The organism is Streptomyces sp. NBC_01750 (genome assembly GCF_035918095.1).
Classification (GTDB): Bacteria; Actinomycetota; Actinomycetes; order Streptomycetales; family Streptomycetaceae; genus Streptomyces.
In genome coordinates this window covers 3,089,973-3,551,345 of the sequence record NZ_CP109137.1, presented here as the reverse complement: position 1 = coordinate 3,551,345, position 461,373 = coordinate 3,089,973, and the positions used below count along the sequence as shown (strand labels likewise).

Below are 461,373 nucleotides of genomic sequence, written 5' to 3'. Positions count from 1 at the left end.
GGCTTGCTCGGCCGGTTCGGCGGCGGGCGGCGGGGAAGCGAGCGCGGTCCCGGTCCGTACGCCCCCGGCACCCACCCCGACAAGCGCCGGCTCGGGCACCAGCGCACCCACACCCACGCCCAGGTTCACGGGTGCCGCCGCACCGGCGCCGCGGGTCCTCCGCTCCTTGACGCCGATCAGCGCGTTCGTGGTGATCGCGGTGACGACGGTGCCGATCGCGACCGCCAGGAAGAACATGGGCACCCCGCCCACCGCACCGAGCACGGCCACGATCGGCCCCCCGTGCGGAACCGCGTCCTCCACGCCGGCCAGACCGGCGAACGCACCGGCCACCGCACCACCGAGCATGTTCGCCGGAATGACCTGGGCCGGCCTGGCCGCCGCGAACGGAATCGCACCCTCCGAAATCCCGAACATCCCCATGAAGAGCGCGGCCATACCGGTTTCCCGCTCCTGCTCCGAGTAGAGCCGCCGCCGGATCAGCGTGGCGAGCCCCTGCCCGAGCGGCATGACCGGAATCGCGGCGGCGCACATACCCATGACGGTCTGGTTGCCGGTGGCGATCAGCCCGGCGCCGAACAGGAACGCGGTCTTGTTGACCGGCCCGCCCATATCGAACGCGATCATGAGCCCCAGAATCGCGCCCAGCAGAATCGCACTGGTCCCGGTCATCCCGGCGAGCCAGTCGGTCAGATGCGTGAAGACCCACGAGATCGGCTTGCCGATGACGTTGATGAAGAAGAGCCCCAGCACGGTGGTCGCGACGATCGGGATCACGATGATCGGCATGATCGGCCGGACGAACTTCGGAACCTTGACCTTCTTGATCCACAACACCAGATAACCGGCCAGGAAGCCGGTGACGATCGCACCGATGAAGCCCGCGCCCGCCTTCGGCGAGCCGTAGAGCTCGCCGTGCGCGGCGATCCAGCCGCCGATCATGCCCGGCACGAGCGCGGGCCGGTCGCCTATGGCGTACGCGATGTAGCCGGAGAGGACCGGGATCATCAGCGTGAAGCCGACGACGCCGATGTTGTTCACGTCCAGCCAGAAGGAGTCCTTCGGGATGATGTAACCCTCGGGCGTCGCATGACCGCCCAACGCCAGCGAGATGGCGATCAGCAGACCTCCCACCACCACGAACGGGATCATGTACGAGACGCCGTTCATCAGCGCCTTGTACGCAACGCTGCGCTCTTTTCCGCCCCCGCCCCCGCCCCCGCCCCCGCTGGCGCCCGCGCCGCCCAGCGGTACCCCGCCCCCGCCGCCGGCCTCGTGTACGGGAGCGTGCTGCACCTGCTCGATCAGCCGCTCGGGGTGATGGATGCCCTCGGCGACCCCGGCGGCCAGCACCTTCTTCCCCACGAACCGGCTGCGGTCCACATCCTTGTCGGCCGCGATGATGATGCCGTCAGCTTGTCTGACATCGTTGTCAGAGAAGACATTTTCGGCCCCGATGGAGCCTTGGGTCTCCACCTTCATCTCGATGCCGAGCGCCTCCGCGGCCTGGGCCAGTTTCTCCGCCGCCATATAGGTATGGGCGATGCCGGTCGGACAGGCGGTCACCGCGAGCAGCCTCAACTTCCGCTGCTCACTTGCCGTACTGGTCACGTGGTTCTCCTAACGCTTCGCTGCGCAGATCGTGCAGATGTTCCCGATCCACGCGGCATCGTGCAACACCTGAGCGCGAACGCAAAAGCCGGAAGGCTTTCACCAGGCAGGAGCGCCGGACCTCGAACATGTCCGGATCCCAGCCCGGGCGGGCTGGGGCCCGCTGGGCCGATCGGTGTAGATTCGTGACCAGAGTCAGACGTCGCTGCTGATGGCGGTCGGGCGGTTCCGTTCCACGGACCGGCCGAGGGAGAGAGGGCCTCCGACGGACTGCGCTGCGGGCGCCCGGGCATTCGTATGCCCATGGCCGCCGCAGAGCCAGCCGTACCCACCCTCGACCCACACCACGAGGAGCAGCTCGCATGTCGACTGTCGCCACTGCCCAGGACTTCAAGGTCGCCGACCTTTCCCTCGCCGAGTTCGGCCGCAAGGAGATCACTCTCGCCGAGCACGAGATGCCCGGTCTGATGTCGATCCGCAAGGAGTACGCCGCCGCCCAGCCGTTGGCGGGTGCCCGCATCACCGGTTCGCTGCACATGACGGTGCAGACGGCGGTGCTGATCGAGACCCTGGCCGCTCTGGGCGCCGAGGTCCGCTGGGCGTCGTGCAACATCTTCTCCACCCAGGACCACGCGGCCGCGGCGATCGCGGTCGGCCCGACGGGCACCCCGCAGGCCCCGGCCGGTATTCCGGTGTTCGCGTGGAAGGGGGAGACGCTGGAGGAGTACTGGTGGTGCACGGAGCAGGCGCTGACCTGGCCCAACACCCCCACCGGCGGCCCGAACATGATCCTCGACGACGGCGGTGACGCGACCCTCCTGGTCCACAAGGGCGTGGAGTTCGAGAAGGCCGGCGCCGCACCGGACCCCTCGACCGCGGACAGCGAGGAGTACGCGCACATCCTGACCCTCCTCAACCGCACCCTCACGGAGGCGCCGCAGAAGTGGACGCAGTTGGCGTCCGAGATTCGTGGTGTGACGGAGGAGACGACGACGGGTGTGCACCGTCTGTACGAGATGCACCGGGATGGCACTCTGCTCTTCCCGGCGATCAATGTGAACGATGCCGTCACCAAGTCGAAGTTCGACAACAAGTACGGTTGCCGCCATTCGCTGATCGACGGCATCAACCGTGCCACCGACGTGCTGATCGGCGGCAAGACGGCGGTTGTGTGCGGTTACGGCGATGTGGGCAAGGGCTGCGCGGAGTCGCTGCGTGGCCAGGGTGCCCGTGTCATCGTCACGGAGATCGACCCGATCTGCGCGCTGCAGGCGGCGATGGACGGCTATCAGGTGACCACGCTGGACGAGGTGGTGGAGACGGCGGACATCTTCATCACCACGACCGGCAACAAGGACATCATCATGGCCTCGGAGATGGCCAGGATGAAGCACCAGGCGATCGTCGGGAACATCGGTCACTTCGACAACGAGATCGACATGGCCGGCCTGGCCGCCGTCCCGGGCGTCGTCAAGGACGAGGTCAAGCCGCAGGTCCACACCTGGACCTTCCCCGACGGCAAGGTCCTGATCGTGCTGTCCGAGGGCCGGCTGCTGAACCTGGGCAACGCGACGGGTCACCCCTCGTTCGTGATGTCGAACAGCTTCGCGGACCAGACGCTGGCCCAGATCGAGCTGTTCACCAAGCCCGAGGAGTACCCGACCGACGTCTACGTGCTGCCCAAGCACCTGGACGAGAAGGTCGCCCGGCTGCACCTGGCCGCGCTCGGCGTGAAGCTGACGACGCTCCGTCCCGAGCAGGCCGCCTACATCGGCGTCGACGTCGAGGGCCCGTACAAGTCCGACCACTACCGCTACTGATCGGCTACTGACACACCCTCAGCGGTAGGTACCAGCGGTACCAGGCAGGCCCCCGCACCCCCGTGTCGGGGGCCTGCCTGGTACCGGCCTCGATCGGCTCCCGGTAAGAGCCTCACCGCACTAGGACACCTGAGCCCCATGCCCCGCGGCCGTTATTCGCTTCACGATCCGCACGATCACACCCCCCTCGGTGAAGAACACTTCCATTGCGCCCCCGGCCCCTCCGGCTGGCGCTACGTCTCCCAGATCACCACCCCTTCCGGTGACCACGCCGGCTCCGTCGACCTCGCCCTCGACGAACTCGGCCGTCCCATCCGTCTCGAACTCCACGCCGCGAGCTGGCAGGTCCGCGGTGCCGCCCTCGACGGCGTCACCTGGGTGCGCACCGACCCCACCGGCGCTCATGCCACCGAAGGCAATGTCCGCGCCCACGCCTTCACCGGCACATCCCCCGCCTTCCTTGTCGCGACCTCACGTCTCCTGCGCCTCACCCCCGATTCCCCCGCGACGCGTGTCCGCCTCGTCGCCTTCACGGATCCGGTCCTCGCTCCCCGCACTCTCGACCAGTCCTGGGCACTGGTGAAGAGTGAAGCGCATGCCACTGACAACGGGCCCCTGATGGTGGACGAATACCAGGTCAGCGCCCTGGACACGGGTGAGCAGCACGTCGTCCACATCGCCGGGGACGTGGTGGTCGCAGCCCCCGGCATCGAACTCGAAAACCTCGAGACCCCGCCCTCGGTCTTCCCCTGAGGCCCTGAGGCCCTGAGGCCCTGAGGCCCTGAGGCCCTGAGGCCCTGAGGCCCTGAGGCCCTGAGGCCCTGAGGGATTCCGATGACCTGCCGACCGGAAAGCCCGACGATCCGTCCCCCGCCGCCCCTACGCGGGCGGAGCGAACCCCGTGACCGGCGGCGTCTCCGTGTCCGGCTCCGCACCCGGCACCGCCTCGGCCTCCGCAGCAACGGCACTCGGCGCCACCCCACTCGGCACGGCGACACCACCGGCACCAACCGCCCCCGGTGCCACTCCTCCCGCGGCCCCGGCACCAGGCACCGGGCCGTCGCCGGTCGCCCCCTGAGTCACCCAACCCTGCGGGCCGCCCCCGGCCCCTGCCTTGGCCCCGGCCGCCCCGAACGCCTTCCGAGCGTCACGCGCCTGTCGCTCGTTCACCACAGCCGCCAAATAGGCGGCCGGCGGCACCCTCTCCGGCAGGGGAGCCCCCGTGCACGCCGCCATGTCGCCGGCCAGACGTTCCGCCATCGACCAGCTCACCGCCTGGTCAAGCTGCCTCATCCGCGTCAGGTACTGACGTATCGCAAGCCACAGATCATCAGGCACACCCGACAGATCCAGTTCGGCGAACCGCCCGACCAGCCACGGCGGCGGAGGCGGCACCACCATCCCCCGCCCGGCCGGCACCCTCTCCCGGACCACCAGAGTCCCCGCGAACACGTCTCCTATCCGCCGCCCCCGTGCCGACACCAGCGAAGCGATACAGGCGATGACCCCGAACGACATCAGGATTTCCACCACACCCATCGCCCCACGCACCAGCGCATGCCGGAACCGGATCGGCCCGCCGTCGTCCCGCACCACCCGCAGCCCACAGGCGAGCTTCCCGAGCGAGCGTCCGTGGCTGAGAGTTTCCACGGCTATCGGCGCCCCCACCAGGACCAGCAGGAACGTCGCGATCGACACCGCGGTGGCCGCCGCCTCGTCCAGCGAATCGGTCGCTAGCGCAAGCCCTATCGACACCAGGAGAAACGCGGTCCAAACCACGATGAGGTCGATCACGAGAGCGAGCGCCCGGCTCGGCAGTTTCGCCGGCTGCAGCCCCAGTACGACCGCATCCCCCGTCACAAGCGCACTCACTGCTGCCCGCCCTTCACCGTCGAACTTCCCTGCCCCTTGATTCCTCAGTCTGCCAAGCTGACCCGCAGCGCGCCGCAGTAGTAAGGACCGTACGCACCCAGTGCCTGGAGCAGCAGCCGACCATGGACCTCGATGTCTTCGTGACCGCCCACCGCACCGAGTGGGACCGCCTGGACCACCTCCTGCACCGGGGACGTCAGCTCACCGGTGCCGAGGCCGACGAACTCGTCGCTCTCTACCAACGCACGGCCACACATCTCTCTCTCATACAGTCCAGCGCCCGTGACCCGATCCTGACAGGCAGGCTCACCCAGCTCGTTGCCCGAGCGCGCTCCACCGTCACCGGAACCCGCCGAGCCACTTGGCGCGACGCGGTCCGCTTCCTCACCGCGGGCTTCCCGGCGGCCGTTTACCGCTCCCGCCACTGGTGGATCCCCACGGCGGTCCTCTCCACTGTCCTCGCCGCGATCATCGGCTGGTGGATCGGCGCCCACCCCGAGGTCCAGTCGGCGATCGGCGCCCCGGACGAACTGCGCCGGCTGACCCGCCCGGGCGGTGAGTACGAGACGTACTACTCGAGCCACCCGGCGGCCTCCTTCGCCGCCCAGGTCTGGACGAACAACGCTCAAGCCGCCGCCATGTGCCTGACGCTGGGAGCGTTCCTCTGCATCCCGGTGATCTGGATTCTCTTCCTCAATGTGCTCAACCTCGGCGTCGGTATAGGTCTGATGTCGTCGGCCGGTCGCCTCGACGTCTTCCTGGGCCTGGTCCTCCCGCACGGACTGCTCGAACTGACAGCTGTCTTCGTCGCCGCCGGCACCGGCCTCCGCCTCGGCTGGACTGTCATCGATCCAGGCCCTCAATCCCGCCGCACAGCCCTCGCCCAGCAGGGCCGCTCCGCCATCGGTATGGCCATTGGCCTCGCCCTCGTCCTCTTCGTGTCGGGCGTGATCGAAGGCTTCGTCACCCCATCGGGACTGCCGACCTGGGTGCGTATCGCCATTGGCATCGCCGCTGAACTGGCGTTTCTGGCGTACGTCTACATCCTGGGCGGCCGAGCAGCCCGCGCCGGCGACATCGGCGACGTGGATGAGGCGGACCGCAGCGCCGCACTCCCGGCCGCTGCCTGATGTGCGTCGGACGCTTCTGAGCTGCTAGTCTCCTCTGCGCCCCACAAAACCGTTGACACGGTCGTCGTGGGGAGGTAGATTTTAACGGTTGCCTCGGACTGGACAAGTGCGAGTGTGACCGCTAATGTCTCTCTCGCTCTTACCTGGAAATTGAATTTCCACAGAGCCTCCCGATTCTTATCCGGATCACGATGGCCGATTAGCTCGGCCGAATGCTTCTGATAAAGTCGGATCAGCCGAAAGGCAAAGGCCCCCAACGGCCACTGGAATCGAATTCCGAACCGGAAACGGAACAGGAAAAAGATCTGGTAAGGTTGGAAACACGAAGGGAAGCGCCCGGAGGAAAGCCTCAGACAGTGTTCTGTGGGTGAGTACAAAGGAAGCGTCCGTTCCTTGAGAACTCAACAGCGTGCCAAAAGTCAACGCCAGATATGTTGATACCCCGGCCTGTTTCGGCAGGTTCGAGGTTCCTTTGAAAGTCCTGTCCCTGCTCATTGCAGCGGGGCAGGCAATGACACAGCGAGGACGCTGTGAACAGTCGGTCTTATTCCGACCGGCTGTTCCGCTCTTGTGGTGTTGATCCCGATTACGGGAGAACATTCATGGAGAGTTTGATCCTGGCTCAGGACGAACGCTGGCGGCGTGCTTAACACATGCAAGTCGAACGATGAAGCCCTTCGGGGTGGATTAGTGGCGAACGGGTGAGTAACACGTGGGCAATCTGCCCTTCACTCTGGGACAAGCCCTGGAAACGGGGTCTAATACCGGATAACACTCCTTCCTGCATGGGGAGGGGTTGAAAGCTCCGGCGGTGAAGGATGAGCCCGCGGCCTATCAGCTTGTTGGTGGGGTGATGGCCTACCAAGGCGACGACGGGTAGCCGGCCTGAGAGGGCGACCGGCCACACTGGGACTGAGACACGGCCCAGACTCCTACGGGAGGCAGCAGTGGGGAATATTGCACAATGGGCGAAAGCCTGATGCAGCGACGCCGCGTGAGGGATGACGGCCTTCGGGTTGTAAACCTCTTTCAGCAGGGAAGAAGCGAAAGTGACGGTACCTGCAGAAGAAGCGCCGGCTAACTACGTGCCAGCAGCCGCGGTAATACGTAGGGCGCAAGCGTTGTCCGGAATTATTGGGCGTAAAGAGCTCGTAGGCGGCTTGTCACGTCGGATGTGAAAGCCCGGGGCTTAACCCCGGGTCTGCATTCGATACGGGCTAGCTAGAGTGTGGTAGGGGAGATCGGAATTCCTGGTGTAGCGGTGAAATGCGCAGATATCAGGAGGAACACCGGTGGCGAAGGCGGATCTCTGGGCCATTACTGACGCTGAGGAGCGAAAGCGTGGGGAGCGAACAGGATTAGATACCCTGGTAGTCCACGCCGTAAACGTTGGGAACTAGGTGTTGGCGACATTCCACGTCGTCGGTGCCGCAGCTAACGCATTAAGTTCCCCGCCTGGGGAGTACGGCCGCAAGGCTAAAACTCAAAGGAATTGACGGGGGCCCGCACAAGCAGCGGAGCATGTGGCTTAATTCGACGCAACGCGAAGAACCTTACCAAGGCTTGACATATACCGGAAAGCATCAGAGATGGTGCCCCCCTTGTGGTCGGTATACAGGTGGTGCATGGCTGTCGTCAGCTCGTGTCGTGAGATGTTGGGTTAAGTCCCGCAACGAGCGCAACCCTTGTTCTGTGTTGCCAGCATGCCCTTCGGGGTGATGGGGACTCACAGGAGACTGCCGGGGTCAACTCGGAGGAAGGTGGGGACGACGTCAAGTCATCATGCCCCTTATGTCTTGGGCTGCACACGTGCTACAATGGCCGGTACAATGAGCTGCGATGCCGCGAGGCGGAGCGAATCTCAAAAAGCCGGTCTCAGTTCGGATTGGGGTCTGCAACTCGACCCCATGAAGTCGGAGTTGCTAGTAATCGCAGATCAGCATTGCTGCGGTGAATACGTTCCCGGGCCTTGTACACACCGCCCGTCACGTCACGAAAGTCGGTAACACCCGAAGCCGGTGGCCCAACCCCTTGTGGGAGGGAGCTGTCGAAGGTGGGACTGGCGATTGGGACGAAGTCGTAACAAGGTAGCCGTACCGGAAGGTGCGGCTGGATCACCTCCTTTCTAAGGAGCACTTCTTACCGGGCTTGCCCGGTCAGAGGCCAGAACACCGGCGAATGTCCGGTGCTGGTTGCTCATGGGTGGAACGTTGACTATTCGGCACGATCGGTTTGGGACTGTCAGTACTGCTTCGGCGTGGAACACAGGATCTGGACCGGACGTGCCGGGCGCGCTGTTGGGTATCTGAGGGTGCGAGCGTGAGCTCGCCCTTCGCGATGCCGGCCCCGGTGAACTCGCTCGTGAGAGCGGGGTGGTGGGTGGCTGGTCGTTGTTTGAGAACTGCACAGTGGACGCGAGCATCTGTGGCCAAGTTTTTAAGGGCGCACGGTGGATGCCTTGGCACCAGGAACCGATGAAGGACGTGGGAGGCCACGATAGTCCCCGGGGAGCCGTCAACCAGGCTTTGATCCGGGGGTTTCCGAATGGGGAAACCCGGCAGTCGTCATGGGCTGTCACCCGCTGCTGAACACATAGGCAGTGTGGAGGGAACGAGGGGAAGTGAAACATCTCAGTACCCTCAGGAAGAGAAAACAACCGTGATTCCGGGAGTAGTGGCGAGCGAAACCGGATGAGGCCAAACCGTATGCGTGTGATACCCGGCAGGGGTTGCGCATACGGGGTTGTGGGATCGCACTTCAACAGTCTGCCGGCTGTTGGGCGAGTCAGAAACCGTTGATGTAGGCGAAGGACATGCGAAAGGTCCGGCGTAGAGGGTAAGACCCCCGTAGCTGAAACATCAACGGCTTGCTTGTGCGACACCCAAGTAGCACGGGGCCCGAGAAATCCCGTGTGAATCTGGCGGGACCACCCGCTAAGCCTAAATATTCCCTGGTGACCGATAGCGGATAGTACCGTGAGGGAATGGTGAAAAGTACCGCGGGAGCGGAGTGAAATAGTACCTGAAACCGTGTGCCTACAAGCCGTGGGAGCGTCGCTGGCAGCACTTGTGCTGTCAGTCGTGACTGCGTGCCTTTTGAAGAATGAGCCTGCGAGTTTGCGGTGTGTTGCGAGGTTAACCCGTGTGGGGAAGCCGTAGCGAAAGCGAGTCCGAACAGGGCGATTCAGTAGCGCGCTCAAGACCCGAAGCGGAGTGATCTAGCCATGGGCAGGTTGAAGCGGAGGTAAGACTTCGTGGAGGACCGAACCCACCAGGGTTGAAAACCTGGGGGATGACCTGTGGTTAGGGGTGAAAGGCCAATCAAACTCCGTGATAGCTGGTTCTCCCCGAAATGCATTTAGGTGCAGCGTCGTGTGTTTCTTGCCGGAGGTAGAGCACTGGATAGGCGATGGGCCCTACCGGGTTACTGACCTTAGCCAAACTCCGAATGCCGGTAAGTGAGAGCGCGGCAGTGAGACTGTGGGGGATAAGCTCCATGGTCGAGAGGGAAACAGCCCAGAGCATCGACTAAGGCCCCTAAGCGTACGCTAAGTGGGAAAGGATGTGGAGTCGCAGAGACAACCAGGAGGTTGGCTTAGAAGCAGCCACCCTTGAAAGAGTGCGTAATAGCTCACTGGTCAAGTGATTCCGCGCCGACAATGTAGCGGGGCTCAAGCGTACCGCCGAAGTCGTGTCATTCGTACACATATCCCCAACGGGAGTACGGATGGGTAGGGGAGCGTCGTGTGCCGGGTGAAGCCGCCGCGGAAGCGAGTGGTGGACGGTTCACGAGTGAGAATGCAGGCATGAGTAGCGATACACACGTGAGAAACGTGTGCGCCGATTGACTAAGGGTTCCTGGGTCAAGCTGATCTGCCCAGGGTAAGTCGGGACCTAAGGCGAGGCCGACAGGCGTAGTCGATGGACAACCGGTTGATATTCCGGTACCCGCTTTGAAACGCCCAGTATCGAGCCCATTAATGCTAAGGCCGTGAAGCCGCCCTGATCTCTTCGGAGTTGAGGGGAGTGGTGGAGCCGCCGGCCCAAGATGGTAGTAGGTAAGCGATGGGGTGACGCAGGAAGGTAGTCCAGCCCGGGCGGTGGTTGTCCCGGGGTAAGGGTGTAGGCCGTGTGATAGGCAAATCCGTCACACATCAAGGCTGAGACCTGATGCCGAGCCGATTGTGGTGAAGTGGATGATCCTATGCTGTCGAGAAAAGCCTCTAGCGAGTTTCATGGCGGCCCGTACCCTAAACCGACTCAGGTGGTCAGGTAGAGAATACCGAGGCGTTCGGGTGAACTATGGTTAAGGAACTCGGCAAAATGCCCCCGTAACTTCGGGAGAAGGGGGGCCATCACCGGTGACGGCATTTACTGCCAGAGCTGGGGGTGGCCGCAGAGACCAGCGAGAAGCGACTGTTTACTAAAAACACAGGTCCGTGCGAAGCCGTAAGGCGATGTATACGGACTGACGCCTGCCCGGTGCTGGAACGTTAAGGGGACCGGTTAGTCACATTTCGGTGTGGCGAAGCTGAGAACTTAAGCGCCAGTAAACGGCGGTGGTAACTATAACCATCCTAAGGTAGCGAAATTCCTTGTCGGGTAAGTTCCGACCTGCACGAATGGCGTAACGACTTCTCGACTGTCTCAACCATAGGCCCGGTGAAATTGCACTACGAGTAAAGATGCTCGTTTCGCGCAGCAGGACGGAAAGACCCCGGGACCTTTACTACAGTTTGATATTGGTGTTCGGTTCGGCTTGTGTAGGATAGGTGGGAGACTTTGAAGCGGCCACGCCAGTGGTTGTGGAGTCGCCGTTGAAATACCACTCTGGTCGTGCTGGATGTCTAACCTGGGTCCGTGATCCGGATCAGGGACAGTGTCTGATGGGTAGTTTAACTGGGGCGGTTGCCTCCTAAAGAGTAACGGAGGCGCCCAAAGGTTCCCTCAGCCTGGTTGGCAATCAGGTGTTGAGTGTAAGTGCACAAGGGAGCTTGACTGTGAGACCGACGGGTCGAGCAGGGACGAAAGTCGGGACTAGTGATCCGGCGGTGGCTTGTGGAAGCGCCGTCGCTCAACGGATAAAAGGTACCCCGGGGATAACAGGCTGATCTTCCCCAAGAGTCCATATCGACGGGATGGTTTGGCACCTCGATGTCGGCTCGTCGCATCCTGGGGCTGGAGTCGGTCCCAAGGGTTGGGCTGTTCGCCCATTAAAGCGGTACGCGAGCTGGGTTTAGAACGTCGTGAGACAGTTCGGTCCCTATCCGCTGCGCGCGCAGGAGTCTTGAGAAGGGCTGTCCCTAGTACGAGAGGACCGGGACGGACGAACCTCTGGTGTGCCAGTTGTCCTGCCAAGGGCATGGCTGGTTGGCTACGTTCGGAAAGGATAACCGCTGAAAGCATCTAAGCGGGAAGCCTGCTTCGAGATGAGGACTCCCACCCCCTTGAGGGGTTAAGGCTCCCAGTAGACGACTGGGTTGATAGGCCAGATGTGGAAGCCGGGCAACCGGTGAAGCTGACTGGTACTAATAGGCCGAGGGCTTGTCCTCAGTTGCTCGCGTCCACTGTGTTAGTTCTGAAGCAACGAACTGTCGAGTCCCCCTGTGCGGGGATTCCGGGTCGTACATCTTCATAGAGTTTCGGTGGTCATAGCGTTAGGGAAACGCCCGGTTACATTCCGAACCCGGAAGCTAAGCCTTTCAGCGCCGATGGTACTGCAGGGGGGACCCTGTGGGAGAGTAGGACACCGCCGAACAATCATTGTGGGAAAGCCCCGCACCGTTATGGTGCGGGGCTTTTCTGCGTTCGGGCCCCATTACGCCAACCCGCCCGATTCGTATGCCCCGCCCGCCGCTCAGAGACGGCCGGCGGCCTTCAACGCCAGATAGGCATCCGCGAGGGCAGGGGCGAGGCGGTCAGGCGTGGCGTCGACGACCGTGACTCCGTGGCGCTGGAGTTGTTCCGCAGTACGGCGGCGCTGAGCCTGGGCCTGGGTGGCGGCCGCGGCCTCGTACACGGCCTCGACGGTGCCTCGGGTCTTGGTCATCTGCTCGATGTGAGGGTCAGCGACCGAGGCCACGAGTACGGTGTGGCGTTTTGTGAGCTGAGGAAGGACGGGGAGCAGTCCCTCTTCGATCGGCGCGGCGTCGAGGCTGGTGAGCAGAACGATGAGGGAGCGGCGCGGGGCGCTGTGCAGTGCCGTGGCACTGAGGCCGCGGGCGTCGGTTTCCACGAGCTCGGGTTCCAGTGGAGCGAGGGCGTTGACCACGGCGGGCAGCAGGTCGCCGGCCGAACGGCCTTGGACCTGGGCGCGGACACGGCGGTCGTAGGCCAGGAGGTCCACACGGTCACCGGCGCGCGAGGCCAGTACGGTGAGGAGCAGTGCTGCGTCCATGGCCGCGTCGAGGCGCGGGACATCTCCGACCCGGCCGGCCGAGGTGCGGCCGGTGTCGAGTACGACGAGGATGTGGCGATCGCGTTCGGGGCGCCACGTGCGTACGGCGACGGTGGACTGCCGGGCGGTGGCGCGCCAGTCGATGGAACGGGTGTCATCCCCCGGGACATAGTCGCGGAGGCTGTCGAACTCGGTGCCCTGTCCGCGGATCAGGACGCTGGTGCGGCCGTCGAGCTCACGCAGTCGGGCAAGCCGGGACGGCAGATGCTTGCGGCTGGTGAAAGGCGGCAGCACGCGCACGGTCCAGGGGACCTGGTGGCTGCCCTGACGGGCGGCTAGGCCCAGTGGCCCGTACGAGCGGACGGTGACGCGTTCCGCCTCACGGTCGCCGCGGCGCGTGGGGCGCAGGACCGTGGTGAGACGTCTGCGTTCACCAGAGGGGACGGTCAATCTGTGCCGGGACGCGGCTTGTTCGGTGCCGGTGAGCCAGCTGCTGGGCGGCCAGGCGTCGCGGAGGTGGGCGCGCAGACGGCGGCTGGAGGTGTTGGTGACAGTGAGCTGCACTTTCGCGCTGTCACCCAATCGAACTGATGTGTCACCGCTTCGGGTGAATCGGAGCGTTCGCACTGGCGCGGCGAGCGCGTAGTCGCACAGGATTGCCAGTGAGAGAGGCGCGTTCACGGCGAGCATCCCTGTCCAGCTCGGAGCGAGGATGCCGACGGGGAGAGAGCCGAGAGCTGCGAGAAGCGCCGTTCTTCCGGTGAGGGCCATGGGTCACTGCCTCAGCGGGGGACGGGGACGTGGGCGAGGATCGCGGTGATGACGGAGTCGGCGGTGACTCCCTCCATCTCTGCCTCAGGGCGGAGCTGGATCCGGTGGCGCAGGGTGGGCAGAGCCAGGGCCTTCACATCGTCCGGGATGACGTAGTCCCGGCCGGTGAGCCAGGCCCAGGCGCGTGCGGTGGAGAGCAGGGCTGTAGCACCTCGGGGAGACACACCGAGGGTGAGTGAGGGGGATTCACGGGTGGCACGGCAGATATCGACGACATAGCCGGCGATCTCGGAGGAGACGGAGGTCTTGGCGACGGCGGCACGAGCCGCTTCCAGGTCGGCGGGGCCGGCGACGGGGCGCACGCCCGCGGACTTGAGGTCGCGTGGGTCGAAGCCTTCAGCGTGACGGGTGAGGACGTTGATCTCGTCCTCACGGGAGGGCAGAGGGACCGTCAGTTTGAGCAGGAAGCGGTCCAGTTGGGCTTCGGGGAGCGGGTATGTGCCTTCGTACTCCACCGGGTTCTGGGTCGCGGCGACCAGGAACGGGTCGGGCAGCAGGCGGGGCGTGCCGTCGACAGTGACCTGCCGCTCTTCCATTGCTTCGAGGAGCGATGACTGGGTCTTGGGCGGGGTGCGGTTGATTTCGTCGGCGAGCAGAAGGTTGGTGAACACCGGACCGGGCTGGAAGGAGAACTCGGCGGTGCGGGCGTCGTAGACAAGGGATCCGGTGACATCACTGGGCATCAGATCGGGGGTGAACTGGACGCGCTTGGTGTCGAGTTCGAGGGACGCCGCGAGGGTGCGGACCAACAGCGTCTTGGCGACGCCGGGTACTCCTTCGAGGAGGACGTGGCCGCGGCAGAGCAGAGCCACGACGAGCCCGGTGACAGCGGGGTCCTGGCCGACCACGGCCTTGGCGATCTCGGTGCGCAGTGCCTCCAGGGAGGTGCGGGCGCGGTCCGAGTTCTGAGCTGTCTCGGGGGTCGGGGCGCTCATGAAGTGCGTACCTCTCTTTCGAGGGCGTCGAGTTGGTCTGCCAGATGAATGAGGGCGGTGTCGTTGACCGGTGCCGGGCCGAAGAGCAGGGTCTTGAGATCCCGTTCGCCGGTGGGGAGTTGGGCCGACACCGCCGGGAGCAGGACCTCGGGGGAGTGGGCGTCGGTCGGGGGGACGCCGAGAAGCGGGGTGAGGCGGGTGCGGGTGGCCGAGCGCAGGGCTGCGGCCGCGCGGTCGCGGGCGTTCACCTTGCGGTAGAGGCGGGCACGGCCTTCGGTGGACTCGGAAGCGCGGATGGCCACGGGGAGCCGCTCGGTCACCAGGGGACCGAGACGGCGGGCGCGCCAGACGGCGGCCAGGACTGCGGCGAGGGCGAGTTGGAGAGTCCCCCAGGCCCAGCCGGAGGGGACCAGGTCGAGGAATGAGCTGCTGCCGCCGCCGTCGGTGCTGTCGTCAGCGGCGGAGCTGTCACTGAGCGAAGGGAGGTACCAGACCAGATGGGTGCGGGAGCCGAGGAGTTGCAGGGCGAGGGAAGCGTTGCCGTGCTTGTCCAGACGATGGTTGTAGAGGATGTCGGGGGAGCCGAGCAGGACTGTGTCGCCCTCGTTCGGCTCGTCGATCCTGAGCAGGGTGGGCAGGCCGCCGCTCGGGTAGCAGCTGTCGGCATGGGACGTCTCGGAGGAGTACCGCTCGCCGCCGAGGTCGGCATCGCCGGCGCTGCGCGCGGCGGGGAGGGCGCACTGGGGGGTGCGCGCCGAAACCGGGGCCGGAGCTTCGGTGCGGATGCCCGGGGCCAGTGCGTCGATGGACGCAGGTCCGGCGGAGAGGAGGACGGTGCGTCCGCCGGACGAGGCGGTGGCGGTGTGCAAGGTGTGCTGCTGATGATCCGTCAGCAGGTCGGGGGTGGCGACGAGAAGTGTGGTATCGGGGCCGGCTGCGGAGGTGGCCCCGTCAAGAGTGGTGACGACGCGGGTGGAGACGCCGCGGCCCTTCAGGAGTTCGGCGACGGCGCGGCTGCCGAAGCGGTCCGAGGACCGGGGGTCGAGGCGGCCGTGCTCGTCCCCGGAGCGCAGGGCGGCCATGGCGATCCCGCCTGCGACGAGGACGACGAGCGCGAGCAGCAGGCCGCGGGCGCGGGTCCATACCTGTCGGGTGGTGGGAGACATGGAGGTGGAGCCGAGGGTGGCCGCGGTCATTCGGCTGCTCCTTGGGCCGCGCCGGTCAGCCGGGGCTTCGCGCGCCCGATCTCCACGTCCAGATCCCGCAGGCGGAGGTATGTCTGCCGGTCGGCGGTGCGGCCGCCGTATGTGACGTCGTCGAACTCGCGGGCGGAGACACGGAGTCCGTCGGCGTGGTCGGGGAGGGAACGGCCGGCCTCGGCGGCGGCCTCGTCGGCTGTGCGGCCCGGGCGCGGGTCGAGGACAACTCGCTCCTCCAGGGAGCGGACGATTGCCCGCATCCGTTCCTGGACGGCTTGGTTCCAGCGTCCGGCAGCGGCGTGCGCTTCAGCGGCCGCGCGGTGTTCGGTCGCGCTGCGGGGGCTGTCGTCGAAGAGGGAGTCGGCGGAGCCAGGGGTGCGTCGGGGCGTGCCAAGACGCCACCAGAGAGCGGCCACCAGGCCGATGACGACCAGGATGACGACGAGGAGGCCGAGCGGGCCCCCGGGGGCGGCGCCGGACGCGGCGTCGAAGATGCTGCCGACCCAGTCCCAGAAGCGGTTGAGGGCGCGCTGGAAGAGGCTTGGGTCGTTCTCGTGGTACATCGGTTTGGACAATTCCCGCTCCGCCGCTTCGCGGGCGGGGATTCGCGGAGTGTCCACCGGTACGTCATCGCCTGCACGAATCAGTAGCCGCGCTGTCGTCACGCCCCCCGTCGTGGACACCGCATCAGCTCCTGGTGGAGTGGTTGCCAGGCGGCTCGGAGCCGTAGCCGGGCACGCCGGCGGCCCGTGCGAGTTCGAGGTCGAGGGCCTCGCGGCGGATGCGCTGGTCCACGTAGAGGAGGACCGTCACGCCGGCGGAGATCGGGTAGGTGATGGAGGAGGCGATGACCGAGCCGATGCCCGTGATGATCAGGAAGGGCCAGCCGAAGTCGGGTGTGGTCCCTGCGAAGAGGTCGCTGAAGCTGCTGCCGTCGACCGCGTACGCGATCAGACTGAACGGCACTGCGATGATCATCGACACCAGCAGGGTCAGCAGCAGCGTGAGCGCCAGGATGCCGAAAGTCCGCCACCAGGCGCCCTGGACCAGCTTGGCGGAACGGCGCAGGGACGGAATCACGCCCTGGCGCTCCAGCATCAGAGCGGGGGAGGCAAGGGCGAACCGAATCATCAGCCAGAGGATGACGACGCAGGCCGCCAGGCCCCCGAGCAGGGCGAGCGCGATTCCCGCACCGTTGCCGAGCAGCAGGCCGGGAAGGATGCCCACGGTCATGATGGCGGCGCTCATAAGAGGCAGCAGCAGTGTCAGGCCCAGCAGCTGAGGCAGCCGGGGCCGTGCCTCGTGCCAGGCTTCGGAGAGCGTCACCGGGCGGCCCAGTACCGAGCGGCTGATCACCATGGTGAGAAGTGCCGTGGTGAAGAGCGTGCCGATCAAGGTGATCAGCAGCGCCGGGCCCATGGCGAGCAGGCTCGACTGCATCGAGTCCACGGACTGGCTGAGGGCTTCCGACGGGCTTGCGTTGGGGTCGACTTCGGGCGGATCCGGGAGCAGGTAGCGCTCGACCAGGATGTCGCAGATCTGGGAGATCACGGAGACGGTGATCGTGACGCCCAGCACCGTGCGCCAGTGAGCGCGAAGAGTCGACACCGCGCCGTCGAGGATCTCGCCGACGCCGAGAGGGCGCAGCGGGATGACGCCGGGCTTCGCCGCGGCCGGCGGCCGGCCCCAGCTGCCGCGCGGCTGACCGCCGCCCCAGCCGGGGGCGGGCGTTGGCGTCGGGCCGGGGTTCGTGCGAGGTGCGGTCGGCGCGGACCACTGTCCCGGGGGCGGCTGCTCCTGGGACCACTTCGAGGCGGGGCCGCTCTCGTCGGCGGGCTCGGCGGGCCGGGGCACGCCGGGTTCCTGCCCGTCGGACGGAGCAGATCCGGGCGAGGCCCAGCCCGGAGTGTCGTTCACGGTCGTCCACCTCATGGCTTGGTCGCGAGGCCGGCTCGGCGAGTCGGCACGTTCAGGGTGCCCGTCCGCCAGTCAAGGCGGCAGGCTGGCAGCCATCGTGCCACGCGTTGCCAGCTGGTGGGCCGGGCCCTGGATCTCCTCCGCACCTTCATTGTCGGTGACTCACGGGGCAGACTGGGCGGATGGCTGATCAGTACGCACAAAACCCGGCCGTCACAGAGCCGCTCACGCTTCCCGTGCTGCGCTGGGACGAGCCACCGGAAGGGCCCGTACTGGTGCTTCTTGACCAGACCCGGCTGCCCGCCGAGGAGGTCGAGCTGGTCTGTACCGATGTGCCTGCCCTGGCGCGGGCGATCCAGACGCTCGCTGTGCGGGGGGCGCCGCTGCTGGGCATCGCCGGTGCGTATGGTGTGGCACTCGCCGCCGCACGGGGCTTCGACGTGGATGAGGCGGTGGCACTGCTGGAGAGTGCGAGGCCCACCGCGGTGAACCTGGGGTACGGAGTGCGGCGGGCGGCGGTCGCCCACCGGGCGGCGGTGGACAAGGGGGCGGACGCGGAACAGGCAGCCCGGGCTGCGCTCGCAGCGGCCAAGGAGCTGCACCGGGAGGATGCCGAGGACAGTGTCCGGATGGCTGAGCACGGGCTGGCGCTCCTCGAGGAGCTGCTGCCGGGCGGCGGTCACCGGATCCTGACCCACTGCAACACCGGGGCTCTGGTGTCGGGAGGCGAGGGCACCGCGTTCGCGGTGGCGCTCACGGCACACCGGGTGGGCCGGCTGCGGCGGCTGTGGGTGGACGAGACGAGGCCGCTGCTTCAGGGCGCGCGGCTGACCGCCTACGAAGCGGCGCGCAACGGAATGCCGTACACACTGCTCACGGACAATGCCGCGGGATCGCTCTTCGCGGCGGGGGAGGTGGATGCCGTACTCATCGGGGCTGACCGGATAGCGGCTGACGGATCGGTGGCGAACAAGGTGGGGAGTTACCCGCTGGCGGTGCTCGCGAAGTACCACCATGTGCCGTTCATCGTGGTCGCGCCGACGACGACGGTGGACCTGAACACGCCGGACGGGGCGTCGATAGAGGTGGAACAGAGGCCGGGACATGAAGTGACCGAGGTCACATCACCGCAGATCGCGGGGGCCACCGGTGCGGGCGGCGGGCTGCCGGTCGCACCGCTGGGCACCCAGGCGTACAACCCGGCTTTTGATGTCACGCCGCCGGATCTGGTGACGGCGATCGTCACCGAGGAGGGTGCGTTGTCCCCGGTCACAGGGGGAGGAATCGCGGAGCTGTGTGCCAGGTCACGCCAGGTAACGATTAGCTAATGGGATGATGTCGATTATGAAGGGACGAGTCCTTGTCGTCGATGACGACACCGCACTGGCCGAGATGCTCGGGATTGTGCTGCGTGGTGAAGGTTTCGAGCCGTCGTTCGTAGCGGACGGCGATAAGGCACTTGCCGCTTTCCGTGAGGCCAAACCGGATCTGGTTCTGCTGGATCTCATGCTGCCCGGACGGGACGGCATCGAGGTGTGCCGGCTCATCAGGGCCGAGTCCGGCGTGCCGATCGTGATGCTCACCGCCAAGAGCGACACCGTGGATGTGGTGGTCGGCCTGGAGTCCGGGGCCGATGACTACATCGTCAAGCCGTTCAAGCCGAAGGAGCTGGTCGCCCGGATCCGGGCGCGGCTGAGGAGGTCGGAGGAGCCGGCGCCCGAGCAGCTGGCGATCGGGGATCTGGTCATCGATGTGGCCGGTCACTCCGTGAAGCGGGAAGGGCAGTCCATCGCTCTGACCCCGCTGGAGTTCGACCTGCTGGTCGCACTCGCCCGTAAGCCCTGGCAGGTGTTCACCCGCGAGGTGCTGCTGGAGCAGGTGTGGGGATATCGCCACGCAGCAGACACCAGGCTGGTCAATGTGCATGTACAGCGGTTGCGTTCCAAGGTCGAGAAGGACCCCGAGCGCCCGGAGATCGTGGTGACCGTCCGTGGTGTCGGTTACAAGGCCGGGCCGAGCTGACATGTCCCGAGGCAGCGTGGCTCCGAAGCCCGGGCAGCCGGGAGTCCGTGCGGGGCGGGCTGCCGGACCGGGGTGGGGGCCCTCGCGATTCGGCCGTCTGCTCCAGGGCGGACGACTGCTCCAGGACGGGGCGCCGGGTGGACCGGTGCCCCGGCTCGTCATGCGCTGGATCCGCCGTCCGCTGCTGCCCGCAGTGCGGCTGTGGCGGCGGAACATCCAGCTCAGGGTGGTCGCGGGCACGCTGCTGATGTCGCTCGGCGTCGTGCTGCTGCTCGGCTTCGTCGTCATCGGGCAGGTGCGCAACGGCCTGCTCGACGCCAAGGGCAGGGCGGCGCAGAGCCAGGCGGCCGGTGGCTTCGCCGTGGCGCGGGAGAAGGCGAACGCGTCGGTGGGCCCCGGTGGGCAGGACGGTGCCGCCACCGATGGCAGGACCGCGCGGAGCTCCTGGCGGTCCGATCTCGTGGACCAGCTCGCCAGTGGCGGGCAGGGGGCGTTCAACCTGGTGGCGCTGAGTGCCGACTCCCAGGACGCGGGCTCCAGCCGTGCGCCCCGGACCTCGGGCGGTGTGGACCACACGAGCATTCCCGTGGCCCTGCGGGAAGCCGTCGACCAGGGCACCGGCACGTACGAGACGTACGTCCGGATCAAGTACAACAACGATGTGCACGAGCCGGAGCCCGGGCTGGTCGTCGGCACCCGGCTGAACGACATCGAGGGCAATCCCTACGAGCTCTACTACCTCTTCCCGCTGGCACAGGAGGAGCAGTCGCTCAACCTGGTCAGGGGGACCCTCGCCACGGCCGGGCTGTTCGTGGTCGTCCTGCTGGGAGCCATCGCCTGGCTGGTGGTGCGGCAGATCGTCACGCCCGTGCGGATGGCCGCCGGGATCGCCGAGCGGCTCTCGGCGGGCCGGCTCCAGGAGCGGATGAAGGTCACCGGCGAGGACGACATCGCCAGGCTGGGCGAGGCCTTCAACAAGATGGCGCAGAACCTCCAGCTGAAGATCCAGCAGCTGGAGGAGCTCTCCAGGATGCAGCGGCGCTTCGTCTCGGACGTCTCCCACGAGCTCCGTACGCCTCTGACGACCGTACGGATGGCCGCGGATGTCATCCACGAGGCGCGCGTCGACTTCGACCCGGTGACCGCGCGCTCCGCCGAGCTTCTCGGCGATCAGCTCGACCGCTTCGAGTCACTGCTCTCCGACCTGCTCGAAATCAGCCGCTTCGATGCGGGAGCGGCGGCGCTGGAGGCCGAGGCGATAGACCTTCGCGAAGTCGTACGGCGGGTGATCGGCGGTGCCGAGCCGCTGGCCGAGCGAAAAGGCACCCGGATACGAGTGACCGGTGACGAGCAGCCGGTTGTGGTGGAGGCCGATGCCCGGCGGTTGGAGCGTGTGCTGCGCAATCTGGTCGTCAACGCCGTCGAGCACGGCGAGGGCCGGGACGTCGTGGTGCGGATGGCCGTGGCCGGCGGGGCCGTCGCGGTCGCCGTGCGGGACTACGGCGTCGGACTGAAGCCGGGCGAGGCGACCCGGGTCTTCAACCGCTTCTGGCGGGCCGATCCGGCGCGTGCCCGTACCACCGGCGGCACCGGCCTGGGTCTGTCCATCGCGGTGGAGGACGCCCGGCTGCACGGCGGCTGGCTGCAGGCGTGGGGCGAGCCCGGCGGAGGCTCGCAGTTCCGGCTGACACTGCCGCGTACGGCGGACGAGCCGCTGCGTGGTTCGCCCATACCGCTGGAGCCGGAAGACTCCCGGCAGAACCGTGAGCGTGCCGGTTTCGCGGGGCCGAAGACGAGCGGGCAGCTGCTGACGTCCGTGCCGGCGCAGTCGGCGTCGGACCGATCGCCCTTGCCCGTACCACCGCGCATCCCCGTACCACCCCGTACAGGGCCCGGTGGGGTGGATCCGGCGGCCCTTCCGGGCAACGGTGCCCGAGTGGTGGCACGGCAGGCCGGGGAGCGGCGAGGCGGCGACTCAGCGCCACAGCTTTCTTCGGAACGTTCAGAACGTGAGGACACGACTCGTGGGCGCTGATCCCCGTCGGAACGGCCGCACAGGTGCCGTCCGCGCGTCCGCGCTGCTCGCCTGCAGCGGTGTGCTGCTGGCCGGGTGCGCGTCGATGCCGGACAGCGGTGACATCCATGCGGTGAAGGCGTCCCAGCGTGCGGACTCCCAGGTACGGGTGTATGCGGTGCCGCCGCGGCAGGGGGCGACGCCGGGCGAGATCGTCACGGGCTTCCTGGAGGCCATGACCAGCGACGATACAAACTTCGCCGTCGCCCGGAAGTATCTGATGCCGGCGACTTCCAAGAAGTGGCGGCCGGAGGCGGGTACCACGGTGCTGACGGCGGCGCCGGACTCAGGGCAGCCCGTGGCCGGTGACCGGGAAAACCCGGGCATGGACTTTCCGCTCATCGGCAAGCAGATCGCGAGGGTGGACTCGCAGCACGCCTATCAGGCGGTTTCGCCCACCCAGTACCGCACGACCATTCACCTTTCGCAGCAGAGCGGTCCGGACGGCAAGGAGTGGCGCATCGACGCTCTGCCGCCGGGGCTGGTGCTCGGAGCGTCCGATTTCCAGCGCAACTACCGCTCCGTGAACAAGTACTACTTCGCCTCCGCGTCCAGGAGCAATGTGGTCGTGGCCGATCCTGTCTTCATCCGGCAGCGACTGGATCCGGTGACCCGTATGGATCCGGTAACCCAGACGGTCAAGGCGCTGCTCGAAGGCCCGACCGACTGGCTGAAGCGTGTGGTCCAGTCGCCGTTCCCCGCCGGTACGGCGCTGAAGAAGGGCACCAAGTCGCTGGCGTTCGACGACCGGAACGCGCTGAAGGTGCCGTTGAACGAGGCGGCGTCCAATGTGGGCCACTCGCAGTGCATGAAACTGGCGGCCCAGATCCTCTTCACCCTGAAGGACCTTTCGTCCACTCGGATCGAGCAGGTGGAGCTGCAGCGTGCGGACGGCTCGCAGCTGTGCGTGCTCGACGGTGGCCAGGCGGAGGCGATCGCGCCGGACCACACCTCGGTCAGGCCCGTCAACCAGTACTTCGTCGACAAGAAGAAGCAGTTGGCGCTGCTGTCGGGCGGCGCCAAGGACATGAGCGAACCGCAGCATGTGCCGGGGCCGTTCGGCAATGGGCAGCTGCCGGTCGGCGTGGTGGGCGTGGCCCGCGACGAGCGCACCGCAGCTGCGGTTTCCACCGACTTCGGCCGCCTCTTCGTGGCGTCCATCAAGTCGGGGAGCGAGGTGGGTGACGCGCTGGTGCAGAGCAAGGGCAAGGACCCCGCCCATCGCCTCTCGGCGCCCAGCTGGGACGGCCGGGGCGATCTGTGGGTGGCGGACCGCGACCCCAAGAATCCGGCGCTGCTGCGCCTTGCCGGCGGTTCCGGCGCGCCGAAGAACGTCAAGATCCTGCCGGGTCTCGGAGGTGCGCGTATCGAGGCGCTGCGGGTGTCGGCGGACGGTGTGCGGATCGCTCTGCTGCTCACCAAGGACGGGAAGACCACGCTGCAGATCGGACGCGTGGAGCGCCAGGGCTCCACCGACAACCCAGTGGTCTCCGTGGCGGATCTGCGGCCCGCCGCGCCCCAGATGGAGACGGTGACAGCCGTCTCCTGGGCCGGTTACAGCAGGCTCGTGGTGGTCGGCAAGGAGTCCGGCGGGGTCCAGCAGGTGCGCTACATCCAGACGGACGGCTCGAGTTCGGCCACGAGCATTCTGCCGGGGCTCAACCGGGTCAAGGCCGTTGCGGCGTCCGACGACGAGAACCGGCCCCTGGTGGCGTACTCAGAGGACGACGGCATCGTGTGGCTGCCGACGGGTGCCAACTGGCAGACGCTGGTCGAGGACGGATCGTCGCCGGTCTATCCGGGTTAGAGCCGCCGGACGACGGGCGCCCCGCGGGCCAGTTGTCCACAGGGGTGGCAGGGTGCCGCCGGTGTTGGCACAGTGGTTGCCATGCGGGGGTGGTGGCGCGAAATCTCCGGTCTGGTGCTGCCGGCCGCCTGTGGCGGCTGCGGCATTCCTCGTACGCAGCTGTGCGAGGAATGCGCCCGAGCGCTGCACGGCGCCGCGGCGCGCCGGGCGAGGCCTGTGCCGGAGCCTGCGGGCCTGCCGGTCGTGCATGCCGCCGCCCCGTATGCGGACGCTGTACGTGCGGTGCTGCTGGCGCACAAGGAGCGGGGCGCTCTGGGGCTGGCCCGGCCGCTGGGTGTCGCGCTCGCCGGGGCGGTACGGGCCTCGGTGCCGGTTTCCCGGGCCGCCCGGGGACGGTGGCCGCTGCTGCTCGTACCCGTGCCGTCCGCGCGGTCTGCGGTCAGGGCACGCGGACACGACGCCGCGCGGCGGATCGCGCTGGCGGCGGCGGGTGAGCTTCGGCGTACGGGGACCGAAGCCAGGGTTCTGCCGGTGCTGCGGCAGCGGCGGGCGGTGGCCGACCAGTCGGGTCTCACGGCCCGCGAGCGGGTGGCGAACCTGGCGGGGGCACTGGAGGTGGTGGCCGGATGCGGACGGCTCCTGGAGGGCGGCCGGGCAGTGCTGGTGGACGACCTCATGACGACCGGGGCTTCGCTGGCCGAGGCGGCGCGCGCGCTCCGTACCGGCGCCGGTCTGCGATGTGCTGGATTTCTGCAGCCGAGCGCAGCGGTTGTCGCAGTACCGCCGCTGTCTTTGGAAATAAAATGGAACTGACAGGGAACTCGCATCGTTGCAGGTAGTAAGAGACGAAAACGCTCCGAACGGAGGTACGCGCTGGTAGCGGGTGCCGACACCCGTCCGATCGAGCTATGTTCGGTTGTGAGGAATGGCTGCAGCCGTATCTCACCCGAATGCACTGTCGTGCTTCCGGTCAGGGTTTCGAGGATGCGAGAACCTCGAAAATTGATGGGGTGGAGATCTTGTCGGCTGGGGAGGAGGAGGTGAAAGTCCGTCCGAGGCTCCGGTGATCACCGGGGTCTGGTGCAAGAGGGAGATGCTCCGCAGCCTGCGAGCGGGCGGGGCTATCCGGGAACGGAGTTCTGCGTGGACATCGTCGTCAAGGGCCGCAAGACCGAGGTGCCCGAGCGGTTCCGCAAGCACGTGGCCGAGAAGCTGAAGCTGGACAAGATCCAGAAGCTCGACGGCAAGGTGATCAGCCTGGACGTCGAGGTGTCCAAGGAGCACAACCCGCGGCAGGCCGACCGTTCCGACCGCGTGGAGATCACACTCCACTCCCGAGGCCCGGTGATCCGGGCGGAGGCAGCGGCAGCCGACCCGTACGCAGCGCTCGACCTGGCCACGGGCAAGCTGGAGGCGCGGCTGCGCAAGCAGCACGAAAAGCGTCACAACCGCCGTGGCAATGGCCGTATTTCGGCATCCGAGGTGGCCGATGTCGTTCCCGGCGTCGCCGAGTTGAACGCCAATGGCCGGCCCGTCGCCGAAGAGGCGCCCCAATCCATTCCCACCACCAGGGTCGGCTCGCTCGAAATCCAGGGCGAAGGACCGCTGGTGGTCCGCGAGAAGGTCCACACCGCAGCCCCGATGTTGCTCGACCAGGCGCTCTACGAGATGGAGCTGGTCGGGCACGACTTCTATCTCTTCGTCGACTCCGAGACGAAGCAACCCAGTGTCGTCTACCGGCGGCACGCCTACGACTATGGCGTCATCCATCTGGAGTCCGACCCGCTGGCCGGGTCCGAGGCGGGCGGCGCCGGAGGTGCACTCGGCGGCTGACCCCGTCCAGCAGGCGGCCTGGTGCCCCTGGAGCGCCCTGTGCGCCCCCAGGGGCACCACCGCGCGGCCACGGGACCACCGCTGTGTCGTCCGGGCATGAAAGCATGGCGTCGTAAGCCAACCGATGCGCTGTGCACTGACGTTGGCGAACCACACATGATCTTCAGGCCACGGCCTTCAGGGGGAGGAACGATGGCGGACAGCTTCGGGCCGGTTCACGACGACGCCGGCGACGCCGGTGCCACAGTCAGCGACACCGGCGCGGACACCGGCGACTCACGCGGGGAGCCGATCCGCGTCCTTGTGGTGGACGACCACGCCCTCTTCCGGCGGGGCCTGGAAATCGTCCTCGCGCAGGAGGAGGACATCCAGGTCGTCGGCGAGGCGGGCGACGGCGCGGAGGCCGTCGACAAGGCCGCCGATCTGCTGCCCGACATCGTGCTGATGGATGTGCGGATGCCCAAGCGCGGCGGCATCGAGGCCTGTACCTCCATCAAGGAGGTGGCCCCGAGCGCGAAGATCATCATGCTGACGATCAGCGACGAGGAGGCCGACCTCTACGACGCGATCAAGGCGGGCGCCACCGGCTATCTCCTCAAGGAGATCTCCACCGACGAGGTGGCCACCGCGATCCGTGCAGTGGCCGACGGCCAGTCGCAGATCAGCCCGTCCATGGCGTCCAAGCTGCTCACCGAGTTCAAGTCGATGATCCAGCGGACCGACGAGCGCAGACTCGTCCCCGCGCCCCGGCTGACCGACCGGGAACTGGAAGTGCTCAAGCTGGTCGCCACGGGGATGAACAACCGTGATATCGCGAAGCAGTTGTTCATCTCCGAGAACACCGTGAAGAACCACGTCCGCAACATCCTGGAGAAGCTGCAGCTGCACTCCAGGATGGAGGCCGTGGTCTACGCGATGAGGGAAAAGATCCTCGAGATCCGGTAGCGGGCAACGGCGCGGCCCCGGCAGCGGTCAGGAGCTGCGGCAGGAGCAGTGGCAGGAGCAGTGGCAGGAGCAGTGGTCAGGAGGAGACGGCCCGGACCAGTTCCGCGGTGAGCTCGGTGCGGTCGACCCGCTCGATCCGTACGGAATCGCAGCCGACCCACTCCGCAGCCTCGCGCAGCGCCTGCGCCATGGGCGCCACCGCCTTCGGGGTGTCCAGGGACACCTGGCGTGCCACCAGCGTCGTCCCCTCGCGTGCCGGGTCGACGCGGCCCAGCAGCCTGCCGCCCGACAGCAGCGGCATCGCGAAGTAGCCGTACACCCGCTTCGGCTTGGGGACGTAGGCCTCCAGGCGGTGGGTGAAGCCGAAGAGCCGCTCGGTGCGCGCCCGCTCCCAGATGAGGGAGTCGAACGGTGAGAGCAGGGTCGTACGGTGACGGCCGCGCGGCGTGGAGGCGAGTGCCTCGGGGTCCGCCCAGGCAGGCTTGGACCAGCCCTCGACCGTGACGGGGACAAGCCCGGAGTCCGCGACCACCGCGTCGAACTGCTCGCCCTTGAGCCGGTGATAGTCCGCGATGTCGGCGCGGGTGCCGACACCAAGCGCCTGCCCGGCCAGCCGGACGAGCCGGCGCAGGCACTCCGCGTCGTCCAGCTCGTCGTGCAGAAGCGCGTCGGGCACGGCACGCTCGGCGAGGTCGTACACCCGCTTCCAGCTGCGTCGCTCGGTGCACACCACCTCGCCGTACATCAGCGCGCGCTCGACGGCGACCTTCGACTCCGACCAGTCCCACCACTCGCCGCCGTTCTTCGCGCCGCCCAACTCCGTCGCGGTGAGCGGGCCTTCGGCGCGCAGCTGTTTGATCACCTGGTCGTACGAGCCGTCCGGAAGGTCGTGGTACCAGTGCGGGCGGGCACGGTAGGCGCGGCGGCGGAAGGCGAAGTGCGGCCACTCCTCGACGGGCAGGATGCAGGCCGCGTGCGACCAGTACTCGAAGCTGTGGCCCTCGGTCCAGTACGCGTCCTCGACCGTCCTGCGGCCCACCGCGCCGAGGCGGGCGTACGGAATCAGCTCGTGCGAGCGCGCCAGCACGGAGATCGTGTCCAGCTGTACGGCGCCGAGATGCCGCAGCACGCCCCGCACCCCGCCGCGCCGGTCGGGCGCCCCCAGGAACCCCTGGGCGCGCAGCGCTATGCGGCGCGCCTCGTCGGCGGAGAGTTCGGTGGCGGGAGGCGGCAACGTCGTCATGTTCCGCACGATAGACGTCGGCACTGACAACCGGCCCCGGGTTCGGACCCGCCCAAAGGTCAGCCCGAGGCTGCCGGAGATCAGCCCGAGGTCACCCCGAGGGCAGTCCACAGCCCGGCCGCGCCGTACCTGCGCCGCGGTCGCTCCCCGGCGCGCCCTGCCGTCAGCCCGCCGGCCCGCTATCCCCCGGCCTGGGCCGGGAGATACGGATGCGTGCTCGCCAGCCCGAGGTCCGACGGCAGCAGCGCGCCGACCCAGGTGTCCCTGAGGGTGTCCTTGTTCAGCAGAGCCGCGCGCAGAGCCCCCTCGATCACGAAGCCGGACTTCTCCGCGACGGCCCGGGACCCCGCGTTGCCGACTTCCGCCCGCCACTCCAGACGTGTCGCCCCCAGCCTGCTGAAGGCCCAGTGCGCCACGGCGCCCACGCTCTCCGCCATGACACCGCGCCCGCGGTGCTCCCTGCCCGTCCAGAAGCCGATCTCCCAGGTGCCCGAGAAGGTCCGCAGCGTGACCGCGACCGAGGCCATCAGCGGACCGCCCTCGCGTGGCAGCACTGCGAAAGTGCACATCGTGCTGGTGCGCCAGCCGTCCGGCACCATGTGCCCGGTGAACTCGGCCGCGTGCTGCCGTTCGTACGGCGAGGGGACCGTCGTCCAGCGCTGGATGTCGGGATCCTGGCAGGCCTGGAAGACGGCCTCCGTGTCGTCGGTCGTGAAGGGGCGCAGCAGCAGCCGTTCGGTGGTGAGAGTGATGGGCTCCATGTCCGGATTCTGGTCAGGACCGCGGGCGGATGCGAGCACTTTTCGTACCCCACCGGCACCTTCCACGCGTCCCGTGCGTTCTCCTTGCGGGTGACAGCAGGCGTGAGCGACGGCGGACTGGCGGTGGACCTCCCGACCCGGCGGGGTCCTCGCTTACGATGGCCGTTGCGGTGGGGCCTACCTGCCGTGCCCGCGCCAGTGTCCATAACACGACCCAGTGCCAGGCCCGATCGGCAAGGAGACCAACCTCAGTGTCCGTCTTCAACAAGCTCATGCGTGCAGGCGAAGGCAAGATCCTGCGCAAACTGCACCGCATCGCGGACCAGGTCAACTCCATCGAAGAGGACTTCGTCAACCTCTCCGACGCCGAGTTGCGGGCGCTCACGGACGAGTACAAGGAGCGCTACGCAGACGGCGAAAGTCTGGACGACCTGCTCCCCGAGGCCTTCGCCACCGTCCGCGAGGCCGCCAAGCGCGTCCTCGGTCAGCGCCACTACGACGTACAGATGATGGGCGGCGCCGCCCTGCACCTCGGATACGTCGCCGAGATGAAGACCGGTGAGGGCAAGACCCTCGTCGGCACCCTCCCCGCCTATCTCAACGCGCTTTCGGGCAAGGGTGTCCACCTGATCACGGTCAACGACTACCTGGCCGAGCGTGACTCCGAGATGATGGGCCGGGTCCACAAGTTCCTGGGCCTGGACGTCGGCTGCATCCTCGCCAATATGACGCCGGCCCAGCGCCGTGAGCAGTACAACTGCGACATTACGTACGGAACGAACAATGAGTTCGGCTTCGACTACCTCCGCGACAACATGGCGTGGTCCCAGGACGAGCTCGTCCAGCGCGGCCACAACTACGCCATCGTCGACGAGGTCGACTCGATCCTCGTCGACGAGGCCCGTACGCCGCTGATCATCTCCGGCCCCGCCGACCAGGCCACCAAGTGGTACGGCGACTTCGCCAAGCTGGTGACGCGCCTGGCCAAGGGCGAGCCGGGCAACCAGCTCAAGGGCATCGAGGAAACCGGCGACTACGAGGTCGACGAGAAGAAGCGGACCGTCGCCATCCATGAGCCGGGTGTCGCGAAGGTCGAGGACTGGCTGGGCATCGACAACCTCTACGAGTCGGTGAACACCCCGCTCGTCGGTTATCTGAACAACGCCATCAAGGCCAAGGAACTGTTCAAGAAGGACAAGGACTACGTCGTCATCGACGGCGAAGTCATGATCGTCGACGAGCACACCGGCCGTATCCTCGCCGGCCGCCGCTACAACGAGGGCATGCACCAGGCAATCGAGGCGAAGGAAGGGGTGGACATCAAGGACGAGAACCAGACCCTCGCCACGATCACCCTGCAGAACTTCTTCCGCCTCTACGGCAAGCTCTCCGGAATGACCGGTACGGCCATGACGGAGGCCGCCGAGTTCCACCAGATCTACAAGCTCGGCGTTGTGCCGATCCCGACGAACAGGCCGATGGTCCGCAAGGACCAGTCCGACCTGATCTACCGGACCGAGGTCGCCAAGTTCGCGGCGGTCGTCGACGACATCGCCGAGAAGCACGAGAAGGGCCAGCCGATCCTGGTCGGCACCACCTCGGTCGAGAAGTCCGAGTACCTCTCGCAGCAGCTGAACAAGCGCGGTGTGCAGCACGAGGTCCTCAACGCCAAGCAGCACGACCGGGAGGCGACGATCGTCGCCCAGGCCGGCCGTAAGGGTGCCGTCACCGTCGCCACGAACATGGCCGGCCGCGGCACGGACATCAAGCTCGGCGGCAATCCCGACGACCTCGCCGAGGCGGAGCTGCGCCAGCGCGGCCTGGACCCCGTCGAGCACGTCGAGGAGTGGGCCGCGGCTCTGCCCGCCGCGCTGGAGCGGGCCGAGGACGCGGTCAGGGCCGAGCACGACGAGGTCACCGAGCTCGGCGGGCTCTATGTGCTGGGCACCGAGCGGCACGAGTCGCGCCGTATCGACAACCAGCTGCGCGGTCGTTCCGGCCGTCAGGGCGACCCGGGCGAGTCCCGTTTCTACCTGTCGCTGGGTGACGACCTGATGCGTCTGTTCAAGGCGCAGATGGTCGAGCGCGTGATGGCGATGGCGAACGTGCCGGACGATGTGCCGATCGAGAACAAGATGGTGACGCGCGCGATCGCGTCGGCCCAGTCGCAGGTCGAGCAGCAGAACTTCGAGACCCGTAAGAACGTCCTGAAGTACGACGAGGTGCTCAACCGCCAGCGCGAGGTCATCTACGGCGAGCGCCGCCGCGTCCTGGAGGGCGAGGACCTGCACGAGCAGGTGCGTCATTTCATGGACGACACCATCGACGCCTACATCCAGGCGGAGACCGTCGAGGGCTTCGCGGAGGAGTGGGACCTGGACCGGCTGTGGGGCGCGTTCAAGCAGCTCTACCCGGTGAAGACCACCGTCGAGGAGCTGGAGGAGGCGGCCGGCGACCGGGCCGGGATCACCGCCGAGTTCATCGGCGAGTCCATCAAGGACGACATCCACGAGCAGTACGACGAGCGCGAGAAGCAGCTCGGCTCCGACATCATGCGTGAGCTCGAGCGGCGCGTGGTGCTGTCCGTACTGGACCGCAAGTGGCGCGAGCACCTCTATGAGATGGACTACCTCCAGGAGGGCATCGGTCTTCGCGCGATGGCCCAGAAGGACCCGCTGGTCGAGTACCAGCGCGAGGGCTTCGACATGTTCACCGCCATGATGGAGGGCATCAAGGAGGAGTCCGTCGGCTATCTGTTCAACCTGGAGGTCCAGGTCGAGCAGCAGGTCGAGGAGATCCCGGTGCAGGACGCCGCGGCGCGGACCTCGCTCGCCAAGGAGGACGTCGTTCCCGCGGGTGCCTCTCGTCCGGAGATCCGCGCGAAGGGCCTCGGCGCCCCGCAGCGTCCCGACCGGCTGCACTTCTCCGCTCCTACGGTGGACGGCGAAGGCGGTGTCGTCGAGGGCGACTTCGACAGCGAGCCCGCCCGGTCGGAGACGGACGGGCTGACGCGTGCGGAGCGGCGCAAGGCGCAGAAGGGCGCCGGCCGACGCCGCAAGAAGTAGCGCTCGCTCGATGCGAACGGCCGGGGCCGGGCACCTGTTGGGGTGTCCGGCCCCGGCCGTTTCCTTCAGGCGTCTGCACTGGCACCTGCACCCACCGTGTTACGGCGGCCCAGGCCGAGGCGGCGGGCGGTGCGGGTCATGGTCCGGGACATCTTCGACGGCATCGAGTCGGGGGCGGGGACGGTGACCGGACGGACCCGGCCGTTGTGGATCGCGGTGATCCGCCAGCCGTGGTCGGTGTTCACGACCACGACCGTCTGGCGGGACAGGCGCCGCTTGGGGAGCTCCGAGCGCCACGGCATCAGCACGGAGGCGGTGCCGTACACGATGGCGACTTCGGGGGCGATGTACCGGATCGCCTCGATCTCGCCGACCAGCGCCGAGCCGGTGAGGACCCCGCGGAACAGCCGGTCGTGGTTGTCCTGGTGCTCGGCCCGTCCCACGGCGCGAGTGCCGTCGTACGAGACATAGTCGGAGTCCTCGGTGAAGCAGGCGCCGAAGGCGACCGCGTCGCCGTCGTTCCAGGCCTGCATGAAGCGCTGGAAGAGGTCCTGGATCTGGATGTCGCTGGTGCTCATGGCATGCCCTCCGGGAGTGATATCCTTTCGACTGGCGAAACTTACGATAACAGAAAGATTCGAATGTCGAAAGAAGCTTTGATGAGGAATGTTGCCCAGCAGCTCCGCTCGCTGCAGCAGAGCTTCGACGCCTTCGACGAGGCCGCCGCGACGCGGCTCGGCCTCAACCGCACCGACCTGCGCTGCCTCGATCTGGTGCTGGGCGCGGGGCAGCGGGCGGGCGTTGAGTGGTCGGGCGGAGAGGGACCGGGTGGAGAGGGACCGGGTGGAGAGGGACCGGGTGGAGAGGGACCGGGTGGAGAGGGACCGGGTGGAGAGGGACCGGGTGGAGAGCTGTCGGCCGGTGAGCTGAGCGCCGCACTGAAGCTCAGTCCGGCGGCGACGACCACGGTCATCGACCGGCTCGAGCGCGTCGGCCTCGTCACCCGCAGCCGGGACGCGGCCAATCGGCGGCGCGTACTCGTCGCCGCCACGGATGCCGCCCGCGCCGCCGAGGCCGAGGTCTATCTGCCCGTCGGTGTCGCCGGGGCCGAAGCGCTGAGCCGCTACGACGAGGACCAGCTCGCCACGATCCTGGACTTCCTCCAGGCGGCCCGTCAGGTTCAGGAGGGGCAGGTGGCCCGGCTCGGCGCGGACGGCGGCTGAGCCGGGCGCAGGTGGCCGCTACCGGGCTGCCTGTACGGCGACGCGCTCCCCGCCGAGCTCCACCGCCGCGCAGCGCCAGCGGTGGTCCGCGCCCTGCTCGAGACGGAAGGCCATCGCGCTGACCCGGTCGCCCGAGCCGATCCGGGCGAAGGCTTCGATCACGCCGGGGCCCGGGTGGTACTCGCCGCAGTGCCGTACGACGGGCGTGACCCGTTCCGCCGGACGGAGTGGAGCCCCTGGGGCCAGCCGCACCAGCTGCTCGTACGCCTCGCCGATGGTGTGCCCGAGCATCCAGTGCACCGGTCGCTGTCCGCTGAGCACCGCGAGCAGGCGGTCGGCGAACCAGTAGTGCGGCTGGTGCTGCCGCCGTGCGCGCGCCATCGCCGCTGCCGCCACCACTGCGGGCCTGCGTTGGTCGCGCCGTCCCGCGGGCCGGGTCCTGTCCATGCAGATCGCCCCCGATATTCCGGGCCCGGTCTTGATACCGGGCAGTAACTTCACTGGTGATCTTCTACGGGGCGGGGCGAGCGGCCGCAATGTGTGAGGGCGCCTCGGGAGACCGACGGCAAACTTCACCTATCAGGGTGACGCGGGGCGGCCCCAGGCCTTGGCCGGCAGGTGCACGGGGTATCTCGGGTGGACGGTGCGCGAGCCCGGGAGGGGCACCCCGAAGGGGGACGTCGCACGTATCCTGAGGGCGTCTTCCGACTACGAAAGCGGCCAGCCATGCGCGTCTACGTCCCCCTGACCCTCCCCGGTCTCGCAGAGGCGCACAAGGCGGGCAAGCTCGGCCCCGCTCCGCTGGTCGCCTATGCGGTGACCCCGGGACTGCGCGAGTGGTACGTCTCCGACGACATCGAGGAGCTCGAGTACGCCGCGCTGAGCCGCGCCGCGGCCGCCTCGCTGAGGCTGCTCGCGGGCGAGCCGGCCGCGGCCGGGCGCCGGGTCGTCGTCGCCGTCGACGTACCGGACCAGGACGCGGTGGCCGATCCCGACCGGGCGCTCGTCGCCAGCGCGCTCGGCGAGGTGCGGGTCGCGTCCGCGGTGCCACTGGCCAAGGCGGCCGCGGTGCATGTGGACGCCGACGACGCGGTGGACGATGTGGTGGCGGCGGCGCAGGCGCTGGGAGCGGCGGACCAGGGCGACGACGACGCCCAGTTCACGGTGGACGGCGCGGAGGACCACGAGCTGCTCTGGTACGGGGTTCAGGAGATCCCCAACCTGATCGCCTGACGGCCGCCGGGCCGCTTCCCGCACCTCCTGACCCTTCCTGACGGCACTCCCGCACGGCCTCTCGCCTGACGGCAGTCCCGCACGGCCTGTCGGCCCGGCCCGGCCTGTCGGTCCCACTGGGTACTGTTTTGAGGCATGGGGAAGAACGCGGATACACACATCGTCTGGGACTGGAACGGCACGCTGTTCCACGACATCGACGTGGTCATTCAGGCGACGAACGCCTCGTTCGCGGAGATCGGGCTGCCCGCGATCACGCTCGAGCGCTACCGGGACCTGTACTGCGTGCCCGTGCCGCTCTTCTACGAGCGGCTCATGGGGCGGCTGCCCACGGACGCGGAGTGGGCCGTCATGGACGAGACCTTCCACCGGCACTACTGGGTGCTGGCCGAGAGCGCCGGACTGGCCGACGGGGCCAGGGACCTGCTGGTCGACTGGCAGGCCTCCGGGCTGACGCAGTCGATGTGTTCGCTCGCCCCGCACGAGAACCTGATACCGATCGTGCGCACGCACGGCATCGAGCGCCACTTTGTTCGGGTGGACGGCCGGGTCGGCGGATCGCACACCGGCAAGGCCGAGCACATGGCACGCCACCTCGCGGGGCTCGACGGAGTGCGGGCGGAGCGCGTGGTGGTCATCGGCGACGCCGTCGACGACGCCGTCGCGGCGGCACATGTGGGAGCGCGAGCCGTCCTGTACACGGGCGGCTCACACAGCCGCGCCAGCCTGGAGGCGGCGGGGGCGGGCGTGCCCGTGGTGGACACGCTCGCCGAGGCAGTGGCCGAGGCCCAGCGCCTGGCGGCGGCCTGACGCACCCGGCCGGATGCTCCGCCGTAGCGGGGCGTCAGCTCGCCGGGGCTTTGGCGCGCAGCACCTTCAGGAACTCCCGCATCCACGCGGAGTGGTCCGGCCAGGCGCGTGAGGAGACCAGGGTGCCGTCGACGACGGCCTCCGCGTCCTGGAAGCTCGCGCCGGCCGCCTGCATGTCCAGTTCCAGCGCCGGGTAGGCGGTGACACGCCGACCCTCCAGGCTGCCGATCGCCGCCGTCAGCAGCGGGCCGTGGCAGATCTGGGCGACGGGCTTGTCGGAGTCGAAGAAGGACTTGAGGAGCTTGCGGAGCTCCGGGTCGTTGCGCAGGTACTCGGGGGCGCGGCCGCCGGGGATCACCAGCGCCGCGTACTGCCCGGGATCCACTTCCGAGAAGGCCAGGTCGGCGGGCCAGGTATAGCCCGGCTTCTCGGTGTACGTGTCGAAGCCCGGTTCGAAGTCGTGCACCACGAACTGCAGCTTCTTGCGGGCGGGGGCCGCGATGTGCACCTCGTACCCCTCCTCCCGCAGCCGCTGGTACGGGTAGAGGACCTCGAGGGACTCGGCTGCGTCGCCGGTGACGATCAGGATCTTCGCTGTCATGGCTGCTCCCGGTGTCGGGCTGTCGACGGTACTCCCGGTGCTGTGCTGTCGAGGTGTGTCCGTGTCGTCACCGTCAACGTGCACCGCCGGGGGACTGTTTGCCAAGAGGGCCTGTGTCGCTGTCCAGACTGTCAAACTTCCGGCCCCGCTTTTGTACACATACGGCTCATGACGGGTCGGGGGGGCGGGACGATAGCCTTGACCCGTGATCAGCGCGATACGCCGTGGGGGCAGCGAAGCCCCCGGCCTGCGCCCGGAGTGCCACAGCACCCGGGCGATCGTTGCTCTCCTCGTACCGACCGGGTTGGCGAACTTGGCCAATAACCGCTCGGACGACTCTCATCGCGGCATAACGTCGACTCCGACCGGACACCCCGCGTCATGGCGTTGCGTCGCTTCTTCCACCTACGTCACGCAATGGCGCGCGACAGGAGCCAGAGGACATGCAGACCAAGCTGGACGAAGCCAAAGCCGAGCTGCTCGAACGGGCCGCCCGGGTAGCTGAGAACAGCCCGCTCGGGGGGCACCTTCCGACTGGGTCCGAGCAAGGGAAGCGTCCTGACCAGGACGCCCTTCTCACGTACCTCCAGCGCTACTACCTGCACACCGCTCCCGAGGACCTCGCCGATCGCGACCCGGTCGACATCTTCGGCGCGGCACTTTCCCACTACCGGCTCGCCGAGAACCGCCCCCAGGGGACTGCCAATGTGCGGGTCCACACTCCGACGGTGGAAGAGAACGGGTGGACATGCAGCCACTCCGTCGTCGAGGTCGTCACCGACGACATGCCCTTCCTTGTCGACTCGGTCACAAATGAGCTCTCCCGCCAGGGCCGCGGCATCCATGTCGTGATCCACCCCCAGATCACCGTCCGCCGCGATGTGACCGGCAAGCTCATCGAGGTACTGCCCTCCGAGACAGGCGCCAAGGATCTGCCGCACGACGCGTTCGTCGAGTCCTGGATCCATGTCGAGGTCGACCGCGAGACCGACCGCGCCGATCTGAAGCAGATCACCGCGGACCTGCTGCGGGTCCTCTCCGACGTCCGCGAGACCGTCGAGGACTGGGAGAAGATGCGCGACGCCGCGCTGCGCATCGCCGAAGAGCTGCCCAGCGAGCCGACCGCCGACGATCTGCGCGACCAGGAGGTCGAGGAGGCGCGTGAGCTGCTGCGCTGGCTCGCCGCCGACCACTTCACCTTCCTCGGCTACCGCGAGTACGAGCTCACCGAGAACGACGCGCTCGCCGCCGTCCCGGGGACGGGGCTCGGCATACTGCGCTCCGACCCCCAGCACAGCACGGACGAGGCGCACCCGGTCAGCCCGTCCTTCAGCCGGCTGCCCGCCGACGCCCGTGCCAAGGCCCGTGAGCACAAGCTGCTCGTGCTGACGAAGGCCAACAGCCGCGCGACCGTGCACCGCCCCAGCTACCTCGACTACGTCGGCGTGAAGAAGTTCGACGCCGAGGGCAATGTCATCGGCGAGCGCCGCTTCCTCGGTCTCTTCTCCTCCGCCGCGTACACCGAGTCCGTGCGCCGGGTGCCGGTCATCCGCCGTAAGGTCGCCGAGGTCCTGGAGGGCGCCGGCTTCTCGCCCAACAGCCACGACGGCCGGGACCTGCTGCAGATCCTCGAGACCTACCCGCGCGACGAGCTCTTCCAGACGCCCGTCGACCAGCTGCGCTCCATCGTCACGAGCGTGCTCTACCTCCAGGAGCGCCGCAGGCTGCGGCTCTACCTGCGTCAGGACGAGTACGGGCGCTACTACTCCGCCCTCATCTACCTGCCGCGCGACCGCTACACCACCGGCGTACGGCTGCGCCTGATCGACATCCTCAAGGAGGAGCTCGGCGGCAGCAGCGTCGACTTCACCGCCTGGAACACCGAGTCGATCCTCTCCCGGCTGCACTTCGTGGTCCGCGTCCCGTCCGGGACCGAGCTGCCCCACCTGACCGACGCCGACGTCGAGCGCATCGAGGCCAGGCTCGTCGAGGCCGCCCGCTCCTGGGCCGACGGCTTCGCCGAGGCGCTCAACGCCGAATGCGGTGAGGAGCGCGCCGCCGAGCTGCTGCGCCGCTACGGCTCCGCCTTCCCCGAGGGCTACAAGGCAGATCACTCGCCGCGTGCCGCCGTCGCCGACCTCGTGCACCTGGAACGGCTGACCGAGAGCAGCAGGGGCTTCGCGCTCTCGCTGTACGAACCGGTCGGCGCCGGCCCCGGCGAGCGCCGTTTCAAGATCTACCGCACCGGAGAGCAGGTCTCCCTCTCCGCGGTCCTGCCCGCCCTCAACCGGCTGGGTGTCGAGGTCGTCGACGAGCGTCCGTACGAGCTGCGCTGTTCGGACCGTACGACCGCCTGGATCTACGACTTCGGTCTGCGCATGCCGCAGGCCAACGGCAACGGCGACTACCTCGCCGACGATGCCCGCGAGCGTTTCCAGGACGCCTTCGCCGCGGTCTGGACCGGCAAGGCCGAGAACGACGGCTTCAACGCCCTCGTCCTGGGTGCCGGTCTGAACTGGCGACAGGCGATGGTGCTGCGCGCGTACGCCAAGTACCTGCGCCAGGCCGGTTCGACCTTCAGCCAGGAGTACATGGAGGAAACCCTCCGTACCAATGTCCACACCACCCGGCTGCTGATCTCGCTCTTCGAGGCCAGGATGTCCCCGGAGCGCCAGCGCGCGGGCACCGAGTTGATCGACGGTCTCCTCGAGGAGCTCGAGGGCGCGCTCGACCAGGTCGCCAGCCTGGACGAGGACCGGATCCTGCGTTCCTTCCTCACGGTCATCAAGGCGACGCTGCGGACCAACTTCTTCCAGGAGGCCGGCGGCGGCACGCACCACAGCTATGTGTCGATGAAGTTCGACCCGCAGGCCATCCCGGATCTGCCTGCGCCGCGCCCGGCGTACGAGATCTGGGTCCACTCCCCGCGCGTCGAGGGTGTGCACCTGCGCTTCGGCAAGGTCGCGCGCGGCGGTCTGCGCTGGTCCGACCGGCGTGAGGACTTCCGTACGGAGATCCTGGGCCTGGTCAAGGCGCAGATGGTGAAGAACACCGTGATCGTGCCGGTCGGCGCGAAGGGCGGCTTCGTCGCCAAGCAGCTCCCGGACCCGTCCGTGGACCGGGACGCCTGGCTCACCGAAGGCATCGCCTGCTACAAGATCTTCATCTCCGCGCTGCTCGACATCACCGACAACCTGGTGGCGGGCGAGGTCGTCCCGCCGGCGGACGTCGTACGCCACGACGGGGACGACACCTATCTCGTCGTCGCGGCGGACAAGGGCACCGCGACCTTCTCCGACATCGCCAACGAGGTCGCCGAGAGCTACAACTTCTGGCTCGGTGACGCCTTCGCCTCGGGCGGCTCCGCCGGATACGACCACAAGGCCATGGGCATCACCGCCCGTGGCGCGTGGGAGTCCGTCGAGCGGCACTTCCGCGAACTCGGCCACGACACCCAGACGCAGGACTTCACGGTCGTCGGCGTCGGCGACATGTCGGGTGACGTGTTCGGCAACGGCATGCTGCTCAGCGAGCACATCCGGCTCGTCGCGGCCTTCGACCACCGGCACATCTTCATCGACCCGACCCCGGACGCGGCAACCTCGTACGCCGAGCGCCGCCGGCTCTTCGAGCTGCCCCGTTCGTCCTGGGCCGACTACAACAAGGAGCTGTTGTCGGCCGGCGGCGGCATCCACCCGCGTACGGCCAAGTCGATCCCGGTCAACGCGCACATGCGCGAGGCGCTCGGCATCGAGCCCGGCATCTCCAAGATGACACCCGCCGAGCTGATGAAGTCGATCCTCAAGGCTCCGGTGGACCTGCTGTGGAACGGCGGCATCGGTACGTACGTCAAGGCCTCCACCGAGTCCAACGCGGACGTCGGCGACAAGGCCAACGACGCGATCCGCGTCAACGGCGAGGACCTGCGGGTCAAGGTCGTCGGCGAGGGCGGCAACCTCGGTCTGACCCAGCTCGGCAGGATCGAGTTCGACCGCAGCGGTGGCAAGATCAACACCGACGCCATCGACAACAGCGCGGGCGTGGACACCTCCGACCACGAGGTGAACATCAAGATCCTGCTCAACGGCCTGGTGTCGGACGGCGACATGACCGTCAAGCAGCGCAACAAGCTGCTCGCCGAGATGACCGACGAGGTCGGGGCGCTGGTGCTGCGCAACAACTACGCGCAGAACGTCGCCCTGTCGAACGCCGTGGCCCAGTCCCCCTCGCTGCTCCACGCCCACCAGCGCTTCATGCGGCGCCTCGGCCGGGACGGGCATCTGGACCGCGCGCTGGAGTTCCTGCCGAACGACCGGCAGATTCGCGAACTGCTCAACACGGGCAGGGGGCTCAGCCAGCCCGAGCTGGCCGTGCTGCTCGCCTACACCAAGATCACGGTGGCGGACGAGCTGATCGGGACGTCGCTGCCGGACGACGCGTATCTGCGCCGGCTGCTGCACGCGTACTTCCCGCAGGCGCTGCGCGAGAAGTTCCCCGAGGCGATCGACGGGCATGCGCTGCGCCGCGAGATCGTCACGACGGTGCTGGTCAACGACACGGTGAACACCGGTGGTTCGACCTTCCTGCACCGGCTGCGCGAAGAGACGGGTGCGTCGACCGAAGAGGTCGTGCGGGCGCAGACCGCGGCCCGCGAAATTTTCGGACTCGGCGCGGTGTGGGACGCCGTCGAGGCACTCGACAACAAGGTCGCGGCCGACGTCCAGACCCGTATCCGGCTGCACTCGCGCCGGCTCGTCGAGCGCGGTACGCGATGGCTGCTGGGCAACCGGCCGCAGCCGCTGGAGCTCGCCGAGACCATCGGCTTCTTCGCCGAGCGCGTGGAACAGGTCTGGGCGGAGCTGCCGAAGATGCTGCGTGGCGCGGATCTGGAGTGGTACCAGGGGATCCTGGACGAGCTCACCGAGGCCGGTGTCCCCGAGGAACTCGCGCTCCGGGTCGCCGGGTTCTCCTCCGCCTTCCCGACCCTCGACATCGTCGCGATCGGGGACCGCACGCAGAAGGACCCGATGGCGGTCGCCGAGGTGTACTACGACCTCGCCGACCGGCTGCAGATCACCCAGCTGATGGACCGGATCATAGAGCTGCCGCGGGCCGACCGCTGGCAGTCCATGGCCCGCGCCTCCATCCGCGAGGACCTGTACGCCGCGCACGCCATGCTGACGGCGGACGTGCTCTCCGTGGGCAACGGCACCTCGACGCCCGAGGAGCGGTTCAAGGCCTGGGAGGAGAAGAACGCGGCGATCCTCGGCCGGGCGCGCTCGACGCTGGAGGAGATCCAGACCTCGGACACGTTCGACCTGGCGAACCTGTCGGTGGCGATGCGGACGATGCGGCAGCTGCTGAGGACGCACAGCTAGCAGTACGGGAACGAGGGGCGCCGGGTCCGCCCGGCAGCCGCTTCGCCCCCGATCGCCGGACGGGCCTGAATACAAGCTCGTCCGGCGATCGGCAAAAGGAATTCGGGAAAGGGATCGGGAAAGGATCGGGAAGACCTGTCAGGGGGCCCGGCGGATTCTGGTCAGCCAGCCCGATGCCCTCGGGTCCCTGGCGGCCCGCTCGATCCCTGCCAGGGCCGCCGCGAGCGGCTTCGGCAGCCAGCCGTCGAAGTCCCGTACGTCGCGTCCCGCCGCCAGTCGGCAGTGCTGGGCCACCTCCGCCGCCGTCGGCCGCTCCTCGGGCCGGGCGGCGAGGCAGGCCCTCAGCACCTCGCGCAGCACCGCCGGATGCGCGCCGAGATCCGGCGGCTCGTGGTCGGTGCCGGCGATCCGGGTGGCGACCACAAGACCGCCGCCCTCTCCGTACGGATGGCGTCCGGCGGCGGCCTCGGCGGCGACGAGCCCGAGCGTGAACACATCGGATGCGGGCGTGAGTTGCTTACCGAGCGCGTGCTCGGGAGACATGTACTTGGGCGTGCCGACCATCCGGCCGACGGTGGTCATGGACGCGGTCCCGACGGCCCGCGCGATGCCGAAGTCGAGCAGCCACGGCCCTTCCGTGGTGAGCAGCAGATTGCCCGGCTTCACATCGCGGTGGATGACCCCTGCGGTGTGTACGGCGTCCAGCGCGTGGGCCGCGCAGGCGGTCAGCTGGAGCACGCTCTTCAGCGGCAGCGGCCCGTGTCCGGCCAGCGCGTCGTCGAGCGGCAGCCCCGGTACGTACCGGGTGGCGAGCCAGGGCCGGGCGGCCTCCGCGTCATGGTCGACGACCGGTACGAGGTGGTGCCCGTGCACGCGGCGTGCCGCCTCGACCTCGCGGGCGAACCGTTTCCGGAAGCTCTCGCTCTGCGCATGCTCGCGGCGGATCAGCTTCAGCGCGACGGGTCGTCCTTCGCCGGTGCGGGTGAGAAAGACGGTGCCCATCCCGCCTTCGCCGATCCTCGCCTCGAGCGCATAACCCGCGATCTCCCGCGGGTCGTCGGCCCGCAGCGGCTCAAGCCCCCCATTCGGCATTCCCACTCCCTCGGCGTGCCCCTGCCCATGTCGGCAGCGGAGCCTATCGCGCGGCTGTGGCAGTCCACAGCAGCCTGCAGGAGAGCAGAGCGGCCGCGACCAGCAGCCCGTTCCGTACGACCATGATCAGACAGCCGAGCGGAGTGCCGCCCAGCACGTCGTCGTAGAGCACGGGATAGGCCAGCGCACTCAGCGCGGCGGCGGGCAGCATGAGCAGCGCGACCGGGCGCTGGGTGGTGTGCCGGGAGGTGAGGCAGACCGCGGCCAGTCCGACCAGCCAGATCAGATACTGCGGGCTGATCACCCGGCTGGTGACGGTGAAGAGCAGTACGGCGGCGAACGCGGCGTCGAAAGGTGTGGCCGCACTCCAGCGCCGGGCCCTGACCCGCCACAGCAGCAGCCAGCAGAACGCCGCGCCGGTCAGCAGCAGCGAGAGCCGCGCCACGCTCGACACATAGGGGCCGATGAACTCGAAGGCTCCGTACTGGTACCTGATCCGGCCCGGCCAGCCCGCCTTCCGGGCGAGCTGGAGCGCGGTCCCGCCGAGTGACTCGATCTGGACGCCTCTGGCGCCCTGCTGCCGCAGAAAGTCCAGTGAGTGCGTGAAGCCGACCGAGAGAACGGCGAGCAGCGCCGCCGCGGATGCGGCGGCCGAGAGCCAGGCGGCGCGTGTCGTACGTCCCCGGGGCGTGCCGAGCACGGTGAGCAGTGGCCAGACCTTGACCATCGCGCCGATGCCGGCGAGCGCCCCGCCGAGCAGCGGCCGGCGGCGCATCGCCAGCAGCGCGAGCACGGCGAGGGCGGTGACCTGGACGTCGTACCGCGCGAAGGGCAGATGCAGCAGCAGCGGCAGCCCGCACACCCACATCCAGGCGCCGCGCGTTCCGGCGTGGGCGAGAGCGAGGGTGACGACGGCGTCGGCGGCGAGAGTGATGGCGACGAAGGCCTGGAAGTAGGTGAGCCAGGGCAGCGCGCCGGGGGAGAGGAACACCAGCGCCGCGCCGGGCGGGTACTGCCAGGTGGCGTCGTTCAGGGGGAACGCGCCCTGGCCGAGCTGCTCGTACCAGTGCCGGTAGAGGGTGTGCACCTCGCCGGCGACGCCGCTGTCGCCGACGTGGTCGACGATGAGCAGGAGCAGCATCCCTACGCGGGTGGCTGCCCAGACGGCGCAGAGGGCGGTGGCCTGCGCCGGCCGGGGCAGGCCACCGAGGGGCGCCGGGGTGCCGGGGAGTGCGGTCCCGGGCACACCGGTGGAGTCATGGCCGGGCGGTGCGGTCCGATGAGTCGTCATCGGACCGTACTTTAGCCCGCGTTAGGGTTGTTTTGAGGTGATTAGTGGCTATTTCTTGGGGCTGGTGAACTCGTTGTACGCGGCGACGACGTCCTTCGTCGGCCCGTCCATCCGCAACGTCCCGGCCTCCAGCCAGATCGTGCGGTCGCACGTCTCGGAAATCGTGCCGATGCTGTGGCTGACCAGGAAGACCGTGCCGGCCTCCTCGCGCAGCTCGTTGATGCGGTCCTGGCTGCGCCGCTGGAAGCGGGCGTCGCCGGTGGACAGCGCCTCGTCGATCAGCAGCACGTCGTGGCTCTTCGCCGCGGCGATCGAGAAACGCAGCCGGGCGCCCATGCCGGAGGAGTACGTGCGCATCGGCAGCGTGATGAAGTCGCCCTTCTCGTTGATCCCCGAGAATTCGACGATGTCGTCGTAGCGGTCGCGGATCTGCTCGCGGGTCATGCCCATCGCGAGTCCGCCGAGGATGACATTGCGCTCGCCGGTCAGATCTCCCATGAGTGCCGCGTTCACGCCGAGCAGCGAGGGCTGGCCGTGGGTGAAGACCCTGCCCTTGGACGGCGGCTGCAGGCCGGCGATGGCCTTGAGCAGGGTCGACTTGCCCGAGCCGTTGGAGCCGATCAGGCCGATCGCCTCACCCTTGTACGCGGCGAAGCTGACGCCCTTGACGGCGTGCACCTCGCGAATTCCGGGTGTGCTCCTGCGGGAGACGATCCGGCTGAGGGCGGATGTGGCGCTGCCCTTGCCGGTGCGGGCACCGTTCACCTTGTACGTGATGTGGACACCGTCGACGACGACGGTGGGAACCCTGGAGTCAGCCACGGCCGTACTCCTCCTCTGCCTTCCAGAAGTACAGGAATCCGCCCACCCCGAAGAGCGCTGCCCAGAAGAGGGCCACGGCCCAGACGTGCGGGGGGAGTTGAGCGGCGGTGAAGCTGTCGATGAGCGCGAAGCGCATGAGGTCGATGTAGACGGCGGCCGGGTTGCACTGCAGCGCCAGCTTGACGGTGTGCGGCACCTTGTCGTGGCTGAGCACCTTGTCGATCGACCACATCACGCCGGAGACGTACATCCAGGTGCGCAGGATGAACGGCATCAGCTGAGCGATGTCCGGGGTCTTGCTGGCCAGCCGCGCCATGATCATCGAAATGCCGGTGTTGAACACGGCCTGCAGGGTCAGTGCCGGGATCGCGAGCAGCCAGCCGGTCTGGGGAAGCTGCCCGAAGCAGACCAGGATGGCAAGCAGCGCGCCGAGCGAGAAGAGCAGCTGCTGGAGCTGCTGGAGCGCGATGGCGATGGGCAGACTCGCGCGGGGGAAGTGCAGGGCGCGTACGAGGCCGATGTTGCCGGAGATCGCGCGGGTGCCGGCCATGATCGAGTTGGCCGTGAACGTCCAGATGAACACGCCGGTGACGAGGAACGGGATGAAGTCGGGCACGTGCTTGCTGGTGTCGAGCAGCATGCCGAAGATGAAGTAGTAGACCGCCGCGTTCAGCAGCGGGGTCATGACCTGCCAGATCTGGCCCAGCTTGGCCTGGCTGTACTGGGCGGTCAGCCGGGCGGTGGCGAAGGCGACGATGAAGTGGCGGCGGGACCAGAGCTGGCTGACGTAGGAGCGCAGCGTGGGGCGGGCGCCACTGATGGTCAGACCGTGGCGGGCGGCGAGCGCGGCGAGTTCGGACGGGCCGTCGGGAGCGGATTCGCTCATGCCTGGACGCGGCTCTGGCCGGTCGATCGTCTGGCTGCTCACGGTGCTCGCTTTCGACAGGCGCGGAGGCAGGGACAGGGGTGTGGGATACGGGCACGGGTGCCGGCGGCGCCGGCGATGAGGTGCGTTCCGCGATGGGACGGACCCGTTTCGTCGCTACGGCGAGAGTAGGACGGAGTACGTCGCAACGCAACCGTCTCGTCGTCCCGCTATGCTCCCGTGTATGACCACGGATCCGGGAACACCACGTCGCGCGCCGGCGGGAGCCGCAGTGCTCCGGGAGGACGTGACTCACGCCATCCGCGCCGCCGTCTTCGAGGAGCTGGCCGCGGTCGGCTTCGCGCGGATGTCGATCGAGGGGATCGCGCGGCGGGCGGGCGTCGGCAAGACGGCGGTCTACCGGCGCTGGAAGTCGAAGCTGTCACTGGTGCTGGACCTGGTCTCGGCGTTCGCGGCGCAGGGGCTGCCGGCGCCGGCGACGGGTTCGCTGTACGGCGATGTACGGGCGCTGCTCGAGGTGGCGTCGCACGCCCTGCGCCACCCGGTTGCCTCGCAGGTCATCCCGGACCTGCTGGTGGAGGCGGCCCGCCACCCGGAAATCTCGGACGCGATCAAGGCGGCGCTGCTGGACAGCCAGCAGGGTGTGGCGGCGCTGGTGGTACGGGACGCGGTGGCACGCGGCGAACTCCCCGAATCGACGGACCCGGACAAGGCGCTGGACCTGATAGTGGGGCCGCTGTACTGGCGGCTGGTGGTGGTACGGACGGGTCTGCCGAAGGGGTACCTGGACGAGCTGGCACGGGGGGCGGTGGCGGCGCTCCGCTCGTGACGGGTGGTTGCTCCGCCTTCCCGGCCGCTCCCCGGCCCTTTCCCCCGGCCGCTCCCCGGCCCTTTCCCCCGGCCGCTCCCCGGCCCTTTCCCCCGGCCCCTTCCCGAACCGGGGGCAGGCCCCCCGGGGCCCTGGGGGTAGGCGCGGGGGCCCAGGGCGGCAGCTCCGCGCCGGGGCCGACGGCCCCGGCGCTTGCTTCGCAGCGGACCCCGGGCGGGCCTCGGACTTGGCGAGGTGGGGCGCCGCCCACACCACCGGCGGGCGGCAACTCCGCGCCGCGTCGGGCGGCCTGACGCCTGCTCCGCGGCGCGGCCCGGGCGTGCGGCCGCGTACGCGGTGAAGTGGCGCACCGTCATGTCCCCCCGGTGACCGCTTCACGGGCGGACCGGGCGCGACCGGCATCCGCGAGGTGGCACCGCCACGGGACGGGTGGCTGGTTTGCGGCGGGCATCCGGGCATCGGGTATCCGGGGGGCCCTCGGACTCGGCGAGGCGGGGCATCGCCTTTGCCGCCGGGGCCGCTTCACGGCGGGGACCGGTCGCACTGTCGCGCGAGCCGCACTGTCGCGCGACGGCGGGGAGCGCCCCGCCGCATTTCTCCCCGGCAAGCTCACCTACTCACCTCCTCACGTGCACACGCTCACTTGACCGCTCCCGCCATGACTCCCGTCACGAACTGCCGCTGGAACGCGAAGAACACCGCCAACGGGATGATCATCGAGACGAAGGCGCCGGGTGCCAGGACGTCGATGTTGTTGCCGAACTGCCTCACCTGGCGCTGGAGTGCCACCGTGATCGGCGCGCTCTCGGAGTCCGCGAAGATCAGCGCCACCAGCATGTCGTTCCACACCCACAGGAACTGGAAGATGCCCAGCGAGGCGATCGCCGGGCCGCCCAGTGGCATTACGACGCGCGTGAACAGCCGTATCTCGCCCGCCCCGTCGAGCCGCGCCGCCTCCAGCAGTTCTCTCGGAATCTCCGCGAAGAAGTTCCGCAGCAGGAAGATCGCGAACGGCAGACCGAACGCGACATGGAAGATGATCACGCCGATCGTCGTCTCGAAGATGCCGATCCGGCCGAACAGTTTGGAGACCGGCACCAGCGCGACCTGGACGGGCACGACGAGGAGGCCGACGACCACCATGAACCACCAGTCACGGCCGGGAAACTCCATCCAGGCGAATGCGTACCCGGCGAGCGATCCGATCGCCACGACCAGAACCGTGGCCGGGACAGTGATCATCACCGTGGACAGCAGCGAATCGGTGATCGCCTCGTTGTCGAGGAGCCGCGAGTAGTTCTCGGTGGTCAGCTGAGCCGGGGCCGAGAACACCTTCCACCAGCCGCTCTCACTGATGTCCGTCGCGTCGCGCAGCGACGACAGCAGCAGCCCGAACGTCGGCATCAGCCAGAACAGGCCAACCAGGATGAGAAACACCCGCATCACGCCACCGCCGGCACCGGCCGCGATGCGCGCCGGGAGCGACTGCTTCGCCTTCACCACACCGTCGGACGTGGTCATCGGCGGGTCTCCCTTCGCATCCTGCGGATGTTGAACAGCATCACCGGGATCACCAGCAGCAGCAGGAGTACGGAGATGGCACTGCCCAGCCCCAGGTTCGAATCCGTGCCGAACGACGAGCGGTACAGCTGGAGTGCGAGGACGTTCGCGTCGTCCTGGGCCGAGCCCGGCGCGATGATGAAGACCAGGTCGAAGATCTTCAGCACATTGATCATCAGGGTGACCAGGACGACCGCGAGGACCGGCGCCAGCAGCGGCACCGTGATCCTGCGGAAGACCTGCCACTCGTTCGCGCCGTCCACCCGCGCCGCTTCGAGGAGTTCACGCGGCACGCTCGCCAGCCCCGCCGCGATCAGCACCATCGCGAAGCCCGCCCACATCCACACGTAACTGCCGATGATCGCCGGGGTGACGAGCGAGGGGCCGAGCCAGTTGACGCCGTTGTACGGTTCCCTGAAATTGTCGGCGGGCAGCCGGAGCCGGGCGCCCTCGGCGGACGCGGGCAGGCTGAACGTACCGTCCGCTCCGGCCCTTGCCGATGCGACGACCTCGCCGTCCTTGACCGCCTCCACCTTGATGCCTTTGAGGCCGAGCTCCTTGGCGTCGATGGTGTTGGGCCTGCCGCCGCCGCCCTTGGTGAAGTCCAGCCAGGCGGTGCCGGTGATCTTTCCGTCGTCCGGCCGCGCCGCCTTCGCGGGTTCGGCGTCGGACGGCATCTTGTCGGGCGCGACACCGATCAGCGGGAGCTGGACCTGTTTGCCCGCGGTGGCCGGCTCCTTGGTGACGAAGGACCCGCCCGGACCTGCCGTGAGCGGATGGACGGCCAGCGGATGCGCCTTGGGGAATCCGGCCGACTCGGCGAAGGTGTCATGAACGCCCACCCAGACGGCGTTGGCGACACCGCGGTCCGGGTCCTGCTCGTACACCAGCCGGAAGATGATGCCCGCGGCGAGCATCGAGATCGCCATCGGCATAAAGACGATCAGCTTGAAGGCCGTGCCCCAGCGGACCCGTTCGGTGAGCACGGCGAAGATCAGTCCGAGCGCGGTCGAGACGGTCGGCGCGACCACCACCCAGAGCACATTGTTCTTGACCGCGGTGAGGATGGTGTCCTCGGTGAATATCTCCTTGTAGTTGTCGATCCCGGCGAATCCGCTGCCGGACTGGTCGAAGAAGGACCGGTAGACCGAGTACCCGATCGGGTAGACCACGAGCGCGCCCAGCAGCACCAGCGCGGGCAGCAGAAAGCCGACCGCGATGATCTTGCGTGTGCCTGTCACGCTCTTGCGCTTGTCGACGGGGGGCGCCGGACGTGCCGGGCCCCCCGCTGTCGCCGCAGTGGTCACCGGTTCAGCTCTTGTACGCCTTGGCCGCGTCCGACTCCAGCTTCTGCTGGGTCCCGGCGACGTTCTTCGGGTTCTTCAGGAAGTCCTGGAGAGCCTTCCACTCGCCCTTGCCGGGCGTACCGCCGAACGACTGCGGCATCTGGTCCGACATGTCGAAGCGGAATGTGTCGCCCGCCGCGATCAGCGCCTTGGCGATATCGCGCTGCACCGCATTGGGATACGCGGAGATGTCGAGCGACTTGTTCGGTGAGATGAACCCGCCCGACTCGGCCCAGATCTTCGCGGCGTCAGGGGAGGCCAGGAAGGTCAGCAGCGCCTGCGCGCCCTTCGAGTCCTTCAGCGCCACGGCCGCGTCGCCGCCGGTCACCACCGGAGGCTCGGCGCCCACCGCAGGGAACGGGAACACCTTCGCGTCCGTACCGATCTTGGCGTCGGTCTGCGCGATATTGACCGAGACGAAGTCGCCCTCGAAAACCATCGCGCCCTTGGGCTGTTCACCACCGGTGAAGGTCTGGGTGACCGATGCCGGGAATTCCGTCTGCAGCGCGCCGTCGGCGCCGCCCGCGATCAGGTTGGGCTTGCCGAAGAGCTCGCCGAGCGTGGTCAGCGCGGTCTTCACGGACGGGTCGGTCCACTTGATCTGGTGCTTGGCCAGCTGGTCGTACTTCTCGGGCCCCGCCTGGGAGAGATAGATGTTCTCGAACCAGTCGGTGAGCGTCCAGCCGTCCGCGCCGCCGACCGAGACCGGGGTGACGCCGGAGGCGGAGATCGTTTCGGCCGTCGACAGGAATTCCTTCCAGGTCTTCGGCTCGCTGGCGCCCGCGTTCTCGAATGCCTTGGCGTTGTACCAGACCAGGGACTTGCTGGCGGCCTTGAAGTAGACGCCGTACTGCGTGCCGCCGACCGCGCCGAGATCCTGCCAGCCCTTGGTGAAGTTCTTCGCCAGCTCCGCCTTGGCCTCGGCACCCAGCGGCTTGACCCACTTGCGCTGCACGGCCTGCTGGAGTGCGCCGACCTGCTGGAGGAGTGCCACATCCGGGGGCTGACCGCCGGCGATCTTCGTACCGAGATAGTTGAGCATCGCGTCCTGGGTGGGGACGAAGGTGACGGAAGCCCCGGTGCGCTTCTCGAACTCCTTGAGGACCTTGGTGAAGTTCTCCTGCTCGGGGCCGGTCCAGACGGCCACGACCTCGAGCTTCTCGCCGTTCAGTTTGGGCAGTTGGACGGTGGCCGCGGTCTCCTTGCCCTTGCTCTCGCCCGGTTTCGCCTTGTCGTCGTCCTTGTTGTCGCCGCAGCCGGCGAGTGCGAGAGCGCCGATGGCGGCGAACACCACCGCGGTCCTGCCCGTGCGAAGAGTTGTGCGCATCACTGCCCCGTCTCTCCCGTGCCTGTCCCGTGCCGACAGGTGTACGCCCGGTACTGGAGGGCCGCAATACCGCACCAGGTGTCAACCAGCCTTTTGTGATGGCCTTGTGACGTGATGTCAGGTCAAATGACGGGACTGCCGCCGGTCAGGGGCGGGCCGGAGTCAGCGGCGGAATCGGAGTCGCGTCCACCGATCGTGCAGCTCGCTCCAGGGCACTGGCCAGAAGCGCCAAGTCCGTGGGGCCATTGCCCAGTTCGCGAACGGGTCGACGGGTCGGCGGATCACCCATCCGTTCCCACTCGACCGGCACCACGGTGGGGCGCGAAGTCGCCGTACGCGGAATGCGTCCGGTCACCCGGCCGCTCTGGAACGGGGTCACGCGGCCGTCCGGATGCCCGAGCCTGCCTCGCCCGGGGGCTGGGTCCTCCGGCCCCGGCGCGGCGGGCGGTGCGTCCAGCACGACGCGCAGCCGCGCACCCTGTGTCAACTCGGTGTCGGCCGTACGGTCGGGGCGCGCGGACGTCGCTATCAGATGTACGCCGAGCCGCTCGCCGTCCCGGGCCACGGCCTCCAGGGCCCGTACGACCGAACCGGCCGCGGGCCGCCCCGGGCTGCCGAGCGCAGGTGCGACCAGCGCGTCGAAGTCGTCCACCAGCACGACGAGCCGCGGGAGCGGGGGCGGTCCCTCGGCCTTCGTACGGGCCCCGGGGCGCAGCCGGAGCGTGCCGCTCGCGGGGGAGTCGAGGTCCCCGCGCTGCTCGGCGGCGCTCGGGGGACGCTGGCTCACCATCCGGCCGGCCACCTGGCCCTGGGTGTGCGACTCGGTGAAACCGACGCTGCCCAGCAGCTCCGACCGCCGCTTCAGCTCCGCCCCGAGCGCCTGCGCGAACGCGCGCATCCGGACCGGGTCGGAGGCCACCAAGTGATCGGTGACATGGGGCAGTTCGGTACAGGCGGTCAGTCCTTCGCCGCGCTCGCCCCCGGCTCCGTCCACGAGCAGCAGCCCGAGCAGGTCCGGGCGTCCCGCGGCGGCGAGCGAGGCCGCGACGGAGCGCAGCAGCTCGGTACGGCCGCTGCCCGCCGGGCCCTCGATCAGCAGATGCGGGCCTTCTTCGGTGAGATCGACGGTGAGGGGGCCGCGCGGACCGGCGCCGAGCACCGCGGTGCCGTCGCCCGCCGATGCCCAGCGCGCCATCAGGGATGCGGGGGTGGCGCGGGCGAGACCCAGCTCGTCCAGCAGCCGTGCGGAACGCGGCAGCGCCACCACCCGGCCGAGGTGCGTGCCGGTGCCCTCGGCGCGCAGCGGCGCGACGGCGCGCCCGAAGCGCTCCGCCCAGGGCGCCGAGACCGCGTCCACCGCGCCGACCGTGCCGTGCCCGACGGGCTGTCCGCCGGCCGTCCGCATCAGACGCAGTGCGGTCGCCACATCACCGCTGAGCAGGGCGACTGCCCCGCACTCGCGGAAGGCGAGCGAGGCCGCGCAAGCCGACTCATAGGTCGCGGCGACGGGTGAGAGCGGCGAGGCGGCCGGGGTCTCGGCCAGACAGATCAGATGGATCCCGGCGGCGGATCCGGCGCCGGCCAGCCTTGCCGTCGCCTCGCGCAGCGCGGCCGATCCCGGGTCCCCGTCGACTATGACGACGGTGCGCGCGCCTTCGTACCGTGCGGCGGCTTCGGCGACGGCCTTGCGGTCGGCGCTCGGCCAGCCCGGGCCGAGCGGCCCGTCGTCCAGGCGGCGGGTGAGTTCGGCGCTGCGGGCGGTGGCCTGGTCACGGTCGTAGGCGAGGAGCAGCCGGCAGTCCTGGCCGTGTGCGGGGCGCAGATGCGGCAGCCAGCCGAGCCAGGCCCACTCTCCCTTGCGCGCATCGAGGCTCCGCGACCTGTCCGTGGAGAGCAGCACGATCTCCAGATCGGCGGGCGAGTGCAGCGCGGCGAGCTGGGCCACGGCGGACCTGGCGAGACCGGCCAGCCGGGCCCTGGGCCCGGCGAGCCCGAGTGAGCCGGCCTCGCGCAGGCCGACGGTCACCGGCACGGAAGGCAGCTCCGCCCGTTCGGTGGTGCCGAGGCGGAGCACGAGGGACTCGGGATGCCCCTGTCCCCGCTCCCAGAGCCGGGGCCCTGGACCGAGCGCGGTGAGCAGCACCGCGGCCGGATCGGGCCAGCGCTCGACAGCGGGCGCCGCGGCGCTCGGTGGTCCCTGCTGCGGTGGGAACTCCGCGACAGGCTCCTCCCGGCCGCCGGCGAGCCGGCGGGCCCAGGCGCCTATACCGCGTCGGCGGGTGGCGCCGTCGGGCAGGCGGGTGCCACGAAAGGGGGCGCCTTGGCGCGGCGCGCCGCCGGTGGCCGCGGGGCTGTGGGCCCCCGGCGGTTCGGGGACCTCGTGGGTCTCGTCCGCCCTGGAGTGCATGGTGTCGCCGTGAGCGCTGCTGTCGGGGTCGTCCGTGCCGTACGTATGGAGCGTGGCGGCATCGCCGAGGCCTGCGCTCGTCGCGGCGGCGGGAGCGGTGGGGTCGTACTGGACGGGCACGCGGTGTTGGCCGTTTGCCTGGGGGGCTTCGGGTGTGCCGGAAGCACCCGGAGCCGATGCGGCGGGGCCGTAGCCACCAGTGCCGGATACGCCGCCCTCCTGGCGGGCCCACCGGGGAACCCGTCGGCCAGGTCCGGGGTCGGCCGGACCGGAGCCGCCCGGTGCGGCCTTGCCCTGAGCGGAGCCGCCGGGACCCGGACCGCCGGGATCAAAGGCCCCCGCCGCAGCTCCGCCGGGACCGGAGCCGCCGGAACCGGAATTGTCGAATCCGGGACCAGACCCGCCGGGACCGGAACCAGCTCCGTCCGCCCGGGTCACTCGCAGATGCCCCTCGCCGTCCGGAGCCGTCGGCAGCGCGGGGGTCCGGTCGCGCGGGGTGACCCGGAGCGTCGACTCGCCGAGTCGCAGCAACGCGCCCGCGGGCAGCCTGACGGGACGGGCGCTCAGGGCGACGCCGTCCAGCGTGGTGCCGTTCGTCGAGCCGAGGTCCGCGACCGTCACCCGGCCGTCCTCGGCGACCGTGACCGCGCAGTGCAGCCGCGAGACGTCCGGGTCGTCCAGCGGTACGTCGGCTTCGGCGGAGCGGCCGATCCTGATCCGGCCCCCGTGCAGCAGATGGACCCCGCCCGCGTCGGGGCCGGCGACCACATGGAGCTGGGCCGCGGCGTCCGCCCCGGGAGATTCGTCCTCATGGGGGACCTGAAGGGAAAGCACCGCACCGTCCACCAGAGGCGGCTCGCCCAGCGTGCGGCGCTGTGCGTCGAGCCGCTCCTGCCCCGCGTACAGCACGACGGAACCCGAGACATCGGGGCCGGAAACGGCCGCCGCGAGGCCGTTGGCCACGGCGGCCAGCGCCGTCCCGGCGGGCGCGGTGATCAGCACGTCGCAGGCATGTCCCACCGCGGCATGTCCTGCGGAGGTATGTCCCACGGAGGCATGCCCCGAGGTCGCGGATCGGCCGCTGCGCGGCGCGAGGACAGTCAGCCGGATCTGCATCGCCGTCAGCAATCCCTTCTGCGCGGGGTGCCCGGCAGCGGAGCCGCCCTGTGATAGCCCCCACCCGGCAGGTCGGCACGCGCCGAAAGGCTCCCGACCCCACGACTCCGTGCTGAGGGCATCCTCGCACCTGCCACTGACAACACGCCCGGGGGCCACCGGTAAGTGATCTTGATTGGTCGGCTCTGGGCGTAAAAATGCCTGGTTGGGATCTGATCCGGAACGTGAGTGTTGTGTACGGCACGCTGCCTCGGCAACCATCCGTACGATGCCCGCGTCTTCCTTTCGAACACGACCAGCGGTCCATCGAGGGGGCGACCGGGAGGACGAAGGACAGACGACCGGCCGGTGCGGCGTCCGGCGGCACTAAAGTGGGTCGGACACCCGGGTGGGCCCGAACGAAGGGCCACGGTGGCCGGGGACCACGCAAGGACCACGATCAGCAGGGAGCGCATCACGTGCGGCCGGTAGGCAGCAAGTACCTGCTCGAGGAGCCCCTCGGGCGCGGCGCCACGGGCACCGTCTGGCGAGCCAGCCAGCGGGAGACCGCGGGCGCCGAGGCGGCCGTCGCGGGCCAGCCCGGCGAGACCGTCGCGATCAAGGTCCTCAAGGAGGAGCTTGCGAACGACGCGGACGTGGTGATGCGCTTCCTGCGCGAGCGCTCCGTCCTGCTCCGCCTCACCCACCCGAACATCGTGCGCACCCGCGACCTGGTCGTCGAGGGCGATCTCCTCGCCCTCGTCATGGACCTGGTCGACGGCCCCGACCTGCACCGCTACCTCCGTGAGAACGGCCCGCTCAGCCCGGTCGCCGCCTCGCTGATGACCGCCCAGATCGCGGACGCGCTCGCCGCGAGCCACGCGGACGGCGTCGTCCACCGCGACCTCAAGCCCGCGAACGTGCTCCTCAAGAACGACGCCGACGGCCAGATGCACCCGATGCTGACCGACTTCGGCATCGCGCGCCTCGCGGACTCCCCGGGCCTGACCCGTACGCACGAATTCGTCGGCACGCCCGCGTATGTCGCGCCGGAGTCCGCCGAGGGCCGCCCGCAGACCTCTGCCGTCGACATCTACGGCGCGGGCATCCTGTTGTACGAACTGGTCACCGGCAGGCCCCCGTTCGCGGGCGGCACCGCCCTCGAGGTGCTCCACCGCCACCTCAGCGAGGAGCCCCGCCGTCCCACCACCGTCCCCGAGCCGCTGTGGACGGTCATAGAGCGCTGCCTGCGCAAGGAGCCGGCCCAGCGGCCCAGCGCCGAGAACCTCGCCCGTGGACTGCGTACCGTCGCGGCCGGAGTAGGCGTGCACTCCACGCCCGCTCAGGTCGACGCCGCGCTCGGGGTCGCCGCGCTGCTCGCGCCCGACCCTTCGCCCGCTCAGGTGCCCGACGCGCCGGGTGCGGCCGAACCGACGCAGGTCCTGCCGAGCAACGCGGGATCGTACGACCCCAACGCCGCGACCAGCTTCCTGCCGCACACCGGCGCCCCGCAGTCCGGGCCCCCGCAGTCCGGGGACCCGACGAGCGTGATGCCGCCCGTACCGCCGGGCCGGCCCCAGCCGGAGGACCCGCACCCCTGGCAGTCCCAGTTGCAGGCGGCCCGCGACCGCAACGAGCAGACGCAGGTCCAGTACCTCGACCCGAGCCAGGATCCGCTGCGCCGGCGTCCGCAGCGCCAGCAGCAGAGGCCCCCGCAGCAACCTCAGCAGTACGCGCCGCAGCCTCAGCAACAGCGCCCGCATCAGCAGCGCCCTCAGCAGCCGCAGCGGCAGCAGTACGCGCCCCAGCCCCAGCAGTACGCGCCTCCGCAGCCGCCGCCCCAGCAGCCCGCGCCGCGTCAGCCGAGGGAGCCGCGCCAGCGGAACCCCAACCGGATGAGGATCCCGGGCCTCGGCTGCCTCAAGGGCTGCCTCTTCACCGTCCTGATCCTCGTCGGCGCGGGCTGGCTGGCGTGGGAGATGTTCCTGCAGGACTGGGTCGCCCAGGGCCAGAGCTACTGGGATGCGATCGGCGACGGCATCTCGAAGGTGACGAACTGGATCTCGAATCTCGTCAACTCGGACCCGGGCTCCGGAGGCACCGGCACCGGCTCGGGCGCCGGACAGTAGCGACTCAGTAGCTTTGTCGACTTCTGTGGGGTGATTTTCCCCCGCAGAAGTGAAGGTTGGCGCCATCCGGGGCACACAGCCCCCGGATGGCCGCGTACGTTACTCAGGTGCGCCTCGCGTGTCGCCGTCGGTCACGGTGCCCGGCCCTTTTCCTGGCTGGGGGTCCGGGGGTCGTCCCCCGGGTAGACACAGCGGGCAACGCCAGCCGCTGAGGGAGCAGTCTTGGCACGGAATATCGGCAGCCGGTACACGGCCCACCAGATCCTGGGGCGGGGCAGCGCCGGCACGGTGTGGCTCGGCGAGGGACCCGAAGGGCCCGTCGCCATCAAGCTGTTGCGCGAGGACCTGGCCTCTGACCAGGAGCTTGTCGGGCGCTTCGTCCAGGAGCGCACGGCCCTGCTCGGGCTCGACCACCCCAGGGTCGTCGGCGTCCGCGACCTCGTCGTCGACGGCAATGACCTCGCGCTCGTGATGGACCTCGTCCGCGGCACCGATCTGCGCACCCGCCTCGACCGGGAGCGCCGCCTCGCCCCCGAAGCGGCGGTCGCGATCATCGCGGACGTCGCCGACGGCCTCGCCGCGGCCCATGCCGCCGGAGTCGTCCACCGCGACGTCAAGCCGGAGAACATCCTCCTCGACATGGAGGGCCCGCTCGGCCCTGCCGGGTCGCACCCGGCGCTGCTCACCGACTTCGGCGTCGCCAAGCTGATCGACACCCCGCGCCGCACCAAAGCGCTGCGCCCCCCGGGGGGACATGCCCCGAACCCCCCGGGCATCATCGGCACGCCCGACTACGTCGCCCCCGAGATCGTCGAGGGCCTGCCGCCGCGGGCCGCGGTCGACATCTACGCCCTCGCCACCGTCCTGTACGAGCTTCTCGCGGGCTTCACACCCTTCGGCGGCGGCCACCCCGGCGCTGTCCTGCGCCGCCATGTCACCGAGACCGTGGTCCCGCTCCCCGGCATCCCCGACGAGCTGTGGCAGCTCATCGTCCAGTGCCTGGCCAAGGCCCCCGCGTCCCGCCTTCGCGCCTCCGAGCTGGCCGCCCGCCTCCACGACCTGCTCCCGCTGCTCGCGGGCATGCCGCCGCTGGACGTCGACGAGCCGGACGCCGAGCCGCCCTCGGAGCCGTACGAGGACGTGACCCCTGCCACTCCCGACGAGCCCCGCCGCCGCCGCGGCGCCGTCCCGCTCGTCCCCGGCGCCGCCTCCGCCGACTCCAACCGCGACACCCACACCTCGATGCGTGTCCCGGCCCCGGACGAGCTGGCGGGAGGCGCCCGTGGCACGGCGCGCGCACCCCGCAGCCCCGGCCAACGTCGCCCGGGCTCGGCCCGCCACAAGTCGGACGCCGTGCGCAAGCGCCGCATCACCCTGGGCGTGGCGGCACTGGTGCTGGCCGCGGCGGTGGGCGTCGGCGGCTGGCTGGCCACGAGCGACGACGGTACGCAAGCGCCGCCGCAGGACTCGAAGCAGTCGGCACCCTCCGAACCCTAGGGGGTCGGCGTGTCGCGCCCAGCCGTTACGCTGGGGGCGTGGCAGTCGTCGATGTATCCGAAGAGCTGAAGTCCCTCTCCTCGACCATGGGGTCGATCGAGGCCGTCCTGGACCTCGACAGGATGAGGGCAGACATCGCTGTGCTCGAGGAGCAGGCCGCGGCACCGTCCCTCTGGGACGACCCGGAGGCGGCACAGAAGATCACCAGCAAGCTTTCGCACCTCCAGGCCGAGCTCCGCAAGACCGAGGCGCTCCGTGGGCGGATCGACGACCTGGGTGTGCTCTTCGAGCTCGCCGAGGACGAGGACGACGCGGACACACAGGCCGAGGCCGAGTCCGAGCTCGCGGCGGTCCGCAAGGCGCTGGACGAGATGGAAGTCCGCACGCTCCTGTCCGGCGAGTACGACGAGCGCGAGGCGCTGGTCAACATCCGTGCCGAGGCCGGCGGCGTCGACGCCTCCGACTTCGCCGAGCGCCTGCAGCGCATGTATCTGCGCTGGGCCGAGCGTCACAACTACTCCACCGAGGTCTACGAGACGTCGTACGCGGAAGAGGCCGGCATCAAGTCGACCACCTTCGTCGTGCGGGCGCCGTACGCCTACGGCACGCTCTCCGTCGAGCAGGGCACGCACCGGCTGGTGCGCATCTCGCCCTTCGACAACCAGGGCCGCCGCCAGACGTCCTTCGCCGGCGTCGAGGTGCTTCCGGTCGTCGAGCAGAGCGACCATGTCGAGATCGACGAGTCCGAATTGCGCGTGGACGTCTACCGCGCCTCAGGACCCGGTGGTCAGGGCGTCAACACGACGGACTCCGCCGTGCGCATCACGCATATCCCGACCGGCATTGTCGTCTCCTGCCAGAACGAGCGCTCCCAGATCCAGAACAAGGCGAGCGCGATGAACGTCCTCCAGGCCAAGCTCCTTGAGCGCCGCCGCCAGGAGGAGCAGGCCCTCATGGACTCCCTCGGCAAGAGCGACGGCGGCAACTCCTGGGGAAACCAGATGCGTTCGTACGTCCTGCATCCGTACCAGATGGTCAAGGACCTGCGTACGGAGTTCGAAGTGGGCAACCCCCAGTCGGTACTTGACGGCGAGATCGACGGCTTCCTCGAGGCGGGAATTCGCTGGCGCAAGCAGCAGGACAAGTAACCGCACACTCGCCGAGCCACGGCGCCGGGTCCTTCGGGAGTCGGCGCCGGCGGTGTTTCCGGTGGTGGTCGGTGATCGAATTTGAGCCAACCTCCGGCATGGGGAACATGTCGGTCGGCCGAAATCTCGGCCTTCCCGGGGTGTGGAACCAGCCACGTCGTTCCGACGTGAGGGACTCGCCCTCCTAAACCTTTGACGTGTGCAGGCCGTAACGGAGAGCATGCGGCAGGCTTGAGAACGTTTGTTCTTATCGGGGTGGGGGACGGGGAATGTCTGCACATGCCTTGAAAAGGTGGCGCCGAAGAACCATCACGGCGTCCCTGGTCGGGACGCTTGCGTGGGCCGGGATGCCGGTGCTCATGTCCGCTCCGGCGCATGCCGCCGGTCCGTCGGCCAGTGCGGAGCAGAGAGCACTCGCCCGTGCTGCTGAAACGGGCAAGCGCGTCGAGGTCGTCGGCGCGCGTACCGAGTTCGCCACTACGTACGCCAATACCGACGGCTTCACCTTCCGGCTCGAACAGTCGGCGGTCCCGGTCCGGGTGAAGAGCCGGGGCGGCTCCTGGGTCAAGCCGGACGCCACGCTGGAGAATCGTTCTGACGGGACCGTCGCGCCGAAGGCGGCAGCAGTCGACCTGACATTCTCGGGTGGCGGCACCGGCGCCGGCCTGGTGAAGATCGCCCGCGACGGCAGGACCCTGGCGTTGGGTTGGCCGGGCCGACTGCCCGAGCCCGCGCTCGACGGCAACAGCGCCGTGTATGCGAACGTCCTCCCGGACATCGACCTGCGGATGACGGCCACGGTCGAGGGCTTCCGCGAGGTTCTGGTGGTCAAGACGCCCAAAGCGGCTTCCGACCCGGAACTGAAGAAGATCACGTTCTCGGCGAATGCCACCACGCTGAAGCTGTCTCCGACCGAGGGCGGTGGAATGACGGCGGTGGACGCCAACGCCACCGAGGTGTTCTCCGCTCCTCCCGCGATGATGTGGGACTCGTCGGGCAAGGCTTCACCGGCGGCCGGACCGGCTGCCTCGGCACGGGCAGCGACGACGAGGCCCGCCGCGCATGGGGACCGCACCGCCGGACCCGTCCCAGGAGATGAGACGGCAGATCTGCCCATCCAGGTGGGTAGGAACGCCATCAGCCTGGCCCCTGACGCGAAGATGCTCAAGGAGACCGACGCTTCGGCCTTCCCGCTCTACATCGACCCGACGGTCAGCTGGGGCGAGGCGGAGCGGACCTTGCTGCGCTCGGACGGGTACAGGTTCTACAACTTCGACAACCAGGACGAAGACGGCGGTGAACGGGGCAAGGGCGTCGGCAAGTGCGGCACATGGGGCGGCTACTACTGCGGCCCCGGCTATGTGCAGCGGCTCTACTACGAGTTCTCGCCGGCCAATCTTGCGGGCAAGCACATCCTGGGTGCGACCTTCCGGGTGACCGAACCCTGGGCGTTCCAGTGCGATCCGCGCTGGGTGGATCTGGTCCGTACGAACAACATCTCCTCGTCGACGGCATGGTCCAGCCGCCCCGGCGAGCTGGATCTGATGGTCGACAGGAACGTCTCGGCAGGCCGGGGCTCACTCTGCGACCCAGACACCCCGGACGCTCCCATCGATTTCGCGGACAACGCGGACGAGACGAACGAGAACCTCACGGCGACGGTGCGCAACTTCGCGGCGGGCAAGTTCGCACGGCTGACGCTCATGCTCAGGGCCCACGACGAGGGGGATGCCAGCGCCTGGAAGCGGTTCAAGAACGACGCGACGCTTGTCGTCGACTACGTCGGTAAGCCCAACTACCCCACACCGTTCGGCTTCGTCACGGGAACCGGACTGTCCTGCTCGACGAAGATCGATAATCCTGGGACGATCAGCGACCCCACGCCACAGGTGTCGGCCACCGCGCGCACCGTGGTCGGCGGGTCACCCGAGGCGCAGCTCCGGGTCCGTTTCCAGGTGCAGAAGCAGACCGGCACGACGTGGACCGCGCTTCCGGACTTCATGTCACCGACATCCGGTTATCTCGGTACGGGGCAGGCGACCAAGCCCTCGGTGCCGCAGGCACTTGAGGAGGGGCCTCTCTACCGTGTGCAGGCGTGGACGAGGTCGTACTGGAACAACTTCGGGAACTGGCTGACCTCGCCCGGCAGTGTGGCCTGCTACTTCAAGGTCGACAAGTCGGCCCCGAAGGCGCCGACGGTGACGCTCAACTCCACATACACGCCCTGCACCACGACGGCCTGCGCACCGGGCGGCGGTCCGGGCACATCGGGCTCCTTCACCTTCTCTCCCGCGACCGGTGACGGGAACAATGTCGCCTACGAATACAAGCAGTCGACCGAAACGGTGTGGAGAAAACCGAAGAACACCGGCGCGAGTGTGACAGAGATGATCACGCCGCAGCTCCCTGGTACGTACCAACTGGAGGTACGGGCCAGGGACAATGTGGGCCGCCCGGGTGCGTCGCAGGTGGTGTCGTTCCTGGTACGGGAAGGAGCGGGGCCCGTCGGCCGATGGCATTTCGACGAGGACTCGGGCCAGGCCCTGGACTCGTCGGCCACGGACGCCGCCAACCAGGACAACGCGACGCTTTCTGCCGGTGCGGTTCGCGACGACCGAGGGCGCCGAGGGGAACTCCGTTACGACGCTCAGGGCAATCCGCTGGAGACGCCGAAGCAGGACAAGGGCCTGCAACTCGACGGTGCAACGGGATACGCCGCAACGTCCGGGCCGGTACTCGAGACCCGGTCGTCCTACACGGTTTCAGCATGGGTGCGACTGAACCCCTCGGCCACCAAAACCGTTACGGCCCTGAGCCAGCAGTCATCCACCAGCAGCCCGTGGGATCGTCAGTACAGCCCTTTCATGGTGTCCCACGGAACCTCGGGCTGGAGAATGCGTGTGCTGTCGACGTCGTCCGTTGGCGGTTCGAACGCGCATGAGATCAAGGCGAAGCAGTCTGTGCCGAAGGGGGTCTGGACGCACGTCACTGGAATTCATGATGTGGCTGCCCACACGGCCAGCTTCTACATCAACGGTCAATTGCAGGGAACGATCAGTACTGGTAACGCCTGGAGCGCGGACGGCCCGTTGCAGATCGGCCGCCTGATGTACGGCGACGTCTACACAGACTACTTCGCCGGATCCATCGACGAAGTCGCCGTCTGGCAGCGCGCCTTGGAGCCCGAAGAAGTTGCCAGAGAAGCCCGCACCCTGTCCGGCACGTCCGGTCTCCCGGACGTCGAACTGGTCGGGAGCTGGAACGCCGAGGGCGCGAGCGGCACCACTGTCGCCGACACGACCTCCGGCTACGGGCGCACCGTGTCATTGGCCGGCGGCGCCACGCTCGATGGTGAGTCCATCGTCCTGGACGGCTCGGACGGTGCCGCGACCACCGCAGGCCCCGTGGTCGACGACTCCGCGTCCTTCACTGTCACCACCACTGTTCAGCTGGACAAGGCCAAGTTGCTGACCAAACAGGCCGGATACGTCGGGCAGGTCGCCGGACAGCGCACCGCCGACGGCTCCTCCTGGGGCCTCTGGTTCGAGCTGACCGGCACGAAGACCGAGGTCGACGACGACGGCAACGAGCACACCGTGCCCGTCGGCTACTGGCGGTTCGGCCGCGTCAACAAGGACGGCACAAGCACCTGGGTCAGCTCCGACGAGGACGCTGCTCTCGGTTCCCCCGTCCGCCTGACCGGCATCTTCGACGCCCTTTCCGAAGACGGCCCCGTCATCCGCCTGTACGTCGGCCTGGAACAGAACGACAGCGACAAGGCCTACTCCGCCCTCGTCGGCTCGGGCGACCTCTCCGTGGGAAAGGGCTACAGCTCCACGGCCTGGGGCCACTTCCTCCCCGCGCGGATCGGTGAGGTCCGTCTCTGGGCAGGAGCCATGGCCGGCAAGGACCAGATCAAGGCCGTGATGGGCGACTGACCGCCCGGCTCCGGGTGGGACCACCACATCGCGTTCCGCGGCAAGTGGTGGTCCCACCCGGACCGGGCGATCGGGCCATCGCGTTCCGCAACGCACTTCTTGAGCTGCATCGGCGCGTACGTACGGCTGTGCGTACGCGACATCATGGGGGTTGGGGTCATGGGCAGGGGTTCAACAGCACGTCACAGACGCACCAGAGCGCGGGGCTGGGTGGTCACGGCCCTCGCGGCGGTCCTCGCCGTGCCGGCCGGGCTGAGCCCCGTCGCGCAAGCGGCACAGGCGGCCGACGGCGGTCCAGGCCGCCCCGTGGTTCCCAAGCCGCGCGAGGGCAAGGTCAAGGAGCTGAGCGCCCCCGGTGCCAGGAAGGCGCGCGAGCGAGTGGCCCAGGAGAGGGCCGGCAACGCCTCCGATGCCGCCAGGGCCTCCCAGCAGCAACGTGCCCACTGGCCGGGCCCCGGGACCGCCACGATGTCGCTCACGGGTACTAGCGCGCGAGCCACGGTGGGTGGGATCCCCGTGACCGTCAAGACCGGCATGTCTGCCAAGCCTGCCCGTACTGTCGCCGGCCAAGCCAGCATCAGCGTCCTCGACCGCAAGACCACCAAGGCGGCCGGGGTGCGCGGTGTCCTGCTCACCGCGCAGACGAACCAGCCCGGCAAGGCCGAACTGACCGTCGACTACGCCTCCTTCGCCTCCGCCATCGGCGGCGGCTGGTCCAGCCGACTGCGGCTCTCGCAGCTCCCCGCCTGTGCGCTGACCACGCCCAAGCTCGCCAAGTGCCGCACGCTCACCCCACTGAACTCCCGCAATGCCGTGCGCGCCCAGAGCCTGTCGGCCGCCGTGAGTCTGGCCGCCCCGACCGTGCTCGCCGTGACGGCCTCGGGCCCCGGGCCGTCCCCCTCCGGAGCCGGTGACTACTCCGCCACCCCACTCGCCTCCTCCTCGACCTGGGAGGCCGGCGGATCGTCGGGCTCGTTCACCTGGTCGTATCCGATGGATGCCCCCAAGGCCGCCGCGGGTCCGTCACCGTCCCTGAATCTGACGTACGACTCGGGCAGCATCGACGGCCGCACCGCCGCGACGAACAACCAGGGCACCTCGGTCGGCGAGGGCTTCGACCTGTCCACCGTCTCCTACATCGAGCGAAATTACGGCTCGTGCGACAAGGACGGGCACGACAAGCAGTACGACCTGTGCTGGAAGTACGAGAACGCCTCCCTCGTCCTCAACGGCAGGTCGACCGAACTGGTCAAGGACGACATCACCGGCAAGTGGCGACTGAAGAACGACGACGCGTCGACCGTCGCCTACGGCACGGGCGCCGCCAACGGCGACGACAACGGTGAACACTGGACCGTCACCACCGGCGACGGCACGAAGTACGTGTTCGGTCTCAACAAGCTGAGCGGCGCAGGCACTGAGCGGACCAACTCCGTATGGACCGCTCCCGTCTTCGGCGACGACACCGGCGAGCCCGGATACACCCAGGGCGACGCCTTCGGCGACCGCTGGCTGAACCAGGCCTGGCGCTGGAACCTCGACTACGTCGAAGACACCCACGGCAACGCCATGTCGTACTGGTACACGGCGGAAACCAACCACTACCGCAGGAACAAGGCCGGCACCGCCAACGCCGCGTACACGCCGGGCGGCTATCTGAACAAGATCCTTTACGGACAGCGCTCCGACACGCTCTTCACCGCCGAGGCGCCGGGCCGGGTGAACTTCACCTACGCCGAACGCTGCACGGTCTCCAATTGCTCCCCGCTCGGCGACGACACTTCCAAAAACTGGCCCGACATCCCCTACGACGCCATCTGCGCCTCCGGGGCCAATGACATCGACTGTCTTGCCGAGAGCCCGGCGTTCTTCTCCCGCAAGCGTCTCACCAAGATCGACACCGCGGTGTACTCGGGTACTGCCTATACCCCGGTCGACTCCTGGGCGTTCACGCAGAACTACGCGGACAACGGCGACATCGCCGACTCCTCCGACCAGACGCTCAGGCTGGACAGCATCCAGCGCACCGGTCACACCGGGACGGCCATCACGCTCGATCCGGTGTCGTTCACGTACCTCAAGCGGCCCAACCGGGTCGCCGGCGGCACTCAGCCGGGCGGAGGCAACATCCTCCCGCTCACCCGCCCTCGCGTGAGCACCATCACATCGGAAGCCGGCGCCATCACGACGGTCACGTACAACGACCCGGAGTGCGTGCGCGGTTCGCGGATGCCTGCCGCGGAGGACAGCAACGCCGAGTCCTGCTATCCGCAGTACTGGAACATCAACGGCGCGACGGACGCGACGCTGGACTGGTTCCACAAGTACCGCGTCACCGCCGTGACCACCGCGGACCCGTCCGGCTCCGGCGAACTGGTCGAGAACGCGTACACGTATGAGGACCCCGCCTGGCACTTCAACGACAGCCCCTTCGTCGCCGCCGACGAGCGCACCTGGTCCATCTGGCGCGGCTACCAGAAAGTCACCGTCCAGACCGGCGCCTCCACCGGTACCCGTTCCCGGACCGTGACGAGTTACCTCCAGGGCATGCACGGCGACCCCCGGAAGGCGGGCGGCACCCGGAGTGTGAACGTGCCCGGCATCGACTTCAGCGGGCTGGACGTTCCCGACGCCGTCGACGCGGACCAGTACGCCGGTTTCACCCGCCAGCAGATCACCTACAACGGCGGCAGCCCCGTCGGCGTCACGGTCAACACCCCCTGGTCGGCCAGGACTGCCACGCAGCACAAGTCGTACGCCGACATCGAGTCGTACTTCGTGCGTACCGGGACCCAGTCCACGCACACCTACCTCACCGTGCCCAAGACCTGGCGCACGGCGAGGGCGATCGCTAAGTACGACACCTACGGCATGGCGTACGAGGTCGACAACACGGGCGACATCGCGGACGGCAACGACGACACATGCACCCGTACCTGGTACGCACGCAATGACGCGAGAGGCATCAACAGTCTGGTCTCCCGCACTCGTACGGTCGGCCGTGTCTGTGCGATCGCGGAGGAAGACCTCAAACTGCCCGCGTCGGCGGCCACACGCGAAGACGTCCTGTCCGACACCGCGATCGTCTACGACAACGCCGATGCAACTGCCTGGTCGACCGGCCAGACCCTCACAAAGGGCGAGGCGACCTGGACCGGCCGTGCTTCCGCCTATCCGGCCACCACGACGGGTGGCGAACGCCACCCGTCGACCTGGCAGACGATGGCCAAGGCCACGTACGACACTCTCGGCCGTCCCCGCAGGGTGACGGACACGGCCGGCCGGCCGACGACAACGGACTACACCCCGGTCGGCGCCGGAATCCTCACGAAGACGATTGTCACCAACCCCAAGACCCACAAGACGATCACTTTCCTCGACGGCGTGCGCGGACTGCCACTGCGCACCTACGACGCCAACTCGAAGAAGACCGAGCAGACGTACGACGGTCTGGGGCGCCTCACGGGAGTCTGGCTGCCGAACCGCAGCAAGGACGGCGGCCAGTCGGCCAGCATGACCTTCGCGTACACGCTCAAGCGAGGCGTGGCCCCCTCCATCGCCACCTCGACGATCAAGTCCTCGGACACGGTGACGACGTCGTACGCGATCTTCGACTCGCTGCTCCGCCCGCTGCAGACACAAAGTCCGACACCGAACGGCGGGCGTCTGCTCACGGACACGCGATACGACTCGCGTGGCCTGGCCTACGAGACGTACGCAGACATCTACGACACCGCCAAGACACCGAACGGCACGTACGCCCGTGCCGAATACGGAGGTGCGCCCAAGCAGATCGCCACCGTCTTCGACGGTGCCGGGCGCGCCACGAGCAGCAGCTTCCATGTCTTCGGTGTGAAGAAGTGGACCACGACCACGAGTTACACGGGTGACTCCACGGCGACGAGCGCGGTGAGCGGAGGACAGGCCACCCGGGTCATCACCGATGCCCTCGGCCGTGCGGTCGAGCGCCGTGAGTACGCGGGCCCAGATCCCGCCGATGCCGCATACGGCGGCGGTCTCGGCGTCCCGTACACCTCCACGTCCTTCACGTACACGCGCGATGCCCAGCAGGACACGATCACCGGACCGGACGGTGCCAAGTGGTCCTATACCTATGACCTCTTTGGCCGTCAGGTCAGTGCGACGGACCCGGACAAGGGCACTTCCAAGACCGAATACACGGCCTTGGACCAGGTCGACTGGACCGAAGACTCAGCGGGCAAGCGAGTGCTCTACGGCTATGACGAGCTCGGCCGCAAGACCGGCCTCTGGTCCTCTGCCCGTACGGACGCCAACAAGCTTGCAGCGTGGACCTTCGACACCCTGGCCAAGGGATACGGAGACAGTTCCACGCGCTATGACGGCGGGGCGACCGGCAAGGCGTACACGAAGAAGATTGTCACCTACGACACCCTCTACCGGCCCACGAAGACACAGCTGCTGCTGGACGCCAACGAGCCGCTCGTCCTGGCCGGTGCCGCACAGACCAGTTACACCTTCGAGGGTGCCTTCAACCTCGACGGCACTGTGCAGAACTCCACCGAACCGGCGGCCGGCGGACTACCCGCGGAGACGATCGAGAACCGCTACACACCCACCGGCCAGCCGACCGCCGTCTACTCGGGAACGTCGGGCTACTTGCAAGGTGCGAGCTACAGCGAGCTGGGGCTGCCACAGCAGCTGACGCTCGGAGTCTCCGCATCGGCGGAAGCCAAAATGACGTACGTCGACAACCGGTACGAGCCGGGCACGGACCGTCTCACCCGCTCCTTTGTGACGACGCCTCAGACCGCTCCGTACAAGCCGCAGGATCTGAGCTACGTGTACGACGACGCGGGCAATGTAACGAAGATCGCCGACACCCCCAATGCGGCGCCTGCGCTCGCGACCGACATCCAGTGCTTCGCCTACGACGGTCAACGCCGTCTGACGGAGGCGTGGACGCCGTCGACGGACGACTGCACGAGCAAGACCCTGGGCGGCCCGGCGCCGTACCGGAACGGCTACACCTACAACACAGCCGGCCAGCGGGCCACCGAGACCGTGACTCCCGTGACCGGCGCCGCGACGACCACCAACTACTGCTACACGAGCACGTCTCAGCGCCACACGTTGACTGCGACGAAGAAGACGCCGGACTGCACGGGTGTCACGCCGGGCTACGGCTACGACAAGACGGGAAACACCACCAAGCGCTCGGGCCCGACCGGCGTCACCCAGGACCTGACCTGGAATGCCGAAGGCAAGATCGCCACCCTGGCCGAGGGGGCGAAGAAGACGAGCTACCTCTACGACGCGGAGGGCACGCTCCTGATCCGCCGGGCTGGCGGGGACGGGGAGAGCGTCCTGTACCTGGGCGCGACGGAGATCCATCACAAGGTCGCGGGCACGTCGAAGAAGACCTGGGCGACCCGCGCATACGCGGCGGGCCCGCAGACGATCGCACTCCGTACGAATGAGTCGGGCACGTCGAAGCTCTCGTTCCTGGCGGGCGATCACCACGGCACGGGCAGTCTGGCGCTGGATGCCACAACTCAGGCGATCACCAAGCGCTTCACGACCCCGTTCGGCGCTCCGCGCGGGGGAGCGGTGGGAACTTGGCCGGACGACAAGGCGTTCCTCGGCAAGCCGGCCGACACTACGACGGGCCTGACCCACATCGGCGCCCGCGAATACGACCCCGGCATCGGTCAGTTCATCAGCGTCGACCCTGTCCTGGCTCCTGACCAACATCAGTCCCTCAACGGCTACGCCTACGCCAACAACGCGCCGGTCACGTCCTCGGACCCCAGCGGCTTGTTCTGCGACGGATGCAGTGCCAACGCGGACAACTCGGCGTGGCAGCCATCCCACGGCCCGGGCTGCACTACCGAAGGCTGCTACGACACTTCCGGCAACATCACCAGCGGCGGCGGCACCGAAAGCACTGGCGGAACAGCCAGTGGTGGCGGTGGAGGCACATCAAGCGACGGCCAGCCGATGATCGACGGCATCCGAATGCCCCCGTACAAGGAACTGAGCAACTATGCGGCTGGATATGCCGACCAGGATACCTATGGCTACCGGATAGAGAAGTGGGCCAAGAATAATTGCTCTCGGCCTGATGGGCCTAGTTCCAACTATGTGGGCTTCTGCGGCACGGCGAAGGCGGCGGGGCTGCTGGAAGTCGGTGACGATCCGTTCGGAGTCAAGGTCGTCGGGCGGTGTGTTTTCAAGGGAGAGAATTGCGGCGAGGCTGCGGTCACCGTCGGGCTCTATCTCGTTGGTGCAGGAGTGGAATGGGCAGCAGCCAGAAGAGCCGCAGCGAGTTCGATCGCAGCCAACGGGGAATCCGGTGCGATAGCGAAAGCTCTGAGTGGGTGTAGATGCTTCCTCGCCGGCACTGACGTTTTGATGGCTGATGGTTCCGTAAAGGTCATCGAGGATGTCAGACTCGGTGATGAAGTGCTTGCGACTGATCCCGTGAGCGGAAAGTCCGGGAAGCGTAAGGTAACCCGCCTCATCGTCACCGAAGCTGACAAGCACTTCAACGAACTGACGATCTCGACTGAGGACGGCCCGAAGAAACTCACCGCCACGCACGAGCATCCCTTCTGGTCACCGTCTGAGAAGCAGTGGGTCGAAGCTGGCAAGCTCAAGCCTGGCATGAGACTGCTCACGGATGACGGCACCACCCTCGCTGTGGCGGGCAATCGCGCCTTTGCCAAGCATGCTCGGACCTACAACCTCACCGTGGACGACCTGCACACGTACTATGTGCTGGCAGGCGAGACTCCCGTCCTCGTGCATAATTCAAACGGTTTCTGTGGCGTGGAGGTCGGGAACGGCGCGTCGCTGGATAATCTAACGGGGTCGGAACGAGCCAGAATCCAAAATGCGGCCGACCGTATCGGCCATCCCATATCTGTTGTGGGAAGTCGATCCATTGGGAAGGCTGGGCCTGAATCCGATTGGGACTACGTGATCACCGGCATCAATAGCAGGACGAAGCATTCCGTGAAAAGCTCTCTACCTCAAGGCGCAGTCGAGCTTGGCTACGGCAGGCGATACGACATCTTCACTAGCGAGCTGGCTGAAGGTGCTCCCTACATTACGTTCCATCCAAGGGGGTAGGAGTTGATGGAGATTGAGCTCCTCGGGGAGAGTGGCAATTGCGCCCTGGCGTCTCGCGCCAGTCGGCAGTTTCCTGGACTGCTAATCCAAGGGGACACACTCAACTCGCTGAGAGAAGTTGCAGGCGGTCTTGTGAGTGAACTCGAATCAGGAGCTGTCGAGGACGGTCGATTCTCTGCAATGGAGATTAAGGAGGCGCTTGACGAGTTCGTTGCCACCTATGAGCGTCTGATGAGAGAGGCAGGCCGTTCCCTTCCGTACTGAATTGGCATCCCTCAGATGCTTTGACGGCAACGCGATCGGACGGCTTCTGGAGTGGTTGCGATGGGCATCGGGGCGCACCGCAGCCACTCCGGCGAGTTGTCGAGCAGGCGTCCCCTGATCTACGTAGCCAAGGCGTCCGCTCAGGACACGAGGGTGTCTAGTCACGGGAGCAGATGGCGGTGGAGTGGCACAGGCGGCGGACCCGGAGGTGGCGCACGAGCAGGATGTGGCTTGGTCCTGCTTCCCTCTTGGGCCAACCCCTATGATTAGGGCGCCTCTTCGGGTGACGTGGGCCGATCCTTGCTCCCCTGGGAGCCTTGCGTCGTACTCTGCTGTGAAGTGGGTTGCGCAGAGAGGGGCAGGGCCATGCCGTCCGATGTCACCGCTAACCCCCTCATCGAGCCCATCGCGTTCGGTCAGCGGATGCAGGTCCTGCGCACCCGCCGGGGCATGAGTCGTACCGTGCTCGCCGGGCTGATTGGGAAGTCTCCGAGCTGGGTGAAGCAAGTTGAGGGAGGGCAGCTGCAGATGCCCAAGCTGCCCATGGTGCTGCGGATCGCCGAGGCGTTGCGCGTGAGGGATCTCTCCGAGCTCATGGGTGATCAGTCCGTACCCACAGCATTGTTCGCCGGTCCGGGTCATGCGCGACTTCCGCGGGTGCGTGCGGCTATCGACGCGTATCCGTTCATGGCCGGCTTCGAGGCTCCGCCTGCTGCCCACTTGGAGGCTCGCCTTGTGCGGGCCTGGAGGGCTCGGCACTCATCGCCGAACCACCGAGACGTCGTTGGGGCCCTGTTGCCCGAGTTGATCCGTGACGCGCAGCTCGGTGTGCGGCAATCAGAGACGGCGGCTCAGCGGCGCTCGGCGCAATCGCTGCTGTCGCAGACGTACAGCCTCTGCCAGTTCTTCATCGCCTACCAGCCCGACGCTTCGCTGCTGTGGCGTGTGGTCGAGCGGGGGATGGTCGCGGCACTGGAATCGGAGGACCCGCACACGCTCGGGGTGGCGGCCTGGCTTGCCGCGCAGGCGCACCGTGACAGCGGCCCGGCCCATTTCGATGCGGCTGATGCGGTGACCTTGGAGACGATCCGCTACCTGGAGCCGCTGTTGCCGGAGGCTGGTGATGACGTGCTCGCCATCGCCGGAGCCCTCCAGTTCGAGGCGGGATACACGGCAGCGCGCCGGGGCGATACCGGCTCTGTGTGGAGGTACTGGGATGTTGCGCGAGCCATGGCCGAGCGACTGCCGACCGATTACTACCACCCCGTCACATCGTTCTCCCGGGCCGTCATAGGGGCCCACGCGGTGACCGTCGCTGTTGAGCTGCACGCGGGTGGGGAGAGTGTCAGGCAGGCTGCTGCGGCCGATGCCGCGACGATTCCATCCCGCCCGCGGCGCGCCCGGCACCGTATTGAAGAGGCCCGTGGATACCAATTGGGCGGGCAGCCCGAAGTGGCCTTGGCGGCTCTGGACAAGGCGTATGAAGCGGCCCCGGAGACCATGCGCTACAACGGCTACGCGCGCCGCATCCTCTTGGAGGAAGCAGAATCGAAGAGCCCGTCCCAGCGGCGACGGGCCAGCGAACTCGCCGTGAAGGTTGGGATGTTGGCTGCCTGACGGAAGGGGCAGGAACTCTGCCCCTTCCTCCTGCGCAGGGGACCTACGGTCGGTGGTCGTACGACTACCGAAGACCCCCGCGGCCGCGGTAACGGCCCGGGGGCGTGGTCCACCTGAAGAAAGCAGGTCGACGTGCCGCACTGTATCGCCCGTATCTTCGAGCAGTTACTGAGACTGCTGTTCCCCGCCCGTGGCCGGCACAGGGCTGTCCGGTCGGCGCCCTTCGTCGCAGCCCTGGCTGCGCCGGATTCCGCTGCCTGCGTACGTGTCCCGTCGTTGCTGCGGGGTGAGGACTCCGCGCTCGTACGCCCCTATCTCGTTGCGCACGAACAACGACTCCGCAGACAGCGCCGCCTGGTCCTGTGGCTCGCGTCGTACGGCATCGATCTCGACACCCGGAACATCCATGGGCTGGAGCCGCCTGATGGGCATGGAGCCAGCCGCCCGGCTGCTGCCCTGGACCGGCCCTGAGGGCAAGCCCTGCTACCTGCTCACGGACAAGGGTGGGGGCTATGTCTCCCGGGTCGCCGACCAGATCGAGTCCGTTCAGCTGGGAATGGGCGCCGAACTGCTCGGTCATGCGGAGGCGTTGCTCGACGACCCGCGAGCCGACGCCTTCCAGCTCCGCTATCTCTCGGCGCGGCTGACTGAAGCGCTGCGGGACGTCATGCGCGTCGCTGAAAGCCGTGGAGCCCGACTGCCCGAACCGGACACCGCCCCGCCGTCCGGACCCTGAGGGCCTCAGCGGCCAGGCAGAGCCCTATGGCAGCGCGAGTGCGGTCGAGTTTCGGATTCGCTGGCGCAAGCAACAGGAGAAGTAAGAAGACGCTTTGTCGACAAGGGAACTGCCGCCTCCGGGGCGGCAGTTCGCTTTTATGTCACAGTTGCATCCCCGCAGGTCAGGCAACCTCCCTCATACCGGACATCGCGCGCGCAACGAGCTTGACGCGTCCGCGGAAACTGGGAAAGCTGACGCGCGGCATGCGTATCTCTGGGGCGTGTGTGAACGGGGGCCGAGCGAAACCGCCCCCTACGCCGCCCGCCCCAAGCGCTGCTCCATTGACGAATAGCTACTGGGGGTAGCAGCCAGATGACCAAGAAGACGCGTATCCGTGTGGCACGTATAGCCGCCGGCGCGGTGATCGCCGCCGGTGCTTCGCTGACCGCCGCCGGTGCCGCTTCGGCCGTCGGTGTCGACATCAACGTGGGTCCCCTCGAAGTGTCGGCCAACGCCGACCAGTCGGGGCTCGACGCCGGTCTCGGTATCGACGCCGACCCGACGACGATCCCGGAGCCGACTCCGCCGGTCACGCCGCCGGTGACCCCGCCGGTCACCCCGCCGGTGACCCCTCCGGTCACGCCGCCGGTCACGCCGCCGACGACGCCGGAGCCGCCGACGACCCCGCCGACTGATAAGCCGACCGATAAGCCGACGGACAAGCCCACCGACAAGCCGACGGGCGACCCGTCCGAGGACCCGACCGGCGACGCGGGTAACGGCACCGGTGGCGACGACGCCGGCACCTGCACCGTCGACCTCGACGGTGCCAAGTGCGCGGACAACACCGACACCGACAGCGCCGGCTCCAAGCCGGTCGAGCAGGGCAAGGCCAAGGAGGAGCTGGCTGAGACCGGCGCCGCCGAGACCACCTTCCTGCTGATCGGTGCCGCGACGATGATCGCCGGTGGCATCGGCTTCCGTATGCTGCCGCGTCTCGTCGGTGGCGGACGCACCGTCGCCTAAGCGACACAGCGCGTAAGGCAGCACGTAAGAGGAGGGCCCGGGACGCCACAGCGTCCCGGGCCCTCCTCTTATACGTATGTCTACGCGGTCTGGTGCGCGGCCAGCAGCGCCAGGGCCGCTATCAGCACCACCAGCAGGGTCACCAGCGCCACCGGGCTCAGGCCGCCGAACGGGCCCTCCTGCTGCAGCCGCGCGCGGTTCGCCCGGCACACCGGGCAGCGGCCCTCGTTCACCGGGGCCGCGCAGTTGGCGCACACCAATCGGTCGTAGGTCATGCGCTCTCCTCCTCCCGCGCGCCGGAGCCGCAGGCGCGGACCGTAGGCACAGATCTCTTGGACAACGCTCAAGGAAACGCCACTGTTCCCCTACCACTGTGCCAGCTCCCGCGTGTTTCGGCGCGCCGCCCCGGTCGCGGCCATTCCGTTACGGGACAAAGTGCGCAACCCGTGACGTCGACTGCGAGTGCCGGGCTCCTTCGCGTAGTGTCACGCACACCTACCCCCGGACGACCGTGGTGCACCCGTGATCCGATTCGACAACGTCTCCAAGACCTACCCCAAGCAGAGCCGCCCAGCCCTGCGCGATGTTTCGCTCGACATCGCCAAGGGAGAGTTCATCTTCCTCGTGGGCTCGTCCGGTTCCGGAAAGTCGACCTTTCTGCGCCTCGTTCTGCGCGAGGAGCGGGCCAGCCAGGGCATGGTGCATGTCCTCGGCAAGGACCTGGCCCGGCTGTCGAACTGGAAGGTGCCGCAGATGCGCCGCCAGCTCGGCACCGTCTTCCAGGACTTCCGCCTCCTCCCCAACAAGACCGTCGCCGAGAACGTGGCGTTCGCTCAGGAGGTCATCGGCAAGCCGCGCGGAGAGATCCGCAAGGCCGTGCCCCAGGTTCTCGACCTCGTCGGCCTCGGCGGCAAGGAGGACCGGATGCCCGGTGAGCTCTCCGGTGGTGAGCAGCAGCGCGTCGCGATCGCGCGGGCCTTCGTCAACCGCCCCATGCTGCTGATCGCCGACGAGCCGACCGGAAACCTCGACCCGCAGACCTCCGTGGGCATCATGAAGCTGCTGGACCGGATCAACCGGACCGGCACCACCGTGATCATGGCGACCCACGACCAGAACATCGTCGACCAGATGCGCAAGCGCGTCATCGAGCTCGAGAAGGGCCGTCTCGTACGCGACCAGGCACGCGGCGTCTACGGCTACCAGCACTGAGACCGTACAGACTGAAAGGCTGAAAGCTCGCCATGCGCGCCCAGTTCGTCCTGTCGGAGATCGGCGTCGGTCTCCGCCGCAATCTCACGATGACCTTCGCCGTCATCGTTTCGGTAGCCCTTTCGCTCGCCCTCTTCGGCGGTGCGCTGCTCATGCGCGAGCAGGTCAGCACGATGAAGGACTTCTGGTACGACAAGGTCAACGTCTCCATCTTCCTCTGCAACAAGAACGACGCGACGACCTCGCCGAAGTGCGCCAAGGGCGCCGTCACTGCTCAGCAGAAGGAGCAGATCGAGGCCGATCTCAAGAAGATGGACGTCGTCGACACCGTCCAGAAGGAGACGGCCGACGAGGCCTACAAGCACTACCGGGAGCAGTACGGCGACACTCCCATCGCCTCCACGATCACGCCCGACCAGATGCAGGAGTCGTTCCGCGTCAAGCTGGACGACCCGGAGAAGTACAAGGTCGTCGCGACCGCGTTCGCCGGCCGGGACGGTGTGCAGTCCGTCCAGGACCAGCGCAACATCCTGGAGAACCTCTTCTCCCTCATGAACGGCATGAATGTCGCCGCGCTCTTCGTGATGGCGCTGATGCTGGTGATTGCGCTGATGCTGATCGTCAACACCGTGCGGGTGTCGGCGTTCAGCCGCCGTCGTGAGACCGGCATCATGAGACTTGTGGGAGCATCCAGCTTCTACATCCAGATGCCGTTCATCATGGAGGCCGCCTTCGCCGGTCTGCTGGGTGGTCTGGTCGCCTCCGCCATGCTGCTCGTGGGCAGGTATTTCCTGATCGACCACGGTCTGGCGCTCTCCCAGAAGATGCAACTGGTCAACTTCATCGGCTGGGACGCCGTGGTGACCAAGCTGCCTCTGGTGATCGCGATCGGGCTGCTGATGCCGGCCATGGCCGCTTTCGTCGCTTTGCGCAAGTACCTCAAGGTGTGACAAGCACCCCTGGCGCCGTACGGCCAACAGCCGTACGGCGCCCTTTGCTTGTCCTAGAGTGGGCGCCATGCCGGGCCCGGAATTCTTGCCTCGGCCCCGCCGCATCCGCCGCGGGGCGGCCCTGACGTTGGTTTTCGCCGGCGTGCTCGCCACCGCGGCCGCCACCGACGGTCTGCCGCGTGACGGCGGGAAGACGTCCCGCCCCCTTGCCGCCCGCGCCGCTGCCGCGACCGTCGACCGCGACGACGTGGCCAGGGCCGCCGCGGAGGCGATGGCGGACGGCAAGTCCGGCACGAAGGCGGCCGAGGCCGTTGTCAGCCGCAGCGGGGACCGCTGGGGCGCGGTGTACGACAAGAGCGAGTACGCGGAGTTCGAGCAGGCCCTCGACGGCGAGTACACGGGCGTCGGCCTCGGGGCCAGACGCGCCGCCGACGGGCGTGTGGAGGTGGCCAGGGTCCAGCCGGGCGGGCCCGCCGACAAGGCCGGTATCAAAGCCGGCGACCGGCTCCGCACGGTCGACGGCCTCGACGTCGACAAGCGTCCCGTCACCGACGTCGTGGCGCTGCTGCGCGGCGGCGACCGTACGAGCGTGGTCCTGGGCCTCGAGCGCGACGGCCGGAAGTGGGCCGAGACACTGCTGCGCGCCAGGCTGACCACCGAGGCGGTCACCGTCCAGCACCTCGACGGCGGGGCCGTGATGATCAAGGTCGCCTCGTTCACCAAGGGCTCGGGCGCGAAGGTACGCAACGCCGTCCGGGCCGCCCCTGCCGGGGCCGGCGTCCTGCTCGACCTGCGCGGCAACGCCGGCGGGCTGGTCGCCGAGGCCGTCACCGCCGCCTCCGCCTTCCTGGACGGCGGCCTGGTCGCCACGTACGACATAAGAGGCGAGCAGCGCGCTCTGTACGCCACGGCAGGCGGCAACACCGAGAGGCCGGTGGTCGCGCTCGTCGACGGCGGCACCATGAGCGCCGCCGAGCTGGTCACCGGGGCGCTGCAGGACCGCGGCCGCGCGATCACTGTGGGATGGCGCACCTTCGGCAAGGGCTCGGTCCAGATGCCCAGCCGCCTTCCGGACGGTTCGGTCGCCGAGCTGACCGTCGGCCACTACCGCACACCGGCGGGCCACAGCGTCGACGGCCGGGGCATCACGCCGGACCTGATGGCGGGCAAAGGGGCCGAGAAACGGGCCGAGACGGTATTGAGTGGCCTCGGGGGAGGGTCGTAGTGCGAAAATGACCGCACTATGGCAAAGGAAACAGGGCGCAAGCTGATCGCGCAGAACAAGAAGGCGCGGCACGACTACCACATCATCGACACTTACGAGTGCGGTCTCGTGCTGACGGGTACCGAGGTGAAGTCGCTGCGCCAGGGCCGGGCCTCGCTGGTGGACGGCTTCGTCCAGATCGACGGCAACGAGGCGTGGCTGCACAACGTGCATGTTCCCGAGTACACCCAGGGGACGTGGACCAACCACAGCGCGCGGCGCAAGCGGAAGCTGCTGATGCACCGTGCCGAGATCGACAAGCTCGCGTCGAAGACGCAGGAGACGGGCCACACGATCGTGCCGCTCGCGCTGTACTTCAAGGACGGCCGGGCCAAGGTCGAGATCGCGCTGGCGAAGGGCAAGAAGGAGTACGACAAGCGGCAGACGCTGAGGGAGAAGCAGGACCGGCGGGAGACGGACCGCGTGATCTCGGCGGCGAAGCGGCGTCAGCGCGCCTGAGCGCCGACGTGCCCGAGGGCCGACGTGCCTGAGCGCCGATGTGCCCGAGGGGCGGCGGTCCTGAGCGGTGGGCGCGGGGGAATAGGCTGGCACGGTCGTGCGTTGGTCACGTACGATGGCACCTGCACCTCACGGGGTGTGTACCACCTTGATAAATCAACATGGGGATGATCGGTTTCGACAGCGGATGTCGAAGCAGGGGAAGCGAGCCGAGGAAGCGGCAATGATCTCGTAAACCATATGTCGCAACCAATAATCGCCACTTCCAAGAGCGATTCCCGCGCCTTCGCGCTCGCTGCCTAATTAGCAGCTAGCGAAGGCCTTCGGGTGTCAGCCCGGGGCTGTTCCCGACCCGGATCCTGGCATCAGCTAGGGAACTAAACCTCTAAGCCCGGTCACGGGGCGTAGAGGGAAATCAAACAGTGACTGGGCCCGTCGGAGACTTGTTCGCGTGATCACCGGGGCCGAGAAAATCGCAGCGAACTGCGCTCGGAGAAGCCCTGTTTCTGCACCGTTGGACGCGGGTTCGATTCCCGCCATCTCCACAATTCCCATGTGAGGCGAAGGCCCGGCTGCCACGGCAGCCGGGCCTTCGTCGTGTCTACGGCGTGCGAGCCGGCGTGCTTGCCGAGGCTCAGGCCGCCGGCTGGTGGCCGCCGGTCAGCACTCCGAGCAGGTGATCCATCTCGCTGCGCCAGATGCGGTGCACATTCATCCGGGTCGGCTGCGGCTGCCCGGGCAGCTGGAAGCGGAACGAGCTCCAGATGGTGTTGCGCTTGACGTCACCGATCATTCCGACGACTTCGGCCGGCTGCAGTGCGAAGGCGATCTCCTGCGGGCGGTTGCTCATCCGGCCCGCCTTGTGGACGACCACGGCCTGCTCGGTCACGGTGATGAAGTAGTACGTCAGAAACGCCTGGCCTATCAGGCCGAGCATGCTCATCAGCCACACACTGGGGCCGGCGATGGCCTGGATGGTGACGATCGGCCGGTCGGCCGGATTGGCCTGTGTGATGGCGGCAGCCACCTGCTGCTGGATGGTTGCCTTCTTGATGGCCATGGGCCCTCCCCTGAGCGGAACGCAGGCCCCCGCTTGGGGGCGGTGCAGCGTATCGCCCTGTCCCGAGCGGCATCCGCCCGGGGGCGGGGGTCAGGGCCGCCCCTTCGCCGCCGCGGACAGCAGCAGCGCGACCGCGGCTGCCGCGAGTGGGACCAGGTATCCGTACGGTCTGCTCGCGTGCTCCACCGTCCAGCCGCCCGTCGCCGAGCCGGCGGCTATGCCGCCGAGCAGCGCGGTGACCGCGAGCGTCATGCCCTCGTTCAACCGGCCTTCCGGGGTCAGGCGTTGGACCAGCGTCATACCGGTGACCATGGTCGGGGCCGTGGCCATGCCGGCCAGCAGCAGCGCTCCGGCCAGCGTGAGCAGCGAGCCGGTGGCGGCGGCGAGCAGCGGCAGTGACATCAGCGCCGTCATCGCGGCGACGCAGGTCAGCAGGCGGCGCGGAAGGCTGCGGGCGGGGCGTACGGAACCGTAGAGCAGGCCCGCCGCGCACGACCCGGCCGCCTGGAGCGCGAGCACCGCGCCCGCGGCGCTCGCATGCCCGCGGTCGTCCGCGAACGCGATCGTCACGACCTCCATGGAGCCGAAGACCGCTCCCGTGGCGAGGAAGACGGCGAGCATCGCGGGCATTCCCGGCGTACGGAGCGGGGATCCGGTGTGTGTCGGGAATGCGGCCGGCGGAGGTTCGGTGGAGCGCTGGGCGGCGAAGATCAGTACGCCTGTCAGCAGCAGGATCGCACCGGTCAGCGTGCCCGCCTCGGGGAAGAGCGCGGAGCACAGGAACGCCGCGAGCACCGGGCCGAGCATGAAGCACAGCTCGTCGGCGGCCTGCTCGAAGGAGTTCGCCGTGTGCAGCGCGGCCGCGTCGCCCCGGTGGAGGTGGGCCCAGCGGGCGCGGGACATGCCGCCGGTGTTGGGGGTGGTGGCCGTGGCGGCGTACGTGGCGAAGAGCGTCCAGTCGGGCGCGCCGAAACGTACGCACAGCAGCAGCGCGAGCGAGCCGAGGGCGGCGAGCGCGGTGGCGGGCACGGCGATACGGGCCTGCCCGTGCCGGTCAACGAGCCGGGCGGTCCATGGCGCGACCAGCGCGGTGACGGCGAGGCCGGTCGCGGTGACGGCTCCGGCGAGGGCGTACGAGCCACGGGACCCGGCGATCATGATGACGGCGCTCACGCTGAACATGCCCATGGGGAGGCGGGCGATGAGGTTGCCGAGGGTGAAGGCCGCGGCGCCCTGCGGCTCGAAGAGCCGGCGGTAGGGGGCGAGGCGGGACATTCCCCGAACGGGCCCTCCGCAGGCGTCGGCAGTGGTCGACTGCGGGGAGTCGGTTGATTGCGGCATGGGGCAACCCTCGCCGCGGCCCTCCTGCCGCGTCCAACACCTGCTCCCGCCCCATTGACGCACCCGCGTTGTAGATTCACCGCGTGCCCCAGGACATGGACCCCCGGCTGCTCCGCGCCTTCACCGCCGTCGCCGACGAGCTGCACTTCACCCGTGCCGCCGCCCGGCTGTATGTCGCGCAGCAGGCCCTCAGTCGAGATATCCGGAGGCTGGAGCGGGAGTTGGGTGCCGAGCTGTTCGTACGGACCACCCGCCGGGTGACCCTCACGGCCGACGGCGAGCGGCTGCTGCCGTACGCCCGGCGGGTGCTTCTGGCCCAGGACGAACTGCTGGCCGCCTCCTCCGGCGCGTCCCGGCCGCTACTCGTCGACCTCAACGGCGAGGGCATGGCATCCGGCCGGGTGCTGGCCCGGGCCCGTGAACTCGCCCCGGAGTGCGAGCTGATGGCCCGCTTCGAGAGCGGGCTGACGGGCGCCGCCGCCGAGATCCTGGCGGGGCGGCTCGATGTCTCCTTCGGGCGCTTCGCCGGGCTCGAGCCCGGCATACGGACGCTCCTGTCCCACCAGCCCGTGCGGTACGAGCCGATGGCCGTACTGCTGCCGCACGACCACCCTCTCGCCAACACACCCCGGATCCCGTTGAACGCTATGGCGGGCGAGACCGTATATGCCGGTGCGGGCAATCCGCGCACCCTGGAGTGGACGGATCTGGCGCGCCGCCTGTTCGCGGGGCGCGGGATCGCGATAGCGCCGCCGGCGCCCGTGGCGGTCGGTGCCGAGGAGTTCCGGAGGGTGATGGCCAAGACGCGTAACCCGGTCCTGGCCGTCGTGGACTTTCCGGCCATGCCGGACACCGTGCTGCGCCCGATCGTCGACCCCGTACCGCTGTCACCGCTCTCGCTGGTGTGGCGCAGAGGATTGCGCCACCCCGGAGTGGACGCGCTTCGAGCGGCGGCCACCCAACTGGCCTCGCAAGAGGGATGGCTGGAACGGGACCCTTCTGGTTGGTTGCCGGAATGTGACATGTCGCTGATGTGTGACAACAACTGACACAGGGGACCCGGGTGTCATCGGTGTGCGCTACATTCTGGGTCCGGGTGCATGGGGTATGGGGGCGTTCGGATTGGGTGGGGACCCGGTCCGGCAAACACCGGTCAGTCGTATGCGCGCTCGATTTTCAGTCAGTGGGGGTGTGTGTACAACTGTGGATAATTGGCATGAAGATTCCCGTATCGGTCATACTCATGAGCCGTACGAAGTCACTGTCCAACTGGACGGACTTGGCCGAATACTGGGGGATCTACCGCCCGAGCCGACTCCGCATGAGGGCTCCGACGGACCGGTGTTCGTCGATGAGAGCGGCCGCCGCAGCAAGAAGTTCCGTCGCCTCGGCTGGGTCTTCGCCATCGCCTGCGCCTGCTATGCCGTGACGCTCGTCGCCGCCCTCGTCGGCGGCAACTCCAGCGCGCCCTGGCTGCCCGGCATAGGCCAGCAGGGCAAGGAGCAGACCGACAAGGTCGAGATACAGCCCGCCCCCACCGACGGCGCCTCCGTGGCGGCCACCCCCGGCGGCGTACCCGGCGCCCCCACCCCGACCGACTCCACCGGCGCCGTGCTGCCGCAGCCGTCGGGCGGTGTGTCGAACGGCATCTCCGGCGGAGTGCCGGCCACGCCGGGCCCCGGCGCCTCCGGCTCCGCGTCGCCCAAGCCCTCCGGCGGCGGCGGCCTTCCCGGTCCCGGGCCCTCCGCCTCCTCCTCCCCGGGCGCCGGCGGAAGCGATCCGGGACCCGAGCCCGAAGGCAGCCCCTCCGTTCCCGTTCCGCCCGACCCCGGTCCGACCGGCGGCGCGACCGAGCCACCCATGCAAGAAGGCGCGCTCTAGAAATGACACTCCCCATCAACACGGCCCCGCGGCGGCGGCGGAGAGCCCGGCGCACCGTACGGCGCAGGCTGCCCATGCGCTATCTGCTGCCCGTGGTCTTTCTCGTCGCGCTGCTCGCCATGCTGATGCTGCGCGGCTATGTGCACAGCGAGATCCTCGCCGACCACCGCGTCCGTCCCCCGGTGGCCACCGACCAGGTCCCCGACGAGATCCTCGAGGGCGGACCGGTCATCGACGCCCGCGGCAAGGCCGCACCCAGGGCGCTGAGCATCCCCGACAAACAGCTCGTGCTCACCTTCGACGACGGTCCGGACCCCGTCTGGACGCCGAAGGTGCTGGACAAGCTGAAGCAGTACAACGCCCACGGCGTCTTCTTCGTCACCGGCACCATGACCTCCCGCCACCCCGAGCTGGTGGAACGGATGGTGCGGGAGGGGCACGAGGTGGGTCTGCACACCTTCAACCACCCCGACCTCTCCTTCCAGTCCACCTCCCGCATCGACTGGGAGCTCTCGCAGAACCAGCTGGCGATCGCGGGCGCGGCGGGCATCCGTACCTCCCTCTTCCGGCCGCCGTACTCCTCCTTCGCGGACGCCATGGACAACAAGTCCTGGCCGGTCACCCAGTACATCGGCAGCCGCGGCTACATCACCGCCCTCAACAACACCGACTCCGAGGACTGGAAGCGCCCCGGCGTCGACGCGATCATCAAGCAGGCCACACCCAAGGGCACCCAGGGCTCGATCGTGCTGATGCACGACTCCGGCGGCGACCGCTCCCAGACCGTCGCCGCCCTCGGCCGCTTCCTGCCGCAGATGAAGGCCAGGGGCTACCGCTTCGCCAACCTCACCGAGGCGCTCGGCGCCCCCAGCGCCCACACCGTCGTCACCGGTCCCGAGCTGTGGAAGGGCAAGGCGTTCGTCGCCGCCGTCGCCTTCTCGGAGAACACCACCGAGGTCCTGGTCGTCGGCCTGGCCGCGATCGGTGTGCTGGTCTTCGCGCGCTTCGGGCTGATGCTGCTGCTCTCCTTCGCGCACGCCCGCAAGGTGCGCAGGCCCGGCTTCAGCTGGGGCCCGCCGATCACCGGACCCGTGTCCGTGCTCGTCCCCGCGTACAACGAACGCGAGTGCATAACCAACACGGTGCGTTCGCTGATGGCGAGCGACCATCCCATCGAGGTCATCGTCATCGACGACGGCTCCACCGACGGCACCGCGGACATCGTCGAGGCGCTGCGGCTGCCGAATGTCCGCGTTGTACGCCAGGAGAATTCCGGAAAGCCCGCAGCCCTCAACAACGGCATCCGGCACGCCCGTTACGAGATCGTCGTGATGATGGACGGCGACACCGTCTTCGAGCCGTCGACCGTGGGCGAGCTGGTACAGCCCTTCGGAGACATGCGCGTCGGCGCGGTCGCGGGCAACGCCAAGGTCGGCAACCGCGACAGCCTGATCGGGGCCTGGCAGCACATCGAGTACGTGATGGGCTTCAACCTGGACCGCAGAATGTACGACCTGCTGGGCTGCATGCCCACCATCCCCGGTGCGGTCGGCGCCTTCCGCCGCCAGGCCCTGGAGCGCGTCGGCGGCATGAGCGAGGACACCCTCGCCGAGGACACCGACATCACCATGGCCATGCACCGCGACGGCTGGCGCGTCGTCTACGCCGAGCGGGCGCGCGCCTGGACCGAGGCGCCGGAGACCGTGCAGCAGCTGTGGTCCCAGCGCTACCGGTGGTCGTACGGCACCATGCAGGCAATCTGGAAGCACCGCGGCGCCCTGGTCGAACGCGGAGCTTCGGGCCGCTTCGGCCGGGTGGGCCTGCCGCTGGTCTCCCTCTTCATGGTCCTCGCGCCGCTGCTGGCCCCGCTGATCGACGTCTTCCTGCTGTACGGACTGGTCTTCGGCCCCACCCAGAAGACGATCGCCGCCTGGCTCGGAGTCCTCGCGATCCAGATCGTCTGCGCCGCGTACGCCTTCCGGCTCGACCGCGAGCGCATGATCCATCTGATCTCGCTGCCTCTCCAGCAGCTCCTCTACCGGCAGCTGATGTACGTCGTACTGCTGCAGTCCTGGATAACGGCGCTGACCGGCGGCCGGCTGCGCTGGCAGAAGCTGCGGCGTACGGGAACGGTGGAGGCGCCCGGAGTGATACCGAACCAGCGGCGCAGCAGTGAGGACCGGAGGCCGGTCGCATGAGCCACAGCTCCACGGCCGCCGGGACGCCGGACCTGGCGGCCGCCGGGCCGCCTCCCCGCCCGGGCCGCGACCGCTATCTCGACCTGCTGCGCTCCGTCGCGCTGGTCCGCGTCGTCGTCTACCACATCTTCGGCTGGGCCTGGCTGACGATTCTCTTCCCGTCCATGGGCGTGATGTTCGCGCTCGCGGGCTCACTGATGGCGCGCTCGCTGTCACGGCCCGCGCTCGGGGTGATCCGCGGCCGTATCCGCAGGCTGCTGCCGCCGCTGTGGGCGTTCTCGGCGTTCCTTGTGCCGCTGATGTTCCTGGGTGGCTGGAAGCCCGACAAGAAGGACGGCCTGTGGTGGTGGGCCGACCTGCTCAACTACCTCTTCCCGGTCGGCGCCCCGCCGTTCCCCTGGTCCCTCGGCGACAAGTCCGGCCTGCTGGAGACCACCTGGGCGGTGCAGGCCGGCGAACCGCTCTGGTATCTGCGCACCTACCTGTGGTTCGTGATCGCGTCGCCGCTGCTGCTGTGGGCCTTCCGCAAGGCGCCGTGGGCGACGCTGCTCGCCCCGGTCGCTCTGTGCGCCGTCGTGGGCACCGACCTGGTGAAGATCCCCGGGGAGACGGGCTACGCCATCGTCGACTTCGCGACCTTCGGTGCCTGCTGGATCCTCGGTTTCGCCCACCACGAGGGCCTGCTGCAGCAGATCCCGCGCCATCTCGCGCTGTCCAGTTCCGCACTGGTGATGGCCTTCGGCCTGTGGTGGGCCTCGGGCCACCAGACCGTGGACGGCTGGGACCTGAACGACATCCCGCTGGCCCAGGCCACCTGGTCGCTCGGCTTCGTGGTGATCCTGCTGCAGTACTCCCCGTCCTGGCAGCAGCTTCCCGGCGGGCTCGCCCGGTTCGACAAGTACGTCACACTGTCCAACAACCGCGCGGTGACGATCTACCTCTGGCACAACACCCTGATCATGGCGACGATCCCACTGCTCGACCTGTTGTGGGACATCCCGTTCGTCGACGCGCACCTGGGCGGGGCACTGGAAGCGGTTTACACACCCCTGATGTTTGTGGTGGTCTGGCCGCTCATCGGGCTGATAATCGTGGCAGTGGGCTGGATCGAGGATCTGGCGGCGAAACGGAGGCCGCGACTGTGGCCGACGGGCGCTCGTAAGGCGAAGGACGGCTCACACCGGCGCTGACCGCCGGGTGAGAGCAAGGTTGCGTACCGGTCACCTCACGCCACCTGGACGGAAACGCGCCGTCCATACCGTCGCTTCCACGACCCGAGGACCGTGGAGGCACGTGATGGCTGGCCGATGGATCGAACAGTGGGACCCGGAGGACGAGACCTTCTGGCGAGCGACGGGGGAGAAGATCGCCCGGCGTAATCTCGCCTTCTCCGTGCTGAGTGAACATATTGGATTCTCCATCTGGACCCTGTGGTCCGTGATGGTGCTCTTCATGGGGCCGCAGTACGGCATCGACCCGGCCGGCAAGTTCTTCCTGATCGCCACGGCGACGCTGGTCGGCGCGGTGATCAGGGTGCCGTACACCTTCGCAGTCGCCCGCTTCGGCGGCCGCAACTGGACCATCTTCAGCGCACTGATGCTCCTGCTGCCGACCGGCGCGGCGTACGCGGTGATGGAGCCCGGCACCTCGTACACCACCTTCCTGGTGGTCGCGGCGCTCACCGGCGTCGGCGGAGGCAACTTCGCCTCGTCGATGACGAACATCAACTCCTTCTTCCCGCTCCGCAAGAAGGGCTGGGCCCTCGGGCTCAACGCGGGCGGCGGCAACATCGGCGTGCCGGTGGTGCAGCTCGTGGGCCTGCTGGTGATCGGGACGGCCGGGGCGACCCATCCGCGCGTCGTGCTGGGCCTGTACATCCCGCTGATCGTGCTGGCCGCGGTGTGCGCGGCGCTGTGGATGGACAACCTCGCGCCGGTGAAGAACGACACCGGAGCGGCCAAGGAGGCGGTCCGTGACGCCCACACCTGGATCATGGCGTTCCTCTACATCGGGACCTTCGGCTCCTTCATCGGCTACAGCTTCGCCTTCGGTCTCGTCCTGCAGACGCAGTTCGGCCGTACGCCGCTGCAGGCCGCGTCGCTCACCTTCATCGGGCCGCTGCTCGGCTCACTGATCCGGCCCGTCGGCGGTCTGCTCGCCGACCGGTTCGGCGGGGCGCGCATCACCCTGTGGAACTTCGTGGCCATGGCGGCAGCGACCGGAGTGGTCGTCGCCGCCTCGATCCAGGAATCCCTGTCCGTCTTCCTCATCGGATTCATCGCGCTGTTCGTACTGACCGGGCTCGGGAACGGCTCGACGTACAAGATGATCCCCGGCATCTTCAACGCCAAGGCCCTGGCCAAGGGCATGACGGGCGAGGCGGCGGACGCGTACGGCCGCCGGCTGTCCGGGGCCTCGATGGGGCTGATCGGCGCCGTGGGCGCGCTCGGCGGCCTCGGCATCAACCTCGCCTTCCGGCAGTCCTTCCTGACCGCCGGGACCGGGACAAGCGCCTTCATCGCCTTCCTCGCCTTCTACGCGGCGTGCTCGGTGGTCACCTGGGCGGTCTACCTTCGCCGGCCCGCCGTCACCCCTGTGCCGGCCGAGGAGGCTGAGGCGGCAGAGACGAAGCCGCAGCTCGGCTACGCCCGGGTGTGAGCGGAACGACACAGGAGGGTCCCGCCGTAACGGCTGGGAAATGTGGATGAACCGAGCCTGTCACGCACCGTTGGCAGGCTCGGCCGCCACATCCGTACAGGGTGGGACAGAGTAGGGACGATCACATGCAAGACAATCAGCACGGCCCCCTCGCCGGATTCACCGTCGGCGTCACCGCCGCCCGGCGCGCCGACGAGCTCGGCGCGCTGCTCCGGCGCCGCGGTGGCGCCGTCCTGCACGCCCCGGCCCTGCGTATCGTCCCGCTCGCCGACGATGCCGAGCTCCTCGCCGCCACCAAGGAGTTGATCGACCATGCGCCCGATGTCGTGGTCGCGACGACCGCGATCGGCTTCCGCGGCTGGGTGGAGGCCGCGGACGGCTGGGGGTACGGCGAAGAACTGCTGACCCGGCTGCGCGGTGTGGAGCTGCTGGCGCGCGGCCCCAAGGTGAGGGGGGCGATCCGCGCCGCGGGGCTCACCGAGGAGTGGTCGCCCGCCTCCGAATCCATGGCCGAGGTCCTCGACCGGCTGCTGGGGGAGGGCGTCGAAGGCCGCCGTATCGCGCTCCAGCTGCACGGCGAACCGCTGCCCGGATTCGTCGAGTCGCTACGGGCCGCGGGCGCCGATGTCGTCGTCGTACCGGTCTACCGGTGGATGGCGCCGGAGGATCTCGGTCCGCTCGACCGTCTCCTCGACGCGACCGTCTCCCGTGCCCTGGACGCCGTCACCTTCACCAGCGCCCCGGCCGCCGCCTCGCTGCTCTCCCGCGCCGAGACCCGCGGCCAGCTCCCCGAGCTGCTGCGCGCACTCGACCACGATGTACTGGCGGCCTGCGTGGGGCCGGTCACCGCGCTGCCGCTGCAGGCCGTGGGCGTCACCACGGTGCAGCCGGAGCGCTTCCGGCTCGGCCCGCTCGTCCAGCTGCTCGGCCTTGAGCTGCCCTCCCGCGCCCGTACGCTCCCGGTCGCCGGACACCGCATCGAGATCCGCGGCCACGCGGTCCTGGTCGACAACGACCTGCGCCCCGTGCCGCCCGCCGGAATGGCCCTGCTGCGCGCCCTTTCCCGGCGCCCCGGCTGGGTCGTCTCCCGCTCCGACCTGCTGGGCGCGCTGCCGGGTGCGGGCAGGGACGAGCACGCCGTCGAAACGGCCATGGCCCGGCTGCGTACGGCGCTGGGCGTGCCCAAGCTGATCCAGACCGTCGTCAAGCGGGGCTACCGGCTGGCGCTGGACCCGGCCGCCGACACCAAGTACGCCGACGTCTGACGTACGAGAGCGGTCGCCCGCCACAGGCAGGCAAGAGCCGCCGTGGACAGCACCAGGCGCACCACGTTCCAGAAGACCCACGGGTCCTCGAACCTTTCGCGCACGGCGGCCGGATCGGCGATCCGGGCCGGGCTCCCGGCCGCTGCCAGCTCGTCGTTGAGCGGAATGTTCACCGCCATGGTCACCAGCAGCACCGCGGCGTACAGCGCCAGCGCCGCCTGCACCCACCAGCGCGTCGGGGAGCGGCGCTGCTGCCAGGCCGCGACGGCGGCCAGAATCAGCGCACCGAAGAAGCCGGCGAAGAAGACGGGATTCTGGATCACCTCGTTGATGTTCTGCATCACCTCGACGTAGATCCGGTCGTCGCTGCGCGCCAGCGCCGGCATCACGGAGGTCGCGTACGCGTACCAGACGCCCGCGACCAGGCCGTTGGCCACTGTCGCCGCCCCGAGGACGGCCCGTGCGCCGCCGCCTGCCGGCCTGCTCCCTGGTCTGCCCGCTGCCTTGTTCTGTGTCATGTCGTCAGTCAAGCGGCGGCAGTTGCCCTTCTCCATGGGTGAGCGTCGCAACCCCATGTCCAGGCGTCTACGGTACGCAGGATGAGCACTGATCCTGTTCGTCTCAGCCCGGACGGCCCGGCCGACGCCGCGCGCCTCGCCGGGGCCGTGGCCCGCGCCCTGGTCCGGAACCGCGACCATATGCGCCCCTGGGAGCCGCACCGGTCCGCCGCGTTCTTCACGCCCGAGGGGCAGGCCGTCCGGCTCGCGCCCGATCCGGCGGTCAGGCGCTGGCACCTCACCGACGGCCGCCGCGTCGTCGGCGAGGCCAGTCTCACCGGCATTGAACTCGGCCCCTTCCGCAGCGCGAGTCTCGGCTACTGGATCGACGCCGAGTACACCGGCCGCGGCCTCGCCACCCGAGCGGTCGAGGAGGTCTGCCGGGCGGCCCGCGAGGAGCTCGGCCTGCACCGTATCCAGGCGGGCACCCTCCTCGACAACGCCGCCTCCCAACGCGTGCTCGCCAAGTGCTCCTTCGAGGTCATCGGCACGGCCCCGCGCTATCTGCACATCAACGGCGAGTGGCGTGACCACCGGCTCTTCCAGCGGGTTCTGCACAACGATCCGCCGACGCCCTGAAGTTCACGTCCCCAGGTATGCAACCTGCCCGGGTGTCCGGCGCGTACAGAAGTTGCCGACGTCGCATCAGCGGCGCGGCCCGCACCGGAATGGAGAGCAATCAGATGGTCTCAGGCATGGTGGGCACAGGCATGGTCGGCAGAGGTACGGCGCTGGGGGCGGTCCTGCTGTCTCTGCTGGCAGTCCCCGCGCAGGCGGCGTCAGCCACGACGACCGCATCCGCCGCCGGGAACACGCACTCGCCCGCCGCCGGGAAGTCGCCGGCGCCCGATCTGGCGGGCCTTCAGGCGGTGTTGCGCGAGGCGCTGGCCAAGGGTGCGCCCGGCGCGATGGCGAGGATCGAGGACCAGGGCACGGTGTACCGCGCGACCGCGGGCGTGGCGGACCGGGCCACCGGGCGGGCGATCAGTACCGAGGACCGCTTCCGGGTCGGCAGCGTCACCAAGAGCTTCTCATCGGTGGTCCTGCTCCAACTCGTCGACGAGGGCAGGCTCGACCTCGACACCTCGGTCAACACGTATCTGCCGGGCCTGCTGCCCGACGACCGGATCACGGTGCGCCATCTGCTGAGCCACCGCCGCGGTCTGTACGACTACACCAACGACATGTTCGACAAAACGGTCCCGGGCTTCGAATCCGTACGCAACAAGGTCTTCACCTACCAGGAGTTGGTCGACCTGTCGCTGGCGAAGCCGCTGGGGAACCAGCCGGGCGCCGCATACGCGTACTCCAACACCAACTTCGTGGTCGCGGGCATGCTCATCGAGAAGCTGACCGGCCACACCGTGCACACGGAGTACCGGAACCGGATCATCGAGCCGCTGAAGCTGCGCGACACCTTCTACGTGCACCCCGACACCGCCCTTCCGGGTCGCTACACCAGGGGCTATCTCCGGCCCGACGAAGCCGGGGCGCCGCTCGTCGACTCCACCCGGCAGACCGTCTCCTGGGCCCAGAGCGCGGGTGCGATGATCTCCAGCGCCCGTGATCTGGACACGTTCTTCTCCGCGCTGCTGCGCGGCAGGCTGATCTCCGCAGCCCAACTGGCGCAGATGCAGCAGTGGACCCCGGTCAACAGCGTCCAGGGCTACGGCCTCGGTCTGCGCCGCCGCGATCTGTCCTGCGGCGTCTCGGTGTACGGGCACACGGGCACCGTCCAGGGCTACTACACCTATGCCTTCACCTCGAAGGACGGGAGGCGCAGCGTCACCGCCGTCGCCAACACCTCGAACAATGTCGATGTGCTGAACACCATGGCTCGCACGCTGGATGCCGCCTTCTGCGGCAAGCAGCCGGCCGCGTCCACCGCGCGCAGCGCGGCCCCCGTCGACCGGTACGAGGACATCGCTCCGGGCATCGCACGCCACTGACACCGGACAACGCGGCCGGACCGGGCAGGAGGAGGGGTTCCGGCCGCGCCCCGGGACAGGCACTCTGAGAGGGGACGGCACACACCGGCAACCTCCGAGACTCCCGAGGCGGTGACAGGCGCATGACGGCGGGCATGGGCTCGTACGACTGGCGGTTCGACTCAGGGCGCATCTGCCTGGACCTGGTGGCGACCTCGGAGACAGCCGTCGGCGCCGAAGAGCCGCTGGCGGAGGCCGGACGGCTCGGGCAGTGGCTGGTGGGGGCGGGGCTGGTGCCCGCGGGGACCCCGCTCCCGGCCGTCGACGGCCACTGGGCAGCCAGGTTCGCCGAGTTGCGGGAGAGTGTCGGGCAGCTGGTGCGGGCCGAGATCGACGGCCGGCTCGCCGAGTCCGCTCTGGAGCGTGTCAATGTCTTCGCGGCCGGGCCGCCGCCCGGCGTCAGAGCCGTACGCGCTCCGGACGGCTCGCTGGTACGGGCGCTGAGCACCGCGCCCGAGTGCGGGGCGCTGCTCGCAGCCGTCGCCCGCGACGCCGTCGAGCTGCTGACCGACCCGGTGGCCCGGGCCCGGCTGCGGCGGTGCGAGGGCGACAACTGCCGCCGCGTCTACCTCGACACCTCGCGGGGACGGCGGCGCCGCTGGTGCTCCAGCGAGGTGTGCGGGAACCGCGAGCGGGTCGCCAGACACCGTCGCAGGGCCGCCGTGGCGAGGGCCTGAGCCCCGTTCCGGGTGCCTCCGTAAAAGATCTTGAAAGTTTTTCGGCCTGCGTTGAGTGATGCGTCTGTGGTCCCCGTAGTGATGGGGGAGAAGCAGTCAGCCGAAATCAGGGTCTCGACCGGGAGGTTCAGGTGCGCAAGGATGCGGCCGTGGCCGATGACCGTCCGCAAAGGGCCCGCCATCGCAGCGAGAAGCCACGCATCGACTCCTCAGCACCTGACGAGGAACTCATGCGCGCGCTGTATCGCGAACATGCGGGACCATTGCTTGCTTATGTACTGCGCCTCGTTGCCGGCGATCGCCAGCGCGCCGAGGACGTGGTGCAGGAGACGCTCATCCGTGCCTGGAAGAACGCCGGTCAGCTCAACCGAGCGACCGGCTCTGTCCGACCCTGGCTGGTGACGGTGGCACGCCGCATCGTCATCGACGGTCACCGCAGCCGGCAGGCCCGGCCGCAGGAGGTCGATCCGTCGCCGCTGGAGGTCATGCCCGCGGAGGACGAGATCGACAAGGCGTTGTGGCTGATGACGCTCTCAGATGCGCTCGATGATTTGACGCCCGCCCACAGGGAAGTGTTGGTCGAGACGTATTTCAAGGGCCGCACGGTCAATGAGGCGGCCGAAACGCTCGGCATACCCAGTGGGACGGTGCGATCCCGGGTGTTCTACGCACTCCGTTCCATGAAGCTCGCTCTGGAGGAGAGGGGGGTCACGGCATGACCATGTATGAGCAGGAATCCGTACACGATGCGGTCGGCGCATACGTGCTCGGCATTCTCGACGACGCGGACGCCTCCGCCTTCGAGGCGCATCTGGCGGGCTGCGACATCTGCGCCACCCACCTCGAAGAGTTCTCCGGGATGGAGCCGATGCTGGCCATGCTGGCGGAGGCCCCGGCACCGGCCCGGCCCTCGAATGTGCTGAACATGCCGGGTCGGCATGCCATGCCGGGGACGGAGTTCCCGCCGTCGAGGCCCGTTCCCGTGGTGCCCACGGCGCCCAGCCCCAAGCTGCTCGGCGGACTGCTCGACGAGGTCGCGGCCAAGCGGGCGCAGAAGCGCCGGCGTGGGATGTACCTGGTCGCGGCCGCCGCGGCGCTGATCATCGGTGGTCCCGCCGTCGCGGTCGTCGTCACGGCGGACGACACCGGCAGCAATCAGGCGAGCGCCGACCCGCACCCCACCAGTCCCGCCGAGGACGCCTTCTTCAACCACATGGACGAGAAGGTCCGGGCGACGGACGCGACGACCAAGGTCAGCGCGACCGTCGGCATGGAGAAGAAGGCCTGGGGCACCCACACCGTTCTCGAACTGAAGAACGTCAAGGGTCCGCTGAAGTGCAACCTGGTCGCCGTCTCCAAGAGCGGCGAGCAGGAGGTCGTCACCTCCTGGGCGGTGCCGAAGTGGGGTTACGGGATCGAGAACAGCCCGAACGAGTTGGGCAAGAACCCGCTCTACGTCCATGGCGGCGCGGCGATGGACCGCAACGACATCGACCACTTCGAGGTCCGTACGTTTGACGGCAAGCGACTGGTGGAGGTCGAAGCCTGACAGATTCGCCCCCTTCGCGTACGGTTGACGGCTGCCCAGTGCACGTCAGAAGGGGGCCTCGGTGGCCGCGCAGGATGCCGCTGTTGATTCCATGGTCGAATCCGCCGCAGACACGGTCAGAGACCGTGAAATCGGTGTCGAGCAGGAACATCTCGACCAGGTGTACCGCCGCCTCGAGGAGAAGATCCACGAGGCGGAGTTCCTGATGAACGACGCCGCCAAACGTGGCCAGGTCGGCACGCCGGGCGCGCTCGCCGAGCGGGACGCCCAGGTCTTCAGGGCCGGTGTCCACCTCAACCGCCTGAACAACGAATTCGAGGACTTCCTCTTCGGCAGGATCGACCTGCTGTACGGCAAGGACGGCCAGAAGGGCCCGGACGGGGCGTACACCTCGGTCGAGCCCGCCGACGACGCCGTACGCGCCGACAACACCGCCGACATCGGCGAGACCCTGCACATCGGCCGTATCGGCGTTCTCGACTCCGACTACGCGCCGCTGGTCATCGACTGGCGGGCCCCGGCCGCCGCGCCCTTCTACCGCTCGACACCGGTCGATCCCGGCCGGGTCGTACGCCGCCGGGTCATCCGCTCGAAGGGCCGGAAGGTCCTCGGCGTCGAGGACGACCTGATGCGCCCCGAGCTGACCGCCACGCTGGACGGCGCCGCGCTCCCGGTCATCGGGGACGGCGCGCTGATGGCGGCGCTCGGACAGGCCCGCAGCCACTCGATGCGGGACATCGTCGCCTCCATCCAGGCGGAACAGGATCTGGTGATCCGCGCCCCGGCCGCTTCCGTGACGTATGTCGAGGGCGGCCCGGGGACCGGCAAGACCGCGGTGGCCCTGCACCGGGCGGCGTATCTGCTCTACCAGGACCGCAGGAGATACGCGGGCGGCATCCTCATCGTCTCGCCGACCCCACTGCTCGTCGCGTACACCGAGGGCGTGCTGCCGTCGCTGGGCGAGGAGGGGCAGGTCGCGATCCGCGCGGTCGGCAATCTGGTCGACGGCGCGGAGGCCACGGCATACGACGAACCGGCCGTCGCCCGGATCAAGGGCTCCTCGCGGATGCTGAAGGTGCTGCGCAAGGCCGCGCGGGGCGCGCTGGAGCTGTCGGGACCCGCGGTGGAGCCGGAGGGGCAGCTCGCCTTCGGGGAGGAGCCCCAGGCCCCGTCCGGAGCCCCCGACCGGCTGCGCGTCGTGGCCTTCGGCCGCCGCCTCGAGGTCGAGGCCGACGAGCTCGACCGCATCCGCCACAACGTCCTGGGCGGCACCACCCCGGTCAATCTGCTGCGCCCGCGTGCCCGCAGGCTGCTGCTGGACGCCCTCTGGTCGAAGTCCGGATCCGCGGGGCGCGGTGCGTCTTCCTCTCTCGGTGACCCCGAGCTCGCCGCCGAGCTGCGCTCCTCCTTCGACGAGGACGTCGCCGCCGAGGACAGCTTCATCGAGTTCCTGGACGCGTGGTGGCCGGAGCTGACCCCGCGCGGCGTGCTCGTGGCGATGGCCGACGAGCGACGGCTGGGCCGGTGGGCGCGGCGTGTTCTCAACCCGGGCGAGGTGCGGCGTCTCGCCCGCTCGCTGCGGCGGCTCGGCGACGACGGCCGGGGCCCGCTCTCCGTGCACGACGTGGCGCTCCTGGACGAGCTGGGGACACTCCTCGGCACCCCCGCCCGTCCGCGCAGGAAGCGCGAACTGGACCCGCTGGACCAGCTCACCGGTCTGGAGGAGCTGATGCCGCAGCGCGAGGAGTCGCAGCGCGAACGTGCCGAGCGGCTGGCGCAGGAACGTACCGAGTACGCGCACGTCATCGTCGACGAGGCGCAGGACCTGACTCCGATGCAGTGGCGGATGGTCGGCCGCCGCGGCCGGCACGCCACCTGGACGGTCGTCGGCGATCCGGCGCAGTCGTCCTGGTCGTCCCCGGACGAGGCGGCCGAAGCACGCGACGAGGCGCTCGGCAGCCGTCCGCGCCGCCGCTTCGAGCTGACCGTCAACTACCGCAATCCGGCCGAGATCGCCGAGCTGGCGGCCAAGGTGCTGGCGCTCGCCATGCCGGGCATGGAGTCGCCGTCCGCGGTCCGCTCCACGGGCGTCCGGCCGCGCTTCGCGGTGGTGCCGAACGCTGATCGCGCCGCGGTCGTCAGGGCGGAGGCGCAGCGACTGCTGGACCAGGTGGACGGCACGGTCGGTGTCGTCGTAGCGATGAACCGGCGCGAACAGGCGGCGCGTTGGCTGGCCGGGCTCGGCGAGCGTGTGGTGGCGCTCGGCTCGCTGGAGGCGAAGGGGCTGGAGTACGACGCGACGGTCGTCGTCTCGCCCGCGGAGATCGCGGACGAGTCCCCGGCCGGGCTGCGGGTGTTGTACGTGGCGCTGACGCGCGCGACGCAGCAGCTCACGGTGGTCTCGGACCGGCGCGACGAGCCGGACGCGAACGGCGTGCCCGATCTCCTGCGGGACTGATCGGTGACTGATCCGGAAACGGTCCGGGACCGATGGGGAGTCCCGGGCCGGTCCGGAGCGGGCCCGGGGCCGGACGGACGGTGATCCGAGCTGATTGCGAGTCGGCCTGCGATGCGGGAATCGCTTACCGGGGCGGTTTGTTAGCCTGGGGGTGGCACCGACCCGATCCAAGCCCCCGGGCCCAACCTTCGTCGCCACGAGCGACCACTTGCCGCGAGGCGAGCATGGCGGGTCGGTGCCACCTTTTCGTACGAGAGACAGGTCCGCGCCACCGGAAGGTGGCGCGGACCTGTTTCATTGGGGGCTTCCACCGGGAAGCCGATATCTCGTATGGTGGAAAGCTATTTCCGAAAACTAAATGACCACTATTACCTGCTACTCGCAGGTAGGTGCGACCATCGGAAAGCGTTGCCGGGCGACAGCCGCGGCCGCATGGCAATGAAGCTAGCGAAAGCAGAGGAACCCGGTCATGGCAACGGCGCCCAGCGTCTCGTACTCGATGACGGTCCGGCTGGAGGTCCCCGCGAGCGGTACCGCGGTCTCCCAGCTCACCACGGCCGTCGAGTCCTCCGGCGGCTCTGTGATCGGCCTGGACGTGACCGCTTCCGGCCACGAGAAGCTGCGGATCGACGTCACGATCGCCGCCACCTCGACCTCGCACGCCGACGAGATCGTCGAGGAGTTGCGCAAAATCGAGGGCGTCGTCCTCGGCAGGGTCTCCGACCGTACGTTCCTGATGCACCTCGGCGGCAAGATCGAGATGCAGTCCAAGCATCCCATCCGCAACCGTGACGATCTCTCGATGATCTACACGCCGGGCGTGGCGCGGGTCTGCATGGCCATCGCCGAGAACCCCGAGGATGCCCGCCGCCTCACCATCAAGCGCAACTCCGTTGCAGTGGTGACCGACGGCTCCGCGGTCCTCGGACTCGGCAACATCGGCCCCATGGCCGCGCTCCCGGTGATGGAGGGCAAAGCCGCCCTCTTCAAGCGCTTCGCCGGCATCGACGCCTGGCCGATCTGCCTGGACACGCAGGACACCGACGCCATCGTCGAGATCGTCAAGGCGATCGCCCCCGGCTTCGCGGGCATCAACCTCGAGGACATCTCCGCGCCCCGCTGCTTCGAGATCGAGGCGCGGCTGCGAGAGGCTCTGGACATCCCGGTCTTCCACGACGACCAGCACGGCACCGCGATCGTCGTCCTCGCCTCGCTGACCAACGCCCTGCGCGTGGTCGGCAAGGCCGTCGGTGACGTACGGGTCGTCATGTCCGGCGCCGGCGCGGCCGGTACGGCCATCCTGAAACTGCTGATCGCGGCGGGCGTCAAGCACGCCGTCGTCGCCGACATCCACGGTGTGGTGCACGCGGGCCGTGAGGACCTGGTGGCCGCCGCGCCCGAGTCGCCGCTGCGCTGGATCGCCGACAACACGAACCCCGAAGGTGTTACCGGGACGCTCAAGGAGGCGGTCGCCGGCGCTGACGTCTTCATCGGCGTTTCCGCCCCGAACGTGCTGGGGGCCGAGGATGTCGCGGCGATGGCCGACGGCGCGATCGTCTTCGCGCTCGCGAACCCCGACCCGGAGGTCGACCCGGCAATCGCCCGCCAGACAGCGGCAGTTGTCGCCACCGGCCGCTCCGACTTCCCCAACCAGATCAACAATGTGCTGGTCTTCCCGGGTGTCTTCCGTGGTCTGCTCGACGCGCAGTCCCGTACCGTCAACACGGAGATGATGCTCGCCGCGGCCGCGGCGCTGGCGGATGTCGTCACCGAGGACGAGCTCAACCCGAACTACATCATTCCGTCGGTCTTCAACGACAAGGTCGCGGGAGCGGTCGCCGGAGCGGTACGCAACGCCGCCAAGGCGGCCGGACCGGCTGTGACGGGCCCCACGTCGTCCTGACGTACGGCGCGTCGCGGGTCGCGGGGCCGGGAATGCGGCTCTAGGGTGACGGACCATGAGCCCCGCGCTCGAGGCTCTGCGGCTCCGCGGAGTCTCCAACGAGTAGACGGAACGTCACCACGACGAGGCAGTGGCGCTTTTCGTGTGACTCCGGAGGGTGCCGGATTGGCTTTCCCGCCGCTGGTGGGGGCAGGATGCGTATTCGGGCGCGAGGGTCTGACAGCAGACCCGGGTCCGGGGACTGTCCGAGGGCCCTGGCAGCATCGGCTTCGATCTCACGCCTCACAGGCAAGAAGAACACGGGAGTAACAACATGAACCGCAGTGAGCTGGTGGCCGCGCTGGCCGACCGTGCCGAGGTGACCCGGAAGGACGCCGACGCTGTACTGGCCGCTCTCGCCGAGGTGGTCGGCGAGGTCGTCTCCAAGGGCGACGAGAAGGTCACCATTCCCGGCTTCCTGACCTTCGAGCGCACCCACCGTGCCGCTCGCACCGCTCGTAACCCGCAGACCGGCGACCCGATCCAGATTCCGGCCGGCTACAGCGTGAAGGTCTCCGCGGGCTCCAAGCTCAAGGAAGCCGCCAAGGGCAAGTAAGCCCCCAAGGCACAGCACGAAAGGGCGGCCACCCGTGTGTCGGGTGGCCGCCCTTTCGCGTGCGTACGAGCCCTCCAGGGGCCGTGGGGGCCCGTTTACCGGGCGCTGTGCCCCCGGGACCCCCGTACGGCGTCTGGATCGGCCCCGAAGGCGTGTGAGGCGCGGGGGGCCGGGGGCGGAGCCCGGGTCGGGCGGGCCCGCGGGGGTCCGGGGGCGGAACCCGCGGGTCAGACGAGCGCGCCGCCGGGGAGTTCGACCTTCGCGCCCAGCTTCTCGAGCTTCTCCATGAAGTTCTCGTAGCCGCGGTTGATCAGGTCGATACCGTGCACCCGCGACGTCCCCTGCGCCGCCAGCGCCGCGATCAGGTACGAGAAGCCGCCGCGCAGGTCGGGGATGACCAGATCCGCGCCCTGGAGCTTCGTCGGGCCCGACACGACCGCCGAGTGCAGGAAGTTGCGCTGGCCGAAGCGGCAGTCCGAGCCGCCGAGGCACTCGCGGTAGAGCTGGATGTGCGCACCCATCTGGTTGAGCGCGGAGGTGAATCCCAGCCGCGACTCGTACACCGTCTCGTGGACGATGGACAGGCCGGCCGCCTGGGTCAGCGCCACCACCAGCGGCTGCTGCCAGTCGGTCTGGAAGCCGGGGTGTACGTCCGTCTCCAGGGCGATCGCGTTGAGCGAGCCGCCCGGGTGCCAGAAGCGGATGCCTTCGTCGTCGATCTCGAAGGCGCCGCCGACCTTCCGGTACGTGTTCAGGAACGTCATCATCGAGCGCTGCTGCGCGCCGCGCACATAGATGTTGCCCTCGGTGGCCAGCGCCGCCGACGCCCAGGACGCCGCCTCGAGGCGGTCCGGGATCGCCCGGTGGGTGTAGCCGCCGAGCTTGTCGACACCGGTGATCCGGATGGTCCGGTCGGTGTCCATGGAGATGATCGCGCCCATCTTCTGCAGTACGCAGATGAGGTCCTCGATCTCCGGCTCCACCGCGGCGTTGGAGAGCTCGGTGACGCCCTCCGCCAGTACCGCCGTCAACAGCACCTGCTCCGTCGAACCGACCGACGGGTACGGGAGGCGGATCTTGCAGCCGCGCAGCCGCTGCGGGGCCTCCAGATACTGGCCGTCCGCCCGCTTCTCGATCGTCGCGCCGAACTGGCGCAGCACCTCGAAGTGGAAGTCGATCGGCCGACCGCCGATGTCGCAGCCGCCCAGGCCCGGAATGAAGGCATGGCCGAGCCGGTGCAGCAGCGGGCCGCAGAACAGGATCGGAATGCGCGAGGAGCCCGCGTGTGCGTCGATGTCAGCGACGTTCGCGCTCTCGACGTGCGACGGGTCGAGCACCAGCTCACCCGGTTCGTCACCGGGGCGGACCGTCACTCCGTGCAGCTGCAGCAGTCCGCGTACGACGCGCACATCACGGATGTCGGGCACATTGCGCAGCCGGCTCGGCTCACTGCCGAGCAGGGCGGCGACCATCGCCTTGGGCACGAGGTTCTTCGCGCCGCGGACGCGGATCTCGCCCTCCAGCGGGGTTCCGCCGTGGACAAGCAGTACATCGTCTGTGCCGGTCATGAATCTCGCGTTCCGGAGTGGTCGGACAGGGGGCCAGTGCAAAGGGTAAGGGGCGTACACCCTAGTCCCGTAAGGCCAAGGACCGTCCCGGGGCGTAATGAATTGGGCACAACACGTTCAGTCCGCAGATCAATGCGGAGCGTCACCGTCGCGTATTCCGGAGCCGGCGGCGTCCGGCGCGTCCTGAGCTGCGCTCGCTCACACTGTGCCGCTCGCTCCCCGCGGAGGGCGAAGATGCGGGATCATGTCTCGCATGACCGAGGTGTCCTCGCTCACAGGGCGGCTGCTCGTCGCCACACCCGCCCTCGCGGACCCGAACTTCGACCGGGCGGTGGTTCTGCTGCTCGACCACGACGACGAGGGCTCGCTCGGCGTCGTCCTCAACCGGCCCACGCCGGTGGTCGTCGGCGACATCCTGGAGTCCTGGGGCGCACTGGCGGGCGAGCCCGGCGTGGTTTTCCAGGGCGGCCCGGTCTCGCTCGACGCCGCGCTCGGCGTCGCGGTGATCCCGGGCGACGAGGGCCCGCTGGGCTGGCGGCGGGTGTACGGGGCGATCGGCCTGGTCGACCTGGAGACGCCGCCGGAGCTGCTCGGTGCGGCGCTGGGCTCACTGCGGATCTTCGCCGGGTACGCGGGGTGGGGGCCGGGCCAGTTGGAGGACGAACTGACCGGCGGCGCCTGGTACGTCGTCGAGTCGGAGCCTGGCGATGTCTCATCGCCCCGGCCGGAGAGCCTGTGGCGGGCTGTGCTGCGGCGGCAGCGGAACGAACTGGCGATGTTCGCGACGTATCCGGACGACCCCTCGCTCAACTGACCTACCGCGCGGACGGGCGCCGGGCACAGGTGGCATCGCCCCGGCGCGGGGTGGGGCCCCGTGGCAGCCGGTAGGGGGCCGATATGAGTACTCTTGGAGCTCATGAGCACTCTTGAGCCCGAGCGCGGGACAGGCACGGGGACCCTCGTAGAGCCGACGCCGCAGGTGTCGCACGGCGACGGCGACCACGAGCGCTTCGCCCATTACGTCCAGAAGGACAAGATCATGGCGAGTGCCCTCGACGGCACTCCGGTGGTGGCACTGTGCGGGAAGGTCTGGGTGCCGGGGCGCGACCCCAAGAAGTACCCGGTCTGCCCGATGTGCAAGGAGATCTACGAGTCCATGGGCCCTGGTGGCGACAAGGACAAGGACAAGGGCGGCAAGGACAAGAAGTAACCTCCGGTCCTGCCGTCGGTAACGGCCCCCTGGGTGCGCGCGCATGCGCACCCAGGGGGCCGTTTGCGTGCGTGCTCCCGTTGCACGGGGTGCAGCTGCCGGTCACAGAGTGGTTGAGACCTCTTGTCCGGTTGTTTGCACGGCTCTAGCCTCCTGCGTGTTGTGCAGTACGAAACGCACGTTGCACATGTTGCAACGCCGACTCGTAGGGGATCACGCATGAAGCTGTCTGCCCGAATTGCCGCCCCCGCCGCGGCACTTGCGCTGGCGGGCGTCACCGCCACCGCCTGCGCCCCCCAGACCTCCGACAACCGCGCCACGAAGGACGAGAAGAGCGGCACCCTGCGCGTCTGGCTCTTCCAGGAGGTCAACAACAAGCCGAAGGAGCAGGTCGTCGACGCCGCGGTCGCCGCGTTCGGCAAGAAGCACAAGGACGCGAAGGTCGAGGTCGAGTACATCCCGGTCGAGACCCGCGCCCAGAAGATCAAGGCCGCCTTCAATGACCCGAGGAGCGCGCCGGATCTGATCGAGTACGGCAATACCGACACGGCCGGATACGTCAAGGACGGCGGGCTCGCCGACGTCAGCGCGGAGTTCACCGCCTGGGACGAGGCCAAGGACACCGACCCGACCGCCAAGCAGTCGGTCACGGTCGGCGGCAAGATCTACGGCGCGCCGCTCTTCGTCGGCGTACGCGCGCTCTACTACCGCACCGATGTCTTCAAGGAGCTGGGCATCGCGGCTCCCAAGACCCAGGACGAACTGATCGCCACCGCCAAGAAGATCCACAAGGCGGAGCCGGAGCTGTACGGGCTCGCGGTCGGCGGCGCGTACACCTATGGCGCGATGCCGTTCATCTGGGCCAACGGCGGCGAACTGGCCGAGGAGAGCGGCGGTTCGTACAAGGCGGCCATCAACAGCCCGGCCGCGCGGAAGGGCATCACGGCGTACACCTCGCTCTTCGGCAACGACAACTGCCCGGCCGCCAAGTGCGCCTCCATGGGCGGCAACGCCACGGTCACCGCGTTCGCCTCGGGCAAGGCGGCCATGGCCATCGGCGGCGACTTCAGCCATCAGGCGGTGGAGGCGGGCTCGGTGAAGGGCAAGTACGCGGTGGTGCCGCTGCCGGGACTGAAGGCGGGCGAGACGGCGCCGGCCTTCGCGGGCGGCAACAACATCGGCGTACTGAAGAGCAGTTCGCACCGCACGCTGGCGGTGGACCTCATGAAGCAGTTCACCGGCAAGGAGACGCAGCGCATGCTCTTCGAAGCCATGGGCTTCCTGCCGACGTACACCGATGTGCGGTCGGAGGCGGCGAAGAAGGAGCCGTTCGTCGACCCCTTCGTCAGGACACTGGGCGCGGGCGCCAAGTTCGTCCCGGCCTCACCGGGCTGGGGCCAGATCGACGCGTCACTGGTGCTGCCGACGATGTTCCAGGAGATCGTGAGCGGCAAGAAGGACGTGGCTGCGGCGTCGGATGACGCGGCGAAGAAGATGGACGCGGCGTTCGCTGCCGCGGGCTGAACCCGATGACCAACGGTACGAACGGGGGGCCTGAAGCCCCGGACGGCGCGGGGGCACGCGGCGGGGCGGGCACGTCTGCCGGGGCGGCGGTGCCTCGCGGCGAGGCAGGCGTCGGCGAGGCCTTGGTCGCCACCGGCAGCGCGGGCGGCCCGGACATCCCGGGCCCGCGCACCGGGACCTCCGCGGCCGGCCGGTCCGGCGCGGTCGCGGTACTCGCGGGCCCGGATCCCAAAGGCCTTCCGGACGGCTCCCAGAGCGCCCGGAAGGCGCGCACGGCCCGCGGCTCCCGGCGCGGGCAGGGATACGGGGGCCGGACGCCGTGGCTCTACCTCGCGCCCGCGCTCGTCGTCCTCGGCGGGCTGCTCGTCTACCCCATCTACCAGCTCGGCCTGATCTCCCTCCTGGAGTACACCCAGGCCCAGGTCAGCGGCGGCGAACCGACCACATTCCAGGGGCTCGGCAACTACCGCACCCTCTTGGCCGACAGCCAGTTCTGGCAGGTCCTGCTCGCGACCCTGGTCTTCGCCGCCTCCTGCGTCGTCACCACGCTCGCCGTGGGCTGCGGCCTCGCCGTCCTGCTGACGCGCGTACGGGCCCTGCCCCGCCTCGCGCTGATGCTGGCCGCGCTCGGCGCATGGGCGACCCCGGCCATCACCGGGTCCACGGTCTGGGTCTTCCTCTTCGACCCGGACTACGGACCCGTCAACCGGCTTCTCGGCCTCGGCGACTTCTCGTGGACGTACGGGCGCTACAGCGCCTTCGCGCTCGTGCTTCTCGAAGTGGTGTGGTGCTCGTTCCCGTTCGTGATGGTGACGGTGTACGCGGGCATCAAGGCGATCCCCCCGGAGGTGCTGGAGGCCGCCTCACTGGACGGCGCCACGCAATGGCGGACCTGGCGCTCCGTCACCGCCCCGATGCTCCGCCCCATTCTCGTCGTCGTCACCATCCAGTCGGTCATCTGGGACTTCAAGGTCTTCACCCAGATTTATGTGATGACGAACGGCGGAGGCATCGCCGGACAGAATCTCGTGCTCAATGTGTACGCCTATCAGAAAGCCTTCGCGTCCTCGCAGTACAGCCTGGGCTCGGCGATCGGCGTCGTGATGCTGCTGATTCTGCTCGCCGTCACCCTCGTCTATCTGCGACTGCTGCGACGCCAGGGAGAAGAGCTGTGACCTTGCCCCGCATCCAACGCCCCTGGCGCCTCGCCGCCGAGGCATCCGCGCTCGTCATCGCGGCCGTCGTGGCCTTCCCGCTGTACTGGATGGTGCTCTCCGCCTTCAAGCCCGCCGGCGAGATCCAGTCGACCGAGGCGCGCCCCTGGACGCTTTCCCCTTCGCTCGACTCCTTCCGCCGCGTCTTCGAACAGCACGAATTCGGCCGCTATTTCCTCAACAGCTTGATCGTCGCGGGGGTGGTCGTCGTCGCCTCCGCACTGATCGCCTTCCTGGCGGCGACGGCGGTCACCCGGTTCCGCTTCAAGTACCGCACCACCCTGCTGATCATGTTCCTTGTCGCGCAGATGGTGCCGGTCGAGGCGCTGACGATCCCGCTGTTCTTCCTGATGCGGGACTTCGGACAGCTGAACACCCTCGGCTCGCTGATCCTGCCGCACATCGCCTTCTCGTTGCCGTTCGCGATCTGGATGCTGCGCGGCTTTGTGAAGGCGGTCCCCGAGGCACTGGAGGAGGCGGCGTACATCGACGGCGCGAGCCGCTCGCGCTTCCTGTGGCAGATCCTCTTCCCGCTCGTCCTCCCTGGGCTGGTGGCGACGAGCGTGTTCTCGTTCATCTCGACCTGGAACGACTTCCTGTTCGCCAAGTCCTTCATCATCAGCGACACCTCGCAGTCGACGCTGCCGATGGCGCTGCTGGTCTTCTTCAAGCCGGACGAGAACGACTGGGGCGGGATCATGGCAGCGTCCAGTGTGATGACCGTGCCGGTGCTCGTCTTCTTCGTACTCGTACAGCGACGTCTGGTCTCCGGACTGGGCGGCGCGGTGAAGGACTGACGCGATGACCTCCCTGCAGCCCACTTCGGATCTGATCCCCGCTCCCGCTTCTTCCGCTCCCGTCGCCGTCGAAGGCCCGTCCCGCCGCGGGTTCCTGCCGGACCTGGACACCACCCTTTTCGCGGCACCGGGAACCCGGACCACGGAGCGCTGGCTGCGCTCCACCGTCGGCGCCGCCCTCGGCCTGCCACTGCCGCCCGGCGAGCAGCACGCCGTGAACTCCGTCACGCTGCTCATCGACGACAGCCTGGAGTCCGAGGCGTACCGGCTCGGTGTGGTCCCGAGCTCGGGCATAGAGATCCGCGGCGGCAGCGCGGCGGGTGTCTTCTGGGGCGCGCAGACGCTGCGTCAGCTGCTCGGCCCCGAGGCGTTCCGCAGCGCGCCGGTGCGGTCGGGGCCGACGCACGACATCGCGCACCAGGTCATCGAGGACGCCCCCCGCTTCCCCTGGCGTGGCCTCATGCTCGATGTCTCACGGCACTTCCTGCCCAAGGACGACGTCCTGCGCTACCTCGACCTCCTCGCCGCCCACAAGCTCAACGTCTTCCACTTCCACCTCACCGACGACCAGGGCTGGCGCATCGAGATCAAGCGCCACCCCAGGCTGACGGAGGTCGGCGCGTGGCGGGCACGTACCAAATACGGTCACCGCGCCTCCGATCTCTGGGACGAGAGGCCGCACGGCGGTTACTACACGCAGGACGACATCCGCGAAATCGTCGCGTACGCCGCCGAGCGGCATATCACCGTCGTCCCCGAGATCGATATCCCCGGCCACTCGCAGGCCGCCATCGCCGCGTATCCGGAACTGGGCAACACCGACGTCATCGACACAACCACCCTCTCCGTCTGGGACAACTGGGGCGTCAACCCGAACGTACTCGCCCCCACTGACACCACCCTCCGCTTCTACGAGGGCGTCTTCGAGGAGCTCCTCGGCCTCTTCCCCGCCACGTTCATCCACATCGGGGGCGACGAGTGCCCGAAGGACCAGTGGAAGGTCTCTCCGGCCGCCCAGGCCCGTATCAGGGAACTCGGCCTGGCCGACGAGGACGAGCTCCAGTCCTGGTTCATCAGGCACTTCGACAGCTGGCTCGCCGATCGAGGCCGCCGTCTCATCGGCTGGGACGAGATCCTCGAGGGCGGCCTCGCCCCGGGCGCCGCCGTCTCCTCGTGGCGCGGATACGCCGGCGGCATCGCCGCGGCCGAAGCCGGCCACGACGTCGTCATGTGCCCCGAGCAGCAGGTGTACTTGGACCACCGCCAGCACGGCGGCCCCGACGAGCCGATGCCCATCGGCTACGTACGCACTCTTGAGGACGTCTACCGCTTCGAGCCCGTCCCCCCGGCCCTGTCGCCCGAGGCCGCCGCGCACATCGTCGGCACCCAGGCCAATGTCTGGACCGAGGTGATGCAGGACCGTCCCCGGGTCGACTACCAGGTCTTCCCACGGCTCGCGGCCTTCGCCGAAGTCGCCTGGTCCGCACTGCCCGCGCCCGCCGAGCGCGACTTCGCTGACTTCGAGCGGCGAATGACCGCTCACTACGCGCGCCTTGACGCGCTCGGCGTCGATTACCGACCGCCCGGCGGCCCGTTGCCGTGGCAGCGGCGACCTGGCGTGATCGGACGCCCGATCGAGGGGGCGCCCCCAAACGTGTGAGGCCGGTGTAAAGGTGGGTGTCCTGCGCCGCAGAGCCTGGGACTGTGGATGCCCGTAAGGAATAAGTCGTACAAGGCTCACCGAAGAGTGGCAATCCGCATGTGGCGGCGACGGTATGGCAAAACGGACAGTCGTCACGAGTGGGTACATCCGGTGCGGATGTGCCCTTCGCGGACCCTCTCGTCGGTCGGCTCGGAAGATGTGCCAGAGTTGCCACGTCCGGGCTGTGAGCACGTACGGTACGGCAACACAGGCGGGACAGCCGGGACACCGGGAAGGGGCAGCTGGGTGACCACGCACGCACCGCAGGCGGCGCAGTCGGTGACGCTACCGGCCTCGCTCGACGAGGCCGTGGCGGCGCTCGACGCCATGCCCGCCGCCGTGCCCGTCGCCGGCGGTACGGACCTCATGGCCGCCGTCAACAAGGGCCAACTCCGCCCCGCGGGCCTCGTCGGCCTCGGCCGCATCAGCGAGATCCGCGGCTGGCGCTACATGGACGGGCACGCGCTGCTCGGAGCCGGACTCACCCACGCCCGGATGGGACGGCCCGACTTCGCGGCCCTCATCCCCGCGCTGGCCGCGTCCGCGCGCGCCGCGGGCCCGCCTCAGATCCGTAACGCAGGCACGCTCGGCGGCAATATCGCCACTGCCGCCCCGACCGGCGACGCCCTGCCCGTACTGGCAGCCCTCGAGGCGGACCTGGTGATCGCGGGACCCGGCGGCGCACGCCGCGAGATCCCCGTCTCCCATCTGCTGGCCGGCCGCGAGATGCTCGCCCCCGCCGAACTCATCGGGTTCGTCCGTGTGCCCCTGCTGCACGCCCCGCAGGTCTTCCTGAAGGCGACGGGCCGGACAGGGCCCGGCCGCGCCACCGCATCCGTCGCCGTCGTCCTCGACCCGGCGCGGCGCGGGGTGCGCTGCGCGGTGGGCGCGATCGCGCCGATGCCGCTGCGGCCGCTGGAGGCGGAGCGCTGGATCGCGTCGCTGATCGACTGGGACGGTGAGCGGGGCCTGGCGACCGAGGCGCTGGCGGCCTTCGGCGAGTACGTCGCGGCGGCGTGCATCCCGGATCCGGCCCCGACCGCGCAGGGCGAGGAGCCGCCCGCGCTGCCACCGGCCGTACTGCATCTGCGACGCACGGTCGCCGCACTGGCCCGACGTGCACTGGGGAGGGCGCTGTCGTGAGCAATGAGGAGAACCCGCACGAGCTCCCGAACGAGCTCCCGCCGGAGCGGGGCGGCTGGCAGCCGATTCCGCACGGCGGTGAGTACGACGCCGAGGCCACGGCCTTCCTGCAGCTGCCGCCCGAGGGCGCGCTGGACGCCGCGCCGCTCGAGGCGCCGGGCCATGGCTATGTACCGCCGATGATCACGCCACTGACGCCGGCCGACGAGACGGATCCGGCCGCGACGGGCACGTGGGCCGTGCCCCGGGGCGACGGGGAGCCGCCCGCGGTGCAGTGGCCGGAGCCGGCGGCCGGGTACCCGGGACCCGCCGACCCGCACGCCACGGGCCAGTGGGCCTTCACCGAGACCGAGCCGGTCCAGGCAGCCTCGGAGCTGACCGGCCAGTGGACGATTCCGGTGGCGGGCGGCGATCTGCCCGACGAGTCGGGCGAGTTCACCACGACCGCGCTGCAGTCCCAGTGGGCCGCCGCGGCACCGCCCACCACGCTGCCGGGCGGTGCGACCGCCCCGTGGGCGCCGTCGCCCGACGCCCCGGCCACCCTTCCGGGCGGAGCGCCCGCGCCATGGGCGATGGCGCGGGAACCCGCGGCGGTGGAGGAGCCGGAGTCGGCCGAGCCCGAAGCAGCCCCTGAGGAGTCGGCCGGGGAAGCTCCTGCGGAGAGCCCCGAGGAGGAGCCCGTCCCCACCTCCTCCACCGGCAGCGACGAACACCCGCCCAGCTCCTACGTCCTGCGGGTCAACGGCACCGACCGGCCCGTCACCGACGCCTGGATCGGCGAATCCCTGCTCTACGTACTGCGCGAACGTCTCGGCCTGGCCGGCGCCAAGGACGGCTGCTCACAGGGCGAGTGCGGCGCGTGCAACGTCCAGGTCGACGGCCGTCTCGTCGCGTCCTGCCTGGTTCCCGCGGCGACCGCCGCCGGCTCCGAAGTACGTACGGTCGAAGGCCTCGCCACCGATGGCGAACCCTCCGACGTCCAGCGTGCTCTGGCGGGCTGCGGCGCGGTCCAGTGCGGCTTCTGCATCCCCGGCATGGCCATGACCGTCCACGACCTCCTCGAGGGCAACCACGCCCCCACCGAGCTCGAGACGCGGCAGGCCCTGTGCGGCAACCTCTGCCGCTGCTCCGGCTACCGGGGCGTCCTCGATGCCGTACGCGAAGTGGTCGCCGAGCGCGGTGCGAGCGCCGCGGCCGCGGCGGAGGCGAGTGAGGAAGCCCGCATTCCGCACCAGGCGCCCCCAGGCGCAGGTAGTGTGCAGCTCCACCCGCACGACGGAGGCATGGCGTGAGCAACGACGCGGCCACCACTGCGACGCCCCAGGCGGTCGACGGCCCTCAGCCACAGACCCAGCCGCCTGCGCACGGACTCGGTGCCTCCCTCCCGCCGGCCGATGCCCGCGCCAAGACCGAGGGCACGTTTCCGTACGCCGCCGACCTGTGGGCCGAAGGGCTGCTGTGGGCGGCGATCCTGCGCTCCCCGCACCCGCACGCCCGTATCAGCTCGATCGACACCTCGGCGGCGCTGGACATGCCGGGAGTGCGAGCAGTCGTTACACACCAGGACATTCCGGGTGATTCGTCGTACGGCAGACGTATCGCGGACCGTCCCGTCTTCGCCTCCGAGATCGTCCGCCATCACGGCGAGGCGATCGCCGCGGTCGCGGCCGACCACCCCGACACGGCCCGCCTCGCGGCGGCGGCGATCGCGGTCGAGTACGAACCCCTCGAACCGGTCACCGACCCCGAGAAGGCCTTCGCCGCCGAACCCCTGCACCCCGACGGCAATCTGATCCGCCACATCCCGCTCCGCTACGGCGACCCCGATGTGGCGGGCGAGGTGATCGTCGAGGGCCTCTACCGCATCGGCCGCCAGGATCCGGCCCCGATCGGCGCCGAGGCCGGCCTGGCCGTCCCGCGCCCGGACGGCGGCGTGGAGCTGTACGTCGCCTCCACCGACCCCCACACCGACCGCGATCTCGCGGCGGCGTGCTTCGGCCTGGAGCAGGACCGGGTGAAGGTCGTCGTCACGGGTGTCCCGGGCGCGACGGGTGACCGCGAGGACCCCGGCTTCCAGCTCCCGCTGGGCCTGCTGGCATTGAAGACGGGCTGCCCGGTCAAGCTGACGGCAACCCGCGAGGAGTCCTTCCTCGGCCACGCCCACCGCCACCCCACGCTGCTGCGCTACCGCCACCACGCGGACGCGGAGGGCCGCCTGGTCAAGGTCGAGGCCCAACTGCTCCTGGACGCGGGCGCGTACGCCGACGCCTCCTCCGAATCGCTCGCGGCCGCGGTTGCCTTCGCCTGCGGCCCGTACGTCGTCCCGCACGCCTTCATCGAGGGCTGGGCGGTCCGCACGAACAACCCTCCGTCGGGCCATGTGCGCGGCGAGGGAGCGATGCAGGTGTGCGCGGCGTACGAGGCCCAGATGGACAAACTGTCCGCCAAGCTCGGCCTCGACCCCACCGAACTCCGCCTCCGCAACGCCCTTGCCACCGGCGACATCCTCCCCACCGGCCAGACGGTCACCTGTCCCGCGCCTGTCGCGGAACTGCTCCACGCCGTACGGGACTTCCCGCTCCCCGACCTTCCCAAGGACACACCGGAGAACGACTGGCTGCTCCCCGGCGGCCCGGAGGGCGCGGGCGAACCCGGAGCGATCCGCCGCGGCGTGGGCTACGCACTGGGCATGGTCCACATGCTCGGCGCGGAAGGTACCGACGAAGTCTCCACAGCCACGGTCAAGGTCCACGACGGGATCGCGACCGTCATCTGCGCGGCAGTCGAAACGGGCCAGGGCTTCACCACGCTCGCCCGCCAGATCGTCCAGGAGACGCTGGGCATCGAAGAGGTCCGCGTGGCCTCGGTCGACACGGACCAGCCACCGGCGGGCCCGGCGGCCCACGGCCGCCACACATGGGTCTCGGGCGGCGCGGTCGAGAGGGCCGCGAGAATGGTCCGCACCCAGCTCCTCCAGCCGCTGGCCCACAAGTTCGGGATGTCGACGGAGCTGCTCCAGATCACCGACGGCAAGATCACGTCGTACGACGGCGTGCTGTCGACGACGGTGACGGAGGCGATGGACGGCAAGGAACTGTGGGCAACGGCCCAGTGCCGCCCCCACCCGACCGAGCCCCTCGACGACTCGGGCCAGGGAGACGCCTTCGTGGGCCTCGCGTTCTGCGCGATCCGCGCGGTGGTGGACGTCGACATCGAACTGGGCTCGATCCGCGTGGTCGAAATGGCGGTGGCCCAGGACGTGGGCCGCGTCCTGAACCCCGCCCAACTGGCTTCGCGCATCGAGGCGGGCGTGACCCAGGGCGTCGGCACAGCCCTGACGGAAAACCTCCGCACGGCCCGCGGCCTGGTCCGCCATCCCGACCTGACGGGCTACGCACTCCCGACATCTCTTGACGCTCCGGACATTCGCATCGTGAAACTGGTCGAGGAACGGGACGTGGTGGCCCCGTTCGGGGCGAAGCCGGCGAGCGCGGCCCCGGTGGTGACTTCCCCGGCGGCGGTGGCTTCGGCGGTACGCGCGGCAACGGGGAGGCCGATCAACCGGCTCCCGATCAGGCCTCAGGCGGCCGTGGCCATTCCCAACTCGTAACCGTGTGACGCTCATTGCACCTGCAATCCAGGGGTGCGCACTGTCACTGGGGCTCGGTACAGTGATCCCTGTAGACGTGTGTAAACGGGGAGGCGTTCGTGGCAGAGGAAAGCGGGGCGGTGGGCCCGTTGTACGGGCCGCCGTTGTACGGACCACCGTTGTATGGGCCACAGGTTCCGCCGTTGTACGGGCCACAGGTTCCACCGGTGTACGGGCCGCCGGTACCGCCGCCGGTCTACGGGCCGCCGGTGCCTAAGCCGCCAAGCTCGATGGAGACGCTGTGGCACGTCAATCCGCAGCAGGCGATGCTGGTCGAGGCCGAGACGTTGGAGAAGTTTCGCAAGAAGGCCGATGGCATCTTGACGAAGCTTCTGGGGTCGCAGGCTTCGCCGAAGCAGCTGGCTGACGAGAAGATGGTTCGTAACGAACTAGGCGGGGGACAAGGCGCGTTCATCGAGGCGGAGGAGCTCTTCGACGCGTACGAGTCGGTCGTCGCGCAGCTGAAACAGCTCTCGAAGATGCTGTCGGATTCGGTGGACGGTCTGAGTATCGCCGTCCGCGCTTCGCAGAGCGGCTATGAAGAGATGGATGCCGACGTCAAGCGACGGATGCTGGCCCTGCACCAGCACACGGGCGCGTGGGCCAGGGAGCACACGGAGCAGCCGGTTGACCAGGGTGCTGACACCTGATGACGCTGGGCCGAGGACAACGGGGGAAAGGGGTGACGGCACATGGGTAAGGGTGCCAAGGGCGGCGGCGATGGCGGTGTGAAGACCGACTTCCAGAGCATGACCCATGACGACTTGTGGGCATGGCTGACGCCTTCGAGCAGTGGAACTGTCGCGGGCATCTCCGACCGGCTCAAAGATGCCGCGAAGGCACTGGAGGAGCTGGCAGACGACCTCAAGAAGCACATGGAAGACGTGGACTGGAAGGGAGAGGCTGGTACGGCGTTCACCAAGTGGGGTGAGAGCACGGTCAGTTCCACGAGGGCGTTGGCTGTCTACAGCAGCAATTCCGCCCACTGGCTCTCGATCGCTTCAACGGCGATCGCGTCCGCCCACAGCGCCATGCCTGCCAGTCTGGGGAGTGCACAAGCCAACGCGGAAGCCGCGCGCAAGTACCACAACGACCCCGATTCGCAGTCGATCGGCTCGAGCGCGCGAGCGACCATCAACACGTTCCAGCCGCCACCGGACGAGAAGGGCAAGGTCTCTCCGGAGGCATTGGCTGCGGCGAGCTTGGCGCGGGACAAGGCTCGCCAAGAGGCGATCGACAACATGAGAAGGCTGGCGGGCACGTACGCGCACAGTGCCAGCCAGATGAACGCACAGAAGGTACCGGTCTTTCCGTCGCCGCCGGACCGTTTTGTGCCGGAAGCTCCCAAGAGTAGGACAGGCACCCAGCAGTCGTCGGTTGGGACCTACGATCGGAGCAGCCGGACCACCTCGGTTGGTGACGGTGTGCATTCAACGTCGACGGATCCCTCGCAGACTCATTCCGTGGGGCATGTAGGACAGGACAAGCCTGGGCAGATCCAGCCCGAGCGCCCTGTGAACCTGGGGATCGACAGCGTCGACACGCTGCCTCCGCAGACCCACCTCCCCCCGACGACCGGGCCTGTTCCTCCGGCAACCAAGCCCGATGGTCCGAGCGTTGTGCCCCCCGGCGTGATACCGCCTGCATTCGGGGGCAAATCAGGTGGGCCAACCACCAGCGCGCCTGGCAAGGCGATCGTCGGCGGCCGTGGTGTGATGCCGCCTGGCCAGGGCGGAATCGCGTCGAGGATGCCGCGTGAGAACGGCATCGTCGGCGGTCGCCCTGTCACGCCGAACACCGGCCGCCCTACGGTCGGAATTCCCCGTGGCACGGTAATCGGCAACGAAGGGACCACGGGCGCCCGCGGACCGATGGGGCGCGGGATGTCCGGCATGCACGGCGGCGGTCCCATGGGGGGCGCGGGCCAGAGCGGCATCTCTGGTGGGCGCCGCTTGGCGTCCGAAGTGGGCGGGGTGGTCGGAGGCCGACCGCAGCAGCCCGGACAGACGAGTGCCCGTCCCTTTACGCCCGGCGGCTCGGGTCTCGTCCGAGGCCAGAACGCGAGCGCCAGCGGCGGTGCGCACCCTGGACAGGTAGGTCGCGCCGGAGCGATCTCTCCGGGGACACACGGCGCCAACTCTCGCCGCGACGACCAAAGCGGTGAGCGTCCGGACTACCTGTCGGAGGACGAGGAGACCTGGCAGCAGGGCAGCCGGCGCGTCGTTCCACCGGTCATCGACTGATCACCCTCCACTTGAGGTCAAAGGAAGCAGATGTCTACCAGCAGTATTCGATCGCGTCGTCGCAGGCTTGTTGTCGCGGCGTCGCTGGGCCTACTGCTGGTGGGCTCCGCTGCCGCACCGGCTCTGGCGGAGTCCACCCGTTCCACGCAGTGGCACTTGGATGCCATGCACGCCGAGGAAATGTGGAAGGTCAGCACCGGTAAGGGTGTCACCGTGGCACTACTCGACAGTGGTGTCGACGTCACGCATCCCGACCTTCAAGGTCAGATTCTCCCAGGCAAGGACTTCACCTCTGAGGAGCCGGGCAGTGAACGGACCGACACGGAGGGCCACGGCACCGGCATGGCCGGCGTCATCGCCGGTACCGGCAAGTTGAACGGTGGAAACGGTGCCTTCGGACTGGCCCCCGGAGTCAAGATCCTTCCCGTCCGTCTGGCTGACACGGACCTCTCGGGGAGTCGGCAGGACCAGGCCGACGAGTATCAGAAGCCGGTGAGTGAAGCGATCCGCTACGCGGCCGACCAGGGTGCCAAGGTCATCAACATTTCGCAGGGCGTGATCCACGGATCGCCGCAGTTGACGAGTGCGGTGAAGTACGCGCTGGACAAGGGCTCGCTGATCTTTGCCGCTGTAGGAAACGAGGGCGACACCGACATTGAGTATCCGGCTGCCACTCCAGGTGTGGTGGGCATAGGTGCCATCGGTAAGGACGGCAAGAAGACGCAGGAGTCCCAGCACGGGCCTCTCGTTGACTTCGTCGCACCCGGCTGGGACATCGTCGCGTCTTGCACCAAGACGACCCGCCTGTGCAAGACCAGTGGGACCAGCGATGCGACCGCTCTCGCCTCTGCGTCCGCCGCCCTCATCTGGTCGCAGCACCCGACGTGGACCAACAACCAGGTCCTCCGAGTCATGCTCAACACGGCCGGCAGCCCGAGGAGCGGGGAGAAGCGCACCGACTTCCTCGGCTACGGGACCGTCCGTCCGCGCATCGCTCTGAAGACCCCGGGCGACCCCGGCCCCGCTGGCGAGTACCCCCTCCCGGATCTCGCGGCCGCCGCCCCCGAGTCGCCCTCCACGCAGCCCTCGAAAGCTTCCGGCGGTACTGAGTCCGACAAGAAGCAGCCTGACACCGCGGCGCCCGCGTCCCACGACGACAGCAACACCGGCCTGTGGATAGCCCTCGGCGTCGGCGCGGCCGCCCTCATTGGTGCCGCAGTCGCCGCCCTGGTCATCCGCTCCCGCCGTCGAGTTGCCGTGTCCTCCCCGGCTTCGCCGGTTCCCGATCAGCAGCAGCCTCAATTCCCGGCTTACGGCCCGCCGCAGGCCGGCCAGGGTCAAAGCCCGCAGTCCGGACCGGGCCAACCGGGTTGAGCTGAGCCCAGACGCAGAAATCCACGGCACGCCTCGGCGACTTGAGCCGATCCCGTAGGCGGAGACAACAGCAGGACCGCCGAACACCCACTCCGGGGAGCAGATCATGAGTCTGCACCCGCCGGAGTTCCCGCCGCCGCCGGGTCGGAGCGATCCGTCTCTCCCACCAATGAATGTCAGCCAGACGAAATGTCTCTCCGGTTACCGTCTCGCCTCGTATCGCCCTGCCGGATCGTCCCGTCGACATGGAGATCGACAGCGTGGCGACTTTGCCTCCCTCGAACTCGACGGCGCCGTCGATACGCCGGGCCTTATTCCGTCGGCCGGTAGGCCAGATGGGCCAGGCATGATCCCGCCCACGTTCGGTGGCCCCCTGGCACGGTGATCGGCAATGAAGGCACCACCGCTCGTGGCCAATGGGCCGCGGGGGCACGCCAGGTATGCATGGCGGGGGTGGGCCCCACGGGAGGTGCCGGCCGGAGCAGTGTCTCAGGTGGGCGTCGGCTGGCGTCCGGGGCGGGTGGTGTTGTTGGAGGAAGACAGCAGAAGCCCGGGCAGAACAGCGCGCGGCCTTCACGCCGGGTGGCGCCGGGCTGGTGCGGGGTGCCAATCCGAACGACTCCAGTGGTGGCGCACCCCGGGCAGGCAGGCCGAGCCGGAGCGGCCTTTCCTGGGAAGCACGGTGCCGGCTCTCGCCGTGATGAACAGAGCGGCGAGCGGCCGGACTGCCTGTCGGAAGACGAAGAAACCTGGCAGCACGGCGGTCGCCGCGTTGTGCCGCCGGCTATTGACTAACCCGTGCAACACGGGGAGAGGGAACTGATGCACACCAGCAGCCGCCCAGTAGCGAAGTATGGCCGCGCAGTAACCGCTGCCTTGGGCATGCTGCTAGGGTCTGTTGCGAAAGTGGATCTTGATCGGTGATGATCATGCGTTGTGGCGCGTGGAGATCTGACAGATGCACAGTGGTCGCGGCTGGAGCCGCTGCTGCCGATGGGCAAGAAGGCCGGGAGGCCGCCGGTTTGGACCAGGCGGCAGCTTATAGACGGCATACGGTGGCGGACGCGGGCGGGAACGCCGTGGCGGGATGTGCCCGAGCGGTACGGGCCGTGGGACCGGGTCTACGACCTGTTCCGCCGGTGGCAGCGTAACGGCACCTGGCACCGGATTCTGGAGCAACTGCAGGCCGATGCCGATGCGAAGGGCCTGATCACGTGGGACGTCAGCGTGGACTCCACGGTCTGCCGTGCTCATCAGCACGCCGCCGGGGCACGTAAAAAGGGGACCTTCAAAAGGAACCGCCCGGCGGCTTCGTCACCGAGCCCGACGACCACGCCCTCGGACGTTCCCGCGGCGGTCTGACTACGAAAATCCACCTCGCCACCGAGCAGGGACAGAAACCACTGTCACTGCTCATCACCGCCGGCCACCGGCACGACAGTCCCTACTTCCGCCCGGTCCTGGAGAAGATCCGAGTACGCCGTCCAGGCCCCGGACGGCCGCGAACCAGACCTGACAAGGTCCGGGGCGACAAGGCCTACGGATCCCGCGCCAACCGCGCCTACCTGCACGGACGCCGGATCGCCTGCACCATCCCGGAGAAGGCGGACCAGATCCGCAACCGCAAGAACCTCGGCTCCCGCGGAGGCAGACCACCGAAGTTCGACAGGGAAGACTACAAACAACGCCACGCGGTCGAGTGCGGCATCAACCGCCTCAAGAGACATCGCGCAGTGGCAACGAGGTACGACAAACTCGCCGTCCGCTACGAAGCCACCGTGCTGGTCGCAGCCATCAACGAATGGCTTTGACCAGCACTTTCGCAACAGGCCCTAGTGGGCATCGCCGCAACTCCTGCCCATGCGGAGACAATCCGCGATCAGCAGTGGCATCTGGACACGATGCATGCTGATGAGATGTGGCGAACCAGCACAGGCAAGGGCGTCACCGTCGCCGTCATCGACTCAGGTGTCGACGATCGTCTGCGTGATCTGCAAGGGCAGGTACTTCCAGGACTTGACCTCTCGAAGCAGCCGGGTGACGAGAATTCGGACTATGAGGGGCATGGCACGGGGATGGCCGCCGTGATCGCAGCTACGGGTAAGCGGCCGGGAGGGAAGGGCTCATTCGGCCTTGCTCCTGGGGCCAAGATTCTGCCGATCAGGTTGCCCAAGCCCAACGAAGGGACAAAGCTGGGATCGAACCCCGAGCTGTGGGACAGTTCGATGAGTAAAGGGATCCGTCATGCGGCGGACTCGGGTGCGCGAGTCATCAACATCTCGCAGGCTTCTGATGAAGAGCCATCAGGTCAAGTTGGCGAAGCAGTGAAGTATGCGCTGGCTAAAGGCTCGTTGATTTTCGCTGGTGTGGGCAACGACGGTGAAAAGGGGAATCCGGTCATGTACCCGGCGGCCCTCCCGGGCGTCGTGGGAATGGCCGCCTACGACAGAAACGGCCGGACGACCAAAGAGTCGGAGCGAGGACCGCAAGTAGACCTTGTTGCCCCTGGTGCAGACATCTTTTCCGCGTGTGGCGGGGGGACGCAGATGTGCAAGAGCCACGGCACCAGCGATGCCACCGCTCTTGCGTCCGCTTCAGCCGCCCTGATCTGGTCCAAATACCCGCAATGGTCCAATAACCAGGTCCTCCGCGTCCTGATCAACACGGCTGGCAAGGCAAAAAGCGGCAAAGCGCGTACCGACGCCGGGGGTTATGGAGCCGTGCGGCCCCGTATCGCATTGAAGACGCCTGGTGACCCCGGGCCGGCCGACGAGTACCCCCTCCCGGACCTCGCCGCTGCTGCCCCCAAGTCGCCGTCCCCGGACGTCTCCAAGCCCGCTGGCGGCACCGAGTCGGGCAAGAAGCAGCCAGACACGGCGGCGCCCGCGTCCAGCGACGACAGCAACTTCGGCCTGTGGGTAGCCCTCGGCGTCGGCGCGGCCGCCCTCATCGGCGCCGCAATAGCCGTCCCGCTCGTCCGGTCCCGCCGTCGCAGCACGGCACTTCCGCCTGTGCCGCCCACGGCAGCCCCTGCTCCGTACCCGTATCAGCCGCAGTACCCACCGACCTACGGCCCGCCGCAGGGTGGCGCTCCCAACGCCAACTCCCCGTACGGTGGCCCGTCAGGACCCGGTCAGTCTGGGTGACATTGTCGTCTCCCCTGAGCCTGGCCGCTCTCGCGGCTGTGGACTGTCGCATGGTACGGCCGACGACTTTGAGTGGCCCGAGATTCCATATTGCACTTGTGCATGGTGGTGCCGCCTCCGGTAGCGTTTTCACGCGTATGCGGTGACCTTGCTGTGTATGCGCTATGGAGAGCGCCGCTTCTTGTGGGCCGACAGGAGGCGACTTGGTGCTCTACCCCTTTCCAGTCGAAGAAGTGACATGCGAACCAAGCTGAGAATGGTCATGGTGCCTGCGGCCGTCGTCGTCCTGGGGGCGGCAGCGGGGTGTTCCTCCGACGACGAAGGCAAAGAGGCGACGAAGGGCAAGCCTGTCGCCGAAGTCTGCGACGGCTTTGCGAAGGACGCCCCGGCTCTCGATGCTCTCAAGGCGATCGCCGGGGACGGTTATTTCACCAGTGACCTCTCCGAGCCGGACAAGGTGCTCGATACGCTCCGCATGGCTTCCCGTACGGAGAAGAGCGGGAAGACGCGTCCGCAGGGCATCCCTTCCTGCTGGTTGCTACTGGCGAAGGGCGGGGAGCGGGATCTCCGTATCGATTTCCGCGAGGCTTTGGAGGTTCCGGATCGGGATGCCCGACTGGAGAAATCCGTCACCTATTTCTCCACCGGTGAGAGGGCGTCGTCGTCCGACAGTCGCGCGACGGTCTACTTCAAGTGCCGTATGAAGGCTCCTGCCCACGAGATCACCATCAGCGGGGAGCTTCAGCGATCGGACGAGAACGGGGCGCCGGAGAAAGGCATCAGGGCGCACCAGGCCACGGTGGTCAACGCTGCCGCGCGCAAGGTCGCTGCCGATCTGGGCTGCCAGAACGCCACCAAGCTGGTTAACGGGGTGCCCAAGCCTGCCGCCTGAGGCAGCTTGGAGCGGCGCGGTGCCGGTGGGCGGCAGCCCCCGGCAGCGGCCTGGTTACGGCGCTCGGAAGGCGCGGTCGCAGGGTCGCAGTTCTGGAGTGGGTCCGGGCGCTCCGGTTGTGGCGTGGCCGGGAGCGGTCCCGAACGGTCGCCGTCCGCGCAGCGGGCGATGAAGCGCTGCTCGGAGGCGGGCCGCGTCGGATCGAGCCGGGTGATCAGGTGGTGCGAGCCGATCTGCCGGGGAGCATCCAGGCGTGCTCGTTCCATGTGCGAATCCCCCGTCGACAAGACAACGTCAGCAGAGCCGACCGAGTGGCCGAGTGCGGCTTCGCTGGGAGGTGGATGACTGCGCTGTACCTTTGCTCGTCATCCATCTAAGGACGTCTCGTACATTCGCATGGCGAAACCGCCGGGCAAGCGATTGGCCCCAAGCGCGGTAACCGCCCCCACTCGTGACTATTTGTAGCTAATTGCAAGCGCAATCCAGGGGTGTTCCCTGTCATAAACGCTCGCTACAGTGGCTCTGAGGCTGTGGATAACGGGGGAGGGTACGTTGCTGCCGAGCAACGGTAGGTCGGGGGCTGGACGTCGCGGCCCTCTGCTGGCCTGCTCGGGGCTGCCCAGGGTGCGAGGCCCGGCTCAAAGGACGGGCGACGAACGGTGTGATGGCTGCGGGGGAAGTGCCCGCCCTGCGCTGTGGTTTGGCGTACGGTGGCCGCCGCAAGCTCCGCCACCCTTCATGGATCAGGTCTCCGAGATTCCTGTGAGTCACAGCGAACCAGTCCTGGCAACGAATCGACCGCAGTCCTGAGGAAGACATGTCGTTTGAAGAAGAGTGGGCCCAGCACAAGAGCGAAGCCACAACCCGAATGCAGCTCAACCATGTTGACGACGGGAACGGTGGGCGCGGAGGCGGGCAGAGGCTCCACGTGACGTACAGCGTGCTGATGGGCCGCGCGGACAAAGCTGACACTGCCCGCGGTGACTTTGTCGATGCCGACAACAAGGTGATGACAGAAACCGGCCAGGTGGGAGCAAGCCTGAAGGGCTTCAAGTCGGGTCCTGCCTTCGCCACCTTCATCACTCGGTGGAAGAAGCAGGTGTCCTACGTCGAGGGCTTGCTCAAGAACGACGTAGCGGGTGCGCTTCGGGCGTCCGCAGCTGATTTCGAGGTACGCGACAAAGACGAAGCAGACCGCTACAAGAACGCCCACAAGGGCAAGAACGGCGGCGCTGACGACAAGCCCGACCTGAAGTAAGAGGCCGAGGAGATCACGGACATGCTCGACTACAAGACGCTCCTCCATGCCGACTTCACGGAACTCTCAGAGGCTGTGACCCAATGGGGCAAGCTTCCTGAGAAGTTCCAGAAGGCCAACACGCTCTACTCGAACACAGTGGTCAAGGATATTTACGGGTCCGACTGGAAGGGCGAGGCGGCCACCGCGGCCTACGAGAAGCTGTCCATGGTGGACAAGCAGATGGTGGCTGCCGGCGATGAGGCAGCGGACGTCCACAAGCTGCTCTCCGATGCGCATGAGATCTTCACGGAAGCGCAGAAGAAGCTGAAGAGCCTGACGGCAGACATCGAGAAGGACAAGTATCTCTCGATCAAGCCCGACGGCGAGGTCTGGTTCGATCCTCCGGAGGGAACCGAGAACCAAGCGCAGCTCAACAAGGCATACCAGGAGTCGATCCAGGCCTACCGGACCAGTATTCAGAACCAGGTGACGGCTGCTCAGGAAGCTGACGACACGCTGCACTGGGCCCTCAGCCAGGATCACAACGGCCGCCGGCGCGGTTTTGACTCCGACACTTACAACAGCATCAAGGATGCGCAGAAGGGCCGCGAGCAGGCCGACAAGGACCTCAGGGAACTCGAGAAGCTGACCGGGGACAAGAGCGATCTGAGGCTCGCCGGCCTTTCGGGCAACTTGGATCCCAAGACCCTCCAGCGGATCAATTCTCTCATCGCGAAGCACGAAGGGGATCCGTACTTCGCCGAGAAGTTCGCCACGAACATGGGGCCCAAGGGGACTCTCGAGCTCTGGACACGCATCGCGGACCGGACGCAGACCGGTGGAGATCAGTCAAAGGCGTCGGAAAGCATTCAGAAGTCGCTCGGTTACACCCTCGCGCTCGCCTCCCATTCCGACAGCGACGCCATGGAACGCTGGAAGAAGGACATGGTGGGCCTCGGGAGCAAGCAGGTCGAGCTCCTAGACATGAATGCCGGCACCAGTCACAAGGGGCCGTACGGCTTCCAGGTGATGAGCAGCCTCATGCGGAACGGCGAGTACGACAAGGACTTCCTCAAGGATTACGGCAAGGGTCTCATCGGCTTCGAGAAGGATCACAGCAAGACGGAGCTGAAGCAGCTGTACCGTCCGGACGGCTCGATCGACCCGTTCCTGAGCTTCGGAGCCGGGTCGGACCACGGTTTGGATCCCATGGCCGGTTACATGGAGGCGCTGGGGCACAACCCGGACGCGGCGAAGGAGATGTTCTACTCAAAGGACTGGGAGGCTGAATCCAAGGTCGACCCGGAGCTGAAGTACCTCATGACCGATCGCAAGTGGCCCGACGGAAATCCCTTCGCGGAGGACAAGCGGGGTTACGGGTACGACGAACTGGGCCACGCGCTGGAAGCCGCGACGCTCGGTGTGCCGTACGACCAGCCGGATCTCGGACTGCGCCGCGACGACACGACGGCCAACATCATGTCCCAGGTAGTCCAGACGGTCGCAGACGACCAGGGTTACGTGGCCGACAAGCCTGGCATCGGAAACAGCCTCGCCAAGATGGGCGCCGGGTATATCGATGATCTGGACTGGGCAGTGGGGAACTTCGGCGACAAGGATAGTGGCCAGGCGCTCCGCGACGAAGCCTTCAACCACGAGGGCCCGGGCCACATTAATCTCAAGCATCAAACGGCTTCCGACTTCCTTGCCTCTGTGGGCAAGCACGAGGGGAGCTACGAGATTCTCTCGGCAGCCCAGCATGAATACACCTCAAGTGCGCTGGTGGCACACCGTCAGCCCGACGCTGCACTCTCCACGATCCTGGAAACGGGCTCCAAGGCACATGGAATCCTTGACCAGGCTCGGGTCAGCGAGATCAACCACGCGTACGGTGAAGCCACCGACGAAGCCAATCGCAAGATGGCCGAAGCGGCGGAGTGGAAGAAGTTCGGGGTCAGCCAGGGAATCGGCCTGGGGGTCGGCCTGGCCACCCTCCCGTTCGGCGGGCCCGCGACTGCGGCAGCCGTCGCCTTCGCTGTGCCAGCCGTCATCGAAGGCGCGGGAGGGGCCATGGAAACGGAACAGGGAATCAGGATCGATCGTGAACTGGCTGAAAAGGAAGCCGATTTCGATCGCAAGGAAGAAATGGACAAAGCTAAGTTCGTCGAACTGGGCAGACGCCGAGCGGTCGATCCGCTCGACGCGTACATCGCCGTCCATCCCGAGCTCGATGGAACCGACTGGTACAAGCAGACGAGCCATAGCATTGAAGCTGGCTACAACGCCGGTGACAACGAGACCGACCAGACTGATGCGGACTGAGTGATGGAGCGGTACTACTCCCGCCGGTCTCCTGTTGTCATCCTGTTGGCGTGTGTGCTCTTGGCGAGCAGCGCGTGCAGCGGGAGTGGCGAGGAGCCGGAGAAGAAGTCCAAGCCAGCGGTCGCCCTGACGCCCTTGAACCGTGCCTGCGGGGGGATCCTCGACAAAGAGACCGTCGCCGAGACGCTGGACAGACCGAGGGGCAAGAAACTCGGGCGAGGCGCACAGGCCGAACTCGCCGTCGACAAGGCCGCTGAGGTGGGGCGATACCTCGGTGAGGAAATGGATTGGTCCAGGCACTCCAAATCCACGTGCTTTATCGATGACGAATCGGGCGGGTCCGCGGAGATCGATATCTATTTCGGATGGTGGCCGGGGCCCCTCCCGCCGAAGGACGCCAAGCCAGGAGCGTCCGCCGTGTTCGTGGCGAAGGAGGGGAGTTCGGAGCTTCTGGTCGACTGCCGGCGGACCGACCTGGTCGATTCGGGGAAGAAGGGGGCGATCCTTCGCGGCGTCATCACCGACCGCGTCGGCCTGAGCAGTAACGCAAGCGCCAAGTTGCTCATTGCCTCGGCCCGGAAGGTGGCGGAGGGTCTGAATTGTGAGAACCAGCTGACGTTCCCGGATCCGCCGGAGCGACAGAAGGGTCTGAAGTAATGACCGGCGTCGTCATCTTCTTCTTCGTCGCGGCGGCCCTCTTCATTGCCCTCGGGCTTGCCGACCAGCGTAAACTCTACTGGAAGCTGTCCTCCTGGCGTTACCGCAATCCGGAGGCCAATGAGCCCTCCGACACCGCGTACGTCATCGGGCGCGTCGTCGTCTTCGCTGCCGCCGGGATCATGGTGTTTCAGGGGTGTTCGGCGATGAACTTCGCCGATGAAGCCTCCTGGAGCAAAAGTGAGTTCAAAGACGCTGTCCAGAGCGCGGCCGTCTCGTTGGGAGATGAGTCGCACGTCGACTCGTCGGCCGGTGGCTATGCCTCGCTGATCGAGTCGAAGGTCGGTGACGCGGGCGAGGGCAAGGGGCCGTCGTACGCGGTCGAGGCCAAAGCCGTCGGTGAGAGTGACGACTATGAAGTCACCGCGCGTGGTGAGGACTTCGTCTTCTGCATGCACGTCTCGCAGAGCGAGTCGGGGGAGGGCGGGTTCGCCGTGCCGGGTGTGGACGGGTCGAGCACGGTGGTGCCCGAGTACGAACTGACGGCGACCGCCGTCGAGGGCTCGTGTTGAGGTCGTTGCTGTGTAGGAAGCGGACGCCCCTGCGCCGTAGGGACTCCGCTTTGAGCTGGGCGAGGGCCCCGGCAAGAGCGGCGCCCAGCGCCCGGACCGACGGTTCGGGCAGCGGTCCGGCAAGCGAAACGGCGTCGTCCAGTGGTGGGCCGAGTACGTACTCAGTGGCCAGCCACGGCGTCTGCGCCACCGGGTCGGCGTCGACCACGATCGCGCCGTGATGGCCGCCGATGATCCGTGCCGCGTCTGTTTCCAGGCGGAAGCGGGTGCGGAATCCCGGGTCCGAGGCGATGCCCGCGTGCATGGTCTTGAGCGCGACGGTCCGGCCGCCGGCCGAGCGGGCAAGGTACACGGTGCCCATGCCGCCGCTGCCCAGCCGGGCGATCAGACGGTAGGAACCGAAACCGGCGGGATCGTCATGCGTCAGAGGAGACAGCACCGGTCAAACCCCGTGGGGCTGCGGGACGCGGAGCTCAGCGGCGAGGACCTCGGCGGACTGGCGGGCCACTGCCGCCACCACGCGACCCGGCAGCCAGCCGGGCGTCAGCAGCGAGGTGCTCGAGTCGAGAACCGTGGCCGCGGGTGCCGGTGACGCGGGAGGCAGCGCGTGCAGGACCTCGGCAGCGGTGGGGCGGGCCGCCGGGTCACGAGTGAGGCAGCGGGAGATCAAGGAGCGCAGGGATTCGGGTAGTTCGCTGCGGTCCGGGACCGTGTGGCCGGTGGCGGCGTACGCGAGGACCGCGCCCAGTGCGTAGACGTCCCCGGGCGGGCGGGGGCGGCCGCCCGACGCTTGTTCCGGGGCGAGGCTGCCGGGCTCCAGGCCGGGGAGGCCGGAGCGCTGTTCGCCGTCCGGGGCGGCGGCGCGTACGGCGCCGAAGCAGGTCAGGCGCGGGCCGTCGCCCGCCAGCAGTACGGCTGCGGGCGACAGGCCCGCGTGCGTGATGCCCGTCGCGTGCGCGCCCGCCAGCGTCTCGGCGAGGGCAGTCCCGATGGCCCGCACTGTGCGCTCGGGCAAGGGCCCGCCGTGGACGGTGAGGGCCACGGGAAGGGGCAGCGAGGGGAGGTACGGGGACGCGTACCAGGGGGCGTTGGACGGCGGCGAGAGTTCGGCGACCGGGGAGACCCATGGGCCGAGCAGTCGGCGGCCCGCGTCCGCCTCAACGAGAAATCGCCCGGGATCGACGCCATCCACAGGGGTTCTGACCAGCACCGTACGGTCGCCGTCCGCGCACCGCGCGATAAAGCGGTGTTCGGGGACAGGGGGGAAGCCCGGACCGGCCGGATCGAGACGCGTGATGAGGTAGTACGGTCCGATCTGGCGCGGACTGTACCCGTGCGGTCGTTCCGTGTGCGCTCGTTCCATCTGCTAAGCCCCCGTGGTTTCATGAACGACAGGAGCCTACTCAAGTACCGGCGTGGGTCTGGAGGGTGGGCCGTCCAGGGGCGGTCACGGGGCTGTTGACGGCCCGTCGCCTTCCGGTGCTCCTTGCACGTGCAATCCGGTTCACGGTCGTACGGGCATGGCGACGACAGAGCCGGCATGAGCGGCGAAGAGCCGATTGCCGTCGCCCGACACCTCGTACGCGTTCGTGTCCTTGTCGCCGAAGGTGTAGAGGGAGAGCTCGTCGCCGGTGTGCGCGCTGACAGCCGTCAGCCCGTAGCCGCTGGACTCGACGATCCAGACAGTGCCGCCCTGCACAACGGGCCGCTTCCGGGGGTCGTCGCCGTATCCGCGGAGAAAGAACATCCATTCCTTCTTTCCATCGCTCGCACGCCGGCGGTAGAGCTTGTCGTCGACGGCGTAGACCTCGTCCCCGCGGACCGCCGGAGGACCCCAGCCGCCGGATGTCTCCTCGACGGCCGTCTCCGCCTCCACTGACCAGATCTTCTTGCCGTCGGCGAGCATGTGGGCGGCAAGCGTCCGCCCCCCGAAGTAGACCCTGTCCTTCACAATCGCCGGTAGCAGGGGCGCCGTTCCCTGGTCGGGCAGGCCCCACACCTTGCGGCCGGTGGCCGTGTCCAGTGCGACCACCAGGCCGTCCGATGCGAAGAGCACCAGACGTCCCGCGCCGACGGCCGCCGCCGGTGGATCGGTGAACGAGGTGCGTACTGGTGTGGGGACCGACCACAGCGCCTTCCGCGTGGCGACGCTGACCGCGCTCAGATGCCGTTCCTTCGTCATTACGTAGACCGTGTCGGCGTCTGCCGCCAGCAGCTTCTCGACGGTGACGCCCGACGCGGTCCAGGCCTTTTCCCCGGTGGAGGCGATGAATGCCTGCAACGCGCCTCCCGTGTCCGCCGCCACGACGAGACGGTCGGCGACCGACAGGAAGCCGGCGAAGCCACCCGCCCCGGTGACGAGCCACCTCCGCTTTCCGTCCGTCACCCGGTGGGCGGCCAGCCCACCGCTCTCCTGGTTGAAGACCACCACATCGCGTACGGGCAGGGGAGACGGGGTCTTTGGACTCGCACCGCGCACGGGGCCCCACAGCGGCGCGAATGCCTCGGTGGCCGCCAGTACCGCGGCCGACGGCTTCTCGACGGCCGGCGGAACAGCGACCGGTCGCGGCTCCGAACCGTCCGGGCCACCCCTGAGCCACCAGGCGGTCGTGCCCGCGCCGGCCGCGAGGACAGTGCCGCCCACGGCGAGGGTGGTGAGCATGCGCCGTCGGGACGGCTGGGCGGAAACGTCTGTCGAGTACGACGAGACCAGATGCTCGGCCGCGCTCTCCCGCCGGGCGATCTCCACGGCCCAGGGCCCCTGCCGCCAGACCTTGGCGGCGCCCTTGGGAGGCACGAGCGCCTGGGCGATCTGAGTGGGTACGGGCCGCTGCGCAGGGTCCTTGGCGAGGCAGGGGAGGATCAGGGGGCGGAGCTGGTCCGGCACCCGGCTCAGGTCCGCTTCACCATGGACGACTTCGTATTGCACCGCCGCCACGTGCGCACCGTTGAAGGCCCGTTGCCCCCCGGCCGCGTACGCGAGAACCGCCCCGAGCGAGAAGACGTCGGCCGCCGGGCCGACGCGCTGCCCGAGCACCTGCTCGGGAGCGCCGTAGCCCGGGGTCACCGGGACCTGGCCCGTGGTGGTCAGGGTCAGTCCGTGCTCGGGTCGGGCGATGCCGAAGTCGATGACGCGAGGGCCGCGCGAGGTCAGCACGATGTTGGACGGCTTGAGGTCTCGGTGGACCAGGTGCGCCGCATGAATGTCCTGGAGAGTACGGGCGAGGGACGCGGCGAGCGCACGCAGGCAGGGCTCGTCCAGGGGCCCGTACGCCGTGACCGCCTCCTCCAGCGTGGGCCCGGCGAGGAACTCAGCCGCGATCCACGGCCGTCCGCCCTCGGTCTGTGAGCCCAGAACCCGTGCCACGCCGGTGCTGGCGACGGCCTGGGCGGTCCGGGCCTCGCGGACGAAGCGCTGGGCCAGCTGCTGGTCGTGCGCGAGCTCGGGCCGAAGGACCTTGACCGCCGCCTTGCGGCCGGCGTTGTCGCGCCCGAAGTAGACCTTCCCCATGCCCCCTTCGCCGAGTGTGCCGATGAGCCGGTACGGGCCGAGGCGCAGGGGATCGCCGGTGCTGAGGGGAATCATGGTGAGGCTCTCTCACTCGAAGGGCAGGGCGGTCACGGTGGCGTTGTCGGCGCCGATGAGCGTCTTGGTTCCCTCGTGCACCGCGAAACGGATCGCGGAACTCGGCGACGACCAGACGGACTTGTGGGTGCGGAGATCCACGGCGCTGATGCCGCTGGTCAGATGCGCGTACACGAACTTCGTACCGACGACCGGTGGCACGTCGAGCCCCGGATCCTCCTCCTTCGTCAGGTCCTCCACCTCCTCCCACAGCAGCTTTCCCGTGGCGGCGTTCAGGGCGACGAGGCCACGGCTGCCCTCGGCCGCGTACACGACGCCGTTCTTCACGGCCGGCGGCCCGTAGTGTCGTGCGTTCTCATCGACGTCGCCCTGATTGCGCCCGTCACCGAACGACCAGGCGACCTTGCCGTCGGAGTGCCGGACCGCGTGGACCCGTCCGCTGCTGATGTAGACGTGCTGCTGGTCCACAGCGAGTTGGCCGGGAATCAGGAAGGAGTTGTCGCCCCGTACTCTGGGCATCTCCGTCGTCCAGAGCCGCTTTCCGGTGCGGATGTCGGTGCCGCTCACGCTGAAGTCCGGTAGAGCCACTCCGTTGCTTGCGGTGACGAGGCACTTTCCGACGGCCTTCGCGCTGACCGCCGTCGAGCCGTTGTCGGGATAGATCATCCCGTGGGGCCGCTGCCAGAGCTTCTTCCCGGTACGGATGTCCACGGCGAGCAGGCGCCAGCCCTTGGCCTGGTCGGCGAAGTCCGTGGACTTGGGCCCGGTCCAGGCGATCAGACAGAGGATGCCGTCAGCGGCGGTGAGCAGTTCCACATCGTGCACGGCGCCGCTGAATTCGGCGAAGTGCCCGATGCGACGTTCGAGGGTTCCATCGGCAGCCGAGAACGCGCTGAGTGTCAGCCCCTCCCCTTCGGTCTCCTCGGGTACGAAGCCGTAGATCGCCGTGCCGTCCGACGCGATCTGCTGCCCCACGCCAAGCGCGGAGTAGGACCAGCGCTGCTTGCCGGTCTTCGCGTCCAGGCCCAGCAGCCCATCGTCGGACAGGGTGACGATCGTGTTGCCGACGGGCATGGGGAGCTGGCGCTGCCACTTGTCGGCGACCTCGGCGCTCCATACGGCCGGCGGCCCGTCGTTCTCGGCCCGGGGCTGGTTGTCCGAACCGTCGTGGCCTGCCTGCTTCTTGTCGAACCACGCCCACGCCCCGACGCCTGCGGCAGCCACGCCGAGAGCCGACCCGCCACCGATGGTGAGCAGCTTGCGGCGGGACATGCCGCTCGGGGCAGGGGTCTCGAACTCCTCCGGGGCCGGGAGGCGGTGCGGTTGGTAGTACCAGACCATCGACGCGCGGCGGGCGATCTCGGCGAGGAGGGTGTCGGGGAGATGGTCGGCGAATTGGCCCTGGCCGTCGTGGAGTTGTGTGACGAGGTCCGCGGTGGTGGGGCGCTGGGCGGGGTCCTTGGAGAGGCTTTGGGTCAGGGTCGCAGTCAGTGCTTCGGGGACGCCGGTGAGGTCGGGGTCGGCGTAGCGGACGCGGTAGAGGAGGTCGGCGGGCCGGCCCGAGCCGAAGGGGCCGTGGCCCGTTGCCGCGTAGGTGAGGACGCCCGCGAGGGCGAAGACGTCGCCCGCCGGTGTGTGTTCCTGCCCTGTTGCCTGTTCCGGGGACATGAAGGCGGGGGTGCCCGCGGCGGCTCCGGTGCGGGTGAGGCGGTCGTCGCCCGCCGCGTGGGCGATGCCGAAGTCGATGATTTTCGGGCCGTACGCCGTGACCATCACGTTGGAGGGCTTGAGGTCGCGGTGTACGACGTCGGAGGAGTGGAGCTGGGCGAGGGCTCCGGCGAGGGCTGCGCCGAGGGCGCGGACCGAGGGCTCAGGGAGCGGTCCGGCAAGCGAGACGGCGTCGTCGAGGGGCGGACCGAGTACGTACTCCGTTGCCAGCCAGGGAGTTTCGGCGAGCGGGTCCGCATCGACGACCGTCGCCCCGTGGTGGCCGCCGATGATGCGAGCCGCGTCGGTTTCGAGACGGAAGCGGGTACGCGAGGCCGGGTCCGATGCGATGCCCGCGTGCATGGTCTTGAGCGCGACGGTTCGGCCGCCGGCGGAACGGGCCAGATAGACGGTTCCCATACCGCCGCTGCCCAGGCGGGCGATCGGACGGTACGAGCCGATCGCGAAGGGATCGTGGTGCGTCAATGGGGAGAGCATTGGTCAGATCCCGGGAAGGCAGTCATGCGCAGCAGCACATTGCGGCAGGGCTGTGCGCAGTCGTCCCATGTGTGAATCCCCCTCGGTGTCCCCAACAGCATCAGGAGCTTACTCAGCGGCCCGACAGACGATCGGCCGGGTTGCCTTCCGCTCGGAAGGAGTTGTGGATCACCTTGCTGTCCGGGCGGGCTCGGCAATGAGGGTAGACGTACTCAATTGCATACGTAATCAAGGGCGGTCGGCCCGAGTGGTGCTGCTGAGTACCCGAATAAGTGCCGGTGCTCAGGGAGGTTGGTGATCCATACTCATCCGGGCCCGTGCCGTAAGCGGCAGGGTTCGTACGAGATCCCCCCACGTGCGGGTGGCATGCCCGCGGAACGAGGTGCACACCGATGACTCAGCCGCCGTATCAGGGTCCTCAGGACTGGCCCGGGCAGTATGGGCAGCCGGGACCGCAGGATGCGCGGCCGGGGGTGCCACCGGTTCCGCCTCCGCCGCCGGCGCAGCCGCCACAGGCTCCGCAGTATCCGCCGAACCAGCCTGCGCAGTACGGCGCTCCCTACGGCTCGTATGGTCAGCAGCCTTCGCCGTACGGGACCTATCCGCCCCCTCCGCCCGCCCCCTCCGGTGGCCGTAGGACTCCTTTGATCATCGCTGCCGCAGTCGCGGCGGTCGCCGTCATCGGTGGTGTCGTCTGGTTCGTCACGTCGGGCGGAGGTGACGACGACAAGCCTTCGGCCAACGGGAGTTCACAGGTCAGCGTGAAGCCGTCCACCGGCCCGCCGGAGAGCGAGGAGCCGGCAGTCGAGCCCAGCGCGACCCCGAGCGAGGAGGAGACCGGCATCGGGGCCGAGCCGACCGGGACCGGCATGGTGGGTATGTGGAGGTCCGACTCCGGCGGCGGCATGCTCGGGTTGAAGGAGAGCGTGGACACCGAGAAGCCGGACAAGATCTCGGTCATCCTGGTCTCCGGCGGACTGGAGTGCCGCGGTATCCGGAAGGTCGAGGAGCCCGAGAAGAAGTACCAGATCGCGGTGCTCTGCGAGCGCGGCGGAAAGCCGGTCAAGGCCGAAGACCGCGCCGGGGATCTCACGTACGGCGGCGGGGACTCGGTCACTGTCAGCTGGTTCAAGGGCAAGAGCGGTACGGAGACCTTCACACGATACGGGGACTGGCCCGAGAGCTGAGGTCGCCCAGCAGGGGCTGGACGGCGCAGGCAAGAGCATCCGCGCCCGGGAGTTGAGTGAGTGCGCCCGCGTGCGGGGCCCCCGGATCCGTGGCGTCACAGCCATGACGGTGTTGGCCGGACGCAAGGCACTGGAAGGGGGGCACTTCTGGGCGTGCGGGCGCTCAGCGGGTGCCAGGTGATGAGGTACGGACGAGGTCCGCCCCGGATCCCGCGGCCTGTCCCGCGGCCTGTCCCGCGGAGGCCAGGCAGCGGCTCGATGTGCGTTCGCAGAGTGTGTACGACTGCGACCGCGGCGCCCCGTTCGGTCCGGTGCGGGCGATGAGTTTCGCCGGCCCCGGCGGTCTACCTCGGTGAGGCAGTCGCCCCCGACCGGCAAGGAGAACCCTCATGCAGAAGATCACGACCTTCCTCTGGTTCGACAACCAGGCTGAGGAGGCCGCCCAGCACTACACGTCGATCTTCGACGACTCGCGCGTGACCGACGTACAGCGGTACGGAGAGGCCGGACCGGGCGAGCCGGGAACAGCGATGACCGTCACCTTCGAGCTCGCGGGACAGAAGTTCATCGCGCTCAACGGCGGCCCGCAGTTCAGGTTCAACGAAGCCATCTCGCTCTACGTGGACTGCGCCTCGCAGGAAGAGGTGGACGAGCTCTGGGCGAAGCTCGGCGCCGGTGGGGAGGAAGGGCCGTGCGGCTGGCTGAAGGACAAGTTCGGGCTGTCGTGGCAGATCGTCCCCAAGACGCTGACCGACTTGCTGAGCGACCCCGATCCGGTCAAGTCCCAGCAGGTCATGAAGGCGATGCTCGGGATGAAGAAGATCGACGTCCAGGGGCTGAAGGACGCCTACGGGCAGTGAAACGGGGGCCGGGGGCCGTGGCCGGCCTTCCGTACCGCCCCGGATACGGAAGGCCGCGTGCATCGAGACTCGCCGACAGCCGCTTGACGTCCCGTTTCCAGGAGCCCGGCCTTGGGCAGCGCTTCTGCGCTCAGCCCTGGGCCTCGATCTCGGTCTCGGCGACGGCGATGGCGACGCCGAGTGCCTTGGTGATGTTGCCGGCTGCCGTCATGACGCGGGCCGTGCCCACGATGGGGGCGATGGCGACCAGGACGTCCTGCAACTGGTCGGCGGTCATGCCGGCCCTGATGGCGGGGTCGATGTGGGCGAGGTAGGAAATCGGCGGCGCGTCCGACGCCGCGAGGGCCGCAATGCGGGTGAGCATGAGCATGTCCGGGGACAGCCCGCACCGCTCGATCGAGTCGACGGTCATCGCGGCGAGGGTGTCCAGGACAGGGGTTTCTGATGCTGTGGCCATGTCGGATCGTCTCCTCTTGGTGTTGCTTACGCGGGTCAGGCTGCGGAAGCAAGGGCTCCGCATCGGTGCAGCGCCTACTGCTCGACGGTAAGTCCGTTCTGAGCGGGGTGCCTGTCGAGCGGGATCGTCCGAGGTGGGAATGCACTTGGGCGGTAACCGGACGGAACCTGTGGGCCCGAGGGAGCTCCCCGTACCGGCCGAGAAGCGCAAGCCGGCGGGGCGGACCGAATGTCGAGGCCGTTGCCGCCGCTCGTTGCCATGCGCCGCGTCGGTGGGAGCGAGAACCGCCCCGAGCAATGCGAGCTCCTTGAGACGGGAACCGAGACGGACGGACAAAGGGGCGGCACCCCTTCCGGGGTTCCGCCCCGCTCCTTCGAAGGTCACCGTGCCGGAGAACGCCGCGCAGTTGAAGTGGACCGTGCTCCCGGAGAGCGCCGCTCCGTCGAAGGTCACCGTGCCGCCGGAGAACTCCGCTCCGTCGAACTGGGCCATGCCGCCGGAGAACGCGGCGCCGGAGAAGTCCCCGCCGTCGAAGACGACGCCGGTGAAATCCAGGTCGCAGCCCTGCCAGGAGTGGGGGTGCTCGGAGGCAAGGCGGAGGTGGTCGCGGATGAGGCGGATGACTGTGTGCCGGACTTCGCGCACGGCCAGGTAGGCGTGCCGGGCATCCGCGTCGCCGGACGGTAAGTCGGTTTCGGCGGCGAACGGGAGGCGCAGGTACGCGCACAGCGCGTCGATGCAGGTCTGTCGCAATTCCTTCGGCTGCTGGCGCACCACGGGTTCAACTCAGAAATCTCTGCCGTGGATGAGGCGGAAAGTCGAGGAATCCGGGATATGTGTCCAGAGTGCGAGTACCCGGCGCGCCGGCGAGTGTGGCCAACCACAGAAAGAAGGCCGACCACTAACCGCAGGACGTCAGAGTTCTCGGGCTGCCTCCGGAAGAGGCCCGTACTGCAAGGGGTCTCGTGCTGGACAAGGATAAAGAAAAGGCTATTGATGACTCCATGAAGCCTTCCGGGAGAGGCTGCCTCGACACACTGAAGCCTTACAGATAGTGCGCGAATTCATTACGTATGGGGCGTGTGCAGTCATCTGCCAAAACCGGCACGCGGCACTATGGAGGCGTGTGTCGCATTGGAACTCGATGTGCACGCGAATCGCGACGTATACACCGTCGGCTCGGCGAAACTTGAATGCAGTATTAAACCAGCACGTCGATAGGGTCGCTTCAAATCTGGATGGAGCGGCCGGCCCACATCCGAGGATCGCATCCGCCGGCCACTGATCGAGGGCACGGGCCCGGCCCGATTGCGGCGGGCCGGGGCTCAAGTGCCACAGGCAGGCTTGTCGCTGCCCATGGTCCGCGTGGGGTCAGTGGCGTTTGTCGATTGCTCGGAAGCTGCCTACAAGCGCGAATGCCCCGACCCCGTCGAAGACCGTCGTGCCGTTGATTGCGCTGCTGGAGCCTCGGGGCTCAATAATCGCAATTGGACCGCCGGCGTCGCAGGTAATCCCGTTGAAGAATTCGACGGTCCTGTCACTCTCGCTTCGGACGTTGAAGCTCATGGCAGGACTGCTGATCACAGCGGTGCACACGCCCGTCTCTACCGCATACGTTCGCTCGTTGACCTGGATCCGTCCATCTTCGTCGTTCCTGTAGCCGCGGTTCGCCTGGCCTTCGCCTCCGAAGTTATTCTGGCCGTCGCCTCCTCCGAGGGGAACGGCGGAATCGGCATGCGGCACCGACGGGGCGGACTTCGGGACGGAACTGGAAGCCGAGGCGTAGTTCACGCCGGTTGCAGCCATGGCCGTAATTCCCACCGACGCTGCGATCGCGACAACGATACGCCTGCGCGTTCCGTTTCTCATTCTCTCAGACATTCCGTTCTCCATCTCTCAGTGATGTCAGCTGAGCGGCCGACCAGAATGAACATACTCATGCCCCTATTCCTGACGCCACCTCAGAAATGGCTAAGGGGTGACAAAAAGGGGCCGATCGGGTGTTCGAAAGCCCAGGGTCACTCTTGTGATGGTCCATCAAGTAGGCGGAAACGAGAGTCACTTGGCAAGGAAGTTGAGCCGCCCGGGGGACGGGTCTGACGCTCTGTCACACTGCTGCTGGCGTGTCGTGCCTTGATAACTCTCCGCACAACGGCTAGTGCTTCACCCGGACTTCTGAATTTGTCCTGGTCAGCGGCCTGGCGGCTGGAGTTTGGCGTGGGCGCGCGGTCGCCTCGTCCTCCCATCGGCCATGGACCACCGGTCGGCCGACGGGCTCATCCGGAAACCGGATAAAGACGGGCCGGACGACGATAGCGATGGGCTCGCGGGAGCCCTCGTACCTGCGAACTGAGACGCGAACTGAGACGGAAGATCACAAAGGGCGGTCCCGATTGGGACCGCCCTTTGTCTTTTGGCAGATCAGTCAGCTGCGCGCTTGGAGGCCGTGACCGGAATCGAACCGGCGTAACTCGCTTTGCAGGCGAGTCCCTCAACCACTCGGGCACACGGCCGTGTGACTCCAGTGCCTCGACCGTAGGCGGGGCGGATACACGGCTCAAGGGCCCCGCGCGGGCTGCAATGCGACTGCCATACGGCGTTCATGGTCGTACGACCAAGGGATGAGCGGAGCCCAGTCCAGCGACAGGGCCCATAGCGCTCCATGCCCCTTACTCTGAGGCCCATGACCGCCCTCGAACCTCGTGACGCCGAAGTCACGCCGCCCCCCGACGGCAGAGCCGAAGCCCCCGCAGCCCCGGACGACGGCCAGGGCGGCATTCTCGGCAGATCGCATCGCGCGCTCAGCGTCGGCATCGTCTCCGTCGTCGTGCTGATCGCCTTCGAGGCGACCGCCGTCGGCACCGCGATGCCCATCGCGGCGCGGGAGCTGCACGGCATCCCGCTGTACGCCTTCGCCTTCTCCGCGTACTTCACCACCAGCCTCTTCGCGATGGTGCTCTCGGGGCAGTGGGCCGACCGCGACGGGCCGCTGCGGCCGCTCGCCACCGGGATATCGGCCTTCGGCGCGGGGCTGCTGCTGTCCGGGACCGCCAGCGCGATGTGGCTGTTCATCGCCGGGCGGGCGGTCCAGGGGCTCGGCGGTGGGCTGGTGATCGTCGCGCTGTACGTGGTCGTCAGCCGTGCCTATTCGGAACGGCTGCGGCCGTCGATCATGGCCGCGTTCGCCGCGAGCTGGGTGGTCCCCTCGGTCGTGGGCCCGCTCGCCTCCGGGGCCGTCACCGAACACCTCGGCTGGCGCTGGGTGTTCATCGGCATCCCGGCGCTTGTCGTCTTCCCGCTGGCGCTCGCGCTGCCCGCGATCCGGCGGATGGCGTCCGGGCCCGCCGATCCCTCCGTGCCGCCGCAGCCCTTCGACGGGCGGCGGATCCGGCTGGCCCTCGGGATCTCGGTAGGGGCGGGGCTGCTGCAGTACGCCGGGCAGGAGCTGAGGTGGCTGTCGGTGATCCCGGTGGTGGCGGGCACGGCGCTGCTGGTGCCGGCGGTGCTCGGGCTGCTGCCGCGCGGGACCTGCCGGGCGGTGCGGGGGCTGCCGTCGGTCGTGCTGCTTCGGGGTATCGCGGCCGGGTCCTTCATCGCCGCGGAATCCTTCGTACCGCTGATGCTGGTCACTCAGCGCGGGCTGTCGCCGACGATGGCCGGGCTGTCGCTGGCGGTCGGCGGGGCGACCTGGGCGCTGGGCTCGTACGTACAGTCCCGGCCGCGTCTCGAACCGTACCGGCAGTGGCTGATGGTGGGGGGCATGGTCGCGGTCGCGGTGGCGATCGTGACCGCGGCCGGCGTGCTGATCGCATCGGTTCCGGTGTGGATCGTCGGGGTCGCGTGGGGAATTGGCTGCTTCGGCATGGGCATGGTGATCGCGTCGACGAGCGTGCTGCTGCTGAAGCTGTCGGCGCCGGAGTCCGCGGGCGCGAACTCGGCGGCGCTGCAGATCTCGGACGGGCTGTCGAACGTCCTGCTGCTGGCGGCGGGCGGCGCGGCGTTCGCGGCGCTGGGCGGGGGAGCGGTGGGCGCGGCGCACGTCGCGGTGGGGGCCCCGGGCTCGCACCCGGGGGCGTTCGCTGCGGTGTTCCTGCCGATGGCGGCGGTGGCGCTGGTGGGGGCGTGGGTGGGGACGAGGCTGCGGGCGCGGGAGGCGTAGCGGGCGTTCTCGAAGTCACGGCCGCGGAGTCCGCGCGCCGTGCAGGAGGCGGTGTGAGCTGAGTCGCACCCTTGGTGTCCCCGGCCTCGTTTGGCCGGGGCCGCCTGCCGCTCACCGGTAGGGTGGCCCGGTTGTCTTATCTGATCCCGTGCTGCCGAGAGCCCTTGAACCGGAGACCGTGACTACTACCGCCTCCCACCACCTCTCACCCGCCTTCCCCGGTCGTGCGCCGTGGGGTACCGCAGGCAAGCTGCGTGCCTGGCAGCAGGGCGCCATGGAGCGGTATCTCCAGGAGCAGCCACGGGACTTCCTCGCCGTCGCCACCCCCGGCGCCGGAAAGACCACCTTCGCGCTCACCCTCGCCTCCTGGCTGCTGCACCACCACGTCGTGCAGCAGGTGACCGTGGTCGCTCCCACCGAGCACCTCAAGAAGCAGTGGGCGGCCGCGGCGGCGCGGGTAGGGATCAAGCTGGACCCGGAGTACAGTGCCGGGCCGCTGAGCAAGGAGTACCAGGGTGTGGCGGTGACGTACGCCGGTGTCGGCGTACGGCCCATGCTGCACCGCAACCGCTGCGAGCAGCGCAAGACCCTGGTGATTCTGGATGAGATTCACCACGCCGGTGACTCGAAGTCGTGGGGCGAGGCCTGCCTCGAGGCCTTCGACCCGGCCACCCGGCGGCTCGCGCTCACCGGTACGCCCTTCAGGTCCGACACCAATCCCATTCCCTTCGTCCAGTACGAGGAGGGGAACGACGGGATTCGGCGGTCCGCCGCGGACTACACGTACGGCTATGGCAATGCGCTGGGCGACGGCGTCGTCCGGCCCGTGATCTTTCTGAGTTACAGCGGCAATATGCGCTGGCGCACCAAGGCCGGTGACGAGGTCGCCGCCCGCCTCGGCGAGCCGATGACCAAGGACGCCATCTCCCAGGCCTGGCGCACCGCGCTCGACCCGCGCGGCGACTGGATGCCGAACGTTCTGCGGGCTGCCGACAAGCGGCTGACGGAAGTCAGGAAGGGCATCCCGGATGCCGGCGGTCTCGTCATCGCCTCCGACCAGGACTCGGCCCGTGCGTACGCCAAGCTGATCCGCGAGATCACCGGCAGCAAGGCGACCGTCGTCCTCTCCGACGAAACCGCCTCCTCCCAGCGGATCGAGGAGTTCAGCGAGAACGAGGACCGCTGGATGGTCGCGGTCCGCATGGTGTCCGAGGGCGTCGACGTGCCGCGTCTCGCGGTCGGGGTGTACGCCACGACCATCTCGACGCCGCTCTTCTTCGCGCAGGCGGTGGGCCGTTTCGTACGGTCCCGTCGCCGCGGCGAGACCGCGTCCGTCTTCCTGCCGACCATCCCGAACCTCCTCGGCTTCGCGGGCGAGATGGAGGTCGAGCGCGACCACGTGCTCGACAAGCCGAAGAAGGACGGCGACGAGGACCCGTACGCCGAGTCCGAGAAGGAGATGGCGGAGGCCGAGAAGCAGCAGGACGAGGACACCGGGGAGCAGGACATGCTCCCTTTCGAGGCCCTCGAGTCCGACGCGGTCTTCGACCGGGTGCTGTACGACGGCGCCGAGTTCGGCATGCAGGCGCACCCGGGGAGCGAGGAGGAGCAGGACTACCTCGGCATCCCCGGGCTCCTCGAACCCGACCAGGTGCAGCTGCTCCTCCAGAAGCGCCAGGCACGGCAGATCGCGCACAGCCGCAAGAAGCCCGACGACGAGGCCGATCTGCTGGAACTGCCCGCCGAGCGACGGCCCGTGGTCTCCCACAAGGAGCTCCTCGAACTGCGCAAGCAGCTGAACGCGATGGTCGGCGCGTACGTCCACCAGAGCGGCAAGCCGCACGGCGTCATTCATACAGAGCTGCGGCGCGTGTGCGGCGGGCCGCCGAGCGCGGAGGCGACGGCCGGGCAGATCCGGGAGCGGATCAAGAAGGTGCAGGAGTGGGCCACGCGTATGCGGTGAGCCGGTGGGTCGGTCGGTGCTGAGCCGGTGGGTCGGTCGGCGCTGAGCCGGTGAGCCGGTCGGCGGTGCCGTGTGTACGGCGCTGAGCCGGTATCCGGTGCCGTGTGCACGGATGCCGAACGGGGCCCGGGTGCATGAGTGCGCCCGGGCTCCACCCGTCCCGCGGAACAAGGGACCGGCGCCCGGATTCTGGACGAGGTCTTCCGCTGAGCGAACCAGGTCGCTACTGTCCCCGCATTGCATACGCCCCGTGGCAGCGCCGCCGCGGAGCGCAGCCGGTGTGCCTGTCCTGCCGGCGGCCTCTGGGTGCGTCGCCGATGGGACTGGTGTCGCAGCTTCCGCTGAGGACCGCCGTCACTCACTCCAAAGGAGAGGGCGTCGTGACCGCGGAAACCTCCCAGACGCTCGACAGAGGACTACGTGTCCTCAAGCTGCTCGCCGACACCGACCACGGGCTGACCGTCACCGAGTTGTCCAACAAACTCGGGGTCAACCGAACCGTCGTCTACCGTCTGCTCGCCACCCTGGAGCAGCACGCCCTCGTCCGCCGCGATCTGGGCGGGCGCGCCAGAGTGGGCCTCGGCGTGCTGCGCCTGGGCCGCCAGGTGCACCCGCTGGTGCGGGAGGCCGCGATGCCGGCCCTGCGCTCGCTCGCGGAGGACATAGGGGCCACAGCTCATCTCACCCTCGTCGACGGCGCGGAGGCCCTTGCGGTCGCCGTCGTCGAGCCGACCTGGACGGACTACCACGTCGCCTACCGGGCGGGCTTCCGTCATCCGCTGGACCGGGGCGCGGCGGGGAAGGCGATCCTCGCGGCCCGGCAGAGCAAGTCGAAGGAGCCCGGGTACACGCTCACCCACGGCGAGCTGGAGGCGGGCGCGAGTGGTGCGGCCGCGGCCCTGGTCGGGGTGACCGGGATAGAGGGCAGCGTGGGTGTGGTGATGCTGGCCGACTCGGTGCCGGAGCGGGTGGGGCCGAGGGTGGTGGACGCGGCGCGCGAGGTGGCGGACGCGTTGCGCTGACGCGGATGCGGATGCGGTGCGGTTCCCGGTTGCCCGGGGTGCGGGTCCCTTGCGGGGTGCGGCTTCGGGCGTGACCGGTCTTGGGCGGTGGGCGTCCGGGTCCGCTCCGGGGCTCGTGTTCGGGACTGCTTTCCTCACCGCGCTTCGCGCGAGTTGCGACGTTTTACGTCCCGGACACGACCCCTGCGCGTCCCCTGGCCCGGTGTACGGCCGCGGCCGGTGGGTTGCGGCTTCGGGCGTGCCCGGATGCGGTGCGGTTCCCGGTTGCCCGGGGTGCGGGTCCCTTGCGGGGTGCGGCTTCGGGCGTGACCGGTCTTGGGCGGTGGGCGTCCGGGTCCGCTCCGGGGCTCGTGTTCGGGACTGCTTTCCTCACCGCGCTTCGCGCGAGTTGCGACGTTTTACGTCCCGGACACGACCCCTGCGCGTCCCCCGGCCCGCGTGAACGATGCCGCGGACCCGGCAGGCTCGCCGCACCGGGTAACGGTCAGCCCCGCCGCAGCCCCCGCGCCCCCGCTCCGGTGGCAGATAGATTGACACCGTGCTCTCCCGTCTCACGCGCCCCCGCGCCATCGCCCTCTGCGCCCTCCCTGTCGTCGCGCTGTTCGCCGTCGCCGGGCTCGCGCCGCTGCCGTATGCCGTGGCGGAGCCCGGGATGACCGCGAACGTGCTCGGGAAGGACCAGGGCAAGCCGATCATCACCATCTCCGGCGTGCCCACGCGTAGGACCGAAGGCGCGCTGCGGATGACGACCATCGTGGCGACCGGGCCGTCCGCCGAGGTCGACCTCGGCGATGTCGTCGGCGCCTGGTTCAGCACGGAGCGCGCGGTCCTGCCGCACGAATCCGTCTATCCCCCCGGCAAGTCCGACGAGGAGATCAACCGGCGCAATGTCGCGGACATGGAGAAGTCGCAGGACGTCGCCACCCAGGCGGCGCTCTCCTACCTCCGCAAGGACCCGTCGAAGGTGAAGGTCCAGCTCCATCTCGCCGATGTCGGCGGGCCCAGTGCCGGGCTGCTCTTCTCGCTCGGCATCGTCGACAAGCTCGCCGGCGACGGCGCCGGCGGCGATCTCACCGGTGGCCGCAATATCGCCGGTACGGGCACCATCACTCCCGAAGGCAAGGTCGGCGCGGTCGGCGGGGTGGCCCTGAAGACTCAGGCCGCCAAGCGCGACGGGGCGAGTGTCTTCCTCGTTCCCAAGGACGAGTGCTCCGACGCGAAGGCCGAACTGCCCGGTGGGCTGCGGCTGATCCCCGTCACGACGCTGAAGAGCGCGGTGGACTCCCTTCGGGCGCTGGAGAAGGGCGGCAAGGTTCCGAGCTGCTGAGGTCCGCGGCCGAAGAAGCCGGGCACGGCTCCGGGTGCGCCGCGGCTTGCCGGCCCGTATCCATCTCCCGCCAGCTCGGGAACACCGCCGGAGCCAGCGTCGTCAGGAAGTACGCCCCGCCGATGACGAGCAGCGCGGTCGCCAGTCCTGCCTGCTCGATCAGAAAGCCCGCCGCCAGACCGCCGAGCGGCGCGGTCAGCAGCACTCCCGCGGTGGTCACGCCCGCGACCCGGCTGCGCAGTTTCTCGGGAACGCGCTCGTACATGATCGTGGTGAGGATCGGGTTGAGCATCCCGGCCCCCAGCCCGCCCACCGCCATCGTCGCCGCGAGTGGCGCCGTGCCGTCCGTCAGCGCCGCCACCACGAACCTCGGCAGCCCGCAGAGAACAAAGGCGACGGTGAACAGCGCCCGCCGCGGGAACCGGTGCCCGATCGCGCCGTAGAGCAGCGCGCCGAGCAGGGCGCAGCCGCCGAAGACCGCGACCAGCAGGCCCAGGTCCCCGGCGCCGCCGAGGTTCTCCTTGGCATGCACCGGCAGCAGTACTGAACTCCAGCCCTGGTCGAGGCCGTTGGTGAGCATCACCATCACCACGACGCCCAGCAGCAGCCGGCTGCGCAGCAGGAAGGCGTAGCCCTCGCGCAGTTCACCCCGGTACGCGGCCAGCGAGACGGGTGCCGCCCGCCGCTGTGGCTCGGCCGCGCTCAGCCCTCGTAGGCCCAGGGAGATCAGCAGCGCGGATCCGCAGAAGGTGGCGGCGTCCAGCAGCAGCACGGCCTCCGCGCCGGTCAGTGCGATGAGGAGGCCGGCCAGTGTCGCCCCGGCCATCCTGGCTCCGCGCGAGACCGCGTCGAAGAGGCTTGCGGCCCGGGTGAGGGGGGTGCGCGCTGCCTTGGCGAGGTCGGGTATGAGGACATAACGTGCGGTTTCGCCGGGTGCGTGGAAGAACCCGGTGACGGCCATCAGCGCGCAGAGCATCCAGAATTCGAGCGCGCCCGCGTAGTCCAGCAGCGGGATCGCGGCGAGCGCGAGCGCGCAGACGAGGTCCGAGGCGATGCTGACCCGGCGGCGGCCGATCCGGTCGATGACCGGTCCGCCGGTGATCGCCGAGACGACGACCGGCAGAGTCGCACAGAAGGCGACCAGGCCCGCCTTGCCCGGGCTGCCCGTGGTCTGCAGCGCGAACCACGGGACGCCGATGAGAGTGAGTGAATTGCCGGTGATCGATACGGCGTTGGCGGCCAGTACGGTGACGAGCGGCCCGCGTCCCCCCTTGGACCTCATGCGATGCGCGCGGCCCGTGCGGGCGGCTGCTGCACCAGGCGCAGCCCCAACTCGACGAGCGTCCAGCCCAGTTGTGTGCGGATGTCCGCGCGCTGCGGGCGATGCGCGAGGGCCCTCTCATGGAGCTCCGCGGCGCGCAGGTGGTGCAGCCGCAGATGTATGTCGGGGTGCATGGCCGGTGGTTCCCCTCAGTCGGTGGAGCGCGGGAAGGCGTGCAGGTGCATTCGGACCTGGGCGGCGTCCTCGGCGGACTCTGCACTCGGTGCCAAGTCCCGGTAGCTCTCGATGAGTTCATGGACCTTTTCGTTGAGTTCGTAGGCCTGTGCGGGCGTCAGCCGCAGGGTCCAGTCGCTCATGTCCGAGCTTCTGCGCCACTCGTCGGGCCACTCGCGTGCGGTGCCGAGCCAGGTGCCGACCTCCTGGGTGTGCATGGTCGCGACCTCGTGCAGAAAGAGGTCCGCGGCGCCGCGCACCGCCGGGTCGGGGTCGGTGAACAGGGAGTCGTCGAAGCTTGTCCCGTCCTCCGAAGCCTTCCACCAGCGCTCCCGGCCCTTGCCGCGCTCGGGGTCGTCCTCGACGAAGCCGTGCGCGGCGAGCTGGCGCAGGTGGTAGCTGGTGGCCCCGCTGGACTCGCCCAGTTTGTGAGCCAGTTGGGAGGCGGTGGCGGGCCCGTCGTGCCGCAGCGTGTTCAGCAGGCGCATGCGCAGTGGATGGGCGAGGCCGCGCAGCGAGCGCGGGTCGAGCGAGCGGTAGTTGCGTGGTGCGGACTCGGGCATGTTGCAAAGATAGCCTTGCAAAGAAGTCGTTGCAAGAGGTTCTTTGCAACCAGGTCTTTGCGAGCCGGGGACTGCGAGCCGGGGACGAGCGAGCGTGGGGCCTGCGGCCCCGAGGCCTGCGGCCTTGAGCCGGGCGGCTAGCCCTTCTTGATGAAGGCCTCCTGGATCAGCCAGTCCTTTGCCACCTTGTGCGGGTCCTCGCCGTCCACATCCACCTTCGCGTTGAGATCCTGCGCGATCTGCGTCGTCAGCCTCGCGCTCAGCGGGTTGAGCAGGCTCGCGATCACCGGCCACTTCTCGATCGTCCTGCTGTGGATCACCGGCGCCGCGTTGTAGTTGGGGAAGAAGTGCTTGTCGTCCGCGAGGGTGTCCAGATCCATCGCCTTGATCCGGCCGTCCGTGGTGTACGCCTCTCCCAGCAGGCAGGAATTGGACTTCGACACCTGCGTGTAGATGATCCCGGCGTCCATCTTCTTGATGTTCGCGGCCGGGATCTTCATCCCGTACGCCTGCTCCATGCCCGTCAGTCCGTCCTCGCGCGAGGCGAACTCGTTCTCCACGCAGACCGTCACCGCCGACGGGTCCTTCCTCGACAGCGCCGCCATGTCCGACATCGTCTTGAGGTGGTACTTCGCGTTGTTCTTCTTGCTGATCGCCAGCGTGTAGGTGTTGTTGAGCGTGGACTGCGGCAGCCAGGTGACGCCGTTCTTCAGATCCTCGTTGTGCACCGCCTGCCACTGAGCCTGCGGGCTGACGATCGGCTTCTGGTGCCCCAGATAAGTGATCCAGCCGGTGCCGGTGTAGTCGTACATCGCGTCCGCGTCGCCGCCGACGATCGCCTGGCGCGCACTGATCGAGCCGGGCAGATTCGTACGGTCCAGAACCTCCGCGCCCGCCGCCTTGAAGATCAGGCCGATCATCTGGCCGAGGATGATGTTCTCGCTGAAGTTCTTCGAAGCGACTGTCAGCGAGGCGCCCTTGAGCGGTTCGCCGTTGCCGACCGAACCCGGCGCCACGTCGTCCACCATTGGCGAACCGCTCTTGAGGCCGCAGCCGCCCAGGCCCGTCAGGCAGGTCAGCGTCAGCGCCAGTACCGCCGCCCCGCTCGGCGCCGCGCGCAGGGAGCGCATCACGCCTCCAGCCCGCGCGGCGTGAGCACCAGCTCGGCCAGCGAGGCCAGCCAGTCCACCAGCAGCGCCAGCGCCACGGTCAGCACCGAGCCGAGGATCAGCACAGGCATCCGCTGGGTCTGGATGCCCGAGGTGATCAGGTCGCCCAGGCCGCCGCCACCGCCGAAGGTGGCGAGCGTGGCCGTGCCGACATTGAGCACCAGGGCCGTGCGTACGCCGGCGAGGATCAGCGGTACGGCGAGCGGCAGTTCGACTCTGGTCAGCGTGCCGAACGCCGACATGCCGATCCCGCGCGAGGCCTCCACCAGCTGCGGATCGATCGCCTTCAGACCCGCCACCGTGTTGGAGAGCACCGGCAGCACCGCGTAGATGACCATGCCGATGATCGCCGTCGACGGACCGATGCCCAGCCAGATCACCAGCAGTGCCAGCAGGCCGATGGCCGGGGTCGCCTGCCCGACGTTGGCGATCGCGGTGACGGGCGGCGCTGCCTTGCTCAGGCCCGGCCGGGTCAGCGCGATGCCCAGCGGGATCGCGATGATCAGTACCCAGAAGGTGGAGATCGCGGTGAGCTGGATCTGCTGCCACACCCGCAGCTGCACATTGCCGCCCGACAGGGAGTTCTCGGCGATCGCGTCGAGATGGGTGTTGGAGATCCACAGGAAGGTCACCAGCAGGACGATGGTGAGAACGGCGGGCAGTACCACCAGCTTCTGCCAGGTGATCCGCCGTTTCGGCGGCGGAGCCGGAGGAGGGAGCTCCTCCTCGTCCGGGAAGTCAGGGCCGGCCTCGTGCTCGCCTGCCGGGCGGTCGGGAGCTGTACTCATCCGCCCGCACCGCCCTCCAGCGCCACATCTGTCCGGTGGTGTCGCAGCTCCTCCAGGTCGTGCTGGTGCTCGATGGCGGTGAGCCGGTCGGCCTCGAGCATCTCGTGCACGGAGTTCATCAGAGTCTCCATGTCGACAACGCCGATGTACGCGCCACGCCGCCCGGTCACCGCGACCCGCCCGCTGGAGTCCGTGAGCACCGCCTCCAGCGCGTCGTGCAGTGTCGCGTCCCGGGTCACCGTGTCCTGCACCAGCTGCCCCGCCCTGGCCAGGGACCCCTTGGCGCGCATCAGATCGCCGCGCCGCAGCCATTTGTACGGGCGGCCGCGCCGGTCCAGCATCAGCACCTCGTTGTGCAGGCCCCTGCGCAGCTTGTTGAAGACCGACTGGAGCGTGTCGTCCACGGTCACTGTCGGGAAGTCGGCGATCCCGACGTCTCGTACCCGGGTGAGATTGAGCCGCTTGAGCGCCGCACCCGCGCCGACGAAGCCGGAGACGAAGTCGTCAGCCGGATTGGTGAGGATCGCCTCCGGAGTGTCGAACTGCGCGATGTGCGAACGCTCCCGCAGTACCGCGATCCGGTCCCCGAGCTTGATCGCCTCGTCGAAGTCGTGCGTGACGAAGACGATCGTCTTGTGCAACTCGTGCTGCAACCTGATCAGTTCGTCCTGCAGGTGATCGCGGGTGATCGGGTCGACGGCCCCGAACGGCTCGTCCATCAGCAGGACGGGGGGATCCGCGGCGAGCGCCCGCGCGACGCCCACCCGCTGCTGCTGGCCGCCCGACAGCTGCCGCGGATAGCGCCCGTGGAACTCCCGCGGATCCAGCCCCACCAGATCGAGCATCTCCTCGACCCGGGCGTTCACCTTCTTCTTCGGCCAGCCGATCATCTTCGGTACGAGGGCGATGTTCTCCGCGACCGTCATGTGCGGGAAGAGTCCGGAGGACTGGATCGCGTATCCGATCTTCCGCCGCAGCTTCACCGGGTCCATGTCGGTGACGTCCTCGTCGTCGATCCTGATCCGCCCGGAACTCGGCTCGATCAGCCGGTTGATCATCCTCAGCGTGGTCGACTTGCCGCAGCCGGACGGACCCACGAGGATCACCGTCTCGCCCGCCTTGATCCCCATCGAAACGTTGTCCACGGCCGGCTCGGGGTTCCCCGGATAGCGCTTGGTCAGGTTCTCCAGCTCGATGGAGGCCCCGGAAGCGGCGGACTCAGGCACGGATCCCCCTCGAGATGGTGAGACGGCCGATGCCCACGTACGCGGCGTCGAAGAGCAGCGCGAGGATGACGATGCCGATGGTCCCCGCGAGCACCTGGTTGAGTGCGTTGGCGCTGCCCAGCGAGGCGATGCCGCGGAAGATCTCATTGCCGAGGCCGGGACCGGAGGCGTACGCGGCGATCGCGGCGATACCCATCAGCATCTGCGTGGAGACCCGGATGCCGGTCAGGATCGGCGGCCAGGCGAGCGCCAGCTCCACTCCGAGGAGCCGGGACACCCGGGACATCCCGATGCCCTTCGCGGCGTCCACGAGCGAGGGGTCCACGCCGCGCAGCCCGACGACGGAGTTACGGACGATCGGCAGCAGCCCGTACAGCGTCAGGGTGATCACGGTGGGCGGCACCCCGAGGCCCACCATCGGGATCAGCAGACCGATCAGAGCGAGCGAGGGGATGGTGAGGATCACCGCGGTCGAGGTCACGGCGAGGTTGCCGCCCCACCCGCTGTGATAGGTGAGGAGGCCGATCAGCACACCGAGAAGCGTGGCGATCACCATGCACTGGAAGACGAGACTGGCCTGCTGGTAGGCGTCGGTGAGCAGCTGCTGGTGATTGGTGACCAAGTACTCCCAGAAGCTCACACCGTCACCTCAGACGCTTTCGTCCTCCGCGGCCTGCTCCACCAGCGGAATGATCCGCAAGGGCACGGGATTCTCCATGACGATCGCTGTCGAGGCCCGCACGATGCCATCAAAACCGACAACACGGTCGATCACCCGTTGAAGATCGGCGTTGGAGCGGGCGACGAGCCGGCAGAGCATGTCGCCGTGGCCGGTGGTGGTGTGCAGCTCGAGCACCTCGGGGACGCCCGCCAAATGGGCGCGTACATCGGCCCCTTGCCCCTGCTTGATCTCCAGTGTGGCGAAGGCGGTCACCGGGTAGCCGAGAGCCGCCGGATCGACGTTCGGACCGAAACCGCGGATGACTCCATTGGACTGAAGGCGGTCCAGACGCGCCTGCACGGTCCCGCGGGCCACGCCGAGTCGGCGGGACGCCTCGAGCACCCCGATCCTCGGCTCGCGCGCCAGCAGCACGATGAGCCGACCGTCCAGATGATCGATCGCCATGGTCTCTCCCGAATGGTCATCATGTACAGATAGCCCGGTCATGCTCGCTGACTGCTGTGCATATTGCCCAGTGGAAACTCAAACTGTTGCGCACCTTGTGGATCGGGGGGAGCCTGCCCGTATGACTGAGACCATCGATCACACCCCGACCACCGCGCGTAAGGCAGATCCCTTCCCGGTGAAGGGAATGGACGCGGTCGTCTTCGCCGTCGGCAATGCCAAGCAGGCCGCGCACTTCTACTCCACGGCCTTCGGCATGAAGCTCGTCGCCTACTCCGGACCGGAGAACGGCAGTCGCGAGACCGCGAGTTACGTCCTCACCAACGGCGCCGCACGCTTTGTGTTCACCTCCGTGATCAAGACCGCCACCGACTGGGGCCGCTTCCTCGCCGACCATGTCGCCGAGCACGGCGACGGCGTCGTCGACCTGGCCATCGAGGTGCCGGACGCGCGCGCCGCGTACGCGTACGCCACCGAGCACGGCGCCCGCGGCATCACCGAGCCGTACGAGATCAAGGACGAGCACGGCACGGTGGTGCTGGCCGCGATTGCCACGTACGGCAAGACCCGGCACACCCTCGTCGACCGCTCCGGCTACGACGGCCCGTACCTGCCCGGCTTCGCCGCCGCCGACCCGATCGTCGAGCCGCCGGCCAAGCGCACCTTCCAGGCCATCGACCACTGCGTCGGCAATGTCGAGCTCGGCAGGATGAACGAGTGGGTGGCCTTCTACAACAAGGTCATGGGCTTCACCAACATGAAGGAGTTCGTGGGCGACGACATCGCCACCGAGTACTCCGCGCTCATGTCGAAGGTCGTCGCCGACGGCACGCTGAAGGTGAAGTTCCCGATCAACGAGCCGGCGATCGCGAAGAAGAAGTCGCAGATCGACGAGTATCTGGAGTTCTACGGCGGGGCCGGCGTCCAGCACATCGCGCTCGCCACGAACGACATCGTCGCGACCGTACGCTCCATGCGGGCGGCGGGAGTCGCGTTCCTGGACACCCCCGACTCGTACTACGACACCCTCGGCGAGTGGGCGGGCGAGACCCGGGTGCCCGTCGAGACGCTGCGCGAGCTGAAGATCCTCGTCGACCGTGACGAGGACGGCTATCTGCTGCAGATCTTCACCAAGCCGGTTCAGGACCGGCCGACGGTCTTCTTCGAGATGATCGAGCGGCACGGCTCGATGGGCTTCGGCAAGGGCAACTTCAAGGCGCTCTTCGAGGCGATCGAGCGCGAGCAGGAGAAGCGCGGAAACCTGTAGCAGCTGAACCACAATCTGCAACAGCTGACCCTCAAGTCGCGGCGGCCCCACGGATCCTGACCCGTGGGGCCGCCGAACTGCTTACGATCGGCGACGTGTGCGCAAACGTCATGGTCGCCGAGGACGACGAGAAGCAGGCCGAGCTGGTCCGCCGTTATCTGGAACGGGAGGGCCACACCGTCACGGTCGTACGCGACGGCAGAGCGGCCATCGAGTCCGTCCGGTACAAGGCCCCCGACCTGCTGGTGCTCGATGTGATGATGCCGCGGGCCGACGGCCTGGACGTGCTGCGCGTGCTGCGGGCCGAGGCCCGGGAGCTGCCCGTGCTGATGCTGACGGCCCGCAGTACCGAGGACGATCTGCTGCTCGGCCTGGACCTCGGCGCCGACGACTACATGACCAAGCCGTACAGCCCACGGGAGTTGATGGCCCGGGTGCGCACACTGCTGCGCCGTACCCGGCTCTCGGCGGGCGCGGACCCGCCGGCCGCTGCCGTCCTCGCGGTGGGCACGCTCGTCGTCGACCCGGACCGGCACGAGGTGAGCGTCGAAGGCGGCCCGGTCGACTGCACGCCCGGTGAGTTCCGCATCCTCGCCGCGATGGCCGCCGAACCCGACCGGGTCTTCACCCGGCAGCGGCTGCTGGAGGAACTGCACGGCTTCGACCGCTACATCAGCGACCGCACCGTCGACGTGCACATCATGAACCTCCGCAAGAAGATCGAGCCCGCGCCGCGGCGGCCCGCCCGGCTGCTCACCGTCTTCGGCGTCGGCTACAAGCTGACCGACCCGGCGAAGAGCGCGGCTCGTGCCTCCTCGTAGCGATCCACCTCCTCGTGGCACCCCGTCCCCGGAGCGACGGCTGCCGCTGCGCAAGAGCCTGCTCGGCCGACTGCTCGCCGTGTCCGCGCTGGTGGCCGCCTGCTCGGTGGCCGCCACCGCCTGGCTGGCCGTGCAGACCACCTCCGGCGCCATCAAGCAGGAGCAGGGACAGAACCTCACCGACGACGCCCGGATCTACAACACCCTCCTCGGCTACGCGGCGACCCACCCCCGGTGGGACGGCGTGGACCGGACCGTCACCGATCTGGCCCGGCAGACCGGGCGCCGGATCGCGCTGACCACGCCGCAGCGTGCGCCCCTCGCCGACTCGGCGACCCAGGACAAGCCGCCCGCGCTGCCGCCGCAGACGTCGGCCGTCGTCGACCCGCTCTCCGTGGACGGCACGCTCCCGGCCGGCGGCGGCCAGAGCGCCGCGGACCGCGTCGACCCGCGCGCCGTGGGCCCGTTCCGGCTGCCGGCGGCCGAACGCGCCCGGTTGCAGGAGACCGCCGAGCGGATCGTCTCCTGCCTGCGCGACGAAGGTGTCACCTCCGACATCGTCGGGACACCCAGCGGCCGCCCACGCATCCAGGCCGTCGGCAACGACCTCGACCGCATCGAGGGCACCCGGTGCTCGATCGACGCGCTGGAGGAACCCACCGCCACCGAGACCAAGGCGCTCACCGCCCTCAACCAGCTGGCCGACGCCTGTCTGAAACGCCAGGACCGGCACGCCGTACAGCTGAACCTGGACCTCTCCTGGAACAGACGGCCGGCGCCCACCGGGCGCATCCCCACCGCGCCGGCCGTCAGCACCCCCGAACCCTCGGCCACGCCCACCACCCCGACGGAGGCCACGCCCACCACCCCGACGGAGGCCACGCCCACCACCCCGACGGAGGCCACGCCCACCACCCCGTCGGAGGCCACGCCCACCCCCGAACCGTCGGCCCCGCCCACCACCAACGACGACGACCGCGCCGTCGCCTCCTGCGTCGGCACCGCGCGCCGCGAACAGCTCAGCTCCTATGTCGCCACGCCCGCGCTGCTGTTCATCGGCGACCCCGGCGGCGCGACCGTCCCCGGCTTCGACCTCTCCCCGGCGAACACCGCCCGGATCGCGGGCGCGGCGGCCCTCGTGCTGGCACTCACCGTCGGCGCGTCCTTGTTCGCCGCCACCCGGCTCGTACGGCCGCTGCGCGCGCTCACCGGCGCGGCCCAGCGGATGAAGGACGGCGGATACGCGGACCCTGTTCCGGTGCCGGTCACCGCGGACAACGAGATCGGGCGGCTGGCCGCCGCCTTCAACGACATGTCGGCGCACCGCGCGCGTCTGGAGAGGCAGCGCAAGGCGATGGTCAGCGATGTCGCCCACGAACTGCGCACACCGCTCAGCAATATCCGCGGCTGGCTGGAGGCGGCCCAGGACGGCGTCGCCGACCCCGACCCCGCCTTCGTCGCCTCCCTGCTGGAGGAGGCGATGCAGCTGCAGCACATCATCGGCGACCTCCAGGACCTGGCCCAGGCGGACGCGGGCGCGCTGCGGCTGCATCCCGAGCCGGTCCGGATCGAGGAGCTTCTCGGACATGTGGCCGCGGCGCACCAGGCCCAGGCGGACACGGCGGAGGTCACGCTGACGGTGGCCGGGACGGAGCCGGGCGCCGACGTGCCCGAGCTGAGCGCCGACCCGGTGCGGCTGCGGCAGGCCGTCGGCAACCTGGTCTCCAACGCCGTACGCCACACCCCGCCCGGCGGCAGCGTCACACTGAGCGCGTCCTCTCCGGACGGGGATGTGGTGGTCGTCGATGTCGCCGACACCGGCAGTGGCATGCCGCCCGAGGATCTTCGCTATGTCTTCGACCGCTTCTGGCGCGCCGAGAAGTCCCGCAGCCGCCGCACCGGCGGCAGCGGTCTGGGTCTCGCGATCGTCCGCAAGCTCGCGGAGGCGCACGGCGGCACGGTGCACGCGGTGAGTGCGGAGGGGAAGGGGTCGGTCTTCACGCTGCGGATACCGGCCGCGGGACGGCCTGTTGCGGAGGAGACCGCGGATCGGCTCTGATTCTCGTGCCCCGCCTGGCCCCGGTCCTGGCTCCGGTCCTGGCCCTGATCCGAAGACCACAGCGTTCTGACAGCTTCTTCATAACTTCACGCCAGCCTGTCGCCAAGTGCCAACAAGGCCGAGCTGGAATGGAGCCACCCCCATGTCCCACCGTCTGTCCCTGCGTGCCCTCGTCGTCGCCACCGCCGTGGCCGGCGCGGTGATCGTCCCGTCCACGGCCGCCTTCGCCGACACCACGCCCACGCCGCGGGCGACCGAGCGGACCCCCACGCCCACGCCGCGGGCGACCGAGCCGGCCCCCGAGCCCACCCGCGGCAGCGGCATCGTCACAGCGCCCCCGCAGGAACGCATGCCTTCGGCCGTGCCGCGCGGCGGCGTGGCCGCCGGTGACAAGCCCGCCCCGGCACGGGGCGGGAAGCGAGTCGCCGCGCCGCGTGGTGGCGTCAACGCCGGTGAGCGGCCGGCCGGGAGCGCGAGCGGCAACACCACCGCCCTCGCCGGATCGGCCGCGGCCCTCGCGCTGGTCGCGGGCGCGGGCACGTTCGTGGTGCGCCGCCGCTCGGCCTCCCACCGCAACGGCTGATACCCGCTTCCCTGCCTGCGGACGGCGCCGGTCCCGCCGGCGCCGTCCCCGCTCTGGAGACTCCATGTCCCGTACACCCCACCGGAGGCGGCGGGCCGCCGCGCTGCCCGCGCTCGCCTGCGCCGGCTTCGTCCTGGCCACCGTCGCCGGATGCTCGGCCGACGCCGTACAGACTTCACCGCAGGCCGCGAAGGCTCCGTCCGCCGCCTCTCCCACCACTGTCGAGGGGAAGGCCGCGGACCCGGCGCACATCGCCATCCCCTCGATAGGCGTGGACAGTTCTCTGATGCGGCTCGGCCTCAACGACGACAGAACGGTCGAGGTCCCGCCCGCGGACAAGGGCATGACCGCAGGCTGGTACACCGGCGGAGCCGTGCCCGGCGAGCGCGGAGCCGCCGTGATCATCGGCCACAACGACACCCGCTTCGGCAGGGCGGTCTTCCATGACCTCAAGAAGATCGCGAAGGGCGCGGACATCGCCGTACGGACGACACGGGGAACCACGCTCCACTTCACCGTCACGGGCACCGACACGGTCCGCAAGAACGCGTTTCTGACCCAGAAGGTCTACGGCCCGACCACCGAGCGCGCGCTGCGCCTCATCACCTGCGCCGGAGACTTCGACGCGCAGGGCCACCCGGTGGACAACCTCATCGTCTACGCCACTCTGCGCTGACCTCGCGCACGCTTCGGGCGCCGTGGCGTGTCGGCCTGCTGAACCACCGGCTCGCGCGGGCGACGAAGATCTAGGCTGTCGGGCATGGCCAGGATGAACGACGTCGGCGGTATGCAGGGCTTCGGCCCCATCGATACGACGGACGCCACCGAACCCTTCCACGCCGACTGGGAGGCCAGAGTGTTCGCGCTGAACCGCGCTCTCATCGCGGCAAAGGTCTTCAATCTGGACGAGTTCCGCGACGCCGTCGAGTCCATGCAGCCCGCCGAGTACTTGGCGGCCTCGTACTACGAGCGCTGGTTCTACGCGATCCGTACGCTCCTGGAGCGCAAGGGCGTCATCGAGGCGGGCGAGCTCGATGACTGAAGCCGCGCCCGAGTCCGCGCACGAGCCCGCGCACGAGCCCGCGTACGCCACCGACCGATTCGCTCCGGGCGCGCGGGTACGGACCGTGCACCACGACCCGCCGCACCACACCCGGCTGCCCCGCTACGCCCGCGGCAAGCACGGCACGGTCGTCGAGCCCGAGGGCCGCTCGCCGCTCGCCGACGTGCGCTCCCAGGGGCGCGAGGATGCCCCCTTCGAGCAGGTCTACGCCGTACGGTTCGAGGCCCGGGACCTGTGGGGCGACGGCGACCACCACGTCGTACTGGACCTGTTCGAGAGCTACTTGGAGGACGACCAGCCGTGACCGGAACCCACGCCGACGCCCTGATCTCCCGCCGGGTACGCCGCCTCGAGACGCTCCTGGAAGAGCGCGGCCTCGTCGCGGGCGGCGCGCTCGACGAGGCCATCGACGCCTTTCTCAGCGGCGCCTCCCCGGCCAACGGGGCCCGGGTGACGGCCCGGGCTTGGGTCGACGCCGGCTTCCGCGCCCGGCTGCTCGCCGACGGAACCGCGGCCGTCGCCGAACTCGGCCTGTCCGCGGGGGGAGTCCAGCCCCAGCGGCTGCACGTCGTCGAGAACACCGAGCACACGCACAACGTCATCGTCTGCACGCTCTGCTCCTGCTATCCGATCCGGCTGCTGGGCCCGTCCCCGAGCTGGTACAAGAGCGAGGCCTACCGCTCCAGGGTGGTCCGGGAACCCCGTGCCGTGCTGGAGGAGTTCGGCCTGCGGCTGCCGCCCGAAACGGAGATCACGGTCTGGGACTCCACCTCGGAGACCCGCTACATGGTCCTGCCCCGCCGCCCGGACGGCACGGACTCCCTGACGGAAGCGGAACTGGCGGCACTGGTAACCCGCAACGCCCTGATCGGCACGGCGGCGGTGTAGGGCGGCGCGCAGCCGACTGACCGCGCAGCCGACTGACCGCGCACCGGACCGACCGCGCACCGGACCGACACTCGACCGACCGCGCACCGGACCGACACTCGACCGACCGCGCAGCCGACCGACCGCGGCAGGGCAGGCGCGGCGCTCCGTCCGCCGGCGGGCGGGGCAGGGGAACGGCCCGTCGCAGGCGTCCCGCCGCACGGCGCCGCGCCGCACATTCCACCCGCGCCCGCCGCGTCAGTCCAGGCCCGGCCCTGATGCGTCCGGGCTCGCCGGCCGATCGGTCCCGGCCTCCGCCGACGGTTTGCCCGGAGCCGGATTCGCCGAAGGCGGCAGCTTCGGCTCCTGCGACTTCTCCTGTGCCGAGTCCTCGCGCGGCTGCTCCGCCGCCGGCTGCTCGGGCGACGGCTGCTCCGACGGTGACTGCTCCGCCGCCGGCTGCTCGGGCGGCGACTGCTCCGACGGCGACTGCCCGGGCGACGGCTGCTCCGCCTCGCCCGCGGCCTCCTCCTCTCCGGTCACGTCCTTCGGGCCGCCCGGCGGTGGCTCCCCGAGCTCGTCCAGTGCCTCCTTGGCCACCGGGGCCAGCAGCGGCGAGAAGTACGGGTTGATCCGCAGCGCCTCCGCCAGGTGCCGCCGGGCCGCGCCGGGCTGTCCCAGTGCGCGCTCGATCTCGCCCCGGTGGTACGCGAACAGCGCGCTCCGCAGCCCCTGTCCGGTCGCCTTCCTGGCGTACGGCAGCGCCTCCTCCGCCCTGCCCGCCTGGTACAGCGCCCACCCCAGCGCGTCCGCGACGTGCACACTCCGGTGCTGCCGAACCCACTCGCCCGTCAGCCGCTCCACAGCCGACTCCGGGTCCCCGTGGTCCGCCTCGAAGCGGCCGAGCACCAACTGCTCGTTCACTCCGTCCTCTTCCGCCTTCGCCGCCCGTACGCGCAGTTGCTCGTACTGCGTGGCGGCATCGGCCTCCAGCTCCAGCGACTGGTACAACTCGCCGGTCTCCAGCGCGTATTCGGGCAGCGATGCCAGCTGAAGCGCGGTCCGGTAGTCGCGGATGGCCTCCCGGGTGCGCCCCAGTGCCACGAGCGCCCGCGCCCGCCCCACCAGCGAGGGATGGTGTTTGCTCACGAACCGCAGCGACGCGTCGTAGTTGTCCAGCGCCTCTTGCGGTTCGCCGCGCTCCCAGGCCAGTTCGCCGAGCCGCTGCAGCGCCGCCGCCTTCTCCGCGGGCGCGTCGGCGCCCGCGGCCGCGCTGTACGCCAGCGATGCCGCGTCCTCGCGCCAGCCCCGCTCCCGGAAGATCTGCGACGCGAGCCCCAGCGTCTGGCCGCCCGAGTGCAGCTTCTCGAGTTTGTCCATCGCCTTGCCCGCGGCCGGGTAGTCGCCGAGGCCGTTGTAGGCGTCGATCAGCACCGGATACACCGTCCACCGCTCCGGTTTCTGTTTCTTCGCGCGCTCGCCCCAGGTACGCGCCGCGCCGAAGTCGCGCCGGGCGTTTGCCAGCGCCGCGAGACCCACCAGCGCGTCGACGTTCCCCTTGTCGTCCGGGACCACCTCCAGCGAGTGCCGCAGCGCGCTCTCCGCCCGCGAGTAGTACGCCGGGTCCGCCAGCTGCGTGCCCCGCTCCACATACGCGGACCCCAGCATCGCCCACGACTCCCCGTCACCGGGGTGGGCCCCCAGCCACTTCTCGCGGTCGCGGATGAGCGCGTCCAGATCGGAGACGGAAGGCGGAGCCCCCGCGCCCACTGCGGCCATCGCCCGCGCGGCGGGTCCCGGTGCCGGCGGCGGGCCGTCCTCCCCCCAGCCCGGCGCGAGCATGATCACCCCGGTGACCAGCGTCGCGCCGACCAGCATGCTGACCGAGGCGTTCTTCACCGTTTCGCTCTTCATGGCGCTCACTGTGCGTCAACAAGCAGTCGATACGAAGAACACACTCGGTAGGGCGAAGCGGAAGGCGGACGGGTTCACACCGATGGCCCTCGGTGCGAGGCTTGCTGCATGGACGATCTTCTCGACCGGCTGCGAACCGGTCTGCCCGCCGAGGCACTGATCACCGACCCGGACATCACGGCCTCGTACGCGAACGACATGGCGAGCTTCTGCGCGGCGGGCACCCCCGCCGTCGTCGTTCTGCCGCGCACCGTGGAGCAGGTCCAGCACGTCATGCGCACCGCGACCGCGCTGCGCGTCCCCGTCGTCCCGCAGGGCGCCCGTACCGGCCTGTCCGGCGCCGCCAACGCCTCGGACGGCTGCATCGTGCTGTCCCTGACCAAGATGGACCGGATCCTGGAGATCAGCCCGGTCGACCGGATCGCGGTCGTCGAGCCGGGCGTCATCAACGCCGTCCTGTCCCGCGCCGTCGGCGAACACGGCCTGTACTACCCCCCGGACCCCTCCAGCTGGGAGATGTGCACCATCGGCGGGAACATCGGCACCGCGTCCGGCGGCCTGTGCTGCGTCAAGTACGGGGTGACCGCGGAGTACGTGCTCGGCCTGGACGTCGTTCTCGCCGACGGACGCCTGCTCACCACCGGCCGTCGCACCGCGAAGGGTGTCGCGGGCTACGACCTCACCCGGCTCTTCGTCGGCTCCGAAGGCAGCCTCGGCGTCGTTGTCAAAGCCGTGCTCGCGCTGCGGCCGCAGCCGCCGGCGCAGCTGGTCCTGGCCGCCGAGTTCGACTCCGCCGCGGCTGCCTGCGAGGCCGTCTGCGCGATCATGGAGCGCGGCCACACGCCCTCGCTCCTCGAGCTCATGGACCGTACGACCGTCCGGGCCGTCAACGCCATGGCGAACATGGGCCTGCCGGACAGCACCGAGGCGTTGCTCCTCGCCGCCTTCGACACCCCGGACCCGGCAGCCGATCTGGCCGCCGTCGGCGAGCTGTGCAGCGCGGCGGGCGCCACCGAGGTCGTCCCCGCGGACACCGTCGCCGAGTCCGAACTGCTGCTCCAGGCAAGGAGGTTGTCACTCACCGCCCTGGAGACCGTCAAATCCGCCACGATGATCGACGACGTCTGCGTGCCGCGGTCGAAGCTGGGCGCGATGATCGAGGGCACGGCGACCATCGCCGAGAAGTACGGCCTCACCATCGGCGTCTGCGCGCACGCGGGCGACGGCAACACCCACCCCGTCGTCTGTTTCGACCACGCCGATCCGGACGAGTCCCGTCGCGCCCGTGAGTCCTTCGACGAGATCATGGCCCTCGGCCTGGAACTCGGCGGCACGATCACCGGAGAGCACGGCGTCGGCGTACTGAAAAAGGAGTGGCTGGCGCGCGAACTGGGCCCGGTGGGCGTGGAGATGCAGCGCGGCATCAAGCAGACCTTCGACCCCCTCGGCCTGCTCAACCCCGGCAAGATCTTCTAAAGGCCGCTCCGACAGGCGCGACTCCGTGTGAGACCTCAGGCCTAAGGCCATTGCCCGATGGCCCGGGCACCGGCTCCCCGCATAGCGTGAAGACATCGACGAAGGTCGATGAAGGAGGAGCCGTGCCAGCACGTCTTGACCACACCATCGTCCGCAGCCGCGACCGCTTCGCCGGCGCCCGCTTTCTCGCCGAGCTGATCGGTGAGCCCGATCCCAAGCCCTTCGGCCCCTTCGCGAGCCTGCCGCTGGCGGGCGGCGTCACCCTCGACTATCTCGACGAACGGGAGCGGATCGTCTCCCAGCACCTCGCCTTCCTCGTCTCGGAGGAGGAGTTCGACGAGATCTTCGGCCGGATAACCGAGCGCGAACTCCCGTACTGGGCCGATCCGGCGCACGCGACGCCGCAGCGGATCAACCACCACTACGGGGGCCGCGGGGTCTACATCGACGACCCCGACGGCCACTCCATCGAGTTCATTACGCATACGTACATCACCTCCTAGGCGCCCCCGGTCCACCTGGGTATCCCTGGGCATCGCCGTCCTGGGACTCGTCCGACGGCCGCAGCTCCCGCAGCGACAGATCGTCGGCCGCGGTGGGCGTGAGCAGCTCGGCGAGACCGTCGTCCATGCCGAGCTGCTCGGACTCGGAGCCCGGAGGAACCACCCGCAGCGTCCGCTCCAGCCAGGCGGAGACCACCGCGGCGGACGCCTCGAGGAGCGCGTCGCCGTCGGGGGAGCTGAGCGCCATCATGACCACGCTGCGGCCCTCGGCCTCGGTCGGCCAGATCCGGACATCTCCCTCCCCGCTCGGGCGGAACACCCCTTCGACCAGCAGTTCGCGGGCGAAGTTCCACTTGACGGGAGTGTCGGAGCCGATGTGAAAGGCTATGTGCACGGCGTACGGGTCGTCCGTGCGGTAGGTCAGCCGGGCCGGGACGGGGATGCTGAGCTCGGGCGACAGCACCAGATTGAGTTCCAGCTCGCGTTCCATCACGGTGTGCATGAGGGTGCCCTTCCCTTCCTGTACGAGGCCTTGTGCCTTCCTGTACGAGGCCCTGTGACGGGCCGTGCAAGGAGAGAGCGCGCTGCGGCGCGGTGATGACGCGACTTTCGGAGACTACTTTCTGTGATCGCCGAGTGACCGGAAAGTGGTCGTTACAGCAGGACCGGCCCGGGGGTGCTCGAGGGTCTGATAGATGTGGAGCCTTGAATTGAGGCCTCGAGGAGATACGGGACCACGGTGATGAGCGCCCCAACCCCGGCCACCGGAGACGGCAGCCCCACGTCCGGCTATTACCCGGACCCATCCATTCCTGGCTACGTCCGGTACTGGAACGGCGCTTCCTGGGTGCCCGGTACGAGCCGGCCCGCGCCGAAGACGGGTGAGGCGATGCCCTCGGCACCCGGCTCGTCGGCATCCGAGTTCGCGCCGGCCGGCCCGGCCGCGTCCGCGCACACCCCTGCTCCGATGGAGGAAACCGGCCCGGTCTTCCTCGACGAGGAGCCGTTCGACGCGCCGTCCCGCCCGGAGCCGGCCACCGCCTGGCAGGCAGACACCTCGCGCCAGACCGGCTTCGGCGGCGATCGCGACAACCGCGTCGCGTGGGGAGGCGGCCAGGACCCCCGTACGCCGCCCCAGGGCGGCGGCTCCGGTGCGCCCGCCGACCCGCGCCGGTCCGCCGCGCCGGGTGCGTCCGCCGATCCGACGGGCGGCGCCCTGCCCGGCGTTCGCTCACTCGGGCCGTCGAACTCGGGCGAGCCTCCGGTGGACGGTACGGTCGCGATCCGCGCAATGCGCCCCGGCGGGGCCAAGCAGGCGACGGCCGGCACGGGTGTCCCCGCCGCGGATCCCGCATCACCCGCTCCGGCGGGCGGGACAACGGCCCGCGGCCTGCCCCAGCGGCCTCAGACGGACGGTACGACCGGGATCGGCGCACAGCGCCTCGGCGGCGGCACGCCCACCGCGCCCGCGCAGCCGCAGGCCCCGGCTCAGCGTCAGCCGCAGCCCCAAGGGCCCATCCAGCCGCAACAGCAGAGCCAACGGCCCCAGCCACAGGTGCCGGCGCATGCGCAGGAGCCCGTCGCGGCGCCCGTCACCAACGGCCCCGGCGGCGGCTCCGCCTCCTGGGCCCAGCAGGTCCACCAGCTCGCCGGCACCGCTGCCGAGGGCGAGCCGGTCGTGCCGTGGAAGCCCCCGGTCAACGACCCGTTCCTGCAGGCCGCGCAGGCTCAGGCGGCGGCCCGTCCCGCGTCGCTGGGCAAGCGGTTCGCCGCGCGGCTGATCGACTCCCTGCTGCTCGGCGCGCTCGTCGGTGCCGTGGCCGTTCCGGTCGTCTCCCGGGCGCGCACCCATATCGACGAGAAGATCGAGGCGGCGAAGCAGTCGGGCGAGACGGTCACCGTCTGGCTCGTCGACAGCACCACCGCCGTTCACCTCGGCATCATCCTCGGCGCCCTGCTGGTCCTCGGTGCGCTGTACGAGGCGCTGCCGACCGCCACATGGGGCCGCACTCTCGGCAAGAAGCTCTGCGGTCTGACGGTCTGGGACATCGAGTCCCACGAGCCGCCGTCGTTCGGGGCCGCGCTGCGCCGCTGGCTGGTCTACGGGTTGCTCGGCGTCCTCGCCGTCGGGTTGCTCAATGTGCTCTGGTGCCTGTTCGACCGGCCGTGGCGGCAGTGCTGGCACGACAAGGCCGCGCACACCTTCGTGACCGGCTGACCCGCCACCCGGAGAATTCTCGGGAGGGGTTCCCCCGAACGGCGCGCGAGCCGTTGCGGGGGCCCTCGGGGCGCGGTGCACTGCCCCCATGAGCAACGACCAGCCGACGCCCGGCGAGCCGCCAGAGAACGATCCCTTCCGAAAGCAGCCGCAGGAACCCAGGCCGCCGTCGGGTGGTGGTCAGGAACCGCCGCAAGGCCCCCCGTCGGACCCGTACGGCTCCGGGCGCGGCGGCGGCTCCCCGTACGACGGTCCACCGGGAGGCGGCTCCCCGTACGGCGGCGGACAGCCCCCTCCGTACGATCCGAACGCCTACGGCGGCCAGTACGGAGGCGCGGACCCGCTCGCCGGGATGCCACCGCTCGCGGACTTCGGCAAGCGGTTCCTGGCCCGTGTCATCGACGTGATCATCGTCGCCGTGCCGCTGTTCCTGATCTCGCTGGCCTTCGGCGCCTGGGACGTCACGATGAACGACGGCGACAGCTGGGACGAGATCACCAAACAGGTGAACACCGGCAGACAGTGGCTCTGGTCGCTGCTCTCCCTGATCGCGTACGTCGGCTACGACACCCTCATGATCGCCAAGGGGAACGGTCAGACCCTCGGCAAGCGCCTGATGAAGATCCGGGTCGCGATTCTCAACGACGGCAGCGTGCCGGACACCAGCTCCTCGCTGTTGCGCGCCGCGGTGCTCTGGGTGCCCGCACTGGTCTGCTGCTTCTGCGTCTGGTGGTTCGTCATCATGATGACGATCCTGATGGACAAGCCGTACAAACAGGGTCTGCACGACAAGGCAGGCAAGACGGTGGTGGTGTCAGCGGCGCAGTGAGTGCTGACCGACGCCGGCCTCGGCTCCCACATGGGCGCGAAGGGTGGGCACGCGCGTGGTGAGACCGTCGGAGGAGGTGGCTGAGGCGGGGTTGCCGGAGGCGGCGGCACGTGTACGGACCGTGTGCGTCGCCTTCCTCGCTCCGCGCAGAGTCCTGCTCATGGGGAGTGCGGCCGCGACCATCAGACCGAGGGCCATCGAGGCGACACCTATCGCGGCGACGGCGATGCCATTGGTGGTACGGGTGAACAGCAGCAAGGCGAGGGTCGAGAAGACGACGGTGGCCGAACCGTAGGCGAGTTGTGCGGCAGTCGGACGCGGCATGACGGTATCCGTCCTCGGGACATTGGTCAGGGGGTCTCTCAGCGAGGTCGCACTGTCAACTGACTCTACGACGGTGGATGCCCTGGAGGAACCGGCGGTAAGCGTGACCTTACCCACGGTGCTGCTGCACGGGGGGCGCACGGAGTCATGAGGGCGCCCGACGGAGCGATCCGATGCGCCTGTTGTCCGGTATGGGCGTCGTCCGGATAGCGGAACTGCGCTCCTGCATAGTGCAGTTGGCCTGTGCAAGTCAAGGACTGTCTTTTCTTCAGTAACTCCGATCGAATGTCGTCACTTGTGACGCGACACCGCGCGCGGACGACCCCACATTCGGTCCGTTGCGACGGAGCGCGGGGGAGGACAGCATCAAGTGACCATCAAGCGACGGACGATCAGAGCGTCCGCGGTGATTGTGGCCCTGGCCGCGACCACCGCGTCGGCCTCGGCGTTCACCAGCGCCCAGGCCGACAGTCCGAGGACCTCGGGTCCGGCGGCCATCGAACGCCATGACCCGGCGCCGCAGAAGGGGCAGGTCGAGCACGATCTCGACGGCCCGTTCAGCAAGCAGCAGGACCAGCAGCGCCAAGCGGCGCTGGAGCAGGTCATATCCGGCGACGCGACCGTGCAGCAGCGCGGCGCGTCCAAGGTCGTGAAGCTCGGCGACAAGAAGTACGTCGAGCTCGGCCGGGAGAAGACGGACAAGATATTCACGATCCTGGTGGAGTTCGGCGACAAGGTCGACGACACCACGATGTTCGACCCGGACGGTCCTGACGGGCCCGAGCCACCCGTCAAGAAGTACGGCGGCACGCCCGGTCCGCTGCACAACAAGATCGCCAAGCCCGACCGTAAGAACGACAACTCCACGGCCTGGCAGGCGGATTACAACCAGAAGCACTTCCAGGACCTGTACTTCGGTACCGGCAAGGACGCCAAGGGCCAGCCGAAGAACTCGCTGAAGACCTTCTACGAGAAGACCTCCTCGGGCCGCTACTCGGTCGACGGCGAGGTCGCCGACTGGGTCAAGGTCGACTACAACGAGGGCCGCTACGGCTCGAACTACTGCGGCGACACCAACTGCGCCAACGTCTGGGACACGGTCAGGGACGGCGTCACCGCCTGGGCCGCGGACCAGAAGGCCAAGGGCCGTACGGACGAGCAGATCAAGGCGGATCTGTCGAAGTACGACCTCTGGGACCGCTACGACTTCGACAACGACGGCAACTTCAACGAGCCCGACGGCTACATCGACCACTTCCAGATCGTCCACGCCGGTGAGGACGAGTCGGCGGGCGGCGGCGCCGAAGGCACCAACGCCCTGTGGGCGCACCGCTGGTACGCGTACGGCCAGGACGCCGGCAGGACCGGCCCGGCAAACAACCGGGCCGGCGGAACCCAGATCGGCTCCACCGGCATCTGGGTCGGCGACTACACCATGCAGCCCGAGAACGGCGGCCTCGGTGTCTTCGCCCACGAGTACGGCCACGACCTCGGTCTGCCCGACCACTACGACACCTCGGGCAAGGGCGAGAACTCGACCGGCTTCTGGACCCTGATGTCGGGCGGCTCCTGGCTCGGCACCGGCAAGGACTCCATCGGCGACCTGCCGGGCGACATGAACGCCTGGGACAAGCTGCAGCTGGGCTGGCTCAACTACACCAAGGCCAAGGCGGCGACGAAGTCCACCCACAAGCTGGGTGTGGCGGAGTACAACACCAAGCTGCCGCAGGCCCTCGTCGTCGAGCTGCCGAAGAAGCCGGTCACCACGACTGTCGTGAAGCCCGCCGAGGGCTCCAAGCAGTGGTGGAGCGACATGGGTGACGACCTCAAGAACACCCTGTCCCGCCCGGTCGACCTGACCGGCAAGTCCAAGGCGTCCCTGGAGCTCTCGGGCTGGTGGGACATCGAGGCGAACTACGACTACCTCTACGCCGAGGTGTCGACGGACGGCGGCGCCAACTGGACGCCGGTGGACGGTACGGCCGACGGCAAGCCGATCACCCGTGACGCGGGCGACAAGCCGGCGCTGACCGGTGTCTCGGGCGCGTACAAGAAGCTGGCGTACTCGCTGGACGCGTACGCGGGCAAGAAGGTAGACGTCCGCTTCCGCTACCAGACGGACGGCGGCGCGGGCGGCAAGGGCTTCGCGGCGGACGCGCTGAGCGTGGTGGCGGACGGTACACCGCTGTTCACCGACAACGCCGAGGGTGACGACGCGGGCTGGACCTCGAAGGGCTTCTCGCGCATCGGTGAGTCCTTCACCAAGGAGTACGAGCAGTACTACCTGGCCGAGAACCGGCAGTACGTGTCGTACGACAAGACCCTCAAGGTCGGCCCGTACAACTTCGGCTTCAAGGCGCCGAAGGACGCGTGGGTCGAGCACTACCCGTACCAGAACGGCCTCGTGGTCTGGCTCTGGGACACCTCCCAGAAGGACAACAACACCAGCGCCCACCCGGGCCAGGGTCTCGTCCTTCCCGTGGACGCGCACGCCAAGCCGCTGAAGTGGGCGGACGGCACGCTGCTGCGGAACAAGATCCAGACGTTCGACTCGGCGTTCAGCCTGTGGCCGACCGACGGCTTCACGCTGCACAAGGCGGACGTGGCGCTTCGGATCAAGGCGCAGGCCGGCAACCCGGTCTTCGACGACCGCAAGGGTGTGTACTGGTTCGCCGAGAACCCGACGGCGGGTGTGAAGGTAACTGACACCAACACCAAGATCTCGATCGTGAGCGAGCCGCTGAACGGCCAGTCGATCACGGTCAAGGTGGGTCCGTCGGCCAAGTAATTCGTATCACTGCAGGTCAGACCATGATCGGCCGTCGCCCTCTAGCGGGCGGCGGCCGATCGTGTTTAGGTGCGTCTACCAGATCCTTATTGACATGCCATCTCACGGGGGAGTGGTTCAGCATGCCCGGCGGAGGTTTCAGCAAGTTGCCCAACGGCAGTGTGGTGGTGGCGCTCAGCCTGCCCAGTCCGTCGGGCGACGGCGGTACGGTCCGCTTCCTGGTGTATGCCGCGAACCGCGCGAGGGCACTGACGCGGCTGCGGAATCTGGGGTTGCGGGCGGTGTATCTGCGGGGCAACGCGGAGCCGCCGACACCGGACGAAATCACGGCGGTGCTCCACCACCCGGACGGCCTGCTGTGGCGCAGCCGCCCGGAGGAACTCTGGCGCCCGATAGAACTGCTGCTACCGCGGGAGCGTGACGCCTCCGGCGCGGTGCGGGTGCTGGTGGCTCAGGCCCGGGTCGGGACCACGCTCACCACGTGACCGGGTGACCTACACCACAGGCTTGCCTGTCAGTTCCACGCCCGCTCCCCGCAGCTCCTCCAGCGCCCGCTCCGTCGTCGCCTCCGCGACGCCCGCCGTCAGGTCCAGCAGCACATTCGTCGTGAAGCCCTCCCGCACCGCGTCCAGCGCAGTCGCCCGTACGCAGTGGTCCGTCGCTATGCCCACCACGTCGACCTCCGTCACCTCCCGCGCCCGCAGCCACTGCGCCAGCGTCGAGCCGTTCTCGTCCGTGCCCTCGAAGCCGCTGTACGCCGCCGCGTACGCGCCCTTGTCGAAGACCGCGTCGATCGCGCCCGACGCCACCACCGGTGCGAAGTTCGGGTGGAAGCCCACGCCCTCCGTGCCGGCGACGCAGTGCGGCGGCCAGCTGTTGACGTAGTCGGGGCGCTCACCGAAGTGGTCGCCCGGCTCGATGTGGTGGTCGCGGGAGGCGACCACATAGCGGTAGCCAGCCTGGGCCTGGCCGATCAGGTCGGTGATCGCCGCGGCGACATCCGCACCTCCCGCCACCGCGAGGCTGCCGCCTTCGCAGAAGTCGTTCTGAACGTCCACGACGATCAATGCGCGGTGCATGGCGGGTGTCCTTCGATGGGGGGAGATCGGTGGGCGCCTAGCGAATGTACTGAGCCTAGAGACTTCAACCGCCCGGCGGGAGAGGGCTCGAGGCTGCGTTCACACGTACTCCGTCGACAGGACAGGCTCACCCTTCGACAGCTGGAGCGCCGACATCGGCAGCCCCGCCAGCGCGGCGACGTGCCTCTCGCGCGCCGCGTCCAGCGGCTCGCGTGCGACGATCTCGCCGCCCTTGACCAGCTCCACCAGCAACTGCCGGTCCACGAGCTCGGGCGGGACCGTCTGGGTGCCGATCACCTCGGCCTCGGCGACGCCCTGCGCGTCCACCCGGCGCGCGGCCCACTTGCGGCCGCCCACCGAGGTCTTCCCGCCCAAGGACTTCTTCGCCACCGGCTCCAGCGGCGCCCTGGGATCGGCGGAGCGGGCGCGGGCGACCAGCTTGTAGACCATCGAGCAGGTGGGGTGCCCGCTGCCGGTGACCAGTTGTGTGCCCACGCCGTACGCGTCGACCGGCGCCGCGGCGAGTGAGGCGATGGCGTACTCGTCCAGGTCCGAGGTCACCACGATCTTGGTGTTGGCCGCACCCAGCTCGTCCAGCTGCTGCCGCACCCGGTGCGCGACCAGCAGCAGATCCCCGGAGTCGATGCGTACGGCCCCGAGCTCGGGACCCGCGATCTCCACGGCGCTGCGGACGGCCTCGGCCACGTCGTACGTGTCGACCAGCAGCGTCGTACCCCGTCCGAGCGAATCGACCTGCGCCCGGAAGGCGTCGCGCTCGCTGTCGTGCAGCAGAGTGAAGGCGTGCGCGCTGGTGCCGACCGTGGGGATGGCGTAACGGAAACCGGCCGCCAGGTCCGAGGTGGAGCCGAAGCCGCCGACGTAGGCGGCGCGTGCCGAGGCGACCGCGGAGAGCTCGTGCGTACGCCGCGCGCCCATCTCGATCAGCCCGCGACCGCCCGCCGCCGTCGACATCCGCGAGGCCGCCGCGGCGATCGCCGAGTCGTGGTTGAGGATCGACAGGATCACGGTCTCCAGCAGGACGCACTCGGCGAAGGAGCCCTCGACCCGCAGGATCGGTGAGCCGGGGAAGTACACCTCGCCCTCCGGGTAGCCCCAGATGTCGCCGCCGAAGCGGTACGAGGCGAGCCACTGGATTGTCGACTCATCGACAATCCCCCGATCGCGCAGGAAGTCCAGCACGCCCGCGTCGAAGCGGAAGTTCTCGACGGCATCCAGTACCCGGCCGGTGCCCGCCACCACTCCGTAGCGCCGTCCGTCGGGCAGCCGGCGGGTGAAGACCTCGAAGACGGAGCGGCGGTCCGCGGTGCCGGACCTCAGCGCCGCCTGGAGCATGGTGAGCTCGTACTGATCGGTGAAGAGCGCTGTCGACGGTACGTCCACCGGCAGCCCAAGGTCCGCAGCGTTCACAACGGTCAACCTCGCTCTTTCGTCGTGGGCCGCCGACCGGTCGGTTCGCGGTCCGGCCCGCGGCGGAGCCGCTGTCGGATACAGCGCCCCCGGAAGATGCCTCGTCGAGGATGCTACCGCACATCTCGTCAGAGTGACGAGATGTAAGCCCCGTTTGTGCGATGCCCCCCTGCGGGTGGCAGCATGGACCGAGTGAGTGTTGCTCCCACAGAGATCGAACGCCCCGAGTCGGCGGAGGAGACCTTCGCCGTCCCCGAGCCCGACGTGCCCTGGGTGACGCTCGTCCACAATGACCCGGTCAATCTGATGAGCTACGTCACCTATGTCTTCCAGGCCTACTTCGGCTACTCCAAGGACAAGGCGCACAAGCTGATGCTCGACGTCCACCACAAGGGCCGGGCCGTCGTCTCCAGCGGCAGCCGCGAAGAGATGGAGCGTGACGTGCAGGCGATGCACGGCTACGGGCTGTGGGCGACGCTCTCCCAGGACCGCACCTGATGGCCGGGCACTTCGAGCCCGTTCCGGGCGGCGGCGCGGCCGTCCCGCTCGACGAGGTCGAGATCTCCATCCTGCGCTCGCTCGCCGTACAGCTCCTGGAGCTCATCGGACCCGGTGACGAGCCGGTCGACGGCGAGGACCCGCTGGCCGCGCTGTTTGCCGAGGGGCCGAGCGAGCCGCCCAGCGACCCGGCGCTCGCCCGCCTCTTCCCCGAGGCGTACGGCGGTCCCGGCACCGATGTCGAGGACGAGGAACTGCGCGCGGCCTCGGCCGAGTTCAGGCGTTTCACCGAGACGGATCTGCGCTCCCGCAAGCGCGACGACGCGGTCGCGGTCGTCCGTACCCTGGACTCGCTGACCGCCACCGGCGAGGGCGGTGCCGTACTCAAACTCACCCCGGACGACTGTCTGCACTGGCTCGGCGCGCTCAACGACCTGCGCCTCACCATCGGCACCCGTCTCGAGGTCAGCGACGAGGACGAGAGCGGCGAGCTCTACCGGCTGCCGGACTCCGATCCGCGCAAGCCGATGGTGATGGCGTATCTCTGGCTGGGAGCGCTCCAGGAGACGCTCGTCGACACCCTGATGGCCTGACGCCGGCGCCCCGGCTCCGACACTCGGACGCCTCGAGTTGTTCGCTCAACGGACACTCAAATCCGGATAACGATCCCGTCACCGCATCGGCATGGTTTGCGGTGCCGGTGGATCTTTGTCCGGTTCTTCCTGTGGCGTGTGTCACAGCCGCCACGGCCGGTCGGTGTTGCGACCGTGATAAATCTTCACGACCACCAGGGGACGCCACCCATGTCCCCGGGGGCGCTGGGGCCGGCTGATCGCCGGTGGCACTCCATCCACATCCGGGGGGATCAGGACCTGATCCGCAGCCGCGCGGCAGACGCAGCGGGCGCGGATCAGCATGGAGAAAGGGCGCATCACCATGACCTCGGTGCAGGTCGGCAAGCAAGACGGCAATGAGGCCGCGGGGTCCGCGACAGGCGCGGACGAGGGCTACCAGCGCGGACTGGGTGCCCGGCAGATCCAGATGATCGCGATCGGCGGTGCCATCGGTACCGGCCTCTTCCTCGGCGCGGGCAAGGCCATCTCGAAGGCCGGACCCAGCCTCATCCTGGCCTATGCCATCGCGGGCCTGGTCATCTTCTTCATCATGCGGGCGCTGGGCGAGCTGCTCATGTACCGCCCCGTCTCGGGTTCCTTCTCCGAGTACGCCCGTGAGTTCGTCGGCCCGTTCGCGGGGTTCGTCACCGGATGGACGTACTGGCTCTTCTGGGTCGTCACCGGAATCACCGAGGTCACCGCGGCCGCCCAGTACATGACGTTCTGGTGGGACATCCCGCAATGGCTGTCCGCGCTGGTCTTCACGATCATCCTGTACGCCGTGAACCTGATCTCCGTGAAGCTCTTCGGCGAGCTGGAGTTCTGGTTCTCGATGGTCAAGGTCACGGCCATCATCGGCATGATCCTCATCTGCGCCGGCATCCTCACACTCGGCTTCTCCGACGCCGGTGGCACCGCGTCCGTCACGCACCTCTGGGCCGACGGCGGCTTCTTCCCCAAGGGCATCGGCGGCACGCTGATGACCCTGCAGATCGTGATGTTCGCCTTCCTCGCGGTCGAGCTGGTCGGCGTCACCGCCGGCGAGTCCAAGGACCCGGAGACGACGCTGCCCAAGGCGATCAACACCGTGCCGTGGCGTATCGCGGTCTTCTACGTCGGCGCGCTGATCATGATCCTTTCGGTGGTGCCCTGGGACGAGTTCCAGCCGGGCGTCTCGCCGTTCGTCGCCGCCTTCCAGAAGATGGGACTGGGTGTCGGTGCCGCCGTCGTCAACTTCGTCGTGCTGACCGCGGCGCTGTCCTCCTGCAATTCAGGTATGTACTCCACCGGCCGGATGCTGCGCGACCTCGCGCTCAACGGTCAGGGCCCCAAGTTCTTCACGAAGCTCACGAAGAGCGGCACTCCGCTGGTCGGCACCACCGTCTCCGCGGCGCTGATGCTGGTCGGAGTCTGGATCAACTACCAGTGGCCCGGCGACGCGTTCACCTACGTCGTCTCCTTCGCCACGATCTCCGGTATGTGGGCCTGGATCATGATCCTGGTCTGCCAGATCCGCTACCGCGCCAAGGCCGACCGCGGCGAGCTGCCGCAGTCCACCTTCAAGGCGCCCGGCGCCCCGTGGACCAGCTGGTTCGCGCTGCTCTTCATCGGCATGGTCATCGTGATGATGGGCGTCGACAAGGACACGCGGATCTCGCTGTACTGCGCGCCGCTGTGGGCCCTGATCCTCGGTGTCTCGTATCTGGTGCTGAAGCAGCGCAACCCCGGGAACGCGGCCTTCATCAAGCGCTGAAGCCCGCGTGGCCACTGACTGATGTCCAGCATTCGGGCCCACCCGTACCGCCCCTCGGTACGGGTGGGCCCTTCTGTTTATCCTGATCCGCATGCTGACCCTCACCGAGGCCCTGTACGACCAGATCGTCGCGCACGCCCGCGCCGACCACCCCGACGAGGCCTGCGGCATGGTCGCGGGCCCCGAGGGCGCCGGCCGTCCCGAGCGCTTCATCCCGATGCTGAACGCGGCCCGCTCGCCCACGTTCTACGAGTTCGACTCGGTGGACCTGCTGAAGCTCTACCGGGAGCTCGACGACCGCGACGAGGAGCCGGTGATCATCTATCACTCGCACACCGCGACCGAGGCGTACCCCTCCCGTACGGACATCAGCTACGCCAACGAGCCGGGCGCCCACTACGTCCTGGTCTCCACCGCCGACATCGATGAGGCCGGCCCCTTCCAGTTCCGTTCGTTCCGCATCGTGGACGGCGTGGTGGCAGAGGAAGAGGTCCAGGTCGTAGCGGCGTACTGAGCGCCGGCCCGGTCCCTCGTACGTCTCCGCCGGCTCGTGCGGCCCACATGCTGAGCGCATTGCGTCCATGATGCGAGATCACATTCCGGGGCACGGACAGGGAATCGATACGATGACCGCATGGTTTCCCATGACGTGAGCGACAGGACGCCGAGCACCGTGCTGCTCGTGGCGCGGCTGCACGTCGACCTGTGCCGTCTCGCCAGCGCGATGTGTACGGCCCGCGCCGCGTTCTGACGTTCAGACCCACGGCTCTACGGGCCGAGCGCACCCACAGCACCACCCCTCGCGCGGGGGGCGGAGCCGCGCGCCCCTTGTGCCACACCCGCACCCCCGCCACCCTCCCGACAGGAGCCCACGCCATGGCCATCGAGGTCCGCATCCCGACCATCCTCCGCACCTACACCGGCGGCGCCAAGGCCGTCGAGGGCAGCGGTGACACTCTCGCCGAACTCTTCGCCGACCTCGAGTCCCGCCACAACGGCATCCAGGAGCGCATCGTCGACGGCGACCAGCTGCGCCGCTTCGTGAACGTGTACCTCAACGACGAGGACGTCCGCTTCCTGGACGGCATCTCCACCAAGCTCACCGACGGCGACAGCGTCACGATCCTCCCGGCCGTCGCCGGTGGCATGCGCTGATGCGTTACGACTCTCCGCTCGCGGCGGTCGGCAACACACCGCTGGTCCGCCTCCCGCGCCTGTCCCCGTCGGGGGACGTCCGCATCTGGGCCAAGCTCGAGGACCGCAACCCGACCGGCTCGATCAAGGACCGCCCCGCGCTCCACATGATCGAACAGGCGGAGAAGGACGGCCGCCTGACGCCGGGCTGCACGATCCTTGAGCCCACCAGCGGCAACACCGGCATCTCGCTGGCCATGGCGGCGAAGCTCAAGGGCTACCGCATCGTGTGCGTGATGCCGGAGAACACGAGCGAGGAGCGCCGTCAGCTGCTCGCGATGTGGGGCGCGGAGATCATCCCCTCGCCGGCGGCGGGCGGCTCCAACACGGCCGTACGCGTGGCCAAGGAGCTGGCGGCCGAGCACCCGGACTGGGTGATGCTCTACCAGTACGGCAACCCGGACAACGCGGGCGCGCACTACGCCACTACGGGCCCGGAGATCCTCGCGGACCTCCCGTCGATCACCCACTTCGTGGCGGGCCTGGGCACCACGGGCACGCTGATGGGCGTGGGCCGCTACCTGCGTGAACACGTTCCGGGCATCCGCATCGTGGCCGCGGAGCCGCGCTACGACGACCTGGTCTACGGCCTGCGCAACCTGGACGAGGGCTTCGTCCCCGAGCTGTACGACGCCTCGGTCCTGACCACCCGCTTCTCGGTCGGTTCGGCGGACGCGGTCACCCGCACCCGTGAACTCCTCCAGCAGGAGGGCATTTTCGCGGGCGTCTCGACGGGAGCGGCGCTGCACGCGGCGATCGGTGTCGGCAAGAAGGCGGTCAAGGCGGGCGAGCAGGCGGACATCGTGTTCGTCGTCGCGGACGGCGGCTGGAAGTACCTGTCGACGGGGGTCTACACGGCGGAGACGACGGAAGCGGCGATCGAGACGCTGCAGGGGCAGCTCTGGGCGTAGCGGCATCGCGGGTGCGGGGGTTTCCCCACCCGCCCGCCGTCGCATCCGCGGGTACGGGGGCGTGAGTCGGCGCGCTCACCTCGGCGCCGGGCGGCGCAGGCGGGGGCGTCGGCCCGGGCCACGGTCAGCCAGGTCTGTGCGCCGCGCGACGTGTGTGCGGTCGGCGGGCTTTCGCCAGGGCTCGGGCGGCGCCCACGGCCCGGGTCACGGGCAACGCCCGCCGCCTCGGACGGCTCACGCGGCCAAGTGCCGGACCTGGTCCCATACGTTCGGGTCCACCACCCCGACCCGTCGCCTGAAGTCCCACACCCCCAGCTCACGCAGCTCATCCGTCTCCAGAAAGCTCGCCCGCCCGCGCGCGTCGCCCACCGTGCCGGGTGGCAGCGAGATCACGCCCGACCGCTCATCGTGGTACTTGCTGGTGATCTTCGCGACCTGCACCGTCCGGCCTCGCACCGACAGCACCAGACAGGGCCGGTCCTTCGACCCGGGCCCGTCCTCGTACGGCACAGCAGCCCACCAGATCTCGCCCGGCTGCGGCCGCCGCTTCGGCCCGCGCCGGGGGCCCGTCGGCCGGCCCGGCGGGCGGGCGCGTCCACCCGGGCGGCGGCCCGCGCCGCGGCCTCGCCCGTCCCTCACCGTGGCGACCAGCGCGATCACCACCACGGCGAGCACCGCGAGCCACCACGACGTGTCCATACCCCAGACGTTACCGGCGGACCGCCGCGTGCGCGCCTCCGGGTACGCCGGCGAAAACCACCCATCGGACAGCACCCCCACGCCCACACGGGACCGCCGTCCCGGCACCCCCCCAACGCCCCCGGCTCACCTCGACCACATGAGCGGCGCCCCCGCGAACCGGTGGTGGAAACCACCCACCGGACAGCAACCCCCAACGCCCCCGGCCCACGCTCACCACATGACTGGTTCCCCCCGAACCGGTGACAGCGCAGGTGAGTTCCCCCACAACAGCCCGCCACCGAGGAGCGACCGGCCCTTTTGCGCCTTACGCTCAACAAACCGCACGACCTTCCCCCAGCCCTCCCCGTCAACGGAGGTTCAAGCTCCATGAAGCTCACCGTCGTCGGCTGCTCGGGGTCGTTTCCGTCCGCGGATTCGGCCTGCTCCAGCTACCTCGTAGAGGCCGACGGCTTCCGGCTGCTCCTCGACATGGGCAACGGCGCCCTGGGCGAGCTGCAGCGCCATGTGGGTCTCTACGACCTCGACGCCATCTTCCTCAGCCATCTCCACGCTGATCACTGCATCGACATGTGCGGATATTTCGTCGCTCGCTACTACCGCCACGACGGCGGCCGTGCCGCCGCCCTCCCGGTCTACGGCCCGGAAGGCACCGAGCAGCGTCTGACCACCGCGTACGCGGACATCCCCTCCCCCTCCGCGATGGGCGAGGTCTTCGACTTCCACACGCTCAAGTCCGGCAGTTTCCACATAGGCCCGTTCTCCGTCCGTACGGAGAAGGTGCGCCACCCGGTCGAGGCGTACGCCATCCGGCTGGAGCACGCCGGCAGAACGCTCACGTACTCCGGCGACACCGGCGTCTGCGAGGCCCTGCACGAACTCGCCGACGGTGCCGATCTGTTCCTGTGCGAGGCGTCCTTCACGCATGGCAAGGAGGACGTCCGGGACGTCCACCTCAACGGACGCGAGGCCGGCGCACAGGCGCAGCGCGCGAATGTCGGCCGGCTCGTGCTGACCCACATCCCGCCGTGGACGGACCCCCGGCAGAACCTGGGCGACGCCCGCGCGGTCTACGAAGGACCGACCGAGATCGCCACGCCGGGCGCGGTCTACGAGATCTAGGATCCAGGCGCGCCGAAGCCCCTGCCTTTCGTACGAAAAGGCAGGGGCTTCGGTCCGTAATGCGACGAGGCTTACTTCGCCTCGGCCTTCTGCAGCTCGGCGAGCTCCTCGTCGGACTCGCGGCCCGGCGTCGGAAGGTTGAACTTGGTGATCGCGAAGCGGAAGACCACGTAGTAGAGCGCCGCGAAACAGAGTCCGACCAGCGCCAGGCCCCACGGGTTGGACGCGATGCCCAGGTTGAGGAAGTAGTCCACCGCACCGGCCGAGAAGCCGAAGCCGTCCTTCATGCCCAGCGCCCAGGTCAGGGCCATCGAGACACCGGTCAGCACCGCGTGGACCGCGTACAGCGCAGGGGCGATGAACATGAACGTGAACTCGATCGGCTCGGTCACACCGGTGACGAAGGACGTGAGCGCGAGGGAGAACATCATGCCGCCGATGACCTTGCGGCGCTCGGGACGGGCGCAGTGCACGATCGCGAGGCAGGCCGCCGGGAGGGCGAACATCATGATCGGGAAGAAGCCGGTCATGAACTGTCCGGCGCTCGGGTCGCCCTGGAGGAAGCGGGCGATGTCGCCGCTCTTGCCCTCGTAGGAACCGGCCTGGAACCACGGGAAGGAGTTCAGCAGGTGGTGCATGCCGATCGGGATCAGCGCACGGTTCGCGACACCGAAGATGCCCGCGCCGACCGCGCCCGAGCCGACCAGCCACTCACCGAAGTTGTGCAGACCCGTGCCGAGGACCGGCCAGATCAGGCCGAAGATTATGCCGACGACCAGACCCGCGAAGGCGGAGAGGATCGGTACGAGGCGGCGGCCGCCGAAGAAGCCGGCCCAGTCGGGCAGCTTGGTCCGGTAGAACTTCTGGTAGAGCAGGGCGACGATGATGCCCATCACCACGCCGCCGAGGACCTTGGCGTCCACCGGGGCCTCGGTCATGACGATCTTGCCGTCGATGACCTTGGCGACCTTGTCCAGGTTCGGGTCGGTGAACGTGGCCAGCACGTTCTTGAAGACCAGGTATCCGGCGACGGCCGCGAGCGCGGTCGAGCCGTCCGACTTCTTGGCGAAGCCGATCGCGATGCCGACGGCGAACAGCAGCGCCATATTGGCGAGGATCGCGTCGCCACCGGCTGCCATGTATCCGGCGATCTTGGTGACGAAAGTCGGGAACGAGCTCCTGCCGAGCATGTCGGGCTGGCCGAAACGGACCAGCAGCGCGGCTGCGGGCAGTACCGCGACCGGCAGCATGAGGCTGCGGCCGATGCGCTGCATGACAGCCATCGCGCCTGCGCCCTTGTTCTTCTTGTCCGCCGCGGGGGCGGCGCTAGCCGTGGACATCAACTTCCTCCAGTGGGCAAGGCGCCGCCATGGGGACAGACACGGGGGAGGGCGGCGTCTCAAGGGGAACGCGGCGACGGCCGCGTGGTCTACACCACTGAGTGGTGTAGACCAGTTTTAGCACGGTGAGGGTGAGATAAGGAACCTTCTATTTTTACGGACTCAACCACAGGGTGAAATGCCTGATATCTGACCGCAGGTCAGGGGGTCCCGGTGCCTTATGGGTGGATACGGGCGTGGGTCGGAGGGCCCGTCGGCCCGGGGGCTACTTGATGCTCTCCTGGTCCAGCTGCTGCTCGATCTCTTCCGGTTCGCGGCCGGGGGTGCGGATGTCGAACTTCGTGATCGCGAAGCGGAAGATCACGTAGTAGACGACCGCGAAGCACAGACCGATCGGAATGATCAGCCATGGCTTGGTGTCGAGGTGCCAGTTGACGACGTAGTCGATCAGGCCGGCCGAGAAGCTGAAGCCCGCGTGCACGCCCAAGGCCCAGGTGATCGCCATCGACGCACCTGTCAACAGCGCGTGCACGCCGTACAGCAGGGGAGCCGCGAACAGGAACGAGAACTCGAGCGGCTCGGTCACACCCGTGACGAACGAGGTGAGGCCGACGGAAATCATGAGACCCATGACCCTCTTGCGGTGCTCGGGACGGGCGCAGTGCGCGATGGCGAGGGCTGCGGCCGGGAGGCCGAACATCATGATCGGGAAGAAGCCCGACATGAACTGGCCGGCCGAAGGGTCCTCCGCGAAGAAGCGCGTCAGGTCGCCCTGGACGACCTTGCCGTCCGGTGTCGTGTACTCGCCCGCCTGGAACCAGAAGAACGTGTTCAGGAACTGGTGCATCCCGATCGGGATCAGCAGCCGGTTGGCGACACCGAAGATGCCCGCGCCCCACGCGCCCATGCCGATCAGCTGCTTGGAGAACGCGGTCAGCGCGTCGCCCACCGGCTCCCACAGCAGCCCGAACAGCACGCCGAGGATCGTGCAGAGGAACGCCATGATGATCGGCACCAGCCGCCGGCCGTTGAAGAAGCCGAGCCAGTCGACGAGTTTCGTGCGGTGGTAACGCTGCCAGATCACCGCGGTCAGCAGGCCGATCACGATGCCGCCGAGGACGCCGGGATTCTGCGGCTTCCCGTCCGGGAGCAGCTCGGTGACCGTGCCGTCGACGGGGAACGCCTTCAGGACGTTGCTGTAGACCAGGAAGCCGGCGACCGCCGCGAGTGCGGTCGAACCGTCGGCCTTCTTCGCGAAGCCGATCGCGACACCGATGCAGAACAGCAGGGGCAGACCGAACGCGCCGTCCAGGATCGCTGTGCCGCCCAGCGTGAGGACCTTGGCCGTCTTGTCCCAGAAGGGGCCGGTCAGATAAGCCGAGAACAGGTTGCCGAGGCTGACGAGCAGGCCGGCCGCCGGCAGAACCGCGACCGGGAGCTGGAGGCTGCGTCCGACCTTCTGCAGCCCCTGGAACAGCCCGTTCCACCACTTCTGCCGCGGCGGGGCAGCGCTGTCGGAGCTCATCGGCGTCCTCCCGGAAACGGGCCTGGCTTGGCAGCCGATGCAGACTGGTGTAGACCAGTTGCGATACGGCCCCGGTGCCCGGTCGCGAGACACGGCACTGGTGATCGTCATCATTCGGTACGAGGCGGTTACTCGCCCGCGAAGATGGGCCAACCGTGAGTTACCGTGACGAAGCGGACCGACGGTGGGTCGAGGCAGCGCTCAGCGCTCTTGAGACGCAGGGAGAAAGACATGGCCAGTAAGGCTGAGAAGATCGTCGCCGGGCTCGGCGGAATCGACAACATCGAAGAGATCGAAGGCTGTATCACCCGCCTCCGTACCGAAGTTGTGGACCCGAGCAAGGTCGATGAGGCTGCTCTCAAGGCCGCCGGCGCCCACGGCGTCGTGAAGATGGGCACCGCCATCCAGGTCGTCATCGGCACGGACGCCGACCCCATCGCCGCCGACATCGAAGACATGATGTGAGTCGCTGAGCCCTCGGTCCAGTGTGCCGCCGAGCCGCCGAGCCGCCGAGCCGCTGAACTCGTTCGTGAGGGGCCCGTTCCACACCGGAACGGGCCCCTCACGCATCTGCCGATAGGCTCCGCACCATGTCTCGAATCGACGGCCGCACCGCCGAACAGCTCCGCCCGGTCACCATCGAACGCGGATGGAGCAAGCACGCCGAGGGCTCCGTCCTCATCGCCTTCGGCGACACCAAGGTCTTCTGCACCGCCTCCGTCACCGAAGGCGTCCCGCGCTGGCGCAAGGGAAGCGGTGAAGGGTGGGTCACCGCCGAGTACTCGATGCTGCCGCGTTCCACCAACACCCGGGGCGACCGCGAATCCGTACGCGGCAAGATCGGCGGTCGCACCCACGAGATCAGCCGGCTCATCGGCCGCTCGCTGCGCGCCGTCATCGACTTCAAGGCCCTCGGCGAGAACACCGTCGTCCTCGACTGCGACGTACTGCAGGCCGACGGCGGCACCCGCACCGCCGCGATCACCGGTGCGTACGTCGCACTCGCCGACGCCGTCACCTGGGCCCAGGGCGAGAAGCTCGTCAAGGCCGGCCGCAAGCCGCTCACCGGCACCGTCGCCGCCGTCAGCGTCGGCATCGTCGACGGCGTCCCGCTCCTCGACCTCTGTTACGAGGAGGACGTGCGCGCCGAGACAGACATGAATGTCGTCTGCACCGGCGACGGCCGCTTCGTCGAGGTCCAGGGCACCGCCGAGGCCGAGCCCTTCGACCGCAAGGAGCTCAACGCCCTCCTCGACCTGGCCACCGGCGGCTGCGCCGACCTTGCCGCGCTCCAGTCCGTCGCCCTCGAGGGCACGCTGGAAAGGTAAAGAGGGAACCAAGAACAATCCGCAGAGCGTCGTTACACTCACGGGCGCACGGGCCGAACCGTGCGCCCGTCCGTATCCGGGGAGGACCGTTCCATGTCTGCGCGTCGCCGCATAGCAGCACTCACGTTCGCAACCGCCGTACTGGTCGTACCGATCACCGTCGGCTGCGCCGCCATCGACAAGGCCCTCGACTGCGTCGAGACCGCCGATGCGATCGCCACCAGCGTCGACAAGCTCCAGCAGGCCGTCTCCAGCGCCACCGATGACCCGGCCACGGCCCGTCAGGCCCTCGACGACATCGACAAGGAACTGAAGAGCCTCGGCGACAAGACCGACAACGCCGACCTCAGCAAGGCCGTCGACAAGCTCAACACCGGCGTCGACAACGTCCGCAAGTCGATCGAGACCGGCGACAACACCCCGGACATCACACCGGTCACCGAAGCGGCGGGCGAAATCGGCAAGGTCTGCACACCCGGATAATCGGGGGCATGACCCGTCTGATCCTCGCCACCCGCAACGCCGGGAAAATCACCGAACTCAAGGCCGTCCTCGCCGACTCGGGCCTCACCCACGACCTCGTCGGCGCGGATGCCTATCCCGACATTCCCGACGTCAAGGAAACCGGCGTCACCTTCGCCGAGAACGCACTCCTCAAGGCCCACGCCCTGGCCCGGGCCACCGGCCTGCCGGCGGTTGCCGACGACTCCGGCCTCTGTGTCGACGTCCTCGGCGGCGCGCCCGGCATCTTCTCCGCGAGGTGGGCCGGCACCCACGGCGACGACACCGCCAACCTCAACCTGCTCCTGGCTCAGCTCTCCGACATCGACGAAGCCCACCGCGGCGCGCACTTCACCTGCGCGGCGGCCCTGGCACTCCCGGACGGCACGGAACGTGTGGTCGAGGGACGCCTGTTGGGCACTCTGCGCCACACCCCGACGGGCACGGGCGGCTTCGGCTACGACCCGATCCTCCAGCCGGAGGGAGTGACGCGTACCTGCGCGGAGCTGACCCCGGCGGAGAAGAACGCGATCAGCCACCGCGGCAAGGCGTTCCGCGCGCTGGTACCCGTGGTTCGGGAACTACTGGGCTGACAGTCGGGATCTGCTGGGCTGACAGAACGTGGCCCGGCTTCCTCCGGTCCGGAGGAAGCCGGGCCACGCCCGCGTGGTGCGCCCGGTCGGATTCGAACCGACATACACGACCACCTAAAGATCGCCGCTCACCGATGGCGTACGGGCGCAAGGCATGGAAAAGAGTACTGCCCTCTGCGGCGTGAGAGGAAACGACGGGAGAATGTCGCCGTTTGGCCGTGGCAGGACGGGCACAGGTAGCGGAGGTTCTGTCAACGGTTGTCCAGCCGATCGCCGTTGACGTGGTCGATTTCCTCGAGTGAGCGCCCGAGTCGGCGAGCTGCGCCTTCCGATTGCCGGGGCAGGGCCTGCAGGTGCCCTGCGAGCAGGCACCTGCTGGGCTGCATCGGCGCTTGACCTCAACCAAACTTGAGCTTCTAGGTTTCTTGCAGAGCCGCAGGAACCGACCAGCGGTCCTTCTCAAGGAGGTTCGCCATGACCGAGCGCACAGCCCACATCGAGATCCCCGACCGCTACCACTACGCGGTGGTCCCGCACATCATGGTCGACGACGCCGCTGCGGCGATCGATTTCTACCAGCGGGCGTTCGGTGCCCGTGAGGACTTCAGGATCGACGCTCCGGGCGGCGGGATTCTGCACGCCGAGATCACCATCGGAGGGTCGGCCCTGATGCTGGGCGACGCCAGCACGGACGAGGCGGAGGCCGCCTCATTCGCCGCGCCGACCTCGCTCGGCGGAGGCACGTCCGTCACGCTGCATGTCTTCGTGCCGGACGTCGACAGTCTGGCGCAGCGCGCAGAAGCCGCCGGCGCCGAGATCCTCCAGCCGCCGAAGGACATGTTCCACGGCGACCGCACCGTCATCCTCAAGGACCCTTCGGGTCACATATGGGTATTTCTGACCCACGTGGAAGACGTCTCGGAGGAGGAGCTTCGGCGCCGCCTGGCCGCCTGGTGACCGGTCGCCGTGCGCGCGGGGAGAAACCGGCACGCTGTCCGGCCTGTCAGGGCCTCGGACGCCTCCTGCCAACGGGCGGAGTCTGCGCTGTGACCTGCGGCCACCACATGATCTTCAGTCTTCACCGATGATCAGCGGTGGCCGCGCCCGTCTCCGTACCGACCTCCGGAGGCAAGATCGCGATCTGCGCTGGAGTACTAGATGCCGAGGTCCTTGATGATCTTGGCGACATGGCCGGTCGCCTTCACGTTGTAGAGCGCGTGCTCGACCCTGCCCTCCTCGTCGACCACGATCGTCGACCGGATCACTCCGGTCACCGTCTTGCCGTACAGCTTCTTCTCGCCGAAGGCGCCGTACGCCTCCAGCGTCTCCTTGGACGGGTCACCGACCAGCGTGACCTTCAGGTTCTCCTTCTCGCGGAACTTCGCCAGCTTCTCCGGCTTGTCCGGGGACACGCCGATCACGTCGTAGCCGGCGCCCGTCAGCAGCTCCAGGTTGTCCGTGAAGTCGCAGGCCTGCTTGGTGCAGCCGGGGGTCATCGCCGCCGGGTAGAAGTACACGATCACCTTCCTGCCCTTGTGCTCCGCGAGCGAGACCTCGTTGCCGTCCGCGTCGGGCAGGCTGAAGGCGGGGGCGGTGTCGCCGGGCTGGAGTCGCTCGCTCATGGTTCTCCTTGAGGGGACGTGAAGGGATACGCCGTCGAGCGTAATAGGGGTGCCGTGGGGTGTGGCGGCGGAGGAGCTGACAGACTGTCGAGGAAGGATTACCGGACACGACCACGGAGGCAGCGCGGTGTCGGATGCCAGGACCCCTGCGCAGATCGAGGCGGATATCGTCCGCAGGCGCGACCAGCTTGCCGAGACCCTCGACGAGATCGGGGTGCGCATGCACCCGAAGACGGTCATCGGCGACGCGAAGGCGAGGATCGCCTCGACCGTGGATCACACCGCCGGGCGCGCGGTCGTCGTCGTGAACCGCACTGTGTCCGACGTCAAGGCGCAGTTCGTCTCGGAGGACGGCGGGCCGAGGCTGGAGCGGCTGGTGCCGGTGGCTCTGGTGGCCGTGGCGGTTGTGGGGGTGCTCGCCTTGTCGGTGAGAAGGCGCCGGGCGTGACCCAGCGGCGTACGGAACGGTCCCAGGCAGGTAGGTTCGAGGTGTGAGCGACAACACCACCCATGACAAGCTGCCCATCCGCATGCTGCACGACCGCGTGCTGGTGAGGACCGACATCCCGGAGGGTGAGCGGCGTTCCAGTGGCGGCATCGTCATTCCGGCGACCGCCGCGGTCGGCCGGCGCCTCGCCTGGGCCGGGGTGGTCGCGGTGGGGCAGAACGTACGGACCGTGGAGCCGGGCGACCGGGTGCTGTACGACCCCGAGGACCGCGCCGAGGTCGAGGTGCGCGGGGTGGCGTACGTACTGATGCGGGAACGCGATCTGCACGCGGTCGCCGCGGACCGTTTCCAGGGGTCCGAGGATTCAACCGGGCTGTACTTGTAGGAAGCGCAAAAGGCCTGGTCAAAGGCGTGGGCAGAGGGCTGGTGGCAGACGTCGCCGGCCCTTTTTGCGTAGGTGGAGAGCGCTGGTGGTAGAGGTCGCCGGCCCTTTCTCATCGGCTCTTTACGTCGCCTTTGCTATGTTTGTGTGCTCCCCGACGAGACGCGCCGTACCGGGTCAGGCAAAGACGACGCACCCACTGAAGTCCGCGTCTCGGAGGTGTCGTCGTTGGCCTGGGTTCTGCTTGTTGTCGCCGGTCTGCTCGAGGTCGGCTGGTCGATCGGGATGAAGTACACCGACGGGTTCACCAGGCTGTGGCCGAGCGTGTTCACCGGGCTCGGAATCGTCGTGAGCATGGTGCTGCTGTCGCACGCCGCCAGGACCCTGCCGATCGGTACGGCCTACGGAGTCTGGGTCGGTATCGGTGCGGCCGGTGCGGCGGTGGTCGGCATGCTGGTGCTGAACGAGCCGCTGACCGCCGCCCGGATCTTCTTCGTCTGTCTGCTGCTGGTCGCCGTGGTGGGGCTGAAGGCGACCTCGGGTCACTGACGACGGAGGGTGCGGGAGAACCTGCTGCGTGATCCGTCCTCGGCCGTGCGGCCGCTGTCCGTCTCGTCGTCGTCGCTCGTCCTCCGGGTCGTGGCGGTGTCCGTGTCGTCCTCGGTCTCGCCGCCGGTGTCCGTTTCTTCGTCGCTCGAGCTCTTCGTCCGGTCCTCGTCCTCGCTTTCGTCCTGGTCCTCGGCCGGCTCCTGCGCCTCCCGTTCCTCCGGCGTCTCGGACGGTTCCTCCGACGATTCGCCCGTCTCCTCGGTCTCCGAAGGCTCCTCAGAGGGCTCCTCCGAGGGCTCCTCCTCTTCCGCACCCTCCTGCACCTCCAGGTCGAACTCCTCGGCCTCGGTGCCCCGGAGCGCCTCGCGCGTGAACTGGCCCCAGATCTTCGCCGGCGCACCGCCACCGTTGATCCGCGGCAGCCCCAGCGCCCCGTACAGCGGCTTGTGCGCGCCCGTGACCGGGTCCTGGCCCATCACCGCGACCACCGTCGCCAGGTTCGGGGTGTAGCCCGCGAACCAGGCGGCCTGGTCCTCTTCCGCCGTGCCGGTCTTGCCCGCCGCCGGGCGGCCCGCGGACTGGGCCGCGGTGCCGGTGCCGCCGTCGACCACGCTCTGCAGGATCAATGTCGTCGTGTCGGCGGCCTCCCGGCTGACGGCCCGCTTGGCGGCCGCCTTGGGGACCGGTACATTCCCGCCGTCCTTGCTGACCTTCTCGACCAGCGTGTACGTGCCGTGCTTGCCGTGGTTGGCGAGGGTCGCGTACGCCTCCGTCATATCGAGGACGCTGGCGGTGGCCGGGCCCAGCGCGATGGAGGGGGAGTCGGTCAGGTCCGGAGTGTTCTCGGGGATCCCGAGGCGGACCGCGGTCCGCCTGACCTTGCCCGGGCCGACGTCCATGGCCATCTGTGCGTAGACCGCGTTGACGGACATGTCGGTGGCGGTGCGCACGGTGATGGGGCCGTACGAGATCTCGTCCTCGTTGCCCGGGCTGTACGGCTTGCCGCTCCAGCCCCGCACCAGGCGCCTGTTGGTTCCGCTGTAGACGGTGTTGGGGGTGATGGTCAGGTCGTCCTGGGTGGTGGCCTCGTGCTGGACGGCGGCGGTGAAGACGAACGGCTTGAAGGTGGAGCCGACTTGGTAGTCGCGGCGGGTGGCGTTGTTGACGTACTGCTTGGTGTAGTCGACGCCGCCGTACATGGCGACGACCTTGCCGGTGGCAGGGTCGATGGAAGCGCCGCCGACGCGGACGTTGCGGTCGGCCTCGCGGCCCTTGTCGAGCTTGGACATCACCTGGTCGTCGATGGCCTCGGCGAAGGCCTTCTGCTTCTCGGGCTCGAGCGTGGTGGTGATCCGGTAGCCGCCGGTGGCCAGCGTGTTCTCGTCGATGATCTTGTTATTGGTGAGGTAGTCCTCGACGGCCTGGACGATATAGCCGCGCTGGCCCGAGAGGCCCGTCGGGGGCTTCACCTTCTGCGGCACGGGAAACTTCATGGCCGCCCGGTTGGCAGGGCTGAGCCACTTCTCCTTGACCATGCCGTCGAGCACATAGTTCCAGCGGCCCAGGGCCCCGGCCGTGTTCTCGGGGTGGGTGGCGACGTCGTACGCGCTCGGGGCATTGAGGAGCGAGGCGAGGTAGGCGCCCTTCGCGGTGTCGATGTCCTCGATGCCCTTGCCGTAGTACGCCTGGGCCGCGGCCTGGATGCCGTACGCGTTGCGTCCGAAGTAGCTGGTGTTGAGATAGCCCTCGAGGATGTCCCTCTTGCTCTGCTCGCGGCCGAGCTTGATCGCGATGAAGAACTCCTTGGCCTTCCGGGAGACGGTCTGCTCCTGGCCCAGGTAGTAGTTCTTGACGTACTGCTGGGTGATGGTGGAGCCGGACTGTTTACCCTTGCCGGTCAGCGTGTTCCAGCCGGCGCGGACCATCGCCTGGGGGTCCACGGCGCGCTCGGCGTAGAACTCCCGGTCCTCGGCGGCGAGTACGGCGTGCTGCACCGTCAGCGGAACCTGCGCGAGCTTCACTTTCTCGCGGTTCACCTCGCCGTCGCGGACGATCTGGGTGCCGTCCTTGTAGAGGTAGACATTGGACTGGGCGGTGGCCGCGGCGTTGGCGGGTGGGATGTCGACGAGCATGTAGCCGGCCAGGAAGCCGCCGACCATCAGCAAAGTGACGATCAGGAATGTACCGAGCACCGACCGCCAGGTCGGGATGGCACGGCGCAGGCCGGCGCGCCCGGTCCGGGCTGCGCCGGCCTTCTTGCCCTTCTTCCCGGGCGCGGACGCGAGCCCCAGTCCGACGACGGTCCCGTCCTTGGGTGTCCAGCCCTGCCGCTGCTCCTCGCTCATGCCGCTCATATTGCCCGTTTCCATGGCGCAAGCCCTGGACCCGGCGGCCGTAAAAGAGGTCGCGGCGGCCGTCCGCCGTGGGCTAGGGTCGTGCGCTTTGGTGCCCGGCGGCGGAGGGGGTCGACGTGCGGCTTTACGCAGTCGTGGCGGCGGGTGGGTTCCGGCGCTACGCGACGTACCGGGTGGCGACGGCCGCGGGGGTGTTCACCAACACCGTCTTCGGCTTCATCATGGCGTACACCTATATCGCCCTGTGGGACGAGCGTCCGCAGCTCGGCGGCTACGACCTCTCCCAGGCCCTCACCTATGTGTGGCTGGGACAGGCACTGCTGATGACCTGCGCCATGATGGGCGGCGGTTTCGAGGACGAGCTGATCGAGCGGATCCGGACCGGCGATGTCGCGATCGACCTGTACCGGCCCGCCGACCTCCAACTGTGGTGGCTCTCCGGCGATTTGGGACGGGCGGCCTTCCACCTTCTGGGCCGCGGGATCGTGCCGCTCGTCCTCGGCGCGCTCGTCTTCGATCTGGCGCTCCCACGGTCGCCGCTGACCTGGATCGCCTTCATGGTGTCGGTGGCGCTGGGCGTGGTGGTGAGTTTCGCGGTCAGGTTCCTGGTGGCGCTCTCCGCGTTCTGGCTGCTGGACGGGGCCGGAGTGATGCAGATCTGCGGGCTGGCGGGGATGTTCTTCTCCGGGATGCTGCTGCCGCTGAACCTCTTTCCGGGCACGCTGGGCGAGGTGGCGCGGGCGCTGCCCTGGTCGTCGCTGCTGCAGATCCCGGCTGATGTCTTCCTCGGCAAGCACACCGGGTGGGGGCTGATCGGGGCGTACGCCTTCCAGGGCGGCTGGGCGCTGGCGCTGCTGGCCGCGGGGCGGGCGCTGCAGACGGTCGCGACACGCAGGGTGGTGGTCCAGGGTGGCTGAGGGAGTGTCGGCCCTGTCGAACGGGCTGCGGGCGTACGGCCTGATCGCGGCGATGTGGATGCGCTCCACGATGACGTACCGCGCGTCGTTCGTGATGACGGCGTTCGGGAACTTCGCGGCGACCGCCTTCGACTTCGTGGCGATCCTCCTGATGTTCTCGCACGTCGACGCGCTGGGCGGCTACTCGCTGCCCGAGATCGCGTTTCTGTACGGCGCGGCGGGTACCTCCTTCGGCCTCGCCGATCTCGTCATGGGGTCCATGGACCGGCTGGGGCGGCGGGTACGGGACGGGACGCTGGACACACTGCTGGTGCGGCCCGTCCCCGTGCTCGCGCAGGTGGCCGCGGACCGGTTCGCGCTGCGCCGGCTGGGACGGATCACTCAGGGGCTGTTGGTGCTGGGGTACGGCCTGCTCGTCCTGGACATCGACTGGACGCCGCTGCGGGTGCTGATGCTGCCGCTGATGGTGCTCAGCGGGGCGGTCATCTTCTCGGCGGTGTTCGTGGTCGGGGCCGCGTTCCAGTTCGTCGCGCAGGACGCCTCGGAGGTGCAGAACTCCTTCACGTACGGCGGGAACACGCTGCTCCAGTACCCGCCGACAATCTTCGCGAAGGACCTGGTGCGCGGCGTGACCTATGTGGTGCCGCTGGCCTTCGTCAACTGGCTGCCCGCGCTGTATGTGCTGGGCCGGCCCTATCCGCTGGATCTGCCGCAGTGGCCGGCCTTCCTGTCGCCGGTGGTCGCTGCGGTGTGCTGCGGGCTGGCGGGGCTCGCGTGGCGGGTGGGCCTTCGTTCGTACCGGAGCACGGGGAGCTGAGGGGGGACTTCATGGACTTCATCGAGCTGGAGGGCGTCGAGAAGGTCTTCGACGTATGGCGCAGGACGGGCAGGCTGCGCCGCGAGAAGCACCAGGTGCGGGCGGTCGACGGGATCAGCTTCCGGGTGCCGCGCGGCGAGATGGTCGGCTACATCGGCCCGAACGGCGCCGGGAAGTCCACCACCATCAAAATGCTGACGGGGATTCTGACGCCGAGCGGCGGGCGGCTCCGGGTCGCGGGGATCGATCCGTCCCGGGAGCGTACGAGGCTGGCGCAGCGGATCGGCGTGGTGTTCGGGCAGCGCACGACGCTGTGGTGGGACCTGCCGCTGAAGGACTCGTACCGGCTGGTGCACCGGATGTACCGGATCCCCGACAAGCGGTTCCGGGAGAACCTGGACCGCTGTGTCGAACTCCTCGACCTGGCCGAGCTGCTGGACGTGCCGGTGCGGCAGCTCTCGCTCGGGCAGCGGATGCGCGGGGACATCGCGGCGGCGCTGCTGCACGACCCCGAGGTGCTGTATCTGGACGAGCCGACGATCGGGCTCGATGTGATCTCCAAGGCGAAGGTGCGGGACTTCCTGCGGGAGCTCAATGCCGAGCGGGCGACGACGGTGCTGCTGACCACGCACGATCTGACCGATATCGAGCAGCTGTGCAAGCGCGTGATGGTCATCGACCACGGACGGCTGATGTACGACGGGGCGCTCGCCGGGCTGCACGAGGTGGGCGAGAGCGAGCGGACACTGGTGGTGGACTTCGAGCGCGAACTGCCACCGGTCGCTCTGGACTCCGCCCGCGCGGTGAAGGTGGAAGGACCGCGCCAGTGGCTGGCCTTCCCCGCCTCGCAGTCGGCGGCGCCACTGGTGGCGGCGCTGGCGGCACAGTACCCGCTGGTGGATCTGTCGGTACGGGAGCCGGACATCGAGGCCGTGATCGCGAAAATGTACGCGGAGAGATCAGGCTTGTGACTGCGTGATCGGCACTGTGAGGCGGGGACGGCCTTGACTAGGCTGCCGCCATGACGAGTGAACTCCCTGAGATGCGCGCCTCCGACTCCGAGCGCGAACGGGTGGCCGAGCGGCTGCGTGAGGCGGTGGCGGAGGGGCGGCTCGACATGGAGGAGTTCGGGCAGCGCCTGGACGCGGCCTACAGGGCGCGCACGCACGGCGAGTTGGTTCCACTGGTCAGCGACCTTCCGGTGGGCGGCCTGCCGGCGGTGGGCACGGCGCCGTCGCCGGTGGCCACGGGGTCCGGCGGCTGGGCGCAGCGCGTCGGTGGACCGGCGACGTCGAACGGGGGATTCGCGTTCTGGGGCAGGTTCGTGCGGAAGGGCACCTGGACGGTCGGCCGGAAGTTCACCTCCCTCACGGTGATGGGCGGCGGTGAACTCGACCTGCGCGAGGCTCGTTTCCAGGAACGCGAGACCGTGATCCGCTGCTTCACGATCATGGGCGGTATTCAAATCGTCGTACCGCCGGACCTGAATGTCGAGGTCAACGGCATCGGCCTGATGGGCGGCTTCGGCGAGCACGGCCAGACCGAGGGTCATCCGGACCCGGCGGCGCCGCGGGTGAGGATCACGGGGCTCGCGATCATGGGCGGCGTGGGCGTGGAACGCAAGCGCACCCGGGCGGAGAAGCAGCGGCTGAAGGCGGAGCGGGCCGAGGAGAAGCAGACGAGGCTGGAGAAGGACGAGCGCAAGGAGCTCGGCTGAGGCCCTCGGCGGCGTCACAGCCACGCCGGGGCGTCAGAGCCGCGCTCCGGCGTCACAGTCGCCCCGGCGTCAGAGCCGCGCCGGGTCCACCGTCCTGGCCATCCGCGCGTAGCCGGCGTCGCTGGGGTGGAGATGGTCTCCTGAGTCGTACACCGGGCGCAGCCGGTCGGGTGCGTACGGATCGCGCAGCGCCCGGTCGAAGTCGACGACCGAGTCGAAGATCCGGCCGGTGCGGATGGCCGCGTTGACCTTCTCGCGTACGGCATTGAGGGCCGGAGTGCAGCGGCGGTGTCCGGCGCAGGGCATCAGGGTCGCGCCGATCACGCGGAGGCCGCGCGCGTGGGCCTGCCGGGCGAGCTCGGCGTAGCCGGCCGTGATCCGGTCGGCGCCGGTGTCCGTACCCCTCAGCAAGTCGTTGATGCCGATCGCGACGATCACCGTCCTGACGCCGGCCTGCGCGAGCACATCGCGGTCGAAGCGGGCGAGAGTGCTGGGGCCGCGGCCGTCGGTCAGCAGGCGGTTCCCGCTGATGCCCTGGTTGAGTACGCCGTAGTGGTCCTTGCCGTGGCGGTTGAGCCGGTCGGCGACCACGTCCGGCCAGCGGCGGTTGGCATCGGAGGTGGAGGTGACCCCGTCGGTGATCGAGTCGCCGATGGCGACGACCGCGCCGCGCGCGTCCCGGGTCAGGACGTCGACGGCGGTGAGGTGCTGCCACGCGCCGGTCCGCCGGGTGTACGCGTCTGCGCCGGCGTCCTGCGTACGGTCGCCGGCCGCGACGTAGGAGTTCTGGCGCGCCTGCGGGTGGACGGTGACCTGCCCGCCGGGGGAGGTGGTGGCCACGGTGACGAGGAGATCGCCGTCGTACGGGATCCCGAGCACGACCGGGTCGCTCACGCGGTGCCCGCCGGCCGCGACGGTGACGGCACCCGCGCCCCGGAACGTCACCCGTCGCAGAGTCCCGGGCACGGCCGCGGGACCGTGGCCGGCGCGCACGGCCAGCGAGACCTGGGCGATCTTGAGCGGCTGCTCGCCGAGGAGGTTGGAGAGGGTGATCCTGGCGGCGGTCCCACCGATGCTGGTGTGCACCACATTGCGTACGGACCGGCCGGCGTGGCCTCCGACGGCGGGGGCGGCCTTGGCGGGTGCGGCGGACCAGGTCCCGACCCAGACCGCGGGCGCGGGGACGGCCGTACGGACGCCGGCCCGGCCCTGGGCGGCCCCCACGCCGATGTATATCGCGCCGGAGACGAGGGCGACCACTGAGGTGAGTGCGGCGAGGGTCGCGTACCCGCGGCGTTTGTTCATGAGCACATCATCCGGCATGGCGCGGGAACTCCATGAGCGCCCCAGGAGTACGTGAGGAAGGGACAATGCGTACGGGGCGCGCGGACGGGAGGAGCGGATGGAACGCACGGAATCGGGTCAGCCGGATCAGCCGGGACGGTCGGGCGGGCGAGGGCTGCCTGGCGGGGCGGGCGATCCGGGCCGCGCAGGAGAGTCGGACCGGCCGCGTGAGTCGGACCCGCCGCGTCAGGCGGACGCGGACCGGCTGAGCCGGTCGGCCGAGCCGGGCCGGTCGGTGCAGGCGGGCCGGGCAGAGGGGCCCGGCCGCCACACCCCCCTCCCCTCCTTCGCCTACACCGAGGCAGACGCCGAAAAGCAGCGCGGCGTACGACGGATGAAGCTGACCGCGACCGGAATGCTCCTCCTCGTCGCGCTGATCTTCGCGCTCGCCACCTGGGCGAGGAACTCCGGCGCCGGCCCCTGGACCGGCTACGTCGCCGCCGCCGCCGAGGCCGGCATGGTCGGCGCCCTGGCCGACTGGTTCGCCGTCACCGCGCTCTTCCGGCACCCCCTCGGCCTGCCCATCCCGCACACCGCGATCATCCCGAACAAGAAGGACCAGCTCGGCGCCTCGCTCGGCTCCTTCGTCGGTGAGAACTTCCTCTCCGGCGACGTCGTACGGACCCGGCTGCACGCCCTCGGCATCGGCGCCCGTCTCGGCGGCTGGCTCGCCGAGCCCGCCCACGCCGACCGGGTCACCGCCGAGCTGTCCACCGCGCTCCGCGGCGCGCTCACCGTGCTGCGCGACGCCGACGTCCAGGCGGTCGTCGGCGAGGCGATCACCCGCCGCGCCGACAGTGCCGAGATCGCCCCCGGCGTCGGCAAGACCCTGGAGAAGGTCGTCGCCGACGGCGCACACCACCGCGCCGTCGACCTGATCCTCGGCCGTGCCCACGACTGGCTGATCCTGCACTCGGACTCGGTGATGGACGCGGTCGAGGGCGGGGCGCCCGGCTGGACCCCGCGCTTCGTGGACAAGAAGGTCGGCGAACGTGTCTACAAGGAGTTGATGCGCTTCGTCACCGAGATGCGGGACATGCCGGGCCACCCGGCGCGCGGCGCGATCGACCGCTTCCTCACCGACTTCGCGGCCGACCTCCAGTCGGACACGGACACCCGCGCCCGGGTGGAGCGTATGAAGTCGGAGCTGCTGTCCCGTTCCGAGGTACAGGACGTGATCGCCTCGGTCTGGTCGTCCGTACGCGGCATGATCATCTCGGCGGCGGAGGACGACCACAGCGAGCTGCGGCTGCGCGCCCGTGCCTCGTTGCTGACGCTGGGCGCGCGGCTGGCGACGGACACCCGGCTCCAGTCGAAGGTGGAGGGCTGGATCGAGGACGCGGCGGTGTACGTGGTCACCACGTACCGCGCCGAGATCACCTCGCTGATCTCGGACACGGTCGCGAGCTGGGACGCGGAGCACACCTCGCGCAAGATCGAGGCGCACATCGGCCGCGATCTGCAGTTCATCCGGATCAACGGCACGGTGGTCGGCGCGCTGGCCGGCCTGGTCATCTACACCGTGGCACACGCGCTGGGCGCGTGACCGGTCCTGCCGTACCCGTACGGTCACGCGCCCAGCCACCTGGGGAGGTGCTGTTGAGTACGTACGGCGGGACGGGAGTGTTCAGTACGGCTACGGGCCGGCGGGCCGCGAGCCGGCCCGATCGGCTGCGGCATCCCCGGCCGGGCCGGCCGCCCGGCGGTGGCCGTACCGGCGGCTGGCCGCCCGGCGGGTGACCGCCCAGGAATCGGCGGCCACCCCTCCCCGCTCGACCCGGCTCAGTGGAAGAGCTGCCCGCGCACCGCACCGTCCGGGAATTCGGCGGTGTGGATGTTGGAGTAGTAGTTCCGCGGGTTGGCGCGGACACGCTTCACCACGTCGGCGTTCTGCCCCTCCAGCTTTCCGGAGACCGCGAAGATCCCGTCCGGCACCGGCCGGTTGAAGAAGTTGAAGACGACGTCGCCGTTCTTCCCGAACGTGCCCTTGTGGATGTGGCCGTTGGTGGGGCTCTTGATGTTGATCCAGGCCAGCGAGTAGTCGACGTTCGTCCCCTTCGGCTGCAGGAACGTCACCGCGTGCCCGTCCGGGTCGCCGACCTTGGACGCGTCGTTCTTCGGGACTTCCTGGTCGCCGTTGGACAGCGCCCGCAGCTTGCCGCCCTTGATGATGTCGAGGGGGTTGACGTTCTTGTGCAGCGGCTTCAACTGGCCTCGTACCGCACCGCCCGGGAACTCCGCGCTGTGCAGGTTCACATAGAACCCCGAGGGGTTGCTACGGATGCTGTTGGCCAGCTTGGCATCGGTGATGGCCACCTGTCCGGCCGCCGAGTGGACGGAGTCCGGCATCGCGGTACCGAAGAGCGGGACCTTCACATCGCCGTTCTGCCCGGCGGCACCCTGGTGAATGTGCCCGAGGCTCGGCACGAATCCCTTCCACTGCAGCGCGAAGGTCACCCGGTCGCCCTTGACCTTGACGAGGGCAACGGCCTTGCCGTCGGGGTCGTTCACGGCGGGCCCGCCCTTGACCGGCACCTCGTTGGCGCCGGAGAGGTGGGCGGCGAAGGTGAGGGCGTGTCCGCCGGAGGGCTTGGTGAAGGTGCCGGCGTTGCCGGCGGAGGTCTGGCCGCCGGCTGATCCGTGCTCCCCGTGCCCGTCATGGCCGCCGTGTGCGAGCGCCGGAGTAACACCGGCAACACCAAGCACAATTGCGGCGGCGGTAACAGCCGCATAACGCTTCTGCATTGTTTTGATCCTCCCGTTGGGACCGACTCCGTATGGGGCCGGTCGTGATGGAGTACGGGGCACGCAGTCGGCTCGTTCAAAAGAAAATTTCTTGAATTCGTTTGAACCGCGGGTCAGTTGCCGTCGTACAACCCTGCGTAACCATCACTCTCTCGCACCCACTGACCAAACCGGGGGAACGACCATGCGCAGCACCCGTAAAACAACTCTGCTCGCGGCACCGCTCGTATCGGCCGCGCTGCTGACACTGTCGGCCTGCGGCGGCTCGGCGGACGCCGCCAAGGACGACGCGGCCAAGCCCGCGCGGAAGCCCGCGGCCACCGCCTCCGTCAAGACCGCGGACTCGGAGCTCGGCAAGATCCTCGTCGACGATTCGGGCCGTACGCTGTACGGATTCACCAAGGACAAGCCCGGCGCCAGCAATTGCGACGCCGACTGCATCGCCGTCTGGCCGGCCCTCACCTCCGCGAAGGACGTGACGGCGGGCGCCGGCACCGACGCCGCCCTGCTGAAGGAGACGAAGCTCGGCGAGGGCGCGGAACAGGCGATGTACGGAGACTGGCCGCTGTACTACTACGTGGGCGACGCGACCCCCGGGGACGTGAACGGCCAGGGCCTGGACGGGGAGTGGTTCGTGATCGCGGCGGACGGCAAGCTCATCAAGAAAGCGGCCTGACTCCACCGGTCCGAAGGACATGTGAAGGACGTCTCAAAGACCGCGGAATTAATCCGTCCTTCATAAACCGTGCACCCTAATTCTCATCGGTTTCTCATTCTCCGTGCTCCCACCACGAACCTGCGGCGGCCGTGGACCGTCCCCGGCCGCCGCGGCGATGCCCATTCCCGGTAGTCGCGCGCTCGATTGCCCCCGGCGGGTGACTACCGGGAATGCGGTACGGTCCGCCCGGGACTCTCCGCACGCAGATCACTCACAGCCGACGCCGTCGCCGTCGCGGTCGAGATGCCGGCCGTAGCCGGGATCCCCGGCATGAACGGGAGCGGCACCGGCGGCCCGTGCGGCGGCGCAGTTGGCGTAGTACGTGTCCCCGGACCCGCCGCCGCTACTGCCTCCGCTGTCTCCGCCGCCTCCACTGCCTCCGGACGTACCGCTGCTGTACGGCTCGCAGCCGACGCCGTCGCCGTCCCGGTCGAGGTGCGGCGCGTAGCCGGGGTCCCCTTCGTGAACGGGAGCGGCACCGGCGGCCCGTGCGGCGTCGCAGTTGGCGTAATAGGCCTTGGGCGGCGCGGGCGCCTTCGCCTTTGCCGGCGTGGGAGTGGGTGTCGGCGTGGGCGCGGCCACGGTGATCCGTACGACGGCGGTCCCGGTCGGCGGCTGCGAGCCCTTCGCTTCCACCTGGTACGTGAACTCGTCCGCGCCGCCGTACCCCTGGGCAGACGTATAGACGACGGTGGACCCGTCGACCCTCGCGGTGCCGTGACCCGGCAGGGTGGTCAGGCTGATCGTGAACTCACCGGAATTCAGCGCGACTTCAAGGTTGCCCGGCGTACCGCCCTTGCGGGTGAGTGTGTCGTTGTCCAGCACCTTCACCACGACCGGCTTCGCGGAGTCGGCGCTCTCCTCGTCATCGACCAGTGTGAGAGCCGACTCGGGCGGAGGCGTCGCCGCCGGCGCCTTCTTCGCCGCCGCGCTCGTTGTGGACCCGGCGGGCTTGGCATCGTCGGAGGTGCCCCCACACCCCACGAGCCCGGCCGCCAGCACCACGGCGCAGGCCGCGATCGCGCTGTTCGCGCGCGTACTTCCTCTCCCTGACATGTGCCCCCCAAGGCAGATGGTTCTGTTCCGAGGGGCTGAGAATCGCATTCCGTTTGAGGTTGTGCGGCGTAAATGTCGTGGAACGTCGCGTAATTGTGATGAAAGTGTGCGTATCTTTCCTACGCCGCGCCCGGTGCGGGCGCCGCCAGGACGGCGCGGGCGAGGGCGGCGACTCCGTCGTGGATCTGCTGCGGTGAGGTGCCGCCCGCCGTGAGGTGCTCGATGAGGTCGCTGCGTACGGCGGCCAGCAGGGCGTGCGCGAGGAAGTCGGCGTCCCGCTCGCCGCGTACATCGGCCAGGAGCGAGGCGAGCTGCGCGTGCCACAGCGCGTAGGTGTCGTTCAGGTACGGGCTGCCGCTGCCCGCGCTCTCCAGGGCGAGCATCAGTGGGCGGGTGTCGAGCTTCAGACGCAGCAGGGCGTCGAGGAGAGCGAGGACGCGTTCGCCGGCCGGAGCGCCGGGGCCGAGCGGCGGGGGGCCCGCGACAACATCGGCCCGCAGTTGTTCGGTGCGCTGCTCGACGAGGGCTTTGACGAGTCCGACGCGGTCGCCGAAGCGGCGGAAGAGCGTGCCCTTCCCGACTCCGGCGGCCGCGGCGATGTCGTCCATGGAGACGCGGTCGGGGTCGCCGCGCTCGGTGAACAGGCGTGCCGCTGCGGCCAGTACGGCCTCCCGGTTGCGGATGGCGTCGGCTCGTTCCTTGCGTGCGGGCGGCACGGTTCCTCCTTGGACTAGTAAAACGGACCGCCAGTCCGTATATTGAATCCGGACCAACGGTCCGCATATTAGCGCGGACCTTGCCGACCGTACGAAAAGGAACGCACCATGACGGACACCACGCCTTCCGGCGTCTTCCGGCGCGGACTGGAACTCCTCCTGGCCAAGGACATCGAGGCATGGGTGGAGCTGTGGGTCGAGGACGGCGTCTGCGAGTTCCCCTTCGCCCCGCCCGGCGCGCCGCGCCTCCTGGAGGGCAAGCCCGCGGTCCACGCCTACATGGCCCACTACCCGGACCACGTCGACCTCGCCGGTTTCCCGTACCTCGAGGTGCACCGGACCGAGGACCCCGAGGTCGTCGTAGTCGAGATGCGTGCCGAGGGGCGGGCGGTGGCCACCGGCAAGCCGTTCGAGATGTCGTACGTCGTGGTCGTCACCGTCAAGGACGGCCTCATCACCCGCTACCGGGACTACTGGAACCCGCTGGTCGCTCTGGACGTCGCGGGCGGCGGCGACGCCCCGTTCGCGGGTTCCGGGTCGCAGGGGGCATCGGCATGACCGCGAAGGAAACAGTCCTGGTGACCGGCGGCACCGGCAACACCGGCCGCCGGATCGTGTCCGGGCTGGCCGCCGCCGGCCTCCCCGTCCGAGCGGCCGCCCGACGGCCCGCCCCTGCCTCCGCCGAAGGTGTCGAGGGCGTGTGCTTCGACTGGGAGGACGCCTCGACCCACGGCGCCGCGCTGGACGGCGTACGCCGCGTCTACCTCGTAGCGCCCATGACGGCCGCCGACCCTGCCGCGCCCATGCTCCCGTTCCTGCGGCAGGCGCGACGGGCCGGAGTCCGCCGCGTGGTGCTGCTCAGCTCCTCGGCCATCGCCGAGACGGACGGCGGACTGGGCGAGGTCCACCGGGCCGTCCGCGAACAGTTCCCGGAGTGGGCGGTGCTCCAACCCTCCTGGTTCATGCAGAACTTCACCGGCGACCACCTCCACGCCGGGAGCATCCGCGACCACGACGAGATCGTGACGGCCGCCGACGACGGACGGATCGGTTTCGTCGACGTCCAGGACATCGCGGAGGTCGGCGTACGGGCGCTGGCGGACGAGCGCCCGCACAACACCGCCCACCTCATCACCGGCCCCGAGGCACTGAGTTACACCGATGTCGCCGCTGTCGTCTCCGCCGTCGCCGGCCGGCCGATCCACCACCGCGGCGTTTCGTACGAAGCGATGCGGGACCGGCTGGCGGCCACCGGGATGCCCGAGGGATTCGCCGCCGTGCTGGCGGGCATGGACCGGTCCATTGCCAAGGGCTCGGAGGACCGCGTCAGCCCTGCGGTGGAGGAGGTCACGGGTCAATCACCGCGCTCCTTCGCCGACTTCGCGGCGGCGCACGCGACGGTGTGGCGTCGGTGACGCTCGCCCCGTCCGGCTTCCTGCAGCCGGACTCCGGGCACCTTCGAATCGGCGTACACGACATGGGGCACTGCGTCCTCTTCGAGCCGGACGCGCTGGGCATGGGGTAGCCCCGGCCTGCCCGCGACGGGGGACGCAGACAGACCGGGGCGGCGGATTGCCCGAGCCGTCACTCGATGGTGAGACGACCCGTGCGCAGGATGGTGTGGTTGGCGAAGAGGGCGTCGAGGTGCAGCCCGCGTGTCAGGTCGGCGGTCCACTTGGCGTCCGGCAGATTGCGGTAGGTGGGTGCCCTGACGGTGCGGGCCCCTGAAAGGGCCCGTCACCGCCTTGGCCGGGGTTTCCTGGTCGGAGTCGTCGGACGAGGCGGGGCTCATCAGGTGGCTAGGGGCAGCAGGGACCCGCGTACACCTCGATGTCGAGGACGTGGGCGCCTTCCCGGCCACGCGCTGTGCCGACACTGCGCGCGCCGACGGTCAGCGGCTCGCCGCACCACACGCAGGCTCGTCCCGCGTACTGCTCCCAGCTCAGATCTCCGGCCGCGGGCAGCGGGCGCGCGTCGGCCGTGGGCGAGGTCACCGGGCGGCCGTGCAGCGGGGGCACAAGCACGGCGGGAAGGCGAGGGAATCCGGGAGTCGCTCGGGGTCGCCCGAGTGCACGGCCGCGGTTGCGCGGGAGCGGAACCGCCTTCCTGTGCGGGATTCCGCCCAATACACCTTGATCGTCATCATGTGTCGTCCCGTGGTCAACGGACAGCGATGACGACGAAGTTAGAGACTCGGTGTGCACGCGCACCAGCAGTGTGCAGATTTGTGCGGTGCTGGCTCTCTGTGCTGGTTGATGGCTACATTGCATCCTTGACGAGGCATCTCATCGGCGCCACAGTGGTGCACACAACTGCACATCCATCGACGGAGGTTGACGTGGGATTAGTGTTCATTGGGATCGACCCCAACACCGGTGAGGATGAGAGCCCCACGGTCTGGGTCGACGAGGAGAAGCAGGAACTCGTTCTCCAGGGATGGAAGCCGGGCCCGGAGCTTGAAGCGGAGTGCGCGGCCACCCAGATCCCCGGGCATGCGAAGGGCATCCCGGACCACGAGGCAGTGATCCGGATCCCCGCCAGGATGGTGGACATGATCAGGGAGGCGTGCGATGTCGTCGAGCGTTCCGACATTCGATGAGTTGATCCACGGCTGCACGCGCTCCGCCGTGCACCTGGAGATGCGCGACTCCTACGCCGTCGACTACGAGGCGGGCCCGTTCGCGGCCTGGAAGAGTGGCTTCCGCCACGATCCCGCCGATCGGGCATCCTGGTGGCGGCCCTGGCACGACCTCATGGCCGAGACGGTGTCCCGTGGGGTTGTTGTGCGACGTGCCCGTATCGTGTCCGAGCCGGTGAGCGAATACATCCGCTACGAACACTCGGGCACGTTCACCAACGTGACGGCCGGGGAACAGGTGAGGTGGCTGCCCCGGCGACAGGCCTCTAACATCGCCCTTCCGGGCAATGACTTCTGGCTCTTCGACGAACAGCTGGTGCGTTGGAACCACTTCGCCGGCGACGGATCGTCCATGGGCGGGGAGGTCAGTGACGACCCGGCCGCTGCGAAGCTGTGTGCCGAGGCCTTCGAAGCGGTGTGGTCGCACGCTATCCCGCACGACCAGTACGAGATCCACTAGCAGAAAGCATCCGACAGGCCAGCTCATGCCCATATCCTCGTCGTCATCTGCGCAGGCTGCACGTGAATTGGTCGCGCGGCGGTTGCGTGATGCGCGCAAGGCGTCAGGGCTGACGGTTTCCGAGCTGGCCGACCGGTGTGGCTGGCACCACGCGAAGACATCCCGGATCGAGAACGCTCGCACCGCACCTTCCGCCAAGGACATACGCCTGTGGTGCGGTGCCTGCGGTGATGTCGACCAGGCGGACGACCTCATTGCCCAGTCCCTCAACGCAGAGTCGATGTACAACGAGTGGCGCCACCAGGTCCGGAACGGGCTGAAGCAGCTGCAGGACAGGCGGGTGCAGTTCTTCCAGGAGACCCAGCTGTTCCGCGTCTATTCTTCGACGCTCGTTCCGGGACTGCTGCAGACCGAAGGCTACGCAGCTGCGCTGCTGAGCAGCATCGCCGAATTCCGCGAGATCCCCAACGATGGGGCCGAGGCTGCTGCTGCCCGGGTCCAGAGGTCCCGGGTCATCCACGAGCCGGGCCATCGGTTCGTTCTCCTCATCGAGGAAGCCGCCCTGTACTACCGCCTCGGGGGAGTGGAAGCGATGGCTGCCCAGCTCGGCTACCTCCTGACCGCCGGCGCGCTGCCTTCGGTGTCGCTCGGAGTGATCCCGATGGCCACCGCGGAGCGGAAGCACTGGCCACACGAAACGTTTCACATATACGACGACAGGGTCGTGTCGGTGGAGCTGCTGTCCGCCCGCGTCACGATCACGCAACCGACCGAGATCGCCTTGTACCTGAAGGCCTTCGAAGAGCTGCGGAGCATGGCCGTGTACGGGCAGGCGGCACGCGCGCTGATCGTGAAGGCAATCGATGCCTTGAACTGACCCCGGACGCGCGCCCCCTCTGACCCGTCGGTGAGAGCGGGCTCTCGGCGTAACTGGAGGCCCTCACCTGAGCCACGACGAACACGACTGCGTGGGCGCGGGTGCCACGCCCCAGCTCAGCGCGCGATTGCCTGGCGGAGAAACTCGGTCCATGCCCTGGCGGGGAACCGAACAACAGGTCCCTCCGACAGCTTCGAGTCGCGCACTGCCACGAGGCCGACGAGGTTGGTTGCCACCTCGACGCACTCACCGTTGCCGCTGCTGTAGCTGGACTTCGCGAACTCGAAGGCGGGCATGATCACATCTCCTTGCGGATGCTCTCGATCAGGGCGCGTGAGTCATGCTGCGCCAGTGAGAGCCGGGCGATACGGTCGAAGAGGGTTCCGTGGTGAGCCGCATCCTTCTCGCTCTCCAGCCACAGGGTAGATGAAGTCGTGTCCATGTAGACCACGTCCATTGCGCCGGATTCGGCGAACGAAACAATGTTGAACGCGCTGGTCATCCCAGGATGAGCCCCTGCCAAGCAGGGCATGACCTGAAGTTTCACGTTGGGTAGCTGTGCTGTACGGACGAGGTGATCGAGCTGGACGCGCATGACATCGCGTCCTCCTACGAGTTGGCGCAGCGCTCCCTCGGCGACGATGGCCCAGATAAGTAGCGGCGACTCGCCCTTGAGGCGCGATTGGCGGGCGACCTTGGCTTCCACAAACCGTTCGATCTCGTCCGGGTCCTCCCACGCGGCGCTGCCGACAGCCAGCGCCCGTGCGTAGTCAGGTGTCTGAAAGAGACCTGGCACAAAGGCCAGTTGCCAGGTTCTGACCGAGGTTGCGACGTCTTCCAGGGCGACGTACTCGACCAGCGAGCGGAGTTCCGGGTACTGGTTCCACCAGCCGAGTGCCTTGCGGCGATCCCGGTCGGTCGCGGCCAACGTCAGCAAGTGCTGGGTCGCCTGAGGGTCCTTGGCGCCGTATAGCTCACACAGAGCGCGGATATCGGGGTCACGCATCGGAACCCAACCGCTCTCCATCTTGGCGACCTTCCCGGTGGACGCGCTCAGAGCCTTGGCCGCTTGCGTCTGGGTCAGCCCGGCGGCCACCCGGAGTTTGTATAGCTCTCCGCCGAGACGGCGTCCCAGCACAGTGGAAGCACGGTTGCCTTGCGGTGCCTGCTCTTGCGTCACCCTGCGCCCTCCCTAGATGCACGCACAGTTTGGGTCCGATCAAGGAGGGTTCGCAACCACGTTGGGTGTAATTTTCCCCGAGTGGATTGCACCCGCTGTAGTTGTAGCCCTACGGTCAGTCCTGAACGGCTCGTTCTGCGGCGCCAGTTACTGAGATTGAACTTGTGGTGTCGTCTGTGGTCAGGGGTTGATGGTCAGGCCGGTCTCGGCGAGGCAGCCGTCTATGAGGTCGCTGTGGTACTGGATGTGCCGTAAGCCTCGGCGGATGCGTCGAATGAGGTGCTCCGGCGTGCTGAAGGCGACGTTGGACAGCCAGCCGCGCCGCAGCAGTGACCAGATCCCTTCCACGGGGTTGAGGTCGGGTGCGTAGGGCGGCAGGTAGTAGATGGTCAGCCAGTCCCGTGAGGCGGCGAACTCCCGTAGTCCGGCAGCCTTGTGGACATTGAGGTTGTCCCAGACCAGTACGATCGGGCCGCCGAGTTGCTGGTGGGCGGCGATCAGCAGGTCCCGGTAGTCGCGCCAGGAGAAGCTCTTGCGTCCGTCGCGCCGGCCGTCGTCCCTGCGTGGACGGTAGATCAGCCGGGATCTGTGGCCGGATTTGTAGCAGGTCAGCGCGGCGATGGATATCCGTCTGCGGGAGCGGCCACGGACCCGGACCACTGGCGTGCGCCCTCGCCTGCCCCAGGTCTTGGCGTGCGGCGGCGTCATGGAGAATCCGGCTTCGTCTTCGAAGACCAGCCAGGCTCCACGGGCCGCCGCGAGTCTTCCGCGCAGGGCCACACCTCCTTGACCCACCCAGCGACAGCATCGTCGTCGCGTTCCATGGCCCGACGGGCAGGCACTTGGCAGGACCAGCCATTGCGCACCAGGAGTTTCCGCACGCCCTGGATGGTGTAGGTCAGGTGGAAACGTCGGCCGATCATGGTTTTGACCCGGGACAGCGTCCACCGTTGGTCCTCCCAGCCGTGCGCGGCCGGCCCCTTGGCCAGCTCCGCCTCCAGTTGGGCGAACTGCTTCTCACTCAGCCTCGGCAGTGACGCCGGCCCCTGCGATCGCAGAGCTCGCGGACCGCCCTCGTCCCACGCCTGCCGCCATCGCTGCACCGACCGGACGCTGACGCGCAGCTCCTTGGCGATCAGCGAGCTTGCCTCACCCCGGGCGAACCGCTCGGCCGCCTGGAGCCGTAACTCCTCGCGGAACTGCTGTCGTTCGGCGGTCAGCCCGCCTCCCTGTGGATACCGCATGCTCTTGGTGATACCGCAGGACCCACGAGCCGTCAGCCCCTACGACTCCACGAGTTCAACCTCAGTAGGGCCGTGCAGCTCTGCACTGGGAGGCAAGCCAAAATGAACTACGCGAGTGACTGCGTCAGGCGGAAACCTTGGGACCTGTCCTTCGAGGCAGAGCCGAGCGAGATCGCGGGTCTGCGCAATGTGCTGCGGCTACACCTGACGCTGTGGGGTCTGCCGGAGCTGGTCGACTCGGCTCAGATTTGCGTCACGGAACTGACATCTAACGTCATCAACCATGTGGGTATTGGCACGCCTGCCACGCTCGCGGTTTCCATGAGCGGCACCCGCCTCCGTATCGAGCTGCACGACCCAGACGCGCGAGCACTGCCCACTCTGCTCAGCGCAGAACGCGAGGCGGAGTCGGGGCGTGGAATGACGCTCGTCGACGCCGTGACCGACCGCTGGGGTGTGATCCTTCGGGCGGACTCCAAGGTGGTGTGGTGCGAGTTGGCTACGGATCTCACCGACCCGCACGGCCACACCGGCGGTCCGCGAGTGGCACACGCCGAGGAATACCTCGCGCTCTACGGCGCTGCTCGCCATCCGCAGCCGACCGTCTCGGGCCGCCTGAGTGCGGCTGTCGCTGAGGAGGCGGCGATCGAGCTGATCGCCGACCTGCTCCACTGGCTCCGAGCCCATGGTCGCGACCCGGACGAGGTGCTGGATCGCGCCCAAGTGCACTTCGAGTCCGAGCTGGGGAAGGTGGAAGAGTTGCAGGGGTAATTCCCGAAGTGCTAGATCGAGCGATCCTGCCATCGCGCCCTGTGCTTCTGGATGAACTCCACCCCTATGTTGTGGGACTTGATACGCCTTAGCTCCGAGACGAACTTGCCGGTCAAGCTATCGATGACCTTGAACTCGTCGGTTATGTGAAGCGCTCCACGATCAAACCGAGTGTGACAGTTAGGGCACAGGCAGAGGACATTCTGCACTCGGTCGCGCCCGAAGTGTGGTTTCCCCAAGGCCTGAATATGTGCGGCTTCAGCGTATGCCTCACCCATCGGTGAAATAACAAGCCGAAGCCCACATATCTGGCAGGTGTTGTTATGTAGAGCCTTGATCTCCCGAGCCACCTTTGAGTCCCGCGCCAGGCGGTTATGGGCGACGTACCGTCGCACCTCCTCCTCGAGATCGGTGTCCTCGCCCGCGTCAGGGTCCACCGACTGCGGCTTCGCCTCTTCGCCTGGAGCGAGTTTGAGGAGCTTAAATCGGCAGATGCGGAAACCTTCCTGCCCATTGGTAATCCAATGGTCTGCCACTTGGTAGAGGCCGCGATACCGGTAACCGCCAGTTGCTCGCCGCCGGGTCTTTCCCTTGATCTCCAGTCCTTCGATCACGCGAACTGGATAGCCGAGGCCCTGCGATACAACCAGAGCCGCATTTCCCTCGTCGGTCAGCGACTGATCGGCAACCATATGGCCGGTGTCCCGGTCCCGGCCGCCTTCGCCGGTGTAGATGATTTCGGCGCCATCATCTTTGTCGTCTATATACCCACCGGAGAGGACGATGGAGTCGGCGCCTGTCTTGGCCGTCCCGGAGATGCCGCGACCGAGAAATCGGTGCAACCCGACAGCGTGGAGGTCGTTGTGCCCCTTGAACCAGTCGCCCTCAGAGACGCCGTCGGGGGTGCCAAACATAACCTGCTTCGACTCACTAGCCATGAGCACATGATGTCAACTGGTTGACGTTCGTGGATCAGTTCGAGGCAGACTCATGGCTCTTCGGATCCGATCCTGGGTGCTCCAGGAACAGTCATGAAACTGCTCCCCCGTGGCAGTCCCGGTACACCGCCCCCGACCCGCACCAGCACGCCGCCCCCTTCGCCGGCGGCCATGCCACCGCCCGGCCCCTCGCCGCCAGTGTCGTTGCGTACTGCGGGAGCAGGTCCGCGTTCGCCGGTGAGGACTGTTCCGAGGCTGCGAACGCCTCGTACGACGGGACCGTCGCCGTCACGATGCCCAGGTTCTCCGTGCCCGTCGACGACAGGTCCCGCATCGAGGCCTCGATGTCCGTGAGGTGGGCCCTCCGGGTCGGGTACTCCGATTCCAACTCGGGGTACGCCGCGAGGAGTTCGTTCAGTTCGCCCTCCGGCCAGTGGAGCACCGCCACCGGGAACGGACGTGACAGGGCCGAGCGGTACGAGCCCAGTTCAGACCTCAGGCGGGCGATTTCGGCCTGGAGTTCTGCCGGGTTGTCCGAGCCCAGGGCCCACAGGCGCTTCGGGTCGTGGAGTTCGTCCAGCGAGATGTCCGCCGTGTGGGACGTGTGGACCGAGTCGGCCTGGGCGTCCCACTCGTCGTGCGGCAGGCCCAGGAGGCGGCGGACGCGGTGGCGGCCCGTGAGGAGGGACTGGGTCGCGTAGGGGACCTCGTCCTCTCCCGGGGGGAGGAGCAGGGTGAGGGCCGTGGTGAAGCAGTCGTGGGACGCCTCGAGCTCGTCATGGGACTCCAGCGTCTCCGCCACGATCTCCCAGGGCGCCGGGTCCGCCGGGGCCGCCGTGCGGATGCCGGTGATCAGGGCGCGGGCCTCCGCCTCGTGGCCGTACTCCCAGAGGTTCGCCGCCTGGAGGGCCTTGATCAGCAGCGGGTGCTCGGGGCCGGCCGCGAGCAGGCGGTCGTAAAGGGTGGAGGCGTGTTCGCGGTCGCCCGCCAGTTCCAGGTGGGCCGCGGCCTGGAGCAGCAGTGGCTCGTGGTCCTCGGGGTACCGGTCCGCGGTACGCAGCAGGCGCTCGGCTTCGGCGGTGTGGTCAGCAGGCGTGTCGGGGCGCATGGTGGACACCGTACTGCTGTACGGCGGTTCACAGGGATGAGCCGATTCTCACGAGTACGGCCATGAGCGATCCGAGCCAGAGCGCCGTGCCCAGCGCCAGCGTGAGGAGCGCCGTGGAGCGGGCGGCCGGCGAGTCGAGCTGGGCGTGTTGCGGGTTGTGAGGGGTATAGAGGACGCGGACCTGTGAGCCCTCGGGGAGCCGGTGCGGGCTGCCGCTGTTGTCGATCAGCGGCTGCTCGACCTCCGTACCGTCGTCCGTCGTCCAGCGCACGACCGGATGAGCCGTGGAGTAGGAGGCCTCGCGCGTGGCTATGTGGCCGGTCACGGTGCCGAGCGCGCTGCGGCCGGTGCTGCGTACGAGCTCCGCCAGGATGTAGTTCGTGCCTTGTACGGCGCAGATGGCAAGGCCTGCGAGGAAGGGCACGAGGGTCAGGAACCAGAAGGGACTCATGCGGCGCCATCGTAGGAGGTCGTGGGTCTGGTGAGTTGACGGGCCGGCACCTATCGTGCCGCCGTGCGGCAGCGGGAGAGAGAACGGGAACGGATGCTGGTGGTGGCGCAGGGGCGCGGCTCGCGGCGGCGGGCCACGTTCGCCCGTGGGCTGTGGACGAGCGCCGAGGTCACGGTCACCCTCGGGGTCGTCGTACTCCTCCTCGTCGTACATCAGCTGTGGTGGACCAACCGGGAGGCCCGGCAGGGCGCGGAGCACAAGGTCCAGGCCCTGGAGCGGGAGTGGGGGAGAGAAGGGGGAGGGGAGGCACCGTCCGTCGAGGTGCCCGGCGAGCCCGTTCCTGCCGGGACGCCCGCCGCCGGGGAGACCGGGACCGGTACGGCGACCGAAGCGCCCGGCTCGTCGCCCGCCCGCAGAGCCGCCGCCCGCACTCCCCGCTGGGACCAGGCCTACGCCGTCCTCCGCATCCCACGGCTCGGCGTCGTCGCGCCCGTCGCCCAGGGCATCGGGAGGAAGGGTGTACTCGACAAGGGGTACGTCGGGCACTATCCGCAGACCGTCCAGCCCGGCGAGGCCGGGAACTTCGCCGTCGCCGGGCACCGCAATACGCACGGGGAGCCCTTCCGGTACATCAACCGGCTGAGGGGCGGCGACGAGGTCCGGGTCGAGACCCGGGAGGGGGTCTATGTGTATGAGGTGGACAAGGGGGTGGCTCAGACCTCGAGCCGGGATACGGGGGTGATCGCGGCTGTGCCGCGCAGCATGGTGAACACCGGTGCCGGGTACAGCGCGCCCGGGTACTACCTCACCCTCACCACCTGCACGCCGGAGTACACCTCCAAGTACCGGCTTGTCGTGTGGGCGAAGTTGACGTCGATGCGACCGCGCTAGGGTCCCGGACGTGCTCAAACGTCGTCCTCAACTGCTGTGGCTGCTCGTTCCGTACGTCTTCTTCGTCGGCGCGCTGCCGCTGGTGAACCGCGTCCGGCCGATCGTCCTCGGGCTGCCCTTCCTCTTTGTATGGCTGCTCGGAGCGACGCTCCTCACGCCCGTCGCCGTATGGCTGACCTGGCGCGGGGACCACCGAGGAGGCCGCAGGTGAACGGCGCGATCGCGACGTCGATCTTCGGCGTCTTCATGGTGGCGACCGTCGCCCTCGGGCTGCTCGCCGTCCGCGGCCGCGGCGGCGGGACCGGTGGGCTCGCCGAGTGGTCCGTCGGCGGGCGCAGCCTCGGCGCCGTCTTCATCTGGGTGCTGATGGCGGGCGAGGGCTACACCAGCTTCAGCTATCTCGGCGCCGCGGGCTGGGGCTACAACTACGGGTCACCGGTGCTCTATGTGGTCGCGTACATGTCCTGCGGTTACGCCGTCGGCTATGTGGTCGGGCCCATGTTGTGGGGCTACGCCCGCAAGCACGGACTCGTGGGGATCACGGACATGGTCGCCCACCGCTACGGACGGCCCTGGCTGGGCGCGCTCGTCGCCGTCCTCGCGACCGTCTTCCTGCTGCCGTACATCCAGCTGCAGATCACCGGCATGGGCGTGGTCGTCTCGACGATCTCGTACGGCGCGATCAGCCTCAACCGGGCCTATTTCCTCGCCTTCGCCGTCACCACCGGCTTTGTGGTGGTGAGCGGTCTGCGCGGCAGCGCCTGGGTCTCCGTCCTCAAGGACAGCCTTGTCATCGTCACCCTCGCCTTCCTGGCGATCTATGTGCCGCTGCACTACTTCGACGGATACGGCGACTTCCTCGGGCGGCTCGTCGCAGAGAAGAGCGAGTGGCTGACCCTGCCCGGGCACGGCGGCAGCGGGTTCGGCGAGGCCTGGTTCATGACGACGACGGTCCTCAACTCCCTCACCGTCGTGATCTTCCCGACCACCGTCGCCGGCTATCTCGGCGCCCGCGACGCGGACGCGCTCCGACGCAACGCCATCTGGCTGCCCGCCTACAACGTCCTGCTCTTCGTCCCCATGCTGCTCGGCATGGCCGCGCTCTTCGTGGTGCCCGGCCTCGTCGGCGCGGAGTCCAATCTGGCCCTGTTCAAGCTGGTGGTCGACTCGCTGCCGCCCTGGGTGGTCGGGATCATCGGGGTCGCCGCCGCGCTCTCCTCCATCGTGCCGATGGCCGTTTTCATGCTGGTCATCGGGACGATGTGGGGGCGGAGCGTCCTTTCGCTCGCGCCGCGGCTGCGACGGCGGCAGAAGGGCGCGGCGCAGGCCGTCGTCGTGGCGGCGGGCGGGATCGCGCTGCTGATGACGTACACCGCGCCCAACACGCTCGTACGGCTCTCCCTCGTCTCGTACGAAGGGATGGCGCAGCTCCTGCCGATGCTGCTGCTCGGTCTGACCTGGCGGCGGCTGACCCTCGCCGGCGCGGTGAGCGGGCTCGCGGCCGGAGTGGCGATCGTCTGTGTACTGGTCTTCACCGGGCACGATCCGGTGTGGGGAGTGAACGCGGGGATGGTCGCGCTCGCGGCCAACCTGGTCGTGGCGCTGGCGGTGACGTACGCGGGGCCGGCTGGTCGTGATCCGCGGCCGGACCAGGACGTACTTGCGGAGGATCCGCTCCCCGATGCCGATCGTGTATAACGGCTGGAGGTTCGAATTCGACGAGTGCGTGAGTGAGGGGGGAGCATGACCGGTCGTCCGACGCGGCTGCTCCGGCCCGCCGCGCTGCTGATCCTCCTCCTCGTCGAAGTGCTGCTCATCGACGGCGGCAGCCTCTCCGCGGCGGTGGCGCTCGCCGCGACCGCCACCGCTGCCGCCGGTTCCGCGCTCGTCGTCTGCGCGGTCATCAGCGCACGCTGCGCGCCTGCCGTGCCACCCACCCGGGTCCGCACCGCCATCCGCGACCGTGAGCAACGCACCGCGTTCCTGCCACAGCGCGATCCCGACGCCAAGGGCCGGACCCGGCCCCGAGCACCCGGCCGTTCCCTCCTGACGGCCGCGTAGGGGAACCTCAACTCGCACAAACCCCCTCGAATCACCCCTCGCGGGTCGTCATGCCGCCATGTCCTCATCCCGGCACGACGAGACCCTCGGAGGGCTCACCCATGTCCGTTTTCGCCAGCCTGGTCACACACCTCGCCGACCTGCTCCAGCCGCTCTTCCACGCGTCCGCCACGGCCGCCGCGATCATCGTCTTCACCGCGCTCGTGCGGCTCGCCGTCCATCCGCTCTCCCGGGCGGCCGCCCGCGGCCAGAAGGCCAAGGCCAGGCTCTCGCCCCAGATCGCCGAGCTGCGCAAGAAGCACGGCAAGAACCCGGAGCGGATGCAGAAGGCGCTGATGGAACTGCACGCGAAGGAGAAGGTCTCGCCGCTCTCCGGGTGCCTGCCGAGCCTGCTGCAGCTGCCTGCGTTCTTCCTGATGTACCACCTGTTCTCCAGCGCGCGGATCGGCGGCGGGCCGAACGGTCTGCTCAGCCACACGCTCGGCGCCGCGCCCCTCGGCGACCGCTGGTCGGACGCGCTCGCGCACGGCGGGGTCTTCGGCGGCGCGGGACTGGTGTACGTCGCGCTCTTCGCGATCGTCGCCGCCGTGGCCACCTTCAACTACCGGCGTACGAAGCGTCAGATGGCGGCCGCGCCCATGATGTCCGACCAGCAGATGCCGGGCATGGGCGCGATGGGCGCGATGAGCGCGATGACGAAGGTCATGCCGCTGCTCTCCTTCGCCACGCTCCTGACCGTGGCCTGGGTGCCGCTGGCCGCCGCGCTCTATGTGGTCACCAGCACCACCTGGACGGCGGTCGAGCGGGCCTTCCTCTACCGGGACATGCCTGCCGCGAACGCGCTTGCTACCGCGATGTAAAGGTCCAGGTTGTGAACGGGGTCTTGCGGAGTGGTCCGCTGTCTTGGAGGATCAGCCAATCCTCCGATCCTCCCGATGGCCGCCACCCGTCCCCTGCCTCCGGCAGGGAGCCCCATTGGCCGGATTTCCCACTCGACCAGGGGAGATTGACCATGAAGCTGCTGCGAGTCGGTACGGCGGGCGCCGAGCGCCCGGCTCTGCTCGACAAGGACGGGACGACGCTGCGCGACCTGTCCGGCCTTGTCACGGACATCGACGGGGAGCTGCTCGCCGACGCGTCGGCGCTCGCCCGGATACGGGCCGCGGCGGACGCCGGTGGGCTGCCCGTACTGGACGCCGACGGTCTGCGTACCGGGGCGCCGCTCGCCCGTATCGGCAAGGTCGTGTGCATCGGGCTGAACTACCACGACCACGCCGCCGAGACGGGCGCGGAGACTCCGGCCGAGCCGGTGGTGTTCTTCAAGGCGGCCGACACGGTCGTCGGGCCCTACGACACCGTGCTCGTGCCGCGCCGCAGCCGGAAGACCGACTGGGAGGTCGAGCTCGCGGTCGTGATCGGACGTACGGCCCGCTATCTGGAGGACGGCGAGGACGCGCTGTCGTACGTCGCGGGATACGCGGTCTCGCACGATGTCTCGGAGCGCGAGTTCCAGATCGAGCGCGGCGGCACCTGGGACAAGGGCAAGAACTGCGAGACGTTCAACCCGCTGGGCCCGTGGCTGGTGACGGCGGACGAGGTGCCGGACCCGCAGGCGCTCTCGCTCAGGCTCTGGGTGAACGGCGAGCTGAAGCAGAACGGCACGACCGGCGACCAGATCTTCCCGGTGGCTGAGGTGGTGCGGTACGTCAGCCAGTTCATGACGCTGTACCCCGGGGACGTCATCAACACGGGTACGCCGGCGGGCGTCGCGCTCGGGCAGCCGGAGCCGAAGCCGTTCCTGCGGGCCGGTGATGTGGTGGAGCTGGAGGTCGAGGGGCTCGGCCGCCAGCGCCAGGAGCTCAAGAACGCGTAGGCGCCTCCCGGCGAGGGGCCGTGGGTGGGGTGCGGGATCCCTGTGGGGGTGGGTGCGGGATCCCCGTGGGTGGGGGTGCGGGCCGGGCGCTGGTGGCCGGGTCCGTCCGGGCGGCCGGTCGTCCTCAATCGCCGGACGGGCTGAAATGGGCCTGTCCGGCGGTGGGTTGTCCTCAGTCGCCGGGCGGGCTGGAATGGGCGGCGGACGGGCTGGGATGGGTCTGTCCGGCGGTGGGTTGTCCTCAGTCGCCGGACGGGCTGAAATACGCGCCGGGCGATGGGTCTGTCCGGTGGTGGGTTGTCCTCAAGCGGCGGGCGGGCTGAATTACGCGGCGGGCGGGGTGAAAGGGCGCCGGGCGGGCTGGGAGTGGGTCCGTCCCGGGGTGGGGTGCCCCGGGTGGGCTCATTCCTCGTCTCACGCCGCGATGAAACGCTCCAGCGCCTCGACCACCATCGCGTGGTCCTCCGCCTGTGGCAGGCCCGAGACCGTGACCGAGCCGATGACGCCCGCGCCCTCGACCGTGATCGGGAACGAGCCGCCGTGGGCCGCGTACATGTCCGGGTCCAGGCGCGACGACTCCTCGAACGTCGTGCCCTTCGCGCGGTGGCGGGTGCCGACCAGGAACGAGCTCTGGCCGTACCGTTCGACGACCCTCCGTTTGCGGTCGATCCACGCGTCGTTGTCGGCGCTCGAGCCCGGCAGCGCGCAGTGGAAGAGCTGCTGCGCTCCGCGCCGGATGTCGATCGCGACCGGCGACCGGCGCTCGCGGGCCAGCTCGACGAGCAGGCTGCCGAGCATCCAGGCGTCCTCGTATGTGAACCGGCGCAGGGTCAGCCGGCGTTCCTGGTCGATGAGCTCGTCGACGGTGAGCGCCGCGGGCACGGGCGCCGCGGACGGGGTGGGCGAGGTGGAGGGGGTGGGCGGGACGGTCATGCGGAGACCTCCACGGTGATGCCCTCACTGGCCGAGCGGCGCGCGGCCTCGAGGACCTCGAGTGCGGCCGCCGCCTCATGGGCGGTGACCGGCGGGGCCGTGCCCTCGCGCAGGGCGGTGGCGATGGCCGCGTAGTACGCCGGGTAGTCGCCCGGAACCGTCTCGACGGGGCGGCCGCCGCCGGTCAGCGGGGACTCGCCCGCGCCGAGGCGGCCCCACAGCGACTCGGGCTCGGTGCCCCAGCTCGGGTCGGAGTCGGGACGCGTGCCGTCGCGGAGGGCAGTCTCCTGCGGGTCCAGGCCGTACTTCACATAGCCGGCCGTCGAGCCGAGCACCCGGAAACGCGGGCCGAGCTGCGCGGTCATGGCGCTGACGTGCATATGCGAGCGGACGCCGTTCGCATGCGTGAGAGCGATGAACGTGTCGTCGTCGGTCTCGGCGCCGGGCCGGCGGACATCGGCCTCGGCGTACACCCGTACCACCGGGCCGAACAGGGTCAGCGCCTGGTCGACCACATGGCTGCCCAGGTCGTACAGCAGACCGCCGATCTCCTGCGGGTCGCCCGACTCGCGCCAGCCGCCCTTGAGCTGGGGGCGCCAGCGCTCGAAGCGCGACTCGAAGCGCAGTACGTCGCCGAGCTCGCCGTCCGCGATCAGCTTTTGGACGGTGAGGAAGTCGTTGTCCCAGCGGCGGTTCTGGAAGACGGAGAGCAGCAGGCCGCGCTCCTCGGCGAGGGCGGCGAGCTCACGCGCCTCGGCGGCGGTGCCGGCGATGGGCTTGTCGACGACGACCGGGAGGCCGGCCTTGAGGGCAGCAGTGGCGATCGGGACATGCGTCTTGTTGGGGGAGGCGATCACGATCAGATCGAGCTCGCCGGCCCGCTCCCACAGCTCGTCGGGCGAGGCCGCGAAGCGTACATCCGGGAACTCGGCGCGGGCCTGCTCCCGCCGCTCCGGGTTCGAGGTGACGATCGTGTCGAGGGCGAGACCCTCGGTCGCGGCGATCAGCGGGGCATGGAAGACGGAGCCCGCCAGGCCGTAGCCGATGAGTCCGACGCGGAGGGGGGTACGGGTACGGGGGCCGGTGCCAGTCATGTATTCCACTTAAGCAACGGTGTTGCCAAAGTGCAAGCGGAGGGGACAATGGGGTCCGTGAACAGGACGGTGAGGAGCGGTACGGGAGCTGCGGGAGCGAACCTGCCTGCGCTGCGCAGCCATAACGCGGCGCTGGCGCTCGATCTGCTGCGTACGGCGGGTGAGGGCGGCATCAGCAGGATGGAGCTCGCCGAGCGCACCGGGCTCACCCCGCAGGCGGTCAGCAAGATCACGGCCCGGCTGCGCGACGAGGGTCTGGCGGCGGATGCGGGCCGCCGCGCCTCGACCGGCGGCAGACCGGGCACGGTGCTGCGGCTGGTCCCTTCGGCGGGCCACGCGGTCGGGCTGCATCTGGACCGCGACGAGCTGACGGCGGTGCTGCTGGACCTGGCGGGAGCTCCGGTCGCGGTCCGCACGGCGCCGCTGGATCTGGGCGCGGGGGCCGAGGCGGTCGTGGAGCGGGTGGCGACGGAGGTCGAGGCGCTGCTGGAGGGCGCACGCGTCCTCGGCGTCGGCGTGGCCATGCCCGGGCCGCTCGATCACGTCACCGGTGTCCCGCATCGCGTCACCGGGTTTCCGCAGTGGGACGGGTTTCCCCTCCGCGACGCGCTCGCCGCGCGGCTCGGGTTGCCCGTCGTCCTGGACAAGGACACCAATGCCGCGGCCCTCGGGCTCGCACTGCGCGGGCCGGGTGACTCCTTCGCGTATCTCCATCTCGGTACGGGGCTCGGCGCCGGTCTCGTCCTCGGCGGCGCGCTCTACCGCGGCGCGCGCACCGGTGCGGGGGAGTTCGGGCATCAGGTCATCCAGCTCGACGGGCCCGAGTGCGGGTGCGGGAAGCGGGGCTGTATCGAAGCGCTCTGCCTCGCGGCCGTCGACCGCGGCGATCTCGACCTGGCCGCCAGCGTCCTCGGCACCGGCGCCGCGAACCTCGTCGAGCTGCTCGACATCGACCGGGTGCTGCTCGGCGGCCGGATCGTCGTGGCGGCCGCCGAGCCGTTCGTACGCGGAGTCGGCGAGCGGGTCCGCGTCCCGGTGGCCGTCACCGGCACAGGCGCACACGTCGTCGCGGAGGGCGCCGCGCAGTTGGTCCTCGCGCCTGTCTTCGGGCGCGCCGAAGCGTCTCCCGCCGCACCGAAAATAGGCTGATAGGGGGAAATTGGGAGGCTGTACGGCCGTATGAGGCCTCGGAGAGCGCCCTCGAACGCGCGCGCGTGGCAGGGTCTTGGGGAGGACCGGGCGATCCCCGGCGGTTCGTGAGCAGCCGAACAGCAAAGGTCACCCATGCGACTGCGCAATGCCCTCGCCGTCGGAGTCGCCGCGGCCGCGATCGCGCCCGCGGCGCTCTTCGGCTCCGCCGCGATGGCCGCTGCTGTGACCGTACGCGCCGCCGCCGAAACCGCCGCCGGGCCCGCCCAGGCGCCCGGGCCCGCCGAGGCTCCTGAGCGAGCAGGGTCGCGTGAGCAGGCAGCGGCGCGTGAGCAGGCCGCGGTACCCGAGCGGGCCGCGGCGCCTCTGCGGGCGGCCGCGGTACCCGAGCGGGCCGCGGCGCCTCTGCGGGCGGGAGCACCTGAGCGGCCCGCGCCGCCCCGGACCGCCGCCGTACCGGTGCCGGTACCCGGAGCCGGAAAGCCCGCGGACCAGCAGCCCACCTGCGGCAAGGTCTCCGACCCCGACTTCCCCATCGACACCCGCATCCACGGCGGCCCCACCGCCCACCGGCCCGGCGGCGGCTTCCAGGAGTGGTCCGTCGACCTCGCCAACACCACCGGCGAGAGCTGCCGCAGCATCCACCCGGTGATGATCTTCAGCGGACGCGACAGCGGTCTCACCGCCGCCCGGGTCGCCCTGGAGTTCTACGACGACCTGACGGCCCGCTGGCGCCCCGTCGCCCTCGAGACGACCGCCGAGGACGAGGTCGTCGGGGTCCTCGACGGAGGGTTCCCCGGCTTCGTCGTCCCGGCTCGTAAGTCGGTCACCGTCAAGGTCCGGGTCGCCCTCGCCGCCGATACCCCGCCCAACCAGGTCACGGTCAACGCCGCGATCGTGCAGCGGCAGGGCGACGACGGCGACTGGGTGGGTGAGTCCGGCGACTACCACTTCGCCGTTGTGGACGGCGACGGTTCCGGGGCCACCGCCACTCCCGACGAGCTCGCCGCGACCGGCATCGGCCCGCCGCTCCGCCTCAGCGCCGCCCTCGGTGCCGTACTGCTGTGCAGCGGGGCGCTGGTCCTGGCCTCCCGGCGGCTGCGTGCCGGGCGACGCTGAGCGTTCCGGCTCCGACAGGGTCAAGGGCGGTGACAGTCCGGCGACGGCAAGTGGACTTGAGTCCACGTCCATGCCGAATCTCGGCATCTGGTTCCCGGCGAAGGACGGCGGCAGGCCCACCACCTTCGCGCTGCCGTACGCCGCAGGGCTCGTCAAAGCGGCCCCGCACAGTAGAACGGCCGGAAACTGCTCGACTGCTCGACTGGAAGTCCGCGACCGGCAGCTGACACCGGTACCTGGGCACCGCCGGGGTCAAGATCAGCACCACGTGATTAGGCTGGGACGCCGGAGGGCCACAGAGCCGTGCCTCCGGCGTCCCAGAACAGCACACTGCACACTGCACACGGCAGGAGTCCCGTCAGATGGCAGAGCGCAAGCCGATCGAATCCTGGCTCACCGACATGGACGGTGTCCTGATCCACGAGGGCGTGCCGATCCCGGGCGCCGACGCCTTCATCAAGAAGCTGCGGGAGACCGGGACGCCGTTCCTGGTGCTGACCAACAACTCCATCTACACGGCGCGCGACCTGCACGCCAGGCTCGCCCGGATGGGCCTGGATGTGCCCGTGGAGAACATATGGACCTCGGCGCTCGCCACCGCGCAGTTCCTGGACGACCAGCGTCCCGGCGGTACGGCGTACGTCATCGGTGAGGCGGGCCTGACGACCTGCCTGCACGACATCGGCTATGTACTGACCGACCACGAGCCCGACTATGTGGTGCTCGGCGAGACCCGTACCTACAGCTTCGAGGCGCTCACCAAGGCGATCCGGCTGATCAACGCCGGGGCCCGGTTCATCTGCACCAACCCCGACGAGACGGGCCCCTCCGCCGAGGGCCCGCTGCCCGCCACCGGTGCGGTCGCCGCGCTGATCACCAAGGCGACGGGCAGGGATCCGTACTTCGCGGGCAAGCCGAACCCGCTGATGATGCGGACCGGACTGAATGCGATCGGTGCGCACTCCGAGACCAGCGCCATGATCGGCGACCGGATGGACACCGACGTGCTGGCCGGCCTGGAAGCGGGTATGGAGACGTTTCTGGTGCTGACCGGGCTCACCAACCGCGAGACCGTGGACAAGTATCCGTTCCGGCCGTCGACTGTGGTCGATTCGATCGCGGATCTCGTCGACCGTATCTGAGCACGTCAGAGGCCCATATGGAGCAGTGAGCCGGCCCCTGCGGATGCGAAAACGCCCGGCGCGAGTGAATCTTTTGGGTATCAGGAGGTTCACGATGCGTTCAGGTTTGATTGCTCTCCGTGCCGCAGGGGCGGCCACCGTACTCGTCCTGGCGCCCGCGGCCACCACCGCGTACGCAAGCGATTCCGTGAAGGTCACGGTCGCCCCGGCTTCCGCCTCACCCGGCGGCGAGGTGCAGTTCCGTGTCACGGGCTGCAAGGGCACGACGGGAGCCGTCGCGTCGCAGGGATTCGTCGCGGACGCCGAGCTGTCGCGCCGGGAGGGACAGAACACCCAGCTGTTCGGGAACACGTCGGTCAAATCCACCGTGAAGCCCGGCACGTACAACGTGAGCGTCACCTGCGACGGCCATGCCCACGCCGGCACCGGCCGCGTCCAGGTCGTCCAGGTCGTCCAGCACCAGCAGACCCACCAGCCGACGCACGAGCCGACCGAGCAGTCGACGCCCGTCGCACCGGTACGGGCGGGCGGCGGCGGCGCTGCCGCCGAGCTCGCCGCCCGCGACGCGGACCCGCAGGACGCCGGCCCCGGAACCCCGCACACCGTGATCGGCCTGGTCCTCGCGGGCGTGGCGGCGGTCGCCGTGGCCTCCCGCACCTCGCGGCGCCGGCGCACGGACGCTGACTGACATGTCCGCCGAGACTGACATGTCCGCCGAACGTCCGGCCGGCACCGGCCGGCTGCTCATCGGGGTGGCCTGGGCGGTACTGCTGCTCGGGCTGTGGCTGTGGGGCCGCGAGGTCACCGGCGGCCCCGGCGGCAGCTCCGCCCCCACCACAGGCGATGTGGCCGCGGTCGGCCGCCCGCTCGGCGTGCCCCTGCCGCCCGCCCACGACCCGATGCAGCCGGCGAAGCCGCACCAGGTGGACATCCCGTCGATAGGCATCACCGCCGCGGTGGTCCCGCGTGGCCTGGATGTCACGGGTGCGATAGACCCGCCTCCGTACGCGATGCCGCGCACGGTCGGCTGGTACGGCAGGGGTACGCAGCCGGGCGCGGTGGGTGCCGCGCTGCTCGTCGGCCATGTCGACACCGAGACGAAACCGGCCGTCTTCTACGGTCTCAGTGCCGCCAAGCCCGGCGAGAAGGTACGGGTGACCAGGACCGACGGCTCGGTCGCCGAATTCACCATCGACGACGTCCAGGTCTTCGGCCGGGACCGGTTCGATGCGAAGAAGGTCTACGGGCCGCGCAAGGACGGGCGCGCGGAACTGAGGCTGATCACCTGCGGCGGCACCTTCGACCGGGCGACGCGCACGTACAGCGCCAATGTGGTGGTGTCGGCATATCTGACCGGTGTCGCCGAGAAGTGAATCAAGAAGCGGACCGGGAAGTGAACCGGGCGGTGAACCGGGAAGCGAATGCCGCGGAGAGCCGCTCCGGAGTGCGGCAACCCGGCCCGACCCGCAACCTGGCCCGACCGGCAACCCGGCCCGACCGGCAACCTGGCTCGACCGGCGACGCGCTCCCCCCGGAGCCGCCGGCCGAGCCGGTCCTCTACCGCGGGTGCCCGGGCTGCGGGAGAAGCCCGGGCCGGCGCAGGAGGTCTTGTGGTCCGGTTCACGTGAGCCGGGCCGTTGCCCCACACCCTAGGGCGGGGAACTGGTCCGGCCTAGAGGCCGGATGACGCCTTGTCGTGACGTCGTCGCCCTCAGTTCCCGTCGCCGGCCCACCGCAGCGCCTCGGAAGGCAGTGTGCCGTTGGCGATCTGCTGCGCAAGGCGCGAGAGCGGTTCCCGCTTCGACCGCGCGTACCGGCGCATCGACTCGAACGCTTCGTCCACGGAGACCCCCCACCGCTCCGCGAGCATGCCCTTGGCCTGCTCCACCCGGATCCGGCTGGTGAGCGCCGACTGCAGCTGCTCTACGAGGAGTTCACCCTGTTGTATGGTCCGCTGCTGCAGAATGCCGATCGTGGCGGCGTCCGCGAGTGCCTGCGCCAGTGTCAACTGCCCCCGTGACTGCTGCTCCTGGTGATTCATCAGGAAGAAGTTCAGTGCGCCGATCACGTGCTCGCGCAGCCGCAGGGGTACGGCGTAGGTGGCCTCGAAGCCGTACTGCCGGGCCTGTGCGGCGAACTGCGGCCAGCGGAGCTTCGCTTCGCGGCTGTCGAGCGAGATCGGCGGTACCGCCGTACCACTGCCGTATGTGTCCAGGCAGGGGCCCTCGCTGTGCTGGAGCTCCAACAGATCGAGCAGCCAGGACCGTTCGTCGGAGGACGCGGCGGTCTGCAGTTGGCCGCGCTGGTTCACGAGCATCAGTCCGGCGGCCTCGACGTCCAGCAGGTCGACGCAGTGGCTCGACAGCCGGTGCAGTAATTCGATCACGTCGAAGTCGGCGACGAGAGTGTCGGCGAGCTCCACGAAGGCCGAGGCGATCCGTTGTTCGCGCAAGGTGCTGTCCATCCTTGTCACCCAACTCCGTCGGGGTTTCGCGTGCCGGTGTCGTCGCCGTCCCGCTCTACCCCATCGGCGGGAAGCCGAAGCCTCCGCGCCACGATGTCCCTGGCCACATCCACGATGGGACGTTCTGTCGCGTATGCGTGCGCTCGCAGTCGTACGAGCGCCACGGCGGGTGTGACACCCAGCCGCGCTGCGATCATCCCAGTCGCCTGGTGGACTTCGGCACGGTGCAGCGAGGCATGCTCGGCGAATCCGTGTGCCACGTCCCCCAGCAGGGTCAGGGTCAGTGCGTCCGCGAGCACCAGGGCATCGGTCAGTTCGGTCGCGTCGAGCGGTCCCGGCGTGGACCGCCGGCAGGTGAGTACGCCCACCTGAATGGCTCCGATCTGCAGGGGAAAGGCGAAGACCGCGCGCAGGCCCAGTGTTTCGGCGGGGGAGACGAAACCGGGCCAGCGTGAACGTGGGACCAGGCGGAGATCGGCGTCGAGTACCAGCACGCCGCCGTCCGCCGCGTCCGCGCCAGGTCCTTCACCGAGAGTGAACTGGAGGTCGTCCAGCCGGGCGCTCACCGGGTCGCTCGCCCACACCAGTTCGCCGAAGGAATCGTCGCCGGAGAGTGTGACCGCCAGTCCGTCGACGCCGAGGACATCGGCGCACCGACGCGCGAAGGACGCGTCGAGTCCGTCGGTCCGCTGCAATGCCAGCTCGTCCAGCAGGGCAGCCATGCGAGCACTGACCAAGCCCTCCTCCAGGGAGTGTGACGAAACAGCTGGCACATGATATCCCCGCTGCCCGGTCACAGGATGTCCACGAAGCGAAGCCGGCCTCGTGGCGCTCACGGCGGGTGTGCCAGGATGGATTCGACCGGTCTTGTCCGGGACGGGGCGCCTGGAGACGGCCTGGAATCAGTGCACCCAAGGGGGAGTGGATGTACGGGAGTTGCACCGGGCGTGCCCGGCTGTGCGTGGCCGTGGCGGGGGCGGTGCTGCTGCTGGCGGGCTGCTCGTCCGACGGGGACGAGGACAAGAAGCCGGTGGTGAGCCAGCAGCCCAAGGAGAAGGATCCGTACTGGGTCAATCCCGACGGGAAGGCCGCCAAGCAGGTCGCCTCCTACCGTAAGGACGGCGACGACAAGAACGCCGAGCTGATCACGAAGATCGCGGGTCAGCCGGTCGGTGAGTGGATCGGTCCGGACAATCCGGAGTCCGAGGCGAAGGGCTTCACCGAGGCGGCCGCCAAGACCGACCGGGACGCGCTGCTGGTCCTCTACAACATTCCGCACCGTGACTGCGGCCAGTTCTCCAAGGGCGGCGCGGCAGACGGCGACGCCTACCGGGCATGGGTGGACAAGGTCGCGCGAGGTATCGGCGACCGGCGGGCCACGGTGATCCTGGAGCCGGACGCGGTGCTGCACCTGGTCGACAGCTGTACGCCGCAGGAGTTCCACGAGGAGCGCTTCGACCTGCTCAAGGGCGCGGTCGAGCGGCTGAAGCGGCAGCCGAACACGAAGGTGTACCTGGACGCGGGCAACGCCGGCTGGTCCCAGCCCGATGCGCTCTTCGAGCCGCTCCAGCGGGCCGGCATCGACAAGGCGGACGGCTTCTCCGTCAATGTCTCCAACTTCTTTCCGACCGCGTTGAGCAAGGACTTCGGCAAGAAGCTCTCCGCGAAGGTCGGCGGAAAGCACTTCGTCATCGACACCAGCCGCAACGGCAACGGCCCGTACACCGGCGGCGACCCGAAGGAGAACTGGTGCAATCCGCCGGGCCGCGCGCTCGGCGAGGAGCCCACCGCCAGGACCGGTGACCCGCTGGTCGACGCGTATCTGTGGGTGAAGCGGCCCGGTGAGTCGGACGGTGACTGCAAGGGCGGGCCCAAGGCGGGCGAGTGGTGGCCGGAGTACGCGCTCGGTCTGGCGCGCAACACCAAGTAGCTTTCGCGGTACGGGAGAGGGCCCAGCAGCCGAGAAGCTGCTGGGCCCTCTCCCGTACGGTCAAGCGCTTGCGGACCTGCCGCGCTGCGGATCTACGGCACCTCGACCCACACACCCTCGGACGGGGTGCCCTTGTCGTCCGTCACGAAGAGCATGTACCAGCCGGACGGCACCAGCGCCCGGTTCTTCGGCACGGTGACCTGGATTCCGTCCGCCGTCTTCTTCATGTCCAGCGCGATCGAGCGCTGGTCGGTGTCGGTGACATGCGTGACGGCGCTCGGCCGCAGCAGCTTCGCCGTCTTCACGGACGCGGCGTTCTTGACCTTGAACGTGCCCGTGTCCCCACGCTTGATGGCCTTCGGCCCGCCGCTCACCTCGGGCTTGGAGTCCCTGTAGAGGTACGGCGGAGTGTAGATCTCGATGCGCTGCTCGAAGACGCCCGGCTTGGTGTTGGCCTTGTCCGCGAAGAGCGAGTCCGAACCGAAGATCATGACGCGGCCGTCGGGGAGCAGCACCGAGCCGGAGTGGTAGTTGCGCCCCACCGCGGGGTCGGCGACCCGCTTGTACGTGCCGGTCTTCGGGTCGTACGTACGCGCCTGGAGGACATTGGAGCCGCCGCGTCCGCGGTAGTCCGCGGAGCCGCCGGTGACCAGGACCGAGTCGTCGGGCAGCAGCGAGGCGCTCGGATAGCGGGTGCCCTTCTCGAGTGAAGCGCCGTCCTTGAAGCGGGGGTTCGGCGCCTTGAGGTCGACCAGCCGGGACTTCTCGCTGGCCTTCTCGGACTCGCCGACCCCGCCACCGCCGATGACCATGAACCGCTGGTCCTGGGCGGGCGGCAGCATGACGGTCGCCGAGGTCTCCATCCTGTCCGGGTCGCTCAGGCCCGGGATCTTGTCGAACTTGTTCGTCTCCAGATCCCAGACGCCCGGGGCACGGCCGACGTTGGCGGGCCCGTACCCGGCGTTCGAGCCGGAGTAGAAGAGCTTGCCATTGTCCATCAGGAAGATCGCCGGGTAGGTGGGGAACTTCCGGATGATCCCGGTGTACTTCCAGGTCTTGGTCTTCGGGTCGTAGATCTCGTCCTTGCCGGGGACGATCTGCCCGATCTCGTCGAGACCGGAGAGCGAGAGGACCTTGCCGTCCTTGAGCGTGGTCAGCGTCGGGTACCAGCGGGCCTCGTTCATCGGGTCGACGGTGATGTACTTCTCCGCCACCGGATCGAACTCGTAGGCCTCCTTGATGCCCTGGAAGTCCTTCTTGTCGAGCGCGAGCTTCTGCGCGATGCCGTAGACATTGCGGGCGTCCGAGCCGTTGAGGCCCTGCACCCGGTAGTTGTCCTCGGTACCGGTCTCGTAGTCCTTCCCGGACTCCTCGGCCTCGACATAGATACGGCCGAGACCGGGGTCGTTGCGCAGGAACCTGCCGGTCTTCTTGTCGAAGACCTTCTTCGCCTTCTCCACCAGGACCGGGTCCTTGGACACGAAGGTCTTGCCGCTCTCCTTGCCGGTGAACTTCGTGCCGGCGGGCAGGGTCTTGGGCTCGTCGGGGTCCTCATTGTGGACGACCATCAGGCCGCCGGCCTTGGTGGTGTCGCCCTTGAGCTTCTCGTACCTCTTGGTGCCGCCCGCGACCAGCAGTTTTCCGTCGGGCAGCTGGGTGTGCCCGGCGCAGAACATGTCCTTGGGCGTGGGGATCATCTTGAAGTCGTTGGTCTTCGGATCCCACAGCACCGACTCGAACTTCTTCGCGTCGAAGTTCTTCTGGTTGTTGCCGGAGCCCGCTATCAGCAGCACCTTGCCGGTGTGCAGCAGCGCGGCGTGAATCGTGTTGATCTTGTACTCGGCGGGGACGTCCAGAAAGTCCCAGTGGCCGTTGGCCGCCTTGTACTCCGGCTTGTTGATCTCGTAGTCGTGGTACTGCTCCGAGCCGAAGCGCCACATCGCCGGCCCGTTGAACCCGGCCACCACGACGACCACCGCCGCACTTATCGCCACACGACGGGCGCGGTTCTTGCGGTGGTTAGGCCGCACGGGCATCGTGCTCATTTCTTACGTCCCCCAAGGGCGATCTGCATGGTCTGGTCGGTGGTGGCAGGGTGCGGCCGCTGCTGCGGCACTTGGGCCTCCGGGGTGGAGGCGGGCGGCTGTCCGCCGCCGTGCCGCCGTCTGCGCTTCTTCTTCTCCTCGCGGATGCCGTGCCGCCAGACGAAGATCGGCGCTGCGGTGATCAGCAGAGCCAGCGTGGCCCAGGTGATCATCGCCGGATGGTCGTGCCCGAAGTAGAAGGAGGAGCCGAGTGATCCGCCGAAGACGAGGATGAAGAAGAGGTGGATCCGGAAGGTGCCGAAGAGGGTGTCCGGGCTGGACGAGTCGCCCTTGGGGGTCACGACGAAATTGCTCTTGCGGCGCAGTACGGCGTCCATCAGCGAGCGTGCGTAGATCGGCGCGGAGAGCGCGGACATCACCATGCCCGCGAGTCCGCCGGAGCCCTCGGGCTCGTGCGGCGAGACGTTGTGGCGGCGGTTCCAGATGTAGAGGCCGATCTGGAGTGCCGAGGCGTTGCCGTACAGCATCATCCAGATCGTCGGGTCGATCTGCACACCGGAGGCGCCCATACCCAGGAACAGCGCACAGCTCAGCGCCGCCAGGATCCAGTTGAGGGCCGACATCGGGTAGAAGATGATCATCATCGTGTAGTTGAAGAGCTTGCCCGGGGGCAGCGAGTAGAAGCCCTTCCAGTACTGCTTGATGATCGTCTCGTACGTGCCCCGGGACCAGCGCAGCTGCTGGGTGAAGAAGTCGGTCCAGGCGGTCGGGCCCTCGCCCACGGCAAGCACGTCCGGCGTGTAGACCGAACGCCACTTGTTCCCGGTGTCCGGGTTGCTGGCGCGGTGCATCTCGAAGCCGGTGGCCATGTCCTCGGTGATCGAGTCGTACAGACCGCCGATCTGCTTGATGGCCTTGATGCGTACGGCGTTGGACGTGCCGACGAACATGGGCGCGCCGTAGCGGTTGCCCGCGCGCTGGATCAGGGCGTGGAAGAGGAACTGCTGCGACTCCGCGGCCTTGGTGACGAAGGTGTCGTAATTGCCGTACACCTGCGGGCCGATGACGAAGCCGACGTCCGGGTCACGGAAGTAGCCGAGCATTCGCTCCAGGTAGTTGGGCAGCGGGATGTGGTCGGTGTCGACGGAGGCGAAGAAGTCGTAGTTGCCGCCGTGCGCCTCGAGCCAGGCGTTGTAGTTGCCGTGTTTGGTCTTGGCCCGGTGCGGGCCCTTGGCCTGGTTCCAGTGCGCGATGCCCTTGCGGGAGAAGTGGTGGACGCCGAGCCGCGCGCAGACCTCCTTGACAGCGGGGTCGTCGCCCTCGTCGAGCAGCCAGACGTGCATCAGCCCGCGGTGCCGGATCCGCACGGCCGCCTCGAGCGTCTTCGTCACCATCTCCAGGGGCTCCTTGCCCGGTACGAAGGAGGTGAGGAAGGCGACCTTGGTGCCGGTCTCGGGCACCACGGGGACGGGGTCGCGGGCCACCAGCGTGGCGTGCGCGTTCGACAGGACGTTCATCGTGCGGAAGAGCTCGATCAGACCGATCGAGACGAGCATGACGACGTCGAGGATGAGCAGCGTGTCGTTCTTGAGGTTCGGGTCGCGCTCGGTCCAGTGTTGGGGCTGCATCAGCCAGGCGAACAGGCCGAGCGAGACCAGCGGCGCGGCGCCGAGCAGCAGGGCCGCCCGGATACGGTGCGGCTCCTGCGAGAGCAGCGAGCGGTACTGCACGGTGTACGGCTTGGCCGGGTCGGGCTGGGTCAGGGGTCCGGCGAGCCGGCTGTAGTGCTCGTAGTCGTACCGCGGCAGCGCCTTCTTGGGGCGCAGTCGCTGCCCGGCGGTGCGCAGGTGCGCCGGTATCCGGAGCTGAGTCGTCCGGGAAGGGTCGTTGGGCTGCCGGGCGCCGTCTGGCGTCGACGTCATGAGTTATCCCCCCGCACGCAAGCTGGCTGCGTGAGCTGTGGTCGGTCGTCTCGTCCTGACCGTCGGTCCCCCTCGACCATCAGCCCTGGACGCATCAGTGGCGGGCCACCGTCACTACAGACACGAAACGGTCACCTGCTGGTTGCATGATGCCCGTAACGTGTTCGGTCTGTGAACGGGCCCCCTGCTCCTTATTCCCGCAGCGGGATTTTCCTCTCCAAATACGCCCAACTGCGTTAAAAGGATGCCCCATTGAGGGCATTGGCTCCAGGACAGGGTCTACGACCCCCGTCATGATCGCAAGGGTGAAACGGGGCGTTAATCGCTTATATGCACGATTTGAGGCCCCCTTGCGGGGGTGGATCACACGGGCATCGAGTGGCCGAAAACGTCCGTATGTACGACCAAAGCCCCCTCACGCGCGGTGAGGAGGCCTTGGTTCTGCGTGCGCCGCCAGGGACTCGAACCCCGGACCCGCTGATTAAGAGTCAGCTGCTCTAACCAACTGAGCTAGCGGCGCCTGCTGACCTCGAGAACTCTACCCGACGGCCGCGGGTGCTCATGACCATTCTCTGATCGTTCCGGCCTGTCGAATCGTCTTTTATTACCTATATCCCGTCAAAATGCGATGAGGCGGGACAGTTGGTGACCGACCGTGGACGCCGGCACCCGTACGACAGTGCCAAAAGATCTTAGATGAGTGCGGAGGGTAATAACGATGCCGGTGTTCGAGGAGTTCGAGCCCGCTGCCGACTGCCACTGCGCGGGCTGCGCCCAGCAGCACCGCGTCCTCGCGGCGGGAGGACACTCGAGCGCGCACGGCTTCCGCCGGGCGCTGGCCGTGTTCATCGCGGCGGGCGTGGTGCTCGGCAGCGGTGGAACGGGAGTGGCGGACGCCCTCGGTCCCCCGGGCGCTACCGCGCCGCCGGGCGCTACGGCGCCTCCGGGCGAGGCCGTCGACGCGCGAGCCACCACGGACCCGGAGCCCGCGACCGAGCAGGGCCGCAGCGGGCCGCTGCACGGCCCCTCGGGCGAGTCGGCCACGCCCGGCGCTCCGCTGCACAGGACGACCCGCGCCGAGATCATCAACCGGGCCAAGAAATGGGTGAGCGCCCAAGTCCCCTACAGCATGGAGCGGTACTGGTCCGACGGATACCGCCAGGACTGCTCGGGCTATGTCTCGATGGCGTGGGGCCTGGCGTCCAACGAGTGGACGGGGAGCCTCGCCGAGTTCGGCACCCGGATCACGCGCGAGGAGCTGCAGCCGGGCGACATGCTGCTCTTCCACAACCCGGACAACCCGACCACGGGTTCGCACGTCGTGCTCTTCGGGGGCTGGACCGACTACACGCACACCTACTACATCGCGTACGAACAGGTGAAGCCGCATACCCGTAGGCAGGCCACGCCCATGGCGTACTGGACCAACTCCAGCAAGTACCTGCCCTATCGCTACAACGGCCTCACCAGCGCCGCGGTCGAGTCGGCGTCCGCCGGCGCCGGTGCCGCGACGGCTGTCTCTCCCGGGACGGTCGTCTCTCCCGGGATGGACGTCTATCCGGGGTTGGCGGCCTTCGGCCCCGGCGCGAACAACAAGTACGTCACCCGGCTCGCCGAGCTGCTCGCCGGCCGCGGCGGAGAGCACTTCTACCCGCAGGGGCCGGGGCCGCTCTGGGACGACCCGGACCGGCTGGCCACCCAGGCGTTCCAGCTCTCCCAGGGCTGGCAGGGCGCGGAAGCGGACGGGCTGCCGGGACCGGAGACCTGGCGGCTGCTGGTGACCAGGAAGGGCAGGAACATCACCGGCAAGGCGGTGACGGGGCCCGCCGGCAAGAGCGCGGTCACGCCCGCGTATCCGGGACGTGACTACTTCCGTGCCGGCCGGTCCAGTCCTCATGTCGCCCAGCTCGGCCGGCAGCTGGTGAAGCGCGGCTACAACAAGCACTACACGTCGGGGCCCGGGCCGGTCTGGGGCGAAGCCGACCGGCGCAATGTCGAGGCGTTCCAGCGAGCGCAGGGCTGGCGCGGCGGCGCGGCCGACGGTGTCCCGGGACCCGAGACCTGGCGGCGGCTCTTCGCCTGACGGCACGCCTGTCCGGCGCGGCAGACGCGGCCCGGCCGCGCGGCAGAGGGTCCGCCCGCGCTGCCCGGCAGAGCGACGGCGGTACGGAACGACCAGTGGAGGTGGCAGTCATGAACACCACGACCCCGGAGCCGGACGGCACCGTGCCGTCCGACAGCCCGCGGCACACCCCGGTCATCGCCCAGGAGGTCACCACCGAGATCCCGGTGCACCTCCTCTTCCGCGAAGACGACTCCCAGCCGCTCGCCCCGTGGTCCACCGTCGTGCCGCGGCGTCAGAGCACCGGTGAACAGCCGAAGGTCGGACGCAGACCCGCGGCGCCCCGGCCGGCAGCCGTCCAGACGCGGCCCGCGCCACCCGTCGACCCGGACCTGGTCGAGCGGGCCGCGCCCGTGCTGCCCGGCTGGACCGCGGTGGTCGCCGGGCTGTGCGCGCTGGCCGGGATCGGCGCGTTGCTGTGGGGGGTCGGAGCGCTGCCGGGCAGGGTGACGAGGCCGCTCGGGCTGCCCTCGTATCCGTACCACGGCATCGGGATCGGGCTGTGGTGCCTGCTCACGCTGGGCGTACTGCTGACGCTCTTCGCCTTCGGCGGGCTCGGATGCGGCCGGGTCGGACACGCCTGGGTGCTGACGCTCTTCGGCGACTACCAGGGGAGTGTGCGGCGTACGGGACTGGTGTGGGTGAATCCGACGCTGCTGCGCCGTGGGGTCGACGTACGGCTGCGGCACTGGCGCAGCGAACCGATGCCGGCGGTCGACGCGGACGGCACGGAGCTGCGCGTCGTGGTGCTGGTCGTGTGGCGGGTCAAGGACACCGCGCGGGCGGTGCTCGGCATCGAGAACCACGAGAGTTATCTGAGCGAGCAGGTCGGTGCGGCGATGGCGCGGGTGCTCTCGCAGCTGCCGGCCGATGCCTTCCACGAGGACGCGCCCACCCTGCGCGATGCCGAGGCGGTCGGCGACGCGCTGACGCGTTTGCTGTCGGCGGAGTGCGCGCCGGCCGGGATCCAGCTCTTCTCGGCGCAGCCGACGGGGATCGTGTACGCGCCGGAGGTGGCGGTCGCGATGCAGCGCCGACGGATCGCCGCGATCGACGCCAGGCACCAGGAGGGTGTGCTGACTTCGGTGGTGGACGCGGTGGACGACACCGTGAACCGGCTCACCGAACGCGGGCTCGTCGAGCTCGACGGCTACGGGCGCAAGGCTCTGGTGAAGGCCCTCACCGTCGCCTTCTACCAGGGGCGTTCGGGGCTTCCGGAAGGCTCGTGATTGGTCTGGACATGTTCAAGTTTCGTTAATACTCTGGTACTTGGTCTAGACCGGAAACCGGAATGTGTACCACCGCACGCGTGCAGCACGGCCCACAGAACTCCCCCACGTTCTCCTGGAGCGAAGCATGCGCAAACTGTCTCGATTCGCGGCTCCGCCGCGGGTAAGTGCGGCGATAGTCGGCCTCGTAGTGGCGGGCACCACCATGCTCGCGACCGGCAGCGCCACCAGCCATGGCTACACCGACTCGCCCATCAGCCGCCAGAAGCTGTGCGCCAACCGCACGGTCGCCAACTGTGGCGAGATCATCTACGAACCCCAGAGCGTCGAAGGCCCCAAGGGCTTCCCGGCGGCGGGTCCGGCCGACGGAGCGATCTGCGCCGGTGGCAACAGCCGCTTCGCGCAGCTGGACGACCCGCGCGGCGGCACCTGGCCCACCACCAAGGTCTCCTCGGGGCAGAACTACACCTTCCGGTGGCAGTTCACCGCCATGCACGCGACGACCGACTTCAAGTACTACATCACCAAGAACGGCTGGAACCCGAGTCAGAAGCTCACCCGCGCCTCGCTCGATTCGCAGCCGTTCCTGACGATCCCGTACAACGGCCAGCGCCCGCCGGCCACGCTCAGTCACTCCGGGACGCTGCCGTCGAAGTCCGGCCGGCATCTGATCCTGGCTGTGTGGACCGTGCATGACACGGGCAACGCCTTCTACGCCTGCTCGGATGTTCAGTTCTGACAGGTAGTCAGTTATCGTGCGGCGCCATGATGAGTACCGTCGCGGAACTCGTACAGCGCCAATGGGGCGACCACCGGGTGGGGCTGAGCGGCCAGAACTTCGCACTCAGCCACCACCAGGTCGCCGCGGGCGCCGCCGCACGGGCCGCGCTCCTCGTGGATCTCCTGCCGCGCGGAGCCGAGCCGCACCTCGGGGTACTGCTCGACACTCCCCCTACGCCCTGAGGGCGTGGGGGGGGACCCCCACCCCGGAGTTTCCCCTGTGGCTCAGCGCGGCGGCCCTGGCCGGGGCCGCCGTGGCGGGCATCAATCCGACCCGGCGCGGGCCCGAACTGGCCCGCGACATCCTGCACACCGACTGCCGGGTGCTGGTCACCGAACGCGCCCACCTTCCCCTCCTCGACGGGCTCACCCTGCCGGGGGTACGGGTGCTGGTGACCGATCCCGACAACGCCGCGTACGCCGCGCTGCTCGCCCCGTACGCCGCCGCGGAACCCGGCGACGCCAGGCTCGGGCCGGTCGGGCCCGGCAGTCGGCTGCTGCTCTGCTTCACCTCCGGGTCGACGGGCGCGCCCAAGGCCGCCATCTGCTCCCAGGGGCGGCTGGCGGCGGCGGGCGCGTCCCTGGTGCGTCACTTCGGTGTGCGCGAGGACGACGTCCACTACATCTGCATGCCGCTGTTCCACGGCAACGCGGTGATCGCCAACTGGGCACCGGCGCTCGCGTTGCGGGACGGCGTCTCGTTCGATCCGGTGGGATTCGGGGACTTTCTGGCGTCGCAGACGGACTTGGGTACGAAGATGGCGCCGCGCTTTGTGAGAGTGCTGCGGCAGCTGCCTGTGACCGCGACGAACAAGATCCACCGAGTGGCGCTCCGGCGCGCGGGCTTCGGCTGTGAGGAACCGGTCTGGTGGCTGCCCCCGGGCAGCGCGGCCTACCGCCGGCTGACGAAGGCGGACAGGACGGCGCTGCTGGCGCAGTACGGGGATCACGGCAGGGCGGGTCTGCTCGCCCCCTGAAGGGTGTGGCGCGGATTGCCTCCGCCGCGGGTGCCGGTTGCCTCCGGCCCGCAAACGCCTCTGGGGCCTCTCGGATGACCGAGAAGCCCCAGAGGATCAGCTGTGCGCCGCCAGGGACTCGAACCCCGGACCCGCTGATTAAGAGTCAGCTGCTCTAACCAACTGAGCTAGCGGCGCTTACTGGCACCAGCCGCGCGCGGCTGATGACTAGCTAATAGTACCTGGCCCCGGTGGGTGGTTCGGACACCCTCGGCGTCCGCCCTAGATCGCCAGCGACAGCACCACCGGCGCCGCCTTGCGGTTGAGCGTGTCCGCCGCTACGCGCAGCCGGTGGGCGTGTTCGATCGGCAGGGACAGCGCCAGGCAGCCCACTGCCGAGCCCGCCGTGAGCGGAACCGCCGCGCAGACCGTGCCCACCGCGTACTCCTGGAGGTCCAGCATCGGGACCGTCGGGGGCTGGCTGTCCAGTTTGGAGAAGAGCAGCTTCTCGCTGGTGATCGTCCGTGACGTGAGGCGGGCGATCTTGTGGCGCGAGAGGTGGTCGCGGCGGCCGTTCTGGTCGAGCTGGGTCAGCAGGCATTTCCCGACCGCGCTCGCGTGGGCGGCCGAGCGGAAGTCCACCCATTCGTTGACCTTCGGCGTGCGTGGGCCGTCGGCGAACTGGGTGATCTTCACCTCGCCGTCGATGTACCGGCTGATGTAGACCGCCGCGCCGACCGAGTCGCGCAGCTCGGTGAGGGTCTCCTGCAGCTTCGCCTGGAGCGCCTGCTGGCGGGTGACCCCGGAGCCGAGCAGGATCAGTGAGTCGCCGATCACATAGGCGCCGTCGGCGACCTGCTCGACATAGCCCTCGCGGCGCAGCATCGCCAGCATGGGGGCCAGGTGGCCGGTCGGCAGACCTGTCTCGCGTGCGACCTGGACGTCGGTGACACCGCCACCGTGCTTGGAGATCGTTTCCAGGACACGCAAGACATACTGTATTGAATGGAACGGCGCGGTCGGCTCGGGCTTCAGCGCCACGGTTTCCCCCTAGCAGGTTGTGACCGCAAGTTTCCCTACCACGATAGCGGCCAAGAGCCGTTCAGAGGGCGCCTGTTGGCGAGAAGTATCGTGCGCCCCAGCGTCATACGCTGGGGCGCACTCGCTTGGCATATGCCAGCGTCACACTTACCGGTATGAGTAAGTGGTCAGAGCACCGCACCGAGAAACTCGCGGGTACGATCATGCTCCGGCGTGGAGAAGATTTTCTCCGGAGATCCGGACTCGATGACCTTGCCGGAGTCGAACATCAGCACCTCGTCAGAGATGTCCCGGGCGAAGTTCATCTCGTGTGTGACGCAGAGCATCGTGATGTCGGTGGAGCGGGCGATGTCCCGCAGCACGTCCAGCACACCGGCGACCAGTTCAGGGTCGAGCGCCGACGTGACCTCGTCGAGGAGCAGCACCTGTGGCCGCATCGCCAGCGCCCTGGCGATCGCCACCCGCTGCTGCTGGCCGCCCGACAACTGCGTCGGCTTCGCGTCGCAGCGGTCGCCGAGGCCGACCAGGTCCAGCAACTCCTTGGCGCGCTCCTCCGCCTCGTCCTTGGACATGCCGAGCACCCGTACCGGGGCCTCGGTGATGTTCCGCAGGGCGGTCATGTTCGGGAACAGATTGAACTGCTGGAAGACCATGCCGATCTGCTTGCGTGCCTCGCGGCGCTCCTTCTCCGCGGCCGGGAACAGTCGCTGACCGTTCACCTGGATCGTGCCCCGGTCGGGCGACTCCAGAGTCATCAGCAGCCGCAGGATCGTCGTCTTGCCGGAGCCGGAGGGGCCGATCAGCGTGACGTGCTTACCCGGCTTCACCGAGAAGCAGAGATCGTCCAGCACGGTGTTGTCGCCGAAGCTCTTCGTCACATTCTCGAAGCGGATCAGCTCACCGGACTTCTCGGGGGTCGTGGTGGCGGGGGTGGCGATATCGGGGGTGGTGTCAGGAGACAAGGCGGCGCTCCAGGGCTCGTACGAGAAGAGAAGCCGGGTAGGCGATGAGGATGAAGGCGATGCCGATCACGGTCAGCGGCTCGGTGTACTGGAAGGTCGCGGCGCTCTCGAGCCGGGACTGCTGCAGCATCTCCAGCACGCCGATCGCGGCGATCAGCGGCGTGTCCTTCAGCATCGCGATGACGTAGTTGCCGAGGGCCGGCGTGATGCGCCGGACCGCCTGCGGCAGGATCACCGCGAACCAGGTGCGGTGGGCGGGCAGGCTCAGCGCCTTCGCCGCCTCCCACTGACCGGCCGGCACGGCTTCGATACCGGCCCGGTAGACCTGCGCGGTGTACGTCGAGTAGTGCAGCCCGATCGCGATCGTGCCGGTGGTGAGCGCCGAGAACTGCACGCCCCACTCCGGCAGTACGAAGTAGAGGAAGAAGAGCTGTACCAGCAGCGGGGTGGTGCGGATGAACTCCGTGACGACGTTCACCGGCCACCGAAGGAAACGGGTCGGCGCCCTGAATCCGATCGCCCAGACCAGGCCGAGCGTGAAGGAGATCAGCGAGCCGAGTACCAGGATCTGCAGCGTGACGAGCACGCCGTCCCAGAAGCGTGGCATGAAGTCCGCGACCGCGGACCAGTCCCAGGTCACTTCGAACCACCTCCGGAGGTGGAAGTGGTGACGGCCCGCCTGGCGAACCACGCACCGGGGCCGCTTCCGGGAACCGCGATGCCGATATTCCGCTTGGTCTTCTTCTCCAGCGCCTTCATGGAGCGTGTCACGACGAACGCGAGCACGAAGTAGATCACCAGGCTGATGGTGTAGATCTGCGCGCTCTCCTGCGTGGCCAGGCGCACCAGGTACGCGGCGAAGGAGACGTCACCCACGCCGAGCAGCGACACCAGTGCCGTGCCCTTGAGCAGCTCGACCAGCAGATTGCAGAACGGCGGCATCATCTCCGGCACCGCCTGCGGCAGCAGGATCAGCCGCATCCGCTGCCAGGGCGTGAAGCTGAGTGCGACACCCGCCTCGCGCTGCGCGGGAGTCACCGCGTTCAGCGCGCCGCGCACGATCTCCGCGCCGTACGCGCCGTAGGAGAGTCCGAGCGCGAGCACCGCGGCCCACATCGGGACCAGCTGCCAGCCCAGTAGTGGCGGCAGCACGAAGAACAGCCAGAACATCAGCACCAGCGCCGATGTGCCGCGGAAGATCTCGGTGTAGAAGCCCGCGAGGAAGCGGACGAAGCGCGAGCGGTGGGTGCGGGCGATGCCGACCGTGAAGGCGACCGCCGCTGCCAGCACGGCGCTGTACACCAGCAGTTGGACGGTGATCCAGATGCCCGGGAGTACCCAGTTCTGCCAGAGTCCGGCTGTCATCGGCACAGCTCCTTGGCAGTGAGCTTGGTCATCTCGTTCTCGGTGAAGCCGAACGGCCGCAGAATGCGGAAGAGTTCGCCGCTCTTCTTCATCTTGTGGATCTCGAGATTGAAGGCGTCGCGCAGCTCCGTGTCGGTGGGCCGGAAGGCGAACCCGCCGCCGTCGATCTTCTTCTTGCCGTCGACCACGGCCGCGAACGGCTCGGTCGCCTCCGCCTTCGCGCTCTTCTTCACCACCTCGCGGATGGTGAGCGCGGTGCCGGCGAAGACGTCGACCCGGCCCGACTCGACCGCGTTCAGCCCCGCCACCTGGTCCTGGAGGATGACGACGTCCTTCTCCGGGTAGCCGGCGGCGACCGCGTAGTCGATCTCCGCGTAGCCGGTGCCGGTGGCGAATTTCGCCTTGGTCCTCACCACGTCCTCGTACGTCCGCAGTTTCTTCGGATTGCCCTTGCGCACGATGAACGAGTCGAGCATCTGGTACTCGGGGTCGGCGAATATGACCTGCTGGCAGCGCTCCTTGTTGATGTACATCCCGGCCGAGACGACGTCGAACTGCTGGGAGTTGAGACCCGGGATGAGCGAGGCGAAGTCGGTGGCGACGGGCTGGACGGTGTCGATGCCCAGCCGTTTGAAGATGACACGGGCCAGCTCAGGGGCCTCGCCGGTGAACTCGCCGTTCTTGTCGACATAGCCGTAGGGCACCTCGCCGGCGATGCCGAGGCGCACCGTGCGCTGGGACTTCAGCCGGGCCAGGGCGTCCCCGGAAGGCACCCGTCCGCAGCCCGCCGCGCCCGCGGCGCCGAGCGCACCGGCGGCAGCGGTGCCGAACAGCAGTGTGCGTCTGCGTATCGATCCTGCTTGTCTTGTACGAGCCATGGCCGCGCGGCTACCCGGCTCCACGCGGGGTATGCGTACGGGATGGCCGACCGATACGTGACCGTTGCCCTCGACAAGCGCGGTGTGCAGTGCACCGCGAAACTGCTGACCGAAAAGGCCCCGCTGACCTGCGCGGCTGTGTGGGACGCGCTGCCCCTGGCCGGGGATGTCTACCACGCGAAGTATGCCCGTAATGAGATCTATGCCCTGCTGCCGGCGTTCGCGGAGCAGGAGCCACCGCTGGAGAACCCGACGGTGACGCCCATTCCGGGTGATCTGTGCTATTTCACCTTCTCCGATGTGCAGTTGGGCACGGCGTCCTACGGATACGGGGAGCAGGCCGCCCACCATGGCCGCCGTACCGTCGTCGACCTCGCGCTCTTCTACGAGCGCAACAACCTGCTGCTCAACGGCGACACCGGCTGGGTCCCCGGCATCGTCTGGGGCTCGGTGGTCGACGGCCTCGACCGGATGGCCGAGGCCTGCCACGACCTGTGGCGAGCCGGTGCGCTGGGCGAGACGCTCAGCTTCCGCCGGGCGCCGTAGGAGCGGGCACCGGCATCGCGGCCGCGCCCGACTCGTACAGGGCGTGCGCCGCCCGCAGTACCAGCGCGTCCGCGTGCCGCGGCCCGATCAACTGGACACCGATCGGCAGCCCGTCCTCGTCCACGCCGCACGGCACGGTCGCGGCGGGCTGCTGAGTCATGTTGAAGGGGTACGTGAACGGCGTCCACCCCGTCCAGCGGTGCTGCCCCGAGTGGACGGGCACCTCGAACCCGGCCTCGAAGGCCGTGATCGGCAGGGTCGGCGTGACCAGCAGGTCGTACGAGGTGTGGAACCTCCCCATGCGCCGGCCCAGCTCCATCCGGGTGTCCACGGCCGCCAGGTACTCCAGCGCGCTGTACCGCGCCCCGATCCCGGAGACCTCGCGCAGCCCCGGGTCCAGCAACTCCCGCTGCTCCGCGCCGAAATGCTGCAGCAGCCGGGCCGCACCGCTGAACCACAGGGTGTGGAAGGCCTCCACCGGGTCGGCGATGTCCGGATCGGACTCCTCGATGTACGCGCCGAGGCCCGCCAGCGCCCCCACCGCCCGCCGCACCGCGGACGCGACCGCGGGGCGCACCGCTACCTGACCGCCGAAGGACGGCGAGTAGGCGATCCGCAGCCCCTTCACTCCGTCCGAGAGGCCGTCGCGGACGCTGCTCGCCGGGCCCAGATGCGACCAGTCCCGCCAGTCCTCGCCGCTGATCACATCGAGCATCAGCGCGGCGTCCGCGGCGTCCCGTGTCATCGGGCCCGCGTGGGAGAGCGTCCCGAAGGGGCTGGACGGATACAGCGGCACCCGTCCGTACGTCGGCTTCAGCGCGAAGATCCCGCAGAAGGACGCGGGGATGCGGACCGAGCCGCCGCCGTCCGTGCCGATCGACAGCGGACCCGCGCCGACCGCCACGGCCACCGCGCTGCCGCCGCTGGAGCCGCCGGATGTCCGCGCCGGATCGTACGGATTGCGCGTCACTCCGTGACGCGGCGAATCGGTGACACCCTTCCAGCCGAACTCCGGCGTCGTCGTCCTGCCGAGGAAGACCGCGCCGTGCGCGCGCAGCCGGGCGACGGACGGCGCGTCCTCGTCCCACTTGCCCTCCGCCGAAACGGTTTTGGAGCCGCGCAGGGTCGGGACCCCGCGCTGCAGCAGGAGGTCCTTCACCGTCACCGGCACTCCGTCGAGCAGCCCCTGCGGCTGCTTTCTGTGCCACCGCTCGGTGGATGCCCGCGCCTGGGCCAGTGCCTGTTCGGCATCGACCCGGACAAAGGCATTGACCAGCGGCTGCACCACCTCGATCCGTTCCAGCGCGGCGAGGGTCGCGTCGACGGGGGAGAAGTCGCCCTTCTCGTAGCCGGCCAGCAGTTGGCGTGCGGTCAGGTCAGTCAGCGGAGACATCATGCATGGGGACGTACCCACGTTTCTTGTCCACCACGTTCGGGAACGGCTTTCCGGCCTCCCACAGTTCGTACAACTCGACGAACTGTTCACCCAGACGGTCCCGCCAGCCGACCGTGTCGCCGCTCATATGCGGCGAGACGATCAGCCCGGGGACGTCCCACAGCGCGCTGTCGGGCGTGACCGGCTCGGACACGAACACATCGAGGGCAGCGCCCGCGATCCACCGGTTGTTCAGCGCGGTGACGAGATCGTCCTCCACCACCAGCGGACCGCGCCCCACATTGATGAAGTGCGCCGACGGCTGCATCAGTGCGAAGCGCCGCGCGTCGAACATCCCGCGTGTCGCGTCGGTGAGCGGCGCGGCGCAGACGACCCAGTCGGCACGGGCGAGCAGCCGGTCGAGATCCTGCGTGCCGTGGATTCCGGGCCGCTCGGTGCGGCCCACGACCGCCACGGTGACGCCGAGAGCCTCCAGCGTGCGGGCCACGGCCCGGCCGATCGGGCCCGCGCCGACGACCGTCGCCCTGGTGCCCGCGACCCGCAGGCCCTCGCGGTGGCGCCAGCGCCGCTGCCGCTGGAGCTCCAGGGTTCCGGGGAGGTCCTTGGCCATGGCGAGCACCAGTCCCGCCACGTATTCGGCGATCGGTTCCTCGAAGACTCCGCGGGCGTTCGTGACGACCGTGTCGGAAGCGATCAGCTCGGGGCACAGCAGCCGGTCCACGCCCGCGCTCGGGGTGTGCACCCAGCGCGGCCGCGGGCCCTCGCCGGGCCAGCCGCGGCGTACCGCGTCGGAGGTGAAATCCCATACCAACAGGACGTCTGCGTAGGGGAGTCGAGAGGCGAGCGTCTGCTCGTCGGCGTACTGGACGCGGACCCTTCCGGCCAGTTGACCGAGACGCGGCGGGGGGTCGGCCGCCAGGACAAGGAGGGTGGGTTCAGACATCAAGCGGAAGCCGTTTCGTAACGTCTGACATGTACGGATTGACCCACGCTCGCACCCGAACCTAACGTCGTCAATAACACGCTAAGGGGGCCAGCGATGGATGTCTCCTTTCTCGGCGGGCCACGGCCACAGCGCGGTGTCGGTGTGGTCGCCCCGTTCGATTTCGCCCTGGACCGGGAGCTGTGGCGCTGGGTCCCCGACAATGTCTCGCTGCGTCTGACCCGTACCCCTTATGTGCCTGTCGAGGTCTCGTTGGACCTGGCCCGCCTGGTGAGCGAGCACGAGACACTGCGCGATGCGGTACGGGCACTGGGCGCTTCCGAGCCCGAGGTGGTCGCCTACGCCTGTACGTCGGGCAGCTTCGTCGGCGGCCTGGCCGGGGAGCGGGCCATGTGCGAGGCGATGAGCTCGGCGGGGGAAGTGCCCTCGCTGACCACCTCCGGCGCCCTGCTCGAAGCACTCGACGAGCTGGGCGCCGGCCGTATCGCCCTGGTCACGCCCTATACGGAATCGGTGACCCAGGCCTTGGAGGAGTATCTGGCGGAAGCCGGGGTAACGGTCACGGGCCGCGCTTTTCTGGGGCTGACCCGGCACATCTGGAAGGTGCCGTACCGGTCGGTCGTGGACATGGCGCGGCAAGCGGTGGTGGGCGCGGCGGACGCGCTCTTCATCAGCTGCACGAATCTGCCGACGTACGACGCGATCCCGCAACTGGAGGCCGAACTGAGGATGCCGGTGCTCTCGGCGAACCAGGTGACGATGTGGGCGGCGCTGCGCGGGATCGGGGTGCACGCGGTCGGCCCGTACCAGGCGCTGCTGCTGCAGCCGGAGGCCGCTGAGGTGGAGCCGCCACAGATGCCGTCGGCTCACCAGGCACCGCAGCCCCAGCAGGCCCAGCCGGCTCAGCCCGAAGAACAGGAAGGCTGGACATGACCACGGTCGGACTTCTCTACCCCGGGCACTCCGCCGAGGACGACTATCCCCGGTTCGAGGTGCTGCTCGACAGCGACATCAGACTGCCCGTCGTCCACACCGACATCGGCGAGGACGCGCACCGCGTCGACGCGCTGCTGGAGATGGGATCGGCGGAGCGGCTCGCCGCGGGTGTGGAGGAGCTCCGGCTCGAAGGGGCGGAGTCGGTGGTGTGGGCGTGCACCAGCGGGAGTTTTGTGTACGGCTGGGACGGGGCGCACGAACAGATCCGCTCCCTCGCCCGGGCCGCGGGTCTGCCCGCGTCGAGTACGTCGTTCGCCTTCGCCCATGCGCTACGGGAGCTGGGCGCGCAGCGCGTCGCGGTCGCCGCGACCTATCCGGAGGACGTCACCGCGCACTTCACCGCCTTCCTCAAGGCGTCCGGCGCCGAGGTGGTCGCGGACAGGGCGAGCGGGATCGTCACGGCGGCCGAGGTGGGCACCTGGGGCCGGGCGGAGGTGCTGGAGCTGGCGCGCGCTGGCGACCATCCGGACGCGGAGGTGGTGCTGCTGCCCGACACGGCCCTGCACACCGCGGCGTACCTCGCAGACCTGGAGGAGGTGCTGGGCAAGCCGGTGCTCACCGCCAACCAGGTGACGGTGTGGGAGGGGCTGCGGCTGGCCGACCGCAGGGCCTGGGTGTACGGGCCGAAGCTGGGCACGCTGTTCGCGAAACGGGAATGACGGCGAGGTGGCAGGAACGACGAAGGGGACGACGAAGGGGACGACGGGGCGGGAATAAGCGGAGAGACCCTCCTGTTCTTCTTCCCTGTACGTATCTTCATGCGCAGGAGGGCCCCACCGGTGGACGAGATTCGAGGCACGGCGAACGGAACCGCCCCCGTACCGCTGTCGGTACTGGACCTGGTGACGGTCGGCAGCGGCCGTACCGCGACCGACGCCCTGCGTACCAGCGTGGACATCGCGCGGCTCGCCGAGCGCCGCGGCTTCCACCGCCACTGGGTCGCCGAGCACCACTCCATGCCGGGGGTCGCCTCGTCCTCGCCGGCCGTGATCCTCGCCCACCTCGCCGCCCACACCGAGCGCATCCGTCTCGGTTCCGGCGGTGTGATGCTCCCCAACCACGCGCCGCTCGTGATCGCCGAGCAGTTCGGCACGCTCGAGGCCCTCGCGCCGGGCCGGATCGACCTGGGTCTGGGCCGCGCGCCGGGCACCGACGGTGCGACCGCCGCCGCGCTCCGGCGTGCCGACCGGCTGGGGTCCTCCCTGCCGGAGGCCAGGGGAGAGGGCGCGGACGAGTTCCCGCAGCAACTCGCCGAGCTGACCCGGTTCCTCGACGACGACTTCCCGGACGGCCATCCGTACGCCCGTATCCACGCGGTCCCCGGGCCGGTCCAGGGCCCCTCGGCCCGCCCGCCGATCTGGCTGCTCGGCTCCTCCGGCTTCAGCGCGCGGCTGGCCGGCGTCCTCGGACTGCCCTTCGCCTTCGCGCACCACTTCTCGGCGCAGAACACCGTCCCTGCGCTGGACCTCTACCGCGACTCCTTCCGCCCCTCGCAGATCCTCGACGCCCCGTACGCGGTGATCGGCGTCTCCGCGCTCGCCTCGGACGACGAGCGGGAGGCGCGCCGTCAGGTACTGACCGGCGCGCTGTCGATGGTCCGGCTGCGCACCGGCCGCCCCGGGCTGATCCCCACGCCCGAGGAGGCGGCGGCGTACGAATTCAGCGCCATCGAGCGGGAGTTCGTGGACAGCTGGCTGTCGAATGTCATCCACGGCACTCCGGACGCGGTGCGCACCGGCCTGGACGACCTCCAGAAGCGCACCGGCGCCGACGAGTTGATGATCACGGCCAATGCGCACGGCGGCGACGCGCGGCTGCGCTCGTACGAACTGATCGCGGATGCCTACGATTTGCCGGGTGGACTGGTTCATTCCTGAACCTCTTGTCCGCAGTCCCTTAAGGGAGTCCTAAAACCGCTCGTCACCGATGGTGGCGGGCGGTTTCGCATTTCGGGCACGGGGGTCTGACAAGCGGTTTCTCGAAGAAATTGGTCTAGTCCTCATTTGGTTCAGACCATTGACGCGGCAGTGGCCGGATCGCTATCTCTACTCCAACTCCCGTTCCGGATTACGTCCCACGCACCCCCGGAGGCTGCACGTGCACTCCCGCAGACCCTTGCTCGCGGCCCTGACGACCGCGGCGCTCGCCGCCGGAGCCCTGGCCGGTTTCACAGGCCTCGGCACCGCCGGGGCCGCGGCCGGTGGCGACGCCACGGCCGCCGCCGCCTCCACCGGCGGGGTGAAGATCGCGTACTACGACCAGTGGAGCGTGTACGGCAACGCCTTCTACCCCAAGCACCTGGACACCCGGGGCATCGCGGACAAGCTCGATGTCATCAACTACTCGTTCGGCAACATCCACCCCACCGACCTGACCTGCTTCGAGGCGAACAAGGCGGCGGGCGACGACAACAACCCCAACGCAGGTGACGGCGCGGGCGATTCGTACGCCGACTACCAGAAGTCCTTCGCCGCGGCGGACAGCGTCGACGGCGTCGCCGACACCTGGAACCAGCCGATCGTGGGCGTCTTCAACCAGTTCAAGGAGCTGAAGGCGAAGCACCCCAAGCTCAAGATCAATATCTCGATCGGCGGCTGGACCTACTCCAAGTACTTCCACGACGCGGCGAAGACGGACGCGAGCCGCAAGAACCTGGTCGCCTCCTGCGTCAAGCAGTACATCGCGGGCGACCTGCCGGTCGACGGCGGCTACGGCGGCGAGGGCGCGGCCGCCGGGATCTTCGACGGCATCGACATCGACTGGGAGTACCCGGGCTCGGAGGGCGGCCATCTCGGCAACCACTACGGCGCCGAGGACAAGGCCAACTTCACGCTGCTGCTGGCGGAGTTCCGCAAGCAGCTCGACGAGTACGGAGCGGCGCACGGCGGCAAGAAGTACCTGCTGACTGCGGCGCTCCCGGCCGGCCAGGACAAGATCAAGAACATCGAGACGGACAAGATCGGCGCGTACCTCGACTACGCGAACATCATGACGTACGACATGCACGGCGCCTGGGACGCGGACGGGCCGGCGTACCACCAGTCGCCGCTGTACTCGCCGGCCTCCGACCCGACCGACGTGATCGCGCCGGGCACGCAGAAGTACTCGATCGACAACGCCATCGACTCCTGGCTGGACGGGAACGCGGCGTACGGCATCGCGGGCGGCTTCCCGGCGAACAAGCTGACGCTGGGGTACGAGTTCTACTACCGCGGCTGGAAGGGCGTCCCGGCCGGCGCGAAGAACGGCCTCGCGCAGTCCGCGACCGGCGCCTCGGGAGCCCGCCCGGTCAGCCAGCAGGCGGGCATCGCGCACTACAAGGAGCTCGGCGGCATCGTCGACAACGCGGCGACGACGTTCTGGGACGACGAGGCGAAGGCGGCGTACTTCTACAAGGACGGGGAGTTCTTCACCGGTCTCGACAAGCGGGCTATCCAGGCGCGCGCGGACTACGCGCACAACCGTGGCCTGGCGGGCGCGATGATGTACTCGTTGCTCGGCCTCGACGAGCAGACCACGCTGCTCAACCAGATCGTCACCGCGGTCGGCGGCTCGGCCGCCCCGGACCCGACCCCGTCTCCGTCGGACCCGACGCCGACCCCGGGCAATCCGACCCCGTCCCCGGGCAACCCCACCCCGTCGCCGTCCGCCCCGCCGGCCGGCTGCACGGCACCGGCCTGGTCCCCGGCCCCGGCGTACACCGGCTCGACGCAGGTCTCCCACAACGGCCATGTCTGGAAGGCCAAGTGGTGGACCCAGGGCGAAGAGCCGGGCACCACGGGTGAATGGGGCGTCTGGCAGGACCTGGGCGCCTGCTGACCCGACCTCTCCAGTCCCCCCACAGGCGACCGCCCCCGGCCGGAACTCAATTCCGGCCGGGGGCGGTTCGGCGTTCCCGGTCTGCCTTCCGGCCTGTCTCGTCTGTCTCCTGGTCCGCCTCCCGGCCGACGACCTCAGACCGACAGCGCGCCGGAGCCGATCAGCTCCGCGATCCGTTCCGGCGCCACCGCCCGTGAGTACAGCCAGCCCTGACCCGTGTCGCACCCGATCCGCCGCAGACGCGACGCCTGGCCGGCCGTCTCCACGCACTCCGCCGTGACCGTCAGGCCCAGCCGGTGCGCCAGTTGCACCATCGCCTCGACGATCGTCTCGTCCGCCGGGTTCGGGTGCGCCTCGTCCTGGAAGCCGCGGACAAACGATCCGTCGAGCTTCAGTACGGACACCGGCAGCCGGCTCAGATACGCCAGGTTCGAGTACCCGGTCCCGAAGTCGTCGATCGCGATCCGCACACCCATGTCGCTCAGTGCCTGCAGCGCCTGGAGCGGGCGGCCGGCCGAACCCATCACCGCGGACTCGGTGAGCTCCAGCTGCAGCAGATGCGGTGGCAGGCCCGTCTCGGCCAGGATCTCCGCCACGTCCGCGACCAGGTCGGAGTCCCAGACCTGCCGCACGGCGACATTGACGCTCACGAACAGCGGCAGGGCGTCCGGATGGTCCTTCTGCCACTGGCGGGCCTGGCGGCACGCCGTACGCAGCACCCACCGGCCGAGCTGGACGATCGAGCCGTCCTCCTCCGCGATGGCGATGAACCGATTCGGCGCGAGCGTGCCGAACTGCGGGTGGTTCCAGCGCACCAGCGCCTCCACGCCTCGCGGCACCCCGTCCGCCATCCCCACCAGCGGCTGGTACTCCAGGGCGAACTCGCCGCGCTCCACGGCCGGCCGGAGCGTGGAGGAGAGCGCCTGCCTCGTCATCCGGTGCGCGTTGCGCTCGGGGTCGAAGAGGGTCCAGCGAGCCCTGCCGTCCGCCTTCGCCCAGTACAGTGTGGTGTCCGCGGCCTGCATCAGACCCGTCGCGGTCGTCCCGGCCGCTGCCCGTTCCACGACCCCGATCGACGCCGACACCGAGAGCCGCTGTCCCGCGAGGTCGAACGGCTGCTGGAGCGCGACCAGTACGGATCTGGCGAGGTCGGCGAGCTGCTCCGTACCGGTGGAGTCCTCGACCAGGATCGCGAACTCGTCGCCCCCGAGGCGGGCCACCAGATGGCTGCCGCTGCGCGTGTGGCCGTCGCTGTCCGCGCACTCGGTGAGCCGGGTGGCGACGGCGGCCAGCAGCCGGTCGCCGACCCTGTGCCCGAGCGTGTCGTTGACCGCCTTGAAGCCGTCCAGGTCCAGGTAGCAGAGCCCGATCCGCCCGGTGGAGCCCTGGTCGTAGGCCGATGACTCCAGCGCCGCCGAGAGCCGCTCGAAGAAGAGCGTGCGGTTGGGCAGCCGCGTCACCGGGTCGTGCATCTGGACCTGCCGCAGCCGCGCGAGCAGCTCGCGCCGGTCGCTGACGTCCGTGATGGAGAGCAGCACATTGCTGCTTTCCGGCACCGGCGCGACGGTGACTTCGGCCCAGAGCGTGCGCCCGTCCGGGTGCTTGAGGCGGCGCGTGCAGCGGAACCTGGAGCGGCGGCCGCGCAGCACTTCGCGGTACGCCTGCCAGGTACGGCCGTCCGATGCCAGGTCGACGAGATCGGCCGCGGACTGGTCCAGCAGGGTGACGGGCTCGGTGCCGAGCAGCGCGGCGAAGGCCTCGTTCGCGCTGACCGTCAGGCCCTCGTGGTCGACGACGGCCATCGCGAGGTGCGCGGCGTTGAACGCGGCGCGGTAGTCACGCAGTTCGGCGGCCGCCCGGCCGGCGCTGTGACGCTCTGTGAGTAACGGCCGGTTGCTTCCGGGGACTGCGACTCCGGCCGGCCCTGTTCCTTCGGAGGTTCCGCTCACCGCTCGCTCCCGCAGTGCAGTTGTTTTCGTACAGGGTCGTACAGATGTGGTCGGGATGGCCGCCCCACGCGATCGGCGATGAAGCCGGTATGAACTCGGGGAAGACGCCGGGAAAGTGTGCCGATCATAGAGGCCACCCGGCGGCTGTTCCAGCTGCGGCGTAGTGGATCAGGCCGCCCCAGGGCTACGGACGATCGTTTCTGCACAGGTCTGCGCGGCGGCCGATTCCGTCCTGACCGATTGTGACGTTCCGTGAGCCATCGGAGTGTCGGCGGGTCTCGGGTCGGTGTCGGCCCGGTGTCGGGTCGGTCACCCGAGTGGGGCAGCCGGCAGGGCGTACCAGCTGAAATCAACACAGGGTGGGTGAGGTGTCCCGCATTCCTCAGCCGGAGGTCCACGTGGAGGGTCAGCAGTCACCCGAGGGAACACCCGTGGGAGTGGCCCCGGGAGTGGAATGGGGACGCCTGCGCAGCGCCGCGGCCGCCCTCACCTCCCTCATGGCGCTCGCCGCCACCGGCCTGGTGGCCGGCCCGGCCGTGGCCGAGTCGCCCGGAGGGCCCTGTGCGCTGCCCCGCACTGCCGCTCACCACTCGCTCGGCGTCGACTCCTGGGACTCTGCCTACCCGCGACCTGTCGGGAACCTGGACGCGGTCATGATCTTCCTGTCGTTCCCGGACTCGGTGCCGCTGAACTCACCGGACGACCTCGCGAGGGACCACTTCCCGGCCACCAGCCAGTTCTTCGCGCGTGCCTCGTACGGGCAGTTCGCGCTGCGCCCGCATCCGCAGCACCAGTGGGTGCCGATGCCGAAGTCCTCGACCGGGTACGGGATAAAGCGGGACTGGGACTCGGCGCGGCGCAGCGCTTATCTGCGCGACGCGGTCGCCGCGGCGGACTCGACGGTCGACTTCTCCCGCTACGACGTCGTCTATCTCGTCGCCGACCCGGACGCGCCCGGTGTGGACGCCGACGCGACGAAGGTCGTCAACCTGGAGCAGCCGCTGCATGCCGACGGCACGGACATCAAACGGGTGGTCACCGTCTTCGAGAGCCATCCGCCGGACCACAATGTGCTGGCCCACGAGACCGGGCACGCCTTCGACCTGCCGGATCTCTACCACCGGCCGACGGACGGCAAGGGGGACTGGGACACGTACGTCGGGGACTGGGATGTGATGGGCAGCCAGTTCGGGCTCGCGCCGGATCTCTTCGCCTGGCACAAGTGGAAGCTGGGCTGGCTGGACCAGCGGTCCGTGCGGTGTGTGCAGAAGTCCGAGCTGATCACGCTGGAGACGGTGGAGGCCGCGCCCGGCGGGAGCCTCGGCACGCGGCTCGCCGTCGTCAGGACCGGGGAGGACACCGCGCTCGCGATCGAGGCGCGCAGCTCGATGGGCAACGACCGGGAGACCTGCGCGGAGGGAGTGCTGCTGTACCGCGTACAGGCCGAGACGGCGTCGGGCGGCGGTCCGATCGAGGTGGTGGACACGCATCCGGACACCGAGGCGTGCTGGGACCGGTCGGTCTATCCACCGCTCGCGGACGCGCCGCTGGGGGTCGGCGAGACGTTCACGATGCCGGGGACGCCGGGTGAGCGCACAAGGGTGCAGGTGGTGGATCGGACGCGGTCGGGCGCGTGGACGATCAGGATCACGACGGCGTAGCGGCGCGGGTGCGGGCTGCCGCGATGCGGGTCGTCGCCTTGGTGCGGGTGGCCCTTCGGGTCGCTTCGGCGCGGGAAAGCGAAGAAGCCCCTCGCTCTCGCGAGGGGCTTCTTCCGTCTGTGCGCCGCCAGGGACTCGAACCCCGGACCCGCTGATTAAGAGTCAGCTGCTCTAACCAACTGAGCTAGCGGCGCCTGCTGACGTCGTAGACCTTAGCATCCTGATCGGCGGGAGGAAAAATCGATATACGCACGCTCGAGGACGAGGCCGCACGGACCGCCCGGACGCACGACCAGAGCAGTACCTCGGGCCCCGGAAGCCACGGATGGCGGGCGTCCGGGGCCACCAGCCAGCGCGGCCCGGTGGCGTCCTGGCTCTGCGCCAGCGGCGGGACGGTCACCGCGTCGCCGATGCCGTGGTAGATCATCGGCGGTACGGAACAGCCCCACTCCTCCCAGTCGAGCAGGGACGGCAGACGCTGGGCGGTGCCGGGCGCGGCGAAGATCATCATCCGGCCGCGGTGCATGGCGACGGGGCCGGATCCCGGCCCCTCCTCCCAGAGTCGGTCGAGCATCCGCCGGCCGAAGATCGTGGGCACGTTCACGACATCGAAGACGGCGCCGCAGGGGAGCACGGCGGGGGCGGTCGGCCGGGTCTCCCAAAGGGAGAGTATCGAGCGCGGATACGCCCCGGCGGAGGTGAGCCAGCGGGCGCCGGGGGTGGTTACCTGTGCCGCGCGATGGCTGCCCTCCTCCTGCAGGAGGGCGAGGATGTCCGTACGGCGCTCGTCGTCAGCGGCGCCGGGGTCTCGCAGGAGTTCGTCTCGCAGCCATGCGCTCATAAAACAAGATCTACCGTGAGTGACGGTTCTGTCTCTGAGAGTTTGCGGAAATGGGGACAGGGCGGGGCGGGGAGGGGTACCTTGCCCCCCTGCATATGCCAGGCGAGATGTTGGCCGGTGCGTGCCCCTGCGTGCCGGTGCCCGTTCGGCTGCTTCCGGCCACTACGGGGTGGTGTTGCGGAGCAGGTCGCGGCCGAACTCGATCATCTTCTTGGCGTAGTCCTCCGTCCACTCCGCCCGCTGGGCGATGTCCGCGGGGGTGAGCCGGTCGAAGCGCCGCGGGTCGGCGAGCTGGGCCGCCGCAAGCGCCTGGTACTCCGCCGCCCGGTCGGTCGCCGCGCGGAACGCCAGGGTCAGTTCCGTGGAGCGGGCCAGCAGCTCCCGCGGGTCCTCGATGGACTCCAGGTCGAAGAAGTGCTCGGGATCGGCGGCAGCCTCCGACGGCTCGAAGAGCAGCGGGGCCGGTCGCAGCTTCCGCTCGCTCCGCTCGGGATCCGCCATGTGGTTCTCCTCCTCGTACGGTGCGGCCCTGATCCGGCCGCCTTTCCTCGACTCGCGCGCGTGGCCGGACTCCGCCCGGTGCCCGGGGCCACCGTCCATTGTCCCGGTCCCCGCAAGGGGGCCTGCGGTTGCCGCCGCACGCCGCGTTTCCCGGTACTCACGGTCGCCAGCTCACACGGTGTTCCGCCAGGTGGGCCAGCACCGCGTGGTTCGCCTCCCATCCATCCGGGAATTTGACCGTGACGCCCAGCTGGACAGGCTCCGTCGAGGGGTGCTCGTCCAGCAGGTCCGTGATGCCCGCGCGGCACACCACGATGCACGCGTGCCGGTGGCGGGAGGCCAGTACGCACAGCCGGCCCGTCTCCAGATGGAACGCCGTCGCGTCCGGGCGGCCCGACAGCGGGTGGAGGACCACCGTGACGTCGAACTCCCGGCCCTGGAGGCGGTTGGCGGTGTCCACGGTGACATCGGCGACGCCCACCTCGGCCAGGGCCGCCCGTACCGCCGCGGCCTGGTCGCGGTGGGCCGTGCCGACCGCGATCCGCTCCGCGGTCACCGGGACCGGGTCCGCCGACCGCTCGCTGGTCGCCGCGCCACCGCGGTCCAGCAGCCGGCGGACCACCAGGGCCACGGCCCGTACCGCCTCGGGGTCCGTACGGGGCGTGCTGCGCGCGGGCAGCTCCAGCAGACCCCATCCGGACTCCGCCGCCTCGTCCAGCACCCGGTCCGGCCCCGAGCCGTCCGACGGCACACCGAAGGCCAGCCGCCGGTCGTCCGGGCCCGTACCGCTGCGGAAGGGTGTGTACGGGTAGAACGCGTCCGAGACCAGCGGTGCGGCGGACGACGGGAGCCGCCAGGAGACCGGCAGCCGGTGCTGCGGGAGCTCCGGGTTGTGCGCGAGCAGGGTCGAGACCGCGCTCGCGGACGGGTCGTACGACAGCCCGGCCCACTGGTCCGCGCCCACGATCGAGAACGGGTCCAGCTGGCCCGGGTCACCCACGAACAGCGCCCGTTCGAAGAGCCCGGCGACGGCGAGCAGCGCATCGGAACGCATCTGGTACGCCTCGTCGACGATGGCGTGCCGCCAGGGCTCCACGCCCTGCACATGCGCCCACTTCGCGGCGGTCGAGATGACGATGTCCAGGCCTGCCAGGTCACCGGCCTTCGCGGACTTGCGTACGTTGTCGAGCTCGTCGAGGGCCTTGTCGTACGGGTCGGCGTCGTTGCTGTGGAGCCGCCCGACCGGCAGGTCGGGCTCCTTCCCGGCGAGCCGGACCACCAGGTCGTCGACCTGCGCGTTGGTCTGCGCGATGACCATCAACGGTCGCCCGGCAGCCGCCAGTTCCCGCGCGGTGTGCACGACGAGCGTCGACTTGCCCGCGCCGGGAGGCGAGTCCACGACGACGCCGCGGTGTGTTCCGTGCAGCGTGTCGGAGAGGATCGCGTCGGTGGCCCGGGCGGCCTCGGCAGACGGATCGAAGACGCGCCCGCTCACAGCGCACCTCCGCCCGCAGCGGCGGAGGGGTCAACAGCGGCCGTCACAGAATGTCCTCCGGGGTCACGGGGTCCGGGCTCTCCGCGGCCGTGCCCGGAGGGCCGCCGTGGGTCCATGGGGTTTCCTCCTGGTCCGGCAGCTTCGGGCCGCCCCGCCGGCCGTGCTCGAACAGGGTCCACGCGATCCGCTCGCCCTTCTCCGGTACGGAGCCTTCCGCAGGGTCCTTGGACCGGCCCATGCGGTCGGTCAGCCGCAGCACCAGCACACCCTCGGCCTCGGACCCTGTGAACCCGACAAACTCGGCCGTCTGCGGCTTGCCGTCCAGCGAGCGGTACACCTTCACGCGCTCGCTCAGATGCGGGCGGTCGTCCGTACGGACGGTCAGCAGGGGACGCGGGCTCGGCCGCTTCGACTCGGACCAGGCCATCACGACCTCGGTCACCTCGCCCATGAACGCCTCGCCCGCCAGTCTGCGCCCCGCCAGCACCAGTGGGTCGTCCAGCGCCTCCTGGGCCTCCAGCTGCGCCTGGGCCGTCTCGCGGGAGGCGAGTTTCCGCGCGGCCGTCACCGCGTCGTCGCGCCGCGGCTGCGGTGGTTCCCCGGCCCGTACGCGATCGCGTTGCGCGGTGAACGACCAGCGGTCGCGCGTCCAGCGATCCGCCGCCCGCGGCCCCTCCGGCAGCTCCCGCAGCAGCTCGAGGCCGCGCCACACCGCCTGCCAGGTGGGCTGCAGCTGGCCGGCCACGAGTCGGCGGATCTCCCGCTCGGCGACGGTCAGTTCGCCAAGACGCGCGTCGGCCGCCGCACCGTCCTCGGCCGCCGCCAGCGCCTGGCGCGCCCGGTCGTAGCGCTCGACGGCCGGGGCCAGCAGCCTGTTGTCGAAGGCCGGGTCGGTGGCCGGGCCGGCCGGCGGGCAGAGCAGCTGCCCGGCCCGGTCCCGCGCCAGCTCCGCCCGCAGCGCGGCCTGAGCGCCCGATGTGCCGTCGGGCGGGTCGATCCAGGCGAGCAACGCGCCCAGATGCTGGTCCTCCAGGCTCGACTGGCCGGTCGCCCAGTGCCGGTTCAGCAGATCGGTCGCCGCGAGCAGCAGCGAGGAGCCGGGCACCCGGGCGCGCTCGCCGTAGTGCGTCAGCCAGCGGCCGAGCAGCGGGACGCGCGGCGGCGCGGGGTAGGGCGCGTCGGGGTCATCCTCGGCCGTACGCCGGAAGCGCATCGAGCGGCCGAGGAGCCGTACGAAGTCGACGCCGGCCCGTCCAGGCACGATCAACTGCGGTGCGTCCGCGCACAGTTCGACCTCGGCCTTGTCGGCCTTGTCGCCCTTGCCGGTCTCGGTGCCGGTTTCTCCCCCGGCCTTCGGCCGGGAGGTGCCCCCAGGCCCGACAGGCTCGACATCGTCGGCGTACGCGTCGAGGTGCGGCAGTACGGCATCGGCCAGCTCGGCCAGGAAGGTGAAGCGCAGATCGCGGTCGCGCGGCTGCGGCACGACCAGCAACCGCGGCTCCTGGGGATCCGTTCCCACCAGCGCGCCCAGTGGCGCACCCGCCTCACCGGCCGTGGTCAGCGGTACGAGTACCAGCGGCCGCTCGGACAGATGCCGGTGCCGCACGGTCGCCAGCGGGGTGGCCCGCCCCGACTCCACGGCCTCCAGCCGGGCAAGGATGGAGATCAGCGACATCCGGCCTCCTCCAGCGCCTCGGCCCGCAGCGTCGCGGCCCTGCGCAGGGCCGCGACCGCCGGATCGTCCTCCGGGGCTCCGGCGGTGGTCTCGCCGGAAGGCGCGGCGGCGGCCGAGCCCCGTGCCGCCGCCAGCACTTCGCCGATCGTCGTCAGTCCGCCCAGCTCGCCGCGCACCCCGCGCCCCAGCGCTTCCACGGCTCCGGCCTCGCGGGCCCGGTCGCGGCAGTGGAAGGCCAGCTCGCAGGCGGCCAGGCACTCGGGCGCATACGCCGCGGACACCGACTCGACCGCCGCGGTCAGCTCATCGGCCGGGCGCTCCAGGTCGAAGGTGGTGCCCTCGGGCAGCGCGGCGGCGATGTCCTCGATCCGGGTCAGCCGGGCCAGCTGGCGGCGGGTCACCGAGAGCTGCTTGCGCACGTCGACGACGGACGCCGTCGGCAGGTTCGAGAAGTCCTTCGGGCAGACCAGCAGGATGCTGTGCGCGACCCGCGCGCCGTCCGTCAGCGCGGCGACCCGCTCCAGCGCCAGTACGTACACCGCGGCCTGTCGCGCCGCCGCGCCCACCTTCGCCGCGTCCGCCGAGCCGTCGATCATGGGGAAGGACTTGATCTCGACGACCGTCCACCGTCCGTCGGGGTGCACGACCACCGCGTCCGGCTCCAGATAGGCGGGGGAGCCCGCGACCTGCAACGCCAGCATCGGGTGGTCGAGCAGCGTCCACCCACCGGCCGCGGTGGCCTCGCGCAGCGCCAGTGCCGTACGTGCCGCGCGGCCCTCGGGACCGGCCGCCGACAGATCGGGCACCCGGATCTCCGCCGCGGTTTCCACGCCGAGGAGTCGTGTCAGCTCCTTGCCGCCGTCGGCCTTGACCTTCGCCTCGAAGGCATTGCCGCGCATGAAAGCGAACTGCGACTGCCCGAACGCGGCAGGCGACCCCAGCGCGGAGGCGAGCGCCGCCTTGTCCACCCCGGCGCCGTCCAGCAGCGCGCGGCGCTTGCAGCCGGGGTTGGCGGCGAGGGCGGCCAGCGCCCGGGCGTCGAGCGGATGGGGCTGGGCGGCGGGGCCGCGCAGCTCAGCGAGCCGCTGCCGGAGTGCTGTCGTCGGCGCCTGCGGAGGAGGTCCGCTGCCCAGGGATTCGCTCACCCGCGGAAGTCTCGCATCCGGCACTGACAATCGGGGACTTCGAGCCGGAAGCGGCGGCGGTGAAGCGCGTACGCATCCGGTCGGCGAGGCGCAGCGCGGGGCGGGTCAGCAGCAGGCCGATGCCCATCACGGCGCAGCCCGCGACCGCGTCCAGGAAGTAGTGGTTCGCCGTCCCCATCACCACGAACGTGGTGAGCAGCGGGTAGGCGACGCCGAGGAACTTCATCAGCGGCGTGCGGCCGTGCCGCCACAGCATCACCCCGCACCACAGGGCCCAGCCGACGTGCAGACTCGGCATCGCCGCGTACTGGTTGGTCATTGAGCCCATACCGCGCGGCGCACTCGCCTCGCCACCCCACCAGCCGTACGAGCTGTACTGGGCCATCGTGTCGACGAAGCCCTGGCCTGCGTCCAGCAGCCGCGGCGGGCAGGTCGGCAGCAGCGTGAAGCCGACGAGCCCGAGGAGCGTGGAGAGCATGAGCCATGTGCGGGCGGCCCGGTAGCGGGCGGGGCGGCGCCGGAAGAGCCAGACCAGAATGGCCGGAGTGACCAGATAGTGCAGGGAGGCGTAGGCGAAATCGGCGGGAACGCCGAGGGCCGGGGTGCTGCTGAGGAGGCGGTTGAGCGGGTGTTCGGCGTTGAGCAGGAGTGCCTTCTCGGCCCGGAGTATCGCCAGGCCGTGCTCGACCGCGGCTGCCTCGTTGCCGCGTGCGAGCAGCCGGCCGGCCGAGTAGGCGGCGTAGACCACGACGATGAGCATCAGTTCGGTCCACCAGCGGGGCCGATGACGAGGCGCGGTGTGCGGCATCCGAACGATCTCCATTGTGTGTTCAGGCGGCGGTCGGCCGCCGCTCAACCGTACGGTGTACAAGAAGGCGCGCGTTCATCGGGTACCCGACCTCTACGAGGACGTCGAGATCGCTCGGGAGGTTGCCCTGCGTTCAGGTGCGCGATGATGGAACGCCACCGAATGTGAACCTCAGGGAGAGCCCTTCATGGCACCGCGCATCCTGCTGGCCAGGCACGGCCAGACCGAATGGTCCCTGCTGGGCAAGCACACCGGCAGGACGGACATCCCTCTCATCGACGAGGGCCGGCGTGGCGCGAAGCTGCTGGGCGAACGGCTGCACCGGGCGCCGTGGTCGGACCTGGAGGGTGTCGAGGTCCGCACCAGTCCACTCGTACGGGCCAGCGAGACCTGCGCGCTCGCGGGCTTCGCGGACCGGGCCTCCGACTGGGGGGCGCTCATGGAGTGGAACTACGGGGCGTACGAGGGCCTGACCCAGGCGGAGATCCAGGCGGACCGGCCCGACTGGTTCATCTGGCGCGACGGGGTCCCGGACGGCGAGACGCTGGCCGACCTCGGCGCCCGCGCGGACAAGGTCATCGAATGGGCGCGCTCGGCCGACCGCGATGTGCTGGTCTTCGCGCACGGCCACATCCTGCGGGTGCTCGGCGCCCGCTGGCTGGGCCTGGACCCGTCCTTCGCGGCCCGTATCCGCCTGGACCCGACGAGCCTGTCGATCCTTGGCTGGGCCTACGGCTCCCCGGCGGTGGACCACTGGAACGACACGAGCCACCTGGAGGTCTGAGCCGCGACCGGGCCCCTGCGCCACGCCTTGCGACGAGGCCCCGGCCTTGTGCCCGGCGACGAAGTCCCGGCGCCACTCCCCACGACCGGGGCGCCTGCGCCCACGCCCGGCGACGAGCCCCCTGCGTCATGCCCTGCGGAGTGTCTCCGCATGCCGGTCCAGGAACGCCCCTACGCCTTCCGTACGCCGCTGCGGCAGCAGCACCCTCGCCGTGTCCGACAGCATCGACTGGATGCGCGAGGACTGCACCCCGTCCAGCAGGTCCAGCACCTGGTGGCCCGCCTCCGCCGCCTCGTCCGGCGCGCCCGCCCGCGCCAGGTCCGCCGCCAGTTCCGCCCGGTACAGCGCCAGGTTGCGCATGAAGCGGGGGTCCTGGAGCGCCGCCGCCCGGCGCGCGTGGCGGGCCGCCCGGGACCATTCGCCGAGCGCTGCCCAGCACTGTGCCTGGAGCGCCTCCAGCTCCGGCTCCGCGAAGAACGACATCCACTCCGGGTCCGCGTCCGAAGCACCCCGGTCGAAGTACGAGTGCGCCCGGGACAGCGACTGCTCGCAGCCCGCGCGCTCGCCGAGCCCCGCCCAGCCGCCCGCCTGGCGAAGTGAGAGAAGCGAGAGCAGTCGTGGCGAGGCCAGCTGCCGCGCGGCGCGCTCGCCCGCCTGCGCCGAGCGCACCGCCTCCCGGTACCGCCCCGCGTCCCGCGCCAGGAACGACGTATTGCAGAACGCGTGTGCCTCCAGCGCCGGGTCGCCCGCCACCCGAGCCGTCGCCAGAGCCTCCGCGTAGTGCGAGCGCGCATCGTCGAAGCGGCCCGAGTCATGGGCCAACCAGCCCACCGAGATGGCGAGTTCGCCCGCTCCGGTGTGCAGTCGGCCGGCGGTCGAGGCACGGGCCGTCGTCCCCGCGTCGAGCAGCGCGTACGCGGCCCGCAGCGGCTGCGCGGCCCGCCGGTAGAGACCGTCCGCGCCGTGCCGGTCGTCGAGCAGCCGGATCCGCCGTACCGCCTCTTCGACGGCGCTCACCTCCGCCTCGCCGACTCGCCGCTGATCGGGCACGGAACCGGAGATGCCGGGGCCGGGCCTGCCGGGTGCGGACCCGAGTCCGAACCCGAGGGACGCGGCCGCCACCGTGGCGGAGCCGCTCGTCATGAATGCGCGACGCAGCACGTCGCTCTCCTCGTCGATGTCGCTGTGACTGTTGCCGTCGAAGGGACAGAAGGGATGAGCCGGCGCATGCGGCCGGCGCCGGCCGCCCCGCACCTGTTCCCGCGCCGTGAAGCCCAGATCCGACAGCGTCAGACCGGGGAACATGTGCAGGAACACCCGCTCGTACGCGTAGTTCGGACAGCGGATCTCGCCGGCCTCGACGCGCCCGATGTAGCGGGCGTCGCACGAGACCTGCTCGCCGATCTCCCGAGCGGCCTTGCGTACCGCCGCCGCGAACTCGCCGGGTGAGCGCAGCCCGCGCAGCCCGCGGAAGGCGAGGTTGGGAACTGCCCGTGATGCCTGTGACGACGACGTCATGGCCGAGCCCTCTCTTGGTGCAGCCGTGTTCCGGCGGAGCAAGAACGTACCTGCTGTGACAGGCCGCGCACACAGAGTTTGGTTACAAAAGGGATATCTCCACCACGATCTGCCATGAACTGCCATCCTTTGCGGCGGCGTGCCGCCGTTGCCCTTGACGCGTACGGGCGTTGAACCATTCGGAGGCCCGCTACGTGTCTCCACTCGAGCGAGGAGGGATCCCCTTGTTGGAGGTCGGCATGGAGACCAGCGTCAACGGCGCCCCAAGGACGACTGCGACGACGGCGACGACTGCTCAGCACAGGCCCACCCAGGACAGCAGCGCACCACCCGGGGACGACGCCGTCGCCGGACCCTGTGATCTGGTGACCGTCCCCGCCCGGCAGGGCCTCGAGGCGGTGGACATCCTGCGCCGGGCGGACGCCCCGGCCGTCGGCCCGGTTCTTCATGACGGCGCCTGCGACACTCTCGGCTTCCTCGTGCCCCCCGGCACCGCAGACGGCTGGGACATGCCGGGCAGCGCCTGTACGCAGACGTCGGGACGCGGTCTGCGGATCCCGGCCGAGCCACCGGTCACCGGCAGCGGCTGGCTGCTGCCGCCGGACGACGCCGATCCGGTCACCGACCCCGCGGTCCTTCGCGAGGCGCTCGGCGAGGCGGCCCGCCTCATCGAGGCCGCCGACAACTGCAGCTGAGCCACGGCCGCCGCCAGGGCGTCCTTCCCGCTGAGCCCTGCGCGGGCAGCCCACCCGGATCGGTGCCGATAATGGGCTGATGGCAAAGAGCAAGCGGCGCGGCCGTACGGGCGGGGGCGGCAGCCCCGAACCCGTCGTCGAGCAGGTGGACGGCGGGCTGGCCGAGCTGATACCCGACCGCGAGCGCCCCCGTGCCTGGACGCTGGTCCTCGGCGGCGCGCCGCAGTCCCATGTCGACCTCGACGACCCTACGTATCTCTCCTTTGAGTACCAGCGCCGCCTCGGCCATATCGCCGATCTCGTCGCCCCGCCCGGCCGCCCTCTCCAGGTCGTCCATCTCGGCGGCGGAGCCTTCACGCTCGCCCGCTACATAGCCGCCACCCGCCCCCGATCCACCCAGCAGATCGTCGAGTTGGACGCGGCGCTGGTCCAACTGGTCCGCAGACAGCTGCCGCTGGATCCCGGTGCGCGCATACGAGTCCGGTCCTGCGACGCCCGCGACGGACTCGGGAAGATCCCCGACGGCTGGGCGGACCTGGTCATCGCCGATGTCTTCAGCGGCGCCCGCACACCCGCCCATCTGACCAGTACGGAGTTCCTCGCCGAGGTGCGAAGGGCCCTGAAACCGGGCGGGCACTACACGGCGAACCTCGCCGACGGTCCGCCGCTCGCCCATATCCGCGCCCAGGTCGCCACCGCCGCCACCGTCTTCCCCGAACTCGCGCTCGCCGCGGACCCGACCGTGCTGCGCGCCCGCCGCTTCGGCAACGCCGTGCTGCTCGCCTCGGACGTACCGCTGCCCGTCGCCGAACTGACCCGCCGCGTCGCGAGCGATCCGCACCCCGGCCGGGTCGAACACGGAAGGGCGCTCGCCGACTTCACGGGCGGCGCGGCCGCGGTCACCGACGCGAGCGCCAAGCCCTCACCCGTACCGCCACCGGCCGTGTTCCGCTAGCGCTCGTCGAACTCGACCATCGGCGGATGGCCGTTCCAGGTGCAGAACACCGACGCCTCGCGGCCGTTCTGAGTGAAGGTCACCCGGATCCACTCCGGCTGCTTCCACACCTGCATCTGCCAGCCCGCGTCCGGGGTCGCCGACACCAGCTCCGCCGAGACCTCGCCGATGTCGAAGACGACCCGGCCGCCGTCGACTGTGTAGCTCTTCACATTCCCGGATGCCGGCGTCGAAGAGGGCGACGGCGGCTTCGCCTTGCTCGGCTTCGGGGCGGGAGACGTGGCGGACGGCTTACGGCTCTTCTCCGGCGCGGACGGGTTCGACGCCGAGGGAGTCGGCGGCCGTTGCGTGGAGGAGGACTGCGGCCTCGCTCCCTGCTGGGTGGCGCTGTCCGCGCTGATCGGCAGCGCGCGCGGCCGGTCGTACGCCGTCCCGGACATGACGGTATGAACGCCCCACCAGGACAGCGTCACCGCCGCGCCGGTGGACAGCGACCACGCCATGGCATGTACGAGTCCTCGGTGCATCCCGGCCATACTGCACCACGCGCCCCACGTCTGTCCTTAGGGGGACCCAGGTCCTCCGAATGGCGTACGGTGCCGCCCATGGCAAGTGTGCTCGTGGTCGAGGACGACCAGTTCGTGCGCTCCGCCCTCATCCGGCACTTGACCGAGGCCTCCCACACGGTACGGAGCGTCGGCACGGCCCTCGAGGCGCTGCGCGAGGTGGCCCATTTCCGCTTCGACGTCGTCATTCTCGACCTCGGCCTGCCCGATCTGGACGGGGCCGAGGCGCTGAAGATGCTGCGCGGTATCACCGACGTGCCGGTCATCATCGCCACCGCGCGCGACGACGAGGCGGAGATCGTCCGGCTGCTCAACGACGGCGCCGACGACTACCTCATCAAACCCTTCTCGGTTGAGCATCTTTCGGCGCGAATGTCCGCCGTGCTGCGCCGTTCGCGCGCCGCCGCCGGAGAGGCCGCGCCCTCGCGCGTCATCCAGGTCGGCGGGCTCTCCATCGATCCGCTGCGCCGTCAGGCCGAGCTGGACGGCGCCGCCCTCGACCTGACCCGCCGCGAGTTCGACCTGCTGGCCTTCCTGGCCGGGCGGCCCGGTGTGGTCGTACCGCGCAAGGAACTCCTCGCCGAGGTCTGGCAGCAGAGTTACGGCGACGACCAGACCATCGACGTACATCTGTCGTGGCTGCGGCGGAAACTGGGCGAAACGGCGGCCAGGCCCCGCTACCTTCACACCCTGCGCGGAGTCGGCGTCAAGCTGGAGCCGCCGATCGGACCACAGCCGGGCGGTCAGCAGCCGGGCGGAGCACAGCCGAACGGACACCGGCCATGAGATGGGCGCTCGTCAAGGTCTCCCTGGCCGTCACGGCGATGGTCGTGGTGGCCTTCGCCGTGCCGCTGGGGCTCGTTGTCCAGGAGATGGCCAGGGACAGGGCCTTCTCCAACGCCGAGCGGCAGGCCGCCGCCATCGGCCCCACCCTCTCCATCACCGCCGACCGCGATCCGCTGGAGCGGGCTGTCATGTCCACTCAGGCCGGTGCGGCCGGGCGGATGGCCGTGCACATTCCGGCCGCCGCCGATGCGGGCAGCCCGCCGGTCGACATCGGCACCCGCCGGGCCGCACAGGACGACCTGGAGACCACGCAGCGGCTCGGCCGGGCCTCCATCACCGAGGTCACCGGCGGCTCCGCGCTGCTCCAGCCGACCGCCATCAGCACCGGCCAGATCGCCGTCGTCGAGGTCTTCGTGCCCGAGGGTGAGGTCTCCAACGGCGTCGACACCGCCTGGCTGGTGCTCGCCGGCGTCGGCATCGCGCTGATAGTCGGCTCGGTCGCCGTCGCCGACCGGCTCGGCGTCCGGATGGTGCAGCCCGCCCAGCGGCTCGCGGGCGCCGCGCACGATCTGGGCGAGGGAAAGCTCGGCGCGCGCGTCCCGGAGGAGGGGCCGACCGAGCTGCGCTCCGCCGCCATAGCCTTCAACTCCATGGCCGATCAGGTGGTCCAGCTCCTCGCCAACGAGCGTGAGCTGGCGGCCGATCTGTCGCATCGGCTGCGTACGCCGCTCACCGTGCTGCGCCTCAACGCGGCCTCACTCGGCGACGGCCCGGCCGCCGACCAGACCCGGGCCGCCGTTGCCCAGCTCGAGCGCGAGGTCGACACGATCATCCGTACGGCGCGGGATGCCAAACCACAGACCGCGGCAATCGGTCCCGGTGCCGGCTGTGACGCGTCGGAGGTCGTCCGGGAGCGGATGGACTTCTGGTCGGCGCTTGCGGAGGACGAGGGCCGCAAGGTACGGGTTGCGGGTGTCGACCGTCCCGTTCGCATCCCGGTCGCGCGACCCGAACTGGCCGCCGCGCTCGACGCTCTGCTCGGCAATGTCTTCCGGCACACGGCCGAGGGCACGGCGTTCTCGGTCGACGTCCACAACAGCGAGGACGCGGTGATCGTCCTGGTCTCGGACGCGGGTCCCGGCATCGCCGACCCGGAGGCGGCGATGGCCCGCGGCAACAGCGGCGGCAGGGACGGCTCGACGGGCCTCGGCCTGGACATCGTGCGCAGGGTCGCGGAGTCGACGGGCGGGGACGTGCGGATCGGCAGCTCGGTGCTCGGTGGCACGGAGATACGGATCTGGATCGGGCTCGACGGCCGGGAGGGCGCGGGCGGTGAGCGCAGGCGCGGCCACCGAGGGACGGTCAAGCGCCGCAAGCGCGTGGGCCTGGCGCGGTGACCGGGATGCGTGACCGCGAGGCGTGACCTCGCTGCGCGTCCGGGCCCGTCCGGCAGCCGGTTCAGCACCTGACGACCTGCTGAGTGGTCTCGACCATTAATCCGTTCCGATGCCTCCCTTAAGGGCGTCCTAAATAGCTCAACCTCCGCCCCGAACCGGTCATTTGTCCGTTTCCGGGTCGCTAGCGTGCTGCCACACCCCCCACTCCCGTAACGCAGAGGCAGGCAGCAATGGGCAGCACCACGCACCGGCGCAGGGCGAGCGGCAGGACCAAGGCGGTCGGCGCGATCGTCGCGGCCGCGGTGATCGGTGGCGCGGCGTTCGCGCTCACCGGCACGGCCCAAGCCGCCGCGGTAGGCGCCGCGTACACCAAGACCAGCTCCTGGAACGGTGGATACACCGGCCAGTACGTCATCACCAATGACACCGGCAAGGCACAGTCGGGGTGGACGCTCGAATTCGATCTGCCCACGGGAACCACGATCGGTTCGCTCTGGAACGGTGAGCACACGGTCAAGGGGCAGCACGTCACCGTGACGCCCGCGAGCTGGAACAAGGAGCTCGCGCCCGGCAAGTCGGTCACCGTCGGCTTCGTGACCTCCGCGAGTGGTACGGCGACGGCCGGCGACCCGACCTCCTGCACGATCGACAAGGTCAAGTGTTCGGTCGACGACGGCGCGACGCCGCAGCCGAGCGGCCGGCCCACCGAGAACCCCACCCCCACCCCGACGGCGACCGCCACACCCACGCAGAAGCCCACCCCCACATCCACGCCCACCAACCCCACCCCGACGCCGACCGAGACCTCCGGAGGCGGCACCGCGTCGGGCGCCGGCTTCGCGCCGTACGTCGACACCTCGCTCTACCCGGCGTACGACCTGGTGGACACCGCGACCAAGGCCGGGATCAAGGAGTTCAACCTCGCCTTCATCACCTCCGGCGGCAGCTGCGCCCCGCTCTGGGGCGGAGTCACCGACCTCGCCAGTGACAAGGTGGCCTCCCAGATAGGCGCGCTGCGCGCCAAGGGCGGCGACGTCCGAGTCTCCTTCGGCGGCGCGGCGGGCTCCGAGCTCGGGCTCAAGTGCTCCTCCGCCGACGAGCTCGCCAAGGCGTACGGCAAGGTCATCGACGAGTACAAGCTCACCAAGGTCGACTTCGACATCGAGGGCGCGGCCCTGCCGGACACCGCCGCCAACACCCGCCGCTCGCAGGCGATCGCGCAGCTGCAGAAGTCCCACCCGGGGCTCGATGTCTCCTTCACGCTTCCGGTCATGCCCGAAGGTCTGACCCAGCCCGGCGTGGATCTGATCGCCGACGCCAAGAAGAACGGCGTGAAGGTCGACGCGGTCAACATCATGGCGATGGACTACGGGCCGGCGTACAGCGGTGACATGGGCGACTACGCGATCCAGGCCGCGACCGCGACCCAGGCGCAGATCAAGGGCGTGCTCGGTCTCTCCGAAGCCGCCGCGTGGAAGGCCGTCGCCGTCACGCCGATGATCGGCGTCAACGACGTCGCGACCGAGATCTTCAAGGTCGACGACGCCACTCAGCTGGTCGACTTCGCGAAGTCGAAGGGCCTCGGCTGGCTGGCGATGTGGTCCGCGGCCCGCGACAAGGCGTGCCCGGGCGGCGCGAAGAACACCGCGGACGCGACGTGCAGCTCGATCGTCCAGGACCCGCTGGCCTTCACGAAGGCGTTCGCCGCCTTCAAGTAGGCACCACGGATCCACCCGCCCCCCACCGCGCGTCCCGGCCGGCCTTCCCCCACCCCGGCCGGGACGCGTGCCCTTGCGGGGTCCTTCAGCGGCCGAGCACGGCGACGGCCCGGTCGAAGGCCGAGTCGCGACCCTTCGCGAACTCCTCCTCGGTGAAGACCGGTTCGGGCAGCTGCGGCGGGATTCCGGGGCCGTCGAACGTACCGCCCGACCGGGTCAGGAACTCCTCGTTCGGCAGCCGGATCTGCCAGCCTCCGGGCAGCTCGCGCTCCATCGCGTCGGAGAACACGCCCTGAGTGTTCTCGCCGATCCGTACGGTCCGGCCGGGCCGCTCCATCAGCGCCTGGGTGAAGGTCTCTCCGGCACTGATGGTGGAGCCTCCGGTCAGCACCGCGATCGGGCCGGTGTACCGGGGTGCGGCCGCGGGCCGTACGTACTGCGGCTGCGGGCGGGTGAACCGGCTCGCGTCGGCGGGGTCGTTACGGGCCCGCTTGGCGTAGGCGAAGTACGGGCGGCCGGTGAGGCGCCCGGCGAGCTGGAGCCCGAGCGAGTCGGAGCCGCCGCCGTTGATCCGCAGATCGATGATCAGGCCGCGCAGCCGGGCGGTGCTCGCTCGGGTGAAGATCGTGTCCAGGGTCTCGTCCAGCACGGCGCTGTTGGCGGCGAAGTCGTTCGCCTCGGCGTAGCCGCCGAAGCCGGAGATACGCAAGTATCCCTGGCCGCCGGGCAGTTCGGCGTATCCGATCCGGCCGCCCGCGAACTTCCTGAGCTTGGTGCCCAACAGATCGCGCTTCTCGATGTACGAGGTGACCTTGGTGTCCAGCGCCTCGCCGGGCATCTCGGTGCCGGGCCGGGTCGAGCCGAAGCGGCCGGTCTCGCCGGCGAGCACGGCGACATGCGCGTCATGCAGCGGTGAGACCATCTCCCGGAAGACCGCGAAGAGTTCTGCGTCGGTGGTGCGTGGGCCGATGTGGGGGCGGTAGCGGTCCCGGACCGCCTGCCAGTCGATGCCCTTGGCAGCGAAGAAGGGGTAGTTCTCCTCGAAGGTCTGCCAGAAGACGTCGAAGGCGGCCACCGGCCCGCCGGGCTTCTCCTTGAGGCAGTCTGCGGGCAGAGCGCCGATGCGCCGCAGACCGCGGTCGCCCGGTGAGCCGTCGATATGCATCGCGGCCCGGTCGGGACGGCCCGTGGACCGTACGGTGAAGACATCGCCGTGCGCGTTGGCGTACCGGGCGCCTCCCGCCTGCCCGCCCGCGCGCCCGGCCGAAACGCCCTTGATGCAGCTGACGCCGGTGACCTGGTACTCCTGCAGCCGGCTCCCGTCCAGCGAGAACACCTCGCCGTAGCCGTCGGCCTGCCACACACCGGCGGGCGGCTGCGGCGGCTGCGACGGCCGCGCGTCTGCGGGGGCGAGCGGCAGGGCCACGCTCGCGGTCACGGCCAGCAGCGCCGCCGCCGCGATCGTCCTGCAGATGGTGCCCGAACCACTCCTGAGCTGCATGATGGTGCCTTCCCCTTACGTCGTCCCACGTCGTCGATCACGTACCACCACGATCGACCGTCCGACCTGTCGGCGACATCCCGCTGTCCGGTCACTCCGGGGTGGGGAAAACCCCCACGACTTTTGAGTGATGCGTGGCGGCACTTCGTACTGATGGGCATGAGCGACACGGTTGCCCCGATCACTCCCATCACCGTCAAAACCCGCCAAGTCCCGCGCAAGGCCGCGTTCTTCGACGTGGGAGGCACGCTGGTGCGGCGGGCACTGTGGAACGAGCCCGGCCTCGCCGCGTATGTGCGGCACGCGGTGGCGGGCGATCTGATGGTGCTGGTCTCCAGCTCTCCGCTGCCCGTGGTGGCGCCGCTGGCCGCGCGCCTGGGCGCGGACGAGATGCTGACGTGCATGCGCGGCCGGGGGAAGGGGTACGCCGCGCGCACGCTGATGCGGGAGTACGGCTTCGACCCGGCGGACTGCTCGGCGTACGCGGACGAGGCGGCCGACCTCGCCCTGCTGACCGAGGTCGGCAATCCGGTGGTCGTGGGCGACGATCCGGTGCTGCTGCGTCGCGCCCGACGGAGTACGTGGCCAGTGCTCGGCGACGACTGAGGTCGCCGGCTCCGACGGGTCCTGGAATGTCGCCGGACCCCTTGGGTACAAGTATCGCCTCGTCACGGCCGTTGCCCCTCCAGCAGAGAGACAGTGTGTTGCGCTCACGTTGGCTTCCTGTACTCGCTCTGATCGTCTTCGCGGGAGTACTCCGCCCCGGTCCCGCTTCGGCAGCGACCCGCACCGAGGGCGAGAGGTTCTGGACGGCCGAGCGCATGGCGGACGCCGTACCCGTCGACTCGGACCGGTACGGGCCGGAGCGGGCGGAAGCGCCCGGCGGCACCAAACAGGGGACGTACTTCGGCGGCCTGCCGATGGTGGGCACGTTCTTCTACGACGGCAAGCCGTTCGGCGGCAGGGAGACGTCCTGCACGGGCAGCGTCGTCCACAGCCGCGGCAAGGATCTGGTCCTCACCGCCGGTCACTGCGCCATCGGCCTCAGGAGCGCCACGCACCCCGTCTTCGTACCGCAGTACCGCCACGGATCCTCCGCGGCCAACCAGCCCAGCGGCGTCTTCGAGGTGAAGCGGATCTTCGTGGACCCGAGGTACCGGCAGAACACCAAGCAGCCCGTTTCCGACCTGGACCTCGCCTTCGCGCAGCTCGCGCCGAACGGCAGGGGCAAGGCCGAGAACGTCACCGGTGCACTCACCTTCACCCGGGCGTCCGGCTATCGCCACACCGCCACCGTGATCGGTTATCCCGGCGGCGAAGACGTCAACAAGCAGCACCAGGCGTTCCGTTGCGATGTCAACACCTCCTCACTGCCTGGTTTCCGGCAGATGCGGATGGTCTGCGGCGGCTTCCACGGCGGGGTCTCCGGCGGTCCGTGGATCACTGACTACGACCCCCGGACCCGCACCGGCAAGGTCATCGGCAACACCGGCGGCTACAACGGCGGCGGCAACGACCAGAACGTCGACTGGATCACCTATTCGCCGCTCTACGGCGCGGACGCGCAGGCCCTCTTCAACGACGCCGTCGCGGGCACGAAGGACGCGGACATCAAGCGTCCGCCCTATGTGTCAGGCCTCGGGCAGCCCCGGTAGCCCCGGCAGCACTCCGGTCCGCGCCAGCGCTGCGTACCAGTGGGCGCTGGACTTGGGCGTACGGGTCAGGGTCTCGTAGTCGACGTAGACCGCGCCGAAGCGTTTGCCGTAGCCGTAGGACCACTCGAAGTTGTCGATCAGGGACCAGAGGAAGTAGCCGCGTACGTCGGCGCCGTCGGCGATCGCCCGGTGGACCGCCGAGAGATGGCCGTGCAGATAGCGGATGCGGTCGGGGTCGTGGACCGTACCGTCGGCGGCCGGCTTGTCGACGTACGCGGCACCGTTCTCGGTGATCACCAGCGGCAGTCCCGGCGCCTCGCGGGTGTAGTGGAGCAGCAGGTCGTAGAGCCCGGTCGGGTCGACCGACCAGCCCATCTCGGTGCGTTCGCCGGGCGGCTGGTGGAAGGAGACCGCGTCCGCGCCGGGCCACGGCGAGTGCTCGCTCGCGCCGTGGCCGTCGCTGCGCTCGCCGTGACTGTCAGTGGCGTCCGATACAACTGCAGGTGCGTAATAGTTCAGTCCGAGCGAGTCCAGGGGGTGCTTGATGACGGCCAGGTCGTCGCCGTGGACGAAGGACCAGTCGGTCAGGGCCGCCGTGTCCGCGAACAGATCCTGCGGATACGCGCCCTTGAGCAGCGGGCCCGCGAAGATCCGGTTCGCGAGCGCGTCTATACGGCGCCGGGCGTCCAGGTCACCGGGGCTCTGGCTCCTCGCCCTGACGACACTCGGGTTGAGGCTGATGGAGAGCTTCGCGCCGGCGGGGAGTACGGAGCGCAGCGCCTGGGCGGCCAGGCCGTGGCCCAGGTTGAGATGGTGGGCGGCACGCAGGGCGGCGACCGGATCGGTGCGGCCGGGTGCGTGGACCCCAGAGCCGTATCCGAGGAAGGCGCTGCACCAGGGCTCGTTGAGGGTGGTCCACATATCGACACGGTCGCCGAGCGCCTCCGCGACGATACGGGCGTAGTCGGCGAAGCGCTGCGCGGTGTCCCGCTCCGGCCAGCCGCCCGCCGCCTCCAGTTCCTGCGGCAGATCCCAGTGGTAGAGGGTGAGCACGGGACGGATGCCGTGGTCGAGCAGATCGTCGACGAGGCCGCGGTAGAAGTCGAGGCCGCGCTGGACGCCGGGGCCACGGCCGGTGGGCTGCACGCGCGGCCACGAGACCGAGAAGCGGTACGCGTTGACGCCGAGGCCGGCCATCAGCTCGACGTCCTCGGCCCGGCGGTGGAAGTGGTCGACGGCCGTGTCCCCGGTGTCACCGCCCTCCACCTTGCCCGGCGTATGGCTGAAGGTGTCCCAGATCGACGGGGTGCGGCCGCCTTCGCCTACCGCGCCCTCGATCTGGTACGCGGCGGTGGCGGTGCCCCACAGGAAGGCGGGAGGAAAGGTCACAGGCCTGACAGACATGGGTGTGCTCCCAGCATGTGTGTGGATACGGGACTGTGAGGAGGCGTCAGCCCTTGACCGCGCCCTGCATGATGCCGCCGACGATGTGCTTGCCGAAGACGACGAAGGCGATCAGCAGCGGCAGCGTGCCCAGCAGCGCGCCGGCCATGATCACCGACTGGTCGGGGATATAGCCGCGGCCGAGTCCGGTCAGCGCCACCTGCACGGTGGGGTTGCCGTTCTGGGTCAGCGCGATGATCGGCCAGAAGAAGTCGTTCCAGGCCATCACGAACGTCAGCATGCCCAACACCGCCATCGCGGGGCGGGCCGCCGGGAAGACGACATGCCACACCACGCGCCAGCTGTTCGCGCCGTCCACCCGGGCCGCCTCGATCAGCTCGGTGGGCAGCGCCTCGATCAGGTACTGCCGCATGAAGAACACCCCGAAGGCGCTGACCAGGGTGGGCAGGACGACGGACTGCAGCTGATCCGTCCAGGACAGCTCGGCGATCAGCATGTACAGCGGTACGACGCTGAGCTGCGGCGGCACCATCATCGTGCCGATCACCAGCAGCAGCAGGAGGTTCTTGAAGCGGAAGCGGAGTTTGGCGAAGGCGAAGCCGGCGAGCGTGGAGAAGACCACGGTCCCGGTCGCGACCGACCCGGCGACGATCGTCGTATTGAGCAGGGCGGTGCCCATATTGGCGTCGGTCCAGGCGATCTCGAGATTCCCCAGGAGATTGCCGCCGAACCAGAACGGCGGGGGAGTCCGGGCGAGCCGGGAGCTGTTGCGGGAAGCCGCGATCGCTGTCCACACCAGCGGAAAGAGCGAGCCGGCAGTGAACACGATCAGTACGGCATGGGTGATCCGGCCACCGTGGAGCCGGCGTCCGGCACGTCTGGCGCTGAACATCTCGTCCCCCTACGCGCTCTTGCTCAGACGGCGGGCGAGCAGCCAGTTCACCGCGCCGATCACCAGCAGGATCAGGAACATCGCCCAGGCGATCGCCGAGGCCCGGCCGAGGTGGAGATTGACCCAGCCCTGCTCGTACAGATAGAGACCGAGGGTCTGGAACTGGTGGTCGGCTCCACCGGTCGCGCCCGCACTGCCGTTGAACAGCAGCGGCTCACCGAACAGTTGGGTCGCGCCGATCGTCGAGACCACACAGGTGAACAGGATGGTCGGCCGCAGCGAAGGGACCGTGACATGGATGAACTGCTGCCGGCGCGAGGCACCGTCCAGCGCGGCCGACTCGTACAGGTCATTCGGGATGGACTGCATCGCGGCGAGGTAGATCAGCGCGTTGTACCCCGTCCACCGCCAGATCACGATGGTGGAGACGGCCAGCTGGGAGGTCCATTCGCCGTTCTGCCAGTCGACGTTGTCGAAACCGGCCAGCCCCAGCGTCCAGTTGATCATCCCGTAGTCGCGTCCGAAGAGGAGCACGAAGACGAGCGTCGCCGCGGCCACCGAAGTGGCGTAGGGAGTCAGCGCGGCGACCCGGAAGAACATCGAGCCGCGCAGCCGGTAGTTGAGCAGATGCGCGATGCCCAGCGCCATCAGCAGTTGCGGCACCGTGGAGATCAGCCCGATGGTGACGGTGTTCCGCAGCGCGTTCCAGAAGAACTCGTCCTCGAGCAGCCGCGAGAAGTTCCGCAGCCCCACCCACTCCATGTCGGTGGGCGCCGTCAGCTCCACCCGGTGCAGCGAGGCCCAGCCGGTGTAGAGCAGCGGGAAGAGCCCGAAAGCCAGGAAGAAGACGAAGAACGGCATGACAAAGGCGTACGGGCTCCACTTCACGTCCAGCCGGTAACGGCGGCTGCGCCGGGCGCGGCGCCGCTCCTCGGCCGCGGACGGCGCCGGGGCGAGCGGCGGGGCCGCGCCCTCCTCCCCCGGGGAGGGCGCGGCGGCTACCGCCGTGGTGCTGTGTCCTGCCGGGGGACGCTCCCCGGGCCCCAGCATGCTCATGCTCACTGGTCCAGAGCGTTGTCGATCGCCTTCACAGCCGCGTTCCAGCCCTCCTTGGACGAACGGCCCTTCTGGTCGACCTGGAGCATGCCGATGTCCGCCAGGTTCTGCGCGATGATCAGATCCTTCGGCCCGATGATCTGGACCGGCACACCCTCGGCGGCCTCGGAGAAGATCTGCCCGATGGGCGCGCCCCCGAAGTAGGTGTGCTTGGCGCCGGAGACGGCAGGCAGGGAGTACGCGGCCTTGGCGCTCGGGAAGCTGCCGCGCTTGGCGAAGAGCTTCGCCTGCTGCTCGGGCGCGGTCAGCCAGGCTGCGAGCTTCGCCGCCTCGGCCTTGTTCTTGCCGGCTTCGGGGACGGTCAGGAACGAGCCGCCCCAGTTGCTGGGCTTCGGCGCCGCGGCCACGTCCCACTTGTCCTTGCCCGGCGCCCCGGCCTTGTCCTGGATATAACCGAGCATCCAGGCCGGGCAGGAGACGGTCGCGAAGGTGCCGTTCGCATAGCCCTGGTCCCAGGCGGGTGTGAACTGCTGGAGCTTGCCGGTGAGGCCCTCCGTCGCGAACGCCGCGGCGATGTCCCAGGCCTGCTTCACGGACGGGTTGGTCTTGTAGACGACCTTGCCGTCCTTGTCGTAGAAGCGGTTCTCGTTGCTGCCGGTTATCGCCGCCATCACGCCGGACGCGGAGTCCACGAACGCCGTACCCTTCGGCGCCTTGGCCTTGAACTGCTTGCCCGCGTCCAGGTACTTGTTCCAGTCGCCGGCCCACAGTCTGCCGACCGCCTCACGGTCGGTGGGCAGTCCGGCCTTGGCGAAGAGGTCCTTGCGGTAGCAGATGCCCTGCGGCCCGATGTCGGTGCCCAGCGCGATCGTCCTGCCGTCCTTGGTGGTGGCCTGCGCCAGCTTCCACGGCAGGAACGCGTCCTTCTGGACCCCGTCGGTCCTGCCCAGGTCGACGAGCTTGCCGGCCTGAGTGGCGGTTATCTCGGCGATGTTGTTGACCTCGACGGCCTGGATGTCTGCCAGTCCGCTGCCGCTGCCCAGATGCGTCAGCAGCTGCGGGTAGTAGTTCTCGTTCCGCTCGATCGAGGTCTGCTTGATCACGATGTTCTTGTTGAGCTTCATGTACTCGTCGTAGAGGCCGGCCTCCTTGAGGCCGAACGCGCCGAAGACCCCGACGGTGAGCGTGGTTGTGCCCTTGCCACCACCGCCCCCGCCGGCCTTCGAGGAACTGCCGGCGGGTTCGTCGCTGTCCTTCGCACAGCCGGCCAGCAGACCGGCGCCGAGCGCGGTGACGACCGCGAGGATTACTGCCCTGCGCATTGCGTCCTCCTTGTGCCCTGACGTGCCGACCTCCCGGCCAACCGGCTTGCAGCGCCGTTGTGTTGACGTTCTGCGGCTCGGGCGGGGAACGTGCGGGTTGTGTATGAGTCAGGTACGGTGGGAGCGCTCCCATATGTGATGTGTTGAAGGGTCGCGGCTCCCTGAGGGGGTGTCAAGGCACCCGACGCGTTATGTTCTCGGCCTGGGAAGCCTGGGGAGGCGGCATGGTGTCTCGGACAATCCGTACGCGCAGCGGCGGGCGTCGCACGGGCAGGCCGACCCTCGAAGAGGTGGCGGCACGCGCCGGAGTCGGCCGGGGCACGGTCTCGCGCGTGATCAACGGCTCGCCACGCGTCAGCGACCGCACCCGTGCCGCCGTCGAGGCGGCCGTCGCCGAACTCGGTTACGTACCCAATCGCGCCGCCCGCGCGCTCGCCGCCAACCGGACCGACGCCATCGCGCTCGTCGTCCCGGAGCCGGAGGACCGGTTCTTCGCGGAGCCGTACTTCTCCGAGATGGTCCGCGGCGTCGGCGCGGCCCTTGCCGACACGGAGATGCAGCTGCTGCTCACGCTGGCCGGCAGCGACCGCGAGCGCCGCCGGCTGGCCACGTATCTGGCCGCACACCGTGTGGACGGCGTCCTGCTGGTCTCGGTGCACGCCGACGATCCGATCCCCGACATGCTCGAGCAGCTCTCCATCCCGGCCGTCATCAGTGGCCGCAGGTCCGGGCGCGAGACGCTCGCCGCGGTCGACTCCGACAACTTCGAGGGCGCGCGCAGTGCGGTCGCCCACCTGCTGGCGCGCGGTCGCCGCACCATCGGGACGATCACCGGACGCCTCGACGTGTACGGCGCCCAGTGCCGGCTCGACGGCTACCGCGCCGCCCTGGAGGCGGCGGGGAAGGCCCGCGAGGCCCGGCTGACGGCCCCCGCCGACTTCACCGAGGAGGGTGGCCGCCGCGCGATGCGGGAGCTCCTGGAGCGCTGCCCGGACCTGGACGCGGTCTTCGCGGCCTCGGACGTGATGGCGGCAGGTGCGCGCCATGTACTGCGGGAGGCGGGCCGCCGGATACCGGACGATGTGGCGCTCGTCGGCTTCGACGACTCGGCCGTGGCGCGCCATATGGATCCGGCGCTCACCAGCGTCCGTCAGCCGATCGAGGAGATGGGCCGCACCATGGCCCGGGTGCTGCTCCAGGAGATAAAGAGCGGCTCGGCGGAGCGGCCGCAGATCGTGCTCCCGACGGAGCTGGTCGTACGCGAGTCGTCGTAGACCAGGCGGACAGGTCACGCGGGGAGACCACTCGGGGGACGGAGATCACCCGCGAACGAAGATCATCCATGGGCGGGGATCATGCGGGGATGAAGATCACGCGCGCAGAAATGATCAAGGGCCCCGGTCCGAAGACCGGGGCCCTTGATCATTCAGGGTGAGTAACGGGACTCGAACCCGCGACATCCTGGACCACAACCAGGTGCTCTACCAGCTGAGCTATACCCACCACGACCGGTCTTTCTCCCGACCGGCCGAGAAAAAGTGTACAGGGTCGGAGAGGGTGCTCGCGCCGGGGTTATTGCGGCCCTGGCGCGGGACTCACAGCCGCGTCCTTCCCGCTTTGCTCCGCGGGCAGGACGTGCTTCGCCGCGATCGCCTTCGCGGTGTCCGAGTCGGGTCCGGGCTGCGGTACGAAGACCGCCTCGCGGTAGTAGCGCAGCTCCGCGATGGATTCGCGGATGTCCGCCAGCGCCCGGTGGTTGCCGTTCTTCTCCGGACTGTTGAAGTACGCCCTCGGGTACCAGCGGCGAGCCAGTTCCTTGATCGAGGAGACGTCGACGATCCGGTAGTGGAGGTAGTCCTCCAGTGTCGGCATGTCCCGCAGCAGGAAGCCACGGTCGGTGCCGACCGAGTTTCCGCACAGCGGGGCCTTGCCGGGGTCTTTGACGTGCTCGCGTACGTACGCCAGGACCTGCGCCTCGGCGGCCGCGAGCGTGGTACCGCCCGCGAGCTCGTCGAGGAGGCCCGAGGCGGTGTGCATCTGCCGCACCACCTCGGGCATCGTCTCCAGCGCAGCGTCCGGCGGGCGGATCACGATGTCCACCCCTTCACCGAGCACGTTCAGTTCCGAGTCGGTGACCAGTGCGGCCACCTCGATGAGTGCGTCGTCCGTCAACGAGAGCCCGGTCATCTCGCAGTCGATCCACACCATGCGATCGTTCATGCGTCCTACCTTATGGCGCACTCCGCTGGCCGGGCAGGCTCGGGCGGCCGTGACCTGTCGCGTACGCGTCGGAACTGGGCTTGCCGAGCTCCGGCGACGCGGCCGAGAGCGCGGTGGGACCGGACGGTCCCGCCGCCGCGGCCGCACGTCTGGCCTGCGGAGAGGCCTGCGCCGGTACCACCGGCTCCACCACCGGGGCCGGTGCGGACTCACTCTGCGGGCGGCGCACCCGGTAGGCGGCCCGGTACGCGGCCGGGGATGAGCCCAGCTGGCGCCGGAAATGGCCACGCAGGGCCACCGGGGAGCGGAAGCCGCAGCGGCCGGCGACCTCGTCGACCGAGTAGTCGGAGGTCTCTAGCAGCCGCTGGGCCTGCAGCACCCGCTGGGTGATCAGCCATTGCAGCGGCGCGCTGCCGGTGAGCGAGCGGAATCGCCGGTCGAATGTCCGTCGGCTCATGTACGCCCGCGCGGCCAGGGTCTCCACATCGAACTGTTCATGGAGATGCTCCAGCGCCCACGAGACGACCTCGGCCAGCGGGTCCGACCCGATTTCCTCTGGTAAAGACCTGTCCAGATAGCGCTCCTGTCCGCCACTGCGCCGCGGCGGTACGACCAGCCTGCGGGCGAGCGCCCCGGCCGCCTCGGTGCCGTGGTCCGTACGCACGATGTGGAGGCAGAGGTCGATTCCGGCCGCCGTGCCCGCGGAGGTGAGCACATCGCCGTCGTCGACGAAGAGCTCGCGCGGGTCCACATGGACGGACGGATACCGCTTGGCGAGTGTCGGCGCGTACATCCAGTGCGTGGTCGCCGGCCGGCCGTCGAGCAGACCGGCCGCGGCGAGTACGAACGCACCGGTGCACAGTCCTACGATTCTGGCTCCCTCCTCGTGCGCTCTGCGCAAGGCATCGAGTGCCTCGACCGGCGGTGGTGAAGTGATGGACCGCCATGCCGGCACAACGACGGTGCCTGCTCTCCCGATCGCCTCCAGGCCGTAGGGCGCAGTCAGTTCGAGCCCGCCGGTGGTCCGCAGCGGGCCCTCCTCGCCACCGCAGACAAGCAGTCGATAGCGGGGAACTCCGGCGTCCTGACGGTCAATTCCGAACACCGAGAGCGGGATGGAACTTTCAAAGATGGGGCCGCCGCTGAACAGCAGCACTGCGACGACTTCCCGGCGCCGGCGCCCGGAGAGCTTACGTGCCACCTCCGGTGCGGCGGAGTCCTGACTCATGACGCTAAGCCCCCCTCGGTGTTCGCGTCTCCCCGTTCGTTTCGGGCCTTTCGCTCCTGCACGTTTCCCCTCGGTTTTGCACGAGTCCCCAGCCTTAGATACTCATGATCGAATCTACTGCGTCCCGTGGCGCCGCCGTGACAAGTTCGGCATGCCCCGCTATGTCGACATGGCAACTTGGCGCGAAGCATTCGATCACGAAGCGTTCCACTCACGGGCCGCGCAGGGAAGTGTGCATCTCCTGCATGGCCCGTCCCCGTAGGGTGCACGGGACGCGAATGGTCCTTTCTTCCCTGGTGGCAAGGGGGTTGGCAGGCCATTTCGCCAAGGAGAGGCTACTAGCGCGAAGTTGGCTGAAAACATACGGGTGTCGGTGTGGGAACCCGTCAGTCTCCGGGCGCACTTCCCGTCCCCTGCCGACCGCCCCGGTCCGCCCCCGGGGCGATCCTGGCGCGCCGGCCGCGGGGCGGCGCCGATTCGGCGGCGCGGGCGCGGGCCGCAGTGCGCTCGGACTGTCGCAGCAGCACCCGGCAGGCGGCGGTCACGGCGGCGAGGCCGAGGGCCGCGGCGGCTGCCCCGCCGACGGATGTGCCGTACACGACCAGCACGACAGGGACCAGCAGACAGCTGAACGCCGCCCAGCGGACCACCTCGCTCGCCGACTCGGATGAGGGTGATGAGGGGTGTGGGGCGCGTGAGGGCCGTGAGGGGTGTGAGGGGTGTGGAGTGTGCTCGGCCGGCGCGGCGGCCGCGTCCGGCGACTGGCGAGGCGCCCGGCGCCGTCCGTGCTGAGGGGCCGGGGAGGGTTCGGAGGCCGGGGCGGACGGTCGTGCGGGCACGGAAGCTCCCTGGAGGCGGCGGGGTGACCGAGGTGCCAACGACGGGCGGAGCCTTCCGGTCACTGGGGCCGACGTCCGTGAACGCCTGTGGACGCCGCCGGGACGCCTGTGGGACGCCTGTGGGGCCTGCGGCGGCCGGTAGACGGCTGTAGCCACCAAGCGGCATTGCCATCCGGGGCGGGCTCGGGCATGCTCCCTGGAACGCCCGCGTATGGGCGGGCAGGCTCTGGGCAGGAGAGGAGTGTCGCCGTACCCTTGGGGGTATGGGCTTGGGAAGATGATTCCCGGACACAGCTCCGCCGCCATGCCAACCGACGCACCCTCCCTTGACGATCCCTCTCAAGAGGACCTTCTTCGCCGAGACACCGATGGCCGGTCACGAAATCCCCGAACCCGCGGACCGCAAGCAGGTAGCCGACCCCCTGTCGGACCTGCAAGCGGCAGAAGAGACATGTCATTCCTGCGATCCGGCCTTCCGGCACGGAGTCGTCGTCGGCTTCGACGGATCGACCTCCAGTGAGCGGGCGCTCGCGTACGCCATCGGTATGGCGAGACGGTCCGGCTCGGGCCTGATCATCGTCCATGTCGCCAATCGGCTGCCGACCACCGTCTGGGCGGGCTGTGAGCCCCCGGTCTTCGTGGACGTCCCCGATCACCGCACCGAGGTGATCGGTCTGGAGCTGGCATGCGCGGACTACCTCACCGAGGTGCCGTGGATCCTGGTCGAGCGCGGTGGTGACATCTGCCATGAGCTCGAAGAGGTCGGCAAGGAGTACTCGGCCGACGCGATCGTGGTCGGCTCCACGCACGGCATCGTCGGGCGCATCTTCGGTTCGGTGGCGGGACGGCTGGCGCGGCGCGCGCAGCGCCCCGTCGTCGTGATCCCGTAGCCGGCACCCCGTAGCCGCCGTAGCCCCCCGTGACCCGTCCACCCGGGATCACGTAGATCGGTGTTGTCCCGCGTACGCCCCGTCGTGGCCGTCCCGTAATCGCGGCGTCGGCGCAGGTGAGGCGATGTCAAATCCCTTGGCGCGGAAGGAAATCTACTGGTGCGTAGAGGTGGATTGTGCGCTTGTGAAGGGTACATAGCGGTCGCTGGGTAGCAGCACAATTTCACAGGACACGAAGGGAGCCCGCCGTGGACAACGACGTCTCTGCGGGAAGCGCTACTTCTACTTCGACTCTCGGTCATCTCGCCCTCGGACTCACCCTGCTGGCCTTCGGCGTCGGCAACACCGGTGTGATCGACAATGTCACGGCGGCCGATGCCTCCTCACTCGCCACCTGGGTCGGCGGGGTCGCGCTCTTCATCGCCGGCCTGCTCGAGTTCCGCGCGGGCAACGCCGGTACGGGCACGGCGTTCTCGGGCCTCGGCGCCTTCTGGTTCACCTGGGGCACCGGCGTCGGCACCGAGGTGTCCGCCGAGGCGGCCGGGCTCTTCCTCCTGCTGTGGGCGCTGCTCGCACTGACCCTGACAGCCGCGTCCGCGGGGAGCGGAATGTTCGGACAGGGTGTGTACGGGCTGCTGTTCGTCTCGCTGCTGCTGCTCGGCATCGCCTCCTTCGCGGAGAACGACGGGCTGGCGAAGGCGGGCGGCTGGGTCGGCGCGGTCGGGGGTCTGGCGGCCTGGTACGGCGCGACGGCCGCACTCGCCAAGTGGCCCACGTTCTCGGGACGCGCTGCCGGCCGGGGAGTGACGGCCACCGGCTGAGGCAGCCACAAGCCGGTGCCCAAGGGCTGCACCGGCTTACGAAAAGGCGGTCCCCCCGCGCGTATCGGTGGCAACGCGCGGGGGGACCGCCTGTGTCCGTCTGCGTCCCGGGCAGCTGTGTCCCGGGCCGAACGGCTCGACTACTCGACCGTGACGGACTTCGCCAGGTTGCGCGGCTTGTCGATGTCACGTCCCATGGCCAGCGCCGTGTGGTACGCGAACAGCTGGAGCGGGATGCCCATCAGGATCGGGTCCAGCTCATGCTCGTTCTTCGGTACGACGATGGTGTGGTCGGCCTTCTCCTGCTCGCGGTGCGCGACCGCGAGGATCTTGCCGCTGCGGGCCTTGATCTCCTCCAGGGCGGCGCGGTTCTTCTCCAGCAGGTCGTCGTCCGGCACGATCGCGACCGTCGGCAGCGCCGGCTCGATCAGCGCCAGCGGACCGTGCTTGAGCTCCGAGGCCGGGTACGCCTCGGCGTGGATGTAGGAGATCTCCTTGAGCTTCAGGGAGGCCTCCAGCGCCACCGGGTAGCCGCGCACGCGGCCGATGAACATCATCGACTTGGCGCCCGCGTACTCCTCGGCCAGCTTCTTGATCTCGGCCTCGGACTCGAGGATCTCGCTGATCTGCTCGGGCAGCCTGCGCAGGCCCTCGATGATCCGCTTGCCGTCGGTGACGGAAAGGTCGCGGATGCGGCCGAGGTGCAGGGCCAGCAGCGCGAAGGCGACCACGGTGTTGGTGAAGCACTTGGTGGAGACGACGCAGACCTCCGGACCGGCGTGGACGTACACACCGCCGTCGGCCTCGCGGGCGATCGCCGAGCCGACGACGTTCACCACGCCGAGGACGCGAGCGCCCTTGCGCTTGAGCTCCTGGACGGCGGCGAGTACGTCGTACGTCTCACCCGACTGGGAGACCGCGATGTAGAGGGTGTCGGGGTCCACGACCGGGTTGCGGTAGCGGAACTCGGAGGCCGGCTCGGCGTCCGCGGGGATGCGGGCGAGGCCCTCGATCAGCCCGGCGCCGATCATGCCGGCGTGGTACGAGGTGCCGCAGCCGAGGATCTTGATCCGGCGCACGCCGCGCGCCTCACGCGCGTCCAGGTTGAGGCCGCCCAGGTGCACGGTGGAGAACCGGTCGTCGATGCGGCCGCGCAGCACGCGGTCCACGGCGTCGGCCTGCTCGGAGATCTCCTTGTGCATGTACGTGTCGTGGCCGCCCATGTCGTACGACTCGGCCTCCCACTCCACGGTGGTCGGCGTGGCCGTCGTCCGCGAACCCTCGGTGGTGTAGGTCCGGAAGTCGTCGGCCTTCAGGGTGGCCATCTCGCCGTCGTCCAGGGTGACGATCTGGCGGGTGTGGGCGACCAGCGCGGCGACGTCGGAGGCGACGAACATCTCCTTCTCGCCGATGCCGAGGACGACCGGGGAGCCGTTGCGGGCGACGACGATGCGGTCGTTGAAGTCGGCGTGCATCACGGCGATGCCGTAGGTGCCCTCGACCACCTTCAGCGCCTGGCGGACCTTCTCCTCCAGGGTCTCGGCCTGGGAGCGGGCGATGAGGTGGGTCAGCACCTCGGTGTCCGTCTCGGAGAGGAAGACGACGCCGTCGGCGACGAGCTTGGCGCGCAGCTCGGAGGCGTTGTCGATGATGCCGTTGTGGACGATCGCGACCTTGTTCTCGGGGTCGAGGTGGGGGTGGGCGTTCTCGTCACTCGGGGCGCCATGGGTGGCCCAGCGGGTGTGGGCGATGCCGGTGGTGCCGGCGAAGCGCTTGGGGACACGGGCCTCCAGGTCACGGACCCGGCCCTTGGCCTTGACCATCTTCAGCCCGGTGGACTTGGGGCTGGTGATCACGATGCCCGCGGAGTCGTATCCCCGGTACTCCAGCCGCTGCAGGCCCTCCAGCAGCAGCGGTGCCACGTCACGCTTGCCGATGTAACCGACAATTCCACACATAAAGTCTTGCCCCTCCATAGATCAGTGGTGTGCCCGGTCGCCCGGTCAGCCGTAGACGATGCGGCGCAGCTGGCGGAGCGAGAGCTCCGGCGGCGCCACGGCGCGGTGCGGCATTTCGGCCGCGATCCGCTCGAAGATCTCCGTGTTCGCCAGGCCACCGGACTGCAGCTCGCGGTGGCGTCGGCGGACGAATTCCTCGGTCTTCTCGTCGAAGTACGCCAGCACGTCGAGCACCACCCGGGCTGCCTCACCGCGCTGGAGCGCGGTGCTGCGCACCAGATGGTCGATGAGCTCGTCGTGTGACAGACGATTGGGCTGGCGAGGTTCGAGCACCCGTAGATATTGCGGGGTGGCCTACGGTGTTTGCAAGAATTCTGCCCGATTCCGGGCACATGTCACTCAGAGGCGCTTCAGAACGGCCTGTTTGGCGGTCGCGAACTCCTCGTCCGTCAGTATCCCGGCCTGACGCAGCTCGCCCAGTTCACGCAGTCGGCGCAGCAGCGCGTCATGATCGTCGCCGGACGGCGTGGCGGGCGCGCCCGCGCCCGCCACGAGCTGCGGGGGAATGCCGACGGGCGCGGGGGCGTACGGATGCGGCATACGGGCCACCACGGCCGCCGCGACCAGCGCCATCAGCGGGTCCTTGCGGAAGCCCCACAGCTCCACGGCGTGCGGGTCGTACTTGGGCGGGGCCTTCGTCGGGGCCTTGGCCACGGCGAAGCGCAGATAGCCGTTCTCCAGGCCGACGGAGGGCAGCCACTCCACCGACTCCACATCCTCGAGCGCGAGCGTGCGCGCGCCGCCCGAGGACTTGGACTCCTCGGTCTTCCAGTTCCACTCCAGACGGATCCGCTCCCCGTCGAAGGTGGCGGTGCCGTCGCCCGCGCCGACGGTGATCGGGAGGGCGGGCCCGGGCAGCAGATAGCCGGCGACAGGGCTGGTCTCCACCTGGTCGAGCAGCAGGGCGTTGCGCACCTCGTCGACGAAGTACTCGGCGACACCGGTCCGGTCGTTCTCCACGGTCAGCCGGTAGGGGTCGGAACTGTCCTCCAGCTTGCCGCCGGTGATCTGGAGGAGCGGATCGGCGCCGTTGCGCAGCCGCAGTCGCAGCCGTCCCGACTTCTTCCCGGGCTCGAAGGAGATCCCGGCGAGCGCCGCCAGGGGTACGGCGACTTCACCGAGGGTCTTGCGCAGCAGGCTCACGCCTTTGTCGCTGCCGGGCACGATGCGCACCGTGTCCCCGTCGAAGGTCCAAGTGCCGTCCTTCTGGATGATTTCCGCCATGCGGGGGATTCTCGCACCGGGGTGTGGCGTGCGGTGGGCGGGTGGAGTCCTGGCCGGGGGTCCGGGGGTTGTCCCCCGGGGTGGCACAGCCGCCGTGCGGGGGATTCTCGCACCGGGGTGTGGCGTGCGGTGGGCGGGTGGAGTCTTGGCCGGGGGCCGGGGGTTGTCCCCCGGGGTGGCACAGCCGCCGTGCGGGGATTTCTTCATTCGCGCGGCGAGTAAGTGGTCTACACCTTGACCGGAGTTGGGGCTCGCGGTACGCATGATGACTGCCGTTCGGTTGCTCAGCACCACAGTTGCGACGCCCGTCGAAGGGACCCAGCCTGTGAGTCAGCCCAGAACGTTTCCCCGTCTGTTCGGTTCGCTCCTGCTCGTCGTGGCGGCAGGCGTCTCCAGCGTCGGGGCCGTGCCCGCGGGCACGGGACCGGCCCCCGCCGTCCGGCCGCTCGGGCAGATCGTCCCCGCCCCCGCCTCCGTGCAGCCGGGGGGTGCGCCGTACACCCTCACCCCGTCGACCCGCATCCGCGTCGACGACCACTCCCGCGAGGCGCGGCAGATCGGCATGTACCTCGCCCGGATCCTGCGGCCGTCCACCGGCTACGCCCTGCCCGTCACCGAGGACCACCTCCCGGGCGGCATCCGGTTGCGGCTCAGCCCGCGGGACCAGGGCCTGGGCGAGGAGGGCTACCGGCTGGAGTCCTCGCGCGGCTCGGTCACCCTCACCGCCCGCAAGCCCGCCGGTCTCTTCCACGCCGTCCAGACGCTGCGGCAGCTGCTGCCGGCCTCGGTGGAGAAGGACAGCAGACAGAAGGGGCCGTGGAAGGTCGCGGGCGGCACCATCACCGACACCCCGCGGTACGCCTACCGAGGCGCGATGCTCGACGTCTCACGGCACTTCTTCACCGTCGACCAGGTCAAGCGCTATATCGACCAACTGGCGCTCTACAAGATCAACAAACTGCATCTGCATCTCTCCGACGACCAGGGCTGGCGGATCGCCGTCGACTCCTGGCCGCGTCTGGCCACGTACGGCGGCTCCACCCAGGTCGGCGGCGGACGCGGCGGTCACTACACAAAGAAGGACTACCAGGGGATCCTCGACCACGCCGCCTCGCGCTATCTGGAGGTCGTTCCCGAGATCGACATGCCGGGACACACGAACGCGGCACTCGCCTCGTACGCCGAGCTGAACTGCTCCGGCGTCGCGCCGCCCCTCTACACCGGCACCGACGTCGGCTTCAGCTCGCTCTGCGTGCCCAAGCCCGTGACGTACGGCTTCGTGGACGACGTGATACGTGAGCTGGCCGCACTCACCCCCGGCGAATACCTCCACATCGGCGGCGACGAGGCCCACTCCACCAGCCACGCCGACTATGTGGCGTTCATGGACAAGGTGCAGCCGATCGTCGCCAGGTACGGGAAGACCGTGGTCGGCTGGCATCAGCTGACCGGCGCCGCACCGGCGAAGGGAGCGCTGGCCCAGTACTGGGGCCTGGACGACACGAGCGACGCCGAGAAGGCGCAGGTCGCGCGGGCCGCGCGGAACGGCACCGGGCTGATCCTGTCGCCCGCCGACCGGGTCTACCTCGACATGAAGTACAACAAGGACACCCCGCTCGGCCTGGGCTGGGCCGGCTTTGTGGAGGTGCGGCGCGCCTACGACTGGGACCCGGCGACGTATCTGCCGGGCGCGCCCGCATCGGCGGTCGCGGGTGTCGAGGCGCCGCTCTGGTCGGAGACGATCTCCACCAGCGACCACATCGAGTTCATGGCCTTCCCGAGGCTGCCGGGGGTTGCGGAGCTGGGGTGGTCACCGGCAGCCACGCACGACTGGGAGGCGTACAAGGTGCGGCTGGCGGCGCAGGGGCCGCGGATGGCGGCGCTGGGGATCGACTTCTACCGCTCGCCGCAGGTGCCCTGGCCTTCGGGCTGACCTCGCGGACATCGCGGGCGACCCGCGGATATCGGCCCCTCCGTCCCGGCAGCCGACCGGGACGGAGTCCGCACTGGCGGCCCAGCTCGACAACGGCCTGGGCGGCAACGCCGGCGTGGTCGGCCTCGTGCGCCGGATCCTGGACGAGACCCGCAGTCCGGGCCGGGAGATCGGCGGCGGGCTCGGCTCCAGCTCAGGGTGATGCGGGGCCTGCCTTGGGTGCCTGCCCCAAAAAAAGGGACGGGAACCCGCGAGGGACCGTGGTCGCGGGCGCCCGCCCGTCCAGTGGGAGAACCGCTAGTGGGAGAACCGCGCGATGGGGTTCTCCAGCGTGCCGATGAGCTGGAGCGCACCGGCCGGGTCGGCGAGGTCCACCATCTGCTCGTTGTTGCGCAACTGGAGCCGGTTGAGGCAGGAGAGCGCGAACTCGCCCGCGAACATGTCGTACTCCTGGAACCTGTCGGCCAGCTGCGGGACCGACTTCTGGTAGCCGGTGACGGACTCGGCGACCGTCCGCCAGAACGTCTCCTCGTCCAGCCGCCCCTCGTCCGCCAGCGCGGCGCCCAGGAAGCGGAGGAAGCAGTCGAAGACATCCGTGAAGATCGACAGCAGCTTCATGTCCTCGGGCACGTCCGCGCGGATCCGCTCGACGGCGGGCGGCAGCACCGCGTCCGGGTCCATCACCGCGATCTCCTCGGCGATGTCCTTGAAGATCGCCCGCTGGACCGTGCCGTCCTCGCCGATGACGAGGATGACGTTCTCGCCGTGCGGCATGAACACCAGGTCGTAGGCGTAGAAGCTGTGCAGTACGGGTGTGAGGTACGCGTCCAGATAGCGGCGCAGCCACGCGGCCGGGGCGAGGCTCGACTCGTCGATCAGCGCACCCGCGAACGAGGCGCCCGCATGGTCGACATGGAGCAACGACGCCATGGTGGCCAACCGCTCGCCGTCCCCCAGCGAGGGCACCGGGCTCTCGCGCCAGAGCGCGGCCAGCATCTTGCGGTACGGCGAGTAGCGGTCGGTCGCCCGCTCGTACTGGCGGTGGTGGTAGCCGATCGCCGCCCGCTCCCTGATGATCGAGAAGCGGGCCGCCTTGAAGACCTCGTCGCTGTCGATCAGAGCGGCGAGCCAGTCGTTGATCGCGGGCGTCGCCTCCATGTACGCGGCCGAAAGGCCCCGCATGAAGCCCATGTTGACGACGGAGAGCGCGGTTTTGACGTAGTGCTTGGCCGGGTCGCTCGTATTGAAGAAGGTACGGATCGACTGCTGGGCGAGGTAGTCGTCGTCGCCCGCTCCCAGGCAGACCAGGCGCTGCTGGGCGACTTCGGCGGCGAAGGTGACGGAGAGCTTGTTCCACCACTGCCAGGGGTGGACGGGCAGCAGGAAGTAGTCGGCGAGGTCGAGGCCGAGGTCGCTGAGCCGGCGGCCGACGCGGGCGAGTGCGGCTTCCCCGAGCTCGGCGCGGACCAGCGACTCGTAGTCGAGTCCCGCTCCCGCAGTGAAGGTGGCGACATCGCGGCGGGCGGCGAGCCAGACGAGGCGCACCTCGCTCGCGGTCTCGGGGGCGTAGGAAAGGTACTCGTGCACTCCGAAGCCGAGGCGGCCGTTGTTGGCGACGAAGCAGGGATGGCCCTCGGTCATCCCCGTCTCGATCGCCTGGAACCCGGCCGTGGCCAGCTCGGCGGAGGTCACCGGCTTCTTGCTGAGCTTGAACGCCGTACCGGAGAGCGTGGAGGAGATCTCCTCCAGATAGACCGGCAGGATCTCGTCGCTCAGACCGAGCGCGCCGCGCAGTTCGATGAAGAACTCGAGCGCGTCGAGCGGCTGCCGGGAGCCGTCCCGGTGCCGGCTGATGGAGTCGGCGAAGACCTGCCAGTGGTCGAGCGCGAACCGGCGCGCGGAGAAGCGGTACTCGGTGGCGGAGTCGTCGCTGAGAACGCGGTAGTGGTCCTCGCCGAGCGACTCGGGGACCAGCAGCCGTTCGTGGGAGAACTCTGCCAGCGCTTTGCGGATGAGCAGCCGGTTGGACTGTTCCCACAGTTCGGGCGTCAGATGCGATACGGCGCCGATGAGGCTCATCGGGTCACTCCCCGGGCAGCCGCGCCGCGGCTGTTCAGAAACTGCTCCCGTGTGCAGAAGCTCAGGTAGGCGTCTTTCTCCGGCTTCTCGACCCGGGCCGCGATCTCGAAGCCGACGGCATCGTTGAGCGCGTGGACCGCTTTGTTGTGTACGTCCGGCTCGACGACGACGCGCCGGGTGGCCGGGTCCGCGAACAGCGTCTCCATCACCGAGGTGATCACCTCGAGGGTGAAGCCGTGCACCGGCGTGTCGGTCGGCGCGACCAGGAAGTGCATACCGACATCGCCGGGCTCGGCGTCGTAAAGACCTTGCAGCTCGACGTGCGCCGGGTCGTAGCGCTCCATCAGGAAGACGGGGATCCCGTCGCTGAGCCCGATGAAGGCGTCGTGGTGCTCATGTGCGGCTATCGCCATGTACTCGCGCTCGACGTCCTGCAGTTTCGCGTCCTGCATCAGCCAGAAGGCGGCCTTGGGGTGGGTGACCCAGCCGTGCACCAGCTCGCAGTCGGAGACAGAGGTCTCCCCGGCGAAGTCGGGGGAAGGGTCAAGAGGGCGGACGGTGAACGTCATACGGCGAACTCCTGGAACGCGATGGACTTTTCGACGGGGTAGTACTCGGATCCGAGCAGCTCGCCGATGATGTAGGCGTTGCGGTACGCACCCATGCCCAGGTCGGGCGAGGTGATGGAGTGCGTGTGCACGGCAGCGTTCTGCAGGAAGATCTCGCGCCCCGCGGTGTCGATGGAGTAGTTGCGGGCGACGTCGAAGCGGCCCTGACCGTCCCGGCGGATCCGGTCGCTGACGGGCTGGAGGAATGCGGGGGCGGCGTAGCGGTAGCCGGTGGCCAGGATCAGGCCCTCGGTGGTCAGCTCGAAGTCCTTGACCTGTTCCTCCTGGCGCAGCCCGAGGGTGTAGCCGCCGTCCTCGTAACGCGCGCTGTGCAGCGCCGCGTTGGTGAGCAGCCGGGTCGGGACCGGCCCCTTGAGATTCTTCTGGTAGAGCAGATCGAAGATCGAGTCGATCAGCTCCGAGTCGATGCCCTTGAACAGACCCTTCTGCTGCGACTCGAGTCTGTAGCGGGTCGCTTCCGGCAGCGCGTGGAAGTAGTCGATGTACTCCGGTGACGTCATCTCCAGCGTGAGCTTGGTGTACTCCAGCGGGAAGAACCGCGGCGAGCGCGTGACCCAGTTCAGGCGGTAGCCGTGCACGTCGATCTCGGAGAGCAGGTCGTAGTAGATCTCCGCGGCGCTCTGCCCGCTGCCGACGAGGGTGATCGACTCCTTCTGCTGCAGCGCCTCCTTGTGGTCGAGGTAGCGCGAGTTGTGCAGGAAGTCGCCGCCGAGGTCCCGGCAGGACTCGGGTATGAAGGGCGGGGTGCCGGTGCCCAGGACGATGCGGCGGGCGCTGAACCGCTCGCCGCCGGCGGTGTGGACGTCGTACACCTCGTCCTCGGTCGCGTACTCGACCCGCGTCACCGTGGTGCTGTAGCGGACGGAGCTGAGCTTGGCGGCGGCCCAGCGGCAGTAGTCGTTGTACTCGGTCCGCAGCGGATAGAAGTTCTCGCGGATGTAGAAGGAGTACAGCCGCCCTGATTCCTTCAGATAGTTGAGGAAGGAGTACGGGGAGGTCGGATCGGCCAGCGTGACCAGGTCCGACAGGAACGGCGTCTGGAGGTGGGCGCCTTCGAGGAACATCCCCGAGTGCCACTCGAAGTCCGGCTTGGACTCCAGGAACAGGCCGCTGAGTTCGGCTATCGGCTCGGTGAGGCAGGCGAGGCCGAGATTGAAGGGCCCGAGCCCGATGCCGATGAAATCAAGAGGCTCAAGAGACTCGCGGGGCTCCAGAGACTCACGGGGCTCAAGAGGCTTGGACAAGGTTCTCTCCCAGGTACTGCTCGGCATGGCCGGCGATCAGATCGAGTACGGCGGCGATGTCATCGGTGGTGGTCTCGGGGTTGAGCAGGGTGAACTTCAGGTACTGACGGCCGCCGACCTTGGTGCCGGCGACCACGGCCTCGCCGGACGCGAACAGCGCCTTACGGGCATGGAGATTGGCCCGGTCGATCTCGGTGGGGCCGGCTGCGGACCCGGGGATGTAGCGGTAGACCAGGGTGGACAGCTGCGGCTGCACGACGACGTCGAAGCGCGGGTCGGCGGCGAGCAGCTCCCAGCCGGCGGCGGCCAGGTCGCAGACCTCGTCGAAGAGCTGTCCGACGCCGTCGGCGCCCATCACCCGCAGCGTCATCCACAGCTTGAGCGCGTCGAAGCGGCGCGTGGTCTGCAGGGATTTGTCGACCTGGTTGGGGACGTTCGCCTGTAGGCCTCCGGGCCCGGGCGGGGGTCCCCCCGGCGACGCAGCCAGGGGGAGTGCCCCCATCTCGACGGTGGGCCGCGGGTTGAGGTAGTCCGCGTGGTACGTGGCGTGCCTGAGCGTGGCTCCGTCCCGCACCAGCACGGCGGAGGAACTCACCGGCTGGAAGAAGGACTTGTGGTAGTCCACAGTGACCGAGTCGGCGTGCTCGATGCCGTCGAGGAGCCGGCGGCGGGTGCGGGAGGCCAGTAGTCCGCAGCCGTAGGCGGCGTCCACATGCATCCATGTCCCGTACTGCTCGGCCAGCTCGGCGATCTCGGGCAGCGGGTCGATGGAGCCGAAGTCGGTGGTGCCGGCGGTCGCGACGACGGCCATCGGGACCAGGCCCTCACGGGCGCAGCGCTCCAGCTCGGCGGCGAGGCTCACCGTCTGCATCCGCTTGTTGCGGTCGACGGGAATCGAGACGACGGCGTCCGGTCCGAGCCCGAGCAGTGTCGCCGATTTCTGCACGCTGAAGTGGCTGCACTCGGAGGAGAAGATGCGCAGTTTCGCGAGATCCGCGGTCTTGGCCTCCTGGCGGGCGAGCAGCAGCGCCTGGAGGTTGGACTGGGTGCCGCCGCTGGTGAAGACGCCGTCGGCCGCGGGTCCGAGGCCGATCCGCTGCGCGGTCCAGTCGATGAGGCGGCGCTCGATGAGGGTGCCGCCGGCGCTCTGGTCCCAGGTGTCGAGCGAGGAGTTGACCGCGGAGAGCACGGCCTCGGCGAGGACGGCCGGGATGACGACCGGGCAGTTGAGATGGCCGAGATAGCGCGGGTGGTGGAAGTAGACGGCGTCGCGCAGATAGACCTTCTCCAGCTCGTCGAGGGCGGCGGAAGCGTCGCCCAGCGGCTGGTCGAGGTCGACCGCGGAGATCAGCGGAGCGAGCTCGTCGGCGGTCACGCCGGTGAACGGCCGCCGGGTTGTGGCGAGTCGGTTCGCCACCCGCTCGACTCCTTCGGTCACGGAACGCCGGTAGCTCTCCGCCGTTACGTCATTGAGCAGGTGCGAGCGCATGCAATGTCCTCCCTGATGCGGGGACTTGGCCGGCCCACTCAGGACAGGAAGAGGGGGCGAGGGGCGGCATCGAAGTAAGGTTAGCCTAACCTAACTTCTCAACCAATGGCCCCTCGCCCCCTCGGGGCGCACCTGTTATGGCGTTGTTCACACGTCGGCGGACTCGGACTCCGCGGTCTCCTCGGCCGCGGCGGTCCCGGCCTCCTCGCGGAGGCCGTCCTCGCTCACGCCGCGCTTCCAGTAGCCGACGAACGTGACGCGTCGGCGGTCGAGTTCACGGTCACGCACGAGATGGCGGCGCAGCGCCTTCACGCTGCCCGACTCGCCCGCGATCCAGGCGTACGCCGTGCCCTCGGGCAACTCGGCGGCGCTGACCGCCTCCAGAGCGGACGGCGCGCCCTCGTCCCGTATCAGCCAGGTGATCCGCGCGTCGGCGGCGGTCCTCAGCTCCTGGCGGTCGTCGCCGTGCTGCACCTCGAGCCAGACCCGGGCCTTCAGGCGGGCCGGCAGCCACTCGAGGATCGCCGCGGCGGCCGGCAGGGCCGTCTCGTCGGCCCAGATCAGCACCCACTCGGTGTCCTCGGGCGGCCGGCAGCGTACGGCGGTGTTGTCGGCGACGGCCGGACCGAGCACCATCACGCGGTGGCCCGGCGCCGCCCGGCTCGCCCAGCGGCAGGCCGGTCCGACGTCCGCCGCCCCGACGTCCGCCGCCTCGGCATCCGATGTCACAGCGTCCGACGTCGCACCGTGGAGCGCGAAGTCGATGTCCATCTCGCCCGCCTCGCCCGGGAGCCGGCGCTGCTCCCGCACCGTGTACGAGCGCATCACGGCCCGTACATCGTCCGGCAGCGCCCGCCAGGCGGCGAAGACGGCGCTGCCGTCACCGGCGTCGACGGGAACGACGGGCGCGTCCTGGCCGGGCTGGGGAAGGAAGAGCGAGAGGGACTGGTCGCGGCCTCCGGCGGCGAAGTCCTTGAGGTCCTCGCCCCCGAAGGTGATGCGGACCATGGACGGGCCGAGCCGCCGGGTCCGTATCACCTGAAGGTCGAAGAAGCGGAACGGGGCGGGCTCGGCAGTCGTCATGGTCAGGCGACCTTCTTCGCGGTCTCGATGGCCTTGGCCAGGTCCTCGAGGATCGGCGCGCACTTCTCGTAGGAGTAGATCGGCTCGGTGACGCGCGGCAGGACCTGACCGGCCTTGACCGCGGGCAGCTTGGTCCAGGTCGGCTTGGAGGTGAGCGCGGCGGGCTGCAGGGCCGAGGAGCGGTTGTCCATGATGATGATGTCGGCGCCGTACTTGCCGATGTTCTCCCAGCTGAGCTCCTCGAAGAAGCCCTGGGCGTTCGCCTTCGGCTCGACGAACTTCACGCCCAGTTCCTGGAAGTACAGGGTGTCGGCCGACATCTTCGGCACGGAGACATAGAAGAGGTCCTGGCTGGCGGAGCCGATGAGCACCTTGATGTCCGGCTTGGCCTTGGCGGCTGCGCGCAGCCGGGCCGCGGCCTTTTCGAAGCGGGCCTTGGCGGCAGCGGCCTGCTTGCCCTTGACGTCACCGCCGAGGGACTCGGCGAGCTCGGCGTGGCGCTGCAGCGCCTTCTGCATCGTGGTCCCGGCCGCCCACAGCAGCACGCTGGGAGCCAGCTTCATGATCTTGTCCTTGGACTGCGGCGGAACGTACCACGGGTCGTCCTTGGCCCACATGTTGGTGATCAGCAGCTCGGGGCTGAGGGCCGCGTACTGCTCGATGTTGAACTCGCCGTAGACATTGCCGATGATCTTGACCTTGTTGATGTCGAGGTCGCCGGCCTGGACGTCGGGCTTGCCGTCCTTGCCCTTGGTCGGGCCGAAGACGCCCTTGACCTCGACGCCGTAGTCGTACAGCGCCGCGGCGGTGCCGGTGAACGCGACGATGTTCCTCGGGGTCGTCTTCAGCCGGACCTTCGTACCGCGGTCGTCGGTGAAGGACCAGGGGCCGGACTTCTCGGCGGCCTTGCCCGAGCCGCCCTTGGCGTCGCTCTTGCCGCAGGCGGCGAGCGCGGCGCCGATTCCGAGGGCGCCGCCCGCGGCGAGCAGACCGCGACGGGTGAGATGGGAAGGGCGGGCGTTGGGCATGATGATGTCCGCTTTCGTCCGTGCCGATTCGGCCACTGGGCAGTTCGAAGGGTAGGTTAGCCTAACCTTAGCTTCCGTCCAGAGGGCGCCTGCCCCGAAGCGGACGCCGGGGTCGGGGACACCTCGCGGCCCGCCCGGAACCGCGCCCGAACGCCAGCAGGGGGGCGACCCTTTCCAGGCCGCCCCCCGTTCACGCGCGTATCAGCCTGACAGGCCCAACTCCCTTGCGATCAGCATCCGTTGAACCTCACTCGTACCCTCGCCGATCTCCAGGATCTTGGAGTCCCGCCACATCCTGGCCACCGGGTACTCGTTCATGAAGCCGTAGCCGCCATGGATCTGGGTGGCCTCGCGGGCGTTGTCGACGGCGACGGTCGACGAGTACAGCTTGGCGAGCGCCGCCTCCTTCTTGAACGGCTCGCCCTGGACGAGACGCGAGGCCGCGTCCCGCCAGCCGACCCGGGCCATGTGCGCCCGCATCTCCATGTCGGCGATCTTGAACTGGATCGCCTGGTTGGCGCCGATCGGCCGGCCGAAGGCCTGGCGCTCCTTGGCGTACTTCACGGACTCGTCCACACAGCCCTGCGCGAGTCCGGTCGCCAGTGCCGAGATCGCGATGCGGCCCTCGTCGAGGATCCGCAGGAACTGGGCGTATCCGCGGCCCTCCTCGCCGAGCAGATTGGCGAGCGGCACCCGGACGCCGTCGAAGGAGAGTTCGCGCGTGTCCGAGGCGTTCCACCCGACCTTGGAGTAGGGCGCGGCGACCGTGAAGCCGGGAGTGCCGGACGGGACGATGATCGAGGAGATCAGCGGCTTGCCGTCGGAAGTGCGGCCGGTGACCGCCGTGACCGTCACCAGACCGGTGATGTCCGTACCGGAGTTGGTGATGAAGCACTTGGAGCCGTTGATGACCCACTCGTCGCCGTCCCGGACGGCCGTGGTCCTCGTGCCACCCGCGTCCGAGCCGGCGCCGGGCTCGGTCAGCCCGAACGCGCCGAGCAGCTCGCCCGAGCAGAGCCGCGGCAGCCACTCCTGCTTCTGCTCATCCGTGCCGAAGCGGTAGACCGGCATCGCGCCGAGCGAGACGCCGGCCTCGAGTGTGATGGCGACGGACGAGTCGACGCGCGCCAGCTCCTCGAGGGCGATGCCGAGGGCGAGATAGTCGCCACCCATGCCGCCGTACTCCTCGGGGAAGGGCAGTCCGAACAGGCCCATACGGCCCATCTCGCGGATGATCTCGTACGGGAACTCATGGCGCTCGTAGAAGTCGCCGATCTTCGGCGCGACGACGTCGTGCGCGAACGCCTCGACGGTGCGGCGCAGTTCCTCGTGTTCAGGGGTGAGGCGATGGTCGAGCGACATTGCTACGACTCCTTGTGGGAGAGGGCACGCACGGTGCGGGACGGGCTGGGACGGCCCAGCTGTTCGGCCATCCACACGCTGGTGGCGGTGAGCCGGCCGAGGTCGACCCCGGATTCGATGCCGAGGCCGTCGAGCATCCACACGAGGTCTTCGGTGGCGAGGTTTCCGGTCGCGCTCTTCGCGTACGGGCAGCCGCCGAGGCCGCCCGCGGAGGCGTCCACGGTGGTCACACCGTGCTGGAGCGCGGCCAGGGTGTTGGCGAGGGCCTGGCCGTAGGTGTCGTGGAAGTGCACGCCGATCGCCGAGGTGGGCACGCCCTCCTCGTTGAGCTCGGCGAGCAGGTTCTGCACATGGCCCGGCGTGGCCACGCCGATGGTGTCGCCGAGGCTCAGTTCGTCGCAGCCGAGGTCCATCAGCCGCTTGGCGACCCGGACTACCTGGTGGACGGGGACCGGGCCCTCCCACGGGTCGCCGAAGCACATGGAGAGATAGCCGCGGACATGGATCTTGTCGGCGCGGGCCTTGGCGACGACCGGCTCGAACATCGCCAGCGACTCGTCGACAGTGCGGTTGAGATTGCGCTGCGCGAAGGTCTCGGTCGCCGATCCGAACACGGCGATCCGGCGCGCACCGAGGGCCGTAGCCCGCTCGAGCCCGCGTTCGTTCGGTACGAGGACGGGCAGCGCGACGCCTTCGATGTCGCCGAGCAGGGGGAACAGCTGCTCGGCGTCGGCGAGTTGGGGCACCCACTTGGGGTGGACGAAGCTGGTCGCCTCGATCGTGGCCAGACCGGCGTCGGCGAGCCGGTGGATGAACTCGGCCTTGACCTCGGTCGGAACGACCGTCTTCTCGTTCTGCAGCCCGTCGCGGGCACCGACCTCGTGGATGCGGACGCGGGGCGGCAGATCCTGCACGGGAACGGCCATGGGCAGCCCGTCGGTCATGCTTCCTCCCTCGGGGTGACGACCGCCAGGATCTGGTCCATGGCGACGGTCGAGCCGGGTGTGACGTCCAGTTCCGTGACGGTGCCGGCATGCGGGGCGGAGATGACGTGCTCCATCTTCATCGCCTCGACGACCAGCAGACTCTGGCCCGCGTCGACCTCGTCCCCGACGGCGACCTTCACCACGGTGACGGTGCCCGGCATCGGTGCCGCCAGGGTGTCGGCGCCGGCGTGCGCGGCGCCGCTGAGAGAGGCCTCCACCGGGTCGTGGTCCAGCACGTGCCAGCTGTCGCCGTCCCGGCCGAGCCAGCTGCCGGAGCGGTGGAAGGTGTGGGTGACGCCGTCGAGTTCGACCGTCACCCGCCCGGGCTCGAGCGCCACGAGCCGGGCGCCGGACCACCGGCCCGGCAGCTCCGCACCGGCCGCAGCCGCGGCTTCGCCGAGCGCGATTTCCGTGGCTCCGGCCACCGTGCGCGTGCGCAGCTGCACCGGATCGTGGCCGGGAACACGGAAGTCATGGACCGTCCAGGCGGGGGTGCCGCCCAGGCGCCAGGCGTTCGACACCGAGAAGGGGTCCACCCAGCCCGCACCCCGCTGCGGGGCCGGCCCGGCGAGCCGTACCGCCGCGGCTGCCGCGTACACCTCGTCCGGGACACCTTCCGGGACCAGGTCGTCCGCCTCACGCTCCACCAGGCCCGTGTCCAGGTCGCCGGAGACGACCGATTCGTGGGCCAGCAGTCGGCGCAGGAAGCCCGCGTTCGTCGGGACGCCGAGGGTGACCGTGCCGGCGAGAGCCGCGCGCAGTTTGCGCAGGGCGGTCGGGCGGTCGGGGCCGTACGCGATGACCTTCGACAGCATCGGGTCGTACAGGCTGCCGACCTCCGTGCCCTCGGACAGGCCCGAGTCGGTGCGCACCCCGTCGCCCTGCGGCTCGTGCAGCGCGAGGACCGTGCCGCCCGAGGGCAGGAAGCCGCGTGCGGGGTCCTCGGCGCAGATACGGGCCTCGACCGCGTGGCCGGTGAGGCTGATGTCCTCCTGCGCGAAAGGCAGTTGTTCGCCCGCCGCGACCCGCAGTTGCCACTCCACCAGATCCAGGCCGGTGACGAACTCCGTCACCGGGTGCTCGACCTGGAGGCGGGTGTTCATCTCCATGAAGTAGTACGCGGACGGGTCGTGGCCCGGGACGATGAACTCCACGGTGCCTGCGCCCCGGTAGCCGCACGAGCGGGCCGCCTGGACCGCCGCCTCGCCCATCGCGGCCCGGGTCTTCTCGTCCAGCAGGACGCTCGGCGCCTCCTCGATGATCTTCTGGTGGCGGCGCTGCAACGAGCACTCACGCTCGCCGAGGTGGACCACCTGGCCGTGACCGTCCGCCAGGACCTGGATCTCGATATGCCGGGGCCGGTCGATCCACCGTTCCACCAGCAGTGTGTCGTCACCGAAGGAGGCACGCGCCTCGCGGCGGGCCGCCGCGATCTCCTCGAGCAGCGCGGACTCGACCCGGGTGAGCCGCATACCCTTGCCGCCGCCGCCCGCCGACGGCTTCAGCAGCACCGGCATACCGATCTCTCTGGCGGCAGCCGCCAGTTGATCGTCCGTCAGTCCGGACCCGGAGGAGCCGGGCACCACCGGGACGCCGGCCGCCTGCACCGTCTCCTTCGCGCGGATCTTGTCGCCCATCAACGAGATCGCCGAGGCCGACGGGCCGATGAAGACCAGGCCGGCGTCGGCGCAGGCCTGCGCGAAGCCCGCGTTCTCGGCGAGGAAGCCGTAGCCCGGGTGGACCGCCTCGGCGCCGGTCCGGGCCGCGGCCTCCAGCAGGCGCTCCACGCAGAGATAGCTCTCCGCCGCGGGCGCGGGGCCGATACGGACCGCCGTGTCCGCCTCCCGTACGTGCCGCGCGTCCGCGTCCGCGTCACTGAAGACGGCGACCGATCGGATGCCCATCGCGCGCAGGGTGCGGATGACCCGTACCGCGATCTCGCCTCGGTTGGCGACCAGGACAGTGCTGAACATGGAGGTCCTCACATCCGGAAGACGCCGAAGCCGGGCTCACCCAGCGGGGCGTTGGCACACGCGGTCAGGGCCAGACCCAGCACCTGCCGGGTCTCCATCGGGTCGATCACGCCGTCGTCCCACAGCCGTGCCGTGGCGTAGTAGGCGTTGCCCTGCTGCTCGTACTGCGCGCGGATCGGCTCCTTGAAGGCCTCCTCCTCGGCGGCGGGCCACACCTCGCCCCGGCCCTCGAGCTGGTCGCGCTTGACCGTCGCCAGCACCGAAGCGGCCTGCTCGCCGCCCATCACCGAGATCTTGGCGTTCGGCCACATCCACAGAAAGCGCGGGGAGTAGGCCCTGCCGCACATCGAGTAGTTCCCCGCGCCGTACGAGCCGCCGACGACGACCGTCAGCTTCGGCACCCGGGTGCAGGCCACGGCCGTGACCATCTTCGCGCCGTGCTTGGCGATGCCGCCCGCCTCGTAGTCCCGGCCGACCATGAAGCCCGAGATGTTCTGCAGGAAGAGCAGCGGGATACCGCGCTGGTCGCACAGCTCGATGAAGTGCGCGCCCTTCTGGGCGGATTCGGAGAACAGGATGCCGTTGTTGGCGACGATGCCGACCGGGTGACCGTGGATCCGGGCGAAGCCGGTGATCAGCGTCGTGCCGAACTCCGACTTGAACTCCGCGAACCGGGAGGCGTCCACGATCCGGGCGATCACTTCGCGTACGTCATAGGGAGTGCGGGAGTCCACCGGCACCGCGCCGTACAGCCCGGCGGGGTCCACCTTCGGCTCCTCGGCAGGCTTGACCGACCAGGGGAGCGGGCCGCGCTCGGGGAGCGTAGCCACGATGTTCCGTACGATCCGCAGCGCGTGCGCGTCGTCCTCGGCGAGATGGTCGGTGACGCCGGAGATCCGGGAGTGGACCTCGCCGCCGCCCAGCTCCTCCGCCGTGACGACCTCGCCGGTCGCGGCCTTCACCAGGGGCGGACCGCCAAGGAAGATCGTGCCCTGGCCGCGAACGATGACGGCTTCGTCGCTCATCGCCGGGACGTACGCCCCGCCGGCCGTGCAGGAGCCGAGCACCGCCGCGATCTGCGGGATGCGCGCGCCGGACATCCGCGCCTGGTTGTAGAAGATCCGCCCGAAGTGCTCGCGGTCCGGGAAGACCTCGTCCTGCATGGGCAGGAAGGCGCCGCCCGAGTCCACCAGATACACACAGGGCAGGCGGTTCTCCAGCGCCACCTCCTGGGCGCGCAGGTGCTTCTTGACCGTCATCGGGTAGTAGGTGCCGCCCTTGACCGTGGCGTCATTGGCGACGACGACGACCTCGCGGCCGCTGACCCGCCCGATACCGGCGATCACTCCGGCGGCCGGGGCCTGCCCGCCGTACATCCCCTCCGCCGCGAGCGGCGCGAGCTCCAGGAAGGGCGAGCCCGGGTCGAGGAGGGTGTCCACACGGTCGCGCGGCAGCAGCTTCCCGCGCGCCGTGTGCCGGGCGCGGGCCTTCTCGCCGCCGCCGAGGCGGGCTGCCGCCAGCCGGCCGCGCAGACCGTCGGCGAGCTCCTGGTGCGCCGCCTCGTTGGCCTGCCAGGCCGCCGAGGCGGGGTCTGCCGCGCTCGCCAGCACGGGTGCCTGCTGCATCGTCTTGAGCCCCCTTGCCCGTACGACTCCGTTGTCGCTTCCGTACGAGGATCAGTTAATGAGCGTTAACGCGTTTCCACCAGGTTAACGAGCGCTAACAGCCTTGTCTAGAATCAATGCCATGAGCACCAGGACGGACGCCCCGAAGCGCCGCGAGCAGATCCTCAAGGAGGCCGCCCGCCTCTTCGCCGAGCGCGGCTTCCACGGCGTCGGCGTCGACGAGATAGGGGCTGCCGTCGGCATCAGTGGCCCCGGTCTCTACCGGCACTTCGCGGGCAAGGACGCCATGCTCGCCGAACTGCTCGTGGGCATCAGCGAACGGCTGCTGAGCGGCGGCCGGCTACGGGTGGAGGAGGCCGAGGCCGACCCCCGGGCGCTGCTCGCCGCCCTCATCGACGGGCACATCGACTTCGCGCTCGACGACCGCCCGCTGATCACCCTCCACGACCGTGAGCTGGACCGGCTGCGAGACAGCGACCGCAAGCTGGTGCGGCAGCTGCAGCGGCAGTACGTCGAGCTGTGGGTCGCGGCGGTACGGGAACTGCATCCGGAGGTCCCCGAGTCGGAGGCCCGGGTGGCCGTCCACGCGGTGTTCGGTCTGCTCAACTCGACGCCGCACCTCGGCTCGTACGGCAGCGGCCTGCCCGGCCGGGCGGCGACGGAGACACTGCTGCGGCGCCTGGCCCACGGGGCGTTCGCGTCACTGACGGTCTGAAGGCACCGCGCCGCGCGCGGCCGCCGCAGGTCATCGGCCGGGTGCGTCCAGCGTTCGGGACAGCGGGCATCGTCCGTGCCCCTGACGGCACAATGGGGCTCATGCCGATACCCAGCCGCGCCGCCCTCGTCGACCACCTCGTCCGCTCACGTATCGCCGGAGACGTCGCCACGCCCCGCGACAACAACCTTTCCCACTACCGCAAGCTCGCCAACGGCGACCGGCACTACTGGCTGGGTCTCGAGCTCGGCGACCGCTGGACCGATGAGCAGGACGTGCTGGCTGTCATGGCCGAGCGGTGCGGTGTCAGTGACGATCCGGGGCACCGGCAGGGCCAGGACACCATCGACCCGGAGCTCACCGTCGACGCCCTGGAGCGGATGGCGGCCCGGCTGCGCAAGGCTGTCGCCGGGCGGCAGCGGGTGCTCTTCGCGACCGGTCACCCGGGTGGGCTGCTGGATGTGCACAGACAGACCGCCGACGCACTGCGGGCCGCCGGCTGCGAGATCGTACGGATTCCGGGCGGGCTGACGGCCGACGAAGGCATGGTCTTCCAGTTCGCGGACGTCGCGATGCTGGAGCGCGGCGCGACCCTGTGGCACACCCACTCACCGGCGCCCATGGCCGCGATCCTCGACGGGCTCGAGCGGGAGGGCCGCGAGCTGCCCGATCTGGTGGTGGCCGACCACGGCTGGGCCGGGTGCGCGGGGCAGCGCGGTCTCGACTCCGTCGGATACGCGGACTCCAATGACCCGGCGCTGTTCATCGGTGAGGCGGAGGGCACCCTCCAGGTGACCGTCCCGCTCGACGACCATGTCACCGATCCGCGCTTCTACGACCCGATGACCGCCTACCTGCTGGACGCGGCCGGCCTCTCCTGACCGAGGCCCGGTGTCGGATCCAGATACACCCGACGGATCGCCGGGAAGCGCTCCCGCAGCTGCTCCTCCGCCTCCTCGCACGCCCACTCGACCTGCCGGGCGCTCGAGGCGTCCCGGAAGTCGACCTTCGCGGCGATCAGGACCTCGGCCGGGCCCTGGATGATGGTGGTCAGCTCCAGCACGTCCACAATGTGCGGGACCGTGAGGATCTCCTCTCGTACGGCTTCGCGCACCGGTTCGGGGAGCGGGCGGCCGATCAGCAGCTGGGCGTTGCTGCGGCCCAGTACCCAGGCCACGAACACCAGCAGCACGCCGATCAGGACCGACGCGACACCGTCCCAGACGCCGGAACCCGTCAACTGGGCGCCGAGCAGTCCGCCGGCCGCGAGCAGCAGACCCGCCAGCGCCGCGGTGTCCTCCAGGACGACCGCCTTGACCGCGGTGTCGGGGGTCAGCCGCAGATAGCGGCCGGCCGGCACCCCCAGCCGGGCGGCGTCGGCGCGGACCTGCCGGACGCCCGTACGCAGCGAGTAGCCCTCCAGCAGGAAGGCGACGCCGAGCACGATGTACGAGACGAGCGGATCGCCCGGATTCTCGCCGTGGGTGAGGGTGTGGACGCCGTCGTAGACGGAGAAGACCGCGCCGCCGACGAACGTCGCGACGGCAGCGAGCAGCGCCCAGATGTAGCGCTCGGGGCCGTAGCCGAGCGGGTGGTCCTCGTCGGCCGGCTTCGCACTCCGCTCGAGGGAGGTGAGCAGCAGCAGTTCGGTGACCGTGTCGGCCACCGAGTGCGCCGCCTCGGAGAGCATGGCGCTGGAGCCGCTGATCACGCCGGCGACGGCCTTCGCCACGGCGATGCCGAGATTCGCCACCGCCGCGACGATCACCGTGGAGGTGCTCTCACCTGTGCTCGCAGGCTGTTCGCTCGTGCTCGCAGGCTGTTCGCTCATGTACCGGACCGTATGTCCGATCAGTGGGGTACGCGAACGACGCCTTCCTGGATGACGGAGATGGCAAGCCGCCCGTCCTGGGTGTAGATCCGCGCCTGGCCGAGGCCCCGCCCGCCGGACGCCGACGGTGACTCCTGGTCGTACAGCAGCCACTCGTCGGCCCTGAAGGGCCGGTGGAACCACATCGCGTGGTCGAGCGAGGCGCCGACCACGTCGCCGACGGCCCAGCCGCCGCGGCCGTGTGCCAGGAGGACCGAGTCGAGCAGCGTCATGTCGGAGACGTACGTGGCGAGGCAGACATGGAGCAGCGGGTCGTCCGCGAGCTTGCCGTTCGCCCGGAACCACACCTGTGAGCGCGGCTCGCGCGGCTTGCCCACGCTGCCGTACGGCGGAGCGTCGACATAGCGCAGATCGACCGCGGCCCGTGCTTCGAGCAGCCGCTCCACGGTGCCGGGGTCGACGAAGTCGCCCGCGTACCGCGGCAGGATCTCGGCCGCCGTCGGCAGGGTCTCCGGGGCGGGCGCCGACGGCATCGCCGCCTGGTGCTCGAGTCCCTCCTCGTACGTCTGGAAGGACGCGGAGAGATGGAAGATCGGCTGTCCGTACTGGACGGCGACGACCCGGCGCGTGGTGAACGAGCGGCCGTCGCGGATGCGGTCGACCGTGTAGACGATCGGCGCGTCCGGGTCGCCCATGCGCAGGAAGTACGCGTGCAGGGAGTGGGCCGTGCGGTCCTCGGGGACGGTGCGGCCCGCGGCGACGAGTGCCTGGGCCGCGACCTGTCCGCCGAAGACGCGCGGCACGAGGGCGGAGCGGGACCGGCCCCGGAAGATGTCCTGCTCGATCTGCTCCAGGTCGAGCAGATCGAGCAGGTCGTCAAGTGCTGAGCTCATGGGAGGAAGGTAACTGTCCTTACAGGCCCATGGACTTGGCGATGATCGACTTCATGACCTCGCTGGTGCCGCCGTAGATGCGGTTGACGCGGTTGTCGGCGTAGAGACGGGCGATCGGGTACTCGTTCATGTAGCCGTAGCCGCCGTGCAGCTGGAGGCACTTGTCGATGACGCGGTGGGCGACCTCGGTGCAGAACAGCTTCGCGGACGCGGCTTCGGCGGGCGTGAGTTCGCCCGCGTCCAGAGCCTCCAGCGCGCGGTCGGCCACGGCCTCGGCGGCGTCCACCTCGGCCTGGCAGGCGGCCAGCTCGAACTTGGTGTTCTGGAAGTGCGCGACCGGCTTGCCGAAGACCGTCCGGTCCTGCACGTACTGCTGGGCGAACCGGACGGCGGCCTTGGCCTGCGCGTACGCGCCGAACGCGATGCCCCAGCGCTCGGAGGGAAGGTTCGCGCCGAGGTAGTAGAAGCCCTTGTTCTCCTCGCCGAGCAGGTCCTCGGCCGGGACCTTGACGTCGACGAAGGCGAGCTCGGCGGTGTCGGAGGTCTTCAGGCCGAGCTTGTCCAGCTTGCGGCCGACGGAGTAGCCCTCGGACTTGGTGTCCACCGCGAAGAGGGAGATGCCGAAGCGGCGGTCGTCCTCGCGCGGGGCGGAGGTGCGGGCGCACACGATCACGCGGTCGGCGTGCACACCACCGGTGATGAAGGTCTTGGCGCCGTTGAGGACGTAGTGCGTGCCGTCCTCCGAGAGCTTGGCGGTGGTCTTCATGCCCGCGACGTCGGAACCGGTGCCCGGCTCGGTCATCGCCAGCGCCCACATCTCCTCGCCGGTGACGAACTTCTCCAGGTAGCGCTTCTTCTGCTCGTCGGTGGCCAGCATCTGGATGTACGGCAGGGCGAGCAGCACATGCACGCCGGAGCCGCCGAAGTTGACGCCCGCGCGGGCCGTCTCCTCGTACATCACGGCCTCGTACTTGTGCGACTCGATGCCGGCGCCGCCGAACTCCTCGTCGACCCGGATGCCGAAGACGCCCAGCTCGCCGAGCTTGTAGTAGAAGTCGCGGGGCGCCTGGCCGGCGGCGAACCACTCGTCGTAGACGGGCACGACCTCGGCCTCGATGAACGCGCGGATGGTCTCGCGGAACGCCTCGTGGTCCTCGTTGAAAACGGTACGGCGCACGGGACGCCCCCTTCCCTTTGTGGCTGACCGCCGCCGCTCTCGCGGAGGTGGTTCACCGCCATCGTGGTTGCTCACATGGTGGACTAAGCGCTTGCTCACATTAAAGTTACCCGTGGGTCACAGAGGCTGTCCAGAGTCCGGGATGGTCATCCGCGTCACAGCCGGCGTCTCACAGCGAGCGCAGCGCGAACCACAGCTCCATCCGTACGTCGGCGTCGTCCAGGTCCTCGTCCAGCAGCGTCGCGCAGCGCGCGATGCGCTGGCGGACGGTGTTGCGGTGGACCTCCATCGCCGCCGCCGTGCGGTCCCAGCTGCCGTGCAGGGAGAGCCAGCTGCGCAGGGTCTCGACCAGCGCGGGGGAATCGGCGAGCGGTGCGAGACGCATCCGCGCGTGGGCGGCGGCCTCGTCGGGCGAGAGCAGCGCGGTCAGCGAGGTGCCGCGATGTCTGACCAGATCGGTGCGGGTGGCTGCGGCCCGGTGGACGGCCCTGGCCGCCTGGGTGTCGGCGGCACCGAGCTCCTCGGGGCCGACGGGGGCGCTCACGCCGAGCACCCAGCCCGGCTGCGGGGTCACCTCGCGGTCGGCCGGGAGCAGGATCCGTACGGTGCCGTCATCGGCCGGGTCGACGAGCGCGCTGCCGAGTCCGGCGCCGAGCGCGGACGCGGCGAAGGGGGTGCCGCGCTCGCCGCGCGCGTGCACGACGATCCACCGCTCGGCTCCCAGCAGCGGCGCGGTCTCGGCGGGCCGCGCGCCGAGCAGCAGCCGTACGAGAGCGGCACTGCGCCCGGTGCTTTCGGCGCCCTGGTGGGGCGCGGTCAGCAGCGAGAGCAGTACGACGGCGACGCCGGCGACGGTGTGGTCGCCGGGCTCACGGAGGGGAGTGGCGAGGCCGAGGACGAGGCCCTGGCTGCCGCCGAGGGCGTAGGCGGAGAGATGGGTCCCGCCGACGGCGTCACTGGCGGACGCCGGCGCGAGTCGGCTGGTCTCCCCGCCGTCCGCCGGGCCCCGCCGCGCGGCGGGGTCGGGGCGTGTCCCCTCGGTCCGGGCAGGCGTGGGGTGGGCGCCCTCCTCCGTGGCCGCCGACGACGGGTTCACCACCTGCGCCAGCCGTGTGAGCGCCGCCCGCGCCTCCGGGCCCGGGGCGCGGCCCGCGGCCGACAGTTCCGTGCCCGAGGCGTCGAGCAGCACCGCCTGGCCGCCCAGCCTTGCCGCCAGCTGATGGAGGACCGCCGGGACCGGGTCGGCGCGGGCCGCCGCCGTGGCGAGGCCCTGCTGGGCCTGGGTCACCCGGCGCAGCTCCCGGTGACGGGCCTCGGCCATCAGCCGCCACACCGCGCGGGCCACCGCCGTGAACGTCGTCTTCGGCGGGATCTCCAGCAGCGGCAGGCCGTGCCGGTCGCATGCCTCGATCAGCGCGGCCGGGACGGTGTCGTACACCGGCGCGACGCCGAAGCCGAGTGCCGCGGCGCCCGCCTGCACGATGCGCGACACATACCTGTCGGGGTCCTTCAGCAGCACCCCGGCGCTCATCAGCAGCTCGCCGCCGAGCAGATACGGATAGGGGTCCTCCATCTCCGAGGTGTGCACCCAGTGCAGCACCGTGCCCGCCTCCGGCCCGGCGATCTGGCGCAGGCCGAGATCCTCGCGGGCGAGCAGCGCGGCGAGGGGGACAGGTGTGGTTGGTGGGGCTGCTGCAGACTCCGGCATGGATGGTCCATCCATCGGTGGCGTTGAGAATGGATAAAACGTACACTTCAGCGTTGCTTTCCAGCCACCTAGCGTCGTCTCGCACAAGGACTGAGGACCCGGGGGACGAGACGGAAGGAAGCCGATGGCTGTCGACTACGCAGTGATCGTCGTTTATCTGGCCGGCATGCTCGGCATGGGCTGGTGGGGCATGCGCCGCGCCAAGTCCAAGAGTGAGTTCCTGGTTGCGGGCCGCCGACTCGGCCCCTCGATGTACTCCGGCACCATGGCGGCCATCGTTCTGGGTGGCGCCTCCACCATCGGTGGCGTCGGCCTCGGCTACAAGTTCGGTCTCTCCGGCGCGTGGATGGTCTTCACCATCGGCCTCGGTCTCCTCGCCCTCTCGGTGTTCTTCTCCGCCCGCATCGCCCGGCTGAAGGTCTACACCGTCTCCGAGATGCTCGACCTGCGCTACGGCGGCAAGGCCGGTCTCATCTCCGGCGTCGTGATGTGGGCGTACACGCTGATGCTCGCGGTCACCTCCACGATCGCGTACGCCACCATCTTCGACGTCCTCTTCGACCTCAACCGCACAGCCTCGATCATCCTCGGCGGCGCGATCGTCGTCGCGTACTCGACGCTCGGCGGCATGTGGTCGATCACCCTCACCGACATGGTGCAGTTCGTCGTGAAGACGGTCGGTGTGCTCCTGCTCCTGCTGCCCATCGCGGTCGTCAAGGCCGGCGGCTTCAGCGAGATGAAGGCGAAGCTCCCCACCGAGTACTTCGACCCGCTGGGCATCGGCGGCGAGACGATCTTCACGTACGTCCTGATCTACACCTTCGGCATGCTGATCGGCCAGGACATCTGGCAGCGGGTGTTCACGGCGCGCAGTGACAAGGTCGCGCGGTACGGCGGCACGGTCGCCGGTACGTACTGCCTCGTCTACGCCCTGGCCGGCGCCGTCATCGGCACCGCCGCCAAGGTCATCTACCCGAAGCTGCCCAACGCCGACGACGCCTTCGCGACCATCGTCAAGGACGAACTGCCCATGGGCGTACGCGGTCTGGTGCTGGCCGCGGCCCTCGCCGCCGTCATGTCGACGTCCTCCGGAGCGCTCATCGCCTGCGCCACCGTCGCCAACAACGACATCTGGTCGCGAGTGCGGGGACTGGCCTCCCGCAAGGGCGACGACCACGACGAGGTGAAGGGCAACCGCGTCTTCATCCTGATCATGGGCATCGCGGTCATCTGTATCGCCATCGCGCTCAACAACGTCATCGAGGCGCTGACGGTCGCGTACAACCTGCTCGTCGGCGGTCTGCTGGTGCCGATCCTGGGCGGTCTGCTGTGGAAGCGCGGCACCGTGTACGGCGCGCTGGCCTCGGTCACCGTCGGCGGCCTCTCGGTCATCGGCCTGATGGCGTCGTACGGAATCCTCGCCAACCAGCCCGTCTACTACGGACTGCTGCTGTCGCTGGCGGCGTACGTGATCGTCTCCCTGGCGACCCGGCCGACGGACGCGGCGACCCTGGCGAACTGGCGCGAACGACTCGCGGGCCGCGGCGCCGACGAGGAAGAGGCCCCGGCCGAACCCGTCGCCGTCAACAGCTAGAGTCGAAAGCGCAACGAAGCGTAGGAAAGAAGGCAATTGATATGAGCAGCAACGAGCAGCCGCGTGGCCCGGTCGACTCGTCCCGTATTCCGCGGTACGCCGGACCCGCGACGTTCGCCCGGCTGCCCCGGCTCGACGAGGTCGGCAGCGCCGATGTCGCCGTGGTCGGCGTTCCCTTCGACTCCGGGGTCTCCTACCGTCCCGGAGCGCGCTTCGGCGGCAACGCCATCCGTGAGGCGTCGAGGCTCCTGCGCCCGTACAACCCGGCGCAGGACGCCTCGCCCTTCGCACTCGCGCAGGTCGCGGACGCGGGTGATATCTCCGCGAACCCGTTCAACATCAACGAGGCAGTCGACACGATCGAGGCCGCGGCCGACGAACTGCTGGGCACCGGCGCGCGGATGATGACACTCGGCGGCGACCACACCATCGCGCTGCCGCTGCTGCGCTCGGTGGCCAAGAAGCACGGCCCGGTCGCGCTGCTGCACTTCGACGCGCACCTGGACACCTGGGACACGTACTTCGGCGCCGAGTACACGCACGGCACCCCGTTCCGCCGGGCCGTGGAGGAGGGCATCCTGGACACCGAGGCGCTCTCCCACGTCGGCACCCGCGGTCCGCTGTACGGCAAGCAGGACCTCACCGACGACGCGAAGATGGGCTTCGGCATCGTGACGTCGGCCGACGTCTACCGGCGTGGCGCCGACGAGGTCGCCGACCAGCTGCGCCAGCGCATCGGCGACCGGCCGCTCTACATCTCCATCGACATCGACGTACTGGACCCGGCGCACGCGCCCGGCACCGGAACCCCCGAGGCCGGCGGCCTCACTTCCCGCGAACTCCTCGAGATCCTGCGCGGCCTGGCCTCCTGCAACCTCGTCTCGGCGGACGTCGTCGAGGTCGCGCCCGCGTACGACCACGCCGAGATCACCTCGGTCGCCGCGTCCCACACGGCGTACGAGCTGACCACGATCATGTCCCGCCAGATCGCCGAGGGGCGCGCCAAGTGACGCACGATCACGACCTCGTACTGCGCCCCACCGAGGCCCAGACCGCGGCCGCGCTGAACCCGGCGCCCGGCCGCAACGGCGGCGACCTCGTCGTGGAAAGCCTCCAGGGCCTGGGCGCGACCACGATCTTCGGCCTCCCGGGCCAGCACGCGCTCGGCATGTTCGACGCGTTGCGCCGCTCGCAGCTGGAGTACGTCGGGCTGCGTGTGGAGAACAACGCGGGCTTCGCCGCCGACGCTTACGGCCGGGTCACCGGCCAGGTCGCACCGCTGCTGCTCTCGACCGGTCCCGGCGCGCTGATGTCGCTGGCCGCGCTCCAGGAGGCGGCGGCGGCCTCCGCGCCGGTGCTCGCCATCGGCAGCCAGGTCCCGACGCCCGGTCTCGGCGGCGGCCGCCACGGCTATCTGCACGAGCTGCGCGACCAGCAGGCGTCGTTCCGCGACATCGTGAAGTCCGTGCACATCGTCCGTACGGCCTCGCAGATCCCGTCCGCGGTCGCCGCGGCCTGGCAGTCGGCGCTGACGGCCCCGCACGGCCCGGTCTGGGTCGAAATCCCGCAGGACGTGCTGCTGGCCGAGACTACCCTGCCGGTCGTCACGGCCATGGACGCCACGCCGCAGGAGGTCGTACCGCGCCCCGAACTGACGGCCGTGGCTGCGCACTTGCTGTCCAACGCATCACGACCGGCGATCATCGCGGGCGGCGGAGTCGTACGCTCCGACGCGTGCGGAAAGCTGCTCGCCCTGGCGGAGAAGATCGACGCGCCCGTCGTCACCACCTTCGGCGGCAAGGGCGCCTTCCCCTGGGAGCACCCGCTCTCGCTCCAGTCCTGGCTGGAGGACCGCCACACCACGGACTTCCTCGAATCCGCGGACGTCCTGCTCGTGGTCGGCTCCGGTCTGGGTGAACTGTCCTCGAACTACCACACGTTCGCCCCGCGCGGCCGGGTCATCCAGATCGAGGCGGACGCCGGCAAGCTGGAGTCCAACCACGCGGGCCTCGGCATCCACGCCGACGCGCGCCTCGCGCTGTCGGCGCTGCTGGAGACGGTGGCGGAGCGCGAGGATCCGGCCGCGGCCGAGTCCGTGCGCACGGTCCTGACCCAGGTCCGGGCACGCATCGCGTCCCAGGAACTCACCCTGGAACAGCAGCTGCTGGCTTCCGTCCGCGAGGCCCTGCCGGACATGTCCCCGAGCTTCTGGGACATGACGATCCTGGCCTACTGGGCCTGGTCGGCCTTCGACGCCCGCTTCCCGAACACCATGCACTCGGCCCAGGGCGCGGGCGGCCTCGGCTACGGCTTCCCGGCGGCGCTGGGCGCCGCGGCGGCGGACCGTACTCGTCCGGTCCTCGCGGTCTCCGGCGACGGCGGCGCGATGTACTCGATCGCGGAGCTGGCGACGGCCCGCCAGTACGACCTCCCGGTCACATGGCTGATCGTGGACGACGGCGGCTACGGCATCCTGCGCGAGTACATGGAGGACGCGTTCGGCGAGGCGACGGCGACGGAGCTGTCCCGCCCGGACTTCGTGGCACTGGCGGAGTCCTTCGGGGTCCCGGCGGTCCGTACGACTCCGGAGTCGCTGACCGAGGACCTGGCCAAGTCCTTCACGGAGCCGGGCCCTTCGGTGGTCGTGCTCCCGGCGGTCCTCCGCATGTTCGCCCCGACGCACCTCTGAGCTCCCCGCCCGCCCCCTGACTCCTGCGCCCTGCTGCTCCTTCCCCCGTGGAGCGGCGGGGCGCAGGTCTGCCACGGCTACGGACGGACCTGAGCGAACGGGACGGATCCGCCGTCGTACTCGTCGTCCGCGCCGAAGACCGGAATCAGCCGACGGCAGCCGGTTCCGCGGGCTGTGAGCGGCTTCCCGGGCGTCGTTCGAAGGAGATCAGCTGAGCGACGACGCTCGCGTAGAACCGGTCCACGGACTCGTCGACGCTGCGGATGAACCCGGACTCGGCGCTGCCACGAGTGGCACCCATGCCCTTGAACAACGACAGCCGGAATCCGGTCGTCCGTGCGCCGTCCTTGGGCAGCATGTCGGCAGGTTCGGGCCGTAGCCGTTCCAGGGTGCCGCGTGGACCGTTGCCGCCCTCGACGAGAGTCTCGACATGGAGGTCCGCAGGTGCCTCGGCCAGCAGTCGGATCAGGCGCTTGGCCGAGGTGAGGGGATAACTCCCCTCCGGGGCCTGGATTTCGATGGATGTGCGAAGTCTGGCGGTCCGCAGATCCGCCGTGATCGCGAGAACGCCCGGCGTACCGTCGATGCGCAGCTCGGAGGTCAGACGGCCTTCGTCGCACAGCCGGTCGGCGAGTACGGCACGCCGGGAGTGCGGATCGGAGCCGCGCTTGGCGCGCTGTACCGGCAGGGCCTTCTGGCCGAGTTCGCCGCCGAGGCGCAGACAGACCTGGCGGATGAGCCGCTCCCAGCTCTCGACGACCTCCACGGCACGTCGGTCGCCCTGGCAGAGGGTTTCCGTATCGATGCCGTTCCGTACGGGCACCCAGGCCGGCCCCATGTTCTGAAAGCCGTGGCAGCCGGAATTCTCGTGCTGAAGGTAGTGCAGCAATTCCTGCAGGAGCCAGGCATGGGCGGCATTGCCGACGCCCTCATGGCGGATCAGCATCTGTGCCTGGTGAGCCACTTCGGCCCAGGACAGATGCCAGAGTGCGACCTTGTGCTTGCGCCGCCCGTCGGTTCTGACGTCCACCAGCGGACTGCCTTCCAGGGCAACGTCGTTGGAGAGAGTGATGACTGCTTCGTATCCGCGGCGGGCGGCAATGTCCATGTAGTTCTGGACCTGTTCCGCCTTGAGCGCGTTCCCGTTTGTCTTCGTCTCGACCAGCGCGGTCCACAGCTTGCCCGCACGCTCCACACGGATGACACCGTCCGGGCGCTTGGGGGTGTCTCCGTGCGGCAGCGTGACCTCGGTGAAGGTCTGCATACGGCCGGCGGGTGCTCCGAAAGCAGCGGTGAGGCGACGCCCCAACTCCGGTACTTCGGCCATCACCGAAAGCAGGACGGAAGTGGCTCGCAGCTCGCGCTCCTTGTCGCTTTTGAGCGACGGCACGGGGAAGAGCCGGGCAGGCCTCCACGAGTCGTTCTCGGCGAGGGATTTCTTGGCCACCTTGGGCAATGTGACCTTCTTCTTGGCGGTGCGAGGGCCGCGGGCCCTCCTTGCCGGCGGCTCAACCCCGACCGGCTCCGCGCCGCTTGCCGACTGCGTGGGGAAAGCCGCCGTCGACTCGCCGGCGGGCGGCCGGGGCTCATCGGCCTTCGGTACCTGCTCCACCGCGGGTCCGTCCACGGCGTCGTCATCGCTCGCGTCATCGATATCGATGCCGAAGTCCGTGGCCAGACCTGCCAGCCCGGTCTCGTAGCCCTGGCCGATTGCCCGGAACTTCCACTCCTCGCCCCGTCGGTACAGCTCACTGAAGATGAATGCGCTCTCGACGCCGGCGTCGGTGATGGAGAACCCGAGCAGAGCCTCGCCACTACGATCGGCGAGCGTGACCCGCAGGTCGTCCAGTTCACCGAAGCAGGAACCGCCGTACTGACTGGCTGCCACCACAATGCGTTCGACATCCCGGGGCACTGCGGTCAGATCGAGGCTGATGCGGTCCTCGCTGCCACTGTCGGTCGGCGTCTTGCCCAGCAACTGCACGCTGCCGTCGGCCGCGGCGGGGTTGTTGTAGAAGAAGAAGTCGGCGTCGCTGCGCACCTTGCCGTTGCCGTCCAGCAGCAGCACGGACACATCCGCGTCCCCGTCCCCTGTCGCACTGCTCCAGCGCAGACTCACGATCACTGAACCGGTGTCATCGCTCAGGGCTGCCAGGCCGACATTGGAACCCTTGGCCATTTCGCGCATGCCGTTCCCCCAGACGTGCGGCCGCCTCCGGACAGGCCCCAGCAGCCGCAACATGTCGATCTGTGACGTAGCTCGCACTCGGTGCGACGAAGGAACCGTAGCGCTCGCAGCCGGCGCACGAGGAGATGATGTGAAGAAAGGGGCGGCCAAGGAACGGGCAGCCGAATCTTCGGACTCCCCGTCTGCTGCTGAGCGCCGAGCCGTGGGCACCGGCCAGGCTCACGGGAACTGCATCCGGAGGGCAACCCGGCGGGGGTGGGCCGCCGCCCCACCCGCCCGGCCTGGGTCGGCACCCCGGTCGCTGTCCCACCGTCAAGCCGGAGCCACAAACCCCGACTCGTACGCGGCGATCACCGCCTGCGTGCGGTCCCGCGCGCCCAGCTTCGACAACACGGCGCTGACATGAGACTTGACCGTCTCGGTGCCGACCACGAGCTGACCGGCGATCTCCGCGTTCGACAGTCCCCGGGCCATCAGCCTCAGCACCGCCGCCTCCCGTTCGGTCAGCGCCGCACGCTCCATCGCCGCGCGGGCGGTCCGGCTGCCGTATTCCGTTGCCAGGGAGCGGACCGCCGCGGGAAAGAGGAGTGACTCGCCCTCCGCGACCAGTCGCACCGCGTGCACGATCTCCGCGGGGCGCGCCCGCTTGAGGAGAAAGCCGTCGGCGCCCGCCCGCAGGGCGTCGTAGACGTACTCGTCGTTCTCGAAGGTCGTGATGACAAGGATCTTGGGCGGATCGTCGACGGTACGCAGTACGGCGCGGGTGGCTTCGATGCCGTCGAGTAGCGGCATACGGACGTCCATCGCCACCACATCGGGCCGCAGTTGCCGAACCAGGGGGATCACGGCGGCGCCGTCCGCCGCCTCGCCGACCACCTCGATGTCCGGCTGGGCCTCGAGCACGGCTCGTAGCCCCGCCCGTACGAGAGGTTCGTCGTCGACAAGCAGCACTGTGATCGGCACCCGGTCAGCGTAGGCCGTCCAGTGGAAGCCCCACGTGCACCCTCCATTCACCGTTGTACGGACCGGTGTCGGCCTTCCCGCCGAGCAGCGCCGCACGCTCGCGTATGCCGCGCAGCCCGCTGCCGCGGGCGGCTGAAGTGACCGGTCCCGAAAGGGGGTTGGTCACCTCCAGCTCAAGCCGGCCGTCGGTGACGGCGATCCGTACGCGCGTCCTCACCGGACCCGCGTGCCGGAGCACATTGGTGAGCGCCTCCTGGACGATGCGGTAGCCCTCCCGGGAGACAGGGCCCGGGACCTGCTCCACCGGGCCCGTCACCGCGGAGTCGACCGTGGCGCCGGAGGCGCGCGCCGACTCCAGCAACCGGTCCGCGTCGGTGAGTGTCGGACGCCGGCTCACGGGCTGTCCGGATTCGCGCAGCACCAGCAGTACGCGCTCCAGGTCCTCCAGCGCCGCGCGGCCGGTCTCCTCGATGGCGTTCAGTGCCCGGTCGGTGAACTCCGCACTGCCCGCCGCCCTGGCCGCACCCGCCTGCACAACCGCCACCGTCAGTGCGTGCCCGATCGAGTCGTGCAGCTCCCTGGCGATCCGGTTCCGTTCCAGCAATTGTTCGGTGCGCTCCTCCAGGGCGGCGAGCAGCGTCGCGGCCGACGGGCCGAGCAGTCGCCGCGCAATGGCCGTGATCAGCTTTCCGAGTCCCACAACGACCGCCAGCAGAGCGACGATCGGCAGTGGCACGAGCAGCGCGTACCACCAGTGATGTCCCGGCACGTCGACCAGCTCGCCCTCGCCCGTGCCGCCGCCCGCCGCGGCCATGGCCAGATCCACGGACAGCCCGAGCAGGTCCGCCGTGAGGAATCCGGTGAGCAGGCCCAGCGCCAGCCGGATCTCCATCCACAGAGCCGTGCGCCACCGGTCGGCCCAGGTGGCGGACGACTCCGCGGCGATACCCGAAGCCGACTCCGCGTATCCGTGCGGGGAAAGCAGCAGCCGTGCCTGCAGCCCCTCGGCCAGCCGCACCGCCGGAATGAGTCCCAGCAGTCCCAGCAGCACGACCGGTACATACGGCCGCTCGGTGTCGACGAACAGCCACATGCCCCAGACGATCACGCCGATGAAGAGGTGGAGCCAGCGGGTGTACGTCACCGATCGGGTCAGCGGGCGCAGGAAGCGGTGCATTCCGTCATCGTGCCAGCGCCCCGGTCCCCGGCGGCTCCCCCGCACGGGGGAGCCGGTCCCCACCGGCGGGGGAGGCCCCGGCCCCCGTCCGGCGGCCACGCTGGAGCCATGACCAGCATCGACGTCACAGACCTGACCAAGGAGTACGGGACGATCCGGGCCGTGGACCGGCTGACGTTCAGCGTGCGGCCCGGCCGGGTCACCGGCTTCCTCGGCCCCAACGGCGCCGGCAAGTCCACCACCATGCGTCTCGTCCTCGCCCTGGACCGGCCCACCTCCGGCACCGCCACCATCGGCGGACGGGCGTACGCCGCGATCGAGGAGCCGCTGCGCCACGTCGGCGCTCTGCTCGACGCACAGGCTGCGCCGGGCTCCCGTACCGCCCGCGACCATCTGCGCATCCTCGCCGCCGCGAACCGGATCCCGGCCGGCCGCGTGGACGCCGTGCTCGAGCAGGCCGGGATAGCGGGCGTCGCGGGCCGGCGGATCAAGACGTTCTCGCTCGGCATGCGCCAGCGCCTCGGGATCGCCGCTGCCCTGCTCGGCGACCCCGCGGTACTGATGCTGGACGAGCCGTCCAACGGACTCGACCCCGAGGGCATCATCTGGATTCGCGAACTGATGCGGCAACTGGCCCGCGAGGGCAGGGCCGTTCTTGTCTCGAGCCACCTGATGAACGAGACCGCTTCCTTCGCCGACCATCTCGTCGTCCTCGGCAGGGGCCGGCTGCTCGCCGACACCGGTATGCAGGATTTCATCAACGCCCGGACCACACCGAGGGTGCGGCTGCGCACCACCGAGAGCGAGCGGCTGCGCACGGCCCTGACGGGCAAGGGCTTCACCCACGTCGAGGACGAGGACGGCCGCTGGACCGTGGAAGGCGCCAGGGTGGAGGACATCGGGCCGCTCGCCGCTCACGAGGGCATCCCGATCCTTGAACTCGCCGATGAAGAGGCCACTTTGGAAGAGGCCTATCTCGCGCTCACCGCGGACGAGACCGAATTCGACGCACCCCGTCCGGCCGTGGCCCAGGAGGTATGACCGTGTCCATCACCTCCGTTCTCCACTCCGAGTGGCTCAAGATCCGCTCCGCACGTTCCCTCGGCGCAACGCTCGGGTCCGTCTTCCTCGCCACCGTCGCCTTCTCGCTGCTGATGTGCGCGACGCTCGGCACCGAGGAAACCGGCAAACCCGACTTCGACCCGCTCCGCTCCTCGTTCTTCGGCCTCAACTTCGGCCAGGTCGCGGCCATCTGCTTCGGCGCGCTGGCTGTCGCGGGGGAGTACAGGAGCGGTGCCGTCCGTATCTCGCTGGCCGCCGTCCCGCGCAGAGGTGTCTTCTACGCGGCCAAGCTCGCCGTCATCGGAGGCCTGGCGCTCCTCGTGGGACTGGCCACGAGTCTGACCTGCTTCCTGGCCGGCCAGGAGTTCCTCGGTGACCAGGGCGTGGGCCTCGGGCACCCGGGCGCCCTGCGCGTCGTCGTCGGCTGCGGGATCTATCTGGCGCTGATCACTCTGTTCTCGGCCGGACTTGCGGCAGTGCTGCGCAGCGGGCCCGCGGTCATGGGCATCCTCATACCGTTCCTGCTCATGCTGTCGTTCGTGATCGGGGACATCTCGCAGGACGGCGGCATTGTCGAGTTCCTGCCCGACCGGGCGGGCCAGCAGGTGCTGCTGCAGGAGTCCACCGGCATGCTCGGGCCGTGGAGTGGGCTCGGGGTCCTCGGACTCTGGGTCGCGGCGGCGCTCTGGGCGGGCTGGCAGTCGCTGCACCGCCGGGACGCCTGAGGGGCGATCGTCCGGCAGGCTCTCCGGGCCGCACCGGGCAGCGGGGTCGCCCCCGGCCGACGTCACGGAGCGCCATCGTCGGGGCACGCCGTCCATGTAGGCGCGGGGCGAAGCAGGGCGAAGCGAGGCGGAGTCCGGGACGCTCCGTGGGACGTACACTCCAACCATGGGTTGCACGCACGCGGTGAGAGAGGGCCTTCGACAGGCACCTCGCGCGCTGTGCACCACCGGCCCCGGGGCCCGCTGCCGCGCTTTGCACGGCCACGGCTGACCGGCTCGGGCCCTCTCCCTTCTTCCGCCCCGCCTGTGGAGCTTTCTCCACGGAGCCGGGGCCTCTTTCCTGTTTCCGGAACCCCGCTCCACTGATCTGTCTGCTGAGCACCACCCCCGCGACTCCTCGGCATGCCGTCGGCGTCGCCCTCGGCGACGGCCGGACCACCGGCTCAGTCGCACCCTCGAGAGGACCCCTGTGAAGTTGAGCGAGTTGCTGGCCGGGCACGACCATGAGGTTCTCCTGGGTGATCCGGAGACGAGGATCACCGCCGGGACGTGCTTCGACGCCCACCGCGTCTCGCCGGGTTCGCTGTTCATCGCGGTGCCCGGTCACTGCGAGGGCGGCCCCGAGCTCGTCGGCCCCGCTCTGGCACGTGGCGCGGTCGCGGTGCTCGTCGACGACGCGGCGCCGGAGCTCCCGGCCGCGGTGTGGGCGTCGGCCGACGGAGTGTGTGTCGTACGGGTGCCGGACACGCGGAAGGCGGCTGCGGTGGTCACCTCCCGCTACTACGGCGAGCCCGGGCGGGCGATGGACATGGTGGCCGTCACCGGCACCAACGGGAAGACGTCGGTGTCGTACATGGTCGAGTCCGTGCTCCGGATCGCCGAGGGCGCACGGGTGGGGGTCATCGGGACGGCCGGCAGCCGCATCGGCGACGAACTGATCCCGATGCCGAGATCGGCGCTGAGCACGCCGGAGTCGCCGGACTTCCAGTACCTGCTGGGGTGCATGCGCGACCGCGAGGTGAGCACCGTGGTCCTGGAGGCCACGTCCATGGGCCTGTTGAACCACCGGGTGGACCGCGCGTTCCTCGACGTGGGGATCTTCACCAACCTCACGCAGGACCACCTGGACGACCACGGCACCATGGAGAACTACCGGGACGCCAAGCTGCGCCTGTTCCAGGGGCTGTGCCGGCGCGCTGTGGTCAACGCGGACGACCCCGTCGGAGACGGGATCCGGACGATGATGCCTGGCGCCGTCACCACGTACGCGCTCGACGCGGAGGCCGACTACCGGGCGACCGACCTCAGCATGGACGCCCGCGGTACTCGCTTCACCCTCCACCACGCCGGACGCGAGTACCGTGCCGCGATCCCCGTCCCCGGGCGGTTCTCGGTGTCCAACGCGCTGGCCGCCGTGGCGGCCTGCCACCTCCTGGGGCATGACCTGGCAGGACTGGTCACCGCACTCGACCGGATGCCCCCGGTCCCGGGGCGCTTCGAACGCTTCGAGACCCCCCGCGGTACCTCAGTGATCGTGGACTACGCGCACTCTCCCGACTCCCTGGACAAGGTGCTCACCGCCATCCGGGACTTCGCCACCGGCCGGGTCATCACGGTCTTCGGCTGCGGAGGCGACCGGGACGTCACCAAGCGCGCGCGGATGGGGGAGATCGCCGGAACTCTCTCCGACGTGTGCGTCCTGACCTCGGACAACCCGCGGAACGAAGACCCCGAGACGATCCTGGACCAGATCACACCGGGTCTCACGGCGACCGGCGCCAAGTTCGAGCGGTTCGCCGACCGCCGCCAGGCGATCGCCTTCGCGCTGTCCGCCGCGGAACGGGACGACATCGTTCTGGTCGCGGGGAAGGGCAGCGAGCCTTACCAGATCGTCGGCGAACAACTGCTCCCCTTCAGCGACATGGCGACGGTGCGCGAACTCGCGGCCGGGCGGGGGTAGTAAGCGGCGCAGGGGCAGTACGCGGCGCACGCCGGTCACCGCGCGCGGTGACCGGCTGCATCTCCTGTCCGCCGGTGACGGCATCCGCAACGCCGCTCAGACCACCCGCCTGTACCGGCCGACGGTGCGGCTGCCGGCACAGTCGCACCGCTGAGACGTACAACCTCGTACAACTTTTCGGCGGCTCGTGAGTCATGTGTGGCGGGTGCGCCGGAGAGCGCGCCCGCCACAGCACAAGGGGACGGGAAGCCTCTATGACTCACCACCGAATATCCCGCCGCGCGCGGGCCGCCGCGGCGGCCCTGGCCGCGGGGATGTTTGTGCCGCTGGCCGCGGGCGCGACGCCCGCGGCCGCCGCCACGCCCACGGTCGCCTGCACCTCCAAGAAGGCGGGCCTCGCCGACAAGCTCCGCCTGGACATCACCGCGGCGCTCAAGGGCCGGAAGTCGACGACCGCCGTGCTCGTCAACGACCGGGTCAGCAAGACCAGCTGCGTACTGCGGCCGGACCAGAAGTTCGACTCGGCCAGCGTCGTGAAGGCGACCGTGCTCGCGGCACTGCTCCTGGACACGCAGATACAGAAGCGCGGATTCACCCAGCGCGAGTTCACGCTGGCCAACGACATGATCACCAAGTCGGACAACGCAGCCACGAGCGCCCTGTGGAAGCAGCTCGGCCTGACGAAGATCAAGAGGTTTCTCACGGCTGCCGGCATGACGCAGACCGTTCCCGGCGCCGACGGCTACTGGGGGCTCACCCAGATCACCGCCCGCGACGAGCAGAAGCTGCTGGCCACGCTGACCGTGCCGAACACCGTACTCACCGACGCCTCGCGGTCGTACGAGCTCAAGCTGATGCGCAATGTGATCGCCTCGCAGCGCTGGGGCACGCCCGCCGGAGCCCCCTCCACCGTCACCGTCCAGCTCAAGAACGGCTGGCTGTCGCGGGCCACGCACGGCTGGCGCGTTCACAGCATCGGCGCATTCACCGGCAACGGCCACGACTACACGATCACCGTCCTGACGCAGGACAACGCGACCATGAACGACGGCGTCAACACCATCCAGGCCGTCGCCCGCGCGATCCACCTGGACCTCAACCCGACCGCGGACGCGCGCACGGCTGTCACGCCGCCGGCCGTCCCGCGCGAGGCGTTCCCGGCCGTGCCCGAGAAGGCCCCCGCGTCCTAGGACGGGCCGCAAACGGTCCTGGGTCGAAAGACCGAAGTTTGTTACGGCGGGATGAAATCCGCTGCTCGCCGCGTTGGTGCCTTCCGGTAGACCAGAACTGGATCTCACGGGAGGCACCACGTGGCGGCGGAGCAGGGGTGGGCGCGGCGGCTGTCCGGTTACGCCTGGCGGTACCGGCGCAATGTGGTGCTCGCCCTGGGGTCCTCGCTGGCCGGCATGGCCGTCATGGCCCTCGTCCCGCTGATCACCAAGGTCGTCATCGACGATGTCATCGGCGACCATTCGAAGTCCCTCGGCGTCTGGACCGGGCTGCTGATAGCCGCCGCGCTCGTCGTCTACGCCTTCACCTATGTCCGCCGCTACTACGGCGGACGCCTTGCCCTCGACGTCCAGCACGATCTGCGGACCGAGATGTACGGGACGATCACCCGCCTCGACGGCCGGCGCCAGGACGAGCTGTCCACCGGCCAGGTCGTGGGCCGCGCCACCAGCGACCTTCAGCTCATCCAGGGCCTGCTCTTCATGCTCCCGATGACCATCGGGAACATCCTGCTCTTCCTGATCTCGCTGGTGATCATGGCGTGGCTGTCGCTGCCGCTCACCCTGATCGCCCTTGCCGTCGCTCCCGCCCTCTGGTTCATCGCCAAGCGCAGCCGTACCAGGCTGCACCCCGCCACCTGGTACGCGCAGAGCCAGGCGGCTGCCGTCGCGGGCGTCGTCGACGGCGCCGTCTCCGGCGTACGCGTGGTCAAGGGCTTCGGCCAGGAGGACCAGGAGACCGGCAAACTGCGTGACGTCGGACGCAAGCTCTTCGCGGGCCGGCTGCGCACCATCCGGCTGAACTCGAAGTACACCCCGGCCCTCCAGGCGGTCCCCGCGCTCGGCCAGGTCGCGATGCTGGCGCTCGGCGGCTGGCTGGCCACCCGTGGCCAGATCACCCTCGGTACCTTCGTCGCCTTTTCCGCCTATCTCGCACAGCTCGTCGGCCCGGTCCGGATGCTCGCCGTGGTGCTGACCGTCGGACAGCAGGCGCGGGCCGGTGTGGAGCGCGTACTGGAGCTGATCGACACCGAACCGACGATGCAGGACGGTACGAAGGAGCTTCCCGCGGACGCGCCCGCGACCGTCGAGTTCGACGACGTCACCTTCGGCTACGACGAAGGCCGTCCGGTTCTCGACGGCTTCTCGCTGGAGATCCAGCCGGGCGAGACCGTCGCCGTCGTCGGCTCCTCCGGCAGCGGCAAGTCCACCGTCTCGCTGCTGCTGCCCCGCTTCTACGACGTGACGCACGGCGCCGTCCTCGTCGGCGGCCACGATGTGCGCGAACTGACCCTCGACTCGCTGCGCGCCGCCATCGGACTCGTACCGGAGGACAGCTTCCTCTTCTCCGAGACCGTGCGCACGAACATCGCGTACGGAAAGCCCGACGCGACCGACGAGGAGATCGGGACCGCGGCGCGCGCCGCACAGGCCGACCGTTTCATCGCCGAGCTCCCGGACGGCTACGACACCAAGGTCGGCGAGCACGGGCTCACCCTCTCCGGCGGCCAGCGCCAGCGCATCGCGCTCGCCCGCGCGATACTCACCGACCCGCGGCTGCTCCTTCTCGACGACGCCACCTCCGCCGTCGACGCCCGCGTCGAGCACGAGATCCACGAGGCGCTCAAGCAGGTCATGGCGGGCCGTACGACCTTGCTGATCGCCCACCGCCGCTCGACCCTCGGACTCGCGGACCGTATCGCCGTGCTGGACGGCGGCCGGCTCGCCGACATCGGCACGCACGAGGAGCTGACACGGCGCTCGGCCCTGTACCGGCGGCTGCTGACCGACCCGGACGAGCTCGGTGGCGTATCGCCGGGACACCGCCCGCTGCTGGATGCGGAACCGCAGGAGGACCACACCGTACGGGACGAGCTCGACGCCGAGTTCGACGTCGAGCGCGGCCTCACGCCCAGGCTCTGGGTACGGGAGGAGAATGCCGAGGAGTCCGCGGCCCCCGGTGCCACTCCCGAACTCCTGGCCCAGGTCGAGGCGCTGCCGCCGGCCACCGACACACCCGACATCGACGAGGCACACGCCGTCCGCCCCGAGCAGGCGTACGGGCTGCGCCGGCTGCTGAGCGGGTTCGGGCTGCCGCTGCTGGTCAGCCTGGTGCTGGTCGCGGTCGACGCGGGCATGAGCCTGGTGCTTCCGATACTTATCCGGCACGGCATCGACCAGGGCGTCACTCAGCTCGCGCTCGGCGCGGTCTGGGCGGCCTCCGCGCTCGCGCTGGTGACGGTCGTCGTGCAGTGGACCGCGCAGATCGGCGAGACCCGGATGACGGGCCGCACCGGCGAACGCGTCCTCTACTCCCTGCGCCTGAAGATCTTCGCGCAGCTCCAGCGGCTCGGACTCGATTACTACGAGCGCGAGTTGACCGGCCGGATCATGACCCGGATGACGACGGACGTGGACGCCCTGTCCACGTTCCTGCAGACCGGTCTGGTCACCGCGTTCGTCTCGGTCGTCACCTTCTTCGGCATCATGGTCGCGCTTGTTTTCCTCGACCTGGAGCTGGCGCTGGTGGTCTTCGCGACCCTGCCGGTCCTGATCGTCGGCACCTTCTTCTTCCGCCGCAAGAGCGTGCAGGCGTACGAGCTGGCCCGTGAGCGCATCAGTGTCGTCAATGGCGACCTGCAGGAGTCCGTGTCCGGGCTGCGGATCGTCCAGGCGTTCCGGCGCGAGCGCGACGGCGGGGACCGGTTCGCCGCCCGCAGTGACAGTTACCGCCGGGCCCGGGTGCGCGGCCAGTGGCTGATCTCCGTCTACTTCCCCTTCGTGCAGCTGCTCTCGTCGGTGGCCGCGGCCGCCGTGCTGATCGTGGGCGCGGGCCGGGTCGAGGCGGGCACCCTCACCGCCGGCGCGCTGGTGGCGTACCTCCTCTACATCGATCTGTTCTTCGCGCCCGTGCAGCAGCTGTCCCAGGTCTTCGACGGCTACCAGCAGGCCACGGTCTCGCTCGGCCGCATCCAGGAACTGCTCCAGGAGCCGACCTCGACCGCCGCGGCGAAGGAGCCCCTGAAGGTGCTGTCGCTGCGCGGCGAGATCGCCTTCGAGAACGTGGACTTCGCGTACGGCTCCGCCGACGCGCCCGAGGAGGCTCTCACCGGCATTGACCTGCGTATCCCGGCCGGGCAGACCGTCGCCTTCGTCGGCGAAACCGGCGCGGGCAAGTCGACGCTGGTGAAGCTGGTCGCACGGTTCTACGACCCGACGAGCGGCAAGGTCACGGCCGACGGCACGGACCTGCGAGACCTCGACCTCACCGCGTACCGGCACCGGCTCGGCGTCGTCCCGCAGGAGGCGTACCTCTTCGCGGGCACGGTCCGGGACGCCATCGCGTACGGCCGTCCCGGCGCGAGCGATGCCGAGGTGGAGGCCGCGGCCCGGGCCGTCGGCGCCCACGACATGATCGCCACCCTCGACGGCGGCTACCTCCACGAAGTCTCCGAGCGTGGCCGCAACCTCTCGGCGGGCCAGCGCCAGCTGATCGCCCTGGCCCGTGCCGAGCTCGTCGACCCGGACATCCTGCTGCTCGACGAGGCGACCGCGGCCCTGGACCTGGCCACCGAGTCCCAGGTCAACCAGGCGACGGACCGTCTCACCGGACGCCGCACCACCCTGGTCGTCGCCCACCGGCTGACCACCGCCGCCCGCGCTGACCGGGTGATAGTGATGGACGGCGGCCGGGCGGTCGAGGACGGCACCCATGACGAACTGCTGGCGCTGGGCGGCACTTACGCGACGCTGTGGCGGACCTTCATAGGGGAGGACGAGCCCGCGGCGGTGTAACGGGCTCACGGGCGTCGCAACCATTCCGAGCCCATGTGCGTCGTACGCATGTACGGGACCGTGGCGAGGGAGACAAGAGTGTTGACTGGGGCGGGGAACAGTAGGCTCGGGCGGCTGCTCGCGCAGTGCCTCGCCGTGCTCATGGCGGTTGTGGCTCTCACTCTGGCAGGCCCTGGCGCCCAGCGTGCCGACGCCGCCGTCTCCGCGTGTGCCGGACGGCCGCAGAAGACCGTCAAGTTCGCCACCGGCGAGCTGCGCATATACAAGAACCGGCACTACGCCTGCGCCGTCACCATCGCCGGCAGGCCCGGCGCGAGGCGGGCCATGTCGGTCTCCCTCCAGGCGCGCGGCGGCCGCGCCGCCGTGGACAAGGGCCTCTTCACGCGCCAGGCGGGGCCCGTCACCGTGCACGCACTCAACCGCTGTGTGCGGGCCACCGGCGCCATCGCCGGCACCTCCCGCTCGACCGGCTGGGTCCTCTGCTGACGGGTCATCACGCCGGCTGCGGGACGCCCTCGCACCCGCCGCTGACGGACCATCGCGCCGACCGCTGACGCACCATCGCGCCGACCGCTCACCGACAGCGCGCCCAACTGGGGCTGGCGGGCCGGGCATTGCCACCGCTAGGTTCACCGCGACCACAGGTGAATCAAGGGGAGGGTGAATGCGCAAGGCGCTCAGATGGCTGCTGTCGCTCGTGGTGCTCATTGGCACCATGAGCGCGGCCGGTGCGACGGCCGGGGCGGCTACCGCCGCAGAGCCGACGGCCGGCACGGACATCAAGGACCGGATCCTGGCGATACCGGGCATGAGTCTCATCGAGGAGAAGCCGTACCCGGGCTACCGGTACTTCGTCCTCAACTTCACACAGCCGGTCGATCACCGGCACCCGAACAAGGGCACCTTCAAGCAGCGGATCACCTTGCTGCACAAGGACACCAACCGTCCCACTGTCTTCTTCACCTCCGGCTACAACGTGAGCACCACGCCGCGCCGCAGTGAGCCGACAGCCATCATCGACGGCAACCAGGTGTCCCTGGAGTACCGTTTCTTCACGCCGTCCCGGCCCGACCCGGCCAACTGGTCCAAGCTGGACATCTGGCAGGCCGCCAGCGATCAGCACCGTGTCTTCACGGCGCTGAAGAAGATCTACGCCAAGAACTGGCTCACCACCGGCGGCTCCAAGGGCGGTATGACCGCCACCTACTTCGAGCGCTTCTACCCTGCCGACATGGACGGCGTCGTCGCCTATGTCGCGCCCAACGACGTGGTGAACAAAGAGGACTCGGCGTACGACCGCTTCTTCGAGCAGGTCGGCACCAAGGAGTGCCGCGACAAGCTGAACGCGGTGCAGCGCGAGGCGCTGGTGCGCCGTGCGCCGCTGGAGGCCAAGTACCGGGACGCCGCGGCCACCGAGGGCTACACGTTCAAGACGATCGGCAGCCTCGACAGGGCGTACGAGGCCGTGGTCCTCGACTACGTCTGGGGCTTCTGGCAGTACAGCCTGCTCGCCGACTGCGAGTCGATCCCGGTCGCTGCCACCGCCACCGATCAGGAGATCTACGACTCCGTCGACGCGATCTCCGGCTTCTCCTTCTACACGGACCAGGGCCTGGAGACGTACACGCCGTACTACTACCAGGCAGGCACCGAGCTGGGCTCGCCCGACATCAAGCAGCCCCATCTCAAGGGGCTGAGCCGGTACGGGTACCAGCCGCCGCGGAACTTTGTGCCGCGTGACATCCCGATGCGTTTCAAGCCGTGGGTGATGAAGGACGTCGACACGTGGGTCAGGCACAACGCCCACCACATGATGTTCGTCTACGGCGGGAACGACCCGTGGGGCGGCGAGCGGTTCCGTCTCGGCAAGGGCGCGCGTGACAGCTATGTGTACACCGCGCCCGGCGCCAACCACGGCGCCAACGTCGCGGGCCTCGTGCCGGATCAGAAGGCGGCCGCCACCGCCGCGATCCTGAAGTGGGCGGGCGTCGCACCGGCCGCCGTCCAGGACGACCCGGCCAAGGCGAAGCCGCTGACCAGGTATGACGCGAAGCTCGACAAGCGGGACATCGAGCGTGAGCCGGCGCTGAGGCCGTAACCGCGCCTCTGCCGACGTGGGCTGTGCCCGCCGTGTGTGGTCCTCACACGCGGCGGGCGCAGCCCACCGGCCTTTCTCCGCCCAACTGCACGTAGAGCGCCGTCGACGGCGGGCACTGCGACCTGTGGACCACCGCGGACGCCACCTCGAACTCCGGGGCCCGCGTGCCGGATCCGTCGCACGCCGTCTCCTTCACCTGGCCGTTGCTCGCGTCGCGGACGCAGTCGCCGACGACGGTGTGCGGACCGCCGCCCCCGCCGGGGTCGCCGGGATGCGGCGGCTCCAGATTGCGCATACAGGCGTAGCCCTGTCCCACCTCGCCGTCGCCGTCCTCGTCGGCCGCCGGGCGGCTCTCGGAGATGTGCAGCACGAAGTCGGTGGCGACCGGGCAGGCGGGGCCGGCCGAAGGCCTCCCGCCGTACCGGGCGATCACCCGGGCCGCCGCCTTCTCGCTGGTGCAGGGGACTTCACTGAAGTCGCGGCCGCGCGAGCCGCAGTCGCCGGGGCCAAGAAAGACCAGGCCGTATCCGTACGGTGTGACGGTGGGGCTGCCGATACCGGTGCCGCCGGCCGGACGTGTGCCTCCCGCGGCCTGCCGGCAGGCGGCAGTGAGCGCCACCGCCAGTACCAGGACCAGCATCGGCGCCAGGGTTTTCACCGTCCCCGCGGACCGCCGCTTCGTGCTCATGTGCAACCCCCCACCCCACCGGCCCTCGTGCTCCTGGCCGGTCCCCGACCAGCGTGACCCGCCGAGGCGGGCGCACGCCAGACGCACGGGGTGCTTCGGGACAATTGGGGGGAGTGCGACGGGGGTGCGCGGCCGTCCGTGTACGACAGCCGTACGTCAGTCGTACGTCAGCCCGTATCTGATCGGGTAGAGCACGCGGGACGGATCGTCCGCCCGCTGTACGGGTACGGGCAGCCGCCCCCCGGGATCGGCCCGCCCCGCGATCACCCGTGCCGCGGCCCGCAGTTCGACATCGGTCCAGGAGTACGCGGCAAGCGCGGCACGGGCGCCGCCGAGCTGGGCGATGTCGTAGGGATTGCGGACGGCGAGGACGATGACCGGGACGCCGGTCGCGATGAGCCTGGCCACCAGGGTGCGCTGGCTGCTGGTCGCCGAGACGTTGTACGTACCGACGATCACGGCGTCCTTGCCACCGGCCGCCGCCACCGCCTCGTCGATCTTCGCCGCGGTCGGGGTGATACCGGTGGACAGCGCGGTGGCACTGAAGCCCAGTTCGGTGAAGGAGTTCGTCAGGACGGTGGTCGGTGGTCCGGTCGTGCCGGTGGGCGAGGCGGGGTCGGCGCCGACGATCAGGAGGTTGCCGTGTCCGCGCCGGCTCAGTGGCAGCAGCCCGCCCTCGTTGACGAGGAGGGTGGTCGTCCGCTCGGCGATCCGGTCGGCGGCGGCGAGGTGCGCGCGGGTGCCGACAGTACGGTCCACCCCCCGCTGGGAGACGAACGGGTGGCGGAACAGCCCCAGCTTCTCCTTGAGCAGGAGGATGCGGAGGATCGATTCCTCGATGCGTGCCACGCTGATCTCGCCGCTCTTGACGGCGCTGAGGACACCGTTCCAGGCGACGGCCAGATCCGGCGGATTGAGCAGCTGGTCAACGCCGGCCGCGAGTGCGAGCACCGGCACCCGGTGGTCGCCGTACTTGTCCCGTACGCCCTGCATATTGAGTGCGTCGGTGACGACCACGCCGTCGTAGCCGAGCTCTTCGCGCAGGATGCCGGTGAGGATGGGGCGGGAGAGCGTGGCCGGGTCGTTGCTCGGGTCCAGCGCCGGGAACTGGATGTGCGCCGTCATGATCGAGTCGATGCCGGCGGCGATCGCCGCCCGGAACGGCGGAGCGTCCGTCTCCTCCCACTGCGCGCGGGTGTGCGTGATGACAGGGATGCCCGTATGACTGTCGACGGTGGTGTCGCCGTGCCCCGGGAAGTGCTTCGATGTCGCGGCGATGCCGGCGCTCTGGTAGCCGCGGACCTGGGCGGCGACCAGACCGGCGACGGCGCGCGGGTCGGCGCCGAAGGACCGTACGCCGATGACCGGGTTGGCGGGGTTGATGTTGACGTCGGCGACCGGAGCGTAGTTCTGGACGATGCCCACGGCGGCCAGTTCGGCCCCCGCGATCTGCGCGGCGGTACGGGCGGCGGACCGTGATCCGCCCGCGCCCAGCGCCATCGCACCCGGCATCAGGGTGGCGGGCCTGCCCACGCGAGCCACGATGCCGTGTTCCTGGTCGGTGGAGATCAGCAGCGGTACGGGTGTGGGCTGCGCGAGCCCGGCCCGCTGGATGCCGTTGGACAGGTCGGCGATCTGGTGCGGGTCACGGGTGTTGTGCGCCCAGATGAAGTAGATGATGCCGCCGACGTGGTACTTGGTGACCAGCTCGGCGGCGGAACGTACGCCCATCTCCGCGATGTTCAGCTCGATGTCGGCCTGATCGGGGGCGGTGGCGGAGTGCCCGTACACCCGCATCACGAAGAGCTGGCCGATCTTCTCCTCGAGGCTCATCCGGGCGATGAGCCGCTTGAGGTGGTAGGTGGGGCGGGCGGCGGGGGCGGCGGCGACGGTACTCGCCGCCAGGGCGGTCGTGGCGCTTGCGGCGGTCGCGGCGGTCGCGGTGAGGAGAGTGCGTCTGGAAAGGCTCCGGTCGTGCATGGGTGCTCCTTCCGGCCTTGCTCGACAAGGGAGTTGAAGGAAACTTCCAAGGATTCACGGATAGCCGGAAAGTTACTGCCAGGTCAAGGGTGTGGCAACAGAAAGGACGCGCGGCGCGCGAAAGGTCACCGGGACGGGGGTCCGCCACCGGCGCTGTCGGAGGGGGGCGCACCGGTGGCGGTGTGCTGCCGGCCGCAGGCGGCTGGAGAGGGGTGGTCGGCGATCGCAGCCAGCAGCGAGGGCCGATACCGCTCTGCGGAGACTCACCAGCAGTACGGCCCGTTAGACGGGCGGGGGTGGGTAGGGGTTCCGGCGAATCGGTGATTCGGCGGAAATGGTGCGGGAGGTGTCGCGGGGGCACGTTTCGCGCGGCGCGTGGCGTGGGGGCGGGGTGCCTTGCGGGGTGCGGGTTCCCTGGCGGGGGGGCCGTGGCCCCCGGGGTGCGGGTTCCCTGCCGGGTGCGTGGGCGTGCCCTGGTCCCGGGGTGTGGTGCTTTGCGGGGTGCGGGATGCGGGGCTTGAGTGCGGGTGCCTTGCGGGGGGCGGGTTTTGGGTGCTTGGGCGTGTCCGGTCTTGGGCGGGTGGCCGTCCGGGGTCCGCTCCGGGGCTCGTGTCCGGGACTGCTTTCCTCACCGCGCTTCGCGCGAGTTGCGACGCTTTACGTCCCGGACACGACCCCTGCGCGTCCCCCTGCCAGGGTGCAAGGGCGGGGGCCCTCGGGTGCCCGCACCCGAGCGGTGCGAAGGGCCGCGGCCCGGAGCCGGTGGCCGTAGGTGGGTGAGGCGGCGCTGTCGCCGGAACGTCCCGCCGTCGCGGCGCGAAGCCAACTTCCGGCCTGCGGCGGAGCACAGCCGGCGCACCCCACGAGGTTGAAGGCCCCAGGCCGTCGCACCGCGGCGTGAAGCTGCCGCTCCGGGGGCGTGGGGGCGTCAGCCCCGGGGGGTCTGGGGGCACCGCCCACAGTTTCGGGAAGGGGCGGGGTGGGGGAAACTCCACGCCCCGTCACCGCGTCGCGACCACCCAGCGCCGCTGGAGCGCCTCCACCGTTGCCGTGATCGCGGGGCGACGCGCCGCGCCCGTGCGCCACAGGGCGTACAGGCGACGCTTCGGCACCGGGTCCAGGCTGACCGCCCGCACCCCCGCCGGCAGCGCTCCGCGGCCGAGGCGCGGGATCATCGCGATGCCAAGGCCTGCCGCGACCAGTGCGAGCTGGGTGTGGTACTCCTCGGCCCGGTGGGCCAGATCGGGCTCGCAGCCCGACGCCCGGAGCGTACGGACCAGCCAGTCGTGGCAGACCGTGCCGGGCGGCTGGCAGATCCAGCGCTCGCCGGCCAGCTCCTCGCGGCGCACGGACGCGCGCCCCGCCAGCGCATGCTCCTCCGGCACCAGCAGATCGCACAGGTCATCGCCGATCACCGCCTGCTCCACCCCTTCCGGCGCGGGCAGTGGTGCGATGTCCCAGTCGTGTGCGACAGCGACGTCGATCATGCCGCGGGCCACCAGGTCGATGGAGAGATGCGGGTCGACCTCGGTCATCCGGGCGTCGAGTCCGGGGTGCTCGCGGCCCAGCTCGGCGAGCACTCCCGGCAGCAGACCGCGGGCGGCGGTGGCGAAGGCGCCGATGGCGAGCCGCCCCGTCGGCCGCCCCCTGCGCTCCTCCAGTGTGGTCTCCGCGCGCTCGACGATCGCTAGCAACTTCTGTGCGGTGGCCGCCAGATGACGTGCGTCGTCGGTGAGCGCCACTCCCCGGCCCTGCCGTTCCAGCAGAGTCGTGCGCGTCTCCCGCTCCAACTTGGTGATCTGCTGCGACACGGCGGACGGGGTGTACCCGAGGGCGATCGCCGCAGCGGCCACGGAACCGTGCACGGATACGGCGTGCAGCGCGCGCAGTCGTCCCAGATCGAGCATGACCGCTCTCCCTTTCGTCGGAGCCTCAGCAGGCATTCGTAAGCAACGCTCAATTCCACCATGAAGAAACCATCGCTGGTGCTAAACGGTCAAGACCGGTGATCCTCGATCCATGCGTCCCGCACACATGGCACTCGCCGTCCTGGTCACCGCGGTCTGGGGAGTGAACTTCGTCGTCATCGAGCTCGGGCTCGGCCACTTCCCGCCCCTGCTCTTCTCCGCCCTCCGCTTCCTGGTCGCGGCGTTGCCGGCGGTCTTCTTCGTGGGACGCCCGAAGGTCGCCTGGAAATGGGTGGTCGGCGTCGGACTGGCCCTGGGTGTCGCCAAGTTCGGGCTGCTCTTCATCGGGATGGACCGGGGTATGCCGGCCGGCCTGTCCTCGCTCGTCCTGCAGATCCAGGCCGTCTTCACGGCGGTCTTCGCCGCCGTCGTCCTCGGTGAACGCCCGGGCAGGACAAAGGTGCTGGGTATGAGCGTTGCCCTGTCCGGTATCGCCGTCGCGGCGGTCGACGAAGGCGCCTCGGGACCCGTCCTCGCCTTCGTGCTCGTCATCGCGGCCGCCGCCTGCTGGGGCGTGTCCAACGTGCTGACCCGCAAAGCGTCCCCGCCGGACGCGCTGAACTTCATGATCTGGGTGTCCACCGTGCCCGTACTGCCGCTCCTCGCGCTCTCGCTGCTCTTCGAAGGCCCGACGGCCGATCTGGACGCGTTGCGTTCGCTGGACTGGAGCGGGGCGGGAACCATCGTCTACGTCGCCTGGGGCGCCACGGTCTTCGGCTTCGGCGCCTGGGGCTTCCTGTTGCGCCGCTACCCCGCCTCGTCCGTCGCGCCCTTCTCGCTGCTGGTGCCGGTCTTCGGCATGTCCTCCGCGGCGCTGCTGCTGGACGAGCCGGTGAGCCCGCTGCGCTGGGGCGCGGCGGTCCTGCTGGTCGGCGGGGTGGCGCTGACCTCGCTGGGCGGCCGCCGCGCCCCTGCCACCCCGCGGGCGGAACTGCCGGAGCGGACCCGTGCGCTGGAGCCCTCCTGAAGCGCGAGGCTCGCCCGCGGGGAGCCGGCCCGCGAGCACGCTTCGTCAGGCCAGGTTCTCCAGATACTCCCGCCCGGGCGCCAGCAGCCGCGGCAGCTCCGCCGCCTGCGGATGCCAGCGCTTCTCGTACTCCCAGCACAGCCATGTCTCCTCGGTGAGCGTAGCCAGGCATTCGGCGAGCGGCAGCACGCCGGTGCCGAGCGCGACCGGCGTGTGGTCCTCGGCCGACGCGACGTCCTTGACCTGCACATAGCCGAGGAACGGGGCGAGCGCGGCATGCGTCGTGGCCGGGTCCTCACCGGCGAGCCAGGGGTGCAGTACGTCCCAGAGCGCGCCCGCGTGCTTATGCCCGACCGGCCCCAGGAGGCGGGACACGGCGGCGCCGGTGCGGTGCGAGTCGTGGGTCTCCAGCAGGATCCGTACGCCCAGGCCCGCCGCGGTCTCCGCGGCCGCGCCCAGCCGGCGGGCGGCGGTGGCGTCGGCGACGGCCGGGTCCTGGTCGCCGCCGCCGGGGAAGACGCGTACGTACGGTGCTCCCAAGTCCCTGGCCAGCCGGAGCAGTTCGTCGATCTCCTCGCTCACCCGCTCGTCGTCCGCCGCCGCGACGCGCGCGTATCCGCAGACGGTCAGGATCTCCACGCCCGCCCGCTCGAACTCCCCGGCCACGGCGGCCCGTTCCCGCACGGGGATGCCGGGATGTACCGGCTCCTCGGGGTGGGCGCGCAGCTCCACCCCCTGGTATCCGGTGTCGGCGGCGAGCTGCACCACGTCGGGGATGGGCATGCCGGGCACACCGAGCGTCGAGAAGGCATACCTCACTTGATCGTTCCTTCCTGAAGGGGCAGCCGCCAGTCCTGGCCGACCAGATCCGCGCCGTACGAACGGTGCGGCTTCTCGGCGACGAGGGTGAACCCCTCCCGCTGGTAGATCCGGCGGGCCCCGGCCAGTACGTCGTTGGTCCACAGCACCAGTTCCCGGTACCCCACGTCGCGCGCGAAGTCCACGACGCAGCGGACCAGCTGATCGCCGATGCCATGACCACGGGCCTCCGGCTCGACGAGCAGGAGCCGCAGCCGGGCGGTGGCGGGCGCGTCGTCCCGTACGCACATGACCGAGCCCACCGGACGCCCGTCCAGCTCGGCGATCCACACCCGCTCCAGATGGGGATCGTGGTCCTGTGCGAAGTCCGCGACGATCCGGGCGACGAGGCCCTCGAAGTCGGCGTTCCAGCCGTACTCGGCGGCGTACAGCGCGCCGTGCCGCTGCACGATCCAGCCGAGGTCGCCGGGACCCGGCTCGCGCAGCACCGGGCCCTCGCGGTGCGCGGGCCGGCCGCGGCCGAGGATCTCGCGTACGGTCCGCATCGCCCCGGCCAGCCGCGGCCGCTCGTCCGACGGCACCTTGGAGAGCATCGCCCCCACGGCCTCCCGCGACCGCTCGTCGAGGAGGGCCGCGGCCTCTCGCCCGCGGGCGGTGAGGGTTATCCGCTGCCGCCGCGGATCGAGATCGGAAGGCGCCCGCACGACCAGCCCGTTCCGCTCGAACTTGGCCAGCAGCCGGCTCAAGTAGCCAGCGTCGAGCGAGAGTTCGGCGCGCAGATCGGCGGCGTCGGTACGGGGGCTGTGGGCGAGTTCGTACAGCACACGCGATTCGGTCAGCGTGTACGGGGTGTAGAGGTGCTTGCTGTAGTCGAGCGCGCCGATGAGGTTGGTGTAGAAGCGGTTGAAGGCGCGGATTTCATGGATCGGCATGAGCTGCTCCGAGCTATTCCCTTGACTGAGTCAACGGTACGGCGGGGTCCCGGCCCCCGCAAGCGCTGAGCTTCCCCCTCGTCATTCGCGGTCGCGCCGACCGCGCCAGCTGGTGAACAGACCCACGCCCACGCCCGTCACGGCGGCGAAGGCCTCCGGTCCGGTGGCGATATAGACGACCGTCGCCAGGGCGATCAGGCACAGGAGCGCGATCAGGTCGAGAGTGCTGTTGTTGTTCGTCATGGATCCAGTGCACGGGGCCGCCCGGCCGGCCCCACCACGGGACGAACGAACCCGTAGAGAGGCGTACGTGCGGCGGTGTTCGGGCAAGTACGTCGTCGTCCGGGGGCGCGGACCCTAGCCTGGTGCCTGTGGCACAGGGAGATGACGAACTCACTCAGGCGCTGGCCGAACTCGCCCACGACCTCACCGTTCTGCGGATCGAGCACGGCAATCCCTCCCTCCGGTTGATCGAGCGCCACGCGCCGCCGAGCCGTCCGCTGTCGGCATCCGCGGTCAGCGAGGTGCTCACCGGCAAGCGGCTGCCGGGCCTCGACTTCCTGATGGCCCTGGTGCAGACCCTGATCGCCCACGACGGCCGCCGACGCTCCGTCACGCGACAGGATCCGGAGCTCGAAGTATGGCGCTCGCGCTGGCGAGAACTCCAGCTGTTGCAGACCACGAACAAGCGCGCCCAGGGCAGTTCACCGGCCGAGGCCGACGAGACGGACCAGCAGCCGGACCAGGTGGAGCAGCCGGAGCAGCTGGACCGGGCGGACCGGCCGGAGCGGGCAGAGCGGCCAGTAGCGGGTGGAGAGACCGTGAGCGACCCACGAGAAGTGCGCATCTTCGTTGCCATGCCGGGGTCCACGATGGGCGAATCGGCGGCCTGGTCGAGCATCCCGGAGATCAGGAGACGCCTCCTGGAACCCGTCGCCGAGCGCATCGGCGAACACCTGGGGCGCCGCACCGCACTCGTCATCGAGAAGGAGAAGACGGCGACCGGTGCCATCCACCGCTCCATGTTCTCCGAGGCGTTCGACGCCGATGTCTACATCGCCGACCTCAGCGGTGCCAACGCCAACGTCTATCTGGAGCTCGGGGTCCGCTGGGCGCTGCGGGACGGTGTCACCATCCCCATCTGCCAGAACGTGGGCGACGTCAGATTCAACGCCTCCTCGAGCCGGGTCATCCCGTACGGTCCGATGCCGGACGAGCTGGAGGAGTCGATCCGCCAGATCACCGAGGCGGCCGTGGGCGGACTGCGGAGCCCGTCGCGGGTGGACAGCCCGGTCCGCGACGGCGCGGCCTTCATGCTCATCACGCGGGCCGAACACGACTCCCTCCAGGAGGAGATCCGCGGCCTCCGTGAGCAACAGGGTGAGGACCTGATCGGCGCTGCCCTGAAGAGTCCTTCGCGGGCCCGCCGTATCGAACTGCTTCAGCAGGCGGTCTCCCGCAACCCGGCCGGCTGGCGGGCCCACTTCGAGCTGGGCGTGGCGCTGCGCAAGGAGGGTCGGTACGAGGAGGCGGAGGCGCCTTTGAAGGTGTCCGCCCAGCTGAAGGAGGACTTCGCTCCGGCCTGGCGGGAGATCGGCCTCACGCTGAGCAAGAGAGGTACGTCCGACGAGGCGGCCGTCGAGGCGTTCGACCGGGCCGTCGCGCTGGACGACCAGGACTCCGAGACCTGGGCGACGCTCGGCGGCCTCCACCGCAGGCTCGCGCGGAAGGGCGGCACACAAGGGGCCTTCGACACCGCCCTGTTGGAGCGCTCACTCTCCTGCTACCAGAAGGCGAGCAGACTCAGCGGAAACAGCACCTATCCGCTGATGAACGTGGCAAGGATCGAACTCCTCCTGGCGGGGTTGCGCAGGACGGACACCGCCCCCGCGCTCCGACGCTTCGGACAGTTGGAACACCTGGCGCTCTTCGCGGTGCAGGACACCGGATCGAATGACTCGTGGCCACTGTTCGACCTGGCGGACACGCTGCTGCTGACCGGTCGTGGGGCGGAGGGTCTGGCAGCACTGCGCAAGGGCGTCGCGCTGGTCCCGCAGGAAGAGCGCGACGCTGTTCTGAGCTCGGTGATCGAACCCCTTCAGGACGTTCTGTCGGTCGACGGCCTGCTGGCGGCCGACGCGGCCGACGCGGTGCGCCGGGCTGTCGAGGAGTGCTCGCTCGCCATCGATCAGTAGCCCGCGCCTCACCCGGCTCCGGATCCGGTCGCCATGGTGCCGCGCTCGCTCACCCGGCTCCCGCGCTCACCTTTTCCGCGGCGGAGCCGTCGACGCCCGTGCCATCAGCTCCGCGCCGATCGTCGCGATGCCCCCCGGCGGCGGCGCCTCCTTGCCCATCGCCAGGCGGCCCGCCCGCGCCCCCGCCTCGTACAGCGGCAGTCGTACGGTCGTCAGCGCGGGCACCGCGTCCACCGAGAACGGGAGGTCGTCGAAGCCGGCCACCGAGACGTCCTCCGGGATGCGCAGGCCCTGGTCGCGCAGGGCCGCGCAGGCGCCCAGTGCGACCGTGTCGTTGGCGGCCACGATCGCCGTCAACCCCGGTTCGCGGCGAAGCAGTTCGAGTGCCGCGTCATAGCCGGAGCGGCGGGCGTACGGACCGTGCACGGTGAGCCGGTCCTGGTTCTCGTCAAGTCCGGCGGCGGCCAGCGCGGCCCGGTGGCCCTCCAGGCGGTGGCGCGTCGTGGTGCGCTCCGCGGGCCCCGCGACGTACCCGATCGTGCGGTGGCCCAGCGCGAGCAGATGCTCGGTGAGCCGCCGTCCGCCGCCCCGGTTGTCGAAGGCGAGCGCGGCGGCGATGGCGTCGCTGCCGGGCAGCGGCGGCCGCCCGCAGAGCACCACGCGGGTGCCGGCGTCCGCGAGTTTCGCCAGTTTCGCGGTCATCGCCGCGATGTGGCCCGGGTCCTCCAGCGCGCCGCCGGTCAGCACCACGGCCGCGGCCCGCTGCCGCTGGAGCAGGGTGAGATAGGTCAGCTCGCGCTCCGGTGAGCCCCCGGTGTTGCAGACGACGGCCAGCTTCTCGCCGCCGGCCCGTCCGGACCCCTCCTGTCCGCCGATCTCGGTCTGGGCGGCCCCGGCCATGATCCCGAAGAACGGGTCGGCGATGTCGTTGACGAGGATGCCGACCAGGTCGGAGGTGGCCGCGGCGAGCGAGCTCGCGGGGCCGTTCAGTACGTAGTCGAGCTCGTCGACCGCGCGCAGCACCCGTTCCCGCGTCGACGCGGCGACCGGGTAGTTGCCGTTGAGCACACGGGAGACGGTGGCCGGGGACACCCGGGCGCGCGCCGCCACATCCGCCAGGGTGACTGTCATCGCTTTCCTCCGCGGGAGATGGAACCGAGCCCTTGTCCGGGCGACTGTCGGCAGGCTAGCTTCATACCGTGTAGAAAGCGCTTGCTACTGTCAAATCGAGGGAACTCGGAACCATCGAGGGGACATGGAGGCAACTTCGTGACACGCAGGACACTGCGGATCGCCATGAACGGCGTCACGGGCCGGATGGGATACCGCCAGCATCTGGTGCGCTCCCTCCTCGCGATCCGCGAACAGGGCGGCCTCGACCTCGGGGACGGCGAGCTGCTCTGGCCCGAGCCGGTCCTCGTCGGCCGCCGCGCGCACGCGCTGCGTGTGATCGCCGAACGGCACGGCCTCTCGCACTGGTCGACCGACCTCGACGCCGTACTCGCCGACGACAGCGTCGACATCTACTTCGACGCGCAGGTCACCTCCGCCCGCGTCACCTCGATCAAGCGGGCCATCGCCGCCGGCAAGCACATCTACACCGAGAAGCCGACCGCGACCGACCTGGCCGGCGCACTGGAGCTGGCCCGCCTCGCCGAGGCCGCCGGCGTCAAACACGGCGTCGTCCAGGACAAGATCTTCCTGCCGGGGCTGCTGAAGCTGAAGCGGCTCGTGGACGGCAGCTTCTTCGGCGACATTCTGTCCGTGCGCGGCGAGTTCGGATACTGGGTCTTCGAGGGCGACTGGCAGGGGGCGCAGCGCCCGAGCTGGAACTACCGCAGCGAGGACGGCGGCGGCATCGTCGTCGACATGTTCCCGCACTGGGAGTACGTACTGCACGAACTGTTCGGCCGGGTGACGAGTGTGACGGCGCAGGTCGCCACACATGTCCCGCAGCGCTGGGACGAGCGCGGCAAGCCGTACGCCGCGACCGCCGACGACTCCGCGTACGGCATCTTCCGGCTGGAGGGCGGGGCCGTCGCCCAGATCAACTCCTCCTGGGCGGTACGCGTGAACCGCGACGAACTGGTGGAGTTCCAGGTGGACGGCACGCACGGCTCGGCTGTCGCGGGCCTGCGCCGCTGCCGCGTCCAGCACCGCTCCGCCACCCCGAAGCCGGTGTGGAACCCCGACCTGCCCGCGACCGAATCCTTCCGTGACCAGTGGCAGGAGGTGCCGGACAACACGGAGTTCGAGAACGGCTTCAAGGCGCAGTGGGAGCTGTTCCTGCGCCATGTCGCGCTCGGCGAGCCGTACCACTGGGACCTGCTGGCGGGCGCCCGTGGTGTGCAGCTCGCCGAGCTGGGCCTGAAGTCCTCGGCCGAGGGCCGCCGGTTCGACGTACCGGAGCTGTCGCTGTGACGATCAGGCTCCTGCACGGGGTGTACGAACCCAGCACCGAACCGGCCGTGTTCGCCGCGGGAGAAGCACCGCTCACCTCTCGTTCGGTCTTCTCGGCAGCGCATGTCGTCGCCGACCCGTACGCGGATACGTCGTGGGGGGCGCCCGCCGCCGTGGACTGGGACGCGACGCTCGCCTTCCGCCGCCATCTGTGGGCGCACGGACTCGGCGTGGCGGAGGCGATGGACACGGCGCAGCGCGGGATGGGCCTGGACTGGGCGGGCGCGGCGGAGCTGATCCGGCGCTCGGCGGCGGAGGCGAAGGCGGTGGGCGGCGCGATCGCGTGCGGTGTCGGCACGGATCAGCTGACGGGGCCCGCCGACCTGATGGCGGTCCGCGCCGCGTACGAGGAACAGCTCGCGCTCGTCGAGGAGACGGGCGCGCAGGCGATCCTGATGGCATCCCGTGCCCTGGCCGCGGCGGCCCGTACTCCGGACGACTATCTGGACCTCTACTCCTATCTGCTGCGCCAGGCGTCCGAGCCGGTGATCCTGCACTGGCTGGGGCCGATGTTCGACCCGGCGCTCGAGGGTTACTGGGGGTCCGCCGACCTGGACGCGGCCACCTCGGTCCTCCTCGACGTCATCCACGCCCATCCGGACAAGATCGACGGCATCAAGATCTCGCTGCTGGACGCCCAGCGCGAGATCGATCTGCGCCGGCGACTCCCCGAAGGTGTGCGGTGCTACACCGGCGACGACTTCAACTACCCCGAACTGATCGCGGGCGACGACCGCGGTTTCAGCCATGCGCTGCTCGGGATCTTCGACCCGCTGGGGCCGTTGGCGGCGGATGCGGTACGGGCGCTCGACACAGGTGATGTCTGCGGCTTCCGTAAACGCCTCGACCCGACGGTCGGGTTGTCCCGCCATCTCTTCCAGCCGCCGACGCGCTTCTACAAGACGGGTGTGGTGCTGCTGGCCTGGCTGGCCGGACACCAGTCGCACTTCACGATGGTGGGCGGCCTGCAGTCGGCGCGCTCGCTGCCGCACCTCTGCCGGGCCTACGAACTGGCGGACGGGCTCGGCCTGTTCCCGGACCCGGCGCTGGCCGAGTCCCGTATGAAATCCCTGCTGAACATGTACGGAGTCGCGCAGTGACCGGTGAACATGTACGGAGCCGCCCGGTGACCGGTCCGGATGCCGTCGACCTGACGCGCTTCAGCATCAACCAGATGACGGTGAAGCAGCTCACCCTCCCCGAACTCGTCGACGCATGTGCGGTGTTCGGCATTCCGGGGATGGGGCTGTGGCGCGAACCGGTGCGGGCGTACGGGGTCGAGGCGGCGGCGAAGCTCGTACGGGACGCGGGGCTGGCGGTCACGAGTCTGTGCCGTGGCGGCTTTCTCACGGCGATCGAGGCGGCTGAGCGGGCGCGGGCGCTGGACGACAACCGCGCGGCGATCGACGAGGCGGCGACGCTCGGCACGGACACGCTGGTCCTGGTCTCGGGCGGACTTCCGCCGGGCAGCCGGGACTTGGCGGCGGCGCGGTCACGTATCGCGGACGCGCTCGCCGTGCTGGCTCCTTACGCGGGCGAGCGGGGCGTACGGCTGGCGATCGAGCCGCTGCACCCGATGTACGCGGCGGACCGGTGCGTGGTCTCCACGCTGACGCAGGCGCTGGACCTCGCGGAGCGTTTCCCGGCGTCGCAGGTGGGCGTGGTGGTGGACACGTACCACATCTGGTGGGACGACACGGCCCCGGCGGCGGTGGCGCGGGCGGGCTCGTCGGGCCGGATCCACGCATTCCAACTGGCGGACTGGACGACGCCGTTGCCGGCGGGGGTGCTGGACGGGCGGGGCCAGATCGGGGACGGGGCGATCGACCTGCGGGAGTGGCGGGAACGGGTGGAGGGGGCGGGGTACGGGGGCGCGATCGAGGTGGAGCTGTTCAACGGGGGGCTGTGGGCGCGGGACGGGGTGGAGGTCCTGGGGGAAACGGTGAGGCGGTACGGGGAGCACGTGGCGTAGGGGGCGGGTCCCTGGCGGGGCGGGTGCTTGCGGGGGCGGGTCCCTGGCGGGGCGGGTGCTTGCGGGGCTTGGTCCCGGGGTGCGGGTTCCCTGGCGGGGTGCGGGGCCGGGGTGTGGTGCCTTGCGGGGTGCGGGTTTTGGGTGCTTGGGCGTGTCCGGTCTTGGGCGGGTGGCCGTCCGGGGTCCGCTCCGGGGCTCGTGTCCGGGACTGCTTTCCTCACCGCGCTTCGCGCGAGTTGCGACGCTTTACGTCCCGGACACGACCCCTGCGCGTCCCCCTGCCAGGGGGCAAGGGCGGGGCCTCTCGGGTGGCTGCGCTCCTGGGTGTGAGGGGTCGTGACGCGGAGCCGGTGGCCGTAGGTGGGCGAGGCGGCGCTGCCGCCGGATGCGGGCGGTCGGCGTGTGCGGTCTTCGGCCGGTGGCTGTCCGTGGACTGTTTTCCTCACCGCGCTTCGCGCGCGAGTTGCGACGCCGACCCTTGCGCGTCCCCCTGTCAGGGGGCAAGGGCGGGGCCTCTCGGGTGGCTGCGCTCCTGGGTGTGAGGGGTCGTGACGCGGAGCCGGTGGCCGTAGGTGGGCGAGGCGGCGCTGCCGCCGGATGCGGGCGGTCGGCGTGTCCGGTCCTGGGCCGGTGGCTGTCCGTGGACTGTTTTCCTCACCGCGCTTCGCGCGCGAGTTGCGACGCCGACCCCTGCGCGTCCCCCTGTCAGGGCGGGCCCTGGGCCCTCGGGTGGCCGCACCCGGTGATGTGAGGGGCCGAGGCCACGCTGCCGGGCGGCTCGCGGCGGAGCCGCCGGAACGTCCCGTTGTGGCGGCGTGAAGTTGCCGCTCTGGGGGTGTGGGGCATCAGCTCCAGCTTCGGGCCTGCGGCGGAGCGCAGCCGGCGCACCCCACGAGATTGAAGGCCCCAGGCCGTCGCGGCGCGAAGCTGCCGGTCCGGGGGCGTGGGGGCGTCAGCCCCAGGGGGCCTGGGGGCACCGCCCACAGTTTCGGGAAGGGGCGGGGTGGGGGCCCCGCACCTCGGGCGCCCGCACTCGCGCTGGGCCGGAACGCCCTGGATCAGACCGCTTTGTCGACTTCCGGGATTCCGGAAAAATAACTGCCCGAAGTCGTACAACCCTTTCCGCGTGACGCGGGTCTACCTGTCATCAAAGCTCCCGGGGAGGGATCTGGGGGGATCAGGGAGCTTTGACGGAGGGGGAGTGCGAGGGGCCCGGTCGTTCGGCCGGGCCCCCTTGACTGCCCGGGCCCGCGACGGGCCCGAGTTGTCCACAGGCCCTCCGCATTGTCGGACCCCGGCGGTAGCGTCGGATCATGTCCAATCCAGCAGTGCTCGAAGGCGTCCTCGAGCGGATCACCTATGCCAACGAGGAGAACGGCTACACGGTCGCCCGGGTCGACACGGGACGCGGCAGCGATCTCCTCACGGTGGTCGGCTCGCTGCTCGGCGCGCAGCCGGGCGAGTCGCTGCGTATGGAGGGCCGTTGGGGCTCCCACCCCCAGTACGGCAAGCAGTTCACCGTGGAGAACTACACGACCGTCCTGCCGGCCACGATCCAGGGCATCCGCCGCTATCTCGGCTCGGGCCTGATCAAGGGAATCGGCCCCAAGATCGCCGAGCGCATCGTCGAGCACTTCGGCATCGACACGCTCGACATCATCGAGCAGCAGCCGAAGAAGCTCATCGAGGTCCCCGGACTCGGCCCGAAGCGGACGAAGTTGATCGGCGTGGCCTGGGAGGAGCAGAAGGCCATCAAGGAGGTCATGGTCTTCCTGCAGGGGGTCGGCGTCTCCACGTCCATCGCGGTGCGCATCTACAAGAAGTACGAGGACGCCTCGATCTCGGTCGTGAAGAACCAGCCGTACCGCCTCGCCGCCGACGTCTGGGGCATCGGTTTCCTCACCGCCGACAAGATCGCGCAGGCGGTCGGCATACCGCACGACAGCCCGGAGCGGGTCAAGGCGGGGCTGCAGTACGCCTTGTCGCAGTCCACCGACCAAGGGCACTGTTTCCTGCCCGAGGAGCAGCTGATCAGCGACGCGGTGAAGCTGCTCCAGGTGGACACCGGCCTTGTCATCGAGTGCCTCGCCGAGCTCGCGGGCGAGGATGAAGGGGTCGTGCGGGAGAGGGTGCCGGCGCCGGACGGCGGCGAGCCGGTCACCGCGGTGTATCTGGTGCCCTTCCACCGGGCCGAGATCTCTCTCTCCGCCCAGCTGCGTCGGCTGTTGGGAGCCGCCGAGGACCGGATGCCCGGCTTCCAGGACGTCGTCTGGGACAAGGCACTGGCCTGGCTCGCGGAGCGTACGGGCGCGGAGCTCGCGCCCGAGCAGGAGGCGGCGGTCAGGCTCGCGCTCACCAAGAAGGTCGCCGTGCTGACCGGCGGTCCCGGCTGCGGCAAGTCGTTCACCGTCCGCTCCATCGTGGAGCTGGCCCGGGCCAGGAAGGCGAAGGTGGTGCTGGCCGCACCGACCGGGCGCGCGGCCAAACGGCTCGCGGAACTCACCGGCGCCGAGGCGTCCACCGTGCACCGGCTGCTCGAGCTCAGGCCCGGCGGCGACGCGGCGTACGACAGGGACCGGCCGCTCGACGCGGATCTGGTGGTGGTCGACGAGGCGTCCATGCTCGATCTGCTCCTCGCCAACAAGCTGGTCAAGGCTGTTTCTCCCGGCGCCCATCTGCTGCTGGTGGGGGATGTGGACCAGCTGCCCAGCGTCGGCGCCGGCGAGGTGCTGCGCGACCTGCTCGCCGACGGCGGGCCCGTACCGAGCGTCCGGCTGACCCGGATCTTCCGCCAGGCCCAGCAGTCCGGTGTCGTCACCAACGCCCACCGCATCAACTCCGGTGTCCAGCCCATCACTTCGGGTCTCTCCGACTTCTTCCTCTTTGTGGAGGACGAGACGGAGGACGCGGGAAAGCTCACAGTGGATGTGGCGGCCCGCCGCATCCCGGCCCGGTTCGGCCTGGATCCGCGGCGTGATGTGCAGGTGCTGGCACCCATGCACCGCGGCCCGGCCGGCGCCGGCACGCTCAACGGCCTGCTCCAGCAGGCGATTACGCCCGCCAGGCCCGACCTTCCGGAGAAGCGCCTGGGCGGCCGCGTCTTCCGCGTCGGCGACAAGGTCACCCAGATTCGCAACAATTACGAGAAGGGAAAGAACGGCGTCTTCAACGGCACGGTCGGCGTGGTCACCTCGCTCCAGCTGGACGACCAGCGGCTGACGGTGCTGACGGACGAGGACGAGGAGGTTCCGTACGACTTCGACGAGCTGGACGAGCTGGCCCATGCCTACGCCGTGACCATCCACCGCTCACAGGGCAGCGAATACCCGGCGGTGGTGATCCCGGTCACGACCGGGGCCTGGATGATGCTCCAGCGGAACCTCCTCTATACGGCCGTCACCCGGGCCAAGAAACTCGTCGTGCTGGTCGGCTCCCGCAAGGCGATCGGGCAGGCGGTGCGCACTGTTTCCGCAGGCAGACGCTTCACCGCGCTCGACCACCGGCTGACCGGCGGCTGAGCGGGGTTCGCTGCGCCGGCCGGGTGTGACACCTGGGGCCCGTGGGGTGGCAAAGGGCACCCCTGGCTTCCGGAAGCGGGGCGAAGGGGGCAAGATGAGCAGGTTGGCGGCACTGAGTGCCGCCGATAGGCCCAATGGTCGACCCCGAGTGCACTCTCCTGAGCCAAATGGGGGATGGTAGAGACAGTCAGGGCACCTCGAAGAAGAGGCACTACGTCGGTGAGGGATGACGTGAGCGACAACTCTGTAGTACTGCGGTACGCGGACGGTGAACACACCTACCCGGTGGTCGAGAGCACCGTCGGCGACAAGGGCTTCGACATCGGGAAGCTCCGATCCCAGACCGGTCTGGTGACCCTGGACAGTGGATACGGCAATACAGCCGCCTACAAATCCGCGATCACCTACCTCGACGGCGAGCAGGGCATCCTGCGGTACCGCGGCTACCCGATCGAGCAGCTGGCCGAGCGTTCCACCTTCCTCGAGGTGGCGTACCTGCTGATCAACGGCGAGCTTCCGACGGTCGACGAGCTGTCGGCCTTCAAGAGCGAGATCACCCAGCACACGCTGCTGCACGAGGACGTCAAGCGGTTCTACGGCGGATTCCCGCGGGACGCCCATCCGATGGCGATGCTGTCCTCCGTGGTCAGCGCGCTGTCCACGTTCTACCAGGACAGCCATAACCCGTTCGACGAGAAGCAGCGTCATCTCTCCACGGTCCGGCTGCTCGCCAAGCTGCCGACGATCGCGGCGTACGCCTACAAGAAGTCGATCGGCCACCCCTTCGTCTACCCGCGCAACGACCTCGGGTACGTGGAGAACTTCCTGCGGATGACCTTCTCGGTCCCCGCGCAGGAGTACGACCTGGACCCGGTTGTGGTGTCGGCGCTCGACAAGCTGCTGATCCTGCACGCGGACCACGAGCAGAACTGTTCGACCTCCACCGTGCGTCTGGTCGGCTCCTCGCAGGCGAACATGTTCGCCTCGATCTCCGCCGGCATCAGCGCCCTGTGGGGCCCGCTGCACGGTGGCGCCAACCAGTCGGTGCTGGAGATGCTCGAGGGCATCCAGACCAACGGCGGCGACGTCGACTCCTTCATCCGCAAGGTGAAGGACAAGGAGGACGGCGTCCGTCTGATGGGCTTCGGCCACCGCGTCTACAAGAGCTTCGACCCCCGGGCGAAGATCATCAAGGCGGCGGCGCACGATGTCCTCTCGGCACTCGGCAAGTCCGACGAGCTGCTCGACATCGCGCTCAAGCTGGAGGAGCACGCGCTCTCCGACGACTACTTCGTCTCGCGCAACCTCTACCCGAACGTGGACTTCTACACCGGCCTGATCTACCGGGCGATGGGCTTCCCGACCGAGATGTTCACCGTGCTCTTCGCCATCGGCCGGCTGCCCGGCTGGATCGCCCAGTGGCACGAGATGATCAAGGAGCCGGGTTCCCGTATCGGCCGCCCGCGCCAGATCTACACCGGCGAGGTCCTGCGCGACTTCGTACCGGTCGAGGCTCGCTGACACCCGTGCGTATGCGTGTCCGCGCCTGGTAACCGGCGCGGACAGCGGAAAGCGCCCCGCTGCCGATCCCCCCACGGGTCGGCGGGCGGGGCGCTTCCCATTTCCCCGGAGCGGATTCCCCCCACGGGATCCGGCCGGGCGTCTGCTGGCCGCAGAAGCTCCTCACGCGGTCTGCCGGGGTACGTACGGGAGGGCCGCTCAAAGCTCCCCGGGCACGTGCCCCGGCCAACGCTTGCCTGGGACGTCCCCCAAGACATCCCATGAACGTCCCCCAAGACGTTCTCGGCATCGCCCATTTAGACTCGCGAGGAGCCGCAATGGTTACCCCTAAATATCTGTGATCTAGGTCTCCTTGTGAAGGTCTTGTGACCTATTTGTAGTCACGTGAAGGAGCGCAGCCGCAGGCTGTTGGTCACCACAAATACGGATGAAAAGGCCATGGCGAATCCCGCGATCATGGGGTTGAGCAGGCCGGATGCCGCCAGCGGCAGCGCGGCGACGTTGTAGCCGAAAGCCCAGAAAAGATTGCCCTTGATGGTGGTCAGAGTCCGGCGTGCGAGACGGATCGCGTCGGCTGCAACCCTCAGGTCCCCGCGTACGAGGGTCAGGTCGCCGGCCTCGATCGCTGCGTCCGTGCCCGTGCCCATCGCCAGGCCCAGGTCCGCGGTGGCCAGCGCGGCCGCGTCGTTCACGCCGTCACCGACCATGGCGACGCTGCGGCCCTCGGCCTGGAGGCGCCTGACCACGTCCACCTTGTCCTCGGGCATGACCTCGGCGTACACCTCGTCGATACCGACCTCGGCCGCGACCGACTCGGCGACTGCCTTGTTGTCGCCGGTCAGCAGCACCGGGGTGAGGCCGAGGGCCCGCAGCCGTGCGACCGCCTCGGCGCTGGTGTCCTTGACCGCGTCGGCGACGGTGAGAACGCCGAGCGCCTTGCCGTCCAGCGCGGCGAAGACCGCCGTACCTCCCTGAGCCGCGGCCGAGGCGAGCTCGTCGGGCAGCTCAACGCCCGCCTCCGTGAGCAGCTGCGCCCGCCCGACCAGCACCTCGTGTCCTTCGACGACGCCGCGTACCCCGAGGCCCGGGACGTTCTCGAAGCTTTCGGCGACGGGGAGCGTGCCGACCCGCTCCTCGGCGCCCGCCGCGACGGCGCGGGCGATGGGGTGCTCCGAGGCGTGCTCCAGTGCGCCCGCGAAGCGCAGCAGCTCATGCTCCTCGGCGGTTTCGGCGACGTACACCCGCTGGAGGCGCATCCGGCCGGTGGTGACTGTCCCCGTCTTGTCCAGGACGACCGTGTCGACCTTGCGGGTGGACTCCAGGACCTCCGGGCCCTTGATCAGGATTCCGAGCTGTGCGCCGCGTCCTGTACCGACCATGAGGGCGGTCGGCGTGGCGAGCCCCAGGGCGCACGGGCAGGCGATGATCAGTACGGCGACAGCGGCGGTGAAGGCCGCGGTCGCATCGTCCGTGGCGAGCAGCCAGGCCACCAGCGTGCCGAGCGCGATCAGAAGTACGACGGGGACGAAGACGGCCGATATCCGGTCGGCGATGCGCTGTACCTCGGCCTTGCCGTTCTGGGCGTCCTCCACCAGCTGGGCCATCCGGGCGAGCTGGGTGTCGGCGCCGATCCGGGTGGCCTCCACCACCAGTCGGCCGGCGGTGTTGACGCAGCCGCCGGTGACCGGGTCGCCCGCGGTCACATCTACCGGCACGGACTCACCGGTGAGCATGGAGGCGTCCACGGCGGAGGTGCCCTCGACGACGCTGCCGTCGGTGGCGATCTTCTCTCCGGGACGTACGACGAAACGGTCGCCGACGGCGAGCCGACCGACCGGAATGCGTGTCTCCGTGCCGCCGCGCAGTACGGCGACATCCTTGGCGCCCAGCTCCAGCAGGGCGCGCAGGGCCGCGCCCGCCTTCCGCTTGGAGCGTGCCTCCAGATAGCGGCCGAGAAGGATGAAGGTCACCACGCCGGCGGCGACCTCGAGATAGATCGTCGATGTGCTGTCGGCGCGAGTGACGGTGAGTTCGAAGCCATGGCGCATCCCGGGCATGCCCGCGTCCCCGAGGAAGAGCGCCCACAGCGACCAGCCGAAGGCCGCGAGCGTGCCGACGGAGACCAGGGTGTCCATGGTGGCCGCGCCGTGCCGGAGGTTGGTCCAGGTGGCCCGGTGGAAGGGCAGCGCGCCCCAGACGACGACGGGGGCGGCGAGGGTGAGCGAGAGCCACTGCCAGTTGTCGAGCTGGAGGGCGGGGATCATCGCCATGAGGACGACGGGCGCCGCGAGCACGGCGGAGACGATCAGGCGCCGGCGGAGGGAGGCCGCCTCCGGGTCGGGTCGCGCTCCGGAGTCCACGGCCCGCCCCGCCCCGGAATCAACGGCGGAGTCCGGCTCGGGTTCGGGCGGCGGCTCGGCCGAGTAGCCGGTCTTCACCACGGTGGCGATGAGATCGGTGACCTCCATGTCGTGCGGATAGGAGATCTTCGCCTTCTCGGTCGCGTAGTTGACGGTGGCGCTGACGCCGTCCATGCGGTTCAGCTTCCTCTCGACGCGAGCCGCGCAGGAAGCGCAGGTCATCCCGCCGATGGTGAGCTCGACCTGGGGTGTATCCACTTCGGAACTCCAGAAAACGGGGCCGGGCCGTACGGGACCAGTGTCGGACTGGTCGGGTACGACCCGGCGGGAGGGCGCTGCGGGTGCGGAGGTGAGTACTCGAACTCAGACCTGGCCGACGAGCTCGTACCCGGCCTCGTCGACGGCCTCGCGCACCATGGCGTCGTCGAGCGGGGCCTCGGAGATCACGGTCACCTGACCGGTGGAGGCGACCGCCTTCACCGAGACGACGCCCGGCAGCCCGGAGATCTCGCTGGAGACGGCGCCTTCGCAGTGACCGCAGGTCATGCCGGTGACCTGGTAGACGGTGGTGACGCCGCCGATCTGCACGTCGGCCGAGCCGGTGCCACAGGCGCCGCCGCCGCAGCAGCCGGTCGTCCGGGCGGTCTCGGTCCCGGTCTTCGTCTCGGCGGTCATGGCGTTCTCCTCTTCGAGGGTGCAACACGTACGAGGTCATGGTGTGCCGGAGGGCCGCGGGAATCCCGAGGCTTCCTGATACACCTCAGACTGTACCCCTAGGGGGTATTAATGCGAATGCGGACCCCGTCGCGCGCCGTGCTGCTCATCAGTCCACTCCTCGGCCCGCTGTCCGGCCTGCTGCCCCGCCGGGCAGACACCGACGATGGGGGCCAGATAGCGGAACATGACTTTCTTGAGCTCTGTGATGTACGCCTGCCGCTCCTCGCCCTCGTGGGCGAGGACCAGGTCGAGGCCCGCCTTGAAGATGGCGAAGATCATGGTCGCTGTGCGGGCGAGCTCGGCGGGCGGGGCCTCGGGGAGGAAGCTCGCGACGATCTGCTCGATCCGGGTGATCAGCGCCGCGTGCAGGGCATTGAACTCCTGGGTGATCCGGCCGGGGACGTCTGGGCCGTGCACCAGGGCGGCGAAGGCGGGGTTCTCGTGGTTGAAGGCGAAGAGCGGATCGAGGACCGCGTCCAGCAGCTGGTCGAGCGGGAGGTCGAGGTTGGCGGCCGCCAGGGCCGTGCCGTGGGACTCGCGCCACCGCTCGAGGAGCCTGCCGCCGAGCTCGACGGCGATGGCCTCCTTGTTCGGGAAGAACTGGTAGAGCGTGCCGGGGGAGACACCGGCCTCGCGGGCGATGGCGTTGGTGCTGGCCCCGGTGTAGCCGGTGGTGCAGAAGACGTTCGCGGCGGCGTCGAGGAGCTGGGCGATGCGGCGCTCCCCGCGGGCCTGGCGGCGGCGCGGCTTGGCGGCCCTCGTGGTCGCGGCCGGCTCCCGGGTCGCGGGCTCCCGGGTCGCGGCCGGCTCCGGGGTCGTGGGCTCCGGCACGTGAAATACCCAGCTTCCTGGCGGCGGTTGACAAACGCGAGCAGTCGCTCGCATTCTTGATTAATGCGAGCGGTAGCTCGTGTTTGCCAGTCTATGGCAATGGTCGACCCATGCTGCCTGCCGGGGAGCCTGCGCATGGGCCAGGTGAAGGGGACACCGCACCATGTCCGAAGTCAACAGCCCGCCGCCGGTGGGGGGATGGACCCGGTTCGTGACCGCGCGGCCGCGACTCTCGCTGCTGGCTGCCCTGGTCCTCACCGCACTTGCCGTGTTCGCCGGAAGCGGGGTCGCCGACCGCATGGGCAGCGGTGGCTGGCAGGACCCGAGCGCCGAGTCGACGTATGCGAAAGAGGCGCTGGAGCGGGAGTTTCCCGCCTCCCAGCCGAATCTCCTGCTGCTCGTGGACAGCGGGCGCGCGAATGTGGACGCTCCGGCGGTCGCCGCCGAGGGGCGCCGGCTCAGCGAGCGGCTCGCCGCCGAGAAGGGCGTCACGGGCGTCGGTTCGTACTGGCAGACAGGCTCGCCCGCGTTGCGCGCCGAGGACGGGCGGCAGGCGCTGATCGCGGCCCGTGTCGAGGGCGACGAAAAGACCTCGGCCCAGGTACTGGAGCGAATAGCTCCCCACTACCGGGGTGCGCGGGGTCCGGTGGAAGTCTCGGTGGGCGGCCCGATCGGTGTGCAGCACGAGATGACGACGATCATCCAGGAGGACCTGCTGCGGGCCGAGATGATCGCGCTGCCCGTGACGCTGGTGCTGCTGGTGATGGTCTTCGGCAGCGCGATCGCGGCGCTGCTGCCGCTGGGCGTCGGCATCGTCGCCATCCTGGGCACGAATGCCGTGCTGCGCGGCATCACGGAATTCGCCGATGTCTCGGTCTTCGCGCAGAACCTCACCACGGCCCTGGGACTCGGACTCGCCATCGACTACGCCCTGTTCATCGTGCGCAGGTTCCGGGAGGAGCTGGCCGCGGGTGCCGAGGTGCGGCAGGCGGTGGGCATCACCCTGCGCACCGCGGGCCGCACGGTTCTCTTCTCCGCGCTGACCGTTGCCGTGTCGCTGGCCGCGATGATGGTCTTCCCGCAGTACTTCCTGCGCTCCTTCGCCTACGCCGGGATCGCGGTGGTGCTGCTGGCCGCGGGCGCCGCGCTGATCCTGCTGCCTGCCGCGCTGATGCTGCTGGGCCACCGGGTCAACGCGCTGGACCTGCGCCGCCTCCTGCGACACGGGCGGACCAAGCGCACGCCGACCGGCGCGGCCAGGGAGACCGGGGCCGGAGCGAACGAGGCCGGGGAGACCGGGTCCGGGGAGGCCGGTGCGGGGTGGACCCGCCTCGCGGGTCTGGTGATGCGCCGCGCCCCGCTCTTCGCCTTCGCCACCGTCGCCGGTCTGGTGCTGCTCGGACTGCCCTTCCTGGGCGTGAAGTTCGGTACCCCGGACGACCGTCAGCTGCCCTCGACCGCCGAGTCCCATGTGGTGCAGCAGCAGATACGGGACGGCTTCCCCGGCAGCCCCGCCGGCGGACTCGAGGTGTACGCCGAGGCGACCCCGGGCGCCCGGGCCGCCGGATCCACCGGGGCGGTGGCGACCCCCGCTGCCGCGTACGCCGAGTATCGCGGCCGCATCGCCGCCCTCCCGGGCGTGCTGCGGGTCGACGGGCCCGTCATCTCGGGCTCCTCCGCCTACTTCACGGTGCAGCCCAAGGGCGAGGCGGTGGGGGAGGGAGCCCAGCAGCTCGTCCATGACCTGCGCGCGGTACCGGCCCCGTTCGAGACCTCGGTCACCGGGAGGGCCGCCGTGCTGGAGGATTCCAAGGCCGCCATCGCGGACCGGCTGCCTTTGGCGCTGGGGATCATCGTCGTGGTGACTCTGCTGCTGGTCTTCCTGCTCACCGGCAGCGTGCTCATCCCGATCCAGGCAGTCGTGCTCAATGCCCTGAGCCTGACGGCGATGTTCGGGGCTGTGGTCTGGGTCTTCCAGGACGGCAACCTCTCCGGGCTGCTCTCTTTCACATCCACTGGAGACATCGAGACCACGCTGCCCGTCCTGATGTTCTGCATCGCCTTCGGGCTCTCCATGGACTACGGCGTCTTTCTGCTCTCCCGGATCAAGGAGGAGTACGACCACACCGGCGACCATGAACACGCGGTGAGATTCGGGCTTCAGCGCACCGGCGGACTGATCACCGCGGCAGCCGTGATCCTCGCAGTGGTGATGGTGGGCATCGGCACCTCGCGGGTGACCAACACCAAGATGCTGGGACTCGGAATCGCGCTGGCGGTGCTGATGGACGCCATGGTGGTGCGGAGCCTGCTGGTCCCCTCGGTGATGAAGCTGATGGGCGCCTCGACCTGGTGGGCCCCTGGGCCGCTGCGCCGCTTCCATGAACGGTTCGGGCTGAGCGAGGGGGAGATATCGCAGCCTGTGCCGCGGCCGGATCCCGAGCCCGATCCAGCACTGGATCCCGGTTCGGAACCGGATTCGGATCCCGACGCGGTACGGGACAGGATCAAGGCCTGACGCCGCGGTGGGCCGACCACTCCCGGGCCAGGATCGACATGCAGGTGGCGTCGATCCACTCGCCCTCGTGGAACAGCGCCTCGCGCTCGGTCCCCTCCGCCACGAAGCCGGCCTTCTCATAGGCCCGGATCGCTCGCGGGTTGAAGTTGAAGACGCCCAGAGCGATCCGGTTCAGGCCCAGTTGCTCGAAGCCGTGCCCGACCACCAGTCGGGTGGCCTCGGTGCCCAGGCCGCGATTGCATCCCTTCGGGCCGATCAGGGTGCGGAAGCGGCAGCTGCGGTTGTGCGCCTCCCACTCATGGAGGACGACTTCACCGACGACCTCGCCGCCGACCCGGTCCACCACGGCGAGGTCGAGCCGGTCGTTCTGGTCGCTGCGCGTCCCGTACCAGGCGCGCAGCCGCTCCAGGTCCAGCTCACCCCCGGGGGCCGACCCGGTGAAGAGACTCACCTCGGGATCGCCCAGAATCGCGGCCATGGCGGGCGCATCCGCGCCGGTGAAAGGACGCAGAATCACCTTCTCGCCAACGAGGGTGGGCTTGACGGAGAAGGTTGTGGTCGGCTGCTGAGTCACTGGGGGATTGTCGGGACATGCCCCGGGAGGGAGCAACCGATTAAGAGAGGACCGCGACGACGGAAGCCGTGGATGGCGAAGTCCGAGGAACTGGTGATGCTCCTCGGAGACCCGCGAACGGCCCAGGCCCCGCACGCACGCGGCGCGGGGCCCGGTGGCTCCGGATCAGCGGTTCCCGGTCCGTGGGCTCTCAGCCCTTTTGACGTTCAGTCCATGCGACCCCTGTTCCCGGGGCGATTGGCCACCCAGACGCGGATCGTGTCCGCGTGCCAGTAGGGCTTGCCGGCCTCCACATGGTCGGGCGGCGGGAGAAGGCCGTGCTTGCGGTACGAACGGACTGTGTCCGGCTGTACCTGGATGTGCGCGGCGATCTCCTTGTAGGACCAGAGTTTTCTGTCCGCCATGGTGGTGCCACCTCCCTGCGTGCGCGGCAGCCGCGGCGCGGGGGGCCGTCGGGTGAGCTGCGGCGCGGACGCTGGTGATCACTGAGCCTGTGCCCGTTGAACGACGCGAGTGAGAGGCGGAATGGGCCTGTTGATCGCCTGTGACAGAAGCCCCGCGTAATCAGGACATGCGTGATGAGAAGTCGACAACCGTGACAGAAGTGGTGCGTGAGTATCAGGCGCCGCAGGAGCGCAGGAAACCGCGCGTCCGCTCGGCGATCGGGAAGGGCTTGTCCGGCGGGCACGGATACATGTCCTGCTCGACGATGGCGAAGAGGTCGACGTCGAGTGCCTGGGCCGCGGTCAGTACGGGCTCCAGCGCGGGCACACCGGACGGCGGTTCGCACATCACGCCCCGGCCGACGGCCGGTCCGAACGGCACCTCGTCCGCGACCACTTCGGCCAGGATCTCGGGGTCCACCTGCTTGAGGTGGAGATAGCCGATCCGCTCCCCGTAGGTCTCGATCAGCTTGACGCTGTCGCCGCCGCAGTAGGCGTAGTGCCCGGTGTCCAGGCAGAGCGAGACCAGGTCCGGGTCGGTGGCGTCGAGGAAACGGCTGACGTTCCTCTCGCTGTCGATATGGGTGTCCGCGTGCGGGTGGACGACGATCTTCAGCCCGTAGCGCTCGCGCACCTCGCGGCCCAACCGCTCTGTCTGGGTAGTGAGATCGCGCCACTGCTCCGGGGTGAGGGTGTGGTCCTCCAGTACCCGGCCGGTCTTGTCGTCGCGCCAGAAGGAGGGGATGACGACCAGATGGTCCGCGCCCATGGCCCGGGTGAGTGCCGCGATGTCCGAGACATGAGCCCAGGTCTTCTCCCAGACCGCCGGTCCGTGGTGCAGCCCGGTGAAGACCGTGCCGGCCGAGACCTTCAGCCCGCGCCGCGCGGTCTCCGCGGTGAGGCGGGCGGGATCGCTCGGGAGATAGCCGTACGGGCCGAGCTCGATCCACTCGTACCCGGCGTCAGAGACCTCGTCGAGGAAGCGCTGCCAGGGAACCTGATGAGGATCGTCGGGGAACCACACCCCCCAGGAGTCGGGGGCGGAGCCGACCCGGATGCGGTTCAGGGCGGGGGCTGAGGAGGTCATGCGGGTCAGCTTTCCGGCCGTCGAAGAAAGGTGTCAAGGCTTCGTCCGAATGTAAGGACAAAATGTTGACAGGGTTCAGTGGGGAGCACTACACCTGGGGACAGCCGGCTCGAACCGAAGGGACGCGTATGCCTCAGCCGTACGACGTGATCACGATGGGCCGGATCGGCGTGGACCTCTATCCGCTGCGGACCGGGGTCCCGTTGGCGCAGGTCGACACGTTCGGGAAGTTCCTCGGCGGCTCGGCCACGAATGTCGCGGTGGGTGCCGCCCGGCTCGGCCGGCGGACGGCGGTGATCACCCGCACCGGGCAGGACGCCTTCGGTGACTATCTTCACCAGGCACTGGGGGAGTTCGGGGTCGACGACCGCTGGGTGACTCCGGTGGCCGCGTACCCGACCCCGGTCACCTTCTGCGAGATCTTCCCTCCGGACAACTTCCCGCTCTACTTCTACCGGCTGCCGAAAGCACCCGACCTCGAGATCCACCAGCACGAGCTGGACCTGGCGGCGATCCGCGAGGCGAGGGTCTTCTGGATGACCGGCACGGGCCTGTGCGCGGAGCCGAGCCGCACCGCGACGCTGGCCGCGCTTGCCCACCGCGCCAAGTCCGGCACCACGGTCTTCGACCTGGACTGGCGGCCCATGTTCTGGGGAGATCCGGGCGAGGCGCGGCCGTACTACACGCAGGCCCTCGCACACGCCACCGTCGCCGTCGGCAATCTCGAGGAGTGCGAGATCGCCACGGGTGAGCGCGAGCCGTACGCCGCCGCGCGTGCGCTCCTTGCCGCCGGGGTCGAACTCGCCGTCGTCAAGCAGGGACCCAAGGGCGTCCTCGCCGTTCACCGCGACGGGACACAGACCGAGGTCCCACCCGTCCCCGTCGAGGTGGTCAACGGTCTGGGCGCGGGCGACGCGTTCGGCGGTGCGCTCTGCCACGGGCTGCTGTCGGGCTGGGGGTTGGAGCGCGTCATGCGGTACGCCAACGCGGCCGGAGCCATCGTTGCCGCCCGCCTCGCCTGCTCCACCGCGATGCCGTACGCCGCGGAGGTCGACCAGGTCCTCGCCGGCGCCCCCGTTCCGCCCGGACCATCGATCCCGCCCGGCGCCCCCGTTCCGCCCGGACCATCGATCCCGCCCGGAGCCTCGATCCCGCCCGGAGCCTCGATCCCGCCCATCGGCGAGGCGCCCCCGCACTCCGGCGCACCCCTCGTCCCGCCCGGAGCCGCATCGTGAGCCGCGTCGACATCGCCGAGCTCGTCGGGATCCGCACCCGGCACCCCGAGGCCGTCGCCGAGGCCGCCACCCGGCGGCGCAGGCGGCCCCGGCTCATCGGCGAGAGCGGCCGGCTGATGATCATCGCCGCCGATCACCCCGCCCGTGGCGCCCTCGCCGTCGGTGACCGTCACCTTGCCATGGCCAACCGCCTCGACCTGCTGGAGCGGCTCTGCCTCGCCCTCTCCCGCCCCGGCGTGGACGGCGTCCTCGCCACCGCCGACATCCTCGACGACCTGCTCCTCCTCGGCGCCCTCGAGGACAAGGTCGTGATGGGCTCGATGAACCGCGGAGGCCTCGCGGGCGCGGCCTTCGAGCTCGACGACCGGTTCACCGGCCACCGCGCCCAGGACCTGGACCGGCTCGGTTTCGACGCGGGCAAGCTCCTCCTCCGTATCGACTACGACGACCCGGCCTCGCTCGACACACTGCATGCCACCGCCCGCGCCGTTGACGAGATGGCCGAACGTCGGCTTCCCGTCTTCATCGAACCGTTCATATGTCACCGCATCGACGGCCGCCTCCGAAACGATCTCAGCGCCGAAGCCGTCACCCGGTCGATCGCCATCGCCTCCGGTCTGGCCGGCACCTCCGCGTACACCTGGCTGAAGGTCCCCGTGACCGACGACCCCGAAGACATGGCGGCCGTGATGGAGACCTCGACCCTGCCGGCGGTCCTCCTCGGCGGCGAGATCGGGGACGACCAGCACGGGGCCTACGAGAAATGGCGTGGAGCTCTGCAACTGCCCACCGTCCAGGGACTGGTGGTGGGACGCTCGCTGCTCTACCCGGTCGACGGGGACGTCGCGGGGGCGGTCGATACGGCCGTCGGACTGCTGTAGGGGGTACGGAGAAGGCATGAGCGACGAAAAGCTGCAGGAGCTGTACGTACCGGCGGGGGCCGCGGCGCGTGGTCCTTACGCCCTGCGCATCGACCCGGAGCAGGCCGGCTGGGGGTACTCCAGCCTGCGTGTACTGGAACTGGCGCCCGGCGCCTCGCACTCCCTCGCCGCCGGGGACAGTGAGTGGATCGTGCTGCCGCTCACCGGCGGTTGCACAGTGCACACGCAAGGCGAGACCTTTGAACTGCTGGGCAGGGAAAGCGTGTTCGGCGGAGTGACGGACTTCGCCTATGTGCCGCGCGATGCCCATGCGCAGATCGCCTCCGGTGCGGGAGGCCGCTTCGCCCTGGCAGGAGCGAAGTGCGAGCGCCGACTCCCCGCTCGCTACGGCCCCGCGCCGGAGGTACCGGTCGAGCTGCGCGGCTCGGGCAGCTGCTCGCGCCAGGTGAACAACTTCGCCGCGGCAGACACCTTCCTTTGCGACAAGCTCATCGCGGTCGAGGTGCTCACGCCCGGCGGCAACTGGTCCTCGTACCCGCCGCACAAGCACGACGAGCACCGCCCCGGCGTCGAGTCCGAGCTTGAGGAGATCTACTACTTCGAGATCGACCGCGGCGGTCTGGGCTACCACCGGGTCTCTCCGTCGAAGCCCGGCGGTACGGACATCCTCGCCGAGGTCCGTACGGGTGACGCCGTCCTCATCCCCGACGGCTGGCACGGCCCGTCCATCGCCGCGCCCGGCCGGGACATGTACTACCTCAATGTGATGGCGGGCCCCGGCAGTACACGGGAGTGGCTGATCCGCGACCACCCCGACCACGGCTGGATCCGCGACACCTGGCCGGAGCAACCCGTCGACCCCCGGCTGCCGCTGTACGAGGCCGAGGAGGGCCAGCAATGAGTTCGGGAACGAATACGCGCCGACTCACCGTCGCCCAGGCGCTCGTCGCCTTCCTCGCCCGCCAGTACACCGAGCGCGACGGCCGCCGCCACCGACTGATCAACGCCACCTGGGGCATCTTCGGCCACGGCAATGTGGCCGGCCTCGGCCAGGCGCTGCTCGAGTCCGGCACCACCGTGCTTCCCGGGGAGACACTCCCCGGACCCCCCATGCCGTACATCCAGGGCCGCAACGAACAAGCCATGGTGCACGCCGCCGTCGGCTACGCCCGTCAGTCCCGGCGTCTCTCCGCCCACGCCGTCACCACCTCCATCGGCCCCGGCGCGACCAACCTCGTCACCGGCGCCGCGCTCGCCACCGTCAATCGGCTTCCAGTCCTCCTGCTGCCCGGCGACGTGTTCGCGACCCGCCCCGCCGACCCGGTCCTGCAGCAGCTCGAAGTCCCGTACGCGGGCGATGTGTCGGTCAACGACGCCCTGCGTCCCGTCTCCCGCTACTTCGACCGTGTCACCCGTCCCGAGGCGTTGATTCCGGCGGCGCTGCAGGCGATGCGTGTGCTCTCCGACCCGGCCGAGACCGGCGCGGTCACGCTCGCGCTGCCGCAGGATGTGCAGGCCGAGGCGTACGACTGGCCGGAGGACTTCTTCGCCGAGCGCGTCTGGCAGGTGTGCCGCCCGAGGCCCGACCTGGACGCGCTGGACGCGGCGCGCCGCGTGGTGAGTGGCGCCCGCCGCCCCTTGATCGTCGCGGGCGGCGGCGTCCACCACAGCGAGGCCGAACAGGCCCTGCGGGCCTTCGCCGACGCGACCGGCATCCCGGTCGCCTCCACCCAGGCCGGCAAGGGCTCGCTTCCCTACGACCACCCCTGCGACGTCGGCGGCATCGGCCACACCGGCACCGCGACCGCCGACGAGCTGGCCCGTACCGCCGATCTGGTGATCGGTGTCGGCACCCGCTGGTCCGACTTCACCACCGCATCGGCGACCCTCTTCCAGAACCCTGGCGTGCGCTTCCTGAACATCAACATCACCTCCCTCGACGCCCACAAGATGGCCGGTCTCTCCCTGGTCGCGGACGCCCGGACCGCCCTGGACGAGCTCGCCGGCGCGCTGGGCACGGGTATGCGCGTCGAGCCCGCGTACGAGACGGAGTACGCCGATGACAAGGAGCGCTGGGAGTACCGCGTCGGCGCCGCGTACGAGGCCGACGACCCGGATGTCCGCCCCACGCAGCCGCAGGTGCTCGGCGCACTGGACGCTCTGGTCACGGGAGACGACATCGTGATCAACGCCGCGGGTTCCCTCCCCGGCGACCTCCACAAGCTGTGGCGTGCCCGTTCGTCCGACCAGTACCACGTCGAGTACGGCTATTCCTGCATGGGCTACGAGATCCCGGCGGCCATCGGCGTCGCGATGGCCGCGCCGGGCCGGCCCGTCTGGGCGCTCGTCGGCGATGGTACGTATCTGATGAATCCCACCGAAATCGTTACAGCCGTTCAGGAGAACATCCCTATCAAGGTCGTCATCCTGCAGAACCACGGATACGCCTCGATCGGCGGTCTGTCCGAGTCGGTCGGCGCGGAGCGCTTCGGCACCGCCTACCGCTACCGGGCCCCCGACCGTACGTACACCGGGGCTCCGCTCCCGGTCGACCTGGCCGCGAACGCCGCCTCGCTCGGAATGCGTGTGATCCGGGCCAAGACGGTGCGTGACCTGCACGAAGCGCTCGCCGGGGCCCGCGAGGCGGACGTTCCCACATGTGTCTACGTCGAGACCGAAACGGCAGACACTGTGTCGGGCGCGCCTCCGGCGCAGGCGTGGTGGGATGTTCCGGTGGCCGAGACCGCGACCCGCCCGTCGGCGGTCGAGGCCCGGAAGGAGTACGACCGGCAGGTCACCGCCCGACGCCGCCATCTCTGAAGGAGCACGAAATGAAGACCGTCAACCACTGGATCGGTGGCAAGACCGTCGAGGGTGCGTCAGGCAACTGGGGCCCGGTCACCGACCCGGCGACCGGCGCCGTCACCACCCAGGTCGCCCTGGCCTCGGTGGAGGAGGTCGACGCGGCCGTCACTGCGGCGCGGTCGGCGTACGCGACCTGGGGCACGTCCTCGCTCGCGCAGCGCACCGGGATCCTTTTCCACTACCGCGCACTCCTCGACGCGCACCGCGACGAGATCGCCGCGCTGATCACCGCCGAGCACGGCAAGGTCCACTCCGACGCGCTCGGCGAGGTCGCCCGCGGCCTGGAGATCGTGGAACTCGCCTGCGGTATCACCACCCAGCTCAAGGGTGAGCTGTCCACCCAGGTATCCAGCCGGGTCGACGTCTCCTCGATCCGTCAGCCGCTCGGTGTCGTCGCCGGCATCACGCCGTTCAACTTCCCGGCGATGGTGCCGATGTGGATGTTCCCGCTGGCCATCGCCTGCGGCAACACCTTCGTGCTGAAGCCGAGCGAGAAGGACCCGTCGGCCGCCAACCTCCTCGCCGAGCTGGCTTCGGAGGCCGGGCTGCCCGACGGCGTGCTCAATGTCGTCCACGGCGACAAGGTCGCGGTCGACGCGCTGCTGGCCCACCCGGATGTCAGCGCGGTCTCGTTCGTCGGCTCCACCCCGATCGCCCGCTACATCCACACCACCGCCTCCGCGAACCACAAGCGCGTCCAGGCGCTCGGCGGCGCGAAGAACCACATGCTGGTCCTTCCGGACGCGGACCTGGACGCGGCCGCCGACGCCGCGGTCTCGGCGGCGTACGGCTCGGCCGGCGAGCGCTGCATGGCCATCTCCGCGGTCGTCGCGGTCAGTTCCATCGCCGACGAGTTGGTGCAGAAGATCCGCGAGCGCGCCGAGAAGATCAAGATCGGCCCCGGCAACGACCCGGCGTCGGAGATGGGCCCGCTGATCACCAAGGCCCACCGCGACAAGGTCGCCTCGTACGTCAAGGGCGCGGCGGCGCAGGGTGCGGAGGTCGTCCTGGACGGCACGGGCCACACGGTCGACGGCTTCGAGGACGGCCACTGGATCGGCCTGTCGCTCCTCGACCACGTCTCCACCGACTCCGACGCCTACCGTGACGAGATCTTCGGCCCGGTGCTGTGCGTTCTGCGCGCGGAGACGTACGAGGAGGGCGTGGCGCTCATCAACGCCTCCCCCTTCGGGAACGGCACCGCGATCTTCACTCGCGACGGCGGCGCGGCCCGTCGCTTCCAGCTGGAGATCGAGGCGGGAATGGTCGGCGTGAACGTCCCGATCCCGGTGCCGGTGGGCTACCACTCCTTCGGCGGCTGGAAGGACTCGCTCTTCGGCGACCACCACATCTACGGCAACGACGGAGTGCACTTCTACACTCGCGGTAAGGTCGTCACCACCCGCTGGCCGGACCCTTCGGATGCACCGGCCGGCGTGGACCTGGGCTTCCCGCGCAACCACTGACAGCAACAGCAGGCAGGCACCGGGCCCGTACGGAACTCTGTATCCGTACGGGCCGCGCCTGTCCGGTGTGGCGCGGCCGGCGCCCGCGGCGGCCCGCTCGCAGTTCACGTGCGACGGCGTTCCAGGGTCTCCGACACGCCGAGGGCTGCATATTTCACCTATTTACTATTTATTGGTTCATTCGTGTGGCCGATAGCGATGGGGGCGCGTTCGTCGTTGAGAGGGCTGTGACCACGCCAACTTCACACCCCAAGTCGCTCAACCCACGTGCCGACGGACTGCCCCGGTGGCCCATGCGTACCAGTACGGAAGGTGCCGCCGTTCTGGTCCGGGCCCGGGAGTGCACCGCGGAACTGGCGGACTTCATGGCGGCCATGGACCTGATCGAGGCCGATTACACCCGCCGCTTCCCCGCGTGACCGCCGAGCATGGCGCCGCACACTTCCACCGCGGCCCACTGCCGGAGCCGCCATTGCCACCACCACTGGACATCGTCCACGGTAGGAACGACATGTATGACAGGCACGACCACTTCGGGGCGTACGGAATGCCTGCTGAGCAGTACGACGAGGCGTACGCATCCGTCTCGGAACAGTGGGACGGTTACAGTTCCGCCGACCAGTGGGACGGCTACAGCTCCTCGTTCGGGCAGGAACCATTCTCTGCTCCGGACCTCGACGTCCTGCAAGGGCGCTGGGAACCGGACGTCGAACTGACGCAGTTGCTGCAGGAAAATCCCGACCCCGTGGAACTGCCGCCGCCCGTCATGGACCTGCGGCCCCCGACGGTCGGCCCGTCCTGCCACCGCCGGCGCCCGATGCACAAAGTGAAGCCGAGAGCGTGGAAGCTCAACCGCAACCAGTCCCTGAACTACGCCCTGGCAGGGGCGAGTGCGGTCATCATTGCCATCGTGAGCATCCTCGGGTGCTTGCTCACCCACGACATCATGCGGCACGCCGCCGCCCCTGGTGCCGCGTTCAGGCTTTCGCCCTGGTGGCCGGCGCTGGTGTACGGACCCTGGACGGTCGCATCGCTCTCGATCCTGCGAGCCACGCTGCACCGCCGCCGTGCTCCCCACGCCTGGGCCGTCGCCCTGTTCTTCTGCGCGCTCGCCGCGCTCTCGTGCATCGCCGCGGCGCCCAGGACCGTCAGCGGAGCGGGCGTTGCCGCGCTCCCCGCCATCGCGACCATGGCCTGCTTCCACCAGTTCGTACGCCACATCACTCTCACCCGGCCGCCACGCCGCGAGGTGGGTGGCTGGTGCAGAGCCGTACGCCGCTGTTCAAGTCCTGATCATTCAGATTCGCTGTAGGTGCAGGACAAGCCGGCAGAAAACGTCGCGAGAAGGCTGCTGCCCGAGGAACGCCGTGCCCGGATGGGCAGGAACTCCTCGGGCAGCAGCTCGGTCGGATCAGAGATTCGGTCGGATCAGAGACTCGGCCGGACCGCCGGTTGGACCGGCGACTCCTAGAAGAGTGAATACAGCAGCTTGTTCGGCGAACCCGTCCGCGGGTCCTGGACCTTGCCGCTTGTCGCACCGTTCACGAGCGCGTCCCGGACCTGGACCGGGCTCGCCGTGGCGTGGGTCGCCAGGTAGAGCGCCGCGGCGCCCGCAGTGTGCGGGGTGGCCATCGAGGTGCCGGAGATCGTGTTCGTCGCCGTGTCGCTGTCCTTCCACGACGAGGTGATGTTCACGCCCGGCGCGAACAGGTCCAGACAGGTGCCGTAGTTGGAGAACGACGCCCGCCGGTCCGTGTTGTCCGTCGCGCCGACCGTGATCGCCTCGGGCACGCGGGCCGGCGAGTAGTTGCACGCGTTCGCCGGCAGGCCGAGGAAGTTGCCATTGCCCGCGGCGATCGCGTAACTCACGCCCGAGCCGATGGACTTCTTCACCGCGTTGTCCAGCGCCGCGTCCGCGCTGCCGCCCAGGCTCATGTTCGCCACGGCCGGCTTCTTCGCGTTCGCGGTCACCCAGTCGATGCCCGCGATGACCCCGGCCGTCGTACCGGAGCCCTGGCAGTCCAGGACACGTACGGCCACGAGCTTGACGCCCTTGGCGACGCCGTACGTCTTGCCGCCGACCGTGCCGGCGACATGCGTGCCGTGGCCGTTGCAGTCCTGGCCGTTCTGGCCGCCGCCCACCGTGTCCGTGCCGACGCTCGCGCGGCCGCCGAACTCGCTGTGCGAGGTGCGGATCCCGGTGTCGATGATGTACGCGGTCACGTTCGACGCGGTGGTGTTGTAGGTGTACGTCTTCGACAGCGGCAGGTTCCGCTGGTCGATGCGGTCGATGCCCCACGTGGCATTGGGCTGAGTTTCGTTGATACGGACCGTGGCGTTCTGCTGGACGTACGCCACGCGCGGATCGGCGGAGAGTTTCGCGGCCTTCGCGCCGGACATCGACGCGGAGAAGCCCGTGAGGGCACTGCGGTAGGTGTGGTTCGGCGTGACGCCCAGATCGGCGGCGCGCGTGGTGCCGTCCTTCAGGACGACAATCCAGCTGTTCTGTACGGCAGTTGCAGTGGGAGCGAGACGGAGATCGCCGATGGACGCGCTGTGCGCGGTGGGGGAAACGGCGAACTGGAGACCGGCCGCAAGGGCGACTGCGGGTATCAGCGCCCCGACGCGTCGGGCAGTGGTTCTCATCTCGTGCACCTACCTTTCGTTGACCGTTTAAGGGACAAGTACGGGCGTGCATGCTGCCAGACAGTGCATATGCGCTGACCAGGGTCTCGTGACGTGACGTGCGACACAAGGTGCCGACGCCATGTACGGCATGACGGCCACCGGATTGTGAACACCCATCAGGTCGGCCTCGTCGACGGGGCCCTGGCTACCTGGCCGGGAACTCCCAGGTGAGCATCGCGAACACCCCGTCGTCCTTCGCCCCCGCCGACCGGTACGTCGCCAGCGCCGGGTCGTTGCCGGTGTCCACGCCTACCCACATGCCGTAGCAACCCCGCTCCCGCGCCACCTCGATCAGCGCCTCGGTCAGCGCCCGTCCGATGCCGCGCCTGCGGTACGCCTCGTCCACCGACAGCTCGTACAGGCACATCTCCGTGCCCTTGTCGGGGTGGAGCATCTCGATGCCGGAGATCATCCCGGCCGGCGTCCCGTCGACGTACGCGATCAGCATCAGATGCCCGGCGGCGGCAAGGAACCGCTCGGCCCACTCCGCCCGCGCCGGTCCGTCGTAGAGATGCTCGGCCGCGGTGAGCTCGGCCACGGTCGTAGCGCGCCGGATGTCCGTACGGAGGTCCATGCGTGGCCCTTCCCCCAGGGGTGCATACCGCGTCTGGTGTACGGCGACCGTACTCCGTACTACTTGGGGAGGCTCGTGAGTTCCCCCTGGCGGCAGCCGAGTCCGCACAGGGGACCGGCTTAGGGTTTCAAGCATGCAGATCCGACTTCCCCGGCCGCGCGGCCGATGGCTCGCAGGTGTCGCAGCCTTCGCCGTCCTCGCCGGCGCGGGCACCTGGACCGCGGTCGCTGACGACGGCGCACCGGCTGTGCACCGTGAGGACCGGGTGCAGCAGATGCCCGGGGCGGAGATCGACACCTCCTACTTCACGGCGGGTGGCAAGGGCCGCCGGCCCGCTGTTCTCCTCGGGCACGGCTTCGGCGGCAGTAAGCAGGATGTACGCGCCCAGGCCGAGCAGCTGGCCCGCGACGGATACGCCGTGCTGACCTGGTCCGCCCGCGGTTTCGGTGAGTCCACCGGGAAAATCGGGCTCAACGACCCGGACTTCGAGGTCAAGGACGTCTCGCGGCTGATCGACTGGCTGGCGGCCCGGCCCGAAGTGCAGCTTGACGCGGACGGCGATCCGCGCGTGGGTGTCACCGGGTCCTCGTACGGCGGGGCGATCTCGCTCCTCGCGGCCGGCTACGACAAGCGGGTCGATGCGATCGCACCCCAGATCACCTACTGGAACCTGGCCGACGCGCTCTTCCCGAACGGTGTCTTCAAGAAGCTCTGGGCCGGGATCTTCTTCTCGACCGGCTCGGCGGGTTCGGCGGCCGGTTCCGGCTCGCAACCCCCGGCCGACGAGCCCGCACCGGACGCGCCGGCGGGTCGGGCGGCGCCCGGCGACGCGGCGAAGACCGATGGGGCGACGGCCAAGGCGCCCGGCGACGCGGCGAAGGCCAAGGCGGCGAAGGCCGAGGCAGCGAAGGCCGAGGCAGCGAAGGCCAAGGCGGCCGGGTCCGCGGCCAGGAGTGATGCGGCGAAGGCGGCCGGGGCCGAAGCCGCCGCCGACCCGAGCGGCTGCGGGCGTTTCGAACCTGCCCTCTGCGCCATGTACGAGCGCGTCGCCGTTGCCGGAAAGCCCGACGCCGCCGCCCGTACGCTCCTCGAGGCCCGCAGCCCCTCCGCCGTCGGCGACCGCATCAAGGTGCCCGCGCTCATCGTGCAGGGCCAGGCGGACTCGCTCTTCCCGCTGATGCACGCCGACGCCATGGCCAAGAGGATCAGCGCCAACGGCGTGCCCGTCTCCGTCGACTGGATCGCGGGCGGCCACGACGGCGGCGACCGGGAGACCGGCCGGGTCCAGGGCCGTATCAGCGACTGGTTCGACCGGTACCTCAAGCAGGACAAGGGCGCGGACACCGGGACCGGCTTCCGCGTCAGCCGGACCGGCGGCGTCGACTCCACCGACGGACAGGCCCTGCTGCGCGGCGCCACCGGCAACGCCTATCCGGGGCTCGGCAGCGGCGTGCGGCCGGTCGCGCTCAACGGCCGCGCGCAGACCTTCGCGAATCCGGCCGGCGCCACCCCGCCGGCCATCTCGGCCGTCCCCGGCCTCACCGGCGGGCTCGCCCAGCTCTCCTCTCTCGGCCTCGGACTCTCCCTCGACTTCCCCGGCCAGTTCGCGCGCTTCGACTCCGCGCCGTTGGCCCAGTCGCTGCGGATCACCGGCTCGCCGACCGTCAAGGTCAGGGTGACCTCGAGCAGCGGCGACGCGGTCCTGTTCGGGAAGGTGTACGACGTCGGGCCCAACGGCCGTGAGCAGGTGCTGCCTTCCCAGCTCGTCGCGCCGGTCCGGGTCGAGGGCGCCGGGCAGGGCAGGGACGTCGAGCTGTCCCTGCCGGCCGTCGACCACGAGGTCGACGCCGGCCACCGGCTGCGGCTGGTGCTGTCCGCGACCGACCTCGGCTATGCGTCTCCGGCCGCCCCCGCCGCGTACACCGTCGAACTCCTCGGCAGTGGCGCACTGGCTGTGCCCACCGCGCCCGCCGTGAAGACGCAGGCCGCGGGACTGCCCTGGTGGACCTGGGTCCTCCCGGCCGCGGGCGCGCTGCTGGCGGCGGCCCTGCTGATCACAGCCCGCCGCCGGGTGGTCGCTCCCGCACCCGACCCCGTGCTTGCCGAAGTACCCCTGGAGATCACCGGGTTGACCAAGCGGTACTCCAAGTCCGCAGACCGGTACGCCGTACGGGAGCTCTCCTTCCGCGTCCAGAAGGGCCAGGTACTCGGCCTCCTCGGTCCCAACGGCGCGGGCAAGACCACCACCCTGCGCATGCTGATGGGCCTCATCCGGCCCGACGACGGCGAGATCCGCGTCTTCGGCCACGCCATCAGGCCCGGCGCACCTGTGCTCTCCCGGGTCGGCGCGTTCGTCGAGGGGGCGGGCTTCCTGCCGCATCTGTCGGGACGCGACAACCTGGAGCTGTACTGGCGGGCCACCGGCCGCCCCGCGAGCGACGCGCATCTGGAGGAGGCCCTGGAGATCGCCGGCCTCGGCGATGCCCTCGCCCGCGCCGTACGCACCTACTCGCAGGGCATGCGGCAGCGTCTCGCCATCGCCCAGGCCATGCTCGGCATGCCCGATCTGCTCATCCTCGACGAGCCGACGAACGGCCTCGACCCGCCCCAGATCCGTGAGATGCGCGACGTGATGATCCGGTACGCGGCCGCAGGCCGGACCGTCATCGTCTCCAGCCACCTCCTGTCGGAGGTCGAGCAGTCCTGCACGCATCTGGTGGTCATGGACCGTGGGCGGCTGGTGCAGGCAGGACCGGTCGCGGAGATCACCGGCGAGAGCGACACCCTGCTGGTCACCACCGCGGAGGAGGTGCCGGAGCCATTGATCGAGAAGATCGCCGCTCTCCCGGGTATCGGTTCCGCCTCCCGTACGGGCGAAGGACTGCTCGTACGCCTCGACGGAGCCACCGCCACCGGCATGATCACCGAACTCGTCCGGCTGGACGTGCCGTTGACGGGCGTCGGTCCGCACCGCCGCCTGGAGGATGCCTTCCTCACCCTGATCGGAGGTTCCGCATGAGTACGCTCGTCGAGTCGGCCCCGGGCTACCGGGCACGGCACACGCTGCCGCTGCGTGTCGAGGCCGTACGGCAGCTGAAGCGCAGGCGGACGCTGGTGATGGCGGGGATCCTTGCCGCGCTGCCGCTCATCCTGATCGCCGCCTTCGCGATCGGCGGCACACCGGACGGTGGGGACAGCAGCCGGGTGACCCTGATGGACACGGCCACCGCGTCCGGCGCGAACTTCGCCGCCACCTGTCTGTTCGTCTCGGCAGGCTTCCTGTTGGTGGTGCCGGTGGCGCTCTTCCACGGGGACACCGTGGCCTCGGAGGCGAGCTGGTCCTCTCTGCGCTATCTGCTGGCCGCTCCCGTCCCGCGCTCCCGGCTGCTGTGGTCCAAACTGGCGGTGGCGCTCGGTTTCAGCGCGGCGGCGATGGTACTGCTGCCGCTGGTCGGTCTGGCGGCGGGGACCATGGCATACGGCTGGGGTCCGCTGAAGCTGCCCACGGGCGGCGGCTCCCTGGCCGCCGGCGACACCGTGGCGCGTATTGCGCTGGTCGTGGCGTTCATCTTTGTCTCCCAACTGGTCACGGCGGGACTTGCGTTCTGGCTGTCCACCAAGACCGACGCCCCGCTGGGCGCGGTCGGCGGAGCGGTCGGACTGACGATCATCGGCAATGTGCTGGACGCGGTCACCGCGCTCGGTTCGTGGCGTGATGTGCTGCCCGCGCACTGGCAGTTCGCCTGGATCGACGCGCTGCAGCCGCAGCTGGAGTGGAACGGCATGGTGAAGGGTGCGGCGGTCTCGGTGACGTACGCCCTGGTGCTGTTCGCGCTCGCCTTCCGGAACTTCTCCCGCAAGGACATCGTGTCGTAGGAGATGTCGCAGGGCATGCCGTACGGGCTGTCGCAGGAGGTCTCGCGAGCGGTCCCGCCGGGCTCCTCCTAGACCCAGCCCCGGCGAGCCGCTTCCGCTCCCGCCCGGAAGCGGCTCGTCGTGCCGAGGGCGGTGAGCAGTTGACCGACGCGGCGGCTGTACGTACGCCCGGACATGCCGAGCCGGCTCGCGGCCGTCTCGTCCGTGAGCCCTGCCAGCAAGGCCTGCAGGACGGGCTGCAGATGGACGGGCAGGGTGCCGGGTACGGCCTGCCCGGTGAGATCGTCGCCGGTGTCCCACCAAGAGCGGTGCGCACGGACCAGGGCCTGGACGACGACGGGATCCCGGATCAGCAGCACGCCGTTGTAGTGCAGTTCGAGGTCGAGGGGGACGGCCGCGACCGTACGGTCCGCGACGAGCATCTTGAACGGGATCGAGTCGGTCACCCGGGCCGCGCCAGGACCGGTCCAGGGTGCCGTGAGATGAGTCAGCCCGTGCCGGGGCGCGATCCGCCGTACCGTCGCGGTCCGCGCGGTGGCCGTGCGCACGCATCTGCCGGCGAACTCCAGAAAGGGCTCCGGGATGCCGTGGCCCAGCGCGCCGGCCGGATTGTCGAAGCTGAGGAGCTCATGGCGAGCGGAGCGGACCAGGCCGGTCAGGGCCGCTCTCACCTGTGCCGCTCCCTGAACCGGCTGCCCCGGCACCTCCCGCAGAACGGACCGTGTGATCTCCCGCGAAAAGTCCTGTGCAACCTCCCTGCCGAGCACGGAGCCCGGAACCATTCCCGCGACCATGGCCGATCACCCCCGTCAATCCGCCTGCCAGGCCGCGTGTCAGACCGCCTGACGATCCGCGCGGTCCGTCCCCTCGGAGCCGTGCGCCACTCCATGTACGCATACGGCTGCACATGGTGACAAGGGCCTGCTCGGGGACTGGCGAGTCCTTGCCAGTCCCTTTCAGTTCCGACGCCGGACAGGTCACGATCGAGGCACGGGAGACGAGCGAATGAGGGCTGAGCGGGCCTGAGCCACTGAGGGGGTTGCCACCCGGCCGAGGGCAACCCCCGCCCGCCGTTGCCGCATTGAGATTCATCCGCAACTCCTTCGTCTGCTCCTTCTGGCCTCCTCGAACGTCACATTCACAAGTGCTGACGATCCAGGGGAGCCCAGATGAAGCTCTGCGCAAGGACGTACAGGGGAGTGCTGGCCGCGGTTCTGGCCGGCGGCATGCTGCTCACCGCCGGCTGTGGTGGAGGCGGCCAGAGCGACCGGGCCTCCCACGGAGGTGCCGAACGGCGGGCGAACGACGGCGCGAGGCCGGTGCCCGCGCCGAGAGCGCCGGACGGCGGTGGCGGAGCGCCCACGGCCGGGACCGACGCAAGGAAGGAGGGGGAGCGGAACGGCGATGAGCTCCAGGAGTCCACACCGGCGGCCGACTACCTGTCGACCTTCGCGCTCGACGTGGACACCGCCTCGTACGGCTACGCGCGCCGCACGCTCGCCGACGGGCAGCGGCCGAAGCGGGGCGACATCAGGCCCGAGGAGTTCATCAACAGCTTCCGCCAGGACTATCCGAGGCCGCAGGGCAACGGCTTCGCGGTGACGGTCGACGGTGCGCGTCCCCGGAGTGCCGAGGGCGAGGCAGGCGCCGAGGACTGGTCGCTCGTACGCGTAGGACTCTCCACCCGCCCCTCCGACCGCAAGGGTGAACGCCCGCCCGCCGCCCTCACCTTCGTGATCGACATATCCGGCTCCATGGCCGAGCCCGGCCGGCTCGACCTGGTCAAGGAGTCGCTGGGCATTCTCACCGACGAGCTGCGTGACGACGACTCGATCGCCGTCGTCACCTTCAGCGACGAGGCAGAGACGCGGCTGCCGATGACCCGGATCGACGACAACCGCGACCGTATCCATTCGGTGATCGACGGCCTGGAGCCGACCGACTCCACCAATGTGGAGGCGGGCGTTCTGGCCGGTTACGACGAGGCCGTCGAGGGCCGCAGGCGCGGGGCCACCAACCGGGTCGTCCTGCTCTCCGACGCACTCGCCAACACCGGTGAGACCGACGCCGACGCGATCCTCGACCGGATCGACGATGCCCGCCGCGAGTACGGCATCACGCTCTTCGGCGTCGGTGTCGGCAGTGAGTACGGCGATGCGCTGATGGAGCGACTGGCCGACAAGGGTGACGGGCACACCACGTATGTCTCCACCGGCGAACAGGCCAGGAAGGTCTTCGTCGACCAGCTGCCCACCCATGTCGAGTTGCGCGCCCGGGACGCGAAGGCTCAGGTGGCCTTCGACCCGAGGACCGTCAAGCAGTTCCGGCTCATCGGGTACGAGAACCGCGCGGTCGCGGACGAGGACTTCCGTAACGACCGTGTGGACGGCGGTGAGATCGGCCCCGGCCACACGGTGACGGCGCTCTATGCCGTACGGCTCCGGGAAGGTGCGAGCGGACATCTCGCGACGGCTACGGTGCGCTGGCTAGATCCGAAGACGCGGGCGCCGCACGAGCAGACCGGCTCGGTCGAGACGGATGCGGTCGACGGCGCGCTCTGGGACGGAGCCTCGAAGAGGTTCCAGGTCACCGCGGTCGCGGCGTACTTCGCCGAGTCGCTCAGGGGTGGTTCGATGCCGGGCGCGCCGACACTCGGTGAACTCGCTGAACGGGCCCGGAAGCTGGCGGGCTCGACGGAGGACAGCTCGGTGCGGCAGCTGGCGGACGCGATCGGACAGGCGCAGCGGCTGAGGGATTGAGCGCGGGAGCCCCGGACCCGCTCCGCTGTCCGGGGAGCGGGAGCCGTGGCGTCCTGCCCTGCGGCGGGGTCGGGGCTCGCCGCGGCTCGGGCCCTCTCGCAAGGTGGCTGCACCGCCCGCCGCACCGCGCCATGATGTGCCCCATGGCCACCCTCCTCCTCGCCCTCGCCATCATCTCAACAGGTCTGTACGCGGGCATGATGCTGATCTTCCGGACCGGGATCATGCCCGCGCTCGCCCGGCTGTCGGACGACCAGTTCGTGACGGTCATGAGCCGCATCAACGAGGCCGTGCCGCGCGCTGTGTTCATGCTGGTCTTCCTCTCGATCGTGGTGTTTCCGGCCGCGGCCCTGGCCGTCCCGGTCGACGGCCGCACGGACACCCAGCGGTGGCTGATCATCGCGGGCCTGGTGTGCGCGGTCCTCAACCACCTGATCACCATCGGCGGCAACATCCCACTGAACAAGGCTCTCGCCTCGGCCGAGTCGGCCTCCCCGGCTGTCCCCGCCGGCCAGGCGCGCGCCGCCTTCGAGTCCCGCTGGAACTTCCTCCATCTGATCCGCACTCTGTTCACGCTCGCGTCGTTCGCGCTGCTCGTCAGTGCCGCGCTGTAGTCGATCGTCAGGTCCTGGGGTCGGGCGAGCCGGGTCGAAACGGCGAGTAGCGGTCTATAGAATGACAAGACCGGCATTTTGGAAGCGTGGAAGCCCCCTACCCTCGAACCTGCCGATGGGACGAGATGAGCACGGGCCGTAGCACACCGCCGAGCCCTGGCGGCGGCAAGCCGCCGCAGGGCGGCCGCAGCCCCGCCACCGACCGCATGCTGCGTACTCTGCTGCGGCGCCGCAAGAAGCCGCTGATCGCCGACGACGTCACCGTCACCGACAGGTCCGAGGTGCGGCGCGCGGTCTCGGCCGCGGCGCTCGGCAACATGATGGAGTGGTTCGACTTCGGCGTTTACGCCTATATGGCGGCCACGCTGGGCAAGGTCTTCTTCCCGTCCAGTTCCCCCGGTGTGCAGGTGGTCTCGAGCTTCGCCACCTTTGCCGCGGCATTCGTCGTGCGCCCACTCGGCGGCCTGATCTTCGGCCCGCTTGGCGACCGTATCGGCCGCCAGCGGGTGCTCTCGGCGACCATGATCATGATGGCGGTCGGCACCTTCGCGGTCGGATTGCTGCCCGGCTACAACGCCATCGGCTTCACCGCTCCACTGCTGCTCGTCGTCTGTCGTCTTGTGCAGGGCTTCTCCACCGGCGGTGAGTACGCCGGAGCCACCACCTACATCGCCGAGTACGCACCGGACACGCGTCGGGGCTTCCTCGGCAGCTGGCTCGACTTCGGGACCTTCATCGGCTTCTCTCTCGGCTCCGGCCTGGTCACCGTGCTCACCGCCTCCCTCGGCCCCGACAGCATGGTGGACTGGGGCTGGCGGATCCCCTTCCTGCTCGCCGGACCACTCGGGCTGATCGGCCTCTACATGCGACTGCGGCTGGAGGAGACCCCTGCCTTCCTGGAGGAGTCCGAACGGAGGCACAAGGAGGTTGCGAAGCTGGGGGCGGGAGGCGAGGAGGACCCGGTCGAGCAGGCCCGCCAGTCCGGCAAGGGCCGGCTGAAGGAAATCTTCACCAAGCACTGGCAGGCATTCCTGATCTGCATGGGGCTGGTGCTCCTGTACAACGTCACCAGTTACATGGTCACCTCGTACCTGCCGACGTACATGATCCAGACTCTGGGGCAGAGCGAGACCACCGCACAACTGCTGGTGCTCGGCACCATGCTGGTGGTCGCGCTGACCATCACCCTGGTCGGCCGCAGCTCCGACCGCTGGGGGCGCAGACCTCTGTTCATGATCGGCAGCATCGCCCTGGTGGTGCTGGCTCTGCCCGCGATACTCCTGATCCGGGAGGGCGGCGTCGTGCTGCCGGGCATCGGCTGCCTGATCCTGGGCCTTCTCCTGGTCTGCTTCGCCGGTACCGCCGCTGCGACGCTTCCGGCGCTCTTCCCCACCCGGCTGCGCTACGGGGCGCTGTCGATTGCCTACAACATCTCCGTTTCGCTGTTCGGCGGTACGACGCCTCTGATCGCCGCGGCGCTGGTGGAGGGGACCGGGAACGAGCTCGTCCCCGCCTACTACCTGATGGCCGCCGGAGTGATCGGCTTCATCTCGTCCCTGTTCCTGCACGAGACGGCCGGCAAGCCGCTACGAGGTTCCGGACCGATGGTCGAGACCCCGGAGCAGGCCCGCGAACTGGTCGCGGGCAGCCGGACCGAGGCGAGCCGCCGGGCCCGCGACGCCTGGCTCCATCTGCGCCATCCCCGGGGGTGGCACCACGGCGACGGGGACAACTGACAGCGCCGGACACGACCGGCCCCCTCCAGCGACCATCAGCGAGGCGGTCCGGCGCTTACGCGTCCGCTACCGTCCGCCCGCTATGGTGCCTTTGACCAGCAAAAAGACCCTCCGGGGTGGAGGGTCTGTCGGTCGTGCGGACTGTGTGCCCCCGGCAGGACTCGAACCTGCGGCCAAGCGCTTAGAAGGCGCCTGCTCTATCCACTGAGCTACGGGGGCCGAATGGTGGCCTCGGTGGCCTGGAGCCCCGGGTCTGGTGGTTCCGTGACCTTGCCGGACACAAGGATAGGGCTCCGATCCCCATGACCCGGTTGCTTCACCTGCGTGGCACGATGTGGAGGTTCGGTGAAGCGAACCGATAATCGCAGGCAGGTGCGATTCCCGCACTGCTTTTGACGTCTCAGGTCACGGGTGTTGTGCACTCGTTATGCCTGCGCCCCACTCATCCCGTCTGCCCCGTCTGTCCGATCGGCGCGCAGAGAGCTCCATACGCTTCAAAAAGCCGCCAAAATTGGGCATTCTTCGCATGTGGTGACCTTGGATGCACGGCCTCAGCTGATCGACGCACTATCCGCCCTCCGCGACCGTGTCGCCGCCGTGCGTCTCCCCCTCCCTCTGCCCGGCACTCCGCGTGCCCGGCAGACGCGCACCGAGCTGCTCGCACAACTCGACGACTATCTCGTGCCCCGGCTCAAGGAGCCCGAAGCGCCGCTCCTCGCGGTCGTCGGCGGATCCACCGGGGCCGGGAAGTCGACCCTCGTCAACTCCCTTGTGGGGCGGCGTGTCAGCGAGGCCGGCGTGCTGCGGCCCACCACGCGTACGCCCGTGCTCGTGTGCCACCCCGACGATCACCACTGGTTCGCCGGGATGCGTGTGCTGCCCCAGCTCACCCGCGTATGGCTGCCGCCGCAGGACGAGACCGAAGGGCCCGACGACGGCGCGCGCGAGGCCGAGGAGGAAAACTCGCTGCGGATCGAGACCGCCGCAACGCTGCCCCGCGGGCTCGCGCTCCTCGACGCCCCCGACATCGACTCGCTCGTCGTGGAGAACCGTCTGCTGGCGGCCGAGTTGATCTGCGCCGCCGATATCTGGGTGATGGTGACCACCGCCTCGCGGTACGCCGACGCCGTGCCGTGGCATCTGCTGCGTACCGCGAAGCAGTACAACGCCACGCTGGTCACGGTCCTCGACCGGGTGCCGCACCAGGTCATCGCGGACGTGTCGCGGCAGTACGCGGCGTTGCTGACGAAGGCCGGCCTCGGCGAGGTGCCGCGGTTCACCATCCCGGAGCTGCCCGAGTCGGCGGGCGGTGGGAACGGTCTGCTGCCCACCACCGCGGTCAGCCCGCTCTTCAGCTGGCTCGCCCACCGGGCGCAGGACCCGGCGGCCAGACAGCAGGCCGCGGGGCGTACCGCGGCAGGCGTGATCGACTCGCTCAATACGCGGATGCCCGAGCTCGCGGGCGCGGTGGCCGCCCAGTACGCGGCGGCCGTACGCCTCACCGGCGCGGTGGAGGAGGCTTACGAGAGGGAGGGCGAGCGGGTGCGCCAGCGGCTCCGGTCCGGTGCCGTGCTCGCCGGGGACGCGCGGACCCGCTGGCGAGGCTTTCCGCGCGACAGCTCTGCGGGCGAGCTGCTGGACTCCCTCGTCGCCAGCCTCTCGTCGCTGCTCCAGTGCGCCGTCGCCGCCGCCGACGAGCATGTCCAGGAGGCCTGGCGGCGCGAGCCGGCCGCGGCAGCGCTGACCGTCCGGGGGCGCCCGGACCTGGAGTCGGTGGAGCGGATCGGGATCGCCGTTCGCCGCTGGCGACGGGTGCTGGAGGAGCTGGCCGAGGAAGAGGTACGCCGGCTGGAGCGTATCGCCGCGTCCGACCCCGAGACGGTGGCAGCGCTCCTCGCGGCCGCGCTGCTCGGCGGGCGCCGCGCCCGCAGCGCGGGGGAGCAGCTCGCCGAGCGGATCGGGGCACAGAGCGCGCTGCGGCTGCGTGACAGGGGCGGCGAGCTGGTGACGGCGTACATCGAAGACGTACTGCACGGCGAACGCGACCGCTGTCTCGCCCCCATCGACGCACTCGAAGTGACCCCTGAACCGCAGGCCGAGCTGATCGCCGCGCTGTCCGTACTGCAGAAGGAGAGGTGACCGCGGTGACCGCCATCACTGACGACGAGAACGAGGCCGCCGGCCGCTGGGATGACGGGCTGATCGCCCGGCGGGCCGGCGGCCGGGAGGAGGACCCCGGGACGGAAGCGGAGGAGGACCTCCTGGGCGAGGTGCATGTGCCGATCGGCGGTCCCTATATCGGGCCGCTGAGGGTCAGGCTGGACGCGCTGCGCGAGCTGATCGGGCTGTCGCGTACCCGGCTGGACGGCAGGACCCTCGCGGAGGCGGGGCGGGTACTGGACGAGGCGGCCGCCCGGCAGCGGCTCTCGTCGCGGCACACGGTCGTCGCCATCGCGGGCGCTACGGGGAGCGGGAAATCGACGTTGTTCAACGCGCTCGCCGAGGTACCGATCTCGGAGACCGGGCTGCGCAGACCCACCACGTCCGCGCCCATCGCCTGCACCTGGTCGGAGGGTTCGGCCGGTCTCCTCGACCGGCTCGCCATCCCACCGCGGCTGCGGCGCAGACCGCTCGCCGGCGGCGACGAGGAGCTGTCCGGGCTCGTCCTCGTCGATCTGCCCGATCACGACTCGGCCATGGTCAGACACCGGGAGCAGGTGGACCGGGTGCTGGCACTGGTGGACGCGGTGATCTGGGTCGTCGACCCGGAGAAGTACGCGGACGCCGCGCTGCACGAGCGGTATCTGCGGCCGCTCGCAGGGCACGCGGAGATCACCTTCGTGGTGCTCAACCAGGTGGACCGGCTCTCGTGCGATGCTGCCGACCAGGTGCTCGACGATCTGCGCCGGCTCCTCGACGAGGACGGCATCGCGCTCGGTGAACACGGCGAGCCCGGCGCCACGGTGCTCCCGCTCTCGGCGCTCACCGGCAGCGGTGTCGGTGAACTGCGCGAGCTGCTCGGGAAGTTCGTTCAGGAGAAGAACGCCGCGGCGCGCCGGCTGTCCGCCGACGTGGACGCGGCCGCCGCGAAGCTGCTCACGGTGTACGTCGCCGAAGGGCGTACCGGTCTGGGTGAGCGCTCGCGCGAGGACTTCGCCGCACGGCTGGCGGAGGCGGTGGGCGCGAAGGCGGCGGGCGAGACCGCGGAGCGCGAGTGGCTCAGGAATGCGAGCCGGGCTTGTGGGACGCCGTGGCTGCGGCTGTGGCGCTGGTACGAGCGCACGCGTATGCGCGGGAGCGGGTTGAGGCCTGCGGCCCCTGTGGAGGACGAGCTCACGGCACGGCAGCGGGTCGAGCAGGCGGTGCGTGCGGTCGCGGACGAGGCGTCACACGGGCTGCCGGGGCCGTGGGGGCAGGCCGTGCGCGAGGCCGCGCTTCGCGGTGCCGAAGGGCTGCCCGAGGCGCTGGACGAACTGGCGCTGCGCGAGGCGGGGGCGACGAGCGGCCGGCCGCCGCGTGCCGCGTGGTGGCCGGCCGGGGTGCTGGCGCAGGTGGCGATGACGCTGCTCCAAGTCTACGGAGGCCTGTGGCTGGTGGGCCAGATCATCGGTGTACTGGAGCCGGGCCTTGTGCCGCCGGCGCTGGTGATGCTCGCGGGGATCGTGGGCGGGCCGCTGGTGGAGTGGGCGTGCGCGGCGGCGGCCAGGGGGCCGGCGCGCCGGTACGGGCAGGACGCACAGCGACGGCTGCAGGAGGCGGCCGCGGCGTGCGGGCGGGCGAAGGTGCTCGATCCGGTCGTGACGGAGCTCATGCGGTACCAGGAGGTACGCGAGCGTTACTCGACCGTCTCGGGGCCCGGGAGGCCGACTGCGGGGGTGACGAAGTTGTCCACAGTGGTGCGGTAGTCCACAGGCGTCGGCGGGATCCTCCCGTCCGGTCCAGCATGGAGACCGGTCGGAGACGACCGGTCAGGGCAACAACCGGACGGGGAGGGTGGCCGCGATGAACGACACGATGGTGACGGTGGTGGGCAATGTCGCCACGAATGTGGAGTACCGGGAATCGGCGTCGGGAGGGGTGGCGCGATTCCGCTTCGCGGTGACGCCGAGACGGTACGAGCGGCAGAGTGGGAGCTGGTCGGACGGACACACCAGCTTCTACACGGTCTTCGCCTGGCGGACGCTCGCCGCGAATCTCGCCGGCTCCGTGTCCGTCGGTGAACCTCTGCTGGTCCATGGGCGGTTGAGGGTGCGCGAGGAGGAGCGGGACGGGAAGCGGAGGACGTTCGTGGACATCGAGGCGGTGGCGGTGGGACACGACCTGACGCGGGGAACGTCTGCGTTCCGCCGAGTGGTGAAGGCGGAACCGAATCTGACGGAACGTCCGCAGGGAGTGCCGGCATCCGTGTCCTGACCTGGAGTTGTGAAGATTTGTCGATCGAGAAACGGTGGAACGGCGATGACGTGCGGCTCGGTGGCGGGCGGCGGGTGACAGAGGGCGGGCGGCGATAACGATTCCGAGTCGGAATGGTTGTCTGACGGTATGACTGGGGACTGGGGTGTGCCTCCTCTCTAGGATTTCCGCATACTCACGGGGCACTTGAGTCTGCAGGCGAGGCACTCCCCCCACGCGTCACACGCGAATAGGTCCTCGTCCGGAGGGGAATTCTGTGTTTGCTGTGTTCTCTGCGTCGTCTGTACGCAGGCGGGGCGCTGCTCGTCGTCTTACTGTCGCGGCTGTGGTGTCGGGCCTCATCGCGACGGGCTCCATGGCCGGCGCGGGTGCGGCCGCCGTCGACGACGACGGCGGCCAGCACCAGGGGGGCGCGGTCGCCACTCTTGACGGGCTGAAGACCTTCGACCGGGCCGTGCTCCACACGAACGGCAGGAATCACGAGATCCCCGCCGGGGTGTTCGAGATGACCGTCGACGGCGGCGGCCGGCTGAAGACGTACTGCATCGACATCCACAACCCGACCCAGGAGCAGGCGAAGTACCTGGAGACGCCGTGGAACCAGACGTCGCTCGGCACCAACAAGAACGCGGGCAGGATCCGCTGGATCCTGCAGCACTCCTACCCGCAGATCGACGACCTGGCGGCGCTGGCCAAGGAAGCGGGCACCGGGCCGCTCTCCGAGAGGACCGCTGCGGCAGGCACTCAGGTCGCCATCTGGCGCTACTCGGACGAGGCGGACGTCGACGCCCTGGACCCACAGGCGGAGAAGCTCGCTGACTGGCTCGAGAAGGCGGCCAAGGACGTCGCGGAGCCCAAGGCCTCGTTCAGCCTGGAGCCGAACGCGGTCTCCGGCCCGGCCGGCGGCCGGCTCGGCCCCGTCACGGTCCGCACCGACGCCGACCGGGTCACCGTGAACCCGCCGGCCGACGCCGCCGCCAGCGGCATCAAGGTCACCGACGCGACCGGCAAGCCCGTCACTTCCGCCGTCAACGGCGCCCAGCTGTACTTCGACATCCCGGCCGGCGCCATTGACGGTTCGGCGACGCTGACCGCGCAGGCGACTACCTCCGTGCCGGTGGGCCGGGCGTTCGCCGGAGCGACCAAGAGCCAGACCCAGATCCTGGCCGGCTCCAGCGAGACGACGGTCTCCGCGGACGCCACCGCCACCTGGGCGAAGGCGGGCGCGATACCGGCGCTCTCCGCGAAGAAGAACTGCGTCAAGGGCGGCGTCGACATCACCGCCACCAACAAGGGCGACGCTCCGTTCACCTTCGAGCTGATGGGCTTCAAGCACTCAATCCCGGCCCGCGCGTCCAGGACCGTCACCATTCCGGTCGCCGAGGACCAGGCGTACGACTTCACCATCACCGGGCCCGACGGCTTCGAGAAGACCTTCAAGGGCGTACTGGACTGCAAGACCACCGGCACCTCGGGCCCGGAGACGGACACCCCCTTGTCCCAGCCCAGCCCGGCCTCGGCAGGCGGCACCTCCGCCGGCCTCGAGGGCGACCTCGCCGAGACCGGCAGCTCCAGCGCCACTCCGATGATCGCGGGCATCGCCATCGCGCTGGTCGTCATCGGCGGCGGCGCGGTCTTCTTCCTCCGCAAGAAGAAGTCGACGGCCACAGAGGAGTAAGCGCGTATACGCGCAACGTGACGCTGCGTTGATGACGGCCCCGGTATGCCCGCCCGTACCGGGGCCGTTGGTCGATCGTCGACCGTCGGCCACGACTGCTTCGGTCGTGCGGCAGCCTGCGTGGGCGCTTCACGAGGGACGATTTCTCGCACTCGTATTCGATTTGCGCGGGGTGGGCTGTCGCCCGGCAGGGATCTCGCCCGGCAATGTGAGGGGGCTCACGTACGCAGAGGGGGTGGTGGGGGCGGGTCGGCGTCTCCGTTGCCCGATGACCTTCCCGTCGGCGCGTTGGCCAGCCGGAACGTGTTCGCCCGCGGGACCGTCCGCGGGCCGCCAAGGGTGACCGGCGACGACCGGTGGCGACCGGACCGGCGCGTGCGCGCGTCGTATGCGGCCCGGATCAGAGCCGCTGACCGTACTCATTTCCATCACGGGCTGGACCTACGGCAAGATGGGGTGTATCTGCCCACCCACTTCTTGCCGGACGGTTTCTCTTGGCTGAGTACATCTACACGATGCGCAAGACGCGCAAGGCGCACGGCGACAAGGTCATCCTCGATGACGTGACGCTGAGCTTCCTGCCCGGTGCGAAGATCGGTGTGGTCGGCCCCAACGGCGCCGGTAAGTCCACCGTGCTGAAGATCATGGCCGGCCTTGAGCAGCCGTCCAACGGTGACGCGTTCCTGTCGCCCGGCTACACGGTCGGCATGCTCCTCCAGGAGCCCCCGCTCGACGAGTCCAAGACCGTGCTGGAGAACGTCCAGGACGGCGCCGCCGAGATCATGGGCAAGCTCAGGCGCTTCAACGAGGTCGCCGAGCTGATGGCGACCGACTACTCCGACGCGCTGATGGAGGAGATGGGCAAGCTCCAGGAGGACCTGGACCACGCCAACGCCTGGGACCTCGACGCCCAGCTCGAGCAGGCCATGGACGCGCTGGGCTGCCCGCCCGGCGACTGGGCGGTCACCAACCTCTCCGGTGGTGAGAAGCGCCGCGTGGCCCTGTGCAAGCTGCTGCTCGAAGCCCCCGACCTGCTGCTCCTCGACGAGCCCACCAACCACCTGGACGCCGAGTCCGTGCAGTGGCTGGAGCAGCACCTCGCCAAGTACGCCGGCACCGTCGTCGCCGTCACCCACGACCGGTACTTCCTCGACAATGTCGCGGGCTGGATCCTGGAGCTCGACCGCGGCCGCGCCATCGGCTACGAGGGCAACTACTCCACCTACCTCGAGAGCAAGCAGTCCCGCCTCAAGGTCGAGGGCCAGAAGGACGCCAAGCGCGCCAAGCGCCTCAAGGAAGAGCTCGAGTGGGTCCGCTCCAACGCGAAGGGGCGGCAGGCCAAATCGAAGGCCCGTCTCGCCCGTTACGAGGAGATGGCCGCCGAGGCCGACAAGATGCGGAAGCTGGACTTCGAGGAGATCCAGATCCCGCCCGGCCCGCGTCTGGGCTCCGTCGTCGTCGAGGTCAACAAGCTCTCCAAGGCCTTCGGCGACAAGGTCCTCATCGACGACCTCAGCTTCACGCTGCCGCGTAACGGCATCGTCGGTGTCATCGGCCCGAACGGCGCCGGCAAGACCACGCTGTTCAAGATGATTCAGGGCCTCGAGGCCCCCGACTCCGGCGAGATCAAGGTCGGCGAGACCGTCAAGATCTCCTACGTCGACCAGAGCCGCGCCAACATCGACCCCAAGAAGTCCCTGTGGGCCGTTGTCTCGGACGAGCTCGACTACATCAACGTCGGCCAGGTCGAGATGCCGTCGCGTGCTTACGTCTCGGCGTTCGGCTTCAAGGGCCCGGACCAGCAGAAGGCGGCCGGCGTCCTCTCCGGCGGTGAGCGCAACCGCCTCAACCTGGCGCTGACCCTGAAGCAGGGCGGCAACCTGCTGCTCCTCGACGAGCCGACCAACGACCTCGACGTCGAGACGCTCTCCTCCCTGGAGAACGCCCTGCTCGAGTTCCCCGGTGCGGCCGTGGTCGTCTCCCACGACCGTTGGTTCCTCGACCGCGTTGCCACGCACATCCTGGCGTACGAGGGCGAGTCCAAGTGGTTCTGGTTCGAGGGCAACTTCGAGTCGTACGAGAAGAACAAGGTCGAGCGCCTCGGTGCGGACGCGGCCCGTCCGCACCGTGCCACCTACAAGAAGCTGACCCGGGGCTGAGTCGCTCATGGCCCGGTACATCTACCGCTGTCCCCTTCGCTGGTCGGACATGGACGCCTTCGGGCATGTCAACAACGCCGTCTTCCTGCGGTATCTGGAAGAGGCGCGGATCGACTTCATGTTCCGGCTGGCGCCGGGGGACGGTTCCCCGTCGTTCTCCGGCGGGTCCGTCGTGGCCCGGCACGAGATCGACTACAAGCGGCCGCTGGTCCACCGGCACGAGCCGGTGGTCGTCGAGCTGTGGGTGACGAAGATCAGCGCCGCGTCGCTGACCATCACATACGAGGTCAAGGACGCCGAGGGCCCCTCCTCGCAGGTCTATGTGCGGGCCTCGACCATCGTCGTGCCCTACGACCTCAGCGCCGAGCGCCCGCGCCGGATCAGCGCGGAGGAGAAGTCCTTCCTCCAGAAGTACCTCGACGACGCAGGCGAGGGTGCTCTCGCAGCATGACCGTGCCCGTGCAGAGTCTGCACTTCGCCGATGCGAGGGAGGCGGAGGATCTCGCCGCCTTCCTCGCCCGGCTGATCCACTACGACCGCGCCGCCGCGGTCAGGCTTCAGGCCGGGGCCGGCGCGCTTGCCGTTTTCGGGCGTCCACCGTCCTTCGAGGTGCTCGCGATCCGCACGGCACGGCTCTGCGACCCCGTCGAGCTGGATGTCACCGTCTCCGCGGGCGAACTGCTGGAGTGCATCGGAGCCGAGGGCGGCGCGGAGTTCACCGTGCCCGCCGCCGTCACCGGTCCGCCATGGGCCGGTCTGCTGCCGCCGCGCGGCGGCTGGCGCGAGATCTCCGGACTCCCCCCGGCGAACGCGATGCAGGGCGCGGTCGCCGCCGCGGTTGCCGAATTCCGCGCCCGCGACGCGCAGTTGCCCGCCGAGCGCCGCACCCGGGCCGAGCGTGACCGGATAGGGCGCGAGATCTGGTCGCGCACCGTCGCCGGCAGCAAGCTGCCGCTGCGCGCTGTGCACGCCGCCCAGTCGCTCGGTTTTCTGCGACCCGGCGCCCCGGTCGCGCTGCTGTCCGCGGGCGCCTGGCTCAGACTGCGTACGCCCTTCGGCTCGATCGTCGTACGCACGTCGGGTCTCGGCGGACTGACGATGACCCCCACCGGACGCGGTTGACCCACGCCCCACCGGGCACGCACGGCACGGGCTTGAAGTCGCACCGCCGAGGCCGGACCGGCGGAGTCCTCGGCCGCTTCCTCTGCCCGGACGACGGGCCGGCCGGCCGCCGTGGACGCGGTCCGCGGCGTGCAGTGCGCGGCGTGCAGTCCACAGGGTGCAGCCCGCGGCGCTCAGTCTGCGGCGTTCACCATCGTCGCCGCGGCATAGGTGAGGTACTTCCACAGCTGCTGCTCGTGCTCCTGCGAGAGTCCGAGCTCGTCGACGGCCGTGCGCATGTGCTTCAGCCAGGCGTCGTGCGCGGCCCGGTCGACGGTGAACGGTGCGTGCCGCATCCGCAGCCGGGGATGGCCGCGGTGGTCGCTGTAGGTGCGCGGACCGCCCCAGTACTGGATCAGGAAGAGAACGAGCCGCTCCTCGGCCGGACCCAGATCCTCCTCCGGGTACATCGGCCGCAGCACCGGGTCCCCGGCAACGCCCTGGTAGAAGCGGTGGACGAGCCGCCGGAACGTCTCCTCGCCGCCGACCTGCTCGTAGAAGGTCTGCTCCTGAACGGTGCCGCGCGGAATCTCGTTCACGTGAATAAGCCTCGCAATGTGTCTCTGGTCAGCCCCGAGGGGGTGTCGGCCGGGGGTCCGGGGGTTGCCCCCGGGAAGTGCAGCACCCGTTCCATCGTCTCAGATGCACCGGCCGAGGACTCCAGCACTGGGACCATCCCCGACCGGGTGCTCGCCTACGGGGCGGCGGCGCAGGAGAGTGTAGGCATGACTGTGCACCTGGACCGGTTCGCCGAGCCCGCCGCCGAGGCGCGGCGGTCGCTGGTGCGGGAGATCGTGGCGGCCGGCGGGCTGACCGACCCGGCCTGGCTGGCGGCGTTCGAAGAGGTGCCGCGGCATCTGTTCGTGCCGTACTACTACGGGATCCGGGCGGGTGCGTACGAACGCCTGTGGTGCGAGGACCCGGACCCTGTGCGGCGGGTGCGCTGGCTGCGAGGTGCGTACACGGACGGGCCGCTCGCCACCCGGGTGCGCGACGGTGAGTTGGTCTCCTCCAGCAGCCAGCCCTCGCTGATGGCCCGGATGCTCGAGGAGCTCCATGTCGAGGACGGGAACGCCGTACTCGAGATCGGCGCGGGCACCGGCTACAACGCCGCGCTGCTGTCGCACCGGCTCGGCGACGACCTGGTGACCACGGTCGAGCTGGACCCGGAGATCACCGAATCGGCGCGGTCGCATCTGGCGGCGGCGGGCCGCCATCCCACCGTCGTCACCGGCGACGGTGCGCGCGGCTGCCCGGGGCGTGCCCCCTTCGACCGCATCATCGCGACCTGCACACTGCCGTCGGTGCCGTTCGACTGGCTGCCGCAGTGCAGCCCGGGGGCGCGGATTCTGGCTCCGCTCTCCACCGGGCTGATCGCGCTGCGGGTACGTGTCGACAGCCGCGGCAGAAGCGCGGAGGGCCGCTTTCTGCGCACGTCGGCGTATTTCGTGCCGCTACGCGGTGGCGCGCTGCCGCGGGAGGGGCACACCGGCGGGCTGCCGAGGCGCATGGTCGAGAACGACCTCTTCCGCTTCCTGCTGACCTTGACCGCGGGCAGCCTCGACCCGCACGAGGCCCTCTCGCTGTGGGAGCGCGAGCGGCGCCCGGAGCGGGACCGGTTCGGGGTCACGGTCAGCGGGGACCACCAGTGGGCCTGGCTGGACGACCCCGAAGGGCCGTACGCGTGGCCGCTGGGACGCCCGACCGGCTGGGCCGCCTCGGCAGGTGGCTAGTCTTCCGACGGCATGGCCAGGAGCCCAGTCCTAAAACACGCCTCAGCCGCGCCGGATGGTGATGGTCGTCCAGGCGCCGACATGGACCCGGTCGCCGTCGTTCAACGGGATGGGCACGTAGGGCTGGATCGGATCCTCGGCGCCGTTGAGCGTGGTGCCGTTGGTGGAGTTCTGGTCGACAACGGCCCAGGAACCGTCGGGCTGCTGGACCAGCACCGCGTGCTGGTGCGAGACGCCCGGGTCCTCCGGCGGTACGGACAGGTCGATGTCGGGGGACTCGCCCGTGGAGTGCCGGCGGCGGCCGATGGTGATCTGGTTCCCGTCGAGCGGCAGGTGCTGCTCGGGCGAGTACGCGGGCAGATTGAGGCCGGTGGCCTCGGGGCCGCTGCGCTGCATCATCGCCAGGAAGTACTCACGGTCGGGCGCGATGACGGCGGTCCAGCCGGCGGGGGTCTGGTACTGGGGCGGCTGCTGCTGGCCCTGCTGCTGGGCGAACTGCTGCTGCATGGCCAGTTGTTGGAAGGGATCGCCCGGCTGCCGGAACGGATCCGGCTGCTGCGGCGCCTGGGGAGTCTGGGGTGCCTGGGGTGCCTGGGGTGCCTGGGTCTGCGAGGGCGGAGACAGCATCCAGTCGTCGCCGCCCGTCTGCACGGGCTGCGACAGGTCGGGCGGAGCGGGTTGCTGGTACGCGGGCGGGGCCGGCGGACCCTGCTGCGACTGCGGGTTGGGGAACGGATTCTGCTGGGGGAACGACGGCGGGGCCGGCGGACCCTGCTGCTGGTATGCCTGCTGCTGGGCCGACGGATCGTTCATCAGGGGCTCGGCCGGCCGGTTCATCTGCGAGGGCCGTGAGCTGTGGTAGTCGTACGCATCAGGCTGCCGGTGCGGCTGCTGCTGGTGCGGCGGCGGGGGCGGCGGGGGCGGCGGTGCCTGCGCGGGCTGGGACTGGAAGCCCGGCGGAAGGTTCAGCCCGGGGGGCTGCTGGGACGGAGCCAGCGGGGTGTACGACGTCGCCGTGTGCGTGAGGAAGTTGTACCGGCACTCCTCGCAGAACGGGGCCATGGCCTCGCGGGGGGTGCGGCACTGCGGGCAGAGCTCCGCCTGGGCGGTGGCGTTCGGATCGCCGGGGCCCGGGTAGCCGTAGGCCGGCGGCGGCGGGGGAGGCGGCGGCGGAACGGCACCCGCGGGAGCGCCAGGACCGGCCATGCGGTGGCCACAGACCTCGCACCAGTCGTCGGAACCCGACTGGTGTCCGTTCGGGCAGGTCGGCATGTCGGCGCTTCCCCCTCTCCTCGTTCGGCCCGAGGGCCGTTCACATAGGTGTTTCTGCTGCTACTTCTTCACACGAACCGTCTTGGTCGAGCGCGTTTCGAGGGTCATCTCGTCGGCTTCCGCGACCTTCGCCTTCAGTCGCACAGTACCGGTCGCCGCATCGACGACGTCCACCACCTTCGAAAGGAGTTTCGCAGTGTCCTCGTTCCCCGAGTCCGCCGCGAGTTGAACCGCGCGGCCCAGCTTGGCGGTCGCGCCGTCGAAGTCGCCCGACTTGCGTGCATCCAGCCCCTGCTGGATGACTTGTGCCAGTTCGGCCTGCCCTGTGTAGTGCGCGACCTGGGGGTTGATCGAGGTGGACGCCACCATGTCGTCCGTCCACACCGCCTTGACGAGCCCTTGCGCAAGCACTTCGGGAGCACCGCCGTCCGCCGCCGGAATGATCAGCGAGACCCGGGCCGCCAGCATCTCCTGGCCGATGCCTGCCTCCGGTACCTGGACGCATACGTGGTAGTCGCGGGACTCGTCGCCCCAGGAGCCGGTCGGATAGTCCCCGGCCCGCGGTCCCGCCTCCGTACGCCGCCCGGTCAGCTCCTCGACCGTCGGCGCCACCTGCTTGACGAACTTGATCTCCACGCCGACGGGCGTCCACAGCCGCAGCGCCACATCCGCGATCTCCTTGCCCATCGCGTTCTCCATCATGCTGGTGAAGTCCGCGGCCAGCCCGGCCGGGTCGGCGACGATATCGGCCGTGCCGAGCAGCGCCGATGCGATGCCGGTGACCTCCTTGACCTCCCAGTCCGTGCCGACTCCGCGGGCGTCGCAGGTGAAGCGGCCCGCGCAGGCGTCCAGGGCGGCCCGCAGGTCCTCCGGGGACTCGTGCTCATTGCGCCCGTCGGTGAGCAGGATGCCGTGCCGGATAGGGACGTCGGAGGAGGCCAGCAGCCGGTCGGTCAGCCGCAGCCAGGTGCCGATCGCGGTGCCGCCGCCCGCGCTGAGCCGTCGCAGGGCTTCCTTGGCCTGGCCGCGGGTCTGCGCGTCGGCGACCGCGAGCCGGCCGCCCGCGGGATAGACCTCGTTCGCCACATGCGTACCGGCGACCACGGCGAAGGCGACACCGTCGCGCAGGGTGTCGATGGCGGCGGCGGTGGCATCACGGGCATTGCGCATCTTGGTCGGCGGATAGTCCATCGAACCGGAACAGTCGACCATGATCACCACAGCGGCGCTCGGCGCCTGTCCCGGTATGTACGAGGGGGAGGACGACGCTCCCGCCAGCGGCGCCCCGCCGCTGGTGCCGCCTCCGGTGGAGGTGACCGTGACGATCGCGTTGACCTCGCGGCCGCCCTCCGGCAGGAATTCGTTCTGATAGACCTCGACGGAGAACTGCGGCACCTGGGACTTGGAGAAATTGGCCATCTCATCGGCTCCTTGAGGCTCCACTGGGCAGCGAGAAAAGAACACAGGTGTCCCGCGGGCGGCGGCTCGCCGGACATTTCGGGGCTCAAGCCTTGTTGTAGGCCGATCCTGCCCCTTGGTGCGGCACGGCGAACGGCACGACGGCCACTGTTACGTTGTCGTGGCCGCCGCCGTCGAGGGCATGACCGACCAGCACTTGAGCGCTGTGCAGCGGCCGGCCCGCGGCATCCACCGGGATGGCCCGGGCCATCTCCTCGGCGCCTTCCGCGTAGTTCCACAGGCCGTCCGTGCAGACCACGACCACACCGGGCCGGTCCGGCTTGAAGGACGCGGTGTGCGGCTCGAGTTCATACGCATCGGCTCCCAGCCAGCCCGTGATGGCGTGGGCGCGCTCGTCGGCGTACGCCTCCGCCTCGCTCATCAGGCCGGCCGACACCATCTGGGCGGCCCAGGAGTCGTCCTCGGTGAGCCGGGCGGGCGGGCCGCTGCGGTCGTCGGGCACCCAGTAGGCGCGGCTGTCGCCGACCCAGCCGATGACCAGCAGACCTGCGGCGGCCACCGCGCCGACGATCGTGCACGCGGGTGCGTTCTGATGGCGGTGCGGATCGTGCTCCATGGCCTCGCCCCGATCGGGCTCCGTGGCAAGGGAGTTGACCGCTTCGGAGGCGGCGATGATCGCCTCATGCATTGCCTGCTGGGGGTGCGTGCCGCGCGGCAGCGACTCCAGCAACAGCTCGTTGGCCGCGCTCGCGGCGGCCTCCGATGCCTCGTCGGGGCGGGTCGCCGATGAGACCCCGTCGCAGACGATCGCGACGACGGCGGGTGAGCCGTCGGGCAGAGCCGTGGAGGAGACCGCGAACGAGTCCTCGTTGCGGTGGTGGCGCAGCCCGCGGTCGCTGACTGCGGCGACCGAGCCCAGCTCCTGCTCCATGTGGTCGCGCTCGCGGGGTTGCGCGTGGCCGCAGTTCTCGCAGTAGCCGTCGGTGTCGACATGGCCGGCGCGGCAGGCCACGCAGAGCTTGGTGCCAGGCGCGGAAGTGGTGGCGGGGTCCGCGGCACGCGGGTCGGCGGCCACGGCGGTGCCCGCCTCGGGCGCGGGCAGCTCGAAGTCGCCGCTCGATGAGGCACTGGCGTCGGCGGACGCGTCATGGCTGGGCGGATGGTCGTACCGCACGGCCGATGCGGGCAGTTGACCGCCACCCGAGTCCGTACCCGCCAGATCGCTCGGCAGATGTACTGGCGCGGGGGTGCCCGAGGTGTCCGTCCCGGTAGCCGCCGGCCACTCGACGGGAGTGCCGATGGCGATGGTGGGATGGTCGCTTCGGGGCGCGGGCACGGCCGACAGGTCGTACCCGCACGCACCGCAGAACAGGTCACCCGTCTCCAGCGGTTCCTCGCAGCTGGGGCATGTCGACCCGGTGGCCAGCTGATGTTTCTGCGACGACATCAATCACACCCACGTCCGGGGGCGGAAACGGTTCGCCCGTTCCACCAGGTCTATCCGCTCCTCGCCCCGCTGGGCGAGCCGGGCGAGCACCCGGTATGAGCGTTCCAGCCCGAAGCGCAGGCCGCGCTCGTCCAGTTCGCTGCCGAGCAGCACGGTCGGTGCGCTCTGTGCGTTCGGCGCGGTCGGTACGGACGGCGGGGCTCCGGGACTACCGGAGAGTACCCAGTCGAGAGCCGTACCGAGTACTTCTGTCGACAACTGCTCACGGCGTACCGCGTCCAGACCGAAGTCCTTCAGGGCCTCCACCTGCGCCGCGGCCGCCGACAGGTCGTCGATCAGGGGGTCGTGCGCGGCGCGTCGCCGCAGCCTCGCCCGTACGGCCGCGACCCGCGCCGCCGTGTAGTGGATCGACGCCTCGGGTACCGACTCCAAGGTCCGTACGGCTCCGGCCCGGTCGCCCGCCGCGATCTGCACCCGGGCCAGGCCGAACGCGGCGCTGACATAGCTCGGGTCGGTCACCCATACGAGGCGGTAGTACTCCGCGGCGTTGTCCAGCTGGCCGAGCACCTCGGCGCAGACGCCCAGCGCCAGCTTGGGCGCGGGCTCGCCCGGGAACGCGTCGTAGATGGCGTCGAAGGAGAGCGCCGCGACCTCGTTCTCACCGGTCACCAGCGAGGTGAGACCGCGGTACCAGACGACGCGCCAGTCGTCGGGATGCTGGCTCTCCAGGGTCGCCAGTGCTCTGGTGGCGGAGTCCAGTTCGCGCATCTCGAGCCGGGCGCGCAGCTCGCGCAGCCGGGTCTCCGGGGAGCCGGCGGCGGCGGAGTGCAGCGCGGCAATCAGCTCGGCGGGCGCGGAGGCCATGAGACCGGCGAGGAAGCCGGCGTTGGGGTCGTTCGGGTCGACGCGTGGCACCGGCAGCGCGAGCGAGGTCGCCCGGGCGTCGAGCACCGCGAGATGCGGTGCGAGGGACAGGCTCGCGGGCGGTGCGCCGAGGACCTCGCCACGTGGCGCGGGGATCGCGGCGGCCGGCGGCGCGTAGGGGTTGGCGGCGGCTCCCGGGGTTCCGCTCCCCGGGGTTCCGCCGCCATTGCCGGTCTCGTATCCGGCGGCCCAGGGGTGGGCCGCCGAACCAGCGCCCACCGCGGCCGAGCCGGCCACCGCGGCCGAACCGTTCCCGGCGGCCGTCTGCTTGACGCGCCCACGGCCCGAAGGCAGCACCACCCGCGCGCCCAGCTGCGACACATCCCCCGTGAGCTCCGCGAACAACTGCGTGTCCGTGACCCGCAGCTCCGGGCCGAAGAGAGTGGACAGCGAAGGCCGCGGGCGGCCCGTCTGGATCGCCACGACCTCCCGGAGCACGCCCGTCAGCTGCTCCGCCATCTCCGGTGCGGAGGCGAACCGCCGCACCGGATCCGGGTCCGTCGCGCGCACCAGCAGCCGGTAGAAGGACTCGTACGTCCTGAAGACCTGGATGTTCTCCGGGTCGGGCAGGGAGTCCACGAACACATTGGTGTAGCCCTGGAAGTCGAAGGTCAGCACGGCCAGCGTCCGCGCGACCGTGTACAGGTCCGAGGCCACCGACGGGCCGACCTCGGCGACCTCCGGGGCCTGGTAGCCGACCGTGCCGTAGATCGCGGACTCGTCGTCGTCCATCCTGCGGACGGCGCCCATGTCGATGAGCTTGAGCTGGTCCTGCTGCTGGATGGCGTTGTCGACCTTGAAGTCGCAGTACAGCAGGTTTCTGCTGTGCAGGTGCCCGAGCGCCTCCAGCGCCTCGATGCCGTACGCGCACGCCTGCTCGACCGGCAGCGGGTCGCGCTTGCCGTCCGGGCCGCGCCGCTCGTTGGCGATCTCCTTCAGCGACTTTCCGCCGACGTACTCCATGACGATGTAGCCGTCGAGAGAGCCGGTCCGCTGGTCCAGGTGCTCGACGAAGTTGTAGATCCGGACGATGTTGGAGTGCTCGATCTCCGCGAGGAAGCGGCGCTCCGAGATCGCCGCCGCCATGGCGTCCTGGTCGCCCGTGTCCAGCAGGCCCTTCAGCACCACCCAGCGGTCGGACACCGCCCGGTCCACCGCGAGATAGACCCAGCCCAGGCCGCCGTGGGCGAGACAGCCCGCCACTTCGTACTGCCCGTGGACGATGTCGCCCTCGCTCAGCTTCGGCACGAAGGAGTACGGGTGGCCGCACTTGGTGCAGAAGCCTTCCGTGCGGCCGGCGCGCTCGCCGCGGGAGCGTCCCACCGGCGCCCCGCAGTCGGAACGCGAGCAGAACCGCTTCCGCTCCGGAACCTCGGGGTTCTCCATCACGGCCGAGCGCGGATCGGGGCGCGGCACCTCCGGTACGGAGACCAGGCCCGCCCCCAGGCGGTTGCGGCCGGAGGCGCCGCTGTTGGTGCCGGAGCTGCGCACCGAGACCGAACGGGACGAGGTGCTGCTGCCGGAGAGCGAACGCGACAGCCGGCCGGAGACGGAACGGCGCGAGGTCGATGAGCGCGACGAGGCCCGCGAGGAGCGTGAACTGCTCCGTGCGGAGCTGCTGCCCCGGCCGCCGCCCGTGATCCCGGTGGGCTGCGAGGCGACCAACCCGGTGGGCGAGACGACGGGCGCAAGACCGCAGGTGTCGCAGTACAGGTCACCGCTGCCCATGTCCTCGTAGGAGCCCTCACAACCGGGGCGCTGACACTGCTTGATCTCGCTCACGAATCCCCCCTGCGGTCAGTGGGCCCGGACGGACCGGACTGTCTCGGCACCAGTACCTCCGCGGCGGCCTGCTGATAGCGCAGCACCGCCTGCTCGGCGACCCGCAGATCGCACGGTGCGCTCCACAGCATCCGGCGGGCCGCGTCGTACCGCTCGATCAGCAGCGGGTCCTCCGCCATCCCGTGCCTGGCCACCTTCGCCTTGTACGCGTCCAGCCGGCCGCGCAGCTCGGCGCGGACCGCGAGCGGCGCGGTGACCGCGGTCAACGACTCGCGGGCGCGCAGCAGCTCGTCCTCGGCCTCACGTTCCAAGGACTCCAGCAGCGGCGAGAGCCGGTGCCACTGGGAGTACCGGCGGTACTCGGCGGCGGTGGCGAGCCGCTCCTGCAGAACGGTCGGCGGGCCGCTGACCGCCGGCACCTCGGATGCCGCGATCTTCGCCAGCACCTCGCCCCGCGCCGAACGCGCCTCGGTCAGCGTCCGGTCGGCGCGCGAGAGGACATCCCGCAGCCGGAGCAGCCGCTCCTCCGAGTCCTGCCGGACCTGGAGCACCGCCTCGATCTCCCGGCGGATGTCCTCCAGGACCCGCGCCGCCCGGTCGTAGCGTTCGGTGTCGGGCCGGCCGCCGCCCGGGGCCGAACTGCCGGGCGCGGACCGCCAGAAGGCCAGCGGATCGGAGATCACCTGGGCGCGCAGCGTGGACAGCTCATGGGTGATCGACTCCAGCTCGTCGCCGGCCGGATGCTCCCCGGGCCGTACACCGACGGAGTGCGCGAGCGAGCGGGTGCGATGCAGCTCGGCGGAGAGCAGATCTATCCGGGCGGGCAGCGCGGACCACACCGAGTCGGCCGTCACCACCATGTCCAGCGAACTCGCGTACAGCTCGTTCATCCGGGAGACCAGCTCCTCGAGCGTGAACTGCTCGGAGAGTTTGGCGGGTCCGGTGATAGAGGGCGCCGGGTGAGCGGCGGTGCCGGCGATCGTGACACTGCGGCCGCGCAGCCGTTCGGTCAGCTCCACCAGGTCCTCGCGACCGGGCCAGCGCCGCCTTGCGCGCAGCTCACGCGTGTCGTCCAGGGCGCCGGTGTACGCGTCGAAGTACCCCCACAGCAGCGATATCGCCTGCTCGGTGGAGGCCCAGCGGTCCTTGGTGACGCCCGTCAGCCCGGCACCTTCGAGGAGCCTGCGGCCCGCGTGGTCCTGAAGGGCCAGGAGCGACGTCTCGATCGCCTCGTGCTCCGCGCCGAGCCGCGCCAGCGCACGGTCCACCTCGTCCCGGTCCATCACCGGTCCTGGGGGTCCCCCCGCGAAGCTGGGGGAGGGTCCCGCGACGCCCATCGATCACCTCTCCGCTCTTCCTGCAAGGACTAGTCGTTCGTGGGTCAGCCGGTGCGGTACTTGGGCGCTGGTGGCCCGGTTATCCCGGGCAGATCGGCGACCAGCCACTTGTTGTACGCCTCCGTCCAGGGGCCCTTGCGGTAGTCGTCGAGCACCTTGTTGACCCGGCGCACCAGGTCGTTGTTGCCGAGCTTGGTGGCGACGCCGTAGAACTCGGTGGTGAAGGGCTTGCCGCCCTTGAGTTCGACCGCAGGGTCCTGCGCCGCCTGGCCGGCCGCGAGGGCGGCGTCCGTCACGACCGCGTCGACGAGGCCCATCTGGAGCCGGACCAGGCAGTCGAGCTGGTTGGGCACGGTGAACCGGTCCTCGTCCTGCGGCTGCCCGTCGTGCGCGTCCTTGAACGTCGCTCCGAAAGAGTTCTTCTCCAGGGCCTCGTACGCCGTCGAGCCCTCCGCCGAGCAGATCCTCTTCCCCGCGAGCGACGTGTTGTACCCGGTGATGGACGAGCCCTTGGGCGCGAGCACCTGCTGGCCGGTCTGGAAGTACGCGGTGGAGAACGCGACCTGCTTGATCCTGGCGCAGTTGATCGTCATCGTACGGACGACGATGTCCACCGTGCCGTTGTTCAGAGCGGGTATGCGCTGGTTGGTCGGTATGGCGCGGAAGATGACGGCGTCCGGCCTGCCGAGGAGGTCCCGGGCGATGGCCCGGGCGAGGTCGATGTCGAAGCCCTCGAGGCCGCCGCTGGCGGGATTGCGATAGCCCCAGCGGTAGCTGTTCTGGTCGACGCCGACGATCAGCTTGCCCCGCTGCACGATCCTGTCGATGTTCGGCCCGTCGGCGGCCGACGACGGCAGCGAGGCCTCGGGCGTCTCGCAGTCGTCGGCCTTGGCGGGCCGGGTCGAGGCCACGCCCTGACCGGCCAGCGCCGCACCGGCGTTGTCCGCGGCGCCGTGGGACAGCGGCAGCAGGGTGGCTGCGGCGGTCAGGGCGCAGGCAGCGGCCATCCCCGCGACGCCGCCCCAGCCACGGAACCGGGTCCTCGTGTCCGTCATCGCGCCTCCTCTCACCGGTACTCCGAAAGCCTGCGGTTGATGCCGAGAATCGCTCCCGCCGCGCCCAGCACAGCCAGCGCCGCGGCGCCGATCGGCAGCCCGGACAGTGCCCCGCGCCCCGACTCCGCGGACGCCGTGAACTCGCTCTGCTCATGGTCGATCGCCTGGCGCAGCGCCGCGTCCACGGTGTCGAAGGACTGGCCCGTGGAGCCCTTCGCCCCAATGGTCTGCTCCAGGGCGCCTTCGAAGTCGCCGTCGTTGTCGACGTCGCGCGCCTTCTGGTGGCGGGTCCGCCACTCGGCGACGGCCGTGGTGGCGTCCGCGACGGGGTCGCGGCCCTCGGGGTCGTCGGCGAGGTCCTTGGCCCACTTGAGTGTGAGACTGACGGCGTCCATGCGGTTCTTGTAGGTGAACTCGTACTGGTCGTTCTTTCCGTCCGGGGTGAGGACCGCGCCTCGTGCCACCAGTGTCAGGTTCTCGTTGGCGCGGGCCTGCAGCGCGTGCACCCGGGAGGTGTTGAGGGTCTTCAGGGATTCCTGGCCGTGCTCCATTGCGTCCCGCAGCTCGGTGCGGGCCACGGTGTGCCCCACGATCAGCCAGAGGATGACGACCGTCGAGGCCGCTGTGGCGGCGAGCAGCCCGTGGTTGAACATGCGGTTCGTCCGCCGGTAGTTGCGCCGCTGGGCCCAGACGAGCGCGGCCAGCGCCAGCACGCCGAGACCGAGCGAGGCGAACGGCCAGTCGCGCGCGTCGCCGGTGTCCTGGTCGAGCCGCGCCGTCTCCGCCTTGTAGAGCCTGTCGGCGGCGGGCAGCAGCTCGGTCGACATCTTCAGGTTCGCGTACCGCAGATAGGCGCCGCCGAGCGGCAGACCCTGCCGGTTGTTGGCACGGGCGCGCTCGATCAGTCCTGTGTAGCGGGGCAGCTGCTCATTGAGGGTCGCGATCTGGCGGCCGGATTCACTCGAACTGCTGGTATTCGCCGCGGCGTTGACCAGCAGACGGGACGCGGCCGTGATGTCCCTTTCGTACCGCTCGTGGATGACGCGGGGTTCTTCGGCACCCGCGAGGAAGCCATTGGCCGCCGCGGCGTCGGCGTCGGCCAGCGAGCGGTGGATGGACGCGGCGTCCGCGCTCAGCGGCTGGCTGCGGCTCACCACATCGTCGGCCGCGGACGCCCGGTCCGAGATCTCGAACGCGGTCACCACGCCGAACGCCACCACCAGCGCGGCCAACACGGCCCCGATGATCTGCAGCCGGCCGGGCTCGGTCGTCGCAGCCGTACGCAGCCGCTCCTTGCCCTCGGCCCATGCGCCGCGGTGGGCGGGCGGCTGGGCCGGCGGCTGCGCGGGCGCATACGTCGGAGCCGCTTGGGGCGCGGTGCGCACAGTCGGCGGGTATGTCACGTGACCTCCCCCTCGGTCGCTGACGTCGGCCCGCCCCCCGGCGGGTTGGGGGACGACTCCCGGCAGCAGTATGGCCGCAGTGACTGACATTCACAGCACGATTGACTGGATCTTGTTTCTATCGCAGCAATCCAGGATCCCGCCAGGCCATTCTCCCCGCATCCTCCCCACCATGAATACGCTTCAGTGCCTTGATCGGTTCCCGTTGTGCGGGCGGCGGAAGCCGCACCGGAGGTCTAGGCGGAGGCCGGATACAGCGGAGGCTGGGCCATGAACCGTGGCCGCGTACCGTGGTGCGGCTGCGCGGCGTGCACCAGGAAGGGATGGCAGAGATACACATCCCCGGGCCGGCCCGTCGCGCATACCGTCCCGCGGTGCGCGGACGCCGCGTCGATCGCCGGGCCGATCTCCATGATCGAGACGCCTTCCTCCCCGTACGGAGCGAGCAGCGCCGGCATGTCGTGGTGCGAGCCGATCCGGATCCGGGTCGGTGCGTCACTCCCGCCGACCTCGCTGAACAGGAACAGCATCAGCAACGCCCGCCCCTTGGAGCGGTGGTTGGCGTAGTACGTGCTCGCGCCCTCCGGCTGATAGCTGCCCTCGATGTGCCAGCCGGCGTCGTCGGGCTCCTCCTCGTGCGGGAAGCGCAAGGGGAACGACCCGAGTGAGTACCGCGGCTCCCACCGCCCTGGACCGACCAGCCGGTCGAAAGCGTCGAGCAGCACAGGGGTGTTCACGGCCTGTATGAACGGCTCCTGGGCCATGCCCCACACCCAGTGCACGGGCCGGGTCCAGGTCGCCGGATCGCCCGGATCACACCCCGTCTCGGCCCACAGCAGGTCGGCGCACTCCTGTGCCACGGACGCCGGGAAGGCCCCTTCGAGCTTTACGAACCCGTCGGTCTCGAACCGTTCACGCAATGCGTCGCCCATGCCCCCGATCCTGATACCGGGCCCATGGGCGGCGCATCTCGTTTTCCTGCCGCTCCTGCCGCTCCTGCCGCTCCTGCCGCTCCTGCCGCTCTGCAGCCCCCGCCCCCGCCGCCCAGCCCCGCCGCCCCGCAGTCCGGCTCCCGCTACGCGTAGTGGGCGCGCAATCGGGCGCCCGCCTGTGGCGACGCCCCGATGTGGTCGAGTCCCAGCAGAGCGGCGCCCAGCACCGGCGGGGCCGTCACCACCCCGATGACCGCCTTCGGTGCCTTGGCCGCGAGCAGTCTGCCGATGTGCTCGTCCAGTTCCGGGTGCTGGGCCGCGAGGACGCTGCCGCCCAGCAGCACCGGAGCCTCCTCGTCGAGCAGATCGAGCCGGGCGAGCGCCACCGTGGACATGGCGACGACCTCCTCCGCGAGCCGGTGCACCAGCGAGCGGGCGACCGGATCCCCCTCGGCGGCGGTGGCGAAGAGGACCGGGGTCAGTTCATGTCTGCGCGCCGAGGGGATGTGCTCCAGATGCAGCGCCTCGATCAGCGCGTACATGGAGCCCAGGCCGAAGTGCGCGGGCAGCGTGCGGGCCAGGGCCGTCGGCTCGCCGCGGCCGTCCTCCGCCCGCGCCGCGAACCACAGCGCCTCCTCCGCGAGCCCCGAACCGCCGCCCCAGTCCCCGGAGATCTTGCCGATCGCGGGGAAGCGTGCGGTACGGCCGTCCGGCAGCATGCCGACACAGTTGATGCCCGCGCCGCACACCACCGCGACGCCCCGCGGCTCGTCGACGCCCGCGCGCAGTATGGCGAAGGTGTCGTTGCGCACCTCGGTCGTACGGCCCCACTCTCGGGCGTGCAGGGCGGCCGTGAGCTCTCTTTCCTCCACAGGCAGATCGGCGTTGGCGAGACAGGCCGACACATGCTCGACGCCGTCGATGGCGGCGCCGTGGGCGTGTGCCTTCGCCAGTGCCCTGCCGACGGTCGCGCCGAGCACGTCGAGCGCCGCCTCGACGCCGACCTTCGGCGGCTGGAAGCCGGGCCCGCGGGACGACACAAGGACCGAACCGTCGTCGCCGACGAAGGCGACATCGGTCTTGCTGTTTCCCGCGTCGATGGCGAGGACTGCGGCGTTCACGCCCACGCGAGATGCTCCTGGTTGTGCGCGATCAGCTTGTCGGTGAGCGCTTCGGCGTACTCGTACTGGCCGATCAGCGGATGCGACAGCATGGCCTTGAAGACGCGGTCACGGCCGCCGCGCAGGGCGGCCTCCAGCGCCAGGTCCTCGTAAGCGGTGACCTGGGCGATCAACCCCGCGTACAGCGGGTCGACTTCGGGCACAGGCAGCGGTGTCACCCCCTGCGAGCCGACGGCGGCCTGTACCTCGATCACGGCGTCGTCCGGCAGGAAGGACAGCGTGCCGTTGTTGACGGTGTTCACCACCTGGTACGGGCTGCCGCCCGCGCCCAGCAGCGAGGCCGCCAGGTCCACGGCGGCCTCCGAGTAGAAGGCGCCGCCGCGCTTGGCGAGCAGCTCCGGCTTCTGATCGAGCGCCGGGTCGCCATACATTTCGAGCAGCTGCTTCTCCATCTCCGCGACCTCGGCGGCCCGCGAAGGCTTCGTCCTCAGCTCGCGTACGACCTCGTCGTGCGCGTAGAAGTAGCGCAGGTAGTACGAGGGGACGACACCGAGCCGGTCGAGCACCGCACGCGGCAGACGCAGATCGTCGGCGATCGCGTCACCGTGGCCGGCCAGCAGCTTCGGCAGCAGGTCCGCGCCCTCGGGACCGCCGAGCCGCACACCCGTCTCCCACGTCAGGTGGTTGAGGCCCACATGGTTCAGGTGGATGTCGGCCGGGGCGACTTCCAGGAGCGCAGCGAACTTGCGCTGGAAGCCGATGGCGACATTGCACAGACCGACGGCCTTGTGGCCGGCCTGCAGCAGCGCCCTGGTCACAATGCCGACCGGGTTGGTGAAGTCGATGATCCAGGCGTTCGGATTGGTACGGCGTACCCGCTCGGCGATGTCGAGGACGACCGGGACGGTACGCAGCGCCTTGGCGAGGCCGCCCGCGCCCGTCGTCTCCTGGCCGATGCAGCCGCACTCCAGCGGCCAGGTCTCGTCCCGGTTCCGCGCCGCCTGCCCGCCGACGCGCAGCTGCAGCAGCACCGCGTCGGCGCCTGCGACGCCCGCGTCCAGGTCGGAGGTGGTGACGATCTTCCCGTCGTGTCCCTGCCTGGCGAAGATCCGCCGTGCCAGACCGCCGACCAGCTCGAGCCGGCCGGCCGCCGGGTCGATGAGAACCAGTTCACTGATCGGGAGGGTGTCCCTCAACCGGGCGAAGCCGTCGATCAACTCAGGGGTATAGGTGGATCCGCCACCCACGACTGCGAGCTTCATCAGTTCCTAGCCCTTCACTCCGGTCAGTGTGACGCCCTCGACGAATGCCTTCTGGGCGAAGAAGAAGACGAGGATCACGGGGGCCATGACCAGTACGGTCGCGGCCATGGTCAGATTCCAGTCGGTGTGGTGTGCGCCCTTGAAGGACTCCAGGCCGTACGACAGGGTCCACGCGGCCGGGTTCTCCGAGGCGTAGATCTGCGGGCCGAAGTAGTCGTTCCAGGCGTAGAAGAACTGGAAGAGGGCGACGGCGGCGATGCCCGGTCTGGCCATCGGCAGCACCACCTTGATCAGTGTGCGGAACTCACCGCAGCCGTCGACCTTCGCCGAGTCGAGATACTCGTTCGGGATGGTCAGCAGGAACTGGCGCAGCAGGAAGATGGAGAACGCGTCGCCGAACGCCATGGGGATGATCAGCGGCCAGAGCGTTCCGGAGAAGTCGAACTGCTTCGCCCAGAACAGGTACATCGGGATGATGGTCACCTGCTGCGGCAGCATCATCATCGAGATGACGAGCATCAGCGACAGCTGGCGGCCGCGGAAGCGGAACTTGGCCAGGGCGTACGCCACCGGGACCGAGGAGGCGACCGTGAGGACGGTGCCAAGACCCGCGTACAGCAGCGTGTTCTTCCACCAGGTCAGGAATCCCGGGGTGTTCCAGACGTCCGCGTAGTTGCTCCACTCCCAGTTCTGCGGCCAGAGATCGCGGGTGAGCGCCTGCTGGTCGCTCATCACCGATGTCAGGAAGAGGAAGACGAACGGCAGGACGAAGAAGAGCGCGGCCGCGATCCCCAGCGAGTGCACCGCGACCCACTGGAGCAGGGCCTTGCGGCGCGCGGAGCGGGCCGCGGGGGACCGGGAGATCGCCTCGGGGGCCGTGCGGGCGCTCAGGACTTGGGTCATGACGGTCAGTCACCTGCCTGGATCAGGCCGCCACGGCGGCGCATCAGCAGCGCGGTGAAGGCCATGGCGAGAGCGAACAGCACAAGCGCGATCACACAGGCGGAGCCGTAGTCGAAGCGCTGGAAGCCGAGGTCGTAGACGAGCTGCGGGAGGGTCAGCGTGGACTTGTCGGGGTAGCCGGGTTCGAACTGCTGGCCGGAGCCGCCGATGATGCCGGAGGCGACCTTTCCCGCGACGAGGGGCTGTGTGTAGTACTGCATCGTCTGGATCACGCCGGTGACCACGGCGAACATCACGATGGGCATGATGTTGGGCAGGGTCACGAAGCGGAACCGCTGCCGGGCCGAGGCACCGTCCAGCTCCGCCGCCTCGTACTGCTCCTTCGGTACGTCGAGCAGCGCGGCCATGAAGATCACCATCAGATCGCCGATGCCCCACAGAGCGAGCGAGGTGAGGGCGGGCTTCGACCAGGCGGGGTCGGTGAACCAGCCGGGAGTCGGCAGCCCGATCGAGTCGAGGACCGAATTGACCGGTCCCGTACCCGGGTTGAGGAGGAAGACGAAGGCGAGCGTCGCCGCGACCGGCGGGGCCAGGTACGGCAGATAGAACAGCGTCCGGAAGACCCCGGCACCGGTCTTGATCCTGGTGATCAGCAGTCCGATGCCGAGACCGAACACGACCCGGCAGGTGACCATGACCACGACGAGCCAGAGGGTGTTCTGCATGGCCGGCCAGAACAGCCGGTAATCGTTGAAGACGTAGGACCAGTTGTCCAGGCCGTTGAAGGTGGGCGGCCGGATGCCGTCGTACTTCGTGAAGGAGAAGTAGACGGTGGAGATCAGCGGGTAGGCGAAGAAGACGCTGAAGCCGATCAGCCAGGGCGACATGAAGGCCGCCGTCCGAAGCGCCGACCGGCGGCGCTTCGAACGCAGGGTGTGCCGGCCGGTGCTGCCGCTCCCGCTCCTGCCCGTGCTCCTGCCCGTCCTCGTGCTCGTGCTCGTGCTCATGGAGGGCTACTTCGCCTTCGCGATGTCCGTGTCGATCTGCTGGGCGGTCTTCTCCAGACCGGCCTTGAGATCCTTCACGGAGCCCTTCTCGTACTGGTAGCCGAAGTCCTGGAACGTCACCTGGTACGCGCCGCCGTCGGCCTGCGCCGGGGTGGTGTTCGACTTCGGGTGCTGCGCGATCTCGATGAAGGTCTCGAACCCGGGCTCGATCTTCAGCTTCGGCGACTTGAGCGCCTCCAGCGTGGACGGCACGTTGTGGATCGCGTTGGCGAAGGCCACGACCGCGTCGGTGTCCGTGGTCATGTACTTCAGCAGTTCCCAGGCCGCGTTCTGCTTCTGGCTGGTGGCCGCGATGCCCATGATGGTGCCGGAGAGGTAGCCCTTGCCGTAGTCGGCGACCTGGTCGTCGGCGACGGGCAGCGGAGCCGTGCCGATCTCGAACGTGGCGCCCGCCTCCTTGGCCATACCGAGGCGCCACTCGCCGTCGAGCTGCATGGCGACCTGTCCGGTGTGGAAGGGGTGCTTGGCGCCCCACTCGTCACCGAAGGTGTTGCGGTACTTCTCCAGTTTCTGGAAGCCGCCGAGCTTGTCGATCAGGCCCTTCTGGAAGGTGAGCATCTTCGAGAAGGCCGGGTCCTTGGCGACGTTGGACCTGCCGTCGGCGCCGAAGTACGTCGGGCCCCACTGGGAGACGTAGTGCATCGGGGTCGTCTCGTAGCCGTGGTAGGTCGGCATGAAGCCGACCTGCGAGTAGCTGTCGCCCTTGGGCCTGGTCAGCTTCTCGGCGGCCTTCCCGAACTCGCTCCACGTCTTCGGCGGGGCGGTGATCCCGGCGGCCTTGAAGGCGTCCTTGTTGTAGTAGAGCCCGTACGCGTCGTTGAGCAGCGGCAGCGTGCACTGGTTGCCGTCGAACTGCGTGTAGTCGAGCAGCGTCTTCGGGAAGACCTTCGCCGGGTCGATCTTCGACTTGTCCAGGAACGGCTTGAGGTCGACGAAAGAGCCGGAGGTGCAGAACTTGCCGACACTGTCGGTGGTGAACGAGGACACCACGTCGGGCGCCTTGGAGCCGCCGGCCCGCAGCGCCTGCTGGATCTTGGCGTCGGTGATGTTGGCGGTGACCTTCACCTTGATGTTCGGGTGCGCCTTCTCGAACCGGGCGACGTTGTCCTGGATCGCCTTCACCTCGCCGGGCGCGCTCCAGCCGTGCCAGAAGTTGATCGTGACGTCTTTCTCGGGGTCGTCGTTCGCCGCGCTCTCGTTCGACCCCGTACAGGCCGAGGCCAACAGGGATATCGCGGCGGTCGCGGCGAGCGCGGCGGCTGTCCTCCGGGTGCGTGTGGGCATGGCTGTGTCTCCCTGTGGCGGGTAGAGGGGCCTGAGGTCGAACGGGTGGGTGTGGTGGTTTCAGCGGGAGGTGCGGTGGTCAGCGGGAGGTGTCGAAGACTTCGTCCCGCGTGGTGGCCAGGGCGCTCTCCAGCGCCCCTCGCAGGACAGGGTGTTCCCGTACGGAACCGAGTACGAGACGGGGCCGGGAAGCGGCCAGTTCGGTGAGCTCTGCCTGCACACGTTCGCGCAGAGGTTCTCCGCCGGCGGCGATCACCTCGCCGGACAGGACGACAAGTTCGGGGTCGAGCACGGCGACCATGGAGGCGAGACCGGTGGCGAGACCGGTCGCATAGGCGTCGACGAGCTCGCGGTACGGCCCCGACTCGGCACCCGCGGCCCGGGAGACCAGCTCGGTGGCGACCTCGGCGTGCGGACCGTGCGGGACGCCGTCCACACCGAGCTGGCGCGCCAGCCGGGGCAGCGCCTGCGCACCGGCCAACTCCTGGAAGCCGCCGCTGTTCGCCTTGGTCACCTGCCGCACCAGAGGGGTTCCAGGCACCGGCAGGAACCCGACCTCACCGGCCCCACCGGTGAAGCCGCGGTGCAGCCGGCCGCCGATGACGACGGCGGCGCCGAGGCCCTCCTCGTTCCACAGCAGCACAAAGTTCTGATGACCGTGCGCGGCGCCGAGGCGCTGCTCGGCGACCGCGACGAGGTTGACGTCGTTCTCGTACTCGACGGGCATCGGCAGCACCGCGGCCAGCTCGTCGAGGAGGGTGGGGGAGTGCCAGCCGGGCAGATGGGAGGCGTACCGCAGCCGCCCGGTGGACGGGTCGAAGGCGCCGGGTGTGCCGATGACCAGCCGGTGCACGTCGGAGCGGGTGACCCCGGCGGCCTTCACGGCCCCGTCGAGCGCCTCGGTGACCTGGCGTACGACGCTCTCGGCGCGCCGTCCCGGGGTCGGCAGCTCGAACTCGCCGACGGTGGCGCCGGTGATGTCGGCGACGGCGGCGCGGATCCGGTGCGGGGTCACATCGAGCCCGCCGGCGAAGGCGGCCCGCGCGTTGACGGCGTACAGCTGAGCGTTGGGCCCGGGCCGCCCTTCGGTGGTCCCGGTGGCGACGACGAGCCCGGCGGCCTCGAGGCGCGCCAGAAGCTGGGATGCGGTGGGCTTGGAGAGGCCGGTAAGTTTGCCTATCTTCGTACGTGACAGGGGTCCGTGCTCGAGCAGCAGGTCGAGTGCGGCCCGGTCGTTCATGGCGCGGAGTACGCGCGGCGTACCGGGTGTGGTTCCGGCCACGACGGATGCACCTGCCTTTCGACTGCCGACTTCTCGGCTGCACTGTTAGGAAAGTTTCCTAACCAGTGAGAGGAAAGTAAGCCGCACGTCAGCCGGGCGTCAATGGCCGGCGCCTCTGAGGCAACCAAAGTGTTACCTGCCAAGGCGCCGGGCGTGTGCAGTTGTTCGAACTCGTCACCTTCTCGGTTCGGACCTGCTGCGGACCTGCCACAGCCTGCAGCAGGTCCGCTGCTGCGCTGCGTCAGCGCCCGTCGGTGAGCACCTGGGCGGTGGGTGCCCAGTACCCGTTCAGTCCGCCGGCGGTGATCCGGACCATGGGCCTGCCGTTCACGACGGCCCTGCGGTCGAAGGGGGCGTTGGACTCCTTGGCGAACTTCACCGTCTTGGTGGAGCCGGTCGTCCCGTCGGTGCCGAACTCGACGCAGGTGACTTCCACATTGGCGGGGAAGGTCGCGGTGCGCTGCGGGAGGTAGGTGGTGGAGACGTACTCACCGCGCAGGAAGGCCTTCGGGAACGCCTCGCCGATCCACCAGCCCGCGTACGCACCGGCGTTGATGCGGTAGTAGATGCCGCGGCCCATGATGCGGCGGCGTACGTTGACCGGCGCCTGGGTGGCCTTGGAGAAGGTCACCTTCTTCGTGGCCAGCTGCTTGTCTGCCTTCGAGGAGGACCAGCCGAAGCTGTCCGCCGCGCCGAGGGTGTCGAGCTTGTAGAGGGTGTGCGTGCCGGCGGCGATGGCCGCGACGGAGCCCGAGCGCAGGCCGTACGCCGGGAAGTCGTCGATCAGCTGGTCGTGCCGGTTGGCGATGGTGGGGCTGCCGGTCTGCCAGTGCAGCTGCCGCAGCAGGTTGATGTGGTGCTGGTGGTAGGTCGGCGCGGGTATCCGGTGGGTGTCGCAGTAGTACGAGAACCAGCGGGTGTTCCGCAGCCGGGGGAAGTGGTCACGGATCGTGGTGAGCGAACCGTCGTACAGCTGCTCCGCCAGCGGATTGCCGGTTGCCTGGAAGTAGTCCCAGATGCCGAACATGGCGAAGATCATGCCGTTGTAGGTGTAGTCCGAGGTGCCCGGGGCGTTGATCGGATACTCCTGTATCCACAGGTACCCGTTCTTGTCCTTGTTCACCGCCCACGGCTTGGCGTCGTCGGCGCGCAGCAGCGAGGCGAAGGCTCCGTCGGCGGCCGCCTTGTAGAGCGTGCGCTCTTCCTCGCTGATCCCGTCCAACTCGGAGAGTTGCGTGAAGAGGCTGATGGCCTCACCCTGCGCCATGCCTGAGTACCAGGGGGCCGTGTACGTGATACCGCTGTGGGTGTCGTGCTTGTAGTCGAAGGGGTACGGGAAGTACCAGGCCCCCCGAGCCTCCACGCGAGTGTCGATCAGGCGCTGGGCCTGCGCCTTGGCGCGCTCGAGGAAGAGCGCCTTGCGGGCGGCGTCCTTCTCGGTGCGGTAGCCGGCAACGCAGCCGAGCCCGAACTGGCATTGCGTCACTGGCTGGTTGTACCCGGCCTCGGCCCGACTGGGCCGGTACATGATGACGCCCTGTGCGTCGAGGTAGGTGTGCTCTGAGTCCGGAGTGACGTTGACCCAGGTCGTGGGCCGGTCGCGCCAGGGCCGCATGGCTTCGGGCAGATCGGAGGCCATCGTGAACTGAGACGTCTTGAACTCGAACGGCAGGGTTGTCGGTACGGAGTCCTCGACGGCCTTCGGGTTCACCGGCTCATCGGCGTACGGGATTCGCATCCGGGCACTCGGGGGGCTGAGCGTGCCCTCGGCGAGCTGTTCCGGCAACGGCGGCACCGGCATCTCGGCGCCGCCCGGCATCTCGGGCAGACTCAGTACGAGTGAGCGCGGCATGCCCATGTACGGGTCGGGCCCGGCCGGGGCGAAGCTTTCGGCGGCTGCCGCGGTGAAGGTCCCTCCACCCGCGGCGGCAACACCGGCGACGGTTCCGCCGGCCACAAGGATGAAGCGTCTGCGGCCGAGTTCGGCACGCCTCTTTCCAGCCATGACTGATATCCCCCAAAGGTAGAACATGCCAAGAACGACGGGTCGCATGTGATTCGTGCTGGCTGAATAGTCAACGTCAGGGGCCGACGGGCCCCGAGCGCGCCTGATTCCGGCAGCCGCCTGGCTGCCGGAATCAGGGCGCGTTGGTGTCAGTTGTAGGGCTTGAAGAACCTGGTGGAGGCGTACACCCACTGGGTGGCGAGGGCGGTGTAGCCGGCCAGCCCACCGTTGAACAGGGCGTCGGGCCTGGCGGTCCAGGTCCATGTCTTCACGGACCCGTCCGACAGATGGTGCATGGCGCCGATGTCGTCGCGGCCGTCACCGTTGTAGTCACCGATGACGAGCTGGCTGCGTTTGATGTCCCAGTTGCCGGCAGCGCTGGCAAGGGTGACAAAGGCGGAGCCGAACTGGTTCTTGCCGTCCACCGTGGTGGAGAGAATGGTGGAGACCTTGTCGCTGCCGTCGGGGTAGTCGTACCAGATCATGGCGTCATCGCGGCCGTCGCCGTTGAAGTCTCCGGCGTGCGGCGTGGAGCGATTCCAGTCGAGGGCAGCGCTCTCCCACCACACCTCCGGTGCCGCAAAGCCTCCAGCCGGCGTGGTGCGGAAGGCGTAGGTCTTCACCGAGTTGTCTCCCTGGCCGTAGAAGACGCCGAGGTCGTCGCGGCCGTCGGCGTTGAAGTCGCCGGTCACGAACTTGGTGCGGGCCCGGGACCAAGTGCCGCTGGGAGCGGACCAGGTGTCGAAGGGCGCATTGAACTTGCCCGTGACGGCGGCGGTGAATGTCCACAGCTTGGTGGTGCCGTCCGGGTAGGCGTACCAGACCGCGATGTCGTCGCGGCCGTCGCCGTTGAAGTCACCCGCCTGCGGCGTCATATAGCTGGTGTGCATCCGGCCGGGCGGGGAACTCCAGGATTCGAAGGGCGTGTTGAAGCCGCCGTCGGCCTTACCGAAGGCGGTCCACAGCTTGATGCTGGTGTCGCTGTACCCGTACAGCGCCGCCAGGTCACCGCGGCCGTCGCCGTTGAAGTCGCCGGTCACGAACTTCATGCTGTTCGCGTCCCACGCCCCGATCGCCGCCGTGAAGGATTTCAACGGGTCCTTGAACGACCCGTCCGAGTTGGTGAGCAGCGTGTAGGTGGCGTCGCTTCCCGCGCTGAAGTCGTACCAGAGCCCCATGTCGCTGCGGCCGTCGGCGTTGTAATCGTGCCGGGTTACGGTCCCGCTGGACCACAGGGACTGGCCCTTGGCGTTGTAGACGATCAGGTTGCCGCGGTCCTGGAGGAGGGCGTAGCCGTCGGCTGCGCTGGTCTTGGACTCCCACAGCACAGTGCTGCCGTCGGCCTTGTAGACCACGAGGTTGCCGTTGGACTGCATGACGGCCTTCGCCCCGGTGTTGCCGGAGGTTCCGGTGGACCACAGCGGCTTGCCGGCGTTGGAGGTGACTTCCAGGTTGCCGTCGTCCTTCATGGTGAGCTTGGCCGAGCGGGAGGTGTACGACTGGCCAGCGGTCAGCGTGGTTCCGGCCGGGATTCGGGCGCCGCCCGAAGCGCCGTCGACCGCGAAGTAGGGGCCGAACGAGAAGACCGTGTCGGTGACCTTGCCGGGCCAACCGATCATGGTGTTGTCGGTCTTACGGGCCCACAGGTCTGCGATGCCGTCGCCGGTGACGTCGCCCACGGAGCCCATGGCCGGGAACACGGCGGCGGGGTATCCGGAGCCGATCTTCACCCGACTGCTCGTGTTGCCCCAGGTGGTGGGGTCGAGCCGGCCGTCGGGGCCCTTCTTGCCGTACGAGCGCAGGATGTCGCCGGTGGCGTTGTCGCGCAGCCACAGGTCGGCGATGGTGTCGCCGTTGAGGTCGCCAGGGGCGATGACGCTGAACTTGTCCCAGTCTCCGCCGCCCACGAGGACGGGTTCGCGAATGGTGTCGAGGGTGTAGCCGGCGCGGTTGCCGTAGTACGCCCACAACTGCTTCCCCTGCTTGACCAGCACGTCGGGCTGGGTATCGCCATTGAGGTCGCCGGGGGTGACGATCTGTTCGGCGTTGTGCCAGTGGTCGTCGCCGGTCCATTCGTCGCCGTAGTCGCAGCCGGTCTCCGGGTCCTTCACGGGGCAGGCGACGGTGAGCTGGGTGTATTCGTCGCGGATGACTCCGGTGCCGTTGTTGGGGTACGTCCAGAGCTTCTTGGTCTTGTCGATGCCGTCGTACTCGAGGGAGACGAGGTCGTTGTAGCCGTCCTGGCCCCAGTCGCCGCGGGAGTCGACCTGATTTCCTTCGAAGGACTTGCCGCCGTTGGTGGCTGAGGCAAAGTCACCGTTGCCCTGGCCGGCGTAAGTCAGCAGAGTGCCGTTGGAGTCGACGCTCCAGATGTCACTGATGGTGTCGCCGTTGAGGTCGGTCGGTCCGTCACGGTCCAGTGAGCGGCCGGCGTAGTAGATGTAGGTGGCGGTATCCGACCGGTTGCCCGCCTTGTCGACGCTGAAGGCATAGACGAAGTGCGGACCGTAACTCGGTGGCTTGAAGGTGTCAGTGGCGGTACCCCCTGCAGCGACGGTGATGTGGTTCACCTGGGGGTTGAAGTCCGTGTACCAGCCGTATTCGACGGCGTCGGTGACGCCGTTGGGAGTGAAGGTGAAACTGCCGGGAGTGCGGGCCTTGCCGGTGGTGGCCGGCCAGCCGTTCTCACCGTTGGGGAACTCCACGGAACTGATGACCGGGGGCTGGCTGGGCCGGGTCCGGTCGACAGAGAACTTGCATGTGGCGGACCACGCGGAGTAGGCGCCGTCCTGGTCCTTCGCGCGGACCTTCCAGGTATAGCTGTCGGTGGGCAGGTCGCTGTCGGGGACCACGTACGTGGCGACCTTGCCCTTGGCGGCCGGGATGGACTTTGTCACCGTTGGCGTGGTGGCGCCGGTCTTGAAGATCTGGAATTCGGCACTCAGATTGCCGGCGTCCTTGTCATCGATCTTCGCGTAGACGCTCACGCGGGTGTTGCCGATTGCCCCGCCGGTCTTGCAGTCGCTCTTCGGGTTGGTGCCCAGGCCGCTGGGCGTCTTGGGCGGGTTGTTGTATGTGGTCTCCAGGACCGCGGTCTTGGCGTCGAACTTCTTCCAGCCGAACGTGTCGGTCTCATCGGAGGCGTACAGGCCGAGGTTGAGGCTGGACCAGTTCTTCGACGCGGCCTCGCGGACCTTGGCGGTGGCGTCGAACTCGAGATTGCCTGCGGCGCAGTCCTTGCTCCAGCCCTTGGCGTCGTCGACGGTGTAGAGCCTGGAGTACTTGGCGGGCTGCTTGTTCCAGGTGGTCTTGGAGGAAATTGCGCCGACGTGCCACAGCTCCACGGGCCGGTCCTGGCACGACCAGGACCAGGTGTTCTTGATCCGGAAGGTAGAGGTCTTGACCTGGGCGCCCTTGATGTTGGACGTGTCCAGCTGGAAGAAGGACCGGGACAGGCCGTTGGTCTCGTTCTCGTAGCCGACCCGGACGACCTCCTTGGTGTTCCAGAAGGAGGTGTTGGGGTACTTCTTGTAGACGCGGGTCCAGTTCTGCCGCTTGCCCCAGGCCCAGGAGGGGTCGATGAAGACCGGGTACTTGGTGTCTGCACCGGTGAGCAGCGCCTGGTCGGGCTTGATCTCCAGCGTGTCACCGGAAACGGTGGTGGGCATCTGGGCGTCCTGCGCACCCGGCGCGGGCTCGAAGGCGTCCGTGGGCGTCTCCCCCTCGCCCGCGGTCAGAGCGGTCCGTGCCGCCGGAGCGGCACCACCTGAGGTAATGGAGGTGGAGTCCCACATCAGCGGGGAGGGGCTGGTGAACACGGTCTCGCCAGCCGGGTTGACGGCGGTGACACTGCCGGTCTCCGCATCCGTGGACACGGACACGCCGACGGTGTCCAACTTGTACTTCAGCGAGGTGAGTTCGGGGTTCGCGGCGGCCTGGGCGGTCTTGACCACCAGCAGCTGGGAGAAGCCCTCGACCTCGGCCTTCAGCTGCAGGTCCACCCCGGGCAGCACGTCGGCATAGGTGGCCACGTTCTCGCTCAGCGTGGGCTTGGGAAGCGGCTTCGGCCACGAAAGGGAAAGCGTCCGGCCGTCCTTGACGCCGGACAGCAACGGCCCGCTTCCACCACCGGAGAACGCCACCGACACGGTGGACGCCTTCGGCACCACGGTGCCGTCGGTGGCGAACGCCAGCGTCGGGTCGGTGGCGATCCACGCTCCGCCCCGCAGCATCCGCACCGGCGTGCCGTACCGCTTGACCGACCACGTTCCGTCGGGCAGGGCCCACGTGTCGGTGGACTCGGTGCGGGCCGAGGTCAGCTCGAAGGGCTGGCTGGTGGCTGCGGCCTGTTCGAGTGCGTAGTCCTCCTCGCTCTTCGAGCCGTCCGCCACTGGATCCGCGGATACGGCCGAAGTGGCCCGAACAGGCGCAGCGGAGGCAGGCGATACCACCAATACGGAAGCTGCAATTCCGCCCACCAAAGCAACTGATATCGCGCGCGTCAGCCACGGTCTTCCGGGCAAGCCGTCACTTGTTGACGTATGCACCGCACCATCCTTTGTGTGTCAGGTATTCGCGGCGACTCTATATATGTGCAGGGGGGCAAGGGGAATCCATTTGGAGTCCGGCGTGGCGGTTGCCCCGCATTTCGGTATCTAGGTGATCTTGCCGTGAGTGGGGTGTTCATGCCGATTTGCGGGACGGCCGTGACCTGCCACTCTGTGGTGACCCAGGCGTGATGCTGGACAGTTGTCGAGCGTGCCCTATCCAAGCCCTTTCTGTGGTTCGCGGGGCTCCTGAAGAAAGTTGCCCCCTTCATAGTTTCCCCCTGCTAGCCTTCGGCGGTCTTTTTGGATTTGCTCAAGGGGTGGGGCGTGAGTCGTTTCGGCATGCGTGGACTGGCGGCAGCTTTGGCTGCAGCGGTCATGGTGGGGGTGCTGCCGGCGACGGCTGTGGCCGTCAATTCGGATGGAAGAATTCCGCTTCCAAAGTTGAAACAACCGAAAGCGGTGCCGGTCGAAAGGGTGAAGGTGGGTGGCACCAGGAGACCCGACGCGGCGGCGGCCCACTCCTGGAAGGCCGCGCCGAAGGTCGGCTGGCCTGCGCCCGGGGCTGCCGAGGTTGCTCCGGCCGGTGCCGGGGCTGCCACGCGCGCGGGAAAGCTGCCGGTGGCTGTCGCGGTGGTGCCCGGCAAGACCCGTGCAGCGGGGGAGGCCCTGGGCAAGGTGAAGGTGTCGGTGGCGGGCCGGGATGCGGCGCGCAAGGCAGGGGTTGAGGGGCTGCTGCTGTCGGTGGGCCGTGCGGACGGTGTGGCGAAGGCCGGTTCTGCCCGCGTCGAGGTGGATTACTCGTCGTTCCGGGGAGCGTACGGCGGTGACTGGGCGTCCCGGTCGCGGCTGGTGCAACTTCCGGCATGTGCGTTGACGACGCCGGAGCAGGCCAAGTGCCGTATCGGTAAGCCGTTGGCCACGAAGAACGACATCAAGAAGGGCAAGCTGTCGGCAGCCGTCAGCGTGGCCGGTGCCCCGGCTGCAACGGGGCGCAGCGCGGCACCTGCAGGTGCAACGGTGCTGGCGGCCACAGCGGGGGCCGCAGGCCCGACGGGCGACTACAAGGCCACCTCACTTCAGCCATCCGGATCGTGGACCGCGGGCGGCGCGAACGGCTCTTTCAACTGGTCGTATCCCGTCGCCGTTCCCACGGTCCCGGGCGATCTTCAGCCAACAGTGTCACTGGGCTACTCCTCGCAGGCGGTGGACGGTCGTACGGCGGCGTCGAACAATCAGCCGTCGTGGCTGGGTGATGGCTGGTCGTGGGAGCCGGGCTACATCGAGCGCCGCTACAAGGGGTGCAACGACGACAAGACCGGCGGTACGAACACCACCAAGGTGGGTGACCTGTGCTGGTACAACGACAATGCCACCCTCTCCCTCGGTGGCAAGAACACCGAACTGGTTCACGACGCGGCAAAGGGCTGGCACCCGGCCACTGATTCAGGCGAGAAGGTCGAGAAGCTGACCGGTGCGACCAATGGGGACAACAACGGTGAGCATTGGAAGATCACCACGACTGATGGCACGCAGTACTTCTTCGGTCTGAACCGGCTGCCTGGGTGGAAGGACTCCACCACCCCGACCACCAACTCGGCCTGGACGGTGCCGGTGTTCGGCAACCAGTCCGGTGAGCCGTGCTACGACGCCTCGTTCGCCTCCGGCTGGTGCCAGCAGGCCTGGCGCTGGCAACTGGACTACGTCGTCGATGTACATGGCGATGCCATGTCGTACTACTGGAAGACAGAAGGGAACAACTACGGCCGCAACGTGTCGGAGACCACCGGCAACTCCACGGCAACCCCCTACATCCGCGGCGGCTGGCTCGACCACATCGACTACGGGCTGCGTTCCGACTCGGTCTACTCGGTCAAGGCGATGGGCCAGGTCCATTTCGGCGTGGACGAGCGATGCCTGACCACCTGTGGCACGTTCGACGAGACCAACGCCAAGAACTGGCCGGACACTCCGTACGACCTGCTGTGCAAGGACGGAGCGGAGTGCAAGGACAAGTACTCGCCCAGCTTCTGGTCGCGTAAGCGCCTGACCGCCATCACGACGAAGGTGCTGACTGGTGGCGCGTACAAGGACGTTGATACCTGGTCGCTGGCCCAGGACTTCCCGGCCTCGGGCGACGGCATTTCCACTCCGATGTGGCTGAAGTCGATTACCCGGACGGGCAAGGCGGACGGCACCGCGGCCCTGCCGCCGGTGACCTTCGCCGGTGAGCAGAAGGCCAACCGGGTTGATGCGCTCGGTGACGGGTTGGCGCCATTCGTCCGGCTGCGGGTGTATCAGATCACTACGGAGACCGGCGGTACCATCGGGGTCAAATACTCACAACCGGATTGCACCGCCACCACGCTGCCGCCGGCGGACGTTACGAACACCACCCGCTGCTACCCGGTGAAGTGGGCCTTCGAGGGTGAGACGGCCAAGCAGGACTGGTTCAACTCCTATGTGGTCACCGAGGTCACCGAGGGCGACAACCTGGTGGAGTCCCCGGACAAGGTGAGTTCCTACTCCTACCCGGGTGGGGCAGCCTGGATAAAGAACACGGATGAGTTCACCAAGGCGGAGGACCGAACCTACTCAGTCGCCCGTGGCTACGAGCGAGTCCAGACCCGCACCGGTGCGGCCTCCGATCCCAAGACGCTGTCCGAGACCCGCTACTTCCGCGGCATCGACGGCCAGGACGTCAAGGACTCCACCGGGGCCGTGGTCACCGATCGCGAGGAGTTCGCAGGCAAGGTGCGTGAGGAGGCGACGTACAACGGCGACGACACCTCCAAGCTGGTATCCGCCACCTCGTACACCCCTTGGCGCTCCGCAGTCACCGCGACGCGCTCCCGCACCGGACTGCCAGACCTGGAGGCGTATCAGACCGGCACCGGGCAGGAAGAGAAGCGGACTGCCGTGACCGGCGGGGTGCGTACGACTCGAGTGACGCGCAGCTTCGACGCATACGGCATGATCACCGGCGAAACCGACACCGGTGATACCAGCAAGAGCGGCGACGAGAAGTGCACCACCACCAGCTACGCCCGCGACACTACGAGCTGGCTGCTGGACAAGGTCTCCCGTACCGAGACGGTTGCGGTTCCGTGCGGCAGTGCGGTGAGCCGTCCCGGCGATGTGATCGACGATGTGCGCACGTACTACGACGGCGGAGTCCTCGGGGCTGCACCGTCGAAGGGCAATGTCACCAAAACCGACAGGATCAACGGCAGCGGGGACGGCTACGACGTCGTCTCTTCCACGCCGGTCGCCGACTTCGACGTCTACGGCCGCGCCCTGTCCACGGCGGACGCGTACGGCCAGGTGACCACCACCGCCTATACGCCCGTCACCGGTGAGGTGCCCACCCAGACGCTGGTCACCAAACCCCTGGGCCTTGCCGTGAAGACCACGCTGGATCCGCTGCGCAGCCAGCCGGTCCAGGTCTCCGACTCCAACACAAAGGTCACCGCCACCGCCTATGATCCGCTCGGCCGGGTGATCAAGGTCTGGCTGCCGACCCGTTCGGCCGTCACCTATCCCGACTCGCCGAACTACGTCTTCGACTACCTCGTCCGCAACAACGGACCGATCGTCGTCACCACTCAGACCCTGACCCACGATGCGAAGTACAAGGCCAGCTACGCCTTCTACGACGGTCTGCTGCGTGCACGTCAGACCCAGGAGGAGTCACCCGACCGCTCCGGACGCCTGGTGTCGGAGAACTTCTACGACACCCGCGGTCAGGTCTGGCGTACGTCAGGCACGTACTACGCCTCGGGCGCGGCAGAGCCGGTGCTGGTCACCGGCCAGGAGCTGAAGTACCCCGCCTCCACAGACACAGAATTCGACGGAGCCGGTCGCACCACGGCGGTGATCTCCAAGAAGTTCGGCGACGAGACCAAACGCACCACCACCAGCTATACCGGCGACACCACCACCGTGATCCCGCCGACGGGCGGCACCGCAACCATGACCGTCAGCGACGCGCTCGGCCGTAAGACCGAGCTGATGGAATACACCGACTCGGCCCGCAGCTCCTCGCAGTCCACGCTGTACCGCTACAACAAGCACGGCCGCCTGGACCAGGTCACTGATCCCTCCGGTGCGAAGTGGACCTATACGTATGACGTCCGCGGTCGCCAAATCCAGGCCGATGACCCGGACAAGGGCACCTCGAAGACCACCTATGACAACGGCGACCGGGCCACCGACACCACCAACGCGGGCGTCACCCTGCACACCGACTACGACGCGCTCGGCCGCCGTATCGCTCTGAAGAAGGGCACCACGACCTTGTCGTCGTGGGAGTACGACACCGTGTCCAAGGGCCAACTGTCAAAGTCCACTCGCTTTATCGGCGGCAAGGCCTACGTATCCGCCATCACGTCGTACAACAGCCTCTACCAGCCGGTCGGCACCCAGATCACCATCCCCGACTCGGAGGGGGCGCTGGCCAACACGTACAAGTGGACGACCTCTTACAACCTCAACACCGGCCAGGTGCTATGGACCCAGCATCCGGCCATGGGAGGACTGCCGGCGGAGAAGGTCACCAACACCTACAGCCCTGTCATAGGCCTGCTGAAGACGGTCGGCGCCGGAACCGACCCGCTCGTCTCCGAGAGCACGTACGACCACTACGGCCGTAACACCATCCAGAAATACGGGGCCTTCGGTCAGAGCCTGACGGTCTCGAACACCTATGACGAACACACCAACGCGCTGACCGACACTTACCTCGACCGGGACACCGCACCGCAGCGCATCGAGGACGCGCACTACGGCTACGACGCGGTCGGCAACATCACCTCGGTCTCCACCTCGTACGGCCAGGATGCTGCCCGCACCACCGATACCCAGTGCTTCACGCTGGACACCCTGCGCCGGATCACCGAAGCATGGACCGCGAAGGCAGATTGCGCTGCTCAACCCTCGGAGACCAGCGTCGGCGGCCCGGACGCCTACTGGACGACGTACACCTACGACACGCTCGGCAACCGCAAGACCGAAACCCAGCACAAGACCGCATCCGGACCCTCCGCCGACACGGTCCGCACCTACGCCGCGCCCACCGCGGGAAAGCACGATCTGACCAAGGTCACCCAGACCGGCACCGACGGGCACGACGAGACCTACACCTACGACCAGAGCGGCAACACCGCGACTCGCACGATCGGTTCAGGTGCTAAACAGACCCTTGCCTGGGACGACGAGGGGCACCTCAAGTCCGTCACCCAGGGAGGCGCCGAGGTCAGCAGCTACCTGTACGACACCGAGGGCAAGCGCCTGATCCGCAAAGACTCCACCGGCACCACCCTGTACCTCCCCGGTGGCAATGAACTGCGCCTGAGCAAGAGCGGAACCCTCACCGGAACCCGCTACTACAGCGCAGGCGATGAGGTGATCGCCATGCGCACCGGCGGTGCGCTGACCTTCCTCTTCGCCGACCACCACGGCACGAACACCACCCAGGTGACCGCGGACGCAACCCAGTCGGTCACCCACCGCAAGAGCACCATCTTCGGCGGATCCCGCGGCACCCAGCCCACGGGCTGGGTCGGTGAGAAGGGGTTCGTTGGCGGCACAAACGATGCCGAGACGGACCTCGTCCACATCGGCGCACGTGAATACGACCTGGCGCTGGGCCGTTTCATCTCGGTCGACCCGCTGCTTGTCATGGACGATCCGCGCCAATACAACCCCTACGTTTACGGGAACAACAACCCCGTCACGTTCTCCGACCCCACCGGAACTGAGATCGGATCGAAGCCGAACTCCTGCGAATACGATCTCGCCAACTGCTCCTCCAAGGTGCAGAAGGAGGTCGGCTATGACCCGGTCACCAAAACGGTGACGCCGCCGTCCGGCAAGATCGATCCGCCCCACAGCACCAAGAAGCAGAAGCAGGAAAAGAAGAACACTCACAAGGCCGGATTCTTCGACAACCTCTTCCAGGGCAACTTCAGCGACGCCTGGGGGAATGCGAAGGAAACCTGGGTCGGCGACAAGGTCGACAAGGTCGTCGGCTCCTATCTGGCCGGCGATACGACGGGAATTTGCGTGAGTGGCTCGCTTGGCATCGGAGCGGGAGCTACTGCGAGCGTCTGCCTCCTGAGTACGACGAGGCAGGATGGGAAGACGGACTACGGTGTGAGTTTCTCCAAGGGGTTTGAAGCCCCCTCCGTGGGCGCGAACGCCACCATCGGTCTCATGGGCAGCAACGCCACGGACTTCGAGCAACTCCGGGGCGATGGCTGGGGAGGAACCCTCGGGGCCGGGTTGGGCCCGGGCGCCTACCTCAGTCATGAGAGGTCCATCGGCGCGACCAACCACCGTGGAGAAGCGGTACGGTCGACAACCGTGAGCGTCGGTGCGGCGGCAGGCCTTGAAGCGGGCCTCACGAGCAGCTACGGCACTCGCATCGGGAAGATGTTCACCTGGTAGGTCGAGAGGGCCGGCCTTGGCAGGTCCCCGAATATCCCAAACAAACCTCTGATCTGGCGGCACTGACTTGCTGAACGCGATATCTGACCATGTCCTGGCAGAAGGCCGGGTTTCATCCGATGGAAGTGTGCTCTCAATCGTCTTCTACGTATTCTTCGGGTTGGCGGGAGTCTTGCTCGCGATCAACTTCCGAGGAGCGGCAGAAGGATTCTTCCGCCTCATCACCCGAGTGATGTTCGGTGGCACAGGCAGTGCTGGGCCGAGGACGATCAGATTCGTCGGAGCGGTCGTCGCAGTGCTGTGCTCCGTCGGACTCATCGTCGAGACAGTCGTTATGTTCGGTGACTGAGGACATGCGTGTCACCCGGCCGTGACTTGGCGAATCCGTCCGCGCCCCTGCAGTATCGCTGCCGGGGGCGCGGCTCCACGAGGGCCCCGAAGGCCTTGCAGGCCGACCAGCTTTCCTGCCGCGGCACGAGATCGTGCCGACCAGGCAGACGAGGAAGCTGGAGGGCTCTTCTCCCGGCCCGTTTGATGGGACTAGCCAACAGCTTCAACGAGGTGAGAGAGCAGTGTTCCCGGTCCTGGCCATGCGCGACTTCCGCAGGTGCGTGCGGCCATCGATGCGTAACCGTTCACGGCGGACGTCGAGGTTCCGCCCGCTGCCCACTTGGAGGCTCGCCTCGGGCGGCCTGGAGGGCTCGGCACTCATCGCCGAACCACCGAGAGGTCGTTGGATCTCTGCTGCCCGACTTGATCCGTGACGCACAGCTCGGCGTGCGGCAATCCGAGATGGCGGCCGAGCGGCGCTTCAGGCTCGCCGGAGGTGGCTGGACTCCATCCCAGGTCGGCCGGGGAAGATCGACAAGACGTGGCCGGACGGCCGATGCGTGAAGGGATGCTGAGCAGGAAACGCAACAGCTGACGGCTCCTGGGGGGCGACGGGTGTGGGGGCGGACAGGGCGATGCGTTATGACCCATCTGCTCCTCTGCACCACAACATGGGTGCTCATCGCCGTGCTGTACCCGCGGGAAGGAGAGTCCTTCGGGGACGCCGAGCCGTTGGTCTGCAGGCGATGGCTCAGCTCGCGTTCGTCTGCCGTCTGGGTTCAGTGCCGCTCGTGCCCGAGAAGGGGGTGGGTCGGCGCGACAGAAGCCGCGCTGAGTGTGACTGTCGGCGTCCGGAACCGGTGAGGCGAATCCGCCGGACCTCGTGCTGCAGCAGCGGCGGGTGGAGTCGTACGCTCCTGCTGTCTCACTGCGCATCAGGAGGGGAAACAGGGTGGGGAAGACAGGAAGAACCAGGTTGGCGACCGCAGTTGCCGTGGCTTGCGCCGCTGTGACGGGCTCGGTCGTCATGCCTGCCGTGGCCGTGGCGAAGCCCATTGCCGCGCCGGCGGATTTCAACGGGGACGGCTACCAGGACCTGGTTGTCCCGGCGCCCACGGCCAAGGTGGGAGGCATGGACGGCGCGGGGGCGGTCGTCGTCCTCTACGGCTCCAGGACCGGGGTGTCCACCCTGCGCAAGGCCGTCATCACACAGAACACCGCCGGTGTGCCGGACGCCGCGGAGGCCCAAGACCTCTTCGGCGCCTCGACGGCGTTCGCCGATCTCGACCAGGACGGCTACAGCGACCTGGTCGTCGGAGCGCCCGACGAGGACCTCGGCAGCGCCCTGGACGCCGGCGCAGTCACCATCCTGTGGGGTGGCAAGAACGGCTTGGCCGCGGCAAGCGCGCTGCCGGTGACGTTGACCAAGGGCGGCCGGTACGGCCTGGATGTCGCCGCAGTGCGCGACAGCGGTGGCGCGCGTGTCCTGGTCGGCGGCTACGCCGGATCGATCGAGTTCAGCGGCGCCTTCGCACGCGACGGCTCCGTCAGCACGAAGACGCCACACTGGGGCACACCCTCGGTCGCCGTCACCGACTACCTGGTGCGCGACGACGGACGGGCGGCGCGGGTCATCACCTCCGTCCGGGTCGGTGGCCACAGCGGCGGCCTCGTGTATGTCGAGCCCACAAGCCCCAGCACCCCGCTGCCCATTGACGGCACGACCACCGCCACCGGGGATGTCAACGGCGACGGCTACAACGACCTGGTTGTCGGCGACCCCGACGAACCGATCAGTGGCACCTACGGCCACAAGGGCGGTCAGATCACTGTCTGGTACGGCGGTGAGAGCGGTCTGGCGGCAACACCGGTGCGGATCAGCCAGGACACTGCCGGCGTCGTCGGCACGTCGGTGAAGTACAACCGTTTCGGCACCGCCCTGGCCGTCGCAGATCTGAACAAGGACGGTGTCGGCGACATCGTCGTCGGCGTGCCCGGACAGACGCAGAACGGCAAGGGGCGTGCCGGAGCCGTCGTCATCATCCCCGGTACGAGGACCGGCACGCCCGGCGCCGGCTCGTACCAGCTCTCGCAGGAGACCGCGTCGGTTCCCGGGGTGTCGGAACCGGGCGACGGGTTCGGTCTCACGCTCGCGGTCGGCGACGTCAGGGCCGACGGTCGTCCTGATGTGATCATCGGCGCGGAGGGCGAGGACAGCTACCGCGGCGCGGTGTGGGTCCTGCCTGGCAGCGCAACCGGCCCCACCGGAACAGGCAGCGTAGAGCTGACCGCCGGGAAGCTCGCAGTGGTCGGGGACATGCCCCAGGTCGGCGGCTTCCAGCCGTCGTGAGTTCCGGCCACGTGTCCGGGCGGATCGGGATCACTCTGGATACCGAGCCGCTCAAGAGCTGGGTTCGCTGAGCAGGCGGAGACCGACTGACAGCGATACGCACAGGAACGGGCGCCCCGGCCGTAGCGGCCTGAGCGCCCGTTCCTGTGCGTAGTCCTACTTCGCCACGGCCGTCGGAGGCGCTATCGGCGTCGCCGCCACCGACTGCGGCGAGGTCGTCGACGCATACGCCGAAGGTGCCGCCATGCCCGCCGTCGGGTCTGCCGCCGAGGCCTGGTCCGTCACCGGCGGCAGGCCGCCCACGATGCGGATGTCCGCAGCGTCGAAGGCCTTCTTGATCCGCAGGCGGAGTTCGCGCTCCACGCCGAGCGCCTTGCCCGGCATCGTCTTCGCCGCGACCCGCACCGTCATCGAGTCCAGCAGCACCTCGTTCAGGCCCAGCATCTCCACCGGGCCCCACAGCCGCTCGTTCCACGGCTCGGCCTTCGCCAGGTCCTCCGCGACCTCGCCGATCACCGAGCTGACGCGGTTCAGGTTCTCCGAGGAGCGGACCACGACGTCGACCGTGGCGGTGGCCCAGCCCTGGCTGAGGTTGCCGATGCGCTTGATCTCGCCGTTGCGGACGTACCAGATCTCACCGTTGTCGCCGCGCAGCTTGGTGACGCGCAGGCCCACCTCGATCACCTCGCCCGAGGCGACGCCCGCGTCGATGCTGTCCCCGACTCCGTACTGGTCCTCCATGATCATGAAGACGCCCGAGAGGAAGTCGGTGACCAGGTTGCGCGCGCCGAAGCCGATCGCGACGCCCGCGACACCGGCGGATGCCAGCAGCGGTGCCAGGTCGATCTTGAAGGCGCCGAGGATCATCAGGCCCGCAGTGCCAAGAATCACAAAGGACGAGACCGAGCGGAGTACGGAACCGATCGCCTCCGAGCGCTGGCGGCGCCGCTCGGCGTTGACCAGCAGGCCGCCGAGCGCCGTGCCCTCCATGACCTGTGCGGAGCGGTTCATCCGCGCGATCAGCCTGGTGAGAGCGCGGCGCAGCACCATGCGCAATACCAGCGCGACCACCAGGATCAGCGCGATGCGCAGGCTGGTGTTCAGCCAGGTGGACCAGTTCTCCTCCACCCAGCCTGCGGCGTCTCCTGCCTGCTTGGCGGCCTCGTCGATCGAGACGGGCTCGGGTGACGGGTCGGCGGCCAGTAGGACGGACCAGGACACGAGCGGAACCTCCAGGCATTGCGGGTGGCAGAGAAACCACCCTAACGGGGCATCCGGCGTGCTCTCTCGCAGTGTTCGAGGGAGAGACGAGGCTCACCTGGGGATGAAGCGGGTGTGCTGCAAAACACTTCGAGCCCGTTACCCGCACGTGGTGGCGCTCGGACCTGGCATGAGGAGACACTGAAGAGCAGATCGTCCCGGCGCGAGCCACGCGCCGCCGGCGTACAAGGAGGCATCCACCGTGCCGCACGTTCTGGTCCTCAATGCGTCGTACGAGCCGCTCGGCGTCGTACCGCTTCGCCGCGCGCTCATCCTCGTACTGGAGAACAAGGCCCTCTGCCTCGAGGAATCCGGCGCCTTCATGCACAGCGCGACCCGTGTCATCGCCGCACCCAGCGTCGTACGGCTGAAGCGGTTCGTCCGGGTGCCCTACCGGGGACCCGTTCCCCTCACCCGCAAAGCACTCTTCGCCCGCGACGGCGGGCGCTGTATGTACTGCGGTGGCGTCGCAACCAGCGTCGACCATGTCATTCCGCGCAGCCGTGGCGGACAGCACGCCTGGGACAACGTGGTGGCGGCCTGCCGCCGCTGCAACCATGTCAAGGCCGACCGGCATCTGCGGGAGCTGGGGTGGCGGCTGCACCAGCATCCCGCCCCGCCGAGCGGGCTCGCGTGGCGCATCATCGGGACCGGGCATAGGGATCCGCGCTGGCTGCCATACTTGCAGCCGTACGGCGCGGACGACGCGATGGCCCGGATCGACGGCATTTCAGCCTGAGGACCGAGCCATTTTTCGTGGCTTCACTTGCCTCCGGGGCGCCTGAGCGTCCGACGGCGGTCGACCGTGCTCGACCACTCGTCCCTCGCTGCCTCCGCGTGCCCCTTCGGTTTCACCCGCCAGGGCTGCGGTGCCGCGGGGCGGAGGCCGGGCCGCCGCTCACTCTGCGACGGCGTATGCCTCCACCGACCAGAGTGAGTACCCGTACCGGGTGGCGCGCGCGTCGCCCTGGACACGGATGAAGCGGGTGTCCCTGCTGTCCATACGGACGCTCTCGCGCCCGCCCCCGCCGTCGTTCACCGTCGCCGCCGTGCGCCAGGTACGGCCGTCGGCGGAGACCTGGATGCGGTACTTCGTCGCGTACGCGTCCTGCCAGTGCAGCACGACCTGGCCGACCCGGGACGGCCGCGGCAGCTCCAGCTGCCACCAGGCGCCGTCCTCGGCGGGCGAGGACCAGCGGGTCTTCGGGTCGCTGTCGATCGCCGCCGACGCCGGGAAGTCGGCCGTCTCGTCGCCGGACGAGGCGGCGGCAGCGTCGGCGGTGCGCGCGAGGTCGGGCCCGCCGGTGCGCGGATAGGCACGCACCGTCAGCGTGCGCTCCTGGCCCGCGAAGGACAGCGGCACCCGGTACTCACCCGCGGGTGTGCCCGCCGGGACGCTGACCTCGACCGGCACGGTCGTACGCTGCCCGCGCGGCACCGTCGTCTGCTTCGGCACCCGCACCTTGATGCCGGCCGGAGCCTTCGCGGTGAGTTCACCGCGCACCTCGGCGGGGCGCCGCCCGGTCAGCCGGACACCCGCGTGCTGCGGGCCGCCGCCGATCTCGGCGTCCGCCTCGCCGCGTACGAGATCGAGGCCGGCCGGCGGCTCGTCGGCGAACCACGGCACCACGGACCGTACGGCGACGGGATCGTCCCCGTCCGCCGCGACCCTCACCGCGTCCACCCGCAAGCCCTTCGCGTCGGTCTCGGTCCAGCCGCCGGCGGAGAGGGGGCCGAGCGTGCGCCACCCCTGGCCGGGGACATGCGCCTCCAGCCGGCCGCCGGAGCCCGCGGCACCGGGGGACGGTTCGGTCATCGTGTTCACCGCGGCGACGCGCCTGGGCCGGTCCAGCCGGACCGTGTCCTCGCCGGCCGAGTCCGCGAAGCGGTCCGCACCCGTCCAGGTCGCCGACTCCTTCGCGGCCCGGTCCAGGAACGGATTCAGCACGCCCTTGCCCACCGTTGCCCTGCTCGCCCTGATGGCCGTACGCAGCGGCTCCAGCGCCAGTGAGTCACGCCAGGCCGCCTCGCCGTCCCCGCGCGCCTGCGCCTGCAGCATGTCGACCGAGAGCTCGCCGGCCCGGCCGTACCGCGCCAACTGCTGCAGCCACGGCCCCGCTTCGTCGTCAAGACGGCCGTCGGCGGGCCGCGTCAGCCGCTGCGGGGCCTCGCGCATCACGGTGAACGCGGCGCGCAGAGATGCCGCCGCCCGGTCCCTGGCCGCCGCGTCCGTGGTCGTGCGCGACCGCCAGAATTCCTTCAGCAGCGGCTGCAGATAACCGGACTCGGTGGGGTTGAGTATCGAAGAGGCGTGATTGCCGGCCAGTGCGCGCAGCGCCTCGCGGGTCTTCGTGTCGCCGCCGGCGAGATCGTTGATCGCGGCCTGCCAGGACTCGTCGGGGCGGTAGCCCTTGGGGTTCCAGGCGTAGTCGGCGGCGGTGAACAGCGGTATGCGGGACGCGGAGGCCTGCTCCATGGCGTTGGCCAGCAGCGCGACGGAGCCGGTCGCCACGGCGGGCTCGCGGCCCGTGTACGGGCCGAGGAACATCCGGTCCTGCGCGTAGTCGTTGACCGGGTAGTTGTCCATGGTGACCAGCGGATGCTCGAACGCTTCCCGGGCACCCGCCAGTTCGCGGCCTGTGATGGTGCGCGGCACCACCCCGACGCCCGTCCACGCCACCTGGACCCGGCCGTCCAACTCGCTCGCGAGCGCCCGCCGGTAGTCGGTGGCGCCGTCCTGGTAGAACTCCGTCGGCATCAGCGAGAGCGGCGCGGCGTCGGGGTACCGGTCGGCCAGATGCTGCGCCACCGCGCCCGCCACGCGCGCCTGGGCCCTGGCCGCCGCCTCGGGGCCCGAGCCGAAGGCGTCCGCGTCCTTGTCGCAGTGCCACTCGCTGTAGCTGACGTCCTGGAATTGCAGCTGGAAGGCGCGTACGCCCAGCGCCCACATCGCGTCGATCTTGCGCGTCAGCGCCTTGACGTCGCCTTCCTTGGCCAGGCACATGGCCTGCGCGGGCGCGACGGCCCAGGCGAGCGTGACGTGGTTGCGGCGTGCGCGCTCGGCGAGTTCGCGGAACTGTGCACGCTGGGCCGCGGGATACGGCTCGCGCCAGCGGGCCTGCCGGAAGGGGTCGTCACCGGGCGCGTACAGATAGCGGTTCTGCTTGGTACGTCCCATGAAGTCGAGCTGCGCCAGCCGCTGTTGACGGCTCCAAGGCTGTCCGTAAAAACCTTCTGTCATGCCCCGTACGGCCGTGCCCGGCCAGTCGCGCACAAGTACTCCGGCAATGGTCTGCCGGGCGGCTCCCGCGACGGCCTGCCGGACGATCAGCTGCCGCAGCGTCTGGACGCCGTGGTAGAGACCGTCCTCGCCGACGCCGTCGAGCGCGACGGTGTCCCGGCCCTGGACCTGGCCGACCGCGAGCCGGTAGCCCCCGGAGGGGAGATCGGTGCGTTCGGGTGCGCGCAGGGCGCGCAGCGCGTCCTGCGCGCCGGTGCCGCCGATGCGCAGGACGGGGCCGCGGCCGGGCAGTGCGGTGTGCACGGTCCGTACGCCGGACGCGTGCAGCAGCTCCTTCAGCCGTTCGACGGCGTACGGATCGGCGCCGAGGTCCGCGACGACGGTCGCTTCCTCGCCCAGTACGACGGCCGATCCGGCCGCCCGCATTGTCTGCGGCCGCGGCCAGACGGAGGGCAGCGCGGCCGCACCCTCGGGGTCCTGCGCGGTGGCTGGGGAGCCCGGGGTGTCCGGGGCGGCGACCGCGCTGTGCGCGCCGCCGAGCAGGCTGCCGATGACAGCGACCGCGACGGCTGTCGCAGTACGCCTCCCGCGCGCGAGCCGCACGCTCGTCTCCCCTCGGTCTCCCCAGTCGCTCCGGTCGGCTTTGAGCCCACCACCACACGGTGAGGGTGTCAATGCGAGTGGCCGTTGTGCACCTTTTGACTGGTGCGATGGGGCGGTTTGATTGATTTGATTCAACCGCCGCGCCGGGAACGGAATGTGACACGGACCACGTTGCCTGATCGTGTACGTCTGCGGCCGTGCCCACTGGGTAGGGCTGCTGTGTCCCACTACCGACCGCTTGGAGTGACCACCGTGGCCGCATCCGCACACCTTCTGCTGTCCGCCCTGTCCAAACAGGTCCCGGGGCCCGGCCCGCTGACCAGCGAACCCCCGCTTACCGATGCCCGTCCGCTGACCAGCGAGCCGCCGCTCGCAGATGCCCGTCCGCTGACCAGCGAACCCCCGCTCGCCGACATCGCACCTCTCACCAGTGAGCCGACGGCCCACGGCACTGCCGGGGGCATGGAGTCCTCAGGAGTCTGAATGGGCCTTGCCCGGCTCGCCGCACTGCACGGAGTCGCCACTTCCTACGCACCTTCCGAGGGCGTCACCGTCCCGGTACCCGACGCGACGGTCGTCGCGGTCCTCGCTGCGCTCGGCGTCGACGCGTCCACCGCGTCGGGGGTGCGTGATGCCCTGAGCCGCGCCGAGTCCGCCGCCGCGGACCGCCTGCTGCCGCCGACGGTCGTGCTCTGGAGCGCGAGCGGTGAGGTCCCGGCGGCGCTGACGGAGCTCCCCGCGGGCACCACCCTGCGGGTCGAGACGGAACAGGGCGCGGTGCTGCAGTGGCTGATCCCCGGGCCTGCGGCCGCCGCGACGCCCGGCGACGCGGGACAGGCCGCGCCGCGGGGCGAGGTGGAAGCGGCCGCCTTACGCGGCGACGGTAAAGAGGCCGCCTTACGCGGCGACACGGAGCGGTTCCACACGCCCGGAGCGGCGCGCGGGGAACCCGCCGTACCTGCCGAACCCTCAGTGCCGGCCGCTTCCGGCGGTGCCGGGGCTGCGCCCGAGGACCCCCGCCCCTGGCGCCGGCTTCCGTATGGCGTCCACCAGTTGTCGGCCGAGGCTCCGGACGGGCGGGCCGCCCGGTCCAGCCTTGTTGTCGCGCCCGCCCGGGTGCCACAGCCCGACGGCCGCTCGCACGGCCTTCTCGTACAGCTCTACTCCCTGCTCTCCGCCCGCTCCTGGGGCATGGGTGACCTCGGCGACCTGGCCGAGCTGGCGACCTGGTCCGGACGGTCGCTCGGGGCCTCCTTCGTACAGGTGAACCCGCTCCACGCCGCAGTGCCCGGCGCCCCCACCGACCCCTCCCCGTACCGGCCTTCCTCGCGCCGCTTCCCCGATCCCGTCCATCTGCGCATCGAGGACATCCCCGAGTACGCGTACACGGACGCCCGGGACGGACAGCGGCTGGAGGAGCTCCGTGACAAGGGCGCCGGGCTGCGTGAATCCGTCCTGCGCAAGGGCGCGTTGATCGACCGGGACGCGGTCTGGGAGCTGAAGCGCGAGGCCCTGGAAATCGTGCACCGTATCCCGCTCGGGCCCGGACGCCGCGCCGCGTACTGTGACTTCCTCGCCGAGCAGGGCCAGGCCCTGGAGGACCACGCCACCTGGTGCGCCCTCGCCGAGGTGTACGGCCCCCAGTGGCGCACCTGGCCGGCGGGACTGCAGGACCCGCGCTCGATCGAGACCGCCCGCGCCGGGCACGAGCTGATGGACCGCGTCGACTTCCACAGCAGGCTCGCCTGGCTGACCGACCGGCAGCTGGCCGCCGCCGGGCAGGCGGCGCGCGAGGCCGGCATGGGCGTCGGCATCGTCCACGACCTGGCCGTCGGGGTGCATCCGGGCGGCGCGGACGCCTGGGCGCAGCGGGAGGTCTTCGCCGCCGGGATGTCGGTCGGCGCCCCGCCGGACGCCTTCAACGCCCGCGGCCAGGACTGGGGCCTGCCCCCGTGGCGCCCGGACGTGCTGGCCGCGTCCGGATACGCCCCCTACCGAGGACTGCTGCGCTCACTGCTGCGTAACGCGGGCGCGCTCCGTATCGACCATGTGATGGGCCTGTTCCGTCTCTGGTGGGTCCCGGAGGGCTGCCCGCCCACCGACGGCACGTACGTCCGCTACGACGCCGAAGCCATGCTCGCGGTCCTCGTCCTGGAGGCCCACCGCGCCGGCACCTTCGTGATAGGGGAGGACCTCGGCACGGTCGAGCCAGGTGTGCGCGAGGAGCTGACGCGCCGGGGCGTACTGGGCACCTCCGTGCTCTGGTTCGAGCGCGACTGGGCCGGCACCGGCCGTCCGCTGCCGCCCGAGGAGTGGCGCGTGGGCTGTGTGGCCACCGCGACCACTCACGATCTGCCGTCCACGGCGGCGCGGCTGACCGGCGAGCATGTGGCGCTGCGTCACCGCCTCGGTCTGCTGACCCGTTCCCTGGAGCAGGAGCGCACGGAGGACGCCGGGGATATCGCCGAGTGGCTCGGCCTGCTCGGCGACCTCGGCCTGCTGCCCGAGGGCAGCGGGGACGAGGAGGGCCGGATCCGCGCGGTCTACCGCTTTCTGCTGCGCACGCCCGCCCGGATGGTCGGCGTCTGGCTGCCGGACGCGGTGGGTGACCGGCGCCCGCAAAATCTGCCGGGCACCTGGGACGAGTATCCGAACTGGCGGCTGCCCGTCGCGGACGCCGAAGGTCATCCCCTCACGCTGGAGGAACTGGCCGCCTCGCCGCGGCTGCATGCGCTGATGGGCGTCTTCGCGGACGTCCTGGGCCCCGGGGGCGGACCCGGAGCCGGCGCGGGGCCCGGTCGCGGGCCCGGTGCCCGTACGGCACCCCCGGACGCGCGCCCGGGATAGCCGTTCGCTACGTTGGCACCGTGGACAAGAAGAACGCTTTGCGCGCCGGCGCCGTCGCGGCCGGTACGACGCTGATGATGCTGCTCCTGTCGTCGCCGGCGCTCGCGCTGACCCATGACGACGGCGACGACCCGGGCCCGGGCCTGAGCGTGATCCAGACGGTCGGCCTCTTTGTCGTGGCACCTCTCGCTCTCTTCGCGTTGATCGCGGGCCTGGTGATGGTCCTCGACAAGTCCAAGAAGGCGAGCTGACCGGCTCCTAGCAGTCCGAATCGATCTTCCAGGGCGCCCTGGGGTGTGTACGCACCCCAGGGCGCCTTTGTCGTGCCGCGGCCGCCCACGGTGTTGGTGAGGCGACCGGCCGGCCGCAGGCCCTGGGCTTGGTGCCGCTCCTCGATGGAGTGACGCCGGGGCGTCGGGCAGTGGTGAGGGCGGGAGTGAGTGGGACCGTGGGGAGGGTCGCCTTGCGCTAACCAATACAAGTGAAGTACTATGACTGTCGTGGTTAGCGGAGATGCTCAACAGCCGCGACGCATCTCCCGTGGATTCCGACCCGGCACTCATCGACGAAGAGGACCAGCTTGCGAAAGCTCGTGTACTACATCGCCTGCTCCATCGACGGCTTCATCGCATCCCCGGAAGGCGACGGCAACGTCTATCCGATCAGCGAGGAGTTCACGACGTACACATCGGCGGAGTACCCGGAGACCCTGCCTTCGCACATCCGCCCGCTGCTCGGGATCGAGGACGCGGAGAATGTGCACTTCGACACCGTGGTGATGGGGCGCGGCACATACGATTCCGCGCTGGAGATCGACATCACCAGCCCGTACGCGCACATGCGGCAGTACGTCGTCTCCCGCAGCATCAAGCAGCAGCTCGACCCGTCGGTGAAGATCGTCTCCGGTGATGCCGTCGCCAAGGTCCGCGAGCTGAAGCAGGAGGACGGCCTCGGCATCTACCTCTGCGGCGGCGGAAACCTCGCGGGGCAGCTGCGTGACGAGATCGACGAGCTGCTCGTGAAGACCTACCCGGTGGTACTCGGGTCCGGCACCCCGATGTTCTCCGCGGACTTCTCCGTCACGGACTTCGAGTTCCGCTCCAACCGGGTCTTCGACAACGGTCTGGTCTTCACGATGTACGACAGGAAGCGGTAGCCGGGTCTGCGGCGAGGCCTACGCGTAGGGACGGTCCCGCCGGGCGTCGTGGAGCACCGAGCCCCACCACAGCAGCTGGTCGAGCAGCACTTTCGCCGCGCCGTTGGGGCCCTCCGGGTTCCTCAGGGTGCCGTCCGGGCCGAAGAGTTCGTAGTACCGGGGGAACGAGACGACGTCCCGGACCGTATGGGCCTGCAACTCGCCGAACACCTGGCGCAGTTGTTCCACCGCCAGGAGCCCGCCGCTTCCACCGCTGTAGCCGACGAAGCCGACCGGCTTCGCGTGCCACTCGGTGTAGTGCCAGTCGATTGCCGCCTTCAGCGAGGCCGGAAAACTCCGGTTGTACTCCGGTGTCACTACGACGATCGCGTCGGCCGCCCCGATCCGCCGGGTGAGCCCCGCCATCTCCGCCGGCCGCGTCATCTCGGGCTCGAGCGCCGGCGGTACGGGCGGCAGCTCGAGCGGGAGTGGCGTGTCCGCCAGGTCGATGACGTCCACCGCGAACCGGCCGTGCTGCTCGGCCTGTTCGGCGAACCAGTTCGCGACCACGGGGCCGAACCGGCCTTCCCTGACGCTGCCGATGATCACTGCGAGATTGAGGGGCGCACTGTTGAGGGGATTGCTGTTGAGGGGCTCACTGGTCATGGCTGTGCTCCGTCCGAAGGCATGCGGAGAGATGTGCGGAGAGATGTGCAAAAGGATGTGCAGGAGAGCTGTGGGCGACCGCGGCGGTCACCTGCCCCAACCTGCCCGTTGCCGACCCGGCGAGGAAGGCCGCGCCCAGGCTGGTAGCAGCAGGGCCACCATGCCGCCCGTCCCGCCTGTTACGTTCACCATGTGAGCGACAACGAGCTGGGGATTTTCCTGCGCATGCGCCGGGAAACGCTCACCCCCGCCCAGGTCGGGCTGCCCGCCGGCGCCCGCCGCCGTACGCCGGGGCTGCGGCGCGCCGAAGTCGCCGCGCTCGCCGGAGTCAGCGTCGAGTACGTGACCCGGCTCGAGCAGGGACGCGACCGGCGGCCGTCCGTGCAGGTGCTCTCCGCGCTGGCCGACACGCTGCGGCTGACCGCGAGCGAGCGCATCCATCTGCACCGCCTCACCAAGGCGGCCGACGGCGGCTTCACCTGCAGGGGCGGCGCGTCGCCCAACCGCACGGTCCGCCCCACCGTCCAGGCCCTGCTCGACCGCTTCGAGCCCGCACCCGCCGTGCTGCTGAACCGGCTGAGCGAGGCACTTGCCTGGACGGACGGGTACGAGCGGCTCGCCGGCCCGGTCGGGCTGCTGGACGGCAGTCCGCCGAACCTCGCCCGCTTCATCTTCACCGACGACCGCGCGCGTACCGCTTACCCGGATTGGGATCGCATCGCGGACCAGCAGGTCGCCGCGCTCAAGCAGGGGCCGTTCCGGGCGGATCCCCATGTCGGGGCGCTCGCGGATGAGTTGACCGTGACCGCGGGGACGGCCTTCACCGAACGCGTGGACACCCTGCCCGGCCTGCCCGAATCCAGCGGCGTCGCACGGCTGGTCCATCCCGGGGCGGGCGAGCTTCGTCTGGCGTACGAAACCCTGGAACTGCCGGCCGACGACGACCAGCACCTCGTGGTCCACCTCCCGGCCGACGACGCCACATCCGCCGCTCTCGACCGCCTCACCGGCCGTCGGCCGGGCGGGCTGCGTGCCGTCTCCGGCTGAGCGCCGAGCAGCCGGCCGGAGAGCAGGCCGGGCTGGACGTGTCGGTCAGGCCGGAGAGCAGGCCGGGCCGGACCGAGCGCCCTCGTCAGGCGTCTCCGGCCGACACAGCAGAATCCTTTGCTCTATGAGGTTCGCTGAACCGGCCGGTACCGCCCGGCCGCAGTGGTGCCGCACGGGAGAAGGCCCCACCACCAGGCGATCGCCGGGATGTCCAGCGGCTCGCGGCTGTCGTCGGTGGGCGTATCGCGGAACACCGTGGGGATGCTGGCCGGGTCGTCCGGCGTGGTGTACCGCACGGAGCTGATGCCCCAGTCCTGGGCGCCGCGTATGAAGGAGGCCAGGCTCTGCAGATACTGGCGCAGCTGCGGGCTGCCCTGCTCCGCCACATAGTCGCTCAGGCGCATGAAGAGGCACATCACCCGGTCCCGCTGGGCGATCGCCGTGGTCAGTGCCTGGTCGGTGCCGAGCCCGCTCTCCTGCTCCAGCACCCGCAGGACGTTGAGGAAGTAGCCCGGCCCGCTCCGCTCTTTGTGGTACGAGAAGATGTCGTTGTCCCAGGTGATGATGAACGACGCCATTTCGGCCGCGGCGCGTACCGTTGTGCGGTCCCGCTCGTGCGGCTGGAGCTCGTAGCCGTGCCCCATCTCCAGCAGGGGCAGCACCACCGACGTCGCGCCGTCGTACAGCCGCATCAGGGTGTAGTCGTTCAGGTCGGGCACTGTGCCTGCGCTGCGGTGGGACGCCTCCCACACCACCGAGAAGAAGTACTCCCGCAGCGCGTCCACCCAGCGGGCCGTCTGTCCCGCTGTGCCGTACCGGCTGACTCTGAGCCGGAGGTCCCGCAGCCCGGCCGCCAGCGGGTCGTCCAGCAGCATGGGGGCTTCCGGGTTCTGCGCGATACGCAGCAGCCGGTGCAGCAGTCCCGCCAGATCGCCCGGCCGCCGGCCGAGTTCACCCTCCTCGCAGTGCCCGTCGTCCACACCGAAGAGCCAGAGCACGAAGTCGGCGAGGAGGGAGACGACTTCCTCGCGGCCCTCCGGCAGGATCCGGGCGGAGAAGGTGCCGATGTCCTGCATGACGAGTTTGCCGCGCAGTTCGTCGGACCCGATGCGAAACGTTTCCGCCCAGGCCGCTGTCTGTACGTCTATGTCCGCATGGCGCGGATGGATCGCCGGTGGGATGGGAGAGAAGATCGGCGGAACCGCCAGCTCAGGCTCCACTTCGGCCTACCTCTCCATGCCGGGTGCGACGCGTTGTCACTGACGCAACACGCGACACGCACATCCCTTAGTGATCAACTATCACGCATCGTACTGAGCCGTGATGGCTGATCCAATAGGACAATCCCTCAGTTATCCGACACGCGCCGGCGTTTATCAGCCGGAACGGAACAAGGACCTCCGTCAGGAGCCGGGGTGAGTCCGGTCGCGGGCGTGGTTACGACGCCTCCGGCTTCGCGGCGAGGGACTGCAGATAGCGCATCAGCGTCAGCAGCACGTCGCGGCTGGAGGCGCGCCCGCGTGCGTCACAGGAGACGACCGGGACCTCCGCCGGCAGGTCGAGGGCGCCGCGTACCTCATCGAGGGAGTAACCGGGCGCATCGGGGAAGGAGTTGACGGCGACCACGAAGGGCACACCGCGTTCCTCGAGCCGCCCGATGACATCGAAGCTGACCTCGAGCCTTCGGGTGTCGACCAGTACCACCGCGCCCAGCGCGCCCTCGAACAGGCCGCGCCACAGGAACCAGAAGCGCTCCTGGCCCGGCGTGCCGAAGAGATACAGCACCAGCTCCTCGTTGATGCTGATGCGGCCGAAGTCCATGGCGACGGTCGTCGAGGTCTTGCGCTCCACGCCCTGGACGTCGTCGACCCCGACCCCGGCCTGGGTCATGGTCTCCTCGGTCGTCAGTGGCCTGATCTCGCTCACCGAGCCGACCAGGGTCGTCTTGCCGACGCCGAAGCCGCCCACGATGACCACCTTGACGGCGGCGGTGGCCGTCTCGGGCAGTACGTCCTCGCTCCGCGGCCCGACGGCCTGCTCAGAGCTTTTGAAGTCCATCGATCACTGCCTCAATCAAAGCTCGGTCGGGGAGTTGGGCGGCCTGGACAGGTGCGCGGGCAAGCACCTGGTTGTCGGCCAGCAGATCGCTGAGCAGCACGGTGACGACACTCACCGGAAGGCTCAGATAAGCGGAGAGCTCGGCCACCGAGAGCGGCGCCTGGCAGAGCCGGATGATCGCGGCGTGCTCGGGCTGAATACCGGGCCGGGGGCCCGACCTGGCGACGATCAGCGTGACCAGGTCGAGAGTGGTGGGCGCGGAGGAGCCGCTGCGGCCGCCGGTAATGACGTAAAGCCGCTCGGGACTGCTCTCTTCCCAGTTCCCGCCCGGGTTGCTCACGCGGTCTGTCCCTCGTGCCGCGGCGGCGTGCTCAGGTGCTCTCCGATCCGCAGCACCAGATCGCGCATCCGGTGGCCCATCAGCCCGGCGTCGACGCCCTCGTCGGCCAGCACGGCGAGATAGGCACCCGCGCCGGCCGCCATCAGATAGAAGAAGCCGCCGTTCATCTCGATGACGACGAGACGCATCTGCCCGTCGCTGTGGGGGAGTTCGCTCGCGACGGCGCCGGCCAGACTCTGCAGTCCGGCGCACGCGGCCGCCAGCCGGTCGGCGGTGTCGGTGTCCGCGCCGTACTGGGCCATGCGCAGCCCGTCCGCGGACAGCACGACCACGTTCCTGGTCTGCGGGACACCCTCGGCCAGGTCCTTGAGCATCCAGTCCATGTTGGTCTGGTTGGACTGCTGCTGAATCATGGCTGCGTGTTCCCCTTGCTCGTCTGGGTGGGCTCACCGGACAGCCCGCTCTGGAAGGCGGAAAGCCACATGCCCGGCTGAACCGGGGGTGAGTGCTCCGGCTCGGGCGCGGCGGCGGAATCGGCGGCGGCCGGTGCGGTGACACGGGCCTTGCGGCGCCGCTGCGGGAGACCTGTCATGGTCCGCTCGGTCACGATCGGGACCTCGTCGTCTCCCGGCATGGGGCCGGTGACCGGCCTGGGCAGCGGCTCCTGGGTGAGCCGGTCGGCCGGGCGGGGACCGGAGGCGGTGCCGATGCCATGCGCGAGGCCGGTCGCCGAAGCGGCCGTGGTGATCAGTTCCTGCGGTACGACGAGGACGGCGCGCACACCGCCGTACGCCGAGGAACGCAGCGAGACCTGGAAGCCGTACACCTGCGCCAGTCGGCCGACCACGGCGAGGCCGAGGCGGGGCGTCTCGCCCAGGTCGTTGACGTCAATGCCCTGCTGGGCCTGGCGGAGCATGCGCTCGGCCCGCTTGCGGGCCTCCTCGCTCATGCTCACGCCGCCGTCCTCGATCTCGATGGCGATGCCCGACTGCACATCGACGGCGGTCAGATGGACCCTGGTCTGTGGCGGCGAGTAGCGGGTGGCGTTGTCGAGCAGCTCGGCGAGCGCGTGGATCAGCGGCTCGACGGCGGTGCCGACGACGGCGACCTCGGAGACCGAGTGAAGCTCCACCCGCTGGTAGTCGATGATCCGCGACATCGCGCCACGCATCACGCTGTAGAGCGGTACGGCCTTGCTCCACTGGCGGCCGGGCCGCGCGCCGCCGAGTACGGCGATGGAGTCGGCGAGTCGGCCGATCAGCGCGGTGCCGTGGTCGATGCGGAGCAGATCGCCGAAGACGTCCGGAGCCTTGCCGTGCCGGTCCTCCATCTCACGGAGTTCCTGGGCCTGTTGGTGCACGATGGCCTGAACTCGACGGGCGATGTTCACGAAGGCGCGCTGCGCGGACTCGCGCAGGTCCTCCTCGGCGACGACGGCTTCGAGCACCGAGCGCAGCACCGCCTGGTGCTCGGCCGGTGCGTCGAGCGAGTCCAGTACGTCCTCGGGGAACTCGCCCTTGCGCAGCTGTTCCACCACCTGGGGCAGCAGCTCGCCGGCGAGGCGTGCGGTCTCGGCCTGCTGCCGCGACAGCGCCGCGTCCCGCTCCACGAGCCTGCCGTGGAGCTCTGTGATCACCCTGCCGCGTCGTGCGGCCTCGGCGCAGGCGACGGCGACCGCGGCGACCGCCGCGACACCGATCCAGAGCACGGGGGTGCGGGCCGACGCGGAGACCAGGGACGCGGCTGAGGCCACGGCCGCAACTGTCACGGCAACGGGCAGCAGCCACCCGTAGTTGGCCGGGGGCCGCGGATTTCCGGTCGACGTTCCCTGTCGAACCATCAGCATCCTCAGAATCGAACGAGAAAGATCATATGACGACGGGCACGGAGCATATCGGGCTCACTGAACGGAGATTGACGAGGGGTCACAAAATTGGCGGGAAGTTCGTGCCCGCGAAACGCGAGGGCGCCCCGGGCCGTACGGCCCGGGGCGCCCCTTCTGTACGGATAGGGCTACGGTTGCGCAGCCGCGGCGTCCGCCGCCTGCGCCTTCAGCGCCCGCTCGACGCCCGCGCGCGACTCCGAAATCAGCCGCCGCAGCGCTGCGTTCGGCTCTGCCGAGTCCAGCCAGGCATCCGTGGCGTCCAGCGTGGCCTGCGAGACCTGGAGCGAGGGGTAGAGCCCCACCGCGATCTGCTGGGCGATCTCATGGCTGCGGGACTCCCACACGCCCTTGACCGCCGCGAAGTACTTCTCCGCGTACGGGGCGAGCAGCTCGCGCTGATCGGTCTGGACAAAGCCCGCGATGACCGACTCCTGCACGGCGTTCGGCAGCTTGTCGGACTCGACGACCGAGGCCCAGGCCTCCGCCTTCGCCTCCGCCGTGGGCCGGGCCGCGCGTGCCGTGGTCGCGTGGCGCTCGCCCGCCGCCGTCTTGTCGCGCTCGTACTCCGCCGCGATGTCGTCCTCGTCGAGCATTCCGACCGCCGCGAGACGCTCCACGAACTCCCACCGCAGCTCGGTGTCCACGACCAGGCCCTCGATGGACTCCGTGTCGTCCAGCAGCGCCTGGAGCAGGTCGAGCTGCTGCGGCGTCCGCGCGGTCGCGGCGAAGGCACGGGCCCAGGCCAGCTGGTGGTCGCTGCCCGGCTCGGCCGCGCGCAGATGCGCCAGCGTCGCCTCGGTCCACTGCGTCAGACCCGTCTCGCGCCACTGCGGTGCCGAGTACAGGTCGATCGCCAGCTTCACCTGGCGGTGCAGCGACTGCACGACGCCGATGTCCGACTCCTTGCCGATGCCGGAGAGGACCAGGGACAGATAGTCCCGCGCGGCCAGCTCGCCGTCGCGCGTCATGTCCCAGGCGGAGGCCCAGCACAGCGCGCGCGGCAGCGACTCGGTGAAGTCGCCGAGGTGCTCGGTGACGACCCGCAGCGACTCCTCGTCGAGCCGGACCTTCGCATAGGTGAGGTCGTCTTCGTTGAGCAGGATCACCGCGGGACGGCGGGTGTTCTGCGGGAACGGCACATCCGTGCGCTCGCCGTCCACGTCCAGCTCGATCCGGCTCGTACGGACGAGCTTGCCGTTCTCGTCGAGGTCGTAGCAGCCGATCGCGATCCGGTGCGGGCGCAGGGTCGGCTCGCCCTTCGCGCCGGTGGGGAGGGGCGGCGCCTCCTGGCGTACGGCGAAGGACGTGACGTACCCCTCCTCGGAGATCTCGATCTCCGGGCGCAGGATGTTGATGCCCGCCGTCTGCAGCCACTTCTGCGACCAGGTCTGCAGATCACGGCCGGAGGTCTCCTCCAGCGCGCCCAGCAGGTCGGACAGCCGGGTGTTGCCGTACGCGTGCGCCTTGAAGTACGCCTGCACGCCCTGGAAGAACTCGTCCATGCCGACGTACGCGACGAGCTGCTTCAGCACCGACGCGCCCTTGGCGTACGTGATGCCGTCGAAGTTCACGAGAACGTCATCGAGGTCGCGGATTTCGGCCATGATCGGGTGCGTCGACGGCAGCTGGTCCTGCCGGTACGCCCAGGTCTTCATGGAGTTCGCGAACGTGGTCCAGGCGTGGGGCCACTTCGAGCCCGGCGCGTACGCCTGGCAGGCGATCGAGGTGTACGTGGCGAACGACTCGTTCAGCCACAGGTCGTTCCACCACTCCATGGTGACCAGGTCGCCGAACCACATGTGGGCCAGCTCGTGCAGGATGGTCTCCGCGCGCACCTCGTACGCCGCGTCCGTCACCTTCGAGCGGAAGACGTACTGGTCACGGATGGTCACCGCGCCGGCGTTCTCCATCGCGCCCGCGTTGAACTCCGGCACGAAGAGCTGGTCGTACTTTGCGAAGGGGTAGGCGTAGTCGAACTTCTCCTGGAACCACTCGAAGCCCTGCCGCGTGACCTCGAAGATCGCGTCGGAGTCCAGGAACTCGGCGAGCGAGGGCCGGCAGTAGATGCCGAGCGGGACGGACTGGCCGTCCTTCTCGTAGCTGCTGTGGACCGAGTGGTACGGACCGACGATCAGCGCCGTGATGTACGTGGAGATACGGGGCGTCGGCTCGAAATGCCAGACGCTGTCCTTGGGCTCCGGGGTCGGGGAGTTCGAGATGACCGTCCAGCCCTCAGGGGCCTTCACGGTGAACTGGAACGTCGCCTTCAGGTCCGGCTGCTCGAAGGAGGCGAAGACGCGGCGCGCGTCCGGCACCTCGAACTGCGTGTAGAGATACGCCTGCTGGTCCACCGGGTCGACGAAGCGGTGCAGCCCCTCGCCGGTGTTGGTGTACGAGCAGTCCGCGACCACCGTCAGCTCGTTCGGGCCCGCGTGCAGATGCGGCAGCGCGATCCGCGAGTCCCGGAAGACCGCGGCGACGTCCAGCTCCTTGCCGTTGAGCACGACCTGGTGGACGGCCGGGGCGACCAGGTCGATGAAGGTCTCCGCACCGTCCTCGGCGGACTCGAAGCGCACGGTGGTCACGGACCGGTAGGTGCCCTCCCCTCCCTCCGCCGGGGTGTCCCCGCTCCCCTGTGCGGCATTGCTCAGGTCGAGGTCGATCTCGTACGAGTCGACGGTCAGCAGGCGGGCCCGCTGCTGTGCCTCTTCGCGGGTCAGATTCGTGCCAGGCACGCTGTCATCTCCTCGGTTCGTGACGTTTGGGGCCATCCTTCCATGGGCTGCGGGTCGGCCGCCTGCACTAATCGGGGCGGGCGACGGCACCGGGTTCAGCGGGGAGTTGCCGGGGTCCAACCGTGCCGCCACCGTCGCCGCGCCGGCGGAAAGCGCAAGCGGCAAGGGGGAGCGCGCATGCCTCCCCACCGGCGGCCGCACATCCGAACCGGCCGGTGCGAGCCGAACTCCATGTCCATTTCCCGCCGGATGCAGGACCCGGTCGGCGTCACGCTGAACCCATGACCGGAACACTCTGGACCACGCGTCCCATCGAACCCGCCACCCTCGAGCAGCTCCGCGACACCGACGACGCGGGCCGCGCCTGCGCCCCGTACACCGATACCGAGGGCGGCGCCCCGCTGCGCTGCTGTCTGCGCCTGAGCGGGACCGGCGAGCGGATCGCCCTGGTCTCGTACGCCCCGCTGCGCCGCTGGGCCACCGAGACCTGGGCGAAGCCCGGCGCGTACGACGAACAGGGCCCCGTCTTCATCCACGCCGAGGAGTGCGGAGGGCCGGCCGGGCAGGAGGGCTACCCCTTCGCCCGCCCCGGGGCGCTGCGCACACTGCGCCGCTACGACGCGGAGGGCCGTATCGCGGGAGGCCGCCTCCTGGAGATCCCGGAGGCGGCCACCGAAGCGTTCGACGCGGCGTTCGCGGAGGCCTTCGCCGACCCCGGCGTGGCCCTGGTCCACGTCAGGGCCGTGGAGTACGGCTGCTTCCAATTCGAGGTACGGAGGGCGTAGCAACCGGGGGCGCTCCGCCCGGGCCACCCGCTCCTGAGCAGCCTGAGCAGCCGGAAGGGCCGAAGGTCAGCCCTTCAGCTCCTGCGCGACGAGCTCCGCGATCTGGACCGCGTTCAGCGCCGCGCCCTTGCGGAGGTTGTCGTTGGAGAGGAAGAGCGCGAGGCCGTTCTCCACCGTCTCGTCCTTGCGGATCCGACCGACGTACGAGGCGTCCTTGCCGGCCGCCTGCAGCGGGGTCGGGATCTCGGAGAGCTCGACGCCGGGGGCGTCCTTCAGCAGCTCCTGCGCGCGCTCCACGCTGATCGGGCGCTCGAAGCGGGCGTTGACCTGCAGGGAGTGGCCGGAGAAGACCGGGACGCGCACACAGGTGCCGGAGACCTTGAGCTCCGGGATCTCCAGAATCTTGCGGGACTCGTTGCGGAGCTTCTGCTCCTCGTCGGTCTCGAAGGAGCCGTCGTCGACGAGGTTGCCCGCCAGCGGCAGGACGTTGAAGGCGATGGGGCGCTTGTAGACGGCGGGCTCGGGGAAGTCGACCGCGCCGCCGTCGAAGGTCAGTTGGTCGGCGGCTTCGGTGACCTGGCGGGCCTGCGCGTGCAGCTCGGCGACACCGGCCAGGCCCGAGCCGGACACGGCCTGGTAGGTGGTGGCGACCATCGCGCTGAGCCCGGCCTCTTCGTGCAGCGGACGCAGTACCGGCATCGCGGCCATGGTCGTGCAGTTCGGGTTGGCGATGATGCCCTTGGGGCGGTTCTTGATCGCGTGCGCGTTGACCTCGGAGACGACCAGCGGGACCTCGGGGTCACGGCGCCAGGCGGAGGAGTTGTCGATCACGACGGCGCCCTGGGCGGCGACCTTCTCGGCGAGCGCCTTGGAGGTCGCGCCACCGGCCGAGAAGAGCACGATGTCCAGACCGGAGTAGTCGGCGGCGGTCGCGTCCTCGACGGTGATCTCCTGGCCCTCCCACTCGAGGGTGGATCCGGCAGACCGGGCGGAGGCGAACAGACGAAGCTCGTCGATCGGGAACTTCCGCTCGGCGAGGATCTTGCGCATGACTCCGCCGACCTGACCGGTGGCTCCGACGATTCCGACCCTCACGGTGACTCCTTCTGTCTGTGCGTACGACGCGGGCAGCCTGCCCATCATGCGTATGACCTGGGTCCGCTTGTCCAATCCATTGTCCGGGCTTCGGGACGTGTGAGTCAGGACATGCCGACGGGGCGGGTGCTCCGAAGAGCGCCCGCCCCGCCGTCGTACGGCTCACGCCGTCACATCACACCGCTACGGAGTGACCTTCTCGATCACGACGCTGCCGGCGCCCGCGGCCGTGCCGCGACCGTTCAGCAGCTGCACCTCGCCGAAGAACTGACGTCCCTCGGGAGCCGGGCCGCCCACCAGAACCTCGGCGCTGACCTGCGCCGACGCCCCATTGGCGAGCTTGACGGGCTTGGTCGAGTCGACCTTGACCGAGCCGAGTGAGGCCGCGAAGAACACATCGCGGTAGTTGTACTCGGTGGTCCCGGCCGGGACGGAGTAACCGTCGACCACGACGGTGTACGTGCCCGCGGCCGGCTTGAGCAGGCTCACAGCCTCCTCGGAGTCGCCGTCCGCGGACTGGCCCACCCGGACGCCGTCCAGGAAGACCGACAGGTCCAGGTCGGCCGCGGTGTCGGAGACGCCGCCGATGGCGACGTCGAGACGCTCGACGCCCTCACCGATGGTGACCGTCGACTCCTGCGACTCACCGTTCTTGATCGACGGACGCGAGACCTTGGCCGAGCCCAGCGAGCCGCCCGCGAGCTTGCCGTCGATGGCGGCGAAGCCGTTGGTGACCTTCCACTCGACGGGGGTCGGCGTGCCGACCTTCGCCTCGGGGAGGGTCTTGACGGCCGGGTCGAAGGAGGCACCCAGCAGGGTCACGTCCAGCTTGTATGGGTTGTCGAGCAGCGGAGAGGTGCGCCGCGACTCGATCTCGATCTCCCAGACGCCCGGGGTCGGCTCGGCGTACGAGCGCAAGTCCGGACGGCAGGTGTTCGCCGGATTGTTGTAGTTGGGGTAGCAGAAGATCGTGGAGCTGTCCTCGACCGCCACACCGTAGGGGTGGATGCCGATGAAGCGGGTCTGGCTGTCCTTGGCCAGGCCGCCGAGGGCGACCTCCAGGTTCTTCGCGCCCTCCGGCACGGTGATGAAGTACGACTTGCTGCTGTTGCGCTGTACCGAGCCGGTGTCGGAGAAGCTGTACACGGGCTTCGCCAGCGGCTTCGAGACGATCACGGTGGCGAGGATCTGCTTGTCGACGCCCTCGGTGCGCTCGTCGTCCACCTCGAGGATCGCGCTGTGCACGCCTGCCGTGCGGGGCTTGGCCTCGACCTTGACGGTGACCGGCTGGTTCAGCGGCAGCGTGACCGCGCCCGAGCCGGGCAGGTCGAAGGTGCCGTCGTTGTACTTCCAGTCCAGCTCGTGCCGCACGGGACGGTCCGGTCCGGTCGTACGCGTGATGGTGACGTCGTACGACTTCTTCTGGCCGGCCTTCAGACCGCCCTCGCGGTCGTAGAGGCCGGTGCCGAAGCCCGGGGTCTTCAGCGCGAAGTCGATCGCGGTGTCGACCGGAGCCTTGACGCCGTACTCGTGGGCGGTGGCGCCGTCCTCGATGGCGTCCCAGGCGTCCACGATGTTGATCAGGCCGGAGCCCTGCTCATGCGCCTGCACTCCGGGGATACGGTGCGCGGTGCTGGTCAGCGCCGTGCGCAGCTTCGCCGGGGTCAGCTCGATGTGCCGCTGCTTGGCGGCCGAGAGCAGCAGCGCGCTCGCGCCCGCGGCCTGCGGCGAGGACATCGAGGTGCCCTGCAGCATGGAGTAGCCGGCCGGGAGCTCGTAGCCCGCCTCCTTGACCGGGCTGCCGGGCAGCCAGGTCTGGGTGGTGTTGATGGAGGCACCGGGCGCGGTGATGATGGGCGCGAAGCCACCGTCCTCGCGCGGGCCGCGCGAGGAGAAGGGGAGCATGGCGTACTTCTTGGTCACCCCGGAGCCGTAGTTGGCGGCCCAGGTTTCCTTGGAGATGGCGGCGCCGACGGAGATGACCTTGTCGGCCAGGCCCGGGTCGCCGATGGTGTTGGTGCCAGGACCCTCGTTGCCTGCCGAGATCACCATCTGGACGCCGTAGGTGTCGATGAGCCGGGTGTAGAGCTCGGCGCGGGCGTTGTTGCCGTCGTTCAGCGCGGGCAGACCGCCGATGGACATGTTGACGATGTCCACGCCGCGGTTGATGACCAGATCGGCCATGCCCTCGGTGAGCGCGATGTTGGTGCAGCCGCCGCTCCAGGTGCAGGCGCGCGAGGAGACCAGCTTGGCGCCGGGCGCCTCACCGTTCATCTTGCCGCCGAAGAGGCTGTTGGCGGCGGTGATGCCGGCGACGTGGGTGCCGTGCTCGCTCTCGATGACGCCGATGTTGACGTAGTCGGCCTTGGCGCCCGCGGCGTTGTAGACGACGTCCTTGCGGACCTCGATGACGAACGGGATCCGCTCGACGACCTCGGTGGCCGGGTTGTCCTTGCCGAAGTAGCCGATCTGGAAGCCGTTCTTGTACGGCTTCATGACGGTGTCGTTCGAGAAGTTCCCGTCGTTGTCGAGGTCGACGGTGGCGGTCCGGGTGCCCGGGTCGTACAGCACGCCCCAGACGTCCGTGGTGTCGCCGTCCCGGTTGAGGTCACCGGCCATGTCGCCGCCCTTGGTGGCGGCCTCGGCGAAGAGGTTGAACTTGTACGCGCCCGCCGGGGCGGAGTACGTACGTCCGTTGACGGCGAACGTAGGCCCGCTGACGTCGAGCGACATCCGGCGCCAGGTGCCGTCGCCGTCCGCCACCGGGTCGGTCGCGGTGACCCAGTCGACGATCTTGCGCTCGCCGGTGGTGGTCTTCTGCAGCGCGGGGTGGCCGAGGTCGACGCCGGAGTCCAGGATGCCGATCGTCACGCCACGGCCGTCGGCCTTGGGGTGCTCCTTGACGAAGTCCACCGCGCCGGTCTCGAAGGACGGGTTGTACGGGTTCTTCGCCGGGGTGTTCTTTCCGGGCGCCGGGTACGTCGTGGCCCGCGTACCCGCGGTGCCCGCGGCCTTGGTGGTGTCTCCCGCCGGGGTCGGGTCGTCCAGCTTGACCTCGTGCTTGAGGTCGATGCCGTGGACGCTGGAGAGCTTGGCCGCCGCCTTCAGCGCGGCCTCCGCCTTGGCGGTGGGAAGGGTGGCCCTTACATAACCGAGCTGGTCGAACGTCCTGCCCACGACCGCACCCTGGACGGCGTCCAGCTGCCCGGCGACCTGCTCGGTCGCGCCGGGTGCGGTGGCGACCATCACGGTGACGCTCTTCTCGCCCTTGGCCTCGGCCTGGGCGAGCAGATCGGCGTCGGCCGAACCGAGCTTGTCGGAGGAGGACTTGGCCTTGACACCGGAGGTGCCGGCCGGATCGTCGGCGGGCGAGGCCGAGAAGGCCGGCGCGGCGCCCGCGGCGATCAGCGCGGTCACGAGCGACGCGGCGGCCGCTATACGGGCCACGCGTCTGTGACCTGGTACGGAGCGCCCTGGAATGGAGCTCTGGGATTCGGGGGTCATCAGCATCCCTGTTTGTGAAAGGTAAGGGTCCGGAATTCGGTGCCGGATGACCGCTCAGCCTTTCGTAAGTGACAGGGGTTTGTGGAGAGTTGGCCGAGACGTGAACCCATCATGGCGTAGATCCGCCACTGCGGCAGATACGCCATGCTGGACAATTGGGTACTTTTCGTGACATACCGCGGTCGCCTGTCCCAGTCCTCGCGGGTGCGGCGGCGAGCGCGTCCCGGGCGGTCACCTTCCGCTCCAGGGTGGCCGCGTCCGCGGTGAACCGCTTCGCGAGACCGTTGGCCGTCAGCCGGGTCGGCAGCCCGTCGACCCCGGTCAGCGGGTCCTGGCGCGCGCCGTGCCGCGCCCACCTGGTGCTGAGCAGGACGAGGGCCCGTCCGAAGTCCGCCCGTCCGAAGTCCCCCGTCCGAAGTCCGCCCGTCCGAAGTCCGCCCGTCCGAAGTCCGTCGGCGTTCGTACCTCTACCCTCACCGCATGAACAGGCAGTTGCGGAACAGGGAGTTGAGGGTCGCGGCTTACGCCGTCTGCGTACGGGAGGATCAGATCCTGCTCGCCCGCTGGGTGGCCCGTGACGGCGTCAAGAAGTGGACGCTGCCCGGCGGCGGCATGGACCACGGGGAGGACCCGCTCGATACGGTCGTCCGCGAGGTCGAGGAGGAGACGGGGTACGCGTCAGAAATGACCGCGCTGCTCGGCCTCGACACCATCCGTCGCCAGTACCCGCGCAGGCTCGGCGCTTTCGCCGACTTCCAGGGGCTGCGCATCGTGTACGAGGGCCGGATCGCCGGCGGCGAGCTGCGCCACGAGACGGACGGGTCGACGGACCTCGCCGCCTGGCACTCGCTGGACGCGGTGACAGATCTGGAGCGGGTCGAACTCGTCGACATCGGCCTGGAGTTGTGGCGGTCCCGGCCCCCCGTGGGCCGGATCGCCAGGAACGGCTGATAGCCGCTCAACCCTTCCGCCACAGGCAACGCCGCACGCGCCGCCCGAGTCCCTACAGCCGACCGCAGCCGCGGAGCAGCAGCCGCGGAGCAGTGGAAGACAATCGACAGGGGACTGGTATGTCGTTACGTACGGTACGTACGCTCCGGGCGGCGTTGACGGGAGTGGTGGCGATGGCAGCCCTGGCCACCGCCGCCCTGGTGAGCCCGGCCGCCGCGGACAGCGGCACGGGTGAGACCCACCGCGGCACCCAGCGGGCGATCGAGGCCGCCGTCCGCGACGGAGTGCCCGGAGTCGTCGCCCAGGCGCACGACCGCGACGGCACCTGGAGCGGCACGGCCGGCGTGGCGAATCTGCGGACCGGACGCGAGCGCCTGCCGCAGGACCGCTTCCGCGTCGGGTCCATCACCAAGACCTTCGTCGCCACGGTTGTGCTCCAGCTGGAGGCCGAGGGCAGACTGAGCCTGGACGACACCGTGGAGCAGTGGCTCCCCGGCGTGGTGCGCGGCCACGGCCACGACGGACGCCGGATCACCCTGAGGCAACTCCTCAACCACACCAGCGGGATCTACAACTACACCGACGACCCGGGCTTCCTGGCGAAGGTCTTCGGCGACGGCTTCTTCCAGCACCGCTACGACACGTGGACGCCGCGGCAGCTGGTGGGGCTAGCGATGGGGCACAGCCCCGAGTTCGCCCCCGGCACGGCCTGGAAGTACTCCAACACCAACTTCGTCCTCGCCGGAATGGTCGTCGAACGGGTGACGGGACGTCCCTACGGAACCGAGATCGAGCGCCGGATCCTGCGCCCGCTCCATCTGCGCGCGACCTCCCTGCCCGGGACCGAGGCCCGGATGCCGCGCCCCAGCGGCCGGGCCTACTCGAAGCTGTCCGAGGACCCGAAGGCGAAGATCCATGACGTGACCGAACTGAACCCGTCGGCCGCCGGGGCGGCCGGCGAGATGGTCTCCGACTCCGCCGATCTGCAACGCTTCTACCGGGCGCTGCTGAAGGGCGATGTGCTGCCGCAGCGGCAACTGCGGGAGATGACCACCACCGTCCCGACGGACCCGAAGGAGCCGTACAACCGCTACGGTCTCGGCCTGATGCGGCACACGACGAGCTGTGGCACCGAGGTCTGGGGCCACGGGGGTGGAATTCACGGTTCCGCGTCCGAGGCGCTCACCACGCGGGACGGGAGCCACTCGCTGGCGCTGAACTTCAACGGCGACTGGGCGGGGGACAGCGAGGCGGTCGTCGAGGCGGAGTTCTGCGGCTGACGAGGTTTGCGGCTCACCGTGGCAGCACGACCACATACGCAGCCGGGTCGCGGTCGGTCGCCGCCATCAGCGCCGTACGGACCACGGTCGCCTGCTGCTCCAGTGACTCCCGCAGCTTCCTCGGCGTGATGTGTACGACGGTGATGCCGAGCCGCTCGAGGTGCTCGCGCTTGCGGGCGTACTCCGACCACAGTGCGTCGTCGTGGCGGGGCGCGCGGGTGTCGAGTTCCACGGCGACGGCCGGCCCGGGCCAGTAGGCGTCCACACCGCCGAGATGCGGGCCGCCGGGCAGCCGCAGGTCCACGTTCCACAGGGGTTCGGGCAGTCCGGCGCTCCGCACCAGCTGGTACAGCCGGGCCTCGGCGAGTGCCCGCCCCTCGGCGAGCAGCGAGCCGACGGCGTCCACCACATGGGGCCGGTTCAGCAGCCGCGCGCGGTTCAGCTCCGCGACGACGGCGGCTGGTTCGCAGTGTCCGCCGCGTACCGCCTCGGTGAGCAGCCGCCGTACCGCATTCGCGTCGGGAAGCTGCGCGACGGCGTCCGCGAGGGCGCGCGGCACGGGCGCGACGGGCAGACCGCTGATCACTTCCGCTCTCGGCAGGGCGTGCGCCCGCACCAGCCGGGCGCATCCGATCGACCGCAGCCGCCGGGTGCGGGGCACGAGGACGTCGATCCGGTCGAGGGAGAGCAGCGGAGGAGCGGAGGGGAACCGGCGCAGGGCGAGCGCGGCGAGCCCGGTGATCATGGCCTCGCCGTACCGGAGCACGTCGGTCTTCCGCGCCCCGGACTGTGCGGGCAGGGGCGGCCGGCCGGCGTACAGCAGCGTGGCGTGCAGCCGTTCCTCGCTGGTCGGCGGCCCGGGGTGCAGGAGGAACACACCGGGCAGCAGCAGCTGCCAGGGCCCACCGGGGCGGCACTGCGCGGTGGCCCTGGCGGCCGAGACACCGTGGGCGTGCAGTTGCGCGACCGACAGCACACGCAACTGCACGGCGGAGAGGTGACTCAGGGGGAGGGGGGAGAGTGGGGTGTTGTTCATGTCCGGGGGATGCCCGCGGTCGGACGGCCCGCTAACCGCTGTTACAAGCCCGTCGACAATTCAGGACAACCCCGTCCTAAAGTACGGACGTTCGACTGCCGAAAAGAGCCACTTCGCGCCGTGCGCGGCCCGGGCGGTCGCCTGCCCCGGGAGGAAGGGGCGGGGGGAGGGAAGAAGACCCTCGGGTACCCGTCCCCCGCACCCCCTCAGGCGCCCGCCCCCGCGCCCCCGTCGCATGCCTGCCCCCGCAGCGCCCTCGCCAGGTCGTCCCGTGCCTCCAGCACCAGACGCCGCAGCGCCGGCGGCGCACCCGCGTGGCCGTCCAGCCACGCGTCGGTCGCCGCCAGCGTGCCCTCGTCGTCCTGCAGGCTCGGGAACAGACCCTTCACCACGTCCATGCCGATCTGGATGGACCGGTCCGCCCACACCCGCTCGATCGCCTCGAAGTACTTCGACGCGTACGGAGCCAGCAGCTCCCGCTGCCCCGCCTGCACAAAGCCCGAAATCGTCGCCTCCACCAGCGCGTTGGAGAGCGCGTCGGACTCGACGACCTGCGCCCACGCCTGGTCCTTCACCGCCGCCGACGGGCGTGCCGCCAGGCACCGCATCTGGTGGCGCTTGCCCGAGGCCGTGTCGTCGCGGGCCAGTTCGTCCGCGATGGCCGACTCGTCCGCCACCCCGTGCGAGGCCAGCGGCTCCAGGAACGCCCAGCGCAGCTCCTGGTCCACCTCCAGGCCGTCGATCTTCGCCGTACCTTCCAACAGGCCCTGCAGCAGCTGCAGATCGGCCGCCGATGTCGCCGTCGTCGCGAAGAACCGCGCCCATGTCAGCTGGTGCTGGCTGCCCGGCTCGGCCAGCCGCAGCTCGCGCACCGCCCCTTCCGCCAGCAGCCGCCCACCTTGCTCGCGCCATTCGGGCGCGGCGTAGTGCTGGAGCGCCGAGCGCGCCCACGCGTGCAGCATCTGCAGTACACCGATGTCCGACTCGCGGCCGGCGAACCGCAGCACCAGATCGATGAAGTCCCGCGCCGGCATCAGGGCGTCCCGGGTCAGATTCCACAGCGCCGACCAGCACAGCGCCCGCGCCAGCGGGTCCGTGACATCGCCCAGATGTGCCCGCAGTGTCGCCAGCGAGCCCTCGTCGAAGCGGATCTTGCAGTACGTCAGGTCCTCGTCGTTGACCAGGATCAGATCGGGCCGTTCGGCGCCCGCCAGGCCGTCCACGACCGTCCGCACACCGGTGACGTCCACCTCGGCGCGGGCGTATCGCACCAGCGCGCCCACCTCGTTGCGGTACAGACCGACCGCCACCCGGTGCGGCCGCAGTTCGTCGCCGTCCTGGAGCACGGCGAGTTGGGTGATCCGGTCGCCGGTGTCGTAAGTGGCCATGGGTGTCAGAGAGTTGACGCCTGCCGTCTCCAGCCAGGACCGGGACCAGGACGTCATGTCCCGCCCGGACGTCTCCTCCAGAACGGACAGCAGATCACCCAGGCGTGTGTTGCCGTACGCATGCCGCTTGAAGTAGCGCCTGGCGCCCTCCAGGAAGGCATCGCGCCCCACGTAGGCGACCAGCTGCTTCAGTACGGACGCGCCCTTCGCGTACGTGATCCCGTCGAAGTTGAGCTTCGCGGCCTCCAGGTCATGGATGTCGGCCGTGACCGGATGCGTGGACGGCAGTTGGTCGGCCCGGTACGCCCACGACTTGCGGTTGTTGGCGAAGGTCACCCAGCCGTTGCTGAACCGGGTCGCCTCCACCAGCGAGAACGAGCCCATGAAGTCCGCGAACGACTCCTTCAGCCACAGGTCGTCCCACCACTGCATGGTGACCAGATCGCCGAACCACATGTGCGCCATCTCGTGCAGGATGACGTTGGCCCGGCGCTCGTACGACGCCTGTGTCACCTTCCCGCGGAAGACGAACTCCTCGCGGAAGGTGACACACCCGGGGTTCTCCATCGCGCCGATGTTGTACTCGGGCACGAACGCCTGGTCGTACTTCCCGAAGGGGTACGGGTAGTCGAAGTGGTCGTGGAAGAAGTCCAGGCCCTGCTTCGTCACCAGGAAGATGTCGTCCGCGTCGAAGTGCCGGGCGAGCCCCTTGCGGCACATCGCGCCGAGCGGGATCTCCAGCGTCGTGTTGTCGTCGAATGTCCGGGTGTAGAGGTCGGTCTCGTAGTGGTACGGACCGGCGACGACCGCCGTGATGTACGTCGAGATGGGCTTCGTCTCCGCGAACCGCCACACTCCGTCCCCGTCGAGCGCGCCCGAGCCGTTGCTCCAGACCGTCCAGCCGTCGGGCGCGGTCACCTCCAGGCGGAACGGCGCCTTCAGGTCGGGCTGTTCGAATGTGGCGAAGACACGGCGCGCGTCGGCCGGCTCGTACTGGGTGTAGAGGTAGACCTCGCCGTCCTCCGGGTCGACGAAGCGGTGCAGCCCCTCGCCCGTACGGCTGTAGGCACACTGCGCGTCCACGATCAGCACGTTCTCCGCGGCGAGGCCGTCCAGTGCGATCCGCGAGCCGTCGAAGACGGCGGCCGGGTCCAGCTTCTCGCCGTTCAGCGTCACGGCCGTCACGGCGGGCGCCAGCAGATCGGCGAAGGTCGGGGCGCCCGGCTGTGCGCTACGGAAGCGGATCGTCGTCACCGACCGGAAGGTGCGGGGCCCGGAGCCCTCCGCGGCCTCCCCGACCGCCGAACGCAGGTCGAGCGCGACCTCGTACCCGTCGACGGACAGCAGCGCGGCCCGCTGACGGGCCTCGTCGCGGGACAGATTCTCACCGGGCACGGGCACTCCTTCGTGTCTCGTTCGAACAGCACCGATCCTCCCATGTGCACCTGGCACGCGGTATACGGGAATCCCCGGGCGAACGGTGGCGTTGCCCGTTCGAGGCGCACGCGACGTGCTAACGAGGAGAGACATGTCAGAGAACGGCAAGCCCGGCAAGATCACGGCCGACTTCTGGTTCGACCCCCTGTGCCCCTGGGCCTGGATGACGTCCCGCTGGATGCTCGAGGTGGAGAAGGTCCGCGATGTCGAGGTCCGCTGGCATGTGATGAGTCTTGCCGTCCTCAACGAACCCAAGCTCGACGAGCTCCCGGAGAAGTACCGCGAGGGCATGAAGCAGGCGTGGGGCCCGGTCCGCGTTGTCATCGCCGCGCAGCAGAAGTACGGCGACGAGGTCCTCGGCAAGCTCTACACCGCGCTCGGCACCCGCTTCCACAACCGCGGTGAGGGCGCCACCCGTGAGGCGATAGTGGCCGCGCTGGAGGAGGCAGGCCTGCCGGCGGAGCTGATCGAGTACGCCGACTCCGACACGTACGACACCGAGTTGCGCGCCTCGCACAAGGAAGGCATCGACAAGGTGGGCCAGGAGGTCGGCACGCCGGTCATCGCGGTGCCCGGCACCGACGGCGAGCAGATCGCCTTCTTCGGCCCGGTCGTCACGCCCGCCCCGAAGGGCGAGGAGGCGGCGAAGCTGTGGGACGGCACGCTGATGGTCGCGTCCATCCCCGGCTTCTACGAGATCAAGCGCACACGCACGCAGGGCCCCGTCTTCGACTGACCCGGCGAGTACCCCGCGCCACTCATGGAAGGACCCCCGCGAGTCAGGTTCTCGCGAGGGTCCTTCGTCATTCCGCCTGCAGGTGAAGGTTGAGAAGACGATCACGAGCAGGACGACCGTATGGTGTTGCGGCGGCGGTGCTACGGAGCGAGCAGGAGGTTGTACGCGCGCTGCTTGGCGGAGGCGTAACGCTTGGCCACGTCCTGCCAGTTGACGACCTTCCACATCGCCTCGACGAAGTCCACCTTCTGGTTCTTGTACTGAAGGTAGAAGGCGTGCTCCCAGGCGTCGAAGACCAGGATCGGGACCGAGCCCTGGCCGACATTGCCCTGGTGGTCATAGATCTGCTCGACGATCAGACGGCCGCTGACCGGCTCGTACGCGAGGACGCCCCAGCCCGAGCCCTGTGTGGTCGCGGAGGCCTTGGTCAGCTGTGACTTGAAGCCGGCGAAGGAGCCGAAGGACTCGGCGATCGCGTCGGCGAGCTCGCCGACGCCGTCCTTCTCCAGCGGCTCACCGCCGCCGTCGCCGGTCATGTTGTGCCAGTAGATCGAGTGCAGGATGTGGCCGGAGAGATGGAACGCGAGGTTCTTCTCCAGGCCGTTGATCGCGCCCCAGGCCTCCTTGTCACGCGCCTCGGCGAGCTGGTCGAGCGTGTCGTTGGCACCTTTGACGTAGGCAGCGTGGTGCTTGTCGTGGTGGAGCTCGATGATCTGCGGGTTGATGACCGGTTCGAGCGCCGCGTAGTCATAAGGAAGTTCAGGAAGCGTGTACATGGCCATGGCCGGTCCCTCCGACTGCTTATTGCACATCTTATGCAGATGCACGCTAGCAGCAGGAGGGTCGGGGGTGATCAGGCTCGAAGGCGCCCGGCGGCTGTGTCGTGACCCCGCCGCTGAACTCTCCGGCGATGTACTGGTGTTCGAACTCGTCCAGGTCGCGGTGGACGGTCATCGGGCTGACGCCGATCCGCTCGCGCGCCTCGTTCGCGGGGAGGCGGAGGCGCGGCGAGCGGAGCGGGGAGGCGAGATTGTCATATGCCGCGCGGTGTGGATAGAGGGCGCGCAAGGCGAAAAACGAGGCGACGCCGGCGGTGTGCGCGCGTGTCGTCCCGCGTTCCCCCCACACGTCCGGGGAACGCGAAGGACCCCCGGGCCGTGGCGGCCCGGGGGTCCCATACGTATCGCGCGCCTCCGGCGGAAACCCAAGCCGGGCCTGGCGGAAACCCAAGCCGTCCTGGCGGATACTCAAGCCGGGCCTGGCGGAAACTCAACCCGTCCTGGCGGAAACTCAAGCCCGTCCGGCGATTGAGGACGACCCGGCCACCGGACGGCCCCCGGTCCCCTCCTCACTCCTCGCGCGTCGACCCGCCCCGCCGCGCCGTCACCTGGCGCACGTACCCCACAACAGCCAGCGCCAGCGTCAGCCCGCCCGTGTAGTACAGCTGCGTACGCGTGTCCGCCTCGCGTGCCATCAGGACGAAGACCGTCGCCATACCCGCCAGCGCGACCCACGTCAGCGTCGGGTACAGCCACATCCGCACCACCAGCTTCTCCGGCGCCTCGCGCTCGATCCGGCGACGGAGCAGCAGTTGGGAGACGGCGATGAAGGTCCACACGACCAGGATGATCGCGCCGATCATGTTGAGCAGCCACATGAAGACATCGTTGGGCCGCCAGTAGCTGAGCAGCACACACGCGAAGCCGACGACGGAGGAGACCAGTACGGCGATGCGCGGCACGCCGTTGAAGACCTTGCCGAGTGCCGTCGGACCCTGACCGCGGGCCACCAGCGAGCAGGCCATGCGGGAGGCGCCGTAGACATTGGCGTTCATCGCCGAGAGCAGCGCGACCAGCACGACCACGTTCATGATCTGGCCGGCACCAGGGATGCCCAGGTGGTCGAGGGTCGCGACGTACGGGCCCTTCTCGACGACCTTCGGGTCGCCCCAGGGGACCAGCGTGACGATGACCGCCATCGAGCCGATGTAGAAGACCGCGATGCGCCACATCGCCGTACGCACAGCCTTGGCGACGCCCTGGACCGGGTGCTCGGACTCGGCCGCGGCGATCGTGACCGTCTCCAGGCCGCCGTACGCGAAGACCGAGGCGAGCAGACCCACGACGAGACCCTCGGAGCCGTTCGGCATGAAGCCGCCGTCGCCCGTGAGGTTGGTGGTGCCCGGCGCGTCGGTGCCCGGCAGGATGCCGAGGATCGCCAGCACACCGATGACGAGGAAGAGTGCGATCGCGCCGACCTTGAGTGCCGCGAACCAGAACTCGAACTCGCCGAAGTTCTTCACGGCCGCCAGGTTCGTACCGCAGAACACCAGCATGAAGAGGGCGACCCAGGCCCACTCCGGCGTGCCCGGCAGCCAGCCGGTCATGATCTTCGCGGCGCCGATGCCCTCGAGGCCGACGGCCACACAGAGCAGGAACCAGAACGCCCAGCCCGCGGTGAAGCCCGCCCAGGGCCCGATCGCCCGCTCGGCGTGCACGGAGAAGGAGCCGGAGGCCGGGTTCGCCGCCGACATCTCGCCGAGCATGCGCATCACGAGCATGACGAGCAGGCCGGAGATCGCATAGGCGATGACGATGGACGGGCCGGCCGCGGCGATGCCCGCGCCGGAGCCGACGAAGAGTCCGGCGCCGATCACACCGCCAAGGGCGATCATCGACAGATGGCGTTGCTTGAGTCCGTGCGAGAGCGAAGCGTCGGCCTGCTGGTCGACGGGCGCGGGCGCGGAGGTCCGAGACATGGGCGTGCCCTGTTCAGTTGCTGAGACGGGGGAGCGGACCAGTCTGGGCACGGGACCCGCTTACGAGGAACGTATGTCCGCTATACGGGCACGATGCTCACACAAGGTGAACACTTGCGTACCGCGCCCAACGTCACGAACGTCCCTCGCGCCCCGCCGCTACCAGGAGCGCTGCGGCAGCCGGATTGGCGGGATCCCACAGTCTCCCGGAGTCCACCCCTCCGCGCAAAACGGACCCACTCGGCCCCGACCTCAGTGACGAGCATCACGCCAACTGGCGTGTGATCGACGTCTTTTGTTTGATCCTCACCAAACCGCTCCATCGTCCTTTGTCGGCGGCTGATGGTGATCGAGCGAATCACCGCGGGATAGCGTCACCGTGTCCCTGCCTGCCTCACCTCCGCGGAGTCCCGATGAGTACTGCTTCCGTCACCTCCCGTCCCGGAGCGGTCCTCGCCGACCTGCTGCCCGCCTCCCGTACCCGGGACATCGCGCTCGTCATCGGCGGCGCCGCGCTCACCGGCATAGCGGCCCAGCTCACCGTCCCGGTCCCGGGCTCGCCCGTTCCGGTCTCCGGCCAGACGTTCGCCGCGCTCCTCGTCGGCACCGCGCTCGGCGCCCGCCGCGGCTTCCTTTCCCTCGCGCTCTACGCGGTGGTCGGTATGGCGGGCATGCCGTGGTTCGCGGAGGGCGCTTCCGGCTACGCGATGCCGTCCTTCGGCTACATCCTCGGCATGCTGCTCGCCGCCACGGTCGTCGGCGCCCTCGCGCGTCGCGGCGCCGACCGTTCCGTGCTGCGCACCGCGGGCACGATGGTGGTCGGCTCCGTGATCATCTACGCGGTCGGCGTCCCGTACCTGGCCCTCGCCACCGGGATGACGATGGGTCAGGCAGTGGCCGCGGGTCTGGTGCCGTTCCTCATCGGAGACGCTCTGAAGGCCGCACTGGCGATGGGCGCGCTGCCCACGGCATGGAAGCTCGTCGGCCGCCGGGGCTGATGCCGTAGTTCTGCCGGAAGAGGTTCGCCCGGTCGTGCGGCTGGGTCGTACGGCGACACACGAAGCGGAGGGCCCGCAGCCACCGACGGCTGCGGGCCCTCTTGCATGCTGCGTCCCTGGGTTCAGGGGCGCCCGGCCTTGCGCGTCGTCCACCAGATACCCGTACCGCCGACCGCGAGGAGCGCGAGGGCGGCCAGACCGAGCGGCAGTGTGCTGTCGGCCGGACCGGTGCGCGGCAGATCGCCGGCGGCCGGTGGATTCTCGGGCCCGAAGGGCACATTGGTCGTGCCCAGGAGCAGGGGAGTGTCCGGTGCGTTCGGCGTGGGCTGGGAGGTGCCGAAGGGGACGGGGCCCTGCTGCCAGATCAGCTTCTCGCCGGTGCCCATGGTGACGGGCAGACAGATCTTGCCGGTTTTCTGCAGATCGAAGGTGGCGGCCACCTGGTACGAACGGTCCTTGCCGGCCGCGATGTTGTCGATGGCGCAGGCGTAACCACTGTTTGAGCCTTGCGGAAGCCGGCCCGCCGGAATCGGAACACACCCTTCGACCGCGGTGATCCGCATACCGTCGAAGCCGACGACGGAGAGGGTGACGGGACCGCTGTCCTTGGTCCCGCCGTTGGCGACCTTCGCTGTGACGGTTGTCTTCTCGGACTTGTTGTCGACCGTGATCTTTCCCGGAAGCTCGGTCGTGATCTTCACATCGGCGGGTGCGGCGGGCCCGGGCGTGCCCCCCTTGCTGCTCCCGGGCACCGGATCGTCTGCGTAGGCGCTGAACGGCAGAATGAGTACGCCGGCGGCAATAGCCGCGACTATTGAGCCCGAGATTGATCCCGGTACTGGACCTGAGTGCTTTCCGTGCATTTCCCAGCCCCCTTGGTGCGCGTCGTGCAGTGCGTATCAGAAGGGTTCCACAAGATTGCGGGGAACTATGCTCTCATGGTGGAAAGTTCATGCTTCTGACCTGGTCACAGTAGGTGCGGAAGGTGCTGAGGGGGGCGGAAGGGAATGCCGGGAATTCCAGGTCTATTGGTGGTGGGACGTTACCGGCTGGACGAAAGTATTGGGCAGGGGGGAATGGGGCGGGTGTGGCGGGCGGCGGACGAAATGCTCGACCGTCCCGTCGCGGTCAAAGAGATGCGGATGGACGACACGGACGCGGAGGACAGCCGCATCCGCCGTGAACGCACTCTGCGCGAGGCGCGCGCGACCGCGCGGATCGACCACCCCAATGTGGTGCGGGTCTATGACGTGGTCGAGGAGAGCGACCGGCTGTGGATCGTGATGGAGCTGGTCGACTCCCGCTCCCTGGAACAACTCCTCGTACAGAACGGGCCCTTGCCGCCGGAGGAAGCGGCGCGGATCGGGATGGGCCTGGTCGCCGCGCTGCGTGAGGTCCACGCCAGGGGAGTCCTCCACCGTGACATCAAACCGGGCAATGTGCTGATCGGGGCGGGCGGGAGGGTCGTCCTGACGGACTTCGGCATCGCGGCGATCCAGGACGCGGCGCAGCTGACGGTGGCCGGGATGCTGGTCGGCTCGCCCGACTACATGGCGCCCGAGCGCGTCGGCGGGCGTCCTCAGGGCCCGCCGTCCGATCTGTGGTCGCTCGGCGCGACGTTGTGCGCCGCGGTCGCGGGCCGGTCTCCGTTCGCCCGCCCGACAACTCTGGCTACCCTGCACGCGGTGCTCTACGAAGAGCCCGAACTTCCGGCGGAGGCGGGCCCGTTGTCCCCGCTCCTGTCGTCCCTTCTCCTCAAGGACCCGGACGGGCGCCCGACGCTGGACGAGCTGTATGCGGGTTTGGAACGGGTGGCGTCCCCGCCTCAGGACCGAGTGGGTACGGTGCCGAGGGACGAGCCCCCGGCACCCGTGCCGTACGTTCCGACGCTCCCGGCCTCGGTCACGCCCCCGAAACCGCAGCCGGAGCCGAGCCGCGCGGCGAAGCCCGAGCCGGAGGCCGTCGAGCCCGAGCCCGAGCCCGAGTCCCAGCCGGAGCCCCAGCCGGAGGCCATCGAGCCCGAGCCGGAACCCGTCGCTGCGAGTCCGCCCCCGCCGCGGCCCGAGCCCCCCGCACCGGTGCCGTACGTCCCGACGCTCCCGACCCCGATCGGCTGCCCGAGTCCGCAGCCCGGCCCCGCGGCCGAGCCCGCCGAGCTCCGGCCGGTCGCCGTCCCGCGCCCGCAGCACACCTACGCGGCCGTCGAGCCGACACGGCCCGCGGCCACCACCGCGGCAGGCGTGAGCCGGGAGTCCGGGGTCCTGCCCCCGGTGACGCCGAAGCGCCCCCGCACCCGCGTTCTCATCGCCGCCGCACCCCTCGCGGCCCTCGCCATCGGCACCGCGATCGTCCTTGTCCTCATCACCCAGCACCCGGACGACACCGCATCCGGCGCCTCGAACAGCAATGTCCCCACCGTCGCGGGCACCTCCCACCCGCGACCGTCGAGCGCACCGCCCACCCCGGCTCCCAGCACCCCGGCTCCCGGCACCCTCAGCGAGACCGGATTCGCCTGGGCGCCGCCCAGCGGCTGGACCCGCAGCGCCAAGAGCCCGTCCAACGTGCATTACCACTCGCCCGACGGACAGCAAGAGATCGCCGCCTCGTACGCACTCGCACGAGGCGGCGATCTCCTTACCCAATGGCAGCAGTTCGAACGCGAGAGCGGAGACGCTCCCGGCTACGGCAAGCTCCGCCTGGAGCGCACCACTTTCCGCGGCCGCCCGGCGATCATCTGGGAGTACGTCTTCACCCAGGCGGGCGCCCCATGGCGCGCCCGCCAGGTCGGCTTCACTGCGGGCGGCAAGTCGTACCAGCTCAACGTCTGGTACGCCGCCGCCTCACAGCGTGCCGCGCTGACCGTTTACGACCGGGTGACCGCGTCCTTCACACCACTCTGATCGTCGTCGGCATCGACATCGTCGGCCGAATCAGCCGACTCGGCCGTAACCGCCGACACGCTCGGCTTGAACATCTGGCGCGCGACCGCGATCCCGATCACCACCGCCGCCACCAGCAGCGACAGCAGCACCTGGTCACGCGCGTCGCCGCCGTCGTAGACCATGTAGCCAAGCACGAACAGGATCATCGCGATGGTCAGCCACGTCAGATACGGGAAGAGCCACATCCGCACGACAAGCCGGTCCGGCATCTCGCGCTGGATGATCCCGCGCATCCTCAGCTGGGTGACACAGATGACCAGCCACACGAACAGCGCGACCGCGCCGGAGGAGTTCAGCAGGAACGCGAAGACGGTGTCCGGCCACTTGTAGTTGAAGAAGACGGCGAGGAAGCCGAAGACCACGGAGCCGAGGATGGCCACCTGCGGCACACCCCGGGAGTTCGTCCGCGCGAAGGCCTTCGGCGCGTCGCCGCGCCGCCCGAGCGAGAACGCCATCCGCGAGGCGGTGTACAGCCCCGAGTTGAGGCACGAAAGCACGGCCGTCAGCACGATCACGTTCATGATCTGGCCGGCGTGCGCGATGCCGATCGAGTCGAGCGCGGCGACGTACGAGCCCTTGTCGATGATCGACTTGTCGTTCCACGGCAGCAGCGTCAGCACCACGAGGATCGAGCCCAGGTAGAACACGCCGATCCGCCAGATCACGCTGTTCGTCGCCTTGGTGACGGCGCGCTGCGGGTCCTCGGACTCGCCCGCCGCCAGCGTCACGATCTCGCTGCCCATGAAGGAGAAGACGACCATCAGCACACCGGTCAGAATCGCGCCCGCACCGTTCGGCATGAATCCGCCGGCATCGGTGAGGTGCGCGAAGCCCGCACCGGGGTTGTCCGAGCCCGGCAGCACTCCGAAGACGGCGAGCAGGCCGATCACCACGAACGCGCCGATCGCGACGACCTTGATACCCGCGAACCAGAACTCGAACTCACCGTACGAGGACACGGACGCCAGGTTGGTGGCTGTGAGCACGACCATCACGATCAGTGCCCACGCCCACTGCGGTACCCCGGGCATCCAGCTTTCGAGGATCTTCGCGCCGGCCGTCGCCTCGACCGCGAGCACGACGACCCAGAAGAACCAGTACAGCCAGCCGATCGAGAACCCGGCCCAGCGGCCGAGCGCACGGTCCGCGTAGGCGGAGAAGGAGCCGGAGGTCGGGTTGGCAGCGGCCATCTCACCGAGCATCCGCATGACGAAGACGACCAGTGCGCCCACGAGTGCGTACGACAGAAGGATGGCCGGGCCCGCCGCGGCGATACCGGAACTGGATCCGACGAACAGGCCGGCGCCGATCACACCGCCGATGGCGATCATGGACAGATGCCGGTTCTTGAGTCCGGCCTGGAGACCGTCTGAGGGCTGCGGCTTACCGGGTGTACCGGTCTGTCCGCCTTCCTTCGTAAGGGTCTGCTGCGAGGTCATGGACGAATTCCTTTGTTTCGAGAGCACTCGGGTCACGAGCCCCCGCATTCAAACGTGTGACTCCCCGGTACGGAAGACCCGACTCCGGATCGTTAGGTGAGGCCCCCTTGGCGGGGGCTCGGGGTCCGGTGAGTCCTGACCCCGCTGACCGCTACCCGGTCGCGCGCGTGCCACACTCGGAACATGCGCGTGTACCTCGGCTCCGACCATGCCGGCTTCGAACTCAAGAACCACCTCGTCGAGTGGCTCACGGCCCATGGCTACGAGCCCGTCGACTGCGGTCCCCACATCTATGACGCCCAGGACGACTACCCGCCGTTCTGCCTGCGTGCCGCCGAGAAGACGGTCGCGGACCCGGACAGCCTCGGCATCGTGATCGGCGGCTCCGGCAACGGCGAGCAGATCGCCGCGAACAAGGTCAAGGGGGTGCGCGCGGCCCTCGCCTGGAGCGAGCAGACCGCCGCCCTCGGACGCGAGCACAACAACGCGAACGTCATCGCCGTAGGCGGCCGGATGCACACGGTGGAGGAGTCGACCAAGTTCGTCGAGATCTTCCTCACCACGCCGTACTCCGGTGAGGAGCGTCACACCCGCCGTATCGACATGCTCTCGGAGTACGAGAACACCCGGGTGCTCCCCCCGATCCCGGCGCACCACCCGCAGCAGGGCTGATGCCCGAGGGGCACACGATCCACCGACTGGCCGCCGACCACTTCGAGAGGTTCGGCGGCCGGTCTGTGCGTGCGTCCAGCCCGCAGGGAAAGTTCTCCGACAGCGCGGCGCTGGTCGACGGGCAGGTCCTGGAGACCACCGAGGCGCACGGCAAGCACCTCTTCCTCGGCTTCGGCCCGCTCGGCTCGGTCCATGTCCACCTCGGGCTGTTCGGCAAGGTCAACTTCGGCGACGCCCCCGCGCCGCCGCCCACCGACACGGTCAGGCTGCGCCTGACCGGCCCCACCGCGTACGTCGATCTGCGCGGCCCCACCACCTGCGCACTCATCACCGACGGCGAGAAGCAGGCGATACACGACCGCCTCGGCCCCGACCCGCTGCGCCCCGACGCGGATCCGGACCGGTCCTGGGCCCGTATCTCCCGCTCCCGTACCAGCGTCGCCGCGCTGCTCATGGACCAGAAGGTCATCGCGGGCGTCGGCAATGTCTACCGCGCCGAAGTGCTCTTCCGGCACGGCATCGGCCCCTACCGCGCCGGCCGGGAGCTCCGCCGAGCCGAGTGGACGGCGATCTGGACGGACCTCGTCGAGCTGATGGGCGAGGGCGTACGGAACAACCGCATCGACACCGTCCGCCCCGAGCACACCCCGGAGGCGATGGGCCGCCCGCCCCGCGTCGACGACCACGGTGGCGAGGTCTACGTCTACCGCCGGGCGCAGCTGCCCTGCCATGTCTGCGGCGGCGCGATCCGTACCGCATCTCTCGCCGCACGCAATCTCTTCTGGTGCGAGGGGTGCCAGCGGGGATAGCTCCCTCAACCGGGGCTCCGCCCCAGACCCCGTACGCCCTTCGGCGCGTGTCCTCAATCGCCGGACGGGCTGGGTTTCTCCGCCGACGGGAATTCCAGCCCCTCCGGCGGACATCCCAGCCCCTCCGGCGTTTGAGGAGCGGGGCTTGGGGCGGAGCAACAACAGGAGCCTCGCCGGCGTTTGAGGCGCGGGGGCCCGGGAGCCGAACCCCCGAAACCCAGCCTCGCCGGCGTTTGAGGCGCGGGGGTCCGGGGCGGAGCCCCGGTTCGGGAACTAGAAGCCGTGCGGCAACCAGGGCGCCAGGTCGTTGCCGAACGCGGTCGACGCCTCGGTCAGCGCCCCCTGCCGCAGCTCCCGCACCCGCCCCGCCCCCGCCAGCGCCGTCAGCGAGACCCCGCCCAGATACGCCGCCCCCAACTCCCTTGCGGTCAGTGCAAGATCCGCCTCGTCGTCCGTCCGCTTGCACGACGCGCCCTTGCGATCGCCGGTCAGCCGCCAGCGCCCGGTGTTCCACGGACAGAAGGCGTCCTCGACATCGAAGACCACATCCAGCGGCGTCTGGTACGTCCGCGCCTCCAGCGCGGCCCCCAGATCCACCAGCCGTACGAACAGCCCGTCCCGCACCCTGATTTCGCACCGTCGCACATCGTTGACCAGATGCAGCAGCGGGTCGTCCACGGGGCGGTTGCGCGCCACCACCTGCACGGTCAGGTCGATGCCGAAGAGGAAGCGCCACAACACGGCGTACGTCACGGGGTCGAGCGCTTCGATGTGCCGCAGCACAATGGTGCCCTTCGGGCCGCGAGGCTCCCACTCCGCCTTGTTGTGGAAGCGGATGAAGCCGACAATCTCCCCTTCCCGTTCAGCGACGACGCACTGCATCGCCGAGCCGCCGTCACGATCGCCGGGCGGGTCGAGCAGCGGCAGTCGCTCCCAGCCCGGCTTGCGGGCGAGCATGCCCGGCCGTGAACCGATGCTGCGGACGTACACCGCCTCGCACTCCTGCGCGACATCCTCGACCTTCGCGAATCGCAGCCGAACCGCGTCGGCGCCCTCCGGGACGTTGATCCGCGCCTGGACCGTGTCGATCTGCGCGGACATCTGCTGGGTCGCGATCCCGTAGCCGAACCGTCCGTAGATCTCCGGCTCGGAGGCCGTCAGTACGGCGAGCGGCTCGCCCCAGCCGCGTACGTCGTCGAGCTGGCGGCGCATCATCGAGGTGAGCACACCTCGCCGCCGGTGCGTCGCCGCCACGCTCACCATCGTCACGCCCGCGGCCGGCACCATCGCGCCGCCCGGGACCGAGACCCCGAACGAGAACGCTCCGGCCGTCCCCACGCAGTAGTCGCCGTCCCAGGCCCCGATCGAGCGCTCGTGCTCGGTGAGCGAATCCCACAGATCGCGTTCCTCCGGAGCCTCCCCGGCTCCGCCGAAGGCGAGCATCAACTTCCCGTACCAGTCGTCCCATTCGGACGGACGCAGCACCCGCAGCTCTGTCGTCATATGCCATGCCTATCAGGGCTACGTCGTCTGGGCGACCCGATTTCGAACGCATTGTCATAGGGGTCCCCCTGCACGGGAGGCGACTGGGTGGATAGGGTCCACGGCAATGGCCCGTGCCTCTGCAGCAGACTCGTACACGGCCCGGTTGCGGCAAGCGGTGCACCGGGCACGTATCGCGCTGCGCAAATCCGGAGTCGACTACTTCCGCGGCGACGGCTCCGACTGGATCGCGCTGGCCGGGCTGCTGCTGACCATCCCGGCGTTCACCTGGGGCACGATAGTGATGCCCGTCTGGGTCTCCCCGGCGGCGCTGGTGCTGCCGATCGTGGCCGGCGGCCTCCTCCTCCGCCCGGCGAGCCTGCTCGGTCTGTACGCCGCGGCGGCAGCGGCCCTGATCATCGAAGCGGTCGTGCTCGGCCCGTACGCCGAAGGCCCGGCGAGAGTCACGCCGGGCACCGTCCTGACAGTCGCGGCCTGCGGTTTCTTCGGCCTGCTGATCGCGCAGTTCCGGGCGAGAGTCGGCGTGCCCTGGCGGCGCGGCGGCACCATGCTCTTCGACCTGCGCGAACGCATCCGGGTGCAGAGCGCGCTGCCGCAGCTGCCGAAAGGCTGGCACCGCGAGATGGCGCTGCGCCCGGCGGGCGGCCAGTCCTTCTCCGGCGACTTCGTGGTCGCGGCCCGTACGAACGGCGGCCGCACCCTGGAGGTCGTCCTCACCGACGTCTCGGGCAAGGGCATGGACGCCGGCTCTCGCGCGCTGCTCCTGTCCGGCGCGTTCGGCGGCCTGCTCGGCTCGTTGCCGCCGCACGGCTTCCTGCCCGCGGCCAACGGCTATCTGCTCCGCCAGGACTGGGACGAGGGCTTCGCGACCTCCATCCATCTCGTCCTGGACCTGGACTCCGGCGACTACGAGCTGCTGTCGGCGGGGCATCTCCCTGCGCTCCAGCTGCACGCGGGCAGCGGCCGCTGGGAGGAGAAGGACACCGATGGCCCGCTGCTCGGTGTCTACGACGCTGCGCAGTTCGACCCGGTCAAGGGCTCCCTGCGCCCCGGCGACGTACTGATGCTCTTCACGGACGGCCTGGTGGAGGCGTCAGGACGCGACATCAGCGAGGGCATCGACCGCCTCACCGGCGAGGCCGACCGGTATGTGGCCTCCGGCTTCGAGGGCGCGGCCTGGCATCTGATCGAGGCGGTCGCCAAGGACGTCAACGACGACCGGGCGCTGCTGCTTCTGTGCCGCGAGGCGTAAGCGTTTTGTCCTCAATCGCCGGACGGGCTGGAGAAACCAGCCTGTCCGGCGATTGAGGACACGGCCGTAGGCCGTGCCGCCGTCTACGACGGACAGGTCCAGGAGAAGCTGGGCGCCACGGCCGCGTCCCGAGGAGTACAGATGGCCACGACAGACACCGCGGTCTGGCGCGAGCACGGTACCCCCCTGGTCAGCGGCGCAGACCGCGGTCCATTGCAGGGCGTACGGCTTGCGGTCAAGGACGTCCACGCCGTCGCGGGCCACCGGCTGGGCGCCGGAAATCCGGCTTGGCTCGCAGAGGCGGAACCACAGACCGCGCACTCCTGGGCCGTCGCCGCGCTGCTGGACGCGGGGGCGGACATCACCGGCATCGCGCAGACCGACGAATTCGCCTACAGCCTCAACGGGACGAACGCGCACTACGGCACCCCGCCCAATCCGGCGGCACCCGGCCGCGTCCCCGGTGGCTCCTCCAGCGGCCCGGCCGCCGCGGTCGCCCTCGGCGAGGCCGACGCCGGGCTTGGCAGCGATACCGCCGGATCGATCCGGGTCCCCTCGTCGTACTGCGGGTTGTACGGCCTGCGGCCCACCCACGGCCTGGTCCCCACCACCGGGATGCTGCCGCTGGCTCCCTCCTTCGACACCGTCGCCTGGCTCGCCCGCGACGCGGGCACGCTGGCGCGGTTGGGTGACGTACTCCTCCCGGCCGGGGGCGATGAAGGCCAACGCCCGTTCCGTACGGCTCTGGTCGCGGCGGACCTCGTCGCGCTCGCCGACGAGGGGGTACGCGAGGCCTTCGGCCAGGCAGCGGCGGACCTGGCCGAACGGCTGGGCCTGCGGATCGAGGAAGTGCCGTCTCTCGGAGGCGATCCGGGGGAGAGGGCAGTGGCCTTCGCCACGGCGCAGGGCGCGGAGGTGTGGGAGTGCGACGGGGCCTGGGTGAGCGCGCACCCCGGGGCGCTGGGGCCAGGCGTCGAGGCCCGGTTCGCCCGCGCGGCCGCGGTGACTCCCGGGGAGCGGGCAGCGGCGGAGGCGGTGGTCCACCGCACCGCACGCGACCTGCGGGCAGCCCTTCCGGAGGACGCGGTGCTGCTGCTCCCCGCGGCGGGCGGCCCCGCGCCCCTGATCGACGAGGACCCCGAACGGAAGGCCGCCACCCGGCAGGCCACGTTCCGCCTCACCTGCCTGGCGAGCGGCGCGGGGCTGCCGTGTCTGGTGCTGCCCCGGATGTCGGTGGCCGGACTGCCGGTGGGGCTGGCCGTGATCGCAGGCCGGGGGAGTGACCGGGCGCTTCTCGAACTGGCGGGCGTTGCTTAGCTGTTGAACTCGCCGTCGGCGGCGGCCGCGACGAAGGCCGCGAATGCGGCGGCCGGGACGGCGAAGGCGGGGCCGTCGGGGTCCTTGGAGTCGCGTACGGCGACGGCGGCGGGGCAGGCGGCGACCTCGACGCAGTCGCCTCCGCTGCTGCCGCTGTACGAGGACTTGCGCCAGGCGGTGTCGCCGAGGGTGGCGCACTCGACGCAGTCGCCTCCGCTGTCGCCGCTGTAGGTCGACTTACGCCACGCCGCGCTCGTCAGGTTCCGGCTCGTGCCCATATCGCTCCTCCATCACGCGGCTGATCAGTGCCGCCGAATCCTCCATGGAGAGGGCTGCGGCCTGCAAGTGAGCGTAACGGAGCGAACCCTCCCTGACCGCTTGGGGGTTGGCGGTCACATGGCCCGACGTGAAATCTTCGGTGTAGAGGAGGTCGGGATCCTGGCCGAAGCGCAGAAGGTTGAACGACCCTGTCAGTCCGGTGTGTTCACCGGCCGAGAACGGCAGTACCTGGACATTCACCTGGCGCTGTTCGCGAAGCCCCAACAGGTGGCGAAGTTGATTCCGCATGACCTCTCGGCCGCCGATCGGCCGGTGCAGTGCGGCCTCGTCCAGTACCACCCACGTCAGCGGCGGATTCTCCCGCGCCATGATGCGCTGCCGCTCGATGCGGGCTGCGACCAGCTGATCCAGGTTGTCCGGCGAGGGAGCCGAGAGAACGGCCCGTGCGTACGACTCCGTCTGCAACAGCCCGTACACCACCTGCGCCTGGTACGTGGAGATGTACGTCGCCCGCGCCTCCAGCTCCGCGTACGGCTGAAACCACGACGGCAGTTGGCTCCTCAGCACCAGCCCCACCAGCCGCGACATCGCCCCCTCCGTCCCCAGCGCGGCGTCCACGCGCTCCGAGAACTCCCTGGTCGGGACCTTGCGCGCGGTCTCGATCTGGCCGACCAGCGAGCCGGTGCAGTAGATGATCGAGCCCAGCTGCTTCTGGTTGAGGTCGGCCGCCTCCCGTAGCCGCCGCAGTTCCGCTCCGTAGTAGTCGAGCGGGGACGCGCTCGGGTCGAGGTCTCGGATATGCGTCACGACTTCCCCCAACGGTACGCAGGGTTGCTCACAGGTCGTAGCCGAGCGTAACCGGGCGACCGCAGGCTTGGAGGCAGAACAAACCAACTTGTCCTGCCCCACCGGGAGTTATCGTGCACCAGATCGATGCCGCGCCATCCGCGACGTACCGAATGAACTTCACCGTGGGTGAGCACTCCGCGCGTCATCTCCGCAGGATCGTCCGCTCGTACCTCCACCTCTGGCGGCTGGAGGAGCTGGGCGACGCGGTCGGGCTGGCCGTCACCGAGCTGCTCGCGAATGTGGTGCGGCATGTGCCGGACAGGCGGTGCGCGCTGCTGGTCCTGCGTCAGGCCTCCGGCGTACGGATCGAGGTCACCGATGGAGCGCCGGGGCTTCCGCGGGCGTCTGCCTCCGGCGGCGACCCGGACGGGCTCGCCGAGGGCGGGCGGGGGCTGCTGCTGGTCGAGGCGGTGGCCGACCGGTGGGGCGTTGTGCCGCTCGCGCGGGGCGGCAAGACGGTGTGGTTCGAGTGCGAGTCGAAGGAGCCGGACGGTGGCCGGGCCCGCCCGGTGGCCGATTCGTCCTCGATCACCCCATGTGCCGGAAATTCGTGCCCGTCCGGCGATTGAGGGCGCCAGGCGCGTCCCCAACGGCCTCGCCAGGGTCCGGGCGGCCCCGCGACAGGCACCCGTACAGTCGTCGCCATGCCGTATCTCACGCTGCCGGAGGTCGAGGCGATCGCCCGCGAGGCTCACGCCGCCCAGACGGACAAGGCGGGACGCCCGTACGCGGAGCATCTCGCCGCCGTCGCGGAAGGCGTTCGTGCCCGGGGCGGGAGTGACGAGCAGATCGCGGCCGGCTGGCTGCACGACTCCGTCGAGGACGACGCGCTGTCCCGGGAGTGGCTGGAGGCCGCCGCGCTGCCGCAGTCGGTCAAGGACATGGTCCTCGCACTCACCAAGCGCAAGGGTGAGGAATTGGAGGACTACACGAGGCGCATTCTGGCCGCTCCCGGCGCCCTCCTGGTCAAGGAGGCCGATCTGGCGCACAACGCCGACCCGGCGCGTCTCGCGGTTCTCGACGAGGCGACGCGGACCCGGCTCACCGCGAAGTACGCGAAGGTGCGCGGACTGCTGGGCCTGTCCGGATGACGACGGCCTGAAATCAGGACAGGCCCAGCAGAACAGGCCGACTCAGCGTTGCGGTCCGAGCTTCGCCGCGTCCCGCCGGAACGCCCACGCCATCTCCGGCTCGGTGACCCACCGCACCGCCCGCCGCACCGGCGGTGTGCACAGCAGCGTCACCACGGTCGCCGCGACGAACGTCAGCAGGATCTCGCCGCCCGGGTCGCTCAGCCAGGTGTACGTCTCGAAGACATGCCCGTAGTCGGCGGCCTTGATCAGCAGCCCGTGCAGCAGATAGCCGCAGATGGTGCCGGCCCCCAGCACCGTGAACCAGGTGCTGCGGCGCGGCACCCAGGCCAGGAACCCGGCCGTCAGCAGCACCGCGCACCCGAAGAACGCGAGAGTCATCACGATCCCCGTCCACCAGGACACACCCAGTTCCTGGGCGCTGCTGGAGCGGTAGAGCCAGGTGAAGTTCATCCGGGGAGATGCCCAGTACGCGAAGATACCCGCGCCCGCGAACAGCGGCAGCGCGAGCAGCCGCACCTCCCGCCGCCGCACCAGCTGGAAGTGCTCGGGCTTCAGACACAGCCCCAGCACGAAGAACGGCAGGAACTGCAGCACGCGCTGGAGGTTGAGGTCGGCTCCGATGTTCGGCGTCATCGTGGCGAGCGAGGCGATCGCGAGCGCCACCGGCAGCGGCCACCGGATCACCCGCCAGAGCGGCGTGGTCAGCCGCCAGATGAACAGAGCGGCCAGGAACCAGGTCAGATAGAAGGGGTCGAGCAGACTGATCGGCTGGTCGGGGGCGTGCTGAGCCCACCGTCTGAAGAGGGAGTACACCACTTCGAAGACGACGTACGGCACGGCGATCCCGGTCAGCAGGCGTCTGACCTGGTCGGGCCGGCCGGTGTAACTTCTGGAGAAGTAGCCGGAGATCAGGATGAAGGCCGGCATATGGAAGGTGTAGACGAGCAGGTACAGCGCCCGGGAGGCGCGGCTGCCGTCCATCACCGGCTCCCATGCGTGCGCCATTGCCACGAGCACGATGGCCAGATACTTCGCGTTGTCGAAGTATGCGTCTCGCCTGGTGGACTTCTCGGCGGCCTTCTCGGCAGGCGCGTCAGGAACCTGTGTGCGGGCCTGTTGCGTCGTAGGGACGGGCTCCGACTCCCGGCCCGTGGGGAGCGGGGCCCTCTGATATCCATGCGGAGCGTGGAACATCTGAGGCACCCTAGCGCCGTCTATTCGATTTAGTAAAACCCTCTCCGACTGTCTCCCATTCATATCTGATACAGGCGCCAACCGCGCCGTATGCCCCAATTAATCCCCCTTAAACAGGGCATATCGGCACGGTCTTGCGATGAGGTGAATTTCCTCACCATCCGACTCTGAATTTCCTGTGACCGACATGTGCGGGCATGGAAACGATCAGGCCGAATTCCGTCCCGTATTTCACCCCTCCGGCCGAGTCGTCCCTTCGCCGGAGGCGTGCGCAGGCGCACAGTTGGCGTGATCCCGTCGTCGATGATTCGTCAGCGGGCCGCATGTATGGGGCTCTTGGTGGCAACATGGTCATGGCGGGGGTGTGCTGGGCCGTACGCTCCCAGGCCGGCAAGGCGGACCGACCGAGGGTGTGATCAGTTGTGGCCATTTCACTGTCTGTGGTGCTGCTGTTGGCGATCATCCTCGTGGTGCTGATCCGCGGCGGCTCCATCAAGGCCGGACCCGCCATCGTCGCGGTGCTGTTCGGGTTCTTCCTCGCCTCGACGGGCATGGCGCCGTCGATCAATAGATTCCTCGACTCGATAGCCGACACGATCAACCAGATCAACTTCTGACCTGGGCAGGCGGCTGCTCCCGCGCTGACAACGTCTCAGAAGTCTGTGAAACGCCTCGGGCCCGGCTCGGTTGGAGAACAACCGAGCCGGGCCCGAGGCCTTCGAGAGCGTGCGGATGAACCTTTTTCCGCCATCGCTTCCTGTCGCACCGGGGCGATCACCAATCGCGGATCTTCCGCTCGGCCGGGGACGAACAGGGCAGTTGGCCACTTCCCGGGACCATTCAGGAAAGGCCGGCTTCACCTGGTGTTGGCCCGGCATTCAGTGCCGAATGACCGGAAGAGCCATGTTCGGGCAACTGTTCGGCGAGTCAAGATCGCCATGTCGGCCCCCGTGGATCTGTGAGTGGGGGCGGCCAAGGAGGCAGCGAGGCGGCAGCCGTCTCGCAGGACGGAAGGTTCCCTCACGTGCGCAAGAAATCCTGGGCGGCAGTGGCGACGGGTGCCCTGGCGGTCGCGGCCCTGGCGGTGGGTTCACCCTCTGCGAGCGCGACCGATATCTACTCGAGGCTGGTGAACTACAAGAGCGGACGATGCCTCTCTCTGGAAGGCGGCGGTGGTACGGCCAACGGGACGAGTGCCATCATCTGGGACTGCGGCACGGGGCACGAGCAGTACTGGTTCCACGCCACACCTTCCGGCGAAATCCGCAATCTCAAGAGCGGCAAGTGCCTGTCGCTGGCGGGCGGCGGGAGTACCGCCAACGGAACCGAGGTCATCCTGTGGACCTGCAACGGTCGCTCCGAGCAGGCGTGGGACTACTCGGCTGGTCACCAGTGGTACAACGAGAAGGCCGGTAGGTGCATGTCGACGGCGGGCGGCGGCGGCACCTCGAACGGCACCAAGGTGGTCATCTACAACTGCCTCGGTTCGGACGAGCAGCACTGGGACTACGTGGGCTAGGAAGCGCGTTCGGAGGTCTGCGCCCGTGGCGCCGGCGGCCGGCAAGCTGCGGCCGGACAACTGGTGGCACGGAAGCCGGATCCCGAGCCGAACGGGCACGCAACGGGCACGTAGGCCCGAACGAAGATCGGCAACGCATCAGGGCCAGGCTGGAGGATGAACCTCCGGCCTGGCCCTGAGCCGTTGAGAGCGGGCGACGGGAATCGAACCCGCGTAGCTAGTTTGGAAGACTAGGGCTCTACCATTGAGCTACGCCCGCAAGCATCGCACCGCAGGTCACGAGGGCCGCGGTACGAAGAGCATCGTAGCGGGTCCGGGGCCGATGCCGCACATCCCATTGCGTGCCGCAATCCCTGCCCGAGAATGCGGCAGCCGCACTGCCTGCGGGCATGTACCCTACGTGTCGCACCGACGGGGTGTGGCGCAGCTTGGTAGCGCGTCCGCTTTGGGAGCGGAAGGTCGTCGGTTCGAATCCGGCCACCCCGACCATCAACACGATGACCCTCAAGATCACTCTTCAAGATCGCATTGTGGGGCTCATCCTGCTTGCGGCTACTATGCAAGCTGCGTGCCCGTGTGTCTGACGAGTCCGGCGAAGAGCCGGCGAGTCTGACGAGAAGCCGGGCCGATCCGCTGAGCCGCCTCCAGTGCGGCGGACGCAGCAGAACCCCAGAATCCACCAAGGAGACCGAACCGTGAAGAGCGCCGTGGAGACCCTGAACCCGACTCGGGTTCGGCTCACTGTCGAGGTGCCCTTCGAGGAGCTCAAGGACAGCCTCGACGCGGCGTACAAGAAGATCAACCAGCAGGTCACGGTCAAGGGCTTCCGTAAGGGCAAGATCCCGGCCCGAGTGATCGACCAGCGGTTCGGCCGTGGTGCGGTGCTGGAGGAGGCTGTCAACGACGCCCTCCCGAAGTTCTACACCGAGGCGGTCAACGAGGCCTCGCTGAACCCGCTCGGCCAGCCCGAGGTCGACATCACGGAGCTGAAGGACGGCGAGACGCTGGCCTTCACCGCCGAGGTCGACATCCGCCCGGTCATCGAGATCCCGGACTACTCCGGCATCGAGGTCACCGTCGACGCGGTCGAGGTCAGCGACGAGGACGTCGACAAGGCCGTCGAGGAGCTGCGCGACCGTTTCGCCTCCACCAACCCGGTCGAGCGCGCCGCCGCCGAGGGTGACGTCGTGACGATCGACCTCGAGGCCAAGGTCGACGGCGAGGTCCTCGAGGACGGCGTCGCCAGTGGCGTCCAGTACACGATCGGCTCCGGCGAGCTGCTCGACGGCATCGACGATGCCGTCACCGGCCTCGAGGCCGACGGCGAAGCCACCTTCACCTCCGAGCTCAAGGGCGGCAGCGCCGAGGGCAAGGAGGCCGAGGTCACCGTCAAGGTCACCGCCGTCACCGCCCGCGAGCTCCCCGAGCTCGACGACGACTTCGCGCAGCTGGCCAGCGAGTTCGACACCCTCGAGGAGCTGCGTGCGGACAGCCGCAAGCGCCTCGAGAACATGAAGCAGTACGACCAGGCCACCCAGGCCCAGGAGCGCGTCCTGGACGAGCTGCTGAAGCTGGCCGAGGTGCCGATCCCCGAGAAGCTTCTCGAGGACGAGGTCAAGACCCGCAAGCACAACCTCGAGCACCACCAGCTCGGTCAGATGGGAATTGACCTCGCCAAGTACCTGGAGATCCAGGGCAAGACCGAGGAAGAGTTCGATGCCGAGACCAGTGAGCAGGCGGTCAAGGGCATCAAGACCCAGTTCATCCTCGACGAGCTGGTCAACAAGGAGAAGCTGAACGTCAACCAGGAGGAGCTCACCGAGCACCTCATGCGGCGTGCTGCCTCCTCCGGCATGAGCCCCGACCAGTTCGCCCAGGCCGTCGTCGAAGGCGGCCAGGTGCCGATGCTCGTCGGCGAGGTCGCCCGCGGCAAGGCGCTCGCCGTGGTCGTCGAGGCCGCCAAGGTCGTCGACACCAACGGTGAGGTCGTCGACCTCGAGGACGACGAGGACGAGACCGAGACCGCCGCCGAGGCCGTCGTCGACGGTGACGACGAAGGCGACGCGGCCCCGGAGAAGACCGAGGCCTGAGCCTCGCTCAGAGCCCTACGCCGGGCCCCGGACGCAGCATGCGCCCGGGGCCCGCTGTCGTACACACGGACCCCAAGTACCTTGCGCTCCGAGCGAACAGTTCGGGAAGCGGGATGGCGCCCGCCTACCAGCGCGTTAGGGTCCATGAATACGAGGGCAGGGGAGTCCCCGCCCCCAGTACGAAGACGCTGAGACGGCCGGAGCCGTCAGAGACGAGCAGGTGGATACGTGACGAATCTGATGCCTAACGCCGCGGGTGAGCCGTCCATCGGTGGTGGCCTCGGCGACCATGTCTACAACCGGCTGCTCGGTGAGCGCATCATCTTCCTCGGCCAGCAGGTCGACGACGACATCGCCAACAAGATCACGGCGCAGATGCTGCTCCTTGCCGCCGAACCGGACAAGGACATCTACCTCTACATCAACAGCCCCGGCGGCTCGGTGACGGCAGGCATGGCGATCTACGACACCATGCAGTACATCCCGAACGACGTCGTCACGATCGGTATGGGCATGGCGGCCTCGATGGGCCAGTTCCTGCTGACCGGCGGCGCCGCGGGCAAGCGCTTCGCGCTCCCCAACACCGACATCCTCATGCACCAGGGATCGGCCGGCCTCGGCGGCACCGCCTCCGACATCAAGATCCAGGCCGAGTACCTGCTCCGCACGAAGAAGCGCATGGCGGAGATCACCGCACTCCACTCCGGTCAGACCGTCGAGACGATCATCCGCGACGGTGACCGCGACCGCTGGTACACCGCTGAAGAGGCCAGGGAGTACGGCCTCATCGACGAGATCATGGCCTCCGCATCGGGCGTTCCGGGTGGCGGCGGCACCGGCGCCTGAGCCTTCGCGCCAGGCAGCCGGCCCCCCAGTCTCCCGAGCCCCCAGAACGCCACCAGGATGGTGAACACCGACATGACCAACTTCTCCGCCGCCTCCGCCAGCGGCCTCTACACCGGCCCGCAGGTGGACAACCGCTACGTCGTCCCGCGCTTCGTGGAGCGCACCTCGCAGGGCGTGCGTGAGTACGACCCGTATGCCAAGCTCTTCGAGGAGCGCGTGATCTTCCTCGGCGTGCAGATCGACGACGCCTCCGCCAACGACGTCATGGCGCAGCTGCTGTGCCTGGAGTCGATGGACCCGGACCGCGACATCTCGATCTACATCAACAGCCCAGGTGGCTCCTTCACCGCGCTGACCGCCATCTACGACACGATGCAGTTCGTCAAGCCGGACATCCAGACGGTCTGCATGGGCCAGGCGGCATCCGCCGCGGCCGTGCTGCTCGCCGCCGGTACCCCCGGCAAGCGGATGGCCCTGCCGAACGCGCGCGTGCTGATCCACCAGCCGTCCTCGCAGACCGGCCGCGAGCAGCTCTCCGACCTGGAGATCGCGGCCAACGAGATCCTGCGGATGCGGACGCAGCTCGAGGAGATGCTGGCCAAGCACTCGACGACGCCGATCGAGAAGATCCGCGACGACATCGAGCGCGACAAGATCCTGACCGCCGAGGACGCGCTTGCGTACGGCCTCGTCGACCAGATCGTCTCGACCCGCAAGAGCACGGCCGCAGCGGCCGCCTGACCGCTCCGGCGCCCTTGGCGCGGTGCACGAGAATGTGAACCGCGCCAAGGGGGGCCCGAACGGGGGGCCAGGCAAGGTACCGTCGGATATGAGGCACCAGGAGTCGGCTGAACCAAGCTGCTCCCAGGCGAAGGGGAAGCACCTCGTGGCACGCATCGGTGATGGCGGCGACCTGCTCAAGTGCTCGTTCTGCGGAAAGAGCCAGAAGCAGGTGAAGAAGCTCATCGCAGGCCCCGGTGTGTACATCTGCGACGAGTGCATCGATCTCTGCAACGAGATCATCGAGGAGGAACTCGCAGAGACCTCCGAAGTGCGGTGGGAGGAACTTCCCAAGCCGCGCGAGATCTACGAGTTCCTCGAGGGGTACGTCGTCGGGCAGGAGCCCGCGAAGAAGGCCCTCTCGGTAGCGGTCTACAACCACTACAAGCGCGTTCAGGCCGGCGAGAACGGCGGTGGCGCGGGCCGGGACGACGCGATCGAACTGGCCAAGTCCAACATCCTCCTGCTGGGCCCCACGGGCTCCGGCAAGACGCTGCTGGCCCAGACGCTCGCGCGCATGCTGAACGTCCCGTTCGCCATCGCCGACGCGACGGCGCTGACGGAAGCCGGCTACGTCGGCGAGGACGTCGAGAACATCCTGCTGAAGCTGATCCAGGCGGCCGACTACGACGTCAAGAAGGCCGAGACCGGGATCATCTACATCGACGAGATCGACAAGGTCGCCCGCAAGAGCGAAAACCCGTCGATCACCCGGGATGTGTCGGGCGAAGGCGTCCAGCAGGCACTGCTGAAGATCCTGGAAGGCACGACGGCCTCCGTCCCGCCGCAGGGCGGCCGGAAGCATCCGCACCAGGAGTTCATCCAGATCGACACGACGAACGTGCTCTTCATCGTGGGCGGCGCCTTCGCCGGCCTGGAGAAGATCATCGAGTCGCGTGCGGGCGCGAAGGGCATCGGCTTCGGCGCGACGATCCGCTCGAAGCGCGAGATCGAGGCGAGCGACCAGTTCCAGGAGGTCATGCCGGAGGACCTGGTGAAGTTCGGGATGATCCCGGAGTTCATCGGCCGCCTCCCGGTACTGACCTCGGTCCACAATTTGGACCGCGAGGCGCTGCTCCAGATCCTGGTGGAGCCGCGGAACGCGCTGGTGAAGCAGTACCAGCGGCTCTTCGAACTGGACGGCGTGGAGCTGGACTTCGAGCGCGGGGCACTCGAGGCCATCGCGGACCAGGCGATCCTGCGCCAGACGGGCGCGCGTGGTCTGCGGGCCATCATGGAAGAGGTCCTGATGTCGGTGATGTACGAGGTGCCGTCCCGCAAGGACGTGGCCCGGGTCGTCATCACGGCGGACGTCGTGCACAACAACGTGAACCCGACGCTGGTGCCGCGGATCGTGAAGAACGACGGCCGCCACGAGAAGTCCGCGTAGCGGTCAGGTACTTACGCCGAAGGGGCGCCCGGCCGGCTGAACCGGCCGGGCGCCCCTTCGTGTTGAGCTGAAAGATCAGACCTTGGTGCGCGAGGTCTTGTACAGCTTGGCCGCGAGTTCGGCGACCTGGTCCTGCGGTACGGGCTTGCCGCCTGTGCCCAGCATCTGCGCCGCGTCGAGGGCGTTCACGGCGGCGACGGTGCTGTAGTCGGCCCAGACGCAGATCGGGATCTCGAACTCCTTCGGGCCCTTGGCCGACGAGGAGGCCGCGTCACCCACCGCCTTGAGCTTGGCGTTCTGGCACTTCATCAGAGCGCCCTCGAAACCGGAAGGCGTGACCGAGGTGGGGCTGCCGACGAGTTCGACCGAGACGTCCCCGTCCTTCTCGTCGCCCTCCTTGATGCTCGCGAAGTAGCCGTCGACTGCCTTCTCCGGGTCGGCGATCTCGCCCCACAGCCCGGTGAGGTTGACGATTTTCCCCTCCAGGGGGGAGCTGGCGCCTGCCGACTTGTACTGCGCGCCGGCCTGCGCCGGGTTCTTGACCCCGAGCGCTTCCGCCTTCTTCTTCTCCTTGTCGGAGAGAGAGCTGGGGGTGTCCTTGTCCTTCTTGTAGTCGTCGACCGACGCCGCCGGGGTGAGCTTGTACCCCTTGGTGCTGTCGGCGACATCGCTGTTGCCGCCGCCACCGCCGAGCAGCAGATACGCGCCGCCGCCGATCACCGCGAGCGCCACCACCGACGCCACCACGATCAGGCCCGTCTTCTTCTTCGGCGCGGCCGGCGGAGGCGGCACCTGGCCGCCGCCGTACGGCTGCTGGCCGTACGGGCCCGGCTGCTGGGGCTGGCCCCACTGGCCCTGCTGCGGCGGAACGCCCGGCGGAGCCTGCTGCGGGTAGCCGTAACCGGGCTGAGGGGCCTGCGGCGGGTAGCCGTAACCGGGCTGAGGGGCCTGCGGCGGCTGCTGGCCGTAGCCGGGCTGCGGGGCCTGCGGCGGCTGCTGGCCGTAGGGACCCGGCTGACCGTACGGTCCGGGCTGCTGAGGCTGGCCGCCGTACGGGCCCGGCTGGTTGTAGCTCATTACTGGGTTCCCCTCCACATACTTATGTCGTCCGAACATCCTCGCCCAACCGCCAACGGCATGGGGCGGCAGGGGTCACACCGTTACCGAACATTCCAGTTTCAGTACGGCCCTGTGACACCTCTAAACTGAGCCCGTGACCGAGAACGCTCAGCAGCAGCCAGCCAGTAACCCCGAACTGCCGACCCAGTACGCGCCGGCCGAGGTAGAGGGGAAGCTGTACGAGCGCTGGGTAGAGCGCGGTTACTTCGCGGCGGACCCCAAGAGCGAGAAGCCGCCGTACACCATCGTCATCCCGCCGCCGAACGTCACGGGCTCCCTGCACCTGGGCCACGCCTTCGAGCACACGCTGATCGACGCCCTCACCCGCCGCAAGCGGATGCAGGGGTACGAGACGCTGTGGCAGCCCGGCATGGACCACGCCGGTATCGCCACCCAGAACGTCGTCGAGCGCGAGTTGGCGAAGGAAGGCAAGTCGCGCCACGACCTCGGCCGCGAGGCGTTCGTCGAGCGCGTCTGGCAGTGGAAGGCGGAATCCGGCGGACAGATCTCCGGCCAGATGCGCCGCCTCGGCGACGGCGTGGACTGGAGCCGCGAGCGCTTCACCATGGACGAGGGCCTCTCCCAGGCTGTCCAGACGATCTTCAAGAAGCTCTACGACGACGAGCTGATCTACCGCGCCGAGCGGATCATCAACTGGTGCCCGCGCTGTCTGACGGCCATTTCGGACATCGAGGTGGAGTACCAGGACGACGAGGGCGAGCTGGTCTCGATCCGCTACGGCGAGGGCGACGCGTCCATCGTCGTCGCCACGACCCGCGCCGAGACGATGCTCGGTGACACCGCGGTCGCGGTCCACCCCGAGGACGAGCGCTACGCCCACCTCGTCGGCACGGAGATCGAGCTGCCGCTCACCGGCCGCCGGATCCCCGTCGTGGCCGACACGCACGTCGACCCCGAATTC

Annotated in this window: 377 protein-coding genes, 9 tRNA genes, 3 rRNA genes, 1 other RNA gene, 4 pseudogenes and 1 riboswitch (2 of these 395 running past the window's edge); of the genes and pseudogenes, 219 read left to right on the top strand and 175 right to left on the bottom strand. The window is 69.3% G+C overall.

Features of this window, described 5'->3' with window-relative positions:
- Window positions 1-1,566, bottom strand: partial view of a fructose-specific PTS transporter subunit EIIC gene (locus tag OG966_RS15865; RefSeq protein WP_442806807.1) — the 5' portion only. It extends 507 nt beyond the left edge of the window; 1,566 of the gene's 2,073 nt are visible here — the first part of the coding sequence; the start codon lies at window positions 1,564-1,566; its stop codon lies off the left edge, out of view.
- Between the two features lie 407 nt (window positions 1,567-1,973).
- On the opposite strand from OG966_RS15865, the gene ahcY reads away from it, so the two are divergent.
- Together ahcY and OG966_RS15855 are read left to right on the top strand one after the other, a co-directional pair.
- On the top strand, window positions 1,974-3,431 hold the full coding sequence (ahcY, locus tag OG966_RS15860) for an adenosylhomocysteinase (protein WP_326650283.1): 1,458 nt from the start codon (window positions 1,974-1,976) through the stop codon (window positions 3,429-3,431).
- A 138-nt stretch (window positions 3,432-3,569) separates the two neighbouring features.
- Entirely contained in the window at window positions 3,570-4,184 is a 615-nt protein-coding gene (locus OG966_RS15855) for a hypothetical protein (RefSeq protein WP_326650282.1), read from the top strand.
- 126 nt (window positions 4,185-4,310) lie between these two features.
- Here the strand turns inward: OG966_RS15855 and OG966_RS15850 are convergent, their stop codons facing one another.
- Window positions 4,311-5,303 (bottom strand): RDD family protein, encoded by a 993-nt coding sequence (locus OG966_RS15850; protein WP_326650281.1) that lies wholly within the window; start codon window positions 5,301-5,303, stop codon window positions 4,311-4,313.
- 122 nt (window positions 5,304-5,425) lie between these two features.
- Between OG966_RS15850 and OG966_RS15845 the strand changes: the two genes are divergently transcribed.
- The 4 genes from OG966_RS15845 to rrf all read left to right on the top strand — a co-directional run bounded on the left by OG966_RS15845 (window position 5,426) and on the right by rrf (window position 12,190).
- Window positions 5,426-6,433, top strand: coding sequence for a stage II sporulation protein M (locus tag OG966_RS15845; RefSeq protein ID WP_326650280.1), 1,008 nt, complete (start codon window positions 5,426-5,428; stop codon window positions 6,431-6,433).
- Window positions 6,434-7,032: 599 nt separating this feature from the next.
- Window positions 7,033-8,558 (top strand): 16S ribosomal RNA (locus OG966_RS15840).
- A 301-nt stretch (window positions 8,559-8,859) separates the two neighbouring features.
- A 23S ribosomal RNA gene (locus OG966_RS15835) occupies window positions 8,860-11,984 on the top strand.
- A gap of 89 nt (window positions 11,985-12,073) precedes the next feature.
- Window positions 12,074-12,190 (top strand): 5S ribosomal RNA (rrf, locus tag OG966_RS15830).
- The 16S, 23S and 5S rRNA genes sit together here, the layout of an rRNA operon.
- A gap of 99 nt (window positions 12,191-12,289) precedes the next feature.
- Here rrf and OG966_RS15825 read toward each other — a convergent pair.
- The 5 genes from OG966_RS15825 to OG966_RS15805 are packed head-to-tail and all read right to left on the bottom strand — an operon-like array spanning window position 12,290 to window position 17,711.
- The gene (locus tag OG966_RS15825) at window positions 12,290-13,600 is read right to left on the bottom strand and encodes a DUF58 domain-containing protein (protein ID WP_326650279.1); all 1,311 of its coding nucleotides are present in this window, start codon (window positions 13,598-13,600) and stop codon (window positions 12,290-12,292) included.
- 11 nt (window positions 13,601-13,611) lie between these two features.
- Window positions 13,612-14,595: an AAA family ATPase gene (locus tag OG966_RS15820; RefSeq protein ID WP_326650278.1), complete on the bottom strand. Its 984-nt coding sequence runs from the start codon at window positions 14,593-14,595 to the stop codon at window positions 13,612-13,614.
- A complete protein-coding gene (locus OG966_RS15815; protein ID WP_326650277.1) occupies window positions 14,592-15,791 on the bottom strand; it encodes a DUF4350 domain-containing protein in 1,200 nt (399 codons plus the stop codon). Before OG966_RS15815 ends, OG966_RS15820 begins: the two co-directional genes overlap by 4 nt.
- Window positions 15,788-16,477, bottom strand: coding sequence for a DUF4129 domain-containing protein (locus tag OG966_RS15810; protein WP_326650276.1), 690 nt, complete (start codon window positions 16,475-16,477; stop codon window positions 15,788-15,790). The genes OG966_RS15815 and OG966_RS15810 overlap by 4 nt, the downstream gene beginning before the upstream one ends.
- Window positions 16,478-16,481: 4 nt before the next feature.
- Window positions 16,482-17,711 carry a glycerophosphoryl diester phosphodiesterase membrane domain-containing protein gene (locus OG966_RS15805; RefSeq protein ID WP_326650275.1) on the bottom strand — a complete coding sequence of 410 codons (1,230 nt, stop codon included), beginning with the start codon at window positions 17,709-17,711 and terminating at the stop codon, window positions 16,482-16,484.
- Between the two features lie 182 nt (window positions 17,712-17,893).
- Between OG966_RS15805 and mtnA the strand changes: the two genes are divergently transcribed.
- The 7 genes from mtnA (at window position 17,894) to OG966_RS15770 (ending at window position 26,392) form a co-directional block, all read left to right on the top strand.
- Complete coding sequence (gene mtnA, locus OG966_RS15800; protein WP_326650274.1) at window positions 17,894-19,039, top strand: S-methyl-5-thioribose-1-phosphate isomerase; 1,146 nt, start codon at window positions 17,894-17,896, stop codon at window positions 19,037-19,039.
- Window positions 19,040-19,043: 4 nt separating this feature from the next.
- Window positions 19,044-19,733, top strand: coding sequence for a two-component system response regulator MtrA (gene mtrA / locus OG966_RS15795; RefSeq protein ID WP_187438793.1), 690 nt, complete (start codon window positions 19,044-19,046; stop codon window positions 19,731-19,733).
- Between the two features lies 1 nt (window position 19,734).
- Window positions 19,735-21,768, top strand: coding sequence for an MtrAB system histidine kinase MtrB (gene mtrB / locus OG966_RS15790; RefSeq protein WP_326650273.1), 2,034 nt, complete (start codon window positions 19,735-19,737; stop codon window positions 21,766-21,768).
- A complete protein-coding gene (locus OG966_RS15785; RefSeq protein WP_326650272.1) occupies window positions 21,758-23,614 on the top strand; it encodes an LpqB family beta-propeller domain-containing protein in 1,857 nt (618 codons plus the stop codon). Before mtrB ends, OG966_RS15785 begins: the two co-directional genes overlap by 11 nt.
- Before the next feature lie 81 nt (window positions 23,615-23,695).
- Window positions 23,696-24,427: a ComF family protein gene (locus OG966_RS15780; RefSeq protein ID WP_326650271.1), complete on the top strand. Its 732-nt coding sequence runs from the start codon at window positions 23,696-23,698 to the stop codon at window positions 24,425-24,427.
- Between the two features lie 330 nt (window positions 24,428-24,757).
- Entirely contained in the window at window positions 24,758-25,447 is a 690-nt protein-coding gene (gene hpf, locus OG966_RS15775) for a ribosome hibernation-promoting factor, HPF/YfiA family (RefSeq protein WP_326650270.1), read from the top strand.
- A 192-nt stretch (window positions 25,448-25,639) separates the two neighbouring features.
- Window positions 25,640-26,392: a response regulator transcription factor gene (locus OG966_RS15770; RefSeq protein ID WP_326650269.1), complete on the top strand. Its 753-nt coding sequence runs from the start codon at window positions 25,640-25,642 to the stop codon at window positions 26,390-26,392.
- Between the two features lie 76 nt (window positions 26,393-26,468).
- Here the strand turns inward: OG966_RS15770 and OG966_RS15765 are convergent, their stop codons facing one another.
- Both OG966_RS15765 and OG966_RS15760 read right to left on the bottom strand, forming a co-directional pair.
- Window positions 26,469-27,635, bottom strand: a complete 1,167-nt coding sequence (locus tag OG966_RS15765; protein ID WP_326650268.1) for a winged helix-turn-helix domain-containing protein — start codon at window positions 27,633-27,635, stop codon at window positions 26,469-26,471.
- A gap of 179 nt (window positions 27,636-27,814) precedes the next feature.
- Entirely contained in the window at window positions 27,815-28,396 is a 582-nt protein-coding gene (locus tag OG966_RS15760; protein ID WP_326650267.1) for a GNAT family N-acetyltransferase, read from the bottom strand.
- A gap of 251 nt (window positions 28,397-28,647) precedes the next feature.
- On the opposite strand from OG966_RS15760, the gene secA reads away from it, so the two are divergent.
- Complete coding sequence (secA, locus tag OG966_RS15755) at window positions 28,648-31,461, top strand: preprotein translocase subunit SecA (protein WP_326650266.1); 2,814 nt, start codon at window positions 28,648-28,650, stop codon at window positions 31,459-31,461.
- Between the two features lie 65 nt (window positions 31,462-31,526).
- On the opposite strand, the gene OG966_RS15750 is transcribed toward secA, so the two are convergent.
- On the bottom strand, window positions 31,527-32,039 hold the full coding sequence (locus tag OG966_RS15750) for an SgcJ/EcaC family oxidoreductase (protein WP_326650265.1): 513 nt from the start codon (window positions 32,037-32,039) through the stop codon (window positions 31,527-31,529).
- An 81-nt stretch (window positions 32,040-32,120) separates the two neighbouring features.
- On the opposite strand from OG966_RS15750, the gene OG966_RS15745 reads away from it, so the two are divergent.
- Window positions 32,121-32,684 (top strand): MarR family winged helix-turn-helix transcriptional regulator, encoded by a 564-nt coding sequence (locus tag OG966_RS15745; RefSeq protein ID WP_326650264.1) that lies wholly within the window; start codon window positions 32,121-32,123, stop codon window positions 32,682-32,684.
- An 18-nt stretch (window positions 32,685-32,702) separates the two neighbouring features.
- Here the strand turns inward: OG966_RS15745 and OG966_RS15740 are convergent, their stop codons facing one another.
- Window positions 32,703-33,131, bottom strand: coding sequence for an Rv3235 family protein (locus tag OG966_RS15740; RefSeq protein ID WP_326650263.1), 429 nt, complete (start codon window positions 33,129-33,131; stop codon window positions 32,703-32,705).
- A 279-nt stretch (window positions 33,132-33,410) separates the two neighbouring features.
- Here OG966_RS15740 and OG966_RS15735 point away from each other — a divergent pair, with 279 nt between their 5' ends.
- Together OG966_RS15735 and OG966_RS15730 are read left to right on the top strand one after the other, a co-directional pair.
- On the top strand, window positions 33,411-33,917 hold the full coding sequence (locus OG966_RS15735; protein WP_326650261.1) for a DUF6912 family protein: 507 nt from the start codon (window positions 33,411-33,413) through the stop codon (window positions 33,915-33,917).
- 135 nt (window positions 33,918-34,052) lie between these two features.
- Entirely contained in the window at window positions 34,053-34,727 is a 675-nt protein-coding gene (locus tag OG966_RS15730; protein WP_326650260.1) for an HAD family hydrolase, read from the top strand.
- A gap of 34 nt (window positions 34,728-34,761) precedes the next feature.
- Here OG966_RS15730 and OG966_RS15725 read toward each other — a convergent pair whose 3' ends face one another.
- Window positions 34,762-35,328 carry a DJ-1/PfpI family protein gene (locus OG966_RS15725; RefSeq protein WP_326650259.1) on the bottom strand — a complete coding sequence of 189 codons (567 nt, stop codon included), beginning with the start codon at window positions 35,326-35,328 and terminating at the stop codon, window positions 34,762-34,764.
- 443 nt (window positions 35,329-35,771) lie between these two features.
- Between OG966_RS15725 and OG966_RS15720 the strand changes: the two genes are divergently transcribed.
- A complete protein-coding gene (locus tag OG966_RS15720) occupies window positions 35,772-40,706 on the top strand; it encodes an NAD-glutamate dehydrogenase (protein WP_326650258.1) in 4,935 nt (1,644 codons plus the stop codon).
- Window positions 40,707-40,844: 138 nt separating this feature from the next.
- Here the strand turns inward: OG966_RS15720 and OG966_RS15715 are convergent, their stop codons facing one another.
- From OG966_RS15715 to OG966_RS15700, 4 genes are read right to left on the bottom strand one after another with little or no spacing between them, the layout of a single operon-like run.
- Window positions 40,845-41,798, bottom strand: coding sequence for a serine/threonine-protein kinase (locus OG966_RS15715; protein WP_326650257.1), 954 nt, complete (start codon window positions 41,796-41,798; stop codon window positions 40,845-40,847).
- A 43-nt stretch (window positions 41,799-41,841) separates the two neighbouring features.
- Window positions 41,842-43,089 (bottom strand): glycosyltransferase family 87 protein, encoded by a 1,248-nt coding sequence (locus OG966_RS15710; protein ID WP_326650256.1) that lies wholly within the window; start codon window positions 43,087-43,089, stop codon window positions 41,842-41,844.
- Between the two features lie 48 nt (window positions 43,090-43,137).
- Window positions 43,138-43,911, bottom strand: coding sequence for an ABC transporter ATP-binding protein (locus OG966_RS15705; RefSeq protein WP_326650254.1), 774 nt, complete (start codon window positions 43,909-43,911; stop codon window positions 43,138-43,140).
- Window positions 43,904-44,797 carry an ABC transporter permease gene (locus tag OG966_RS15700; protein ID WP_326650253.1) on the bottom strand — a complete coding sequence of 298 codons (894 nt, stop codon included), beginning with the start codon at window positions 44,795-44,797 and terminating at the stop codon, window positions 43,904-43,906. The genes OG966_RS15705 and OG966_RS15700 overlap by 8 nt, the downstream gene beginning before the upstream one ends.
- A gap of 223 nt (window positions 44,798-45,020) precedes the next feature.
- Here OG966_RS15700 and OG966_RS15695 point away from each other — a divergent pair, with 223 nt between their 5' ends.
- Window positions 45,021-45,626 (top strand): TetR/AcrR family transcriptional regulator, encoded by a 606-nt coding sequence (locus OG966_RS15695; protein WP_326650252.1) that lies wholly within the window; start codon window positions 45,021-45,023, stop codon window positions 45,624-45,626.
- A gap of 639 nt (window positions 45,627-46,265) precedes the next feature.
- Here the strand turns inward: OG966_RS15695 and OG966_RS15690 are convergent.
- From OG966_RS15690 to OG966_RS15675, 4 genes are all read right to left on the bottom strand, one after another.
- Entirely contained in the window at window positions 46,266-47,147 is an 882-nt protein-coding gene (locus OG966_RS15690; RefSeq protein WP_326650251.1) for a carbohydrate ABC transporter permease, read from the bottom strand.
- On the bottom strand, window positions 47,144-48,427 hold the full coding sequence (locus OG966_RS15685) for a carbohydrate ABC transporter permease (RefSeq protein ID WP_442806710.1): 1,284 nt from the start codon (window positions 48,425-48,427) through the stop codon (window positions 47,144-47,146). Before OG966_RS15685 ends, OG966_RS15690 begins: the two co-directional genes overlap by 4 nt.
- Before the next feature lie 70 nt (window positions 48,428-48,497).
- Window positions 48,498-49,859, bottom strand: coding sequence for an ABC transporter substrate-binding protein (locus OG966_RS15680; protein ID WP_326650249.1), 1,362 nt, complete (start codon window positions 49,857-49,859; stop codon window positions 48,498-48,500).
- A gap of 145 nt (window positions 49,860-50,004) precedes the next feature.
- A complete protein-coding gene (locus OG966_RS15675) occupies window positions 50,005-53,382 on the bottom strand; it encodes an FHA domain-containing protein (protein ID WP_326650248.1) in 3,378 nt (1,125 codons plus the stop codon).
- 458 nt (window positions 53,383-53,840) lie between these two features.
- Between OG966_RS15675 and OG966_RS15670 the strand changes: the two genes are divergently transcribed.
- The 7 genes from OG966_RS15670 (at window position 53,841) to OG966_RS15645 (ending at window position 71,067) form a co-directional block, all read left to right on the top strand.
- Window positions 53,841-55,490 carry a serine/threonine-protein kinase gene (locus OG966_RS15670; protein ID WP_326650247.1) on the top strand — a complete coding sequence of 550 codons (1,650 nt, stop codon included), beginning with the start codon at window positions 53,841-53,843 and terminating at the stop codon, window positions 55,488-55,490.
- A gap of 222 nt (window positions 55,491-55,712) precedes the next feature.
- On the top strand, window positions 55,713-56,987 hold the full coding sequence (locus tag OG966_RS15665) for a serine/threonine-protein kinase (protein ID WP_326650246.1): 1,275 nt from the start codon (window positions 55,713-55,715) through the stop codon (window positions 56,985-56,987).
- Window positions 56,988-57,025: 38 nt separating this feature from the next.
- Complete coding sequence (prfB, locus tag OG966_RS15660; RefSeq protein WP_326650244.1) at window positions 57,026-58,135, top strand: peptide chain release factor 2; 1,110 nt, start codon at window positions 57,026-57,028, stop codon at window positions 58,133-58,135.
- A 359-nt stretch (window positions 58,136-58,494) separates the two neighbouring features.
- Window positions 58,495-62,073: a LamG domain-containing protein gene (locus OG966_RS15655; RefSeq protein ID WP_326650242.1), complete on the top strand. Its 3,579-nt coding sequence runs from the start codon at window positions 58,495-58,497 to the stop codon at window positions 62,071-62,073.
- A 159-nt stretch (window positions 62,074-62,232) separates the two neighbouring features.
- The gene (locus tag OG966_RS15650; protein WP_406731843.1) at window positions 62,233-69,186 is read left to right on the top strand and encodes a polymorphic toxin-type HINT domain-containing protein; all 6,954 of its coding nucleotides are present in this window, start codon (window positions 62,233-62,235) and stop codon (window positions 69,184-69,186) included.
- Window positions 69,187-69,192: 6 nt separating this feature from the next.
- The gene (locus tag OG966_RS40810; protein ID WP_406731845.1) at window positions 69,193-69,450 is read left to right on the top strand and encodes a DUF6959 family protein; all 258 of its coding nucleotides are present in this window, start codon (window positions 69,193-69,195) and stop codon (window positions 69,448-69,450) included.
- 366 nt (window positions 69,451-69,816) lie between these two features.
- On the top strand, window positions 69,817-71,067 hold the full coding sequence (locus OG966_RS15645) for a helix-turn-helix domain-containing protein (RefSeq protein ID WP_326650240.1): 1,251 nt from the start codon (window positions 69,817-69,819) through the stop codon (window positions 71,065-71,067).
- A gap of 165 nt (window positions 71,068-71,232) precedes the next feature.
- On the opposite strand, the gene OG966_RS15640 is transcribed toward OG966_RS15645, so the two are convergent.
- The gene (locus OG966_RS15640; RefSeq protein WP_326650239.1) at window positions 71,233-71,475 is read right to left on the bottom strand and encodes a hypothetical protein; all 243 of its coding nucleotides are present in this window, start codon (window positions 71,473-71,475) and stop codon (window positions 71,233-71,235) included.
- A gap of 16 nt (window positions 71,476-71,491) precedes the next feature.
- Here OG966_RS15640 and OG966_RS15635 point away from each other — a divergent pair, with 16 nt between their 5' ends.
- Both OG966_RS15635 and OG966_RS15630 read left to right on the top strand, forming a co-directional pair.
- Complete coding sequence (locus OG966_RS15635) at window positions 71,492-71,803, top strand: hypothetical protein (protein ID WP_326650238.1); 312 nt, start codon at window positions 71,492-71,494, stop codon at window positions 71,801-71,803.
- A gap of 354 nt (window positions 71,804-72,157) precedes the next feature.
- A complete protein-coding gene (locus OG966_RS15630) occupies window positions 72,158-72,811 on the top strand; it encodes an LPXTG cell wall anchor domain-containing protein (RefSeq protein WP_326650237.1) in 654 nt (217 codons plus the stop codon).
- Between the two features lie 80 nt (window positions 72,812-72,891).
- Here OG966_RS15630 and OG966_RS15625 read toward each other — a convergent pair whose 3' ends face one another.
- Window positions 72,892-73,086, bottom strand: a complete 195-nt coding sequence (locus tag OG966_RS15625; protein WP_326650236.1) for a hypothetical protein — start codon at window positions 73,084-73,086, stop codon at window positions 72,892-72,894.
- Window positions 73,087-73,333: 247 nt separating this feature from the next.
- Here OG966_RS15625 and ftsE point away from each other — a divergent pair, with 247 nt between their 5' ends.
- From ftsE to ssrA, 5 genes are all read left to right on the top strand, one after another.
- Window positions 73,334-74,023: a cell division ATP-binding protein FtsE gene (ftsE, locus tag OG966_RS15620; RefSeq protein ID WP_326650234.1), complete on the top strand. Its 690-nt coding sequence runs from the start codon at window positions 73,334-73,336 to the stop codon at window positions 74,021-74,023.
- Window positions 74,024-74,055: 32 nt separating this feature from the next.
- The gene (gene ftsX, locus OG966_RS15615; RefSeq protein ID WP_326650233.1) at window positions 74,056-74,973 is read left to right on the top strand and encodes a permease-like cell division protein FtsX; all 918 of its coding nucleotides are present in this window, start codon (window positions 74,056-74,058) and stop codon (window positions 74,971-74,973) included.
- A gap of 67 nt (window positions 74,974-75,040) precedes the next feature.
- The gene (locus tag OG966_RS15610) at window positions 75,041-76,198 is read left to right on the top strand and encodes a S41 family peptidase (protein ID WP_326650231.1); all 1,158 of its coding nucleotides are present in this window, start codon (window positions 75,041-75,043) and stop codon (window positions 76,196-76,198) included.
- Window positions 76,199-76,216: 18 nt separating this feature from the next.
- Window positions 76,217-76,696, top strand: coding sequence for an SsrA-binding protein SmpB (gene smpB, locus OG966_RS15605; protein ID WP_326650230.1), 480 nt, complete (start codon window positions 76,217-76,219; stop codon window positions 76,694-76,696).
- 163 nt (window positions 76,697-76,859) lie between these two features.
- Window positions 76,860-77,244, top strand: a transfer-messenger RNA (tmRNA) gene (ssrA, locus tag OG966_RS15600).
- A gap of 86 nt (window positions 77,245-77,330) precedes the next feature.
- On the opposite strand, the gene OG966_RS15595 is transcribed toward ssrA, so the two are convergent.
- Window positions 77,331-77,756: a hypothetical protein gene (locus OG966_RS15595; RefSeq protein WP_326650229.1), complete on the bottom strand. Its 426-nt coding sequence runs from the start codon at window positions 77,754-77,756 to the stop codon at window positions 77,331-77,333.
- A 90-nt stretch (window positions 77,757-77,846) separates the two neighbouring features.
- Complete coding sequence (locus tag OG966_RS15590; protein WP_326655227.1) at window positions 77,847-79,031, bottom strand: MFS transporter; 1,185 nt, start codon at window positions 79,029-79,031, stop codon at window positions 77,847-77,849.
- 161 nt (window positions 79,032-79,192) lie between these two features.
- Here OG966_RS15590 and OG966_RS15585 point away from each other — a divergent pair, with 161 nt between their 5' ends.
- The 6 genes from OG966_RS15585 (at window position 79,193) to OG966_RS15560 (ending at window position 87,099) form a co-directional block, all read left to right on the top strand.
- A complete protein-coding gene (locus OG966_RS15585) occupies window positions 79,193-80,146 on the top strand; it encodes a LysR family transcriptional regulator (protein WP_326655225.1) in 954 nt (317 codons plus the stop codon).
- Window positions 80,147-80,438: 292 nt separating this feature from the next.
- The gene (locus OG966_RS15580) at window positions 80,439-80,978 is read left to right on the top strand and encodes a hypothetical protein (RefSeq protein ID WP_326650227.1); all 540 of its coding nucleotides are present in this window, start codon (window positions 80,439-80,441) and stop codon (window positions 80,976-80,978) included.
- Between the two features lie 74 nt (window positions 80,979-81,052).
- Window positions 81,053-83,176 (top strand): glycosyltransferase, encoded by a 2,124-nt coding sequence (locus tag OG966_RS15575; protein ID WP_326655224.1) that lies wholly within the window; start codon window positions 81,053-81,055, stop codon window positions 83,174-83,176.
- Window positions 83,173-84,366 carry an acyltransferase family protein gene (locus tag OG966_RS15570; protein ID WP_326650225.1) on the top strand — a complete coding sequence of 398 codons (1,194 nt, stop codon included), beginning with the start codon at window positions 83,173-83,175 and terminating at the stop codon, window positions 84,364-84,366. Before OG966_RS15575 ends, OG966_RS15570 begins: the two co-directional genes overlap by 4 nt.
- Before the next feature lie 106 nt (window positions 84,367-84,472).
- Entirely contained in the window at window positions 84,473-85,834 is a 1,362-nt protein-coding gene (locus tag OG966_RS15565) for a nitrate/nitrite transporter (RefSeq protein WP_326650223.1), read from the top strand.
- Window positions 85,835-85,959: 125 nt separating this feature from the next.
- Complete coding sequence (locus tag OG966_RS15560) at window positions 85,960-87,099, top strand: uroporphyrinogen-III synthase (RefSeq protein ID WP_326650222.1); 1,140 nt, start codon at window positions 85,960-85,962, stop codon at window positions 87,097-87,099.
- Here OG966_RS15560 and OG966_RS15555 read toward each other — a convergent pair.
- Complete coding sequence (locus OG966_RS15555; protein WP_326650221.1) at window positions 87,048-87,617, bottom strand: anthrone oxygenase family protein; 570 nt, start codon at window positions 87,615-87,617, stop codon at window positions 87,048-87,050. The genes OG966_RS15560 and OG966_RS15555 overlap by 52 nt on opposite strands.
- An 81-nt stretch (window positions 87,618-87,698) precedes the next feature.
- On the opposite strand from OG966_RS15555, the gene OG966_RS15550 reads away from it, so the two are divergent.
- The 8 genes from OG966_RS15550 to OG966_RS15515 all read left to right on the top strand — a co-directional run bounded on the left by OG966_RS15550 (window position 87,699) and on the right by OG966_RS15515 (window position 96,826).
- Window positions 87,699-88,235 (top strand): GNAT family N-acetyltransferase, encoded by a 537-nt coding sequence (locus tag OG966_RS15550; protein ID WP_326650219.1) that lies wholly within the window; start codon window positions 87,699-87,701, stop codon window positions 88,233-88,235.
- A gap of 116 nt (window positions 88,236-88,351) precedes the next feature.
- On the top strand, window positions 88,352-89,605 hold the full coding sequence (locus tag OG966_RS15545) for a serine hydrolase domain-containing protein (RefSeq protein ID WP_326650218.1): 1,254 nt from the start codon (window positions 88,352-88,354) through the stop codon (window positions 89,603-89,605).
- 122 nt (window positions 89,606-89,727) lie between these two features.
- Complete coding sequence (locus tag OG966_RS15540; RefSeq protein ID WP_326650216.1) at window positions 89,728-90,321, top strand: CGNR zinc finger domain-containing protein; 594 nt, start codon at window positions 89,728-89,730, stop codon at window positions 90,319-90,321.
- A gap of 131 nt (window positions 90,322-90,452) precedes the next feature.
- Complete coding sequence (locus OG966_RS15535) at window positions 90,453-91,040, top strand: sigma-70 family RNA polymerase sigma factor (RefSeq protein ID WP_108148995.1); 588 nt, start codon at window positions 90,453-90,455, stop codon at window positions 91,038-91,040.
- On the top strand, window positions 91,037-91,870 hold the full coding sequence (locus OG966_RS15530) for an anti-sigma factor family protein (RefSeq protein WP_326650214.1): 834 nt from the start codon (window positions 91,037-91,039) through the stop codon (window positions 91,868-91,870). Before OG966_RS15535 ends, OG966_RS15530 begins: the two co-directional genes overlap by 4 nt.
- A 91-nt stretch (window positions 91,871-91,961) precedes the next feature.
- The gene (locus tag OG966_RS15525) at window positions 91,962-94,328 is read left to right on the top strand and encodes a HelD family protein (RefSeq protein ID WP_326655223.1); all 2,367 of its coding nucleotides are present in this window, start codon (window positions 91,962-91,964) and stop codon (window positions 94,326-94,328) included.
- A 469-nt stretch (window positions 94,329-94,797) separates the two neighbouring features.
- Complete coding sequence (locus OG966_RS15520) at window positions 94,798-96,231, top strand: NAD-dependent malic enzyme (RefSeq protein WP_326650213.1); 1,434 nt, start codon at window positions 94,798-94,800, stop codon at window positions 96,229-96,231.
- A gap of 313 nt (window positions 96,232-96,544) precedes the next feature.
- A complete protein-coding gene (locus tag OG966_RS15515) occupies window positions 96,545-96,826 on the top strand; it encodes an HU family DNA-binding protein (protein ID WP_326650212.1) in 282 nt (93 codons plus the stop codon).
- 227 nt (window positions 96,827-97,053) lie between these two features.
- Here OG966_RS15515 and murA read toward each other — a convergent pair whose 3' ends face one another.
- Window positions 97,054-98,394, bottom strand: coding sequence for a UDP-N-acetylglucosamine 1-carboxyvinyltransferase (murA, locus tag OG966_RS15510; protein ID WP_326650211.1), 1,341 nt, complete (start codon window positions 98,392-98,394; stop codon window positions 97,054-97,056).
- Between the two features lie 253 nt (window positions 98,395-98,647).
- Here murA and OG966_RS15505 point away from each other — a divergent pair, with 253 nt between their 5' ends.
- From OG966_RS15505 to OG966_RS15415, 19 genes are all read left to right on the top strand, one after another.
- Window positions 98,648-99,208, top strand: a complete 561-nt coding sequence (locus OG966_RS15505; RefSeq protein ID WP_326650210.1) for a YqgE/AlgH family protein — start codon at window positions 98,648-98,650, stop codon at window positions 99,206-99,208.
- Between the two features lie 102 nt (window positions 99,209-99,310).
- A complete protein-coding gene (locus OG966_RS15500) occupies window positions 99,311-99,604 on the top strand; it encodes a DUF3039 domain-containing protein (protein WP_175259242.1) in 294 nt (97 codons plus the stop codon).
- Window positions 99,605-99,823: 219 nt separating this feature from the next.
- Window positions 99,824-101,128, top strand: coding sequence for an extracellular solute-binding protein (locus OG966_RS15495; RefSeq protein WP_326650209.1), 1,305 nt, complete (start codon window positions 99,824-99,826; stop codon window positions 101,126-101,128).
- Between the two features lie 5 nt (window positions 101,129-101,133).
- Window positions 101,134-102,303, top strand: a complete 1,170-nt coding sequence (locus OG966_RS15490; protein WP_326650207.1) for a carbohydrate ABC transporter permease — start codon at window positions 101,134-101,136, stop codon at window positions 102,301-102,303.
- The gene (locus OG966_RS15485; protein WP_326650206.1) at window positions 102,300-103,139 is read left to right on the top strand and encodes a carbohydrate ABC transporter permease; all 840 of its coding nucleotides are present in this window, start codon (window positions 102,300-102,302) and stop codon (window positions 103,137-103,139) included. The genes OG966_RS15490 and OG966_RS15485 overlap by 4 nt, the downstream gene beginning before the upstream one ends.
- Before the next feature lie 4 nt (window positions 103,140-103,143).
- Complete coding sequence (locus OG966_RS15480; protein WP_326650205.1) at window positions 103,144-104,799, top strand: beta-N-acetylhexosaminidase; 1,656 nt, start codon at window positions 103,144-103,146, stop codon at window positions 104,797-104,799.
- Window positions 104,800-105,087: 288 nt separating this feature from the next.
- Window positions 105,088-105,984, top strand: coding sequence for an FAD binding domain-containing protein (locus tag OG966_RS15475; RefSeq protein WP_326650203.1), 897 nt, complete (start codon window positions 105,088-105,090; stop codon window positions 105,982-105,984).
- Window positions 105,981-107,276 (top strand): (2Fe-2S)-binding protein, encoded by a 1,296-nt coding sequence (locus OG966_RS15470; RefSeq protein WP_326650202.1) that lies wholly within the window; start codon window positions 105,981-105,983, stop codon window positions 107,274-107,276. The genes OG966_RS15475 and OG966_RS15470 overlap by 4 nt, the downstream gene beginning before the upstream one ends.
- Window positions 107,273-109,594, top strand: a complete 2,322-nt coding sequence (locus tag OG966_RS15465; RefSeq protein ID WP_326650201.1) for a xanthine dehydrogenase family protein molybdopterin-binding subunit — start codon at window positions 107,273-107,275, stop codon at window positions 109,592-109,594. Before OG966_RS15470 ends, OG966_RS15465 begins: the two co-directional genes overlap by 4 nt.
- Before the next feature lie 206 nt (window positions 109,595-109,800).
- Window positions 109,801-110,283, top strand: a complete 483-nt coding sequence (locus OG966_RS15460; RefSeq protein ID WP_326650200.1) for a hypothetical protein — start codon at window positions 109,801-109,803, stop codon at window positions 110,281-110,283.
- Between the two features lie 42 nt (window positions 110,284-110,325).
- Entirely contained in the window at window positions 110,326-111,876 is a 1,551-nt protein-coding gene (locus OG966_RS15455; RefSeq protein ID WP_326650199.1) for a WXG100 family type VII secretion target, read from the top strand.
- A 30-nt stretch (window positions 111,877-111,906) separates the two neighbouring features.
- Complete coding sequence (mycP, locus tag OG966_RS15450) at window positions 111,907-113,250, top strand: type VII secretion-associated serine protease mycosin (protein ID WP_326650198.1); 1,344 nt, start codon at window positions 111,907-111,909, stop codon at window positions 113,248-113,250.
- A 936-nt stretch (window positions 113,251-114,186) separates the two neighbouring features.
- Window positions 114,187-115,061, top strand: a protein-coding gene (locus OG966_RS15445) for an IS5 family transposase (RefSeq protein ID WP_406730098.1) whose coding sequence is annotated in 2 segments (ribosomal slippage) — window positions 114,187-114,576 and window positions 114,579-115,061 — 873 coding nt in all. Because the reading frame shifts where the segments join, the coding sequence is not laid out codon by codon here.
- A gap of 24 nt (window positions 115,062-115,085) precedes the next feature.
- Window positions 115,086-116,396, top strand: a complete 1,311-nt coding sequence (gene mycP / locus OG966_RS15440) for a type VII secretion-associated serine protease mycosin (RefSeq protein ID WP_326650197.1) — start codon at window positions 115,086-115,088, stop codon at window positions 116,394-116,396.
- Between the two features lie 238 nt (window positions 116,397-116,634).
- A complete protein-coding gene (locus OG966_RS15435) occupies window positions 116,635-117,288 on the top strand; it encodes a hypothetical protein (RefSeq protein WP_326650196.1) in 654 nt (217 codons plus the stop codon).
- Between the two features lie 817 nt (window positions 117,289-118,105).
- Window positions 118,106-118,546: a hypothetical protein gene (locus OG966_RS15430; RefSeq protein ID WP_326650195.1), complete on the top strand. Its 441-nt coding sequence runs from the start codon at window positions 118,106-118,108 to the stop codon at window positions 118,544-118,546.
- A gap of 21 nt (window positions 118,547-118,567) precedes the next feature.
- On the top strand, window positions 118,568-120,850 hold the full coding sequence (locus OG966_RS15425) for a DUF6571 family protein (RefSeq protein ID WP_326650194.1): 2,283 nt from the start codon (window positions 118,568-118,570) through the stop codon (window positions 120,848-120,850).
- 3 nt (window positions 120,851-120,853) lie between these two features.
- On the top strand, window positions 120,854-121,507 hold the full coding sequence (locus OG966_RS15420; RefSeq protein WP_326650193.1) for a hypothetical protein: 654 nt from the start codon (window positions 120,854-120,856) through the stop codon (window positions 121,505-121,507).
- Window positions 121,507-122,079, top strand: coding sequence for a hypothetical protein (locus tag OG966_RS15415; protein WP_326650192.1), 573 nt, complete (start codon window positions 121,507-121,509; stop codon window positions 122,077-122,079). Before OG966_RS15420 ends, OG966_RS15415 begins: the two co-directional genes overlap by 1 nt.
- 442 nt (window positions 122,080-122,521) lie before the next feature.
- Here OG966_RS15415 and OG966_RS15405 read toward each other — a convergent pair whose 3' ends face one another.
- From OG966_RS15405 to OG966_RS15395, 3 genes are all read right to left on the bottom strand, one after another.
- Window positions 122,522-123,442 (bottom strand): serine/threonine protein kinase, encoded by a 921-nt coding sequence (locus tag OG966_RS15405; RefSeq protein WP_326650191.1) that lies wholly within the window; start codon window positions 123,440-123,442, stop codon window positions 122,522-122,524.
- 141 nt (window positions 123,443-123,583) lie between these two features.
- Window positions 123,584-125,665, bottom strand: coding sequence for a serine/threonine-protein kinase (locus OG966_RS15400; protein WP_326650190.1), 2,082 nt, complete (start codon window positions 125,663-125,665; stop codon window positions 123,584-123,586).
- A 12-nt stretch (window positions 125,666-125,677) separates the two neighbouring features.
- Complete coding sequence (locus tag OG966_RS15395) at window positions 125,678-127,858, bottom strand: serine/threonine-protein kinase (RefSeq protein ID WP_326650189.1); 2,181 nt, start codon at window positions 127,856-127,858, stop codon at window positions 125,678-125,680.
- A 656-nt stretch (window positions 127,859-128,514) separates the two neighbouring features.
- Between OG966_RS15395 and OG966_RS15390 the strand changes: the two genes are divergently transcribed.
- Window positions 128,515-129,057, top strand: coding sequence for a hypothetical protein (locus tag OG966_RS15390; RefSeq protein ID WP_326650188.1), 543 nt, complete (start codon window positions 128,515-128,517; stop codon window positions 129,055-129,057).
- A gap of 389 nt (window positions 129,058-129,446) precedes the next feature.
- Window positions 129,447-129,917: a VOC family protein gene (locus OG966_RS15385; protein ID WP_326650187.1), complete on the top strand. Its 471-nt coding sequence runs from the start codon at window positions 129,447-129,449 to the stop codon at window positions 129,915-129,917.
- A 130-nt stretch (window positions 129,918-130,047) separates the two neighbouring features.
- Here the strand turns inward: OG966_RS15385 and OG966_RS15380 are convergent, their stop codons facing one another.
- Window positions 130,048-130,374: a carboxymuconolactone decarboxylase family protein gene (locus OG966_RS15380; RefSeq protein ID WP_326650186.1), complete on the bottom strand. Its 327-nt coding sequence runs from the start codon at window positions 130,372-130,374 to the stop codon at window positions 130,048-130,050.
- Between the two features lie 411 nt (window positions 130,375-130,785).
- Between OG966_RS15380 and OG966_RS15375 the strand changes: the two genes are divergently transcribed.
- Entirely contained in the window at window positions 130,786-131,061 is a 276-nt protein-coding gene (locus OG966_RS15375) for a hypothetical protein (protein WP_326650185.1), read from the top strand.
- Between the two features lie 684 nt (window positions 131,062-131,745).
- On the opposite strand, the gene OG966_RS15370 is transcribed toward OG966_RS15375, so the two are convergent.
- Together OG966_RS15370 and OG966_RS15365 are read right to left on the bottom strand one after the other, a co-directional pair.
- Window positions 131,746-132,255, bottom strand: coding sequence for a hypothetical protein (locus OG966_RS15370; protein ID WP_326650184.1), 510 nt, complete (start codon window positions 132,253-132,255; stop codon window positions 131,746-131,748).
- Window positions 132,256-132,812: 557 nt separating this feature from the next.
- Window positions 132,813-132,887: transfer RNA gene (locus tag OG966_RS15365), tRNA-Cys, on the bottom strand.
- A 170-nt stretch (window positions 132,888-133,057) separates the two neighbouring features.
- Between OG966_RS15365 and OG966_RS15360 the strand changes: the two genes are divergently transcribed.
- From OG966_RS15360 to OG966_RS15345, 4 genes are all read left to right on the top strand, one after another.
- The gene (locus OG966_RS15360) at window positions 133,058-134,533 is read left to right on the top strand and encodes an MFS transporter (RefSeq protein WP_326650183.1); all 1,476 of its coding nucleotides are present in this window, start codon (window positions 133,058-133,060) and stop codon (window positions 134,531-134,533) included.
- A gap of 178 nt (window positions 134,534-134,711) precedes the next feature.
- On the top strand, window positions 134,712-136,496 hold the full coding sequence (locus OG966_RS15355) for a DEAD/DEAH box helicase (protein ID WP_326650182.1): 1,785 nt from the start codon (window positions 134,712-134,714) through the stop codon (window positions 136,494-136,496).
- Window positions 136,497-136,876: 380 nt separating this feature from the next.
- Window positions 136,877-137,518, top strand: a complete 642-nt coding sequence (locus OG966_RS15350; protein WP_326650180.1) for an IclR family transcriptional regulator — start codon at window positions 136,877-136,879, stop codon at window positions 137,516-137,518.
- Between the two features lie 538 nt (window positions 137,519-138,056).
- The gene (locus tag OG966_RS15345; protein WP_326650179.1) at window positions 138,057-138,845 is read left to right on the top strand and encodes a YlbL family protein; all 789 of its coding nucleotides are present in this window, start codon (window positions 138,057-138,059) and stop codon (window positions 138,843-138,845) included.
- Here OG966_RS15345 and OG966_RS15340 read toward each other — a convergent pair.
- From OG966_RS15340 to OG966_RS15305, 8 genes are all read right to left on the bottom strand, one after another.
- Window positions 138,775-140,127, bottom strand: a complete 1,353-nt coding sequence (locus OG966_RS15340; RefSeq protein WP_326650178.1) for an MFS transporter — start codon at window positions 140,125-140,127, stop codon at window positions 138,775-138,777. The genes OG966_RS15345 and OG966_RS15340 overlap by 71 nt on opposite strands.
- Window positions 140,124-140,300 carry a hypothetical protein gene (locus OG966_RS15335; RefSeq protein ID WP_326650177.1) on the bottom strand — a complete coding sequence of 59 codons (177 nt, stop codon included), beginning with the start codon at window positions 140,298-140,300 and terminating at the stop codon, window positions 140,124-140,126. The genes OG966_RS15340 and OG966_RS15335 overlap by 4 nt, the downstream gene beginning before the upstream one ends.
- A gap of 15 nt (window positions 140,301-140,315) precedes the next feature.
- A complete protein-coding gene (locus OG966_RS15330; protein WP_326650176.1) occupies window positions 140,316-140,903 on the bottom strand; it encodes a winged helix-turn-helix domain-containing protein in 588 nt (195 codons plus the stop codon).
- A gap of 137 nt (window positions 140,904-141,040) precedes the next feature.
- On the bottom strand, window positions 141,041-142,033 hold the full coding sequence (locus tag OG966_RS15325) for a glycine betaine ABC transporter substrate-binding protein (protein WP_442806708.1): 993 nt from the start codon (window positions 142,031-142,033) through the stop codon (window positions 141,041-141,043).
- A complete protein-coding gene (locus OG966_RS15320; RefSeq protein ID WP_326650175.1) occupies window positions 142,033-142,860 on the bottom strand; it encodes an ABC transporter permease in 828 nt (275 codons plus the stop codon). The genes OG966_RS15325 and OG966_RS15320 overlap by 1 nt, the downstream gene beginning before the upstream one ends.
- Window positions 142,857-144,086 (bottom strand): betaine/proline/choline family ABC transporter ATP-binding protein, encoded by a 1,230-nt coding sequence (locus OG966_RS15315; protein WP_326650174.1) that lies wholly within the window; start codon window positions 144,084-144,086, stop codon window positions 142,857-142,859. The genes OG966_RS15320 and OG966_RS15315 overlap by 4 nt, the downstream gene beginning before the upstream one ends.
- Window positions 144,079-144,726, bottom strand: a complete 648-nt coding sequence (locus tag OG966_RS15310) for an ABC transporter permease (RefSeq protein WP_326650173.1) — start codon at window positions 144,724-144,726, stop codon at window positions 144,079-144,081. Before OG966_RS15310 ends, OG966_RS15315 begins: the two co-directional genes overlap by 8 nt.
- A 9-nt stretch (window positions 144,727-144,735) precedes the next feature.
- Window positions 144,736-145,212, bottom strand: a complete 477-nt coding sequence (locus OG966_RS15305) for an Lrp/AsnC family transcriptional regulator (protein ID WP_326650172.1) — start codon at window positions 145,210-145,212, stop codon at window positions 144,736-144,738.
- 121 nt (window positions 145,213-145,333) lie between these two features.
- Here OG966_RS15305 and hppD point away from each other — a divergent pair, with 121 nt between their 5' ends.
- The 8 genes from hppD (at window position 145,334) to nthA (ending at window position 151,893) form a co-directional block, all read left to right on the top strand.
- Entirely contained in the window at window positions 145,334-146,479 is a 1,146-nt protein-coding gene (hppD, locus tag OG966_RS15300; protein WP_326650171.1) for a 4-hydroxyphenylpyruvate dioxygenase, read from the top strand.
- A gap of 95 nt (window positions 146,480-146,574) precedes the next feature.
- Window positions 146,575-147,300, top strand: coding sequence for a response regulator transcription factor (locus OG966_RS15295; protein ID WP_326650170.1), 726 nt, complete (start codon window positions 146,575-146,577; stop codon window positions 147,298-147,300).
- Window positions 147,287-149,359 (top strand): sensor histidine kinase, encoded by a 2,073-nt coding sequence (locus tag OG966_RS15290; RefSeq protein WP_326650169.1) that lies wholly within the window; start codon window positions 147,287-147,289, stop codon window positions 149,357-149,359. Before OG966_RS15295 ends, OG966_RS15290 begins: the two co-directional genes overlap by 14 nt.
- Before the next feature lie 142 nt (window positions 149,360-149,501).
- Window positions 149,502-149,942, top strand: coding sequence for a hypothetical protein (locus OG966_RS15285; protein WP_326650168.1), 441 nt, complete (start codon window positions 149,502-149,504; stop codon window positions 149,940-149,942).
- Window positions 149,943-150,006: 64 nt separating this feature from the next.
- Window positions 150,007-150,618, top strand: a complete 612-nt coding sequence (locus OG966_RS15280; RefSeq protein ID WP_326650167.1) for a class F sortase — start codon at window positions 150,007-150,009, stop codon at window positions 150,616-150,618.
- A gap of 84 nt (window positions 150,619-150,702) precedes the next feature.
- Complete coding sequence (locus tag OG966_RS15275; RefSeq protein ID WP_326650166.1) at window positions 150,703-150,984, top strand: hypothetical protein; 282 nt, start codon at window positions 150,703-150,705, stop codon at window positions 150,982-150,984.
- A complete protein-coding gene (locus OG966_RS15270; RefSeq protein ID WP_326650165.1) occupies window positions 150,977-151,309 on the top strand; it encodes an SH3-like domain-containing protein in 333 nt (110 codons plus the stop codon). The genes OG966_RS15275 and OG966_RS15270 overlap by 8 nt, the downstream gene beginning before the upstream one ends.
- Window positions 151,306-151,893 carry a nitrile hydratase subunit alpha gene (nthA, locus tag OG966_RS15265; protein ID WP_326650164.1) on the top strand — a complete coding sequence of 196 codons (588 nt, stop codon included), beginning with the start codon at window positions 151,306-151,308 and terminating at the stop codon, window positions 151,891-151,893. The genes OG966_RS15270 and nthA overlap by 4 nt, the downstream gene beginning before the upstream one ends.
- Before the next feature lie 237 nt (window positions 151,894-152,130).
- On the opposite strand, the gene OG966_RS15260 is transcribed toward nthA, so the two are convergent.
- Window positions 152,131-153,786, bottom strand: coding sequence for a tetratricopeptide repeat protein (locus OG966_RS15260; protein WP_326650163.1), 1,656 nt, complete (start codon window positions 153,784-153,786; stop codon window positions 152,131-152,133).
- A 108-nt stretch (window positions 153,787-153,894) separates the two neighbouring features.
- Here OG966_RS15260 and OG966_RS15255 point away from each other — a divergent pair, with 108 nt between their 5' ends.
- Both OG966_RS15255 and OG966_RS15250 read left to right on the top strand, forming a co-directional pair.
- A complete protein-coding gene (locus OG966_RS15255) occupies window positions 153,895-155,262 on the top strand; it encodes an FAD-binding oxidoreductase (protein ID WP_326650162.1) in 1,368 nt (455 codons plus the stop codon).
- Between the two features lie 122 nt (window positions 155,263-155,384).
- Entirely contained in the window at window positions 155,385-155,765 is a 381-nt protein-coding gene (locus OG966_RS15250) for a VOC family protein (protein WP_326650161.1), read from the top strand.
- Here the strand turns inward: OG966_RS15250 and OG966_RS15245 are convergent.
- Window positions 155,755-156,267, bottom strand: a complete 513-nt coding sequence (locus tag OG966_RS15245) for an SsgA family sporulation/cell division regulator (protein ID WP_326650160.1) — start codon at window positions 156,265-156,267, stop codon at window positions 155,755-155,757. The two genes, OG966_RS15250 and OG966_RS15245, sit on opposite strands and share 11 nt — an antisense overlap.
- A 240-nt stretch (window positions 156,268-156,507) precedes the next feature.
- Between OG966_RS15245 and OG966_RS15240 the strand changes: the two genes are divergently transcribed.
- Both OG966_RS15240 and OG966_RS15235 read left to right on the top strand, forming a co-directional pair.
- Entirely contained in the window at window positions 156,508-157,983 is a 1,476-nt protein-coding gene (locus OG966_RS15240; RefSeq protein WP_326650159.1) for an RDD family protein, read from the top strand.
- An 88-nt stretch (window positions 157,984-158,071) separates the two neighbouring features.
- Window positions 158,072-158,812, top strand: coding sequence for an RDD family protein (locus OG966_RS15235; RefSeq protein WP_326650158.1), 741 nt, complete (start codon window positions 158,072-158,074; stop codon window positions 158,810-158,812).
- Here the strand turns inward: OG966_RS15235 and OG966_RS15230 are convergent.
- Entirely contained in the window at window positions 158,798-159,136 is a 339-nt protein-coding gene (locus OG966_RS15230) for a hypothetical protein (RefSeq protein ID WP_326650157.1), read from the bottom strand. The genes OG966_RS15235 and OG966_RS15230 overlap by 15 nt on opposite strands.
- A 370-nt stretch (window positions 159,137-159,506) precedes the next feature.
- On the opposite strand from OG966_RS15230, the gene OG966_RS15225 reads away from it, so the two are divergent.
- Together OG966_RS15225 and OG966_RS15220 are read left to right on the top strand one after the other, a co-directional pair.
- On the top strand, window positions 159,507-161,924 hold the full coding sequence (locus OG966_RS15225) for an immune inhibitor A domain-containing protein (protein ID WP_326650156.1): 2,418 nt from the start codon (window positions 159,507-159,509) through the stop codon (window positions 161,922-161,924).
- 122 nt (window positions 161,925-162,046) lie between these two features.
- Window positions 162,047-162,409 carry a hypothetical protein gene (locus OG966_RS15220; protein ID WP_326650155.1) on the top strand — a complete coding sequence of 121 codons (363 nt, stop codon included), beginning with the start codon at window positions 162,047-162,049 and terminating at the stop codon, window positions 162,407-162,409.
- Window positions 162,410-162,418: 9 nt separating this feature from the next.
- Here the strand turns inward: OG966_RS15220 and OG966_RS15215 are convergent, their stop codons facing one another.
- Window positions 162,419-163,003, bottom strand: coding sequence for an isochorismatase family protein (locus tag OG966_RS15215; RefSeq protein ID WP_326650154.1), 585 nt, complete (start codon window positions 163,001-163,003; stop codon window positions 162,419-162,421).
- A gap of 99 nt (window positions 163,004-163,102) precedes the next feature.
- Window positions 163,103-164,431, bottom strand: coding sequence for a nicotinate phosphoribosyltransferase (locus OG966_RS15210; protein WP_326650153.1), 1,329 nt, complete (start codon window positions 164,429-164,431; stop codon window positions 163,103-163,105).
- A gap of 183 nt (window positions 164,432-164,614) precedes the next feature.
- Here OG966_RS15210 and clpS point away from each other — a divergent pair, with 183 nt between their 5' ends.
- The 7 genes from clpS to OG966_RS15175 all read left to right on the top strand — a co-directional run bounded on the left by clpS (window position 164,615) and on the right by OG966_RS15175 (window position 169,401).
- A complete protein-coding gene (clpS, locus tag OG966_RS15205) occupies window positions 164,615-164,929 on the top strand; it encodes an ATP-dependent Clp protease adapter ClpS (RefSeq protein ID WP_326650151.1) in 315 nt (104 codons plus the stop codon).
- The gene (locus OG966_RS15200; protein WP_326650149.1) at window positions 164,929-165,522 is read left to right on the top strand and encodes a DUF2017 domain-containing protein; all 594 of its coding nucleotides are present in this window, start codon (window positions 164,929-164,931) and stop codon (window positions 165,520-165,522) included. Before clpS ends, OG966_RS15200 begins: the two co-directional genes overlap by 1 nt.
- A 343-nt stretch (window positions 165,523-165,865) precedes the next feature.
- Window positions 165,866-167,296, top strand: a complete 1,431-nt coding sequence (locus OG966_RS15195) for an amino acid permease (RefSeq protein WP_326650148.1) — start codon at window positions 165,866-165,868, stop codon at window positions 167,294-167,296.
- 91 nt (window positions 167,297-167,387) lie between these two features.
- Complete coding sequence (locus tag OG966_RS15190; protein ID WP_326650146.1) at window positions 167,388-167,810, top strand: M67 family metallopeptidase; 423 nt, start codon at window positions 167,388-167,390, stop codon at window positions 167,808-167,810.
- A 120-nt stretch (window positions 167,811-167,930) separates the two neighbouring features.
- A complete protein-coding gene (locus tag OG966_RS15185) occupies window positions 167,931-168,047 on the top strand; it encodes a putative leader peptide (protein WP_326650145.1) in 117 nt (38 codons plus the stop codon).
- Window positions 168,048-168,172: 125 nt separating this feature from the next.
- Entirely contained in the window at window positions 168,173-168,451 is a 279-nt protein-coding gene (locus OG966_RS15180; RefSeq protein ID WP_326650144.1) for a MoaD/ThiS family protein, read from the top strand.
- Entirely contained in the window at window positions 168,451-169,401 is a 951-nt protein-coding gene (locus tag OG966_RS15175; protein WP_326650143.1) for a PLP-dependent cysteine synthase family protein, read from the top strand. Before OG966_RS15180 ends, OG966_RS15175 begins: the two co-directional genes overlap by 1 nt.
- Window positions 169,402-169,635: 234 nt before the next feature.
- On the opposite strand, the gene OG966_RS15170 is transcribed toward OG966_RS15175, so the two are convergent.
- The gene (locus tag OG966_RS15170) at window positions 169,636-170,100 is read right to left on the bottom strand and encodes a type II toxin-antitoxin system PemK/MazF family toxin (protein ID WP_326650142.1); all 465 of its coding nucleotides are present in this window, start codon (window positions 170,098-170,100) and stop codon (window positions 169,636-169,638) included.
- A gap of 369 nt (window positions 170,101-170,469) precedes the next feature.
- On the opposite strand from OG966_RS15170, the gene OG966_RS15165 reads away from it, so the two are divergent.
- Window positions 170,470-171,222 carry an MBL fold metallo-hydrolase gene (locus OG966_RS15165; RefSeq protein WP_326650141.1) on the top strand — a complete coding sequence of 251 codons (753 nt, stop codon included), beginning with the start codon at window positions 170,470-170,472 and terminating at the stop codon, window positions 171,220-171,222.
- A gap of 71 nt (window positions 171,223-171,293) precedes the next feature.
- Here OG966_RS15165 and OG966_RS15160 read toward each other — a convergent pair whose 3' ends face one another.
- Both OG966_RS15160 and OG966_RS15155 read right to left on the bottom strand, forming a co-directional pair.
- Window positions 171,294-172,562 (bottom strand): PTS transporter subunit EIIC, encoded by a 1,269-nt coding sequence (locus OG966_RS15160; protein WP_326650140.1) that lies wholly within the window; start codon window positions 172,560-172,562, stop codon window positions 171,294-171,296.
- 265 nt (window positions 172,563-172,827) lie between these two features.
- Window positions 172,828-174,087: a PTS transporter subunit EIIC gene (locus OG966_RS15155; protein WP_326650139.1), complete on the bottom strand. Its 1,260-nt coding sequence runs from the start codon at window positions 174,085-174,087 to the stop codon at window positions 172,828-172,830.
- Between the two features lie 231 nt (window positions 174,088-174,318).
- On the opposite strand from OG966_RS15155, the gene OG966_RS15150 reads away from it, so the two are divergent.
- The 4 genes from OG966_RS15150 (at window position 174,319) to rdgB (ending at window position 176,509) form a co-directional block, all read left to right on the top strand.
- Entirely contained in the window at window positions 174,319-174,552 is a 234-nt protein-coding gene (locus OG966_RS15150) for a glucose PTS transporter subunit EIIB (protein WP_142217368.1), read from the top strand.
- A gap of 125 nt (window positions 174,553-174,677) precedes the next feature.
- Window positions 174,678-175,415: a ribonuclease PH gene (gene rph, locus OG966_RS15145; RefSeq protein ID WP_326650137.1), complete on the top strand. Its 738-nt coding sequence runs from the start codon at window positions 174,678-174,680 to the stop codon at window positions 175,413-175,415.
- Between the two features lie 93 nt (window positions 175,416-175,508).
- Entirely contained in the window at window positions 175,509-175,898 is a 390-nt protein-coding gene (locus OG966_RS15140) for a hypothetical protein (protein WP_326650136.1), read from the top strand.
- A gap of 8 nt (window positions 175,899-175,906) precedes the next feature.
- Window positions 175,907-176,509, top strand: a complete 603-nt coding sequence (rdgB, locus tag OG966_RS15135; RefSeq protein ID WP_326650135.1) for an RdgB/HAM1 family non-canonical purine NTP pyrophosphatase — start codon at window positions 175,907-175,909, stop codon at window positions 176,507-176,509.
- A 74-nt stretch (window positions 176,510-176,583) separates the two neighbouring features.
- On the opposite strand, the gene OG966_RS15130 is transcribed toward rdgB, so the two are convergent.
- Window positions 176,584-176,658: transfer RNA gene (locus OG966_RS15130), tRNA-Leu, on the bottom strand.
- Window positions 176,638-176,814: pseudogene (locus OG966_RS15125) on the bottom strand (HNH endonuclease); the annotation flags it as partial. The pseudogene OG966_RS15125 and the gene OG966_RS15130, both read right to left, overlap by 21 nt.
- A 169-nt stretch (window positions 176,815-176,983) precedes the next feature.
- Here OG966_RS15125 and OG966_RS15120 point away from each other — a divergent pair.
- Window positions 176,984-177,466, top strand: a complete 483-nt coding sequence (locus OG966_RS15120; RefSeq protein WP_326650134.1) for a VOC family protein — start codon at window positions 176,984-176,986, stop codon at window positions 177,464-177,466.
- A gap of 197 nt (window positions 177,467-177,663) precedes the next feature.
- On the opposite strand, the gene bcp is transcribed toward OG966_RS15120, so the two are convergent.
- On the bottom strand, window positions 177,664-178,131 hold the full coding sequence (gene bcp, locus OG966_RS15115) for a thioredoxin-dependent thiol peroxidase (protein ID WP_326650133.1): 468 nt from the start codon (window positions 178,129-178,131) through the stop codon (window positions 177,664-177,666).
- 127 nt (window positions 178,132-178,258) lie between these two features.
- Between bcp and OG966_RS15110 the strand changes: the two genes are divergently transcribed.
- The 3 genes from OG966_RS15110 (at window position 178,259) to OG966_RS15100 (ending at window position 179,510) form a co-directional block, all read left to right on the top strand.
- Entirely contained in the window at window positions 178,259-178,579 is a 321-nt protein-coding gene (locus tag OG966_RS15110; protein ID WP_326650132.1) for a DUF3618 domain-containing protein, read from the top strand.
- Between the two features lie 82 nt (window positions 178,580-178,661).
- A complete protein-coding gene (locus OG966_RS15105; RefSeq protein ID WP_153485104.1) occupies window positions 178,662-178,964 on the top strand; it encodes a GroES family chaperonin in 303 nt (100 codons plus the stop codon).
- Window positions 178,965-179,092: 128 nt separating this feature from the next.
- Window positions 179,093-179,158, top strand: a riboswitch (guanidine-III (ykkC-III) riboswitch).
- Window positions 179,159-179,189: 31 nt separating this feature from the next.
- On the top strand, window positions 179,190-179,510 hold the full coding sequence (locus OG966_RS15100; RefSeq protein ID WP_326650131.1) for a DMT family transporter: 321 nt from the start codon (window positions 179,190-179,192) through the stop codon (window positions 179,508-179,510).
- Here OG966_RS15100 and OG966_RS15095 read toward each other — a convergent pair.
- The gene (locus OG966_RS15095; protein WP_326650130.1) at window positions 179,504-181,855 is read right to left on the bottom strand and encodes a transglycosylase domain-containing protein; all 2,352 of its coding nucleotides are present in this window, start codon (window positions 181,853-181,855) and stop codon (window positions 179,504-179,506) included. The genes OG966_RS15100 and OG966_RS15095 overlap by 7 nt on opposite strands.
- Window positions 181,856-181,980: 125 nt before the next feature.
- On the opposite strand from OG966_RS15095, the gene OG966_RS15090 reads away from it, so the two are divergent.
- From OG966_RS15090 to OG966_RS15075, 4 genes are read left to right on the top strand one after another with little or no spacing between them, the layout of a single operon-like run.
- Window positions 181,981-182,781: an ABC transporter permease gene (locus tag OG966_RS15090; RefSeq protein ID WP_326650129.1), complete on the top strand. Its 801-nt coding sequence runs from the start codon at window positions 181,981-181,983 to the stop codon at window positions 182,779-182,781.
- The gene (locus tag OG966_RS15085; RefSeq protein ID WP_326650128.1) at window positions 182,774-183,598 is read left to right on the top strand and encodes an ABC transporter permease; all 825 of its coding nucleotides are present in this window, start codon (window positions 182,774-182,776) and stop codon (window positions 183,596-183,598) included. Before OG966_RS15090 ends, OG966_RS15085 begins: the two co-directional genes overlap by 8 nt.
- 11 nt (window positions 183,599-183,609) lie before the next feature.
- The gene (locus tag OG966_RS15080; protein WP_326650127.1) at window positions 183,610-184,569 is read left to right on the top strand and encodes an ABC transporter ATP-binding protein; all 960 of its coding nucleotides are present in this window, start codon (window positions 183,610-183,612) and stop codon (window positions 184,567-184,569) included.
- 50 nt (window positions 184,570-184,619) lie between these two features.
- A complete protein-coding gene (locus OG966_RS15075) occupies window positions 184,620-185,315 on the top strand; it encodes a DUF1707 SHOCT-like domain-containing protein (RefSeq protein ID WP_326650126.1) in 696 nt (231 codons plus the stop codon).
- A gap of 69 nt (window positions 185,316-185,384) precedes the next feature.
- Here the strand turns inward: OG966_RS15075 and OG966_RS15070 are convergent, their stop codons facing one another.
- Window positions 185,385-186,620, bottom strand: a complete 1,236-nt coding sequence (locus OG966_RS15070; RefSeq protein WP_326650125.1) for an SGNH/GDSL hydrolase family protein — start codon at window positions 186,618-186,620, stop codon at window positions 185,385-185,387.
- Window positions 186,621-186,717: 97 nt separating this feature from the next.
- Here OG966_RS15070 and OG966_RS15065 point away from each other — a divergent pair, with 97 nt between their 5' ends.
- Window positions 186,718-188,205: a DUF445 domain-containing protein gene (locus OG966_RS15065; protein ID WP_326650124.1), complete on the top strand. Its 1,488-nt coding sequence runs from the start codon at window positions 186,718-186,720 to the stop codon at window positions 188,203-188,205.
- 236 nt (window positions 188,206-188,441) lie between these two features.
- Here the strand turns inward: OG966_RS15065 and OG966_RS15060 are convergent, their stop codons facing one another.
- Entirely contained in the window at window positions 188,442-189,404 is a 963-nt protein-coding gene (locus OG966_RS15060; protein ID WP_326650123.1) for a CHRD domain-containing protein, read from the bottom strand.
- A 184-nt stretch (window positions 189,405-189,588) separates the two neighbouring features.
- Here OG966_RS15060 and OG966_RS15055 point away from each other — a divergent pair, with 184 nt between their 5' ends.
- Window positions 189,589-190,080: a COG4315 family predicted lipoprotein gene (locus OG966_RS15055; protein ID WP_326650122.1), complete on the top strand. Its 492-nt coding sequence runs from the start codon at window positions 189,589-189,591 to the stop codon at window positions 190,078-190,080.
- 249 nt (window positions 190,081-190,329) lie between these two features.
- On the opposite strand, the gene OG966_RS15050 is transcribed toward OG966_RS15055, so the two are convergent.
- The gene (locus tag OG966_RS15050) at window positions 190,330-191,178 is read right to left on the bottom strand and encodes an excalibur calcium-binding domain-containing protein (RefSeq protein WP_326650121.1); all 849 of its coding nucleotides are present in this window, start codon (window positions 191,176-191,178) and stop codon (window positions 190,330-190,332) included.
- A gap of 119 nt (window positions 191,179-191,297) precedes the next feature.
- Window positions 191,298-191,894 (bottom strand): TetR/AcrR family transcriptional regulator, encoded by a 597-nt coding sequence (locus OG966_RS15045; RefSeq protein ID WP_326650120.1) that lies wholly within the window; start codon window positions 191,892-191,894, stop codon window positions 191,298-191,300.
- 108 nt (window positions 191,895-192,002) lie between these two features.
- On the opposite strand from OG966_RS15045, the gene OG966_RS15040 reads away from it, so the two are divergent.
- Window positions 192,003-192,452: a nuclear transport factor 2 family protein gene (locus tag OG966_RS15040; protein WP_326650119.1), complete on the top strand. Its 450-nt coding sequence runs from the start codon at window positions 192,003-192,005 to the stop codon at window positions 192,450-192,452.
- Window positions 192,449-193,309 (top strand): NmrA family NAD(P)-binding protein, encoded by an 861-nt coding sequence (locus OG966_RS15035; protein WP_326650118.1) that lies wholly within the window; start codon window positions 192,449-192,451, stop codon window positions 193,307-193,309. Before OG966_RS15040 ends, OG966_RS15035 begins: the two co-directional genes overlap by 4 nt.
- Before the next feature lie 384 nt (window positions 193,310-193,693).
- Here the strand turns inward: OG966_RS15035 and OG966_RS15030 are convergent, their stop codons facing one another.
- The gene (locus tag OG966_RS15030) at window positions 193,694-193,918 is read right to left on the bottom strand and encodes a hypothetical protein (RefSeq protein ID WP_326650117.1); all 225 of its coding nucleotides are present in this window, start codon (window positions 193,916-193,918) and stop codon (window positions 193,694-193,696) included.
- Between the two features lie 314 nt (window positions 193,919-194,232).
- Here OG966_RS15030 and OG966_RS15025 point away from each other — a divergent pair, with 314 nt between their 5' ends.
- From OG966_RS15025 to OG966_RS15015, 3 genes are read left to right on the top strand one after another with little or no spacing between them, the layout of a single operon-like run.
- On the top strand, window positions 194,233-194,493 hold the full coding sequence (locus tag OG966_RS15025) for a hypothetical protein (RefSeq protein WP_326655219.1): 261 nt from the start codon (window positions 194,233-194,235) through the stop codon (window positions 194,491-194,493).
- Window positions 194,465-194,992, top strand: coding sequence for a DUF6879 family protein (locus tag OG966_RS15020; RefSeq protein WP_326650116.1), 528 nt, complete (start codon window positions 194,465-194,467; stop codon window positions 194,990-194,992). Before OG966_RS15025 ends, OG966_RS15020 begins: the two co-directional genes overlap by 29 nt.
- 25 nt (window positions 194,993-195,017) lie before the next feature.
- A complete protein-coding gene (locus tag OG966_RS15015; RefSeq protein ID WP_326650115.1) occupies window positions 195,018-195,869 on the top strand; it encodes a helix-turn-helix domain-containing protein in 852 nt (283 codons plus the stop codon).
- Between the two features lie 116 nt (window positions 195,870-195,985).
- Here OG966_RS15015 and OG966_RS15010 read toward each other — a convergent pair whose 3' ends face one another.
- The 3 genes from OG966_RS15010 to OG966_RS40805 form a co-directional block, all read right to left on the bottom strand.
- Entirely contained in the window at window positions 195,986-196,165 is a 180-nt protein-coding gene (locus OG966_RS15010) for a DUF397 domain-containing protein (protein ID WP_326650114.1), read from the bottom strand.
- Window positions 196,166-196,167: 2 nt separating this feature from the next.
- The gene (locus OG966_RS15005) at window positions 196,168-197,049 is read right to left on the bottom strand and encodes a helix-turn-helix domain-containing protein (RefSeq protein WP_326650113.1); all 882 of its coding nucleotides are present in this window, start codon (window positions 197,047-197,049) and stop codon (window positions 196,168-196,170) included.
- A gap of 180 nt (window positions 197,050-197,229) precedes the next feature.
- Window positions 197,230-198,293, bottom strand: a protein-coding gene (locus OG966_RS40805) for an IS630 family transposase (protein WP_442806706.1) whose coding sequence is annotated in 2 segments (ribosomal slippage) — window positions 197,230-197,844 and window positions 197,847-198,293 — 1,062 coding nt in all. Because the reading frame shifts where the segments join, the coding sequence is not laid out codon by codon here.
- A 102-nt stretch (window positions 198,294-198,395) separates the two neighbouring features.
- Between OG966_RS40805 and OG966_RS14990 the strand changes: the two genes are divergently transcribed.
- Window positions 198,396-199,064 (top strand): ATP-binding protein, encoded by a 669-nt coding sequence (locus OG966_RS14990; protein ID WP_326650111.1) that lies wholly within the window; start codon window positions 198,396-198,398, stop codon window positions 199,062-199,064.
- An 11-nt stretch (window positions 199,065-199,075) separates the two neighbouring features.
- Here OG966_RS14990 and OG966_RS14985 read toward each other — a convergent pair whose 3' ends face one another.
- The 3 genes from OG966_RS14985 to OG966_RS14975 form a co-directional block, all read right to left on the bottom strand.
- Entirely contained in the window at window positions 199,076-200,002 is a 927-nt protein-coding gene (locus tag OG966_RS14985) for a YDG/SRA domain-containing protein (protein WP_326650110.1), read from the bottom strand.
- A 91-nt stretch (window positions 200,003-200,093) separates the two neighbouring features.
- Window positions 200,094-201,110 carry an SEC-C domain-containing protein gene (locus tag OG966_RS14980; RefSeq protein ID WP_326650109.1) on the bottom strand — a complete coding sequence of 339 codons (1,017 nt, stop codon included), beginning with the start codon at window positions 201,108-201,110 and terminating at the stop codon, window positions 200,094-200,096.
- Window positions 201,111-201,138: 28 nt separating this feature from the next.
- Window positions 201,139-201,561, bottom strand: coding sequence for a DUF3592 domain-containing protein (locus OG966_RS14975; RefSeq protein ID WP_326650108.1), 423 nt, complete (start codon window positions 201,559-201,561; stop codon window positions 201,139-201,141).
- A 93-nt stretch (window positions 201,562-201,654) separates the two neighbouring features.
- Between OG966_RS14975 and OG966_RS14970 the strand changes: the two genes are divergently transcribed.
- The 6 genes from OG966_RS14970 (at window position 201,655) to OG966_RS14945 (ending at window position 206,386) form a co-directional block, all read left to right on the top strand.
- Window positions 201,655-202,452 carry a class E sortase gene (locus tag OG966_RS14970; protein WP_326655217.1) on the top strand — a complete coding sequence of 266 codons (798 nt, stop codon included), beginning with the start codon at window positions 201,655-201,657 and terminating at the stop codon, window positions 202,450-202,452.
- Window positions 202,453-202,492: 40 nt separating this feature from the next.
- Window positions 202,493-202,663, top strand: a complete 171-nt coding sequence (locus tag OG966_RS14965) for a DUF3311 domain-containing protein (protein WP_326655216.1) — start codon at window positions 202,493-202,495, stop codon at window positions 202,661-202,663.
- A complete protein-coding gene (locus tag OG966_RS14960) occupies window positions 202,660-204,150 on the top strand; it encodes a sodium:solute symporter family protein (RefSeq protein WP_326650107.1) in 1,491 nt (496 codons plus the stop codon). The genes OG966_RS14965 and OG966_RS14960 overlap by 4 nt, the downstream gene beginning before the upstream one ends.
- 45 nt (window positions 204,151-204,195) lie before the next feature.
- On the top strand, window positions 204,196-204,513 hold the full coding sequence (locus tag OG966_RS14955) for a DUF6412 domain-containing protein (RefSeq protein WP_326650106.1): 318 nt from the start codon (window positions 204,196-204,198) through the stop codon (window positions 204,511-204,513).
- A 101-nt stretch (window positions 204,514-204,614) separates the two neighbouring features.
- Window positions 204,615-205,373: a YidC/Oxa1 family membrane protein insertase gene (locus tag OG966_RS14950; protein WP_326650105.1), complete on the top strand. Its 759-nt coding sequence runs from the start codon at window positions 204,615-204,617 to the stop codon at window positions 205,371-205,373.
- A gap of 152 nt (window positions 205,374-205,525) precedes the next feature.
- Window positions 205,526-206,386: a fumarylacetoacetate hydrolase family protein gene (locus OG966_RS14945; protein ID WP_326650104.1), complete on the top strand. Its 861-nt coding sequence runs from the start codon at window positions 205,526-205,528 to the stop codon at window positions 206,384-206,386.
- 414 nt (window positions 206,387-206,800) lie between these two features.
- On the opposite strand, the gene OG966_RS14940 is transcribed toward OG966_RS14945, so the two are convergent.
- Together OG966_RS14940 and OG966_RS14935 are read right to left on the bottom strand one after the other, a co-directional pair.
- Window positions 206,801-207,319 carry a heme-degrading domain-containing protein gene (locus OG966_RS14940; RefSeq protein ID WP_326650103.1) on the bottom strand — a complete coding sequence of 173 codons (519 nt, stop codon included), beginning with the start codon at window positions 207,317-207,319 and terminating at the stop codon, window positions 206,801-206,803.
- Window positions 207,316-208,413 carry a Gfo/Idh/MocA family oxidoreductase gene (locus OG966_RS14935; RefSeq protein ID WP_326655215.1) on the bottom strand — a complete coding sequence of 366 codons (1,098 nt, stop codon included), beginning with the start codon at window positions 208,411-208,413 and terminating at the stop codon, window positions 207,316-207,318. The genes OG966_RS14940 and OG966_RS14935 overlap by 4 nt, the downstream gene beginning before the upstream one ends.
- A gap of 48 nt (window positions 208,414-208,461) precedes the next feature.
- Between OG966_RS14935 and OG966_RS14930 the strand changes: the two genes are divergently transcribed.
- The 6 genes and pseudogenes from OG966_RS14930 (at window position 208,462) to OG966_RS14905 (ending at window position 213,196) form a co-directional block, all read left to right on the top strand.
- Entirely contained in the window at window positions 208,462-209,562 is a 1,101-nt protein-coding gene (locus tag OG966_RS14930) for an ROK family transcriptional regulator (RefSeq protein ID WP_326650102.1), read from the top strand.
- A gap of 135 nt (window positions 209,563-209,697) precedes the next feature.
- A complete protein-coding gene (locus tag OG966_RS14925) occupies window positions 209,698-210,681 on the top strand; it encodes a hypothetical protein (RefSeq protein ID WP_326650101.1) in 984 nt (327 codons plus the stop codon).
- Between the two features lie 58 nt (window positions 210,682-210,739).
- Window positions 210,740-210,876 (top strand): annotated as a pseudogene (locus tag OG966_RS14920) (2-aminoethylphosphonate ABC transporter substrate-binding protein); the annotation flags it as partial.
- 167 nt (window positions 210,877-211,043) lie between these two features.
- A complete protein-coding gene (locus OG966_RS14915) occupies window positions 211,044-211,823 on the top strand; it encodes an HAD-IIA family hydrolase (RefSeq protein ID WP_326650100.1) in 780 nt (259 codons plus the stop codon).
- A 94-nt stretch (window positions 211,824-211,917) separates the two neighbouring features.
- Entirely contained in the window at window positions 211,918-212,511 is a 594-nt protein-coding gene (locus OG966_RS14910) for a hypothetical protein (protein WP_326650099.1), read from the top strand.
- A gap of 19 nt (window positions 212,512-212,530) precedes the next feature.
- Window positions 212,531-213,196, top strand: a complete 666-nt coding sequence (locus OG966_RS14905; protein WP_326655214.1) for a class F sortase — start codon at window positions 212,531-212,533, stop codon at window positions 213,194-213,196.
- A gap of 338 nt (window positions 213,197-213,534) precedes the next feature.
- Here the strand turns inward: OG966_RS14905 and OG966_RS14900 are convergent, their stop codons facing one another.
- Together OG966_RS14900 and OG966_RS14895 are read right to left on the bottom strand one after the other, a co-directional pair.
- Window positions 213,535-214,287, bottom strand: coding sequence for a GAF and ANTAR domain-containing protein (locus tag OG966_RS14900; protein ID WP_326650098.1), 753 nt, complete (start codon window positions 214,285-214,287; stop codon window positions 213,535-213,537).
- Window positions 214,288-214,292: 5 nt separating this feature from the next.
- On the bottom strand, window positions 214,293-215,009 hold the full coding sequence (locus tag OG966_RS14895; protein WP_326650097.1) for an ANTAR domain-containing protein: 717 nt from the start codon (window positions 215,007-215,009) through the stop codon (window positions 214,293-214,295).
- A 203-nt stretch (window positions 215,010-215,212) separates the two neighbouring features.
- On the opposite strand from OG966_RS14895, the gene OG966_RS14890 reads away from it, so the two are divergent.
- Window positions 215,213-216,217 (top strand): glycoside hydrolase family 6 protein, encoded by a 1,005-nt coding sequence (locus tag OG966_RS14890; RefSeq protein ID WP_326650096.1) that lies wholly within the window; start codon window positions 215,213-215,215, stop codon window positions 216,215-216,217.
- Window positions 216,218-216,309: 92 nt separating this feature from the next.
- Here the strand turns inward: OG966_RS14890 and OG966_RS14885 are convergent, their stop codons facing one another.
- From OG966_RS14885 to OG966_RS14875, 3 genes are all read right to left on the bottom strand, one after another.
- Entirely contained in the window at window positions 216,310-218,262 is a 1,953-nt protein-coding gene (locus tag OG966_RS14885; RefSeq protein ID WP_442806704.1) for a galactose oxidase-like domain-containing protein, read from the bottom strand.
- A complete protein-coding gene (locus OG966_RS14880; protein ID WP_326650095.1) occupies window positions 218,259-220,184 on the bottom strand; it encodes a glycosyltransferase family 2 protein in 1,926 nt (641 codons plus the stop codon). The genes OG966_RS14885 and OG966_RS14880 overlap by 4 nt, the downstream gene beginning before the upstream one ends.
- A gap of 446 nt (window positions 220,185-220,630) precedes the next feature.
- A tRNA-Lys gene (locus tag OG966_RS14875) sits at window positions 220,631-220,704 on the bottom strand.
- 192 nt (window positions 220,705-220,896) lie between these two features.
- Here OG966_RS14875 and OG966_RS14870 point away from each other — a divergent pair.
- The 4 genes and pseudogenes from OG966_RS14870 to OG966_RS14855 form a co-directional block, all read left to right on the top strand.
- Window positions 220,897-222,267, top strand: a complete 1,371-nt coding sequence (locus OG966_RS14870) for a peptidoglycan-binding protein (RefSeq protein WP_326655212.1) — start codon at window positions 220,897-220,899, stop codon at window positions 222,265-222,267.
- A gap of 110 nt (window positions 222,268-222,377) precedes the next feature.
- Window positions 222,378-223,535 carry an SPFH domain-containing protein gene (locus tag OG966_RS14865; protein ID WP_326650094.1) on the top strand — a complete coding sequence of 386 codons (1,158 nt, stop codon included), beginning with the start codon at window positions 222,378-222,380 and terminating at the stop codon, window positions 223,533-223,535.
- 127 nt (window positions 223,536-223,662) lie between these two features.
- Window positions 223,663-224,274 (top strand): lytic polysaccharide monooxygenase auxiliary activity family 9 protein, encoded by a 612-nt coding sequence (locus tag OG966_RS14860; protein ID WP_326650093.1) that lies wholly within the window; start codon window positions 223,663-223,665, stop codon window positions 224,272-224,274.
- Window positions 224,275-224,300: 26 nt separating this feature from the next.
- Window positions 224,301-225,025: pseudogene (locus OG966_RS14855) on the top strand (AMP-binding protein); the annotation flags it as partial.
- A gap of 370 nt (window positions 225,026-225,395) precedes the next feature.
- Here OG966_RS14855 and OG966_RS14850 read toward each other — a convergent pair.
- The 6 genes from OG966_RS14850 to ehuB form a co-directional block, all read right to left on the bottom strand.
- Window positions 225,396-225,469 (bottom strand) — tRNA-Lys (locus OG966_RS14850).
- Between the two features lie 84 nt (window positions 225,470-225,553).
- The gene (locus OG966_RS14845) at window positions 225,554-226,312 is read right to left on the bottom strand and encodes an IclR family transcriptional regulator (protein ID WP_326650092.1); all 759 of its coding nucleotides are present in this window, start codon (window positions 226,310-226,312) and stop codon (window positions 225,554-225,556) included.
- Between the two features lie 167 nt (window positions 226,313-226,479).
- Window positions 226,480-227,274, bottom strand: a complete 795-nt coding sequence (locus OG966_RS14840) for an amino acid ABC transporter ATP-binding protein (RefSeq protein ID WP_442806702.1) — start codon at window positions 227,272-227,274, stop codon at window positions 226,480-226,482.
- Window positions 227,264-227,914, bottom strand: a complete 651-nt coding sequence (gene ehuD / locus OG966_RS14835) for an ectoine/hydroxyectoine ABC transporter permease subunit EhuD (RefSeq protein WP_326650091.1) — start codon at window positions 227,912-227,914, stop codon at window positions 227,264-227,266. Before ehuD ends, OG966_RS14840 begins: the two co-directional genes overlap by 11 nt.
- Window positions 227,911-228,639: an ectoine/hydroxyectoine ABC transporter permease subunit EhuC gene (gene ehuC, locus OG966_RS14830; RefSeq protein WP_326650090.1), complete on the bottom strand. Its 729-nt coding sequence runs from the start codon at window positions 228,637-228,639 to the stop codon at window positions 227,911-227,913. Before ehuC ends, ehuD begins: the two co-directional genes overlap by 4 nt.
- The gene (gene ehuB / locus OG966_RS14825; RefSeq protein WP_326650089.1) at window positions 228,636-229,517 is read right to left on the bottom strand and encodes an ectoine/hydroxyectoine ABC transporter substrate-binding protein EhuB; all 882 of its coding nucleotides are present in this window, start codon (window positions 229,515-229,517) and stop codon (window positions 228,636-228,638) included. Before ehuB ends, ehuC begins: the two co-directional genes overlap by 4 nt.
- Before the next feature lie 42 nt (window positions 229,518-229,559).
- Between ehuB and OG966_RS14820 the strand changes: the two genes are divergently transcribed.
- On the top strand, window positions 229,560-230,063 hold the full coding sequence (locus OG966_RS14820; RefSeq protein ID WP_326650088.1) for a DUF3830 family protein: 504 nt from the start codon (window positions 229,560-229,562) through the stop codon (window positions 230,061-230,063).
- On the opposite strand, the gene OG966_RS14815 is transcribed toward OG966_RS14820, so the two are convergent.
- Window positions 230,041-231,456, bottom strand: coding sequence for an amidase (locus tag OG966_RS14815; protein ID WP_326655210.1), 1,416 nt, complete (start codon window positions 231,454-231,456; stop codon window positions 230,041-230,043). The two genes, OG966_RS14820 and OG966_RS14815, sit on opposite strands and share 23 nt — an antisense overlap.
- On the bottom strand, window positions 231,440-232,402 hold the full coding sequence (locus OG966_RS14810) for a D-2-hydroxyacid dehydrogenase (RefSeq protein WP_326650087.1): 963 nt from the start codon (window positions 232,400-232,402) through the stop codon (window positions 231,440-231,442). The genes OG966_RS14815 and OG966_RS14810 overlap by 17 nt, the downstream gene beginning before the upstream one ends.
- Before the next feature lie 96 nt (window positions 232,403-232,498).
- Between OG966_RS14810 and OG966_RS14805 the strand changes: the two genes are divergently transcribed.
- The 4 genes from OG966_RS14805 to OG966_RS14790 all read left to right on the top strand — a co-directional run bounded on the left by OG966_RS14805 (window position 232,499) and on the right by OG966_RS14790 (window position 237,217).
- The gene (locus tag OG966_RS14805) at window positions 232,499-233,335 is read left to right on the top strand and encodes a maleate cis-trans isomerase family protein (protein WP_326650085.1); all 837 of its coding nucleotides are present in this window, start codon (window positions 232,499-232,501) and stop codon (window positions 233,333-233,335) included.
- Entirely contained in the window at window positions 233,332-234,057 is a 726-nt protein-coding gene (locus OG966_RS14800) for a maleate cis-trans isomerase family protein (RefSeq protein ID WP_326650084.1), read from the top strand. The genes OG966_RS14805 and OG966_RS14800 overlap by 4 nt, the downstream gene beginning before the upstream one ends.
- A gap of 99 nt (window positions 234,058-234,156) precedes the next feature.
- Window positions 234,157-235,275, top strand: coding sequence for an LLM class flavin-dependent oxidoreductase (locus OG966_RS14795; protein WP_406731943.1), 1,119 nt, complete (start codon window positions 234,157-234,159; stop codon window positions 235,273-235,275).
- A 220-nt stretch (window positions 235,276-235,495) separates the two neighbouring features.
- Window positions 235,496-237,217, top strand: a complete 1,722-nt coding sequence (locus OG966_RS14790; protein WP_326650081.1) for a glycosyl hydrolase family 18 protein — start codon at window positions 235,496-235,498, stop codon at window positions 237,215-237,217.
- A 134-nt stretch (window positions 237,218-237,351) separates the two neighbouring features.
- Here OG966_RS14790 and OG966_RS14785 read toward each other — a convergent pair whose 3' ends face one another.
- On the bottom strand, window positions 237,352-239,166 hold the full coding sequence (locus OG966_RS14785; protein WP_326650079.1) for a putative bifunctional diguanylate cyclase/phosphodiesterase: 1,815 nt from the start codon (window positions 239,164-239,166) through the stop codon (window positions 237,352-237,354).
- 398 nt (window positions 239,167-239,564) lie between these two features.
- Here OG966_RS14785 and OG966_RS14780 point away from each other — a divergent pair, with 398 nt between their 5' ends.
- Window positions 239,565-240,827, top strand: coding sequence for a M6 family metalloprotease domain-containing protein (locus tag OG966_RS14780; RefSeq protein WP_406733874.1), 1,263 nt, complete (start codon window positions 239,565-239,567; stop codon window positions 240,825-240,827).
- Window positions 240,828-240,947: 120 nt separating this feature from the next.
- Here the strand turns inward: OG966_RS14780 and OG966_RS14775 are convergent.
- The 7 genes from OG966_RS14775 to OG966_RS14745 all read right to left on the bottom strand — a co-directional run bounded on the left by OG966_RS14775 (window position 240,948) and on the right by OG966_RS14745 (window position 247,292).
- Window positions 240,948-241,021: transfer RNA gene (locus OG966_RS14775), tRNA-Lys, on the bottom strand.
- A complete protein-coding gene (locus tag OG966_RS14770) occupies window positions 241,012-241,668 on the bottom strand; it encodes a bifunctional DNA primase/polymerase (RefSeq protein WP_326650078.1) in 657 nt (218 codons plus the stop codon). Before OG966_RS14770 ends, OG966_RS14775 begins: the two co-directional genes overlap by 10 nt.
- Window positions 241,669-241,830: 162 nt before the next feature.
- The gene (locus OG966_RS14765) at window positions 241,831-242,169 is read right to left on the bottom strand and encodes a hypothetical protein (protein ID WP_326650077.1); all 339 of its coding nucleotides are present in this window, start codon (window positions 242,167-242,169) and stop codon (window positions 241,831-241,833) included.
- Between the two features lie 157 nt (window positions 242,170-242,326).
- The gene (locus tag OG966_RS14760; RefSeq protein ID WP_326650076.1) at window positions 242,327-243,664 is read right to left on the bottom strand and encodes an AAA domain-containing protein; all 1,338 of its coding nucleotides are present in this window, start codon (window positions 243,662-243,664) and stop codon (window positions 242,327-242,329) included.
- A 43-nt stretch (window positions 243,665-243,707) separates the two neighbouring features.
- Complete coding sequence (locus tag OG966_RS14755) at window positions 243,708-245,339, bottom strand: hypothetical protein (RefSeq protein ID WP_326650075.1); 1,632 nt, start codon at window positions 245,337-245,339, stop codon at window positions 243,708-243,710.
- Complete coding sequence (locus OG966_RS14750; protein ID WP_326650073.1) at window positions 245,330-246,484, bottom strand: hypothetical protein; 1,155 nt, start codon at window positions 246,482-246,484, stop codon at window positions 245,330-245,332. Before OG966_RS14750 ends, OG966_RS14755 begins: the two co-directional genes overlap by 10 nt.
- The gene (locus tag OG966_RS14745) at window positions 246,414-247,292 is read right to left on the bottom strand and encodes a phosphatase PAP2 family protein (protein WP_326650072.1); all 879 of its coding nucleotides are present in this window, start codon (window positions 247,290-247,292) and stop codon (window positions 246,414-246,416) included. The genes OG966_RS14750 and OG966_RS14745 overlap by 71 nt, the downstream gene beginning before the upstream one ends.
- 187 nt (window positions 247,293-247,479) lie before the next feature.
- Here OG966_RS14745 and OG966_RS14740 point away from each other — a divergent pair, with 187 nt between their 5' ends.
- Window positions 247,480-248,076: a histidine phosphatase family protein gene (locus tag OG966_RS14740; protein ID WP_326650071.1), complete on the top strand. Its 597-nt coding sequence runs from the start codon at window positions 247,480-247,482 to the stop codon at window positions 248,074-248,076.
- Between the two features lie 126 nt (window positions 248,077-248,202).
- Here the strand turns inward: OG966_RS14740 and OG966_RS14735 are convergent, their stop codons facing one another.
- On the bottom strand, window positions 248,203-249,594 hold the full coding sequence (locus OG966_RS14735) for a tetratricopeptide repeat protein (RefSeq protein ID WP_326650070.1): 1,392 nt from the start codon (window positions 249,592-249,594) through the stop codon (window positions 248,203-248,205).
- Between the two features lie 239 nt (window positions 249,595-249,833).
- Here OG966_RS14735 and OG966_RS14730 point away from each other — a divergent pair, with 239 nt between their 5' ends.
- Both OG966_RS14730 and OG966_RS14725 read left to right on the top strand, forming a co-directional pair.
- Window positions 249,834-250,289, top strand: a complete 456-nt coding sequence (locus tag OG966_RS14730; RefSeq protein WP_326650069.1) for a hypothetical protein — start codon at window positions 249,834-249,836, stop codon at window positions 250,287-250,289.
- A gap of 79 nt (window positions 250,290-250,368) precedes the next feature.
- Window positions 250,369-251,244: a spermidine synthase gene (locus OG966_RS14725; RefSeq protein WP_326650067.1), complete on the top strand. Its 876-nt coding sequence runs from the start codon at window positions 250,369-250,371 to the stop codon at window positions 251,242-251,244.
- On the opposite strand, the gene OG966_RS14720 is transcribed toward OG966_RS14725, so the two are convergent.
- On the bottom strand, window positions 251,241-251,780 hold the full coding sequence (locus tag OG966_RS14720; protein ID WP_326650066.1) for a hypothetical protein: 540 nt from the start codon (window positions 251,778-251,780) through the stop codon (window positions 251,241-251,243). The two genes, OG966_RS14725 and OG966_RS14720, sit on opposite strands and share 4 nt — an antisense overlap.
- 69 nt (window positions 251,781-251,849) lie before the next feature.
- On the opposite strand from OG966_RS14720, the gene OG966_RS14715 reads away from it, so the two are divergent.
- From OG966_RS14715 to OG966_RS14705, 3 genes are all read left to right on the top strand, one after another.
- Window positions 251,850-252,596, top strand: coding sequence for a response regulator transcription factor (locus tag OG966_RS14715; protein ID WP_326650065.1), 747 nt, complete (start codon window positions 251,850-251,852; stop codon window positions 252,594-252,596).
- On the top strand, window positions 252,593-253,993 hold the full coding sequence (locus OG966_RS14710; protein WP_326650064.1) for a sensor histidine kinase: 1,401 nt from the start codon (window positions 252,593-252,595) through the stop codon (window positions 253,991-253,993). The genes OG966_RS14715 and OG966_RS14710 overlap by 4 nt, the downstream gene beginning before the upstream one ends.
- A gap of 230 nt (window positions 253,994-254,223) precedes the next feature.
- Window positions 254,224-255,711, top strand: coding sequence for a glycoside hydrolase family 18 protein (locus OG966_RS14705; protein ID WP_326650063.1), 1,488 nt, complete (start codon window positions 254,224-254,226; stop codon window positions 255,709-255,711).
- 85 nt (window positions 255,712-255,796) lie between these two features.
- Here OG966_RS14705 and OG966_RS14700 read toward each other — a convergent pair whose 3' ends face one another.
- On the bottom strand, window positions 255,797-257,212 hold the full coding sequence (locus OG966_RS14700) for a S41 family peptidase (protein WP_326650061.1): 1,416 nt from the start codon (window positions 257,210-257,212) through the stop codon (window positions 255,797-255,799).
- 159 nt (window positions 257,213-257,371) lie between these two features.
- On the opposite strand from OG966_RS14700, the gene OG966_RS14695 reads away from it, so the two are divergent.
- A complete protein-coding gene (locus tag OG966_RS14695; RefSeq protein WP_326650060.1) occupies window positions 257,372-257,818 on the top strand; it encodes an HAD family hydrolase in 447 nt (148 codons plus the stop codon).
- A 95-nt stretch (window positions 257,819-257,913) separates the two neighbouring features.
- Window positions 257,914-258,867 (top strand): trypsin-like serine protease, encoded by a 954-nt coding sequence (locus OG966_RS14690; protein WP_326650059.1) that lies wholly within the window; start codon window positions 257,914-257,916, stop codon window positions 258,865-258,867.
- Here OG966_RS14690 and OG966_RS14685 read toward each other — a convergent pair.
- The 4 genes from OG966_RS14685 to OG966_RS14670 are packed head-to-tail and all read right to left on the bottom strand — an operon-like array spanning window position 258,844 to window position 263,541.
- Window positions 258,844-260,271, bottom strand: coding sequence for a GH1 family beta-glucosidase (locus tag OG966_RS14685; protein ID WP_326650058.1), 1,428 nt, complete (start codon window positions 260,269-260,271; stop codon window positions 258,844-258,846). The two genes, OG966_RS14690 and OG966_RS14685, sit on opposite strands and share 24 nt — an antisense overlap.
- Before the next feature lie 46 nt (window positions 260,272-260,317).
- Entirely contained in the window at window positions 260,318-261,163 is an 846-nt protein-coding gene (locus OG966_RS14680; protein WP_326650057.1) for a carbohydrate ABC transporter permease, read from the bottom strand.
- Between the two features lie 9 nt (window positions 261,164-261,172).
- Window positions 261,173-262,219, bottom strand: a complete 1,047-nt coding sequence (locus OG966_RS14675; RefSeq protein ID WP_326650056.1) for a carbohydrate ABC transporter permease — start codon at window positions 262,217-262,219, stop codon at window positions 261,173-261,175.
- Window positions 262,220-262,221: 2 nt separating this feature from the next.
- Window positions 262,222-263,541: an ABC transporter substrate-binding protein gene (locus tag OG966_RS14670; protein WP_326650055.1), complete on the bottom strand. Its 1,320-nt coding sequence runs from the start codon at window positions 263,539-263,541 to the stop codon at window positions 262,222-262,224.
- Window positions 263,542-263,765: 224 nt separating this feature from the next.
- On the opposite strand from OG966_RS14670, the gene OG966_RS14665 reads away from it, so the two are divergent.
- Window positions 263,766-264,815, top strand: coding sequence for a LacI family DNA-binding transcriptional regulator (locus OG966_RS14665; protein WP_326650054.1), 1,050 nt, complete (start codon window positions 263,766-263,768; stop codon window positions 264,813-264,815).
- Window positions 264,816-264,971: 156 nt separating this feature from the next.
- Here the strand turns inward: OG966_RS14665 and OG966_RS14660 are convergent.
- From OG966_RS14660 to OG966_RS14645, 4 genes are all read right to left on the bottom strand, one after another.
- Window positions 264,972-265,044, bottom strand: a tRNA-His gene (locus OG966_RS14660).
- Window positions 265,045-265,113: 69 nt separating this feature from the next.
- Window positions 265,114-265,761, bottom strand: coding sequence for an oligoribonuclease (gene orn, locus OG966_RS14655; RefSeq protein ID WP_326650053.1), 648 nt, complete (start codon window positions 265,759-265,761; stop codon window positions 265,114-265,116).
- A 10-nt stretch (window positions 265,762-265,771) separates the two neighbouring features.
- Complete coding sequence (locus OG966_RS14650) at window positions 265,772-266,989, bottom strand: GlxA family transcriptional regulator (protein WP_326650052.1); 1,218 nt, start codon at window positions 266,987-266,989, stop codon at window positions 265,772-265,774.
- A gap of 386 nt (window positions 266,990-267,375) precedes the next feature.
- Window positions 267,376-267,639, bottom strand: a complete 264-nt coding sequence (locus tag OG966_RS14645; RefSeq protein ID WP_326650051.1) for a hypothetical protein — start codon at window positions 267,637-267,639, stop codon at window positions 267,376-267,378.
- 557 nt (window positions 267,640-268,196) lie between these two features.
- Here OG966_RS14645 and OG966_RS14640 point away from each other — a divergent pair.
- Window positions 268,197-268,718 carry a universal stress protein gene (locus OG966_RS14640; RefSeq protein ID WP_326655207.1) on the top strand — a complete coding sequence of 174 codons (522 nt, stop codon included), beginning with the start codon at window positions 268,197-268,199 and terminating at the stop codon, window positions 268,716-268,718.
- 248 nt (window positions 268,719-268,966) lie between these two features.
- A complete protein-coding gene (locus OG966_RS14635) occupies window positions 268,967-269,539 on the top strand; it encodes an acetate uptake transporter (RefSeq protein ID WP_326650050.1) in 573 nt (190 codons plus the stop codon).
- A 140-nt stretch (window positions 269,540-269,679) separates the two neighbouring features.
- Here OG966_RS14635 and glmS read toward each other — a convergent pair whose 3' ends face one another.
- From glmS to OG966_RS14620, 3 genes are all read right to left on the bottom strand, one after another.
- Window positions 269,680-271,497, bottom strand: coding sequence for a glutamine--fructose-6-phosphate transaminase (isomerizing) (gene glmS, locus OG966_RS14630; protein ID WP_326650049.1), 1,818 nt, complete (start codon window positions 271,495-271,497; stop codon window positions 269,680-269,682).
- 45 nt (window positions 271,498-271,542) lie between these two features.
- Entirely contained in the window at window positions 271,543-271,830 is a 288-nt protein-coding gene (locus OG966_RS14625) for a hypothetical protein (RefSeq protein ID WP_406731962.1), read from the bottom strand.
- A 66-nt stretch (window positions 271,831-271,896) separates the two neighbouring features.
- Window positions 271,897-272,781 carry a DUF4429 domain-containing protein gene (locus OG966_RS14620; protein WP_326650048.1) on the bottom strand — a complete coding sequence of 295 codons (885 nt, stop codon included), beginning with the start codon at window positions 272,779-272,781 and terminating at the stop codon, window positions 271,897-271,899.
- A gap of 325 nt (window positions 272,782-273,106) precedes the next feature.
- On the opposite strand from OG966_RS14620, the gene OG966_RS14615 reads away from it, so the two are divergent.
- A complete protein-coding gene (locus tag OG966_RS14615; RefSeq protein ID WP_326650047.1) occupies window positions 273,107-274,714 on the top strand; it encodes a beta-N-acetylhexosaminidase in 1,608 nt (535 codons plus the stop codon).
- A gap of 297 nt (window positions 274,715-275,011) precedes the next feature.
- On the opposite strand, the gene OG966_RS14610 is transcribed toward OG966_RS14615, so the two are convergent.
- The 10 genes from OG966_RS14610 to OG966_RS14565 form a co-directional block, all read right to left on the bottom strand.
- On the bottom strand, window positions 275,012-276,793 hold the full coding sequence (locus OG966_RS14610) for an IucA/IucC family protein (RefSeq protein WP_326650046.1): 1,782 nt from the start codon (window positions 276,791-276,793) through the stop codon (window positions 275,012-275,014).
- Window positions 276,790-277,362: a GNAT family N-acetyltransferase gene (locus OG966_RS14605; RefSeq protein ID WP_326650045.1), complete on the bottom strand. Its 573-nt coding sequence runs from the start codon at window positions 277,360-277,362 to the stop codon at window positions 276,790-276,792. The genes OG966_RS14610 and OG966_RS14605 overlap by 4 nt, the downstream gene beginning before the upstream one ends.
- On the bottom strand, window positions 277,359-278,666 hold the full coding sequence (locus OG966_RS14600) for a lysine N(6)-hydroxylase/L-ornithine N(5)-oxygenase family protein (protein WP_326650044.1): 1,308 nt from the start codon (window positions 278,664-278,666) through the stop codon (window positions 277,359-277,361). The genes OG966_RS14605 and OG966_RS14600 overlap by 4 nt, the downstream gene beginning before the upstream one ends.
- The gene (locus OG966_RS14595; RefSeq protein WP_326650043.1) at window positions 278,650-280,155 is read right to left on the bottom strand and encodes a pyridoxal phosphate-dependent decarboxylase family protein; all 1,506 of its coding nucleotides are present in this window, start codon (window positions 280,153-280,155) and stop codon (window positions 278,650-278,652) included. Before OG966_RS14595 ends, OG966_RS14600 begins: the two co-directional genes overlap by 17 nt.
- Before the next feature lie 147 nt (window positions 280,156-280,302).
- The gene (locus OG966_RS14590; RefSeq protein ID WP_326650042.1) at window positions 280,303-281,238 is read right to left on the bottom strand and encodes a siderophore-interacting protein; all 936 of its coding nucleotides are present in this window, start codon (window positions 281,236-281,238) and stop codon (window positions 280,303-280,305) included.
- Window positions 281,239-281,240: 2 nt separating this feature from the next.
- The gene (locus OG966_RS14585) at window positions 281,241-282,266 is read right to left on the bottom strand and encodes an ABC transporter substrate-binding protein (RefSeq protein WP_326650041.1); all 1,026 of its coding nucleotides are present in this window, start codon (window positions 282,264-282,266) and stop codon (window positions 281,241-281,243) included.
- 201 nt (window positions 282,267-282,467) lie between these two features.
- The gene (locus tag OG966_RS14580; RefSeq protein ID WP_326650040.1) at window positions 282,468-283,628 is read right to left on the bottom strand and encodes an acyl-CoA dehydrogenase family protein; all 1,161 of its coding nucleotides are present in this window, start codon (window positions 283,626-283,628) and stop codon (window positions 282,468-282,470) included.
- A gap of 2 nt (window positions 283,629-283,630) precedes the next feature.
- Window positions 283,631-284,572: a hydroxymethylglutaryl-CoA lyase gene (locus tag OG966_RS14575; protein ID WP_326650039.1), complete on the bottom strand. Its 942-nt coding sequence runs from the start codon at window positions 284,570-284,572 to the stop codon at window positions 283,631-283,633.
- Window positions 284,569-286,587, bottom strand: coding sequence for an acetyl/propionyl/methylcrotonyl-CoA carboxylase subunit alpha (locus OG966_RS14570; protein ID WP_326650038.1), 2,019 nt, complete (start codon window positions 286,585-286,587; stop codon window positions 284,569-284,571). The genes OG966_RS14575 and OG966_RS14570 overlap by 4 nt, the downstream gene beginning before the upstream one ends.
- An 8-nt stretch (window positions 286,588-286,595) precedes the next feature.
- Window positions 286,596-288,212: a carboxyl transferase domain-containing protein gene (locus tag OG966_RS14565; RefSeq protein WP_326650037.1), complete on the bottom strand. Its 1,617-nt coding sequence runs from the start codon at window positions 288,210-288,212 to the stop codon at window positions 286,596-286,598.
- A gap of 121 nt (window positions 288,213-288,333) precedes the next feature.
- Here OG966_RS14565 and OG966_RS14560 point away from each other — a divergent pair, with 121 nt between their 5' ends.
- Both OG966_RS14560 and OG966_RS14555 read left to right on the top strand, forming a co-directional pair.
- Window positions 288,334-288,927: an SACE_7040 family transcriptional regulator gene (locus tag OG966_RS14560; RefSeq protein WP_326650036.1), complete on the top strand. Its 594-nt coding sequence runs from the start codon at window positions 288,334-288,336 to the stop codon at window positions 288,925-288,927.
- Between the two features lie 101 nt (window positions 288,928-289,028).
- Window positions 289,029-289,808 (top strand): phosphatase, encoded by a 780-nt coding sequence (locus tag OG966_RS14555; RefSeq protein ID WP_326650035.1) that lies wholly within the window; start codon window positions 289,029-289,031, stop codon window positions 289,806-289,808.
- Here the strand turns inward: OG966_RS14555 and OG966_RS14550 are convergent.
- The 4 genes from OG966_RS14550 to OG966_RS14535 all read right to left on the bottom strand — a co-directional run bounded on the left by OG966_RS14550 (window position 289,778) and on the right by OG966_RS14535 (window position 294,536).
- Window positions 289,778-290,758, bottom strand: coding sequence for a cation diffusion facilitator family transporter (locus tag OG966_RS14550; protein ID WP_326650034.1), 981 nt, complete (start codon window positions 290,756-290,758; stop codon window positions 289,778-289,780). The two genes, OG966_RS14555 and OG966_RS14550, sit on opposite strands and share 31 nt — an antisense overlap.
- 20 nt (window positions 290,759-290,778) lie before the next feature.
- Window positions 290,779-291,651: an acyl-CoA thioesterase II gene (tesB, locus tag OG966_RS14545; RefSeq protein ID WP_326650033.1), complete on the bottom strand. Its 873-nt coding sequence runs from the start codon at window positions 291,649-291,651 to the stop codon at window positions 290,779-290,781.
- A gap of 19 nt (window positions 291,652-291,670) precedes the next feature.
- Window positions 291,671-292,828: an acyl-CoA dehydrogenase family protein gene (locus OG966_RS14540; protein ID WP_326650032.1), complete on the bottom strand. Its 1,158-nt coding sequence runs from the start codon at window positions 292,826-292,828 to the stop codon at window positions 291,671-291,673.
- 169 nt (window positions 292,829-292,997) lie between these two features.
- Window positions 292,998-294,536 carry a PucR family transcriptional regulator ligand-binding domain-containing protein gene (locus OG966_RS14535; protein ID WP_326650030.1) on the bottom strand — a complete coding sequence of 513 codons (1,539 nt, stop codon included), beginning with the start codon at window positions 294,534-294,536 and terminating at the stop codon, window positions 292,998-293,000.
- 124 nt (window positions 294,537-294,660) lie between these two features.
- On the opposite strand from OG966_RS14535, the gene OG966_RS14530 reads away from it, so the two are divergent.
- The 3 genes from OG966_RS14530 to OG966_RS14520 are packed head-to-tail and all read left to right on the top strand — an operon-like array spanning window position 294,661 to window position 298,819.
- Window positions 294,661-296,130, top strand: coding sequence for a sodium:solute symporter (locus tag OG966_RS14530; RefSeq protein ID WP_326650029.1), 1,470 nt, complete (start codon window positions 294,661-294,663; stop codon window positions 296,128-296,130).
- 41 nt (window positions 296,131-296,171) lie between these two features.
- Window positions 296,172-297,140, top strand: a complete 969-nt coding sequence (speB, locus tag OG966_RS14525; protein ID WP_326650028.1) for an agmatinase — start codon at window positions 296,172-296,174, stop codon at window positions 297,138-297,140.
- Window positions 297,137-298,819, top strand: coding sequence for a thiamine pyrophosphate-binding protein (locus tag OG966_RS14520; protein WP_326650027.1), 1,683 nt, complete (start codon window positions 297,137-297,139; stop codon window positions 298,817-298,819). Before speB ends, OG966_RS14520 begins: the two co-directional genes overlap by 4 nt.
- A 145-nt stretch (window positions 298,820-298,964) precedes the next feature.
- On the opposite strand, the gene OG966_RS14515 is transcribed toward OG966_RS14520, so the two are convergent.
- The 3 genes from OG966_RS14515 to OG966_RS14505 all read right to left on the bottom strand — a co-directional run bounded on the left by OG966_RS14515 (window position 298,965) and on the right by OG966_RS14505 (window position 303,147).
- Window positions 298,965-300,998 (bottom strand): TerD family protein, encoded by a 2,034-nt coding sequence (locus OG966_RS14515; RefSeq protein ID WP_442806806.1) that lies wholly within the window; start codon window positions 300,996-300,998, stop codon window positions 298,965-298,967.
- 321 nt (window positions 300,999-301,319) lie between these two features.
- Window positions 301,320-301,970: a response regulator transcription factor gene (locus tag OG966_RS14510; protein ID WP_326650025.1), complete on the bottom strand. Its 651-nt coding sequence runs from the start codon at window positions 301,968-301,970 to the stop codon at window positions 301,320-301,322.
- A 4-nt stretch (window positions 301,971-301,974) separates the two neighbouring features.
- Window positions 301,975-303,147, bottom strand: a complete 1,173-nt coding sequence (locus OG966_RS14505; RefSeq protein ID WP_326650024.1) for a sensor histidine kinase — start codon at window positions 303,145-303,147, stop codon at window positions 301,975-301,977.
- A 108-nt stretch (window positions 303,148-303,255) separates the two neighbouring features.
- Here OG966_RS14505 and OG966_RS14500 point away from each other — a divergent pair, with 108 nt between their 5' ends.
- The 7 genes from OG966_RS14500 to OG966_RS14470 all read left to right on the top strand — a co-directional run bounded on the left by OG966_RS14500 (window position 303,256) and on the right by OG966_RS14470 (window position 314,016).
- The gene (locus OG966_RS14500; RefSeq protein WP_326650022.1) at window positions 303,256-304,188 is read left to right on the top strand and encodes an ABC transporter ATP-binding protein; all 933 of its coding nucleotides are present in this window, start codon (window positions 303,256-303,258) and stop codon (window positions 304,186-304,188) included.
- Entirely contained in the window at window positions 304,185-304,934 is a 750-nt protein-coding gene (locus OG966_RS14495) for an ABC transporter permease (RefSeq protein ID WP_326650021.1), read from the top strand. Before OG966_RS14500 ends, OG966_RS14495 begins: the two co-directional genes overlap by 4 nt.
- A gap of 469 nt (window positions 304,935-305,403) precedes the next feature.
- Window positions 305,404-306,894 carry a UDP-N-acetylmuramoyl-L-alanyl-D-glutamate--2,6-diaminopimelate ligase gene (locus OG966_RS14490; RefSeq protein ID WP_326650020.1) on the top strand — a complete coding sequence of 497 codons (1,491 nt, stop codon included), beginning with the start codon at window positions 305,404-305,406 and terminating at the stop codon, window positions 306,892-306,894.
- A 254-nt stretch (window positions 306,895-307,148) separates the two neighbouring features.
- Window positions 307,149-308,084 (top strand): serine hydrolase, encoded by a 936-nt coding sequence (locus tag OG966_RS14485; protein ID WP_326650019.1) that lies wholly within the window; start codon window positions 307,149-307,151, stop codon window positions 308,082-308,084.
- Window positions 308,085-308,204: 120 nt separating this feature from the next.
- Window positions 308,205-311,918, top strand: coding sequence for an ABC transporter ATP-binding protein (locus OG966_RS14480; RefSeq protein WP_326650018.1), 3,714 nt, complete (start codon window positions 308,205-308,207; stop codon window positions 311,916-311,918).
- Window positions 311,919-312,059: 141 nt separating this feature from the next.
- A complete protein-coding gene (locus OG966_RS14475) occupies window positions 312,060-312,404 on the top strand; it encodes a hypothetical protein (RefSeq protein WP_326655205.1) in 345 nt (114 codons plus the stop codon).
- 178 nt (window positions 312,405-312,582) lie between these two features.
- Window positions 312,583-314,016 (top strand): S28 family serine protease, encoded by a 1,434-nt coding sequence (locus OG966_RS14470; RefSeq protein WP_326650017.1) that lies wholly within the window; start codon window positions 312,583-312,585, stop codon window positions 314,014-314,016.
- Between the two features lie 43 nt (window positions 314,017-314,059).
- On the opposite strand, the gene OG966_RS14465 is transcribed toward OG966_RS14470, so the two are convergent.
- From OG966_RS14465 to OG966_RS14455, 3 genes are all read right to left on the bottom strand, one after another.
- Window positions 314,060-314,704: a hypothetical protein gene (locus OG966_RS14465; protein ID WP_326650016.1), complete on the bottom strand. Its 645-nt coding sequence runs from the start codon at window positions 314,702-314,704 to the stop codon at window positions 314,060-314,062.
- Window positions 314,705-314,860: 156 nt separating this feature from the next.
- Window positions 314,861-316,684, bottom strand: coding sequence for a glycoside hydrolase family 3 protein (locus tag OG966_RS14460; protein WP_326650015.1), 1,824 nt, complete (start codon window positions 316,682-316,684; stop codon window positions 314,861-314,863).
- A gap of 1,001 nt (window positions 316,685-317,685) precedes the next feature.
- A complete protein-coding gene (locus tag OG966_RS14455; RefSeq protein ID WP_326650014.1) occupies window positions 317,686-318,591 on the bottom strand; it encodes a LysR family transcriptional regulator in 906 nt (301 codons plus the stop codon).
- Window positions 318,592-318,703: 112 nt separating this feature from the next.
- Between OG966_RS14455 and OG966_RS14450 the strand changes: the two genes are divergently transcribed.
- Window positions 318,704-319,618 (top strand): EamA family transporter, encoded by a 915-nt coding sequence (locus tag OG966_RS14450; RefSeq protein ID WP_326650013.1) that lies wholly within the window; start codon window positions 318,704-318,706, stop codon window positions 319,616-319,618.
- Between the two features lie 45 nt (window positions 319,619-319,663).
- Here OG966_RS14450 and OG966_RS14445 read toward each other — a convergent pair whose 3' ends face one another.
- The 3 genes from OG966_RS14445 to OG966_RS14435 all read right to left on the bottom strand — a co-directional run bounded on the left by OG966_RS14445 (window position 319,664) and on the right by OG966_RS14435 (window position 321,612).
- Entirely contained in the window at window positions 319,664-320,437 is a 774-nt protein-coding gene (locus OG966_RS14445; protein WP_326650012.1) for a sugar phosphate isomerase/epimerase family protein, read from the bottom strand.
- Complete coding sequence (locus OG966_RS14440) at window positions 320,434-321,369, bottom strand: bifunctional helix-turn-helix transcriptional regulator/GNAT family N-acetyltransferase (protein WP_326650011.1); 936 nt, start codon at window positions 321,367-321,369, stop codon at window positions 320,434-320,436. The genes OG966_RS14445 and OG966_RS14440 overlap by 4 nt, the downstream gene beginning before the upstream one ends.
- 81 nt (window positions 321,370-321,450) lie before the next feature.
- Window positions 321,451-321,612 (bottom strand): hypothetical protein, encoded by a 162-nt coding sequence (locus OG966_RS14435; protein WP_326650010.1) that lies wholly within the window; start codon window positions 321,610-321,612, stop codon window positions 321,451-321,453.
- 128 nt (window positions 321,613-321,740) lie between these two features.
- Here OG966_RS14435 and OG966_RS14430 point away from each other — a divergent pair, with 128 nt between their 5' ends.
- Window positions 321,741-323,564: a tetratricopeptide repeat protein gene (locus OG966_RS14430; RefSeq protein ID WP_326650009.1), complete on the top strand. Its 1,824-nt coding sequence runs from the start codon at window positions 321,741-321,743 to the stop codon at window positions 323,562-323,564.
- Between the two features lie 66 nt (window positions 323,565-323,630).
- Here the strand turns inward: OG966_RS14430 and OG966_RS14425 are convergent, their stop codons facing one another.
- Window positions 323,631-324,695: a LacI family DNA-binding transcriptional regulator gene (locus tag OG966_RS14425; RefSeq protein WP_326650008.1), complete on the bottom strand. Its 1,065-nt coding sequence runs from the start codon at window positions 324,693-324,695 to the stop codon at window positions 323,631-323,633.
- Window positions 324,696-324,833: 138 nt separating this feature from the next.
- Here OG966_RS14425 and OG966_RS14420 point away from each other — a divergent pair, with 138 nt between their 5' ends.
- The 5 genes and pseudogenes from OG966_RS14420 to OG966_RS14400 all read left to right on the top strand — a co-directional run bounded on the left by OG966_RS14420 (window position 324,834) and on the right by OG966_RS14400 (window position 333,035).
- Window positions 324,834-325,985, top strand: coding sequence for a Gfo/Idh/MocA family protein (locus OG966_RS14420; protein ID WP_326650007.1), 1,152 nt, complete (start codon window positions 324,834-324,836; stop codon window positions 325,983-325,985).
- Window positions 325,982-327,124, top strand: a complete 1,143-nt coding sequence (locus OG966_RS14415; protein WP_442806701.1) for a dihydrodipicolinate synthase family protein — start codon at window positions 325,982-325,984, stop codon at window positions 327,122-327,124. Before OG966_RS14420 ends, OG966_RS14415 begins: the two co-directional genes overlap by 4 nt.
- Window positions 327,125-327,198: 74 nt before the next feature.
- A complete protein-coding gene (locus OG966_RS14410; RefSeq protein ID WP_326655203.1) occupies window positions 327,199-327,996 on the top strand; it encodes a sugar phosphate isomerase/epimerase family protein in 798 nt (265 codons plus the stop codon).
- 1,313 nt (window positions 327,997-329,309) lie between these two features.
- Window positions 329,310-331,511 (top strand): annotated as a pseudogene (recD2, locus tag OG966_RS14405) (SF1B family DNA helicase RecD2); the annotation flags it as partial.
- A 234-nt stretch (window positions 331,512-331,745) separates the two neighbouring features.
- Entirely contained in the window at window positions 331,746-333,035 is a 1,290-nt protein-coding gene (locus OG966_RS14400) for a citrate synthase (RefSeq protein WP_326650006.1), read from the top strand.
- Window positions 333,036-333,415: 380 nt separating this feature from the next.
- Here the strand turns inward: OG966_RS14400 and OG966_RS14395 are convergent, their stop codons facing one another.
- From OG966_RS14395 to OG966_RS14385, 3 genes are all read right to left on the bottom strand, one after another.
- Window positions 333,416-335,617 (bottom strand): heavy metal translocating P-type ATPase, encoded by a 2,202-nt coding sequence (locus tag OG966_RS14395; RefSeq protein ID WP_406733879.1) that lies wholly within the window; start codon window positions 335,615-335,617, stop codon window positions 333,416-333,418.
- 141 nt (window positions 335,618-335,758) lie between these two features.
- A complete protein-coding gene (locus OG966_RS14390) occupies window positions 335,759-336,070 on the bottom strand; it encodes a heavy-metal-associated domain-containing protein (RefSeq protein ID WP_326650004.1) in 312 nt (103 codons plus the stop codon).
- 108 nt (window positions 336,071-336,178) lie between these two features.
- Entirely contained in the window at window positions 336,179-336,943 is a 765-nt protein-coding gene (locus tag OG966_RS14385; protein WP_326650003.1) for a TetR/AcrR family transcriptional regulator, read from the bottom strand.
- A gap of 163 nt (window positions 336,944-337,106) precedes the next feature.
- Between OG966_RS14385 and OG966_RS14380 the strand changes: the two genes are divergently transcribed.
- Window positions 337,107-339,461 carry an MMPL family transporter gene (locus OG966_RS14380; protein ID WP_326650002.1) on the top strand — a complete coding sequence of 785 codons (2,355 nt, stop codon included), beginning with the start codon at window positions 337,107-337,109 and terminating at the stop codon, window positions 339,459-339,461.
- On the opposite strand, the gene OG966_RS14375 is transcribed toward OG966_RS14380, so the two are convergent.
- From OG966_RS14375 to OG966_RS14365, 3 genes are all read right to left on the bottom strand, one after another.
- Entirely contained in the window at window positions 339,451-340,035 is a 585-nt protein-coding gene (locus tag OG966_RS14375; RefSeq protein WP_326650001.1) for a GNAT family N-acetyltransferase, read from the bottom strand. The genes OG966_RS14380 and OG966_RS14375 overlap by 11 nt on opposite strands.
- Window positions 340,036-340,241: 206 nt before the next feature.
- A complete protein-coding gene (locus OG966_RS14370) occupies window positions 340,242-340,439 on the bottom strand; it encodes a helix-turn-helix transcriptional regulator (protein WP_326650000.1) in 198 nt (65 codons plus the stop codon).
- Window positions 340,440-340,653: 214 nt separating this feature from the next.
- The gene (locus OG966_RS14365; RefSeq protein WP_326649999.1) at window positions 340,654-341,565 is read right to left on the bottom strand and encodes a sugar phosphate isomerase/epimerase family protein; all 912 of its coding nucleotides are present in this window, start codon (window positions 341,563-341,565) and stop codon (window positions 340,654-340,656) included.
- Window positions 341,566-341,693: 128 nt separating this feature from the next.
- On the opposite strand from OG966_RS14365, the gene iolC reads away from it, so the two are divergent.
- From iolC to OG966_RS14330, 7 genes are all read left to right on the top strand, one after another.
- Window positions 341,694-342,800: a 5-dehydro-2-deoxygluconokinase gene (gene iolC, locus OG966_RS14360; protein WP_326649998.1), complete on the top strand. Its 1,107-nt coding sequence runs from the start codon at window positions 341,694-341,696 to the stop codon at window positions 342,798-342,800.
- Window positions 342,797-343,681, top strand: a complete 885-nt coding sequence (locus OG966_RS14355; protein ID WP_326649997.1) for a Cgl0159 family (beta/alpha)8-fold protein — start codon at window positions 342,797-342,799, stop codon at window positions 343,679-343,681. Before iolC ends, OG966_RS14355 begins: the two co-directional genes overlap by 4 nt.
- A 16-nt stretch (window positions 343,682-343,697) precedes the next feature.
- Entirely contained in the window at window positions 343,698-344,582 is an 885-nt protein-coding gene (gene iolB, locus OG966_RS14350) for a 5-deoxy-glucuronate isomerase (protein WP_326649996.1), read from the top strand.
- Complete coding sequence (gene iolD, locus OG966_RS14345; RefSeq protein WP_326649995.1) at window positions 344,579-346,501, top strand: 3D-(3,5/4)-trihydroxycyclohexane-1,2-dione acylhydrolase (decyclizing); 1,923 nt, start codon at window positions 344,579-344,581, stop codon at window positions 346,499-346,501. The genes iolB and iolD overlap by 4 nt, the downstream gene beginning before the upstream one ends.
- Before the next feature lie 11 nt (window positions 346,502-346,512).
- Window positions 346,513-348,012, top strand: coding sequence for a CoA-acylating methylmalonate-semialdehyde dehydrogenase (mmsA, locus tag OG966_RS14340; RefSeq protein ID WP_326649994.1), 1,500 nt, complete (start codon window positions 346,513-346,515; stop codon window positions 348,010-348,012).
- Between the two features lie 293 nt (window positions 348,013-348,305).
- Window positions 348,306-348,431 (top strand): hypothetical protein, encoded by a 126-nt coding sequence (locus tag OG966_RS14335; protein WP_326649993.1) that lies wholly within the window; start codon window positions 348,306-348,308, stop codon window positions 348,429-348,431.
- Between the two features lie 92 nt (window positions 348,432-348,523).
- On the top strand, window positions 348,524-349,324 hold the full coding sequence (locus OG966_RS14330; protein ID WP_326649992.1) for a DUF2637 domain-containing protein: 801 nt from the start codon (window positions 348,524-348,526) through the stop codon (window positions 349,322-349,324).
- Window positions 349,325-349,479: 155 nt separating this feature from the next.
- Here OG966_RS14330 and OG966_RS14325 read toward each other — a convergent pair whose 3' ends face one another.
- Both OG966_RS14325 and OG966_RS14320 read right to left on the bottom strand, forming a co-directional pair.
- Window positions 349,480-350,658 carry a S8 family peptidase gene (locus tag OG966_RS14325; RefSeq protein WP_406732007.1) on the bottom strand — a complete coding sequence of 393 codons (1,179 nt, stop codon included), beginning with the start codon at window positions 350,656-350,658 and terminating at the stop codon, window positions 349,480-349,482.
- Window positions 350,659-350,845: 187 nt separating this feature from the next.
- Window positions 350,846-351,274: a GNAT family N-acetyltransferase gene (locus OG966_RS14320; RefSeq protein WP_326649990.1), complete on the bottom strand. Its 429-nt coding sequence runs from the start codon at window positions 351,272-351,274 to the stop codon at window positions 350,846-350,848.
- Window positions 351,275-351,407: 133 nt separating this feature from the next.
- Here OG966_RS14320 and OG966_RS14315 point away from each other — a divergent pair, with 133 nt between their 5' ends.
- Together OG966_RS14315 and OG966_RS14310 are read left to right on the top strand one after the other, a co-directional pair.
- Window positions 351,408-354,293: an alpha/beta fold hydrolase gene (locus tag OG966_RS14315; RefSeq protein WP_326649989.1), complete on the top strand. Its 2,886-nt coding sequence runs from the start codon at window positions 351,408-351,410 to the stop codon at window positions 354,291-354,293.
- Window positions 354,290-355,150 (top strand): ABC transporter permease, encoded by an 861-nt coding sequence (locus OG966_RS14310; RefSeq protein ID WP_326649988.1) that lies wholly within the window; start codon window positions 354,290-354,292, stop codon window positions 355,148-355,150. The genes OG966_RS14315 and OG966_RS14310 overlap by 4 nt, the downstream gene beginning before the upstream one ends.
- 68 nt (window positions 355,151-355,218) lie before the next feature.
- Here OG966_RS14310 and OG966_RS14305 read toward each other — a convergent pair whose 3' ends face one another.
- Window positions 355,219-355,821, bottom strand: coding sequence for a DNA-binding response regulator (locus tag OG966_RS14305; protein WP_326649986.1), 603 nt, complete (start codon window positions 355,819-355,821; stop codon window positions 355,219-355,221).
- Window positions 355,822-356,319: 498 nt separating this feature from the next.
- Between OG966_RS14305 and OG966_RS14300 the strand changes: the two genes are divergently transcribed.
- The 3 genes from OG966_RS14300 to proP all read left to right on the top strand — a co-directional run bounded on the left by OG966_RS14300 (window position 356,320) and on the right by proP (window position 360,259).
- Complete coding sequence (locus OG966_RS14300) at window positions 356,320-357,909, top strand: vWA domain-containing protein (protein WP_326649985.1); 1,590 nt, start codon at window positions 356,320-356,322, stop codon at window positions 357,907-357,909.
- A gap of 143 nt (window positions 357,910-358,052) precedes the next feature.
- The gene (locus OG966_RS14295; RefSeq protein WP_326649984.1) at window positions 358,053-358,523 is read left to right on the top strand and encodes an anthrone oxygenase family protein; all 471 of its coding nucleotides are present in this window, start codon (window positions 358,053-358,055) and stop codon (window positions 358,521-358,523) included.
- Window positions 358,524-358,729: 206 nt separating this feature from the next.
- Window positions 358,730-360,259 (top strand): glycine betaine/L-proline transporter ProP, encoded by a 1,530-nt coding sequence (gene proP, locus OG966_RS14290; protein ID WP_326655202.1) that lies wholly within the window; start codon window positions 358,730-358,732, stop codon window positions 360,257-360,259.
- A 146-nt stretch (window positions 360,260-360,405) separates the two neighbouring features.
- On the opposite strand, the gene OG966_RS14285 is transcribed toward proP, so the two are convergent.
- A tRNA-Arg gene (locus OG966_RS14285) sits at window positions 360,406-360,478 on the bottom strand.
- Window positions 360,479-360,796: 318 nt separating this feature from the next.
- On the opposite strand from OG966_RS14285, the gene OG966_RS14280 reads away from it, so the two are divergent.
- The 7 genes from OG966_RS14280 (at window position 360,797) to OG966_RS14250 (ending at window position 369,631) form a co-directional block, all read left to right on the top strand.
- Window positions 360,797-362,398, top strand: a complete 1,602-nt coding sequence (locus OG966_RS14280) for a dynamin family protein (protein WP_326655201.1) — start codon at window positions 360,797-360,799, stop codon at window positions 362,396-362,398.
- A 5-nt stretch (window positions 362,399-362,403) separates the two neighbouring features.
- Entirely contained in the window at window positions 362,404-364,164 is a 1,761-nt protein-coding gene (locus tag OG966_RS14275; RefSeq protein WP_326649982.1) for a YfjP family GTPase, read from the top strand.
- 97 nt (window positions 364,165-364,261) lie between these two features.
- Window positions 364,262-364,672, top strand: a complete 411-nt coding sequence (locus OG966_RS14270; RefSeq protein ID WP_326649981.1) for a single-stranded DNA-binding protein — start codon at window positions 364,262-364,264, stop codon at window positions 364,670-364,672.
- A gap of 265 nt (window positions 364,673-364,937) precedes the next feature.
- Window positions 364,938-366,350, top strand: coding sequence for an LAETG motif-containing sortase-dependent surface protein (locus OG966_RS14265; RefSeq protein ID WP_326649980.1), 1,413 nt, complete (start codon window positions 364,938-364,940; stop codon window positions 366,348-366,350).
- Window positions 366,351-366,844: 494 nt separating this feature from the next.
- Window positions 366,845-368,509, top strand: coding sequence for an energy-dependent translational throttle protein EttA (ettA, locus tag OG966_RS14260; RefSeq protein ID WP_326649979.1), 1,665 nt, complete (start codon window positions 366,845-366,847; stop codon window positions 368,507-368,509).
- A 7-nt stretch (window positions 368,510-368,516) separates the two neighbouring features.
- Window positions 368,517-368,960, top strand: coding sequence for an acyl-CoA thioesterase (locus tag OG966_RS14255; RefSeq protein ID WP_326649978.1), 444 nt, complete (start codon window positions 368,517-368,519; stop codon window positions 368,958-368,960).
- Window positions 368,957-369,631: a hypothetical protein gene (locus tag OG966_RS14250; RefSeq protein WP_326649977.1), complete on the top strand. Its 675-nt coding sequence runs from the start codon at window positions 368,957-368,959 to the stop codon at window positions 369,629-369,631. The genes OG966_RS14255 and OG966_RS14250 overlap by 4 nt, the downstream gene beginning before the upstream one ends.
- Before the next feature lie 173 nt (window positions 369,632-369,804).
- On the opposite strand, the gene OG966_RS14245 is transcribed toward OG966_RS14250, so the two are convergent.
- The gene (locus OG966_RS14245) at window positions 369,805-370,209 is read right to left on the bottom strand and encodes a globin (protein WP_326649976.1); all 405 of its coding nucleotides are present in this window, start codon (window positions 370,207-370,209) and stop codon (window positions 369,805-369,807) included.
- Window positions 370,210-370,395: 186 nt separating this feature from the next.
- Between OG966_RS14245 and OG966_RS14240 the strand changes: the two genes are divergently transcribed.
- On the top strand, window positions 370,396-371,403 hold the full coding sequence (locus tag OG966_RS14240) for a methyltransferase domain-containing protein (protein ID WP_326649975.1): 1,008 nt from the start codon (window positions 370,396-370,398) through the stop codon (window positions 371,401-371,403).
- A gap of 42 nt (window positions 371,404-371,445) precedes the next feature.
- On the opposite strand, the gene OG966_RS14235 is transcribed toward OG966_RS14240, so the two are convergent.
- From OG966_RS14235 to OG966_RS14220, 4 genes are all read right to left on the bottom strand, one after another.
- The gene (locus tag OG966_RS14235; protein WP_326649974.1) at window positions 371,446-372,675 is read right to left on the bottom strand and encodes an FHA domain-containing protein; all 1,230 of its coding nucleotides are present in this window, start codon (window positions 372,673-372,675) and stop codon (window positions 371,446-371,448) included.
- Window positions 372,676-372,735: 60 nt separating this feature from the next.
- Window positions 372,736-374,094: a vWA domain-containing protein gene (locus tag OG966_RS14230; RefSeq protein ID WP_326649973.1), complete on the bottom strand. Its 1,359-nt coding sequence runs from the start codon at window positions 374,092-374,094 to the stop codon at window positions 372,736-372,738.
- Between the two features lie 85 nt (window positions 374,095-374,179).
- Complete coding sequence (locus tag OG966_RS14225) at window positions 374,180-375,541, bottom strand: PP2C family serine/threonine-protein phosphatase (protein ID WP_326649972.1); 1,362 nt, start codon at window positions 375,539-375,541, stop codon at window positions 374,180-374,182.
- A 3-nt stretch (window positions 375,542-375,544) separates the two neighbouring features.
- Window positions 375,545-377,956, bottom strand: coding sequence for a tetratricopeptide repeat protein (locus OG966_RS14220; protein ID WP_442806700.1), 2,412 nt, complete (start codon window positions 377,954-377,956; stop codon window positions 375,545-375,547).
- On the opposite strand from OG966_RS14220, the gene OG966_RS40800 reads away from it, so the two are divergent.
- Window positions 377,940-378,203, top strand: coding sequence for a hypothetical protein (locus tag OG966_RS40800; protein ID WP_442806699.1), 264 nt, complete (start codon window positions 377,940-377,942; stop codon window positions 378,201-378,203). The genes OG966_RS14220 and OG966_RS40800 overlap by 17 nt on opposite strands.
- Before the next feature lie 40 nt (window positions 378,204-378,243).
- Here OG966_RS40800 and OG966_RS14215 read toward each other — a convergent pair whose 3' ends face one another.
- The 12 genes from OG966_RS14215 to OG966_RS14160 form a co-directional block, all read right to left on the bottom strand.
- Window positions 378,244-379,584 (bottom strand): hypothetical protein, encoded by a 1,341-nt coding sequence (locus tag OG966_RS14215; RefSeq protein WP_326649971.1) that lies wholly within the window; start codon window positions 379,582-379,584, stop codon window positions 378,244-378,246.
- A gap of 44 nt (window positions 379,585-379,628) precedes the next feature.
- The gene (locus OG966_RS14210) at window positions 379,629-380,639 is read right to left on the bottom strand and encodes a glutamate ABC transporter substrate-binding protein (protein ID WP_326649970.1); all 1,011 of its coding nucleotides are present in this window, start codon (window positions 380,637-380,639) and stop codon (window positions 379,629-379,631) included.
- 11 nt (window positions 380,640-380,650) lie between these two features.
- Window positions 380,651-382,042 (bottom strand): hypothetical protein, encoded by a 1,392-nt coding sequence (locus OG966_RS14205; protein WP_406732020.1) that lies wholly within the window; start codon window positions 382,040-382,042, stop codon window positions 380,651-380,653.
- Window positions 382,043-382,278: 236 nt separating this feature from the next.
- Window positions 382,279-382,974 carry a phytanoyl-CoA dioxygenase gene (locus tag OG966_RS14200; RefSeq protein ID WP_326649969.1) on the bottom strand — a complete coding sequence of 232 codons (696 nt, stop codon included), beginning with the start codon at window positions 382,972-382,974 and terminating at the stop codon, window positions 382,279-382,281.
- 143 nt (window positions 382,975-383,117) lie between these two features.
- Window positions 383,118-384,101, bottom strand: a complete 984-nt coding sequence (locus tag OG966_RS14195) for an N-acetylglucosamine kinase (protein ID WP_326649968.1) — start codon at window positions 384,099-384,101, stop codon at window positions 383,118-383,120.
- Window positions 384,092-385,357 carry a 6-phospho-beta-glucosidase gene (locus OG966_RS14190; protein ID WP_326649967.1) on the bottom strand — a complete coding sequence of 422 codons (1,266 nt, stop codon included), beginning with the start codon at window positions 385,355-385,357 and terminating at the stop codon, window positions 384,092-384,094. The genes OG966_RS14195 and OG966_RS14190 overlap by 10 nt, the downstream gene beginning before the upstream one ends.
- A 6-nt stretch (window positions 385,358-385,363) precedes the next feature.
- Window positions 385,364-386,260: a carbohydrate ABC transporter permease gene (locus tag OG966_RS14185; protein WP_326649966.1), complete on the bottom strand. Its 897-nt coding sequence runs from the start codon at window positions 386,258-386,260 to the stop codon at window positions 385,364-385,366.
- Window positions 386,261-386,265: 5 nt separating this feature from the next.
- Window positions 386,266-387,147, bottom strand: coding sequence for a carbohydrate ABC transporter permease (locus OG966_RS14180; RefSeq protein ID WP_326655198.1), 882 nt, complete (start codon window positions 387,145-387,147; stop codon window positions 386,266-386,268).
- A gap of 126 nt (window positions 387,148-387,273) precedes the next feature.
- The gene (locus OG966_RS14175; RefSeq protein ID WP_326649965.1) at window positions 387,274-388,611 is read right to left on the bottom strand and encodes an ABC transporter substrate-binding protein; all 1,338 of its coding nucleotides are present in this window, start codon (window positions 388,609-388,611) and stop codon (window positions 387,274-387,276) included.
- Between the two features lie 79 nt (window positions 388,612-388,690).
- Window positions 388,691-389,893: an ROK family transcriptional regulator gene (locus OG966_RS14170; RefSeq protein WP_326649964.1), complete on the bottom strand. Its 1,203-nt coding sequence runs from the start codon at window positions 389,891-389,893 to the stop codon at window positions 388,691-388,693.
- Between the two features lie 241 nt (window positions 389,894-390,134).
- Window positions 390,135-391,898, bottom strand: coding sequence for a D-glucuronyl C5-epimerase family protein (locus tag OG966_RS14165; RefSeq protein WP_326649963.1), 1,764 nt, complete (start codon window positions 391,896-391,898; stop codon window positions 390,135-390,137).
- A gap of 149 nt (window positions 391,899-392,047) precedes the next feature.
- Window positions 392,048-396,289: an FG-GAP-like repeat-containing protein gene (locus OG966_RS14160; RefSeq protein WP_326649962.1), complete on the bottom strand. Its 4,242-nt coding sequence runs from the start codon at window positions 396,287-396,289 to the stop codon at window positions 392,048-392,050.
- A 600-nt stretch (window positions 396,290-396,889) separates the two neighbouring features.
- Here OG966_RS14160 and OG966_RS14155 point away from each other — a divergent pair.
- Both OG966_RS14155 and OG966_RS14150 read left to right on the top strand, forming a co-directional pair.
- Window positions 396,890-402,892: an RHS repeat domain-containing protein gene (locus OG966_RS14155; RefSeq protein WP_326649961.1), complete on the top strand. Its 6,003-nt coding sequence runs from the start codon at window positions 396,890-396,892 to the stop codon at window positions 402,890-402,892.
- 1,306 nt (window positions 402,893-404,198) lie between these two features.
- Window positions 404,199-405,572 carry a VCBS repeat-containing protein gene (locus OG966_RS14150; protein WP_326649960.1) on the top strand — a complete coding sequence of 458 codons (1,374 nt, stop codon included), beginning with the start codon at window positions 404,199-404,201 and terminating at the stop codon, window positions 405,570-405,572.
- A 156-nt stretch (window positions 405,573-405,728) separates the two neighbouring features.
- On the opposite strand, the gene OG966_RS14145 is transcribed toward OG966_RS14150, so the two are convergent.
- A complete protein-coding gene (locus OG966_RS14145; protein ID WP_326649959.1) occupies window positions 405,729-406,793 on the bottom strand; it encodes a mechanosensitive ion channel family protein in 1,065 nt (354 codons plus the stop codon).
- Between the two features lie 241 nt (window positions 406,794-407,034).
- Between OG966_RS14145 and OG966_RS14140 the strand changes: the two genes are divergently transcribed.
- Window positions 407,035-407,571 (top strand): HNH endonuclease, encoded by a 537-nt coding sequence (locus OG966_RS14140; protein WP_142217192.1) that lies wholly within the window; start codon window positions 407,035-407,037, stop codon window positions 407,569-407,571.
- A gap of 159 nt (window positions 407,572-407,730) precedes the next feature.
- On the opposite strand, the gene OG966_RS14135 is transcribed toward OG966_RS14140, so the two are convergent.
- Window positions 407,731-410,676, bottom strand: coding sequence for a beta-N-acetylglucosaminidase domain-containing protein (locus OG966_RS14135; protein WP_326649958.1), 2,946 nt, complete (start codon window positions 410,674-410,676; stop codon window positions 407,731-407,733).
- 252 nt (window positions 410,677-410,928) lie between these two features.
- On the opposite strand from OG966_RS14135, the gene OG966_RS14130 reads away from it, so the two are divergent.
- The 4 genes from OG966_RS14130 (at window position 410,929) to OG966_RS14115 (ending at window position 414,679) form a co-directional block, all read left to right on the top strand.
- Complete coding sequence (locus tag OG966_RS14130) at window positions 410,929-411,159, top strand: hypothetical protein (protein WP_326649956.1); 231 nt, start codon at window positions 410,929-410,931, stop codon at window positions 411,157-411,159.
- On the top strand, window positions 411,160-413,523 hold the full coding sequence (malQ, locus tag OG966_RS14125; protein ID WP_326649955.1) for a 4-alpha-glucanotransferase: 2,364 nt from the start codon (window positions 411,160-411,162) through the stop codon (window positions 413,521-413,523).
- Between the two features lie 20 nt (window positions 413,524-413,543).
- Entirely contained in the window at window positions 413,544-413,774 is a 231-nt protein-coding gene (locus OG966_RS14120; RefSeq protein ID WP_326649954.1) for a hypothetical protein, read from the top strand.
- 329 nt (window positions 413,775-414,103) lie between these two features.
- Window positions 414,104-414,679 carry a dihydrofolate reductase family protein gene (locus OG966_RS14115; RefSeq protein ID WP_326649953.1) on the top strand — a complete coding sequence of 192 codons (576 nt, stop codon included), beginning with the start codon at window positions 414,104-414,106 and terminating at the stop codon, window positions 414,677-414,679.
- 18 nt (window positions 414,680-414,697) lie between these two features.
- Here OG966_RS14115 and OG966_RS14110 read toward each other — a convergent pair whose 3' ends face one another.
- Window positions 414,698-415,324 carry an NADPH-dependent FMN reductase gene (locus tag OG966_RS14110; RefSeq protein ID WP_326649952.1) on the bottom strand — a complete coding sequence of 209 codons (627 nt, stop codon included), beginning with the start codon at window positions 415,322-415,324 and terminating at the stop codon, window positions 414,698-414,700.
- Between the two features lie 192 nt (window positions 415,325-415,516).
- Between OG966_RS14110 and OG966_RS14105 the strand changes: the two genes are divergently transcribed.
- On the top strand, window positions 415,517-416,371 hold the full coding sequence (locus OG966_RS14105) for a helix-turn-helix domain-containing protein (protein ID WP_326649951.1): 855 nt from the start codon (window positions 415,517-415,519) through the stop codon (window positions 416,369-416,371).
- Window positions 416,372-416,493: 122 nt separating this feature from the next.
- On the opposite strand, the gene OG966_RS14100 is transcribed toward OG966_RS14105, so the two are convergent.
- The 6 genes from OG966_RS14100 to pepN (OG966_RS14075) form a co-directional block, all read right to left on the bottom strand.
- The gene (locus OG966_RS14100; protein ID WP_326649950.1) at window positions 416,494-417,591 is read right to left on the bottom strand and encodes a selina-4(15),7(11)-diene synthase; all 1,098 of its coding nucleotides are present in this window, start codon (window positions 417,589-417,591) and stop codon (window positions 416,494-416,496) included.
- A gap of 217 nt (window positions 417,592-417,808) precedes the next feature.
- Window positions 417,809-418,429 (bottom strand): GTP-binding protein, encoded by a 621-nt coding sequence (locus tag OG966_RS14095; protein ID WP_326649949.1) that lies wholly within the window; start codon window positions 418,427-418,429, stop codon window positions 417,809-417,811.
- The gene (locus tag OG966_RS14090) at window positions 418,410-418,769 is read right to left on the bottom strand and encodes a DUF742 domain-containing protein (RefSeq protein WP_326649947.1); all 360 of its coding nucleotides are present in this window, start codon (window positions 418,767-418,769) and stop codon (window positions 418,410-418,412) included. Before OG966_RS14090 ends, OG966_RS14095 begins: the two co-directional genes overlap by 20 nt.
- The gene (locus OG966_RS14085; RefSeq protein WP_326649945.1) at window positions 418,766-419,182 is read right to left on the bottom strand and encodes a roadblock/LC7 domain-containing protein; all 417 of its coding nucleotides are present in this window, start codon (window positions 419,180-419,182) and stop codon (window positions 418,766-418,768) included. Before OG966_RS14085 ends, OG966_RS14090 begins: the two co-directional genes overlap by 4 nt.
- On the bottom strand, window positions 419,179-420,609 hold the full coding sequence (locus tag OG966_RS14080; protein ID WP_326655197.1) for a sensor histidine kinase: 1,431 nt from the start codon (window positions 420,607-420,609) through the stop codon (window positions 419,179-419,181). Before OG966_RS14080 ends, OG966_RS14085 begins: the two co-directional genes overlap by 4 nt.
- A gap of 173 nt (window positions 420,610-420,782) precedes the next feature.
- Window positions 420,783-423,389, bottom strand: coding sequence for an aminopeptidase N (pepN, locus tag OG966_RS14075; protein ID WP_326649943.1), 2,607 nt, complete (start codon window positions 423,387-423,389; stop codon window positions 420,783-420,785).
- A gap of 281 nt (window positions 423,390-423,670) precedes the next feature.
- Between pepN (OG966_RS14075) and OG966_RS14070 the strand changes: the two genes are divergently transcribed.
- Window positions 423,671-424,174, top strand: a complete 504-nt coding sequence (locus OG966_RS14070; protein ID WP_326649942.1) for a DUF1203 domain-containing protein — start codon at window positions 423,671-423,673, stop codon at window positions 424,172-424,174.
- Window positions 424,175-424,240: 66 nt separating this feature from the next.
- On the opposite strand, the gene OG966_RS14065 is transcribed toward OG966_RS14070, so the two are convergent.
- Window positions 424,241-425,269, bottom strand: a complete 1,029-nt coding sequence (locus tag OG966_RS14065) for an aspartate-semialdehyde dehydrogenase (protein ID WP_326649941.1) — start codon at window positions 425,267-425,269, stop codon at window positions 424,241-424,243.
- A gap of 183 nt (window positions 425,270-425,452) precedes the next feature.
- Window positions 425,453-428,779, bottom strand: coding sequence for a S8 family serine peptidase (locus OG966_RS14060; protein ID WP_326649940.1), 3,327 nt, complete (start codon window positions 428,777-428,779; stop codon window positions 425,453-425,455).
- A gap of 474 nt (window positions 428,780-429,253) precedes the next feature.
- Between OG966_RS14060 and OG966_RS14055 the strand changes: the two genes are divergently transcribed.
- Window positions 429,254-429,724: an NUDIX hydrolase gene (locus tag OG966_RS14055; protein WP_326649939.1), complete on the top strand. Its 471-nt coding sequence runs from the start codon at window positions 429,254-429,256 to the stop codon at window positions 429,722-429,724.
- Window positions 429,725-429,843: 119 nt separating this feature from the next.
- The gene (locus OG966_RS14050) at window positions 429,844-431,004 is read left to right on the top strand and encodes a serine hydrolase domain-containing protein (protein WP_326649938.1); all 1,161 of its coding nucleotides are present in this window, start codon (window positions 429,844-429,846) and stop codon (window positions 431,002-431,004) included.
- A gap of 13 nt (window positions 431,005-431,017) precedes the next feature.
- Here the strand turns inward: OG966_RS14050 and OG966_RS14045 are convergent, their stop codons facing one another.
- Entirely contained in the window at window positions 431,018-432,040 is a 1,023-nt protein-coding gene (locus OG966_RS14045; protein WP_326649937.1) for a hypothetical protein, read from the bottom strand.
- A 206-nt stretch (window positions 432,041-432,246) separates the two neighbouring features.
- Entirely contained in the window at window positions 432,247-434,823 is a 2,577-nt protein-coding gene (gene pepN / locus OG966_RS14040; RefSeq protein WP_326649936.1) for an aminopeptidase N, read from the bottom strand.
- Between the two features lie 133 nt (window positions 434,824-434,956).
- Between pepN (OG966_RS14040) and OG966_RS14035 the strand changes: the two genes are divergently transcribed.
- The gene (locus OG966_RS14035) at window positions 434,957-435,601 is read left to right on the top strand and encodes a DsbA family oxidoreductase (protein ID WP_326649934.1); all 645 of its coding nucleotides are present in this window, start codon (window positions 434,957-434,959) and stop codon (window positions 435,599-435,601) included.
- 140 nt (window positions 435,602-435,741) lie between these two features.
- Here the strand turns inward: OG966_RS14035 and OG966_RS14030 are convergent, their stop codons facing one another.
- The 3 genes from OG966_RS14030 to OG966_RS14020 form a co-directional block, all read right to left on the bottom strand.
- Window positions 435,742-436,383 (bottom strand): superoxide dismutase, encoded by a 642-nt coding sequence (locus OG966_RS14030; RefSeq protein WP_326649933.1) that lies wholly within the window; start codon window positions 436,381-436,383, stop codon window positions 435,742-435,744.
- Between the two features lie 46 nt (window positions 436,384-436,429).
- A complete protein-coding gene (locus tag OG966_RS14025; RefSeq protein WP_406732033.1) occupies window positions 436,430-436,669 on the bottom strand; it encodes a DeoR family transcriptional regulator in 240 nt (79 codons plus the stop codon).
- A 280-nt stretch (window positions 436,670-436,949) separates the two neighbouring features.
- On the bottom strand, window positions 436,950-438,359 hold the full coding sequence (locus OG966_RS14020) for an amino acid permease (RefSeq protein ID WP_326649932.1): 1,410 nt from the start codon (window positions 438,357-438,359) through the stop codon (window positions 436,950-436,952).
- Between the two features lie 413 nt (window positions 438,360-438,772).
- On the opposite strand from OG966_RS14020, the gene OG966_RS14015 reads away from it, so the two are divergent.
- Complete coding sequence (locus OG966_RS14015; RefSeq protein ID WP_326649931.1) at window positions 438,773-439,357, top strand: biotin transporter BioY; 585 nt, start codon at window positions 438,773-438,775, stop codon at window positions 439,355-439,357.
- A gap of 122 nt (window positions 439,358-439,479) precedes the next feature.
- Here the strand turns inward: OG966_RS14015 and OG966_RS14010 are convergent, their stop codons facing one another.
- Window positions 439,480-440,109 carry a hypothetical protein gene (locus tag OG966_RS14010; RefSeq protein WP_326649930.1) on the bottom strand — a complete coding sequence of 210 codons (630 nt, stop codon included), beginning with the start codon at window positions 440,107-440,109 and terminating at the stop codon, window positions 439,480-439,482.
- A 324-nt stretch (window positions 440,110-440,433) separates the two neighbouring features.
- Between OG966_RS14010 and OG966_RS14005 the strand changes: the two genes are divergently transcribed.
- Entirely contained in the window at window positions 440,434-442,257 is a 1,824-nt protein-coding gene (locus OG966_RS14005; RefSeq protein WP_442806698.1) for a protein kinase domain-containing protein, read from the top strand.
- Here OG966_RS14005 and OG966_RS14000 read toward each other — a convergent pair.
- Window positions 442,221-443,738 (bottom strand): amino acid permease, encoded by a 1,518-nt coding sequence (locus OG966_RS14000; RefSeq protein WP_326649928.1) that lies wholly within the window; start codon window positions 443,736-443,738, stop codon window positions 442,221-442,223. The genes OG966_RS14005 and OG966_RS14000 overlap by 37 nt on opposite strands.
- A 183-nt stretch (window positions 443,739-443,921) precedes the next feature.
- Between OG966_RS14000 and OG966_RS13995 the strand changes: the two genes are divergently transcribed.
- Entirely contained in the window at window positions 443,922-444,410 is a 489-nt protein-coding gene (locus OG966_RS13995) for a ribose-5-phosphate isomerase (protein ID WP_326649927.1), read from the top strand.
- Entirely contained in the window at window positions 444,410-445,219 is an 810-nt protein-coding gene (locus tag OG966_RS13990; protein ID WP_326649926.1) for an Fpg/Nei family DNA glycosylase, read from the top strand. The genes OG966_RS13995 and OG966_RS13990 overlap by 1 nt, the downstream gene beginning before the upstream one ends.
- Before the next feature lie 273 nt (window positions 445,220-445,492).
- Here OG966_RS13990 and OG966_RS13985 read toward each other — a convergent pair whose 3' ends face one another.
- On the bottom strand, window positions 445,493-446,722 hold the full coding sequence (locus OG966_RS13985) for a GNAT family N-acetyltransferase (protein WP_326649924.1): 1,230 nt from the start codon (window positions 446,720-446,722) through the stop codon (window positions 445,493-445,495).
- Window positions 446,723-446,828: 106 nt separating this feature from the next.
- Between OG966_RS13985 and OG966_RS13980 the strand changes: the two genes are divergently transcribed.
- Together OG966_RS13980 and OG966_RS13975 are read left to right on the top strand one after the other, a co-directional pair.
- The gene (locus OG966_RS13980; RefSeq protein ID WP_326649923.1) at window positions 446,829-447,974 is read left to right on the top strand and encodes a PP2C family protein-serine/threonine phosphatase; all 1,146 of its coding nucleotides are present in this window, start codon (window positions 446,829-446,831) and stop codon (window positions 447,972-447,974) included.
- 141 nt (window positions 447,975-448,115) lie between these two features.
- Window positions 448,116-449,291 carry an amidase gene (locus tag OG966_RS13975; protein WP_326649922.1) on the top strand — a complete coding sequence of 392 codons (1,176 nt, stop codon included), beginning with the start codon at window positions 448,116-448,118 and terminating at the stop codon, window positions 449,289-449,291.
- Here OG966_RS13975 and OG966_RS13970 read toward each other — a convergent pair.
- Window positions 449,288-449,569 carry a DUF397 domain-containing protein gene (locus OG966_RS13970; protein ID WP_326649920.1) on the bottom strand — a complete coding sequence of 94 codons (282 nt, stop codon included), beginning with the start codon at window positions 449,567-449,569 and terminating at the stop codon, window positions 449,288-449,290. The genes OG966_RS13975 and OG966_RS13970 overlap by 4 nt on opposite strands.
- Window positions 449,529-450,377, bottom strand: coding sequence for a helix-turn-helix domain-containing protein (locus OG966_RS13965; protein WP_326649919.1), 849 nt, complete (start codon window positions 450,375-450,377; stop codon window positions 449,529-449,531). Before OG966_RS13965 ends, OG966_RS13970 begins: the two co-directional genes overlap by 41 nt.
- Window positions 450,378-450,490: 113 nt before the next feature.
- Between OG966_RS13965 and OG966_RS13960 the strand changes: the two genes are divergently transcribed.
- Window positions 450,491-450,988, top strand: a complete 498-nt coding sequence (locus tag OG966_RS13960; protein ID WP_326649917.1) for an ATP-binding protein — start codon at window positions 450,491-450,493, stop codon at window positions 450,986-450,988.
- A gap of 75 nt (window positions 450,989-451,063) precedes the next feature.
- A complete protein-coding gene (locus OG966_RS13955; RefSeq protein ID WP_326649916.1) occupies window positions 451,064-451,510 on the top strand; it encodes an HD domain-containing protein in 447 nt (148 codons plus the stop codon).
- A 42-nt stretch (window positions 451,511-451,552) separates the two neighbouring features.
- On the opposite strand, the gene OG966_RS13950 is transcribed toward OG966_RS13955, so the two are convergent.
- Entirely contained in the window at window positions 451,553-452,707 is a 1,155-nt protein-coding gene (locus tag OG966_RS13950; protein WP_326649915.1) for an acyltransferase family protein, read from the bottom strand.
- Window positions 452,708-453,129: 422 nt separating this feature from the next.
- On the opposite strand from OG966_RS13950, the gene OG966_RS13945 reads away from it, so the two are divergent.
- Together OG966_RS13945 and OG966_RS13940 are read left to right on the top strand one after the other, a co-directional pair.
- Window positions 453,130-453,324, top strand: coding sequence for a hypothetical protein (locus tag OG966_RS13945; RefSeq protein WP_215097656.1), 195 nt, complete (start codon window positions 453,130-453,132; stop codon window positions 453,322-453,324).
- A 407-nt stretch (window positions 453,325-453,731) separates the two neighbouring features.
- Window positions 453,732-454,226, top strand: a complete 495-nt coding sequence (locus OG966_RS13940; RefSeq protein ID WP_326649914.1) for an RICIN domain-containing protein — start codon at window positions 453,732-453,734, stop codon at window positions 454,224-454,226.
- A gap of 188 nt (window positions 454,227-454,414) precedes the next feature.
- Here OG966_RS13940 and OG966_RS13935 read toward each other — a convergent pair.
- Window positions 454,415-454,485 (bottom strand) — tRNA-Gly (locus OG966_RS13935).
- A gap of 153 nt (window positions 454,486-454,638) precedes the next feature.
- On the opposite strand from OG966_RS13935, the gene OG966_RS13930 reads away from it, so the two are divergent.
- The 5 genes from OG966_RS13930 to clpX all read left to right on the top strand — a co-directional run bounded on the left by OG966_RS13930 (window position 454,639) and on the right by clpX (window position 459,332).
- Window positions 454,639-454,715, top strand: a tRNA-Pro gene (locus OG966_RS13930).
- 206 nt (window positions 454,716-454,921) lie between these two features.
- On the top strand, window positions 454,922-456,316 hold the full coding sequence (tig, locus tag OG966_RS13925) for a trigger factor (protein ID WP_326649913.1): 1,395 nt from the start codon (window positions 454,922-454,924) through the stop codon (window positions 456,314-456,316).
- A gap of 240 nt (window positions 456,317-456,556) precedes the next feature.
- Window positions 456,557-457,162, top strand: a complete 606-nt coding sequence (locus OG966_RS13920) for an ATP-dependent Clp protease proteolytic subunit (protein ID WP_326655196.1) — start codon at window positions 456,557-456,559, stop codon at window positions 457,160-457,162.
- A 57-nt stretch (window positions 457,163-457,219) separates the two neighbouring features.
- Window positions 457,220-457,903, top strand: coding sequence for an ATP-dependent Clp protease proteolytic subunit (locus tag OG966_RS13915; RefSeq protein ID WP_326649911.1), 684 nt, complete (start codon window positions 457,220-457,222; stop codon window positions 457,901-457,903).
- A 145-nt stretch (window positions 457,904-458,048) separates the two neighbouring features.
- Window positions 458,049-459,332, top strand: coding sequence for an ATP-dependent Clp protease ATP-binding subunit ClpX (gene clpX / locus OG966_RS13910; RefSeq protein ID WP_326649910.1), 1,284 nt, complete (start codon window positions 458,049-458,051; stop codon window positions 459,330-459,332).
- Window positions 459,333-459,407: 75 nt separating this feature from the next.
- On the opposite strand, the gene OG966_RS13905 is transcribed toward clpX, so the two are convergent.
- Complete coding sequence (locus OG966_RS13905; protein ID WP_326649909.1) at window positions 459,408-460,409, bottom strand: hypothetical protein; 1,002 nt, start codon at window positions 460,407-460,409, stop codon at window positions 459,408-459,410.
- 136 nt (window positions 460,410-460,545) lie between these two features.
- On the opposite strand from OG966_RS13905, the gene OG966_RS13900 reads away from it, so the two are divergent.
- Window positions 460,546-461,373 carry the 5' portion of a valine--tRNA ligase gene (locus OG966_RS13900; RefSeq protein ID WP_326649908.1) on the top strand. Its footprint extends 1,794 nt past the window's final position, so only the first 828 of its 2,622 coding nucleotides appear in the window; it begins with the start codon at window positions 460,546-460,548; its stop codon lies off the right edge, out of view.

Bases quoted from the DNA above. Each gene is read 5' to 3' on its own strand.
- ahcY (WP_326650283.1), top strand. From the start codon at position 1,974: ATGTCGACTGTCGCCACTGCCCAGGACTTCAAGGTCGCCGACCTTTCC.
- OG966_RS15855 (WP_326650282.1), top strand. From the start codon at position 3,570: ATGCCCCGCGGCCGTTATTCGCTTCACGATCCGCACGATCACACCCCC.
- OG966_RS15845 (WP_326650280.1), top strand. From the start codon at position 5,426: ATGGACCTCGATGTCTTCGTGACCGCCCACCGCACCGAGTGGGACCGC.
- OG966_RS15825 (WP_326650279.1), bottom strand. From the start codon at position 13,600: ATGGCCCTCACCGGAAGAACGGCGCTTCTCGCAGCTCTCGGCTCTCTC.
- OG966_RS15820 (WP_326650278.1), bottom strand. From the start codon at position 14,595: ATGAGCGCCCCGACCCCCGAGACAGCTCAGAACTCGGACCGCGCCCGC.
- OG966_RS15815 (WP_326650277.1), bottom strand. From the start codon at position 15,791: ATGACCGCGGCCACCCTCGGCTCCACCTCCATGTCTCCCACCACCCGA.
- mtnA (WP_326650274.1), top strand. From the start codon at position 17,894: ATGGCTGATCAGTACGCACAAAACCCGGCCGTCACAGAGCCGCTCACG.
- mtrA (WP_187438793.1), top strand. From the start codon at position 19,044: ATGATGTCGATTATGAAGGGACGAGTCCTTGTCGTCGATGACGACACC.
- mtrB (WP_326650273.1), top strand. From the start codon at position 19,735: ATGTCCCGAGGCAGCGTGGCTCCGAAGCCCGGGCAGCCGGGAGTCCGT.
- OG966_RS15780 (WP_326650271.1), top strand. From the start codon at position 23,696: ATGCGGGGGTGGTGGCGCGAAATCTCCGGTCTGGTGCTGCCGGCCGCC.
- OG966_RS15770 (WP_326650269.1), top strand. From the start codon at position 25,640: ATGGCGGACAGCTTCGGGCCGGTTCACGACGACGCCGGCGACGCCGGT.
- OG966_RS15765 (WP_326650268.1), bottom strand. From the start codon at position 27,635: ATGACGACGTTGCCGCCTCCCGCCACCGAACTCTCCGCCGACGAGGCG.
- OG966_RS15760 (WP_326650267.1), bottom strand. From the start codon at position 28,396: ATGGAGCCCATCACTCTCACCACCGAACGGCTGCTGCTGCGCCCCTTC.
- OG966_RS15750 (WP_326650265.1), bottom strand. From the start codon at position 32,039: ATGAGCACCAGCGACATCCAGATCCAGGACCTCTTCCAGCGCTTCATG.
- OG966_RS15745 (WP_326650264.1), top strand. From the start codon at position 32,121: ATGAGGAATGTTGCCCAGCAGCTCCGCTCGCTGCAGCAGAGCTTCGAC.
- OG966_RS15740 (WP_326650263.1), bottom strand. From the start codon at position 33,131: ATGGACAGGACCCGGCCCGCGGGACGGCGCGACCAACGCAGGCCCGCA.
- OG966_RS15735 (WP_326650261.1), top strand. From the start codon at position 33,411: ATGCGCGTCTACGTCCCCCTGACCCTCCCCGGTCTCGCAGAGGCGCAC.
- OG966_RS15730 (WP_326650260.1), top strand. From the start codon at position 34,053: ATGGGGAAGAACGCGGATACACACATCGTCTGGGACTGGAACGGCACG.
- OG966_RS15725 (WP_326650259.1), bottom strand. From the start codon at position 35,328: ATGACAGCGAAGATCCTGATCGTCACCGGCGACGCAGCCGAGTCCCTC.
- OG966_RS15720 (WP_326650258.1), top strand. From the start codon at position 35,772: ATGCAGACCAAGCTGGACGAAGCCAAAGCCGAGCTGCTCGAACGGGCC.
- OG966_RS15715 (WP_326650257.1), bottom strand. From the start codon at position 41,798: ATGCCGAATGGGGGGCTTGAGCCGCTGCGGGCCGACGACCCGCGGGAG.
- OG966_RS15710 (WP_326650256.1), bottom strand. From the start codon at position 43,089: ATGACGACTCATCGGACCGCACCGCCCGGCCATGACTCCACCGGTGTG.
- OG966_RS15700 (WP_326650253.1), bottom strand. From the start codon at position 44,797: ATGAGCGAATCCGCTCCCGACGGCCCGTCCGAACTCGCCGCGCTCGCC.
- OG966_RS15695 (WP_326650252.1), top strand. From the start codon at position 45,021: ATGACCACGGATCCGGGAACACCACGTCGCGCGCCGGCGGGAGCCGCA.
- OG966_RS15690 (WP_326650251.1), bottom strand. From the start codon at position 47,147: ATGACCACGTCCGACGGTGTGGTGAAGGCGAAGCAGTCGCTCCCGGCG.
- OG966_RS15680 (WP_326650249.1), bottom strand. From the start codon at position 49,859: ATGCGCACAACTCTTCGCACGGGCAGGACCGCGGTGGTGTTCGCCGCC.
- OG966_RS15675 (WP_326650248.1), bottom strand. From the start codon at position 53,382: ATGCAGATCCGGCTGACTGTCCTCGCGCCGCGCAGCGGCCGATCCGCG.
- OG966_RS15655 (WP_326650242.1), top strand. From the start codon at position 58,495: ATGTCCGCTCCGGCGCATGCCGCCGGTCCGTCGGCCAGTGCGGAGCAG.
- OG966_RS15650 (WP_406731843.1), top strand. From the start codon at position 62,233: ATGGGCAGGGGTTCAACAGCACGTCACAGACGCACCAGAGCGCGGGGC.
- OG966_RS40810 (WP_406731845.1), top strand. From the start codon at position 69,193: ATGGAGATTGAGCTCCTCGGGGAGAGTGGCAATTGCGCCCTGGCGTCT.
- OG966_RS15645 (WP_326650240.1), top strand. From the start codon at position 69,817: ATGCCGTCCGATGTCACCGCTAACCCCCTCATCGAGCCCATCGCGTTC.
- OG966_RS15640 (WP_326650239.1), bottom strand. From the start codon at position 71,475: ATGGATGTTCCGGGTGTCGAGATCGATGCCGTACGACGCGAGCCACAG.
- OG966_RS15635 (WP_326650238.1), top strand. From the start codon at position 71,492: ATGGGCATGGAGCCAGCCGCCCGGCTGCTGCCCTGGACCGGCCCTGAG.
- OG966_RS15630 (WP_326650237.1), top strand. From the start codon at position 72,158: ATGACCAAGAAGACGCGTATCCGTGTGGCACGTATAGCCGCCGGCGCG.
- OG966_RS15625 (WP_326650236.1), bottom strand. From the start codon at position 73,086: ATGACCTACGACCGATTGGTGTGCGCCAACTGCGCGGCCCCGGTGAAC.
- ftsX (WP_326650233.1), top strand. From the start codon at position 74,056: ATGCGCGCCCAGTTCGTCCTGTCGGAGATCGGCGTCGGTCTCCGCCGC.
- OG966_RS15610 (WP_326650231.1), top strand. From the start codon at position 75,041: ATGCCGGGCCCGGAATTCTTGCCTCGGCCCCGCCGCATCCGCCGCGGG.
- smpB (WP_326650230.1), top strand. From the start codon at position 76,217: ATGGCAAAGGAAACAGGGCGCAAGCTGATCGCGCAGAACAAGAAGGCG.
- OG966_RS15595 (WP_326650229.1), bottom strand. From the start codon at position 77,756: ATGGCCATCAAGAAGGCAACCATCCAGCAGCAGGTGGCTGCCGCCATC.
- OG966_RS15590 (WP_326655227.1), bottom strand. From the start codon at position 79,031: ATGTCCCGCCTCGCCCCCTACCGCCGGCTCTTCGAGCCGCAGGGCGCC.
- OG966_RS15585 (WP_326655225.1), top strand. From the start codon at position 79,193: ATGGACCCCCGGCTGCTCCGCGCCTTCACCGCCGTCGCCGACGAGCTG.
- OG966_RS15575 (WP_326655224.1), top strand. From the start codon at position 81,053: ATGCGCTATCTGCTGCCCGTGGTCTTTCTCGTCGCGCTGCTCGCCATG.
- OG966_RS15570 (WP_326650225.1), top strand. From the start codon at position 83,173: ATGAGCCACAGCTCCACGGCCGCCGGGACGCCGGACCTGGCGGCCGCC.
- OG966_RS15565 (WP_326650223.1), top strand. From the start codon at position 84,473: ATGGCTGGCCGATGGATCGAACAGTGGGACCCGGAGGACGAGACCTTC.
- OG966_RS15560 (WP_326650222.1), top strand. From the start codon at position 85,960: ATGCAAGACAATCAGCACGGCCCCCTCGCCGGATTCACCGTCGGCGTC.
- OG966_RS15555 (WP_326650221.1), bottom strand. From the start codon at position 87,617: ATGACACAGAACAAGGCAGCGGGCAGACCAGGGAGCAGGCCGGCAGGC.
- OG966_RS15550 (WP_326650219.1), top strand. From the start codon at position 87,699: ATGAGCACTGATCCTGTTCGTCTCAGCCCGGACGGCCCGGCCGACGCC.
- OG966_RS15545 (WP_326650218.1), top strand. From the start codon at position 88,352: ATGGTGGGCACAGGCATGGTCGGCAGAGGTACGGCGCTGGGGGCGGTC.
- OG966_RS15540 (WP_326650216.1), top strand. From the start codon at position 89,728: ATGACGGCGGGCATGGGCTCGTACGACTGGCGGTTCGACTCAGGGCGC.
- OG966_RS15530 (WP_326650214.1), top strand. From the start codon at position 91,037: ATGACCATGTATGAGCAGGAATCCGTACACGATGCGGTCGGCGCATAC.
- OG966_RS15525 (WP_326655223.1), top strand. From the start codon at position 91,962: ATGGTCGAATCCGCCGCAGACACGGTCAGAGACCGTGAAATCGGTGTC.
- OG966_RS15520 (WP_326650213.1), top strand. From the start codon at position 94,798: ATGGCAACGGCGCCCAGCGTCTCGTACTCGATGACGGTCCGGCTGGAG.
- OG966_RS15515 (WP_326650212.1), top strand. From the start codon at position 96,545: ATGAACCGCAGTGAGCTGGTGGCCGCGCTGGCCGACCGTGCCGAGGTG.
- murA (WP_326650211.1), bottom strand. From the start codon at position 98,394: ATGACCGGCACAGACGATGTACTGCTTGTCCACGGCGGAACCCCGCTG.
- OG966_RS15505 (WP_326650210.1), top strand. From the start codon at position 98,648: ATGACCGAGGTGTCCTCGCTCACAGGGCGGCTGCTCGTCGCCACACCC.
- OG966_RS15500 (WP_175259242.1), top strand. From the start codon at position 99,311: ATGAGCACTCTTGAGCCCGAGCGCGGGACAGGCACGGGGACCCTCGTA.
- OG966_RS15495 (WP_326650209.1), top strand. From the start codon at position 99,824: ATGAAGCTGTCTGCCCGAATTGCCGCCCCCGCCGCGGCACTTGCGCTG.
- OG966_RS15490 (WP_326650207.1), top strand. From the start codon at position 101,134: ATGACCAACGGTACGAACGGGGGGCCTGAAGCCCCGGACGGCGCGGGG.
- OG966_RS15480 (WP_326650205.1), top strand. From the start codon at position 103,144: ATGACCTCCCTGCAGCCCACTTCGGATCTGATCCCCGCTCCCGCTTCT.
- OG966_RS15455 (WP_326650199.1), top strand. From the start codon at position 110,326: ATGGGTAAGGGTGCCAAGGGCGGCGGCGATGGCGGTGTGAAGACCGAC.
- mycP (WP_326650198.1), top strand. From the start codon at position 111,907: ATGTCTACCAGCAGTATTCGATCGCGTCGTCGCAGGCTTGTTGTCGCG.
- OG966_RS15435 (WP_326650196.1), top strand. From the start codon at position 116,635: ATGCGAACCAAGCTGAGAATGGTCATGGTGCCTGCGGCCGTCGTCGTC.
- OG966_RS15430 (WP_326650195.1), top strand. From the start codon at position 118,106: ATGTCGTTTGAAGAAGAGTGGGCCCAGCACAAGAGCGAAGCCACAACC.
- OG966_RS15425 (WP_326650194.1), top strand. From the start codon at position 118,568: ATGCTCGACTACAAGACGCTCCTCCATGCCGACTTCACGGAACTCTCA.
- OG966_RS15420 (WP_326650193.1), top strand. From the start codon at position 120,854: ATGGAGCGGTACTACTCCCGCCGGTCTCCTGTTGTCATCCTGTTGGCG.
- OG966_RS15415 (WP_326650192.1), top strand. From the start codon at position 121,507: ATGACCGGCGTCGTCATCTTCTTCTTCGTCGCGGCGGCCCTCTTCATT.
- OG966_RS15405 (WP_326650191.1), bottom strand. From the start codon at position 123,442: ATGGAACGAGCGCACACGGAACGACCGCACGGGTACAGTCCGCGCCAG.
- OG966_RS15400 (WP_326650190.1), bottom strand. From the start codon at position 125,665: ATGATTCCCCTCAGCACCGGCGATCCCCTGCGCCTCGGCCCGTACCGG.
- OG966_RS15385 (WP_326650187.1), top strand. From the start codon at position 129,447: ATGCAGAAGATCACGACCTTCCTCTGGTTCGACAACCAGGCTGAGGAG.
- OG966_RS15380 (WP_326650186.1), bottom strand. From the start codon at position 130,374: ATGGCCACAGCATCAGAAACCCCTGTCCTGGACACCCTCGCCGCGATG.
- OG966_RS15370 (WP_326650184.1), bottom strand. From the start codon at position 132,255: ATGTCTGAGAGAATGAGAAACGGAACGCGCAGGCGTATCGTTGTCGCG.
- OG966_RS15360 (WP_326650183.1), top strand. From the start codon at position 133,058: ATGACCGCCCTCGAACCTCGTGACGCCGAAGTCACGCCGCCCCCCGAC.
- OG966_RS15340 (WP_326650178.1), bottom strand. From the start codon at position 140,127: ATGAGGTCCAAGGGGGGACGCGGGCCGCTCGTCACCGTACTGGCCGCC.
- OG966_RS15335 (WP_326650177.1), bottom strand. From the start codon at position 140,300: ATGCACCCCGACATACATCTGCGGCTGCACCACCTGCGCGCCGCGGAG.
- OG966_RS15330 (WP_326650176.1), bottom strand. From the start codon at position 140,903: ATGCCCGAGTCCGCACCACGCAACTACCGCTCGCTCGACCCGCGCTCG.
- OG966_RS15325 (WP_442806708.1), bottom strand. From the start codon at position 142,033: ATGCGCTCCCTGCGCGCGGCGCCGAGCGGGGCGGCGGTACTGGCGCTG.
- OG966_RS15320 (WP_326650175.1), bottom strand. From the start codon at position 142,860: ATGAGTACAGCTCCCGACCGCCCGGCAGGCGAGCACGAGGCCGGCCCT.
- OG966_RS15305 (WP_326650172.1), bottom strand. From the start codon at position 145,212: ATGGCGATCGATCATCTGGACGGTCGGCTCATCGTGCTGCTGGCGCGC.
- hppD (WP_326650171.1), top strand. From the start codon at position 145,334: ATGACTGAGACCATCGATCACACCCCGACCACCGCGCGTAAGGCAGAT.
- OG966_RS15285 (WP_326650168.1), top strand. From the start codon at position 149,502: ATGTCCCACCGTCTGTCCCTGCGTGCCCTCGTCGTCGCCACCGCCGTG.
- OG966_RS15280 (WP_326650167.1), top strand. From the start codon at position 150,007: ATGTCCCGTACACCCCACCGGAGGCGGCGGGCCGCCGCGCTGCCCGCG.
- OG966_RS15275 (WP_326650166.1), top strand. From the start codon at position 150,703: ATGGCCAGGATGAACGACGTCGGCGGTATGCAGGGCTTCGGCCCCATC.
- OG966_RS15270 (WP_326650165.1), top strand. From the start codon at position 150,977: ATGACTGAAGCCGCGCCCGAGTCCGCGCACGAGCCCGCGCACGAGCCC.
- OG966_RS15260 (WP_326650163.1), bottom strand. From the start codon at position 153,786: ATGAAGAGCGAAACGGTGAAGAACGCCTCGGTCAGCATGCTGGTCGGC.
- OG966_RS15255 (WP_326650162.1), top strand. From the start codon at position 153,895: ATGGACGATCTTCTCGACCGGCTGCGAACCGGTCTGCCCGCCGAGGCA.
- OG966_RS15245 (WP_326650160.1), bottom strand. From the start codon at position 156,267: ATGCACACCGTGATGGAACGCGAGCTGGAACTCAATCTGGTGCTGTCG.
- OG966_RS15240 (WP_326650159.1), top strand. From the start codon at position 156,508: ATGAGCGCCCCAACCCCGGCCACCGGAGACGGCAGCCCCACGTCCGGC.
- OG966_RS15235 (WP_326650158.1), top strand. From the start codon at position 158,072: ATGAGCAACGACCAGCCGACGCCCGGCGAGCCGCCAGAGAACGATCCC.
- OG966_RS15230 (WP_326650157.1), bottom strand. From the start codon at position 159,136: ATGCCGCGTCCGACTGCCGCACAACTCGCCTACGGTTCGGCCACCGTC.
- OG966_RS15220 (WP_326650155.1), top strand. From the start codon at position 162,047: ATGCCCGGCGGAGGTTTCAGCAAGTTGCCCAACGGCAGTGTGGTGGTG.
- OG966_RS15215 (WP_326650154.1), bottom strand. From the start codon at position 163,003: ATGCACCGCGCATTGATCGTCGTGGACGTTCAGAACGACTTCTGCGAA.
- clpS (WP_326650151.1), top strand. From the start codon at position 164,615: ATGGACCGAGTGAGTGTTGCTCCCACAGAGATCGAACGCCCCGAGTCG.
- OG966_RS15200 (WP_326650149.1), top strand. From the start codon at position 164,929: ATGGCCGGGCACTTCGAGCCCGTTCCGGGCGGCGGCGCGGCCGTCCCG.
- OG966_RS15195 (WP_326650148.1), top strand. From the start codon at position 165,866: ATGACCTCGGTGCAGGTCGGCAAGCAAGACGGCAATGAGGCCGCGGGG.
- OG966_RS15190 (WP_326650146.1), top strand. From the start codon at position 167,388: ATGCTGACCCTCACCGAGGCCCTGTACGACCAGATCGTCGCGCACGCC.
- OG966_RS15185 (WP_326650145.1), top strand. From the start codon at position 167,931: ATGGTTTCCCATGACGTGAGCGACAGGACGCCGAGCACCGTGCTGCTC.
- OG966_RS15180 (WP_326650144.1), top strand. From the start codon at position 168,173: ATGGCCATCGAGGTCCGCATCCCGACCATCCTCCGCACCTACACCGGC.
- OG966_RS15175 (WP_326650143.1), top strand. From the start codon at position 168,451: ATGCGTTACGACTCTCCGCTCGCGGCGGTCGGCAACACACCGCTGGTC.
- OG966_RS15170 (WP_326650142.1), bottom strand. From the start codon at position 170,100: ATGGACACGTCGTGGTGGCTCGCGGTGCTCGCCGTGGTGGTGATCGCG.
- OG966_RS15165 (WP_326650141.1), top strand. From the start codon at position 170,470: ATGAAGCTCACCGTCGTCGGCTGCTCGGGGTCGTTTCCGTCCGCGGAT.
- OG966_RS15160 (WP_326650140.1), bottom strand. From the start codon at position 172,562: ATGTCCACGGCTAGCGCCGCCCCCGCGGCGGACAAGAAGAACAAGGGC.
- OG966_RS15155 (WP_326650139.1), bottom strand. From the start codon at position 174,087: ATGAGCTCCGACAGCGCTGCCCCGCCGCGGCAGAAGTGGTGGAACGGG.
- OG966_RS15150 (WP_142217368.1), top strand. From the start codon at position 174,319: ATGGCCAGTAAGGCTGAGAAGATCGTCGCCGGGCTCGGCGGAATCGAC.
- rph (WP_326650137.1), top strand. From the start codon at position 174,678: ATGTCTCGAATCGACGGCCGCACCGCCGAACAGCTCCGCCCGGTCACC.
- OG966_RS15140 (WP_326650136.1), top strand. From the start codon at position 175,509: ATGTCTGCGCGTCGCCGCATAGCAGCACTCACGTTCGCAACCGCCGTA.
- rdgB (WP_326650135.1), top strand. From the start codon at position 175,907: ATGACCCGTCTGATCCTCGCCACCCGCAACGCCGGGAAAATCACCGAA.
- OG966_RS15120 (WP_326650134.1), top strand. From the start codon at position 176,984: ATGACCGAGCGCACAGCCCACATCGAGATCCCCGACCGCTACCACTAC.
- bcp (WP_326650133.1), bottom strand. From the start codon at position 178,131: ATGAGCGAGCGACTCCAGCCCGGCGACACCGCCCCCGCCTTCAGCCTG.
- OG966_RS15105 (WP_153485104.1), top strand. From the start codon at position 178,662: ATGCTGCACGACCGCGTGCTGGTGAGGACCGACATCCCGGAGGGTGAG.
- OG966_RS15095 (WP_326650130.1), bottom strand. From the start codon at position 181,855: ATGAGCGAGGAGCAGCGGCAGGGCTGGACACCCAAGGACGGGACCGTC.
- OG966_RS15080 (WP_326650127.1), top strand. From the start codon at position 183,610: ATGGACTTCATCGAGCTGGAGGGCGTCGAGAAGGTCTTCGACGTATGG.
- OG966_RS15075 (WP_326650126.1), top strand. From the start codon at position 184,620: ATGACGAGTGAACTCCCTGAGATGCGCGCCTCCGACTCCGAGCGCGAA.
- OG966_RS15070 (WP_326650125.1), bottom strand. From the start codon at position 186,620: ATGAACAAACGCCGCGGGTACGCGACCCTCGCCGCACTCACCTCAGTG.
- OG966_RS15065 (WP_326650124.1), top strand. From the start codon at position 186,718: ATGGAACGCACGGAATCGGGTCAGCCGGATCAGCCGGGACGGTCGGGC.
- OG966_RS15060 (WP_326650123.1), bottom strand. From the start codon at position 189,404: ATGCAGAAGCGTTATGCGGCTGTTACCGCCGCCGCAATTGTGCTTGGT.
- OG966_RS15055 (WP_326650122.1), top strand. From the start codon at position 189,589: ATGCGCAGCACCCGTAAAACAACTCTGCTCGCGGCACCGCTCGTATCG.
- OG966_RS15050 (WP_326650121.1), bottom strand. From the start codon at position 191,178: ATGTCAGGGAGAGGAAGTACGCGCGCGAACAGCGCGATCGCGGCCTGC.
- OG966_RS15040 (WP_326650119.1), top strand. From the start codon at position 192,003: ATGACGGACACCACGCCTTCCGGCGTCTTCCGGCGCGGACTGGAACTC.
- OG966_RS15035 (WP_326650118.1), top strand. From the start codon at position 192,449: ATGACCGCGAAGGAAACAGTCCTGGTGACCGGCGGCACCGGCAACACC.
- OG966_RS15020 (WP_326650116.1), top strand. From the start codon at position 194,465: ATGTCGTCGAGCGTTCCGACATTCGATGAGTTGATCCACGGCTGCACG.
- OG966_RS15015 (WP_326650115.1), top strand. From the start codon at position 195,018: ATGCCCATATCCTCGTCGTCATCTGCGCAGGCTGCACGTGAATTGGTC.
- OG966_RS15010 (WP_326650114.1), bottom strand. From the start codon at position 196,165: ATGCCCGCCTTCGAGTTCGCGAAGTCCAGCTACAGCAGCGGCAACGGT.
- OG966_RS14990 (WP_326650111.1), top strand. From the start codon at position 198,396: ATGAACTACGCGAGTGACTGCGTCAGGCGGAAACCTTGGGACCTGTCC.
- OG966_RS14985 (WP_326650110.1), bottom strand. From the start codon at position 200,002: ATGGCTAGTGAGTCGAAGCAGGTTATGTTTGGCACCCCCGACGGCGTC.
- OG966_RS14980 (WP_326650109.1), bottom strand. From the start codon at position 201,110: ATGCGCCCCGACACGCCTGCTGACCACACCGCCGAAGCCGAGCGCCTG.
- OG966_RS14975 (WP_326650108.1), bottom strand. From the start codon at position 201,561: ATGAGTCCCTTCTGGTTCCTGACCCTCGTGCCCTTCCTCGCAGGCCTT.
- OG966_RS14970 (WP_326655217.1), top strand. From the start codon at position 201,655: ATGCTGGTGGTGGCGCAGGGGCGCGGCTCGCGGCGGCGGGCCACGTTC.
- OG966_RS14955 (WP_326650106.1), top strand. From the start codon at position 204,196: ATGACCGGTCGTCCGACGCGGCTGCTCCGGCCCGCCGCGCTGCTGATC.
- OG966_RS14950 (WP_326650105.1), top strand. From the start codon at position 204,615: ATGTCCGTTTTCGCCAGCCTGGTCACACACCTCGCCGACCTGCTCCAG.
- OG966_RS14945 (WP_326650104.1), top strand. From the start codon at position 205,526: ATGAAGCTGCTGCGAGTCGGTACGGCGGGCGCCGAGCGCCCGGCTCTG.
- OG966_RS14940 (WP_326650103.1), bottom strand. From the start codon at position 207,319: ATGACCGTCCCGCCCACCCCCTCCACCTCGCCCACCCCGTCCGCGGCG.
- OG966_RS14935 (WP_326655215.1), bottom strand. From the start codon at position 208,413: ATGACTGGCACCGGCCCCCGTACCCGTACCCCCCTCCGCGTCGGACTC.
- OG966_RS14930 (WP_326650102.1), top strand. From the start codon at position 208,462: ATGGGGTCCGTGAACAGGACGGTGAGGAGCGGTACGGGAGCTGCGGGA.
- OG966_RS14925 (WP_326650101.1), top strand. From the start codon at position 209,698: ATGCGACTGCGCAATGCCCTCGCCGTCGGAGTCGCCGCGGCCGCGATC.
- OG966_RS14915 (WP_326650100.1), top strand. From the start codon at position 211,044: ATGGCAGAGCGCAAGCCGATCGAATCCTGGCTCACCGACATGGACGGT.
- OG966_RS14910 (WP_326650099.1), top strand. From the start codon at position 211,918: ATGCGTTCAGGTTTGATTGCTCTCCGTGCCGCAGGGGCGGCCACCGTA.
- OG966_RS14905 (WP_326655214.1), top strand. From the start codon at position 212,531: ATGTCCGCCGAACGTCCGGCCGGCACCGGCCGGCTGCTCATCGGGGTG.
- OG966_RS14900 (WP_326650098.1), bottom strand. From the start codon at position 214,287: ATGGACAGCACCTTGCGCGAACAACGGATCGCCTCGGCCTTCGTGGAG.
- OG966_RS14895 (WP_326650097.1), bottom strand. From the start codon at position 215,009: ATGGCTGCCCTGCTGGACGAGCTGGCATTGCAGCGGACCGACGGACTC.
- OG966_RS14890 (WP_326650096.1), top strand. From the start codon at position 215,213: ATGTACGGGAGTTGCACCGGGCGTGCCCGGCTGTGCGTGGCCGTGGCG.
- OG966_RS14885 (WP_442806704.1), bottom strand. From the start codon at position 218,262: ATGAGCACGATGCCCGTGCGGCCTAACCACCGCAAGAACCGCGCCCGT.
- OG966_RS14880 (WP_326650095.1), bottom strand. From the start codon at position 220,184: ATGACGTCGACGCCAGACGGCGCCCGGCAGCCCAACGACCCTTCCCGG.
- OG966_RS14865 (WP_326650094.1), top strand. From the start codon at position 222,378: ATGAACACCACGACCCCGGAGCCGGACGGCACCGTGCCGTCCGACAGC.
- OG966_RS14860 (WP_326650093.1), top strand. From the start codon at position 223,663: ATGCGCAAACTGTCTCGATTCGCGGCTCCGCCGCGGGTAAGTGCGGCG.
- ehuC (WP_326650090.1), bottom strand. From the start codon at position 228,639: ATGACAGCCGGACTCTGGCAGAACTGGGTACTCCCGGGCATCTGGATC.
- ehuB (WP_326650089.1), bottom strand. From the start codon at position 229,517: ATGGCTCGTACAAGACAAGCAGGATCGATACGCAGACGCACACTGCTG.
- OG966_RS14820 (WP_326650088.1), top strand. From the start codon at position 229,560: ATGGCCGACCGATACGTGACCGTTGCCCTCGACAAGCGCGGTGTGCAG.
- OG966_RS14815 (WP_326655210.1), bottom strand. From the start codon at position 231,456: ATGTCTCCGCTGACTGACCTGACCGCACGCCAACTGCTGGCCGGCTAC.
- OG966_RS14810 (WP_326650087.1), bottom strand. From the start codon at position 232,402: ATGTCTGAACCCACCCTCCTTGTCCTGGCGGCCGACCCCCCGCCGCGT.
- OG966_RS14805 (WP_326650085.1), top strand. From the start codon at position 232,499: ATGGATGTCTCCTTTCTCGGCGGGCCACGGCCACAGCGCGGTGTCGGT.
- OG966_RS14800 (WP_326650084.1), top strand. From the start codon at position 233,332: ATGACCACGGTCGGACTTCTCTACCCCGGGCACTCCGCCGAGGACGAC.
- OG966_RS14795 (WP_406731943.1), top strand. From the start codon at position 234,157: ATGCGCAGGAGGGCCCCACCGGTGGACGAGATTCGAGGCACGGCGAAC.
- OG966_RS14770 (WP_326650078.1), bottom strand. From the start codon at position 241,668: ATGAGCGCATGGCTGCGAGACGAACTCCTGCGAGACCCCGGCGCCGCT.
- OG966_RS14765 (WP_326650077.1), bottom strand. From the start codon at position 242,169: ATGGCGGATCCCGAGCGGAGCGAGCGGAAGCTGCGACCGGCCCCGCTG.
- OG966_RS14755 (WP_326650075.1), bottom strand. From the start codon at position 245,339: ATGTCGCTGATCTCCATCCTTGCCCGGCTGGAGGCCGTGGAGTCGGGG.
- OG966_RS14745 (WP_326650072.1), bottom strand. From the start codon at position 247,292: ATGCCGCACACCGCGCCTCGTCATCGGCCCCGCTGGTGGACCGAACTG.
- OG966_RS14740 (WP_326650071.1), top strand. From the start codon at position 247,480: ATGGCACCGCGCATCCTGCTGGCCAGGCACGGCCAGACCGAATGGTCC.
- OG966_RS14735 (WP_326650070.1), bottom strand. From the start codon at position 249,594: ATGACGTCGTCGTCACAGGCATCACGGGCAGTTCCCAACCTCGCCTTC.
- OG966_RS14730 (WP_326650069.1), top strand. From the start codon at position 249,834: ATGGAGACCAGCGTCAACGGCGCCCCAAGGACGACTGCGACGACGGCG.
- OG966_RS14725 (WP_326650067.1), top strand. From the start codon at position 250,369: ATGGCAAAGAGCAAGCGGCGCGGCCGTACGGGCGGGGGCGGCAGCCCC.
- OG966_RS14720 (WP_326650066.1), bottom strand. From the start codon at position 251,780: ATGGCCGGGATGCACCGAGGACTCGTACATGCCATGGCGTGGTCGCTG.
- OG966_RS14715 (WP_326650065.1), top strand. From the start codon at position 251,850: ATGGCAAGTGTGCTCGTGGTCGAGGACGACCAGTTCGTGCGCTCCGCC.
- OG966_RS14710 (WP_326650064.1), top strand. From the start codon at position 252,593: ATGAGATGGGCGCTCGTCAAGGTCTCCCTGGCCGTCACGGCGATGGTC.
- OG966_RS14705 (WP_326650063.1), top strand. From the start codon at position 254,224: ATGGGCAGCACCACGCACCGGCGCAGGGCGAGCGGCAGGACCAAGGCG.
- OG966_RS14700 (WP_326650061.1), bottom strand. From the start codon at position 257,212: ATGCAGCTCAGGAGTGGTTCGGGCACCATCTGCAGGACGATCGCGGCG.
- OG966_RS14695 (WP_326650060.1), top strand. From the start codon at position 257,372: ATGAGCGACACGGTTGCCCCGATCACTCCCATCACCGTCAAAACCCGC.
- OG966_RS14685 (WP_326650058.1), bottom strand. From the start codon at position 260,271: ATGTCTGTCAGGCCTGTGACCTTTCCTCCCGCCTTCCTGTGGGGCACC.
- OG966_RS14680 (WP_326650057.1), bottom strand. From the start codon at position 261,163: ATGTTCAGCGCCAGACGTGCCGGACGCCGGCTCCACGGTGGCCGGATC.
- OG966_RS14675 (WP_326650056.1), bottom strand. From the start codon at position 262,219: ATGAGCATGCTGGGGCCCGGGGAGCGTCCCCCGGCAGGACACAGCACC.
- OG966_RS14670 (WP_326650055.1), bottom strand. From the start codon at position 263,541: ATGCGCAGGGCAGTAATCCTCGCGGTCGTCACCGCGCTCGGCGCCGGT.
- OG966_RS14665 (WP_326650054.1), top strand. From the start codon at position 263,766: ATGGTGTCTCGGACAATCCGTACGCGCAGCGGCGGGCGTCGCACGGGC.
- orn (WP_326650053.1), bottom strand. From the start codon at position 265,761: ATGAACGATCGCATGGTGTGGATCGACTGCGAGATGACCGGGCTCTCG.
- OG966_RS14650 (WP_326650052.1), bottom strand. From the start codon at position 266,989: ATGAGTCAGGACTCCGCCGCACCGGAGGTGGCACGTAAGCTCTCCGGG.
- OG966_RS14640 (WP_326655207.1), top strand. From the start codon at position 268,197: ATGGCCGGTCACGAAATCCCCGAACCCGCGGACCGCAAGCAGGTAGCC.
- glmS (WP_326650049.1), bottom strand. From the start codon at position 271,497: ATGTGTGGAATTGTCGGTTACATCGGCAAGCGTGACGTGGCACCGCTG.
- OG966_RS14620 (WP_326650048.1), bottom strand. From the start codon at position 272,781: ATGGCGGAAATCATCCAGAAGGACGGCACTTGGACCTTCGACGGGGAC.
- OG966_RS14610 (WP_326650046.1), bottom strand. From the start codon at position 276,793: ATGAGCCTCATCGGCGCCGTATCGCATCTGACGCCCGAACTGTGGGAA.
- OG966_RS14605 (WP_326650045.1), bottom strand. From the start codon at position 277,362: ATGACGTTCACCGTCCGCCCTCTTGACCCTTCCCCCGACTTCGCCGGG.
- OG966_RS14595 (WP_326650043.1), bottom strand. From the start codon at position 280,155: ATGCGCTCGCACCTGCTCAATGACGTAACGGCGGAGAGCTACCGGCGT.
- OG966_RS14590 (WP_326650042.1), bottom strand. From the start codon at position 281,238: ATGACGACTGCCGAGCCCGCCCCGTTCCGCTTCTTCGACCTTCAGGTG.
- OG966_RS14585 (WP_326650041.1), bottom strand. From the start codon at position 282,266: ATGCCCAACGCCCGCCCTTCCCATCTCACCCGTCGCGGTCTGCTCGCC.
- OG966_RS14580 (WP_326650040.1), bottom strand. From the start codon at position 283,628: ATGTCGCTCGACCATCGCCTCACCCCTGAACACGAGGAACTGCGCCGC.
- OG966_RS14575 (WP_326650039.1), bottom strand. From the start codon at position 284,572: ATGACCGACGGGCTGCCCATGGCCGTTCCCGTGCAGGATCTGCCGCCC.
- OG966_RS14570 (WP_326650038.1), bottom strand. From the start codon at position 286,587: ATGTTCAGCACTGTCCTGGTCGCCAACCGAGGCGAGATCGCGGTACGG.
- OG966_RS14565 (WP_326650037.1), bottom strand. From the start codon at position 288,212: ATGCAGCAGGCACCCGTGCTGGCGAGCGCGGCAGACCCCGCCTCGGCG.
- OG966_RS14560 (WP_326650036.1), top strand. From the start codon at position 288,334: ATGAGCACCAGGACGGACGCCCCGAAGCGCCGCGAGCAGATCCTCAAG.
- OG966_RS14555 (WP_326650035.1), top strand. From the start codon at position 289,029: ATGCCGATACCCAGCCGCGCCGCCCTCGTCGACCACCTCGTCCGCTCA.
- OG966_RS14550 (WP_326650034.1), bottom strand. From the start codon at position 290,758: ATGAGCGAACAGCCTGCGAGCACGAGCGAACAGCCTGCGAGCACAGGT.
- tesB (WP_326650033.1), bottom strand. From the start codon at position 291,651: ATGAGCTCAGCACTTGACGACCTGCTCGATCTGCTCGACCTGGAGCAG.
- OG966_RS14535 (WP_326650030.1), bottom strand. From the start codon at position 294,536: ATGCCGGAGTCTGCAGCAGCCCCACCAACCACACCTGTCCCCCTCGCC.
- OG966_RS14530 (WP_326650029.1), top strand. From the start codon at position 294,661: ATGGCTGTCGACTACGCAGTGATCGTCGTTTATCTGGCCGGCATGCTC.
- speB (WP_326650028.1), top strand. From the start codon at position 296,172: ATGAGCAGCAACGAGCAGCCGCGTGGCCCGGTCGACTCGTCCCGTATT.
- OG966_RS14515 (WP_442806806.1), bottom strand. From the start codon at position 300,998: ATGGCCAAGGGTTCCAATGTCGGCCTGGCAGCCCTGAGCGATGACACC.
- OG966_RS14505 (WP_326650024.1), bottom strand. From the start codon at position 303,147: ATGCACCGCTTCCTGCGCCCGCTGACCCGATCGGTGACGTACACCCGC.
- OG966_RS14500 (WP_326650022.1), top strand. From the start codon at position 303,256: ATGACCAGCATCGACGTCACAGACCTGACCAAGGAGTACGGGACGATC.
- OG966_RS14495 (WP_326650021.1), top strand. From the start codon at position 304,185: ATGACCGTGTCCATCACCTCCGTTCTCCACTCCGAGTGGCTCAAGATC.
- OG966_RS14485 (WP_326650019.1), top strand. From the start codon at position 307,149: ATGACTCACCACCGAATATCCCGCCGCGCGCGGGCCGCCGCGGCGGCC.
- OG966_RS14475 (WP_326655205.1), top strand. From the start codon at position 312,060: ATGGCGGTTGTGGCTCTCACTCTGGCAGGCCCTGGCGCCCAGCGTGCC.
- OG966_RS14470 (WP_326650017.1), top strand. From the start codon at position 312,583: ATGCGCAAGGCGCTCAGATGGCTGCTGTCGCTCGTGGTGCTCATTGGC.
- OG966_RS14465 (WP_326650016.1), bottom strand. From the start codon at position 314,704: ATGAGCACGAAGCGGCGGTCCGCGGGGACGGTGAAAACCCTGGCGCCG.
- OG966_RS14460 (WP_326650015.1), bottom strand. From the start codon at position 316,684: ATGCACGACCGGAGCCTTTCCAGACGCACTCTCCTCACCGCGACCGCC.
- OG966_RS14455 (WP_326650014.1), bottom strand. From the start codon at position 318,591: ATGCTCGATCTGGGACGACTGCGCGCGCTGCACGCCGTATCCGTGCAC.
- OG966_RS14450 (WP_326650013.1), top strand. From the start codon at position 318,704: ATGCGTCCCGCACACATGGCACTCGCCGTCCTGGTCACCGCGGTCTGG.
- OG966_RS14440 (WP_326650011.1), bottom strand. From the start codon at position 321,369: ATGCCGATCCATGAAATCCGCGCCTTCAACCGCTTCTACACCAACCTC.
- OG966_RS14435 (WP_326650010.1), bottom strand. From the start codon at position 321,612: ATGACGAACAACAACAGCACTCTCGACCTGATCGCGCTCCTGTGCCTG.
- OG966_RS14425 (WP_326650008.1), bottom strand. From the start codon at position 324,695: ATGACAGTCACCCTGGCGGATGTGGCGGCGCGCGCCCGGGTGTCCCCG.
- OG966_RS14410 (WP_326655203.1), top strand. From the start codon at position 327,199: ATGACGGTGAAGCAGCTCACCCTCCCCGAACTCGTCGACGCATGTGCG.
- OG966_RS14395 (WP_406733879.1), bottom strand. From the start codon at position 335,617: ATGACCTGCGCTTCCTGCGCGGCTCGCGTCGAGAGGAAGCTGAACCGC.
- OG966_RS14390 (WP_326650004.1), bottom strand. From the start codon at position 336,070: ATGACCGCCGAGACGAAGACCGGGACCGAGACCGCCCGGACGACCGGC.
- OG966_RS14380 (WP_326650002.1), top strand. From the start codon at position 337,107: ATGTCCGAAGTCAACAGCCCGCCGCCGGTGGGGGGATGGACCCGGTTC.
- OG966_RS14370 (WP_326650000.1), bottom strand. From the start codon at position 340,439: ATGGCGGACAGAAAACTCTGGTCCTACAAGGAGATCGCCGCGCACATC.
- OG966_RS14365 (WP_326649999.1), bottom strand. From the start codon at position 341,565: ATGACCTCCTCAGCCCCCGCCCTGAACCGCATCCGGGTCGGCTCCGCC.
- iolC (WP_326649998.1), top strand. From the start codon at position 341,694: ATGCCTCAGCCGTACGACGTGATCACGATGGGCCGGATCGGCGTGGAC.
- iolB (WP_326649996.1), top strand. From the start codon at position 343,698: ATGAGCGACGAAAAGCTGCAGGAGCTGTACGTACCGGCGGGGGCCGCG.
- iolD (WP_326649995.1), top strand. From the start codon at position 344,579: ATGAGTTCGGGAACGAATACGCGCCGACTCACCGTCGCCCAGGCGCTC.
- mmsA (WP_326649994.1), top strand. From the start codon at position 346,513: ATGAAGACCGTCAACCACTGGATCGGTGGCAAGACCGTCGAGGGTGCG.
- OG966_RS14335 (WP_326649993.1), top strand. From the start codon at position 348,306: ATGCGTACCAGTACGGAAGGTGCCGCCGTTCTGGTCCGGGCCCGGGAG.
- OG966_RS14330 (WP_326649992.1), top strand. From the start codon at position 348,524: ATGTATGACAGGCACGACCACTTCGGGGCGTACGGAATGCCTGCTGAG.
- OG966_RS14325 (WP_406732007.1), bottom strand. From the start codon at position 350,658: ATGAGAACCACTGCCCGACGCGTCGGGGCGCTGATACCCGCAGTCGCC.
- OG966_RS14320 (WP_326649990.1), bottom strand. From the start codon at position 351,274: ATGGACCTCCGTACGGACATCCGGCGCGCTACGACCGTGGCCGAGCTC.
- OG966_RS14315 (WP_326649989.1), top strand. From the start codon at position 351,408: ATGCAGATCCGACTTCCCCGGCCGCGCGGCCGATGGCTCGCAGGTGTC.
- OG966_RS14310 (WP_326649988.1), top strand. From the start codon at position 354,290: ATGAGTACGCTCGTCGAGTCGGCCCCGGGCTACCGGGCACGGCACACG.
- OG966_RS14300 (WP_326649985.1), top strand. From the start codon at position 356,320: ATGAAGCTCTGCGCAAGGACGTACAGGGGAGTGCTGGCCGCGGTTCTG.
- OG966_RS14295 (WP_326649984.1), top strand. From the start codon at position 358,053: ATGGCCACCCTCCTCCTCGCCCTCGCCATCATCTCAACAGGTCTGTAC.
- proP (WP_326655202.1), top strand. From the start codon at position 358,730: ATGCTGCGTACTCTGCTGCGGCGCCGCAAGAAGCCGCTGATCGCCGAC.
- OG966_RS14270 (WP_326649981.1), top strand. From the start codon at position 364,262: ATGAACGACACGATGGTGACGGTGGTGGGCAATGTCGCCACGAATGTG.
- OG966_RS14255 (WP_326649978.1), top strand. From the start codon at position 368,517: ATGGCCCGGTACATCTACCGCTGTCCCCTTCGCTGGTCGGACATGGAC.
- OG966_RS14250 (WP_326649977.1), top strand. From the start codon at position 368,957: ATGACCGTGCCCGTGCAGAGTCTGCACTTCGCCGATGCGAGGGAGGCG.
- OG966_RS14240 (WP_326649975.1), top strand. From the start codon at position 370,396: ATGACTGTGCACCTGGACCGGTTCGCCGAGCCCGCCGCCGAGGCGCGG.
- OG966_RS14235 (WP_326649974.1), bottom strand. From the start codon at position 372,675: ATGCCGACCTGCCCGAACGGACACCAGTCGGGTTCCGACGACTGGTGC.
- OG966_RS14230 (WP_326649973.1), bottom strand. From the start codon at position 374,094: ATGGCCAATTTCTCCAAGTCCCAGGTGCCGCAGTTCTCCGTCGAGGTC.
- OG966_RS14225 (WP_326649972.1), bottom strand. From the start codon at position 375,541: ATGTCGTCGCAGAAACATCAGCTGGCCACCGGGTCGACATGCCCCAGC.
- OG966_RS14215 (WP_326649971.1), bottom strand. From the start codon at position 379,584: ATGGGCGTCGCGGGACCCTCCCCCAGCTTCGCGGGGGGACCCCCAGGA.
- OG966_RS14210 (WP_326649970.1), bottom strand. From the start codon at position 380,639: ATGACGGACACGAGGACCCGGTTCCGTGGCTGGGGCGGCGTCGCGGGG.
- OG966_RS14200 (WP_326649969.1), bottom strand. From the start codon at position 382,974: ATGGGCGACGCATTGCGTGAACGGTTCGAGACCGACGGGTTCGTAAAG.
- OG966_RS14190 (WP_326649967.1), bottom strand. From the start codon at position 385,357: ATGAAGCTCGCAGTCGTGGGTGGCGGATCCACCTATACCCCTGAGTTG.
- OG966_RS14185 (WP_326649966.1), bottom strand. From the start codon at position 386,260: ATGACCCAAGTCCTGAGCGCCCGCACGGCCCCCGAGGCGATCTCCCGG.
- OG966_RS14180 (WP_326655198.1), bottom strand. From the start codon at position 387,147: ATGTCGCCCTGGCTGATCGGCTTCAGCGTCTTCTTCGCCTACCCGCTG.
- OG966_RS14175 (WP_326649965.1), bottom strand. From the start codon at position 388,611: ATGCCCACACGCACCCGGAGGACAGCCGCCGCGCTCGCCGCGACCGCC.
- OG966_RS14165 (WP_326649963.1), bottom strand. From the start codon at position 391,898: ATGGCTGGAAAGAGGCGTGCCGAACTCGGCCGCAGACGCTTCATCCTT.
- malQ (WP_326649955.1), top strand. From the start codon at position 411,160: ATGGGCCTTGCCCGGCTCGCCGCACTGCACGGAGTCGCCACTTCCTAC.
- OG966_RS14110 (WP_326649952.1), bottom strand. From the start codon at position 415,324: ATGACCAGTGAGCCCCTCAACAGCAATCCCCTCAACAGTGCGCCCCTC.
- OG966_RS14095 (WP_326649949.1), bottom strand. From the start codon at position 418,429: ATGGACTTCAAAAGCTCTGAGCAGGCCGTCGGGCCGCGGAGCGAGGAC.
- OG966_RS14085 (WP_326649945.1), bottom strand. From the start codon at position 419,182: ATGATTCAGCAGCAGTCCAACCAGACCAACATGGACTGGATGCTCAAG.
- OG966_RS14080 (WP_326655197.1), bottom strand. From the start codon at position 420,609: ATGGTTCGACAGGGAACGTCGACCGGAAATCCGCGGCCCCCGGCCAAC.
- OG966_RS14070 (WP_326649942.1), top strand. From the start codon at position 423,671: ATGACCGGAACACTCTGGACCACGCGTCCCATCGAACCCGCCACCCTC.
- OG966_RS14060 (WP_326649940.1), bottom strand. From the start codon at position 428,779: ATGCTGATGACCCCCGAATCCCAGAGCTCCATTCCAGGGCGCTCCGTA.
- OG966_RS14055 (WP_326649939.1), top strand. From the start codon at position 429,254: ATGAACAGGCAGTTGCGGAACAGGGAGTTGAGGGTCGCGGCTTACGCC.
- OG966_RS14050 (WP_326649938.1), top strand. From the start codon at position 429,844: ATGTCGTTACGTACGGTACGTACGCTCCGGGCGGCGTTGACGGGAGTG.
- OG966_RS14045 (WP_326649937.1), bottom strand. From the start codon at position 432,040: ATGAACAACACCCCACTCTCCCCCCTCCCCCTGAGTCACCTCTCCGCC.
- OG966_RS14035 (WP_326649934.1), top strand. From the start codon at position 434,957: ATGTCAGAGAACGGCAAGCCCGGCAAGATCACGGCCGACTTCTGGTTC.
- OG966_RS14030 (WP_326649933.1), bottom strand. From the start codon at position 436,383: ATGGCCATGTACACGCTTCCTGAACTTCCTTATGACTACGCGGCGCTC.
- OG966_RS14020 (WP_326649932.1), bottom strand. From the start codon at position 438,359: ATGTCTCGGACCTCCGCGCCCGCGCCCGTCGACCAGCAGGCCGACGCT.
- OG966_RS14015 (WP_326649931.1), top strand. From the start codon at position 438,773: ATGAGTACTGCTTCCGTCACCTCCCGTCCCGGAGCGGTCCTCGCCGAC.
- OG966_RS14005 (WP_442806698.1), top strand. From the start codon at position 440,434: ATGGGGCGGGTGTGGCGGGCGGCGGACGAAATGCTCGACCGTCCCGTC.
- OG966_RS14000 (WP_326649928.1), bottom strand. From the start codon at position 443,738: ATGACCTCGCAGCAGACCCTTACGAAGGAAGGCGGACAGACCGGTACA.
- OG966_RS13995 (WP_326649927.1), top strand. From the start codon at position 443,922: ATGCGCGTGTACCTCGGCTCCGACCATGCCGGCTTCGAACTCAAGAAC.
- OG966_RS13990 (WP_326649926.1), top strand. From the start codon at position 444,410: ATGCCCGAGGGGCACACGATCCACCGACTGGCCGCCGACCACTTCGAG.
- OG966_RS13985 (WP_326649924.1), bottom strand. From the start codon at position 446,722: ATGACGACAGAGCTGCGGGTGCTGCGTCCGTCCGAATGGGACGACTGG.
- OG966_RS13980 (WP_326649923.1), top strand. From the start codon at position 446,829: ATGGCCCGTGCCTCTGCAGCAGACTCGTACACGGCCCGGTTGCGGCAA.
- OG966_RS13975 (WP_326649922.1), top strand. From the start codon at position 448,116: ATGGCCACGACAGACACCGCGGTCTGGCGCGAGCACGGTACCCCCCTG.
- OG966_RS13970 (WP_326649920.1), bottom strand. From the start codon at position 449,569: ATGGGCACGAGCCGGAACCTGACGAGCGCGGCGTGGCGTAAGTCGACC.
- OG966_RS13955 (WP_326649916.1), top strand. From the start codon at position 451,064: ATGCCGTATCTCACGCTGCCGGAGGTCGAGGCGATCGCCCGCGAGGCT.
- OG966_RS13950 (WP_326649915.1), bottom strand. From the start codon at position 452,707: ATGTTCCACGCTCCGCATGGATATCAGAGGGCCCCGCTCCCCACGGGC.
- OG966_RS13920 (WP_326655196.1), top strand. From the start codon at position 456,557: ATGCCTAACGCCGCGGGTGAGCCGTCCATCGGTGGTGGCCTCGGCGAC.
- OG966_RS13915 (WP_326649911.1), top strand. From the start codon at position 457,220: ATGGTGAACACCGACATGACCAACTTCTCCGCCGCCTCCGCCAGCGGC.
- OG966_RS13905 (WP_326649909.1), bottom strand. From the start codon at position 460,409: ATGAGCTACAACCAGCCGGGCCCGTACGGCGGCCAGCCTCAGCAGCCC.